Origin of the sequence: Acinetobacter sp. Root1280 (genome assembly GCF_001425285.1) — a bacterium.
In the GTDB taxonomy this organism is placed as follows: Bacteria; Pseudomonadota; Gammaproteobacteria; order Pseudomonadales; family Moraxellaceae; genus Acinetobacter; species Acinetobacter guillouiae.
The window spans coordinates 57,672-519,044 of sequence record NZ_LMED01000012.1 but is presented as its reverse complement, the minus strand read 5'-3'; the positions used below and the strand labels follow the sequence as shown (position 1 = coordinate 519,044).

Below are 461,373 nucleotides of genomic sequence, written 5' to 3'. Positions count from 1 at the left end.
ACAAGTCGAAATAGATACACCTAAGCGCTTATATAAGCTATGAAATTTAAAAGATTTTAAATATAGGAGATAGGAAAGATGGATTTACACCTCAAAAATAAAGTCTTTATCGTTACGGGTGGTGGTGCAGGAATTGGTGGCGCAATTTCATTATTGCTCGCACAAGAAGGTGCAACGGTTGCTATTTTTGGTCGTTCAGACCTGAGTTCCGAATTTGAAATATCTTTACAGGGAACAGCAGCAAACTACTCCTTTCATCAACTGGACTTGACTGATGAAAAAGCCTGCCAAGAAAAAGTTCAGAATGTCATTGACCTATATGGACGTCTGGATGGTTTAGTCAACAATGCAGGAATAAATGACAATGTTGGACTTGAAGACAGTATTGATGCGTTTAGACAGTCTTTAGATAAAAACCTGATTCATTATTTTACAATGGCTCACTTTTGCATACCGCATCTCAAACAAAGCAAAGGCAGCATTGTCAATATTGGTTCTAAAGTCGCAGTCACAGGGCAGGGACATACCAGTGGATATGCTGCTGCAAATGGTGGCCGATTGGCTTTAACACGCGAGTGGGCAGCGCAATTTAAAGATGATGGTGTCAGAGTCAATGCGGTTTTACCTGCTGAAGTCATGACACCACTTTATCAACGCTGGGTAGATAGCTTTGATAACCCAACCCAAAAGTTAGCACAAATTACCCAAAATATTCCGTTTGGTCATCGTATGACGACGACCAATGAAATTGCAGATACCACGGTATTTTTACTGTCTGATCGTTCTTCGCATACCACTGGACAGCTTTTATATGTCGATGGTGGTTATACCCATTTAGATCGTGCCTTAGATCAAGACTAAGAGTGAAATGCCGCAAAGTGGAGCGAAAAATGAAACGCTATTGTTTGGCTTTAGACCTAGTGGATGATGCTGAAAAGATTCAACAATATCAACAGTATCATCAAAAAGTATGGCCCGAAATCATCACCAATATTCACAATCGTGGTGTGCTGGATATGCAGATTTGGCAAGTCGAAAATCGTCTTTTTATGATTATGGAAACCACTGACGATTATGACCCTGACCTAGCACAAAGTGTTGCAGTTTCAGAACCGAAAAATCTTGAGTGGGAAAGTTTGATGTCGCAGTACCAGCAAGTACTGCCTAGTGCAAAACGTGGTGAAAAATGGATCGAAATGGAAAAAATATTTGATCTAAAACAATAATCCGAATGATATAAGGAATTCAGCCATGAAGGCAAAAATTACAGAGCCCCAATTTAGGATGGGGTTGATATTGGTCACGACACTCTTCTTTATGTGGGGATTGTCGTATGGTTTGGTCGATGTTTTAAATAAACATTTTCAGGAAGCTTTGCACATTTCTAAAGCACAATCGGGGCTGATTCAGGCTGCGTATTTTGGTGCTTATTTTGTGATTGCATTACCTGCGGGTTTATTTATCGAAAAAAAAGGCTACAAAGCTGGGATTATTCTCGGTCTTTCCCTTTATGCAATCGGGGCACTGCTCTTTGTCCCTGCCGCAAATATGATGACATTTAGTTTTTTCTTATTTGCATTATTTGTACTTGCCTTGGGATTAGGTTGTTTAGAAACAGCTGCAAATCCTTACTCATCTGCATTGGGACATCCGTCAACTGCTGAACAGCGGCTCAATTTATCTCAGTCTTTTAATGGTCTAGGGCAATTCTTTGGTCCACTGATTGGCGGTTTGTTTTTCTTTAACTCGGTAGAGGGTGACAGTGCTGCAAGTTTTGATGCTGTGACCTATACCTATGTCGGTATTGCTGCAATTGTCATTGTTTTGATTGTATTTTTTGCTAAAGCAAAACTTCCTGATCTGCGTGAAAATGAGGCGAAACTGGATGCAGCCAATCTTCAAAATAACAATGCATCGATGTGGTCACACGCAGAATTTAAATTTGGCGTCATCACCCTGTTTTTCTATGTCGCCGCGCAGGTGGGGGTAGGTGCATTTTTCATTAACTTGGTGGTAGAAACTTGGCCACAGAGTTCCAGCCAACAAGGCGCATATTTCTTATCTATTGCCATGCTGGCTTTTCTGATTGGGCGGTTTGTCAGTACAGGCATCATGTCAAAAATATCTGCCAACCATTTGTTGCTGATTTATGCTGTGATTAACAGTGTGCTGTGTATCGTGATTTTATCTGGCGCTGAGTATATTTCAGTGATCGCAGCGATTGGTATTTTCTTCTTTATGTCGATTATGTTCCCAACCATTTTTGCGATGGGAGTAAAGAATCTAGGATCTAAAACAAAAATTGGTAGCTCATTTATGATCATGGCGATTGTAGGCGGTGCAATCATGCCTTTTTTCATGGGGAAATTGGCTGATCATTATGGAACTCATATTTCCTATCTATTGCCATTGATCTGCTTTGTGATCGTATTTTTCTATGCGAAGAGCTATCAAAAAATCGCATTGGCACAGATCAATTAATATCCCGATTTTATCGCAGTGAGTGCGATAAGCGTGATAACACCGCCATTTAATAATAAAAGGCGAAAATTATAGGATTAAGGACAATACAATGAAAATTCAAAATGGAAGCCGTAGAAAAGTACACTTCGCAATCCTTGCTTTATCAAGTGGTTTAACGATGAGCTCTGCCATGGCAGCAGATGCTTTTCGTGTAGATAGCCCATGGATGTTTGGAGATTGGAATGGTAAAAGAACTGAGTTAAAGGACCAAGGCTATGACTTTAATATCGGTTATACAGGTGAGTTTGCAGGTGTCATCAATGCAGATCGTGATGGTAAGGGCAATGCTTATGCTGATCAGTGGGCTTTTGGTGCAAACTTTGATTTAAATAAGATATTGGGTTGGCGTGATACAGAAGCAAAAATTGTCATTACCCATCGTGGTGGAAAAGCCCTGAATACTGAAGCGGATGTCATGGCACCTCAATTTAACCAAACGCAAGAAGTCTATGGTCGAGGACAAACTTGGCGTTTAACAGACTTATGGATTAAGAAGAAATTTGTAGATCAGCGATTGGATGCAAAACTAGGGCGTTTTGGTATTGGTGAAGACTTTGCAGGTTTTGATTGTGAATTTCAAAACCTTGCTTTATGTGGTGGACAGGTTGCCAATTGGGCTGGAGATCAATGGTATAACGGTCCTGTCAGCCAATGGGCAGGAAGAGTTAAATACAATATTCACCCAGAATTGGCCGTTCAAATGGGAATTTATGAACGTAATACGGTCAACGCCAATGCGACTACTGCCAGTGATGGTTTTAACTTAAGTACAGATGGCTCAGATGGTGCAGTGATTCCATTGGAAATTGTCTGGCAACCAAAAAAAACCAGTAACAATTTGAGTTTACCAGGAGAGTACCGACTTGGATATTTTGCAAGTACGGTGGATACGCAGAATGTTCAGGTGGATTATTCTGCTCCGGGAATCTCCCAAAAATTTGATGCTGATCATCATAAATGGGCTGCATGGCTTTCAGCAAAGCAACAATTGACTCGCCATCATGGTGATGAATCTCGTGGTTTGACCCTGATGGGACAAGCCACTTTTTATGATGACAAAACCAGTGCATATAGCGATGCGCAAAATATTGCAGTGGTCTATAAGGGATTATTTGATTCTCGCCCAAGCGATGAAATTGGAATCGGTTTAGCGCGGATTGGGGTAAATACCGATGCGATCAAATTTAATGGCAAAGTCGAGAATGAAAAGTTTGATGATGAATTGGATGCAGAAATTTATTATGGCTTAAAAGCGACTCGTTGGTTGACAGTACGTCCAAATATTCAATATGTAAAAAATATTGGTGCCAATAAAGCCTATGGTGATGCATGGGTCGGTGGGGTGAAATTTAATATGAATTTCTAAATATTGAATACGCTTAAATATTAAAACTGAGTTGATTTCTAGACTCAGTTTTAATTTGTCAATTATCTGACACAATAAAATCTGTCGCTATTAAAGGTGTGAATTTATAAATGATATAGTTTTTTATAGCAAGCAAGCCCATGGTTAGAGCATGGGCTTTTTATCTCTATTTACTGTTATTAATTTTTTGCATTGTTTCTGTATCCATGAGGACACAGATACTTTTAAATAATGGATGTTTATCTGTATATTTTTCACCATAGCTAAGATTAAACTCATAATCAAAATCATCAGGATTAATTCCTTGATTATGCTGTAAAATTGTTTCTAACTTATCTAAAGCCTTTACTGCAACAGCTTCTTGCGTTTGACCTGTCTCATATTCTTCCCATAATCCAAGTATGGTGTTTCTCAGGGGAGTATCTAAGGATTGAGTAAGTAATAATAGATCGTTACGTTCTTGAACGTCTTTATCTGGATGGCTTTTCTTTTCAGTCGCTGGAACATCACCATTGATTGTCTCGCCTAAATCATGAACAAGACACATCTTTAAAACCCTTGAAAAGTCTAGATATTTTAATTCATCTTCAAATACAAGAGCTAACAGGGCAAGCCTCCATGTATGCTCGGCTGTACTTTCAATTCTGCCTTTAGAGGTATGAGAGGAACGCATTATATTTTTCAGGTTTTCAGCCTCTTTCAAAAAGAGTAAACGACCTTTAATAATGTCAGTATTCATTTCAGTTTCTTATTCCTATCAAAATTATAGATTTTTACTTTTAATAAGCTTAATAAATGCTTTTTAAAGTAATCTGTTTTGATTCTGGTTACTACGAGAGCAGCTACAGGCTTATGTATTAAATAGAAGCAATCAATAACATAATGTCCAGATGACTTTTCGCTAACATCTTCAATTCAGGCATATGCGTTGATCGCTGCATTGCAAATTCATCATCCGAAGTCATTGTATATGGATCAGTAAGGGGCTCATCGTGACACAACCTTGGCTATTGGAGTGGTCTACAGCTTATGCTTCAAGATAAATTAAAAAAAGGACAGATGACCTTTTTTTATATTGATCGTAAAATACCTTATCTCAAGAAGATAACTTGGGTCTATGTCACTGTTTATTACCTATTATCTAGGCCTAGTATAGGTTTCAAATATTGATAAAGACTTTGTAAATATAGATAGTTTTGAATGAAGAGTCGTAAAAGATGAGGACTAGTAGTAATGATGAATTAATACAGAATTATATCGATAAGTTTTCTTTATCGCGTTATTTTTCTCCAATATTGTTAGAAAATTTCTTATTAAAACAAATAGAAGCAGGTGAGTTTCTGCTTGCACAAGGAAGCTCGCTAAGTAGCCTCTATTTACTTGTGAATGGAAAATTACAAGTAGAACATTACCAAAAAGATGGGAGTTGTGCCGTATTCTCTATTGAAAGGGCTTTTTCCGTGATTGGTGATTTAGAGCTTTTTTTAGATAGAGATATAGGTACAGTAAGTACAGTGACTGCGATTTCAAAAGCGGATATTCTCGAGATATCCTTAAGCAAAATTGAGCAATATGCGTTTAACGATCCAGCTTTTCTACGTTTTATCTGCTCTCATCTCAGTCAAAAATTATATGCTTCAACTCAACTGCTAACAAATGCAACGCTTCCAGCATTTATAAAAGTACGTAAATATTTAGCAATTAGGGCGGAAATGGAGGGGAGTATGATTCACTTGGAAAAACGTGATTCTATTGCTGCTATGTTAGGAATTTCGACCAGACAGCTAAATCGGATTTTAAAAGATTTATCAGACTTAAACATCATTCAGTTTAAAAATAAAACGTTAAAAGTTTTGGATAATGACTATCTCGCTGAAATAGAACCGATAGACTTTTTATAATTTGACAGCGGTGAAATAAAAATAGAATTATGTTCAAGATATTTGGTAAGGATTACAGTAGACAGTTTATGCTTTGAATTGATTATAGAGGGCGCTACAAACCTTCTTCTTTTATTGCAAGCAAGCCCATGGTTAACGCATGGGCTTTTTAATGTAAATGAACAACTCAGGACAGAAGTTCAGAGCTGCTTTCAGCATGTTTTGACAATGAGCGTAAATCTGAACCAGAAGGAGCCTGATAAATCTTTAGTCCAAATTCAGGAATAATTGCCATCAGATGGTCAAATATATCAGACTGGATTGCCTCATAATCATTCCATACCGTTGTATTGGCAAATGCATAGATTTCCAGCGGTAATCCCTCACTCGTTGGTTGTAACTGACGGATAATTAGGGATTGGTTTTTAGCAATACCAGCGTGTTGTTTTAAGTAGAACTCGACATAAGCCCGAAATGTTCCAATATTGGTTAGGCGGCGCTGGTTATAGACTGACTGATCTTCAAATTGTTGATTAAAGCTGTCCAATTCAGATTGTTTATTATCCAGATATTGATCCAGTAACAGGAAAGCTTTTAATTTCTGTTGTTCTTCATGGGTAATAAAATGAATGCTGGTTTGATCAATAAAGATTGAGCGCTTGATGCGTCTCGCCCCCAACAATTTCATCCCACGCCAGTTTTTAAAGGTGTCAGTGACCAACTTATTGGTGGGAATTGTGGTAAAGGTTTTATCAAAATTCTGTACGGTAATGGTATGTAAGGACATATCAATAACATCACCATCTGCATTTAATGTTGGCATTTCAATCCAGTCACCGATACGAACCATATCGTAGGAAGAGATTTGCACCGATGCCACCAAGGACAGAATCGTATTTTGAAAAACCAGTAACAATACTGCTGCCATCGCACCAAAACCAGCAAGCAGGGTAAAAACATCTTTCTTTAAGAAGGTACCCAAGATCAGCAGACCACAAACGATAAACAAAATCAGTTTGATCAGTTGAAGATAGCCTTTGATGGGCTTATTCAGTGATTTTGGATTACGTTGATAAAGCAGATTAAAGACATTTAAAAGTTCGCTGATGGCCAGTGCAATAGTCAGGAAGATAAACGCCTGTGCAGCCATTTGTATCAGGCCAACCGCTTTTAAGGACAAATGTGGAACTGTGGTAATACCATTTAAAATAACAATGGCAGGAACAATATTCGCCACTCTGCGGATAACACTATGCTGGGAAAAAATTTCACTGTGTGCAAACTTCATTTTTGAAATAAGTTTACGTATCCCACGAACAACGACTTGTTTTGCAATATAATTTGCGACAAAGGCGAAAAAAATTAGAATGGATAATGATGTTAGCATCTCTAGCCATGGATACTGATCAGACCATTCCTGAATATTCTTTAAGAAGGCAAATTTATCCAAAAGTACAACCTCAAAATAGCAGATACGCTATTGTATTGATTGTGAATGACAATAATTTATAAAAATACTTTTTAGCTACATTCGGGCATCAATTACTTACTCAACAAGATTGACAGACTCTCAGAAAGTCCAAGTGAGTATGTGAAGATAAGCATGCAACCGTCGGGGATAGATAAGCCCAGTTTCACGGATCACAATATGCCAATCAATAGTACTTTATTGAATACGATGGGATGCTAAGTTTTAATTTTTAAGACTCAATAGTGGCTGATTTTATCCGCAAGATTAGCAATACGGTTCAGACGGCAAGACTGTGCATCTAACATTTGTCCTTGCCCTTCGGTTTTCGGATCCCAATTACAATACTTGTCGGTGTTTTCCCACCATGCTGCGATCTCATCCATCTGCCGGTCTTTTTTCACACTGTCTGGACGACTGATGATTTTGGCAAAGGCCTGTTGAACGCGGTTCTTATGTTGAGCATATTCTTGGTCCATACAGCTTTGCATTTCAAATGTTACTGCACCGCTTTGCTTGATACATTGGTCATAACTGCTGCTTAATTTGGCATGAATATAAGAATCATCTGGAAGGGGACGAGACATTTCATCATCGGCAAAAGCTGCAAAAGGAAGAAGAGAGATGAACAACAATGTAGTGGTTTTAAATTTTTTCATATATTTGACCTTTAGTTTTATCTTGATCTCGGTATGTGTTCTTGAATATCTTTATGCTTTGATTCGCATTATTGAAGTAAATTCAGGTAGCGTTGCAATTGTGCAGTACGGCCTGCGATACGCTGTATATCATTAAGTTCAGTTTGCAAGTTGTCTGGCTGTGATTGACCATACAGCGTTGTTTCAAGTTCAGCATCACTTTGACGTGATTGTAGCCAAATGCGTTGTGATGCAACCAGTTTTGTTTTCTGGGTAGCATTCAAATGTGATTGTAATTTTTTATAGGTACTATTCAATCGTGCATCTTGACGTTCAGCCTCATCTTTTAGACAAGTTGCCTGTTCAATAATACCTTGGGCACTGTTGTCACAGTTTATAAAAGCTTGGCTTAATAAGTTTTCATTTCCTATTGGTGCAGCGAAGACCAAGCTTGAAAAACTACATAAAAAACTAATCGGTAAGCATGCTAATCGTATTTTTTTCATAAGGGATAAACTCTTGATTGATCTATCAGGATGAATGTTGGCTGTTGTGTGAGCTGAGTAAAACCTTGCTTGAGTATCGTCAATCACGCTTTAGCAAAGACAAACAGGGATATCATTTTGACCAAAGTGTATCAATTTTAAACTTGAATAATCATGGATATTTGAATGTTTTCCCCAAAAACATAGATTGTCCTGTACGAATTTCTTTAAAGCTCTGAGATTTATCTTCCGTATAATTACTGCTCCTCAACTGTTTATTCATATAGCTTTAAGATAGTAACCCGCATATTCATTTAAATTGAAATTGTGTACATTGCATTTTTTGGAATTTTATCGCAGACTATTGATGTGAATATATTATGACCAGTTTTTTCACACAATAGTTACAGTGAATATTATTCAAATAGAATGATTTGGGTATCCGTATTTTTATTAAAATAATCAGTCTCTTGAAAAATCAAAATCCCTCAAATTTTGAAGGATTTTGATTTTAGAATGCTTTAAATGGTCTGTGCTCTATTGAGATATAGACGATCTAGCAGAGAAAATAGTGCAGAACCCATAACCAAACATACACCGACAAGACAAGTCATGGTCCAACCTCCATGATGCCATGCATAAACCCCTAAAGCAGAACCACATGCACCACCTGTGAAATAGGCTGTCATATAGATAGAGTTAATCCGAGATTTCGCATCTGGGCGTAAACGGAAAATGATATTTTGATTGCTGGTATGAACCACAGCGAGTCCAAAGCTAATCAGGCCATACCCTAAAATATAACTGGTGAGGTACTTTCCACCGAAATAAAGCAGCGCCCAACTGACGATCATCAACGCTACCCCAATCCATGTCAGGATACTGGTATGTCCACGGTCTGCAATTTTACCAATTTTTGCAGTGGCTAAAGCACCAAATACCCCAATGATCGTTGCAACACCAACCAAAACATCAGGTAATTTAAACGGTTCAGAGGTCAGTAAAACAGCAATCGTTGAAAATAAAATACTCATGGCTGCAAATGCAAAGCCACCAATAATTGCACGATAGACTAAACGACGTTCTTCTTTTAACAACACACCCATCGAGTAGAAAATTTTGCCATAACTCATTTTAAACACAGGTACATGTGGCAGACGTTTTTTCAATAAATAGGCAAGAATCAACATTAATACCGCACTGACAAAGTAAATCAGTTTCCAGTTAAACAGGTTAGACAACAAACCTGCAAGGCTGGTGGAAAGCAATAATCCGACTAAAAGCCCACTCATTAAAAAGCCAACAACTTCACCTGTTTTTTCAGGTTTAACTGCCATCGTTGCAAGAGGGATTAAAACCTGAGCCGCAACTGAAAATAGACCTGTAATAATTGTGCCAACCCAAAGCATGGGTAAATTGACAGCAAAAGCACACATCAATAAACCAATCGCGGCACAAAACATTAACCAAGGAATAAATTTGATTTTATTGACAATATCACCCATGGGCACAATGAATAAAAGACCAAGCGCATAAGACACTTGTGCAAAAGTCACTGTAAGTGCCACTTGTGATTCTGGCATGTTGAAATAGAGTTGAATCGAGTGAATCAGCGGCTGACTATAATAGTTTGCTCCTGCGCATAAACCGCAGGCAATCGCCATCAGCCAAAGTAATGCTTTATTTTGGCTAATATCGAGTTGAGCATTCATAAAAATATCCTAGTTCTTGGAGTTACATACAATAGGCAGTTGCTTCAATTTCAATGAGCATTCCTTGTAAAGCAAGACACGGGACAGGAATCAGTGTACACGCAGGGAAAGGTTGATCTTTCCAAAGTTGTTGCATTTCCTGAATTAAAAACTGATGTTTTTTGGTACTGTGATCGACCACAAGCACTCTTAAAACAGCAATATCCAATAATGATGCATCAGCCGCTTGTAGGGCATGTTGCAGATTGACAAAAGCTTGATGAACTTGTTGTGCAAAATCTTGGGATAATTGTCCTTGTTGGTTTTCACCACCTTGTCCAGATATATGCAAAATACGCAAATAATGGCGTACTTCAGCCACATGACTATACGCAAATGCTGTTGGATTATAAAGTGTATTTGGGTTAATCATTTGGAACGATTTGATCTGAGCGGATTCTGATCTGGAATTCATGGATGACTCTTTTGATTGACTGGAAATTTCCGTCAGTATCAAAGCTCAAGTTAACTTAAGGTCAAGTGGAAATGCCAAGAAAAAACCGAAGCAACTGATCGTATTTATGAATGAACAATCAAGGGGCTGTTAAACAAGAAAACCGTCATATAGAAAAGTGATTAGAAGAAGCACGATGCAAGTGAAGTATGGCTCAGTATTAAAAGTATATAGTTTGTTTATCTTTGCTTTGATGCTCTTAGGAAATCCCAGTAAGCACTGACTAGGATTTCGTAGAGGCCTATCTTAAGCAAGGTATTGGCTATTTTTATATTCAATGAGCTGAAATAGCCCTGTACTAAAATAAGCCAGTCATTAAATAACCTAGCCGTTAAATAATCAGTTGTGAATCTACAATTTTGCCCGTTTTCCCTAACCAAAATGGACGGTTGACTTCACCATGACCAAACCAGTCACATTGGTAAAGTGGGATGTGCAGTGGATTGAGATGTTCTTTCACAATCTCAACAATACTTTGCGGGACATTTTTTTGTGGGCATTGATAAAAATCACCCAAAACCAAAGCCTTTAAGTTTGAGGTATCAATACTTTGTAGGAGCTGAGTCAATGAACGTTCAATTCGATAATAGGGTTCGCCTACATCTTCAATCAGTAAAACACTCGGCTGATTCAGTTTTAAGGCAGACGGTGTGCCTTGTAAAGTACACAGTACAGTAAGATTTCCGCCTAAGATTTTAACATCTTCAATGTGCTGATCTTGAGCAAAACCATTTGCACTGGATAAGGGATAATGACCGTGTTGGTTTATATCCGCGGATAACAGGCTGATGGTTTTTAAAGCATCATACGACAGAGGACTATTGTCTAAATTTTTAACGGCAATTTCCTGAAATACAGGCGCATGTAAAGATTGCCCATGATGCATCGCAATATAGTTTAATAACACGGTGGTATCTGAATAGCCAATAATGGGTTTATTCAAAATCCACTCATCTAAAAATGGCAATAACATTGCAGCGCCAGTACCACCACGACCACACCAAATTGCATCAATGTTTGGATCTAAGCATGCTTGTTTTAAATCTTGAATACGTTGTTCAACTGTACCTGCCAAATAGCGATGTTGTGAAAATACATGTTCACCCAAACAGACTGTATGACCTAACTGTTCCAAATGCGACTGTGCCAACTGGATATTTTCAACATCTACACAGGCACTCGGCGATACAATTTTAAAATGCATATTCCTTCCAAGCTTCCGCACAATTTAGTGTGCAAGTTTCTTTTTAGACAAAGTAATCATCATGACACCGATGATATTCAGTAAACAACCAAACCATTGTATCGCATTCATATGCTCACCGAGCAAAGCCACAGCCAAAATAATGGTTAGGATCGGGCCAATCGAACCAATCATAGCTGCTTGTGCAGCACCTAAACGAGAAATACTTTGCGCGACCAAAATCGTCGGCAAGACTGTCACCAATAAGCCTAAGGCGATACCATACCAAATGACTTGTATCGGAAGTTGAGTAAGCAGTTGAATCGGCTCGGGTGTTGCAATGATAAAATGGGTTAGCGTACCAAAACATGCAATGCTTAATGCCAAACCGGTGTAATTCCATGAACCAAATTTTTGAATTAAACGTGGGGTCATGAGTAAGTACGTCGCAAAACAGACCGCACTGGCAAAGACTAAACTCACGCCTAGCCAGAAACTTCCTTCATGCGGTACTGTGCTTTGCTCTTGTAGCATCACAATCACTGTACCACCATAGCTTAATGCAATCGCTAGTATGGTTCTAAAGTTGAGTTTTTGCTTATAAATAAAGCTTGTGGCAATCACTGTCAGTGTTGGATAGAGAAATAAAATAATACGTTCCAACGATGCACTGATATACATCAGACCAGCGAAGTCGAGCCAACTTGAAAGGTAATAGCCCATCAAACCTGCAGCAACCAATAAGGCCCAGTCTTTTCCTGTCATATTTTTATTATGATGGCGATTGAACCAACACAGTAAAAGGAAAAAAGGCAGGGCACTTGCCATTCGCAATGCCATAAGCACGGTGCTGTCAACCAATGGTGATAATGCGTAAGCCTGTTTAATAAAAATAGCTTTGGTACTAAATAAGAAAGCCGCACCAAGTGCGAAAATCGAACCGAGTTGGGTACTGGATAAAGAAAGTTTCATGAATTTGACTGCATTGACGATGTCGCTATACGACATGTAAATTTGAACAAGCAGTATAAATGTTGTTTTCAATCAGTGGAAATACAAAAAAAGAATGAATTGGCGCAATAAAAGGAATATAAAACACACTTGCTTACTTCTTTTTGTGTGGATTTAAGTAGCATTTAAATAGATTGAAATAAAAATTGTATAAAAATCAACCTTGAAATCCTTGTTTATAAACTGCTCAAATTCAATATGCTATTTTTTGCACAAAAAAGGTGCAACATCGTAATGGCTGGTTCAAGCTGTTCGAGTATTATTAACTGACAAAATGGCAAATAAAAAAAAACTAAAAATTTTTGTAATTGCTTTAGACTCAGTTCTAGGGTAATTCTAATGGCTATTCCAAGTACTTTTTTTTATTAATGAAATTAAAAAATGTAATAAAAACCGACTTACATTTTTGACGGAAAAAATGATAGAAAAGGCCAATATAAGCTGATAAAAAAACTATGTAATTTGTCAGAAAGGTCAATAGGGGTGTTAGTTTTTGTGCTAAATCTATTGTTTTATGGACTATTTAAACAGCAAGCTGGAATGCTTAAAAGTGAATCATACTGCTGTAAATGCCAATCAGTAGGGTAGGGTAAGCAGCTTAAAATATCCAAATAAGCTTAAAAAAACATCATTTTTAAAAATTGGAGACAGGATATGTCAAAAAAACTGAGCAGGATAATACGAGAAAAATACAATAAATTGAATATAGGGTATATCGCACAATTATATTTATGAATCATCAGTTCAAAATATGGGTATTTATTAAATAAATATTGGGTGGTATTTTAAAAAAGTTCAATTAGAATCCAAAAATTCATAACAACGCATCTGGGGGAAACATCGGGTTATTTACGATGTTTACTTGAAGAAAAATTAGCTTGAGGAACGCTCATGCAGATTGGAATCCCAAAAGAATCTGTCGTCGGTGAAAACCGCGTAGCCGCTACGCCAGAGACAGTAAAAAAGTTGATTAGTGCTGGTCATAGTATTGTCATTGAACGAGGCGCTGGTAAAAAAGCGGCTTATATTGACAGTGCTTATGAACAAGTAGGCGCTAAAATTACAGATGATGCCTATACAGGTAGTCAAATTATTTTGAAAGTCCGTGCACCACAAGGTGAGGAAATTCAAAAGCTTGCCGCAGGAACAGCTGTGGTAGCTATGTTTGACCCATACCGTAATACTGAACTTGACCAATTTGCGTCACAACAAGTGTCTGCATTTGCGTTAGAGCTTTTGCCACGAACACTGTCTCGTGCGCAAAATATGGATGTATTGTCTTCTCAAGCCAACCTAGCAGGTTATAAGTCGGTGTTATTGGCCGCTGCGGAATATCAACGTATGTTCCCAATGCTGATGACCGCTGCTGGTACTGTGAAACCCGCTCGTATCGTGATTATGGGTGTGGGTGTCGCAGGTCTTCAAGCCATTGCAACTGCAAAACGCTTAGGCGCAGTTGTTGAAGCAACAGATTTACGTCCAACTGCACGTGACCAAGTCGAATCGCTTGGTGGTAAGTGGTTAGATGTACCGATGTCTGATGAAGAAAAACAAAAAGCTGCCGATGCCGCTAAAAATGGTTATGGCTGGATGCCAGGCGAGCAATATATTCAAGACCAAGCCATCATCGTAGATAAAGCCGTGTCAAATGCAGACATCGTGATTACTACTGCGTTGTTGCCAGGTCGTGATGCGCCTCGCTTAATCAAAGCTGAAACTGTTGCCAAAATGAAACCAGGTTCAATCATCCTAGATATGGCAGTTGAATCAGGCGGCAACGTTGAAGGTTCTAAAAATGGTGAAAATGTTGTCACTGACAATGGCGTGACGATTTTAGGTATTCCAAATATTCCTTCTACAGTATCGACAGAAGCTTCGGCACTGTATGCACGTAATGTTTTCAATTTCGTAGAAACTTTGTTTGATCAAGAGAAAAACTTTGCCATCAATCAACAAGACGAAATTCAAAAAGCACTTCTAGTAACTCATGGCGGTCAAGTACTGCTGAAGCGTGGTTAAGGAGAGTCATCATGGTTGAAACTATTACTATTTTCGTCTTAGCCATCTTTGTTGGTTACTACGTGGTTTGGGGTGTCACACCTGCATTGCATACGCCGTTAATGGCAGTAACCAATGCATTGTCCTCAATTATCGTTGTGGGTGCGATGATACAAACTGTTGGAATTCCTGGTGTTGTAGACGCAAGTGTACAATTCCAGTCCGTGAATGTTGTTAGTGTACTTGGTGCAATTGCAGTGTTCTTGGCAAGTATTAACATTTTTGGTGGCTTCGCAGTGACTGCACGTATGCTTGAAATGTTTAAGCCAAAACAAAAGAAAAAAGAGGGCTAATCTATGGAAATCATTCGAGAATATGCGGATTGGTTCTACCTTGTAGGTGCTGTCCTTTTCATCTTAACGTTACGTGGTCTTTCAGGTCCTAAAACTGCGATTGCTGGTAACCGTTACGGCATGATTGCCATGGCGATTGCGGTAATTACCACATTCTTTGTTGCAGATCATCCTGTTGTATGGATGATTGGTGGTGCAATGGTGTTGGGTGCAATTGTGGGTATTGCGCGTGCACGTACAGTTCCAATGACACAAATGCCAGAAACAGTGGCATTGATGCACTCACTTGTTGGTTTGGCTGCGGTACTGATTGCGATTGCGGCAATTTTACATAATAACCAACTGACTGCTTTGTTTGCACAAAACGAATCTGCTTTAACTGCTGCTGGTGTACAGCATGCGCATATGAGTAAAGTTCATTTATTTGAATTATTCGTCGGTTGTTTCGTTGGTGCGATTACCTTTACTGCATCTGTATTTGCTTATGGTAAATTAGCTGCAAAGAAATGGGCAAAAACCATTTCAGGTGCTTGGGTTAAACCCGTTCAAGCGATCATTTTCCTGGCTATGCTGGCGTGTGGTGTGTACTTCTTTACCACAGGCAATATGCAAGCATTCTGGGCAATGACTGCATTGGCACTGGCATTTGGTTGGGTTTGGATTGCACCAGTCGGTGGCGGTGATATGCCAGTTGTGGTTTCACTACTGAACTCATTCTCTGGTTGGGCTGCAGCAGGTATTGGTTTCACACTTGAAAACAACATGCTGATTGTTGCGGGTTCACTGGTGGGTTCATCAGGTGCGATTCTATCTTACATCATGTGTAAAGCAATGAATCGTTCAATCATCAATGTATTGTTTGGTGGTGCGATGGGTGGTGCGGCTGTAGCATCGGTTGATAAAGGTGAGCAAGTTCAACGTAATTACCGTTCTGGTTCTGCGGATGATGCGGGCTTCTTGATGTCAAATGCAGACAGCGTTGTGATTGTACCGGGTTATGGTATGGCGCAAGGTCGTGCACAAAACGCAGTGAAAGAATTGTGTGAAATCTTGAAAGAGCAAGGTGTAACGGTTCGTTTTGCAATCCATCCAGTTGCGGGTCGTATGCCTGGTCATATGAATGTATTGTTAGCGGAAGCTGATGTTGCATATGAAGACATCTTGGAAATGGATGAGATCAACTCTGATTTCCCTGCGACTGATGTTGTACTGGTAATTGGTGCAAATGACGTTGTTAACCCTGCGGCTAAAGATGATCCAACTTCACCAATTTATGGTATGCCGATTCTTGAAGCACATAAAGCACGTACCATTATGGTGATCAAGCGCTCTATGGCAACAGGTTATGCAGGTTTAGACAATGACTTATTCTACAATGACAAAACCATGATGATCTTTGGTGATGCTAAGAAAGTTGTTGAAGAGATGACAAAAGCAATCAATGGTGGTGGGCACTAAGCCATTATCGGATTAAATCCACCCCAACCCTCCTTTGATAAAGGAGGGAGCCTAACCGCCTTCGGGCGGTTTTTTATTTAAGCAATTTTAATGCTATGATTTTGATAAAATTGACTGAATAAAAAAAAGATGAATCAACCATTTAAAATAATCTGTAAAAGCTTAGGAATTTATCTGGCATTTTCCTTGTCTATAACGCATGCACAAATTTTTCAAATTCAAGATGGCTCGAAACACTATGATGCCGTAATTGATATTGCATGTGAAAAAGATGAATGTGGAGCTAAGGCCGAAGTAAAGCTATTTAAAAAGGGCAGTAAAGCGGTATTTCAAGCATTTCACTCTGATGACCTGACTATGTATTTGGATGAAAAGTTTAAACCGAGTGTTAATGTTATACAGCTTTATGACGAACAAAGCCCTTTGATTTTTGATGATTTTAACTTCGATGGAACAGAAGACCTTGCGATTAGAAACGGCAATTATGGTTCTTATGGCGGTCCTGTGTATGACATTTACGTATTTAATCAAAGCAAGAATAAATTTGTTTTAAGTCAGGAACTGTCTGCACTCACTCAAGAAAATTTAGGCATGTTCGAGCTAGACAAAAAGCGCAAACGCATCATTACCTTTAATAAAAGTGGCTGTTGCTACCATATTCGCTCTGAGTATCAAGTTGTACCTAGAAAAGGTTTATTGCTGGTTCGAGAGTTTATTGAGGATGCAACTTCACCAAAAGGTGATCAAGTTGAAGTCACAGATCGCAATCTGGTCAATGGAAAATGGAAGGAAAAGACCAAGTGTTACCCAACTGCAAAATATTATGCTCAGTAGTCACAATTTACCTCGTATCGCTATTTTGTATTGACATCGCTATATGATGTAAATCAACAGATGCTGAATAGTGGGGCAGAGTGATATCTTATGAATAGAATGATTTCTTTACATTGTGATGTTAAATTTTAAACATAAAAAAGCCCATCCAAAGATGAGCTTTTTTAATTAAAACTGAAACTTAATGAGGAATATGCTCTTCATCTTCAAATTCAGGTTTAACTTGTACGATAAAGTCTTGACGATTAAGACCACGCCACAATGCAAATGCAGTACCGATATAGATTGAAGAATACGTACCTACAAATACACCAATAAACATAGCAACTGAGAACCAGTGTAAGCCATCACCACCCAAGAACATCATTGCAAGTACAACCAGCAATAATGTCATCGAGGTATGAATAGTACGTTTTAAGGTTTCAGTTAAGGCAATATTCACAATTTCTAACGGTGTCGCGCCACGAATCTTACGGAAGTTTTCACGGATACGATCCGATACAACAATGTTATCGTTTAACGAGAAGCCGATTAAGGCAAGAATAGCCGCTAAAACAGTAAGGTCAAATGGCCATTGCATCATTGCAAAAATACCAATCGTTACGATCACATCGTGCAGTAATGAAAGCACTGCACCAACTGCAAGTTTAAACTCAAAGCGAATGGTCACGTAGATCAGCATAAGTAGCATTGCAAGCGCTACAGCACCTGCAGAGCGTAAATATAGCTCATTACCGACTTGACCACCGACAGAGTCAACCTTATGAACAACGGCAGTGTTATTCGGCAGTTGAACCGCTTTGGTGATGGTATTACTTAAGTCTTCAACTTTAAGGTCTTGCGCTGGCATACGTACAATTAAGTCTTTGTTTGAACCTAATGTTTGTACAACTGCATCTTTAAAGCCAGCTTTATCCAAATTGGAAATCACGTCTGCTGGTTTTGCCGCATATTGATAGTTCAATTCTGCAGAAACACCACCAGTAAAATCTAAACCAAGATTTAAGCCTTTGGTTGCAATAAAGAAGATACTTGCAATGGTCAAAAGGATTGAGATGATTGCCGCTGGTTTGGCAATCTTCATGAAATTAATTACATGCTCATCATCTGGGCGACCATATTTCTTTTTCGGTTGAGTCACATCAGTCATCTTCGATCTCCTATATGCTCAACTTATTCAAGTTACGTTTTCTGCCATATACCAATTGGACAATTGCACGTGTTACTGTAATTGCAGTAAACATTGAGCAAATAATACCAATCATCAGCGTTACAGCGAAGCCTTTGATCGGACCTGTACCAATAGCAAACAGAATAAATGCAACCAAGAATGTGGTTAAGTTTGAGTCGAGAATAGTGTTATAGGCTCGATCATAACCGGCAATAATGGCCTGTTTGGGCGAGGCGCCCCAGCGCATTTCTTCTCGTATTCGCTCACAGATCAGTACGTTGGCATCGACCGCCATACCAATGGTGATTACGATACCGGCAATACCTGGCAAGGTCAGTGAAGCCCCGATCCAAGACATGATGGTGAGAAGCATTGCCAAGTTAATCACCAGTGCAACATCAGCAATTAAACCAAATAGACGGAAGAACACGATCATCCAGATTGCAACAAGCAGGAAACCAACTTGAGTTGATAATACGCCTTTGTCGATGTTCTCTTGACCCAAACTTGGACCAACAACACGTTCTTCTACAAAGTACATTGGTGCAGCTAAAGCACCAGCACGTAACATCAATGCAAGTTCAGCCGCTTCTTGAGGAGAATCTAAACCGGTAATACGGAAAGATGAACCTAAAACAGCTTGAATATTTGCAGCATTGATCACCACAGATTCAGTATATGGTGTGCGAACTTCTGTCATCGCACCTGTAACTGGATCAGCAACAGAGGTGATTTTTTGTTTATTTTCAATAAACAAAACCGCCATACGTTTGCCAACAGCAGTACGGGTTGCGTCTGACATCAACTTACCACCAGCAGTATCTAAAGTAATATTTACTTCAGCGCCACCACTATCTTGGCTAAAACCACTTGATGCATTTTGTACACGTTCACCCGTAAGGATACGGCTGCGATTTAATAATAGTTCACGACCACTGTCCAAAGATTCGTAAGCAAAAACTTCAGTACCTGGCGGTAAAGGTTGACCATTATATTTACCTGTGAAACGGTCAATATATTGATCATTTAAATCAGACACTAAACGGAATTCAAGGTTTGCAGTACGCCCCAAGACACGTTTAGCTTCGGCAGTATCTTGTACACCAGGCAGTTCAACCACAATACGGTTGCTACCTTGGCTTTGTACCAATGCTTCAGCCACACCTAACTCATTAATACGGTTACGTAAGGTGGTTAAGTTTTGGTTAAGTGCGTAAGATTGAATGTCTTGCTTGGTCGCATCGTTATAGGTCAACTTAAGCGTAGAACCTGTATCCGTTGCTAAAGCTTGTTGATTGAACTTATTCCCATCACGACGTAAAAAGTCCATTACCGCTGCACGGTCATCATTATTTGCAAACTGAATCGTAATGGTATTGTTGTTCAATGAAAGACTATTAAATTTAATCTTATTGTCACGGAACTCACGACGTAAGTCTGTTGCTGAGGTTTCCATACGTTGTGCAATAGCTTTGTCCATATCTACTTCAAGTAAGAAATGGACACCACCACGTAAGTCCAAACCAAGCTTCATTGGCTTAGCGCCAATTTTTTGCAACCACTCAGGTGTGGTTGGTGCAAGGTTTAATGCAACGGTATAGTTCTCACCCAAACCTTTGCTGAGGACATCTTTCGCTTTTAACTGTGCTTCAGACGTATTTAAACGCAGAAGGGCAGCATTGTTGGTGAAGGTATTATCATGACTGCTAATATTTTCACTTTTTAAAATTTGCTCTGCTTTTTGTATGACAGACTGATCAATTGTGGTGCCAGCCTTGGCACCAGAAATTTGAACAGCAGGTTCGTCAGGATACAAACTCGGCAGCGCATATAATGTACTGATCACTAGTACCACTAGAATCAATATATATTTCCATGCAGGGTAACGCATTCGCTTTCTTCTTAAAATGAAAAAGTCGTGCTAAGTGCACGACCGTTTTATGATTAAAGGTTATTTAATGTGCCTTCAGGGAGTACTGAAATAACACTTGCACGTTGAACTTTGACTTCATTTCCTTTGCTTAATTCAACCACTGCAAAGTCGCCATCAATTTTTAGGATACGACCCATTAAGCCGCCTGCAAATACAATTTCACTGCCAACACCTAAGCTTTCGATTAAAGTACGGTGTTCTTTTGCACGTTTTGCTTGAGGGCGCCAGATGAGAAAATAAAAGATTGCAACAAATACTACAATCATCAATATGTTTGCCATCATGCCTGGGCCTTGTGCAGGCGCTGCTGCAGCGTGAGCAGAAGAAATAAATAAGCTCATTCTAATTTCCTAATGTTAAAAATTATCTGCCATTTTCATGGCTTTTAAATTGACTTGTTCAGCAATTTACCTTGTCTTGGGTTTCAGCGCAAATACTGTTGAATTAATCTTCAATTCAACTTTATATTGGGGCATTAGTCAGCAGGACAAGGAGGAACTTCTAAACCGCGACGTTGATAGAAATCAGTCACGTATTCATCAAAAGTTCCCTGATCTAAAGCATCACGAATATCTTGGGTAAAACGTTGGTAATAACGTAAATTGTGGATCGTGCCCAACATTGAACCGAGCATTTCACCACATTTTTCTAAATGGAATAAATAAGCACGGGTGAAGTTGGTACAGGTATAACAGTCGCAATGTGGATCCAGTGGGCTTTGATCATGACGATATTGGCTGTTACGAATTCGAACTAGACCATCGGTAACAAAATAATGACCATTACGTGCATTTCGAGTTGGCATGACACAGTCGAACATATCGACACCGCGACGAATTGCTTCAACGATATCTTCTGGTTTACCCACACCCATCAAATAACGTGGTTTATCTTCTGGCATTTTTGCAGGCAGATAATCCAAAACTTTGATCATTTCTTCTTTTGGTTCACCTACAGATAAACCACCAATCGCAAAGCCATCAAAATCAATTTCTTTAAGACCGTTTAAAGACTCTTCACGAAGGTCTTCATACATTCCGCCTTGAATGATTCCAAACAATGCGTTTCTATTTTTTAAAACATCGTGATGTTGAGTTTTACAACGCTTTGCCCAACGTAATGACAGTTGAAGCGATTTCTGTGCTTCTTCATGGGTTGCTGGATATGGCGTACATTCATCAAAAATCATCACAATATCTGAGTTCAATGTATGTTGAATATCCATTGAAATTTCAGGAGATAAAAAAACTTTTGAACCATCGATAGGTGAGCGGAAAGTAACCCCTTCTTCTTTGATTTTACGCATAGCACCCAGACTGAAGACTTGGAAGCCGCCTGAATCAGTAAGAATCGGTTTGCCCCATTTCATAAACTCATGCAAACCGCCGTGTTCACGGATAACATCTAGTCCAGGACGTAAATAAAGATGGAAGGTATTGCCTAAAATAATTTGTGCTTTGATATCTTCGATATCGCGTGGCAACATGCCTTTAACTGTGCCATAAGTTCCCACAGGCATGAACACAGGTGTTTCAATCACACCATGTTCTAAAGTTAAACGACCACGACGAGCACGCCCCGACTGACCTAATTTTTCAAACTTCATAAATAACCTAAATCTGGCGAAAAAACAGTTCGCTGATTGATAATTGCAAAAGGGGGCTATTTTCCCTGATTTTATGGTCGAATACCAGTCATGTTGTTTTTCATAATGTTAAATTTAAAATTATTGATTTAGCGCCTTGAACATCAATAGATTGATACGAGAATCATTTTTTTATCGTTGAATAATTATTGTTTGAATATCAAGATATTATTTTTATACAGCTAAAAAGCGAACTGTAGTTCGCTTTTTAGCTTAGATTTGGACAAGATAGAAAATTAGTCTTTTGCCTTACGGCCGATAATGATCAAGGCGATAACTCCCAGAATCATGATGAATATTCCATAATGATTCCAAAAATTACGTTGCATTTTATTTTCTTGGTATTCAGGATTTTTACTTAAGGTTGAAATGACATCATCAGGTAATTCATAAAACGTATCTGGTTCTGCATCGGTCATGCCGACCAAGGTGCAGTCCCATGTTTTGACATCTGCCCATAAGATTCCAAAGTGACTACATTTATATCCTGCATTTAAACTTTTAAGATCTTCATATTGACTTAACACTTCTTGTGGAAATGGGCCAACTTTAAACATTTCATCGCCTGTATTAAAAACTAACAGGCCTTTCGCTTGAGCAGGGGCTTGCCAGAGAAAACACAGACATAACATCATGAATAATTTTTTTAACATTTAATTTACTCCAATCTTTAGATTGTCTTTTTATTAAGTTGATCATTTTTAGTTGATCGTTTTGTTCTAAAAATAGTCATTTTTTAGCGGTTTGAAAATATCAGAAAATGATCGAAATGTCATTTTTTATGTTGAAAATAAACAGGATTATGGCTGAATTTTTATTCAAATTTCCACAGGGTGATTTAGGCGATATGTTTCGAGTCAAATATACTCAATCGCCATAATCGATTCCTGATCATGGCTTTAAAGCTGATCCAAAAAAATTATTGAATTTATCAAACTGATTTAGCACTTGTTCAACCTTGGCAATCCGTTGTTCTAAACTTCCTGTTAAAGCGATGTATGGAATCCGACGTTGTTTGAGATCCGCAATAATTTGCTGATGAAAAATAGCTCTTTTTTGGGGGCCGCTACGATCCCAAGTGTCGTCATAAGCAATATCATCTTCACACAAGAAAAATAAGTCATAGCGCTGTGCATTTTCGAGAGCAAGTTGTTTGAGGTGCTCAGGTAATCGTCCATGATAATCCATACAAAACATCGCTGTGGTTATCGCGTTGGTATCTACAAATAAATAACGGTTTGCATCTAAAGTGACCTGATCTTCATAGACGATATGACGATCTGCAATAATATTGAAATCTTCAAAACCGATACGACGATCAACTTGGTGAGTTTCCCAATATTCACGCCCATATTCTGGGGCAAAAGTTGTTGCATACTTTTTCGCAAGCGCTTCAACCAGGGTCGACTTGCCTGTAGACATGGCACCGACAAAGGCGACTTTGCTAATCAAATCTGCATAGACACAGTTGGGGATAAATTTCCGATTTTGAAAGGTATTTGCTCGGATCATTGTAGCGGAGATCGGCACCTGTAGACGTGACTCATCCACTCTACGATCAATTGCATTGAGTGCAGTGCTGACATGCTCACCATAAAATTCACTACTATAAAAATGCGAAATTTTCACGCCATTGAGCTTTTGAATGATGTAATTTTCTTGTTCTATTTCAAAAGCCCGATCATTGGAATAACCCTCAGGCCCATCCCATGCTTCAATTACATGAATTTGAGGAAATAAATCTCGGATCCATTGGGCGCGAATGTTTAAGGGGATAGTTGTAATTGAACTTTGATAGATCAATACATACAGCTCATCTACCTCTTGTAATGCTGTTTCAAATACATGCACATGACCTGCATGTAAGGGTGCATATTTACCGAGTGTTAGTCCGATTTTTTTCATAGTTTTTAAATTCAATAGGATGAGTTTGAATAGTTTTGTGCAAGTTTGTTCCAGTTAGAGTAGCCATAGATGGCATTGATCAGAAAGGCCGACCACATCAATAACATCATTGCACCATCACCACTCCCATCAAGGGTTCGGATCGCCCACATTAAAATACTGAAGATATTTAAAGTAATATAGAACCACCATTGCTCTTTAAAACGCAGCAGCATCAAAATCGTTGCTGTGATTGCAAGGATATTGGTGGTTGCATCTATATAAGGCGTATTTTGAGTGGGAATTTGGGCAAGCAGATAACCGAGTATCGCAATACAACCTATATTGCTCAGGATGATCAAAATCAAATAAGCCTGCCGAAGGGTATAGGCCTGTTGTAATTGTTTTTCTTTGGTATGTTTCTGCCAAAGTAGCATGCCGATCAAAGCGGTTGGGACAAAGAACAAGAGATTCAGTCCCATTTCGCCATAAAGCCCGTTGTTATAGCAAATCCATGCATAAGCACAGCTATTAAACAAACCAAAACTATAATTAAGAATATTGCCTTTTGCTGCCAATACCACACAGAGAATTCCGCTGAGTAATACCACGAAATTAAACCATGTATCTTGTTGAACTAAGGTAATGATACAGCCGATGAAAATAAAACTAAAAAGCCAAATAATCTCAAATACATTCCAGTTTTTGAAAAGAAGGCGAAAGGGATGGGTGGAAAAGATTTTCAACATAGGGTTGGTAATTCTAAGTAATGCTGCTGGTGTTATTTTCTGGTAATTTATACCCGATTTAAATCCTACAGACGATTTGAAATTTTAGTTTAATCGCATGCAAGGACTGGATTGTTGACCATTGTTTTTTACCAAGCTTGTTGATAAATCCATTGTCATTATTTATTTTTTACGTATTTATTCAAGTGATGTTTGATTAAAGAACCTTCCCAATATTTCCTTGGGAAGGATGGGTTTTTCCAACAATATAGAGTAAAGCTTAGTTGAAATTAGGCTTGTAATCAAAATTCTGAGTGACCACATTGTCTGAAAATGGACGAATTGTTTTCTTTGCCAAAGTAATGGTATTGATCATATTGTTTGGAAAAATTTCGATGGTGTTATTAAATTCTTCAACATTACGGTTAAATATGGTGATTGCTGCACCGACATTTTCATTTTGTTCTTGAATATCATCCATCATTTTTGCATACAAAGTATCCGCTTTGAGTTCAGGATAATTTTCAACCACCACATTTAAACTTTTCATTAAATCTTGATTGAGTTTTTCAACATGTTGCAGTTGAGAAACATCGGTATTGTTTAGATTTAGATTCAAAATTTGCTGACGTAACTCGGTCACTTTTTCCAAAGTTGATTTTTCAAACTGTGTATATTGCGCCAAAGTTTGCTCTAAAGTTTCCAGTGTTTTTACTTTCTGGCGTTCAAAATTGGCAACCTCAGCCCATGCACGTTGTGTCGCATTGAAATAACGCACAATGTTATTCCTAACCAGAATACCCCAAACGATCAGAACAATAAAAATCCCAATAAATATGATTAAACCCATTTTGATTATTCCTTTTGATTTATGAAATCAAGTTTAGCATGCACTGTTTAAATTTTTCATATTCAGGCATGGTTAATGTTCTTAAATGTCCACGAAGTGCTGAAATATCCTGAAGCTTTTGTTTTTTACGACGAATGCGAAAGAGATCTTGATCTCCCATATAGCACAGCATATTTTCTTCAAAATGATAAACAATATCACCTGAATAGTGTTGAAAAAAATCACTTAATTTTAAGGTGATACTTGGACTAATGGTACGGGCAAGTTGATGTTGATCATAGCCAAAAATATATAAATTTTGATTGACCAGAATATCCGCAGTTTTCCATATTTGGGTATAGGGCGGAATAAATTCATGATGTTTATTACTGGCGGCAAAGCCGAGGGCAGGTAATTGAAAAATAAAAGCGCCCCATTGGTTTTTATGGGTTTCCTTAATTTTCTGTTTTTCACCCTGAGTATTGGGCAGTGAAAACTCATCGACATAATGATACTGAAATAACATCACATGATGTTCTTGTTCACCATCAAACCATTTGGTGGATGCAAATTGTTCAATCTCATTCAACACATTGCCTTGCGAAAACAACGGAAAACTTTGTTTTAACTTGCACATGATCAAAAAGGTATTGCTTGTTGTGGAGATATGACTTGGGGTTTTATTAAAATCTAATTCGTAGCGGAGAAACATCATGCGCTGTTCTAAAAAATTGATGACTTCATCAATTGGATCGCTTTGCTCATAAATTAAATAAGCAGCAAAACAGCATAACAATGCTGCTAATAGACTCAGTGGGTAGGGTATATAGTGATGAATCAGCCAACCAAAAATTGCAGTCAGTACCCCAATCATAAACAGCAGTCTGGGGATGAGGTTATGAAAAAATAACTCTCTACATTCTCCCCACGGATGTAAGCCATCTAAAATATCTTGTGCAGATTGAGCCTGTTGTCCAATTTCCCAAAGCCGAGCGATATTGCGCATCACATGTTTATTTTTTCTTGTGCGTAGGTGAAGTAATCGCTCAACGGTTTCTATAGGCATGGCAAATAATCATGATTGAAGTCTATTAAAGTTCGAATTCCAGATTGATCAGTATGCGATAAATTATTGTATCGACAAAGTAAATTGTTTATTTTTCAACTTTATTTGTCCCATAATGAGGCTGGACTTCTTGTAGAATGGTGATCAGCGAATCTTTAAGCTGTTCATAATCAGGCATGTTCATGCTTTCAAGTTGTGCAGCCAAATCATAGACAGTTTGAACTTTATCGACTTGCATTTGCGCTTTGGTAATATCTGTTTTAAATAGCCAGCACAAAGAAGGGCGCTGAGCTTGAACATAAAAATCACCTTTAAAATTAGCCATGGCTTGATCAAGCATTAATACATGATTTGGTGTAAAAAATTTGGCAAGTTGCATTTCATTTATGCCACTTAATTGGTACTGATTGTCGAAACGAATATCCCCACTCGACCATTTTACGCCAAGACGGCAGGCTCGATTTTGTTTAGATGAAATACTGATACCTTGAGCAGGGAAGTTTTCTAGGATGATCCCCCATAAATCATAATGACGATATTCAGTCTTTTTTTTGCCTTCTGAATCACGAGTTTCGACTTCATCAACATAATGATAATTAAACAGCATATATGGATAGTTGATACCGTTGACCTGCCAAGTGCCATAAATGCAATGAGCAATGGTATTTTCATGATCCCCTAAACCAAATAACGGGAAATTATAGGGAGACTCAATATTTTCATCGAAGGCATTGGGATAGAAGCGGATTTGATATTTTGCTTCGAGGTTCTTTTGATGAGCATCTTCAACCAATTGATTGAGGGCTTTTGTCGAAGTGCGTTTATAGAAAGCAAAAGCCACACTTGCACCCACAACCAGTAAGAGTATCGGGTGGGTAAAAATAGTCAGTACAAATAAGCCAATCGCAATCGCGATAAAAAGCCAAAAAGTATAATTTTGAATAGACAGACTCGGATCATCTTGCCAATTCTTTAAGCTTGCAATGATCTGTTCAAAATCTTGATTTGAAGAGAGTAACTGATTGATCGCATGGATATTGTGCTGAGTCTTGCTATTATTGGCATGTTGTTGGCTAAAAGCATTTTGAATTTTTGTCAGTAAATCATTCATCTTTATTCATTATTGTGGCAAGTGCTTAGATGCCTGATTGTAACGAAAAAATGATTTTGAATGCAAAGTGTCGTGTTTAAACCACACTTTGCATATTGGTGGTCTGACTAAGCAATAACTTTTAAATAGGTTGCGCTTCGTTAGACCTTAGCCATTTGCGTTTTCAATCAGCATTGCATCGCCATAACTAAAGAAACGATATTTGCTTGCAACAGCATGTTGATATGCGTTCATAATATTGTCACGGTTGGATAATGCAGATACCAACATTAACAAGGTAGATTCTGGTAAATGAAAGTTGGTGATCAAGCGATCAACCACACAGAATTGATACCCCGGATAAATAAAGATTTGTGTATCACCTGTCCACGCGGCAATTTTTCCCCCAGACGCTTGTGCTGCACTTTCTAAGGCGCGTGTTGCTGTCGTTCCAACGGCAATCACTTTGTTGCCACGTGCTTTGGTTTCCTGAATCAATTTTGCTGTTGCTTCAGGTACATCACACCATTCACTGTGCATGATGTGATTTTCGATCTGATCTGTGCGTACTGGTAAAAATGTTCCAGCACCCACATGCAAGGTTACAAACGCTTTATTTACGCCTTTTTGCTCTAATTTTTCTAATAGGGCTTGGTCAAAGTGCAAACTTGCTGTCGGTGCTGCTACGCTTGCTAATTTGGTTGGATCGTTAAACACGGTTTGATAGCGTTCTGTGTCAATGGCTTCTGCTTCACGGTTAAAGTAAGGCGGAATAGGCAATTGCCCATATAAATCTAAAACTTGCAAAATAGGCTGAGAAAACTCCACCACAAATAAGTTTTCATGACGCCCTGTTACCGTCACTTTGACTTCATCTTTGCCAATAAATAATTCTGCACCTGCTTTAGGCGAATTGCTGGCTTTGATATGACAATGTGCAATGGTCTGATCAAAAATACGTTCAACCAAAACTTCAATAGCACCACCAGAGGCGCGTTTACCTTTTAAACGTGCTTTCATCACTTTGGTATCATTGAGTACCAATAAATCACCTTCATTGAATAAATCAAAAACATCGGTGAAGTGAAGATCTTGGTATGAACCATCTGCATTGAGATGTAAAAGGCGAGAAGCGCTACGTGTTTCAAGTGGGTAGCGCGCAATGAGTTCGTCGGGAAGTTCGAAATTAAAATCGGAGAGTTGCATCATGAGGAAGAAAAACTGACATTTGGGATTTAAAAACTGCCGCTAGTATAGTCGTTTTTCAAATTAATGGCTGAAATTGATGTTTTATAATCCAAAAAAACCAGATCTGCCTTAAAATTAAACAAATGTGAAAACTTGTCGTTGACAAGAAAATGAAACGCGCTATTATACGCACACAACCTCTCCCGAGGTGGTGAAATTGGTAGACGCGGTGGACTCAAAATCCACTGTCAGCGATGACGTGTCGGTTCGAGTCCGACCCTCGGGACCATATATTATGGAAAGCCTTCAAGCATATTTAGACTTGAGGGCTTTTTTATTGCCTGAAATTAGTGCTATCAAAAACTAAGAAATGAAATAAGAACGCGAGTGCTTAAAAAGAAAAAACTGATTCTGATCACTATGGATCAATTAATAGATTGGTATTTAAATGATGGTTTCGATGTTTAATTAAAATTACGTAATTTCTAGTGTTCCTTCGATCCCTCTTTAATGACGCATTTTTATAACAAATATCAGTATGCGATAAATAGCGCCTGATCACTTAAGAATGATAGTTAAAATTTTTAATTTCAATCATTTAAAACTTAACCAAAGGTGTACATATTTCTTGCCTATAGGAAGATTAATTAGTTATAGTTAAAAGTATTTTAAATAATTTGAAAATATTTTATTTTTCCCGCTATTTTGAAAAATAACTAAATGATCTCAGTGCGGCTTATCCAGTAAAGAAGATTGGTTTTATTTAAGGAAAATCAAGGACACACCATGAGGATACAGAAATCATAATCGGAGTAAAATTATAATGAATCTAAGTATTATGATCATCATTGGTTTAATCGTGTATTCGATAGCAGCCATGACTTATGTATACCGTTGGCGAGGAAAAGCACGTTATGAGTCACTCTCACAATATTTAAGAAAAAGTTGGCCTATATTTGCACCATTTAATTGTGTTCTGTATATGACGACACGCAGCTTTGCAAAAAAGCCAATATTAGATGCTGACTTTTTAGAAAATATTGAAGTACTTAGAGCCAATTGGACAACTATTAGAGATGAGGCAATAGCATTAGAGTCATCGGGTGTGTTTGAAGTGATCAAGACACCTGGAGCAGACGGTTATTATGATGTTGGTTTTCGCACTTTTTACAAACGTGGTTGGAGTAAATTTTACTTAAAATGGTACGGAACAACGCATGTTTCTGCGCAAAGATTATGTCCCAAGACTTTGGCATTACTTAATCAAGTCCCTGCTATTCGAGGTGCCATGTTTTCACTGTTACCAGCAGGTTCTGAACTGAGCTTACACGCTGATCCTATTGGTAGTAGTTTTAGGTATCATCTCGGTTTGCTGACACCTAACTCTGAAAATTGCCAAATTAATATTGATGGGCAAACCAGTACTTGGTTTGATGGTAAAGATTTTGTCTTTGATGAAACATATCCGCATTTTGCATATAACACAGCTAATTCAGCGCGTTTAATTCTGATGTGTGATGTTGATCGTCCGATGAACATATTTGGACGAATTTTTAACAGTGCTTATCGTATTCTTGTCAAAGGTACCGTTGTTCCAAACACGCCTGAAGATAAAAGAGGGCTGTATAGTGCGATTTTTAAATTTTTTGCGCCATTTAGACAGTATTCAATACAATTTCGTGAAAAGCATTTCAAGACGTATAAAATACTCAAATTCATTTTAAATTTAACTCTGCTATCTCTGATTTTTATGATCTTGTATGGTGTGGTTTATTTATTTGAAATGCTCTTTTTAATGAATTAAAAATAACGTATTTTCTCACTCATTTAAGGTATATCCTTGCTCTGGTTGATGCCGAATTTTACTATTGTGTATTTTACAGCGGCTTCTACATCCTTAAGCTTGGCTATAGACGCCAATAGGTTGATATCTGATTTATTAATTTGATCACCATGTTTTAAACCATTGGCTTTTATAAAATGCTTCGTTTTTTCTATTCAAATCATAAAAATATATAAGGCTCTAACTGATTGCTCATATTCAAAAAAATGTGAAATTTATCGAAATTTTCACCCCATTGTTTTTATTTGATTGTATTGCTGTTATATTGTTTTATGTGAACATTTGTAAGTGCTCTTCCAAAGCTGTGTTTTGCAATCTGTCTTAAGTTTTGATGTGTTTGGAAGCAATTGATATTTAAAAGTGGGCGATTTAAATAGCTAACGTGTTAACTGAAAGTGCAAATGAGGTAAACATGAAATTAGAATTCTTAGAAGCTCATCAGACCGAACAGCTCAGTGCTTGTCGACTATCGCTGATTTTAGGGGTCTATACCTCAAATAATAAAATTGAACGCTATTTGCGTGTAGCGCGTGCCGTTCTCAATGTCGAAAATGCTTTTTTTACTTTTCATAATGAGCCTTATATTTGGGTTGCAAATGAAGACAGTGATTTCAAAGCCGCGTCAGTTCCGCATAAACTGAGTTTATCGCCGTATTTTGGCAATCAGCTCATCGTTTCAGAAACCCATAAAAATTATGAAAAATTCTCGCAATATATGGCTGAAATTGGAATAAAACACCAACGCTTATTATGCTATGACTTTAAGTTAGAAGATGATGACTCTATTGCACATGTTTATTTTTATGATGATAAAGATACAAGATTTACAAGCAAACAGCAGGCTTTATTAGAAGAACTTAGCTCAGGTTTGGTGACGATTTTAGCGCGTAAATCTGAATCTCAAGATTACTATGAGTTATATGAACAAGAACGCGCTTTAAATTTTAGTAAGACCAAGTTTTTCCAAGTCATTGCACATGATTTACGTGCGCCATTCCATGGGTTAATTGGCTTTTCGGATGTTTTAGCAAATGAACGAGAAACATTGAGTGATGACGGTATACAAGATATTGCAGACTATCTGCATGATACCTTGCAATCGACTTATTCCTTACTTGAAAATTTGCTCAATTGGGCGATGGCAGAAGGTGGGCGCTTTGTTTATCACCCGATTAATTTTAAATTAAAACAGACCACAAAGATCGTTTACGATGTGCTTAAGCCTTTGGCAGTAAATAAAAATATACAACTGATTGAAAATGTTGCTGAGGATTTAAGTGTTTTTGCTGATATGAATATGGTGACCTCGGTAATTCAAAATTTGGTTTCAAATGCTTTGAAGTTTACCCGTACTGATGGTTCTGGAAAAGTTTCCATTGTTGCGCACCCAGTAGGGAAAAATATAGAAATTATTATTCATGATACTGGTTTGGGAATGACACAGTCGCAAATTGAGCAACTGTTTGAACCACAGATCAAAGCCAGTATAAAAGGTACGATTGGGGAGCGAGGAACAGGTTTAGGGCTGGTTCTATGTAAACGATTTGTGGATCTCAATCATGGAAAAATCTCTGTAAGCTCTAAAACAGGTGAGGGAACGACTTTTATTGTTGCTTTACCCGCTGCAAAAAACACCCATCAAACTTTGGTCTGTCCTGAAATCAAGCAAGATAAAATAAAAATTTCATAATTTTATGTTTGAACAATTTATATTGATTGAAGGTGGTGGTTTTTTGAGCTTTGTTTTTTAAGAAAAGTACAAAAACCTCCCTAAATGTAAAGCAAACTGCTATAAATAAGCTGATAAAACATAAGTACAGGCTTTTCAATGAACATTGAGCAATTGCAAAAAACATTACATGCAAGTCAGTATGCAGAACAAGTATTAAGTCTACATCAAGCCACTTTAGAACATGATTATGCAATTGATCAATTTCAACAATCGCTCAGTACAGCACAAATTCAACAACTCGTTTACGATCATTTAGTCAATATTCAAGATGAAAATACATGGATGAAAGTCTTGCGTATTCTTCGTGCACGCTTAATGTTTCGCTGGATTTGGCAAGATGCCAACCAACTGACCAATGTGGTGAAGTTGACACGAGAGCTGTCTGATTTTGCAGATGCCTGTATCGTTGCAGCAAAAGATTTTGCCCGAATTCCTTTGCTGGCAAAACATGGCGAACCGATGGGTTATAACGGTAAGCTTCAAGATTTGATCGTCATTGGGATGGGCAAGCTTGGGGCACAAGAGCTGAACTTATCTAGTGATATTGACCTGATTTTTGCCTTTGATGAGCAAGGAGAAAGCAATGGGCGTAAGTGTATTGATGTACAGCAATTTTGCATCTTGTGGGGGCAAAAGCTGATCTATTTATTAGATCATATTACTGCAGATGGTTTTGTATTCCGTGTGGATATGCGTTTACGTCCTTGGGGAGATGGTTCGGCATTGGCAATAAGTCATGTGGCTTTAGAAAAATATTTAAGTCAGCATGGGCGTGAATGGGAACGTTATGCATGGATTAAGGCACGTATTATCACGGGTGGACAAGACGGTGAAAGTTTATTGGACATGACCCGCCCATTCGTTTTTCGTAAATATGTAGATTACACCGCTTTTGAAGCCATGCGTGAAATGAAAGCCATGATTGAACGAGAGGTGGCTCGGCGTAACATTGCAGACGATATTAAGCTGGGCGCTGGTGGTATTCGTGAAGTTGAATTTATTGTGCAGGTTTTTCAGCTGATTTATGGCGGAGCAAAGTTAGAATTACAAGACCGCCAATGCCTTGTTAGCCTAAAACATTTGGGTGAGGCAGGCTTACTCGATCATCAATCCGTTGTGGATCTTGAAGATGCTTATCTATTCTTACGACGTGTAGAGCATGCTATTCAAGCCTTGAATGACCAGCAAACACAATCTTTACCGACAGAACCTGAACTTCGTCAGCGAATAATTGATACCTTGGGTTTTGATGATTGGGACGCTTTTATTGATTTTCTCAACCAAAAGCGCAGCAAAGTAACTTTTCAATTTGAGCATTTGATTAAAGAAAAAGGGCTAGATTCTCCAATTGAAAGCTTTAGTCAGTTGGAAAGCCAGCTCAATGAAATCTTAGACAGTAATGCTCAAAATCTGATTCATGAGTTTTGGTATGGTCATGCAATCAAGAAACTGCCTGCTAAAGCTGTACAGCGTTTAAAAGAATTTTGGCCGCATTTGGTTGAAGCAGTTTTACAGTCGAATAGTCCGCAAGTGGCTTTAATGCGATTGATGCCGTTGGTCGAATCTGTAATGCGCCGTACTGTATATTTGGTGATGCTGATTGAAAGCAAAGGGGCGCTGCAACGTTTGGTCAAAATGGCCACAGTCAGTCCATGGATTTGTGAGGAATTGACACATTATCCAGTTCTGCTGGATGAGTTTTTATCCATGGATTTTGAACTGCCTCGACGAGATTATTTGGAAGATTCGCTCCGTCAGCAATTATTACGCATTGAAATCGATCAAGTTGAAGATCAAATGCGAGTATTGCGCTTATTTAAAAAATCCAATGTGCTTACTGTTGCCGCAAGCGATGTACTAGCAGAAAGCCCGTTGATGAAAGTTTCGGATGCTTTAACGGATATTGCAGAAGTTTCTGTGATTGCAACATTAAATTTGGCTTATCAGACGGTTGCCAAGCGTCATGGTTATCCTGTCGATGCAGAAGGTTTACGTTGTTCATTAGACCACATGGCCTATGCTGTGATTGGTTATGGCAAAGTAGGGGGCATTGAACTGGGCTATGGTTCAGACCTCGATCTGGTTTTTATTCATTATATGGATGAACAAGCAGATACTGATGGTCAAAGGGCCATTAGTGGCTTTGAATTTGCCATGCGTGTTGCGCAAAAATTTATGTCTCTTATGACCACACAAACTTTAGATGGTCGAGTCTATGAAATTGATACCCGTTTGCGCCCATCTGGTGAAGCAGGCTTATTGGTCACCAGTTTAAAAGCATTTGAACAGTACCAACTCAAAAGTGCCTGGTTGTGGGAACATCAAGCAATTGTTCGCGCACGCTCAATTGCTGGTGAGCAAAGCCTAAGAGCAAAATTTGAAGAATTGCGTTGCAGGGTTCTCACATTGCCAAGAGAAGAAGAAACGGTTCGCAAAGAAGTCTTGAACATGCGCCAGAAGATGAAAGATCATTTGGGTTCCTCAAAAGATCAGAAAAAAGATGGAATTTTTCATCTAAAACAGGATGCAGGTGGTATCGTTGACATCGAATTTATGGCACAGTATGTCGTATTAGCCTGGAGTGGGACGAATCCTGATCTCGCCCATTATTCCGACAACGTACGAATCCTTGAAGATGCCGCAAAGGCAGGTTGCTTATCCAGCGACGATGTATCCGCATTGATTCAAGCTTATCTCAGTGAACGCGCCGAGAGCCACCGTTTGGCACTTGCAAATCATAATATGCAAGTGAGTGCTGCGGATTGGCACGATACCCGAGAGGTCGTTTGCAAGTTATGGCAAAGATTAATTGATCCAACAGCGAGTTTCGCTTTGGAAAGTGAATAATTGTGTAAAAATTTGGAGTGTGCGCCATGAATTTGGCTGATCGTGATGGTTTTATTTGGCAAGATGGACAAATGGTTGATTGGCGTGAAGCTAAAATTCACGTCTTAACTCATACATTACATTATAGTATGGGTGTTTTTGAGGGTGTCCGTGCTTATGAAACACCTAACGGTACTGCGATTTTCCGTCTCCAAGACCATACAAAACGTTTGTTAAATTCTGCAAAAATTTATCAAATGAAAGTTCCATTTGATCAAGCAACTCTTGAACAAGCTCAAATTGATGTTGTCCGTGAAAATAAATTGGCGTCATGCTATTTACGCCCAATTATTTTCATTGGTTCGGAAAAATTAGGTATCGCTGCAACTGATAATACCATTCATGCGACAGTTGCTGCATGGAGCTGGGGTGCTTACCTTGGCGATGAAGCAATGGCGAAAGGTATTCGTGTTAAAACCTCATCATTTACCCATCATCACCCTAACGTGACCATGTGTAAAGCCAAGGCTTCAGGTAACTATACTTTGTCTATTCTTGCACACCAAGAAGTGGCACATTCTGGTTATGATGAAGCAATGCTTATGGACCCTCAAGGGTATGTATGCCAAGGTTCAGGTGAAAATGTATTCTTAGTCAAAGATGGTGTATTACATACACCAGATATTGCTGGCGGTGCATTGGATGGGATTACGCGTCAAACGATTATCACCATTGCGAAAGATATGGGTATTGAAGTTGTTGAACGTCGTATTACCCGTGATGAATTCTATATTGGTGATGAAGCATTCTTTACTGGGACTGCTGCTGAAGTGACGCCGATCCGTGAATATGATGATCGTGAAATTGGTTCAGGTGCTCGTGGTCCGATTACTGAGAAGATTCAGAAAGCATTCTTTGATGCTGTTCAAGGTAAAGATCCAAAATATGCACATTGGCTGACTTATGTAAAATAAGTGGCTGAATGCTAAAAAGGATTCCTAGTGGAATCCTTTTTTTGTGCTTAAATTTGAGTGTTGAAAGAATTGAAAGAAAAATTCAAATGCTAAAATTAAGCTTTAAACTGAACAATACTATTGATTAAACCTGATAAAAATCTCGATACCAATCTACGAATTGCTTAACACCATCGTCAACAGGTACCGATGGTTTGTATCCGACCATCTGTTCTAAAGCACTACTATCCGCAAAAGTATCTGGCACATCGCCCGGTTGTAATGGAAGTAATTCTAAAATTGCTTCTTTGCCTAAAGCTTTTTCAATAGCATGAATATATTCAATCAATTTTACTGGATTGTTATTGCCGATATTGAAAATACGGAAAGGCGCATAACTGGTCGATGGATCAGGATTTTTGCTGTCCCAGTTTGGATCAGGTTGCGCAATTTGATCACTTGAACGAATCACACCTTCCACAATATCTGAAATAAAAGTGAAGTCACGTGTATGGTTGCCGTGATTGAATACAGGAATAGGTTGGTCTTCAATAATGTTCTTGGTGAACTTAAACAAAGCCATGTCTGGACGGCCCCAAGGACCATAGACAGTAAAAAAGCGTAAGCCAGTTGTCGGTAAATTGAAGAGATGGCTATAACTGTGCGCCATGAGTTCATTGGCACGTTTGGTTGCCGCATAGAACTGCACAGGATGGTTAACACCATGTTTTTCACTAAATGGCATGGTGGTATTCGCGCCATAAACACTACTGGTACTGGCATAGGTTAAATGTGGCGTTTTGGCATAACGGCATGCTTCAATAATATTGGTAAAGCCAATTAAATTACTTTCGACATAACTCAATGGATTTTCTAATGAGTAACGGACACCAGCTTGTGCAGCCAAATGAATCACCCGATCAAATTGATGATCTTGAAAACATTGATCAACGATTGCTTTATCAGCAAGGTTGGCATGAATAAAAGTGAACGTTTGCTGGGTTTGTGCCGCTGTATCCCTAAGAACTGCTAATCGGGCTTGTTTTAATGCGGGGTCATAGTAATCATTCATATTGTCAAAGCCGACAACATCATCACCACGCTCTAAAAGTTTTTTTGCAACATTGAAGCCAATAAAACCTGCTGCACCTGTGACGAGGACTTTCATTCATCTGCTCCGAAAATATCTCGTGTATAGACTTTATCTAATACATCACTTAAGTCATTAGAAACCCGATTAGCAATAATCACATCACTTTGCTGTTTAAATTGTTCTAAATCATTGACGACTTTGGACTTAAAGAACTCATCTTCTTGTAAAGTCGGTTCATAGACAATCACTTCAATTCCTTTGGCTTTGATGCGTTTCATCACACCTTGGATTGCCGACGCTCTAAAATTATCTGAACCACTTTTCATCACTAGGCGATAAATACCAACTTTATTGGGATTACGTGCAATCACCGAGTCTGCGATAAAGTCTTTACGCGTACTGTTTGAGTCAACAATGGCTTGAATCAAATTACTTGGAACGTGATTATAGTTGGCTAAAAGTTGTTTGGTGTCTTTCGGTAGACAATAGCCGCCATAACCAAATGATGGATTGTTATAGTGATTACCAATACGTTGATCTAGACAAACACCATCAATAATTTGATGAGTATCTAAACCAAAAATTTGCGCATAGGTATCCAGTTCATTGAAATAGGCAACGCGCATAGCGAGATAGGTATTGGCAAATAACTTAATTGCTTCAGCTTCAGTTGCGTCGGTAAATAAAACAGGGCTGTCCTTTTTGATGGCCCCTTCGATCAATAAGTCAGCAAACAGTTTTGCCCGGTCAGATTTTTCTCCAACAATAATACGGGAAGGGTACAAATTGTCATGCAATGCTTTTCCTTCACGTAAAAATTCTGGAGAAAAGATAATATTTTCAGTGTGGAATTTTTCTTTTAAGCTCTTGGTGAAGCCGACAGGGACAGTAGATTTAATCACCATCACTGCATTGGGGTTGACCTCTAAGACTTGCTTAACCACGCTTTCGACACTTTGCGTATTAAAATAATTGGTTTTAGTGTCGTAATCCGTTGGTGTTGCAATAATCACAAAATCCGCATTGCGATAAGCTGCTTGGTAATTTGTCGTGGCTGTAAAATTTAATGATTTTTCTTTTAAAAATAATGAAATATCCGCATCTTGAATGGGCGATATTTTATTGTTGAGCAAGTTAACCTTAGATTCTAAAATATCTACTGCAACAACTTCATGATGTTGTGCAAATATCATTGAATTGGATAAGCCAACGTAACCTGTTCCAGCGACTGCTATTTTCATAAAAACCTAATATAGAAAATGTGCTTGCAAAAGTTGTATTCAATTTCACAGAGCGTTCATTCAAAAAAGATTGCTCAATAAAATATCGAACAATTAAAATGATCATGATCAATGTAAATTGTTAACGCATCATAGCATATTCTCATGAAACAAATTGTTCAGCATATGCAATCGAATACAGTAACTTGGCGATGGTAATGGTATGATATGGCGATTGCTCAGGTGGAAGATTGATGCATGCAGGTCAATGAATCAAATTTACAGTCGAATTTAGTTGAATCAGAACAGAATATCGTTTTGTGTATGAAGTGGGGCAGCAAATATGGTGCTGATTATGTCAATCGCCTATATAACATGGTCAAACGACATACCACGATTGATTTCCAAATGGTGTGTTTGACTGACCGTACAGAAGGTATTAATCCAGAGGTTCAATGCTTTCCAATTCCGCCGTTAGCATTGCCTGAAGGAAGTCCTGAACGTGGATGGAATAAGTTATCGACTTTTGAACCTGATTTATATGGTTTAAAAGGTAATTTATTATTTTTAGATCTTGATGTGGTCATTGTAGACAACATTGATGACTTCTTTAGTTATCCTGGTGAATTCCTCATTATTCACGACTGGAAACGTCCTTGGCGTGTGACTGGGAATAGTTCAGTTTATCGTTTTAAGTTGGGTACTTTTCCTGACATCTTGCCTTATTTTCGTGAAAACTTTAAAGAAATTAGTCATAAATTTCGAAATGAACAAGAATATTTGTCTTGGTATGTCGATCAGCAGCAGAAACTCAGCTACTGGCCAAAAGATTGGTGTAAGAGTTATAAATATCATTGCTTGCAAAAGCTACCATTGGCTTATTTTAAGCCACCAGTCAAGCCACAAGATGCCAAAATCATTATTTTCCATGGAGAAATTAATCCACCTGATGCCGTGACGGGTGGTGGGGGTAAATGGTATCGCTATGTGTTGCCTTCAGACTGGATTAAAGATGCTTGGCAATAATTTTATTTAGATGATTAGAACATTTGAGAACAATATAGATGCAAAACCTTGATATCGTGATTGCTTGGGTCGATGGCAATGATGTTGAGTTAAAACGTAAACGTCAGCAATATCTCACAGGTGGTGATGCCTCAGATGCTGTGAGCGATACACGTTTTGCCAGTAATGATGAGATCTATTACAACATTGCATCTATATTGAAGTATGTACCTTTTTGCCGTCATATTTTCATTGTTACAGATAATCAGCAGCCTGAATTTTTAAATCAATTTGTAGCCCAAGGTCTTTGTGATGCAAATAAAATTCGTGTCGTTGATCATCGTGAGATTTTTGCTGGTTATACGCAATTTTTACCCACATTTAATACCCGTTCAATTGAAAGCATGTTGTGGAATATCAACGGGCTTTCAGATTATTTTATCTACTTAAATGATGACTTCTTTTTTAATTCACCTGCTCAAATTGAAGATTTTCTTGAAAGCGATAAAATTGTCACCTATGGACACTGGAAAAGTTGTTTTAGTTACAAGACTAAGCTGAAATACCGTCAATTTTTAAATCGTAATTTTAATAAACCGATTCAACCTGGTCATGTAATTGCACAAATGCTGGGTGCTGATATTTTAGGATTTAAAGAATTTTTTGAAATCCATCATTATCCACACTGTGTCGATCGTAAAATTTTAAGTGAATATTTATTGTGTCATCCAGACCTATTAGAAACACAGATTAAGTATAAATTTAGAAGTGTCGAACAATTAAATCCGATTTCATTGATGAATCATTTAAAGATTCAAAAAAATGAAGCTGTTTTAAAGCCTGATTTAGCTTTGGCTTATTTGAAAAATGCTGAAAGCTTAGCTGCGTTTGTAGACGCATTGAATCAAGACAATATTAAATATGGTTGTATCCAAAGTTTAGATCAACTGAATTCTGAGAATGCTGAACAGGTACGTCGTAAAATGATCGATAAATTATATGATTATTTACCTAAATCAGTGATTTCAGCCAAAGTTTTATCGTAGGAAGCCAATCATGAAAGTTAAAACATATCTGATCAATTTAGATGGTAGTGATGAGCGGCTTGCTCGCGCAACAGAACAGTTACAAGCGGTAAACTGGGAGTTTGAGCGTTTTTCTGCTTATGATGGACGCGGCAAAGAATTGTCATCTTTTCAGGATTATGATGATGCGTTAACGCAGCAAACTTTAGGAAGACGTTTACTTAATTCAGAACTGGGTTGTTATCTCAGTCATTATGGCTGCGCTCAGAAATTTTTAGCAAGTGATGCGGATTATCTTGTTGTCTTAGAAGATGATATGAAAATTACAGCTGATTTCAAACAATCTATGGATCAAGTTTTAGCTTATTTAGATCGCCATCAAGCACTAGATTGGTATTTGGTGAATTTAGCGGCAAAGAAGAAAAAGTTAGCCAAAGATATTACTCCGCTGGGTGACTATTCATTGTGGCATGCTTATTATTTTCCTATTCGTGGTTTGGGTTTAATCTGGTCTCGTAAAGGTGCTGAAGCGTTTATTGCACAAGGTAAAACAATCGCCATGCCTGTTGATATCTTTTTCCAAACTTGGTTGAGTAAGAACGGAAAAGGATTAGGTGTTTGGCCTGCTTTTGTTCGTCCAGCAGGTTTAGATAGTGATATTTTAGGTACAGTTGCAACACAAGGAATATCTCGTAAAGAGAAAGAAAATCGTGATCACTCTTATGGTTTTAAGAAGCAAAAACGTATGTGGCGTGATCGGATGTATGCATTTAAACATCTTTATTTTTAATTGTATTAAGATGTAAGTGGATAATTGTTAGTTAAATATACTGTGTAAAATGTATTTTTATTGGGATTGCTTTAGGTAAACGTTGTGGATTTATTATATGAAAATTTTTAAAAAACTATTTTATTTAGCTAAATTTCATATGATGTACTATTACAAAATTAGACATACCAATAAAAAAATTGATAACTATGCAGGACAACTGGTTTTTAATCCTGTTGCTAGCTCTATCGAACTGCCAAAAAAAATATGGATATATTGGGAAGGTAATTTTCCTGAGTTTGTAGAGAAGTGTGTTCAAAATATTCGAGAAAAAAACCCGTCTTATCATGTATATGTACTTAATCCAGAAAATGTAAGTGAGTACAGCGATATTGATTTCTCCTTATTGAAGGATGCAACACCTCAACAAAAGGCTGATTTACTCAGATTTGATCTATTATACCAGCACGGTGGGATTTGGTTGGATGCCAGTATTATTGTTTATGATAATTTGGACTGGATTCCTGAACTGATGCAAAAAAATCAGACAGAATGTTTTTCTTATTATCGTAAAAAAAATACCACAAATATCGATTATCCTGTATTGGAAAATTGGTTATTGGCAAGTGTTAAAAATAATGTTTTCTTTAAACATTGGTATGATGAATTATATTTAGCAATTCAGCAAACACCTAAAAGCTATGTACAAAATATTCGAAATACAGAAAAAAATAGCAAAGATTTTTTTCAAAGAATTAGTAATTTGGAATATTTAGTCGCCTATGTTGCATGTCAAAAAGTACTAAGACGATCTTTTCCAAGTATTACTTTGATTGATTGCGATGAAAATGCATTTTACTACCAAGTGAAAAATCGCTGGGTAAAAGAAAAGATTTTGATTGATATGGCAATTAATTATCCAGCTGAAGAATATCCTAAGTTAATAAAACTTGCGGGAAAAGAGCGTAATTATTTATGTCAATATTATGATAAAGGAATGTATTTTAAAGGCTCATTTATTGATTTTTAACTTTAAAGTTTATTTAATCATGTTAAAAACTAAGCTTTGATCTCATCTAGGAAATCAAAGCTTAGTTAGACTAGAATTTTCCCAATATAAAAATTAACTATTCCGGCTTAGATAAAAACTGTTTAAGTACTTTATATTTAGCCTGTTGGGTAAAGTACTCTTCAGAAGACAATGAACCAAAAACAGATAAATGGCGACCATCCAAAGAATAGGGAATACTTTCTTTTGCCATATGATTCGGTTTAAACAAATCAGCTTGTGTGAGTAATAATGTATTTGGATAGCGTTGAGTCATGTCTGTAATGAGTCGCGATGCAGTTTTTTGCTGTTTAGCTTTAACATTATCGAAATAACTATTTAGATTGAAATTTCGATGTAACCACAATGATCGTTTGTATAAAATGCTAATGTTTGCATCAAAAGCATAAGGTTCAGACATCACAATAACTTTCTTATGAGATTGATTGGCGAGTTTTAGCAAATTCTCAAAGCTCTGTTCTTGATGCTGTTGTACAATATCGGACCAGCGACCTGCAAAAATTAATGCATTATATTGATTTATATTGTTTTTTAAATAGTCTCTGTTCAACATGCATTGCTGGTAGGCAGTAGAGTTTTTATCCCCGGTAAATTGTTTATCTGTACTTGGATAACACCAATTGGTAGTAATTGCGTGGATATTTAAGTTGAGTTCTTTCCCCAAGTAATGCCAGAAGGGAATATTATGGCCAGCAAAAGAATCCCCAAATAAAAGCACAGGTTGAGCATCAGCTTGCTTCGATCCGATATGACATTCAAGTCCTTGTTGGCCTACCTTAAGACTATGATCATCTTTAATGTTATAAAAACACCAGCCATTGGAAACTTTTGGCATTTCTAGCTTTTCATTGTGTCGTAAATACAGTGAATCCGCACGATTCTTTAAACCATCCTTATTGATATATGAATAGAGCATAGATGAAGAGATAAGAATGATAAAGAATAGTAAATAACAGTAATATACCTTTATATTGACTAAATATTTTCTTGAGCTTTCAATATATTTATAGCTTAACCAACCTAAAATAAAAGAAATTAGAATTGCTAAACTAATATTGACTAAATTTTTTTCAAAGAAAAAATATCCGAGTAAGAATGCAACAGGCCAATGCCATAAATAAATGGAGTACGAAGCACTGCCTATATTTTGAATAAATTTAAATTTGGTAAAGATTGAATTTTGTTGGTTGGCAATAAGAATAAGCATCGTTCCAATCACAGGAACTAAGGCATTATAACTTGGCCATATTGTATCTTGACCAAACAGAACTAAACTTAGTGCAATGCTTGCAAAACCAATAATTTCAAGACAATGCTTTATCGGTTGGGTTGGCGTATATGTTCGAAAATAATAGTAAGCCAAGCCACCAGCAAGCAACTCCCAAGCACGTGAGGTGAGCTTAAAAAAAGCATAGATGGAGTCTTTAGATGAGATATAAATCGAAAAGCTTAAAGATGAAATGCATAATAAGATTAAAAATATCCCTAAGAATTTTTTATTTTGAATAATTTTAAAATATAAATAAACAAGAATAGGAAATAATATATAAAATTGCCATTCTACGGATAAAGACCAAGTATGGAGTAAGGCTTTATCATGAGAACTTACAGCAAAATAATCACCTGCTTGACGATAATATAAGTCATTGGATAAAAAACTGAGACTATATTTTGCATCTTTAGCAAATAACTTAAAGTCTTCTGGGATGAAAAAAAACCATCCACAAATTGTCATGATCAAGACGACAAAGAAAAGTGCAGGAAAAATTCGTGTGATTCGTGCTAAATAAAAATTTATAAAAGAAAAGCTATTTTTTTCAAGATTCTCAATAATAATCTTTGTCATTAGATAACCAGAAATGACAAAGAAAACATCGACGCCTAAGAATCCAGCAGAAAATCCTGAAACGCCGAAATGGAACAGAACAACAAGTATTACAGCATAGGCGCGAAGCCCGTTGATATCATCACGAAAAGTTTTGGTTTGCATATTGAAGACAAATTAAGAGCTAAGGTGCATCCAAAGCGTTATAAAAGCTTTGGATCTAATTTCTCAAAAGACTCTATCGCACTTTTCAGTGAAAGATTGTAAACTTTAATATTCTGCTTGTTTAAAAAGTGAGAGGCGGCCTCAAATGCTGGAAATATTTCAGTTAAATATTGGTCGAGCATCGTCGGTTGCTTGTTGCTACTTTTTTCATAAAAACGTGGCTGATTAAAGTTATTCATATCTAAACCTGCTAAATAAATTTCTTCATAAGACAGAGAGTAAATAATTTGTAAAGCGACATAGGATACTGTGAAATAATCAAAAATGGAGTCGCGAATATGCAAGGAAAACCCTTTACCGCCCTCTAAATAAAAATAGTCTTGATGGGGATCAATGGCGATACGTGGTCCTAAAAATCGCTCAACGATTCCTTCAGTAATCGTTTCAATAATTTTGATCTGACATTTAATTTGGTCTGGACTGATTCTTCTTAGAATTATGTCAAGACAGCGATGGGTGGTGAAAAAAGTACATTGGCTTTGGAGTACTTTAAGCACTAAGTCAAAACGATTTTTAGTAAAATTGAAGTCAATAATGACATAATATTTAAAATGAACGTAGTCCAATGATATTGAACCATTAATTCCAATATAATCTATATCTTGTCTTTTAAAAACATCTTCTGGGCATTTCTGAACGGAAGGACCAGTTGCAACCAGCATGCTTTTTTTACAAGCGCGTGTTGGCATAACTGAATTGTCAGCAATGAGTTTCTTACGAAAATACACCTGGTCAATTCCACCAAGTTCATTTCTTTTGACAGAATAATAAGGCCAGTATTTGCGATTATGTCGATGTGTTTTAGGATGGCTATGTTTATAAATAAATTTATAGATATTTCTTAAAACAAAATTTGAAAAAAATAATTGAATCGATTTTGGTGTTTTATGGTTCATATAGGGTCGTAATGAGAAAATGAGTGAAGATGGATAAATTGTCTATCCGACAATTTATCCATCTAAAGTAAATGTAGGCTTTTTAAATTTAGCTTTAATTTTTCGGATTTGCTTGCTCAACCAATTGGTTTCTTGATCTGGGCGAGTCACTTTATTCCCTTGGTAGTTAATTTGAGTTGCTTTTGAAAAATTTCCAAAAGGTTCAATTAAATAATTTTCAGGTTTATAACCAAGCTCTAGTGCTTCTGCATAATATTGATCAAATAACTCAACCAAATCTTGGCGAGGATGCGGCATTATTTTGCCGTCAAACCAATGTTTTTGATTCATTTCGGCAAGACGTGGAATTGCATATTTATGACTAAATTGAGTTCCCATGTCTGAGTAGTGTAATACTTTGATTTGTTCGATCGCTAAGTCTTCACCATCAATATTATTATAAGAATCTTGATAAGGTTCAACCAATTGAGGCTTGTCTTTGATAAGGCGCATTAAATTTTTATGACTGTCTGGATTGGTACGAATTTCATCAAGTGGTGGGAGGTATTGTTTGGCTTTCTCACAATCCCATACACAAGTACATAAACGCGCTGTACTTTTTCCGCCTTTTGCGATAACGATTGCATCATTATTCATAGGGTGTGACCAAAGTTCTGCAATATCACAGAGCACCACCACGTCTGCATCCATATAAATTGCACGACCTGTGAAATCACATAACTCAGGTATTGCCCAACGGAAACCAGAAAAAGGTGTTGCCCATTTTTCTGTAGACCATCCCTTACCTACTTCTTGATCGCTATACCACGGACTATTTATGTCATGACTAAGTTGCATCCAAATAAATTCAACATTATGCTGTGTATGTTTACGAACACTATGTTCTAATACCATAAGTTGTTCAAGGTCACAGTTATTTGGGTCGCAACCTACAAAAATTTTAATGTTTTCACTAATCATTATTTATAGCCCCTAAAATCACATTTATTAGAGTGGTGCCATATAGTATATCGCTAAATGCGATTAATTTAAATGAACATTAATCTTTATCGTGGAGTCGATCTCAAAATTAAATTTATAAGTAATTGTTGTAAGAGTTTTTATGAAAAAATTTGTCATTAGTTTATCAACAGCCCAAGAGCGCCGTAAGCATATTGTTGCTGAATTTGCAAAACAAGAAGTAGATTTTGAATTTTTTGATGCGATTACGCCTGCGAATATAGATATTGCGATATCTAAACTTGGTTTAGTTGGCTATACAACTGATTTACATCAAAATGAGGTTGGTTGCTTGCTCAGTCACATGATACTTTGGAAAAAAGCAATAGATGAGCAACTCGATTATATTGCAATATTTGAAGATGATATTTATTTGGGCGAAAATGCAAAAAATTTTTTATTGGATGATGCGTGGATTCCAAAAGAATGTTTAGTGATCAAGTTAGAAGTCTTGTATAAAAAAATTGGTGTGGCGTTAAAACAACAGAACTTTGTGGCTCCTGATGCTCGTAAGCTATTGTTATTACGTGAAGCACATATGGGGTGTGGTGGTTATATCATATCGCAAGATGTGGCAAAAAAACTGCTGAATTTTATTGTTGAATCGAAAGTATTAATCCCTGTGGATCATTTTTTGTTTAGAGAGTGTCCAGAACTAGAAGTGTACCAACTTAGCCCTGCATTATGTATTCAAGATGTAACATTGACGAATGGTAATACACAGTTCCCAAGTGCCTTGGAAGAAGTTAGAAATATTAGAAAAGGAAAGTATTTGAAAAAGGAAAAATTGAAATTTAGTGCTAAATTGAAAAAAGAATGTTCACGAATTGTTAGACAAATTCAAAAAATAATGATTAAGCTGGCAAAATTTAGACAAGGTATTCGGACTGTGAAAATAAAATTTCGTTGAACATTAATGCCTTAGATATGCATTTTGAAGTATTGCTTGGTGGGTAGGAATTTGCTTATTTATACAAATTCCTACCACCTTCTAACTTCCTAAATCGTTTATAGCCCCATAAATACTGTTCAGGAGCGATATTAATCATTCGTTCCATTTCTTTATTCAAGGTATCGACAGAAAGCTGTAAATCTTTAGAATTAATATCTTGAGATAGTGCAGTAAAATGTAAATCAAAACCTGAGAAATCAGGGCGGCGAACACAGGTTAAACCTACAACTGAACATTGGGTTTTTGCAGCAAGCTTTGAAAGCAAAGTTGAAGAAAATGCTTTTTGCCCATAAAAGTCAGAATAAATACCGCCAGACTCTTTAGGAATATGGTCGGGAAGGATGGCTGTAAACCCACCTTGTTTTAAATGTTTAAATAACGCACGTACACCAGTATCATCAGTGGGTACCAATGTTGCATTTAAGCGTTGGCGAGACTCTAGCATAAACCGATCTAAGTCTTTATTTCTGCTTGGCTTGTACATGATAACGGGATGAGTATGTTGGTTGATCCATGCGTTCATGAGCTCCCATGCCCCAAAATGTGGTACCACACCAATACAACCATTAGGATTCTTCAAGGCATTGAGAAAAATCTCAGCATTATAGACCTGTTTAATTTGTGCTAAGGCGAACTCTGGGGACGATCCCCAAATTTTAATTGACTCTGCATAAGTCATACATTGACTTTTTAAACTGGCTTTAATCAGTTGATTACGTTGTTGTTCATCAAGCTCGGGATACGCTGCTGTTAAATTCAATTCAGTGGTGCGTTTTGCTGAAGAATTACTCATAAACAATAAATTCCCGACACCTCTAGCAATACTTTGTATCATGCCTAGAGGTAATCGAGAGAAAGTTTTAAGTAGCTTATACATTTAATTATTATTAGTCGCGATCAGCATTGCCTTTCAACACCAAGTAAATCAGTGCTGAAATAATAAAGAAACCAGCAATAAAACTGCTCATGCTGAAATATAGAATACGTTGATAAGTATCTAAATTAAACAACTGATGGCTTAGGATATAACGCATAAATCCCCATTGAACCACTGAAAATACAATGATAATAATTGTATGACGAAGTACATTAGGTCGCATAGCCATAGGTTTTCACCTCAAAAGTTAACAGCGATAGTATGCCATTTATGAGAACTTATCTCAATTAGAACCTATCGAAATAAAATGCATATGAAAAATAGAAAACCCTGCATTAAGCAGGGTTTTCGATGAAACAACTAAAAATTATTTAGCTTCTTCAGCTTTTGGTTTTTCGCGTAAACGAATACCCAAGTCACGCAATTGATTTGGTTCAACTGGTGCAGGTGCTTGAGTTAATGGACACTCAGCAGTTTTGGTTTTCGGGAAAGCAATCACGTCACGGATAGATGATGAACCAGTCATCAACATCACTAAACGGTCTAGACCGAATGCTAAACCACCATGAGGAGGTGCACCGAATTTTAAAGCATTTAATAAGAAACTGAATTTTTCTTCAGCTTCTTCTTCGCCAATACCTAAAGCTTCAAAAATGGCTTTTTGCATTTCTAAAGTGTAGATACGCAATGAACCACCACCGATTTCAGTACCATTCAATACCATATCGTAAGCAACAGAAAGTGCTGCACCAGGATTACTTTTCACTTCTTCAACGCTTGATTTTGGAAGTGTGAATGGGTGGTGAACAGATGTCCATTTACCATCATCAGTTTCTTCGAACATTGGGAAGTCAACCACCCAAAGTGGCGCCCACTCGGTTGTTGACATGTTCATGTCATGACCGATCTTGATACGTAAAGCACCCATAGCATCATTTACAACTTTGGCTTTATCAGCACCAAAGAATACGATGTCACCGTTTTCAGCACCAACACGCTTTAACAAGTCAAGCACGATTGGTTCGATGAATTTAACGATAGGTGATTGAAGACCTTCGATACCTTTTTCAAGTTCATTGACTTTAATATAAGCCAAGCCTTTCGCGCCATAAATTCCAACGAATTTAGTGTATTCATCGATTTGGCTACGTGGCAGTGAACCTGCACCAGGTACACGAAGTGCAACAATACGACCTTTAGGATCTTTTGCTGGACCTGCAAATACTTTGAACTCAACGTCTTGCATCATGTCGGCAACGTCTACAAGTTTCAAAGGAATACGTAAGTCTGGTTTGTCAGATGCATAATCACGCATAGCGTCTGCATAAGTCATGCGTTGGAATTTGTCGAATTTCACACCAAGAAGTTCATTGAACATCTTAACGGTCATACCTTCCATCAAATCCATAATATCGTCATCATTTAAGAATGATGTTTCGATGTCGATTTGAGTAAATTCAGGTTGACGATCTGCACGTAAATCTTCGTCACGGAAACATTTTGCGATTTGGTAATAACGGTCTACACCACCAACCATTAACAATTGTTTAAACAATTGTGGTGATTGCGGAAGTGCATAAAAGCTACCATTTGAAACACGGCTAGGTACTAAATAGTCACGCGCACCTTCAGGTGTTGCACGTGTCAAAATTGGTGTTTCAACATCCAAGAAGCCATTTTCATCTAAGTAGTTACGAATTAACGTGGTCACTTTAGAGCGGAAACGTAAACGATCAATCATTTCTGGACGACGAATATCGAGGAAACGATATTTCAGACGGATTTCTTCAGAAATATTGGCATTTTCATCATTCAATGGGAATGGTGGAGTTTCAGATGCAGCAAGAACTTCGATTTCTTTACCTAAAACTTCGATTTGACCACTTACCATATTGGCATTTTCGGTGCCTTCATAGCGACGGCGTACACGTCCTACAATTTTTAATACATATTCTGAACGTGCTTTATCTGCAGTTGCAAATGCTTCTGGGGTATCTGGATCGATGACGACTTGAACAAGACCATCACGATCACGCATATCAAGGAAAATCACCCCACCGTGGTCACGGCGACGATGTACCCAGCCGCAAAGCGTTACAGTCTGGTCAATTTGAGCTTCGGTTAAAGAACCGCAATAATGAGTTCGCATCATAGCGTTAAAAATCCAACTATATGGGTTAAGGAAGCGAGTACGTAAACAGCGCATCGCCTAAAAATGTAATGTGAGATTATGCCTCTTTGAGCGGTGAGTCACAAGGACTTGGGGCAAAAACTAGCTTGTTGCCGAATAAATTTAAGCTGATTTCAAGAAAGTTTCAGTGACTCAATCGGCAAATAGAGCATCATTCAAAATATTTTTTATAATTTAAATAATGAAACAATAGACAACCTAAAGTGAAACAAAGGGCGGAACCTTGGGTGAAAAATTTCATAAAGAAGCCAATCAATACATATAAATCAGTATCCTGTGGAACGAAGCCTGTACTTTTGGCAATATAAACATAATACAAACAGCCACTAAAAAACGCAGTTACAAATAAACTTATACAGAAAAAATTTACTTTAGGATTTCGTATTTGACTGACGCTATATTTAAAAAAGTAATGCAAACCCATCCACATTAAAAACGGTAAAGCCGCAGCAGAACAGCCGATTTGTAGGACTTTATGCATCGGATAAATACGATCAAACAAACTGACAGGTTGGGCTAAAAATTCTTTAAAAGCGAAAGTTCGAAAATCTAAATGGGTTAAACCATCCCAAATAATATGGGTTGCTGTACCTAAGATAATCGCCAGTATCATCCAAATTAGGAATTTAAAAAAAGTTGAAAACGAAGCGATGTTTAATGGTTTTTGAACGCCTAAAAACTTAAATAATAATGGGCGATATAAGCTATACCAAAGTAAGCAGAACAGTAATCCCACCAATAAATCTGGATAGATGATTCCTTTAAACTGATGATTTAAATAAATTTCAGTTTTAACCAACACTCTATACAAATCTGGTGTCATTGTGCCAATCGCGAGTGCTGCAATCGGCAAACGATTCCCTGAAAGTTTCGACAAAGGTGGTGCTAAAACAGCATGTGAAAGTGTAAAGGGCATTAGAATATTAAAAAGTTAAGCAATGGTTTTGATCTGATTCTATATAAAAAGCTAAAGGACGAATGTTTTTTATTGCAAAAATATTGAAATGTTATAATATAACATAATTCAAGAATATTGAGCTTTGAGAGCAATCGCATGTCCTTTACCAAAAGTGCCCTAACACTTTCCATTTCTGCAGTTATTTCAACTTCTATTTGGGCTGAAGATCAAACCAATACTGAAAAAAATCCACAACAATTAGAAACCATTACCGTTGTTGGACATCCCTTGGTCCGTTCAAGTCAAGATTTTGGCGTTGCAGATGAAACTGTTTCACGTGAAAAACTACAACAGGCGGGCACGACTTTAGGTGAAGCACTCAAAGATGAATTAGGGGTCTATTCCAATACCTTTGGGGCGGGTTCTAGTCGGCCTGTAATTCGTGGGCAAGAGGGTGCACGGGTTAAAGTGACTCAGAATGCAACAGAGACAATGGATGTTTCAAGTTTGTCACCAGATCATGCCGTCACTGTAGATCCGCAACTTGCGCAAAAAATTGAAGTCATTCGTGGACCATCAACATTATTATATGGGGCTGGGTCTGTGGGTGGTTTAGTCAATGTGGTTGACAGCAAGATTCCGACAGCAATGCCTGAAAATGGTTATGAAGGCAATGTTGGTCTGCGTTATAACACAGGCAACGACGAAAAAATGGCGCATGCTGGGGTGACTGTTGGATTAGGTTCAAATGTTGCATTACGTGTAGAAGGCTTAAAACGTGACGCCAATGATTACATTACCCCGAACTATATCGTAACAGAAGAGCATGGTGATCATGCTCATAGTACGAAAGAGCGTCGAGTTGGCAATACATTTTCAGAGTCTGAAAATGTAAATGTTGGCTTATCTTGGATCGGCGAGCGTGGTTTTGCTGGCGTGTCTTATAGCAATCGCCAAGATCAATACGGTTTACCTGGGCATAGCCATGAATATGAGTCATGCCATTTACATGGCTTATCACTTCATTGTGGTGGGCACGATGATGACGACCATGCGGGTCATGACCATGATCATGGTGAAGAAGACCATGATCACGCTAAAGCTGGGCCATGGATTGATATGAAAACAGAACGTTATGATTTCCGTTCTGAGCTCAATGAACCTTTTGCAGGCTTTAAAAAACTTCGTGCACAAGCAAGTTATACCGACTATCAACATGATGAAATTGAAGGAAGTACAGCAATGACAACCTTCAAGAGCAAAGGTTATGAAGGTCGTGTTGAGTTGTTACACAATCCGATTGCTGCTTGGGAAGGCGTGTGGGGTGTCCAAGCCAGCCAGCAAAAATTAGATATCACAGGTGAAGAAGCGGTTCTTGCACCAAATAAAACCCAAAAGTATAGTGTATTTGGCTTAGAGCATCGCCAATTTGGTGATTTTCATGTGGAATTAGGGACTCGTTTTGATCATCAAACAGTGGATGTCGACTCAGATCAAAAAGACTTTGATGGCAATGCATTCTCATATTCTGGTGCTGTGAATTGGGCATTTGCACCAAATTACACGCTCTCTTTAACGGGTTCTCATCAAGAACGATTGCCTTTAGCACAAGAACTTTATGCTGATGGAAAGCATTATGCGACCAACACTTATGAGTTGGGCAATCAAGATTTAAATAAAGAGAAGTCAAATAATGTGGAATTAGGCCTGCATTATGATAATGACAAGTTGAGCTATCATGTACATGTCTATCAAAATTGGTTTGATAACTACATTTATGCCAAAACTTTGGATCAATACGAAAACTTCCGTCTGATCAAATATAGTCAAGATAAAGCCAAGTTCTATGGGACAGAAGGTGAAGTCGCTTATCAGTGGAATGATGTGTATAAAACCAGTCTGTTTGGCGACTATGTACGCGGTAAAATTGAAGATGAAAATGCACCGCGTGTTCCTGCTGGTCGTTTAGGCGCTCGTGTAAATGCTGAGTTTGATGAGCGTTGGTCTGGTTCAGCAGAATATTCACATGTGTTTAATCAAGATAAATTTGCGTCTTATGAACAAGAAACCAAAGGTTATAACATGGTGAACCTAGGTGTTGCTTATCAATATCCTTTGGCCAACAAACAAGAAGCGAAAGTATTCTTTAAAGCTAACAACCTGTTGGACGAGAAGATTTATGAACACACTTCTTTCTTATCGAATATTCCACAAATTGGACGTAACTTTGTCATAGGTATGGACTATAAGTTCTAATTATTTGCAATCATTCACCAAATCGTTATTGAAAAATAAAGGAATTCGACCTAGGCTCTAAGGGTCTGCCAATACTTCATCTGTATTTGCGACAACGAGTGTTTTTTAGAAGGTACAAGGCATGAACTATGAAATTTAGTGATCTAAATGAGTAGGTCATAACGATGTAGCATCAAAAAATACTCTAGTCGTTTCTGCTGCGCCTTGCGCTGCAAACAAAGCAGCGCTTTGTTTTTTGCTCAGGGTTGTGGTTAAAATTATCTCAAACATCGTTATGAAACTTGAAAATAGTCTCGCTATTCTCTTCATTTCATGCCTCGTTTGCTCAATTTTAGCCGACAACGCAAGTTATATATGAAATGTTGACAGACCCTAAATTGGTCTAGGTCTTTTCTTATGCGTATCTTCAATAAAATTCAAAACAAACTGAATTGGTCAAAACGTCGCTATTTCGGCATTATTATCGGCATATTGGCCTTAGGATATTTCTCATCTGCGATTTATCATGTTTATAAACCGCTTCCTAAAGGGCTGAATTTTACCGGACCATTGCGTCACGCCAATGTAAAATTTATTGCCGATGAAACCTATATTGATGCGCAAGGGAAGCAGCAACTTGATCAACATATCTTTGATCAGGTGTTACAGCTGATTAAGCAAGCCAAGACCACCATTGTGATCGATATGTTTCTATTTAATAGTGAAGTCGGCGATTCTAAAGTTCAGCAACGAGAATTAACCAAGCAATTAACCCAAGCCTTGATTAATGAAAAAATTGTAAACCCAAGCTTAGAAATTAAGTTTATTACCGATCCAATCAATTCTGTTTATGGTGGAATTCAGCCTGAACAATATCGTCAATTACGTTTAGGTGGTATTGACGTGATTGAAACGAATTTAACACCACTCCGCGCATCTAATCCTATTTGGTCTGGGATATGGTATTTATGCTGTCAGGATATTGGCAATAACCCAAATAAAGGCTGGCTGAATAATCCATTTGGCGAAGAAAAAATTACAGTCCGCAGTTATTTAAATTTATTTAATTTTAAAGCCAATCATCGTAAAACCATCGTGGTTGATACCGCAGAAGGTTGGAAAACCATCGTCACATCTGCCAATCCTCATGATGGTAGCTCACGTCACTCCAATATTGCATTAATGGTTGATGGTGCAACTGCGACAGATATTTTAAATACTGAGCAAACCGTCGCACATATGTCGGGAGGTGATACGCCTTTTGTTGCATTTGGCAAACTACCTGAAAATCCAAATGATCCTCAGGTTCAAGTACTGACTGAAAAAGCAATTTATGATGCGGTCTTAAACATGTTGGCGTCAGCAAAAGCCAATGATCAAATTGATTTAGCTATGTTCTATTTGTCAGAGCGCCAAATTGTTAAAAGTTTAGTTGCTGCCAAGCAACGTGGAGTGAAATTACGTATTTTGCTTGACCCGAATAAAGATGCATTTGGTCGTCAAAAAAATGGTATCCCAAACCGTCAAGTGGCTTCAGAGTTAAATGAAGCAGGAATTGATGTGCGTTGGTGTAATACTCAAGGTGAGCAATGCCACAGTAAGATGATCGTAAAGCATAATGCGCAATCTGCGGAAATGATTTTAGGTTCAGCCAATTTTACCGCACGTAATTTAAAAAATTATAATTTGGAAACTGATTTACGGGTGGTTGGCAATCCGCAACAGCAAGTTTTTATCGATGCTGAACAGTATTTTAATACGGCTTGGTCAAACTTAAATGGTCGTCAAATGAGTGTGGATTACAGCAAATACGCTGATGAATCAAAACTTAAATACGGGGTTTACCGTTTTATGGAATGGAGTGGTTTGTCGACGTTTTGATTTATTCAAAAAAATATGTATCGAAATGAAGAGATTTCGGTACATAATTTAAAGCTTGGTAGATTTTTTAATAACAAAGCTGAGCTTTAAATGAAAACATTACAAACATCATTTTTAAAATCATTACTTACACTGAGTCTGTTTATTTCACCACTTAGTTTTGCAGAAAATGCTTTAGTAGTTCAAGCAAAAACATTGCAAACAGGTAGTCCCACTGTCTCAATCAATATTGACAAAGCCATTCAATTATTCAGACAAGCTGCAGAGCAAGGTGATGCAGAGGCTTATTTTCTACTTTCAAAATATTATTCTAATTCAGCAGATTATCGTTTTTTACCTGAAAATAGTCATTTATATAAACAGCTGCGTTTGGAAGCTGCTCAACGTGGTAATTTTGACGCATATTTATCATTAGATTTAGAAGCGGGTATAACTGAAGGTTTTGGTATTTCTAATGATATCAGGCAAAAACTAATAAAAATTCGTCCACAAATTTTAAAACTTGCTGAACAAGGTGATGTTGAAGCCATACGTACATTCGTGCTTGCATTAGACAATGGGAATGATGATTACAGTGATGAACAGTGTAAATGGTTATATAAAGCAGTACAGCAGGGGGATTTATTAAGGGCGGGGTATAGTATCCAAAATTGCTCAGAAAATATTCTAAAAAAAATAGGTGCCAAGACGAAAGCTGCGTATGAAAAGGACCATAAAGACAGTGATTTAGCTCATTTTCAAATGCTTCAGAAACTTTCTAATCAAGGTGATATTGGAGCAAAAATAAAATTACTTGAAAATTATGCTGCTGACTCATATTTATCAGAGAAGGATATTAAACTGCTTGAAAATGCAGTTTTAACACATTATCAAAAACAAGCGTCTCAAGGCGCGAGTGATGCTTACTTGATGCTTGCATTAAAAAAAGATGCTGATAAAGATAAGCAGAATTTGTATCTAAAAGCTGCGCAATTAAATAATCATGTCGCATTAACAGAACTTGGATCTGATTATTTATGGACAGATGATGAAAAACAAATAGATATTAACAAAGGTTTAATTTATTTAAAAAAAGCTGCGGCTCAAAACGATCCTGATGCAATAAATTATCTCGGTGTTTGGTACTATAACGAGGAAAATGAAGACTATGATGAAGCACTTGCGCAAAAATATTTTAAACAAGCTGCTCAACTAGGGTCTGTCAATGCAATGGATAATTTGGCACGCATCGAAAATGAACCAGAAGATTATCGTTGGGCTGTTTTGGCTTATGAAAATGGATCATCTGAAGAAGATACACAGAGTAAAGCCCTAGAAGCTTATCAAACAGGTAAGGGTACAACTAAAGATCCGATCAAAGCGAGAAACCTAAAAACATATCTTCAAATGCGAGCCCAGTTTAACAATAATCTAGGCGGCTTGATTGAAAGCATAAATAATGATGCTGAGCGTACTGAAACTGAATCTAAGAACCGAAAAAGATAAACTCAGTTCTTAACGTTAATGCTGATCAATTAAGCATTTTTAAAACCTCCTCCCTTCAAAGTAAGTTATGTTTGTAGTTGCGAAGGGGGGGAGGTTAACGAATTGAAATGAGTTCTTAGCCGGTGCTTTCTATTTATTTTTTTGGATTTGGTGGCACTAACTCATCCAAATCTTTATTTGAAATATGATCTAACTCATGTAAATCAGTTTTGATTTTCCATTTGCTTTCATCATCTACAGGTTTTGGTAAACGTGCCTCTAACCAGTCACACACCACATCGGGTGAAAAATCTGCATGGTTACATTGAATCACCCAAGCTAAAAATTGTTTCGCTTCACCATTCATATACGGAGGAGGAGAAACAGGTAAAAACTGAGTCGGAAGACGTTCATTTTTAGAAATATAATTTAGAACGTGACCCAGTTCTTGCACAGTTTGCCATGCTAACGGATGGTCAATATTGATTTGAAATTTAAACCACCATGCTTGTTTGCCATCTGAACCATAGCTATCAATAAATGCCTCTTGCACACTTGGGATTTTGCAAAAAAATTGATGTAAACGGTCAAAGCTCAGTTCAGCCACAATACAGCACTCATCAGATTAAAATTATATTTTATCAGATTGATGTCAGAATTTACCCAAGTTGATGTATAAACACTAAAGAAGATTAAATTTTGACTATAATTCATCCATTATTTATCTTGAATGATGGATTAAGCTGTTGTGTATACGTTCAAGTTTGGAGGTTGAAATGAAACAGATACACAGTTTAAGTGTCTTGATGTTGATGCTTTCAGTGACTTCAACAATGACATGGGCAGATGCTAAAGATTGGGCGAATTATCGCAGTGTTGAGAGGCCTCAAAAGAAATATCCGACAACGACCTATAAGTATACAGATCAATATGGCCGCCAAATGTCACAGGAGATTCCTGTTCGACCTCAATACCAGCATCCTTATCCGACATACCCAAGCTATCCAAGTCGCCCCTATCCGCATCCAAATGGCCCATACCCAAGTTACCCACCACAAAATGGTGTGACGATTATTTATAATCATCAGTTTCCAACACGGACGGAATATTCAGGTAGCAGTTATGGTTATGTAAATGGTGAGGGTGGTCATATAGAAAGCTCACAATATACCTTAATTAGTGATTGGCGACGTTATGGATTACCTGACCCAAAGGTTGGTATGCATTGGATTTTCCAGAATGGTCGTTATTTACAAGTGCCCAATGATCGCTGAACGTGATTTAAAAGCATCATCATGATCAATAGCAATGTATTAAATTTTCAACACAATAAAAAAGTCCCTTCTCCTCTATGTCTTGCGCTTGCATAAGGAATTTCTTTAATTTTGTTTAGAGAGAAGGGTAAGCGTATGAATAAAGACAAGAGACTAAGCCAGTTCATCATCTTCTGGTCGTGGTGTTTTGCCATGAGGTAATGATTTTTCAGTATGTTTATCACGAATGACAGAAGGATATGTCCAAGATGCATATCTCACGATCAAAATTGCAATGGCTAAAATTAAAACCGATCCCGTAATAATCACTAAATCCATATCTGCTTTATGGTCATGCTGAATATCTGAAATTAGTAATCGCGTGAGTGCGGTGATTGCGATATAAATTAAGAAACGTACAGGCATGTGGTTGGTCTTAAAATAAATCCCTACCATTGCACCTAATTCCAAATAGATGAATAACAATAAAATATCGTCAATGCTGGCGTATTGTTTCACGGTTAAAATTTCAATAATTGTATGTACCGCTGACCAAGCGATCATACAGCCAATGATAAACAGCGCAATATAATGAAATGCTTCTACTGCAATATTGCCCAATTTATCGAGGAGGTTTTCTATTTTTTCTATACGTGGATCTTTATTCATAACATCCTCCATTTGTGCGTACTATTTATGATTAAACACTATGCAAATTTCATGCACATGAAAAGCGAAGTGAAATGTTTATGGCGAATAAATAACAACTATTTCATTAAGAAATTGATCATTTCATCTGATTAGTCTATAGATAGATTATTTTCAATACAATTAAAGGAATAACAATGTATTTGTACCGACCAATTGGGCTTTTTGAATATCAATTGATTGCAAAGAGTGGCTTTAAAAATTTCCCACCAAGATTGTATTGGCAACCTATTTTCTATCCTGTTTTAAATCAGAAGTATGCTGAAAAAATTGCTTTAGATTGGAATACCAAAGATCAAGCAAGTGGTTATATTGGCTATGTCACACGGTTTGAACTGAATGATGAGTATCTGGCTCAGTTTGAAATACATACGGTTGGTGATGATTTTTGTCAGGAGTTATGGATTCCAGCTGAGCGACTAGACGAGTTTAATCAGCAAATTATAGGGAAAATTGAAGTGGTTAATATTTTTAAAGGTGAAGCTTTTACTGAAGATGCTGAATTACCTGAAATATTTAAAACTAGTCCAGATGGCTCGAAAGAGTATTAGGAAATAAAACATGTATCTTCCTACTCATTTTAAACAAGAGAATCTCCCTGAACTTTTCGATTTAATTGAAAAAAATCCATTGGGAAGTTTGATGGTTACTTATGACGGTGAAATTGAAGCGAACCATATTCCTTTTGAACTGGATCGGTCAGCTGGCAAGACTGGATTGTTACGTGGACATATCGCCAAAGCCAACCCTTTATTTACCTTGTTAGAACAGGTTCGATCGGCTTATGTGATTTTCCATGCTGAGCAAAGTTATATTTCACCGAATTGGTATCCAGGGAAATTTGAGCATCATCGGGAAGTACCAACATGGAACTATCGTGTTGTGCATGTGAAGGGAACAATTCGAAAAATAGATGATGAAAAATATTTGCGGGGTATTTTGGTGCGATTGACTCGTCAGCATGAAGCACCACAGGCGGTACCTTGGAAAATGGGGGATGCGCCCAATGATTATATCGTTGCTTTATTACAGGAAATTGTGGCTATCGAAATAGAGATCGAATCAGTGATGGCTAAGTTTAAAGTGAGTCAAAACCGTTCTCAGATCGATGCGGCAAGTGCGGCAAATGCTTTACAAAACCAATCTCCAGAGATGGCTGAATCGATTCGGAAGTTTTATCCAAAGTAAGATTATCTGATGTAACTTGATTTATGTTGCGATCAACTTTTATAGCCACACGATATAATTGCACCATCCTTGATTTTAAGATGCATAGAAAAGCAAACCTAACGGCTTTATGACATTCAAGAGATATAGATCAGTAGATGTTCTAAAAAAAAGCATCAGTTGTAAATAAAAAACGCCCGAATCATCGGGCGTTTTATGTCTTATTTTAATTGATGATGAAATTAAGCCTGATTAGTAAAATAATCTTCGCTGAAATTCATAATAACTTCTGCACCTGCTTTGATTTTAGCAACACGTGCATTTAAATCAGGCAAGAGGCGTTGGATGAAGTAATGAGTCAATGCAAGTTTGTCTTGATAGAATTGACCTTGCTTATTTTTTGCAGCATTGGCAATACGAGCAAACATATAAGAGAAGCTTAATAAGCCAACAACATGCAGATACTCTACTGCCGCAGCATTTGCGAAATCAGCATTTTCTTTTGCACGTTCTAAAATATGCTGCGTAATCATATCTACTTCAGTTGCAATATCTAAAGTCGCATCTTTAATGAAGTTTAAGTCGGTATCTAGACCATTGGCAAAATCACGGATCTCTTCAATATATTCAGCAATGAATTCACCATTACATTTAATTGTTTTACGACCAATTAAATCTTGTGACTGAACGCCGTTGGTGCCTTCATAGATTTGCGCGATACGTAAGTCACGCACACATTGTTCCATGCCCCATTCACGAATATAGCCATGACCACCAAACACCATTTGCGCATCGATTGCGGCATTAAACGCAGTGTCTGTTAAATAGGCTTTGGCAATTGGCGTTAATAATGCAACACGATTATTTGCCTTCGCTACAGCTTCAGGATCAGTTGAAAATTTAGTAATGTCGAGTTGTTGACCAACATAGACTGCAAATGCACGAGAAGCTTCATTGTTGGCACGTGCATTGAGTAACATACGACGTACATCACCATGTACAAGGATGCTGTCAGCAGGTTTGTTTGGAGATTTAACACCTGTCGCACTACGGCCTTGTACGCGATCAGTCGCATATTGTGCTGCATTTTGGTATGCATATTCAGAAGCGCCTAGGCCTTGAATACCCATTGACAAGCGTTCGTAATTCATCATCACGAACATTGCTGCAAGCCCTTCATTTTCTTTACCAACAAGGAAACCTTTGGCTGCATCAAAGTTCATGACACATGTTGCAGACGCTTTGATCCCCATTTTGTGTTCAATTGAACCAGGACCAGCTGTATTACGTTCGCCCAATGAACCATCAGCATTGACGAGGAATTTAGGCACGATAAAGAGTGAGATACCACGTGAACCCGCAGGTGCATCAGGTGTTTTTGCTAAAACAAGGTGAATGATGTTGTCAGCAAGATCGTGATCACCACCAGTAATAAAGATTTTAGTACCAGTAATGTTATACGTACCATCTTGATTAGGTTCAGCTTTAGTTTTGATAATCCCTAAATCTGTACCTGCATGAGGTTCAGTTAAACACATCGTACCAGACCATTCACCTGAATAGATTTTAGGTAAATAGGTTTCTTTTTGTTCTTGAGATGCATAGCTGTTTAACGCCATACCAGCACCAACAGAGAGAAGCGGGTAGAGCATGAATGATGGATTGGTAGCAAATAACATTTCATCTGCAAGTACAGTCAGCATTTTTGGCATTGCCTGACCGCCCCATTCCTCTTCAGCACCTAGGCCAATCCAACCGCCTTCAGCGTATTGCTGGAATGCTTCTTTAAAACCAGCAGGTGTCGTGACTTTGCCATTTTCATAATGAGCGCCTTCTTCATCACCTGTGCGGTTTAAAGGAAGCGTAACATTTTGTGCAAATTTAGCCATTTCTTCTAAAATTGCTTCAGCCGTTGCCGCATCAACATGTGCAAGCTTTTCATTGGCTTGCCAGAATTGCTCTGCATTGAAAACGTCATTCAGAATGAATTTCATATCTGCAAGTGGCGCATTATAAATTGGCATGTTCGTTCACCTGTTTATTGTTTGAATCTGTAGACTTAGATCAGTTTAACCAACAAGCATGTATGTTGTTAGATGGTCTAAGTAAATAACGCTCTATTTATAAAGAAAAAGGACTGCCAAAGCTATGACCGTCCTTTCTCAATTTCTGCACTCTTGAGTACAGTTTTCTAAATACCTAGCTCGGCATTCTACTTAGAATGCAAAGTCTTCAGCATCTAGTGACATCAATGGATCTAAGCCACCCGCGATCACGTCAACATGTGAACGAACGCGTGGTAAGATTTTCTTGAAGTAGAAACGAGCAGTCTTAATTTTTGCATTATAAAAGCCAGTTTCAGTAGAGCCTTCAGCAAGTTTTTGTTGAGCAACAAGCGCCATACGAGCCCATAAGAATGCAAGCGTTACATAACCAGAGAAGTATAGGTAGTCAACCGCAGCTGCGCCTACTTCATCTGGATTTTGCATAGCTTTCATACCGATTTGCATGGTTAAATCACCCCACTCTTTGTTAAGAGCAGCAAGTGGTTCAACAAATTCTTTCAGGTCAGCATTGTCTTTGTTTGCTTCCGCAAATTTATAGATGATCTTGGTGAAGTCTTTCAACATTGCACCTTGCGTACCCAATACTTTACGACCTAACAAATCAAGTGCTTGGATTTCAGTTGTACCTTCGTATAAGCAAGAGATACGCGTATCACGTACAATTTGCTCCATACCGTGTTCAGAAATAAAGCCGTGACCACCAAATACTTGTACACCATGCTTCGCTGATTCAGAACCTGTTTCAGTTAAGAATGCTTTCGCAATCGGTGTCAATAATGACAAGATATTGTCGGCAAATTTACGATCTTCTTCAGTAACACCTTGCTCTACGATATCTGCATATTGAGATAAGAAGTAAACCAATGCACGACCACCTTCAGCAAAGGCTTTTTGTGTCATTAACATGTTACGTACAGCTGGGTGAACAATGATTGGATCAGCTTCTTTCTCTGGTGCTTTAGGACCAGAAAGTGAACGCATTGCCAAACGATCTTTCGCATATGCAAGTGCACCTTGGAAAGAAGATTCAGATGCTGTTAAACCTTGAACAGCAGTACCAATACGTGCAGTGTTCATAAAGGTAAACATTGCATGTAAACCACGGTTTTCAGGTCCAATCAAGAAACCTTTTGCGTTATCAAAATTGATCACACAAGTTGCATTACCGTGGATACCCATTTTGTGTTCAATTGAACCACAACGTACTGCATTACGGTCTGCAATAGAGCCATCTGCATTTACATTGAACTTAGGTACGATGAATAACGAGATCCCTTTAGTGCCTTTAGGTGCGCCTGGTAGACGAGCCAAAACGATGTGAACGATGTTGTCCGCCATATCGTGTTCACCCGCAGAGATAAAGATTTTCTCGCCAGAAATTGCATAGCTACCATCTGCTTGTGGCTCAGCTTTAGAACGGATAATGCCTAAGTCAGAACCTGCATGAGATTCTGTTAAACACATGGTACCAGTCCATTCACCTGAAACAAGTTTAGGTAAATATGTTGCTTTTTGCTCAGCAGAACCATGATGCTCAATTGTACGAACCGCACCATGTGAAAGACCTGGGTACATACCCCACGCCCAGTTTGCAGAACCAACCATTTCAGAAATAGCCGTTGCTAAAGAACCTGGTAAACCTTGACCGCCATGTTCTTCTGGAACTGAAAGAGAAGGGAAGCCTAATTCTACATATTTGTCATACGCTGCTTTAAAGCCTGTAGGCGTAGTCACTACACCATCATTCCATTTACAGCCTTCACTGTCACCGATTTGGTTAAGTGGAGATAATTCATTTTCACAGAAATCCGCGCCAGCTTCTAAATATTGATCAATCAATTCACGGCTTACGGTTTCTTGGAATGCAGGGAGTTTCGCGTAATGTTCTTCAGCATTTAATAATTCATGCAAAACGAAGTGCATATCACGTAAGGGTGCTTTGTATTGTGGCATATCGGTTTCCTCAATACTGGTTAAACCAGATTTATAATCTTCATAAATACGATGTGTGTCTTCTATGACACATATTTGTTCCGCTACATCGTGCAACATCTTATAGTGACGTACAAGTATTTCATGGTTATTTCTCTGTGACTGTAAAGTCAAAGAAAAAAGGATTGAAAGCTGTAAGTGCATTGAGTGTAAACACTTTTCATTGAAAAATAAGGATACAAATAGTCAAAATCGTAAAAACTTGTGTCCAATAAAATGGCAGTCAAAATATGACGAAAATGCCATTTATATTTTTAAAATGTAGCGAAAAGATTGAAGTGCAGACTTGATCTTGAATGAGACGTGATTGAATGTGTGGTTAAAACTACAGTTATTTAGAATGTTTTTAGTATTTAAATGCAATATGACTCTAAATGATTTAAACCAATAAACGCACTGCATGTTTTGTTAATGGTGATATTTTTATGGCAATCACTCGCCCCAAAGCCGATCCACAATGTCTTCTACCGAATATTCAAAGTATCGTTCTGCTTGATCTTTATTGCGTTGAAACAATTGATGCTTAAATGCTTTAAAATTGAGTTTTAAAAAATTGTAGAAATAGCCCCCAGAGAAAATGGTGCGGAGGTAAAAAGCATTGATGAATTCATTTGCATGTTGAGTATTAAAATCTGAGCTTTTAATCCGCTGGACGATTTCAGTAAGTTCTTGATTTGAAATATTGTGGATGATTTTAGGCTCAGGTAGGCAAATATCAAAGCTTAAATTTTCGATGCCTTCGGCTTCCCACCACTCCCAAAGATCGTATTGAGAAATGTCTTTACTGGTAATTTCTGTGAGCTTTTCACTGAGTTTTTGATATTCAAGCGAATCTTCATCACCAAACTCATCGCAATAGTCGGTGTAATTGGCAATCAATTCGAGCACAGTTGGATAAAGTTGTTGTGCTGTTTTGAAATCGGGTTCTATTTCTGTACGAAGTTTATTCATCGTTTGCTATGTTTAAATGATCAAAAAGTTTTAATGGTGCTATCAATAAGCGACAAGAAAAGCATAATTTCTAAAATGAAGTCGAGAAATGAGAAATTAACCTTTTAAGCCCATTTTCACCCATTTACCGCTCTCTTTCACCAATTTATCTCACTCTTTCATCAATTTACCTTACTCGCCAGTATGACCTTCTAAATAAAAACAGTCATTTATTTTTACTGGGAAGAGGAAGGTAAATTGGATCATTCAAACAGGTAGACTAATTAAATTCACCCACTGAGCGCTCTTTTGCCCAGTCACGTAAGATAAATTTTTGTAATTTACCTGTCGATGTTTTTGGAATCTCACAAATCACTACACTTTTAGGGACTTTAAAGCGTGCCAAATGCTGTTTGCAGAATTCAATCACCTCTTCAGGTGTGGTTTCTGCACCTTGTTTAAGTTCTATAAAGGCACAAGGAACTTCTTGCCAACGTGGATCGGGTTGCGCAACCACTGCCGCAGTCATAATTGCAGGATGAGTATAAAGAACCTCTTCAACTTCTAAAGATGAGATATTTTCACCACCTGAAATAATGATGTCTTTTGAACGGTCCATAATTTTTGCATAACCATCGGGCTGGCAAACCGCTAAATCACCAGTATGAAACCAGCCACCTTTAAATGCTTCTTCTGTGGCTTTGGTATTTTTTAAATAACCTTTCATGACAATGTTGCCACGGAACATAATTTCTCCCATGGTCTTGCCATCATTAGGCACAGGTTGCATCGTTTCAGCATCCAACACACGCATACCATCTTGTAATGGATAAGGTACACCTTGGCGCGAGTGTAATTGTGCTTGCTCTTGAATAGACAGGTCACTCCAACCTGCTTGAGATGCACATAATGCAGAAGGGCCATAAGTTTCAGTGAGACCATAGACATGATTGACTTGAATACCAATATGATGCATTCCTTCAATAATTGCTGCAGGCGGTGCAGCACCAGCCACCATTACTTCTACATGATGTTCAAATTTAATTTGTTGTTCTTTCGGGGTGTTGATCAACATCGATAAGACAATCGGTGCACCACAGAAATAGTCAACTTTGTATTGATCAATAAGTTGATAAACCAACTCAGGATCAATTTTACGTAAGCAGATATTGGTACCGCCGTTGGCTGCAACAGTCCAAGCAAAACACCAACCATTGCAATGGAATAGTGGAAGTGTCCATAAATATTTACAACGTGGCGTCATACCACAGGCGATGATATTACTGGCCGCATTGATATAAGCACCACGATGGTGATAAACCACACCTTTCGGATTGCCTGTAGTGCCAGAGGTATAATTTAGACTAATCGCATCCCATTCATCCTGAGGTAAATGCCACTCAAAATTTGTATCGCCGCCTTTTAGCCATTCCTCATATTCAATTTGACCAATACGTGCTGTAGCATCATTGTTTTCGTATTCCTCATCTGCAACATCAATGATATAGATCTGTTGAGCAATAAGCGCTACCGCTTCTTTAGCCAAAGCCGCAAACTCAGGGTCAACTAAAAGAACTTTGGTTTCAGCATGCTCTAACATAAACGCAATGGTTTTGGCATCTAAACGAGTATTCAGCGTATTTAAAACAGCACCAGCCATAGGGACAGCAAAATGCGCTTCGACCATCGCAGGGATATTGGGTAAAAGAACAGAAACGGTATCGTTTTTTTGAATCCCAAGATTTTGTAATTGATGGGCAAATTGACGACAACGGGTATAGGTGTCACGCCAAGAGATATGACGAGCACCATGTACAATCGCATCTTGATTTGGATAAATGTAGGCTGCACGCTCTAGGTAACGTAAAGGTGATAATGCTACAAAGTTTGCAGGGGTTCGTGGTAATTGATCATAGGCACTGACCATGTTTAGCTCCATCTATATTTGTTCTAATTTCCGTGTTTAAAAGATATGCATAAGCCTGTCAGAATTCATTTAGGCTTTAGTCGAGTACTCCAGCTAAATATGCATCGTTAGACATCTTTACCCTTATTTAAATATTTTTTGGAATATTTAATTTATTGAATTAAATTAATATTTTGTAAGCTTAATATAAATATTAACCCTGATTTTATGCAGAATCTTATTTAAAACCACGTCATTCAAATACGAATAACTGAACCCAACAGTTTCGCTTTTTTGTATTCCGTTGGCGAAGATCCAGTCCATTTTTTAAACGCACGACGAAATTCTCTTAACTCACTAAAACCAAGATTGAAACTGATTTCACTCATCGATTGATTTTCTTCAATCCACTGTTTGGCTTTTTTTTCTAACACTTGTTGCTTTAATAACTGAAAATTTAGCCCTTCATTGAGTAGTAAACGCCGTAAATGGCGTTCGCTAAAATGAAAATATTGCGCTGCTTGTTGCATATCAAAGCGTTCAGGTAGATGGCTTTCAACCAAATGTGCTAACACTTTTGCCAAACTGTGTTGATTCATTTGATCAAATTGTTTTAAAGCTTGATCACAAATCAGAATTGCACTTTGATAATTGACAGGACTATAGTTTTTGAGGCTTCTCGACAAGAGTGTTTTGTTAAATCGGATGACATTTTTAGCCGTTTTAAAATAAATTGGACAATTGAAAATTCTTTGATAATCATTGATATATGCTGAATGATCATAGCTCAGTTCCAAGCTGATTAACTCATAGCTATGGTCTAGCATCATATTGACACAGGTAATAATACTGGCAAATACTTCATCACAGAAAAATGCTTTTAGCTCACCACAATCACTTCGTTCAGAAAGTTCAATTTCACAATAATCATCAACAAGATTGACGGTTAAATCTAAGACACTGCCTGAAATGGGATGATAATGCAGTGCCGTTTCTAGTGCTTCGGCCACTGTTTTACAGGCTTGCATGGCAAAGCCCAAAATACCAATTGAAATCTGACCTTCACTACTGCCCAGCAATAAGCCTAAATTTTGTTGCTGAGTATCTTTAACTGCGAGATGAATAACCTCACAGAGTTCTGAAAAAGCAACAAAACCATGCCCTTGGCGAATTTGTTCCAAGTCTAAATTTTGTGCTGCGAACCAATTGTCATATTGCCAGTGTTGTTGTTCTGCATAATGAACCAAACTCGTCAGTATCATTGGTGGAATATAAAATTGAGAATTGGCAATTTCCTTTTGCTGCAAGCTCATAAAGTCCGCTTAGCCCCCCATATTATTGTTGCTTTTACCCTAGTTGGTATCGCATATTTTTGATTAAGATTCAATCTACTTCTGGTATTCGCAGATATAAATTCGCTGACATAAAAAAGATAAAGGATGACCGCATATGTTTATGGTGGGTTGGGATAAACAAGAAATAGACATTCAGCCGCAAGGTTATGCCATGTTTGGTTATGGTATGTGGTCGCATCGTGCTTATCAAAAGCGTACAGCGTTGTTTGCTCGTACATTCACTATCCGTCGTTTAGCTTTAGAACAGCCCATTATTTTTTGTTGTCTGGATTTTGGTTGTATTACTTATGCGATCCGCAGTGGTGTTGTTGAGCGCTTAAAACAACAATTAGCTGAGCAATTTAATGAACAGTATTTGGTCTTGATGGCAACTCATACTCATTCTGGCCCTGGCGGTTGTGCTTATGAAGCTCTATACAATATGCCGACCCCAGGTTTTGTTCCAGAGCATGTCGAAGCTGTAGTAAATGCGGTCATGCTCAGTATTTCCAATGCCTTAGACACTGAAAAAGAAACTGAACTTCGTTATCAAAGTTGCCAATTCCCTGATGATATTCCAGTGGCATGGAATCGATCATTGCAGGCATATAATCGTAACCCCGATGTGATTCAAAGAACCGAAGCAGAAACCCATCTCGCCTTAAACCGTGAAATGCAATTAATCGGTTTTTATCGTGATGATCAATTATGTTCCTTTATTTCATTATTTGGAGTGCATGCAACCTGTTTGAGTAGTCAACTCAAAGCACATGATGGTGACAATAAAGGCTATGCTGCTGCGTTAAGTGAACATTATCTATTAACACAAGGTATTCCAAACCCTGTTGCCATTTTCGCACAAGCAACAGCAGGAGATGTCTCTCCACATTTTCATGGCCCCAAACAAGATGCGATTCGCAAGAAAATTAAGGGCGAAAAAGAATATCAATATGCTGAGCAAAATGGGCGTTATCAAAGTGAAATTGCGATTAAAGCACTGACTACACCGCTTGAAAAAAACACCAACAATGCGATGGAAGCATGTTTACTCCAAGGCAGTATCGATGCTGTTTTATCTTATGTAGATCTGAGTCAAGTCGATGTGCCAAGTGAATTTAGTCAAGAGATACAAGGCGCTAAAACCAGTGCAGCTTGCCATGGTGTCGGCTTCTTCGGGGGAACGCCTATAGATGGTAAGGGGACACCTACAGCGATTCTTAAAGTGATGTCTTTACTTGCTAAGCGAGTACGTAAGCAACGTTTAGCAAACTCGAATTCTCTGCAGTACAGCAAATATAAAGCACTCTATGACTCACAATTCCCGAAAGAGATTGTTTTAGAAAGTCCGGATAATCAGTTGCTGGGTAAAGGTTTAGATTTTTCACCAAGCATTTTTGATCCTTTAATTGCAGAAATGAATCGCCAAGTTAAAGCAGGTGCCATTCAAGACAGCCCACTGGTTCCAAGTGTTATTCCGCTACAGATTATCCAAATTGGTCAATTGGCTTTGATTTGTTGCCCTGGAGAAATTACCACAACAGCAGGGCAACGTGTAATTCAGACTGTGGCAAAACAGTTCTCAAAGCATCATGGTATCTCAAAGGTTGGCTTGGTGTCTTATTGCAATGATTATATGGGCTATATCACCACCAATGAAGAATATCAGCAACAAGCTTATGAGGGTGCACATACCTTATATGGACAATGGACACATGCGGCAATTCAGTACAAATTTCAGCAATTGGCAACGCAGTTGAGTCTAGATAAATCTCAACGCGAATATGACCAAATCACATGCCCCGCAGCGATTCCACCACACGAAATTGAAAAAAGAACAAATCACGGCAATTTAAAAACGGCTGTACGCTAAAGGATGGGCATTATGAATCAATTGATTAATCAAGCACCGAACAAGCAAAAATTAAATCAGCAAAAATGGAACAATTGGTCGGGCTATCAACAATCTCAACCCGAGCAGATTTTAAAGCCTGACAGTCTTGATGAGTTAAAACACATTGTCCAAACCCAAGCAAAGATTCGGGTGGTAGGAGCAGGGCATTCATTTACACCTTTGGTGGCTACTGATGCAACACTGCTGTCTTTGGATGGTCTTTCTGGTGTGGATCAAGTCAATACTGAATTTGCCCAAGCCAGTATTTGGGCAGGAACACGATTATTTAATTTAGGGCAATATTTAGAACCGATGCAGCAGTCTTTAATGCAACAGGGTGATATTGACCAGCAAAGTTTAGCTGGTGCTGTTTCAACGGGAACACATGGTACAGGTGTAGGCCTACATTGTATTTCAGGTTATGTGCAAGCATTTGAATTACTCACAGCATCAGGAGAAACTCTTCATTGTAATCGCCATGAAAATCCAGATATTTTTGCAGCAGGACGAGTGTCTTTAGGGAGCTTAGGGATTTTGACTAAAATCACCATGCAGAATAAACCACGCTATAAACTTAAAGAGCAAGTTAGACTGTGTGCGGTCAAAGACTTTATTCAAAATATTGACCAATGGAAAGCACAACATCGGCATATCGAGTGTTTTGCATTTTCTCATGCAGATAAATTGATTTTAAAAACCTTAGATATTACTGAAGATGAGATTCAACCACGCACTGAATCATGGCCATCTGAGGATACGTTATTAACCTTATGTTGCGAGTTAACCAAATCTTTTCCGGCATTGAATCCAAAACTACAAAAGCTCTTAGGCGTTTTTATTAAGCCAAGCACATTTGTTGATTGGTCAGGCAAGATTTTCCCGACACCACGTGAAACGAAATTTAATGAAATGGAATATCAGGTTCCAGTTGAATTGGGTGTGGAATGTTTGCAAGCTGTTCTAGCAGCACTAAAAAATTCAAAAGCACAAACCTTTTTCCCTGTGGAGTTTCGATTTGTCAAAGGTGATGATATTTGGTTGAGTCCGTTTTATCAGCGGGACTCTATTTCCATCTCAGTACACCAATATTATAAGCAAGCACCTAGACAATTATTTGATGAAGTTGAGTCGATTTTGCAACATTATCAGGGGCGACCACATTGGGGAAAAATGCATAGTATGACAGCAACACAACTTAAAACCCTATACCCTAAGTGGGATGCGTTTATGCAGTTGAGAGAGCGACTTGATCCAAGCAGAAAGTTTTTAAACCCTTATTTAGAAAAGTTATTCTTATCTGAGTAATGGGTAAAGTTGAGTGAATGGGTAAAATTAAAATAGAGCATAAAGGTAGACTATGAACAACTTTTTTGAGCAATTAAATCGTGATTTAAAACAGTCAAATGGTGCATTACCTCGATTAATTGTTGATGATCAGGCGCTTGAACAAAATCTACAGTACGTTGCCAAAAAGCTTAAATATGGAAGCCATTTGCAACCACGTATCGTGGTAAAGTCTTTGGCATGCTTAGCATTATTAAAAACCATTAGTCTAAAGCTTTCGACTCAACGGTTTATGGTGTTTCATATGCCACAGCTTTTACCAATCCTTGAGAACTTTTCGGATGTAGATGTGTTGTTTGGGAAACCGATGCCTGTGAGTATAGTTCAGCATTTTTATGCGATGAATCAAAATTGCAGACAAGTCGATATACAATGGTTAATTGATTCTAAAGCACGTTTATTACAGTACCTTGATGTCGCAAAACAGTTTAGTTTAAAGCTTAAAATCAATATTGAAATTGATGTGGGTTTGCATCGCGGTGGTGTTCGTTCCGATTTTGCACTCATCGAAATATTAAGATTGATTGAACAAAATCCTGAGCATTTAGTACTTGCCGGCTTGATGGGCTATGATGCCCATGTGACGAAGCTACCTTCAGTGATTAAAAAGATTGATGTCGCGTATCGAGAGTCACAAGACATTTATCAAAATTATAAAAATATTATTCAACAGCAATTTCCACATTTATGGCGAGCTGATCTTTGTTTTAATGGTGGTGGTAGCCCTACATTTTATCTCCACGTGGAGCAAAGTGTGTGTAATGATCTTTCTTTTGGTTCGATGTTGCTTAAACCAAGTGACTTTGACAGTGATGGTTTAAGTGTTTTACAAGCTGCGCTATGGATTTCAACCCCTGTTTTAAAAGTGCTGCCATTTACCCAGTTACCTGGATTAGAAGTTTTAGATAAATTACCACATAGCTCTAAAGCCTTATTTGTTTATGGTGGATATTGGATGGCGCATTATGTTTATCCGCGAGGGATTCATCCGCATGCACTTTATGGGCGGAGTACCAATCAGGAAATGGTTAATGTGCCTAAAAACACTGAAATAGCTGTTGATGATTTTGTATTTTTAAGACCCACACAAAGCGAAGCGATTATTCCTCAATTTCATAAATTATATTGTTATAAAAATCGAGATTTTGAAGCATGGGAAACCTTTAGAGAGTAATGCGCCAAAAAGAGGAAGTTGATGGATAATCAAAAGTACAATTTAAATCAGAATAAAGAATAATTTTAAGACAAAGGTTTATAAATATGCTGTAAAGGTGTAAAATTCGACACACTTTTATTTTGTTCCACCGATTTTATCTTGAGGATCTTCCTCGATCATAATCTCGCGGTGACATGCTCCATTGTACGGGGCATCACTCCTTAAGGATTTTTAAATATGCCTATTATCACATTGCCAAATGGCGATCAAAAAAGTTTTGATCAAGCTGTTTCCGTTATGGAAGTTGCTCAAAGTATTGGACCTGGACTGGCTAAAAATACAGTTGCTGGGAAAGTAAATGGTCGCTTAGTCGATGCAAGTGATTTAATTACCGAAGACTCAACCTTACAAATCATCACTCCAAAAGATCAAGACGGTGTAGAAATTATTCGTCACTCTTGTGCACACTTGGTGGGTCATGCGGTAAAACAACTCTTCCCTGAAGCAAAAATGGTGATTGGCCCTGTCATTGAAGAAGGTTTCTACTATGACATCTGGATGCCTCGTCCATTTACTTTAGATGATATGGCTGCAATCGAAGCGCGCATGAAAAAGCTTATCGATCAAGATTATGATGTCATTAAAAAAATGACACCTCGTGATGATGTGATTGCTGAGTTCACTGCACGTGGTGAAGATTATAAGTTACGTTTGATTGCTGACATGCCTGAAGAAACTCAAATGGGCTTGTACTATCATCAAGATTATTTAGATATGTGTCGTGGTCCACACGTACCAAATACTAAATTTTTAAAGTCATTCAAATTGACTAAAATCTCTGGCGCTTACTGGCGCGGTGATGCTAAGAATGAACAATTACAACGTATTTATGGTACTGCTTGGGCAGACAAAAAAGAATTAGCAGCATATATCAAGCGTATTGAAGAAGCTGAAAAGCGTGACCATCGTAAAATTGGTAAAGCTTTAGATTTGTTCCATATGCAAGAAGAAGCACCAGGTATGGTGTTTTGGCATGCCAATGGTTGGACGATCTACCAAGTGCTTGAACAATACATGCGTAAAGTTCAACAGGATAATGGCTACCAAGAGATTAAAACACCACAAATTGTAGACTTCACTTTGTGGGAAAAATCGGGTCATGCTGCCAACTATGCAGAAAATATGTTTACGACCCATTCAGAAAGTCGTAACTATGCGGTAAAACCAATGAACTGCCCATGTCACGTTCAAGTGTTTAACCAAGGTTTAAAATCTTACCGTGATCTTCCAATTCGTTTGGCAGAGTTTGGTTCATGCCATCGTAATGAGCCATCAGGTTCGTTACATGGGATTATGCGTGTACGTGGCTTTACTCAAGATGATGCACATATTTTCTGTACAACTGAACAAATTGGTAAAGAAGTTGCAGACTTTATTAAACTGACTTTAGATGTTTATAAAGATTTTGGCTTTGAAGAAGTTCAAATGAAATTGTCTACACGTCCTGAAAAGCGTGTGGGTGCTGATGAACTTTGGGATGTTGCAGAAAAATCTTTAGCGGATGCTTTAGATGCTGCAAATCTTAAATGGGAAGAACAACCTGGTGAAGGTGCTTTCTACGGTCCGAAGATTGAATTTTCATTAAAAGACTGTTTAGGACGTATCTGGCAGTGCGGTACAATTCAGTGTGATTTTAACTTACCGTTACGTTTAGACGCTTCATATGTAACAGAAGATAACGATCGTGACCATCCTGTGATGTTACATCGTGCAATTCTTGGCAGTTTTGAACGTTTTATTGGTATACTAATTGAACACTACGCAGGCTTTATGCCACCATGGTTGGCTCCAATCCAAACATGTGTCATGAATATTACGGATTCTCAAGCGGAAGCTTGTGAGCAAGTCGTCGCAAAACTCAAAGAAAATGGAATTCGAGCAATTTCAGACTTGAGAAATGAGAAAATCGGCTTTAAGATTCGTGAGCGTACACTAGAGCGTATTCCATACCTATTGGTACTTGGAGATCGAGAAGTAGAGGAAGGGACTGTGAATGTTCGTACTCGCTCTGGAAAAAATTTAGGTACTATGTCAATAGACGCATTTATTGACCTAGTGAAAGCAGCCGTAGCCGAACGCGGCCGGTATATTGTGGAGTAAGAAAGATTAAACAGCCTGACCGTAACCAACAACAAGGTGCTAAAAGTAATCGTCCTGCATTAAATGATGAGATCAAAGCGAAAGATGTGCGTCTCGTTGCTGCAGATGGAGAGCAAAAAGGCATCGTTTCACTTGCTGAAGCTTTGCGTGCTGCTGAAGAAGTTGATCTTGATCTTGTTGAGATCGTAGCGAATGCAGAGCCACCTGTTTGTAAAATCATGGATTTCAACAAACATTTATTTGACTTGAAGCAAAAGCAAAAAGATGCGAAAAAGAAACAGCATCAAGTTCAAGTGAAAGAAATTAAGTTGCGCCCTGGTACAGACGTTGGTGATTACAATGTTAAGTTGCGTGCTATTCTGAAGTTTCTTGAAGAAGGCAACAAAGTCAAAATTACTCTACGTTTCCGTGGTCGTGAAATGGCTCACCAACAGTTGGGTCTTGCACAATTGCAAAAAATTGAAGCAGACGTAGCAGAGTTTGGTATTGTTGAACAAGCACCAAAAATGGAAGGCCGTCAAATGGGTATGTTACTTGGACCTAAAAAGAAAAAGTAATTATTCATCTGTTAAAAAAGCACTGCATTAAGCAGTGCTTTTTTACGTTAAAATGCGGGTAAATTAATCTGAATCGAGTGGAGTTGATATGTCATCTATTCAAAATTCAAATGCGCTATCGAGTATTAACCAAAAAATTATTCAAGCAGGTGAGGTGTTGCCTGTGGTTAAATTAAAGGATGGCAGTGCTGTACAAACGGGTACAGTGGCAACCATGTTGCATAATATCAATCTGTATAACTCAGGTTTAAGAGGAGAGATTGAGCAAGAACTGATACTTGCTATCCCCACCTTAGTGAAAGTTGGTTTATTTGACTTATTTAATCCAGATGAATGGATATTGGGAAACAATGCTGGTCGTAAATTTGTGGGTGAGAAGGCCAAAGCATATATAGATGCAATTGCTGAAGTAGATATTTGAAATTAATATCATAATATGAGAACGTACTGTATTTAATAAAATGCAATAACATAATTTTAGAATAGATTATTAGAATAATCTCTTTTTATAGCATACTGAATCAAGCCAATTCATGTTATAAAAGTAAACGATTAACGCAATAAAATTCAGAAAATACGTGAAAACGAAGAAGGATGAAATATGATTGATCTCTATTATTGGGGTACTCCCAATGGTCATAAAATTACCATTGCACTTGAAGAAATGGGTTTGGATTATCAGATTTTTCCCATCAACATCTTAGAGAATGACCAGTTCCAGCCCGATTTTCTTCGTATCTCACCGAACAATAAAATCCCCGCGATTGTGGATCAAGATGGTCCGAATGGTGAGCCGATTTCAGTATTTGAATCAGGCGCAATCTTGCAATATCTTGGCCGTAAAACAGGACTGTATTATCCAAGCGATGAGCAAGATCGTGTTGAAGTCGAACAATGGTTAATGTGGCAAATGGGTGGGCTAGGGCCGATGTTAGGGCAAAACCATCATTTTGGTAAATTTGCTAAAGAAAAAATTCCTTATGCAATTGATCGTTATGTTACTGAAACTCAACGTTTGTATGGTGTTTTAAATAAGCAGCTCATTGGACAAAAATATGTGGCTGGTGAATATTCGATTGCAGATATGGCCATTTTACCGTGGGTATTACGCTATGAGTGGCAGCAAATAGAGCTAGATGATTATCCTTATGTTAAAGAATATATTGAGCGTTTAACTGCGCGCCCAGCGATACAAAGAGCGCTATCAATCAAAGTTTAAAATATATTTTATGTTAAGATGAGAAACCACGTTATGTGGTTTTTTATTTTTAAATAATCGATTTTTGGATGGTTGGTAGGCTTTAGTCATGAAAGATTTCTTTTTGAACTTTACGAAAATATTAGAAACGAATCCAAAAATCTACTGGAGTATTATTGTCGGTATTGCAGGTTGTTTAATGCTCTATATTGCGGAAATTGTGCATATCCAAAATATTTTAGAGCAATTAAATGGTCAAGCATCAGCACTGATTAGAAGTGTGATCGACCCGATTGCGCAACGTTATCAATGGTCTCGGATTATCTTTATGTTATTGGCGATCATTTGGGCGCATTTTCAGTATCGTAAAACCAAAAAAATGCTAAATTTAGGGTGATCGAACTGTTAGTAGTACATTCAACAGGGGGAGTATGAAGCAAAACTTTGTTTGGCACTTCCTTATCTCTTTTGCAGTGATACTAATCACAGCAATGCTTTGTAGCATCTTGCAGTATCACTCTGCATATGATTACTTCTGGTTTATTATTTTTAGCATCGTGAGTGTTTCAGGCTTGGTTTTTGCTATGGTCTTTGGCATTTTTCAAAGTAAATTACAGCAAAGTCTTTTGAATACCACGATCTTACTCGTTTTGCTTTCGCTTTATTTTATTGTTTTATTCTACGGCTTTATTCATATCAAAATTGATTGGCAAGCGATTTCAGAGGGTAAAGCTCAACTCACATTGTTGCAGAAATTTTTTAAATCAGATCTTTCATTTTGGTTGGCTTTTCTTGCTCCCTTTATACTGTCATTCTTGACTTATACTTTAAAACCTAAACCCAACTTTAGCTAACTTTATGGCTTATCTTCTCTTATTTCTTTCCGCATTTGGTGCTGCTACTTTACTCCCGTTGCAGTCAGAAGCTGTATTGCTTGGACTATTGGTACAAACACAATATTCTGCATATTTACTGCTTGCTGTTGCAACGATTGGCAATGTTTTAGGTTCATGCGTGAATTGGTATTTGGGACTCAAAATCGAGCAGTTTAAAGATAAGAAATGGTTTCCTGTCTCTGAAAAGAGTATGCTTAAAGCTGAGAAAATCTATCAAAAGTATGGCTTTTGGTCTTTGTTATTAAGCTGGACTCCAATTATTGGAGATCCAATCACACTTATTGCAGGGCTAATGAAAGAGAACTTTTGGCGTTTTCTTTTGATCGTGACTATTGCAAAAGGTGGTCGGTATGCTTTTATCTATTTGGTGTATATCGGATTATTTTAATAAAAAGGTTAGGGGCTGTTGACAAGCCATTTATGAAATATCAACGGGGACCCTAAAGACACAAAACTATCTTTAACCTTAAAAGACGCATCTTGATGAATTTATTTACATTCATTGATTTTAAATTGAATCTCATCATTGAAGTTGGATTGTTTATAGATCCATAAAGTACGATAAGAACGTTTTACATTGATTGATGCATGCTCAACGGCTGCAAGTACTTGTTGATCAAGTGCATTAATACCAGAACGTTGAGTTAGCTTAACTTGGGTAATTTCGCCTTGTTTATTGGCTTTAAATTTAAACTTTACTGTACGATCTTTATTCTTTAATAGTGATTGATCCAGTGCGAGTAGTGGTTGCTTTAAATAAACAAAGGCAACCGACTTATCGAGTTGTTGTTTGTTCCAATTCTTTGAATTAAAGCTATATGTACATTGCTTAGAACGCTGAACATGATCCGTTGCATTCTCTAGCGTTAAGGTAAATGTTTGATAACCGACTAAAGCAATGGCTTTTCCATTTTTTGAATAGGGTTTTACTTTTGCATTTTCCACAGCATCTACAAGTTTCTGATCCAATGCACGGATGCCTGTACTCTCTTGGATATCGGCCTCTGTGATTTCACCAGCGTTATTGGCTTTTACTCGAATGATTGCTGAACGATCTTGATCTTTTAATTCAGTGATTTGATAGTGAATTTGAGGAAATTTGACCCATTGTATACGTGTAGTCAAATGTTGAGGATCATTTTGTTCAGATTGCTCCCCTTTGACTTTTATTGTAGGAAGTTTATCCGCACTATAGCTATAGGTTGAAAGGCACAATAAACAAGTGGTAAAAAGAGCTTTATTCATAGGTTTGGCAATCCATGCAGTTTAATACGCATGAGAGTAGTTTAATTGCGCAAAGTATTTATCGAATTTTGTATTCTCGCAATAGAAAATGCACCTGAAGGTGCATTTTTTTACTGTTTTTTATTCAGCCAAACACATTATTCTTGGCCTTTGGTGATGTCTACTTTGAATAAATCAGAAGTTTTTACCCAACTTATTGCGACGACAGCCAAGGTCATACACCCACCAAATACAGTGGCTGTGATTGTTCCTAAATATTTTGCAGCCAGCCCAGATTCAAATGCGCCCAATTCATTACTCGATGAAACAAACATCCCATTCACCGCAGCGACACGGCCACGCATATTTTCAGGTGGGTAAACTTGCAAAATGGTTTGGCGTACAACCACTGAGATACTGTCACAAGCACCAGTCATAGCCAAAGCAAATAAAGAGAGCCAGACGTTGTTTGAGAATGCAAAAATAATGGTAAACACCCCAAAACCTGCAACTGCAATCAGCATATTTCGCCATGCATGATGTGTAGGTGGAAATTTGGTTAAAGCGATCATGGTGAGTAACGCGCCAATAGAGGGGGCCGCACGTAAATAACCTAAACCTTCAGGTCCAACTTTTAGAATATCTTCTGCAAAAATTGGCAGTAGGGCAATCACACCACCAAACAGCACTGAAACCAAATCTAAAGATATGGCCCACAGTACAATTTTGGTTTTCCAAATAAAGCGAAAGCCTTCACTTAAACTGTCCCAAAGATTGTCTTGTTCCATAGTAGGGAAAGTACGCTTCTTTAATAAGTTAATCAGACAGAAGCAAATAAATAAAAGTACCGCTACCGAGAGTAAGCTGTTTTCACGACCGATTCCTGCCAGCATAAAACCACCCAGCATTGGGCCAATAATGACACCACTTTGCCATCCAATCGTGGTCCATGTTGCACCATTGGCATACAGTTCACGAGGAATTAAAAATGGTTTTAATGAGGTTGCTGATGGATTGTAGAAACCTCGGATGGTACCCAAACCAAAAATAACCGCATAAATCCCCCAAGACAGTGTAGTCACACCAATTTGGCCATGATCATAACTGTGAAATAACCACCAAAGCACCAATGGCAAAGGGAAGGAGAAGAATAAGCAAACTTTCATTATGGTTTGTTTATTCAGCTTATCTGCAAAATAACCGCCCCAAAGCGACAGCGCAATAAACGGGATTGCTTCTGCTAGTCCAATCAGACCCAAGGTAAGCGGATCTTTGGTAATTTGATAGAGTGAATAGGCAACAATAATTTCTTGAATTAAAATTGCGAGTGTTAAACAAAATTGATTGATGGTAACAATTGAGAAATCTCGATAGCGAAGCGCAGCAAAAGCATCCTGTGCAGGGGGCATAACTGTCCAGTTTTATCATGATGTGATGATTATAAAGATTTAATCCTGATTTTTCTTATAAAACTAGGTGAAATTTACATCGAAAATTACATTGGAGAATTGTGAAATTGTTGGATGTTTTGCTTTTGTTTTGTACAGAGATGATTTAGAATATTGCCTCCCTTACCTGCAGGTCGTTGTCGCAATGGTGCGAACGTACCGAACAGGTGTTTAAAGAGGTTGTTATGGCTAAGTTAAAAACTCGCCGTGGTGCAGCTAAGCGTTTCAAAGCGACTGCTAACGGTTTCAAGCGTAAACAAGCGTTCAAACGCCACATTTTGACCAAAAAATCTGCTAAACGTATTCGTCAATTGCGCGGTTGTGTCATGGTTCACGTAAGTGACATGAATTCAGTTCGTCGTATGTGCCCATACATCTAAGGAGATTATAAATGGCTCGTGTAAAACGTGGTGTACAGGCTCATCGCCGTCATAAAAAAATTCTTGCTCGTGCTAAAGGTTACTATGGCGCGCGTTCACGTGTTTATCGTGTAGCGTTCCAAGCAGTAATTAAAGCAGGTCAATACGCTTACCGTGACCGTCGTCAAAAGAAACGTCAATTCCGTGCTTTATGGATTGCGCGTATCAATGCTGGTGCTCGTCAAAATGGTTTGTCGTACAGCCGTATGATCGATGGCTTGAAAAAAGCTCAAGTGATCATCGACCGTCGCGTACTTGCTGACATCGCTATGCATGACTCAGTTGCATTTGCTGCTTTAGCTGAAAAAGCTAAAGGCGGATTAGCTGCTTAATCATCTTCGATGATTAAAAAAGACCGCTTTTATAGCGGTCTTTTTTATGCCTAAAAATTTATTTTCAAACTATTGCGGGAACTTTTCGAGATGAGTTTCTATTGAGTTTGATTGTTCGAATACAGCACTAATCAGTAAAATTTGTGTTGAAGTAAAATCTGTCATTATGGTTGCTCTAACTATTTTGTTATAGCATTGAATTGACCAAATTATAGAATCTAGTCTTATGCGTAAACAATATCACTTTCGCCAAGTTGGTGAAGACACTTATATTTGGGATGTGCATCATCTGGTTGAACTGAGCCAAGACTTCCCAATCCATGAAGTTCCATTATCTGATATACAAGAACTCAATGAAGCGTATTGGTTTCCAGATACACATCCAACAACACAGCAAATGATTGAACATTTTCAACTGATGCAACAGGCAGATCTAAGTTATCCAATTATTCTATCTGCTGATGGCAGGGTGATGGATGGTATGCATCGTGTGGCAAAAGCAAAATTACTCGATCATCTTACGATTAAAGCCGTCAGGTTTAAAATTACACCACCAGCAAATTTTATCAATATTGACGAGGATGATTTGGATTATGATGATTGAGTAGGCCATCCGAATGATTTAAACATTCAAATAACTTTGCATACACATTACACAATATCAACGTGAAAACATTATTGTTTTAGAAATAGCTCGCATAGAGTAGAACAACGAATAATAGAAAATGATGGAGTGGGTATGCGTGTTGAGATTGAAGGTTTACAACAAGGTGCAATTGAAGTTGAGTTGCAACTACTACCCAGAGTTGGGGAAGTTTTAAAAGTGATGTATGGTGCAGATGCGGAAGTTAAAGGTGAAGTAACAGCAGTTGAGCACTATATCAATCAACATGCAAATGAACATAAAGTGATACTCAGCATACGGCCCGTATTTTGATATAGATCAGCTAAAATGATTGAATGATGATTGGGTTGTTACGTGATTTAAAGTAGCTTATTTGGCTACTTTTTATTTTTAGAGAGTTCTTAAATCTATGAAACGCATCAATGTCGTGGGGACTTCTGCGTCAGGAAAAACAACATTTTCAATAAGATTGGCTCAAAAATTAAAACTCACCTACATTGAATTGGATGATTTATTTTGGCTAGATGATTGGCAAGAGTCTACCGATACTGCATTTTTTCAGAAAATTCAGGCCAAATTAGATCAAGCTAAATCTGGTTTCGTCATAGATGGTAATTATACGCGAACCATGCAGATCAAATGGCGAGATATTGATACTGTAATTTGGTTGGATATTCCTTTTTATATCAATCTTTACCAATCCATACAGAGAGCTGTTCGTCGTGCTATTTTTAGACACAGACTTTGGGAGAGTTCAAATAATCGTGAAAGTTTTAGTAAAATGTTTAGTCGTGACTCGATTATTTGGTGGATGATTAAAACGCATCAAAAAAATCGACAGCAATATATAACGATGATGAATGATCCTCAATATTCACATATTCGATTTATCCATTTAAAATCGCGAAAAGCTGCTGATCAATTTTTGAGTTTAATTTAAGTCCTTTATAAGTTAGGATAAATTTTGAAAAAATATAACAATACGTGTCGAATATTTTTATGAAAAATTAAGTAGAATCGTGATTGAATAAGAGGTTCATGCTAATGATGGTGATGGCATAACAGAAGTATTGTATCAGTGGGATATTAATCATAGGACAATAAAATGAGTGATTCTCAATTTTTAACAACTTTACAAGAACAGGTAAAGAACGGGCAAAAGTATAGTTATTTGTGTTTTTGGGGGCATAGTCAAAAGACTTCTGGAAAAATAGACAAGAGCTGTTTAAGTCAATGGTTTCCTGCAAAATTTGAAATTGATGGTGTCAATTATCAAAGTACAGAACAGTATATGATGGCGCAGAAAGCCAAACTATTTAATGACGAGGATATTTTTCAGAAAATTTTACAAACAGACGATCCTAAGAAAATAAAAGCATTAGGTCGTTTGGTCAAAAATTATCAAGATGAGATTTGGATTGCTCATCGTTATGAAATTGTGGTTCAAGGTAATTTGGCTAAGTTTTCTCAAGACAATGATCTTAAAGCGTTTCTACTGAGTACCTCAGATCAGATCATCGTTGAAGCCTCGCCTGTAGATCAAATTTGGGGGATTGGACTTGCAGCAGATCATGTTAATGCGACAAATCCAAACGCATGGCAAGGTTTAAATCTTTTGGGTTTTGCCTTAATGGAAGTAAGAAAGCAACTTTAATGTTGCTTTCTTTTTAAGATTCATTTTATCAAATAGATAAGACATTATAGTCCAAAATAATAAGCCGCAAGGCAGATTAAAATGGTCACAATAATTAATGCAAAAACACCTGTTTTACCTGGCTTATGCTCAGGATTTACTTTGCTGTTGAAAGCTTGACGCTGCTCGGTTTTGATATTGTCATGCGTTTCAAAGGGCGAGGCAATTTGTTTTGGCGTTAAGCGTGCAGATTTATAATGATTTGCAACTTTAACGATAAATTTTGATTTTAAATCTTCAACTTTTTGGAGGAAATGGCGCAAATTCATTTGTTCTTCAGGGCTCATGATTTGCTCATTTTCATCATAGGGATGCTTTAATTTTGTAGAAATAAAGCTTTCTAATGCATCGATACGACAGAAGGTTTCATGTGCGTAATCAGCTTGATAGTCAGTGGGTAACAGCGCAAGTTTAAGGCTTGAATCCTCGGCCGTATATAGCGTTTCATCTAATCCATAATAAGGTAAATCTTTATTTACAGGTTCTGAAAAACCTTTGGCATATTGAGTATCGAACAATTCATTGTCTGTATAAACTTGAATATCATCCCAATTCGGTTGAACTAAATCTTGTTCAATCCGTTTAATCAATTTTGCATTGAGATCATAGCGCCAAAAAATCTCGGTACGCAAATCGGGACGTTGCTGCTCAGGCGCTTCATAATCATTTTCTGCGCTATACCATTCTGCCAATTCTTTACCAAAAATCCATGCAGTTTTCTTTTGTTGATCATGGCTAACAATAAAGTGTGGGATGGCTAACAGTTCAACATTGGCATTTGGATTTTGTTCATCGTTTAAAATGCTCGCGCTATGTAAGCTGAGTCGATACACGCCTTGTTTTTTTAGCCCTTCAAGCCAAATCTGAAAATGCTGTGCCAATAGGTGTTGGTTGGTTAAATCACGGAAGCCAAAAGCATGCTGATTAAAAATGGCATGATTGACCCAACGAGAAAAACTGATCCCTTGAGTGAGATACTCATTGCCATAAGTGACGAGTGTAAGTTGACGTTTCCAGATTTGATCGAGTGCCATTTTTTATAGATCTCAGCGACATTAAATCCATTTTATACTTTTTATAAATCAAAGTTCTAGCATTTCAACAGGAATCAAACAGGGAAATATACAAATTATTTAGAATAAGTTGTGACTAATCGTATTTTTTGTAAAGCGGAAACTTCATTCAACTGCATAAAAACTGTTAGAATATAGAGTTATATTATTTTTCTAAAATATTGCTTTGAGAGTTACTATGTCACTGGAAGCCCTGACCACTGAAGCGCTCGCTGCGATTGCAGCAGCTCAAGACCTGACTACACTCGACCAAGTACGAGTGCAATTTACAGGGAAAAAAAGCCAGCTTGCGGAACAATCTAAGGCACTTGGCAAAATGGACCCTGAAGAGCGTAAAGTTCAGGGTGCTGCAATTCATGCAGTACGTGAAGCGATCAGTGCAGCGTTGACTGAACGCCAAACTGAATTACAGAAAGCTGAATTAGAATTAAAGCTAGCAAGTGAAACAATCGATATTACTTTGCCTGGACGTGGGCAAGCTGTAGGAAGTATTCATCCCGTTACTCAGGTTCAAGAACGTATTTGTCAATTCTTTACCAAAGCGGGTTTTACTGTTGCGACAGGGCCAGAAGTTGAAGATGATTATCACAACTTTGAAGCATTGAATATTCCAGGACATCATCCTGCACGTGCGATGCATGATACTTTTTACTTTGATGCAAATCACTTGCTACGTACCCATACCTCAGGTGTACAAGTACGCACAATGGAAAACTCGCAACCACCGATTCGTATCGTTTGTCCGGGGCGTGTCTATCGTTGTGACTCAGATCAGACCCATTCTCCTATGTTTCATCAAATCGAAGGTTTATACGTTGCTGAAAATACCAGCTTCGCAGAATTAAAAGGTTTGTTGATTAATTTGCTAAATGAATTTTTTGAGAAAGATTTAAAAGTACGCTTCCGTCCGTCTTATTTCCCATTCACAGAGCCAAGTGCTGAGGTGGATATTATGGATGAGCGTGGTCGTTGGTTAGAAGTTTTGGGTTGCGGTATGGTGCATCCAAATGTTCTACAAGCTGCGGGTATTGATCCTGAAAAATATAAAGGCTTTGCATTTGGTCTCGGTGTAGAGCGTTTCGCAATGTTGCGTTATGGCATCAATGATTTACGTATGTTCTACCAAAACGATGTGCGTTTTTTACGCCAATTTGCTTAACAAATTTATACCTCTCCCTGACCTCTCCTAAAAGGAGAGGGGATGTCCAAGATAATGAGACGAAGGGTTCTGCCTCTTTTTAAAGGGGAGTCAGAGAGGAATTCATTGATATTGAATATAGGTTTTAGAAATGAAAATTAGCGAAAATTGGCTTCGCACATGGGTCAACCCTGCAATTGATAGCGATACATTGTCTGATCAACTGACCATGTTGGGACTTGAGGTTGATGAACTGGTTCCTGCAGCTAAACCATTTACAGGTGTGGTGATTGGTGAAGTTTTAACTGTTGTACAGCATCCTGATGCAGATCGTTTACGTGTCACCACAGTGAATATTGGTTCGGGTGAACCTTTGCAAATCGTATGTGGTGCGCCAAATGTACGTGTTGGGATGAAAGCACCAGTTGCAACCATTGGTGCAGTGCTCCCGGGTGATTTTAAAATTAAAAAAGGCAAACTTCGTGGTGTTGAATCACAAGGAATGCTGTGTGGTGCTTCAGAAATTGACCTTGAAGATAAAATTGATGGTCTGTTAGAACTTCCTGCAGATGCTCCTGTAGGCACAAATATTCGAGAATATTTAAATCTTGATGATCATGTGATTGATATCAGCATCACGCCAAACCGCGGTGACTGTTTCAGTATTCGTGGGGTGGCACGTGAAATTGGGGTAATTAACCAATTGCCTGTAACAGCACCTGCAATTCAAGAGGTTGCGGCTACGATTGTTGATCAGAAGCAAGTCGTTGTGACAACGGATGGTTGCCCTCGTTACTTAGGCCGTGTGATTAAAAATGTAAATACCAAAGCACCTACGCCAGCGTGGATGGAGCAAGCTCTAGCACGTTCAGGTATTCGTCAACACAGTATTCTTGTTGATATTACCAACTATGTGCTTATGGAGATTGGTCAACCGTTGCATGCGTTTGATGGTGGTCAGGTTCAAGGTTCAGTGCATGTGCGTCAGGCAAGTGCAAATGAAAAGCTTGTTTTGTTAAATGAACAAGAAATTGAATTGACCGAAGATGTTATGGTGATTGCAGATGATGTAAAAGCATTGGCGATCGCAGGTATCATGGGGGGGTTATCCTCATCTGTAACAGATGAGACCACTGAAATTTTCCTTGAATCTGCATTCTTTGCACCATTACATATCGCAGGCCGCGCACGCCGTTATGGTTTGCATACAGATGCGTCACAACGCTATGAACGTGGTGTGGACTTTGAATTGCCTATGATCGCAATGCAACGCGCTTCACAATTGATTCAAACCCTTGCAGGTGGTGATTTCGGTCCAATTACCGTATCTGAAAAAACTGAATTATTGCCTAAGCGTGAAGCAATTGAATTGAATCAAGCGCAAGTGGATCAATTGCTGGGTTATCAAGTTCCTACTGCATTTATTACAGATGCACTGCAACGTTTAGGTTGTGATGTGACTGTAAAAGCTGAAGGTGAATGGACTGTTGTACCACCATCACATCGTTACGATATGGCAATTTATCAAGATTTGATTGAAGAAGTTGCGCGTATACATGGTTATGACAATATTCAAATTAGTCTGCCAGTGATTGATGTAAAACTTGCTAAACATCAGGATCAATTTGAACTGACTCAGTTACGTCAAACTTTAGTAACACTGGGGTATCAAGAGGCGATTAGTTTTAGTTTTGCAGATTTAAAACTTGAAAAACAATTGAATTCACAAGTAAACCCATTGGCGCTTGCTAATCCGATTTCAAGTGATTTGGCAGTCATGCGTTCAACCCTGCTTTCAAGCTTAATTCCGTGTGTTCAGTACAATATCAATCGTCAACAAAGTCGTGTGCGTTTCTTTGAGCTAGGGTTACGTTTTGATTATCAAAACGCGAAAAGTATAGAAGATTTGAAACAGATTCCAACTTTGGCTATGATTGCTGTAGGATCAAAACAAATTGAATCTTGGCATGGAAAAGCTCAAGTTATGGATTTCTTTGATCTCAAGGGTGAGGTCGAAGAGATTTTAGCAGCTGGACGTGTTCACGTTGAATATGTTCGTTCTGATCGTGAATGGTTACATCCAGGTCAGTCTGCGGAAATTCTCGTGGATGGGAAATCAGTAGGTTATTTAGGTCGTCTACATCCATCTTTGGAAAATGCACTGGATTTGAGCACAACTTGGATCGCAGAGCTCGACCAATCGGCTGTTTTGCAAACTTATGTATCTAATTTTACAGAATTATCACGATTTCCATCGGTTAGACGTGATATTGCGCTTGTAATTAGTGATAAGATTAATGTTAGTGAAATTCAGCAACTTATCGAAAAAACGGGTGGAGAGCTTTTAGACTCTACTTGGTTATTTGATGTGTATACAGGGCAAGGTGTTGAACAAGGTAAGCGCTCTTTGGCATTTGCATTGTTATGGCAACATCCATCACGTACACTCGAAGATGCTGAGATTAAATCCGGTATGGATCATATTATTCAAGTGTTAGAAGACACTTATCAAGCGACATTGAGGGCCTCATGACAGCATTAACAAAAGCAGAAATGGCTGATCATTTAAGTGAGCTTACGAGTTTAAACCGTCGTGAAGCAAAACAAATGGTCGAGTTGTTCTTTGACGAGATTAGCCAAGCATTAATTGCTGGCGAGCAAGTCAAACTTTCAGGTTTCGGAAATTTTGAACTACGTGACAAGCGTCAACGTCCAGGTCGAAATCCTAAAACTGGAGAAGAGATTCCAATCTCAGCACGTCGAGTTGTAACATTCCGTGCAGGTCAAAAATTTAGACAACGTGTGGGTACAGAACAAGAAGATTAATCGGCAATTTGTGTGTCGTAAGATGAAAGCTCTGTAATCTAAAAGTTTTGTAAGATAAAAACCCTGAGTAATGTGCTTGGGGTTTTTTTATTGCAAAAAATAAATACCATTCCACTTATGTGGGATAAATTTATTTTGAGAAAATTCTAAGTATCTTTATAAAAATGCAAATAAGTAAAATATTCTAGTGTTGCTTAAGATGATCTGAATACGCTTGCAATTTTAAAGGGCAATAACCAAAGTAGAATAGAGTGGTGTGGTTTTGTGCTTATTAGATCTAAAGGGCTGTAGTGAAGGGTAATGCGGCTTGTTTATGATGATTTAAACTTTAAAGTAAAAAACAAAGCAAAAAAAAGAGAACCTAAAAGGCTCTCTTTTCTTGATAATAATCTAAGCGATTATTAGTGAGCAGCTGAAGCAGCAGCTGAAGCATCAGCAGCAGCAACAGTAGCTTCAGAAGCAGCAGCAGTCGCAGCAGAAGCGTCAGCAGCAGCAGCGTCAACAGCAGCAGTAGCTTCAGAAGCAGCAGCTACAGCTTGAGAAGCAGCAGCATTTGAATCAGCAGCAGCTTCTTCAGTTTTTTTAGCACAACCAACGAAAGCTAAAGTGGTAGCAACTGCAGCAGCAATAGCGATTTTTTTGAATAACATGGCATCACTCTCATAAATTTAATTGAGACAAAAAACCCAAGTTAGCCTGTTTTTTGCTTTTTGCATGAGCAGTCTAACTGGTATGCGAATATGCTATCACTGCGCATTTTGAATTGCTACTGTTTATCTTAAAAAAACTGACCAAATTGATGAAAAAATGATGTTTTTTTAACAGTATTTTACAATCAAGTTGCGTTTTTAGATTGGTTTATTGATAAATAAGTTATTAATAAATATAAAAAATCTTGATTAATAATTTTTATATTCAAATATTTGCAATATCGTGTAACGTTGAAACTCGATGATTGTATATTTATGTAAGTAATGTCAACCAAATAAAAAGGCCACTCTTTAGAGTAGCCTTTTTAAATATTTATTGAATTAGTTGGCAGCTTTGCGCTTCATTTGATCAAAGAAATCATCATTTGTTTTGGTTTCTTTCATGCGATCCAACAAGAATTCCATTGCTACTAATTCATCCATTGGATGAAGAAGCTTACGAAGAATCCATACCTTACGTAGGTTTTCTTCGCTCATGAGACGCTCTTCACGACGCGTACCCGATTTTTTGATATTCATTGCAGGGAAGACACGTTTTTCAGCGATACGGCGGTCAAGGATGATTTCTTGGTTACCTGTACCTTTGAATTCTTCGTAGATTACTTCATCCATTTTACTGCCTGTTTCAATCAAGGCAGTCGAAATAATGGTGAGAGAACCGCCTTCTTCGATATTACGTGCGGCACCAAAGAAACGTTTTGGACGTTCTAAGGCATGGGCATCAACACCACCCGTAAGTACCTTGCCTGATGAAGGAACAACAGTGTTATAAGCACGTGCTAAACGCGTGATTGAGTCAAGCAAGATTACAACATCTTTTTTGTGCTCTACCAGACGTTTGGCTTTTTCAATCACCATTTCAGCAACTTGTACATGGCGAGCTGGAGATTCATCAAATGTTGATGCAACAACTTCACCACGCACAGTACGTTCCATTTCGGTCACTTCTTCTGGACGTTCGTCGATCAGAAGGACAATCAGGAAACATTCAGGATTGTTACGCACAATAGATTGGGCAATGTTCTGTAATAACATCGTTTTACCCGCTTTTGGTGGTGCTACGATAATTGAACGTTGACCTTTACCGATGGGTGCAACTAAGTCCACGACACGCGCTGTCAAATCTTCAGAAGAACCATTACCCAGTTCCATAACCAATTGCTCAGTTGGGAAAAGTGGTGTGAGGTTTTCAAATAAAATTTTATTGCGTGAGTTTTCAGGGGTGTCGTAGTTAATTTGATTAACTTTTAATAATGCAAAGTAACGTTCACCTTCTTTAGGTGGGCGAATCGTACCTGTAATCGTATCACCAGTTCGTAGATTAAAACGACGAATTTGTGAAGGACTAACATAGATATCATCCGGACCTGCAAGATAAGAACCTGCAGCGGAACGTAAAAAGCCGAAACCATCAGACAAAATTTCAAGAACACCATCACCAAAAATTTCTTCGCCATTCATTGCATGGCGTTTGAGGATGGCAAAAATGATGTCTTGCTTACGGTTACGAGCCATTCCTTCAAGGCCCATAAACTCAGCAATTTTAATGAGTTCGCCGATCGGTTTTTTCTTGAGTTCAGTTAAATTCATAAATGGTCAGATTGAATAAGGATGTGTGGAACACAGATAAAGAGAAAAGAAGCAAAAGTCGCCAGCAGTGTAATAGGTGAGTTGAAATTGTATAGACACAAAAACAAACTCAGAATCTATGTAGTTCTTTCGAGGAGAAATATGTAAAACAATTTCTGTTGCCGAACGGCGATCTTATGTGTTGTCCTTTAAGAAACAGGAAGAGAATCCTAATGTTCCTTGAGCATGGAATATAAGTTAGATCAACAAGTTTGTCAAATTATAGTCGAAAAAAAATACGCTAGAAAATCAAGCGTATTTCTCATTTTCCTAGATTTATACAAATAATGTATAAATTCAGCAAATTAAATATTTTCTTCAATGAATGCAGTTAATTTAGATTTTGGCACTGCACCAATTTGTTGAGCAACAACTTCACCATTTTTAAACATCAATAATGCTGGAATGTTACGAATGTTGTAGTTGACCGCAGTTGCTTCACACGCAGTTACATCAACTTTAACGATTTTAACTTTACCTTCAAATTCAGTTGAAAGTACTTCAAGGACTGGTGCAATCGCTTTACACGGTGCACACCAGCCTGCCCAGAAATCTACGATTACAGGGATATCAGATTGAAGTACATCTGCATCAAAGTTGTCATCAGTGGTATTTACGATATTGCCAGACATGGATTTTGCTCCAAAATATTTTAAAGATGAATCTATCTATGGATATAAGTATTACATAGTCATCTTTAACAATGTAGGGGGATACTTAAATTTTCATTCTAATTTGTGAGTTTGTCCAATTGATGCTCACGATATTTACAATCGGATCTTTAGAAAAACCAGTGAAACTGTCACATAATTGTCATATATGCTGAAAAAATAATGACTCATCAAATTGTCTAAATAAATGGCTTTTAAAAAGCGTGTATGTGAATTAATCTAAGCAGCAATTCAGTATGAGTTTGTATAAATAATGTCTGATTTTTTGATTGATGAAGAATTACTTGCTGCGATTGATATGGGGTCAAATAGTTTCCATTTGGCAATTGCTCGTGTGGATCATGGTGAAGTTAAGAAAGTTGCTTCTATGTCAGAAAAGGTTCAGCTTGCAGCTGGATTAGATGAAAATAAAAACTTAACTGAAGCTGCACAGCAACGAGGCTTGGCTTGCTTAGCGCGTTTTGTTGGGCGTTTAAGTTCAGTACAGCCGACTCGACTCAGAATTGTTGCGACAAATGCGCTGCGTCAAGCGAAAAATGGGCATGAATTTATTCAAAAAGCAGCGGAGATCTTGCCAAAACCCATTGAAATTATTGCGGGACGTGAAGAAGCCCGACTCATTTACTTGGGTGTTTCACATACCATGGCCAATAGTGGTCGACGTCTGGTGATCGATATTGGTGGTGGATCTACTGAACTGATCATTGGTGAAGAGTTCGAGCCGATTCATACCGAATCTTTACAAATGGGCTGTGTTGCCTTTACTAAAGCCTATTTTGCTGATGGTGATATTAACAACAAAGCTTTTGATAAAGCTGTGGTTGCTGCACGAAAAGAATTATCTTCGATTGCAAATACCTATAAAGCTGCTGGCTGGGATACTGTGGTCGGTTCTAGTGGAACCATCAAAGCATGTCGCCAAATTGCAGTCAATATGGGCTGGAGTGATGAGCAAGAGAATCTGACTCGTGAAGGTTTAGAAAAATTAAAAGACAAATTGCTGAAATTTAAAAATATTTCAGATATGGAATTTGATGGTTTAAAAGAAGATCGCCGAGCAGTATTACCTGCGGGTCTAGCGATCCTTTATGCTGTGTTTGAAGTCTTGAATATTGATAAATTGGTATATTCAGATGGGGCATTACGTGAAGGTGTAATGTATGACTTACTCGGCCGTTTCCAACACGAAGATATTCGCGATCGTAGTGTACAGGCGATGATGGGACGCTATGGTGCAGATGCAAAACAAGCTGAGCGTGTGGTTGAAACAGCACAACATTTGTTTAATGCTGTGGCCAGCACACTTAACTTAAACAGTGATGATAGTGATCTGTTGCGTCGAGCTGCTTATTTGCATGAGATGGGTTTAGCCATTAGTCATAGTGGTTATCAAAAGCACAGTGCTTACTTATTACAACATTCAGACATCCCCGGTTTTTCACAAATTGATCAAAACCATTTGTCACATTTGGTCGCTCATCACCGTCGTAAATTACGAGTAGATGCCAAATTAGACGTGTTAAAAGTGGGCGGTAACAAGCTTGTGTACTTGTGCTTGTTGCTTCGTCTTGCAGTTTTACTAAATCATAGTCGTAGCGATGAGATGCTTCCTGCCATTGAATTGACAGTGGAGAATGAGCAACAATGGCAACTCAGCGTTTCTGGTGATGCCAAACAATGGCCATTGCTGGTTGCAGATTTGCATGATGAGCAAGTGCAATTTAAGCATTGGGACATTGAATTGAATATTCAGTCGGAACAGTTTATCGATTAACTTAAAGGTTTGGTGATGATGGAATGATCAATCATTTCATATCACTTAAACCTAAACTTCCGATGCGTAATCCATCGGTGAATTAGGGATAATACTCGACTTATGAAAAATAAAGCTGCTCAATCTCAAGCTTGGAAAACGGTTCAAATTGCACGTCACCCTGAGCGTCCGCAATTTTTGGATTACGTAGGCGAAATCTTTACTGAATTTGATACCTTGCATGGTGATCGTCTATACGGTGATGATGGTGCGATGGTGGGTGGATTGGCCCGTTTTAACGGTCAGCCAGTAATGGTTGTGGGCCAACACCGTGGTCGTAGTACGCGTGAAAAATTACAGCATAACTTTGGGATGTGTAATCCTGAAGGATACAGAAAGTCTCAACGCTTACTGGATATGGCGGAACGCTTTAATCTTCCAGTGTTTACTTTTGTTGACACCATGGGAGCATACCCGGGTATTGGTGCTGAAGAGCGTGGTCAAGCAGAAGCAATTGCAACCAGCTTAGCGCAACTTTCAAGCCTTAAAGTGCCAGTCATTGCAACTGTTTTAGGTGAAGGTGGTTCTGGTGGTGCGTTGGGCATCGGTGTTGCAGATCGCGTTATTATGCTGTCACACAGTATTTACTCTGTGATTTCACCTGAAGGTTGTGCTTCTATTCTATGGAAAACTGCAGATAAAGCAGAACAAGCCAGTGAAGCACTTGCATTAACTGCTGACAAGCTCAAAGAAATTGGTATTGTTGAATATGTGGTTGATGAAGGTGAGGGTGCTCATTTACATCCTTTTGAGGTTATGGAAAAACTCAAGGATGTGTTAAAACAAGCGCTTGATGAATTACAGCCAATGACTGCGGAAGAACGATGCGAAGCACGTTATCAACGTTTAATGAAGTTTGGCAGCGACAATTTAGGTCTTGCTTCTTAAAACAGTATTCTCAATTTCCTGAAAATACCCGTTTCTTAATCGGATGTAGTGGTGGTATGGATTCCATGCTGTTGCTACATTTGATGGCACAACTTTTCCCCAAGCAAATTCGTGCAATTTATGTCAATCATCAACTGCAAAAAGTCAGTGATGCGTGGGCTGATTTTGTTGCTCAACAATGCACAGCGCTGAATATTTCTTATATTCTTCAGCCGGTTCAAGTCGCTCAAGGCAATCTTGAGAATCAAGCACGTCAAGCGCGTTATCAAGCCTATTTACAGCATATCGATGAAAATGAGGTATTGGTTCTTGCACATCATCAGCAAGATCAGGCTGAAACGTTAATGCTGCGTTTGCTATCAGGTGCGGGGGTTACAGGTCTATCTGCAATGCAATCCATCGATCAGCGCGATCAATTGCTGATTTGGCGGCCTTTACTTGATACTTCCCGTGAGCAGATTTGCCAATGGGTTGAGCAACTGAAAATCGATTATGTGGATGACCCTTCCAATTTAGATATACATTATGACCGTGCGTGGTGTAGACATGAACTTTGGCATATTTTGCAAAGCCGTTATCCTAAAATGCAGCAAGCATTGGCACGTACCAGCTATTTAATGCAAGATGCTGATGAAATTCTCAATGAGGTGGTACAACAGGATTTAAAGTTCTGTGGTCATCCTACACAATTGGATTTAGCCAAATTGGCATCACTTTCCCCTGCTAGACAGCGGCAACTTCTCTCTATGTGGATGAAAGGTGAGGGGGCATATCGCCCAGCCTTGGACATGGTGCAAAGGCTACAAGATGAAGTAATTGAGTCTAAGACAGATGCGCAAGCCGCTTTACATTGGAATCATTTCTATTATTTACGTTATCAAAATCAGCTTTATCGAATTGAACAAAACCAATATTTAGCATCAAAATCTAAACAATTGCCTCAAGAACAGGAAGTTCAATTTCAGCTTCATCAACAACTACAATTCACATCTGGTGTGTTTCAGATCGAAAGCTCTAAAATGGGCCTGGCTTTTGCATTATTCAATCATAAGCTAACATTAAAGCCGCGTTTGGGTGGTGAAAAAATTCATCTTTATGGCAGAGTAGGTGCTTGGCCCTTAAAAAAAGCTATTCAAGAAGCACATATTTTTCCGTGGATGCGTCATACAATTCAAATATTAAGTGTAGATAATGTTATGCTTGGGGTGTTTACACCAAATGGTTTTTGGTTGGCACAATCTGAATATTGTGAAGTGGGTGGATGGCAACCAAATTTAATCTCTGAGTTAAAAACTAAGGTCGAGCGTGATTCATGAGTGCAGCGTTAAATTGTAATATTACTTTCATTGGTGGTGGGAATATGGCACAAGCCCTAATCGGTGGCTTGTTGAGTCGTGGATTACCTGCAACACGTATTACAGTTTCTGACCCCTTTGAAAACATTCGACAATTGCTACAAGAAAAAGATGTTCATGTGACTGATGATAATATCGCAGCAATTAAAAATGCCGATATTGTTGTTTTTGCTGTAAAACCTCAAGTTTTGGGTGGGGTGCTTAAACCTTTAAAAGGTTTACTCGAAGATAAATTATTGATCTCAATCGTTGCTGGTGCTGAAATTAAAACGATTTCAGACTTAACCGGCAGTGAGCGTGTTGTTCGTGTTATGCCGAATACCCCTGCTTTGGTTCAAACTGGTGCACATGGTATGTTTGCGAAACCAGAGGTCAGTGCTAAAGACCGTGAATTGGCAACACAAGTACTTGCTGCGACAGGTTTAACGCTTTGGGTGAGTTCTGAAGCACAGATTGATGCTGTAACTGCTGTTTCTGGTTCTGGTCCTGCATATTTCTTCTATATGATGGAAAGCATGATTCGTGCTGGAAAAAATATGGGTTTAGATGAAAAGGTTGCGACTGCTTTAACTTTACAAACAGCACTTGGTGCAGCACAAATGGCAATTACCAGCTCAAATGCACCTTCAGAATTGCGTAAAAATGTGACTTCTCCAAACGGCACTACACAAGCTGCTTTAGAAGTATTTGATCGTGCTCAAATTTCTCAAAATATTCAGACAGCTTTAGCTGCTGCGCAGAAGCGTAGTCAGGAACTGGCTCAAGAATTAAGTGACAGCATTAAATAATTATTGATTTTTAGGAACGTTCCAGTATGGGTGCAAATTCTGCGCAAATTTTTGGCATTATTATTAACGTAGCGATTTTGCTCGTATTCTTTCGTTTTTTAATGCAATTGGCCATGGTGAGTCCATACAATCCAGTGGTGATGTCGACAGTTAAAGCGACAAAAATTGTGGATATGTTTGGGCGAATTTTTCCGCCTTTGGCCAAAGGGCGAGTAAATACAGCTGCATTAGTTTTGCTAGTGGTGTTATATCTGCTTAAAATTTTTGGAATGATGTACTTGCAAGGTGCAATACCCAATAGTCCTGTACATTTGATCATTCTAACTTTTGTTACCATGATCCAAGACCTGATTCGTTTTTGTCGCTATTTAATTTTTGCGACCATTATCCTCAGTTGGGTGGTGATGTTTACTCAGTCGAGATCACCTTATATTGAAGTGATTCAAGAGCTTGCTGAACCGTTGTTGGCACCGTTCCGCCGTATCATGCCAAATATGGGAATGATTGATCTTTCTCCAATTTTAGCGATTTTGGCATTGATCATTGCTGAAAAAGTTATGGATTATGCTGCGATTGCATTGTTAACAGGTCTTTAATTTACCAGTTTAAATAGCAAAAGGACTCAATCGAGTCCTTTTTTTGTGAGATAAAGCAAATGGTGATCTAAGTGGGTTATTAGTAAACTTTAAATGGTAAAAAATAGAATCATATGAAAATTAAAACCAATAATTTAAATGCAGAGTTTTATTTGGCTTCGCTCGCTTTGGGTGTTTTAGAGGCAATGAAACTGGGGGCTGTTCAGCCAGAAGTCGGGATATGGTCATTAGGAAGATTACAAGGTTTACATCAGTTTGAGCATTCATTAGTTCTCTCTGAAGATTTGAAGTATGTGATTGGTTGTTTTGATGAAATTGATGTGTGGTCGAGTTTAGATCCTAAAAATGGTTTAGAAAAACAACAAACCATGATTGAAGAGTTAAAGGTGCTATGTCTGAATATTTTAAGAAATTTAAGCTACAAAGAAATGAGTTTAACAATCACATTATCAATGGAAGAGCATGATTTAGATTAGAGTTTTTGATAATTTAGCTATATTTATGGCAAATATGTTGGATATTTAAATATAGTGATTTGAAAAATATTAGTATTTAGTTGGGATGACAGATATTTAAAAAATATCTGTCATCCCAATTTTCTTCCTAGACGGACTGGGAATGTTGTAAAGGCTTAATGTGCTTCACCCCAATTCTTGCCTTGACCGACTTCAACAACTAAAGGTACCGATAAGGTAACGACTTTTTGCATTACATCTTTAATCTGTGCAGCCAATTGATCTGCAATAGCCTCATCAACTTCAAACACCAATTCATCGTGTACTTGAAGTAAAAGTTTGGCCTGGTCTTGAGGTAAGATTTTATTGACTTCAATCATCGCCATTTTAATGATTTCAGCCGCAGAGCCTTGAAGTGGTGCATTAATCGCAGCACGTTCCGCACCTTTACGCACCATCATATTTCGAGCATCAATATCTGGTGTATATAAGCGACGACCTGTAATGGTTTCTACAAAACCTTGTTCCAATGCGACTTGGCGGGTACGTTGCATATACTCATAAATACCCGGATAACGGTGGAAGTATTGCTTAATATAGTTTTGCGATTCTTCACGAGTAAAGCCCAGTTGACGAATCAAACCAAACTCAGACATACCGTACAATAAACCAAAGTTAACGGCTTTGGCTTGGCGGCGTTGATCAGAGGTTACATTTTCCAGCGCGACACCCAAGACCTCAGATGCTGTACGACGGTGTACATCTTGCCCATTTTGAAAGGCATCAACCAACGCATCATCTTGTGAGAAATGCGCCATTAAACGTAATTCAATTTGTGAATAATCGGCTGCCAAAAGTACACGCCCTTGAGGTGCAATAAAGGCTTTACGAATCTGACGACCAATTTCTTCACGTATCGGAATGTTCTGTAGGTTTGGATCGGTTGAAGACAAACGACCTGTTGCTGTTAAGGCTTGATGGTAACTGGTATGTACGCGGTGGGTATCGGGATTGGCTTGTTTGACTAAGGCTTCAGTATAAGTACTTCTAAGCTTGGTTAAACCACGATACTCAATGATCAGTTCAGTAATTGGATGATCGATTTTTTCTAAAACTGCTTCAGAGGTACTGTATTGTCCCGTTGCAGTTTTTTTGCCACCTTTTAAACCTAATTTTTCAAATAAAACTTCACCGACTTGTTTGGGTGAACCGACATTAAAAGATTCGCCAGCGATTTCGATAATTTGATTTTCAAGATTTTGAATGGTATTGGCAAAGTCCACACTGAGCTGATCCAAGAAGCTTAGATCAAGTTCAATCCCATTTTCTTCCATGGTCGCCAAAACACTGGCTACTGGCATTTCAATGTGATGTAAGATATTGATCAGTTCAGGAATTTCTTTTAGCTTACGTTCCAAAACTTCATAAAGGCGGTAGGTGACATGCGCATCTTCTGCTGCATAATGTCCAGCGGTTTCAATCTCGATTTGATTAAAGGTCTTTTGTTTTGCACCTTTACCAGCAACCTGTTCAAAAGTCGTGGTCAAATGGCTCAGATAAACACGTGCAACATCATCCATACCATGGCGTGTTGTCACTGCATTCAAGACATAAGAGGCCAGCATGGTATCAAAATACCAGCCTTGTAAATGGATACCGTGATTTTCAAAAATATGTGCATCATATTTTAAATGATGTCCAATTTTTTCAACACTTGGATCTTCAAGAATCGGTTTGATTTGCTGAATAATCGCATCACGATTGAGTTGCTCAGGTGCACCTTCATAATCATGTGCCAAAGGGATGTAATAAGCATCGTTGGCATCAAAAGCCACTGAAAAACCAACCATTTCAGCGATACGGTAATCTAAGCTTGTGGTTTCAGTGTCAATTGCAAAACGTTTTTCTGTGCTTAAGCGCTGGAAGAGCTTATCCCATGCTTCTTGACTTAAAACAGTATGATAAGTGGCTTCACCAAGGCGGTCATCAACACTCGAACTTGTTGCTTGATCTGTAATTTCATTTTCAACAGGCTGCTCAGTTTTGCTAATACTTTGTGTTGTTTGTTTATAGGCTGAGCTATTTGGATTATTGGGATGATCTAGCGATTGTAATTGATTACGGAATTCAAGTTCAGTATACAAGTTGCGTAATGCTTCAACATCAGGTTCACAGAGCTTTAAATCATCATAGGTCAAGCTTAAATCGAGATCGATAACAATACTTGCCAATTGATGATCAAGTGCAATCCCTTCAACATTGTCTTTTAAACTTTGTCCAACTTTACCTTTGATATTGTCAACATTTTCTAAAATGCCAGCAATCGTACCATATTCATTTAACAGCTTCGCTGCCGTTTTTGCACCAACACCAGGTACACCACGAATACCATCAGAGGCATCACCCATCAAGGTTAAATAATCAATAATTTGATCTGGACGGACGCCAAATTTTTCGATTACACCGTCGACATCCATCGGTTTGTCTTTAAAACTGTCTTCGAGGGTCACTTTATCCGTGACCAACTGAGCCATGTCTTTATCACCAGTAGAAATTAAGACTTGATGACCGGCTTTTTCAGCGCGTTTTGCCAAGGTTCCAATGATGTCATCCGCTTCAGCACCTGGAAGCGTATGTAATGGAATACCTAAAGCACGAATCAAGGAATGCAAATAAGGGATTTGTTGTGACAATTCTTCTGGCATGCTTGGGCGGTCACCTTTATATATTGGTGACAGTACATGGCGAAAAGTCGGTTCAGGCGTATCAAAAATAACCGCCATATGTGTTGGTTGCACACGACGCATCAGTTTTTGAATTGCAGAAATTGCCCCACGAATCGCATTGGTCTGTAATCCAGTTGATGTGGTTAAAGGTGGGAGTGCATGAAAAGCACGAAATAAAAAGTATGACCCATCGACCAATACAAATGGTGGCATTGATATTTTCCTAATTCAAATAACCGCTTTATTGTACGTGATTTTTTGCGCTTGCGAAGATGCAACAGTCATCCTTGTGTTACTGAATATCTGATGAATTCACATAATCATCAGGTAAGGCTGTTGTATCATCGAGTTACTCAGGATCGAGAAAGATGAAATATGCTCAAAGGGCAGAGTGAAATTCGCATCATTTGGTTAATGATGCTGATCATTATCGCAGTCAGTGCATGGTTTTTAGATGCACGGATATTGACCTATATCTGTGGTTTGGCATTTGTCATGAGTGTGATGCAGTATGTGGATGCGATTCAAGATCCATTGCAACAGATCGCGCAACAGACACGGGTTCCACTGCAAAGCACATCAAAAGTGCCATTATATATCTCCTCGATTATCGCCGTTGTGGGTTTAACACTGCATTTGAGCTGGATGGTGGGTTTAGGGTTAACTGCTTGGATTTTCTTTTTTTTACGCTGGTTACGCCGTTTAGAGCGCTATTTGAGCCAAGTTCAATTGCAAATTCAACACTTGAATTTGTCAGAACAGCGATCTCCAGATTTGAACCATCCATCAGCTATACAACAAAGCATCGGCACGCCACAAGATTCGTCGCTAAACTTAATGGGGCAAATTCGCCAATGGATTTTTCAAGGCAACCCTGTTTTGAAAGTTGCGATCTTGGTTTTGGTGATTGGTATTGTGTTGCTGTTGCGTTTTGCGACAGAGCATTGGCAATTAAGTTTAGCAGTCAAACTTTCAATTGTTGCTTTGTCCAGTGGTGCAATCACTGCGTTGGGTGTAGTACTACAAAATAAAAATCGTAGTTTTGCTTTAGCAATAGAGGGCTTGGGGCTTGCTGGATTATTTTTAACCTTATTCTTTGCCTATTACAATCAGGTGATTCCGAGTCTTTATCTGGCAAGTTTGTGTTTTGCTGTAATTATGGCGCTGACATTGAGTTTAAGCTTAAAGCAGCAAAGCGTGGAATTGGCATTGATGGCAGTGCTTATCGCTTATATTGCACCATTTACGTTGCCTGTGCGAAATGCAACAGTAGCAGAACTGATGGCTTATTATTTAGTGATTAACATTGCGATTGCTGTACTGAGTACATTAAGACCTTGGAAATATTTAAATCAGATCGGTTTTTTAGTGACTGTAATCATTGGTGGTGGTTATGCGTTCTATCATGGCTATAGTCAAGAAAAACAATCACTCACGATACTTATTCTTGCACATCTTGCAGTATTCATTTGGCTTGGTTTTCGATTTAGTCAATTGATCGCCAAACAGGATCTTGAGCAATTTAAACTGAAACCCAGTTTAGATGTTGCGTTGATTTTTGGTGCACCGATAATTGGCTATTTATTTTTATATTTAATGTATTTTCACCAAGAACTGATTCTTGCTGGTTTTAGCCTTGGTTTTGCTGTGGTGTTTGCTGGGATTTATCAGCTTTCAAAACGTAATCAATCTATTCAACTGATTTCTCAAAGTTATTTTAGTTTGGCATTGATCTTTCTTGCTTTAATTCCACCGATTCTTCTGCATGGTCAGTGGAGTGTGGTGGGTTGGGCTGTTGAAGGCCTCTGTATTTTTGGCTTTGCTTTATATCGACAATCGGTGATCAGTCGTTATATGGCGATTGCCTTGTTGATTGTTGCAGGCTGTTCAAGCCTTTATTACTTGTTTGAATTGCCTGATTTTCCAACCACGATGTATTGGTACTTATGTTTAAGCTATATCGCCGTGGTGTTATTGGCAAATAGGCGTGATGATTTTCGCAAACAGATCAGTTCAGTAACGACGTTGTTTTTAAGCCTACTGATGATTTCTGCAACCACGATGATTCTTGCATTATTGCTTGATCTCTTAGAGGGAGAGAATCGATATATATACAGTGTATTGATTGTGGTTATTGCTTATCTGTTGATGAATGAATTGATGTTATGGCTAAAGGCCAGATCAACATGGTTGATTCCAAAATGGATTGGGGTAATTCCCGTCTATGTATTTACACTCATTTTATTGCTGGATATTAGTAAAAATGGCATGTTGCTATGGACCAGTGATATTGAACGATGGGGTATCGCAGTTTCAGGTTTAGTGCTAGCGACAGTCTGGTTAAGACCTGCAAAAGGGCTACAGTTTGAAAGTGAATGGCTCAGTTTAGGTGTTTTAATCAGTTTAAGTCTAAGCAGTCTTAGCTTAATTGCAACGATGCCTTATATCAGCATGGTCATTTTACCTTTAGTGTTTTGTGGATGGTGCTTCTTTCAGAAAAACTCAGAATGGACAATGTTTTGGCAAACGCGCAGCAGTTTGTTACTGATGTTGATTTGGATGATTTGTTCTCAGCTATTTTCACAGCAAGCATTTCAAGGATATTTATTACCAATCTTAAATCCCTTTGATTTGGTTAGTATCGCCATGTTAATTGGTTTTTTCTGGATGCTGAACCTTCAATTTAAACAAGCTTTGAAGCCGGGAATCGACCATGGAATACTTGCAGTACTATGTGTTTTAAGTTTGTTATGGCTGAGTAGCTATATCGTTCTAAGAGCCTTACATGTGTATTTTGCTACACCTTATAACCAACTGAGTCTTTGGCAAGATGCCACTGCTCAACTGAGTCTAACCTTGCTTTGGGTAAGCTTAGCCTTTATTGCGATGAGCTTTGCTAGCCGTAAATTATTACGTCCTTTATGGATTTTAGGGGGGAGCATTTTGGTGATTGTCACCTTAAAATTGGTACTGTTTGATTTATCTCATATTGGAACGTTAACGCGCGTGATTTCTTTCTTGGGTGCGGGTTTTGTGATGCTGATTATTGCCTATATTGCCCCGATTCCAGAGCAGAACAATTTAAATCCTTAATTATGAATTGAGCGATATTTAAGTTGTTCAGGTGAAAGCAAAATAAAAGAGGCGTCTACCATGTAATAGACGCCTCTTTTTAATTCAAGGATTGAGGTGCTTAAAGAATTTCAATCGCTACAGCAGTCGCCTCACCACCACCAATACAAAGGGCAGCAATACCTTTTTTACCACCAGTACGTTTTAACGCATGAATCAAGGTCAGGATGATGCGTGAACCTGTAGAACCAACAGGATGGCCGAGGGCACATGCACCACCATGAATATTGACTTTTTCAGCGTCCAATTTAAATTCATCGATAGGGCACATGGTAACCATAGCAAATGCTTCATTGATTTCCCATAAGTCAACATCTTGAACATCCCAACCGGTTTTATTCAGTACTTTTTGGATTGCACCTACTGGGGCAATGGTAAATTCAGAGGGATGTTGTGAGTTTGAAGCATAGGCAACAATTTTTGCTAAAGGTTGAAGCCCTTTTGCTGCAGCATGATCCGCAGAGGTTAAAACCAGCGCAGATGCACCATCTGAAATTGAACTGGCATTGGCTGCCGTGATTGTTCCATCTTTGGCAAACGCAGGGCGCAAGCTAGGAATTTTGTCGATATTGGCATTAAATGGTTGTTCATCTTGATCTATAACAACATCGCCTTTACGGCTTGAAACTGTGACAGAAACGATTTCATCTTTAAACCAACCTTCAGTAATAGCTTTTTGTGCACGTTGTAAAGAACGAATCGCAAAATCATCCATCTGTTGACGTGTATAGCCTTTGCTATTTGCCATATCTTGGGCAAAAGAACCCATTAAACGACCCGTTTCAGCATCTTCTAAGCCATCAAAGAACATATGGTCTTTTACTTCACCATGGCCCATGCGATATCCACTACGTGCTTTTGGCAAAAGATAAGGTGCGTTGGTCATCGATTCCATACCGCCAGCAACAATCACTTCCGCCGAACCTGCTTTGATTGCATCCGCAGCCTGCATAACTGCTTTCATGCCTGAACCACATAATTTGTTAATGGTTACAGCACCGGTTGAATCAGGTAAGCCGGCTTTGCGCATCGCTTGGCGTGCCGGGCCTTGTTTTAAACCCGCAGGTAAAACACATCCCATAATGACTTCTTGTACATCATTTGGTTGTAAGCCAGCACGGGCAATGGCTTCTTTAATCGTCGCAGCACCTAGTTCTGGCGCAGTCAAACTGGTCAGGCTTCCTTGAAAACCACCCATAGCTGTACGCGCACCATTCACAATTACGATGTCAGTCATTGTTTTAATCTCCAAATGATTATTCTGTGAATATATCCAAAACCTAAGCAGTATATAAAAAATAGTATAAGAATAAAGTCTAGCGATTGAATATATGCTGACCGTAGAGAACAGTTTTTAACATTCAGGTGGTGGCCCTAAATTTATTGCTCCCATTCGTCCGATTTTGTAGCGCTTATTATTTACCTCATCATATTGGCTACAATAATAGAAGCTTCCAGGTGAACCTCTGGGTAAACCTGTATCACCTTGTAAAGTCAATACATCTCTACTGCTGGCACTTCCGACCCAAGTCAGTTTGCCATATTTAATTTTATTTTCAGTTTTGAGGAGTATGTGATCTTCAGAATCGACTTGTTTGTTTTTATTTTTATCTGTAAAAATAAGTAATCCTTTGTTCCATTTGTCTTTTTCACATCGAATTAAATCTTCAGATGAACAAATGACCACAGTAGTATGTCGAACTAAAGCTTGACTTCTTGCATAAGAAACATGCTGTTGAATATGTGCGGAAATGATTCTAATCTCTTGTTTTTGCATCCAATTATGATAATGGGGCAAACAGATTAGGCTGATAATTGTAAGGATACAAATAGTGGTAATAAGCTCGAACAAGGTAAGTCCTCGTTCTTTACAATAAAAATACATCTTTGAGGCTTCTGTTAAGTCTTGTTTTTTATTTGAAAAATAATGATTTTTCTATTAAATTTAATTGAAATGTTAACGTAGTAAAATATTTATTACTATCAGTTTCTTTTACTGCTAAAATGCACGTAGCAAAAAGATAAGCGATCCACGCAAAAAAATTGAGTAAAAAGTTACCGAATTACAACGGAAATTGTAAGTAATTTTGTCAATAATTTACTTGATTAAAGTTATCAAGCACTTGGAAAAAGCCTCAAGTGTTTGTATGATTCAACGTGAGTAGCTTAAAAATAATACTGGGGTATTAAAATTTATCTCAGGATAGCCAATAAATTTTAGGCTAAGCTTGAACAACAATTGTTATCTCTGGAGGATATCCATGAAATTGAGTCGTATCGCACTTGCTATGCTTGTTGCCGCTCCATTCGCTGCTGCTAATGCTGGTGTAACTGTTACACCTTTACTACTTGGTTACACTTTCCAAGACTCTCAACACAACAATGGTGGTGATAAAGGCGAGTTAACTAACGGTCCTGAATTACAAGACGATTTATTCGTTGGTGCTGCACTTGGTGTAGAACTTACTCCATGGTTAGGTTTTGAAGCTGAATATAACCAAGTTAAAGGTGATCTTGACGGTACTGGCGTAGCTGGTTCTGAATACAAGCAAACTCAAATCAACGGTAACTTTTATGCTACTTCTGATTTGATCACTAAAAACTATGACAGCAAAATCAAACCGTATGTATTGTTAGGTGCTGGTCATTACAAGTACAAACTTGATGACATGTCTTACCATAACAACGAAGAAGGTACTTTAGGTAATGCTGGTGTTGGTGCTTTCTGGCGCTTAAACGATGCTTTATCTCTTCGTACTGAAGCTCGTGGTACTTATAACTTTGACGAAAAATTCTGGAACTATACTGCTCTTGCAGGTCTTAACGTAGTTCTTGGTGGTCACTTGAAGCCTGCTGCTCCTGTAGTAGAAGTTGCTCCAGTGGTTCCAGTTGCTCCAACTCCAGTTGAACCAGCTCCACAAGTTCTTACTGAAGATTTGAACATGGAACTTCGTGTGTTCTTTGATACAAACAAATCAAATATCAAAGATCAATACAAGCCAGAAGTTGCTAAAGTTGCTGATGCGTTAACTACATTCCCGAATGCGACTGCTCGTATTGAAGGTCATACAGATAACACTGGTCCACGTAAGTTAAACGAACGTTTATCTTTAGCTCGTGCTAACTCTGTTAAATCAGCGCTTGTAAGCGAGTACAACATTGATGCATCTCGTTTGTCTACTCAAGGTTTCGCTTGGGATCAACCGATTGCTGACAACAAAACTAAAGAAGGTCGTGCTATGAACCGTCGTGTATTCGCGACAATCACTGGTAGCCGTACTGTAACTAAATAATCCTTTATTTAGTGAATAAAAAAGCGACTCAATTGAGTCGCTTTTTTATTTAAAGTCCTTATAATTCTAGAATATCTAAATAAAATTGAATCAGAAATTAATAATTACAGGTTAACGATGAAATATATTATTTTAGGACTGGTACTCATGGCATTAAATGCCTGTACGTCGACACCAATAAATTCAAATCGTGTTTCAATCCAAAAACAGTATCCAAATGAAGTGAAGTCATTGAAAAATGGGCTGTCCATATATTTTCAACCGAAATCAACAGACATTGAAGCTGAGTATAAACCTGCTTTATCTGTTGCTTCACAATTATTGAAAGACAATAAAAATTTTGTTCTCTACATTGAAGGCCATACAGACAGTACTGGCTCTTTGGCTGCAAATAATAAAGTATCGTTAACGCGAGCAAATATTGTCAAAGATTTTCTCTTAAATGAATATCAGGTCAATCCAGAGCAATTGATTACGCTCGGTTTAGGACCAACCAAGCCAATTGCTGATAATAAAACAGCTGAAGGTAGAGTGAAAAATAGACGAGTAACGGTGACTTTAAAAATTAAGTAATTTCGATAAAGCCTCTCAATTTGATCTTACAGCGTTATAATTGTTGATTGTGATTTCTACAAGTTTGAAAATTGAATGAGTGTGCATCTGCCTAAAGCCTTATTAGACCTAGAATCAAATTGCGGTATTTTTGCTGTTTGGATGTTATTGCAAAATTACTCAATTCAGTTAGATATTCAACAACTGGTTAAACTTTGTCATCACGATGCAGAGGATGGTACTTTTACGATTGGCCTAGCCGTTGGATTAAAAAAATTAGGTTTTGATCTGTCTTTTTATACAGATGAAGACTCAAATATTCATGAAAAAGAAATCGTTCGTTATCAAGACGCGAAGAAGTTAGGGTTGCAGATTAGTCCAGCGCTGAGCTATCAAGAAATTCAAGCCTATATTGAACAAGGGTGCAATATCATTGTTTTTTATGACACTTTAGAAGGTGTTGGAAATCATTCGTTGGTTTATTCGATAAATGATCAGGAGATTTGTTTCTATGATAATTTTGAAGCTATGCCGAAAGCTGTCTTTGAACAACAACGTTTAGCTGAAGGAATTTGTCAGCAAATGATTGTGATTCGTGAATATTGTCCTGCGATTCGATATTGTTAATTCAATTGCAAATGTGAATCTCAGTAAATCGAAATTTACTGAGATTCATGATAAAAATTAAGGGCTATTTCGGCTTTAGCCTTTAATACACAATACTTGTTTCAGTGTATGGACCACATCAATCAAATCATTTTGATTGGCCATAACTTGATGAATATCCTTGTAGGCACTTGGAATCTCATCAACCACACCTTTATCTTTGCGGCACTCAATGCCTACTGTTTGTGCAATCAAATCTTGCTGATTAAACAAATGCTTGGCTTTAGAACGACTCATTTTACGTCCTGCACCATGTGAGCATGAACAAAAAGAATCTGGATTACCTTTACCTTTAACGATAAAAGATTGCGCGCCCATTGAACCGGGGATAATCCCATATTCATCGAGCCCTGCACGAATTGCACCTTTACGTGTAACAAATACGTCTTCATCAAAGTGAAATTCTTTCTGTACATAATTATGATGACAATTAATCGCTTCTTTGGTCATTTGAAAACTTGGTAATAATGGGCGAATTGCTTCTAAAATTAAACGCATCATTTCTCGTCGGTTTTCAAAAGCATATTCTTGTGCCCATTCTACAGCTTCAACATAATCATCGAAATTCGTCGATCCTTCTGCAAAGTAGCTCAAGTCTTTATCAGGCACGTGACCAAAACGATGTTGTGCTTCTTTCTTGGCACGTTCAATAAAGTAAGTGCCAATCACATTACCTAAGCCACGGCTACCTGAATGCAGCATGACCCAGATATCATCATTTTCATCAATACACAGTTCAATAAAGTGATTACCACCACCTAAAGTCCCGAGTTGCTTTTGCCATGTAACATCAAAACTACGTAACATGCGTTTTAAAGCAGGGTGTTTGTCTGTAATACGCTGGAGTTTTTTATCTAAGGGCGAAAGGGTTGAAGCCTTTGCTTTGATTTGTTTGTGCATTTCAAAGCCGACAGGTACTTTTCTTTCAATGGCATTGCGTAAAGTGCTTAAGTTATCGGGCAGTTGAGATGCTTTTAGACTAAGTCTTAATGCATTCATACCACAACCGATATCCACGCCAACCGCAGCAGGAATGATGGCATTTTTGGTGGGAATAACACTTCCCACGGTTGCGCCTTTACCCAAATGTACATCTGGCATGACTGCGATATGTGAATGAATAAATTGCAATTGTGCCATTTTTCGCAGTTGCGTTAGGCTTTCCTCATCCACATCTTTTGTATAAATTTTTACGGGAACGCCATATTCTGCTTTGGCGTTTAAAATCATTTGTATGCTCATTTTTTTCTCGAAGCAAATTTTTTTATTGTCCGAAGGTGGTTACAACACTATTGTCAAAGCAATGATCGATTCAAATTTTAAAGACAATAAAAAACCTAGCGAATGCTAGGTTTGACTGACATTCGGACACTTTGATTAATTCAGTGCCCGTGGGTAGACGACTGCTTAATCTTAATTTAAAGTTTTCTCAAGTTGATGCATGTCGTACTCCTATACTTTTTGATTTAAAATCAAAGGTGAAAATTCTGATTGGAAATAATCCAATGGGCGTTATTCTATAAAGAAAAAAAACTTTGTCAATGAAACATAGCAAATTAATTTTTAATTCACGTTGAATTGCTGTTATAAAAAACAATAAAGCAGCTAAAAAGCTGCTTTATTTACATCAAGTGATTTACTCTTTTTCGACTTGAATGGGTTGTACATCCATCTGATCATAAGCAATCAATTTAGATTTGTGTTTCCACTTATAGCCAAGCCAGATAACAAGGAACAGCGGAATACTGATATAAGTAGACAACACACTCATCCATTTTCCATCAAGCACAGCTTCTGCATTTTGGCCAAGAATAATGATGGCACAAAGAATAAAGGCAAACCACGGACCAAAAGGGAAGAATTTTGCACGATAAGCGAGATCTTCAAGTTTATAGCCTTGAGCCAAATAACCTTTACGGAAGCGATAATGTGAGATTGCGATACCTAACCAGACAATAAAACCGCACATACCTGACATGTTTAACAGCCAAGTAAACACGACACTTTCACCAATAAAGGTGGTTAAGAAACACAGTGCCGCAATTGCCGTTGTTGCATACAGTGCATTCATGGGTACACCGCGAAGATCGAGTTTAGAGAAAACTCGTGGCGCTTTACCTTCACGTGCCATATCAAACAACATACGTGTTGATGAATACATACCTGAGTTACCTGCAGACATAATTGCAGTCAAAATCACGGCATTCATTAAGCCTGCTGCAAATGCTAAACCTGCTTTTTCATATAACAGAGTAAATGGTGACAGGGTAATGTTTCCATCACCTTCCGCAGCAAGTGCAAGGTTTGGATCTGTATACGCAACCAATGTACCAATGATAAAGATACACAATATATAAAATAAAAGAATACGCCAAAAGATTTGTTTAATGGCGATTGGAATGGTTTTTTTCGGATCCTTAGATTCACCTGCAGCGACACCGACCATCTCCGTCCCTTGGAACGAGAATCCAGCGATCATGGCCACACCGACTAAGGCTTGAAAGCCACCTACAAATGGCGCTTCACCAACGGTCCAATTCTTGGTAATTGAATCTGTTGGATCTAACATGATTTTACCAATCATGAATAAGCCAATGACAATAAAGAAGATGATGGCAATGACTTTAACCAGTGAAAATAAAAATTCACTTTCACCAAAGCCTTTTACAGTTAAGGCATTGATACAAAAGATAATCGCAAGGAATAGCGCACTCCACCAAAAGCCGGGGATGTCTGGAAACCAAAACTTCATGATGAATTGAACAGCAACCAATTCAAATGCAACGGTAATGGCCCAGTTATACCAATAGTTCCAACCGAGTGCGAAACCAAAACCTTCTTCTACATACTTATTACCATAGGTAAAAAATGCACCTGATGTTGGATTGTGGGTTGCAAGTTCACCTAAACTGGTCATCAAGAAATAAATCATGATACCAATCAGAACATAAGCAAGTAATGCACCACCAGGTCCAGCAGTGGCAATCGTTTGACCAGAAGCAAGGAATAACCCTGTACCAATAGAACCGCCAATGGCGATCATGTTTAAATGTCGTGCTCCAAGCTTACGCTGGAGTTGAGGATGATCTGTTTCGCTCATCGTTATTCCTTACTACTTTTTTGAGTGTTGGCGAACAGCACTTTAAAGCCTTGTTGATCTGCTTTAGTCGTACATTGACTAAAACTCTGCTCAATGAGTAATGGGTAATTTAGGAAGCGGTTTGCCACAATCCATAATTCACCACCTGATTTTAAATGTCGTCTCGCAGTTTTACATAACGTTTCACTGGCATTGTAATCTGTTTGAATACCTTGGTGAAATGGAGGGTTACTCACAATGGCGTGTAAGAACAATGGCGCATCTTCAATCCCTGTGACTGCTTTTATTTCAAGTTGTTCTAAAGGTAAATTATTTTTTTCAAAAGTCATTTGCGTTGATGCTAAAGCAAAAGCATCGATATCTAAAGCAAAAATACGATTTTTCGGATTAAGTTTACTGAGATAAGCACTGATGACACCTGCACCACAACCAAAGTCCGCAATCTTACCAGACGTCACTTGTTTGAGATAAGGTAAAAGCACTGCAGTTCCAATATCTAGACGATTTTGGCTAAATACACCAGGGAGTGCACAAATGCTAAGTTCTCCGGCAGGTGTTGGAACATTATAGACTTGCGCCCATTCTGCTAATGGCTTTGCTGTCACGGTTTTATCTGTGGTGAGTTGCCACATTTGACAATGACGTGCGCTATCAAGCTTGATGGCTTGACCATAAGGCTGGAGTTGTTTTGCAGCACGTTCTACACCACCTTTTTTCTCTCCAACCAAGAAAATCGAAGCGCCAACAGCTAAACGACTGACTAAATTGTGCAAGATATAGTTGAGTAGCTCTTTTGATTTTGGAACAAAAACAACAGCTTGATCAAATTCAGCTTCTGGCAGGTCAGTACCAAAATGTACCTTTGCCTGCTGATTCTGAAAATATTGAAACTCATTGTAATTCCAAGTCCAAATGCTTGCTTCGATGTTATGAGCTAAATTTGAAAGTAGATCATCCGTTGCTGCATTTACAAATAGCACGCGTCCAGAAAGGTAGTCATGCTGTCGAATGACAACTTCGCTTTTTGGCTCCATATTCACCATCCATCAATAAAAATTAGAGCAATGCCCAGTCTAAGCTGGGCATTATAAAGAATAGATTTATTATTTTTTAGTTTCGGGTAAAACTAAATTCAAAATTAATGCAGCTAGCCCGCCAGTTGCGACACCAGAACTAAAAATATTACGCGGTAATTCTGGCAAATGTTCCAAAATTTGAGGAACTTGTGCAACCCCTAGGCCGAGACCTAAAGAGATAGCAATAATCAGTAACGCACGACGGTCTAGTTGAATTCCCGATAAAATGTTAATGCCTGAAGCAGCAACTGCACCAAACATTACCATAACCGCACCACCCAGTACCGCTTGCGGTACCGCCTGAATGATACCAGCAACAGCAGGGAATAACCCCAGAATGATGAGTAGGATTGCAATCCAAATCCCAACAAAACGACTTGCAACACCCGTCAACTGAATTACACCGTTATTTTGTGCAAAGACAGAACTTGGGAATGTATTAAAAATCCCTGCAAGAAATGAGTTGGCACCATTGACCAGTACACCACCTTTAATTCGTTCCATCCACACTGGGCCATCTACAGGCTGATTTGAAATTTTAGAGGTTGCGGTGACATCGCCAATTGCTTCTAAAGACGTGACAAGATAAATAAACGCCATAGGAATAAATAAGCTCCATGAGAAGCTAATTCCAAAATGCATTGGTGTCGGAATTTGAATCAATGGGGCATCTTTTAAACCAGAAAAATCTAAATAGCCCATAAAGCCCGCAAGAATATAGCCAATGACTAAAGCAATAAGAATTGCAGAACTTTTCACCCAAACCACTTTGAAGCGATTGAGAAGGACGATAATTGCCAACACTGTACATGACATGATGAGATTGTCGGCGCTGGCAAACGTATGGCTTTCCATGGCTTGGTAGCCACCACCCATGCTGATTAAACCTTCTTTAATTAAGGTTAAACCAATCAACAGTACCACAATCCCTGTAACCAAGGGCGTGATCAACTTTTTTACCCAAGGTAAAATACGTGAAACACCCATTTCAATAAATGAGCCTGCAATGACCACACCAAAAATAGATGCCATAACCGCTTCTACTGGTGTGCCCGCAGCAACCATGGCTGAACCAATCCCAATCATTGGACCAATAAAGTTAAAGCTTGTACCTTGAACAATCAGTAGCCCTGCACCAAATGGTCCAATTTTTTTACATTGTAAGAATGTTGCTACCCCAGAAATCACCAATGACATGGAAAGAATCATGTTGGTATCTTGAGGAGAAACACCTAAAGCTAAACAAATCAGTAAACCGGGTGTTACAATTGGAACAATAATCGCAAGTAAATGTTGCAAAGCCGCAAAAAAAGCGATGAGTGGTTTTGGGCGATCATCTAGACCATAAACAAGATCAATTTGAGCCTGTTTCTGATTGGGAGAGGGGGTAGAATTGGACATGGCACAGCAATTGGAAGTGGCAAGATGGCGCTATTCTAATCGCTTTACACACTATTACAAAATAAAAAGCCCGCTGTTGTGAAAAAAACTTGTAACTGTCAATAAACTGTCACTACTAAAAGTTAAGATTTTTCTGTATAATTTGCCCTCAAATTTAAAGCGTATCGAATTTACATGTCTGATATTAAAACTCTCCGTAATATTGCCATCATCGCGCACGTCGACCATGGTAAAACGACTCTTGTCGACAAACTTTTACAACAATCAGGTGCACTCGGTGACCGCGCGGGTGAGATTGAGCGTGTTATGGATTCGAATGCGCTTGAGTCTGAACGCGGTATTACCATTCTTGCAAAAAACACTGCAATCAAATGGTTAGACAAGCGTACAAATACTGAATACCGCATCAACATCGTCGACACCCCAGGACATGCTGACTTTGGTGGTGAAGTTGAACGTGTAATGTCTATGGTTGACTGCGTACTTCTTCTTGTCGATTCACAAGAAGGCCCAATGCCACAAACTCGCTTTGTAACACAAAAAGCGTTTGCTCGTGGTTTGAAGCCAATTGTTATCATCAACAAAGTAGATAAGCCAAGTGCTCGTCCAGACTGGGTAATCGATCAAGTATTTGATTTGTTCGATAACTTAGGCGGTAGTGATGAACAGTTAGACTTCCCAATCGTATATGCTTCTGGCTTACGTGGTGTTGCTGGTCCTTCTCCTGAAGAATTAGCAGAAGATATGACACCGTTGTTCGAAACAATCGTAGATATCGTTGAACCACCAGCAGTTGATATTGATGGTCCATTCCAAATGCAAATTTCATCACTTGACTATAATAGTTTCGTGGGTGTAATTGGTGTTGGTCGTATTCAACGTGGTTCAGTAAAAACCAATACACCAGTGACTGTTATCGATAAAGATGGCAAAACACGTAACGGCCGTATCTTAAAAATTATGGGTTACCATGGTTTAGAGCGTGTAGATGTAGATTCTGCTCAAGCGGGTGATATCGTATGTATCACTGGTTTAGATGCTTTGAACATTTCTGACACAATCTGTGATCCTAAAAATGTTGAAGCATTACCTGCATTGTCTGTAGATGAACCTACAGTTTCGATGACTTTCCAAGTAAACAACTCACCGTTTGCTGGTAAAGAAGGTAAATTTGTAACTTCACGTAATATCCGTGAGCGTTTAGATCGCGAATTGATCCATAACGTTGCTTTACGTGTTGAAGATACTGACAGTCCAGACCGTTTCAAAGTTTCTGGTCGTGGTGAACTTCACCTTTCAGTATTGATTGAAACCATGCGTCGTGAAGGCTTCGAGATGGGTGTTTCTCGTCCGCAAGTGATCATGAAAGAAGTTGATGGCGAAACTCAAGAACCATATGAAAACGTTACTTTTGATGTTGAAGAGCAACATCAAGGTTCTGTTATGGAACAAATGGGTAACCGTAAAGGTGAGTTGACCAATATGGAAGTTGACGGTAAAGGCCGTATCCGTATTGAAGCAACTGTTCCATCACGTGGTTTGATTGGTTTCCGTTCTGAATTCTTAACCATTACCTCTGGTACTGGTATCATGACTTCAAGCTTCTCGCATTACGGTACAGCTAAACAAGGTGCAGTTGCGAAACGTCAAAACGGTGTGTTGATCTCTATGGTTAACGGTACTTGCTTAGCATTTGCATTGTTCACTTTACAAGACCGTGGTCGTCTATTTGCTGAACCACAGTTAGAAGTTTATGAAGGTATGATCGTGGGTATGAACTCTCGTTCAGACGACATGACTGTGAACCCAACCAAAGCGAAACAGTTAACTAACATGCGTGCATCTGGTACAGATGAAGCGTTAACGTTAACACCTGCAATTAAATTCACGCTTGAACAAGCATTAGAATTTATTGAAGATGACGAATTAGTTGAAGTAACACCTAAATCAGTTCGTATTCGTAAAAAATTCTTAACTGAAAATGAACGTAAACGTGCTTCACGTGGCTAAGCGTTCAAACTGGAAATAATTCAATTTCTAGAAAAAAACCGCAATTTTTTAATAAATTGCGGTTTTTTTATATAAATGTAAAAGGATATTGGTTTTTAATAAAAAGCGAGTAAATTAGGTGGAAATATATGTTGAAACATAATGTATACTTCGTCACATAAAAAATACGCAAAATCGGCGTGGAGTTAAAATATGAGTATTCTTTCAGAATTCAGAGAATTTGCTGTTAAAGGCAATATGATGGATTTGGCAATTGGTGTCATCATTGGTGGTGCTTTCAATAAAATTATCGACTCATTAGTGAAAGACGTGATTATGCCTTTAATCACAGTGATTACGGGTGGTGGTGTTGATTTTACCCAAAAATTTGTCGTACTTGGCGATAACCCAAATAACCTTTCATCATTGGATGAATTAACCAAAGCCGGAATTAACGTATTAACCTATGGTAATTTCATCACAATTGTATTGAACTTCCTGATCTTAATGTGGGTGGTTTTCTTGTTGGTTAAATTCCTAAATAAAATCCGTAAACCTGCTGAAGAAGCTCCAGCTGCTACACCAGAAGATATTGCATTACTGCGTGAAATTCGTGATGAATTAAAGAAACGCCCTGAAGCTTAATCTTCATTAAATTGATTCAAATTACAGTATTTTAATATATCTAAACCCTGATAAAGCTATTAAATCATTGTAAAAGAGTTGAATGAAACGGTACGATCAAGTACCGTTTTTTATGCAAGCAAGAAAATAGGGATGGGGCTGATGAAAAAAAACATAGGGATTATGGCAATACTTATCAGTTTGTATGCATGTTCAGAGCATCCAAAAGAGCAGCAATCTGCTGATACTCTAACATCTACACAAGCGGACCAAAGCCGACCTGCCAGTGGTTTAACCTTTAATGAGATGCCAAATGAAGATACCCGCTATGCCACTATAGAAACCGACTCGGTAGATGAAAATGAAACATTACTTTTGGCATTACAAACACGTTTATTAAAAGCCAATTTTGAGTTTATAGAAAAAGACAGTGGCAGCTCTTGGTCTGAAAATGATTGCTCTCTGAATAAAGTGATTCAAGTAAAAGGTGAGGGCATTCGCTCTTATAAGGCAATCAGTAAAGTTAAGTTAGGTGATGAAAAACAATATCGTCCAGATTTTGTTTTGCTGGTTTTTGCGTTTAAGGATGAACAGGTTGCTGAGCAAAGTTTTCAAATGCTTAAGTCTGCTGTCTATTCAGCTGGGGGGTACTGTAATGGTAAATCTCCTGAAACCATTGTCAGGAATGGCAATGAAATATTTTACTTTACCACTCGCGAAGAAGCATTTAGATCATATATTGATGATTATGCGAAGTTTATCCATGAATTTAAACCTGAGCAAATTGATTCAAAAATATAGGAGGGTTTAAATTAACGAGAACAGCTCAGATTTTTATTGTTTTGTTGTCTTAATAAACAATAAGGTTTAAAGCAAATATTAACATCCTTGTCATTGCGCTACGTGATAGACACACTTTGAAAGCCTGAATGATCGAAAAGCAAAAGTATTTTAATTTAGCTTCAGTGATGGTTGTTGTTGTGACTCTAATTTGAACATTGCTGATAAATAGTGGAACATTCTCTCAATGTCTCCAAAAGAATGTAAATCTTTAAACTAAAAATCCATGCGAAATTTAATCTCAACCAAGTGAAAGCCGAATTGGCTTTTTACTGGACCATGAAGTACACGTTCAGCAGCGGTAAATACCAGTTTATCAATCACAGGAACAAGTTGTCCTTTTTTTACTTCACCCAGTTCACCACCACGTTTTGCTGAATTACATGTGGAATGCTGTTTGGCCACTTTGGCAAAATCAGCGCCATCATGGATCTTCTTCTTAAGTTGTTCGGCCAAGTCCTTATCTTTGACGAGAATATGTCGAACGATTGCAGTTTTCATTTACTTTTTCCTCGTGGTTTTTGTGGGATGCTCTTCGTGATCTTTAATGGTTGGCATTGTGGGCAAAACACACTGGCTCTTTGTCCTAACTTTAAATTTTCTAAAGTGGTTTCACAGTTAATACACATCTCACCCGCACGACCATAAGCCAATAAGGTCTGCTGAAAGTAGCCATTCTCACCCATGGCGTTGCTATAGTCTCTTAAAGTTGAACCACCCAAATCAATCGCTTGCTTTAAAATTCGTTTAATTTCGATAACCAATTTTTGAATTTGCGCTTTCGTCAAACTCGAAGCAGGCTGTGCAGGGTGAATCCCTAAATTAAATAAGCTTTCGGTTGCATAAATATTGCCTACACCCACAACAATATGATTATCCATGATTGCAACTTTTGTGCCGACATTTTTATTTTTAAACTTTTCTGCTAAATATTCGGCATGAAATTCATCACTCAATGGTTCAGGCCCTAAAGTATCAATCAATTTTGTTTGGCTTTCTTCATTCAGCCAAATGATACAACCAAAACGTCGAGGGTCATGATAGCGCAGCTGTGTGTCTTCAAACTGAATGATCAGATGGTCATGCTTTCTAAGTGCTTCATGTTCATCACAGATTCTAAAACTACCCGACATACCCAAATGCCATAACATGCTATGGGTTTCAAACTCTGCCAAAATGTATTTTGAGCGACGTGTTAAGCGAACGAGTTTTTGACCTTGAAGTTGTTGAATATCTTCGGGTATAGGCCAGCGTAGCCGTGACTCACGCACTTGAACATGAAGAACTTTCTGGTCAATCAGGGGGAGTAAACTGGTTTTTGTTGTTTCAACTTCTGGTAATTCAGGCATGCACTTGTCACATTGGTGTGAGGACTGAATATTGTATGCAAGAATTGGATTGCGTTAAAGGGTGGTTGTGCTGAGCCTAAGACTTTAGGTTAAAATTATAGATATGATCGTAGAATAAGATTGCACTTCTGTTATTAAGTGATTGTTATCTAAAATAAAGTTTATTGATAAAATAAAGTTTTCCAATTGATAAAAAATATATGATAGTTATATGTAAAAAAATGTGTAAATTTCTAGTGAATTGTTTACTGAAATAATTCTTTTTATCTCGATATTTCAGGAAAAATAGTCATTTTAAAGCTGGAACTTTCTATTAAATTTAGACGGTTAAAGTGATTGAGAGTTGACTAGTTTATCTTTATTCGTTTTGTTCCTGATTAGGCTTTCCCATGAAAAAAATTGCTTATCCGTTATTGGCAATCTCTGCATGTAGCATGATGTCTTTTGCATCAGCTGAAGATGCGTTTAATTTACACGGCTCAACCATGACGGGTGATTGGAATGGGAGTCGGACTGAACTTGCAGAAAAGGGAATCAAATTTGATGGCACCATTGCCATGGACAGTTCATATCTCGCTGATGGTGGTTATGATGCGCACCAAGCGCCAACATTTGCGACACAATTCGGACTGGGTACAACCTTAGATATGGGGAAACTGGCGGGTTGGAATGATGTGACTATTCGTGCTTTAGTTACAGCACGTCAAGGTGAAAGTACTTCACTCAGAGGTATTCAAGCACCAGATGCACCACAATGGGCAAACTCGCAAGCCAATTGGGGACGTGGTAATTCGGGGAGCCGTCTCAGCGAATTATATATAGAAAAGAATTTTAAGGATCAAGGACTAAGCTTGCGTTTAGGTCGTATGGGTTTAGGTACTGAATTCAATACCATGGCTTGTGATTTCCAAGGCAATGCATTTTGTGCAGCACAGATGGGGAAATGGCAAGGCAAGCTTTGGTATAACACACCAGTCTCACAATGGGGCGCACGCTTAAAATATCACATCAATCCTGAACTATTTGCACAAGTGGGGGTGTTTGAATACAACCCTGATAATGCTTTAGAGCGACAAGGCTGGAATTTGGATACAAAGCATGCCGATGGTGTAAATATTCTTTCTGAAGTGGTGTGGTCACCTAAGCAGGGTGTGAATGATTTACCAGGTAGTTATCGTATTGGTACGCTTTACAATACTGCTGATGAGGCTAAAAATCAGTACGATGTTGCTTATAAAGCAGGAACTAAGGCTGAAGATCGAACATATGGCGGTTGGATTGCGTTTGAACAGCAATTGACTTCAACTGGAGAGGGGAAACGTGGTTTACATAGTTTTGGTAATTTCACCATTCATGATCGTACTACGACAGCCGTAAATGATTCACAGCAACTCGGTCTAAAATACTATGGTCTGTTTGATGGTCAACCAAACGATATTCTTGGTTTGGCGGTAAATCGGGTACATTTGAACGATCGGTATACTAATTATGTGAATGGTGCTCGTTTAGGAACAAATTTAAGACAGTTGAATGAAGATGCAGAGTATAATGTTGAGTTGAATTACTCATATTACCCTGCCAAATGGTTCATGCTTCGTCCTTTAGTGCAGTATGTGGTACATCCTGGTGCAACCAATCAGGTGGACAATGCATTTGTCGTTGGCTTGGGGTCTAAAATTATTTTTTAATACCACCCGAGGACACCTTTATGCAAAGAGTGAAACATCTAAAAATTAATACAACACTACTTTGCTTATCGGTATGTATCACACAGAGCTTATATGCTGAAGTGGAATCTCAAGATTCCATTCAGCAACATTCTGCGCAGCAACTTCCAACCATCAAAATTGAAGCAACACGTTCTGATACCAGCATATTAAACACCCCAGCATCGGTATATAGAGTTGATCAACAACAAAGTCAAAATAATATTGGGGTAAACCTCACTGAAACACTCAAAGGAATTCCGGGTTTACAGCTCAATAATCGTGAAAATTATGCCCAAGACTTACAACTGTCTATGCGCGGATTTGGCGCACGTTCAACTTTTGGGGTACGTGGAATTCGTCTTTATGTCGATGGGATTCCTGCGACGATGCCAGACGGACAAGGCCAAACTTCAAATATTGATTTAACGAGCTTAGATCATATTGAAGTACTTGGTGGGCCCTTTTCATCACTGTATGGAAACTCCTCTGGGGGGACTATTCTCACCACGACCAAAGAAGGAACAGGGCGTGATTCGGTCGAGTTAGGATATTCAGGTGGCAGTAATAATAAAGGCCGTGCTGACATCACCTTACAAGGTGGTGCAGATAAAGCCAATGAACCGAGCTATGTGATCAGTTCTTCTTATTTTGATACCGATGGTTATCGTGACCACAGTGCCGCAAGAAAAGTGTTGAGCAATGCCAAACTCACGTGGGACTTAGATGATGGTTCTAAGATCAATTGGCTGATCAATCATGTGGATATTTCCGCTGATGATCCACAAGGTTTGACTCGTGAGCAATGGAAGCAAAATCCTAAACAGGTCAATGACAGTAAAAATATCTATGATGTTCGTAAAGATATTAACCAAACACAGACAGGTATCAATTGGACTAAGCCCCTGAATGATCAACAAGAGCTTTATAGTATGGCCTATATTGGTCATCGTGAAGTGACTCAATACCAGTCTATTCCAAGTTCTGCTCAAAAGAATCCACGCCATGCAGGTGGGGTGATTGATTTCGAACGAGATTTTTATGGTACTGATTTACGTTGGACTGGCAAAGACTTATTACCGAATACACGGATCAGTGCAGGCTTGGCTTATGATGCGATGAATGAAGATCGTCAAGGATATGAGAATTTTAATGCCAAGGGCGAATATGGGGTAAAAGGCAACTTACGCCGTGATGAACGAAATACTTTATGGAATTTAGATCCATATTTACAGGCAGCTTGGCAATTTTTGCCGACTGTACGTCTAGATACAGGATTGCGTTATAGCAATGTTCATTATGAGTCGAAAGATCACTACATCATTGGTTTGAATGGCGATGACAGTGGTCAAACCGATTATCAAAAACTGCTCCCATCAGCTGCTTTGACATGGGAAATTACTCCTGAGATCAGCAGTTATCTCAGTTATGCCAAAGGTTTTGAAACACCAACCTTTACCGAAATGGCCTATCCAACAGAAGGAACGGCAGGGATTAACTTTGCGCTTAAACCTTCAACCAGTGATAACTATGAGCTTGGTTTAAAAGCACAAAATCGTCTAGGTAATTTTACTGCCGCAGTTTTCCAAAGTAATACCCAAGATGACATCGTTTCTGCGGGAACACTCAATGGACGTGCAACCTATCAAAATGCAGATAAAACACTGCGCCAAGGGGTAGAGCTGTCTTGGAATAAAAAGCTGTGGAAAAATTTAACGGCTCAAGCCAGTTATAGTTTCCTTGATGCAACATTTGATGCAGACATTCCCAACACAGATCCTAAAAAAGTCATCCAAAGTGGCAATTACATTCCGGGAATTGCAAAAAACCAAGCCTTTGTATCTTTCGGCTGGTTGCCTGAGCAGGGCTTTAATGCAGGTGTAGATGTTCGATATATGGATAAAATCTATGTGGACGATCTCAATACAGATACTGCACCAAGTTATACAGTAACCAGTATGAATGTCGGTTATATCTGGAAAAACAACGATTGGAAAGTACGTAGTTTTGCTCGAGTCGATAATTTATTCGATAAAAATTATGTCGGTTCAGTCATTGTAAATGATGGTAATAGTCGATTCTTTGAACCTGCTGATGGTATTAACTGGAGTGCAGGACTCAGTGTCACCAAACAGTTCTAATTCATTGGGAAAATAATTTATGTCTGCTCAACCAAAGTTATTTGAATCTATTCAATTTGGTTCACTCTCCCTCAGCAATAAAATTATTATTGCGCCAATGTGTCAATACTCTGCAACAGATCAAGGTGAAGTGACTTATTGGCATGAACAGCAATGGGCAAGTTACGCTTTGTCAGGGGCGAGCTTATGTATTATTGAAGCAACAGCGGTTCAAGCCGAAGGGCGGATCAGTTATGCCGATGTGGGACTTTGGAATGATACACAACGGGATCAAATCAAAGCTTTACTCAATAAGGTAAAAAGCATTGCTCCAACACCTTTTGCTATTCAGCTTGCGCATGCAGGTCGTAAAGCTTCGACTGAAAAGCCTTGGTTGGTGAAGCAGGGGAAAGGTCAGATTGCGCCCGATCATGCACACGGATGGCAAACTGTATCAGCCAGTGATATTGCTTTTAGCCCGAATGATATTGCCCCGCATGAATTAACCATTGATGAAATTAAAACAATTATTCAAGACTTTGCGCAAGCGGCGATTCGTGCAGTAGATGCTGGTTTTTCTCTGATTGAAATTCATGCAGCGCATGGGTATTTACTGCATCAATTTATGTCTCCATTGTCTAACCACCGAACTGATGAATATGGTGGAAGCTTTGAAAATCGTATTCGTTTTACATTAGAAGTTTTTCAAGCCATTCGAGCAGTTGTACCAACTGACTATCCTGTAGGTGTACGTATTTCTGCAACCGACTGGATGGATGCAGAAAATAGCTGGAATATTGAATCAAGCATTGGCTTATCAAAAGCTTTAGCGCAACTTGGTGCTGCTTATATTCATGTATCTTCTGCGGGATTACACATTCAACAAGATATTAAAGTGGGTGCAAATTACCAAGTCCCTTTTGCAAATGCGATTAAAAAACAGGTGAATATTCCTGTAATTACAGTGGGCTTAATTACCGAAGCTGAACAAGCTGAACAGATCCTTCAGCAAGGTGAGGCAGATGCAATTGCATTGGCAAGAGCGATCTTATATAACCCCCGCTGGCCTTGGCATGCTGCAGCAAAATTGGGTGCAAAAATCTCGATTGCACCACAATATTTACGTTGTCAGCCGCATGGAATCAAAGATTTGTTCTCAGCATATTGATGGCATAACAGTTTTGATTCACTCATTAGTCTTTAAACGTATTTAAACTGAATAAAGATAGATTCTAGGATATATCTTTATTTGTATGATCTGGAAAAGGAACGGCTTGAATGGTTTTTTCGGTAATTTTTCCAGTATTTTTCCTGTTATTTTTAGGTTTTATATCTGTCAAAATCCAATTGATCTCTAAAGAGCAAATTACTGCAATTGGTGCTTTTGTAATCAAAATTGCATTACCTGCTTTATTACTTCATGCACTGGCTGCAAAAGATTTACATGAGATTTGGTATCCTGCTTATTTCTTTGTTTATGCAGGGGTCACTTTTACTCTATTTATTTTGGCCTTTATTTTAGGGCAAAAGCTTTTTAACAACCATTTTACCCATGCTTCTGTGTTTTCACTTGGCGCATCAATGTCCAATACCGGGTTACTGGGCGCAGCAATTTTGACTTTGCTGATGGGTAGTGAAGCCATGATTTATATTTCACTGATTGTGATCATTGAAAGCGTATTTCTTGTACCGCTGATGTTAACCTTGGCCGAAATAGGGCGACAAAGACAAGCCAATTTAGCCGCTATTTTAAAAACAACATTTCTGACTTTATTAAAAAACCCATTGTTCTTGTCAGTGATGATTGGCATGAGCTGTGCGATCTTCGAAATTCAAATTCCACATGTATTAGACCAAGTATTTGCCTTGTTAGGTCAGACTGCCTCACCTTTAGCGTTATTTATTATTGGTGGTGGGATGGTTGGGATTACGATTCAATCACTTAATCTGCAAACTATTTATTTGGTGGTTTCTAAAAATATCTGTATGCCGATATTGGTCTATTTAGGCTTGACTCATTTAACTGATTTGGATCAAAAGATGATTTATGCAGGTACCTTGATTGCCGCTTTGCCTATGCCTTCTATATTTGGAATTTTTGGGCAAGTCTATGGTTTAAATGAAAAAGCACTGACACCATTGATGATTAGTACTTTACTGAGTTTTATTGTGGTGAGTGTTTTGATTGGTGTTTGGTGGTAAAAAAATACTCTCTTGCGAGAGTATTTTTTTAAGAGCTGCTTATTTTTTTGCTGGTGCTTTGGGAGCAGGTGTTTTGCCTTTTTCAGCAATCAGTTTGTTTACAACATCCAAAGACTCTTTTGCCTTAGGCACATTATTTTTAGCAAGTTCTGAGAAAATCTTTTGTGCTTCTGGCAGATTTTGATCAATGATATTGCCATTGGTCAGCATATTTCCGACAGCCATCAATGCTGGAATATATCCTTTTTTAGCTAAATCTTGGATTGATTTTAAACCTTGATTGACTGCGGCTGCATTTTTCTTCTTTAAACCATCGGTGATGTCATATAGCGCTTTCGCATGAATCGCGGGTGCAAAATCTTTTTTCACTAAAGGATCAAGTTTTTGTAAGCCAAGCTTGTCAGATGCGGGTGTGCCTTCAGCAAATAATAAAACCGCAAGTTCCACTGTAGCATCATCAAATCCTTGAGCAGAGGACTTTTCTAAGTATTCACGAACTTTCTTTTCGTCTTTGGCTAAGCCCAATTGACCTACCGCATAGCTTTGTGCCAAGACATAACTTGCAACAGGATAGCCTTTTGCAGAAGCATCTTGATAATATTTCAAAGCTTTCTTATCGTCTTTGGTTGTGCCTTGTCCCGTTTGGGTTAAATAGCCTAAGTTATATAAGGCTTGCGCATTGCCAGCTTTTGCAAGACGTTCAAGTTCTTGATACGCCGCAGGATAGTTTTTTGCTTGAATCAGCTCTTGTGCTTTGACAAATGCAGGGTCAACGTTACTTTTAGCTGTATCTGCTGCAAATGCAGAAATACATGAAAAGCTGAGTAGTGTAGCGAATAGAATTTTTTTCATTTTGACGATATACCTTGTTTTAATTTCAACATAATTCCATTTATGGTGTGAGAACATTGTTGAGGACGTTTTTATCATAATTTGAAAATTATAAATGTAAACATGCCTATTGTATAAGTTAGTGTATTTAAATTTTAATTTATTTATAAATAAGAAAGAATTAAGGATATTTTAACAACATTAAAGCCTAGAGAAATTTTTTATTCTCTAGGCTGTGGGCTGTTATTTTACTGCTTTGAGGAGTAATTCAATTTCGCCTGCCTCACGTGCGCCTGAAATACGGGTGCCATCTTGTAAGAAGAATGTCGGTGTACCATCGACTTCGAGTGATTTTGCTAAAGCAATGTTTTTCTCAATTGGGGTCGTACATGACTTGTTTGAAGTCGGTTGTTTCTTGTCAATTAAATAGTCTTCCCACGCTTGGTACTGGTTTTTAGAGCACCAGATTTGCTGTGAAATACTTTCAGCATTTGGATGTAAACGGGTAATTGGGTATAAAAATAAGTAAACGGTTAAGTTGTCGATATTTTTTAATTCTTTTTCAAGATGTTGGCAATATGGACAGTCAGGATCACTAAATACGTAGATTACACGTTCACCTTTACCTTTGACATGCTTAATGGCTTGTTTCAACGGTAATGATTTTACATCAATACTTTTTAGGGCTTGCATACGTTCTTCGGTCAGGTTTTTTTGTTCTTTAAGATCAATTAAATTGCCGACAAAGAAATATTTTGCTTCTTCATTGGTATAAACAATACGTCCACCCATATAGACTTCATAAACATCTTTAATTGGTGAGTTTTGTACCGATTTCACCTGAATCTCAGGATATTTGGTTTTTAAGTTTTGCTGCAAAGTTTGAATATCTGCATGTGCAGAAGAAAAGGTAAAAAGACCCAAAGTCAGAAGAGATAACCAGATTTTCATGTTAAAGCTCAAAATAATAATGTGGATATTGTGCACTCAATAATGATCAAAAATATATTGAGATCATGTAATTGCCAATGCGATATTCAGTTGATACCACGTTTAATTTCGTATTGTATTCTGGATACCATGGCGTGTTAACTCATTTCTGAGTTGTTGGATATATTGATTTAATTCTACTTGTGAGTCACTCCGTAAACGTAATTGCGTACTAAAATTAAAGATTCTGCTGCGTTTTCCATTGCGCTGTAAAATTTGAAAGTGCCCAAGATAACCACCATTCGCTGTTGTCCTATGGGCACTAAATTCAACGCATGTGACCTGATCTAAAGGGTAAGAGGTCATCATCAAATTACTGACGATCAGTTTATGGTTACGTATATAAAATGGGGCAAAATTTAAATTAAACCGTTTAAAGATCCACATCAGCATACTCAAAAATGCTACAAACATGATTGGAATAAACAAGCCCCAATATTTGTCTGAGCGGTTAGTTGTCTCTACTTCGAGTAATTCTACATGTTTGGCTTCAACCATTTTTTGCTCATCAATCCATTGTCGAATAGCGTCAGTGCGTGGTTGAGTTCTCAGTAAATTCTGAATCGTTTGTGGGTCACGAATATGATAAATCGTGGCCTTAACCAGTTGGCTATTTCCCAACTGATCAAAATAGTAAAATGCATTGCCATTTTTCCATACAGTGCCATAGTTGTAATTTACATCTCCAAGTTTTTGCCATGTGGAATGAAGTGGTTCAGCTAATTTTAGAATATGGGTGGATTTGGAAGAGGCTGATCCTTTATTGCTGCGATATTCACTGGCTTGTAGATAGAGTATTTGTGTGCCATCAGAAAAAATCAGCGGTGCGATTTCTTTAAACGCGTTGCCTAAAAACGGATTATCACCTGCGCGATGCATTTTTTTCTTATTCAGATCAAAATAGTAAATCCCCGTGTCGTTATAAAACAAAGCATGGTTAATGTGATCGCCATGTTCGCTTAAGAGATGATAGGGGGCGTATTTGGGATCAAAGGCAAATTCGTTGACATAGACCATACCATCGACAGGATTGAGTAAATAATATTGGTTATTTAAACCATCTATTTCAATACTATAAAGTTTTCCATTGTCTTTTAAATCGAGCAAAGTGTTGTTGTAATAGACGTTTTTACCATCCGCTCGATAGGCATAGTTACGTTCGCCTAAGACAAGTTTGAGTTGGTCTGGATTGGCTCCAGAAAGCAATTTCCCTTGAAAATAGGTGAATGTCCCATTACTTGCCGTATCATTTTCGGAATTAACACGATAAGGCCAGTTGCCTCGTTCAAGTTTAAAATAGGGGTAGAGATAGCTTTGTGGTTTTGAGCCTAGGGCAAAATTTTGTTGCATGATTTGCCAAATTTCTCGAAGCGCAGCTAAATCCTTATTTCGTTCGGTGGAGGGGGAGCAATACCAAGTGTCTTTTCCAGCAGTAAAATAACCATCGCCAATGGTCTTCACCTGTTGAGGTTGCACACCTTTTAGGATGATATTGCCACAATAGACATGTAGTTTATCTGCACCTAGTTGTCGGTATTGGTAATTATCATTGGGTAAATAAAAACTTTGAATATCTGCTTCTGGGATCAAATAATCACCATTGCTGGGTACAGCGGCATAGATTTGGTTGTTATATTTTTCAAATATCCCAAGTTTTTCTGTAGTCGCAGTAAAAGGAATCTCATCTGAATTTGAGTCAGAAAATCTAAATATAAAACTAAAGCTGAACAGAAGCGCGCATATCACTAAGATAAGCATGAAGGTTTTAAGGATAGAAAATACTTTCAGTGGATTCTGCATCATTTATTTTATTGTTAAATATTGATCGGGTTGAGTTATGGCAATTTAAGGTTGTTTTGTCATCACTTTAATGATGAATTGGTCATGCTGATTGATGGCAAGGTCTTTATCATTTAAGGCAAATAGGGTTGCATAGCCTCTGTTAAAATTTCAATTAACTCTTCATCCATATAGTGATAATCGTCTGGAATATCCAATACCATGACTTTTTTATGTTGTAACTGGTTGGGGAATTTCTCTTTGATATTTTGTTTATGTTTTTGCTCCATGACAAAAATCATATCTGCCCACGTAATATCTTTGGCAGAAATACGATGTTTGGCATGTTTACTTGTTCCAGCGGAACGTGTGGAAATGCCATAGCCCACTGCAAAGACACGCTCGGCAGTGGGGCTACGCCATTGGTTACGACTACAAATAAAAAGGGTGTTCAATCAGCAGTCTTCCAAAAATCATATTGTGCTTGTTTTCGTCTTTTGGCAGAAGAAATACGTGGATATTCAATTCTTAATTGTTTCGAGCGAGATCTTTTTAACGATCTGTTCCAAAGTAATTTCCAGTCTTTTTCTGGTTTCCAAAGGCTTGAAGTATGTCTGCAATCTCGACCGCGGTGTAAATAATTTACCTTACGTCTCCAAGCGCGATTGCGGTTTATTTCATTTTCAAAATATTGTTGTGTAATGTCCATAGATAAAAACTCATGAGTTGATCGGGTTCAGCAGCCGCGATAACACATGATTGGGCTATTTTATAAGTATTTATCTGGGTAAACAAGCTGAATGATTTTGATAATGTTTATTTAGAGCCATTTTAAAGGCAATGAAAAGGGTATAATTCTGGCTAAATAGAACGTGTGAGTAGATGATGTTTATTAAAGGCATTAGACGTAATTATGACAAAGTCAGCCAAGATGACAGTATTGCTGATGAAGATAAGATAGATGCTTTGTTGATCAAACTGGGTGGTGAGTTTCTTGTCAGTAAGGATGACCGTGTTTATATTTTTGAAAAGGATGGTCAGACGGCCAAGTTTGATGCAAAACATGCACGGGCATTTCACTTTAAAGATTATTTGTGTAAAGACATGAATAAATTATTTCATGGGTTTTAATCAACAGCTAAATCTATTGGGCTTTTGGTGTTTACCATGAGCCTGATGTGCTACTACCATTTGAGCTGTCGCTTAAATCTCTACTGCTACTTGATGAGCTTGAAGTCGAAATTGAATAGGATGATCGTGCTAAAGTTGATGGTCTTTCTTTAAACCATTCTTGATATTCTAATGGATAATTATGTTAATAAGGTTTGGCAATTGAATCTAACAACGCCTAGAACAAAAAATAGTATAAAGGCACAGAAAAGAATAAATATCTAAAAAGATCGCAGCGAAATTACATATAGTGATCACATGAAAAATAACCTAAGTATAGACAAAATAAGGATTTTTTCGTAGTCTGTATTACGATTTTTAACAAATATTAAAAAAACATGTCGAATAATATTTATTTTACCTTAGAAAAATGTGGGCTGGCTGCTCAAAAGCGTGTTTTGCATATCCAATTTAGCAATCCTGATTTGACTGCTCAAGTGTTCCTACAACGTATTGATGGGATGCATGAATTAAACAAAGGCATTCATTTACAATTGATTTGCTTGTCTACGTCAATGAATATTCCATTAAAGCAATTTATCGGTAGCCAAGTGGCTGTCGATATTGTGAATGATAAATCAGAACTTAATCGAATTTCAGGGGTTGTGACCCAAGCAGATGTGGGCGCGAGCGATGGTGCGCTGACGATTTACCGCCTGACAGTTGAAGACGCAACAGCACTTTGGAAGCATCGTAGAAATTCCAGAGTATTTATGAATATGTCTGCGCTTCAAGCAGTTGAAGTTATATTTCAGGAATGGCGCGAGCGAAGCCCATTATTGAGATAAAAACTTTGCCCCAAGTACCAACAGGTCATAGCTTAAAGTTTAAATATGTATCTAACCTACCTGATCAAATTAATAGTCAAAATAAAAACCTTACATTAGGAAAGGAATTGTTTATTGTTTCCAGAAAAAATAATAAATTGATTCAAAAATATTTATTAAATGGGAATGCAGGAGATAATAAATATTCTTTTTCTGGACGTTTTTATACACCTCTTAATGAAGATGTAGATGCTATTTTGTTTATGAGTAATGCCCCATACTTATTCTTTAATCAGAATGATGACTTAGAAGAAATAGATTTTGATACTTTTGAGGGAAATGATTTAATTATTACAGAAGCGGATAATAATAAGGTTTAAAAATGTCTAAATTATTAAGAATCAAACTTTTGATTTCGGATTCTAAAGGGGTTCCTATAAAAAATATTAATGTCCGAACTAAGTATGTTAATGGGGCATCTTTTCTCGATGAAAAAACTAATAATTTTGGATATCGAATAGTTGTTGTTTCAGATAATAGGGAATTTGAAGTTTATGTTGAAAAACCAAATGGCGAAATGGAATTTATCAAAAAATTAAACTCGCATTCATCAAGCAGGAATGTTCAGAAAATTTTTATAAAAAGGCCTATTAGTGCTTATCAAACAAAAGGTGGTGGTGGCCTAAATAATTTAAAAATAAAATTGATAGACGTAGATGGGCTTATACTTAAAAATTTCCCTATACAAACGGGTTATAATAAATCTACTAAATTTTCTAATAGAACAACTAATGAAAATGGTATAGTTGAATTTCAAGCCTCCCCTAACAGAATAATAGAAATTAAATCTATAGATTTGGCTGATAATTTTATTGCTATCGGTTATTTTAATTCAAATGAAACGTCTACTGTTAATGTTAGGCATAAGTATAAGTTGAAAAATTTTATTTCTAAAACTACAGCTACAATAGTGGATATTGATGGTACTCATATCTACCCTGATGTAAAAGTAAAAATTACATATAATAACAGCTCGGGTGTAAAAACTATTAAAAGTGGCCTGTTAAATATAACGACTCTTATAGGTTATCCAATTGAATTGACTTTTTATAAGCCGGATAATACACCATTAGAAACAAAAACTTATGTTGCTTCGAGAGTAAAACCTATTCATGGGTTTGAAATTCGTATGCCTGTTAATTTAACTAGTGGAACAACAAATCCTAATAGGCCAAATAGCACTCAAACCTCTCCAACAGGGCTAAATGAATTTTTGACCTCTTGTATTCCATTATATACAGGAGATATGATTACTGAAGATGATTATGTAACTGCGGCTACTCAGTTAGGCTGTGAAGTGGCAGCAATAAAAGCAGTTGCAAAAACTGAAAGTCCTAGGGGAGCTTTTAGTACATTATTAGGAAAAAAAGCGCCTACTATTTTATATGAACGTCACTATTTCCAAAGATTTACAGCATATAGGTATGATGCCAGTCATCCTATCTTATCAGGGCCTCAAGGGAATTATGGACTGTACTCTGCACAATATAAAAAACTAATAGAAGCAATGGCAATTAATGAAGATGCTGCGTTAAAAAGTTGTTCTTGGGGGAAATTTCAAATCATGGGAGCAAATTTTAAGAATTGTGGGTATTCAAATATAGCAGAAATGGTTAAAGATGCCTTTAAAAATGAAAAAGTGCAGTTAAATCAATTTGTGAATTTCATAAGATACGATCCAAATCTAGTAGCTGCAATTCAAGCAAAACAATGGACAAGATTTGCAAAGGGATATAATGGTGCCAAGTATTATAAAAATGCTTATGATAATAAAATGAAAACTGCTTATGAGATATTTAAGAGCAATCCAAGTCAATTACCATAGGATATTTACTGAATGAATAAAAAAATTATTTTTTCTCTCTTTATGATAGGCTCTGTTTCCACACAAGTGAGTTTAGCTAATAAAAAGTATGTTCATGATGAAAAGGATCGCCAATGTTTATATATAAATAATAATCAAAAAGTTTTGTTAGCTGGTATGAATGAAAAAACCTATTTCTTCTTTCCTTGTAATAAAATTATATCAACATACGATGTTAAGTTTTCAAAAGGGACTTACTTAATATCAGAACTTTTATTAGCTACTTCCCCTCAGGTTGATCAAAAATATATTAGAGCTATTAAGAGTACTGATAATAAACTCTACGATGATACAAATTTTTCATATTTGCTTTCTACTTGCATACCATTAACTAAAACTAGAAATCATAAATTAGTAAAATATCTCATTGATAAGAAAGAAAATTTAGAAAAAACATGTGACATTGATAATAGTCTTTTGTTAATCAATCAAAAAGTATTTTTATATGACAAGGTGGGAAATGATTTTAAAATAGGAAAGGCTTATCTAGTTAAAAATGACAAAGTCCAAGTTAAGGATTATTTTTTTAAAAAGAATGAGTTATGGCTGTATGTTGATTACAATAATTCTGTAAAAAAATGGATTCCAAGTAAGTCAGTGAATTTATAAAGGATCCTATACCTATTACTTAAAAGATTATGGCTGTAAAGACATGAATAAATTATTCCATGGGTTTTGATACTCCTTGAAAATTAGTGAACTGTTCAATTGGGTTGTAAAAATGCTTTAAGCACTTGGATTAGCCCTCTATCGATGTATTAATGGTGGTTAGGGCTTTCTAAAGTAATAACTTTTGAGTTGTCATTGTTTATTTTCTTAGTTCTGTTTTTTGATGCACTGTGTGCCGTAGAATGAGAGTGAATGCATTAATCCACTACAACAATACTTTCGGCGCTTGGCTAAAAACAATATAAAATAATGGTTTGTATTTGGATGGTCTTTGTATTTTTCTAGCAAAATTATTTGACTATATACTCGTGCTTCAAGTTATATAATATAAAAAAGAAGGCTGTTTTTCCTAAGATTAATCGAGACGTATCTATGATGAAAGTACTGTCAATCTTATTCATAAGTTTAGTTTGTTCAATGGGGATTTTAGCTCAACAGCCAAATCTTGTGCCTCAGCAGGTTAAGTTAAAAAATGGGAAGCGCTTTTCTTTAAATCTTCCAGAAAATTACGAAATTATTCCAGCGGCTGAGGGCTTAAAGCGAGTTCGTTTTTTTAGCAAAGCTCCTGATGGCAGAATGTTTGTAACAGATATGCACGATTTGACTGATAATAAAAAAGGCATCGTTTATATTTTGGATGAATGGAACCCTGAAACGGGAAAATTCGGCAAAATTATTCCTTATATGACGGGGCTGAAGAACCCTAATTCAGTTCAATTTTATACAGATTCTTCCGGACAAGATTGGTTGTATTTAGCGGAAACTAATCAACTGACCCGACGAAAATTTACCAAAGGTGAAATTAAACCAACCGATAAAGCCGAAGTTTTAGTGACTTTTCCTGACTATGGTTTAAGTTATAAATATGGTGGTTGGCATCTAACGCGATCAATTGCTGTGGGTGGGAACGGGAAAATTTATGTTTCAGTCGGTTCAAGTTGCAATGCTTGTACTGAGAAAGAAAAAGTTCGGGCAACAGTATTAGAAATGAATCCCGATGGTTCGCAACAAAAGATTTTTGCTACAGGTTTACGCAATGCAGTCGGTTTAAAATGGGTTGGTAATTTTTTATTTGCCACCAATCAAGGTGTGGACCATTTGGGTAAAAATAAGCCTGATGAAACTTTTTATGCACTCAAACGTGATGCAGATTATGGCTGGGCATCATGTTATTCGTCGAATGGAAAAATTTTGGCAGATCCAAAATTTAAACGTCCGTCAGGTTGCAAAAATGTATTGCCTCCTTATGCCTATTTCCCTGCGCATTCATCTGCACTTGGTTTTGACTATTTTGATCATCCCAATACAGATGACACCATCAAAAATTCTTTTTTAGTTGCTTTACATGGTTCTACCGATGCCACGATTGGTCATGGCTATAAAATTGTGATTATGCGTAAAGGGCAAAAATTACAGACATTTATGGATGGTTTTTTAGTGGGCAAAAATGTCTATGGTCGCCCTTGTGATATTTATCGGGTAGATGAAAATTCATTCTATTTTTCTGATGATAAGAGTGGTGTGATTTATTATGTTCGGCAGAAAGAATCTTCCTAAATTTTGAACTTTTCTAAAATTTTAGGAGTTAGTAAAAAGAGCATGGCTGAGAATAAAAAATTCAGGTGGAAGTAAAAATATAAATTGTCGATAAATCTTTGGAAGCAGTACTAGATCAGAAAGTATTTATCTATGAAAATAAAGCTAACCAATTGCTATTGTTAAAGTTGTTGTGATTGACTCAATCATTTTATTCTCTAAATAAACCTACAAGGTTGTAGGTTTATTATTGTAGACAATTTTGAGAAATTACTGCGGTCTAGCCACATCACCACTTAAGCTTTCAGGTAATGCTAAAACAGTCACGTCTAACTCTTCTAAAGCCTCAGGGCGGGCAACCACAAGCGCAATATAACCATTTTCAAATGCTGCACTGTTTACCACTTGAACACCTTTATTTAACTGTTCAGCTTGAGCAGGGGCAGGGCCTGTACCTTGAATGACATGTAACCATGCTTTTGGTTTTGCCTTAAACCAGAGGCGTGCAATCACTTCCTGACCAAGATAACAGCCTTTGTCATAATTGATTCCTTCACGTTGGTGTAAGCGTAATTCTTGTGGTTGAAATACATGTTCAATTGCTTGATTTATATAAGCCTGACCAGTTTGAATTGCAGCAATTTCCCATACTGAAATATCGGTTTCTGTAGCAGAAAAATCAGTCGTTGAACCATTCAATGTTGGAAAAACTTGTCCAGTTTCTTCAATCTTCATTTTAGAAAAAGCGCCATATTTTTTAATATGTTTGGCAAATTCTTCGGCTTGATCTTGAGTCGTAACAATCTCTAAATGTTCAGGATTAATTTTTTTAAGCCATAAGCCAAAATGGATACGGCCTTTAAGATCACAAATCGCAGTATATTGGGTGATATTTTCAGCCAAAGCTTCAACGTTTACAGTCACTTGACCTTGTAGAAATTTGATTGCATCAACACCAATCAAGGTAAATGAGGAGAAAGCTAGATCGCTCATGAATTGCTCGCTTATCTTAAATCTAATACTAAAGAATTAATCTTATTTTCCGCTATTTTTCAAAAAAAAGCAGATTTAGTGCAAATATTTTAATGAAGTTGTTACTAAATATTTCCAAAACCCCTGTTTTTATATCTAAGTTTATGAAATATAAACGATTTGGGAAATGGGTTTTCGACAGTGTACTATGCCAATCATTAGACACGCAGTACAAAATGATGCAAGAGGCACAAAACTAATGAATAACAACTATCGTAAACCACTGCAAGGTACCCAGCTCGAATACTTCGATGTGCGTCAAGCCGTAGAAGACATCCAGCAAGGCGCATATGCAAAACTTCCATACACATCAAAAGTATTGGCTGAACAGCTGGTACGCCGTTGTGATCCAGCCATTCTCGAACAGTCTTTAAAAGAACTGATTAATCGTAAACAAGACCATGATTTCCCTTGGTATCCAGCACGTGTGGTATGTCACGACATCCTCGGACAAACAGCATTAGTCGACCTTGCAGGTTTACGTGATGCGATTGCAGACCAAGGCGGTGACCCTGCTAAAGTTAATCCTGTTGTACCAACGCAGTTGATCGTTGACCACTCTCTAGCAGTGGAATACGGTGGCTTTGATCCAGATGCATTTGAAAAAAACCGTGCTGTAGAAGACCGTCGTAATGAAGATCGTTTTCACTTTATTGAATGGACTAAAACAGCATTTGAAAATGTCGATGTGATCCCAGCAGGCAACGGCATCATGCACCAAATTAACTTGGAGAAAATGTCTCCAGTGATTCAAAACCGTGAAGGTATCGCATTTCCAGATACTTGTGTCGGTACAGATTCACATACACCACATACAGATGCGCTAGGTGTAATTTCTATTGGTGTTGGTGGTTTGGAAGCTGAAAATGTCATGCTTGGTCGTGCATCTTGGATGCGCCTTCCAGACATTATCGGTGTGGAATTGGTGGGACAGCGCAAAGCTGGCATCACTGCCACAGATATCGTTTTAGCGCTGACAGAATTCTTGCGTAAAGAACGTGTAGTGGGTGCATATTTAGAATTCTTTGGTGAAGGCGCGGACAGTATGTCTGTAGGAGATCGTGCAACGATTTCCAATATGACTCCAGAATATGGCGCAACTGCGGCAATGTTCTATATCGACCAGAACACCATTGATTATTTAACCTTGACTGGTCGTGAATCAGACCAAATCAAATTGGTAGAAAGTTATGCCAAAGAAATTGGTCTTTGGGCATCAGATATGCAACAAGCAGAATACCCTCGGGTACTTCGTTTCGATCTTTCAACCGTAACACGTAATATTGCAGGTCCATCAAACCCACATGCACGTGTATCAACAGCAGATTTAAAAGAGAAAGGCATTGCAGGCGTAGTTGAAAACCGTACTGATGGTTTAATGCCTGATGGTGCAATCATTATCGCCGCGATTACCTCTTGTACCAATACCTCTAACCCTCGTAATACAGTTGCCGCGGGTTTGTTGGCACGTAAAGCAAATGAATTGGGCTTAGTACGTAAACCTTGGGTGAAATCATCATTTGCACCAGGCTCTAAAGCTGCTGCACTTTATCTTGAAGAAGCTGGCGTACTTGAGGATTTAGAAAAGCTTGGTTTTGGTATCGTGGCCTATGCATGTACGACCTGTAACGGTATGTCTGGTGCTTTAGACCCAAAGATTCAGCAAGAAATTATTGACCGTGATTTGTATGCCACTGCGGTACTTTCAGGTAACCGTAACTTTGATGGTCGTATCCATCCTTATGCAAAACAAGCATTCTTGGCTTCACCACCATTGGTGGTGGCTTATGCAATTGCAGGCACAATTCGTTTTGATATTGAAACGGATTCATTGGGCAATGACAAAGACGGTAATCCAATTTACCTAAAAGATGTTTGGCCATCGGATGCTGAAATTGACGCGCTGGTTAAAGAATCTGTAAAACCTGAACAGTTCCGTAAAGTGTATATCCCGATGTTTGATTTGGGTGTGACAGAAAAATCAGAAAGCCCGTTATATGATTGGCGCCCGCAAAGTACTTATATTCGCCGTCCACCGTATTGGGAAGGGGCTTTGGCTGCACCACGTACATTGTCAAATATGCGTCCACTTGCGATCTTACCTGACAACATTACCACGGATCATTTGTCACCATCGAATGCAATTATGATGGATTCGGCAGCGGGTGAATATCTGCATAAAATGGGTGTTCCTGAAGAAGACTTTAACTCGTATGCAACGCATCGTGGTGACCATTTGACCGCGCAACGTGCAACTTTTGCCAACCCAAAACTGTTTAATGAAATGGTAGTTCGTTCAGACGGCACCATCAAACAAGGTTCTAAAGCGCGTGTTGAGCCAGAAGGCGAAGTGATGCGTATGTGGGAAGCGATTGAGATTTATATGAATCGTAAGCAACCACTGATTATCATTGCTGGTAAGGATTATGGTCAAGGCTCTAGCCGTGACTGGGCTGCGAAAGGTGTTCGTCTTGCAGGGGTTGAAGCGATTGTGGCTGAAGGCTTTGAACGTATCCATCGTACTAACCTTGTTGGTATGGGCGTTTTACCACTTGAGTTTAAAGCGGGTACTGACCGTAAAACCTTAAAGCTTGATGGTACTGAGCTGTATAGCGTGATTGGTAATATTGCACCACGTACAGACTTAACTTTGGTGATTGAGCGTGCCACGGTTGATGGTAAGAATGAAGTGATTGAAGTTCCTGTAACTTGTCGTTTGGATACTGAAGAAGAAGTGCATGTGTATGAAGCGGGTGGGGTATTACAACGCTTTGCACAGGATTTCTTGGAAGGGCAAGTGGCTTAATTGAATTCTATTCTTTAAATCCTCCCCAACCCTCCTTTGAAAAAGGAGGGAGTTTTTCTCTTTTAAAAGAGGGGATAATGGAGATTAAAGTTATTGATATTTTTGTAAAAATGCCCTACTTTTTAGTGGGGTTTTATAGGTTGAATTTTCAAAGTGTCTGAGATTAAAAAATTAAATTTACCAAGTAATGGTAGTCAATTAAGAGAAGTTGAAGCGACTCAAAGTATTTTATTTATTGGAGCTAATGGAGCCGGCAAAACTAGGCTTGGCACATGGATTGAAATTAACTCTCCTCAGAAAGAAAGGGTTCATCGTATTTCTGCTCAGAAATCGTTGCAATTTCCTGATTCTACTACACCACAGTCTATTGATTTAGCTGAAAAAGATTTGCTTTTTGGACATTCTAGCTATACTAATGCTGCTTATAAAATGAATAAGTGGCAGCAGAAACCAGCCACTACTATGCAAAACGATTTTAATAAACTCATGGTTTATTTATTTTCAGATGAAACAGAAGAGAATGCTAAATTTAAAAGAGCATGTAAGGAATCTCAAGAAAGACTTATTCCACCATTGACCAAAATTGATCAAGTGAAAATATTATGGGAGCAAATTTTACCTCATAGAGAACTAATTATAGGTGGTTTAAGGATACAAACTTGTCCCAAAGGAAAAAATGAGAAAGTATATAGTTCTTCAGAAATGAGTGATGGTGAGAGGATTATTTTTTATTTAATTGGACAATGTTTAGCGGCTCCACCAAATGGCATTATTGTGATTGATGAGCCTGAATTACATCTACATAAATCTGTGCAAATTCCATTATGGAATGAGATAGAAAAATTACGAAGTGATTGTTTGTTTGTTTATTTGACTCATGATGTAGATTTTGCTTCAGCAAAAGAAAACTCAAAAAAAATATGGTTAAAATCTTTTGATGGTCAAAATTGGCAATTAGAAGAGATTTTTGAGGACATGAATCTACCTAATGAGTTGATTATTGAAATTTTAGGTAGTAGAAAACCAATTGTTTTTGTTGAAGGCGAGAATGGCAGTTTTGATGTTAGTTTGTATAGAGAGATTCTCTCAGACTTTTTAGTAATCCCACGTGGAAGTTGTACACAAGTAATACAGTCTGTAAAAGCATTAAAAGTAAATAATCAACTTCATCATTTGCAAGTTTATGGGATTATAGATAGAGATAGGCGTCCTCAGCATGAAATTAATAAGTTGGAGCAAGATTCTATTTATGTATTGAATGTTGCTGAAGTAGAAAATCTATTTTGCACACAAGAAGTATTGGAAATAGTGAGTAACCGTCTAGGTCGAGAGGCTCATCAGGATTTCCAAAATATATCTAATACCATTTTTTCTAGATTGAGTGGAGAAATTGAAACTCAAGTTGCTTTACGAGTGAATGATGAAATCAAATTTTTACTTCAAATGTTTGATACAAGCAAAAGAACAGAATCTGAAATTCAGAATAGCTTAAATGATGTTGTAAGTAAAATTGATGTTAATAAGCTTTATTCAGAAAACAAACAGCTATTGCAATGTATCCTTCAACAAAGGAATTATTCTGAGTTATTAGCAGTTTATAATCGTAAATCTTTAGCTTCTCAAATTAGTACTTCTTTAGGGTTAAGTAATGGTAGTTTGCCGGAAACAGTGGTGAGATTTTCAAAAGGTGAATGTAAGGATGTTATAAAAAATGCATTGAAACCATATTTTGGAAATTTCCAGCAGTTTATTCGTTAGTTTTAACTCCATAATTTTAAGCTCTATCATTTGATAGAGCTTCTTTATTTGATTAATATTTTTTGATTGAAAAAAAACCAATAAATATCTACCATAAGATATATACCAAAAACTATGGAGTAGAAGTATGTCTACAGCAAAAGTTTTTATGACAGGACGTAGCCAAGCGATTCGTTTACCTAAAGAATTTCGCTTTGAAGGTAAAGAAGTTGAAATTTTTCGTCGTGGCGATGAAGTGATACTGCGTGAAAAACCAATCACAGTAGATCGGTTATTTAAAGTATTGGCACAAATGCCTGATGACTTTTATGCAGAAGAAAGAGTGGATGAACCACCTCAAGAACGAGAAGAGTTTTAATGCAGACACAATATTTACTGGATACAAATATTTGTATCTATATCACAAAACATCAACCTGTAATTGTTCGTCAACATTTTGAAAAGCATTTACCTAACCGTAATATTTTAATTTCCGTGGTTACTTTAGGAGAATTACGTTTTGGGGCTGAAAAAAGTCAAAATAAAGAAAAAGCATTACAAGTGATTGATGAGCTTACATCAATGATTCAAGTTGTTGAGCTAGATGAAAAAGTTGCTGATCATTATGCACATATTCGTAAAGATCTATCTTCTAAAGGTCAAATCATTGGTAATAATGATTTATGGCTTGCAGCACATGCTAGAGTAAATAATTGGGTTATGGTTACCAATAACGAAAAAGAATTCTTACGAGTTGCTGGACTTAAAGTTGAAAATTGGGTCACAAAAACTATATAAAGTTTATAAAACTCTCTCTTGAAATCATTTCTTGCAAAAATGACACCATCATTTTTGGAAATAGACAGTAGACATACATCAAAATATGGTTATACTTTATTCACCATTTCTAAAACCTATGGAGAACAAAAATGGTTACTGCTGGCGAAAAACCCGGAACAGGCTTCTATTTTTGTGTCCAATGCGGACATCGCACTTACTTAGAAATTGGTACAGATCGTTTACCCCAGTGTACCAAATGCCTTGGCAATCAATTTAAAAAATAAGATTGCTAAGCCGCACAGATAAAACAGATATTCCCTGTTTTAAGCAAAAGCCCTATCCAGTGATAGGGCTTTTTGTTAATTTAATAATAGTTGAAAAGATAACGAGAAAAAGGCAGATAAATCATTATGGAAACAATCCTGAGTTTATGTATTGGCATTGGTTTAAGTGCCGCCTGCGGTTTTCGTGTATTTGTACCGTTATTGGTGATGAGTGTTGCATCACTGATGGGCTGGTTTGAGCCAATGAAAGGTTTTGAGTGGTTAGCGATACCATCGGTATGTATTGGCTTAGCTGTCGCAACCATTTGTGAAATTGGTGCGTACTATATTCCTTGGGTCGACAATGCTTTAGATACTATTGCCACGCCAGCAGCGATGGTGGCTGGAACATTGACCACCATGGCGGTCAGTACAGGTGAAATGTCACAGTTTGCAAGCTGGGCGGCTGCGATTATCGTTGGTGGTGGTACAGCAACAGCTGTACAAATGGGAACGGTTGCGGTTCGTGGTGTATCTACTGCAACGACAGGCGGAATAGCCAATCCTTTGGTGTCTACAGGTGAGTGGATTGGGGCAATCGTGGTATCGGTATTATCGCTTATCGTTCCTGTATTGGTGGTGGTTGTTGGTATTATCTTGATGGTGGTAGCGGTTCGCTGGTTAAGAAAGAAAAAGCAAGAAAGCGTTGTTCATCCATTGTAGTTAGTGTGTTAAAGCACTTTTGAAGCAACTGTTTATCAAGATCCAAAGAGGATGATGACTCAATTCAATTGGGTTGAGTTATTAAATTGGATTAAGTGTTCGCTGTTTTTTGACATAAAATTTGATTCACTTTAAATCGAATACAAAGACAAATTTCCCCAACAATAAATCAATAAAAGAGAGATTGATTTTTGTATCATAAAGGCATACTTTTATTATGGGATTAATGAAAACATCATCTTTATGGATTTAATCTCAAAGTCTTTTTAAGAGTACTGGGGGAAACTTTTATGATGGACAAGTTTATTATCAATATAAATGCGCAAGCCAATGGTGTATATGAGGTACACAATGCAAGTAAAGCTTGTGAGCATTTACCTAAGGCGGAAAATCAAAATTTACTGGGTTTTTTTGCGACAAGTGAGTTGGCAATTAAACGAGCAAAGATGAATTGGCCTCGTGAAAAAATTAAGGGATGTGTTTGCTGTTGTTAAGCAGCTAATCATCACCGATTTTACCTGCTGTTCCATCTTTATATGGTGGAACAACATAATATTAAAAGGGATAGAACGTATATTTATTCAATTGAAATGTATATTTTAAACGTCAATTGTTTGAAGTCACGACGAAAGCTTATGCTGACTCTTTTTTTAAATAATTTGAGAATTGAAAAGATACTGATACTTTTTACTGTTTGATATAAAAATAGAAAAATTAATAAAAACTTCATCAATAAATAATCTGATTTTTGTGATGTGTATTTGATAAAAAGTAATAAATTTTAATGATTTAACATAAATATTTGTTTTAAAAAAAAGATATAAATGCTATTAATAGCTCATAATATAAACATCACATGGATAGGTGAGAACAATGAGAAAGTTCGAGGTCGAGATCAATTTGCCTGCGCAAGATATCGTGTCATTTGAGGCAGAGGACATTGAGCAAATTCGTGCAAAATTTTATGCGATCAATTGGCGTCGTTTATTCCTGATACAGGGACAAGTTGAAAATTCTGATATTTCCTTTGCTGTACAGGACACGGAGACAGAACTTTATTTACATATCCAGTTAAATACACACTCGAGTAAAGCAGACCCTGTTTTTCAGATCGATAGCAATATCCAACTGGTTGTTGAAAGTAAAGAATTTCTGGGGCTTTTAACGCGTAAAAAGAAATATGATGTGGTGTATAAAAACTTAAACCAATCGCAAGTTTCAGAACAGCTCAGCTTATTCCTAAATGGTCAAATCGAAGAGATGACAGAACAATATCGACAATTAATGCATAAAAAAATGCTGCAAGAGCATCGTTTGGCATAACGACTAGAGGTCGCATCTTCTATAAAAAAAATAAGGAAGCGTGAGCTTCCTTATTGATCTGTAAAAAAAGTAATAAACGGGCTTGATTATTTGACCAATGGATAAAATACACTTAGTACATATAAAAGTTAAATATAGTGAGCGATTATACAATTTAAACTTTAAAATCAATGACTAATTTATAAAAATTTGGTTTAAATTGCTATTAATTTCAATGAGTATTGTTACACTACAAATAGATTTTAAAGGTATGCGTTATAAAATAATGAACAATTTTGAAATTCAAATTCAGTATCCTAATCACACAGATGAGCGTGAGATGGAGCATGAGAGCGATTTAGATATTGCTGAGATATTGGCGAAATTTGAAAGTATCAGTTGGCGCCGTCAACGTGTTTTACAATTACAACTGGATGGTCGAAATACTATTTTTACAGTGTTCAGCTCAGCATCAGAAGCATTTTTAAAAATTACATTAAATGCTTATGCGAAAAGTGAAGATTTTGAATTTAAGATAGAAAGCAATATAAAATTGATTTTCCCACAACGCGAATTATTTGGCTTGATGACGCGGAAAAATAAAGAAGTATTTGCAATCAAACACAGTACGCTTGAACAGGTAAAAGCGAGTTTAACCGCATTTTTAAATCAGGATACCAAAAGCTTAGAAGATATCTTGCGTGACAGTAAAGCAACTTCACTAAAAGATGCGTCTTAACTCAGCAGATTAAAGCGTGTGCCAATTGAAATAGAGTGACTAAAATGCAAATTTATAAATTAAATTTGCATTTTTTTTTGAATTTATGCAATAAAAAATCATTAAATATACTTTCTTGGAAAATTTTCTTTATTAAGTGACTTTTGAAGGAAAATTTTCCTAAAAAATAAAAAAATTAATCTATCTTAGGAAAATAATCCCGAGCCGATTTCGTTAATATTTATCTCAAGGATGTAAGGGATCGAAAAGAGTAGATTGCTACCAGTTACGTACAACGTGAGTGTAGTACTTACCCACAAGGTCTCGATTCGGCTTAGGACGCTATAAATCAAAAGTTTATAGGCAATAGGATTAAAACTTACAAAGTTTTAATAGTTGAAGTAAACCAGAGTTGTTTTCCCGCTCATCCTGAAAAATTTGATAAAAATTATACTGTACAATTCCATTTATTTGATCTAATTAACCTAGCTACAAAGTAATTAAGAAATTATCTATAAGAAGCTAAAAATCATCATACTCAAAACTTTACTTTATTGAATATTTTAACTATAAGTGACTAATGAAGTCTGAATTTTATTATTAAAATTAATTAAAACATAGCTTTAGTTCGGTTTCGTGGTGTTGTTGTTTTTGGTTTTTTATATTCAAGCTGTTTCAAAAACTTACTGCTATTGGTCAAGGAATGATGTCTAAATGATTAAACAATTGGAGACCTATCTGTTGATGAGTTCGATGGTTGTACGTCGTATTAGTTTGCTTTTTATCATCATCATTTTAGGTGCAATTGATCTGGCGACTGGCTATGAATACTCATTTGCAGTGTTTTATCTGATTCCTGTTTCTATCGCTGCATGGTATGACAACAAGCATATCGCGATGATTGCGGTTATTTTATCGGGGATTACTTGGTTATATGCTGACTATAGTGCAGGGCACCAGTATACAAATTCGATTATCCCTTTCTGGAATGCTTGTGTAAGGCTTGGCTTCTTTAGTGTTGTGGCTTTTTTATTGTTGAGAATAAAAAATAATTTAAATGAAATGACCTTAATGGCAATGAAAGATTCTCTGACATCGCTGAATAATACTCGTGCCTTTAATTTAGAGTATCAGGCTCTAAAAAAGCGATATTGCAAAAAAGAACATACCTTAGCTGTCGCTATTATAGATTTAGATGGCTTTAAAGCGGTAAATGATACCTATGGACATAGCAAAGGTGATGATGTCTTGGTTGAGTTCGCCCATGTATTGCAAGCTGCGACACGCCATTCTGATGTGGTTGCTCGTATGGGTGGTGATGAATTTGTAGTAATCTTACAAGATACTGATTTAAAAGGAATCGAGGACTACGCAAAACGACTTAGAAATAGTTTCTTATTTAGTGGCTTAAAGCAAAAATTCGGTATTGATTTTAGTATGGGGATTCGTATTTATAATGAATTACCTGACGATGTCGATGATGCCACGCATCAGGCAGATCTATTGATGTATCAGTCTAAAGCACAAGGTAAGTCACAAACAACAATTCAGGCAATCTTATAAACAGTAGCCTTACAATCAGTAATAAGGCTAAAGATTTTATTCGTTTATGCTATCAAGTGGATTCGGTTTTATATTCTCATTACTTAAATAACGGCTTTAAATATAGTTAACCTGTTAAAAAACGCATACACAAGAATATAATTTTTATTAATTAATATTTATAATTAAACAATTATACGAAAAATCAATTGTTTAATTATAAAAAAGCTTGCATTGCCACACCTTACATTCAACGTTTAAATCCCTTTGCGTAGGCGATGCCTCACTTTTCAGAGATGAAAAGTGACAAAAATCTTTAGTTGGGCGAGGGGTACGTCCTGTACCCCCGCCCAACGGCGACATCCATGTCGCCCTGTGGTAGGATAACCATCTAGGATTCAAAAGTACAAAAAATCAATTGATAACCAAAATTTCCTAAAAGTTCATACAAAACATGAGCTTATTTTCTAATCAATGACTTGATAGATATCACTTATATGAATAATTAACTGGTTTAAATATAGTAACTTTTCAGTATCCGAATACGTTTACAGTAAGCGGATACATATCAATAGTCTATAAATATTTTACTTCTAATGTGGTGATCAAGGTTTCTAAGAGCAATAACACATCGGCTTTCTTGCGTGCATCAATAAAAAACACAGGTAAATTTAAATTACGTTCCATCAACCATTGACGGTATTGGTGCGTTGGCTTATTCATATCATCATCGATATGGGTGACTCCAATCACAATGTTTTCACCATACTGCTTAAAAATATTGAGGTAATATTCAAGTTCATCTAAGGGTGTTGCTAAGCTATGATCAATCAACAAAATCGTACCAATCGCGCCTTTGCATATCACACCCCACATAAAGTCAAAGCGACCTTGTCCTGGTGTGCCATACAGCCCAACTTTACTGCCATCATCAAGGGTTACTTCGCCATAATCGATTCCCACGGTTGTGTTTAGTTTTTTATGGCTACGATCATCGGTGTTAAATGCTTCAGTTGCTAATACAGGTACTTCTGATAATGATTTAATCGCTTCAGTTTTACCTGCCCCCATTGAACCTGCAAAAACAATTTTATACTTCTGAATAATCATCGTGTATTTATCCCTTAAAATTTAAATCGACTTTTTAATTTGTTAAAAAAGCTTTTTAAAATTCCTTTTTCTTCCGTTTGCTCAGTATCACTTGATGTTTTATCAAATAGGCTTTCTTTTGCTGAAATCAGTTCAGCGTTATGGATGGCTAAATTCGCAGCAACAAAGTGCTGCACGGTTGTGACTGGAATGTTGAGTTTGTCTGAGACGTGTTGAATCTCAGCCCCAGAAATAAAACATGCACTTAGTTGTAACAGTAATTTCTTATCCAGCTCATTGGGTTGAACCCAAAATTTGAGGCGATAATATTTATCAGCTGCAGGTACGGTAATTAAATTGGGATTTTTCCAAATCAGGTTAAATAACCAATTTTCTAAATTGAATTGTCGTTTACGAGAGACTTTTATAAAGTCCGCAGTGACTGCCGCGGTGTAGTGTATCGAGCGATCTGTTTGGTATTCTTCACGGGTGGCTTCTAGCCATGCCAGATGCGCATGATGGTCGATAATCGCAATCGTGCCGAGATGATCATTTAAAATAACTTTGCGGCTGTCGTGATGGAAAAGCGCTGCAAAAAAATCAATTTCTTTGATTTCAAGTTGATCATCAGCTTCATCATCTGGAGTTTGGCTAAGTTCAGATTGTTCTGTTTCAGTCTTATGCAGTAATTTGATATTGACCCAGTTTTTCAGTGTAAATTCGTCATAAATCGGGATGCAGAGTAAATTATCTTCAGCACTTTCTTTATGTTCACTATGTTTTGAAATTTTTAAATAAGGAATATTTTTATTTTGGATAATATTCTGGATATTATTATTTTCAAAAAACTGCTCATTGATCAAAATACAATTTATATTTTGATCTGAAACACTTGTCCAATTTATACCAATGTTGGTTGGTAAAATTTTTCTAAGTCTTATTTTAAGATCGTCAGAGGTGGTTAAACCTAAGCCTGAAATTGCGATATTGATACATTGATTGTTCATAATATCACTTATCTAATATTAAAAAATTAAAGTGTAAACTGTTTTTTAACGGTCGTAGTTAGTTTAAGTTAACGTTAGATTTGTTCTTTTTCCAGTAAAATCATTTTTTTAATGTTTAATTGCTTGGCATTTAATCAGTATATTTCTTGCATTATTATCCTCCTGTGTAAACTGTTAATTTTTCTTAACGTTTAGAGAGTTTCATGTCTTTAAATTAACATTAGTTATTATAAAAAATCTATCTTAAAGTTAAATAAATTGCTTAGTTATTTTTATCAATAAAAGCTTAACTTAATAGTAATTTGAATGTTTATTATTATTGTGCATATTTTATCATTTATAATATTATTACTGTGATTTTAATCACGTGAAATGATTAAAATTACTTAAGTATTTTTTACATGAAAAAAAGCGATCATTTCGATCGCTTTTTATAATTTTTGATTATCAGACTAAATTAAGCAAAAAGCTTCGTCGCTGCTTCAAAAAGAATATACAAAACCACAAGTGCCACCACCGGTTCTGCAATTTTAGCCCAAGTAGGATTTGCCGTTTCGGTTACTACAACTTCTTGGTGATCTGTATGAAGATCTGCTTTTTGAACATTGACCATTTGATTAAACTCCTTCATCGTTTCATCTAATGATATCTCTTCTTCAGGCACAGGTTGAGAGCCAATCAGTTCGGTTAGTTCGTTTGTTGACCAAACCCAATCTTTCGCCTGACCTGAGAGGTGCTCAATTTGCCCAATCACCAATTCTCGAAGACCTCGCTTACCTAAACTTCCTGCTGTTTCAAGCTGCTTTAATTCAGCAAGCTGTAGTTCAAGAATTTCAGTTGTTGCTGGTTCAAGTATAGATTTATCTAAACTGGATTTATTCTGAGTAGAGGTGGTGAGGTGTCGAGAAATTTCTTGGCTGTATAACTGATCTTGCGAAAGAATTTCTTGATACAACGCATCATCATCTTTACGCCATAGCGTAATGAGTTTACCCAACGTTAAAGCATTGAGTTCTTCAATATGTGCTATACGTTGAGCAGGCTCTAATTGAGATAATAGCTGAGGCTTTTGAATCTTTATCTGCTCAGCAAAGTATTGTACGAGATCAAAAGCCATTCAGTTCTCCTTGTTCTATTCTAAAATTCTTAAACTTGGTTTTTTCTTTGGTGCCTCAGTTTTAGTTTCTACTTCTTCACTAGTATTTGATTCTAAAACATCTTCATCTATTTGCACATTGGCATATTCATCAGGATCAAAGAATAATCCTTGTCCATTTTCGCGTGCATACAAGCCTAATACTGCATTTATAGGCACATAGATATCTTTAGATGCACCACTAAATCGAGCAGAGAAGGTAATTGCTTCATTGGTCATATTTAACATATGCACAGAATGTGGTGCGATGTTCAATACAATTTGCCCATCTTGTACAAATTGTTGTGGTACATCGGTATAGGGTTTGGTTGCGTCAACAAGTAAGTATGGCGTTAAATTGTTGTCGCAAATCCATTCATATATTGCGCGTGCAAGGTATGGTCGAGTTGGGGTTAAGTTCAATTCTTGTTCAGACATTAAAAAATACTCTATTGATTTGCGATCTAGAATTTTGCCAAAAATTCACTATATCTGTTTTTCTCTTTAAAAGTCATCGACTTTAAAAAAGCAGGGCGGCTAAAAATCCGTTGGCAATATAATAAAATTGGACGAGATTGCTGTTTCGGTAATTCAATTCCCATATGTTTTAACCGTATGAAAATTGGCGCTAACATGCAATCTAAAATTGTAAAGTTTTCAGACATAAAATAAGGATAATGTTGAAAAAGTGGAGTAAGGGATACCAAAGTATCTTTTAATTGTTTTTGTGCATTCTTTTTTGCAGCTTCATTAAGTGTGTCTGGGTGGCGTAGCATAATGTCTGCAAGTTTAAGCCAATCTTGTTCAAAGCGCCAAATATACTGTCTTTGCTCTGCGCGTGGTGCTGGGGCATCCGCATAGAGTTTATTTTGTCGATAACGGTCATCTAAGTATTCAGAAATAATACTGGTATTAAACAGCTTTAAATCATTTTCAATCAGCATAGGTAGTTGATTATATGGATTTAAACTGGCTAAATCTTCATCATCTTCTTCGACAATGATTAAGGTGTGTTTAATTTGTTTTTCTGCAAGAAGAAATCTAATCCAATGTGAACGAAAGTCATCCTCGTGGCTATACAACGTAATCCCTTGTTGAGGTGCATTTTCGACAGGCATATTCCAAAAACTAAGTGAAGTGAATAGAGTAGAATACTAAAAATAGACAATAAAATCATCTTAACTTTAATAAGCTTATGGTGGGTATTGCTATCAAGTAGATAGAAAACAAGGATAAGCCTATGAATTTAATAAATAAGCACAGTAAATTAGCTTTGGCATTGCTGTTGATGATGAGTATTTCAAATACATATGCAAAGAAGCAATCTGTAGATGCTCAAGTACAAGAGGCTGCTGCTGAAGCAATCGAAGCCGCTGGAGCGGAAGTGGCTGGAGCAGGGGCCTTATGTAGTGCAGATGAGGCCTGTGATGTTGCGTCTGCTGCTTCTGAAGATGAAATGTATGGTGGGATCAAACAAGAATATGTCGTAAAAGGTTGTAAGGTGACGATCTATAATGATGGACCTGTCAAAATGGTCAATGTAAAGACCGATAAGCCATGTAATGCACCGATTCCGAAAGATCATAAGTTCTCTAAGGAAACTCGAACTTATCAGGAAAATGGTTGTACGATTACAGAATCAAAAGCTGCCGATGGGATTTCTGACGCTGTCATGGACTGTTCTAAACGAGATAAAACAAAGTAACTTCGAATAGTTACCCCATAAAAAAACCTCGGCAAATGCCGAGGTTTTTTTGTCCGATTCGGTAAACGAATTAACGTTTAGAGAATTGAGGACGTTTACGAGCTTTACGTAAACCAAGTTTCTTACGTTCAACTTCACGAGCATCACGAGTAACGAAACCAGCTTGACGAAGAGCAGGTTTTAAAGTCTCGTCAGAAGCGATCAATGCACGAGTAATACCGTGACGGATAGCGCCTGCTTGACCACCGATACCACCACCAGCAACAGTGATGTAAAGGTCAAATTTTTCAGTAACTTCTAAAAGCTCAAGTGGTTGACGAACAACCATACGAGCAGTTTCACGACCGAAATACTGTTCAAGAGTGCGGTTGTTGATTACGAGTTTACCAGTACCAGCTGATAGGAAAACACGTGCAGTTGCGGTCTTACGGCGACCTGTACCATAGTTAGTAGCCATGTGCTGTATCCCTTAGATGTCCAAAACTTGTGGCTGTTGAGCAGTATGAGGATGCTCAGTACCAGCGTACACTTTCATTTTCTTGATCATCGCGTAACCAAGAGGACCTTTTGGCAACATGCCTTTTACAGCACGTTCGAAGATTTCTTCTGGTTTGTGAGCAACTAATTTTTCGAAATTAGTTTCACGAATACCACCAGGGAAACCAGTGTGGCGATAGTATTTCTTATCAAGTGATTTTTTACCAGTCACTTGTACTTGTTCAGCATTGATCACAACGATGTAGTCACCAGTGTCAACGTGAGGCGTATAAGAAGTTTTGTGTTTACCGCGTAAACGACGAGCGATTTCAGTCGCAAGGCGACCTAAAGTTTTGCCAGAAGCATCAACAACATACCAGTCGTGTTGAACTTCAGCTGGCTTAGCGCTGAGAGTTTTCATTAAACCACTACCTATTATAGTTGGTTTGGACTATGGAATCTGTCCAAACAAAAAGGAGTGCGAATTCTATCTGAAAAGAGTTAGAGTCGCAATTGAAATATTGAATTTCAAGCGCATCATTATATGGACAAACGTACCCAAAAGCAAAGCTTAGTTTGGATAAAATGTTGTAAGGTTTTCTGATTTATATTGGAATTGTGATGGGATTCATGAATAATTAAGGTGATATACAGAAAATAAGTCAGGCAAAAATGAAAATAATAAATTCAATAAAATTCGTTCTACTGCTATTGGGTATAGGTAACTTAAACCTGAGTTTTGCTCAAGCGGATTTGCAGGATCAGGCATTATCTTTACCGAAACTTTATCCCAGTGTTCCAGTACATTATCAAAGTAAAGCTGATCTCGGAGATCGGCTTATCGCAGTTCAATGGATGACGGAAGATTTTTCAAAAGAATTAAAAGGCGGTGTGGCTATCAATTGCCAGCCTTTCGGTATTCAAGCGACCACAAAAGATATCGTTGCAGGCTCAACGATTCCACTTACGCTATATGATCCAGAAAATGACAATGGAGACGAATATAAATTAAGGGGGACAGTAGGTGCAGATGGTATCGCAAGAGTTGTTTTTGATTTGTGTGAGCCAGAAGCATTTCATGATTTTATTACAGTATCAAATGAGAAGGCGATGCCGTCTAAAACCGTTGAAAGCAAAATTGTTCAAAAAAATCAAACTCAAAAAAATCAAATACAGATACCGTTTTCTTTAAAGCCAAACCAGTTAAAGCCAAGCCAATTAAAGAAAGCCCAGTTCAATCAAATGAATTCAAAGAACATATTAGAAAATGAAAAAACATGGGAAAATGAAAAAATAAAACAAGTAGGAAAAACCGAAGAAGAAAAAGCAGCAAGAAAACAACAGCGAGGTGAATTAGATACGATCTTGGATGCGAAATGGATGACTGTCGATTTTAGTGAAGAAATTCAATCCGCATATCCTTGCCAAGCGATTGGATTACTCATTCAAACGCAACACATCCCTATCGGTGAAGAAGTCGATGCTGTCGTGCAATGGGAGGATGATGACGATAAAAGCCGAAGTGGCGAATATACAGTCTATGGAAAAGTTGAACCTGACCAACGGGTTAGAATAATCTTTGATCAACATATTGATCCAGCCAAGTGTGGGAAAGACGTTGAATCGATGTTTGATTTCACTAAAGTTGATCAAGAGCAAGCTCAACCAGAAACTCGGCCAGCGTCTAAAAGTCAGCTCTAAGCATTCTGTTTACGATGTGATATTCAATCCGTTAATTTTTATAGAATGAATTGCTAAAAGAATAGTCGTCGAATAGATAACTTTTGACTTAGATTACAATGATGGAAATATGTAGGGCGGTATAGTTTTGCAAAGGATATTTCTTTTAGACTTTAAGCTTAAGCTGTAATCGACCTAACTTTATTGCTGATTTACAGCATAAGTGATGTATTTTTATATATATTTTTCATTATAAATTTCAGCTATCTAAAACTGAAATAGAAAAAATGTTTACAATTGAGTCGCATAGTTCTCTCGAGAAATTGTTTTTGGTTAATTTTTTACATGTTTCCGTTATATTCGATATAAAAATGAACTTGAATTGGAAATGATAATTTAGAACCGATGTATACTGTCTCTGCAAGGTCTGTTAAAAGAGTTCTAGATGCTTCCTTTATATATAACCAGTGGTGAGCCTGCTGGCATTGGCCCAGATATTTGTTTAGATTTGGCAGATCGTATCGATGATCGTCCAGTTGTTGTATTGGCTGATATCAATATGTTGAGGGATCGTGCCAAAATTTTAAACAAAAGCATTCAGCTTATTGAGTATCAAGGGCAGAAGGAGTGTTTGGCTCAAGGTCAGCTCTATGTGGAACATGTTCCTTTAGCTGTAGATGTTGTCTTAGGTGAGTTAAACCCACAAAACTCTGCATATGTGATCGAACAATTACGCCGAACTGCATACTATGCCATGCAAGGACTGAGTGTTGGAGTGGCAACTGGACCTGTACAAAAGTCAATCATCAATGATGCAGGGATCCACTTCAGCGGCCATACAGAGTATTACCAAGAGTTTGCAGGCGTGGAACGTGTGGTCATGATGCTTGCAACAAAAACCTTAAGAGTCGCTTTAGTGACCACGCATTTACCATTGCGGGATGTTGCAGATGCCATTACCAAACAGCGTCTCCATCAGGTAATTGATATTCTTATTCATGATTTAAAAACAAAATTTAAAATTAATCATCCGCGTATTTTAGTGTGTGGTTTAAACCCGCATGCTGGAGAGGGTGGCTACTTAGGTCATGAAGAAATTGATACGATCAATCCAGTGCTTGAAAGTTATCGAGTCCAAGGCATAGACATGAGTTTAAGTATGCCTGCTGATACCTTATTTACTGTGGATCATTTAAAAGATACTGATGCTGTTTTGGCGATGTATCACGATCAAGGTTTACCTGTGTTAAAATCGCAGGGATTTGGTGAAGCCATCAATATTACTTTAGGTTTGCCTTTTATTCGTACCTCAGTTGATCATGGTACTGCGCTCTCCCTTGCAGGTACAGGCCTTGCAAAAAGTTCAAGTTTGCATGTCGCTGTCGATTTAGCGCTTGATCTCGCTCGCTCGAATTAACTTTATTGAATAATAATTTTTAAATTTTACATCGATGGAAAGTTAGTAATGTCAATCATTAAGCATAAGAACAACCATATAAAACCACAATCCATGAAGCGTTGCATAAAAAATAGCATAGCGGCTGTATTGATCGCCGCTATGCTATCTGCTTGCTCGAACCTTGCAATGGATCACAGTGTTTGTGATTTAAGGGTTTTATCACTGCAAATTCCAAGACAGTCACAAGATGTTGTGCAATATGCTGGTTCACTCACTGTAGATAATTTAAAGAACAGCCAAGAAAAATTTAATCAAGCATTGGCAATGGTGCATAAAAAATATGCGAATCATAGTGGCATGGATAAAATGCTTAAAGACGGAGAAGCAATCAATGCTAATATTGATCTTCTGGTAAAGCATCGAGATAAACTAATGGCTTTACAAGACTTCAGTATTTTTGTTCAAGAGATTATACCTGGTATTCAAGCTGAATATAATTTAGTGATAGATCGAATGGTCCGCTTAAATTATCCTTCAACTCAAGCTATCATTGCAAAAAATCAAGTTTTTTTGGGTGAGCGTGTATTACGTTCAATGCAAAAAATATCCAGAGGTGATGAAGATTCAGCAATCAATATGGAAGATTTTCTGGCTGATCTTGAGGTATTGAATATCTACCTTGAAGCACAACTTAAAGGAAATACTGAACTGGGTATAGATCGTGTTAAAGATGCAGAGATGCGTGAGGGCTTAGAGTCAATTCAAGAAGATGTTAAGAAAATCTCAGAGTCTGAGGTTATGAATCTTCTTAGAAAACCAGAGAATCTCGCTTTAGCATATAAAGCAGCGAGTGAAAATGTGACTAAATCTGATGAAATCTTTAATAGCCTAAGCAAGTTAGAGTCGAATACGCAATAGTGGTCATCAATCAATGTGGAGAATTTTATGTATCAAATTAATGCCCTAAACCCTAAAGATGAAGGGCATCATACGCGTAAGCGTTTTGGACAAAACTTCTTACATGACCAACGTGTGATTGCCAAAATTGTTCGTTCTGTTGCCCCACGATCAGGGGAAAATATTGTTGAAATTGGACCGGGTTTAGCCGCTTTAACTTCACCTTTAAATGGTGAATGTGACGCTTTGACTGTGCTAGAACTGGATCGTGACTTGGCAGCAGGCTTGCCGGGTCGAGTACCACATCCTGAACGCCTCACCATCATTGAAACTGATGCGTTAAAATATGATTTTACTGAATTATTTCAGGAAGGTCGTCCTTTACGTGTGGTCGGAAACCTACCTTATAATATTTCAACGCCTTTGCTTTTCCATCTCTTGGAATTTGGTGACAAAGTCAAAGACATGCATTTTATGTTGCAAAAAGAAGTGGTTGATCGTATTACCGCATCTCCAAACACCAAAGAATACGGGCGTTTGTCGGTGATGATTCAATACTTTTGTAAACCTACGTTCTTGTTTGAAGTACCACCGGGATCATTCAATCCACCACCAAAAGTAACATCTGCGGTATTTCGTTTAGAGCCTTATGCGACTAAACCAATTGTTGCTAAAAGTGAAAAAGCCTTGGCTCGTTTGGTATCGCATGTGTTTACCCAACGCCGAAAAACATTACGTAATAGCTTAAAAGGTATGTTGGTTGAAGATGGTTTTGAAAATGCTGGTGTAGATCCAATGGCACGCCCAGAAACCTTAACATTGGCTCAGTTTGTTGCATTATCTGACCAAATGGTGACTTAAATGGCGCTGGAAAAAGTCAGATATAATTATGTGATTGGTGATGTACAAGGGTGTTTTGAAGCACTGAAAGCACTACTCAAAGAAATCCAGTTCGATGCGGATCAAGATTTTATTTGGTTTGCGGGCGATTTAATCGCACGTGGTGAAAATTCAGTGGGTGCATTACGCTTTATCAAAAAATTATGCGAACAAGGCAATGCTGCGACAGTCCTTGGCAATCATGATTTAAATCTGCTGGCGGTTGCACGTGGGATCAAAAAGCTCAAAGAAAAAGACCATATTGATGATGTCATTCATGCTTTAGAAAGTGATGAATTGGTTGATTGGTTGCGTAAACAGCCTTTGTGTTTATTTCCCAATGAAAAGACGATTTTGACCCATGCGGGTATCCCGAATATTTGGGATGCGGAAAAGACTGCCGCGTTGGCCAAAGAAGTGCAAGCAGTCTTAGCGCATGATGACTTTGCTGTACTGGATTCATTTCTGAAAGAGATGTATGGCACTGAACCAGATTTATGGGGTGATGATTTACAAGGTCATGCTCGCTTACGCTGTATTACCAATTATCTAACCCGTATGCGGCTGACAGATGCACAAGGTCGTTTAGAGTTTAGCTTTAAAGATGCTTTAGATGAGCCGATGCCAGTCGGTTTTCAGCCATGGTTTAAATTTGAATCACAGACAGCAAAAACTCATCAAATCGTTTTTGGACATTGGGCAGCGTTGCAAGGTGAGCGTATCAATGCGCAAATCCAAAATGTAGATGGTGGCTGTGTCTGGGGGCATCAACTGCTGGCTTATCGACTAGAAGATCAAAAACTTTTTAGTGTCGATAATCCTGTTTTTTGAGATGAATAAAAGCCACAACATGTGGCTTTTATTTTGGATAATGTCACGAGATTCAAGCACAGTGTTAATGTGCCATTTTCAATGATTTTAATCTTTTAAATGGCGGGTTTGTCTATCAATTAAAAAGCAAATTATTCTTGTCGAATCCATGTCTGACTTCGACCAATCAGAGAAATACCAAGATAGCCACGTAAGGTTAGGCGGTTTCCACTCGCATTTAAGCGGGCTTTACCGTGATAAATTTTTCCTCCACGAGGATCCAGAACTTCACCACCAATATAGTTGTTTGGGTTATTTGGATCAGCTTTTAACTTTTGTAAAATGGTTAAGCCAATAATTGGTTTATTGGTAAAGGGTGCGGGGCAATTGCGACATTGTGTTAAAGCGGTTTCACCGGGTGCAGGAAAATCTTTAATGATTTTCCCGACATAAGTATCATCTTTTAGTTTCTCGATTTGAATATGTGCACGAACATAACCTGTTTTATCATCAACAGTGCGCCATGTGCCAGTGATGTCAGCTGCATGTGTCCAGCTGATCATTCCCAGTAGCATACAACTGAAAATTCCTTTTTTCATAAGCATACCTATTTTCTTTTAAGTTTAAATGTTGTGATTAGTGAATAAAACCTTATTCACGAATCCAAGTTTGACTACGACCAAGTGCAGACACCCCCACATAACCTCTTAACATCAAGCGATTACCGTTTGAGTTGAGTTTGGCTTTCATGGAGTAAATTTTACCTGTAAGTGGGTCAATAATCTTTCCACCGACATAATCTTCTTCACTGGTTTGTTTGAGATTTTTAAGAACATCCATACCTAAAATGGGTTTATTGGTATAAGGCGCTGGACAGTCTATACAGGTTTCTTTTGGGGTATAACCAGGACGTGGGGTAATTTTGATGATTTTACCGGTATATGTGCCATTGGCTTCTTTGCGTATTTCAAGCACAGCTTTAGATGAGCCAGTTTTATCATCGATATTTTTCCAAGTACCAGTGATATCTTTTGCCATACTGCTACAGCTTAAAACAGAAAATAATGTCCCTAAGATGAACTTATTAAACCTCATTTATTGATTCCTTATCAAAATGGGGGAAAGAATAGTTCATCTTAAGCTGAATAATTACTCTAGGCAATCATGTGAAAAGTAAAATAAATCACATTTATTTTATAAAAAGTATGAAGGTTGGCAACCAGATGGCTGTGAACACCGCATTTACTGCCATTCCAAAGGCTGCATAACGACCTGCAACCGCGCCACGTTGCCAAGCTTGGGCCGTTCCGATGGCATGTGCAGCCAGTCCTAAAGCCAAGCCAGACGCGCGTTCATCATTAATATTGCGTAAAATAATCGATGAAAATGCGGCCCCAATCACGCCCGATAAAATGACGATCAAAATCACCAATGTGACTGGTGAGTGCAATAAAGTTGCAATATTGATTGCAATTGGCGTAGTCACGGCACGTGTAGCAAAGGCCATAATGGTCGGTTCCGACATATGCAGTAAATAAGCCAAGCTCATGGGTAATGCGACAGCACTGATACTGGCAAACACCAAGATCCCCACAACAGATTTCAGGGGTAAATCATCATAACGCATTGCCGCTAATGGAATAGCCAAGGCCACAGTGACATAACCGAGTAGGTGGCTAAATAGACCATTCATATCAGTATTGTATTTTTCATAAGGAATTTTAAAGATCATTAAAATTCCAATCACAAAAAACATGCCAATGACCAGCAGCGGAATTTGAGGAAAGCGTTTATTAATTGGTTTCGCTGCCAAATAGGCAATTAGCGTGATTAAAAACCCAGTGAGTACACTTAACATATCAGCCTCCTATAGCCACTTCTTCGCCATTTTTGCATAAATCCAGAGTGGAATTAGTGTGCTGACAAACATCACAACCAGAAATAAGGGGATCTCTTTTCCCATACTGACCAGCATGATTAATGAACCCGCACATATCGGTAGGAAGGCAAAGCCACTTTCTCTCATTAATTTATTATTGGTATCGACCAGACGGGCAGGGATTTTTTTGAATCTACGCCATAAAACCAACACAAACAGTAGGCTGAGTAGACCTGTTAAATTGCCCAATTCAGGATGATTAAATTGTGACATCACCAACACAGAAGCTTCACGAAAGAAGATGATAAGTCCTATTGTGAAGATCCATGCTTGCCAATCGATACCTTTTAACTGATCCATGTGTGTTTATTTATAAAAATTGATCTTTCACGTTTTAACCGATTTAGCGCTTTATTTCAAACTCTTCTAACGGCCTTTTAAATTGTTCTGCCTTATTTCCAAGGATTTCAACGAGGGGTAAATGTGCCTGATTGATGAGCTGTTCCAGTTTTTGTGGTGCCATGGCAACCACCAATTGTAAGTTGCCTTCATCATCATAATGCTCAGATTCGATGACGTTAAGATCGTAAAGTTGATTTTTTAACTTGCCATAAGCGGGTTTTAATTGCAGTTCAAAACGTTGAATTTGGCCCATCAAACATTCATGGACCGCTTTACGTAACAAGTCTAAACCTTGTTGTGTATGGGCTGAAACATAAACACGTTCAGGTTGGTGCGGTTTGGCATAAATGATTTTGGCTTCTTCGCCGCTTTGATCGATCTTGTTATAAACTCTTAATATCGGAACATCTGCGCCAATTTCATTTAACACCGTTTCTACAGCATCAATCTGTTCCATGACATCTGGACTACTCGAATCGATGATATGTAACAGTAAAGAGGCTTCTAAAGTTTCTTCCAAAGTTGCCTTAAAGGATTCGACTAAAGAATGAGCGAGATTGCGCACAAAACCAACAGTGTCTGCAAGAACAAGCGTGCCAATACCATCCCAATCTAAACGGCGTAAGGTTGGATCGAGTGTGGCAAATAATTGATCCGCTGCATAAACATCACTATTTGCCAAAATATTAAAAAGTGTTGATTTGCCTGCATTGGTATAACCGACCAAAGACACGGTTGGGATATTGGCTTTTTGGCGAGCAGCACGACCTTGAATACGGGTTTTTCTGACTTTTTCCAGACGATCTTTGAGCTGTTCCATACGGATGCGTAATAGACGTCGATCTGTTTCAAGTAAGGTTTCACCAGGTCCACGTAGACCAATACCGCCTTTCTGACTGTCTAGATTGCTACGACTGCGGACTAAACGTGATGAAAGATGATCCAACTGAGCCAATTCAACTTGCAGCTTACCTTCATGGGTACGGGCACGCTGCGCAAAAATATCAAGAATCAAACCCGTACGGTCAATCACACGACATTTTAAAATACGTTCTAAATTACGTTCCTGAGCGGGTGAAAGCGCTTGGTCGAAAATAACCAACTCCACTTCATCTGCCTCAACTTGTTCAGCAATTTCTTCTGCTTTACCTGAACCAATAAAGAACTTAGGATCGGGTTTAATCCGTTGTACGCTTAAATGCTCTAATATATCCGCGCCCGCAGATTTAGCCAGTAATCGAAATTCTTCTGCATCAAGATCTTCTAAGATTTGAACATTCACACTGACTAAAATGGTTTTTTCACCACCTTGATTTTGATCAAAGTATTCCACAGATTGTAAAACTCAGACATTAGATTAGAAAAATCATTCTAAAGGATATTCCGTGTGAAATCCTAAGCCGTATGCAAAGTATTGCAATAAAATTATAAATATATGAATTTATGGTGAAATCTTAATTTGGGTTTTCCTGTTGTTTTAACGGGGGAGTTAAAATTTAGTAAAAATGTATAGCTGCTTGATGGAGCGCAAATTTTGCTACAATTTAGCGTTGAGCTGATTTGGCTATTCATTTCGCACAGTAAATCAATGTTGTTGTCTTTATGATGAATGCAAGTTGATTTAGATATGTATACAATAGTGTCAGTTTAATATGACATACATTTTGTTTAGTGAATATCTATGACTCAACAACAAGCAATCAAAAAGTCAAAATCATCGAAATTAAGTGCTTTATCTAAAGTCTTTTTGTACAGTAAAAAACTGGTATCAGGAACATCTGCTGTTGCAGAAGGCTTTTATCTGGTTTACCGCCATCAACTCTATAAAGATCCGAATAATCCTAAAAATACCCGTTATGTTCAGTATTTTTGTCGCCGTTTAAGTGAAGTATTTAATGTCGACGTGCGTGTACATGGCGATATTCCGCGTGAACCAGCATTGTGGGTGAGTAATCATATTTCATGGTTGGATATTGCTGTTTTAGGTTCAGGGGCACGGGTATTCTTTTTAGCGAAAGCTGAAATTGAAAAATGGCCAGTTTTTGGCAATTTGGCTAAAGGTGGTGGAACCTTATTTATTAAACGTGGTTCAGGGGATTCGGTGCGTATTCGAGAGCAAATCGCTGAGTTCTTAAGTAAAGATATTCCAGTGTTGTTTTTCCCTGAAGCAACGACCACTGATGGTTCAAAAGTTAAAAAAGTACATGGTCGGATCTTAGGTGCGGCAATCGAAGCCAAGAAACCCGTACAAGTATGTGTGATTTGCTATGTAAATCAACATGGGCAATTAGATACCGTAGTGCCTTTTATTGGCGAAACCACATTTGTCGAACATGTCCAAGCTGTGCTAGAAATGCCAAAGGTTGTAGCGCATCTCAAAACCTTTCCGGCGATTGCAACAGAAGGGCATACGGTTGAAAGTCTGACGCAACAAGTGCAAGTGATGATGCAAAAAGGTTTGGAAGATCTACAGAAAGAAGTCCTAACAGATTAACGATCTATTCAAAATGATGTCTCTGACTGTTTTGAATAGGCCAAGGGAAGCTGTCTGCGAGAGTGTGTAGGTTTATAAAACGTCTTTACTCAGCAGGCAGAATATTTGTCACTGGAGCATAGTCATAACGAGGATTGTTCGAAAAAGAAAAAGTTAGGACGCCTGATTCCAGATTCAAAAATACAGTGAAGGCATTATTTTTTCTCAACGATATTGCCTCACTCATGCTCAACGTTTTTTAGATATTATACCGATCAATATTATTAACTTGACATAAATAAAATGGTTTTTGCTTTTTCCATCAGCCGATTTTACCTGACATCGCTATCGCGTTTGGCGGCATGGATGCCGCCGTTGGTCAAGGGCGATAAGGATATCCCCTTTGACCAACAAAGGGCTTTTGCTACTTTTCGCCCGAGAAAAGTAGAGCATCGCCTACGCAAATCGATCTAAACTTTTCTCAAAATATAAGGCAGTGAAAACACCATGTATTATGCAAATTTTCATGAATGGTCTTACTTTGCTTATTCAGTGCTTATACCATATATGTGAAACTATTCAGGATTACATAAAGCCCTCAATCGGCAACCAAGAAATCACCTTAATTCCTGCTTTTTGCCACCACTTCATTTTTGGCTCTTTTCTTAAAGTGACAATGCCTTGAGGCGTTTCTTTGAGCCAGTTGATTTTATTCTGTGAATCTAAAACCAGCTTATAAGCATATTTTTTTAAATTATCGTCCATAGTTTTATGTACAGCAATCGCCAACGGTGGACTATTGATAATGACCCCAATCTCAGTATTTAAGTTGGCTGAACGTGGGTCGAAATTAAATGAGCCAATAAACACTTGTTTATTATCTACAGCCATCAGTTTGGCATGCAAGCTAGAACGGCTTAAGCCTTTTAAGCTAACTTTGGCTTTCTTTGAGATTTCTTCTGAATTGGCATAGAGATTCTCTTCAGAAACGGCAGGCAGAAACTCATAAAGCTCGACACCATTTTTTAATAAATTATCTCGATATTTTGCATAAAATGCATGCACCAACGCGACATCATTGGCTTTAAATGAGTTGGTCAGGACACGTACTTTAACGCCCTCATCTGCCAACTCAACCAGTTTCTTTGCCCCTTTTTTTTGCGGAACAAAATAAGCAGAAATCAGATCGACATTTTGAGTCGGGATATCTAAGCGCTTCACCATTTGGAAGTTAAGATGCTGTTCTTTTTTGGCCTTGGCCTGAATTTTATCAGGAGCATCTTTGACCACCTCTGCTTTGACCCAATCTAGTTGAATATTCTGATTGAGCCACTGATCAAAAGCATGGGTGCGATTACTTAAATTCAAATAATTTTGAACCGTAATTTCTTGGTAATGATGGGTTAATTGTTCTTTTAGGCTGTCATAACGTAAGGTGTAGGTACTGTGATTGACAATATTTCTCACCGGATAAGCGTAGCTATGATTCCAGTATTCGTCAAAGGAGTGGGTAATATCATCTACCGCTTGACCCACCAGCATGACATCTACATCTGAAAATTGGTAATTATCACTGACGTTATAATATTGATTACTCATATTACGCCCGCCAATTAATGAAATTTGATTGTCAGCAGTAAAGGTCTTGTTATGCATGCGACGATTGATACGTTTTAAATCCAGCACCATGTCTATGGGGCGAATACTTCTAAAACGGTAAGGGTTAAATAGTTTTACTTCAATGTTTGGGTGTTGATCTAAGGCGAGATAAACCCCTTCCATTTGTTTAGCATTATTATCATCAATCAGTAAACGAACTTTAACACCGCGATCTGCGGCTTCAATAATTTTGTATAAAGCCAATGAGCCAATTTTGTCATTGTCCCAAATGTAATATTGCAAATCTAAAGTTTTTTGTGCTTTTTCAATTAAATTGATGCGTGCTGCGATTGCTTCCAGCGGATCATAAAGAACGTGATAACCGGTTAACTCAGGGTTTTGCGCTTTTAATGGAGAAATAATTTGCGCCAAAGGGGTGTCTTTGGTGTCTATATCGTAGGCATATTCGGGTTTAATATTTTCTTGTCGAGGTAGGGTTGAGCAGGCAGAAAGGCTGAGTAATAGGCAAGAACCGATCATCACCCAATATTTTGAAGCATGGTGATTGTGAGCTTTTTGCTGTAATTGGGTATTACGATTGATCGTTCTTTGCATAATATTTTCTAAGATTTCTCAGAGCTAGAGTATAATTGCCTGAGGATATATTGACAATTCGTCGATGTTTGCCGAAATGCAATCCATTTATGAAATGCCAATGTAGCCTTTTCAAAAGATAAATAAAGAGATGACAAGTACACGCGACTTGCGAGATTGAATATGTTTCCAACCCTAACTGTTACATCAATTTTTTATCTCTGCTTCATTGTGCTTGCGATATGGGGAATAAGCCAAGCCTGGTTAAGTCAATCTAGAACTGAAACGATCCATCCTTTTAAGTCTTTCGTCCATTTACTGGCATTCTACCTGTCTTATTTATTAATTCCGTTGTTATTTTTTAGCATTTATGCAGGTTATATCGGAAAATTCTCACTACACGAAAGTATTTTTATTTTCTTGCTTAGTGCATTGCTGATTTATGCACGCTTTATTGAACCACATCGGGTTCATGTTCAGCATATACAATATTCGTTGGGGCAGGAGAAAGCCTTTACTCAACCGATTAAAGTTGCGTTGCTTGCAGATTTACACATTGGTCTGTTTTCTGGACATGAGCGTCAGCTTAAAACAATTGTCAAAAAAATTAATTTGGCTCAACCCGATTTTGTCGTGGTTGCAGGGGATTGGACCTATGAACCTGAAAATAAATTGGTTGAAGAATTGGCGATTTTAAAAGAGATCGAAGCTCCGGTTTATTCAGTAAATGGTAATCATGATGAGCAGTATCCAGGACCACCGATTCAAGCCTTATTGGCCAGTGCCTTAGAGGCCAATAACGTGATGGATATTGAAGGTAAAATTGTTGAATTTGATGATTTTCGCTTAATTGGTGTTGGGGACTTATGGGCAGGCAAGGCGGATATGCGTTATATGCCCGATTTACCTCAAGACAAGCCGTGGTTAATTTTGTCACATAACCCCGATACGGTAGATATGGTGCCACAGTTGCCTACACGTCCGTTGATGCTGTCAGGGCATACACATGGCGGGCAAGTTGAATTGCCGTGGTTGACCAGTTATGTGATGAAAAAAGTTTCTATCCTTGGTCATAAACGAGGCTTGTATCAGCATGAAAATGCCGATGTATTTGTCAGTGTCGGTACCGGTATGGTGGGTGTACCTTTTCGGTTTAGAGTACCACCAACCATTGATATTATTGAGCTGAGTTAAATTTCATACTGATCAATCATGTTTTAAAATAGTAAAAGGCTGCAATCCCAATCAAAACAAGAAACCCAATCAATAACAGCATGCTGCTGGACTTATTCTGATGACTCAAGTCTTCCACCCCTGAGGTTTGAACCGAAGCGTGAGTAGGGCTTGTTGAATCATAAGATGAAGACTTTGCTTGTGATGAGGTATTTTGCGTCTGTCCTTGCATAAAGTTTTCGGCAAATTTGGATAAAGCATCTGGTTGAGTCAAATCGATTTGGAATTGTTTTTTGATCTCTTGCCAGTCGGGATGTTGATCATTGATTTCAATGGTCTTACCATCCTGATTGGTCATTTTCACCGTACTAGATGAAAAGTTGAATTCAAAAGATTTGCTTTCATTTTTTATATTCGGCATTTCTCCCGATAAAATTTGAGGGTTTGCTTTAAAAGCCTGAAGCGCATCTGGTGATTCATGCAGGATGCGGACTAAATTTTTTGCTGCGGTTGGATCTAGCTGAAGGTGTGCAATAAGGAATTGTTCAGCCTGTTCTGTTTGATGGTGTTCAAGCAGATCAAGCAATGTTTGTAATTGTGTTTGATTCAATTGGTACATACGCATCTCGAATAATTTAAATGATGAGAACAATAGCGTTTAGTTGAATGGCTTTCTTTTGACTGTTTTAAACTTTATTAATCATCCTGCATTGCATATTCAATTTTATTGCCGTGTTAAATTTTATCGCGGTGTTGCATCTTATTGCTTGATAAAAAATTGATAGGCAATCACAGCAACAATCACAATCACAACAAGCATAAAAATAGGTAAGCCTTTTTTCTTGGTTTGATCTTCAATACCGACAGGTTGGGTTGTTGCGCTGGATGGGCGGGGAATTGGTTGAACATTATGTGTCGAATTGACAGCACTATCACGTGCTTTGGCTTTCATCGCAGCAATATAGGCAGCAGCCGAATCATATGTTTCACCTTGTGTAAAATGACGCATAATTTCATCCCAGTCAGGATGATGTTCATCAATCAACACTTTTTGATGATCTTGATATAACACATAGATTTCACCAGTTTCAAAATTTGACTGAATTGTCTTATAGCGAGGATGCTGACTGTCATAAAAATCATCATCGAACTGAAACTGATTGATTGCTAAATTGGGATTTTCAGTGAGCTGTTCTACAAAGTCTTTGGCATCTTTTAGCCCAAGGTTTGAATTTTCCATGACCAGTTTAATCGCTTCAATTTTACGATTTTGTTGGATTAGGGAAAGGATGTCTTGTTGAGGAATTTGCAAGTGTATATCACGGGAACTATCACTTTGAGCTGTATCTGCAAATGCGAAGTTGTATGCGTTTTCTGTCAGATTTTCTACATAATCCTTGGCTTCTTTTAAGCCTAAATCTGAATGGTCTTTGACCCATTTAACTGCTTCAACTTTACGACCTTGTTGAATCAGTAACAGAATTTCTTGTCGTTGTTGTGGGTTAAAGTTTGGCATCATGCACCTTTCATTATTGGTTTAATCATCAATGAATATTGATCAACAACAGACCCTAATCATAGAATTAATTCAATTTTTATTACAAATTGATGCCAAATAAAAGTAGTAATTTGTGTGCGAATAGGCAATATTTTAAAACTGTCATAAAACTTTGCTATTGTAAAAGTCATAATATTTATAACCTTAAAAGAGGGCTTGGCCATGACTCGTGATTTTGAAAAATTCCCAGAAGATGATAACGGTAATCTACTTTGGCAAATGCACGAAGATGGTGATGATTTAGAAGAGGTACATGAAATCGAGTTTTCTGTGTATTTTAAAACACAAGAACTTGCTGAAAAATGTGCAATCTATCTTTTACACGAAGAGCAAAAAATTTCGCTGTATTTGGATGAAGAAGTGCAGCCTAATGAATGGGTGATTACGGTTTATGTTCATCTGATTCCAGACTACGAAGATGTTGTTGATTTAGAGCAATGGTTTAGTAAAATTGCTGAGCAGTTTGAAGGTGAATATGATGGTTGGGGATGTACAACCTATATATTTGATGATGAAGACGATGAAGAATAATGGTCTTTAGACGACGCATATTGTTTTAAAAGCATATCCTTGTTGATATGCTTTTTTTTAAGTTTCAGACTACTCAAACCATACAAATGAAAGCTTTGTACAGCGCTAAACTTGATTTTCAACAACAATAATAGTCAAGGATATGAGTATGAGTAATACGGTAAAGTTGCATCGCGTTTTTAGTGCACCACCAGAGCGAGTCTATAAAGCTTTCTTAGACCCAGATGCAATTGTAAAGTGGATGCCTCCACATGGTTTTACAGCAAAACTTCATCAAATGGATGCAACGGTTGGTGGTTCTTATCGAATGTCATTTACCAATTTCTCTACAGGTACAATCCATTCATTTGGTGGAACTTATGCAGAGCTGATTCCCAACCAACGCATACGATATTTTGATCGATTTGATAATCCTGAACTCGCTGGCGAAATTGAAGTAATCATTGAAATAAAAGGTGTGCTTGTCGGAACGGAAGTCAATATTACCCAGTCAGGTATTCCTAAAGTGATTCCTGTTGAGGCTTGTTATTTGGGATGGCAAGAGTCTTTGCAATTACTTGGTCTCTTGGTCAATCCAACAATTCCAGATCAATAAACTCGAGTGAGTGACCTATAAACTATCGCTATAGATCTGCTTTGGTATTTATATCATTCATCTATCATCCATTAAACGGGCAATACAATTCAATCATTGCTTGCCTGAGTAAGCACCAAGCCTCGCCTATGTTTGCAGGCTAAGCTGTGATGGGGGACAATGTGTTTTTATTCCCACATTGTCACTTTACACAACCATATTTCTCATCATTTGGAATAATTTTAGAATAACTTCGGTTCGGAATAACAATGACGATTTATAGCAAACGAATTTATGATGCGGTTTCAGAAACAGATGGTCAACGAATTTTGGTTGATCGTTTGTGGCCACGTGGTATTAAAAAAGATGATGCTAAGATTGACTTATGGCCGAAAGAAATTACCCCGTCCAATGAACTCAGAAAATGGTATCACGAGGATAGCGAAAACCGTTGGGATGAGTTTCAACAACGTTATCGCGTTGAATTATCACAGGTTACAGTACAATTAGAAGAGCTGCGGAAACTTATAGCACAAGGTCCTATAACCTTATTAACGGCGGCCAAAAATCAAGGGCGAAATCATGTCAGTGTTTTGTTGGATGTTCTAAATCATAAAGCCTAGTTTTATTGATCGCGGTTGATTTTAAATTATTCCTTATATTTATTATGGTTTTTAAGTTGATGAAAAATCTTAAAATGCTATGATTGTGATTTGAACCGAAGTTGAGCTTATTATGTCTTTGCCACATTGTCCAAAATGTAATTCAGAATATACCTATCAAGATAGCGATTTATTGATTTGCCCAGAATGTAGTTATGAATGGAAAGATGGCGAGCAAGTAACAGCAGATGACAGCGTGACGATTAAAGATGCTGTTGGCAATATCTTGGCAGATGGCGATTCAGTGACAGTGATTAAAGACTTAAAAATTAAAGGTTCTTCTGCAGTGGTTAAAGTAGGAACCAAAGTCAAAAGTATTCGTTTACTGGTAGACAGTAATGATGGGCATGATATTGATTGTAAAATTGATGGTATTGGTCCCATGAAGTTAAAGTCAGAATTTGTGAAAAAAGCTTAATTTTTTTGAGGTTCATCAATGATCACAGCAATTCAACTGTGATCATTTTTTTGTCTATATCATTTTTCTCGAATGATAATTTTTGAGGTTAGTTCTGCTTTGGAGCGAACGCCCAACTTTTTCATTAAATTTGCTTTATGTACTTCTATGGTCCGATGCGACAGCTCTAATTTTCGTGCAATTTCTTTACAGGTAAATCCATTGACAATCAATTGGGTAATTTCTGATTCACGTTTAGTCAATTTTTGCTTAGAAGACAGCACCTGATCTTTACGTTCAAAATGCCAGACCATTAATTTAAAGGGATCTTCAGGTGTTAAGGTTTGCCCATGGGTATGTGTCCAAAAGATTTCGCCATTTTTGTGCTGCATAAAGCGCTGATCAGAATAATAATGGCTTTTTTTTAACAATAAGCTTTGCAATGCATCATTCCCGACCTTTTCATAATCTTCAAGGCTAGGAAAAATTTTGACTATGGATTGCTCAATTAATTCACCACGCTCATAGCCAAATAGATTGGCAAATGCAGCATTCATTTCCATCATGTGTCGATAACTTAATACAACAATCGGTGCAGGGCTAAAATCAAATGCGATTTTATTATAGTTCATAATAAGCATCCTTACTTAGTATAATAATGAATATAACGTGATAGCGAGAAATAACAAGTATTCGATCGTTGATTTTTTATAATATGATGAAAACTAAATAGATTATTTTTGTGTTGTTATACATATAAACTTAGCATTTTGAATAGTTTGTAATGGATCACATTTTTTATATTTAACTTTAGTCTATATTGGTATGTTTTTATATAAGTAATTGTATTTAAATTATTTATTAAATTTTAAAAACTACTTAAGTAATTAAGGGTGTTGACTGAAAAAAGCAATTGATTCACATTGATGATGAGAGGCACTCAGGTTATTTAGAATTTTTTATTAGGATAAATCAATATTAATCTTGGCTTCTTATTTTAAGTTATTTGTGTAAAAAGAATTAGATCACCTTAATGAATATAATCAGGATGGATTATCTCTAAGGTGGTGAATGGATGACAATACTAAGAATTGGGCGAGGTAGCGATGGAGCATATACAAGGATCAAGTCCTCAACAACCGAAAAAGTCTTCACACCGTCTGGCGGGTATCTCCAGCATGGTCGGAACGACAATCGAGTGGTACGACTTTTTTATTTACGGTGCAGCCGCAGCATTAATTTTCAATAAACTGTTTTTCCCCAATCTTGATCCATTAACAGGTGTATTGGCCGCGTTTGCCACATACGCTGTTGGCTTTATTGGACGTCCGTTGGGAGGCATTATCTTTGGTCATTTTGGAGACAAAATTGGTCGGAAAACCATGCTGCTAACCACGCTGATTATGATGGGGATTCCTACCGTTTTAATTGGCCTATTGCCAACCTACGAAAGTATTGGATATTGGGCGACATTTTTTCTGGTGATTTTGCGTTTTGTTCAAGGTATGGCAATGGGCGGCGAGTGGGGCGGTGCCGTGTTGATGGCTGTGGAGCATGCTCCTGAAGGCGGTAAAGGCTTTTGGGGCAGTCTACCTCAAGCAAGTGCTGGTGGTGGTTTAATGTTGGCCTCTATCGCATTGGGTTTGGTTTCACTTTTACCCGAAGCAAGTCTATTTAGTTGGGGCTGGCGTCTGCCTTTCCTTGCCAGCATTTTATTGTTAGGTGTGGGTTGGTATATCCGTGTCAAAGTGCCTGAGTCACCCGATTTTGAAAAAGTAAAACAACAAGCACAAGAAGTTAAAGTTCCAGCAATGCAGGTCTTTAAAAATCATCCACGCGAATTACTCACGATTATCTTTGCCCGTGCTGCTGAAAATGCATGGTTTTATATTGCCTCTACTTTTGCCTTAGCCTACACCACAACCAAGTTGGGTATTCCTCGCCAAGACATTTTGTTTGCAACGATTTGTGGTGCAGGCTTAATCATGGTGATGACGCCATTGTGTGGACATCTATCCGACAAAGTTGGGCAGCGTAATATGTTTATGTTTGGTCTAGTGGTCCTTGCATTGTATTGCTATCCGTTCTTTAGCATGTTGGATACCAAGGACCCAGTCTTGGTATGGACCGCAATTGTTTTAGCAATCGGCGTGGTGTTTCCGATCATGTATGCGCCACAGTCTCAGTTATTTGCTCGACAGTTTCCTGCCGAAATTCGCTACAGTGGTATCTCGATTTCAGTTCAATTCGCAGGTGTATTAGGCGGTGGACTCGCACCATTGATCGCCACCAAACTACTAAGTATTGGTAATGGTAGCCCGCATTTGATTATTACCTACATCATGAGCATGGCGATTTTCGCAATCTTCTGTAGCTTCTTTATGAAGCGTGATGATCTTAGCCCCGCGAGACAACGTAAATCAGTGAAAAGCAAATTGTCTGTTTAATGCAAAGCAGTGATTTAAAGCACAGCATTGCAATCAATCATTCAATTTACCACGCTTAATTTTCAGGAATGAATATGAATATTTCCTTTATCAGTCTTGGGAATATGGGGCTTTCTCGCCAAAACGGTCATGGAAAGACCGACTTCAGTAGCATTTTAAATTTAGTTTCAGTATCAGCGTGAAGGAAAAATCAGGATGAATACTTTGATCGGACATTATATTTCAGGCCGTCATATCACAGAAACTCAACATTCAGGCCCAGTATTTAATCCCTCTACGGGTGAAGAAATTGCGCGTTGTGCTTATGGTGATGCAACAGTGATTGATACTGCGGTGAAAGCCGCCACATCAGCAAATGCAAAAAAATGGGCAAAAGCTTCACATGCTACACGCTTGCAAGTTCTATTTAAATTACGTGAATTAATGATTGCCAAAACGGCTGAATTGGCAGAAATCATTGGTCGTGAACATGGCAAAACCATTGCCGATGCAATCGGTGAAATTGGCCGTGCGATTGAAGGAATTGAATTTGCTTGTAATGCCCCACAGATTACTAAGGGTGAATATGCACGTAATGTTGCTGGCGACATCGATGTGTTTTCTGTACGGGTTCCTGTGGGTGTGGTGGGATGTATTACCCCGTTTAATTTTCCCATCATGATTCCTGCTGTCATGATGGCAATGGCTGTTTCTGTGGGGAATTCAGTAGTTTGGAAACCGTCTGAAAAAGTGCCCTCGGCTGCATTATTTTTTGCAGAGTTATGGAAAGAAGCGGGTCTTCCAGACGATGTATTTAATGTTGTACAAGGGGATAAAACAGCAGTCGATGCATTACTTGAACATCCTGAAATCGCGGCTGTGAGCTTTGTGGGCTCTACACAGATTGGTGAATATGTTTACCAAAAAGGCACCTCACATAACAAACGTGTTGCAGCATTTACTGGCGGGAAAAATCACATGGTGGTGATGCCTGATGCCGATCTTGAAGCGGCTGCAAATGCCTTTGTTTCAGCAGGGTTTGGTTCAGCCAGTCAGCGTTGTATGGCGGTATCACTGCTGATTCCCGTAGGTGCTGAAACGGCAGATCACTTACGCCAACGTATCGTAGAAAAAATCAAAGCATTGAAAGTTGGCGCATACAATGATCCGACTGCAGATTTTGGTGCGGTGATTAGTGCGCAATCGCAACAATCTGTTTTAAAGGCAATTGATCAATGTATTGCAGATGGTGCTGAGTTGGTGGTGGATGGTCGTGATTTTAAACATCCAGAGTATGCCAATGGCTATTATATCGGACCAACTTTATTTGATTATTTATCTATGGATATGGATTTTTATCAACAAGAGGTTTTTGGCCCAGCGCGAGGAATTTTACGCGTCAATAGTTTAGATGAGGCAATTGCTGTGACCAATAGCCATGAATATGGCAATGGTTCGGTGATTTTTACCCGTGATGGAAAGTCAGCACATCGCTTCTTTATGGAAGTTGAGTCGGGCATGATTGGTGTTAATGTGCCTGTACCACTCCCAGTGAGTTATTTTAACTTTGGTGGTTTGCGACGTTCAAAATTTGGTGAGTCGCATTTATATGGTCCAGATGCCGCTCGTTTCTATACCAAGTTAAAATCTGTTTCACAAAAATGGCCTGATCCTGAACAACAAGATCAAGCCATTTCTTTGGCATTTAAAATCACTTAATTGATTCCATGTCGATGATCAGCCAGCAGATGCTGGCTTTTTTAGGTGTGAGTGAAAGTGAGATAATCACTTTATCTATAGAGTCAGTCATTTTATCAAAAGAATTTTGACCCGAAATTCATTTGTATTCAGGGTATGGTAGCTTTCCAAAACTATACCGAATCAGCCATCAAAGCGTAAATATTTAAATCTCGGTTTATATTTTTAGACATCCTTTTCTACTTCGTAATATTGTTACATTGTTTTTAGCAATTTAAGTATGCCAACTATCTCATTATATGTTTTAACAATATACAAAAAAATGCTCAAGATTTACGTTACTTATGTTAAATGTATTGATTGGTTTATGACTAAATACGAGTAAGTTAAGTTTGGGAGATAATTTCATTTATGGACGCTAAATATAAATTTTTAATTATAAAAAAATTAAAGTTATTTGATTTTTCTGCCTATTTTTATGGCGAAGAATGGATTTGAGTACATTAAGTAAACGTAATTTTATTACGGTAAAAATAAACAAAATTTAGAAGGGGTAAGTGTAGTGGCATGATATTCGCTTTGTATTTAATACTGTTATATCGTTCAATTTTTCACTATTGTTAATTTAACGTTCTGGTTCGGCACCAAAGCAGCAATCGACAGGATGATGGTGCTGCCAGTATTCTGTTTAAATAATTTGATGAATAAAAATACATAGGTGTGAATTTGGAATCCAAGCTTTTACAATTTGCGTTGTTGGTCGGTGCAATGGGTTGTGGGGAAATGGCGATTGCGAAAACGCCTGCACAACCGAATAAAATCCTGAATTTGGCTTTTGAAGCACCAGATGATGGTTTTGATATGGTGAAAACCTATAATTTCTACAGTGGAAATATAGCAGAGGCGATATTTGAACCCTTACTCAAATATGATTATCTGGCTCGTCCCGTGGTATTGGTGCCCAATACGGCACAAGCATTGCCAAAAATAGAACAAGAGGGCAAGGTCTATACTTTTAAAATACAACCCGGCATTTATTTTACCGATGATCCTGCGTTCAAAGGCAAACGACGTGAATTGACTGCCCAAGATTATATTTATTCGATTCAACGTGTGAGTGATCCGAAAAACCATTCGCCTACCTATTCTTTTATTGATGGCAAAATCCAAGGTTTAGAGCAAGTGGTTGCCAATGCGAAAAAGACAGGCAAGTTTAATTATGATGCGCCCATTGCAGGGCTTAAAGCTTTAGACAAATACACCCTGCAATTTACCTTAACCCGTGCAGATTATAATTTCCCTTATATTTTGGCCTATGTCACTTTTAGCGGAACAGCGCGTGAAGTTGTTGAGTTTTATGGTGATCGTATCGGGCAGCATCCTGTAGGTACAGGCGCTTATCAACTGAGTAAATACGTACCACGCAGTAAAATTGAGCTGGTGGCAAATCCTGACTATCGTGGCTTTATTTGGAATTATAAATCGACAGGAACGGCATGGGATAACCAACTTGTCAAAGAGATGTCGGGTAAAAAAATGCCTCAAGTCGGTAAGGTTGTCGTGAGTATTATTGAGGAAGAACAGTCAAGGTGGTTGGCGTTTAAGTCAGGCCAATTGGATTTTGACAAATTAACCTCAAATGCGGTTCCACAGGCTTTAAACGGCACACAATTAAAACCAGAACTTAAACAACAGGGCATTCAACATTTTCCCAATAAAGACCCTGAAATCACCTATACCATGTTCAATATGAAAGATCCGATTGTGGGGGGGTATAGTCTAGACAAAATAGCACTACGCCGTGCCATTACATTGGCATATAACCAACAGGAAGCGATTAAGCAACTTTATAAAGGTCAAGCGGTTAGAGCTGAAATGTTGGTACCAGATGGGGTGCAAGGGCACAATGCTCAATATAGAAGTAGTATTGCCTATAATCCGTTATTGGCCAATAAATTACTGGATCGATTTGGTTATAAGAAAGGCAAAGATGGTTATCGAACTTTACCCAACGGGCAGTCGTTTACGCTGAAATATAATACTGAAAATAGCTCAAGCTCAGTCATTCATTCTGAGTTATGGAAGAAAAACTTAGATGCTATTGGGGTGCGAGTTGAGTTTAAGGTCAGTAATTTTGCCGATAATTTAAAAGAGGCCATGCAATGTAAACATATGATTTGGGGTGGGGCATGGATTGCTGATTTTCCTGAAGGAGAAAATTTTGCCCAATTGCTTTATGGTCCGAACTCAGGCAAAGGAAATTTAAGTTGCTATCAATCTAAAGCTTATGATGCACTGTATCAGCAAGCGTTAACTTTACCGCCACAACAACGAACGCCATTTTATGAAAAAATCAGTCGGCAGATAGAGGCAGATAACCCTTGGATTATTCATAGTACCCGTATTCGCAATTGGCTGTTGCAACCACAAGTTCAAGGCTATAAAGCACATCCAATGATCAATACCGTTTGGCAATACCTTGATGTTCAGCCAGTTAAAAAATAACCAGATGAAGTTGAATAAAATGATGAAGGATGATTTAAATCAAAAGTTAAAGCAGATTGGGGTCAGTGCATTCTTGGGCGGTATGCTCCTGACAGGCACGATGAATGTATTTGCCAAAAGCCCAGCGGATCCAAATAAAGTTTTACGTTATGTTTTCCCCGTTGCAGAAACGGGTTTTGATCCAGCAGGCACACAAGATCTTTATTCTGCGCATGTGCATAATTCAATATTTGAAGGCTTATATACCTACGATTATTTAGCAACACCCGCCAAATTAGTACCCCGTACCGCGGTAAGCCTGCCTGAAGTCAGTGCTGATGGTTTAACCTATACTTTTAAAATTCAAAAAGGAATTTATTTTGCCAAAGATCCTGTATTTAAAGGCAAAGCACGTGAATTAACCGCGCAAGACTATGTTTATTCTTATAAACGGTTGTTAGACCCAAGTTTGCATTCGCCCAATAGTTGGTTGTTTGATGACAAAATTCTAGGCATGGACAAAGTGCTTGAGCAAGCTAAAAAAACAGGCAAGTTTAATTATGATTTACCTGTTGCAGGGCTTCAGGCCACAGATCGTTATACCTTGGTGATTAAACTAAAACAAGTGGATCAAAACTTCCCAATGCTGTTGGCACATCAACCAGCTGGCGCAGTTGCACGAGAAGTGATTGAACACTATCGAGATCGGTCTGGTTTTGCCATGGCCCATCCTGTCGGAACGGGTCCCTATGTCTTGGCAAAATGGACACCTGGCTCACGGATTATCCTGAAAGCCAATCCAGATTATCGTGGTTATGTTTGGGATTTCAAAGCATCCACGCCAGAAGATCAAAAAATTGTAGATGCGATGAAAGGCAAAAAAATGCCGCAAATCGGTGTGGTCGATATTCAAGTGATGGAAGAATCACAATCACGCTGGTTATCATTTAGTAAAGATGAAACTGATTTATTTGTGCTGGATGGTGATCTCAGTGTTCAAGCCATCCAAGACGGTCAGCTTAAACCCGAACTTGCCAAAAAAGGTATTCAACTTTCCCGTATTGCTGATCCTTCAATTGATTATTATTACTGGAATATGCAAAACCCTGTTGTTGGTGGTTTGAGTAAAGAAAAAATTGCTTTACGCCGTGCCATGGCAATGGCCTTTTCACCTGATAATCAAATTAAGATTTTGATGAAGGGTGATGCACAGCGCTTACAATTCCCTATCCCTTATGGGGTGATTGGGCATGATCCAAATTATAAAACCAGTATTCCTTATTCCGTCAAAGCGGCCAATTTACTGTTAGATCGTTATCACTATAAGGTTGCTGCCGATGGCTGGCGTACCTTGCCGAATGGCAAACCCTTGCTGATCGAATTAACTGTTTATGGAAATAGTACACGTAGTCAGCAAAGTGCTGAATTTTGGAAAAAGACCTTAGACAATATCAAGGTCAAAATGACCACCAAATCCTTGCCTTTTGCGGAAGGTTTAAAAGCTGAAAAACAATGCAAAACCATGTTTAAGGGATCAGCTTGGATTGCTGACTATCCCGATGCCGATAACTTTATGCAGCTGTTTTATGGAAAGAATATCCATGCAACCAATAGTGCATGCATGAAAATTCCTGAATATGATCGCTTATATGAACAAACCCAAAAATTGAAACCGGGTCCTGAGCGTGATGCTTTATATCATAAGATGGCGCGGATATTAGAAGTGTATATGCCGGTACAAATGGCATCGACGCGTTATCGCAATGCTTTGGCGCAACCGCGTGTCATCGGCTTTAAAAAGCATCCGATTATTCCATCGGAATGGATGTATTTTGATATGAAAAAATAACCTCTATCAAAAGCTTAAAAATAAACAGATTGAAATTTGAAAATGAATAAATGAAAGATTGGAGAAAATGAAAATGAAGCGATTTAAATTAACCACACTTTGTATGTTGTCAATGGGTATGGGGCAATGGGCCTTTGCAGAAACCGAACGCAGTACTTTACCCAAGTTTCAGGCCAAAGATATCCCTGCCCAATGTGATGCAAAAATTGCAGATGTTAAAACCAAGTTGGCTGAATTTGCCAAAGTTAAACTCAAAAATAATGCGCCTGCTGGAGCAGTATTGGCAAAGTGGGATCAAATTTTTGCAGAGTTTGAAGATTTTTATGGGCCAATTAATTTAGCCAGTAATGTTGACCCAAGCGCAGATTTACGTAAAGCCGCAGAAGATTGCGAAGTTAAAATCAGTCAGTTCCAAACTGAAGTGTACCAAGACGGGAAACTTTATCAGCAAATTAAAAAAACCAAAGCCAGTGATGAGATTGACCGAAAATATCGCCAAGATATTTTAGATGGTTTTGAAGATACAGGGGTACAACTTCCCGCAGAAAAACAAGCACGTTTAAAAGTGATTTTAGATGAATTGACCAAGATTCAACAAGAATATGCCCGCAACATTCGAGATAATCCTGTAAAATTAGAATTTACCCCAGCCGAGCTAAAAGGCTTACCAGAAAGTTATATTGCCAATCTAAAGAAAAATGAAAAAGGCAATTATCTATTGGGCTTTGACTACCCAGAATACCGTCCTTTTATGGAATTGGCAGACAGTGATGATGCACGTAAACGTTATCAAATTGCTTATACCCGCCGTGGTACTGAAAAGAATTTAGTGTTGCTTAAACAGGCGATTGATCTACGGCATGAACTTGCACAATTATTTGGTAAAGCCAGTTATGCCGATTGGGCATTGAAAAACCGTATGGCCAAGAATCCTGAAACGGTCAATAAATTCCTCAATGAGGTACATAGTACGGTTGCGCCATTAGAGAAAAAAGAAGTGCAAACACTGCGTGAATTTAAAACCAAGACCTTAAATATCCCAGTGGAAAAAGCGGAAATTAACCGTTGGAGTGAGGGCTATTGGAGCGAAAAATTGCGTCAAGAAAAGTACAAAATTGACCAAGAAAAAATGCGCGAATATTTTCCGACCCAAGCATCACAAGATTGGTTATTTGCAATTTCATCAAATCTATATGGGATTGAATTTAAGCCTGCCAAAGTTGATGTCTGGCAAGATGAAGTTGAATATTACGATGTCACAGATCAGAAAACAGGTCAGCTTTTAGGTGGTTTATATATCGATAAATTTCCACGTGAAGGAAAGTATGGTCATGCAGCGGTGTGGGGCGTTAAGGGTGGCAGTACCCTGACCCAGCGTAAACCGATTTCAGCCTTAGTCACCAACTTTAACCGCAAAGGTTTAAACAGTGATGAACTGGAAACTTTTGTGCATGAGTTTGGACATGCTTTACATGGAATTTTGTCAAACACCCGTTATGCCTCGCAATCTGGTACCTCAGTCGAGCGAGATTTTGTTGAAGCACCGTCACAGATGTATGAAGAATGGGCACGCCGTAAAGAAACGCTGTCGACCTTAGCCGATTATTGCAAACCAGCCTGTCCACGTGTCGATGATGAATTGATTGGTAAATTAAAAGCCGTTAAAAATTATGGTCGTGGTTTGTTCTATTCTCGTCAAACCTTATATGCACAATATGATATGGCACTGCATACCGCAGATGCTTTAAAAACCCAGCCTTTAGATGTATGGAAAAAACTCGAAAACCAAACCGCCTTAGGGTATGTGCCGACCACAGAATTCCCAGGACAATTTGGTCATATTATGGGCGGATACCAAGTCGGCTATTATGGCTATATGTGGTCTGAAGTGATGGCCTTAGACATGCTTTCTGCTTTTGGCGATAACTTAAATAATCCAGAGGTTGGAGCACGTTATCGTAAAGCGATTTTGTCACAAGGTGGGCAAAAGAAAGCAGAGCAGCTGGTGGTTGATTTCTTGGGCAGAGAACCGGATAACAAGGCATTCTTTCAAGAAATTACCGGTCAACGTGATTAAAAGGAATTAGAACTATGCTGGCATATATCACGCGCCGTATATGGCAAATGATTCCGACCATGTTGGGAGTCGTGTTGCTGATTTTCTTTCTATTTAACTGGGTGGGCGGAGATCCTGCTTATATCCTTGCTGGAAAAATGGCAAACCCTGAACAGATTGAAAATATTCGTCAGCAACTTGGGGTAGATCAACCTTATTATGTCCAATTGTGGATTTTTATTAAGCAAATCCTGACTTTTGATTATGGCAATAGCTGGAGTACGGGGGAATCAGTTTCAAACATTATCCTGACCCGCTTAGGTCCATCGCTGACCATCATTATTCCACTGACAATTTTACAAACCGTGATTTCAATCATTCTGGCTTTGGCTGTTGCTTCAGTACGTGGTTCATTGACGGATCGTATGGTGATGTTGTTATGTACCATTGGGATGTCGATCAGTATTTTGGTGTATATCATCGTATTTCAATACGGCCTTGCCTATAAGCTGGGATGGTTTCCTGTACAAGGTTGGAGCGATAGTCTCAGTGAAAATCTATTGCAATACGCACTATTGCCAATCTTAATCATGTTGGTGGTGAGTATTGCACCGACTTTACGTCTATACCGTAGCTTTGTCTTGGATGAAGTCAATCAGGACTATGTCCGTACTGCACGGGCAAAAGGAGTGGGTGAGGGGCGTATCTTAGGTGTACATGTACTGCGTAATGCATCTATTCCGATTATTACCGATGTGATGTCGAGCCTGCCAGCGTTATTGATTGGGGCATTTTTAATTGAGCGATTTTTTGGTATTCCGGGGATTGGGCGAGAAGTCATTATTGCAGTAGAACGAAGCGACTTTCCAGTGATTAAAGCAATCACGGTCTATGTTGCCGCTGCGACCATGATTTTTAACCTGATCGCTGATTTGATTTATAAAGTGGTTGATCCACGCGTACAGTTGAAGTAGGTGGGATGATGCTCGGAATTTTATCGAAAAAAGTAGACGCCCAAGAACAACAGACTTCTCCCGGTTTATGGCGATTGGCGATGCGACGTTTAAAAGCAGATCGTATTGCTATGCTATCGTTATTGGTGTTGCTGTGTTATTTCATCATATTGGTACTCTCCATGACGGGTGTGATTGCATCAAATTGGAATAAAGAAGTAGCCGTGAGTTATGCACCACCTACATTTATCGGGGCAGATCAAAATACACAAGATTCTGCAAAGAAAGCCGCAACTGTAGAGGCCTTACCTGAAAATCCTGTTGATCCTTTAAAAGATGTGATCAAAGAGTTAAATACTGAAATTGCAACAGAACAAGCTTCAGGTGGCGCGATTGACTACTACGGTATTCAAGATCCGCTTGCAGAAGATATGAAAGCCATTGATCAGCAATTGGGTGGGCATTTACTTGATCAGCAAAGTGAACTTAAACAAACCTTGCCTTTCGGTGCAGATAAATGGGGACAGGATGTTGTACTAAAAACCATTAAAGGCGCAGAAACGTCAATTATTGTGGGCTTGATCTCGGCATTATTGGCCGTGGTAATCGGTACATTCTTAGGGGCAATCGCTGGTTATTTTGGTGGTTGGGTCGACGATGTTCTAAACTGGTTTTATAACATTTTCACCTCGATACCTTATCTATTGTTGGTGTTGGCGATTGCCGCTGTACTGCAACAAAAGGGCATTCTTTCCATTGTTTTAATTCTTGGATTAACAGGTTGGACTGGGGTATTTCGTTTAATTCGTGCCGAATATATGAAACATAATTCACGCGAGTATGTGCTGGCAGCCAAAGCGATTGGTGTCAGTAATACCCGACGGATGTTTGTGCATATTTTTCCTAATGTAAGTCATATTGCTTTGGTTCAGATGTCTATTTTGGTAGTTGCATTTATTAAGTCTGAAGTGATTTTAAGCTTCTTGGGCTTTGGTGTACCTGTGGGTGTGGTGTCATGGGGCAGTATGTTGAATGAAGCGCAAAGTGAGCTGATTTTAGGCAAATGGTGGCAATTGGTGGCAGCCTCTGTGGCGATGGCCGTGCTTGTGACCGCATTTTCAATGTTTACAGATGCATTGCGTGATGCATTAGACCCTAAACTAAAATAAGGAGCCTAAAGATGTCAGAACAACAAGCGACACCTCCTGTGCTACTCAGTGTTGAAAATCTGAGTGTGAGTTTTAAGGGTGAAAATAAGCAATTTATTGAAACCGTAAAAGGCATTTCATTTCAGATTCCTGCCAATACCACCGTGGCTTTGGTTGGCGAATCTGGCAGTGGTAAGTCTGTGACTTCATTGGCAACCATGGGTTTATTACCCAAAGGCCAATCTCGTATTGCTGAAAACAGTAAAATTATTTTTGAAGGTAAAGACTTACTCAGTTTAAGCAGCAAACAAATGCGTGCAATGTGTGGTAAAGACATTGCTATGATTTTTCAGGAGCCGATGTCTTCACTTAATCCTGTGTTTACAGTGGGTGATCAAATCGCTGAAATTATGCGTATTCATTTAAATATGGGGCGTAAACAAGCACGACAACGAACTTTAGAATTACTCACTGAAGTTGGGATTCCATCCCCTGAAAGCAAGATTGATGCTTACCCCAGTCAACTGTCTGGTGGTCAACAGCAACGGGTCATGATTGCCATGGCAATTGCCTGTGAACCCAAATTACTGATTGCTGATGAACCGACCACCGCATTAGATGTCACCATCCAAAAACAAATATTGGATTTGTTGGAGGCTTTACGTAAGCGCCGTCAAATGTCGATGTTGTTTATTACCCATGACTTGGCATTGGTGAGTGAAATTGCTGATGAAGTGATTGTGATGCGTCATGGTGAAATTCGTGAACAAGGTTTAGCAAAGGCTGTTTTAGAACAGCCACAAGATGCCTATACCAAAGCATTATTATTATGCCGTCCACAACTTTCTCATCGTCCATATCGCTTACCCGTCATTAGTGATTTTATGCAAGCCCAAGATGCGCCTGTTACTGAGGTGGTGAGTTTGCCTGAGGTGGATTTTGCGGAGCGTAAGCGAGGCCTTGTTGGTGGTGAAGAAATTATTTTAGATGTGCGTGATTTAAAAAAATCATTTTTTAGCCGTAAAGGGCTATTTGGCAAAGATGAATTTCAGGCAGTCAAAGGGGCATCTTTCCAACTGGCGAAAGGTAAAACTTTAGGACTAGTCGGGGAATCTGGTTCAGGTAAAACCACCATTGGTTTATTGTTGATGCGTTTGCAACAAGCTTCTGGCGGCCAAGCTTTATTTCAAGGTAAAGATATTTTGGCAATGTCTGAAAAAGAGTTTGCTCAGTATCAACGTAAGATTCAGATTATCTTTCAGAATCCCTATGCCTCACTTAATCCGCGTTTTACCGTGGGGCAAATTTTGATGGAGCCGATGCAAGTTCATAAAATTGGCGCAAATGATACTGAACGTAAAAAGATGGCTTTAGAATTACTGGAAAGAGTAAGCTTACCTGCGCAAGCCTTTGATCGTTATCCGCATGAGTTTTCTGGGGGACAACGTCAACGTATTGCAATAGCACGCTGTTTAACCTTAAAACCTGAAATTTTAATCTGTGATGAATCAGTCTCGGCACTTGATGTATCGGTTCAAGCACAAGTTCTAAACTTGCTTCAAGATCTGCAAGATGAATTTGGCTTAAGTTATATTTTTATCTCACATGATTTGTCTGTGGTGAAATATATTTCGGATCAAATTATGGTGATGAACCACGGTGATATTGTTGAAATCGCCAATTCGGATGAGTTATATCAATCACCACAACATGACTATACCAAACGATTGCTGAGTTCAATTCCACAAGGAACCAGACAGGTGATTTAGATTTTTGCTATGTGAGAGCTGCTGGATTCAGTTGCTGTCAGTCCGTTAAGAATTTTAAATCTTCCTCCTTGCGAAGTTGATACTTCTCATCTTTGAAAAAGGAGGGGTGTATTACTAAAGTTAATTAATTTAGTCTCAGGTTGCTCTCCCTCTTTTTCTAAGTGGGAGAGCTACAGTTGTAGTAGCGCAAGGAGTATTTTATTGATATATAACACGATTAAACTGATGCGTTTTGTTTAGGATAAATATACTTGCGATAGATAGGCATAAGAATAGGCAGTAATAAAAAATGAAATAGGCCGGTTGCACAACTGATTAGAATAAAAGTGATTATATCAGGTGGTGAGTAAATCAGTATTATTACGCCATAGACTGGAATAACAATCGGTAAGATTGAACAGACTGTATAGCTAAGAAATGGTCTGCGAATGGCTGTTTCTGAGCAAAGTAAATAGGCATAGCTCCACATCCATAGGCCATAAATTGAGCATAAAATGACAACCTGAAAAAGTGGGTAACCATAATCCTGTGGTTTCTTTCTAAGAAAATTGATCAGATACTCTGAATAAAACAGCCCTTGATATGCTATCGATATAGACGCAATAAACCAGATAAGAAATAAGGGAATGAGGATCAGGTATTTTTTATTCATATTGTTATTACCATATTAAGATCATATTGCTTAAAGGGTTTTGCACTGTTTTGTTTACAGCACAAGCTGAGGCATAGCCTACAGTAATATATTTAAACCTTAATGCATGATGTAGCGCATAGTTTAAACGAAAAAAAGCCACTATTTAAAAATAGTGGCTTTTGCTCTTTAAGTCTATTCAGAACTTAGAACTTTTTAAAACCTTTTGTCACAACAAACGGTTTTTTCTTTTCAGGTTGTTCACTACGCTCTTGGCGATCTGAACGATCTAGACGCTCGTTTGGATTATAACGGCCTTCTGAACGGTTACGGTTTTGTTGATTGCCATAACGGTTTTCAGAACGGTTGCTATTAAAACTATTACCACGGTTGTCAGCACGGTCATTGTTGTAGCTGTTGCCACCTGAACGTGCTTTATTAAAGCGGTTTTCTGAGCGTTCATTGCGATTGTCAGTACGGTTTTCAGTGCGATTTTGACCATATTGGTTTGCACTTGGCTGAGCATCACGACGATCATTTTGATGGTTGTGAGATTCTTCACCTTCGCTATCACGACGTTGTTGACGCAGGAATCCACCGCGACGCGCAGCCATAGGTTTGTCTTGCATACGTTCGGTACGACGTTTTGCCATACCAAATAAACCTGTACCTTGACGTGGTTTAAGTTCAACAGCTTTGGTTAAATTATCGATATCAGTTTTATCAAGTTCCATCCAACGACCTGTACGAAGTTCACGAGGCAAAATCACAGTACCGTAACGAGTACGGAGCAAGCGACTTACTTTTAGACCTTGTGATTCAAAAATACGGCGAACCTCACGGTTACGACCTTCTTTTACAACGACTTGGTACCAGCGATTGATCCCTTCACCACCAATTTCAGAGAAAGATTCAAATTTTGCTGGACCATCATCTAAAACAACGCCATTTGTCATGTTGTTTTTGAGTTGAGGCGTTACTTCACCCATGACTCGAACTGCATATTCACGTTCGATTTCATTTGAGGGATGCATTAAACGATTGGCAAGTTCACCATCATTTGTAAAAAGTAATAAACCTGTTGAGTTGATATCTAGACGACCCACCATCACCCAACGGTCATTGGAAATCGGGGGTAAGTGATCAAACACAGTCGGGCGAGATTCTGGATCATTACGAGAACAGATTTCACCTTCAGGTTTGTAGTAAATCAATACACGACGACGAATTTCGTCTTCAATTTGGAACTGAACTTTACGACCATCGATGCGAAGCTCATCACCTGGTTCAATACGTTCGCCCACTTGAGCAACCTGCCCATTGACACTTACACGACCAGCGGCAATGACCTCTTCCATATAACGGCGAGAGCCCAAACCCACTCGTGCGAGTACCTTTTGCAATTTTTCACTCATGACAGCATAACCTTAGAAATAATCATCAACAGTGCACCTATTTAAGACTTGGCAGCTTGCGCATCCAAAATCATAAAAGCTTCCTTGGCATCCTGTAGGGGAGGCAATTGATCTAAAGACACTAGACCAAAAGCATTTAAAAATTGTGGCGTTGTCACTAACAACGCGGGTCTACCTGGGAGTTCTCGGTAACCAGATTCTTTAATCCAGTTCCAATCAAACAAAGTCCTGAGTATTTGACTATTATTTGTAACCCCTCGTATTTGCTCAATATCAGCACGGGTTACTGGCTGATGATAAGCGATCACTGCAACTGTTTCTAACAGTGACGGCGATAATCGAGTTGGTCGATCTGGCCAAACTTGCGCAATCACGTTGCGGTATTTTGCCCGTACTTGAAAACGATAACCTTGAGCTGTTTCGACAAGTTCGATTGAACGACCATGTTGTAACACAGACAATTGCTGTAAATATTGTTGCAACTGTTGTTTAGAATACTGATTTTGAAATGCTTCTTTTAAGCGAGCAAGCGATACAGGGGCATCACTTGCAAAGATAATCGCTTCAAGTTGCATCAGAACTTCGTGATGTAATTCATCAACATTAAAGGCATTATTTTGATCAATGGTCATGCCGTTGCTCCTTGAATTGCAAGCGGGGCCTCAACACCAGAAGAAATAATTTGGACTTTTTGCTGACGGGTCAGCTCCAAGATTGCCATAAATGTAACCACCATGCCCATTCGACCTTGGTTTGGCTTGAGTAATTCTTGGAAACTGAGAACTTCTCCAGATTCAATCATATATTCGATATAAGCAATGCGTTCTTCAAGTAATACAGGTTCTTGTTCAATCTTATGGGTTACGGGTTCAGGACGGTTAAAAATGCAATACAATGCATCTTTTAACATCTCAACGTCATAACCTTCATACACTTTTGGAATATGACCAATCGCAACATGTGTCGCAAAAGTATCTCGGTCTAAAACAGGCATCTGGCCTAAACGTTCAGCTGCTTTTTTAATCCGTAAATAGGTTTCTAAGCGATCGATTAATTCCTGTTTTGGATCTTTTTCAATATGAATGGTTTTTGGTTTTGGCAATAACAAGCGAGATTTTAAATCTGCCAATAATGCTGCCATCACCATATAGTCAGCGGTTAACTCGATATTTAACGATTTCATACCGTCCATATAAGACAAGTATTGTGTTGCAATCGGGGCAATATCTAACTGTAAAAGATCGAAACCATTTTTTTGAATCAGATAAATTAAAAAGTCGAGTGGTCCTTCGAAATGTTCAAGCAGAATTTCGAATGCAGCAGGAGGAATATATAAATCCTCTGGAATTTCTTCTTGCCATTCATCCAATACACGGATGTTGGAAATGGATTCCATAGGATGCTGAGTTGCTTGAGTCATTACAGTTTATTAGCCACGCGAATTTTCAAAGGCATGTTTTATTCGTGTTACCACTCAATAGGTACAATAGGAGAGGGTGGTGACGAATTACAAAAAGATATTTGGCTTATTTTAATGGAAAAGTTAAGAGGAATACATTGTTTAATTATAAAAACCATAAAAAAACCTGAAAATAAATAGGGAATATTTCGTTTTATGATGATTAAACTCGACTAAGCTACTAATTTTTATTGTAAATTTTTATATATTTTTAAGGAAAAATTTATCCATATTTTAATCGCATAATGTGAAGTGGATCAACTTTATATGCTGGGTGGGTTTGAATTGTTAGATTTTTTTACCCTCAATCTATTCTTTGCAAAATGATACTGACTCTATTATTGCATGCTTAAAATTATAATTTTACCCAAAATATTACAATGTTATTTAGTTGATTTTGGATATAACTGGATGGTGTATAAACATCTCAGCGAAATCGTTTAAGACTATAAATATGAAAAAAATTAGTGATGAATGAGTAAATAATTTTGTTTTCAAATATATACGGATTTTAAGTTATTAAAATCTTTGAATAGGTGACTTTTACCCAACAGCCCCACAATAGAAAAGTTAAATGATCAATCAAAATAATACTTTCGATCTTCATTTCTTCTTAATTCACTAAGCCAAGAAAAAAGCCAAATAGCAACTAACACAATACGACGCAACTCATTGGGCAATCACATCAATTTGTTTATATACACTTTTAACAGCATTTTTGGTCACTTATCTATTGAGTTTTGATCAAACATCCCAGCCTCACAATCCATTTATTCATGTTGCTCATCTCTAAACATGAATTTGGTTCACTTTTTTGTGAAATTATATCATTTTTATTCATGTACGGATTGCGGTATAAATTACACCAAGCGCTTCACGATAGACAAGATTATCGTTGATTCTGAATTGAGCAACCAAGTACAAGTCAGAAAATACGGGAAATACTATTGGCTGGATAGATCCAAAGAGAAATTGGATGGTTCAGAAAGAGCATGAAAAAAATTCAGGTTTATTTCAGAAATTAGGGTATCAGATCATCATGAGTAAAGATTTTACATTTACGATTAAGAGCATTAGTTTCGACGAAAACTATCATCCCTCTAATAATACGCGTATCACAACCAACTTTGCCAATTTAGCAAGAGGTGAGAGTCGCCATGACAATTTGCGCAATACCCTAACGATGATTGACAATCGTTTTAATGCTTTAGCGCATTGGGATAATCCTGAAGCAGATCGTTATTCTGTCGAGCTCGAAATCATTTCAGTTGATATTGATATCGAAGGCAACGGTGAGACGTTTCCTACGATTGAAATATTGAAAACCAATATTGTTGATCACAAAAATAATCAACGTATCGAAGGTATTGTGGGCAACAATTTTTCTTCTTATGTGCGTGATTATGATTTTAGTGTATTGCTGTTAGAACATAATAAAAATAAAGATCAATTTAGCCTGCCAGAAAACTATGGTGAACTTCATGGGAAAATTTTCAATGCATTTGTAAATTCAAATGCGTATAAAGAAAACTTTAAAAAATCACCTGTGATTTGTCTTAGTGTTTCAAGTAGCAAGGTGTATCACCGTACTGCAAATGTGCATCCAGTATTGGGTGTTGAATACCTGCAAGATGAATATTCATTAACAGATGAATATTTCGGAAAAATGGGTTTGCAGGTTCGCTATTTTATGCCGCCAAATAGTGTTGCACCTTTGGCATTTTACTTCCGTGGTGATTTGTTGAGTGATTACACTAACCTTGAGTTGATCGGGACTATCAGTACCATGGAAACTTTCCAAAAGATTTACCGCCCTGAGATTTACAACGCGAATTCTGTGGCAGGTAAATCTTACCAACCAAGTTTAAAGCATCAGGATTATTCACTTACTCGTATTGTGTATGACCGAGAAGAGCGTGGTCAGTTGGCGATTAAGCAAGGGAAATTTACTGAAGAGCAGTTCATCAAGCCATACAAACATATCCTTGAGCAGTGGTCTGCAAATTACGTTGCTTAATTTACCTAGATAGACAAGATTATTGATTATGAAAATATTATTACCGACTTCAACTGCTGGCAGCCTACCAAAACCTTCTTGGCTTGCCGAGCCTGAAAAACTTTGGTCACCTTGGAAATTACAAGATGAGCAATTAATTGAAGGCAAACAAGATGCTTTACGCTTGTCATTGCAAGAGCAACAACATGCAGGGATCGATATTGTTAGTGATGGCGAACAAACCCGCCAACACTTTGTCACCACGTTTATTGAACATCTGAACGGTGTTGATTTTGAGAAACGTGAGACTGTACGCATTCGTAATCGCTATGATGCAAGCGTACCAACTGTTGTCGGTGCGGTGTCTCGTCAAAAGCCTGTTTTTGTTGATGATGCCAAGTTTTTACGTCAACAAACCAATCAGCCAATTAAATGGGCGTTGCCTGGTCCAATGACCATGATTGATACGCTGTATGATGCGCATTATAAAAGCCGTGAAAAACTTGCTTGGGAATTTGCCAAAATCCTCAATGAAGAAGCCAAAGAGTTAGAAGCTGCGGGTGTGGATATTATCCAATTTGATGAACCTGCATTTAATGTGTTTTTTGATGAAGTCAACGACTGGGGTGTTGCGACTTTAGAAAGAGCGCTTGAAGGGCTTAAATGTGAAACTGCTGTGCATATTTGCTATGGTTATGGCATCAAAGCCAATACAGATTGGAAAAAGACCTTAGGTTCAGAATGGCGTCAATATGAAGAAGCATTCCCTAAACTTCAACAATCTAAAATTGATATCGTGTCTTTAGAATGCCAAAACTCTCGCGTGCCAATGGATCTGATCGAATTGATCCGTGGTAAGAAAGTAATGGTTGGTGCTATTGATGTGGCAACCAATACCATTGAGACAGCAGAAGAAGTTGCCAACACATTACGAAAAGCACTTCAGTTTGTAGATGCGGATAAGCTTTATCCATCGACTAACTGTGGTATGGCTCCTTTATCTCGTGAAGTTGCAAGAGGCAAACTTAATGCTTTAAGTGCTGGCGCAGAAATCGTTCGTAAAGAACTTAGCCGCTAGTATTCAACGATATTGTGGTGTAAAAAGAGTGACCTGTTTGGGTGAATGGATATCCAAGACCCAACGGGAAACCCTGATCACAATTTAGAGAACCCCAGTTCTACTGAGAAACTCATCCAGATGCAGTGCCTACATGACGGAATAGCAGGGTAATGCTAAATCTAAAAAAGTACGGTTCAATTTAGGAACAATGAAATGATTGAAGCAACAGACTTTAGAAATGCAATGTCTTTGTTGACCAGTGCAGTCAGTGTCATTACCACGACAGGTTTGTCTGGTCGTTACGGATTTACTGCGTCTGCCGTATGTAGTGTGACGGATTCACCTCCGACTTTATTGGTTTGTATGAATAAAGCGGCAAGTTCTCATGTGCATTTTGTTGAAAATAAAATTTTAACTGTAAATGTTTTAAGTGCACATCATCAGCATATTTCTAAAGCGTTTTCGTCTAAATTAAGCCCAGAAGAACGATTTAAACATGGTGTTTGGACAGAATTAGAAACAGGTGCGCCTGTTTTAGATGATGCTTTGGTAAATTTTGATTGTGAGATTGAGCAAATTCAAGAAGTTGGAACACATACGATTTTTATTTGTCGTATTGTGGCAATTCAACAAAGTGAACATGATCAAAGCTTGGTTTATTTTAATCGTTCTTATCATCATGTTGGGCAGACTGAAGTTGCTTAAAGCCAGTTTGCTTTTTGGTTTACGCCTTATGCCAGAGCTAAAAATAATATGGCGTGTTGATCGGTTAAATTGATCAAATACGCTTGGTTAATATAATCATAATCAATCATTTAATTGATTGAAAAATAATAATAATTTTAATATTTTACACAAAATCCGACATTGACACCCGAAAAATCTCCGATTATTCTTTGCTGGCTGGCCTACATTGCCAGTCGGTTTTGACAGACCGTTTTTCGACTGCATCAGAATTATTCCATCTGAGGGATAGTTTTGCATGTAAACTTCTCGTCCCCTCTCGTTGCGGTAGGGCGGGAGAGGGACACCTTCGGGTGTGCTGGGGTCGAACCAGTCTGTCAACCTTCTTTCGTTCTGCCACCATAATTTTTATACATTGGCAGAATTTTGAATTGTTTAGGAGTTGGCCATGTATTTTATTCGTACACCTTCAGATTAGTGTTTAGCACGGTTTAACAGCTTTTGGGCTTTTAGGCATTGGTTGGTTATACCTCAAAAAATATCAACAATAAAACTTGAGATACACTCTGCTTACCTTTTGAAGCCTTTGATGCTTCTTTGCTTATAACAAGATCGAGAGTGGTTTTATCTCATTAAAACAAAAAAATATTTATAGGGAAGATATATGTCAAATTTAGATATTTCATTTCGAGCTTTAAGGGTACTCGATACCTCTCGAAGACTCTTTAACCTATACGGATTTCATCATGTTGGGGTAAACCGTATTATTGAGTCTGCCAAAATTCCCAAAGCCTCGTTTTATAAATACTTCTATTCTAAAGAGCGTTTGATTGAAATGAGTTTAACCTTTCAAAAAGATGCGCTGAAAGAAGAAGTATTTGCGCTGATTTATAAAAAGAAAGACTTTACTGTTTATGAAAGGCTTAAGCATATTTTCTTTTTACATGCCAATCTGGAAGGTTTTTATCATCTACCGTTTAAGGCTATTTTTGAAATTGAAAAGCGCTATCCCAATGCTTATCAAATCGTAGTTGAGTATCGACACTGGCTGATTGATGAAATTTATAAACTGCTTTTAACCAGCAATGTGAATGCCTCAAAACAAGATGCACATATGTTTTTGTTTGTGATTGATGGGGCAATGGTTCAGCTTCAAGGTGAAAACAGTGTGGATGATCGAGAAAGGTTAGTGGGGTGTTTTTTGGATGGGTTGGGGTAAGGTTGTTTGGGGCTTATGGATATATTTTTCAATAGAAAGGCTGATATGGAAAAGTAATATCTGTTATTTCTAATAAAACAATTTGTAATGCTCTTTCTACTTATTAACCTTTAGTACTGATAATTACATAAGTTTTAATTACCATTTAACTCTATTTTTAATTATTATAACACTCTATCATTTGATTTAATTTTATGATCTTTCATATATAGTCTAATGAAAGTTTTATCTGCTCATGAATGAGTATCATAAGCAGATAATTGAATAAATTAGTTCTGAGCGAAAATATGTAGTTGCCATTTAGGAGAGCTACATGTGTCGTTTGGGTAGTGAGGGGGTAGCGTATTTTCATGCTTATTCATAGCAATTTCACGTCCACATATATTACATCTGTATATGCCTGAATGAGGAATCCCTGCACCAGCATTATAAACAGTGTTAAAAGCATCAGAGGTTGTTGATACCCCTATTGAATTTTTAATAGTAAGAGTGGTTATAGCCATTACTTATACCTATTTTTAGTTAAAATGATTTTTGTGCAACACCTAAAATAATAGGGGATAATTTATTATTTTCAATGGATATTCGAAAATATTTTTCCGATTATATTATTTTTATAGTAATTATAAGATATAAAAGCAAAATATGCATCATGAAATGATGTGTATTAAGTATTTTAAAGTGTTTAATTATCATTTAGATAATATAATAAATAATATTTATGATTTGTAAGGGAGTTGATTGATCTTTATATTTTAATGAATTACTTTTAATTTATCATTATTTTTAATCTATATTGGTTTCTTCAATGACTTTAATTTTAGAAAATTTTCCTTCTATTCTGTGAGTATTTCAGAAGATTTGGCGATCGAAAGAGTGACACAAACTATGTCATTATGAAAAGCTTAAAGATGATGACAGATACACAGGATTCAAGCCAACGCACCAAATACGTAAAAATCCCGACAGGATTGAACTGAACCCTATAATTTCTGAATCAAATCTAAGAGAAATATACCTATTTTCAGGTATTTTAATAATTAGAATCCTAACTATAATCTGATTTACATAATTTTTTAAGGAAATGAAATGAATATTGAACTTAATAATACTGTATTGGCAGGGGAAAGTGATTTTGAGGAATATATAAAAAATTCCGAACATTTACTAGATAATTCTAATATTACAATGCTAAAAAATGAAGAGGAAGATGATAAAGAGAAAAAAATTCAATATCGTTTAAATTCTGATGGAACCATATATTATGTTATAGGGACGGATAAACTTTCTGAAAAAGCCTCAAAATTATTTGAAAGTGTTGACGTTTTATTTGCTGCAATGTCAACGGCAATTGGTCAGGAAGGAAAAAGCCTCATGGATTATGAGATATGGGGGAGAATGATTCGTGCCTCAGGTTACTTTGTTGAAACCCAAAAGATGTATCGTAATCTTCAAATTAAGTCTAGCTCTGTAAGTATTGATACTCAACTCATTCAACAACTAATACCTGGGCTTAAAACAGGAGCTTCTCTTGATATAGCAAAAGGCGTATTAAGTGCATTTTCTGGGGAGTTTAGTACTAAAGATGAGAAAGATGAAACAAAATTAGCACATTTATTATTTATATGTGAGGATATTGTTGATTCTCCTAAAGTTTTAGTGCGTTTATTTTTTGCAAGTAAAAAATCACATGAAATTATTACTGCATCACCTTGTCATAAGTCTACTTCAGTAGAAATTAATATGATTCAAGAAGCTAATAGTTTTAGATTTGTTGATCCTGATTCTATAGCAGAATTTGCTAAAAAATTTAAAGAACGTCCTCAAGAATATAAAAATTTAATTGAAAATTTAAAAAAAAATATTCAATAAAAAATGGTTCTGTCTCATTAATGATGGCAAAACCAATAGATTTAAAATGGCTCAGGGCTTTATTAATACTAACACTTTATACACTCTCGACTCGCAGTGAAAAGCACTTGGGCCTATTATTATTCAAATACAAATATCAGAGGAATAAGAATGTTGTTCACTCATATTGAAGATAATTTTGATATCGCAAGCAACTTGTTCATAAGTACTCCATCAGACCAGATAACATTAGAGATAGTTGAAATGGTGAAATCACTTCGATCTGGAAATCTAACTTCCACAGATGCAATACTACATAAAAATTTTATAGGAACACTCCGCAACCTAAAAGGGAGTACATCTGACGGTAGAGATGTTGATGGTCATCAAAATAAATCTTGGAAAAAATTGCTAATCGATAAAAGTAAGGAAAATGGTGGAAGTATAACTGACAATTCTAAATGTTATGGAACCACTTCTCCAGACCCAGGAGTTGTATGTTCACATGATGACTTTAGAGTAGGTGGGCATATGACAACTAAAAATGATGGAACGGCAATAGTCGTTAATGGAGATAAGAGATGTTATCTTATTCCATGGTGCTTTTGGCATAATAGTACAAGTAGAGACAATGTAGAACATAAGGTTAATGGAAAAGAGGTGTTAGAACTCACAGGATACAGTGGTAGAGATATGGGCTCAGCTATCACATTCCAAGCTCGACTTGCAGTGAAAAAGAAAACCATCGTTTTTTTATATAAATTAGGAGATGAATGGCGACTCTCTGAGTTAGAAAATGAAATTCAGATTGATAGCATTAAGTCTGAATTAACTTCCAAAGCTTTACCTTTTTTAATATTTAAAAAAGAACCAATTTTATAAGGTTCTAGATCATATATTTTCAAAACTAACCAACATCGACATAAACAAGTTTATATTTGGAAGGATGGTAAAGTTGTTAAATTAGATTAAATCATAAGATTAAAATTCAATTAAAGGAAAACCGCCTAAAATGGCGGTTTTCATATCAATCATAACTTAAGTGGTGTGGCAGTTGGACACCTTACCAGCTCAACGCACCGCCAGTTTGATAATCAGTTACACGCGTTTCAAAGAAGTTCTTCTCTTTACGCAAGTCCATCATTTCAGACATCCACTGGAATGGGTTATTTACACCAGCAAACTGTTCAGGTAAACCTAGCTGTGCCAAACGACGGTTACAGATGAATTTCAAATATTCTTCCATCATCGCTGCGTTCATACCCAATACACCACGTGGCATTGTGTCACGCGCATATTCGATTTCAAGCATAGTACCTTCAAGAATCATTTGAATGATTTCTTCTTGGAATTCAGCAGTCCACAAGTTTGGATTTTCGATCTTGATTTGGTTAATCATGTCGATACCAAAGTTCAAGTGCATAGACTCATCACGTAAGATGTATTGGAATTGCTCAGCAACACCATTCATCTTGTTACGACGACCCATAGACAAGATCTGGCTGAAACCACAGTAGAAGAAGATCCCTTCAAGTACGCAATAGAATGCGATCAAGTTACGCAATAAGATTTGATCGTTTTCAGGTGTACCTGTTTGGAACGTTGGATCACATAAAGACTGAGTATATTTCAAGCCCCACGCTGCTTTACGAGCAACTGACGGAACTTCACGGTACATATTGAAGACTTCGCCTTCATCCATACCTAAAGATTCGATACAGTATTGGTAAGCATGGGTGTGAATCGCTTCTTCAAATGCTTGACGCAAGATGTATTGACGGCATTCAGGGTTGGTGATGTGACGGTAAATCGCCAACACCAAGTTGTTTGCAACCAAAGAATCCGCAGTAGAGAAGAAACCTAATGAACGCATCACGATGGTACGCTCATCTTCGGTTAAGCCATTTTCAGACTTCCAAAGTGCGATATCGTGGTTCATGTTGACTTCTTGTGGCATCCAGTGGTTTGCACACCCGTCTAGATACTTTTGCCAAGCCCACTCGTATTTGAACGGTACAAGTTGGTTTAAGTCAGCGCGACAGTTGATCATGGCTTTATCATCAACTTGTACACGTTGCGCACCCATTTCAAGCTCTTCTAAGCCAGGTGCAACATCTAACTTTTCTAAGGCGTGAGATGCTCTTGCCAACGAATCGGTTGGATTTGTTGATCTTGCTGTATAGGTTCCAGCGGATTGTGTAGTTGCCACATTCTGCGATGACTGCTTTGTATCAGATACCACTTGCGAATCAGTCGTTTTTTTCTGTTCGACGGGCGCAGGCTGGTGAGCTTGTGCAGCTTGTTTCTGTTCATCATCTTCAAAATCGTCCCAACTTAGGATAGACATCGTTGTTCTCTCTTCGTTGTTAATATCTATGTTCGACATCTCACAATGGAAGATGTCACTACTATACGCTTATTCTGTGCAAGCAAAATTAAGTTTTGCCGATAGTTGTTTTGTTCTTGTTCGAAAGAACAGATATCCACACTACTTATTTTGCTTACGCTTTTGCTGCTTACGGATCGCAAAGAATGCATAGACCGCAGGCACGTAAAAAACTAAAAAGGCTAAGATCAGCACGATTACGCCTAACTCATAGTTATGACTTAAATGGAACATTTCTTCGCCTTTTATAATTTCAGATTTTTTGAATCCCCCTAAAGCCCTCTTTAAAAAGAGGGTCGGGGAGGATTACTTACTGACAAGCTTCACAATCTGGATTGTCGATTGAACATGCTTGTGGTACTGGTGCTGCCTGAGCGAAACCATCTTCTTCAGCAGGCGCTTCAGGTTTAGTTTCTTGAGCAACCGCAGCCACTGGTGCAGCAACAGTTGTTGCTTTTACTGCGTTTAAAGCACCCGTGTTAATGGTTGATTTTTCCGCAGAGGTTGCACCTAATGCACGGAGGTAATAAGTGGTTTTAAGACCACGTAACCAAGCCATCTTATAAGTGATGTCTAGTTTCTTACCATTTGCACCAGCGATATAAAGGTTCAATGACTGTGCTTGGTCGATCCATTTTTGACGACGTGATGCAGCATCTACGATCCAACGTGTATCGACTTCAAATGCTGTCGCAAAAATTGCTTTTAACTCTTCAGGGATACGTGCAATTTTTTGTACTGAACCCTCGAAGTGTTTCAAGTCGTTAACCATCACAGAGTCCCAAAGACCACGATCTTTTAACGCACGTACCAAGTACGGGTTGATCACTGTAAATTCACCAGAAAGGTTAGATTTTACATAAAGGTTTTGGAACGTCGGTTCGATAGACTGTGAAACGCCACAAATGTTTGAAATGGTTGCTGTAGGTGCAATCGCCATCACATTTGAGTTACGCATACCGTCTTTTTGAACTTTAGTACGTAATGTATCCCAGTCCAAACGTTGAGTACGGTCAACTTCAAACATACGCTCTGGACGTGATTTTGCAACGATATCTAAAGAGTCGATTGGCAAGATACCTTGATCCCACAATGAACCTTTAAATGTTGAATACACACCACGTTCAACAGCAAGGTCGCTTGATGTTTGAATCGCGTAGTAGCTGATCACTTCCATTGATTCATCAGCAAAATCTACTGCTGCATCAGAACCATAACCCATACCCAATTCATATAAAGCATCTTGGAAGCCCATGATACCCATACCGACAGGGCGGTGTTTCATATTTGAATTACGTGCTTGTTCAACTGCGTAGTAGTTGATGTCAATCACGTTGTCGAGCATACGAACAGCAGTTTTAACTGTACGCGCTAATTTTTCACGGTCTAATGCACCACCTTGAACATGTTGTACAAGGTTGATTGAACCTAAGTTACATACTGCGATTTCATCTTTATTGGTATTTAAAGTGATTTCAGTACATAAGTTAGATGAATGCACTACACCTACGTGTTGTTGTGGTGAACGTAAGTTACATACGTCTTTGAATGTGATCCAAGGATGACCTGTTTCAAACAACATCGATAACATTTTGCGCCATAAGTCTTTCGCACGGATTTTCTTATGTAGCATGTTGTTTTCTTTTGCAATGCCTTCGTAGTAAGCATAGCGTTCAGCAAATTCACCGCCAGTTAAATCATGCAGATCAGGTGTTTCAGATGGTGTGAATAGTGTCCATTCAGCATCTTCAATCACACGTTGCATAAACAAATCTGGAACCCAGTTAGCCGTGTTCATGTCATGGGTACGACGACGGTCATCACCAGTGTTTTTACGAAGCTCTAGGAATTCTTCAATGTCCAAGTGCCAAGTTTCAAGGTATGCACATACAGCACCTTTACGTTTACCACCTTGGTTTACTGCAACCGCAGTATCGTTGGCAACTTTAAGGAAAGGTACAACACCTTGTGATTTACCGTTGGTACCTTTGATATATGAGTTCAAGGCACGTACTGGTGTCCAGTCATTGCCTAAACCACCTGCCCATTTAGAAAGAAGGGCATTGTCACGCATCGCACCATAGATGTCATAAAGATCATCTTGAATGGTAGTTAAGTAACAGCTCGACAATTGTGGACGTAAAGTACCTGAGTTAAACAGTGTTGGTGTAGACGCCATATAATCGAAGCTAGACAATAAGTCATAGAATTCGATTGCACGGTCTTCACGCTGTTCTTCGTTTAATGCAAGTCCCATTGAAACACGCATAAAGAACAATTGCGGAAGTTCGAAACGTACATCATTTGAATGAATGAAGTAACGGTCAAATAAAGTCTGTAAACCTAAATAGGTAAATTGGTTTGAGCGTTCTGGTTTGATCGCTGCTGCCAATTTCGCAAGGTCAAAGTTTAAAAGCTCAGGAGATAGAAGCTCAAGCTCGATACCTTTGTTTAAATAAGTTTCGAGTGCATCGCCTTCGATGGTATCTGTGGCTAAACCTAAGAATTTTAAACCGGTCGCAACCAAGTCATCACGTAATAAACGTGCAGTTACATATGTATAGTTTGGTTCTTGTTCGATACGGGTACGTGTCGCCATCATCATCGTGGTTGAGATGTCTGACTGTTTTACACCGTTATATAAGTTTTTAACTGTTTCATCGACAATGGCTTGAACATTGATGCCTTCTAAGCCTTCACTTGCTTTTTCAATCGTGGCTTGAAGTTTGCCCAAATCTAGAGGCTGAAGCTGACCGTTCGCATCTGTGATTTGTAAGGTTGGGTGATGATGAGCACCGGTTTGTTTACGTGCATCAGAACGTTGTTCACGATAGATCACATATGCACGTGCAACTTTTTGTTCGCCTGTACGCATAAGCGCCAATTCAACTTGGTCTTGAATTTCTTCAATGTGAATTGTTCCGCCAGAAGGTAAACGACGATTAAAAGTATTCATCACCATCTCTGTGAGCTGAGTGATGCGATCATGAATACGGCTTGAATCTGCACTTTGTTGACCTTCTACAGCCAAAAAAGCTTTACCAATTGCTACAGAGATTTTATCTGCATCAAAAGCGGCAACATCACCAGTGCGTTTAATCACTTGTAGTTGACCAGGGGTTGTAATGGCGTTCATTGTCAGCGTAGCTCCATTGTCATCATTGTTATGTTTATGGACCATTTGAATCGGACAAACTGCAAAATTTGTTGTCACGATGTTTGAGGACTAAACACAATACTTAGTGGTTTAATTTAATTTAGAACACAAGATACGGTAATTTTAAGGGTAGATCAATATTGACATTTCAAGAATATTTTATCCCTGAAAAGTAAATTTTTATTTGCATCTTTTTACCTCAAAGCGTCATTTTTGTTATATGCCTTATGAGACAAGCACATAGCATAGCAAAGACTCCGCAGAGTGCTTATAGATAAGTGTGTGGATAACTCAAAAAACGATAAACTGATGAGACAGAATATGAACAATGAAATATTTTGTATAAAAATTAGTCCAGCTATTGATTGTCTTGAAGAAATTTAAAAATGATGTGTATTGATTTTATAAAACTGCCTACAATTCAATAGTTAATAAAAATATAACAAATTGATACGCTCATGTATCAGTTTGGTGAATGAGGTCTTGTTTACATTGTAAACGTGTGTATATTGCAAAACATAGTGTGTTGAATCTGCGAGATTTGTAGCAGACTCCAAAATCAAATATAGGGGCAAATAGATGAGCCAAGAAGAAAAGTTACCAAAGATTCTGATTGTTGAAGATGACGAGCGCCTAGCTCGCTTAACTCAGGAATACTTAATTCGCAATGGATTGGAAGTTGGGGTGGAGCCAGATGGTAACCGTGCGATTCGCCGCATCATTGCTGAACAACCAGACTTGGTTGTGTTGGATGTGATGTTGCCGGGTGCAGATGGTTTAACCGTTTGTCGTGAAGTTCGTCCACATTATCATCAACCGATTTTGATGTTGACTGCACGTACTGAAGATATGGACCAAGTTCTTGGTTTAGAAATGGGTGCAGACGACTACGTTGCTAAGCCTGTTCAACCGCGTGTCTTGCTTGCACGTATTCGTGCATTATTACGTCGTACAGACAAAGCGCCTGAAGATGAAGTTGCACAACGTATTGAATTTGACGATCTTGTGATCGACAATGGCGGTCGTTCAGTGACACTTAATGGTGAGTTGGTTGACTTCACTAGCGCTGAATATGATCTACTCTGGTTATTGGCATCGAATGCAGGCCGTATCTTATCGCGTGAAGACATCTTTGAACGTCTCCGTGGTATTGAATATGACGGTCAAGACCGTTCGATTGATGTACGTATTTCACGTATTCGTCCAAAAATTGGTGATGATCCTGAAAATCCGAAACGTATTAAAACTGTACGTAGTAAAGGTTATTTGTTTGTTAAAGAGACTGGTCTATAAACGATGGGTCAGTCATCTAAGATGCTTGTCCATCACAGGACAGGCATAAAGAAGGTTAGTTTGCGTGTCTAAACACAGTATATTTTTGCGCATCTATGCAGGATTAGTCATTCTTGTTGTGTTGGTTGCCTTGTTTGGATATTTACTTGTCCAAATAATTAATTATCAACGTGCGCAGGAATATCGTGAGTCTCTCACAGATGGAATTTCATTTGTGATCAGTGAAGGTGTGGCACGTCAGCAAACTGAACAGCAGCGCCTAGATTGGATTTCAGATGCATCTGATCTATTAGAACTTCCCATTTATTATCTCGAAGCACGCAAAGTTGACTTATCTCGTACTGAAGAAAAACGTATAGAAAGTCAAAAAGCGGTGGTGCGTTATGATGCGGAACAAGGGATAGCCTATCTGGTTATAGGGATCAGAAATGACCCTAAACACTATTTATATATCAAAGTCGATCAAATTGGCGAACGCCAAATGAAGGCGCTTCCAGTATTTATTCTGGATTACTTGGTCTATTATCCCGGTCAAGAACAAGAATATCTTAAGAAAATTCAACAACATTTCTCTTATCATGTTGGTGTGGAAAAGATTTCTCAGCTCAATCTCGATTCCGAGCAAATTGGTCGTTTAAGGTCAGATCAAAGTGTGATTTTATGGCGTGACAGTGCAACTGTACGCGGTACCACCATTTCGATTGTTTCACCCTTACCAAACTCACCTACAGATGTGTTGGTGCTTGGCCCCGTTCCAATGTTTAACTGGATGCCCGTCAAATTGGCAGCAGGAATTACATTGCTGAGTATGTTCTTACTCTGTTTGGGGGTGTATGGCTTGATTGTGCCAATGCAACGCAAGTTGAAACAGGTGAATGAAGCCTTGGATGTGATGAGAACAGGGGATATGTCGCAACGTGTACCTGTTGAGGGTTATGACGAAATGGCCAGTCTGGCAACCAGTTATAACAGCATGTCTGATCATATACAGCGTTTGATTGAAGCACAGCGTGAGTTAATGCGTGCGGTATCACATGAGTTACGTACACCTGTGGCGCGAATCCGTTTTGGTATGGAAATGCTGGCAGATGAAGATGACCATGAATATCGTTTGCAACAGGTCGAGATGATTGATAAAGACATCGAAGCGTTAAATACGCTGATTGATGAAATCATGACCTATGCAAAATTAGAGCAAGGTACACCTTCATTAGATTTTGAAAAAATTGTATTGATTGATGTATTAAAGCAAGTTGCAGTAGAAACCGAAGCTTTAAAAACCCAAAAGATTATCCACCTCAATCCACTTTCATCTGATGTGATTGTGGATGCAGAACGTCGTTATTTACATCGTGTTGTACAAAACTTAGTAGGGAATGCGATACGTTACTGTGATCATCAGGTCAATATCAGTGGCGGTGTCAATCACCAGACCAACATGGCCTATGTCTGTGTAGAAGATGATGGCCCGGGGATTCCAGAGGAAGACCGTAAACGTGTATTTGAGGCATTTGCACGTTTAGATGATAGCCGTACCCGTGCTTCGGGTGGTTATGGTTTAGGGCTTTCAATTGTTAGTCGTATTGCGTATTGGTTTGGTGGGACGATTGAAGTCGATCAAAGCTCAGATTTGGGTGGTGCAAGATTTACTATGTCTTGGCCTGTAGAGCGTTTTAAAAAGAAAAAAGCTTAACTGTTAAATCATGCTGTTAAATATTATCAATTAAGCGCTATTTGACTTGGTTTATCAGTCATCTTTAAAGTCATTATTTAAGATAAAACAACCCTCATCCTAACCTTCTCCCAACGGGAGAAGGGACTTTCAATACAAAAATTCACTCAAAAATGTTGGATGCCTTTTGATCTATATTTTTAGAAGATTGGAATTACTCCATCCACTGCAATGCGAGAAGTTGGGATCAGAAAATGACAAATGAAAATATTTTTCTAAGAGAATTTCCAATATATAAAGAATCAATGATAAAAATATTGAATCTTATGATTTCTGATGACTATGAGGAATTGGTGAAAAATAAACTGGCCTATCCATCAACGGCAAATGAATATAGAGTTGCTGTAAATGAATTTGCGCATTTAAGTGGATTTGTGAAAATGACACAAATCCCTGACGATGTACTGGGGGATACAGAGGTTTTTTCTCTCAAAGGAGATCGTGTTAATAAACATATAATCGATGTCCAATTATGGTTTGATGATTCTAAATCAGATTTATATGCTGTTTTTTGTGCACCAATAAATGCAGATAAACTATTACATTTGTATGATATTCGCGTTATGTAAAAATAACGATATCTATCGGAACATCAAAACGTACTCTTTGTCAGACCTTTCTAAGCATAATTACGCAGACCAAACTGAATAGTTTGAGCATTGATATTGATAATATTTATTAAGGGAATTTGAATGGTGAACGCTAATTTTGATATTACTATTGATCATGCATTTAATGGGAATGGGCATCCTGCATTTATAATAAAAATTGCCAACCAATTTATTGAAATTAATATTTATATTTCAATTGACCAAGTGGAAGAATTGCAAAAAATAACAACTGATTCTGTTGCTTATATACAGGCAGGAGAATCTGCCAATAGCCCAGTTCATTGGAAAAAAGGTGATGATGGCGAGATTTATATTTTGATCGGCGAGGATTGTGAATCTTGGGATATCGTATTAACCATCAGTATTGATTTAATTGCAGACATTATCACAGGTATTAATGATCTTGTATAAAATTGAGTTTTTCAGAAGATTTTGAAGTTACTACGAATGATCAAGGTTTATTTTTGCGTCTTCGTTTTCAACGGTCATTGGCAGTGTTGGTCTATACTGCCGCCAGTGAACTGATCCATGCCATCAACCTAGCATGCGATACTGGGTTCAAGTCATCAGCTTCGAGCACGACACCATGGGGCAGCGATCCTGTTGGGCTTCGTGTAGTGTGGAATACTGGATGAATAAGAAGAATGCTATTGTGGACTGAAGGCTTGGTTCAAATAAAAAAACCACCGAAAATTTCGGTGGTTTTTTATGTCTGGATGTTGCTTAGTCTAGATCTTATTGTTGAAGCGTTGCATCAGGCGCAATGATTGGCTTGCTGTCTCGCAATGCTTGTAATGCATCATGATTAAAGTCAATCAATAAGCTATTTTGTTCAGCGTCAATTTTATAACTGCTAATGATTTTTTGGTCACCTTGAATGGTATCAATACGATATTCATCCGCGATATTTAAAATCCCTTCTAGATTTGTCGTGGTTGCGGCAAGATCTTGGCGGAAAAGCTCATAAACATCTCTTAGATCAAAAATTGCATTTTGTGCATCAGCGTGTTTTTTGACGTAATTTTCAATATGACGAATCAGTAATTGTGCAAATAAAAAATAGTTTGGCTTGCTGCTGAATTCCATCTTGTTTTACCCCTAAATTATTGATTTAAAGTTGTTCATATTGAATAGCATATACATAAAAGTCGTTCAATGTGTATAGGCTCTGTAGACAATTCGTCTAAGTTTGCGACAACGAACACCTTTTACTGCAATTGGGTGTTAAATATACAATTTGCTGATTTAAGTGGCGATAAGTTACTCATCTTTCAAACGGCTTTAGTTTGGGCCAGTTTAGATGAGCTTGGTTGTGGGATGTGCGAAAAATGACATGATTGACAGTGCTGACTATTTTGAAAATTCAAATCAGAAAATCATAAGAGGGCACAAGGTAGGTCAAAAGTAGGCATTGAGCATTTGGCGCTGGATGGTTTAAAGCGGGTTATTTCATTGAAATAAGTTGGTTTTGATAATAGTAAAGTATAAAAAATTATAAATAACTTTGTAATATTTAAAAATTATCACAATAAGATAATTTTTATCACTTGATTGATCTAATGTGACTATTTTACCACATAGAATGTAACAAAATATTTTAGATGGTAAATCCTTATATTTGTAGAAATTAGCCAATTAAATCGCAGAAAAGCATGGATAAATCGAAGCTTTTACTTGGACTGAATCGGATTAAGCTACTGATTTGTCATTTTTAATTCATGATTAAAAAATAAACTTCGGAAAAACTAATAAGAATAGGGATGGAAATTTGATAAAACGATAAGTCAGCGCTGTATCGCTGTGAATCAGGAAAAATTATGGCTTTTGTCTAAAAAATCATCCGAAAGACTTAGAGCTATTAACTAGCAACAGATGACATCAATCGGGTACAATTGACCAGATTTATTTTGTGTTTGGTGTATTTGCAAGGCCAATACATACATTCTTTGTTAAATAATAGGCCTGCCAGGAGTTATCCCCGCATGAGTGCCATTACTCCATACGATTGGGCAATCATTGCCTTCGTGATCGGCGTGACATTTTTATGTGTCTTTATGCTCACCGTTCCTTTGCTCCTTGGGGGTAAATCATGGGGACGTGCGAAGCAAGAGCAATTTGAATCAGGTGTGGTTAGTGCTGGTGGTGCACGTATCCGCTTGTCTGCGAAGTTCTACCTTGTTGCAATCTTCTTTGTTGTATTCGATTTGGAAGCCCTCTATTTATATGCATGGGCGACATCTGTACGTGAAGTAGGTTGGGTTGGGTTTTCAGCTGCAGCTGTATTTATTTTAGTTTTACTCGTTGGTTTGATTTATGAATTATCTACAGGTGCATTGAACTGGTCACCTTCAGATAAACGTAAAATCGCAGGGATTAAACCTAAAATTGGTTCACCAAATATGGACCTTGCAGAAATTACTCGCTTCAATTCAATTGAAGAGTTGGTGATGGATCCTACTGGAACTATTCCAGCTCAATCTTCTGGTCGTGTGAAAGATAAAACACCGACCATGTCTCTGAACAAGGAGTAACTCGGGAATGAAATATACTTTAACCCGTGCGAATCCAGAAGCTGAACAATATCCGCTTCAAGATCGTCAAATTGTGACAGATCCACTTGAAGAAGAAGTGAATAAAAATGTGTTCATGACTCGCTTAGAGGATGTGGTACACACAGCTGTAAACTGGGGCCGTAAAAACTCAATATGGCCTTTTAACTTTGGTACATCTTGCTGCTACGTTGAATATGCAACCACGTTAACGGGTGTGCATGACTTGTCGCGCTTTGGTGCCGAGGTTATTCGTGCTTCGCCACGTCAGGCAGATTTGATGATCGTTGCAGGGACTTGCTTTGTTAAAATGGCACCTGTAATTCAACGTTTGTATGAACAAATGCTTGAGCCTAAATGGGTGATTTCAATGGGTGCTTGTGCAAACTCTGGTGGTATGTACGACATCTATTCTGTTGTACAAGGTGTGGATAAAATCATTCCTGTTGACGTGTACGTTCCAGGTTGCCCACCACGTCCAGAAGCATTGATTCAAGCCTTGATGTTATTGCAAGACCAAATTCAATTAGAACGTCGTCCGCTCTCTGCGGTAATCGGTGATGATCTTCAGCCAGTGTATAAGCCAAAGATGATGCCAGAACGCGACCGTAAGAACGCTGAACGTATTGCAGTGAAAAACTTACGCTCTATGGATGAAATTGAGTAATTTTTTCTGATGAGTATTTGACATATCTGATGGATATGGTCATCAGGGAATTTGACAGAATTTGTATTAAATAGGAAGCCAAGCCAATGGCTGAAACTGAAATTGCTATGCCAGAATCGACTCCAGTTGATTCCCGCCCAGCATTTGCAATTGTAGAAGATCTCAAAGCCAAATTTGGCGAGAACTTTTACGTGCAACCGACGTTTGAAGATTTTCCGACGGTCTGGGTTGAGCGCGCACGTGTACAAGAAGTTCTAATGTACTTGCGTACAGTACCACGTCCTTATGTGATGCTGTTTGACTTATCTGCGGTCGATGAACGTTTGCGTAACAACCGTGATGGTTTACCTGCATCTGATTTCACAGTGTTCTATCACTTACTTTCATTAGAACGTAATAGTGATATTCGTATCAAAGTGGCGTTGAGTGAGAACGATATTAACGTTCCAACAGCGACCAATATTTGGCCAAATGCCAATTGGTACGAGCGTGAAGCTTACGATATGTTTGGGATCAATTTCGAAGGGCATCCAATGCTTCGTCGTATCTTGTTGCCAACTTATTGGGAAGGTCATCCACTACGTAAAGAATATTCTGCACGTGCGACTGAATATACACCGTACATGCAAGACAAGGCTAAACAAGATTTCGAACAAGAACATCTTCGTTTTGTTCCAGAAGATTGGGGTCTAACACGCGGTAACGCCGATGAAGACTTTATGTTCTTGAACTTAGGACCTAACCATCCATCTGCGCATGGTGCATTCCGTGTGATTTTGCAGCTTGATGGCGAAGAAGTGAAAGATTGTGTGCCTGATATTGGCTATCACCACCGTGGTGTGGAAAAGATGGCTGAACGTCAAACTTGGCATTCATTTATTCCATATACAGACCGTGTTGACTACTTAGGTGGTTGTGCGCAAAACATGCCTTATGTCATGGGTGTGGAGCAACTTGCAGGGATTACCGTTCCTGATCGTGCACAATGTATCCGTGTCATGATGTCTGAATTATTCCGTATCAATAACCACTTGTTGTATATCGGTACTGCGATTCAGGATGCCGGTGGTATGACACCAGTATTCTATATGTTTGCGGATCGTCAAAAAATCTATGACGCAATTGAAGCGATCACAGGTTTCCGTATGCACCCAGCATGGTTCCGTATCGGCGGGACAGCACATGACCTTCCAAACAACTGGCAAAAACTGATTCGTGAAATTCTCGAATGGATGCCAAAACGTTTGAAGGAATATCATACTGCTGCATTGAAAAACTCAGTATTTGTGGGTCGTACCCGTAATGTTGCGCAATACGATGCTAAATCGGCATTGGCTTGGGGTGTAACAGGTACAGGTTTACGCGCGACAGGTATTGATTTTGATGTTCGTAAATATCGTCCATACAGTGGTTATGAAAATTACGACTTTGAAGTGCCGTTAGAGTATGAAGGCGATGCTTACGCGCGTGTGATGGTTCACTATCGCGAAATCGAAGAGTCGTTAAAAATCGTCAAACAGTGTTTGGATAATATGCCTTCTGGTCCTTATAAAGCGGATCATCCATTGGCAGTTCCACCACCAAAAGATAAGACTTTACAAGATATTGAAACTTTGATTACGCACTTCTTGAGCGTGTCATGGGGTCCTGTAATGCCAGCTGGTGAAGCCTCTGTAATGGCAGAAGTGGTGAAAGGTGCGTCTAACTATTACTTGACTTCAGATAAGTCAACCATGAGTTACCGTACCCGTATTCGTACGCCTACTTTCACCCACTTGCAGCAAATTCCTTCCGTGATTAACGGCAGTCTTGTATCTGACTTGATCATTTATTTAGCGACAATTGACGTCGTTATGGCTGACGTGGATCGCTAAGGGGTAAACGCATTATGATGATTTTGACTGATAAAAAGCCACGTGTGAATGTTGAAGGGATTCTGACCAGCGAAGAAATCCATGAAATTGAACATCACATGGGTCACTACCCATACCCACGCGCAGCGTCTTTGGATGCTTTAAAGTGTGTACAACGCCGTAATGGTTGGGTGGATGACGCGCAGTTACATGCAATTGCTCAATTATTGACAATTACAACTGCGGATTTAGAAGGTGTTGCAACATTCTATAACCGTATATACCGTCAGCCTGTAGGTCGTCACGTAATTTTATTATGTGATTCGATTGCATGTTTCTTGATGGGTGCGGAAACTTTAGCAGAAGCTTTCCAACGTGAACTGGGTATCCAATTTGGTCAAACGACAGCTGATGGTCGTTTTACTTTATTGCCGATCTGCTGTTTAGGGAACTGTGACAAAGGTCCAACCCTAATGATTGATGAAGATACACACGGTTTGGTTGAAGTGACTTCTGTGAAACAGTTATTGGAGAAGTATGTATGAATACCGAACCAAGACCAATTTATGGCGAAGGAAACCCTGAAACTCACCCATTAACATGGCGTTTGAGTAAGCAGGAATTTGTTCGTAGTGCTGATGACTATGAAGCTTTAGAAGGCTATGCAGGCTTTAAAAAAGCGCTTTCAATGCCACCTAAAGATGTTCTTGAAGTCATCAAAGCAGCGACTGTAAAAGGTCGTGGTGGTGCAGGTTTCCCAGCAGGGATTAAATGGTCATTGATGGCACCCAATGATGGTGGTCCTCGTTACCTAATCTGTAATGCCGATGAAATGGAACCGGGAACATTCAAAGACCGTTTGTTGATGGAAAAACTTCCACATCAATTGATCGAAGGGATGTTGATTGCAGGTTATACCCTCGAAGCAACTCAGGGTTATATCTTCATTCGCGGTGAGTACATCGAAGCTGCACAATACTTAAATGAAGCTTTAGAACAAGTGCGTGCTAAAGGTTATTTGGGTGACAACATCTTAGATACAGGTTGGAACTTTGACCTGCATGTGCATACTGGTGCGGGGCGTTATATCTGTGGTGAAGAAACTGCATTGATTAACTCACTCGAAGGCCGTCGTGCAAATCCACGGACTAAGCCGCCATTCCCGCAAGTTGCAGGTGCATGGGGCCGTCCGACCATCGTAAACAACGTAGAAACCTATAACAACTTGCCAGCAATTATGTTGCGTGGGCCGGAGTGGTATATCGGTTTGTCTGCGGGTAAATCTAAAGATCCAGGCACTAAAATTTATGGTGCATCAGGTAAAGTGACTTTCCCTGGTCTTTGGGAATTACCGTTTGGTACGACTGCACGTGAAGTGATTGAAGACTATGCTGGCGGTATGCGCGATGGTCTTAAACTGAAAGCATGGTTACCGGGTGGGGCATCGACTGACTTCTTGGCTGCTGAACACATTGATCTTCCAATGGATTCAGAAAGCATTATGAAAGCAGGTTCTCGTCTAGGTACATGTTTGTTAATGGTCGTTGATGAAACCCAGTGTATGGTTTCTGCAACGCGTAACTTAGAAGAATTCTTTGCACGTGAATCATGTGGATTCTGTACGCCATGCCGTGATGGTTTACCTTGGGCGGTCAAAGCACTTGTCGCAATTGAGAAAGGTGAAGGGAAGATGGAAGACATTCAACATCTTCAAGAACTGACTCGCAAATTGTGGATTGGTAAAACATTCTGTGCTCACGCACCAGGTGCGATGGAACCATTGATGGGTGCACTCAAATATTTCCGTAGCGAGTTTGAAGCTAAAGTGACAGATCGTCCTGTAGCCCAAGCCAGCCACGTAGAACAAGTTTAAGGAATTCGACTATGGCTACAATTCATGTCGATGGAAAATCGTATGAAGTCAATGGCTCGGAAAACTTGCTACAAGCATGTTTGAGTCTTGGCATCGACATCCCATATTTTTGTTGGCATCCAGCTTTAGGTTCTGTCGGTTCTTGCCGTCAATGTGCTGTTACTCAATATGCGAATCCAGAAGATACTCGTGGTCGCTTAGTAATGTCATGTATGACTCCTGCATCTGACAATACCTTTATTTCGATTGAAGACAAAGAAGCAAAAGATTTCCGTGAATCGATTGTGGAATTCTTAATGACCAACCACCCACACGACTGTCCAGTCTGTGAAGAGGGTGGTCACTGTCATTTACAAGATATGACAGTAATGACGCAACATGATCGTCGTCGTTATCGTTTTACCAAACGTACGCATCATAACCAAGAGTTGGGTTCTTTCATTGCACATGAGATGAACCGTTGTATCGCATGTTACCGTTGTGTTCGTTACTACAACGATTATGCAGGTGGTACAGACTTTGGTGTTTATGCCAATGCATCACGTGTCTACTTCGGTCGTCCAGAATCAGGCACTTTAGAGTCAGAATTCTCTGGTAACTTGACTGAAGTGTGCCCAACAGGTGTATTTACCGATAAAACCCATTCGGCACGTTATAACCGTAAGTGGGACATGCAGTATGCGCCTAGCGTATGCCAAGGCTGTTCTTCAGGGTGTAACATCTCTCCGGGTGAGCGTTATGGCGAATTACGTCGTGTAGAAAACCGTTTCAATGGTGACGTTAACCAATATTTCCTTTGCGATAAAGGTCGTTTTGGTACGGGTTATGTGAACCGTGAAGATCGTCCACGTCAGCCGCAATTCCGTGCTGCAACAGAAGTTAAAACTGTTTCTGTTGATGTGGCACTGGATTCAGTGATTGAAAATGTTCAAGGCAAAAAAGTCTTGGGTATTGGTTCTCCACGTGCATCATTAGAATCAAACTATGCGTTGCGTGAGTTGGTTGGCCAAGAAAATTATTCAACTGGTCTTTCTCAAAAAGAACAGAACTTGGTTGAACTTGCTGCATCGATTATGCAAGCTGAGGGTGTTTATAACCCAAGTATGCGCGAAATCGAAAGCTATGATGCAGTCTTGATCTTGGGTGAAGACTTAACACAAACTGCACCACGTATGGCATTGTCTGTTCGCCAAGCTGCGAAAAACAAAGCCAAACAAATGGCTGCAGACCGTCGTACCCAAGATTGGTTAGCTGAACCTGTAAAACGTATTGGTCAGGATGCAAATTCTCCAATTTACATCTTGGCTGCAACACAAACACGTTTAGCTGATATTGCTGAGGGTGAAGTTGTTGCTTCTCCAAACGATATTGCACGTTTAGGTTTTGCGATTGCTGCGGGTGTAAACGGTGATGCGATTCTTGGTTTAGATGATGATGCTAAAGCATTTGCACAAACCATTGCGGATACGTTAAAAGCTGCGAAAAAACCATTAATCATCTCGGGTACTAGCTTACAAGATGCTGCCATCATGGAAGCTGCTGCACAAGTTGCACAAAACCTAGGTGGAAATGCAGGCTTAACATTGACAGTTCCAGAAGTGAACTCAATGGGTATGGCTTTGTTTGGTGGTTTAAGCTTAGAACAAGCATTTGCTCAAGATTATGAGTCAATCATTATTGTTGAAAATGATTTGTTCCGCCGTTTACCTGCTGTACAAGTTCAGGCTGCTCTAGACAAAGCGCAAAGCGTGATTGTGCTTGATCATTCTGAAACTGAAACCGTAAAAGCGGCGGATGTTGTCTTGTCTGCTGCAAGCTTTGCAGAAGGCGATGGGACAGTGGTCAGCCAAGAAGGTCGTGCACAGCGCTTCTATCAAGTTTATGATCCAAGCTATTACAAACCAGAATATGCCATCAAAGAATCTTGGCGCTGGTTACATGCCATTGAAACGGGTGTGAAAGGTAAAGCGATCTCGTGGACATTGTTGGATGACGTAATTGAGTCTGTGGTCAAAAATGTTCCAGTTCTTGAAGCGATTCAAGATGTTGCACCTGATGCGGGCTACCGTGTTCATGGCTTGAAAATTGCCCGTGAACCGCGTCGTTACTCAGGTCGTACTGCAATGCGTGCACCATTAAACGTACATGAGCCAAAACAACCTGTCGATGTCGATTCCGCATTAACATTCTCTATGGAAGGTTATGTTGGACCGCAAAATGCATCGTCATTGGTTCCATTTGCATGGGCACCGGGTTGGAACTCACCACAAGCTTGGAACAAATACCAAGATGAAGTGGGTGGTCACCTTAAAGGTGGTGATTCAGGCGTTCGTTTGTTTGATCGCTTAGTAAAACGTCCTGCACGTAGCTATGTGGCGCCAACTGCGGTTGTGGCAAATCCAGAGAGTTTCCGTCTGGTTCCAATGCATCATATTTTCGCTTCAGGTGAATTTACGATTAAAACACCGGTGATGGAATCGCGTATTCCAGAAGCGACTTTTGCCGTGGGCGAGCAAGATGCAGCACGTTTAAATGTTCAAGATGGTCAACAACTGACAGTGAAAGCAGGCGAAACGACGATTAGTCTTCCTGTGCATGTGATTGAATATTTACCAACAGGTTATATCGGTTATCCAGTCGGCCAAGCACCAACAGTTTCACTTGCTGAACCTGTATCTGTAACGGTAGGAGTGTAATCATGAATGAATCTTTACGCGCACTACCGACATGGGCACAAGACTGGCCAATCGCTTATTCAGTGATTCAAGCCATCGTAATTTTGTTGGTTGTGGTTTTACTGGCCGCTTTGATGTCATTTATTGAACGTCGTTTGCTGGGCTTATGGCAAGACCGTTATGGACCAAACCGTGTTGGTCCTGGCGGGATGTTCCAGATCGTTGCCGACATGTTGAAAATCATGTTCAAAGAAGACTGGACACCAAAGTTTGTAGATAAGTTAACCTTCCGTTTAGCACCAGCAGTGGCAATGGCGACTGCAGTACTGTCATTCATGGTTATTCCTGTTTCACCTTACTTAGGTGTTTCAGACATGAGTATCGGTCTATTGTTCTTTATGGCAATGGCAGGTATTGCAGTATATGCGGTGTTATTTGGTGGTTGGGCATCTAACAACAAATATGCGTTATTGGGTGGTCTACGTTCAGCAGCACAAACCATTTCTTATGAAGTCTTTTTAGGGATTTCATTGATGGGTGTGGTGGCAATTGCAGGTTCATTTAACTTGCGTGACATCGTAGAAGCACAACGTGATGTATGGTTTGTGATTCCGCAATTCATTGGTTTCATGATCTTCGTGGTTGCGGGTGTTGCGGTAACGCATCGTCATCCATTTGACCAACCAGAAGCTGAACAAGAATTGGCAGAAGGTTACCATGTCGAATATGGTGGTATGAAATGGGGGATGTTCTTCGTTGCTGAATACGTCAACATCATTTTAATTTCAGCACTGATCGTGACTTTATTCTTTGGCGGTTGGTTAGCACCATTTAATTTAAATATTCCATTCATTCCAGATGCATTCTGGTTCATTGCGAAAACAGCATTCTTTGTAATGATGTTTGTCTTGGCACGTGGTTCTTTAATGCGTCCACGTTATGACCAAGTTATGAATTTTGGTTGGAAAGTGTGTTTACCACTTGCATTGGTCAACCTTTTGGTGACTGGTGCTGTGATTCTGATGAATCAGGCCTAGGACAGCAGGGAGTACAAAATGTATAAAATTCTAGCTGGCGTAGGATCAATTGTTCGTTCGTTGTGGATGGTGTTTAGCCATGTCACACGCAAACGCGATACGATTTTATATCCAGAAGTGCCAGCCGAACAAATCGTACCTCCACGCTACCGTGGTCGTATCGTATTAACACGTGACCCAGACGGTGAAGAGCGTTGTGTTGCGTGTAACTTATGTGCGGTTGCATGTCCTGTTGGTTGTATTTCATTGCAGAAAGCTGAAAAAGATGATGGACGTTGGTATCCAGAATTTTTCCGCATTAACTTCTCACGCTGCATTTTCTGCGGTATGTGTGAAGAAGCATGTCCAACAACTGCCATTCAGTTAACACCAGATTTTGAGTTAGGCGAATATGTCCGTCAGGATCTTGTTTATGAGAAAGAAAACTTACTCATTTCAGGACCAGGTAAATACCCAGACTACAATTTCTACCGTGTAAGTGGTATGGCAATTGATGGTAAAGAAAAAGGTCAAGCGCAACGTGAAAGTGCGCCTGTAGATGTACGGAGCTTATTACCATGATGTGGCCATTTTATTTAATGGCTCTCGTGGCCATTGTTTCTACGATTCGTGTTGTGACCAACACCAATCCAGTACATGCTTTATTAAGTTTGATCGTTTCTCTACTTGCTGTTGCAGGGATCTTCTTGATCATTGGTGCACCATTTGCAGCTGCGCTTGAAGTGATTGTTTATGCGGGTGCGATCATGGTGTTGTTCGTATTCGTGGTCATGATGCTCAACCTTGGTCAACATACAGTTGATCAAGAACGTAAATGGTTGACTTCAGATGCTTGGGCTTATCCAGCACTCATGAGCTTCTTAGTTGGCTTATGTTTGGTTTGGGTATTAGGTTCAGACTATACCCAACATGGTGCAGTACTTGGAACTCAAGTGATTGGACCTAAAGCAATTGGTCAAGCACTCTTTACCCACTATTTATTATTGGTTGAAGTTGCCGCAATGTTATTGCTTGCAGCATTGGTTGCAGCATTCCACTTAGGCAAACGTGAACCGAGTGCAGCAGAGGATAAACAGTAATGGGCAACATTCCTTTAGAACATGGTTTGATCGTCGCAACTATCCTTTTTGCACTGGGTTTTTACGGTGTAATGGTGCGACGCAACCTATTATTTATGTTAATGAGCCTTGAGATCATGATGAATGCAGCAGCATTGGCATTCGTTGTGGCAGGAAGTGCATGGGCACAACCTGATGGTCAAATTATGTTTATTTTGATCCTCACACTTGCTGCGGCAGAGGCTTGTATCGGTCTAGCGATCGTCCTCCAGTTCTATCATCGCTTCCATCATCTGGATGTAGATGCTGCTAGTGAGATGCGCGGATGAGTTATTTATATTTAACGATTTTATTTCCGCTGATTGGCTTTGTGCTTTTAGCGGCAGGACGTAATAAACTTCCTGAAAATGTAGCAGCAATTATTGGTGCGGGTTCTGTTGGCCTTTCTGCTTTATTTGCATTGATTGCAGGCATGGACTTTGTTAAGCAGGGTTCAGTTGCGCAAGCACAGCATTTATGGACTTGGTTCAATGTAGGCGGTTTTGCACCGGGTGTAAGTTTGCATCTTGACGGCTTGTCATTGTTAATGATGGGCATGGTGACAGGTGTAGGTTTCCTGATTCACATCTTTGCAACTTGGTACATGCGTGGTGAAGAAGACTTCGCACGTTTCTTCTCATACTTCAACTTATTCGTTGCAAGCATGTTGGTGCTTGTATTGGGTGACAACTTAGCATTGTTATTCTTAGGTTGGGAAGGCGTAGGTCTGTGTTCTTACCTGTTGATTGGTTATTACTACCAAAACCCTGCAAATGGTTTTGCGGCAATTAAAGCATTTACAGTAACGCGTGTTGGTGATGTATTCTTACTGATCGCATTGTTCTTGCTTTACCAACAATTTGGTACCTTACACATCGGCACGATTGTTGCCAATGCTTCACAAGTTCTCGCACTTGATCATAACTTGGCATTGATCACGTCATTGATGTTGTTCTTGGGTGCAGCAGGTAAATCTGCGCAAATCCCATTACAAACATGGTTGGCAGATGCAATGGCTGGTCCGACACCAGTATCTGCATTGATCCATGCTGCAACAATGGTTACCGCTGGTATCTACTTATGTTGCCGTATGTTCTCTGTGTTTGAAATGACACCAGAAGTGATGCAGTTCATTTCGATTACGGGTGCTGTAACATTGTTGGTTGCTGGCTTTGCGGCTTTGGTTCAAACAGATATCAAACGTATCCTTGCTTACTCTACTATGAGTCAGCTCGGTTATATGTTTATGGCTGTGGGTGCAGAAGCGTATCAAGCAGGTCTGTTCCATATGCTTGCACATGCATTCTTTAAGGCATTATTGTTCTTGTCTTCTGGTGCGGTGATCTTGGCTTACCATCATGAACAAAACATCTTTAAAATGGGTGGTTTGTTCTACAAAAACAAATTCTTATTTGCTTGCTTCGCGATTGGTGGTGGTGCACTTGCTGCAATCCCATTTATTACGATCGGCTTCTTCTCAAAAGATGCAATCTTGGGTGCTGTTTGGGCGCAAGGTCAATCTGTCGCATTGTATAACTCATTGTATTGGGTTGGTGTTGCGGGTGCATTCTTAACTTCGATTTATACATTCCGTTTAATTTGGGTTGTATTCTTCGGTGAAGAAAAAACACATTATCACGAAATCAAAGGTGCAACGTATTGGGCGCCTTTAGGTATCTTGGCTGTTCTTTCAACAGGTTTGGCTTACTTCTTAAAAGCGCCAGTGATGAACATTTTAAATGCAGCACATATCCCTGCAATTGAAGTTTCTCAAGCGATTGAAGAAGGGATGCATGGTGCAGAACACCTTGCAGTCGGTATCGCATTGGTCGGTTTAGCTGTAGGCGTGGTGTTATTTGCTTTCGCTTATAAAGCGGTGCAAGGTTTTGCAGCCACTTCATTTGGTGCTGGACTTGCAAATATCTGCCGTAATGCATTTGGTTTCGATTCTTTATACAACCTTGTATTTGTTCAACCTTATTTACTCATTGCGAAAATTTTAGGTCGTGACCCAATTGATGGTTTATGGCTGGTATTACCTGCAATCGTGAATAGTGGGAATAAATTTACAAGTACCCGTCAAACAGGTTCATTACGTGAATATGCATCAAGTATGTCACTCGGTGTAGTGGTATTGCTGATGATCTTGATCGTGATTCAGGTAGTGGGGAAATAAGATGGAAATCACAAACAATTGGATTTTACCCGCACTGATTCTTGTACCTTTTATTGCAGGTTTCGCGTGTTGGTTGGTCGATAAACTTGATAAACATTTGCCACGTTATATCGCATTAGTCGGTATGCTCGTTACATTGGGCTTAACACTGATTTTGTGGAAACAAGGTGGCTTTAGCTATGAGTTGGGGGCGAAGACTCCAACTTGGGCAGCAGAATTTTATTTACCTTGGATTAAATCACTTGGTATTAACATTCATTTGGCTGTAGATGGTCTTTCATTGCTGATGGTGGGATTGACTGCATTACTGGGTGTACTTGCAGTTGGTTGTTCATGGGGTGAAATTCAAAAGAATGTCGGCTTCTTCCACTTAAACCTGTTATGGTCTTTGGGTGGGGTAATCGGGGTTTTCCTTGCAATTGATATGTTCTTGTTCTTCTTCTTCTGGGAGATGATGTTAGTACCTATCTACTTCTTGATCGCACTTTGGGGTCATAAAGGCGCAGACGGTAAATCACGTGTTTATGCTGCAACCAAGTTCTTTATCTATACCCAAGTCGCAGGCTTGATCATGCTCATCGGGATCTTAGGCTTAGTGGTCTACGGTTCTCAGATGTCAGGTACGATTAGCTTCGACTATAACTACTTACTTGCTGTTGCAAACACTTTAGATGCTCAGGCACCACATATTGCCTATGCATTGATGATCTGTTTCTTTATTGGTTTTGCGGTCAAGCTTCCAGTATTTCCATTACACGGTTGGTTACCAGATGCCCATGCACAAGCACCTACAGCAGGTTCTGTAGACTTAGCGGGTATCTTGATTAAAACTGCTGCGTACGGTTTACTGCGCTTTGTATTGCCATTCTTCCCAGCAGCATCTGCACAATTTGCTGATATTGCGATTATTTTAGGTTTGATTGGTATTTTCTACGGCGCTTGGTGTGCTTTCCAGCAAACAGATATGAAACGCCTGCTTGCTTATACTTCTATTTCGCATATGGGTTTCGTATTACTTGCACTTTATGCCGGTAATATTCTGACGTTCCAAGGCTTAATGATCATGATGTTGGCACATGGCTTATCATCTGCTGCATTGTTCATTATGTGTGGTCAAGTGTATGAACGCTTACATACCCGTGACTTACGTTTGATGGGTGGTATTCGTGGTCAATTTCAGTATTTACCATTCTTCTTGATGTTCTTTGTCTCTGCGCTTGTGGGTATTCCAGGTCTAGGTAACTTTATTGGTGAATTCCTGATCTTGATGGGTTCATTTGCTAAGTTCCCAACATTTACCATCATTGCGGCGATTAGTTTGGTCTTTGCTGGCCTTTATGGTCTGATCCTGATCCACAAAGCTTTATTTGGTACGCCAAATGAAGAACAGAAAAAGCATTATGAAAGTCCATTAAAAGACTTGAATGTACGTGAAACAGTAATTCTATTGATCTGTGCATTTGGCTTATTATGGTTAGGTGTGTATCCACAAAGCTTCCTTGATATTTCTCACTCAAGTATGGCGTGGTTATCAAATAGCTATATTCCAGTTCAAGAAGTTGTTGATGCGGCACAACAAGTCGTATCTCAACAAAATGTGGAGATCCAATAGTCATGAACTTCACTATGTCATTTTCGGGTCTCATGCCTTTAGCACCAGTTTTTATTGTTGCTTTAACCGCTGTTGTGGTGATGATCCTAACCTCGATCAAGCGTAATCATAATTTGATTGCGACTGCATCGGTGGTGGGTCTAAACCTTGCTGCAATTGATATTTTATTCATGATGTTTGGTGGTTCATTTGCACCATCAAATGTGATGAACATGTTTGTGGTTGATCCATTTACATTGTTTTATCAATTTATTGCAGTAGTTGCTGCACTCGCATGCTGTACGTTATCCCACGCTTATATTGAAACGTATAAAGATAATCGTGAAGAGCTTTATATCTTGATGTTGATCTCTGTAACAGGGGCAATGTTAATGGTGGCAAGTTCTCATTATGCATCGTTCTTTATTAGCTTAGAGCTTTTGTCAATTCCTGTGTATGGCTTATTGGCATATACGCATCAGCGTGGAAAATCGCTAGAAGCAGGCGTAAAGTATTTGGTACTTTCTGCAACAGCTTCAGCAATCTTGTTGATGGGTATGGCATACGTCTATGCTTATACAGGGACATTGTCATTTACTGACTTCCCAGGTTTGTATGGAAATCAGTTAGCACAAGCGCAACAAATTGCGTCTTTGGCTGACTTTATTGAACAGTTAAAAGGTTTCCTTGCTCAACCAATGATTTTGTTGGGTTCAGGATTAATCGTGATTGCGATTGCGTTTAAATTATCGTTGGCGCCATTTCATAAATGGACACCAGATGTTTATCAAGGTGCACCTGCGCCAATCGCGACCTATCTTGCAACTGTTGCTAAAGTTGCAACCATTGGTTTATTAGTACGCTTTATTTTAAGTTCAGGTTTCATTCTTGTACCGTCTATCGTGACTGTATTAACTGTGATCGCTGTTCTTTCGATTTTAGTCGGGAACTTCCTTGCATTACGTCAAGTCAACTTAAAACGAATTTTGGGTTATTCATCGATCGCCCATTTCGGTTATTTATTGATTGCTTTGATTAGTTTAGGTTATGCAAGTTTAGGCAGTGTAAGTGTATATGTGGTGACTTATACCTTAACTACGATTGGTGCTTTTGGTGCTGTCGCGTTAATGTCGAGCCCATATAACAATGTTGATGAAGCCGAGTCGCTTGCGGATTACCGTGGTTTATTCTGGCGTCGTCCAGTATTGACTGCGACATTAACAGTGATGATGCTTTCTCTTGCAGGCATTCCATTAACCGCTGGTTTCATCGGTAAGTTTATGGTGGTGATTGCTGCTGTAACCACAGAACATTGGTTCTTGGCTGCAATGGTTGTGGTGGGTAGTGGTATTGGTTTGTATTACTACTTACGTGTGATGATCGTGATGTATATGACTCCACCAGATAATCCTCGTATTGATGCGGTTGATCATTGGGGACAAAAAGTGGGGGGTCTTATGGTGCTCGGTGCTGCTGCTTTGGTATTGATCATTGGTGTTTATCCAGATCCAATCATCAGCTTGGCGTTGAAATCAGAAATTTTATCTCCTTTACATTTCTTGATGAGCCAGCAACACTAATCGCAATAAAATCCTGCTATTAACAAAAAAAGCCCTCATTCGTTGAGGGCTTTTCTTATCTCTGATATAAAAAACATTTATAATAATGGAAATTTACTTTTATCCTTTTAGGTGTCCTCCCGTGTCTATTCAAGAAATTCGTCATCCACTTATTCGTCATAAATTAGGTTTATTACGCCGTGCTGACATTAGTACTAAGAATTTCCGTGAACTCGCTCAAGAAGTAACCATGCTTTTAACTTATGAAGCAACCAAAGATTTACCTGTGTGTGATCATGAGATTGATGGCTGGAATGGTAAAGTCACAGTAGACAGAATTGCAGGTAAAAAAATCACTGTCGTGCCGATTTTACGTGCTGGTATTGGCATGTTAGAAGGTTTTTTAAATCTCATCCCAAGTGCTAAAGTTTCAGTTCTCGGTTTAGAACGTGATGAAGAAACCTTGGAAGCACGTACCTATTATAAAAAATTGGTTCCAGATGTACAAAATCGTTTAGCCATGATTATTGACCCGATGTTGGCGACAGGGTCTTCTTTAGTTGCTGCAATTGATGTATTGAAAGCAAGTGGATGTAAAGATATCCGTGTTATGGTTTTGGTTGCAGCACCTGAAGGGATTAAACGTGTTGAAGCCGCACATCCAGATGTGACGATTTTTACCGCTTCAATTGATCAAGGTTTAAATGAACAAGGTTATATCGTGCCAGGTTTAGGTGATGCTGGAGATAAAATTTTTGGTAGTGTGCAAAAAGATTAAAATTTAGTATGATCAAAGGAGGCTATAGGGGGCCTCCTTTTTAATGATAAGAGAATAAAAAATGTTTAGGAAAGGGACTGTTACCTTTTTCGATAATGATTTAGGGCAAGGTCTAATTGAATTAAGTGATCATCATCAACAAGTTGTTTTTAAATTAGAAGATTTCTCAAATCAATTGCTTCTTCCTCAAATTGGTGAGCGGATTAAATGTGTCGTTTTAGAGCAGAGTGATGGTTTATTTGCTAAATTTATCGTGCGTTTAGATCATAAAAATTATGTGAATGATAAAAATAAGTCCTCTATTCCATATCTTTATTCAGAAAATGCCTATGAACATATTAGAAATGTTCGCAAAGCGCTGAAAAAGAGAAGGGGATTGGCTGATGAAAGCTTATTGAACCCCCAAACGAAAACTCAGGCTGAGCAAGCCGTTTTACCTGACACTATTCTAGATATTAACTTAGTTGTAGCAGATCAAAAAGTAACAGTTATTGAACCCATTCAAACAATAATCAATGATCCTGCAATCGAAGAATGGAGCGGAAACTTAAATCAAGCCAAAGAGATTGAACCTGTAACGCAAACACAAGTTGACCTTTCTGTTAAAGTTATCCAGAATACTGAATTGAAAGACGAAACTCATACATTTGATAACATTAAACCCGTTGAAGAAATTCATGCTATTACTGTTGTTGATGTGGGTGAGGCGAATCAAAACATTGAAATCACTGAGGGTAATCAGAGCGCAGTGTTGCTTAGCCCCTTAAAGGTGATAGAAGATGGTCAAAATTTTAAAGGGGATGATTTATATTTTAACAGCCAAATTGATCGGCAGTTGCTTGAAAAGCATATGGATTTAACGGCATTTCAAAGTTTGATTCAAAAGTTGAAAGTTAAATTTTTATATTCCAAACGTAAACAAGCTGTAAAGAAAATTCGATCTGAAAAACGCAAGACTTTGAATCCTTGGGTGGCGATCGTCGCTGTGGTGATATTCATTGCGGTAAGTTCTGTGATGTATGCAATGGATCGTTATAAGCAGTACAAAGTTGAGGCTGAAATGAGACTTCAACAATATCAACAAGAACAAAAGGACAAGATTAAACAGCAGAAACGAAAGGCATATTCACACTAAACATCTGAAACGAGTTGAATATATTTTACGATTCATACTTATTTTAAAAGAGAAGTTATATGTTTTATTTGGGGCAAATCATTGAATATCATCATGATAAAGGTTACGGACTTTTATTGGATCATAATTCAGCGCAATCTGTAATATTTTACATCGCTGATTTTCCAAAAGAAGGTGGTCAACCGAAAAAAGGCGAAACCATAAAATATGTAATCATCAATGCACATGGAACATTGAAAGCGCATCAAATGATTCGTTTAGATGTTGCGATGAGTAATGACTTAAAAAATAAAAAGATCAATATTGATAAGCAAAAAAATATTTTAAGACGAAGTAAAAATGAAGGGCAGAAATTCGGTTTTATGTCTGTGGTGATTTTGGTGATTGTTTTTGGTTTCGTTTATTTTAGCTTTGCCACATGGAATCAATACCAAACCTATCAGGAAGAACAACATGCTAAATTTGCCCTGTTAGAACAACAACAGAAGCAAATCGTTGAGCAACAGCGTAAAGACATTGGTTATGTCAAACCTGTAAAGTTTAGTGAAAAATCTCAAAATGCGTTAAATAGCCATCATCACTCAGCGCAAAAAGAGGATGAAGCAGTATCGGTACAAAGCAACACAACTGTATCGACAACAGCATCAACGGAAAAATCACCTTATCAATGCGATGGTCGTACCCATTGTAGCCAAATGACATCTTATGATGAGGCGGTATTTTTTATTAAAAATTGCCCCAATACGCAAATGGATGGTAACCATGATGGTCGACCATGTGAACGGCAATTTGGTAAATAGCTTTTAAGTTAAGAATGAGGGGCTGATGATAATTCGTATACGTTTGCGACTGGGTGTGTTTTTTAGGCGATACTAGGCGCGAAGTATGAAATTTAGTCATTCTAAATGAATAGTTCGCAACAACGTAGCGGCAAAAAATACGCTAGTCCCCCGCTGCGCCTTGCGCTGCAAACAAAGCAGTGCTTTGTTCTTGCTCAGGGTTGTGGCTAAAATTATCTCAGCCTAAATTGAAACTCGAGAATAGCCTCACTATTTTCATTCAAGCATTACGACGTATACATCTCCTACTTAATTTTAATCTACAACGTAAACGATTTATGAAATGTCAGCAGACCCTATAAAAGCTCCAAGAGGAGCTTTGGTTTTAACCATTTTCACAAAATTTTAGGAAGGCTCTTAAGCCCGGTCCTTGGTACTTTTGACGATGTACCAGCATATATAGTGGGCGAGCAAGTTGCCAGAATGGTGTATTTAAAATCACCAATTGTCCTTTGTCGAGCAAAGGCTGAATCGCCAATTTAGAAATACATGACATTCCTAGACCACCAGCAACGATTTTTAAAATCGCTTCATTATGACCTAGGGTTAAACGGATATTGGCATCTTCTAGATCTTTTAGAATGGCATTGTCAAAGACTTCACGTGTTCCAGAACCTTCTTCACGTAAAATCCATTCAACATGCTGGAAATCAGACTGTTTTAATTCACGATGTAAATTTGCCAGTGGATGATTAGGCGAACAACATACCGCGAGTTCGTCATCGCGCCAGTGAATACATTGAAGTTGTGGTAGGAAGCATGAACCTTCAATCAATGCCAAATCGAGTTGGAATTGGTTGACCGCTTCAATCATTTGGCGGGTATTGCCGACTTGGAGCTGTAAATGCGCTTGAGGTTGAACTTGTAAAAAGTTTGCCATTAAGTCGGGCATTAAATAATCACTGATGGTCAGTGTTGCACCGATCCGTAAATCAATACTTTGTAGTTCACCTTTGGCTGCTTGTTCAAAAGCCTCACAGCGACCTAAAATTTCTAAAGCTTGAGGAAGTAAGAAGCGACCAAGATCATTAAGCTGTAAGCGCTTACCAAGACGATCGAAAAGCGGAGCACCCAGTCCATCTTCTAAATCTGCCAAAGCCATACTTGCCGCACTTTGAGTCAACCGAACCGCATCACTTGCTTTGGTCACGGTACCTTCTTGAGCGACAGCAACAAAAACCGCCAACTGGCGTAAAGTCATTCGCATAAGTAGAGCCTTAACATTTTAATATTCATAGATTATATAGTCATGCTACCATGAGGACTATGTTTCATGCCACGAAGAAATCATGTCAATTGAAAAATTTAGCATAGAAAAGGTTTTGTCTGTTCAGCGTTGGACCAATACACTTTTCAGTTTCACCATGACTCGACCTGCCCATTTTAAGTTTACCGCAGGGCAATTTGCTCGCATTGGTTTAAAAGTGGGTGATGATTTGGTGGTAAGGGCATATTCCGTGGTTTCATCCCCATTTGATGAAACACTCGAATTTTTTTCAATCGTTGTTCCTGATGGTGCATTTACCTCCAATTTACAGCATTTACAAGTTGGTGATGAGCTTTATTTGGAAAAAATCCCCTATGGATTCTTAACCTTAGCACGTTATCAATTGCCATTGCCTAAAGATTTGTGGTTATTGGCAACTGGCACAGGCCTAGCACCTTTTATTTCGATGCTACAAGATTTTGAAACTTGGTCAAAGTACGAAAAAATCAACTTGGTGTATAGCGTAAGAACTGAATCTGAATTGGCTTACGTCGATCGGATCCAAGAGATAGCCCAGCTTTTTGGTGAGGGGCATACAGGTTTTAAATTTATCCCGATTGTTACGCGTGATCCCAATGCAGCCTTGCATGATCGCTTACCAATTTTGATTGAAAATGGTGAATTGGAAAAAGCCGCTGATTTAAAATTCAATGCAGATACCACTCATGTCATGCTATGTGGAAATCCACAAATGGTAGATGACACCAAAGCCGCATTAAAAGCCCGTGGTTTGACGATGAATCGTCGCGGTGAAGGCAATATTGCTGTAGAGAATTATTGGTAAATCACTGGATCGGCATCAGTAATTGTATCAATCATTTTAGATGAGAGAAGCGGCTAAGCATCTTCTCTTTAATTCTTTCATGTCAGAACCTAACACTTTTTAGCTAAATGAGGATTGCTGAGTGAGTGGTGCGTATGCTGTTAATCGCTCGGTTGAATAAGCTTTTGCATCAACACGTGTATCTTGATTGAGCATCAATTGTCTTAATAACTGTGCTGAAGCAGGTCCCATACATAAGCCATTACGGTAATGTCCAAAATTTGCCCATAAATTATTCAGTTCAGGCATTTTTCCAATATATGGAATGCCTGTTGGTGAACTTGGACGTAATCCTGCCCATTGCTTGACGATGGGGAAGTTTGCCAATTCAGGGACCATTTCGATACAGGCTTTATAAATATTTTGTTGTGTTTGTACATTTGGACGCTTATCAAATCCGATATGGTCCATGCTTGAACCGCATACGATATGACCATCTAGGCGTGGGATCAAATACATGACATTGTTCATACACATGGTGGGTAACCAGTTTTCAGGGGTTTTAAATAACATCATTTGTCCCTGAACAGGCTCTACTGGGATCGAAAGCTGTAATTGATCTGCCCAGCAATTTGACCATGCACCCGTTGCAATCACAAATTGGTCTGCGACAAAATGTTGTCCATTGGCACTTTCAACAGACTGAATTTTTTGATTTTGAATATTAAATTTTTCGATCCATGTATTTTCATACACTTCAACTTGAGGGTGTTGTTTGAGGTAGCTAATCAGTGATTTAAGAAGTCGCGGATTTCTAACATTGGCTAGATGTGGAAAATAAATTGCATGTTGAAACTGTGCTGAAATATGAGGGTTGACGGTTTCAAGCTGCTCTCTTTGCAGGTATTCACAATGCTGCATAGGGTCTTGATACTGGTCTTTATAATTCAGTCCAAGCTCAAAATCTGCTTCGTCAAAAATTAACATTCCCGTGTCATGGATTTGAAAGTCTATCCCTGTTTTAGGTTGTAGTTTCTCATTCCATTGTTGGTAAAGTTGTTTGCCGTGTTGTGCCAGATGATTGACTTCATTGGGATATCTCCACGGATACATGGGTGACAGAATACCGCCACCCGCCCATGAAGCAGCATGTCCAGCATGTTGTTGATCGAACAGGGTGATGGTGCAGCCTTGTTCAACAAGCTCAAGCGCGCTGAGTAAGCCACTTACTCCAGCACCAATAATGGCGATATGCATTGTGTATTCTGTACCAATTTAGATTTTTAATCCCCACCTGCAAAAGCAATACTGCTTATCTTTTGAAAGAGGGGACTTTCCATTCACGACTGAATCAGTAATGGACGCTTCCCTTTTTAAAAGGTGAGGAACCATGAATTCAATAAGGGAGGGATGATTTACTTCATCTCTTTTAATTGACGTGCTGCATCTTCCGCATAATAGGTCCAAATACCATCTGCCCCTGCACGACGGAAGCACATCAATGATTCCATAATCACGCTTTCAGATAACCAACCATTTTGGATAGCTGCTGCAAGCATGGCATATTCACCACTGACTTGATAAACAAAGGTCGGGACACCAAAAGTATCTTTAACTTCACGTACTACATCCAAATATGGCATACCCGGTTTAACAATCACCATGTCCGCGCCTTCTTGAATATCGAGGGCGATTTCATGCAGTGCTTCAGCACGATTACCGACATCCATTTGGTAGTTATACTTATTACCACCTTTTAGGTTGGATGATGAGCCAACTGCATCGCGGAAAGGGCCGTAGAAACTAGACGCGTATTTTGCAGAGTACGCCATGATGCTGGTATAAATAAAATCGTTACTTTCTAAAGCTTGGCGGATTGCACCAATACGGCCGTCCATCATGTCACTTGGCGCGATCACATCTGCACCTGCTTCAGCATGGCTTAAGGCTTGTTTGATCAGGCATTGAACTGTTTCATCATTTAATACATAGCCTGTATCATCAATAATGCCGTCCTGACCATGTGTGGTATAAGGATCTAATGCACCATCCGTGATGAGTACCATCTCAGGTAGTTCTTTTTTTAACAAACGTAAAGTATTTTGAACTAAACCGTCTTCATGCCACGCAGCTTCAGCTGTTAAACTTTTGTCTTGTTGTGGTGTAACGGGGAATAAGGCAAGTTTTGATACACCAAGTTCTAATAGTGTTTCTGCTTTTTTCAACAATAAGTCTGCTGACAATCGTTGAACATTTGGCATACTTGGTACATCTTGGCTTTGGTTTTGTCCCGGAAGTACAAATACTGGATAAATGAGATGATCTGCTGTGAGTTGAGTCTCTCTTACCATTGCTCGAAGCTTATCGTTTTTACGGATACGGCGCATACGAGTAGCTGGAAAAGCAGGACGATTGAACGTATAAGTCATAACAATCTCGATGTTCAGTATTAAACTAGGCATATATTGTAGCCCTTTCATATATTTTTTGGGAAAAAGCTGAAAATTTTTCTCAATATTGGTTTCGAAATGATGATGAGTGATTCTTCTAAAACTGATTCTGCGCCTAGCGAATCGCAAAAAAAGTGGACTGGTAATTTACATTTAGGTGCGAAAGCAGATTTAAATGTGGTGCTTAACCAACTCACTAAAGCGTTTAATGGTTCGCCTTATTTTTCACATAACAATATGCAAATGCGTGTTGTTAATGATGAGATTGAAGGCTATATCGAAATGAAACCGTATTTGATTGGCAATGTCGCATTTCAAATTTTACATGGTGGTGTGGCCGCGACATTGCTGGATAGTATTGGTGGAATTGTGGCAATGGGGGAGCTGTATAAACGTGCAGAGCCAGACCAGTTGCCAGACACATTAAAGAAAGTATCTCGTTTAGCAACAGTTGATATGCGTGTGGATTATCTTGCACCTGGGCGCGGTGAATACTTTATTGCCAAAGCTGAAACCTTGAGAATGGGGCGTAAAGGTTGCACCATGCGTATGACCATGTTCAACAATGAAGGTAAGGCGATTGCAACAGCCATTGCTTCTTATGCCTATTGATCAAGCTGACTAAGTGTACTAATCAGTACACTTTTGTATTCATTGTGTCAATATAAGCCAGTAAAATACATATTTTGCTGGCTTATTTTTTTTCAAAAAAATATGAATATCAATAAGATTGACCTCTTTTATAAAGATAAACTATAGAGTAATATTTTTATTCTCATAATATGATTTTTACCTGTAAAATTGGGCACCACAATTTTAAGAAGTTGACTTATTCAACCATCAAGCAACGTCATATAGATATGATTAAGCAGTTTTTCAGTTTATATCTCCAAAATGCAAAGATGTTTTGACAAGTCCAAGTAAGCTAGGAACATGCGATGACTGACGCGCAAACGACGAATGCCTCTCCAAATGATGAAAATCAAGCGCAAGCGGATTTGGAAGCCAAACAAAAACGTAAAAAAATGCTGAAGATTTTTGCCATTATTGTTGTTGTAGCTGCAATTCTATATGCAATTTGGGCTTTTATTTTTGGCAATATTGTTGAAACGGACAATGCCTATGTCGGTGCTGAAACTGCTGAAATCACTTCGATGGTCAGCGGACAAGTTGCTAAGGTTTTGGTCAGTGATACTCAACAAGTGAAAAAAGGCGATGTACTTGCGATTATTGATAATCGTGATGCAAAAATCGCTGTTGCAGAAGCTGAAGCGGCGTTGACCAAAGCCAAGCGTCAATATACACAAAGCTCGGCAAATAGCAGTTCATTGTCCTCACAGATTTTAGTCAGTGCAGATGATATTAACAGTGCCAAAGCACAAGTGGCGCAGGCCGATGTGGCATATCAACAAGCACAGCAAGAATTTGCCCGCCGTCAGCAGTTAAGTGCGACAGGTGCAATCTCTAAAGAAGAATTTAGCAAAGCACAAAGTGCTTTAAACAATGCCAAAGCAAATGTTGATGTGGCAAAAGCAGCATTGGCGCAAACAGAATCTAAGCGTAAAGCTGCACAAAGTAATTTAGATGCCAATGAAGCTTTAATTCGGGGGACCTCACAAAGTTCAACCCCTGATGTATTGGTGGCTCAAGCTAAACTTGATCAAGCACTTTTAGATTTACAACGTACAGAAATTAAAGCGCCGTTAGATGGTGTGATTGCTCGTCGTAGTATTCAAGTGGGGCAGCGTATTGCACCTGGGACAAGTTTGATGAAAGTGGTGCCTTTGGCTGAACTTTATGTGGATGCAAACTTTAAAGAAAGTCAGTTGCAAAATGTGAAAGTTGGTCAGAAGGCAACCCTCACTTCAGACCTCTATGGTAAGAAAGTAGAGTATCACGGTACGGTGATCGGCTTTTCTGGTGGTACAGGTTCAGCATTTGCGTTGATTCCTGCACAAAATGCGACAGGTAACTGGATTAAAGTGGTTCAACGTCTACCTGTACGTATCAAACTTGATCCTAAAGAGTTGGCTGAGCATCCATTACGTGTGGGTTTATCCATGAATGCTGAGGTTGATACCTCTTCAGCGAAGTAATCACTTATGAATACAGCAACGTTTCAAAGTGAGCTTAAAGGTGGGCGCTTACTTCTTGCCGCCTTCTTTTTAGCACTTGCCAATTTTATGGTCGTATTGGATATGACCATTGCCAATGTTTCGGTGCCCCATATTACCGGAAGTTTAGCAGTATCAAGTTCTCAAGGGACTTGGGTGATCACCTCCTATGCCGTTGCTGAAGCCATCTGTGTACCTTTAACCGGTTGGCTTGCAGGACGTTTTGGCGCTGTTCGGGTATTTACCATCAGTCTGATTGGCTTTACCACATTTTCAATTCTTTGTGGCTTATCCAATAGCTTAGCGATGTTAGTGATCTGTCGTATCGGACAAGGTTTATTTGGTGGTCCAATCATGCCACTCAGTCAAACTTTGTTGATGCGTATTTTCCCACCCGAAAAGCATTCCCAAGCAATGGGGATGTGGGCAATGACGACGGTTGTTGGACCTATTCTAGGCCCTATTTTAGGCGGTACGATCAGTGATAACTGGTCATGGCATTGGATTTTCTTTATCAATATTCCAGTGGGTGTGATTTGTGCTGTTGGGGTGATGCGTCTATTAAAAGTTGCTGAAACACCAATTGCTAAACTCCCGATTGATACCATTGGCCTAACGCTGCTGATTGTTTGGATTGGCGCATTACAGTTAATGCTCGATTTGGGGCATGAGCGAGATTGGTTTAACAACAGCTTTATTTGTATTTTGGCTGTGATTTTGGTGGTTGGATTTATTGCCTTTTTCATCTGGGAATATTATGAAAAACATCCCATCGTCAATATACAAATTTTCCGATACCGTGGTTTTACCATCGCAACAATCTCATTGGCTTTTGCCTTTGCGGCATTCTTTGGCAGTATTGTACTTATTCCACAATGGTTACAGATTAACTTGGGCTATACCGCATCTTGGGCAGGTTATCTGACTGCGACAATGGGCTTTGGTAGCTTGATGATGTCGCCTGTGGTTGCCAAACTTGCGACTAAATATGACCCTAGAGCCTTGTCGAGTTTTGGGCTGATGATTTTGGGTGGCGTCACATTAATGCGTTCATTTTGGACCAGTGATGCTGACTTTATGGCGCTGGCATTACCACAGATTATTCAAGGTTTTGCGGTACCGTTCTTCTTTATCCCACTGTCTAATATTGCTTTAGGTGTGGTTCGTCCAGATGAGGTGGCTTCTGCTGCGGGTTTGATGAACTTTATGCGAACCATGGCAGGGGCAATTGGCGCATCTATTGCGGTGACCATTTGGGATGATCATACTAAGCTGGCACGCAGTGAAATCGTGTCGACCATGCATATTGAGGAAACTCAGCGTAACTTGGTCAACAGTGGCTTTAGTCCTGAAATGGCGTTGGGTACCATTTCCAACTTGGTGGATAAAGAGGCTTTAACGCTTTCGGTTAATCATGTGTTTTTGATTTTTGCGATGATCTTTATTTTCGCAGGATTGATTATTTGGTTATGTCCAAAACCGAAAGGGAATGTCGGCGCAGGGCATGCACATTAGAATTTAAGTTGTATAGAAGCCTACTGAAAAGTGGGCTTTTTAATCGCTGCAATGACAACAGATCAAGACAAATTTTTGCTATTTTATCTATTGATCAAGATCAGGGTATAATACAGCGATTGTGTACCGCGATGAGTAATATGTATGAAGCCTGAATTCCAGCAAGGAAAAATTAAACAATACGATGCCGATAGAGGCTTTGGCTTTATTGGTGGACTTGAGCAAGATATTTTCTTTCATATTTCGGATTTTCCGCTTGCAGAGGGTGAGCCAAAGCGAAATGAAAGAGTTAAATTTATCGTTGTTGAAAATAACGGAAAGTTAAAAGCAACCAGAATTGAGCGTGTTGAAGATCAATCAGCAAAGGCTAAAAAGACCAGAATTGTTGAAAACAATAAGTCGATTACCAATAATTTGTTGTCTAATTTTAGAAAGTAATAGGCGTATAGATTTAGGCCATTTTATTTTTGGATTATTGGATCGTAGTTTTTAGATAAATCCCTTTAATTGAAGGGATTTTTTAACTAAAATTTTACAAAAACTCTCGCAATTTCTTATGGATAATAAATTTTAATTTAACTGACATCTTCATAATAACCATTATTAATTTTTTCTTCTATAGCATGATAAAGCTCATTGAGATTAGGATGTTTAGTATAGCTTGCCAGCTTAACCTTTAGACTTGAGGAGTTGATTTGCATTATATGTGTACATTCCTTATCGAGAATTTTAGCAATATATTGAGCATAACCTTTTAATAATATTAAAAGTTCATTTTTCCCTGAGATAATTTTTTTATAATCCTTAATATTTAGAGTGTTAATATAATGATTAACTTTATTGAAATCACTATAAAATTGCTGATCGCCAATCTGGCTTATAATTAGGTTTTTTATTTCAGTAAAGTTTTTTGAAATGGTATCTGAATTAATTGTTGTGTAATAATTCTTTTTGAATGTGTATATTGAGTTATCGAATCTCGTGATAGTAGTTATATTTAATTGGTGTTTATAAATGATTGCAAAAAGCTTATATATCTCAATAAAATGTAAGGAGTTAGTGTTTAAAAATAAATCTAGCTCTAATGTTTTTTTAATGAGCTCTATATCATCAATTTTGCCTGATTCATTTGAAATAAAATGTGAAACTGCATCCTCATCAAACAAATAATTTTCGATACAATATACATTATGTTGAAAAAGTGATTTAAATTTAACTTTTTGACAAAGGACAATATCTAAATCACCATCTATTATATATATTTCTTTTGATTTTTTAAATTTTTTTTCTTGACATGCTTTAATAACTTCAGTTTTTTTCCCTAAAGGTACAATATTGTCAATATTTATTGTTGGGAATTTTCTCTCCAATAGTTTTTTATAAAAATTTCGCATACCACTTGCTGTATCTTCTATATAAATAGTAACATCGCTTACTTCAAAAAATAAAGCACCCATGAGTTTTTTTTCATCATAATTATACAGATAGTCATTTATGTTAAAGTTTTTCATTTTATTCACCTGTAATATCTTGACTATCATTTGTAAGTGGAATTAAATTTTTATTTAAAAACATAATCTTATTTGTATATGATGAAATGATAGAAGGTGAGTGAGTTGCAACAATTAGCTGTATATTATTACCTGAATCAATGATGGATTCGATTAATAGTCTTTGCCATGAAATATGTAGAGAAAGCTCAGGTTCATCAATTATAAAGACCTTTCTACTAGTGATATTTTCATTAAATATTAGATTACCAATAATAATAATTAATTGTTTTTCTCCAGAAGAAAGAGCATTCGTTTCAAATTTTTTATTACTATCTTTTATATTTATTGATATTTTACCATTGAAGGCTATTTTTAATGTTTTCCCTGTTGGTTCAAAAAATTTATTTATTGTAGTATTGAAGTTTAATATTTTTTCAAAACTTTCACTTTGTTTTTTCTCATATTCAGATAGCGCATTTACAATTTTTTCTAATCTTATTAATTCATTTTTATTTTCATATATTTCTGAGGCAAATTGATCTTTTATTTCGTTGAATTTCTTGCTATTTAATAAGTCAATAGTTTTTTTGCTATAACCTGAATAAAAATCTAGTTTTTTTTCAATTAAATTAATAATTTCTTCATTAAATTCTAGCAGTTTAAGAGAGTATTTGATTTTTTCAATTTTTTCAAAAGCTGAATATAAATCATGCATACTAAAATCTGAGTCAGAAGTATTGCTATCAAGAAGAATATGTAAAAGTTTATTTCTTAATTTCCTGTTGGCACCTGTCATTCTTAAGCGATGAGTACTTTGAGCATGATAAATTAAGCTTTCGACATTTTGTAAGGGATCTTCTTTATCTAAATTACCCGAAGGTTTATTTGCTAAAAATTTTTCCAATATACTATCGTATTCTTTTTGAGGTTGGTTAAATGTAAATCTTCTGTCTAAAGATAAAAATATTGGTAATTTAATAAAAGACATTTTTTCTTCACCAAATTTATTTTTCTCTATATCGAAGTCAAATAAATCAGAATTTCTGAAGAATATTTTGTAGTTAACGTTTTGTGCTTCACAAATTAATCTAAAAGATATTAGGTTATCTTTTTTATCATTTTTAATATTACTATACTCAGTAAGTATTATTTTAATTTGCTCATTTTCGTTTAGATGTGTAAATGATAGCTCAAGATAATCAAAATTTAAATCTTTAAGATAATTATAATTACAAGATAATATTGCTAAGATACTTTTAAGAGCAGTAGTTTTGCCTTTTCCGTTTGGAGCTAATATGATATTTAAGTCATCGTTAAAATCTATATCAAAGTTTAAATAACCATACATATTTTTTGCTAAGAAGTGTTTTAAACGCATAGTTTTTCTACTTAATTTAATCGGTATATTTTTACAAATTTCTTCTTTTAATTCAATAAAAAATCCCATCTGTTGAAGGAATTTTTATCCCCTCCTTTGAAAAAGGAGGGGAGGATTTCTAACCTAAGAAACCGAATCATCCAAATTTGGTGCTAACCAACGTTTGGCTTCATCCAAAGTCCAATTCTTCCGCTTTGCATAATCTTCTAGCTGATCTAACGCAATTTTACCCACGTTAAAGTATTCAGACTGTGGGTTGGCATAGTAGAAACCACTGACACTTGATGGTGGCCACATTGCAAAACTGCTGGTCAATTGTGTACCAATCTTATCTGTGGTGCCTAACCAATCAAACAAAGACGCCTTTTCAGAATGCTCAGGGCAAGCAGGGTAGCCCGGCGCAGGGCGAATACCGACATACTTCTCTTTGATTAATTCTTCATTAGAGAGTTGTTCATCTGCCTGATACCCCCAGAACTCTTTACGAATACGTTCATGCAAGTGTTCTGCAAACGCTTCAGCAAAACGATCACCCAATGACTGAGCAAGAATGGCCGAGTAATCATCCCCTTTGGCTTTATACTCATGCGCCATTTCTTCCGCACCAAAAATTGAAACGGTAAAACCACCCAAGTAGTCTTCGGCTTGTGCTTTGGTTGCAACAAAATCAGCCAAAGACAAATTCGGTTTACCTGTGACTTTATCCGATTGCTGACGAATATGATGGAAGGTATGGGTTACAGATTGACCATCTTCATTAAAGACCTCAACAGAGTCTGCGGCTGAACGGTTTGCAGGATAAATCCCAAAAACGGCACGCGCATCGAAACGTTTATTGTCAATAATGTCTTTTAACATTGCCTGAGCCTGATTATATAAATCAGTTGCAGCTTCACCGACAATCTCATCTTGTAAAATTTTCGGGAATTTACCTGCCAAACTCCAAGAAATAAAGAATGGCGTCCAGTCAAAATATTCCACCAACCTATCAAGTGGATAATGGGTTAAGGTTTGCAAACCAATAAAGTTGGGTTTTACTGGTGGATTGGCAGCAAAGTCAATTTTTAGACCATTTTCAATGGATTCTGCATACGACAATTTAGCTGCTTTTGGTTGCTTATTGGCAATACGTTCACGTACTTTTTCATATTCAGCACGATGCTCATCGACAAATTTAGGCTTCATTTCAGGAGACAGCAGGGTGGTTGCAACACCCACCGCACGAGAAGCATCTGCAACATAGATCACCGCATCATTTGAGTATTGCGGATCAATTTTTACTGCCGTATGTGCTTTCGATGTGGTTGCACCACCAATCAACAGTGGGATTTTAAAACCCTTGCGTTGCATTTCTTTTGCAACAAATACCATTTCATCAAGCGATGGGGTAATCAAACCTGATAAGCCGATAATATCGACTTTCTCATCAATCGCAGTCTGTAAAATTTTCTCGCAAGACACCATGACACCAAGGTCAACAATGTCATAACCATTACACCCAAGCACAACACCAACAATGTTTTTACCAATATCGTGTACATCGCCTTTTACAGTCGCCATCAATACTTTACCTTTGGATTGGCTTCCTGTTTTTTCAGCTTCAATGTACGGGTTTAACCATGCTACGGCTTGTTTCATCACGCGTGCAGATTTGACCACTTGAGGTAAGAACATTTTACCTGAGCCGAATAAGTCACCGACCACATTCATACCGTCCATCAATGGACCTTCAATCACATCAAGTGGGCGCTTAGACTTTAAGCGGGCTTCTTCAGTATCTTCATCGATAAAGCTAGTAATCCCTTTGACTAGCGCATATTCAAGACGCTTTTCAACAGGTTCATTACGCCATTCAAGGTTTTCAACCTGTTTTTGGGCAGCACTTTGACCACGGTACTGTTCAGCAACTTCAAGCAATTTTTCTGTTGCATCTTGACCGCTGTCACCTTGATTCTGGTTGAGAATGACATCTTCAACAGCGGCTTTCAGCTCTTTAGGAATATCATCATAGATGGCCATCTGACCCGCATTGACAATCCCCATGGTCATGCCTTGTTTGATGGCATAGTAAAGGAATACAGAGTGAATAGCTTCACGGACAGGTTCATTGCCACGGAAAGAGAACGATACGTTCGACACACCACCAGAAATCATGGCATGTGGTAAGTTTTGTTTAATCCAGCCTGTTGCTTCAATAAAGTCCACAGCATAGTTATTGTGTTCTTCAATCCCCGTTGCAACAGCAAAAACGTTCGGGTCAAAAATAATGTCTTCCGCAGGAAAACCGATTTCATTCACGAGCACATCATAAGAGCGCTTACAGATTTCACGTTTACGTGCAGCAGTATCTGCCTGACCGGTTTCATCAAATGCCATCACAATGACAGCTGCACCATATTGACGGCATAAACGTGCTTTATGGACAAACTCGTCATAACCTTCTTTTAAGGAAATTGAGTTAACAACAGGTTTACCTTGTACACATTTTAAACCTGCTTCAATGATTTCCCATTTAGAGGAGTCAATCATGATTGGCACTTTAGAAATTTCAGGCTCAGATGCAACCAGATTTAAGAAATGTACCATCGCATTTTGCGAATCGAGCATTCCTTCATCCATATTGATGTCGATGATTTGCGCGCCTGAAACCACTTGTTGTAATGCAACATCAAGTGCTTCGGCAAAGTTTTCTTCACGGATTAAACGGAGGAATTTTTTAGAACCCGTGACATTGGTACGTTCACCGACATTGACGAACAGTGAGTCGTCATAAATATTAAATGGCTCTAAACCACTGAGGCGACATGCAGGCTTGATGTCAGGAATTTTACGCGGTGGTATGTCTTTGACCGCATTATAAATGGCACGAATATGGTCAGGTGTTGTACCACAACATCCACCAGTGATATTGATCAAACCACTTTCAGCAAATTCTTTTAAGAAGGCTGCTGTTTCTTCTGGTGTTTCATCATAGCCACCAAATGCGTTCGGTAAGCCAGCGTTTGGATGCGCTGAAACAAAAACATCGGCAACATCTGATACAGTTTTGACATGTGGACGCATGGCATCTGCACCCAAGGCGCAGTTAAATCCAATCGACAATAAATCGCCGTGACGCACAGAGTTCCAGAATGCTTCTGCAGTTTGTCCTGTTAATGTACGACCAGAAGCATCAGTAATTGTGCCGGAAATCATCAGTGGTAATTCACGACCAAGCTGTTTAAAGACTTCTTTTACCGCAAAAATTGCTGCTTTACAGTTTAAGGTGTCAAACACCGTTTCAATGAGAAGGATGTCTGCGCCACCTTCAATTAAAGCATGCGTGGCTTCAATATAATTTTCTTTGAGTTCATCAAAGGTAATGTTACGAAATGCTGGATCATTCACATTTGGTGAGATAGAACAGGTACGTGATGTTGGCCCCAATACTCCAGCAACAAAACGTGGTTTGTCAGGGGTTGAGTATTTTTCACAAGCAGCTTTGGCAAGACGGGCTGCTTCAAAGTTAATCTCATGGACTAAATCTTCCATGTGATAGTCAGACATTGAAACCCGTGTGCCGTTAAAGCTATTGGTTTCAATAATGTCAGCACCAGCATCTAGGTAAGCTTCATGGATGCCTTGAATAATTTGTGGCTGAGTTAACACCAAAAGGTCATTGTTGCCTTTTAAATCAGATGCCCAGTCAGCAAAACGCTCACCACGGTAATCAGCTTCTTCCAGTTTATGGCGTTGGATCATAGTTCCCATTGCACCATCAATAATTAGGATGCGTTTGGCAAGAAGCTCTTTTAACGTGGTAAGCGTGGACATTAAAACTCTCAATAAAATCGGATTTTAAAAATAGCCGATATGTTATCAGAATGTAGACTTTCAAGGTACCAATCTTGACACACTTCCTGATGACAGATTTTTGATCTAGACAATTTAAAAAAATTCAAATAATTCATTCTAAAAAATCATGCATTTAGGGGAATACATGATTTTTTTGCGCAAGCGTAAAAAAATGTTGAAACTCCAGGCTTAAGTGTTAACTTAATCACATAATTTATTATAAGTGTGAGATAAAACTATGAATAAGGTCTGTCTATGGGCTATCAGTGGAAATAGTTTTAATTAAACATAAGTATTAACTTTATATTCAAGATCGACTTTCAGGATGATCTTCAACAAAAAACTCAGTGTTTGCAGAATGCTGAGTTTTTTATGCACATTAGAAATTGAAAAGTAAACGATTGCTTGATCTGTTAGAGCAAGCTGTTAAAAAGTGTGTAAAACATTGCTTGGATGATCTCTTTATTTTTTGCACATTATTTGTCTAACATATGCAATTCAAAATGATTTGTTGATGAGGCAGAGTAGTTTAGTGAAAGGAAAATTGTTGGCCTTAAACTTGCATAGATTCGGTAAACGGAATTTATTGGAACATATATAAAAATAAACTTAAAAGCATGTTTGTTTTTTCATCAATTTGTCATAAATTTCATGAAAAATAGGCATACCAAATGATAAATAGTTCAAATTGGTCTGAAATATTACAAATATTATTTCAGCCTGAAATATAATATTTTGCTCAAGTTGTATTGATTTTATTGGTGTAAGATACTAATTATAAATAATAAAAATATTAATTTTGTCGCTTGTGTAGCGAAACACTGAGGTGAAATAATTATAAATTTCACTTCATATGACCTCTATTTGTCATATAATTGTCACAATTTAATTGAACAATAAGCGCATTCTAATATTCGCTAACTTTCTGCATGAATTCGAATTTACCTCCCGTCTCAGATTCTGCACAATCGTCTCAAGCTGCTAAATCGACGAATGTCCATGTACCTACACCGAAATTTTTTATGCCGGTGTTTCTGACGATCATTATTGCTACCTTGATTTATATTGGGGTGCAAGTTAGTGCAGATTTAGCACATGTTCCACCGTTAAGTCTTTATTCAGTGATCCTTTTAGCGACAGCGTTATTTATCGCTTTGGGTTTTGAGTTTGTAAATGGTTTTCATGATACAGCCAATGCTGTAGCAACCGTGATCTATACCAATGCATTGCCTGCACCTGTAGCTGTCATGTGGGCAGGCTTTTGTAACTTCCTTGGGGTAATGGTTGCCAGTGGTGCAGTTGCGTATGGAATTATTGCATTACTTCCTGTTGAACTGATCATGAATGTAGGCAGTGGCGCTGGTTTTGCTATGGTTTTTGCCATGCTGATTGCGGCGATTCTGTGGAATTTAGGCACGTGGTTCTTAGGGATTCCAGCATCGAGCTCTCACACCTTGATTGGCTCAATTTTGGGTGTAGGCATCATGAACTACATTTTGCACGCTTCAACGGGTGCAAGTGGTGTAGACATGGATCAAGTGCTTAAAGTGGGTAAAGCATTACTGTTTTCTCCTTTGATTGGTTTTGCATTTGCAGCAATTGTATTTTTGATTGTTAAAAAAATATTTAAAAAACAACTTGAGTTGTTCCAACCCCCTGAAGGCAATAAACCACCACCACCTTTGATTCGTGCGATTCTGATTTTCACCTGTACAGGTGTAAGCTTTGCGCATGGTTCAAATGACGGTCAAAAAGGTATGGGCTTAATCATGCTGATTTTGATTGGTATTGTGCCTCTGGCTTATTCGTTGAATAGAGGATTAGACCAACAGCATTTACAGTCATTCTCACAATTGTCTGGTCAAACTGCGACGGCAATTTATGCACAGCATGCCGATATTCCAGATGAACAAGCGCGTGTAACCATTACTAAATTTATCCAAACCAAAGAAATGAATCCAGAAGTTGTTCCTGCATTGGCCAGTTTGACTGATCATTTGGGCGAGCGTGTTGGAAAATTTGGTGATCTAAAAGATATTCCAGAAGCAGAAGTATCGTCATTGCGTAATGATATGTACTTAAGCACCACCGCTTTTAAACGCTTGGATAAAGCTGATCAACTTCCAAAAATGGATGAAGCTCAAGGCAAAGTGGTAAAAGAGTATCGCAAAAACTTAGATTCTTTCCTCCAATATATTCCAAACTGGGTAAAAGTTGCTGTGGCATTGGCACTGGGTTTAGGAACAATGGTGGGATGGAAACGTATTGTGGTTACTGTGGGCGAGCGCATTGGTAAACATCATATGACCTATGGTCAAGGGATGTCTGCTGAACTTGTGGCGATGACTACAATTGCAGCGGCAGATGGCTTTGGTTTACCTGTTTCAACCACACATGTACTCAACAGTGCGGTTGCGGGAACCATGGTTGCCAATAAAACTGGATTGAATTTTGCAACAGTCAAAACGATTCTTTCAGCATGGATTTTTACCTTACCTGCAACGATTTGTTTATCAGGCGGTTTATTCTGGTTATTTTTAAAAGTATTTTAATTTAAAAGCTAGAGATGGCGATTGTTTTAAAAGTTGAATGATCGCTGTTGCTTGAATTAAAAAGAAAATGAGTGCACTCCGGTGCACTTTTTTTCATTTGGATAATGAAATTTTAAATTATGAATAACACAATTTCACCATTGAAAAAAACTTATAAAAAAATTAAGGTGTGGTTGTAAATCAAACTTGAGAAAAATGAGCATGTATTTAAGAAAATCACTTTGTGCTGCTGTATTACTTGGAATGTCTTTACCTGTATTTGCACAGGGAATTGTATTAAATAATGAAGATCTTCGGACAGATTTGAACTGGTTAAATCAGCAAGGTGTGATTCAAATCAGTACATCGACTTGGCCAATGAGTGGGGATGAAATTCAACGTGCCTTATCTCAAGCAAAAGTTTTAAACAATACTCAACAAAAAGTTATTGATTCAATTCAAAATGTACTAAAAGCAGATAATCAAACCGCAAAATTAGGTTTATTTGCCGAAACTGATCAAAAAAATATTCCTCAAGCTTTTGGGGATAGTGCAAAAGCACAATATGTGGGTTCATTAGAATTTAATGCAGGCGGTGAAAACTGGGATGCAAAGCTTCGTGTGAATGGTGAAAAAGATCCGCAAATTGATAACGGCCAAGATGTCAATGTGGAAGGTTCATACATTGCAGGAAAACTATGGAATCAGTGGGTTATTGCGGGTCAAATCCCAACATATTGGGGGCCAGGACATGATGGTAGTTTGATTCGTGGTGATGCCAGCCGTCCAGTTTATGGTTTTACTGTACAACGTGCTGAACAAAAAGCTTTTGAATCTAAATGGTTGTCTTGGATTGGCCCTTGGCAATATCAAGCATTTGCTGGGCAGTTAAATGATTATACGGCTGTGCCTGATACACGTTTAATGGGATTGCGCTTAACTGCACAACCATTGCCATATTTAGAAATCGGGGCATCACGGGCTTTCCAAATTGATGGAGAAGGTCAATCAGGAAGTGCAAAAGCTTACTGGAATGCTTTTATTGGAAAAGACAATGAGTGTGCGGATAGCACTTGTACGGGGGTGGGCAATCCATCCAACCAGCTTGCTGGATTTGATGCGCGTTTAAATCTTCAATCTTTGTTGAATGTTCCTATGAGTTTCTATGGGCAATATATTGGGGAAGATGAAGCGGGTTTACTACCCTCTAAAAAAATGTATTTAGCTGGTGCTGACTATTCCTCAAGTTTTAAAAATTTGCCGTACCAGCTTTATGTTGAATGGGCGAATACAGAAACAAATGGTGATCCATTAGGTGTTTCTTATAGTCATCATGTTTATAAAGATGGTTATTACCAACAAGGTTTCCCATTGGGGCATGCAATGGGTGGTGATGGTGAAATGATTTCTGTGGGTGGTGATATTCGTTTTGATGTGATGAATCGTTTATCTGGTCGTGCACTGTATGCCAAAGTCAACCAATCTGCTGCTCTCTTTGGTGATAAGCAAATCAACTTAGCCTTCCCAGAAAAAGACAAAATTAAAGCATTAGATTTAACTTGGACACATTATATTAAACCGACCATACCATTAAAAATTAATGGTTGGGTCAGTGATTCTGATCTACATGGCAATGATGCAGGTGCTTCTGTAGGGATTGAAATTCCTTTAGATAAAGCATTGTTCGGTCATTAAGTCCATAGTTTTCGGCTGTATATATTCAAGTTTCGGCATATACAGTTTGATAAGCTGGGACTAAGCTAAAATCGCTTTTTTAAATTTTAGAAGCGATTTTTAGTTTTAAGTTGTTGATTGAATTATTTGATATGCAGATCTTCAGTTTTTTTAAAGGCTGACTTGAAAAATGGGTGAGCTTTTTTATGTTTAGACTTGAATTTTCTCAAGTGTAAGCGTTTAACGGTCATTATTAAATGAATTACATCTATAGGTTATGCTAATGCTTTTTTATATTGGATAAATCCTGTTTTACTCGCAATACGATCATATAGATGTTGGGCAGTAATATTGGATTCTTGAGTGAGCCAATAAACACGGTTAAACTTTGTTGCGCAGACCTGATAACAATGCTCAATTAATTGTCGTGCTAAACCTTGATTCCTAAAAGCTTCATCCACAAATAAATCTTGTAGATAACAATAGGGTAAATCTGTCCACATGCTCATATGTGCAATCAAATGTACAAAGCCAACCACTTGACCATTTACTTTGATGGTAAAACCAAACATATCAGCTTGTTCAGGATTTGTGATTCGCTTCCAAGATAATCTTATTTGTTCATCACTGAGTTGTGATTTATAAAATGTTAAATAGCCGCGCCAAAGTGGAAGCCATTGCTCAAAATCAATCTGTTCTAGTGCAATAATTTGTGTGGTCATGCCGATCTCTTGTTGTTGCTTATGATGTTTTTATATATGAATATAAAAAAACAAGCAAAAGGGTTGAGGTGTAAATCACTATAATGAATATAAATTTTAATATGTGTAATAAGTACACGTTTTTGTGAGCTGGTGCTGTCAATGCCTATATCTGAGGAAAGACTTACTCATCTAAAACAGCTTGAAGCTGAGAGTATTCATATCATCCGTGAAGTTGCTGCTGAGTTTGAAAATCCAGTGATGCTTTACTCAATCGGGAAAGACTCAGCTGTCATGCTGCATCTTGCTTTAAAAGCATTTTATCCTGCTAAACTTCCTTTCCCACTGTTGCATGTCGACACAGGCTGGAAGTTTAAGGACATGATTAAATTCCGTGACAACATGGCAAAAGAACACGGTTTTGATCTGATCGTGCATCAAAACAAAGAAGGTAAAGATGCTGGTGTAAACCCATTTGATTATGGTAGCTCAAAATATACCGATATTATGAAAACCCAAGGCTTAAAACAGGCATTGGATAAATATCAGTTTGATGCTGCATTTGGTGGTGCACGCCGTGATGAAGAAAAGTCACGCGCAAAAGAACGTGTTTATTCTTTCCGTGATGCTAAACATCGTTGGGATCCTAAAAACCAACGTCCAGAGCTTTGGAATCTTTATAACGGTAAAGTCAATAAAGGCGAGAGTATCCGTGTATTCCCATTGTCAAACTGGACTGAGTTAGACATTTGGCAATATATCTACCAAGAAAGTATTCCTTTGGTACCTTTGTATTTAGCAGCTGAACGTCCAGTTGTTGAGCGTAGTGGTACGTTGATCATGGTGGATGATGAACGTATGCGTTTAAAAGAAGGTGAAGTTCCACAAATGAAATCGGTACGTTTCCGTACTTTGGGCTGTTACCCGTTGACAGGTGCGGTTGAATCAACGGCAACAACACTGCCTGAAATTATCCAAGAAATGCTTTTAGCCACCAGCTCTGAACGTCAAGGTCGTATGATTGACCACGATGAAGCAGGTTCGATGGAAAAGAAAAAGCAAGAAGGCTATTTCTAAGTATTTTTTATATGAATCTTCCCCTAACCCCTCTTTATAAAAGAGGGGGGAACTCCAGCAAGAAAACGGAGGACTTAGGAGGATTTAAAGATATAGCAACCGATTTCAAAATATTGTGGAGCTTTGAGCAATGTCTCATCAATCAGAATTAATTAGCCAAGATATCTTGGCATATTTAAAACAGCACGAAAATAAAGACCTGTTAAGATTTTTGACTTGCGGTAATGTGGATGATGGTAAATCAACATTAATTGGTCGTTTACTTTATGATTCAAAATTGATTTATGAAGATCAATTACAAGCAGTAACCCGTGATTCTAAAAAAGTGGGCACCACAGGCGATGCACCTGACTTGGCCTTGCTTGTCGACGGTTTACAAGCTGAACGTGAGCAAGGTATTACCATTGATGTGGCTTATCGTTATTTTTCTACTGAAAAACGTAAGTTTATCATTGCTGATACACCAGGGCATGAGCAATATACTCGTAACATGGCCACAGGTGCATCTACCGCAGATCTTGCAATCATCTTGATTGATGCTCGTTATGGCGTACAAACACAAACTCGTCGTCATACCTTTATTGCGAGTCTATTGGGTATTCGTAATATCGTAGTTGCGATTAACAAAATGGACTTGGTTGAATTCTCTGAAGCGCGTTTCAATGAAATTCAAGTTGAGTACAATAATTTTGTCAATCAATTGGGTGAGCGTAAACCTGCCAATATCATCTTCTCGCCAATTTCTGCATTGAATGGCGATAACGTTGTAAATAAATCCGAAAATACGCCGTGGTATCAAGGTAAAACCTTGATGGAAACATTGGAAACTGTTGAAATTACACATGATGTAAGCAAGCATGAATTCCGTTTTCCTGTGCAATATGTGAACCGTCCTAACCTCGATTTCCGTGGTTTCTGCGGTACGATTGCTTTAGGTGAAGTGAAAGTTGGCGATGAAATTGTGGCTTTACCTTCAGGCAAGAAATCAACTGTGAAAGAAATAGTCACTTTTGATGGCAATTTAGCACATGCAATTGCTGGTCAAGCAGTGACTTTGACCTTGAATGATGAAATTGATATTTCGCGTGGTAATGTCTTGGTCAAAGCAGGTGAGCAACCACTGATTTCCCGTTCTGCCCGTGCGACAGTCGTATGGATGACTGATCAGCCTTTAGTGTTGGGCAAACTTTATAATGTGAAGTTTGGTACACAAACCATTCCGGCTAAGGTTGCGAAGATTAACTATCGTACCAATGTCAACACATTGGAAAAAATGCAAGTTGAACAGCTTGATTTAAATGCAATTGCAGATGTAACGATTGAGTTTGATGCACCAGTGGTATTTGACCGTTATCATGATAGTCGTTATACGGGTTCTTTTATCTTTATTGACCGTTTAAGTAATGTGACTGTTGGTGCGGGTATGGTTGAAGCTGCGGTTGAATGGACTGCACACAATGAACCTGTCACTGCTGAAGCTCGTGCTGCACGTTTAGGTCAAAAACCTGCTGTGGTTGCTGTATCTGTTCAAGCACTTAAACATGCACAATCTCTTGAAAGCTTGCTGATTCAACAAGGTGTTGTTGCGATTGCAAAAGCAGGTTTATCAAGCGATCAAGTTGCATTGCTTCGTCAAACTGGTGTTGTGGTGGTGACGGATGTTGAACAGGGTGCTGATGTAGCATTTGCTCAAGAAGCGGTTGAAGAATTGGCTGAAAAAATTGTGGAATTGGTTCGTCTTTAACAGATTGGATTAATTGAGAGAAGCCCACCATAAGGTGGGTTTTTTATGCAAAAAATTTAATATATACAAGATAATACCAATCAACATCATATAGATTAAAGCATTTTAATTTTGCATTGTTTAATACTTTGAGTATATATCTTATTATAAATAAAGGGATTTTTAAATTTCTATTCTAAGTAAAAGTCCAGTAGTACTTTTTGTAGTGCTCAGCTAAATCTATTTAGAACTTCAATGAACTGTACGACTGTGCAAGCTTTAAAATAAGAAGAATTAACATTTATGGAATGCGATCAAAACAAACTTGCAACAGCACAAGCAATAAAATTTAGTTTTAATTCAAGTTAAAATTTAGTTTTAATTCAAGTTAAGATTTAATTGTAGGTTATGTAATGAAAACATTTTTCCTGATTGGTATTGCAAGTATATTGACAGCCTGTGCCTCAAACCAATCGAAGAAAATACATGAGCCGACCAAAGAATGCCGAAACTATCATGCAATGATGACGGCACCTATGGAGCCGATGGCAATACAACGTTTAAAACAAGCTTGTGATGAGTCCGAACAACAAAAATAATTAATGATAAATCGTGTGTCGAAGATTATAAAAAAATGCGCTAATCCCAAAGGCTTGGCGCATTTAATTTTTATATTGTTGCGAATATTGTAGTTAAAAAGCATGTTGCGTTTTTAAAGTCAAATACGCTCGTAAATCTTTTGGATAGTCTTGAATCAATTCTAAAAACAGCGCTTGATTACCTTGATATAAAGCACGCGTGGCTTCCTCATAATTTGGCATATTGCCTGACATTGCTGACATAAAACGATCAGTTGCCTGTTTTGCCAACATTTTATTGCTTGCTGAATCGGGGTTCTTTAACTCTTGGTCAATCAATTTTCGAATCACAGCAGATGCACTAGAACTTTGTTGATCTAACCAATCCCAATGCTTTTGCTGCAAAGTGATTTCACGAGAAATCACCCCCAATTTAGGACGTCCAACTTTTTTAACCGCTTCAGGTTCAGCATAACGTTGTTGAATATCGGTGGCAGAGTCCATGATATTGACATCAATAGCTTGACCCGTTTGATCATTAAAAATCAACACAGGTGTGGAGGTGTTTTGTTGAGTCTTGATGGTTAATGCTACGTTTAACAGAGAATCAGTGATTAAACGCTCATTGCCAATAAAAGCAGTGTAGGTGTTTTCAGTATTCATTTTAAAACCTTTGGATATTTTTATCTGGGTAAAACTAATTTGTGTTTGAATATTATCAGGGTAAAATTAAATTAGCAAACAAAAAATGATCAATATGGTCTTTGATGCTTAAAAAAAGCAATAAAAAAGCATGTAAATCTTTAAAAATTAAATGCTTACTTGCAAAAAATATAATGAGTTAAAGGCGATGACCTATTTTTAAACCATAAGTGAGCGCATGGTTATGTGTAATTAACAAATAGTTGGTTTTTTGATATTTGTTCTTACGTCTTTATCCGTTTGGTGCAATTTGTATAAACAATTGAAAACTATATTTTTGTAAGGATACTCACTCTATTTTGTAGACATTGGTGGCGAAATATTTGCACATGCACTGGTTTATGTTCAAATACAGAAAACATGAAAAGTAATGAATGGAATAGGAAAGAAAGTATGTCTACAAATAACATGCAACAGGTCATTATTACAGAACCTGGTGGTATAGAAAAACTGGCTTATGAAACGGTAGAAATTCCTCAACCCAAAGCAGATGAAGTTTTGGTTAAAGTCCATGCATTTGGGATTAATCGGCCCGATATTTTACAGCGTCAAGGCTTATATCCTATGCCAAAAGGGGTGACACCTGTTCCTGGTTTGGAAGTTGCTGGAGAAGTCATTGCCGTGGGGGGGAATGTCACTTTATTCGCTGTCGGGGATAAGGTTTGTGGACTGACCAATGGTGGCGGTTATGCAGAATATTGTGTCGTGCCAGAATCTCAAACTATTAATATTCCAGAAGCGGTAAGTTTTGTTCAAGCTGCAGCAATACCTGAAACCTTCTTTACCGTATGGGCCAATGTTTTCCAAATGGCGCATGCCAAAGCAGGTGAAACACTATTGGTACATGGGGGTACAAGTGGTATTGGTACAACCGCGTTGATGTTAGCGCAATCACTTGGTTTGAAAAGCTTTGCAACTGTAGGTTCTGATGAGAAGATTCAAGCCATTCGTCATTTGACTGATGCGATTAATTATAAAACTCAAGACTTTGAACAGGTCATTTTTGAAAAGACCCAAAATGAGGGTGTCGATATTATTCTTGACATGGTTGGGGCGCCTTATCTAGATCAAAATCTAAACCTACTCCGTAGAGATGGGCGTTTGGTCTATATCGCATTTTTGGGTGGTGCAAAGGCCAAAGAAGTAAAATTAGGTCAGATTATGATGAAACGCCTCACTATTACTGGTTCAACTATGCGTGCGCGTACAACTGCTGAAAAAGCTGAAATTGCCAAAGGTTTGATGGAACATGTCGTTCCATTGTGGGCAAAAGGTGAATGTTTACCCATGATTTATAAAACATTTAAGTTTGATCAGATCCAAGCTGCACATGCATGTATGGACACAGGTGAGCATATTGGTAAAGTTGTGGTGGAAGTGATTTAAGCTCACGTTGTTATACAAAGTTTTAAACTTTTGCCATTGTTTATGAATGTGTAGGGCGACTTCAATCTAACTCATATAGGTGAAGTCGCCATTAAAAACAACTGGTTAAAAGCCTGCTAATACGATCTTACCAATGCTTTTACCTGACTCAATCAGTGTATGAGCTTGGGTTATATGTTCAACATTGATTTGACCGAGGTTTTGTCCCAAAGTGGTTTTGATTCTTTGGTCATCAACTAATTTTGAAACTTTATTTAAAATATCACCTTGTCGGCTGAGATCTTTGGTTTGGAATGTAGAGCGGGTAAACATCGATTCCCAATGAACAGAAACAGACTTAACTTTAAACGGGTTGATGATAAAGTTTTCAGGATCATCAATTAAACCAAAATGACCTTGAGGCGCAATCAAATTGGCAATGGCTTGTGTATATCGCCCTGTACCATTAATTGAAAAAATATAGTTGGGCAGCCCAATATTTAAGTCTAGGACTTGCTGTTCTAAAGGTTGGCTATGATCCACAATATAATCTGCGCCAATTTCAGCGAGCCATGCTTTAGATTCTGGGCGAGAAGCTGTGGCAATAACAGTAAATCCAGTCAATACTTTTAACAATTGAACTGTAATAGAACCTACACCACCTGCAGCGCCGATGACTAAAATCACAGGCTTTTCAACTTTGGTGTCTTGAATTTTTAAACGGTCAAATAACATTTCATAAGCGGTGAGTGACGTTAAAGGCAAGGCTGCGGCTTCAGCATCACTCAATGATTTAGGTTTTAGCCCAACAATACGTTCATCGACCAATTGGAATTCAGCATAAGAGCCTTGTCTTTGGTTTGAACCCGCATAAAAAACTTCATCACCCACTTTAAAATTTTGAACTTTTTCTCCGACTGCTTTCACGGTCCCAACCGCATCATGACCCAAAATTTTCCAAGTATCATTGTCTGGCGAAGTACGCTGTCGCATTTTGATATCGACTGGATTGATTGAAATGGCTTTGACCTCAATCAGTAAGTCATGACCTGTTGCAACTGGCTGTTCGATTTCGATTTCGGAAAAAACATTGGCTTCTGAAATTGCGAATGGTTTTTTATAAGCAACAGCTTTCATACGGTTTCACTTTTTATTGGCATATCAAATCAATAGCAAAAAAATCTCAATTAAGAAAGCAAAAAATTGTCAGTCTATACTTATTGATAACATTTTATCGAATGGTCTTAATCAAAAAATTTAGACAGCAACAAGCGTATAGGTAAGATAAACAATTGCCAGCATGTGTAAAGCGGCAAAATCAGCCAATTTTCATGATTCAAAGTGCGGTTAAATGGTTGTCGTCCCTTTTGATAAGACGCTGGAGTAATTAGGTAAGCAAATATGAGTAAACTCACTGCCAATATAAGGAAAAGAGGTCGTGGTTGTTGAGCAAAATAAAAATAGATAAGATACAAGGCAGAATAAAAACTGGTACAGGCGAGTAGGGCTAAAACAGACATTAAAATATCATCCTTTATTGTTATTTGATCAGGTCGAGATACATCGCAGCAGATTAACATTATCTCTGACTTAATTTTAAAATTGTGCGAAAATAGAGTTTCTATTTATTTTTGTTTTAGGACTCCCATGACAGATTCTTCTGCTTCATTAAGTGATATTGAAATTTTAGACATTCTTCAATCGATGAAATCGGATGAACTGGATGTTGAAGCACAAAAAATCATTCGTGATGGCGGAAAAGCAGGGCGTCAAGAAGCACATAAACAGGCACTGGTTGCTTTACATCAAAGCTTTGAAGACAAACTTGTTGAAGCAGTGACTTTGGCTTTAAATTTAAATGAAGCACAAGCTAAAAAAATTCGTTATAAGAAAGATCGTGTCCGTATTTTAAAAGCAAAAGGTATCGATTATTTAGCCATTGATGGTGCAGAAACCGCTCAAGTGCTATCGCAAGTTGCTCAAGCGATTATTCGTGAAGATGCCACCGTGACGCGTGACCTGCATAATATTTTCCCTTTCTGGAAAGAAGGCTGGCCAATGGTGCAGTTCGATAGTGCCTATAAAATTTTAGAAGATGACATTTCAATTCATTATCAAGCATTGCTCGATGTCTTGATTCATCCTTAATTGGATTTGATTCTAAATAAATCATTGTTTTAAATAGATGATGAAAATAAACTATTTAAGATGAAAAAAAAGCCGATATAAATATCGGCTTTTGTCTATTAGTGTAGTGTTGAATAGAGTGGGAATACACCGAGCAGCATGGCTGCAACCAGCATTACCAAACAGGTCAGAATCGCCCATTTAATGGTGAACTTTTGATGCTGTCCAAATTCGATACCAGCCAATCCACATAATAAATAGGTAGAAGGAACCAATGGTGAGAGTAAGTGTACAGGTTGGCCGACAATTGAAGCACGCGCCATTTCTACAGGTGTAATACCATAATGACTCGCCGCTTCTGAAAGAATCGGTAACACCCCGTAGTAGAAAGCATCATTCGACATAAAGAAGGTCAAAGGCATACTAATCACAGCAGTAATTGGCGCTAAGAAAGGCCCCATACTTTGTGGAATAATCGCCACCAATTCTTTCGACATCGCATCAACCATGCCTGTCCCTGAAAGAATCCCAGTAAAAATCCCTGCAGCAAAAATAATACCCACAACGTTTAAGGCACTACCTGCATGATGAGCAACCAAAGATTTTTGCATATCGACGTCTTTATAGTTCACCACCAATGCTATACAAAGTGCGATCATAAATAAGATCGGTAAAGGCAAGACACCTTTCACCAAACAGATCATCAGTACAACGGTTAATAAACCATTGAACCATCTTAAATGTGCACGATTCGCTTCTGGGTTACTTGAAATTTGAATGTCATCACCATGACTAACATCAAGTTCAATAATACCTAAGCGTTTACGTTCCATACGGCCATACATAAAACCGACAAAGTAGAGCCAAAGAATAGCAGCCAGCATTGGTAAAACCATAGGCACAAAGATTTCACTTGCCTCTACATGCAGCGCACTTGCAGCACGTGCCGTTGGTCCACCCCACGGGGTAAGGTTCATGATTCCGCTTGCCAGCATCATTAAACATGCCATGATCAACGGGCTCATACCTAATTTTTTATAGAGTGGGAGCATCGCTGCCACACAAATCATGTAGGTGGTTGAACCATCACCATCAAGAGAGACGATGAGTGTCAGAGTAATGGTACCAATAACGACTTTAAGTGGATCACCTTTGACCAGCTTTAAGATAAATTTTACAGAAGGATCAAACAATCCCGTGTCAATCATGATGGCAAAATAGAGAATTGCAAAAAGTAGCATTACGCCTGTTGGTGCAAGTTTTTTCACACCGTCAAGCATCATTTCACCGAGCTGTTTGATTTCTAAATGCCCAAGGCTGTCGAAATAGAAGCTAAGACCGTAAGCGATTAATGCAAATAAAATTGGAATAAGTGTGAGTGCTGCAAGTGCAGTCATTCGTCTAGACATGATTAAGTACATAAAGCACAAAATCATGCCCAAACCTAATACGGTTAGCATAGTTCGATCCTTGAATGAGACTTTTTTAACAGAAGTCTTTTAGTTTTTTAAGCAGAAGCATGCTAATAGTTCTTTGATTAAATTAAAATATCCTTGTAGAAATACTGAATTCAGTACTATTTTTTAAATAAATAGAGTATTCAAAACAGATATTTAAAAATGAATATTATTTTTGCACCAAAATGGTTATAAAATATAAATCATTGATTTTTAAATTTATTATTTTTTTTGATTTTATAAATTGTGTTCATGTTAATTTTCATATTTTTAAAATTTATAAATCAAATGCCCATAATCTAATCAATGACCTTGAAAATCTCTCGATATTGAAGCACCACTTTTCATAAAAAAAGCTTAGCAAGGTAATTGCTAAGCTTTAAATACGCTAAAGAAACTTATTGTGAAGAATCTTCTGATGTTGATGGTTCTGCTTTTTCAAGTAATCGTGTGACAAGTAGCTGGTCAATTTTAAAATGATCAACATCGACCACTTCAAATTTATAACCACCAAAAATCACTGTGTCAGCTGGTTTAGGAATTTTTCTTAACTGATACATCATAAAGCCTGCCAGTGTCTCGTAGTTCTCTTCATCTGGCATCTCATCAATGGCTAAAGCATGCTTCATGTCTTCAATTGGGGTACTCCCATCAATCAACCATGAGTTGTTATCTCGTTTAATGATTTGTAGCTCTTCATCCATTGGTGTAACCCAGTCGCCCATCACTGTGATCATGATATCTGACAGGGTAATAACACCAACCACAAGTGCATATTCATTAAATACCACCGCAAATTTTTCTTTGCTTGAGCGGAAGCGGTCAAGAAGTTCAGAAAGGGTCAATGAGTCAGGAATGGTTAATACTGTACGAATAGTTGATTCATGTAATTGATTAATTTTCTGGTTATTCAGAATACGCACCAAAATATCTTTGGCATCTACATAGCCAATCACTTGATCAATGGTTTCGTTACAAACCAAGAACTTAGAATAAGGGTATTCAGCTAGCTTTTGGCGGATACTTTCTTCAGGCTCTTTTAAAGTGAAAAACACCACATTTTCACGTGGGGTCATACTGGATGGAACATTACGTTCTTCAAGCTCAAATACATTTTCAATAAAGTGATGTTCTTGCTTTTGTAAAACACCTGCCTGAGCACCAGCATCCATTACCGCTGAAATATCATCAAAGGTAATGTTGTCTTCACGTGTTGTATTGACTTTAAACAAACGGAACAACAAATTAGCCACCGCATTGATAAACCATGCTAAGGGTTTACAGACCACGATAAAGATCTGGATGGGATTAATGACTGAAACCGCAATTTTTTCTGGTGCAATCATTGCCATACGTTTTGGCATTAAATCGGCAAAAAGAATAAACAGTGAAGTGACTAAAGTAAATGAGAGGACAAAGCTAATGGTTTCTGTCCAATTTCCAACATAGAAACGCGAGACAAATTCAAGAAAATAAGGGCGAAAGGCACCTTCACCTAAAATACCGCCAAGAATAGCAACAGCATTTAAACCGATTTGGGATGCGGCAAAGAAATCGGCAGAGTTTTGCTGTAAGTCTAGGACTTTTTGTGCTCGCTCATCGCCAGATTCGGCAAGAATTTTGAGTTTAACTTTACGCGCACCTGCAAGGGCGATTTCAGTTAAAGATAAAAAACCAGCTCCTGCGATGAGGACAGCGATGATTAGGATATTCTGGAACAGGCTCACGAATCCACCTATGGATCATCATTATTATGAGATATTTTTAACACATAAAAGGGGGTGGTAGTGAGTAACACACTACCGATCTGGAATTAGTATAAGCTTGAAATGATAAGAATTTAAGAAAATTCCTATTAATATTGAGAAAAATGCGAATTATTTTGCATAAATTCACGATTTTCTTCTTCAATCATTTGACGTGCAACATAAAGAATCAATTGGCGTAACCAACGATGTGCAGGATGATGATGAAGTAACGGGCACCATGCCATTTTTAATTCAAATTCTGGAATATAAAAAGGCGGATCTTTAATGAGTAAATTTTGGCTTTTGGCTTGTAAACGGGCGATACGGGTTGGTAATGTTGCAATCAAATCGACATTTGAAGCCAACAATGCTGGCATTTGATAATGACGAGTAAAGACTGAAATTTTACGCTTTTGACCAATTCGCTCTAAAGCTTGATCAATCCAACCCAATCCTGCTTGTTTCTCAGGATTCACACCAAAACCGACCCCCATACCTGTTTTTGATACCCAGATATGTTGCGCATCTAAATAACTTTTAAGATTTAAATTACTCGAAGCGGGATGTTTGTTATTGAGTAGACAAGAGAAACTGTCACGCCACACTAAAACTTGGTGAAAACTTTGTGGGATTTCATTAAAACGGTTGATGGCTAAATCAACTTTACCTTGTTCCATGTCACGATATGACACGTCACTTGGTGTTAAAAAGTCGAGTACAACATTCGGTGCTTCTGAGCGCAACGCTTTGACTAGGCGAGGAACAAGTGTCGCTTCGGCATAATCAGAGGTCATAATACGGAATACACGGTTTGAAGTATAAGGTCGGAACTCAGTACGAGGTTCCAAAATCATTGATAAATCAGACAGTGCGTCACGGATGCGAGGTTGTAATTCTAAAGCACGTTCTGTTGGTGTCATACCTTCAGAAGAACGAATTAAAAGAGGGTCATTAAATAAATTACGAAGACGACGTAAAATATTACTCATTGCGGGTTGGGTAACACCAAGCTGTTCAGCAGCACGAGTCACATTTTTTTCACGTAAAAGAACGTCAAGGTAAATTAAGAGGTTGAGATCGACCCGCTCCAGATTCATAAAAAAAATACCGAAAATAAAATTTAGAAATCACAGGGGATTATGCCATAAGGAAATGCTTTTGTGTAAAAACTAGATAAAAAAACAGCAGGCGATTTATTGTTGTAGAAGGATCAAGATTTATTGTCTTGGTTTTGAATAGAGATGCATGCTTGAATAAATCTTAATCTCCTCATTATACCTCAAGACCAGCAGATTTTTGAGCAGTAACAGCATTTATCGATGAATGAATTAGATTATTATGCTTTGTATAATTATTGATCATTCAGGGTATTTTTATATCAAAAAAACCCAGTTCTGGTTTTTTTGTTACAAGCTCAGACTTAAGTCTAATAGTGATAAAATGAATAAATTGCCTTATATTTAAGCAAAACATGGGCGGTCGCTATTTAAATAAAACTATATAAATTAAAGGTTTATTGGTTTTTAATATAATTATAATACGACTTTGATCTACATATTTTTTAAATAAATACTGAAAATTAACTCAGAATATTGGATTAATTTGAGGAGTCAATCTAAGCTAAGACCATAACAACGAAGTGTTCTAAATCTGAACAAACAAATACCGAGTGGATTTAGCTCTTCGATTGATGAAATCCTAATATTATTACAGGAACATATCATGACTACATACCAAACAGCGATTGATGCAATCCGTGAATTAAAAGCAAAATTCGGAAGCACATGGCGCGATATTAGCCCAGAAGATGCTGCGCGTATGCAACTGCAAAACCAATTCAAAACTGGTTTAGATATCGCTAAATATACAGCTGCGATCATGCGTCGTGATATGGCTGAATATGATGCTGATTCTAGCAAATACACTCAATCTTTAGGTTGCTGGCATGGTTTTATTGCGCAACAAAAAATGATTGCGAACAAAAAATATTTCGGTACTACAAGCAAACGTTATATCTACCTTTCTGGTTGGATGGTTGCTGCACTTCGTTCAGAATTCGGTCCACTTCCTGACCAATCTATGCACGAAAAAACTTCTGTACCTGCTTTAATCGCTGAAATCTATACATTCTTACGTCAAGCTGATGCGAAAGAACTTAACGATTTATTCCGTGCGCTTAAAAAAGCAAACGAAGCTGGTGATACTGCTAAAGCTGCTGAAATCACTGCTCAAATCGACGGTTTCCAAACTCACGTTGTGCCAATTATTGCGGACATCGATGCTGGTTTCGGTAACGAAGAAGCGACTTATTTACTTGCACGTAAGATGATTGAAGCTGGTGCTTGTGCACTACAAATCGAAAACCAAGTATCTGATGCTAAACAATGTGGTCACCAAGCTGGTAAAGTAACAGTTCCACATGAAGACTTTATCTCTAAAATCCATGCATTACGTTATGCATTCTTAGAAATGGGTCTTGATGACGGTATCATCGTTGCGCGTACTGACTCTGAAGGCGCTGACTTGACTCAAAAAATCCCAGTGGTTAAAGAGCCAGGTGATATTGCTTCTCAATATATCAGCTACTTAGACACAACTGAAATTGATATTGCTGATGCTCAAGAAGATGAAATCTTGATTAAACGTGATGGTAAATTACATCGTCCTAAGCGTTTAGCTTCTGGCTTATATCAGTTCCGTGAAGGTACTCAAATTGACCGTGTTGTACTTGACTGTGTGTCTAGCTTACAAAACGGTGCAGATCTTCTTTGGATCGAAACTGCGACTCCAAACGTTGAAGAAATTGCACACATGGTTAACCGTGTACGTGAAACAGTTCCAAATGCGAAGCTTGTTTATAACAACAGCCCATCATTCAACTGGACTTTAAACTTCCGTCAACAAGCTTACGATCGTTGGGTTGCAGAAGGTAAAGACGTTTCTGCTTATGACCGTGCTAAATTAATGAGCGCTGAGTACGATGCTTCTGAATTGGCTGCTGATGCTGACTCGAAAATCCGTACATTCCAAGCAGATGCTTCTCGTGAAGCTGGTGTATTCCATCACTTGATTACACTTCCGACTTACCATACTGCTGCGCTTTCTACTCATGAGCTTGCACAAGGTTACTTCGGTACTGAAGGTATGTTGGCTTATGTTGCTGGCGTACAACGTAAAGAAATCCGTGGTGGTATTGCTTGTGTTAAACACCAAGCAATGGCGGGTTCTGACATCGGTGATGATCACAAAGAAATCTTCTCTGGTGACAATGCACTTAAAGCGCATGACGATGCTAAAAACACAATGAACCAATTCGCTGCTCACTAAGCACTGATTTGATTCGAAGAACCCAGCGTAAGCTGGGTTTTTTTATGGCAGAAGATAAGCAATTGTAGGGTTTGAGATTGCTAGCTTTAAATGATATCAACCAACAAGATGTACACTTGAGCTGGTAAATAGGGGGATATTGAATAATAATTATAAAAGTAAGCATACTGCTATTTGAAGTAAATCAAGATTGGGTGAAATTAAAATATGGTTAAAGACTGAATGGAATAGTGTGGCTCTATAAAAGTTTATTTATTCATGTTGATTTGTATAAGTATTTAAATCATTGTATTCAATAGTGATGAGGATACGTTTGAGAATTTTGAGATATACATTGAGAAAAAGAGGGCTATATAAAATAAAAATGCCCAATGAAATTCATCAGGCATTTATTGATTAACAATATTGAGTTGTATCGTGTTATTCGCGTATTTAGTTGTTAAGCAAACTTTGCCAATACGTCTAAGAAACCTTCTTTTTGACGCGGATATTCTGCGATCACATCATGAATACGTTGACCTTCAGGATTAGTTGCATTGATGTCTCGACCATCAGCAACAAATTTGGTCAACAAACGTTCATAGTCAAACGGGCGCATATGTTTAAATGCGTGATAAAGTACATGAAAATCTGTATTAGTACCTTCAGGAGGAAGTTGATCTAAATAGGCAAATACACGCTCGTCTGACCATTCTTCATTGAACGTTGCTGGCTGTGAAAGTGCCATAACAGCATCTCCTCAAAATAAAATAATTCTAAATCAAATGATTGATTTGCAGCATTATATAAACCTTATTGAGCTTTTGTTTAATAAGGATAAATACAATATTTAGCTGAAAAAAATCTAAAATAAAAAGGGCAAAATATATTGCATGAGTAAAAGCAATGCTTTTTGACTCTGCCTTATATTTTGCCCTGAATCAATTCACTTGACTAATCAATAATGAAATTATCGTTCTTCAGGTAAATTGATATTCATTTCCAACATTTCAATGTTGGCTTCAGAACGAACTTGCATTTGAATATGCTGTTCATCCACACCACGGACATAACGATTAACCACTTGCATGATTTCTTTCTTCATTTGGTCAATCTTGTCTTGGCTTAAACGTTTGCCCAAACCGTTTTCAGAAGCAACAATAACTTTTAAGCGGTCTTTAGCAGTTTGGGCGCTAGATGGTTTGTCATCATTGCTAAAAAGTTTACTCCAAAATCCTGCCATTTCTACGCTCCAAATAACCGTGCTAACCAACCCTTAGGTTTCACTGTAATATGTCGATAAGGACGTTCCTCACCCAAGAAACGCGCAACTAAATCATCATATGCTTGCCCAGCAGATGCTTCTTGGTAAAGAATGACAGGTTTACCTTCATTCGATGCCTGAAGCACGCTAGGGCACTCTGGAATGACGCCTAAAGTTGGTACACGTAAGATATCTTTTGAGATATCATCAATGGTCAACATTTCTTGTTTATCGGCACGTTCAGGGTTAAAACGCGTAATACATAAATGTTTACGAACACGCCCTTCGTTGTTTTCTACTTTTTTCGTCTTACTGTCGAGCATACCGATAATACGGTCTGAATCTCGAACAGAAGAGATTTCTGGGTTTGTTACAATAATTGCTTCATCTGCATGATACATGGCTAAAATCGCGCCACGCTCAATCCCCGCAGGTGAGTCACAAATAATATAATCGAACTCTTGCGAAAGCTCATCGATTACACGAGCAACACCATCATCGCTCAACGCATCTTTATCACGGGTTTGTGATGCAGGTAAAATATATAGATTTTCAATATCTTTATCACGAATCAATGCTTGTTGTAAGCGTGCTTCGTTATTGATGACATTAACAAAATCATACACCACGCGGCGTTCACAGCCCATGATCAAATCTAAATTACGCAAACCCACATCGAAATCAATCACAACAGTTTTATGACCACGTAGGGCTAATCCTGTTGCAAAAGATGCACTCGTCGTAGTTTTACCTACGCCACCTTTGCCTGATGTAACGACAACAATTTTGGCCACCGAATCCACTCCTGTTATGGTCATTTTACCCGATTAAACGAGTTTTATATGGTGTTAATTTATACCTTAAAATTGCAAAGCTTCAAACACTAGCTCTTGCTGGTCATTCAAGTAAATATGTACAGCCTTTTTAATGACATCTTGAGGAATGTCATCTGCCACACAATATGTTCCTGCAATAGAAACCAATTCGGCTTCTAGTGAATGACAAAAAATTCTTGCAATGGTGTTACCACCTGCGCCTGCAATGACTCTACCACGAACACTGCCATAGATATGTATATTTCCTGAAGCAATCACTTCCGAACCACTGTTAATACCAGCATTCAGTATGATGTCCCCATGATCTTGAACTAAGCATTGACCAGTTCTTAAAATTTCATCATGGTATGAGGTTATATGACTCAATGTTTTAGGTGTATCAACGCTTGCATTTGGGGTCGCCACAGTTGGAGCTTTTACTGGTGTTTCAACCACTTGCTCTTTCGTCGGTTTAATCCGTTGCAATGGACGATCGGCAGGCAAGACTGGAAATTGAATTGCACGTGCTTGATCACCCAATAAACCATCAATCACAGCCATAGGCTGTAAATCTAGACTGATAATGAGTTGAATCAGGGCAATAAGCTCTTGTTCAACTGTGCTATCAATAATGACTAAAGCCCCTTGATAAGAGGTTTCACTCATCATTGAAGTTAATTGCTGGCGGATGGCATCATGATCATTAGTATCGAAGGTTAATCGGGTAAAATTAACCATTCTGCCTGTAATCCGTATATCAGCCATAATTATTCCTTAAAAGGCGTGTGACCTAAATTTTCTATCTAAGCGTCAAAAATTGTGAAATAGGGCAAATGCTAGAACATATTGAATGATTTCTCTAGCAAAGATACAAATATTTTCAATGAATTGCTTATTCTTTGAATCACTTAATCTTTTACTTGATCATTTTTTTCTAATTCAAGCTGCCATTGTTTTACTTTCACTTGTTTCCTTAACGATTCTAAACTTTCATAGACCACAGATTCAACCAGTTCTTCAAGCTTCTGATTTTCAATATTTAACTGGCTTAATTTGGTTGAGATCAGTTGATAGGTCGCGTTTGGATTGTGTAGATTGCCTTCTGTAAAAGGTTCAACCAATCCTTGGGTAATGTTCTCACCTAACTGTTGCCCAATATTTTGAATCTGATTTTCAATCATACTGCCTGCAATTGGGATCATGCGCAATAACTGGGTCAATTGCGGGGTGTCCTCAATCGCTTGACGTACAATCTGTCCGACATTATGGGTAATCACATGACTTTGTGCTTTTAGTTCAGTGGCCAAAGACTCTTGTAAGACTTCAGCTAAAGTTTGTGCAAAACGATCTCTATGATGATCAATTAAATCATGAATGATTTTTTTATGACTTGAGCTGGTGTCTAATTCTTGTTTAATTCCATCAATGACTGTAATCACAACACGATCAGATAATTCTTCCATCAGCACTCGATAATAAAACAGCACACGTTTTAGAATGTTATCGGGAATAACCTTATAACCTAACTCATGAAAATGATAAGCAATAATACCGACGCGAATTAAACGTAAAAAACGTAAATAAGGAATAATCGCTAAAATTTCGTACCAATGAATAAATGGAAAGAAAAACCAACGCGCATGGTGTTTGTTGATAATTGCGATGAGCCAGCGAATGCCTAATTCAACAATCAAAAAGGTGATAAACCAGCTTTCCGTTTTAATCACCCATGGATGCAGATCTGTTTTGTAATACTGTAAAACTTGTGGTAAATGAATTTCATTGAAAAGCCAGTCACCAAAATTACTCATTAAAAAAGCGTTGGCACATAAACAGAATAGATTGAAGACGATGATAAACATCATAAAGATGTCATAACCAAAAGCGATCCACCATCCTCGTGACATATCGTTTTTCGTTTCTGTACTGTTTTCGAGTGGTGGAACTTGCTCTGTCATATCCATCCTATTCTGTGGTTTTTTCTTCAATTGAACGTTAGTGGTTATATTTTTGTTTTATGGTGCTAATCAGTTGATCTTTTTCAGTCCATAAATCATCAACCCAGTTTTGAAAGCGTTCGCGATATTCTGCATCATCTTCATAATTACCACCCAATACCCATTCAGGAATCTCAATTTTACGCATATTGACCACAATTCGTGGTACTTCACCTAACCAAAATTCTCCATAACCGGGTGCACCATCTGGATAAACAATGGTCATGTCCACCAGTGCGTCAATCTTATCACCTAAGATATTTAAAGCGAGTGCGAGTCCACCTGCCTTAGCTTTAAGTAAATTGGTAAAAGGGGATTGTTGTTGAGCATGTTTTTCTGGGGTAAAGCGTGTTCCTTCAAGATAATTGAGCAATGTGAAAGGCTGGCTTAATAACTGTTCACAGGCTTTACGTGCTTCTTCCATATCACGTGTTTTCAGTTCAGGATTCTTTGCAATCTGCTCTTTGGTATGGCGTTTCATCATTGGAAAGCCAAGAATTTTAAATGCTTGCCCGACAAACGGTATAAAAATAAGTTCCCATTTGGTGAAAAAACGGGTGAGTGGCATACGGGTTAGACCAAAATACTGGTTTACTGTGGTATCGACCCAACTTTGGTGGTTACAGGTCATTAAATAACGACCTTGCATATTTAAATCCAAGTTTTCATCAACGGTAATGTCCCATTGTGTTTCGGGAAGAACATGATCAATCAACCAATTATTGACACTTAACCAACTATTGGTGATATTGATATTGGTTTCATCCACCTTTTTTGACTTTTTAAATAATTTGGTCAAGCCTAAAGCTAAAACAGGTGGGCCGTGAAAAAAAGTACTGCCAGTAATCACTGAGCCAACGGTTAAACCTTTCGTAATTTTTTTTAAAATAGGTTGCTTCTGCTGTTGAGATGACATAGAACAGTCCTAATGATTTATTGTGAGTGCCAGTTCAAGCGACTAGATATTTTTTACTGCTACGTTGCGACATTGGAAACCATGTTTATCATTATTTAGAATGAATAAATTTCGTATTTGTTGCCTCGTATCACCAGAAATATACATAATCGCAAACATAGACGAATTGTCCACAGCCCTTAAATATAATCGTTACAATGCAATTTAAAAAGACACATTTAATGACTATGTATAAATTATGATGATCACTTTTGTAAATTTCATTGTAAATATTACAAAATGTAAAAAAATACGTGATTGTTAACAAAATGCCTATAGTGGCACTTTGTTTTTTATACCAAAATTAAGTTAACAAAAAACACAACTTGGAGGCATGCAATGCGTGCACTATTAATTACAACACTTACAGCAGGGGCTTTAGTACTTTCTGGCTGTCAATCAACTGGTAATAACATCGGTGGTATGGAGTACGACAAATCTGCTATTGGTGGTTTGATCGGTGCAGCAGCGGGCTATGGTTTGTCTCGTGGTAATGCAAACTCATCTGCACAAAACAATCGTGCAGCAGCAATTGGTGCGCTTTTAGGTGCGGGTACTGGTCTTTATTTAGACAATAAAGAAAAGAAATTACGCCAACAAATGCAGGGTACTGGTGTAGAAGTTAACCGTAATCCAGATGGTTCTGTAGCTTTAGTTATGCCAGGTAGCATTACATTTGATACCAACAAGTCATCAATTAAGCCGAACTTCTACGGTACTTTAAATAAAGTTGCTCAAACTTTAATGGAAGACAACAAGAGTGTAATTCTTGTTACGGGTTATACAGATAATACAGGTAATGATTCAATCAATATTCCATTGTCTCAAAACCGTGCATACTCAGTTGCAAACTACCTTAAAGGTAAAGGCGTGCAAAGCCGTATTGATACTCAAGGTTATGGTTCACAAAACCCAATCGCAGATAACTCAACTGCAGCGGGTCGTGAACAGAACCGTCGTGTAGAAATCAGCATTTATGCGGCAAACTAATATGCAACAAACCAAGAAATCGCAATAAAAGTAACGTATTTTTTGGTTGAAGGCATTGAGTTGAAAGCATTGAAAAGGAGTCATGGTTCGCTATGATTCCTTTTTTTATTTTCCAAATTTTTGCTTAAATCTCATCAATCTGTTTAAGGTTGCGATTCAGATTTTTTATTATTAAAACCAGCGTTGATGCTATAAAGGTCTTTCTTCTTGCTGCTATTTGCTAGCCGTTATGATGGTTTTTGGTTATGCTTTCGCCACTTGATCACCAGTCAACTGAATAACAACAACTCATAATAAAATAGAGTATTGAAATAAGAAGGTTTGAAACTAAAGCAGAATTTAACTGAAATGATTTTTATCTGGTTTTTATATTGGAAAAATTCAAATTAAGCATTTTGCAACTCTACTTTAGATGACTATAATCGAGCTCGAAGTTTTTAGAGGATGAACAATGTCGAAAGCAAGTCAACTGAATGACAAGCAACTTGAAGCCATGAAATATACTCAAGGACCCTTGTTAGTACTTGCAGGGGCGGGTTCAGGTAAAACCTCAGTAATTACAAGAAAAATTGCGTATTTGGTCCAGCAGTGTGGGATTCCTGCGCATCGAATTACCGCAATGACCTTTACCAATAAAGCTGCACGTGAAATGAAAGAACGTGTGGGTAAGTTGTTGGGTAAAGAAGAAGGGAAAGGGCTTTCAGTTTCGACCTTCCACACCTTTGGTTTAAATTTATTACGAATTGAGCTGAAAAATACCCCACTTAAAAATAATTTCTCAATCCTTGATGCAGATGACTGTAAGCGTATTCTTATGGACTTGATGCATCGTGATAATTTATCGGGTGCTGAAAGCAAAGAATTGATTGCTAAAGCCATGAAAAAAATTTCTGATTGGAAAAATGATTTGATTGTGCCTGAGCAAGCACATACGACTTGTGAAACACCAGAAGATGTGCAGTTTGCCCACTTGTATCAATTATATGAGCGAAATTTACGGGCTTATAATGCTGTAGATTTTGATGATCTGATCGTAATGCCAACACGTCTCTTACAAGACAATGCTGAAGTTCGTGATCGCTGGCAAAACCGGGTTCGCTATCTACTTGTGGATGAGTATCAAGACACCAATACCGCGCAATATATTTTGGTAAAATTATTGGTCGGTGTGATGGGGCAGTTCACCGCTGTAGGCGATGATGACCAATCCATTTATGCATGGCGTGGTGCAAAGCCTGAAAATATGGCATTGCTAAAAGAAGATTTCCGCAATTTAAAAGTGATTAAGCTGGAGCAAAACTACCGCTCTACCAGTCGTATTTTAAAAGCCGCGAACCATGTCATTGAAAATAACCCACATATCTTCGATAAAAAGTTGTGGAGTGATAAAGGTCATGGTGAGGTCATTCGAATCATCACCTGTCGTAATGATGATGATGAATCTGAACGTGTAGTAAAAGATCTACTTACGCATAAATTGATGAATGGCAAAAACTGGAAAGATTATGCGGTGTTGTATCGCGGAAATTTCCAAGCACGTGTATTGGAAACTCAGCTACGTCAAATGCAGATTCCATACAAGCTCTCTGGTGGGCAATCTTTCTTTGGTCGTGCAGAAATTAAAGATGTGATGAGCTACTTACGCATCATCATTAACCCTGAAGATGACAGTGCTTTCCTTCGTATTATCAATACGCCTAAACGCGCAATTGGCCCAGTAACACTTGAGAAGTTAGGTCTTTTTGCCCAAGAAAATCATTTATCACTTTTGGCTGCGGCAAGTGATCAACGCTTAACTATGGTGATGCCGAAAAAGGCCACCACACAATTGGCTGAGTTTGCTGGCTTTATCAATGATTTCACTCGTGAATTGTTAGATGACGATGAACCTGTTCCTAAAATTCGTCAAATGATGAATGATGCAGGCTATATCGATTATTTACGTGAAACTGCGGCAACGCCTGCACAAGAAAAAACCAAGATTGATAATGTGGAGATGCTCTATACCAGTATTCAAAGCTTAATCAACCGTGCTGAAGATGTAGATGAAAAGAACATTGAAAGTGTGATTCGTAAAATGGTGTTGCTGGATATGCTTGAGCAGCAGCAGGAAGATGAAGACACCGATAAAGTTAACCTGCTGACACTACATGCATCTAAAGGTCTGGAATTTCCATTTGTTTATATTATGGGCTTAGAAGAAGAGCTTCTGCCACATAAGAACTCCATTGCCGCTGAAACGATCGAAGAAGAACGCCGTTTAATGTATGTGGGTATTACCCGCGCACAACAAGGCTTAACCTTAACTTTGGCTGAGCAACGTAAAAATGGTGGGCAAATGAAACAAATGACCCCAAGCCGCTTCTTAGATGAATTACCACAAGATGAGTTGGATTGGTTAGGGCGTAAGAAAAAATTAGCTGAAAATGTTGATCCTAAGCAACAGGCACAGCAATATTTACAAAACTTAAAAGCGTTATTAAAACGTTAATTTTTTAAATCAGTTCTTTTATTTTTCTTTCGATTTGATTTTGAATAGATCGAAAGAAATAAAAGCACCTTTAATAGCTTTATTTAACCAAGGATTTCAATATGAAAGTTCAAGTAAAAGTACTTGATCAACGTTTAGGTCAAGAATGGCCAATGCCAACATATGCAACAACAGGTTCAGCAGGTTTGGACTTACGTGCATGTGTAGAAGAAGCGATTCAAATTGAACCTGGTCAAACTGTGTTGGTTAAAACAGGTATGGCCATTTATATTGAAGACACTAATTTTGCTGGTCTGGTTTTACCACGTTCAGGTTTGGGTCATAAGCATGGGATTGTATTGGGCAACTTGGTTGGCTTAATTGATTCAGATTATCAAGGCGAATTGATGGTTTCGGTCTGGAATCGTGGTCAAACCACCTTTACTTTAGAACCAGGTGAGCGTTTAGCTCAGTATGTATTGGTGCCTGTAGTTCAAGCGCAATTTGATATTGTAAATGAATTTGAAGCGACTGAACGTGGTGCTGGTGGTTTTGGTCACACTGGGAAGAACTAGATTTTTCTCATTATTTTAAAGCCTGATTTATCAGGCTTTTTTAGTATTATGTTTATTTGTAACAAAAAGTATGTATAACGCTGTATATAAAATTGAATATATTATCAAGAGTTTTTTAGTATATTGCATTTGACCCGATATAAATATTCTCATATAAATGAATTGCTTGCTTATCATTAGAGAGATTAAGCTGACGAAATAAAGGGTTAAGCAAATAGAAGTTTTGCTTATGAAAAAGATGAATGATTTTCCTTTTCAGATTTTCCGCGCCTATGATATTCGTGGAAAAGTTGAAATGATGCCACCTGAATTGATTCAGGCAATTGCATATGCTTTAGTTGATCAACTGATTGAAAAGGGTCAATCAAAAATCACCTTAGGATACGATGCACGATTAAGTAGTCCTGCGTATGCTCAAATTATCAAACAGGTATTTCAAAATAAAGACATTGAAGTCACTGAAATAGGTTGTTGTGCTACGCCACAACTGTACTTTGCTGCAAGAAATACGCAGGGCAATGGCATTATGGTGACAGCGAGTCATAATCCAAAAACCGACAATGGTATTAAATGGATTATGCAGTTTGAGCCACCGTCACCTGAAATGATTCAAAACATAGGCACTCAAGCAAAAAGTTATCTACAAAGTGAGCAGTTTCCATTGCTAGATACAGAATCGTTTGTTCAAACAGCGGCTCATCAAATTAAATCTGAATTTTGTTTATCCTATAAATCTGCATTATTAAAAGATATTCACTTAACCCGACCGCTCAAAGTCGTGATTGATGGCTTAAATGGTTCAGCAGGCTTTTGTGCCAATCTTGTTTTAAAAAAATTGGGCTGTGAGGTGATTGCATTACGCTGTAATGCTAATGGAAACTTCCCTGACCATGCACCAGATCCTTCACAAGCTACACATTTAGAATTATTACGACAAAATGTACTCAATCATCAGGCAGACATTGGTATCGCTTTAGATGGTGATGGCGATCGCGTGGTTTTATTGGATGAAAATGCCCATATTATTTCAGCTGATCGGCTCTTAGCATTGTTTGCCCAAATGTGTTTAAAAGATCATCCACAGCATGAAATTGTGTTTGATGTGAAGTGTTCATCTATGGTACGTCAAGTGGTTGAACGTTTGGGCGGTCAAGCCAAGATGATCCGGACTGGCAGCAGTTTTTTACGCAAATACATGTCGCAATCAAAAGGCCAGGCTGTCTTTGGTGGTGAGTACGCAGGTCATTATGTATTTAATGATGGGCGTGGACTTGGTTATGACGATGGTCTATATGCTGCCTTACGTGTGATGGAATACTTATGTGGTTTCCCTCAAGCAACATTGTCTGAAATCTTAGCTTGTTATCCAGATCGTTTTTATACTGAAGATACTTATATTAGTACCCACCGTACTGATCCGAAAATTGTTTTGAATGAGATTGAACAGCTCAGTCAACAATTTGGTGCTGAACTGAGCAAAATTGATGGTGTTCGCCTTGATTTTGAACATGGTTTTGGCATTATTCGGGCGTCAAATACAGGTGAATATTTTACCGTACGTTTTGATGCAGATTGCCCAAATTGTTTAAATGAAATTCGTCAGACATTTGCGTCTATGCTCAGTGATCGTTATCCTATGATCGCCCAAGATATTCTACAGGCACACTGATTTCTTGCATCATTCATATTCATCAGTCTAATTCCTACAGCTCACTAAGGAGAGGCGAATGCCACATCAGCATACTGGCATCGACAAAGCGCAAATATTGACAGAGGCTTTGCCATATATTCAACGATTTTCAGGTAAAACACTCGTTGTAAAATATGGTGGCAATGCAATGACTGATCCAGATTTGGAAAGCTCATTTGCTCGCGATATCGTTTTACTCAAAACTGTAGGTTTAAATCCGATTGTCGTACATGGTGGTGGTCCACAAGTAGATTCATTGCTTAAACAGTTAGGGCGTGAGTCTGATCGTATTGATGGAATGCGGGTAACGGATCCTGCAACCATGGAAGTGGTCGAGATGGTTTTAGGTGGCAGTGTTAATAAATCTATCGTTAACCTAATCAATCAACATGGTGGACGTGCCATTGGTTTAACGGGTAAAGACGGTAATTTATTGCGTGCTCAAAAGCTCTTGATGGAAAAGACACTTGCAGATGGTACAGTCACGCAAATTGACTTAGGTCTAGTTGGGGAAGTGACTGGGGTTAAAACTGACGTTTTAGAAATGTTTACCCAAAGTGATTTTATTCCAGTGATTGCGCCTTTAGGTGTAGATGAAGACGGTCAAACTTATAATATCAATGCAGACTTGGTCGCAGGTAAAGTGGCAGAAGCTTTAGGTGCGGAAAAATTGATTCTATTGACCAATATATCAGGTGTTTTAGATGAAAATAAAAACCTCCTGACTGGTCTTACTACTCAGGAAGTCGATCGTCTCATTGAAACTGGGGTGATTTACGGGGGGATGATTCCTAAAGTGGGTTGTGCCTTAGACGCGGTTAAAGGTGGGGTTGTGAGTGCGCACATTGTAGATGGGCGGGTACCTCATGCAACACTCTTAGAAATCTTTACCGATCATGGTGTAGGAACCTTAATTACCAATCGTGCTAAGCCTCAGAAATAATTTTTAATCTATAGATTATTTTTTTTAAAATGCCAGTGTGAAAACATTGGCTTTTTTTTATTTTTGCCGATTTTATTTCAAATTAACCATTCATAGCGTGTTTTTAAACGGTCATTTTTTCGTCATATAAGTGTCATCAGGATTGCCTAGTGTAAGTAAAAGCTCAAGGAGTCGAAAATATGTTCGCAAAATTAAATCAGTATCGTCAGAACTTCCAGAACTTAAATTTACCGTTACCAAAACCTAAAAAAGCACAATCACAATATAAATTTGAATGGGTTGAAGACCTGAAACAACTCAAAGAAGTACAAAAATTTCGTGCAGTACAATTCGCAGATCAGTTTGGCATTACATTTGAAAATGGATTAGATCAAGATTTATATGACCTTGATTGTGAGCATGCGGTATTACGTGATAAATGGAGCAATGAGATTGTTGCCTATACACGTCTGAAGTTGATTCAGGGGCATGAACTTGCACGTAGTTATAGCGCACAAGAATTTGATGTTTCTCATCTTTCACATCTATCCAATATTGTGGAAATAGGCCGTACGTGTGTACATCCGCGTTATCGTAATGGGCGTGCATTGTCGATGTTGTGGTTAAATTTAGTTCCGACAGTGCTATGGAAAATGAAAGCAAAACACTTAATGGGATGTGTCAGCATTCGTTTGGAAGACAATAAGGCACGTGCTTACTATACGCATCAGCATTTGAAGAAAATGACTGCTAAACAGTCGATTGATATAAACGCAAATCCCGCTTTTGAACCGAGCCATCCAGAGTATAGCTTTCCACAAGATGAACGAATTCCAAAGTTGTTTGATGTCTATTTGAAAATGAATGCGCGTTTATCGAAACAGGCATATCACGATGAAGCATTCAATTGTTTAGATTATTTTGTCTTTTTAGATGTCAATGAAATTGCCAAAAACTTTGTTTTAAACAAAATGGTTAATCGCTGAGTGTCCGAAAAATAAGGGTACTTAGAGTTTGATATCCTAAAAGTACCCAAATCATTTTGCTGATCTGGGTTAGGTCATGGGTATAATATGCATCTGTTTGCAGTTATTTTCAGTTATTGAGATTTGCAAGCAGCTGCGTAGTCATGCACAATATTCTTATAAATAAAATGTTGTATGAATACACTATGTGCCAATTGCTTGGAATGAACTGCGCTGCTCCCACTGATATTACTTTTTCGTTTCGTGGGTTTTCTCAACGTGCAGGAATAACCTCTGATCATTCTGATGGGTTTGGCATTGCCTTTTTTGAAGATAAAGCATGTCGTTTATTTGTCGACAATCAATCTGCAGTCTTGTCACCGATTGCTGAACTGGTACGTAACTATCCAATCAAATCACGGAATGTGATTGCGCATATTCGCAAAGCAACTCAAGGTAAAATCACCTTAGAAAACTCCCACCCCTTTATTCGTGAGTTATGGGGTAGACAGTGGATTTTCGCACATAATGGGGATTTACATAACTTTCATCCACATTTATCGGGGCGTTTTACCCCTGTAGGTAGTACCGACAGTGAGCTGGCATTTTGTTATTTACTTGAACAACTGGTTTTAAGATTTGGTTATTTTGAACCGAGTTTAAATGATGTATTTGCTTTGCTTGAAGAAATTTCACCTAAAATTGCAGAATATGGCACTTTTAATTTTTGCCTCTCCAATGGACAAGCATTGTTTAGTTATGCGACAACGAAGCTGCATTGGATTGTACGCGAGTATCCATTTACATATGCACGCTTGGTCGATATTGATGTCGATATTGATTTTAGTCAATTTACGACAAAAGAAGATCGTGTTGCCGTGATTACCACAGAGCCATTAACTCAAAATGAAGTTTGGACCGCATACCAACCTGGTGAGATGATTTTATTTAAAGATGGTCAAGTGATAAAAACAGCAACAACACATGTTGAAAGACTTGCTCGTGAGGCTGCTGATCCAAGTTTGGTTAGAGTCACCAAGGCAGATCAATATTAGTTTGATCTGAATGAATTCATATGATGATTGGGGGGAGGCGTTATTCGCTAACTCCATGTTTTTTTAAGTATAAATCATTGTAAAAATAAAAAAAATTCAATTTAACTAGCCCATTCAGGTTTTTATAGGTGCTTTTGTACTAGCTATAGATGCAAGAATTATCTTAGATCGATAGCAATTTCCTTATCATTCGGTTACAGGGTTTTTTTCACTAAATCCTGTAAAAATTACTTCGAATTATTTATTGTAAATCGCATTATTTTGAATGATCAAAGTCTCATATTAAATTGTATAGGATGGTCATCTTTGATACTTAACGGAGTATTTTGATGCTACTACAACAAACAGAAGACGATCAAAATAATAATGTTTAATCATATTCTCTTGAAAAAAATGAGTAATAATATCGTTATAATTGTTTAAATATTATATAAAATTTATATTTTAACTCTTTTAAGAGTAAATCTTGAAATAAGCGGAATAAAAATAGAAAATAAATTTCACTTGAATGAAGAAAGTATTTAAAAATATAACAAAATGATAAAAGAATATTTTTTCTGATTTTGCAAAAATGATATTAGTGCGCTTTTATCACGAGAAATTGTGTTGAAAATAGTAAGTGAAATATTATTTGATGTGGTTGTTTTAAATTTTTCGATTACACATTAATAATCATTTATTTATGCTAAATAATAAATATAGACAATCAATAAAATTATTTAAACTTAATAATTGGTTAAAAAATATCTTACTCTTTTAGTGCGGATTAAAATATTATCCAAGTATAAACAATAACTTAATTTATTTCATAGTTTTTTTAATGAATCCCGACTAATACAGTTCATTTTTATTTAGAGAGATAGCCGTTAATATGGTTGCTGAAGGTCAAGACATTATTTTAAGGTGATCGTATGAAGATGAGATGGATTCCAGAATATAATACGGGTATCGATGTGATCGACGATCAACATAAACGGATTTTGGATTACATCAATGAAATTGATGAAATCGGTATGGCAACGGATCGTACTCGTATTAAGCAAATTCTTGATAATATTATTGACTATACACAATCCCATTTTACCTTTGAAGAAAGCTTACAAGAAGAAGCGGGTTATAAATACCGTGTTCCTCATAAACGTGTACATGACTTATTTATTAAACGTATTGAAAGTTATCGTACCAGTTTTGAAGAAGGGCATTCTATAGAAAAAGAATTGCATGAAGTGTTGTCTAAATGGTTAATTAATCATATTCAACATGATGATGCGGATTATGTGGGTGCTGTAAAATTAAATATGATGGGAATTATTAAAGAAAACGAAAAGAAAAAAGGCAAAAATTGGTTTGCAAGATTTTTTTCATAATTTACAGGCATTTTATGATTGTGAAATTATGGGAATCACCAGCTCTCTAACTAAAAAAATTCAGAGGGGATAAAAAGAAATAACAAAGATTATAACAATATCTAGCGCAGCAAATCATCGAGGGGTGATTTGCTTTTTTCTTTTAAGCTTTGATTTTCAGCATCGACAAAGGCAAAATAGCAGAACTTTTTACGAAACACCTCATGCAGGATTATTCTATGTCACGATGGTTATCGCCGCTCATGGCATTTTGTTTATCATTTATGATTATCGCAGGTTTAGCTCCAAGTCTGGATATTCAAACTGATCGACAAATTGATTTTTGGATATTGTGGTTAGTGTCAATGCTAGTGTTGGCATTGCCGATTACTTATTTAGAAGTTGCTTTAGCAAAGCGTTCTAAAACAACTGCACTCAATGCCTTGTCTAGCTTAACTCGTGATGCTGACGCATCTCAATCATGGCGCATTGTGGGTTGGTTGGCTGTTATCTTTATTCCATTCTTAGCGGGTGGAATTTTATCGAATATCAGTCAAAGTACTGTGCAGATTGCGAATTTACAGATAGAAGGTCATTTGTTATTTGCAGGTGCCGCTGTAGTGGCTTTTGCTTTGTCTTTTGCGCCTCGTCAAATTTTAGTGGGTTTGATCACGATAGGCGTGCTGCTTTCTTTAATCCTTGCACAGGTTTTCGGTACACACTTACAAGCTTGGCATGTTACTCCTGTAGAGTTTAAAGAGTGGGGCAATGCAACGATTTTAGCCCTTGTGGCCACAGGTCTCGGTTTAGGCTTGTATTGGCAAACCAGCTTGTTGAATGTTCAACAGAATAATGAGGCATCTAAAACAGCTTTACCGATTTGGATTGCGCAACTGGTTGCTGTGATTGCCTTTGGTTTTTTTGCGGCTTCAGCACAAATCCCTGCCTATACTTTATTATTTAATGCAGTCATTTCAGCCGCGTTATTATTACAACTAGGCAAAGAACAGTTAGCTCAACGCCAAGTCGCAATACTTATTCAATTTGTAGTGTTGTTGGTGGCATTATTCATTTGGGCAATTCCAAACATTGCAGTGCTGTTTAATCCATTGCTGATGATTTGGGGCTTGGTCATTTGCTTGATTTATTCGATCTTTGTGGGTTGGATCATGAAAATCAGCCATCTACGTAAAGCAATCAATTTTAGTTCAGAAGCGTTTTATAATATTTGGCGTATTGCGGTACGAATTGTTTTACCTTTGAGTATTGTGTTGGCATTGGTATCCTATATTGGACAGTTAATTTAAGGGTCAAGGTGAATCTCGTGGCAAAGATTTGGGTGGCATATGCTGCCGAAAAGCAACAATTTCACATTGAGTTACAATTTTCTCAAGGCATGACGATTGCCGATGCAATTGCGCAAAGTGGATTGGCGCAACAAGTAGAATTGCCTGAAAATTTTAGTTTCGGTATTTTCGGAGTGAAAATAAAAGCGCAATCGCATTTGCTACAAGCAGGTGATCGTGTTGAAATTTATAGAGCTTTAACGATTAATCCAAAAGATATTCGTCGCAATCGCGCAAAAGCAAATCCTGTCGGACGTTACTGTCGTGGTAATCGCTATCAACAATTGTTATTTAAATAAGGCGTTATTTACAATAATCGCTTTAAACAATTGAATGCATATGAAAAACCCCTCATTGAGGGGTTTCTTTTTATCGCAAAGTGTCTATAGTGGGGGCGCATTCAATATTGCTTCTTTAGAAGCAGGTAAACCAGGTTGAGACTCAGGAATGGTTTCTAAACCTTCAATTTTGTTTACGACACCTGATTGATCAAAATAAACCTTTAAATGTTGGCCATGTGCTGCGGGAATCTTCGCTTTTTTCGCGTAAGTTCCTGGGATATAGTTGTAAATGTAATCCCATCGTCCTGGATTCAATGGATCTGAGACTGTTGGGCTACCCAACAAGAACTGTACTTGTTGGTAGGTCATACCGACTTGAATTTTTGAAGCTTGAGCTTGGGTTAACGGTGTTCCCTGAGGAATATCGACTTTGTATACTCCAAATACAGAACAACCACCAAGTAAAGAAGCGACGAATAACGTCAGCATGATTTTTTGCATTTTGCTACACTATCCCAAATTAATTATGATGCAATTGATCCAAGGATAGATCATACTGCATCTCAACTCTGTTGCATATTCCAACTTAAAATTTGTTGAGAGACCTTTTTATATGCCTATTTCAAATCAAGATTTACGCAAAGCTGGACTTAAAGTTACCCTACCACGAATCAAGATTTTGGAATTATTAGAAAATTCAAGACAACACCACTTGAGCGCGGAAGACATTTATAAAACATTACTCGAACAAGGTGAAGATGTCGGTCTAGCGACCGTATATCGTGTGTTAACACAATTTGAAGCTGCTGGAATTATCCAGCGCCATCATTTCGAAAACAATCATTCTGTTTTTGAAATTATGCAAGAAGATCATCATGATCATTTGGTTTGTCAAAATTGTAATAAAGTCGTTGAATTTACTAATGAAACCATCGAGCATGAGCAACATTCGGTAGCTGAGAAACATGGCTTTCAATTGACTGGACATTCTTTGAATCTGTACGGTTATTGTGATGAACCTGCATGTCAGGAAGCTTATCGTAAGCGCTAGAATCACATAAATACAACAAATGAAGAGGGGGCTTAACTAAGCCCCCTCTTTTTATATCAGCTTATTTTTTGCTTTTGAACTATTGTCCATCAAAGGTGAGTTTGCTATTTGAATTGAGTAGCTGTGCACCACCTTCTTCATCCAATTTGATTTGTAGACGTAAATCATTTGGAGAATCAGCATGTTTAAGTGCGTCTTTATAGGTAATTTGTCCCGCTTTATAGAGGTCAAATAAAGCTTGGTCAAATGTCTGCATACCTAATTCACGAGAGCGCTTCATCAAATCCTTAATTTCATGTACATCACCTTTACGGATTAAGTCTGAAACTAACGGTGAGTTGATGAGAATTTCAATTGCAGCACGACGAGAATTACCGTCTGGTGTTGGAATCAATTGTTGCGCAACCATGGCTTTGAGGTTAAGTGATAGATCCATAAACAACTGGCTATGACGGTCAGACTCAAAGAAGTGAATAATCCGGTCAATTGCTTGGTTGGCGTTGTTGGCATGCAGTGTGGCAAAGACTAAGTGACCTGTTTCAGCAAAAGCGATGGCATAGTCCATGGTTTCACGAGAGCGGATCTCACCAATTAAGATCACATCTGGTGCTTGACGCAAAGTATTCTTAAGTGCAATTTCAAAAGAATCTGTATCAATTCCCACTTCACGTTGGGTAATAATACATCCTGCATGTTCGTGTACAAATTCAATTGGGTCTTCAATGGTGATGATATGACCTTTAGAATTTTGATTGCGATAACCAATGATAGACGCAAGCGAAGTGGATTTACCTGTCCCTGTTGCACCAACAAAGATAATGATCCCACGTTTGGTCATTGCGAGATCTTTAAGGATAGGCGGTAATTTAAGCTCATCCATGGTCGGAATTTGAGTTTCAATACGACGCAAAACCATTCCAGGCATATCACGTTGTTGAAAAGCGCTGACACGGAAACGCGCAGTTTTATCGCGATTGGTAATGGCAAAGTTACATTCACGGGTCTCAGCAAATTCTTTACGCTGCTTTTCACTCATAATAGAGTTAAGCAATTGCATAATAATTTCGCCGTTTAACTTGGTTTTTACCACAGGAACAATTTGACCATTAATTTTCATTGATGGTTCAACATCGGCGGTAATAAATAAGTCTGATGCTTTTTGCTCAATCATCATGTTGAGCAAGTCATTAAAGTCCATCTTTTTTAAACCTCAATAATCCATTTTATAAGAATGATTCTGGTTGTTTTGCTACATTTCTTGCAACTTGAGGACTAATAACACCTTTGGCGACCAGCGTTTTTAAACTCTGATCCAATGTGGTCATACCATAGTTTGCACCGGTTTGAATTGCTGAATACATCTGTGCAACTTTGTTTTCACGAATCAAGTTACGAATTGCAGGAATACCAATCATGATTTCATGTGCTGCAACTCGTCCGCCACCATTCTTTTTCAGCAGAGTTTGTGAAATAACCGCTTGTAATGATTCTGATAACATGGCACGGACCATGTCTTTTTCTTCAGCAGGGAATACGTCAATCACACGGTCAATGGTTTTTGCCGCTGATGTGGTGTGTAGTGTACCGAAAACCAAGTGACCTGTTTCTGCTGCTGTTAAAGCCAGGCGAATGGTTTCAAGGTCACGCATCTCACCAACCAAGATAATGTCAGGGTCTTCACGTAATGCAGAACGCAGTGCTTCATTAAAGCCATGTGTATCTCGATGCACTTCACGCTGGTTGATAAGGCACTTTTTAGATTGGTGAACAAATTCGATTGGATCTTCGACCGTTAAAATATGGTCATAGCGACTGTCATTAATAAAGTCAATCATAGAGGCCAATGTGGTTGATTTACCGGAACCTGTTGGACCTGTTACAAGGATCAAACCACGTGGTAACTCACAAAGATCCTTAAAGATTTGTCCTAAACCTAAATCTTCCATGGTCAATACTTTGGAAGGAATGGTACGAAATACAGCACCCGCACCACGGTTTTGGTTAAATGCGTTGACACGGAAACGGGCAATACCTGGAACTTCAAATGAGAAGTCAGTTTCTAATTGTTCTTCAAAATCACGACGTTGTTTATCATTCATGATGTCATAAACCAGTCTGTGAACTTCTTTATGTTCCAGTGCTGGTAAATTGATACGACGGACCTCACCATCGACACGAATCATCGGTGGCATACCTGCTGAAAGGTGTAAGTCAGATGCACCGTTTTTGACGGAAAACGCCAATAATTCTGTAATATCCATAATGTCCCCGAATAAAAACCTATTTGCTTAATTATTTTGTAGAATAATAAGGCCTTTCACTCAGCATAACCAACAATTTCATTGCTTGGAAGCTGAAATTTTTATGAAATGAGAACCTTGTCAATGAATGATCTAAATCAAGCTCGAAATCATGTACTCGCGCAAATTCAGCAGGCCTGTTTGGCTGCAAATCGAGATGTGAGTCAGGTACAGTTGTTGGCAGTTTCCAAGACACATCCAAGTACACTATTAAAAGAAATGTATGCTACGGGTCAGCGTGCTTTTGGCGAGAATTATTTACAAGAAGCACTCGAAAAAATTGAAGATTTAAAAGATTTAGAGATCGAATGGCACTTTATTGGTCATGTGCAGCGCAATAAAACCAAGCATCTTGCTGAAAAGTTTGCGTGGGTGCATGGAGTTGATCGTTTTATCATTGCAGAGCGTCTCTCAAATCAACGTGAAGCTACTCAAACGCCATTAAATATTTGCTTGCAAGTCAATATTGATGCACAAGACAGTAAAGATGGTTGTCAGCCTGATGATGTGGCAGATCTGGTGAAACAAATCAGTCAATTAAAGAATTTAAAGTTACGTGGTTTAATGGTGATTCCTGCACCTGATCATCCGCAAGCATTTAGTGATGCAAAGCAATTATTTGATCAGGTTAAAGTTCATCATGCGCATGCTGAAGATTGGGATACGTTGAGCATGGGGATGTCTGGAGATATGGTGGAAGCCATTGCCGCAGGGTCAACCATGGTACGTATCGGGACGGCTTTGTTTGGTGCACGAGATTATTCAAATCAGCGTTAAAGGTCAGACTAAAACTGGCTTGGAGGCTGACTTAATTTTCGCTGGGTTTAAGTTTATTTTAATTTAGATTTAATGCTGTAAACGTATAAGGCATCAATAATTCTAATCCGTTGAGATTGTTGATGACTATTTTTCATGTACTTATGCTTGCCATCATACAAGGGTTTGCAGAACTGCTGCCTGTATCCAGTTCAGCACATGTGATTGTGGCTGAAAAATTGATGGGTTTTGACCCATCAGCGCCTGATATGACGTTTTTATTGGTGATGCTACATACAGGAACCATGTTTGCAGTCATTGTGTATTTTTGGAAGTCTTGGCGCACAACCTATTTTTCGTCATGGGATCGTTTTAAAAAACAAGCATGGTTTGTGATTGTTGCAACAGGCATCACTGGTGTACTTGGATTAGCGTTGCAATCGATGATCAAACATGTTTTTTTTGCTGGGGCAAACCACTTTGAAATTGAGCAATTGTTTAGCAATTCAAAATTAATGGCTGCTGCTTTAGCTTCTGCTGGTGTATTGATTATTTTATCCTCTCGATTAGATCGTGGACAGGTTGGTGATGTGACGATGAAAAGTGCGGCATGGATTGGCGCTGTTCAAGCTTTATGCTTGCCGTTCCGTGGTTTTTCACGTTCAGGTGCAACAATTTCAACAGGATTATTTTTAGGTGTCGCTCGCCAAAAAGCGGAAGAGTTTAGTTTTGCCTTGGCAGTGGTATTAACCCCAGCGGTGATTGTAAAAGAGCTTTATCGATTGCTACATGCCGAGAATTTTCAAAGTATTCATTTAGCTCAACTGCTTTTACCCAGCATGTTTGGGATGCTGTTTAGCTTTATTGCAGGTCTTGTTGCTTTAAAATGGCTATCGAGTTGGCTTGAACATGGCCGCTGGCATTTCTTTGGTATTTATTGTCTGATTTTTTCAGCTGTCGTTTTACTCATCGGTTAAATATAGGTTTTCAAATACTGACTTTTCAATATGTCACACTTTTTAATATCTCACTTTAAATTTAAGCGTTCAATCCAGTGTGAAAATATTGAACGCTATGGGTCATTTTTCCTATTAGTATTAGACTTCTTTGCTTAAGTCGAGTACAAAAATAATGCGGAATTATATGTATAGCGAATGATTTTTAAGAGTGATAGGGAAGTTTATGTCTGCATATTATCAATTGATTCAGCGTCATATCGATGAGCAGGGTGTAGTGACTGCACATTATCAATCGACACATCATGCTCAAGGGGCTTGGAATGCGCATGAGCAACATATGGCACCAGCGACAGGGGTTATTTGTGCTGAATTAGAGCAGTTTTCACCTCGAAATGATGTTCGAATTGGTCGTATAAGTTTAGATATTCTTGGATTAATCGCGGGTGGCGAATTTTATATTCGGACAAAAGTAATTCGAGCTGGCAAGACCATTGAACTGATTGAATCCGAAATGGTCACACAAGGTAAAATAAGTATTGTGGCGAGAACTTGGCGCATGATGACCAGCAATAGTCAAAGTGTTGCAGGTTTAGAGGATCAATCTATTGGTACGCCTGAACAGTTACCGATTTGGCATGAAATACGTCAATGGCCTGGTGGCTATATTCATTCGATTGAAGCAAGGACTGAGCAACATCGACAAGGAGCAGGTATTGTATGGCTTAGCAATACTTTGGATATGGTTGAAGGTCGACCGACATCGTCATTTGTGAAGTTAATGGGAATGGTCGATACTGCAAATGGTGTCGTGGCGAGACAAACACCCCCTTTTAATTGGGGCTTTCCAAACTTAGATTTACAAATTCATTTATATCGTTTGCCTCAAGGTCAATGGTTAGGTTTAGAAACCGTACAACAATATGGTGAAGATGGTATTGGTTTAACCAGTTCCGTCTTACATGATATTTATGGGCCATTTGGACGTAGTGAACAGATTCGAACTCTAAGACCTATACAAGCTGAGTAGTTGCATGAATGAAATCAAAAACTGTATTTCTACATACAGTTTTTTGATTTGTGTTGGTATTTATTCTTTTGAATAGTAATTAGATTTTTCATATTGGCTAAGATAATCACTATAAAAAACAATTCTATGTATAGGTGAAATGAAGCTGATGAGTATCCGTTTAAGCATTTGGAATTTACTTTAAGGCAAACTATTCAGTTAACTTTTTTAAAATATACTCAACAATTCTAGATGTAATATGATCCTCAATTTGACTATACTGATTTGAATAAAATTTAAAAACTGGAAATAGAATATGTATAAATCCAAACTATTATTATGGTTGTGTCTTTGTGCTTTAATCAGTGCTTGTAGTACTGCAAAATATTCTTCAACTCAGGATGCTACTTCGCAAGAAATCGAATCTGCACCATCACCTACCTCAGCAACAGCTAAGGCTGCACCAGCGCCTATTTCCAATCAAAATCGAGTAAAGTCGGAAGAGCGTTTGGGAACGAAATGGGGAGATGACGTGAGTTCGTATGTGACTCAAGTTGATTTAAAACGTTTAAGTAGTCATCCTATTGATGAAACTCAAATTCGTTATGCCAGTAAGCAATTTTCAGGACGCAGTATTAACAGCATTTCTTTAGCCGCTGGAAAAATTAGCTTTTCTGTTGTAGATGATCGTGGGCGAATTTTACCACTGTATCGCGATGGCGAGCGTTATTATCTCTCAGCCCGTGATGGACAAAGCTATCAATTGCGTTATGCCAATACCAGTAGCCAAACCTTTGAAGTTGTTGCAAGTGTCGATGGCCTAGATGTTCTTAATGGAAGTAAAGCTTCACGTTCAAATAGTGGTTATGTGTTAAGACCTTATAGCTCATTTGCGATTGAAGGTTTTAGAAAAAGTAACTCATCTGTAGCTTCATTTATTTTTAGTAAGCCAAATGATGCTTATGCTGCCAACTCTGCCAGTGGTTCTATTCAAAATACTGGTGTGATTGGTACAGTGGTGTATGAGTTAAAAGCACCTAAATACGATCTACCCAAAAAAACTAAGGATACTTATGCGCCTGCACCAAATGCCTTTCCTGCGGATTAATTAAAAATATCAAGAAGTGAGAGGGATAGCATTATCCCTCTTTTTTGAGATGTTATAATGTTACACAATTGCAATAATTTAAAAATAGCGCAGTCAAAACAGCTACGATATTATGACTTTGATAATAATCTACGTAACTTATAAACTTTAAAATAGGTTTTATAATGAAAAATATAAATATATTTCTCTGCCTTTTGTTGTGTATTTTTCTAGCTGCATGTTCGAAAAAATCAGATGAAAGCGCATCACAATCTCAAACTGAAGCGACCAGTGCAGAGGCAGCCGCTGAAGCAGCCAACAATCAAGTTGCAGCTGATGAAAAGTTAGGCACAAAGTGGGGTGATGAAATTGATTCCCATGTGACTGAAGTGCAGTTAAAGCGTAAATCTGATTCACCTCTTGCTGAAACTATCGTGCAATATGCAGATAAGAACTACAAAGGTAAAACGGTCAATTCAATTTCTATTGCCGCAGGAAAAGTGAGTTTTTCTGTTGTAGATGATCGTGGAAACCGAATTCCAATATATCGTGTTGGACAAAGCTACTATTTGTCAGGGCGTGAAGGGCAAAGCTATCAACTTCAGTATGAAAATAACACAGCGAAAACCTTTGAAGTGGTTGCCAGTGTTGATGGTGTAGATGTCATAGATGGCAGTGAGGCATCCCGAAGTAATTCTGGTTATGTATTACATGCACATGATTCTTTGAAAATTGAAGGTTTCCGTAAGAGTGAATCTGCTGTTGCTTCTTTCACTTTTAGTAAGCCTAAAGATGCGTATGCTGCGAATTCAGAGAATGGTTCAATTCAGAATGCTGGTGTAATTGGTACGGTTTTATATGAGTTGGAAGCACCAGAAGATGAGGCTAAACCCGTGAGTAAATATGCACCTCCACCAAATGCATTTCCAGCAGATCGTTAATTTATTCATTTATAATGAGAATAGGCATTCTTAAAATAAAGAATGCCTATTATTTTTAAACTTAATGAAATTAAATGAAAACTATAAAGAGTTTTAATACAATGAAATTACTAAAAATATGCACTGTAATCTTAATGGGCATGGTATCTATGCAAGTATTTGCAAATCCTATTGAAGATCAATATAAAACCCTTATTACGCCTCAGCCCAGTTATGCCAAATTTCAAGAAAACTTTGATACGATCCTTGGTAAAATTGAAGAAATAACTGAACGCGTAACTCAAATACAGGACAAATCTGAGCTTTATCCTATGTGTGTCGCAATACAAAGCTCGATCACTGCTATGAAAAATAATCAAAAATATAAGGCTCAATATGATCGTGACTATAAGCAGTTTGATACGACATTTGATGAAACTTTAGCAGAAGCTACACAAGGCTTAAGTGATAAAAAAGAAATTTGTGATCAAGCTAAGCAAGCGTATTTAGAACATAAATAAATGCGTTGAATTTAGGTTTTAGAGGAGGAGGTCCTCCTCATTTATTTTAACTCACCACTTCAATCGTACTTGCACCCGCCCCTAAAGGACGCACCTGAATTTGCACAGGAATACGTTCATGCATTTCCTGTATATGTGAAATCAATACAACTTTACGCCCTTGATTCTGCAATTGATCTAAAGCATTCATGACCATATGTAAGGAAGATGCATCCAATGTTCCAAAACCTTCATCGATAAAGAGAGATTCAATTTTCATTGAACCCGATGCCATATTGGCAATTGCCAAAGATAATGCAAGGGCAGTCAAGAACGACTCCCCCCCTGAAAGTGAGGCAACAGATCGGGTTTCACCATCCATATCATGGTCAATGATGGCAAGGCTGAGCGAATTATCTAATCGTTTTAAGGTATAACGTTGAGACAACATCGCCAATTGTTGGTTGGCATGTTCGAGTAAAATATCCAGATTATACTGTTGTGCATAATCACGGAATTTCTTACCGGTCGCATCTCCCATTAAGCCTGAAATCTTGCCCCAGCGATGTTCTTCCTGTTGCACTTGTTGAATCTGATCAGCAAATTGCTTTTGCTTAGCAACATTTTGCTGATGCAATTCAAGTTTGAGTTTTAACTGATCACGGATTTCAAATTGGGTCTTTAGCGTATTCGCATTATCCAAAATCAATTGTTGTAGCTGTTCAAAATCAATTTCAGGTTGATGAAGCTTATGTTCGGTTAATTGCTCTTGTATGGTATTAAGTGCTGAGTTGGCTTCATTTAACATTCGTTCAGCGTGTTGCAGTTGTTGGCGAATCTGTTGTTCTTGTACCGCAGTAATTTGAGCCAAATACTCTAAATCATTAGCCTGAAAAGCTGGATGCTGAGTGAGCCATTGCTGAATATCCTGATTCACTTGATTGAGGTTATTCTGATTGTGTTGTTGCTGGGCTTTGAGTTGTTCGAGCTGACTTTTTTCTTGCTCAAATTGATTGCGTAATTGATTAAAACTTTGCTTTTGTTGTTGGTAAAGCATCTGAATTTTCTGGTATTCATGCTCATACTGAGTTAACCATTCATTCGGCTTAATCTCTGTTAATCCTGTCATGCTTTGAATGAGTCGATTCGCCAATTCTGTATTTTGTTGCCCTTTCAGTTTTATCTCGTTCAAGCTGTGAGCAGTTTCAGAAATTTGTTTGGTTGCATTCTCTATATTGAGTTGAGCTGTATTGAGTTGCTTTAGATATTGATCATGCTGTTTCGACAATAACTCAAGCTGTTCAAGCTGTTGTGTACGCGTATTTAATTGGCTCAAGATATGTTGTGCAGTCTGTACGCTGTGCTGTTGCCAGGTATCTTTTTCACGGTCAGCTAAGCAATTGACAATATGCTGAACCTGATTGTGTAGGTTATTGGCATTTTGCAATAAATGTTCAGCGTGTTGAATGCTTTGAGTTAATTGTTGCTGAATTTTGATGCTTTGAATCCATTGCTTAGATTGTGCTTCCAATTGTTGAATATCAAACTGATATTGCTGGGTAAGTTGCTCCAATTGCTGCTTGATTTTAGATTGTGTCTGAGTTAAGTCCAGTGGGATTTGGGCAGATTGACCTTGTTCAATACATTGGTGTTGTGTGATCGTGATTTTTTCAGACACTTTTCGGATAGATGACTTGAACTGTTCCTGTTCGACACTTAATTTGGTCAAGTTTTGTTGAGCCGCTTGCCACATGTTAAATGTTTGTTGTTCTTTGAGCGTGGCTTGTTGTTCCTGTTGCTGTTGTAGCTCAAACAGTACTTTAGATACAGCAGAATCATCAAGACGATAGGGATGAGAAATGCTTCCACAGACAACACAAGCTTGACCATCTACTAATTCAGCTCTTAAATGTTCTACATTTTCAGTATGTAATAAGCGTTGTTGTTGTAGAACCTCTTGCAGTTTTAAGCGAGCTTGTTTCGCCGTTTGGAAATCTTGTTCAGCCTGTATTGTGGTTTTTTCAAGTTGTTGAAATTGCGCTGAGCAACGATTCAATTGGTCATTGAGTTGCTGGGATTCAATCTTTAATTCAAAAAACTGGGCTAATTTTTGTTGTAACGTAGCCAATTGGTTGAGTTGGCTCAGTTTCGATTCACGTTGTTGGCGTGTTTGTTCAAGCTGAGTTTCAAGTTGCTCCGCAGTTCCAAATTGATGAATTGAATCTTGTAATTGTGTTTTTTGCTCAATTAATCTCGTTTCAGCTTGAGACAGATTCCCTAATTGATTTTCAATAGATTGATAGTGCTGAATAAATTGAGTTAACTGTTGCACATGTGCAGTTAAACCTTTATCCAAACTTGAGAACTGTTGAGTGTCTGCAAGTTGCTGATTTAAAAGATTTCGTTTTTCTGTAATCTGCTGAATATGATGTTCTAGTTGTTGTTGTTGATTGAGTAAAGGGGTTTTAGACGATTCTAAATCATTTAATCTGGTCTGAATTTTCTTAAATTCGACCCCAATAAAATCCCGCTCCTGAATACATTTCCGTACTTCACTCAAAGACTCACGATGGGTATTTTCGAAATTTTGTTGTTCAGTTAAAGTACTTTCAGTTTGGAGAAAACGGGTCTTTTCAGTGTCAAATTGAACTTGTAATGCATCAAAAAGCTGTTGTTGTTTTTGAATTTGTGGTGCGAGTTGCTGTTCGGTTTTTATCAGTTGTTGCTTTTGAAAAATGCCAGAGCGAATCTCTGAGAATATTTCTAAACGATTTAAACGTTCACGCTCAGGGATTAAGCCTTGTTGGGTTTGTAATTGTGTATCAAGCAACTGTTGCTTAACGACAATTTCATCATTCAGTTTTTGTTTACGCTCAAACCATTGCTGTTGTTTTTCAAGTTGCGATTTTTCATCTTCAAGTTTTTTATAGTCTTGATTGATGTGTTGGAATTGTATGTCTAATTCAGCGGCATCTTCCTCAGAGAGGAGTTCAATATGGCCGAGAAGATTTTCCAATTCCTTACGTTTTGATGCCACCAATTTGGTTTTTTCGTAGGCCAATTGACCGACTTTTCCAAAAATGGATGAATTGGTTAAATACTCAAGTAATTCACCACGTTCATTGTCACGTGCTTTTAAGAAGGCTGTTACTTCGGACTGTGCCAAAAGAACTGCACGGGTAAATTGCTCAAAACTCAGTTGGGTAATTTTATAGATCGCTGATTCAACAGCTTTGGCTTTATCTGCTACTACTGTTCCATCAGTTAAGCATTTTAAATAGCGTTGGACACTTTGTAGTTTTCCATCTGCTTTTTCACGGGAACGTTTAAGTTCCCAACGTGCCAAATAATGCTTTTGGTCTTGTGCCACAAAACATAATTCAGCAAAGCCGTGTGCGGTACCACGGCGTAGTACAGTCAGTGGTGAGTTGGTTAAAAGATCAGAGCCATCAACATCTTGTAATTTACCATCACTGTCTTTTAAACGTGGGATTTTATTAAACAGAGCAAGGCACATGGCATCCAAAATGGTTGATTTTCCTGCTCCTGTTTTTCCAACAATCGCCACTAAACCTGCTGAAGCTAAAGGTTCAGATTCAAAATCTATAAAATGTTCACCCGAAAGAGACGCGAGATTTTTGAGTCGTATAGATAAAATTTTCACGGCAAACTCCTATGCGTCATGTTGATTTTCAAGCGTTTTTTCGGCTTCTTGTAATAAGCTTAAAAAGTCTTTCAAGACCGCATCATCATTGGTATAACCATTTTTTTCCCAAAGTTGTTGAAAGAGTTTTTCTGGTGTCGGTGGTTCTAAATTGATTGAAGTAATTTCATCGCTATTTTTTTCTGATGCGAAGTATTGTCTTGAGATGCGTACTAAGCGGTAACGGCTTTTAGGTAAGGCATCTTCAAATTGTTGGCGCAAATTGGGCGGAGGTGGAACATCGGTATGGTATTCAATATCGACATATTCACGCTGATCAATATTTTCAATTTCACCACTTGCTAAGGCCTTTAATTTGGCTAAAACTTCGTTCAATTCCCCTTTAATTTTATGTAGTTGTACACTACGGGGAATAAATACACTTTCAAATGAAACCCGTGACTCATCTGTTTTAAGCGGGTCAATATTAACGTCGACAATTTGGTGATTATAGTTGATTTCACTAAAGGATAAGGGAATAGGTGAACCACTATAACGGATATGTTCCTGACCAACTTTTTGCGGTTTATGTAAATGCCCGAGTGCAACATAATCAATGCTATCTTCAAACAATGTGGTAGAAAGTGCTTCCTCATTGCCAATGATAATAGGCCGTTCAGAATCAGAGGTTTCTCCACCTTGCATATGGGCATGTGACATTAGAATAAGGGCTTGATTATCCGTCTTTCTTTTTCGTGCTTCAGAAATCACCTGTTGATGTAAATAGGCAATGGCATTTTGACTGTTATTGGTTTGTTCATTAAAGCCTGTAATTTCGGCTGGGCGCAGAAATGGTAAACTTAGGCACCAAGCAATAATATTTTTTTGTTCATCATAAATTGGAATCAGTAAACGATCTAAATCAATTTGACCAAGCTTGTTTTTATGAATCACACCGACGGTTTTGGCGTGATATTTTTCAAGCAGGGGCTCAACCTGTTCAATGCGATAACCTGAATCATGATTACCTGCAATCATTAAGGTTTGCATATGTGGGGCAAGCTTATGTGCATTGGCTAGGAATTGATAGAGCTGTTTCTGCGCAGCAGATGCAGGATTGATGACATCGAATATATCGCCTGCAATCAATAGGGCATGGGGCTGTTTTTCTTTGATTTGAGCTAATAACCACGCTAAAAATTGCTCATGTTCATACTGGCGAGAATGGTTATAGAAGAATTGTCCCAGATGCCAGTCTGAAGTATGAAGAAAGCGTACAGTCATTAGTTAGATAAGCCTTAAAGAATTTAAAATTAAGGTAGCACAAATTGAATGCTTAAATCAGCTGTAAGGCCTTAATCACTTAATATGATCTGTATTTTTTATAAAAATTCTTAAAAATTTTTCACTATCTTTTAATTTCAACTGTTTCATGCAGCCGAATATAGACAGTTTTTTTTCGAACATGTATTTAGATTTTCAATCAATCAAGCTTATTTTGCATTGGGATCAACTTGGACGAGTCCAAAGGTATTATGATCTGCATCTAAAAAATAACCTTGCCAACATTTATTGGGAATAGCAAATTTCTCCATTGCTACTTGCCCACCCAAAGCTAAAATTTTTTCAGCAGTCGTATCAAAATCTTCAACTTCAAAGGAACAGGTAAAGGCATTGGTTCCACAATGGGTGGGTGGTGTTTGAGCTGGACGCTCCAATAAGCCACCATGTATGTTGGCTGTTTCAATTTGAAAATATTGAATGGGTAGACCGTCAACTTTGCTAAATTTCCAACCGAAAACTTCATGATAAAATTTAACTTCACGCTCAGGATTTGAAGACTGAATTTCAAAGTAGCTTAGTGCGTTCATTGTTATTGTCCAATTTTAAATGTTTTGATTAAGATAATAGAATTTGCAAAGTTGTGATGTATAAATATTGAAAATGAAAGAATGAGGCAATTAAAAGTGATGTGTTATGGATAAAGAAAAATTACATGAATTACGCGCAAAAATTACCATTTCAATCGCAGATGCTTGCGCTTTATTAAAACAATATGATGAGATAGAACATTGCATACAAGCTTATCATCAGCAGAATATTGAAAAAATTTGTGCAGCAACAGATTGTAAAGCGGAGCTTGCACGAAAATATTATGATGACCCTAGATATCATCACAATCTTGAAAAAATCATTCAAAAAATTAATGAATTTAATCAACGCACAATCAAATTGAGCATAGATGAAAATCTAAAATATGTTGATAAAGTGGGTTTCTTTATTTGGGCTGAAGATGAAAACTTAGAGAGGATACAAGATAAAAACAATAGAACTTATTTTATTCCGCAAGATGATTTTGCTTATGTCGTTAAACTATTTAGATCTTTATTTCCGTTGTTTAGCCCACTGAGAAATGAATTTGAGTGTAGTTTTGATCCTTGTTCAGATAATTATTTTGATCAAAATACCATACAAGGCATTATCTTAAAAATTAGAGATCTGCATTTTAACGATAGCAAAGTGATGAATTTTTTAGAAAAACTGGTCTGTTGTTTAGAGGAAAAAATGCAAATAGGGACTTATGTCGTTATTTTTGGAAACCAATAAATGAAATTGAAGCGGAAGTTAGAAATTGATTTAAAAGATTTTATTTTAAATGGAAAGTTTGATTTTGTAGAATTAGGGCAAACCATAGAATGCTTGAAGAATGAACTCTCCAAACCGGATGATCACTTAACGATAGATTGTTATACCGAACTTTGGCGTTTAGGTACGATAGAACTCCATTTTTTTGAAAAGCAACTTTGCGCTATTTTTTGTGATGAGTTTCGTCAATTAAAAAAGAGTAAAACTTTGAAAGTTGAGCCTTGGGTGATTCAAAATTTTAAAAAATTGAGTTTGGACAAATTTCTAAAAATTCTAAATAAGCAGAGAGCTGATTATTCCATTAAATTTAATCAACAACTGAATAATGTAATTGTGAAAATCAATAAAAGTCAGGTGGTTTTATATTTTGAACCAGAGCTTGGTTCAAAAAATCCCGAAAAACAAAATCCAAATCATTTTTTAATCAAAGCTTTTGGTTTATCTAATATGTATTAGCCTAAATCTGATTTGTCATTTTTAAGCTCATCAGGCTAAGGGGGAGTAACTCTACTGATGATTATTTTGAACAAAATTCTTAAGCTTATTTAAAATTTTATAACCAATAAAATCGTTAAAATTTGGATATTTAATCCGATAATACTCATTCCAATAGCTGACAATTCTACTTTGAGTCGTTTGGTCATATTTTGGATTTTGCAGCATAAATGCTGCAAAAAGCCCTTGATTATTTGCATCTAGAATCGGTTCAATGGCCTCTAAAATTTCTTGAACATATTCACCCAATAACTGAAAAATGAAAGGGATCATAAAACTTGTAAGGTCAGTTTTAATGAGTCTTTCGAGCGCTCTTTGCCGAACAAAACCATTGTGATGGCGAGTAAGAATACACCATAGAATTTGACGTTGTGTTAAAGAAAAATTATGAAACTCAATACATTGTAACTGAGTTATATAGATCCTTGATGGTACAACGATATGTTCGTGATGAATCAACACTTCGCATTGAGAGCTTTCATGAATTTTTATTTTTTTACTTTCTAAGTATTTTGATATTACTAAAACATCATCTAATAGAGCTTTAGGAAAAGCTCGGATTAACTTTAGATGATTGCTCACGGATTTGCTGCTCTCAGTTATTTTAAAGTCGGTGCAAAATGAAAATCATAACTCTCAGAAATAGGAATAATTTTTTTATCCACTTGTTCGATATCCTTACCTTCTTTGGTAAATAACATGGGCATAAAACTAAAGACTTGGTTGCCATTGAGACTTTGAAGATCTGTCTGCCAGTTTTGCCAACGGAATACTTGATAAAACTGAGCAATATCTCCATTGAATGCCCAAGTCAAAAATTCTGAATAGCTCACATCAAGATTTTCCCATACCAATGTATCTGGGGCAAAATAGTAAATCTTTCCAATTGCTTCACCTAATTTTCCATTATTGATAGCAAAGTAACCCCCTAAAACATCATCAGCAATCAGTAGATAGGTTAGCTCCAGATCAGATTGATGAAACGTTTTATGATGATTCCATTCAGTAATACCACGATCTAATTTTGGATGTCCTGAAGCTAAAATTCTCAACCATCCATGATCAATCAGTATTCCACCTGTTTCATAAATAATTGAACCCATAGGTGAACGTGTTGTGACTTGAATGCTCAGTAACTCTTGTTCAGCTCTTAATTTGTTCTTGGGTAAAACTTCAATATGGTTGGTGGCTTGAGTCATCCATTCTTGTACCAATATCCAGCCTGAATCTTCAATATTGATTAATTGTTCTAAAGTTTTCATTGTTCGCTGTTATCCAAATAATACAACGCGCTTAAGTGGTTTCCCTCGGATACTCCAAAATTCGAGGAAAATGGAAATCATAACTTTCTAGCGCAAACTTATACAATTGAGCAGGACGTTTGCCCGCAATTTTAGTTTGGTCTGTTTCCTCAACTGCGCCAGCTTCAATCATACGCCGTCTAAATGATTTCTTTTCTAGGCTTTGCCCTAAAATAATTTCATAAATCTGCTGTAGCTCAGTCAAAGTAAACAGTTGAGGCATCAAACTGACGGGTAAGGCAGTATAACGTGCCTTACTGCTTAAACGGTCAACAGCCATATCTAAAAGCTGTAAATGATCAAAAGCCAAGTCTAATTTTTTTGCCTCAGCAATTGAAACCCACTCGCTATATTCATTTTGTTCAGTGGCAATCTGTTGGAATGCTTTGAAATCAATCAGGGCAAAATATAAAGCTGTTACAGCCCACCCACGAGGATCACGTGTTGCATTGCCAACCGTCGCAACTTGTTCCAAATGCGGTGATTGAAGTCCAGTTTTTTCAACCAATTTACGATGTGCTGTTGCCATCAAATCTTGATCTTTAGACAAATCGACAAAACCACCTGGGAGTGCCCATTTATCTTTCTGTGGGAAATTAGAACGTTTAATCAATAAAACCTGTAGTTGACTCGCATCAACAGAAAAAATCGCCATATCAACTGTAAGTAAAGGGGATTCATAATCCTTTTTATTATAGTTTGATAGAAATTCCTGTTCAGAGTTAAAGGTCACTATAAGGCTCGCTTGATTTTATTAAAGTAACGGATTGTCTTGGATTATTACAGGGTAGGAGAGATTCGCCAAGTAGAAAATAAGTTTAGTAAAAATGAGATGGATAATGGCGTACTCTAAGCGCAGAAACCTTGCGATAAAAGCAAGGTTTCTGCAAATAGCTGTTATAACTGATTTGCCAAGCGTTCCCGAATTTCATTCAAACGACATGCTCGAATCAATTGCCCATCTTCAAACACCGTTTTTAACTCACCTTGTTGTTCTTGTTCCATGGTTTGTTGATCAAATAATACAAAGCCATCCTCAGTTTTTTCTACACGAAGTAAACCTTTGGCAGATTTCTTTATACCAGAATCAGTGATTGGATCTTTAAACAATTCACGTGGAACACCGTTGACTTGTCCCCAAGTCGCTTTAACTGCAAAGCCAAATGTGTCACGTGTTAAATAATTATAAGTATAACTACCGATGCCAAAGACCAGATTATTTGAAGCAAAGCCCTTAGCTTCCAGCCCTTGAATAATATTTAAAGCACGTTCCAAAGTAATCGAGTCACCATAAATCAAACCAACGCGCTCATTTAAAACTTTATAGCCTTGATCTGTTTCGGTTCCGCTAAAGATTTCCCATAAACATTGCACAGCGCCTTTATAAGCTGGACTGCCCATTTCAGCTTCTGGGTCACCGCAAATGATTTTTACAGGATCACCAGAGTCAGGACGGAAAACCAATTTAGCCAAACCTAAAGCATTTGGCTGGCGAGCTAGAATTTCGTCTTTTAACTCCACAGAAAATTCTGTAATCACTCGCCAAAAATCCCAAGTATCTGATACGATACTGACCACACCTGATGGATAAAGCTCTGTGATTAAACGTCTAAAAGTTTCAATTTCATTGTCTTCACTGCCCATACACATCACACTATGTTCGGTTGCTGGAACCGAAACGCCAACAATGTCTTCCGCATCGTAATATTCTTCTGCATAATCAATCGCTGAAACCGCATCTGTACCGATAAAGCTGGTTAAATGCCCTACACCATTTTGTGTGGCATCATAAATCCCACTCATGCCGCGACTACTAAAATCATGGCCTTGTACAGCAACGAAGTCTAAAGGTGCACCTGTTTTAATCGCATATGCTGTCAGTAAGCGTTTGTATTCAAATGCAATCGTTGCTGTCGTACAGCTTTTCCATAATTCAGCGCTGAGTACTGTTTCTAAGTAGTTGGTTAACCAAAAGAACTCAGGCAGGGTATTTACAATAGTGAGTACAGGTACTTTTATATTGACACGACTGCCTTCTTCTAGCGCCTTGATTCGGATTGGTAAATAGCCTAAGTCATATAAAGCTTCGATATGATCGACTGGTACTGCGCCGTCACCCAATGCGTTATCCATTCTACGTTTATATCTAGCAATGACTTTTGCCTTATCTTGTTGGAAAAAACCTTCATTCCACGTCTCGATCAAAAAGTGTTTGATAAAGCCTTGTAAGCCAAAGAACACGATTTTATCGTCGAAATCAGGCAACATTTTTGCTAAACGAGAAGAGCGTGGCGTGAAATTGGCATAAACATATTCTGTGCCAGCAGGGTACTGACGTCTGTGATCTGCTTTATAAAAGTCGATTGCATTCAGTGGATTGATTTTTAAGCTCATTCTTATTCTCCAAAATAATTAAAATGAATTGAAACGACTAAATGAAATGACGTTTAGATTTGGGTGTTCAGTTTGTGGAAAGCTCGTCGTGGTAAAAATTTGGTCAACCAAGCCTTCAAATACGTGCATACCTTTACTAAAGATCCCGTGAGTCACATACAAAATCACATGTTGGCAATTTATTTTTTTTAACTCTTGTGCAATACCAATAAAAGTTGCACCACCATCACAAATATCGTCCGTGATCACAGCTGTTTTGCCAGTTAAATCAGTTGCATTGACTTGAGCATTCTGAATTTTTCCTGTGACGGCATCACGTTTTTTTTCACAGTAGACCATTTCGATTTCGTGATCTCTTAAGCTATTGATGACTTTGGCAATCATTTTGGTCCGTTGTTTTGCACCTGCATCTGGACAGATTAAAACGGTGTCTTGAGCAATTAAAATGTCTTGTAACTTTGAATTTTGCAGAATGATTTCACTTGGTTGAACATTCTCAATCTCAAAGAAATGGGTGTTTTCATTTAAAAGTTTTTCAGTAACACAACTATGTGCATCCCAAACTTTGATTGATTTACGCTGTTGTGGAAATTGCTCAGTATTGATATTTAATAATTTTGTCATCAGTTCTAATGAGAATGCCTGTCCCATCGCACAGATTCGATCTTGGCGTGCGTATGGGAAATAGGGGATTTCCAAATCAATTTCTAAACCTTGATTGAGTAATACATTTTCAATTAACAAGTAATCCATCAAATCTTGCGTGTTACTGATTTTGGCTTGAATCTGAATTTGCCCTTTCAATGTTTTTAATATATCTGCTGAAATTTGAACATGTCGTTCACCACCCGCAAACTGGATATTTTGAATAGGGATAATATTGTTATTTGAATCTTTGACTTGGATAGACATGTTGCTTATACCTATAAGGTGGCTTATTGCCAATACATATATAGTGTCATAAAGCCTATTTAATTATCAATATTACTTTACAAAAGATTACAAACTGCGGTTTTAGAGACCATTAAAATGAATTTATTTTATTAAGTATTTGTTTTTATTGTGTAATTTTAAATGAGTGGGAACATGCTGATTTTTAATGCTGTCTATTATTCGAGATTTAACAGGTTTTAATCCCTAGACATTTATTATGTAAGAAACAGCAGGGGATCGCTAAAAGACGATAGCTATATAAAGACAGCTACGATAAAAAGCCCTTAGTATAAGAAAACATGTACTTTAACAAGCCAGGTGGGATGATTCATTCGTTGAAATATGCTTGTATCAACTGATACAGAAGAATAGATTTTTTAAAAATTAAAAAAATGCTCATGTGGAGTAAATCATATTGGTATTGAAAGTTCCTTCTCCACCTTTGGAGAAGGTTAGGATGAGGAACTTTTATGTTGAACTCAGTTTTAAAAAGGGCTTTTGAAAGAAGCCGAATAAAAATATTTTAAAATGACTTAAATTATTGAAGGCAGTTAAATAAAGCTGCTCTAATCCAAGAACACGGTAAAGTTTTCAACAGGTTCACGCGGGGTAATAAATGTATTTACCATATGATCTGGATCGGCATAACCCAACACAACAGCACAGACTAACTCTTCATCGTCAGGCGCATTGAGTACCTCTAAGACGATACGATGAAAATGATTCCATGCAGCTTGAGGACAACTGTCTATACCGCGAGCTTTGGCTGCAATCATGACATTTTGCACCATCATGGAAATGTCCATTTTAGCGCCAATTCCCATAATTTTATTTACAGTAAAATACAGCACAATAGGTGCATCAAAAAGCTGATAATTCCTTAAATGTTGTGCAGCCATTTTTCTTTTTCACTTTTTTGAATCGCTAAAAGTCCATATAGCCCCCAACCATTTTCACGACGACGATCGATAAATGGTGAAATCCAAGTGGTCGGGTAGTATGAAAAACTCGCTGTATGCTGATCAGCAAGTTCTGGTCGAGTAAATAATTCGATTTGAGCAGCACAAACTCGGTCAATCATTTCTTGGCGTTTATTGCCTGTGACTACATATACTTTCCACGGTTGGGTATTTGCTCCAGATGGTGCACGACATGCAACATTTAAAATATCTTTAATAATGGCTAAATCGATAGGTTTATCCAAAAAAGCACGTACTGAATGACGGCTTGTAATTACTTGATCTATCACTTGAACCTGTTCGAAAAACATAAAAATCCTTTAATGGTCTAGTTTTCCATCAAATAAACTATATACGATAGTCGTAGAAGCGTTATATTCATTTTTTGAAATTTTAGCTAAGCCTTAGATTATATAATGATTATAGAAATACTAATCTGAAAAAAGAATTGAAATTAAAGTCTTATTCGATAAAACTGATTTAATAAAGGGGTTGAGTTACGCTAGATTACAAAGGTGTAAGAATTATACACAAATTGTTACTTTTGGGTTTTAACTTAGTTTCAACGCTTTCATAATTTAATAGCAAGCATATATGTGCAAAGTTTTTTTTATGTGGTGTCTGAGAAACTACTGAAGAAAACAAGAAAAATTGATTTTTTAGCAAAGTATTGGGGTTAAAAGATCAAATTGTACGGATGCACATCATAAATAAGGCTAGGAGTATTTCATGAGTCTATTCACAAATCGCAAGTCATTGATCGTCAAAAGTTTAGCATTAACAGTAACAGCTTTGATGGTAAATACAGCTCAAGCTGCTACTGACAGTCAAGAGATTCAACAATTACGCAATGAAGTTCAAGAATTAAAAGCACTTCTTCAACAGCAACAGCAGCAAGTAAGGTTAGTTGAATCTAAAGTTCAAGCAGCGCCATCTTCTTCTTCAGTTGGCTTAAAGTCTAAGTCTGGTGCAGATATCAACATTTATGGTTTTGTCCGTGGTGATGCGAACTATATCATTGAAGGCGGTGATGACGACTTCAACAAAATCAGTTCAACCACTGGCGAAGCGAAAGATAAACTCCGTGCTACAGCAAAAACAACACGTATCGGTTTAGATTTTAATACGCCAGTAGGTGATGCTAAAGTTGGTGGTAAAGTTGAAGTTGACTTTGCAGGTAATGGTGTAAATGAAAACCTTCGTATTCGTCATGCTTATTTAACCTATAACAACTGGTTGTTCGGTCAAACAACATCTAACTTCTTGTCTAGTCATGCACCAGAAATGATTGACTTTGCAACTAACGCTGGTGGTGGTACTACACGTATTCCACAAGTACGTTATGCATACAATTTGGCACCAACTACAAAATTATTGGTTGCTGCTGAAGAAGGTAATAGTGCTGGGGCTACAGGTACAGCAGTTAAATATAGTCTTCCTGTGTTAACAGGTAAAATTACACAATCATATGCTGATGGCAACGGTAATGCATCTGCACGTGTATTAGTAGAAAACTATAAAGATAACAATGCTGGCAAAGACAAGACTGGTTGGGGTGTTGCACTTGGTACAGACTTTAAAGTAATTGAACCTTTAAAACTTTTTGCTGATGCATCTTATGTGGTTGGTAATAGCAATTACCTATACGGTAGTAACAATGCGTATGCTGTTGTAAATGGTGATATTGAACAGAATGAATTCACTGCACTTCAAGTGGGTGGAACCTATAAAATCTTACCTAACTTGCGTTCAACTTTAGCGTATGGTGCATTGTTTGCTGACAACGGTACAGATTTTGCCAAAGCAAACCAAACTGCAAATGAAAAAATTCAACAAGCTTGGTTAAATGTGATTTATTCACCAGCTAAACCGATTGATTTAGGTATCGAGTATATCAACGGTAAGCGTGAAACTTTTGCGGGTCAATCTTATAAAGATAACCGTGTAGGTTTAATGGCGAAATACAATTTCTAATTTTAACTTAGAAATTTATTGATCCAAAAAGCCGAGGAATGATCCTCGGTTTTTTAATACCTGAGTATTCATATTAAAAATAATCATCAAATCAATATCATTTCAAATAATGAATAATATTGTAAAAACATAAGACATTTGCTTAAAAAAATGCATAATTAACCCACTTTTTTTCTATGTTCATATTATCGTATAGATAAATGACCTGTTTTGGCCTGTTCTTGTAAAGCGAATGACTTATGAGGACTGTATTTCTCATTGTTTGATGAAATGATCTTTTATCAATAATAGGAGTAACATCATGACCATTTTCTTTTCTAAATTTTTGCAGCATTGCAATTCTGTTTATATCTAATCGCTAATGTATTTATCGCGATGAGCCTATTTGATTTTCAATGTTGAAAATCTGCATTTTATTTTAATTTTTTGTTGTATATATCAGGCAATTAGGTAATCACTAAATCTGAGTGATTTTAAGTCTGCTACTATGGAATAGCATTTCTATATCTATACAACAAAAAATCTAGCCAAAGAATGGACAATTACTTATGGAATTTTCTTTTAATGCCTTCTATACGTTGATTGCAGCGGTCATCGTATTGTTATTGGGTCGTTTCCTGGTCAATAAGATTGATTTTCTCCGTAAATATAATATTCCAGAACCTGTTGCTGGGGGACTTGTTGCCGCAATTTTGTCTTTACTCATCCATAATTTCTGGGGCTATAGCATTACCACGAGTAGTGAATTGCAAACCAGTTTCATGTTGGTATTTTTCGCTTCGATTGGTTTAAGTGCAAATTTTGCAAAATTAAAAGAAGGCGGTTTTGGTTTAGTCGTTTTTTTAATCTGTGTTGCCTCATTTATTGTCGTACAAGACTTTGTTGGGATTGGGTTGGCAACGGCCATGGGTCTAGATCCGCTGATTGGTTTGATTGCGGGTTCAATTACCCTTACAGGTGGACATGGTACAGCAGGTGCTTGGGGTGAGATTTTAGAAACCCAGCATGGTATCCAAGGTGCATTGGCTTTGGGTATGGCAAGCGCAACCTTTGGTTTAATTATTGGTGGAATCATCGGTGGTCCATTAGCCAAGTTACTGATTAACCGTTATCAGTTATCTAATCCAAAAACACAAAAAGAAGTGGATGAGACCAATCAGCAAGCTGTTTCTGATCTTGGTGAATATGTTCCCTTTGAATATCCACATCAAGTCCGTTTGATTACTGCAGATAATGCGATTACAACATTGGGACTTTTTGCAGCATGTCTGGCTTTTGCTGAATTCATGACAGGTTACAGTAAAGGACAATGGTTTGAGCTGCCAACATTTGTTTGGGCACTCGCTGGCGGTGTTATTCTTCGAAATGTACTCGAAGGCATTTTAAGAGTTAAAATGTTCGATCGTGCGATCGATGTGTTTGGTAACGCAGCATTGTCACTTTATCTAGCGATGGCTTTACTTTCATTAAAACTTTGGCAATTAGCAGATTTAGCCGGGCCATTGGTGATTATTCTGAGTGCGCAAACATTAACGATGGCTTTATATGCTGCTTTCGTGACATTCCGTGTAATGGGGAAAAATTATGATGCAGCGGTATTGGCCGCAGGGCATTGTGGTTTTGGTATGGGTGCAACACCGACAGCTGTTGCAAATATGCAGGCCATTACCAATATGTACGGTCCTTCACATAAAGCATTTTTGATTGTTCCGCTTTGTGGTGCTTTTTTTGTCGACTTAATTAATGCCACAGTGATTCAGTTAATTCTAAAATTTATCGCTTAAATTTTAGATTTAAAAAGCCAGTGATATCACTGGCTTTTTAAATGAAATTCAGCAAGGCATAATGAATAAATAAAAGACTAGGAATACTGATAAAAATTGAAATTTTAAGTTTTAGACTTAACAGCATTAAACAGGCTGTGAGAATATCTAATGGATTGCCCATGGTTTTTTGTAGCATGGGGACAATCACAGACAGGATAAATCCAACAACTGCGGCATTGATGAGCATTACAGAATTTTCAATATAACGATTCTCAAGTTGTTTAGACCAGTAAGGCAAAGCTAAAAAAACAAAGAAAAAAGACGGTAGAAAGATCAACAGTGTTGTTATGGCAGCATTAACAATGGGAAAAGCTGTAAGGGGCAAATATGCACCAAGATAACTGGCAAAGCTAAACAGTGGCCCTGGCATAAATTGCGCAAGTGCGTAACCTAATTCAAAGTTTTGTTTGCTGATTAGACCTGTATCGACAAAATCTTGATGAAGCATGGGAAGAACTATATGGCCACCACCAAAGACCAGAGCGCCTGTTTTATAAAAACTAAAACTGGCTTGAAATAGTAGCTTGTTGGAAAAAAGCATGGCTAAGCACAAGGCTAAAAAAATTGAAATAAAGCCAATCAACCAGATTGAATGATGACGATGAGCGATTGGCAAGACCTTAAAATTTATATGCTGCTTTGCCATAGCAAGATTATTTGAATCATTTTGAATATATGCAAATCGCGTCATTAAAATGGCTAAACAACCAGTACCAAGGATAATTGTAAGTTGTATCCATGCATTGGAAAATAGGAGCAGTAGCACAGTACTGACAAGCATTAAGGCAACTTGTAATTTGGTTCTACAATAGCTTTTAAACATCTGAAAAAAAGCAAAGACGATAATTGCCAAGATGATCGAATGGATTGTTGAAAATAAGGTTACATTAAAAATTGGATGATGTTGAATGAATTGTGCTAAGCCAAACATTAGCAATGCTGAAGGGAGGGTAAACCCAATCCATGCAGCAACTGCGCCTAAATATCGATGTTGCAAATAGCCGATAGCCATACCCATTTGACTGCTACTTGGGCCTGGGAGTAGTTGGGTAAGTGCAAGCAGTTGAGCATATTGCTGCTCATTTAGCCAATGCTTTTTCTCTACAAAAGTCTGTTTAAAAAACACTAAATGTGCGGCTGGACCGCCAAAGCTACTACAGCCTAATTTTAAAAAAATCCAAAAAATTTCAAAAAGTGTGGGCATATTTTTAGGATTATTTTAGACATTGATTTTTATAATCTAATCGAAAATCATGACAGAATAAATAAATACAACAGCAAATCATTGCAAATTATGCTTAGATACATGCGAATTTAGATTGTGCCATGATCTGAGAGTATATGTCATTGTTAAAGAAAACCTTAGCTTCTTTGTTTTGTGGTTTGTTACTAACTGCATGTGCACACACACCCGAAAAAAAATCGCAAGCCAGTAGATTAGCACCACAGCAAGTTTTAGAAGCCTCTTCGCGATTGGACAATACTTTTTATCAGTACAAACAGTTATCAAAGAAAAAACCTGTGATTGCTTTGGTTTTAGGCAGTGGGGGCGCGCGTGGTTACGCCCACATTGGTGTAATCGAAGTGCTGGAACAACATGGTATTAAACCTGATTTTATTGTTGGAACAAGTGCGGGAAGTATTGTTGGTTCAATTTATGCCAGTGGAAAATCGCCTGAACAATTACGCCAAATTGCACTCAATATGAAAGTGGGCGATGTGCGCGATTTCAAAATTGGGATGAAAGGTTTTTTTGATGGGCAAAAAGTTGAAGATTATGTCAATAAGCAAATCGATCAAATGCCTTTGGAAAAAATGAAGATCCCGATGTATGTGGTTGCTACAGAATTACAAAATGGTGAAAAAACAATTTTTAATTATGGCAATACTGGGCAGGCTGTGAGAGCTTCTGTATCTATTCCAAGTATGTTTATTCCCACCAAAATTAAAGGTAAGGAATATGTCGATGGTGGTTTAGTTAGCCCAGTACCTGTGAATATCGCCAAAGAATTAGGTGCGGATATCGTGATTGCGGTGGATATATTGGCGCAACCAGTTAACACGGAAACCACGAATGTCTGGGGACTGTTTAATCAAAATATCAATATCATGCAAAATCGATTAGCAGCAGAAGAATTAAAAAATGCAGATATTGTGATTCAGCCAGATTTGCGCGAAAAAGCGCATATTTTTGATGTAAAAGGTCGTCAGGATACCATGCAAGCTGGAATCGATGCTGCCAATCAACGTATGCATGATCTAGATGTGGTTATTGCCAGTAAGAAAAGTCTTGAAACTGCTCAGCAGCAATATCAAGTTCAAAACTAAGATCAATCGTAATAGATCCATTTAAAAATATTATACTTTTATCACTGTATGATTATTTGAATAAGGATGATGTGCTATTTCAGTAATCACTTTATTGAAATCTATGATGATTAAATTTGTTAAGTCTAAAAAGTGAAAATTGTGATACAGCCTAATATAATTTTAGAAACCATTCCTGTAAACGCTGAACATTGTTATCAAATTTAATGCCAATTATCGGATCAACAGCGGCTTAAATATGGCAAGATTGCAGCGGAAATATTGTAAAAAATAGAAAATGTTTGATAAACCAATAAGATATACCTCAAATAAATGACTAGGTTTATAATCATAAATTGAGAGAATGGTCAATTGCCGAATTAAACATGTTTTTTAGCTGAAAAGATATATAATAATAGGCTTAAATCTCCTGCCAAAATAGAGTCTAGAATACGATGTCTCCATTAGATCAAATGATCCCAGCTACAGATGACCAGTCAGAATTAACCATGTCCGTTTTGATGACCCCAGATATGGCAAACTTTTCAGGTAATGTACACGGTGGAACCATCCTTAAGCTACTTGATCAAGTTGCTTATGCATGTGCAAGTCGTTATTCAGGAAGTTATGTTGTGACACTTTCAGTCGATAAAGTGAATTTCAAAGAGCCAATTCATGTGGGTGAAATGGTCAGCTTCCTTGCCAGTGTCAACCATGTTGGTCGTACCTCCATGGAAATCGGGATTCGTGTTGAAGCACAAAATATTCAAAAACGTACAGTACGTCATACCAACAGTTGCTATTTCACCATGGTGGCTGTAGATGAAAATGGTAAACCACAACAAATTCCAGCTTTAAATCTGGATAATGATTGGAAACGCTGTCGTTTTGAAGCGGCTGAACAACGTAAAGTGGCGCGTTTACAAGAAAATCATCATCCTTCTTGCAGTATCTATAAAAAAGCTTCAAATGGTTAATTGATTAAGTTTCCCCCTCATTGCCAATGAGGGGGGCTTTAGAGAGTCTCAAAATTTAAATGAAATGTGGTTAGCGTGATACGCTATATTTGCCAACACTAAGCTATTGACGCTTAAACATAGATTCAAAAGATAAAAATTTGATAAAGACAGAGCAGTACTTTTAATTGACTTTGTTAAGAACACGTCCATCTACAGTCATGCTCCATGTCCCATTGGCAGTTTGTTGCGGTGCTTGAGAAACTTTAAACTCAGTTGAAAGTGGTCCAATGCCAGCACTAAAGTTATTGCCTTCAAATTTAGAAATTGGGGCAGATACAGATGAACTTGAATTAGGTTGTTTATTGCTATATTCAACACGGCCTTCAGGTGTAATCATCAAATTTACACTGCCATCCTCACTTTGCCACGTGCCTGAGTAGTTTTGCTTATCTGTCGGTAACGGTTTGCTACATGCAACAAGTAGGGTGCTGATGACGCCTAAACCGATCAGTTTTTTTAACATTTTAGATTCCTCGTTAGTCTTGATATGTCAGGTTTTAGTTATAAATTTATCAATTTTACAAACTTATTTAAGTGCAAAATAGTATAGCTGAATTATTCAATAATTCGAATTAGAAAAGCACTCAGAGGGCCATAATTGGCGTATGTACGAGTTATCTTAAAGATTAAAGATCAGAAAAATGATGTTATTGGATGAATTTAATTTTTTTAAAAGTGCAATTTATATAAAAAATATTCTAAATTATTGGTTTGAATCAATCGCTATATTGAGAATAAATTGATTTTTTTTAAATAAATTGCAGTTAATTTTTCTGTAGCTTAGAGCCTTTATGAAAGGATGGAATTTTTTTTCATAAGATATTGATAATTATTTAATTTATTTTTTTAGAAAAGAAGCATCATTGCTTTTGCATATAAATTAATCATTCTTACCGATATTTTGATTATACTCAAAGCACGATAAAAATGGATTTAAAACAATGAAACTTTATACCAATGCACATTCTCGTGGAAATACCATTTTGCCTTTATTAAAAGAATTAGATATCGAAGATCAAGTCGAAATTATTCAAGTGGATTATAAAGACTTAAATCAGCCTGAATATTTGGCATTGAATCCGATGGCTAAGATTCCTTTTTTAGTGGATCAAGGTTCTGTCATTTCTGAGACGCCTGCAATCTTTGCGTATTTAGCAGACAAATATATTGAGAAAGGTTTAGCACCCGCATTGAGTGATCCCAAACGTGGAGAATATTTAAAGTGGTTATTCTTTTGCCACGGACCTTTGACTGAATTCATGGATATTAAAAGTTTAGGTATTTCAACAGAACAAATTCAGGAACGAAGAAGAAGTCTAGGCTTTGGTACAGAAGAAACAATTTATAACTTTATTAAAATTGGGCTGAAGCAAGCAAATCCTTATTTGCTGGGGCATCAAATCTCTGCGGCAGATTTGTTTTTAGCATACTGGCTGATCTTCGCCATCTCTTTTAAAATTGTGCCATATCTAGACGAATTTAAGCCGTTTATTCTGTTGATTCAACAGCGCGATGCCGTAAAAGATGTAGCTTGGATTCAGGCAGTTTAGCGGAGTTTGTTCAAGGATGAATATGGTTTAAAAAATGGATTTTAAATTTATCTGGATGATTCAGAATAGTGACAATTTAAATATTATCGGTTGTTTTACAGATAAAGTAGCTGCTGAAAAATATATTTTTGATCATCAGCTTAAGTGTATTTTGACGCAATATCCGCTTGATATTTCTGTGTATGATTGGGTTATTGAAAATGGTTTTTGGAAACCGAAAAGTGATCTACAAAAAACTGGTAAATTTATTGGTCGTTTTTCGAGCGCTTATTTAGAGCATGAACATTTTAATCAGTATGATGAATAAGCTAAAAATTGCTGAATATTTTTTATTGAGATATACAACTCACAAGCTATTTTAAAAAATTTTAATGGTTCTAGAAAAAATAAAAAGACTAAATCGCAGCATGATCTAGTCTTTTTATTCAGATCGTCTTTTCAGACAACCCAATTGCTAACTCGGGAGGAGTGTTAAATCTTATTGACCTGCTTGAGGAGCAGAAGTCGCTGGAGCTTCAGCAGCGCTTTCAGTCGCAGGTTGAGCTGTAGGTTGACCAGCAGCTTGAGTATCTTCAGCTGCAGCTGGTTGTTCTTGAGTTGATACAACAACTTGTTCAGCTTCAGTTGCAGCTGTATCAGTAGCAGCAAAAGTTGAGAAAGCAGTGAAAGCAAGTGTAGTAGCTAAAAGTGTTTTAACGAGTTTCATTTTGGCATCCTTAATTCATTGAATTGATCGTATAACGACCTGTGAGAGCGTCAGTTGTTAAATGCGTTGCTGATCACAGGGAGTAGTGTCATGCTAAGTGCAGATGAAAAAATGGGCAACCTAAGCAACAAAGCGTAACAGACAGGTTTACATGTTTAAAACAAATCATTGTATTATGTTGTTTTTTTGTGACTCATTGACTTTTACCAATAGGTAAAAATGTATGTAAATATGAAAAGTTGATTAAAAAATACACGATGCTGTTACTTACAATTAACATTCACGATGCAATCTTTATGAATGGTATATTGGAGTTTTGGATTATTTTTGTAATTTTAATTTAAAAAATAGATTTAAAACCTGAAATTAGTGGCACATTTTCAGTAATAATAAGAAGCGTCGCGATAACTATCAATTTCTTTTATTTAATATGCTGAGTCGATCCTTTGAAGATTTTAAGCCAAAAAACAGTTAAAACTCATATTATTTCTGGATTTTTAGGGGCTGGAAAGACCACCTTATTACAGCATTTGCTTCAACAGAAGCCAGAAAATGAAACTTGGGCGGTGCTGATGAATGAGTTTGGACAAATTGGTGTAGATCAACAATTATTACCACAAGACTCAGGCTATGAAGTAAAAGAGTTACTCGGTGGTTGTTTATGTTGTGCAGGACAATTGCCTATGCAAATTGCCTTGTCTCGATTGATTTATGATAAACAACCCGATCGACTATTTATAGAACCCACAGGCTTAGGTCATCCCGCTCAACTTTTGGCACAATTGACTGAACCGCAATGGCAAGCGCAAATTGATATGCGTGCATTGGTGACAGTAATCGATGGGAGTCGCTTACATGATTCTGAATGGGTGAATCAAGAGCTTTATCAAGATCAATTAAAAGCTGCACAAATTGTTGTGGTTTCACATGCAGATAGTATGTCTGCGTCTGATCATGAGGTATTAAACCAGTTTAAAAATGATTATTTTGCCTATATTCAAACTTGGGTATTGGCAGAGCAGGGCAATCTTGATATTCAACAGCTGGATGTAACACATCAAGGGATTGAGAGAAAAGTTGTACCGTTGATCCAAGTGCAAAAGCAATTTAACCCCGATGAAGTACTGCCTGTGGTTAAACAATTGCCTTATCACTATGTTGAAACGTCTAATGGATATACTGTTGCAGGTTGGAAGTTTTCAAAGCGTTGGCAATTCGATTTTTATGACTTGTTAGATGTCTTGTGTGAGCAAAAAGACTGGTTGCGGATCAAAGGGATATTCAATACCAATCAAGGTTGGATGACATTTAATTTTAATCCAGAAAATTTGAATTATAAATCGGGTGAAGAAAGCTTGGATAATCGGATTGAACTCATTAGCCAGCACAATCGTGATTGGGAAAGTTTAGAAACAGCTTTGTTGAATTGTCGAATTGATCAGGCGGAAAAAACGCAGTAATCCTTTTGAAAATCTTATAGACTGTGCGCCATATTTAAGAACTTTTTGGAACTTTCATGGCATTAAAAGCAACAATTTATAAGGCTGATCTCAATATTGCCAATATGGATGTGCATCAATATGGTGATTATCAATTCACGATGGCATTACATCCATCTGAAACGATTGAACGCTTAATGGTGCGTGTATTGGCATATGCTCGTTTTGCAGATGAACGTTTGGAATTTACCAAAGATTTATTTGAAACTGATGAACCTGCTTTATGGGAAAAGGATTTAACCGGACAGTTGATTAAATGGATTGAAGTTGGTTTGCCTGACGAAGACAAAGTTAAAAAAGCGGCAGCGCGTTGTAAAGAAGTGGCTGTCATCGCCTATGGTTCAGCCGTTGCAGAATGGTATAAAAGAAGTTCTAAACTCAAAACATTATCAAATGTTCAGGTATGGCAGTTGTCTGAGGCGACGACAACTGCAATTCAAGCTTTATGTCAACGCACAATGCAATTGCAATTAAATGTTATGGATGGTGAGTGGACTTTAATTGGTGATGATGCTCAAGCTGTGATTGAATGGACACAGTTACAATAAGCATTGTTGTCCAATAAAAATTGACAAGAAAAGCAAGCGAATCGCTTGCTTTTTTTTGCTCAAATTTCGTATACCTAGAGTGATAAAAATAGTTATGTAGCAAATCAATGAATAATGACATCTACCACTTACTGATGGCTTTGGCGATTGGTGCGATTATTGGTGCAGAACGTGAGTATCGCAGTAAGTCAGCAGGGTTACGCACCATGATTATGGTGAGTTTAGCATCCTGCTTATTCACCATACTTTCGATCAAAATTGGGGTACAAAATCCTGATCGTTTGGCAGCAAATATTCTGACGGGTTTGGGGTTTTTAGGTGCTGGGGTTATTTTTAAAGATGACAACCGAATTTCAGGGATTACCACTGCAACAACGATTTGGATGGTGGCTGCATTAGGTATGGCCGCTGGTGCTGGTTATGAATATTTAGCATTTGTTGGAACGATACTGGTACTGGTTGTATTAGTATTTCTCGTCTATTTTCAAGAAAAAATTGAAGCGATTCATCAAGCTCGTAATTACAGGATTTTATGTGATTATCAGCAAGAGACCTTAGATAAATACGAAGAATTGTTTAAGCAATACAATATGAAAATTTTACGTGGCGTACAAAATAAAACTGAAAAACAGATTGTTGGGCGCTGGGTTTTAATTGGGTCTGCACAAAATCATAAAAAACTCATCAATTATTTGCTTTTAGATCAAGAGATTAAAGAGTTAAGTTTTTAAAATAAAAAACGCTTTTTAAATGTAGATGAATTAATCAATTTTGTACAACAAGCGGAACTTTGGAAAACGCAATTGTTGAAATACACGTATAATTACGCCCAATAGGTTGAGCAAGATTATCAACGTTTTTGTAAAAGTTATGCTGAATATTGTACTGAACAAAAGACAGTGATGTGTAAAGCTTTGCACAAACCCGAATGATGAATAGGAATAATGTATGTCAAATGAATTAGAAATTATCGATTTAAAAGTTGGTGAGGGTAAAGAAGCGGTAAAAGGTGCTTTGATTACAACTCATTATACTGGCTGGCTGGAAGATGGAACTAAGTTTGATTCGTCAATTGATCGTGGCAATTACTTTGAAACAGTGATTGGAACAGGCCGTGTAATTAAAGGTTGGGATCAAGGCATTATGGGGATGAAAGTGGGGGGTAAACGTAAATTGATCGTTCCTGCACACTTGGCTTATGGTGAGCGTAAAATGGGCAAAATCATTCCAGCAAATTCTAATCTGATTTTTGAAATTGAACTTTTTGATGTCAAAACACGTGATTAAATTCACTAAATGTTTGGGCTAATTTAGCCATCAGCATTGAATGCAAAAATAGAGGTCAATTGATCTCTATTTTTTTATGCTTGATGAATCATCTATCGACTACACTATGTTGCGCTAAAAATGTTGAGTAAGTCTTCTTCATTTCTGCATATTTCAATGCGATAAAAATATAATCCAAATCTTAATTTAAATGGCTATTTTTGAGCTAATAGTGTGATTTTAAACACAATAGATTTAATTTTTTGTTTATTATTTGCTCGATACTTAACAATCATCTACAATACTTTTGTCTTAAAAGTGTTTAAATGTCACAAATAAATAATTCTGCTCAGAGTTATTTTTAAGGTTCGTTTCAGTTTTATTCTTTTAAATCATCGTTGTAAAACCTCTGGCTCAATTCGTCTTGAAAAAGGATTTTAGTATTTCAATATTGATGTACTACGGACGAATTCAGATTTAAAACAATGATGATCGAGTATTTAAATATATGCTAAGCCGTTACTTTTCTCCTTCAGCGATGATATGCGTAACACTATTGTTTTCTTCCTTTTATAATAGTGCAATGGCAGAAGTAGACCAAGTTGCTACTGAAACTCCAATAGAGCACGAATTACCTAAAATTGATTTAAATACGCTGACAATTATTGGTTATCATGAAATTACGCCTAATCATGATGCAGTGATTCCAGATTATGCCGTGACCACGAAACAGTTTGAGCTGCATTTAGATTGGCTACAAAAAAACGGCTATAATTTTGTCAATGTAGATCAAATTATTAAAGCCAATGAAGGCAAATATAAACTGCCTACTAAACCGGTATTGTTGACCGTTGATGACGGCTATCAATCTTTTTATCAATATGCATATCCGGTCATTAAACAACGTAAAATTCCTGTTGTACTCGCTGTCGTTGGCTCGTGGTTAGAACCTAAAGCCAATGAAATGGTTCAATTTGGGGATGAAAAATTAGCACGTAAAAAACTTTTGACTTGGGATGAACTTAAAACCATGCAAAAGAGTGGCTATGTTGAAATTGGTAGCCACAGTTATAATTTACATCGTGGTATTTTAGGCAATCCTCAGGGAAACTCTGAGCCAGCTGCTGTCACACGCCAATACGATCCAAAAAGTAAAACCTATGAATCTGACAAAGCCTATGCAGATCGTATTTTTAGTGATTTGAAAAAGAATAATAAAGTATTGCAATCACATGGTTTAAAAGCACCACGTGTGATGGTGTGGCCATATGGTCGTTATAATATGGAAGCGGTTGCTTTGGCTAAAAAAGTGGGTATGCCTATTACGATTAGCTTAGATGATGGTCCAGACCATATTGAAAAATCTTTAGGTCATTTGAACCGTATTCTTGTTGAAGGGAATATGACTACGGATTCTTTGGCACAAGAAATCCAAAGTCGTCAGATGAATTTTACTGACAATAACCGCCCACAAAAAGTTATGCATGTGGATTTAGATTATATTTATGATCCAGATGAAGCGCAGCAAGAGAAAAATTTAGGTCACCTATTAGACCGTATTCGTGAAATGAATGTAACCACGGTATTTCTACAGGCATTTGCTGATCCTGATGCCAATGGTTCTGCTGATATGGTGTATTTCCCAAATCGTACTCTTCCAATGCGTGCAGATTTATTCAATCGTGTTGCATGGCAGATTCAAACGCGTACTCAGGTCAGTCGTTTATATGCCTGGATGCCGTTATTGGCTTGGGACTTACCCGCTTCAAATCCTGCATCTAAAGATGTGGTGGTGACTCAGCAAGCCAAAGACAGTGATCATTTAAATATGGGATATCATCGTTTAAGCCCATATTCACCAGAAGCACGTAAAGTAATTGAAGGCTTATATCAAGATTTAGCGAAATCCACGACATTTGATGGCATCTTGTTCCATGATGATGCAACACTTTCAGATTATGAAGATGCCAGTCCAGAAGCCATCAACGCTTATCAAAAAATTGGTTTACCAGCCGATTTAGAAGAAATTCGTAATGATGATGCAAAATTGCAAAAATGGACAGATTTTAAAACCAAGACCATTGATAACTTTGCAATGGATTTGGCGCAAAAGGCACGTTATTACCAACCGTTCTTACTGACTGCACGTAACTTATATGCTCAAGTTGCACTTTCAGCATACTCGGAAAACTGGTATGCCCAGTCTTTAGAACAATCGATTAAAAATTATGACTTTACTGCAATTATGGCAATGCCTTATATGGAACAGGCGCCAGATGCAACTAAGTTTTATAAAGATTTAGTGCAAAACGTGAAGAAACAACCGAATGGGATTAAAAAGACCATTTTTGAATTACAAGCAGTGAACTGGCGTAATAATCAAAAGATTCCAACCTCGGAAATTGCTCAAACGATTCAGTCTTTGTATCAACAAGGTGTGATGCATGTGGGGTATTACCCAGATGATCCAATTGAAGATCATCCAAATACTGCAGAAATGCGTAAAGTATTTGATTCTAAACCACAACGATTGGTTCCTTAAGGTCTGATATGAGTGCATTTCAACACCTGTGGCAATCCGTATTAAACTTTATCTTCTATTATCCATTATTTATGTCGTATCTATGGATGATAGGCGCTTTAATTTTCTATTGGAAAGAACGTAAAGAGCCGCCATATACTCAACCCCCAACATTGGAAGAATATCCTTTAGTTGCTGTGCTTGTGCCATGTTTCAATGAGCAAGATAATGCGGATGAGACCATTAGTCATGCATTAAAGTTGAATTATCCAAACTTTGAAGTCATTGCAATTAATGATGGGAGTTCTGACAATACAGCAGAAATCTTAAATGCGTTGGCATTGAAGTATGACAAGCTTCGCGTCGTACATTTGGCTGAAAACCAAGGTAAAGCCATGGCATTACAAGCGGGTAGTTTGCTTACCGATGCTGAGTTTTTAATTGGTATTGACGGTGATGCGTTACTTGATCCATATGCTGCACAGTGGATGATTCGTCATTTTCTCAATAATCCTACAGTTGCGGCTGTGACAGGTAATCCACGTATTCGTACTCGTTCGACTTTACTGGGACGGATTCAAGTTGGTGAATTTTCTTCAATTGTCGGTATGATTAAACGTGCACAACGTACTTTTGGTCGTTTATTTACAGTTTCTGGTGTGATTACTGCTTTTCGTAAAAGTGCTGTACATGAGGTGGGCTATTGGTCACCAAACATGTTAACTGAAGATATTGATATTACTTGGAAATTGCATCGTGCGGGTTGGGATGTAAAGTTTGAACCGAATGCCTTGGTTTGGATTTTAATGCCAGAAACCTTTGATGGTCTATGGAAACAACGCTTACGTTGGGCCATGGGTGGCGCGCAAGTTTTAATTAAGAATTTTGATGTATTATTTAAACCGAAACTGAATTTTCTATGGCCCTTGATTATTGAGTTGATCCTCACCTTAGTCTGGTCATATTTAATGCTGATTATGGTGATTTTCTGGATCTTGCACTTGCTGCTACCGTATGCAGGCTTCCCAGCAATGAGCTCCCCATTATTACCGATGGGAACAGGTATTTTACTCGGTACAACTTGTTTACTGCAGTTCGCAATCAGTAAGTGGATGGATAGTCGTTACGAATCGAGTTTAGTGAAAAACTACTATTGGATGATTTGGTATCCCTTTGTATTTTGGTTGATTACAGTAACGGCAAGTATTGTTGCATTCCCAAAAGTTCTTTTACGTGGAGAAAGTAAAAGGGCACGGTGGGTCAGCCCCGATCGTGGTATGCGACATGATGACTAACATTTTAGTCAGAATAAGTTTTGAGATATGAATATGAAAACAAACTCTTTGATTATTGATGTACGTAAGCAGTTACCGTGGCATCGTCGTTATTTCTCCACGACAATGACGGCAATGCTGTGGGCATTTTGGTTGTTGCTTTGGAGACCTATTGTCATCTTGGTGGGATATCTTTCACTTGAGAAACCACAACTGGTACATTACTTCTTTAATGCTTTTGCAAAAGCCCTAGAAAGCGGGTTGTTTGCGTTGATTGCTTGTGCGATTTCTTTGTGGTTATGGAGTAACTTTGTTCCAGCGAAGACCAAAAAGGAAGCAGAAGCTAAATCTACACAAGAATATGCTGACCATTTCAATTTAAATGTAGATGATCTTCTACATTCTCGTCAGCAAAAAATCGCTACAGTTCATCATGATGCTGATGGTCGCATCACATATATTGACTAATGGCTTAGTCAGCAAAAGTCCCACAGGTTGGGGCTTTTGTTTTCACAGGGAAACATAGATGTCCGCAAAAATAAACTCGGCAGAAAGTATTCGAGGTTTAGCTTGTTTAGCTGTCGTATTTTCTCATCTTGCAATGAGTTTTTTTCCATTTTTACATCATTTTGATCCCCATGAGAAAACAGATTTGGCTTGGGTGTATGCTATACATCATTTGCCTTTTGGTTTTCTCTACTCAGGTGATGCTGCTGTTTTTGTATTTTTTGTTTTAAGTGGCTTTGTGCTCAGTTATGCGATCTTAAAAAGTCCTCAACAATTTCATGCAAAGATTAAAAATATGATGATTAAACGCTATCCGCGTTTAATGATTCCAGCACTGACTTCATGCATTATTATTTGGCTGGTCTTTAAAGTCATCCATATTGATAGTAGTCATGTTGGTGCTTGGTTACATGCATTTGCGATACAAGATTTTAGTTTTAAACATGCATTATATGAAGGAACTATTGGTGCATTTTTATTCTCAGAAAGTGATATAAACTGGGTGTTATGGACGATGACGATTGAGCTTATGGGTTCATTTGCATTATTTTTTCTACTCTATTTGTATCATTATAAACATATTGCTTTTTGGGTAGGCTCACTTTTAATTCCTTGTCTTGCATTTCTTTGGCGAGGGCAAGGCTTTAGCTTTGGGATTTCCAGTTTTATTATTGGTATCTATATTTATCTGTATGCCAAACCACTTTCAAATGCTTTAGCCATTCCTATGTTATTGATTGGCCTATATTTAGCGGGTGCACATAATACTAGTGCAGCCTATAGCTGGGTTCATCATATTTTAGGGGAGAATACTTATGATTATAGTAATTTCATCGCTGGGATTTTAATTGTTTATAGTGTTTTGATGAGCCCATTACTTTCTAAAGGCTTAGATCACCCCGTTTTAGTCTGGTTAGGAAAGTTATCTTTTTCCATTTATCTATTACATCTAATGATGCTGTATTTAATCTGTATTCCGTTGTTTAACTTATTTTTAAGTTGGCATTGGAGTTATTCTCTCGCGGTAATCTGCTCAGGGCTAACTGCGATTTTTGTCACCCTGATTGCTGCGAATTTTTATAGTGATTATGTTGATCAGTTGGCTATTAAGGTCAGTAATAAAATTGCCGACAAGGTTTTAAATTAGTCCTTCAAAACACACATACAATTTGCAAATATTGTTTACAATTTAAGATGTATTGAGTTGTTTTTTAGACATTAAAAAATTGATAAATATCCTGATTTAATCAAGTATGGGCGACTCATTTTTAGCATGGATCGCTTATATGCATCTGTTCAAATCGATTGCTATTTCATTGATCGCAATGAGCTTTCAATTTACTCAAGCAGCACCGTTAAATGCTCAGCAAGCATTGACCGATGCACCGCCGATGAGTTTGTTTGAATCGTGGAATACGCCCATCGAGCCCTTTAAAATTTTTAATCATGTTTATTATGTCGGTACTGAAAATTTATCTTCGGTACTGTTTGATACAGGTGATGGTTTGGTTTTAATTGATAGTGGGATTGATCAATCGGCAGCGCAGATTAAGGCCAATATTGAAAAATTGGGTTTTAAAATCACAGATGTAAAATATCTACTTAATAGTCATGCGCGTCTAGATCAAGCTGGTGGTTTTGCCAAATTAAAACAATGGAGTGGTGCTCAATTGGTCGCAAGTGCTGCCAATGCCGAAATGCTAGAAAATGGCGGCGTGACTGATTTTGCTTTAGGTAAGCAATTGCCTTTTCCATCTGTAGCTGTAGATATCATTATCAAAGATGGGCAACAATTAAAGCTCGGTCGTCAAATCTTTACAGCACATGCGACGCCAGGCCATTTGCCAGGTGCAACCTCTTGGACGACAGATATCCGTTATCACTTTAAAAACTATAAAGTCATCTATGCTGACAGTTTATTTACGGGCGGTTATTATTTGTTAAACAATAACAATTATCCAAATCTAGTTTCAGACATACGACACACATTTAAAACTTTGGATGCAATCCATGCAGATATTTTCCTTGCCAATAAAGCGGATCGCTTCCATATGAAGCAGAAATTAGCTAAATTGAATGCGGGGGATAAAAAAGCATTTATTGATCAGACGGGTTTACAAAATTATGTAGCGAAGGGGAGAGTTGAATTTGAACAACAATTACAGCAGCAACAACGTTTAGCGCAGTTTAAAACATTACAATAATTAATTTAAAATAAAACATGCTATATGTGTTATATAGCATGTTTTATTTTAAATATTGCTATAATTCAGATAAAACTGATCATTTGTTTTTAAATGATATACAACAGATAACGGCTTATCCTAAAATTTAGAAAATTGAAATGAAAATACAATATATCAAACAGTTATTATTCATTTGTAGTGTCGTGATCACGTCATCTATATATGCACAAGAATTTCAACAATTGAACATTCAAATGCAGCTTTCAAAACAATGTTATCAAGATGATGAAGACATATTTTTACCTCAAACTTATCAATTACGCTCAACAAAAGTCGTATTAAAAACCTATTCCTGTATCCGTAAAAAGCAAGATCGAGAGCAATATTTTTCAGCGTATGGGATACAGTTGGGTGCTAAAAAATCATTATATTTAGTCGATCAACTGGCGGATGCAAGTGGTTATGTTGGTGTTAAATCTGAGCAAGTGGATGCAGATACGATTGTGTTTGACAATATGTATGAACGTGGCGGTGATTTAGTGATTGTGTGGATGCCAGATCTACAAAATATCTATCATGTGAAAGTTCATTATATGGCCTCAGATGAAGGTGGGGTAAAGCTGTATAGTAAAAATGATCAGATTTTTATTCAAAAAATTGCTTTAAAAGTGCTTAAAGATGATCAACCGATATATAAAAATATAGGAAAACCCGTAATACTCAAAAAGGTGCCAGACAAAGGGATCGTATTTGCTTCAGGTGATCTAAAAGCATTACAAAATTAAAATAAGAGATCTGGTTTATCTGTATAAAGAAAACAATTGTTACGTTTAAGCTGGGTATCTCTAGTGAGATAGTTATACAATTTACTGGGTAAACTATTAAAAAAACAATCAAAATACTCAGCTTTAAACTTAGCTCATGAGTCTGAACTGGGGCGTATTATATGCTTGAGATTACGCTATGTTGAAATTTATCATTGTCCTATTATTTTTGATCACGCTATATGTGTTATGGCGGTGGGTTGCTAAACAAAAAATTAATGCAGCTTTTGAAGAACAACGACAAGCGTTATCTCAATTGGTTCAAAATCCTCAAGAAGAGCATGAACTGCCCGAAAAAACCAAGCTGATTAAACAGATGATTGCAGAAGAGCGACAAAAGGCGAGTTCAACAGTAGCAACAGCACCATTAAATTCTACAGTTCAAGTAGAGCAGCCGACCGTACTTGAGGAGCAACATCCCCCCGCCAAGCCGATCACTGATGAAGACCAACGGTTATTTGATGCAGCGGCGCAACTGTTTTTTGAACAAGCTTTACAGACCAAAGATTTTTCTCAAGCAGGGCATATTCAGCATGAAGTACTCAGTAAAATGCCGATGAATACACAAAGTCAGATCGGGTCTTTTGATTTTGGCGAATGGTCTATTTTTTGGAGCTATCATGAACAATCACTTGAATACTATGTCGGACGTTATGGGGTGTTCTATGCGCATGTTGATCATCAAGGCATAGAACATAAAGCCGAATTTAAAGATCGTTATTGATTTTCTATTAGACTGCTTAATTCTTTTAGTCGAAATGTTGTGGAATTGATTTCACAATCTAAATGTGCAAATCCTGATGCCAATCCCAAAGCACCATAAGTAAGACTTCCCATGAGTTCATTACATTGAGCATCACGATAATTGAGCCATGCTTTTTGTGATTTTTCTAGTAATAACTTGTTGTTATCATCGTATTGCAGATAAATGCGTTGATATAACTCAGGGTCTGTTGGCATTTCATAAACGGCTTGCGTTGTAGGTTAAAATTGAGCATGAGACGTATACGTCGTAAAGCATGAATGATAATAGCGAAACTATTTTCAAGTTTCATAACGTAGGCTGAGATAATTTTAGCCACAACCCTTCGGGACTAGCGTGTTTTTTGCCGCTACGTCGTTACGAACTATTCATTTAGAATGACTAAATTTCATATTTCGTGCCTAGTATCGCCTAAAAAACACACGTAGTCGCAAACGTAGACGAATTGTCAACAGACCCTATTATTTTGGCTTTATCTGTTTTTAATTGCTGCTGCATACATTGATAAGCTTGTCGTTGATCTTGCTGATTACATTGTGCATAAGCTGTATTGAATAGGCTCATAAAAAGCAAAGCTAAAAAACTATATTTGATCTTTTTTATCATTTAATTTTCACCAAGAAGTTGCAAATCAGTCGAGTATTATAAGGAGAGTTGTTGAGAAATTCGCGCTTTGACTTGATTTAAATAGAACAGATCGTTATTTAGTCGATACATTAAAATCGCACCCTCATAATCGGCCACACTTATTTTTGCCAAAATTTGTGCATCGGCTTGATCCATTTTTTGTTGAAATAATTGATACAAGGCATTTTGCCAATCTTGGAAAATTTCACGGATTTTTTCCAAGACTTCTAAAGAAATATGGCTTGCCTCTAAGGACAATATCCCAACTAAACAGCCTTTTATTTCATAACTAAAAAAATGAACAGCTTTATCATGGATGATTTGAAATTGTTGATTTGCATCCACTACAGCAAAATCTTCGAGTTTAAACAGCGATTGATTTAAATAAAGATGAGTGTGCGCTAAGATCTGCATCAATAAGGCTTGTTTGTTGGGATAATAATAATAAAACGATGCTTTACTGAGTCCACATGCTTTTGCCAACATCTCCATACTTGTCCCTGCATAACCATGTGCTTTAAATTGCAAAGCACAGGTATTTAACATGTGTTCAGGCCTAAGTTTTTGTGGGCGCATAGATGACCTTGCTGCTTATGGGCTTAAAATTAATTGTGGATGAATGTCTCGAAAGTATTAAACATTTTATCCCAAATTGGCTCCGAACCTTGACGAAAATAGCCCATATGTCCAATCTGTTTTAAACCAAATTCGTCGGCTGATATGTTGATAAAGTGCATGGGCGCATTTTTATAATGTTGCATAAAAGCATAACGAGAATTTGGCAATGCCCAATCATCATCTAAAGCAGCCACTGCATAAATTGGCGTTTTAATCTGAGCATATTGTTCATGCAAATTTTGTTGCTCAGGATCTGCAAAAAAGTAAGTGGGATTTTTACACCATCTACGCCATTGCTGGTAGACCCCTTTAGGTAAATCTGCACCCATATTGAGTTTACTCCAAGGTAAGTAACCTGTAATCGCCACCATAGGTGGAAAGATAATGTTCCAAATTACCTGAACTTTAATTTTTTCTTTCAATGGCATATAGCCATGCCAGCCAGCACCTGTGCCAAAACAATACATTGCACTTACCTTGTCGTGATTCGGTGTCAACCCTAAAGCTTGTCCGCCGTAAGAATGTCCAACTAAAAATAGGGGCATATCTTGTTTAAAACTGTAGTCAATTGCACCTGCTAAATCTAATTTTCCCCAATCCAGATATGACATTTTAAAACCTTTTAATTGCTGTGGCGCAGATTTGGCCACGCCACGATAATCAAAAGTGAGTACCTGATAACCCAATTGTGCTGCATATTCAGAGAAGCGGCGATAAAATGCTTGTGGGACACCTGTTGCACTGGAAACAACAAGATTTGCTTTGATTGTATTGACTGGGGTGTAAAGTACGCCAGCCAGTACATAACCATCCAATGCCTTAAAGCTGATGGCTTGGCTGGTAAAACTATTGCCATTCAAGTGTTTGATTTCAGTTGAATACTTTAAATTTTGCATGATTGTTCCCACAGTTATTAGGTTATCTCCGTATATCGCTATGATTGGTTTACTTGCCTTTAAACTGTGGTGCTCGACGTTCGATCATTGCTCTCACACCTTCTTGCGCATCTTCAGAGGCGAGTAAAGGGCTAAGTAGATTTTGTAGGTTTGCAAATGCGACTTCAGGACTTTGTAAAAAGGCTTGATGTGCCGAATGCAGTGCCGCTTGGACAGCAAGTGGTGCAGCATTGGCAATACGTTCAGCCAGCTCTATGGCACGCGTTAACTGTTGGTTATCCTCAACAACCTCAGTGACTAAGTTCATTTCATAGGCTGTTTGTGCATAAAATAAATCTCCAGTTAACACATATTTCATAGCTTTTGCCCAGCCAGCGGCTTGGACGAAACGTACTGTTGCACCACCAAACGGTAAGATACCGCGCTGTACTTCAATTTGGGTAAATTGAGTATTTTCATTGGCAATAACAATGTCAGAATTCAACATCAATTCAATACCAGCGGTATAACAATAGCCTTGTACGGCGGTTACCAACGGTTTTGTTCTTTGACGCCCAACAGTTCCCCAAGGATTCACAATATCATCGCTAAAATTAAAAACACCATCGGCTAATTTTGGTTGTAACTCAACCAAGTCCAATCCTGCGGTAAAATGCTCGCCATGGGCAAAGACCACCGCACAGCGTAGTTGTGGATTATTTTCATATTCAGTTAAAGCCAGTGATAGGTCGTGAATCATATGACTATCAAAAGCATTGCGTTTATCTGCACGATCTAAGCCAATTAAAAAAATATGACCACGAATTTCACGACTGACTTTTCCTTGTAGATTTGACATTTGTTGTTCTCTCATTGGTTGTTTTATAAGTTTTTAAACGATCGTTAGAAAACTGTCAATCATTTTAGAATGACTGAACTGTTTACATTGGTATAGCATATTTAAGGCGTTAAAGGATTGCTGCATTGTGTATGTTATTTGACGCTATGGGGGAATGCCTATGCCTTTTATTATGAATTTAATAAGATTTAAAATTGTGTTCATATACTTAAATGCCCAGCTAAATTTATCACTGGGCATTTAATTTAAAGAGATTTAAACCTGAAGGATTACTTTTTAAACTTGGTTAAAAGCTTTTGCATCGGCAATTTATCACTCGCATATCCATAAATTGCAGCAAAAGGTAAGGCTGTGCGAGCAAGATAGGCGACACGCCATAAACCACCATGATTTGCGCCTTCCATCATCAATTCTAATGGATGACCCATCTCAGTTTCTGGATTTGCAACAGACTTCGGATTTCTTAAGTCATGGATCCAAAGCGCTGCCATAATTGAATTGGTTGTCTCAGGACGGAACGCTTCTACATCAAACAAACTTGCACCGTTAAACGCAGCTTTAAGCAAAGGATTCTTGGTGACCGAATGTGTTGTCGTAGATGGCGCAATATTGATACTGACATGTTGCCCCTGATGCCGTGCTAAAGTTGCGCGCCACTGTTGAATACGTTTTGCCAAGGCATAATTAGGGCCTTGCTCAACCACCAGACAATCAGCAATCCCATAGAATTTACCATTGTCAGAGCTAATCAATTGTTGATCATGGTGCTTAAAGAATTGCTTTAAGGAAAGTGCTGCAATCCCTTTGCTGAATACGGTTTCAAATTTTGATCTATGTTTGAACTTTTTGTTTGAACCTTCAATCACTTCTTCTGGTACAGCATAGACATCTGTAGGCGTACACATATACATCAGAGACGAATCATTTTTGTGTTCACTGACATGGCTCATAATTGTGTCCATTGCCATCGACACACGTACATGTTTCTCACCATCCAAATAAGCAATAGAGGCCAAATCTAACTTGTGTGGATTATCACAAAGCCATTGTGTAATTTCTGGAATTTGGGTCAGTAAATTTGCCCCAAGTTTACTTTTTAATTCGTCAATATCATGGTTATTGACGATTTTTTGAAAACTAGGTGCGTACAGTGTAGCATTGCCATTTTCAATGGTTTTAAGAATTCTCTCCCAAACGCGTTCATTGGGTAGATCAACGGCAACAATATTGGCTTTCCATTTTGATAACCATGTTAATGGGCCTGCCTCTGAAGCTGCGCCAAATAAAACTAAGGTACGATCCGATAAATCAAACCATTCAGGATGTGCAATCACTTCTCTGAGGGCGTCTGCATGGCTGGCTTCAATAATGCCAGTGTCTTGCCACTTTTGAATTTGCTGATATAGCGCTTCGCCTTGTAGCTTTTGCCCGTGATAGGGTACAAACCACTCCACCTCCGCATCTGAATGACCTTTAAAACTAACGCTTTGAATCTTGTCTAGTACTGGAACTGTACCAATATCTTTTAAAGAATAGCGTTGTCCATCTCTAAAGAAATCAAAGCTATGTTGGGCTTTGTGTAAGCCTTGTTTGGCAATAGTGATGGCGTTATGACTTGAACGAATGCCATGTTCAACCAATGCCTTAAAATAAACTGGATAATTTTTACGCCAGTTTTTTTCATCTAAAGCTTGCTGTGCGCTGAGATGATCAACCAAGGAAAGTGCTTCCGCAATGATTTCTTTACCGACTTGCGAGCTGCTACTTTTTTGAGTCTTTGGATGAACTGGAAACTGTAAACCGTCAATTGAACTGGACATGCAAAATATCTCGTTTTATTTCATCATTAATATACAGATGTATACATTATCCATGCCATATTCAATATTTGGGTGGCATTTTCTGACAAAATTTAGATAAATTGGTCGTACAAATTGAATAAATCAGTGCTAAAAATGTCTAAAATTAAGCTTAGTATTTCATTTATAAAAGTTTCATTGGTGTCATTTTGTGCGTTTTAAAGCGCGATTTGTTGATAAGCTAAAATGCAGTAAATATCAATTTGTGTATGATTTATATTCATTTATTATGCGAATATTTTATGTTGAAATTTGCGTAGGTTATATTTTTTACATCTTTTTAAGTTAATTCCGACAATTTTAGTTGATTTTCACTCATTCAGCCTCATCTTCAGTTAAAATACCGACTTCAGCTTGAGGATAGAGTTATGTCGACTGAGAACACCAATACTGCGGTTGCAGAAGAAATTCCAAATTTATTGATTACTCCCAATGCGCAAGAGTATTTAAAAGATCTTTTGGAGAAGCAAAATACTCCAGGAATTGGCGTTCGTGTATTTGTTGAAAATCCAGGTACTCCACGTGCTGAATGTTGTATGGCATATAGTGCACCTGATGAAATTGCTCCAACAGATTACAAACAAGATTATCCTGATTTCCCTGCATTTATTGATACACCGTCGATTCCATATCTGAAAGATGCTGTAATTGATTACAACAAAGACCGTTTTGGTGGGCAGCTTACTTTCCGTGCACCTAACTCGAAAGTACCACGTGTTGGTCCAGATGCGTCTATGGAAGAACGAATTACTTATATTCTTCAGGCAGAGATCAATCCTGGATTGGCAGGGCATGGCGGAAACTGCGCACTGGTAGAAGTGGTTGAAGATGAAGAACATGGTTTAACTGCGGTATTAAAATTCGGTGGTGGCTGTCAAGGCTGTTCTGCGATTGATGTGACGTTAAAACAAGGCGTAGAAACCACACTTAAAGAGCATATTCCTGAACTCGGGCGTGTGGTCGATCAGACTGACCATAGTCAAGCAGAAGGCGCTTATTTCAAATAATCTGTATATCAATGTAGATATTTGACTGTTCTTTAAAACCTCCAAATTTCGGAGGTTTTTTTATGGATGTCACATAGCTAAATTTAACTTTTGTATTTTTTTAAATATTAATAAGCTTAAGTGAATCTTAAAAAACAGAATAAAAACTTAAAGATATACCTAGAAATGCCCAAATATTAACCGAATGATTAATAAAAATGAGAATAGTTATTAATATTGTTTATAATGCTGTGGTGTTTTTATTACACATTGTATCTAAACCTTCATTGTCTATTCATTCTTAGCCTCTTTGGAATACCTTATGTCAACTAACCGTATCATCCAATCTGCGTTATCTCTCTCCATTATCACCGTTATGATGGGAACTGCCTATGCCGCAGAATCACAAGAACCTTCTAATAAAACTAATCCTCAGTCTACAGAGTCAACCAAACTAGAAACGATTGTTGTGACAGCAAGTGGCTTTGAGCAAGAGGTGAAACAAGCTGCAGCATCTATTTCAGTTTTAACGCAAGAAGACATTAATAAAAAAGCGTATAGAGATATAACCGATGCACTTAAAGATGTTCCTGGTGTAGTCGTAACAGGTGGTGGAAGTTCAAGTGATATTAGTATCCGTGGTATGGGAAGTGCCTATACGGTTTTTTTGATTGATGGTAAAAAGGTTAATACACGTTCGGTTCGACCAAATAGTGATAACTCGGGTATCGAGCAAGGTTGGATGCCAAGTATTGAAAGTATTGAACGTATAGAAGTGATTCGTGGCCCGATGTCTGGTTTATATGGTTCAGATGCCATGGGCGGTGTGATTAATATTATTACCAAAAAAGTCGCGGATACTTGGACAAGTTCGGTTAAGTTGGATACGACACTACAAGAAAATAGAGATTCTGGGGATATCCATCAAGCAAACCTGTATGTTTCTGGCCCTTTAATCCGTAATTTACTTGGCTTAAAGGCGAATGGAACATTCTCACAACGCAATGAAGATGACATCATTGGTGGCTATAATAAGCAACGTATACGTGCAGGTGGCGCAACACTGAGCTTGACGCCAAGTTCTGAACATACTATTGATTTAGAATATCAGCGATCAATTCAAAACCGTGATCAAACGGTAGGTAAAACAATCGCGAATGTACCAGGGCGAAATGGTAAGCTCCCAACAGACTCATATACAGATTATTATCGTACCGAATATAGTTTGACTCATCGTGGTGAAATTGGCGATTTAAAGACACATTCTTATATTCAACGTGAGGAAAATGAAAATCCATCCCGTAGTATGGAAGCAATCAATACAACGTTTAATACTTTGAACCAAATCAATTTAGGTTCTCATGCTTTGAGCTTCGGGGGAAGTTATTTAAAAGAAGAGCTTGAGGACTTTGGCAATCAGTTAGTTATTGGTGGATCAAAATTAACCAACTTAGATCGCTATAGTTGGGCATTATTTGCTGAGGATGCGTGGAATATTGTAGAGCCATTTACGGTAACTGCTTCATTACGCTATGATAAAGATGAAAAATTTGGTGATCATTTTAGCCCGAAAGTCTATGGTGTTTGGACCTTGAATGATAACTGGATTGTTAAAGGTGGGGTATCAACAGGTTATAAAACTCCGGCATTACGTGCCACTGTTGCAGGATGGGGACAAGCAACAGGTGGTGGTCAGTCGAGTGGTATGATTGTGGGGAATCCAGATTTAAAACCAGAAACAAGTATCAATTATGAAGCATCGATTAACTGGGATAATAATGACAATTTAGATGCAGGTTTTACCGTATTTAATAGTGAATTTAAAGATAAAATTACTGAAATTCGTACCTGTCAAGGAGACTCTGGAACTATGGGGTGTTCTTGGTTAGGACAACAATTCGACTTTGTCAGTCAACGTATTAATGTCGATAAAGCAAATATGCGTGGTATAGAGGCAACTCTAGGTTGGGCAATCACTCCAGATGTTCGTTGGGCAACAAATTATACATTTACGGATACTGAACAAAAGAGTGGAGCATTTAAAGGCCAACCTTTAAATGAAATGCCGAAACATATGTTTAATACAACATTCGATTGGCAAACAAATGATCAAGTCGGGATGTGGAGCCGTTTAAATGTAAGAAGTAAAACTTCTGACTATTTAAGTCGTACATCTATGGGGAAAGGTAGACCAGCGTATGCAATGATTGATGTCGGTCTAAACTATAAACCTTCCAATGTCTTACAGTTTAATGCCGGTATTTATAACTTATTTGATAAAAGCATAGATACTGCGACTTATAATTATGTATTGGATGGTCGCCGTTACAATTTGGGTTTAATTTATAAGTTCTAAAGCTCAATTAAATTGTATTAAATCTGTTTAGTCATGAAAAAGGCGCTTTATGCGCCTTTTTCAATATTTAGAATCTTTAAAGTTTCATCTGAATAATAAAATTTTTCCAGATAGATCCGTGCACGACTCTTTAAGTGTTGAGAAGCAACCATTTGTTGAATAACAGGATCAAGTAACTGTTGTAATTGATTTTGAATCAACGCTTCATCAATATTGATATCACTTAAAATTAAATCAAAAGGGCGTTCTTCATTACGTACATACCAAGTCAGTACGCCATCATGTACTTGTTTCTTTAAATAATCTGTTTGGCGAATATGTTCCCATATTTCATGCCCCATACCTACAGTTTTAGGTAAGTCGTTAATTTCAACATAATTACGCAATACAGCAATCGGTACTTTTTTAATTTTATGCCACAAATTGGCTTGAAAATGATAAAGCTTATTGTCATCAAACTGTTGGTTAATGACTTGTTCACTCAATTGACTAATTTTAATAATATTTTTTTGCAGATAATGCTTAACTGTATCATCTAAATTAGTGTCGGTAACCGATTCTAAAACTGATTTCCCCATCTTCATAAAACGTCCCACACCTGGGACCTTTTTATTCATGACCGAATTATCAATATAGTCTTGAATAGAATGATGGATCAATTGGGTTAACATGCTTGAAAAGGCAGGATTATTGACAACACGTTTGATCAAAGCTTGGCGATGACCTGATTTGCTTGCGACATATTGTGCGATTTTATCAATCGTGCTGACTGGAATAATATCTTCAATTAACGCTTCATCATTACTTGGATGAATCAATGCAAAACGAATATGCTCAGCGATTTGCTCAATGAGAAAGTTGTTTGCAGGTGTCGCTAAAATTTGCTTTGACAATAAATCATGAATTTGTGCAAAAGACCAAATTTGTTTTAAAGGCTGTTTTCTAAACCAATGATAAAATTCAGTAAACTCAATTTTAATCGTATCAGCCTGTGAAAATTCTTGATCTAAAAAGCCAAGTTGGGCTTCGATCAATTGTTCAATGAGTTGATTTTTCATTTTTTGAACTCAATTTGTCCATGTGTTTGATCTGACAATGGGTTTTGCAAAGGCTGTACTTTATTTAAAAAGCTTAAATAGTGGTCTGCAACACGTTCAGGGGCTTCAAGTAATGGCATGTGCCCAACACGTTGTAGAATAATCGGTGTTTCAGGGCGTTTTAATACCGATTTTAATTCATTTGCAACATCGGCATTTACAATTTGATCTTGTTCACCCCATAGGATCATGGTGGGCGCTTCAATGTTTTTTAACATCGTGGTAAAGGTTGAAGGGGTGTAGAGTCGATTGAGTGCGTCAATTTGATTGATGATTTTGGCTGTGTCTTGAGATTTAGCAATGAACAATTTTTCTTGTTCATCTTTAATCACACGTGCAGTAAAAGGTGGATTAAACATCACCTTTTTCATGACAAAATCCAAATCACCTTTTTGTGTGATTAATAATTGTTTGAGATAGATCGGATTTCTTAAATAATTGGTATTTGTTGATTTAAAAATACCCCCTGTACTCATTAAGAATAAGCTTTTCGTATCAAATGGATATTGTGATGCATAAAACATTGCAATGGTTCCCCCCAATGAATGTCCTGCAATATTTAAATTATCCTGGATATGTGCAGCTTCAATAAAGCGTCTAAGTTGCTCAGTTACATTCGGTACAGATAAATCAAAATTGGCTGGAACTTGGGTACTTCCTGCTGAAGGCAAGTCTGGAATAATCACATGGTAATATGGGGTCAATGACTGCGCAATATCATTCCATGTATCACGGCTGCTGGCTAAACCATGAATCAGTAAAACTGTTGGCTTATCTTTAGAACCACCTTCACTATAAGACCAAATAACATCACCCACACGCAATGTTTTAGACGTTAATCCTGCCCAAGCACGTTCTTCTTGTACAATTTTTAAATAATCCACATATTCTGGTGTGCCAGCAGCTGCATTGTTGTGACTACCTAAAAACAATACACCGATCGCAGTCAAACTTAACAATATGCTGTTTAAAAAATGAAGAATTTTTTTATGGGCCAGTTCAGACATGCAGAGGGTTCCGAGTAAAAGACTAGGCATTATATAAAGTAAAAATATTATTCATGATCATAATTTTTTCAACATTTGCCGAGAAAGTCTTATTTGTAAGTTTTTTGCCATAGTTTCAGTGTCCAACTCAACTAATATAGAGATTATTTTGTATTTTAGTTAAATAATTTTAATTAAACTGTGAATTATGTCTATGTATTTTTGAAATTCAGCCCCATATCCCTACATAACAAAAATTGTAACAGAGTTTATTTTTAGTCAGTGACTTTCACATTTTGCGGCATTAAAATAATCACACTCTCCACACAATGGAACAAAGGACATGCTAACTGCTCAAGAAGCTTTAGAACGATTAAAACAGGGTAATGAACGTTTTGCACATGGTGAAACCAATCTGACTAAATTTTTGACGCATCAGCAACGATCTGAAATGATGGACAGCCAAGAACCATTTGCAATTATTTTAGGTTGTTCAGACTCTCGTGTTCCAGCAGAAATGGTTTTTGACCAAGGTTTCGGTGATTTATTTGTGATTCGTGTTGCAGGTAATATTGTCGCACCATCGCAGGTGGGTAGTGTGGAATTTGCCGCAGATAGTTTTGGCTGTCCATTGGTTGTTGTTTTAGGGCATAGCCATTGTGGTGCGATTCATTCAACAATTGAAGCGCTGAAGAATCCAAATACACCACCTTCTGCAAATCTTATGTCAATTGTAAATCGTGTTCGTCCCTCAGTTGAAATTCTAATGCAAACTGAATTGAAAGATGACTTAGAAAAACTATCAATGCATGCCGTGAAATCAAATGTTTTTGCTTCAGTCAATCAATTACGCCATGGTTCAGCCGTATTAGAAAACTTAATTGCCAAAGGTAAATTAAAAGTCGTTGGTGCTGAATATTCATTGGAAACGGGTGAAGTTTCCTTCTACGATTTTTAATGCTTTAAATTTCCATCATAAAAAAATCCCACTTTGATGTGGGATTTTTTTATCGGTATAGACTCTTAGAATCTATAACCAATTTTTAAACCATAAGCGATTGCAGTATTGTCTTTAAACTCTGCAACATAACTATCGCCACCTGCTTGAGCACCAGTTTGAGCTTTAGCATCACCTAACCAGAAGTATTTAACACCACCAGCGATGAACGTTGCAGGGGTAGGGCTATATTGAACACCTAAGCCTACATTCCAATAACCTTCAGTTGGACCTAAAGTTGAAACAGGGTTGCCCGCACCAGAGTCCCAGCCTACTGAAACGTTACCTGCCCATAGGTCATTAATTTTACGCCCAACACCTGCAGTTACACTATATTGATCATCAGAATATTCAACAAGGTTAAATCCATTTGGACGGTTAACTAAACCACCAATAGTTTGAGAAACTTTACCAAATTTTAACGGTTGGATTGAAAAGTCTTTCCAATTTACCCAACGAAGGTTTGCAAAAGCAACCGTATTTGCCATGATTCCAGTTTGTAAATCGATGTTAACAGACTGTGGCGTTGTAATTGTCGTTTTACCATTGGCGGCAGCAATTGCTTTTGCTGCAGCTGCGCCAGGCTCACCAAGTAACGTTAATGCACCAAGTGTAGGAATCGATTCATTGATATTCACATCATGATCGATTTCAGAGCGATAAGTTATTGATGCTTTTAATGCGATATCTGGAATCTGATATGCAGCACCTGCTAACCAACCCACACCGCCAGTTTCTTTAATGCTTGCATCATAGCCGTTATATAAACTATATGCTTGACCACGCAGGCTAACATTTCCTTTAATGGTTTGGTAAACACCACCACCGTAGAAGTTTAAGTTTGCAATGGGTTGAAAACCAAAAATCATTGAAATATTTTGGGTGTCTACTTCAACTTTGGTGTTACCTTTACCCAGTGTGTCGTTAGCGGCTTTAATGCCTTGATCAACTCTACCTGTAACAACATTTTTTACTGCAGCATCAACACCCGCTTTATATGTAGCGTCACTACCATATCTAGCTAATGATTTTCCAAATTGTTCTTGACCCGCTGGCGTGGTTAAGTCAACACCTTGACCTTGTAGGAATCCACCAACACGTTGTTGTGCAGTCAGTGCATTAAATGTGGAGTCGATTGTACTGTTACGAAGAGCAGTTAATCTTTCTGGAGGTAATACCGTATCGTGATCAGTTGAAACAAAAGCATTTTGACCTGAATATGCTGCATCTGCGCCAAATGGTTGGTCATATAAAAGACCAAATGAAACTTGATCTGTTAATTGTAATTTAATCGCAGCAGATGGAAAATAATAATCATCTCCCATATCATTGATTTCACGATATGGTTTAGGCGTATCTCCGGCTTCCCGACCTTCAACAGTTGGGTCTAAAACTGAAATACCCGCTTCAAAATAATTATTAGGTTGAAGGAATGCCGAAATAGATTGGCCTGAGCGATCCATTGCTGCGGCAAAAACACCAGTCATTGGTAAACTTGCAGCAATTATCGCGATTGATAAATGTTTTAATTTCATTTTAATTTTTCCCTAATATAATAAAATGAATACTTTGAAGTACTTAAGTTTTGAATGAGAAATAATTTTGATACTTAAATATACAACTCAAAGTTACTTCTATTTACAAAATAACATATAAAAAATAAGAGTAAATACTCTAGAGGGTGAATTAGTGAAAAAAAAATGAACTATGTAGTTTAGTTTGCAGAGAGAGAATTTAGAAAAAAATATAAAGATGAGATTATTTATAGAGATATTGAAAAAAATCAAACTGAAGATAATAAAATATAGATATTTTAGTGATTGATGGCTTGCATAAAATATAACCAGTTGGTTAAAACAAAGCTGAGTTTATTTGGCCATATAAGTGGTTCAATATTACATCTTTGTAAAGACAGAAAGTCACTTTTTATTCTTCTTCAATTGTGCGTCCTTATAGGATTCAAGTTTTTGATTTATCTATTCAAAAACGATAAAAATATTTTAAGTAAATTGGCTTTATCACAAAAAACACCTTTAAAAAGGGTATTATTTTTATAATAGGGAATTGATTTGATAGCGAGTATTGCGTCCACCACCTTCCAATTTGATTATACATCCTTTTTCTAACAGGTCGGATAAATGCCGAGTAGCTGTTGCTTTACTGACTTTAGCAACCTTTTGATATTGAGAGGCACTAATACCATGTTCAAAGCCATTTTCTCCACCATCTAATAAGCGATTCAATACCCTGCGTTGTCCTTCATGGAGATCTAAATTTGAATATTTATACCAAAACTGACTTTTAAATACAGTTCGATTAATTTGTTTTAACGTCGTTTCGAGGCTGTCATTTAAGGTGTCTAAAAACCAGACAAGCCAATTAGTGATATTGGAATCATTTTTTTGGCTTTGCTCTAAGATTTCATAGTAACTTTTACGTTTGTTTAATATAACAGGGGACATCGCATACAAGCGAATACTCTGCTGATCCATTTGTGCTAAGGCCAGGTCTGTCAGTGTACGGGTGATACGCCCGTTACCATCATCAAAAGGATGCAGTGTGATAAACCATAAGTGAGTAATACCCGCACGAAGTAGGGGATCAAGCAACGCATCGGTTAGACTAAGATTAAACCAATTTATAAAGGCTTCTAAACGTTCTTCAAGTCCTTCTCTAGGAGGTGCTTCAAAGTGAACTGTCGGATAATCCAATCGACCAGAAACAACCTGCATCGGTTCTGGACCTCTGAGTTGACCAATGCGTAAGCGCTGCATTGTCCAATCGGGATCACTAAAAAGCCATTGATGCCATTGCATCAGACGTTCAACAGTAAGTGGTTGTTTCACATTGTTCAGCGCATCAAGCATGATATTGGCCAAACCTTCAGATCTGTCCGAACTCGGATAAGGTTGGTCAAGCGTAACGCCCAGACGACGTGCAAGTGAGGAATGTAATGAATACACATTTAAGGTTTCATTTTCAATCGCGGATGATGCAACAAGATTGGCAAGTAGAGTATTTAAGGTGAATTGCTCTTTGGCTAAATCATGTTGACTTTGCCCAAGTAGAATTCCAATTTTTTGATGAATCTGTCTGGTTTTGGGTAAGATGATTTCATCTTCCCATCTAAAGTTTGTCCAGTTGTTGGTTTGCCAAATCCACTCTTGCATCTTAAATCTCCACTTAGAGCTTTTCCAAGATGAGCTAAATATAGCATATATTCGGCTCACTATATGAGTTGAATAAGATGCTTAATTAGCTCGCTTATATCGATTTAGATCCATAACTATAATTTTGTATATTTAGGTTTTTTAATATTTGGGCGCAAGTAATCTAATCTTTAGCTTTTATCATCAGCCTTAAACATGATTAAAATTACCGTTCGAAAACTTTTAAACTTTTGTAAGGCTTAATTTTATTGTCTTAATTTTGGTAAAGAGAATTTTTTTTTATTCTTCTTTAATTGTGCGCCCTGCGAGCCTAGAATCTATAATATAAGATTATGATATTAATATGTTTTATTGATTTTGTATTTCTACAAGGTACTCATACAGGTACTCATTCCTGAAAATGCCTACTTCAATCATAATTTGGATGTTTGTGTAATTTGCTATTTGGAATTCAAATTCTTTCTATATTTACAAGATATTTTCATTTTTCTAGGGGGAGAGAGTTTTGAGTACGCTATTATGCGATTTCTCTTTCAGAAAATTAAAGATCATTTACAGGTAGTAAATTTAAAGGTAATCAAAATGAATAATCTTATAAAAATGTTGTCATCCATCAAAGCAGAAAAGAACCACTTTATTGAGCATTTAGATCGTATTGAAGGCTACACAGAAGATGAGATTTATCAAATTGAGCTAAGTCACAATATTTCAATTCACGGGCAATTTAAAGAGTTACTTATGACCATGGGTAAATGTTCTGGTGGTCTTCTTTTTGGTGATAATTTTTATATATATAACAGTTTTCGCGGTTTAGGATTTGGTAAAGAAAGACAAAATGATTTAATGCAGGAGGATGATCCTACAGTCAAATTTTTAGAGAATTGTGGAGTAGATGATTTAGTTGAAAAACAATATTTTGAAATCTGCGGTGAGAATGAACATTTGAATGTTTTTTTTATGTACACCAAAGATGAAAATGATTTTATTTATGAAATCGATAAAAATACTTATACGGTAACAAAGTATGGAACATTATTTGATTATCTTGTGCGTTATAGAAAATCTATAGGTTCTTACTCTACTGGTGGAACAGTTAGAGGAGATGAATATGCTAACTTTTTTGAATCTTTAACCACTGGAAGATTATTAAAAAAAAGCTCAACTCTATACTGAGTTGTCCTATAAAAGTCTTTTAAAATCAAATAAAAATACTAAATTGAAGAATGTCTAAATTCATAATTCTACAAAGGTTTAGCTTTCTTCACTTCCTTTATACATATCTACAAAAACAGGAGAAATAGAGTGGAAAATCCAAGATTAGTTTTCGAAGAGGCTTGTATTTATTTACTTACATATATTGCTTATGTTGCTGCATTTTTAATTTTCACATATTATTGTGGAGCAAGTATAACTTTGTTTTATAATAATTTTTTAAAGAAAAATCAAACAATTTCTGACTCTGATGTAAGTTATTTAAATCAGACTCATGGTACTGATACTAGCTTGATTGAAGGGTTAGGAAGTGTTCTAGATTTCTTTAATGCCTTCATACCAAGCAATATTTTGATTTTAATATTTTTGGCTGTTCCATATTTACTTCAATTTTTCTTAATATATTTGATGAAACGCAAAAAAACTAATAGAAATGACCTTAAAGTATATATATCAAAGGCTGTGACATCTATCACGTCTTCGATAAGTTCGTTAATGTTTTTTATCACGGCGATATTAATAATTGGTTTTTTTTACATTGGCTTTGTTTTGAAGATGTGGGCTAGTGGTTTAATTGGGTTCTTTTTCTTTATGGGGCTTGGCTATATAGTTATAACTTTTGTGATTTTCTTCATGGATAAGAGTATTGCAAGTATTGTAAAGAAAACAATATATTAAAGCCTATTTTCGTAATCTATTATAACTAAAAAAAATATAGCCCTGTTTTCGGGGCTATTCTTCAAAAACTACAAACACTCTCAAATTTTTTAAAAAATTTAGTGGATATATCTAATACTAAAAAATACATTATTTTTATAATTGTTTATGCACTTATATGAATTATATAGATATTTTAGGTGATTTGATTTTTTATTCAGTTAAAATTTAATCAATAAGTATTTATTGAGAATCATAATAAATGAGTAGTACTGTAATTAGAGATTTCTTAGTTGCCCTGACATTCAAAACAGATGATACAGGCGCTAAAAAATCCAAAGATGCTTTAGACAGTAATGAGAAGTCAGCAAAAATATTAAGTCAGACTTTAGTTTCTCTAGCAAGTATCGCCGTTATCGCCGTAGCTGAAGTAAGTTTTTATCGTTTTCGCTGAAGCTCTACAGCGTATTCTTTGTTGTTCTATAGTTAGACTAAGTAGTCCGTCATAAGCATTCATGACCTTTTCATCTGTTGGATCAATCTGCTCACGAGAGAGTTTACATTTCTTTTGGTTTTTTAAAAAAAGTGTATTTAAGCTTTTATCATAAATAGAGTTTTCATCTTTAGAGCAAAGACTGCCAAGAACAACTAAGTAAGCAAATTTATATTTCTGATCTACAATCTTGCATGATGAATTCTGTTTAGGCAATTCAGCCCAAGCACATGTATTAACGGCGCAAAATATACACAAAAGTATCTTTTTCATTTTTAGACCTCTTTCTGATTGAGTGATTGATAGGCTTATTTTCGGAAAAAAACTAGTTATAATTCCAACTTAACGTGTGAAAATCTAAGTCTATTGCAGTTATTAAAATCTTAATTTTAAGTATGTTATTTTTACTGTTTAATCTATTTTAAATTAACAATCATAGTAGGAAATTATTTTCAAGTTTTTATATAATAAACAGTATGTTATAAGAAGTAATCTTACTTATAACTGCACAATTTGACCAAACGTTATCCTTTGATATTCATTGAAATCATACACATACAAAAGAAAGGCTTCCATGGAAATGTTATTAAATCCTGAAAGATTGAAAAAAGATGTTCAAGTTACTGCTTATAAGCGACCAATAAAAATAGCTTTTTTAATATCTGAGGAAGAGTCTGAAAATAACCATTTAATTTTAGATGAAATTTTTAAATACTCTTATACTTGCTGGGCTGGAACACGTTTTTTAATTATTCCTTTTGGAACAAATAATGATAAAAACTATCTAGAATGGTTAAGCTTTTATGATGCGGATATAGTTTATAGTTACTTAAAGCTAGAAAAAGAAAAAATAGAAGAAATTGAAAAATTAAATTCTCCTGGTTCTTTACTTGAACACAAATACGGAAATGAACGGAAATTTTTCTCTGTAAATATTCCCTTTTACTCTCCAATTGGATCTATATCAACAATCCATAGTCCTGAAATATATGCTTTTAAAAGATCTAATAGCACAAATAAAATTATAAACTTAATAACTCAATTTTCGCCTAAATCTGGTGATCGTTTCGTAACTGATAATTTTGGAAATCGAATTAATGTTAATAATTATCTACATGAAGTTAGTGGTTTTTTTGAAGTATTCTGTCTTTCTAAAGAGAGAGCTCCTGATAATAACAATGCAGATGCAAAATTAATTGAATCTGAAGCAAGAATTTTAGACTTATTAGCAGATCAAGAGGCTACTACAGTTGCTCGTTTAGCAAATATTCATTCTGAAGCATTTAACCCGATATATCATGATTTCTTTAGCAAATCTTTTGCTATAGTCATAGGCTCTAGTGTTCAGGATCGTATATCCTTTTGGAATTATAGGCATTTCCATAATAGTACATATTCCTCCTTAGGCTCATTAATCCTTACAGAAGAACATTTTAATAATGATGATTTCTTGAAATATCTCGGGAAATATTTAAATAATTTAAATTTTATTGGAGAACATGGGCATAACTATGTTTCATTATATTCTAGCACCATATCAAAAACAAAATTAAAACATATAAAAGAAAAATTGCAAGATTTCACATATAATAATATTAATATAAACTCATATTTTTCTGAAAAAATTTATCCAAATTCATTTTTTAAATTAAACACTTCCTTAAGACCTCAAGATATTTCAAAATTATCTATCTCTGAAAATCCAGCCAATTTATTTACAAGTGGTCCACGTCATTTAAAATATCTTCCAACAAATTTTCAAAGTTTTGGTTCAGGACATTTTGCGATAGAATGTGATATAGACCGTCATAACAATTTATCTAAATATTCAAATGTAATTGATACATGGATAATCCCCCAAAGGGCATATATATCAAAAAATTTTGGAAAAGATTTTTTTCGTATTAGTAGAAACAAAATACCTACATGTATTATCGGAAATATTTTTAACCCATTTAATAGAAATAGTAACAATAATGAAATTTTGATTAATATTAATTTACCTGATGACTTAATGGTATTGAATACTTTATTAAGCCAAAGAAACTTATACAATAAAGATGATAGCAGATATAAACTGGATAAACCTAGAATTTCCCATATAAGTATTTCAGATAAAGGTAAAAATTTTAATGGTGTAATTTCTTTATTTAATCACTTAAATATTGCTTCAAATTTCCTAACAAACAATTTATGGAAAAAAGTATTTCAAGATGCTTCACAAAGAAACGGAAAAGAAGATTATATATACACTCTATTTATGTTTGAAAAATTTCAACAAAAGAATAAGGAGCTTTACATCAGTATTAAAAATAAAATGAATTTTAAGAATATTGATGAGTCACGAAAATATTTGGCTGCTTGTTTCAAAGATGCACTTAATATACTAGTAGAATATAAAATTTTCTGCCCAATTCATACATGGAGTTGTGAATATTGTGGTTATAAAAACATAAGAACAGTAGATTCTATTAAATTAAAAAATAATTGTGACATTTGTGAAAAAACACACATAATTCCTGTTGGTAATGAATTTTCTTGGGACTATCTGCTTAATAAGTTTGTACACAAAACCATGGTTGAGCATTGTGGGCTTCCTGTTCTTTGGGCTTTAGATTATATTCAAAATAGTAATACCATAAATTCTTTTATGTACTTACCTGAAGTAAATATTTTTTACGATTACAAAGATTTGAGTCAATTAAACGAAATAGATTTATTAGGAGTATATGGCGGAGTTCTTTTTGCTGGAGAAGCAAAACGTAGTGCTGACTATTTTTTTGAAAATGACCGTGAGAAGAGTAAGTTTTTAGATGTTATTCAACAAATTAATCCTGATGAAGCTTTTTTAATTTTTGAACAATATTCGGAAGATCCACTTAATGTAGAGCCAACAAAAAAAAATATGGTGAGGTTTAAAGATGAGTTTAATTCTAAATTTAATAACATCATTCTAAAAATTATTACTTTTGAAGATTTTTTAAATAGGAATCATTCAGTTGTAGACTATGGTGCACAATCTAGGTATGTATGTGCATTTCTAGACACATTAGAGTAATGATTTTATATTTAATTAAATGAGGTATTTTAAAAAATTTTGCCTTTTATGTTACTTATATTCATAGATTTTAATGAAACTTTATAAAATACTTGATCTTGGACCTTGCTTAAGAGAGGGATTATCTTGAATCTGCTTCACATATAAACTAAAGTCTCCTGTTTTTGAAAAAATATACCTTTCTGAAAAACAAGTTTGTAAACCATTAAGAAAGGTTATCACTTCTTCAGGAGCATCCCAATAGCTAGATTTCTCAATTGCTCCTAATAATGTTTTTCCAACTAGGTTGTAATTAGGTATTTTTTTAAAATAGCTAATTTTTTCTTTTAAACTCTCACAATAAATTGCAACTGTAACTTTAGGAGAAATAGGGAGGTAAATCTGTATTCCCTCAATTTCTATTCCAATATTCCCAATTAGAGGATTATAATTTTCATTGTACATAGTTATAGGATTGTCAGAAATAGAGAATGATTGATTTGATTTATTTGTTATCAAAAACCAGTTTTTTTTATAAATAATTTGTGAAAATTCTTCTAAGTTTTTATTTATTAAATTACTTATTACAAGCTTTAGCTCATTTTCATAGTTTTGATCTTTAGGAGAAGTAAAACCTAATTTTTCAAAGTTGTCGAAACAATAATTTGAAATAGCTTTTAACTGTTCTCTCTGTGTTTTAGTTCGGAGAAGTTGTAAAGCTATAAATTGGCTAAGTAGTTGATGTTCAATTTTATTAATACTCAAGAAAGATTGAGTCTCTAGAAGTTTATCGATGATAGGTTTTACCTTAGACTCATACTCACTAAGCATAAACTCTAAAGTTTTTGTCTCACCCTTATCAATATAATTGTAAAAATTTCTCTCACTAGCAATATTTTTGGTATTACTAACAAAGCTTTTACCACTTGCTTTCTCAAAAACATTTATTTGTTTCTTTTTTCCAAAACAAAAATTACGTATTAGAAATTGAGGAACATAGTGTTGAATAATTGGTGCATTTTTCATAATTATTGAACTCTTAGCTGTACTCGATCAATGAGGTTTTTTTGAATAATCCTTTATAACTTTCACTTTATTTATAGTAAAGCCCCAATTAAGGGGCTACTCTCAACAAAACACAAACTCTCTCGGAGTATTCAGCCAGTTATTAAACGCCGTACCTGTACGATCATCGAGTAAGTATTCTTGCTGTTCTTGTTCAGGCGTAGTGAATATAGATCTAGACTCATCTGTGTAGATAAGATGATTGTCCTGAATCAATAAGTTTTCAATGATGTCTAATTCAGCGTCATTAACCTTAAGAACTTGCATTACAGTAGATCGCCACTCTGTAACGCTTATCCGAGCATTTAACATCGGAATACCGTTATAGCGATAATGTAGTTTCTTACGGTCTAACAGCCATCTGTAGCCATCAAATGCACGTTTCACCAATGTACTTAAATCTCGATCTGTCTGTTTGAAATATTCAAGCAAGACACGCTTATTTGCTTTCAGTTCCTCAATAAAGTCTTGTGGTGGCATTACAGGACTAGACCAGCGTAATTGATCAGGTGGAACGATGAATAATTTACATTGATATGACTTTGCTAACTGGATTAAATCAAGTGCTTTTTGCATATTCATACCCCACCCTCAAACATATCTATCGTTTGCGTATCTACAACTTTTTCAGGTGATGATTGCTTAACCTTTACCTGTTTTTTTAACGGCGTTTCTTCCTCCTCTTGTGTGTTGCGCTCTACTAATGGGTTTTGACTCGCTACAACGCTACAAGTATTGCTGTGTATAGGTTTTAGCGGTTTTTTACTCGCTACACTCTCATGCTGTGTTGCGTTTTGATTTGGGCTGTAATCCTTGCTACATATAGGTTGTAGCGTTGTAGCGTTTTGAATAGGGGGTAACGGCAGATAGCGCTTAAAAGCGTCTTTAAATTGGTTAAGATCAAAGCCTTTTTTTACTTCTGTTCCTATGCGTACATCTTTGGATTTAACGCCAAATTGTTTTAAACGTGTAGTCAGTTGAATCTTAGTTATTGGCTGTCCACGATTCCATGTTGCCCATACATTTTCATCATCTTCAATTAAGGCATTCACTAAGCCATTACTAAAGATTTTTTCTCCGCCTGTTTTATCAAAGATCGCTTTAATGTCGACAAGCAATTGCTCATTAATACTCAATGTATCCACTTCAACACCATTAATGGTCAATGCTGAATGAATCGCTTTATCTAACCATTCCTTACTGGCGATCTGTGCAATCACAAATAGGCTTTCCCAATTGTCTTGGGCTCGGTCATTTAATTGTTCAGGTAGGTCTGGGCGTGTATTTTGAATTTCATCAAAATGATCATTTACCCACCTTAAGCATTTACGTTTGATATTGTGCCAATGGTGATGGTCCGCATGTCTTAGGCGTTGTTTATGTTCACTTGGCAATTTACGGCGCAATTCTAAAATAATTGATCGGTCTTTAATGGTTTCAGGTAAATGACCTATTCCGCTAATTGCTTTTGCACACCAAACATTAAATCGAGTGGGCTTGTTATCATCCCCATCACAACGAATCACATAGGCATTCTTACGGCTGTGACCTGCATTAATTACGCCTCTAAGGTCCTCATTATCTTTTAAAAAGGTATCAGCTTCATCTATCAGTAATGTTGGCTTCCATTCCTCAATTGCTCTATATAACGCTGCTGCAGTAATGTTTGATGTAGGCAATGGTTTATAACAAAGCTCACTAATTAAGGTTAAAAGTTGAGTTTTACCACATCGTTTTTCAGGTGCGGTAATACAGGCAATAGGGGCAATCTGCATTGCATCAATCGCCCATGTATAAACAATCCATAGCGCCGTTGCTGTACGTGTATGAGTTTCACACGCAATATGAGCATCAATAACTTGTTCAATGCTGTTCAGTAATTCATGACCATTAACAGGATGATTCCATGCTTCTACATTTTCAAAAAAGCTTTCTTTGCTTTTCTCATCTGCTAATTCTTTACGTTTTGCTTTTACAAGCTTATCGAGAATACTGGCACGAATACTTAATAGCTCTGCCTCAGATGCTCGAATCTGTTCATATTGCAATTCAGTGAGATTTGCTAACCGCAATACTTCGGACTCCATTCGATCTGTTTCATCACATTCAATCGTTGACAACAAAGCAATCGATTCAGCGATAAATGCCTGAACATCTTCTATATCATCATCTTTAACAAGATCAATAAAATGTTCGTTGTTCTCAAATTTGACGAGTTGATTAAGTAGCTTTACTGGTGTGTTTTTCTCAAGCTTTTGGAATGCCTCAAGTTGAATATGTTCAGGTCTAACCGGTATATAAAGCTGTGTATATCCAGCCTTAGACAATTGATGAATTACAAACTGAATTTGCTCGAAATCAAATGCCTTGAGTTCTGATTTATTCACATAGCAAAGATGAGGCAATATCACTAAAACAACAGCACAACCTGTTTGAGCAATTTTAAAATATGCATCTAAGCTATATGTGATAAGAACAGGCTTATCCTGATGCAACGCTCCATAGTAGCTAAAACCCTGAGCTAGTCCATCAGCAATGACAGCAATTGATTGTTTATCTTGCAATACGGCGCATTGAATTAGCTCTAACTGACCATTGTAGATAGGCAAAATCATCGGGCTTTCATATATAACGCCGTTTATATCAACTTTGCTTTGATCAACATAAATAGGCTGTTGAGGATTACCAAAGCGCTCGAGGACTGGATGAGTTAAATAGCTTTCATCCTGTGGCATGAGTCGCTGTGCTTGTTGGATGATTTCAATTGGAGTTGGGTCTAAAAATAAGGGATTATGATTAGTCATGATTACTCCCCTTGATTTTCAAATGCTAAGGGTAAGATTTTTTCAATCATTTCTAATTTTGTTTGAAGCTCAAACAGTAGATCCGCTACTAAATCGCCATTTGTATAAAGAACCATCGTTCCTTGCTTATCTTCAAAACAATTGTATGCGGCTGTGCTTATACTTTTTGAACTTCTTAGCATGCTGAATACAACATCTTGAGCATTCAAATGATTTGAATCTTTATGAGGGATAAAAAATGCCTCAGCACAAGATAAGGTCGGATTATAAAGTTTTTTATTCGAGTTATGAGTAGGCATGATTAATGCGCTCCGTTTATTAAGTATGGAGCTTCACAAACCACTGTCAAATGATTGGTGTGAAGCTTGAAAGGGTTGACAGACTGGCATAAACGGTAACCAGCACATCCGAAGATGTCCCTCCCAAGCTCCACATAAAGATGCAGACGCATAGAGATATTACGCATAAAAAAAGTCCTAAGCGGACTGTATGCGCCGTTTATATTGTAGCCTGTCAAAGCTAATTCAGTGATTTTGCACTGAACGTATTTAGGATAACTACGCAATACATTACTTGCAAGGGGAATTGCTAATAAATATGACTTTGTATGTTTAGATATGGGTTTAATCTGTTTTGGATGACAACTAAAGACAACTTTTTGAATTGATTTAGTGAGGTTTTTCATTATTTACCCTCCATCACATCATGAAGCTTTTGAATTGTGCCTAAATGCAACACTAAAACATCTGTGATTTCTTCTGCGTCTAACATCATTTGATCTATAGAGCCATTCATTCCAATTAATTGAATAAACTTCATTGGGCGATCTTCTATGATTAGATCGGCTTCTTGATCTTGTTTTGTCAGTGGTGCAAGTGATGCTAAAACGAAACTGTTTATCATGATCTGTACTCACTGGACACGGTTAACGGCGGTTTTGGGGTCTAGTAAAAGCCCATCATTATTAAGTCCTAGCTCTTTTCTTTGTTTAAGGATTTTGGCTAGTTGCTTCTCGGCTTGGTCTACTGATATTCCAAACTTTTGTGCTATTTCTTCTATGTTGTAGACAGGTGAGCCATCGTCTAAATATCCACTAGGTTGAGGTAAAACCTGTTTAGCTTGTTGACTCGCTTCGTCTTTTAGCCACTGTGGTGCATATTCCAAAGTCAATAAAATTGCTTTTTCAGCCAGTGGATGATCTTGGCCATGTTGTTGGACCATCTTTTTATAATGATCAAACGCCGTTAAGAATCGTTGTGATAGCTGTTCTTTCATGCTTGGCTTACTCCTGTTAATTCATTTAACAAAGTGACCAAGTGATGAATGGCTTGTTGCTCTTTATTGATCATCGTGACCACTGTTGATGGGCTGACATGTTCATTTTTAAGTCTGTAGGGGCGAATGTATTCAGCAAGTGCAGCTATGCGCTTTCTCACTAATTCGGTGTATTCCATGACTTCATCAAAGTTCGTATTTTTATAACCATCCTCTTGAAATGCCACATCCAAAAGGTCATATGATTTAGTTAAAGCATTATTGATTTCGCCAAGCTTTTGATGGTCTGAAGTAGTAACAAGATCACGGCGATACATAGCCTTAGAGGTTTGTTCTAACTTTAGTGATACATCATGTATGAGTGCTTTTACTTGGACTAATAGCATGATTCAACCTCCAAACTTAAAGCAGGGTTTGAAGTTGGTAAGACACAATGTTTCTCACGGAAATTGTCAGCAATAACGCCTAAAGCTGTTTTACGTTGCTTATAGGTGAACCCAACACCAATCAATACGAGGTCTTGTATTTCAAGTTCAGCGAGTAGGTCCAAGTCATCATCAGACAAACTATCCCTATCTAAGCCTGTAAAATCGCCTGTAATCGCCCAATTAATTAAACGAGCTTCATTCATGTAGTGATGAGTCTTGGTGTCTTTTCCTTGTTGTTCACGGGTCATTTTTAAAGCTGTAGATAAAGCTTTATAGGAAGCTACAGTTTGATGGCGTAAACGGCGACGATTAATAGTTGGATGAGTTTTTCTTAATAGCAAATCAATCTGCTCATCACACCAAAGCGCAAAATCTATATCTAGCCATTGTGCAAATCGAACAGCTAGTTTTGGGTGTAACCATGTTCCACCATGATTTCCACGTTTGGTTTTCAAATAAGGGATTTTCCCGTATTTGCGACTAAGAGCATCTAAATATCTTTGGGTGTCAGGTAGTCGAACCCATTCATGAACAGTCTTATTAAATCTATTCGCAGCTTGAGTCGCATTAAACCAACCTTGCTCATTAAAACTAAGTTCATGACCATCATATTGAGAAGTAATAATTTCACTCATGATCAAGCCTCCATTTTTGAATGGGTAAGGCTTTGCATTTGGTTTTTGTGCCATTCTATGAGTTGAGCATAGTCAAAATAGACAGGGGATTGACGCGTAGTACCAGCTTTGTAGGCTTTGGGGAATGATGGGTCGTTTATGGTCAATTCACGTAATGTATTGCGCTTGATGCTCAATAATTCACATGCTTGATTGTAGGTAATTCGGATAGGTTGCATGTTTTTAACTCCACAAGGTTGTATATCGTGGAGTAATAAAATCAAATTAAATTATAGGTAGCCTAGCTACCTAAATAGAAATAGTAGCTAACCTAATCATAGCTACCTTTTTAAATATCAATTACTTATTGAATTTATTCTTTCTATCAATATGCCATCCATTCAATGGAGAGGTAATTTCTTTTAATCGTTTTACCTCCACACTACTTTCATTCTGATAAGGAGTATTTGCTTTTATCCAATATTTGGAGCGATTTCCATGACTATCCTCACTTTGATGATTACTTCCATAAAGCGCATTCCATAATTGGATAGCTAAAACAAGATCAGGTGCATATTTATCAGTTTGAGATTTATCAAAAATTAAATCTAAAAGGCTTTCGGCTTCTGATTTATCAATTATTTGCTCAGATTCTAGTAATCTTAGTTTGTCTTTTAATTGCTCAATTTCAGTAGTTGTCTTATTGAAATCTATTGTTAACAAAGAAATACCACCATCTTTTCTTTGTATTTCTTTTTCTAGTTGGTCAATTCTTTCTAATAATTTTTGATTTTTTTGCTGATAATGTTCAAGTGAGGCATGTTCTATTGTTGGATTTCCAAAACTATTATTTTGTTTAGGTAAAATATCATTAAAACCCTCAATAATAATTCCTTTTTCAACTAAGTAATGTTTTAGTTTTTCAGCTTTAACTAAGCAATCGTCTTCCTCATTGTCATCGAATAGTTGGTTTCTTACGGCTGAATTAATAAACCTTTCTGCTTGTACAAACTCAGGGTTAGCCTTGCGCCAAGGAATGTAATTTTTTTCAAATTGAGCAACTTCTGGATCACTGCCTGATATTACACATGCTGCTTCAATTGGTGTAAAAACATCACTTTTGTAATACATGGGGTACGAATTTTCAGTCCCATATTTTACTTCTATATCTAGATCGATTACAGGTTCTAAGTCAATTTCATTATTTGGGATTTCTAATGCATATATATAGCTTTCATCCCATATATTTTTAGGTAAAAATTTATTCTCCTCTAATAGAGTGTCATTAAAGCTTTGAATAATAATATTGTTTTTTAAAAGAAAATCTTTGAGGTCTAAATGGTGGATTTTGTAGTCTAAATTTAAAGTTTCTCTAAAATATGAAAAAATAGATTCAACAAATTTTTCTATTAGAATTTTATTTTTAATTTCAGTAACAAGGTAACTATGATTTATATGACTTGTAAGTAAATTTCTAACAGTAAAATCTTCATACCATTCTATATCCTGGTAATCCTGTAAAGGATATTCACCATTTTTAACAATCCTTTGTATATCTTTTATATAAAAGTACCAGTCAATATTTAGTGACTTGATCACCTCATTGTTATATAGATTAGATCTTTTCCAAAACAATGTACTTAATTCTGTATAGTTTAAAACTGAAATTTCACTAGTGATTTCTTCAATCAAATTAAGAGGATCTTGTAGATTAGCAATACTAACTAAGGTGTTATTAGTTTCAATAAATTCTCCCCAATCATAATTATCAGTTGATTCAACAATAAAATAATTATTAGCTTTATAAGTTTCTATATCAGATTGAAATTTCTGACTGAGTAAAAAAAGGGCGACATGCTTGATGGGTGTTTTTTGTGAAAAAGCGAAGAAATTTAAAGTATCAATTATAGATATATAGTCTTCTAAGTTTTTTTTAGCTAATTCTAATAATTTCATTTTGCCTCCCACAGCATCCCAATAAATAGCTAAGTCAATTGAATTGGGTATTCAACTTTCGGGAGCAAACCTAGACTTAGCAATTTGAATATAAACGATATAAGTTGAAATAAAAATATATAAAGTTACTACTTTATGCTTTTTTAAAATGGATAAGATTATTTAGCTCTAATTCCTTATATTCTTGTCCATAGTCATAAGCGCTGATGTAGTTTTGTTGATTCTTCTCAATATAGTTACTCCACCAGTTCATCATCTTTTTACGTTCATCTAAATATTCCACATGATGCGTATAAGCTAAACGTACTTGATCACGCTCTTGATGGCTCATTTGCTTCTCTACAGCTTCCTCAGTGAACAACATACTTTCTACCAATGCACCACAAGCCATCCCCCTAAAACCATGTAAACAAACGTCTTCATGGGTGTCATAGCCCATACGTCTTAATGAGTTGTTTATAGTGGATTCACTGATAAATCCGTGTGGATCGCCGTGTTTAGGGAATACATTTTCATATATGCCACTAAATGCTTGGATTGCTTTAATGATTCTTAATGCTTGGGGAGAAAGGATGATTAAATGTTCTGTTTTCATCTTCGCCCCACGATGTGAATGTTTATTTTCTTTGCTCGCTTTGCGTTCTGCAGGTATCAACCAATGTCCTTTTTCTAAGTCAAATTCTTTCCAGCGTGCAAAACGTATTTCACTTGATCTCGCAAATGTATGTAATGCAAACTCTAAACATAATTTAGTTATTGGATAGCCTTTATCAGCTTCTAGCTTTTGTAGAAACTCAGGTAGCTTGCTTAGGTGTAACTTTGGGTGATGCTTGGTTTTACGTGTGACTGTTATTGCATCCTTTAAGCTTGAAGCTGGGTTTAATTCTATTAGTCCTTTAGATATAGCGTAAGCAAAAATACTTACAAAGCGCTGTCTTGTTTTTTTTACAACCTCTAAAAATCCAGTTTCCTCAATTTTACTTAGAACAAGATTTAAGTCTTTTGGTTTGATGCTATCTATTGGTCTTGTGCCAATAAGAGGGAATACATACTTTTCAAAATTCTTTAATGCTCGTTCGGCTGTTTCATCTGTCCATTTACCACTCGCCTTGTAGGCAATATGCCAAGCTCTTGCAATGGGTTCAAAATGATACTGATTATCTTGTTTAGACTGTTCAATAGATAATTGTTCTTTTGGATCTAAACCATTAGCTAACATAGTTTGATATTTTGCTCGAAACTCTCGTGCTTTTGCGAGCTTTATAGATGGATAAGTACCTAGTGTGATGATTTGAGTACCTAATGGATTTTTATATCTATATCGCCATGTTTTTGTACCAGTTGAGCGTACAAGCAACATTAAGCCATCCCCATCAAATAAAGAGTATTCCTTGCTTTGAGCTTTTGCAGATGCACACTGAGGGTCAGTGAGTGGTTTGACTAATTTAGCCATAATGAGTACCTGATGCAGATAGAATCGGTCTAGGTACTCATTAAGGTACTCATTATTTTAGATTATAGCAAGTTATATAAGGTTGTATGGATTTGAGATTTTGGTGTAAGTATTTAATTTTTATATTATATTGGTGTGTATGTGTGTATGTGGGTTTAATGATTTGGTGCGCCCTGCGGGACTTGAACCCACGTCTGTCGCTTAGGAGGCAACTGCTCTATCCAGTTAAGCTAAGGGCACAATAAGTAAATAATTTACCGTATATGCATATGAAAAAAAAGCTATTATCGAAATAATAGCTTTGCGTTAGATTTATTTTTCTTCAGTCTTTATTTCATTTGGATTTAAAATATCAAACAGGACTAACATCAGGGTAATCCATACAGGAATCATCAACACGGACTCTTTAAACCCTTGATCCCACATGATATATAAAACGATACCAATAAAAATAATCACTACAAAATTACTAACAGGCGCCCAAAGAGCAGGGTACTTACTGGTTTGATTGGTCAAACGTAGAGCACGCTTAAACTTTAAATGGGTGAGTGTAATCATTAACCAGTTTAAAACTAAAGCGCCAACCACCACATACATCAAATGACTTAAAGCATCTTCTGGTAAATAATAATTTAAAGGTACACAACCCAAAATTAAAAATGCAGAAAGCAACACAGATGGAATTGGTACACCATGTTTATTGGTTTTGGTAAAAATTTTAGGTGCATTGCCTTGTTTTGCTAAACCATAAAGCATACGGCTATTGGCATACATCCCACTGTTATAAACAGATAATGCTGCAGTTAAGATAATAAAGTTAACCAGATGAGCTGCCCATGCAATCCCAATCATACTAAAGACCATCACGAATGGACTTTTATCTAAACCACCAAAATTCAACTGGTTCCAAGGCACCAAAGACAACAGAATGATCATCGAACCTACGTAAAAAATAAGGATACGTGGCACAACTTGATTAATCGCTTTAGGAATGGTTTTTTCTGGGTCTTTGGCTTCAGCCGCAGCCATACCAACTAATTCAATACCGCCAAAACCAAACATAAGGAAAGCCAGCATATAAAATAAGCCGTCAAATCCATTTGGGAAAAAGCCACCATGAGACCATAAGTTTGAAAAAGCAATCCCTGAACTTACATCTGCGGTCAGAACCAAATAAATACCAAATACAATCATTGCAACAATAGCAGTGACTTTAATGATGGATAACCAAAATTCGGATTCACCGTAAAATTTCACATTTCCTAAGTTGACCAGTGTAATCACAACGAAGAAAAACAGTACAGACACCCAGTTTGGAATTTCAGGCCACCAATAATTGATGTATTTGCCGACCGCAGTTAATTCTGTCATTGCAACTAGGATGTACAACATCCAATAGTTCCAACCAGTTAAAAAACCAGGAAATTTACCCCAATATTTATTGGCAAAATGGCTAAAAGAACCAGCTACGGGTTCATGTACTATCATTTCCCCAAGCTGACGCATAATTAAAAAAACGATCAAACCACCAATGGCATAACCCAAAATAATGGATGGCCCAGCTTTTTCGATCACATGTGCTGAACCTAAGAATAATCCTGTACCAATTGCACCGCCCATGGCAATCAATTGGATATGACGATTCTTAAGCCCACGCTGTAATTGTGTAGACTCGTTGCTCAATGTGTACAACTCTATTTATGCGAATTTAATTATTGTAATAGATTGGTTACTTTTAGCCTAGTATGCGATAGATGTATGGAAAGGAACTGTGAAGTCAAAAAATAATATATTTAATTTTTTTATTCATTTTCAATGAAATAAGATTAATTTTAAATTTTCAAAGCAAACTGAATCTGTTTAATATTTAAGCTTTATGACAAGATTTATTTAATACTTAAGTCAATCCGTCAGTATTTTACTCAAAAAAAGGGTAGTATAAAACTGAATGAAGATTCATTATTTTAGACAACAAAGAGAATTGAAAGGAATACGATAAAATGAGCGCTGCACCACAAATCAAAATCCCAGCAACCTATATGCGTGGTGGTACCAGTAAAGGTGTCTTCTTTAAACTCGATGATTTGCCTGAACGTGCACAAATAGCGGGGCAAGCCCGTGATCAGTTATTACTCCGTGTGATTGGTAGTCCAGATCCGTATGGAAAACAGATTGATGGGATGGGCGGGGCGACTTCAAGTACCAGTAAAACAGTTATTTTAGCCAAGAGTTCACAACCAAATCATGATGTTGACTATCTGTTTGGGCAAGTGTCTATCGATAAAGCATTTGTAGATTGGAGCGGCAACTGCGGTAATTTAACAGCTGCTGTCGGTTCATTTGCAATCAGTAATGGTTTGGTTGCAGCTGATCGGATTCCAGAAAATGGTATTTGTACAGTTCGTATTTGGCAAGCCAATATTCATAAAACAATTATTGCCCATGTGCCTATTACTCAGGGACAAGTTCAAGAAACTGGTGATTTTGAATTGGATGGTGTCACTTTTCCAGCAGCAGAAGTTCAAATTGAATTTTTAGATCCTGCCGATGACGGGGAAGATGGTGGAGCAATGTTCCCAACAGGAAATGTTGTAGACAGCTTAGAGGTTCCTGAAATTGGTACATTTCAAGCAACTTTGATCAATGCTGGTATTCCTACAATTTTCTTAAATGCCGAAGAGATTGGATACAACGGAACTGAATTACAAGACGATATCAACAGTGATATAGCTGCATTAGCGCGTTTTGAAAAAATCCGTGCTTATGGTGCGGTAAAAATGGGTTTAATCCAAGACATTAGTGAAGCGGTTAATCGTCAACATACTCCGAAAGTGGCATTTGTATCTCAACCTAAAAGCTATACCGCGTCTAGTGGTAAACAGGTGGGTGAAGTCGATACAGATTTATTGGTGCGCGCGTTATCGATGGGTAAATTACATCATGCCATGATGGGAACAGCTGCTGTCGCGATTGGTACAGCGGCAGCAATTCCAAATACCTTGGTGAATTTGGCTGCTGGAGGTGGTGAACGTGAGGCGGTACGCTTTGGTCATCCATCTGGAACACTTCGCGTGGGTGCACGAGCTTTAAATGAAAAAGGACAATGGGTTGTTAAGAAAGCCATCATGAGTCGTAGTGCGCGTGTTTTGATGGAGGGCTGGGTTCGAGTGCCAGCAGATAGTTTTTAATCTTTTTGATGTGCTTTCAAATAGCATTTGAGAGATTTGATCGTTGAAATTTTAATAGCCTTGCATTCGCAAGGTTCATTTTTTTGTGATTTATATCAATAAAAGTACTAATTTTGTATTGTGTATGGCAAAATAGTTACAGTATTTTATCATACTTACTTTAGGTGATAGCAATTCTGATGATTTGCTGTTGTAAAAAATTAATACATTAAATGCTGATTTCAATAGATTAAAAATTTATTGGCTTCGAGGTGGCGTATGGAACAAGAGTCTAAAAAACTACGAGATAGCCTTGAAGACATCAAAGTTTTTGAATATTTAAAAGATATTGACAAATTGCATCTGGTTTCTTTTATTTCACAAATTCCTTTACCCATCGCTTTATTTGATCAGGAAGCGCGGTTTTTAGGGGTAAATCAAAAATTTGCTGATATTTATGAAAGTGACGCGCTTTACTTGTTTGATAAGTTACTCAATACATTTTCGACCGTTGTTTATGCTCATTTCACTGAAGCAATGCGTTATTTCTCAAAAAATAAAAATTATTTTGAGCAAGAATTTTATGTCAAAGGAAAATTTTATCTTTCATATTTTAAAGCAATACGTAATCAATATGATGAGATTGAAACAGTTGTAGTTGTTTGCTCAGATATAACGCGTTTGAAGCGCCGTGAAAATGTACTTTTGCAAAATAATAAAAAATTGCACGACCATCTCTATTTAGATTTTGTCACAGGTTTACAGAATGCTTTTGCTTTTGAGTATTATTTAAACAAAATCTGGCAAAACAGTTGTGACTCGCATTTGTCATTTCTTAAAATTGATTTAGATAACTTTAAGCGATTTAATCAACTCAATAGCTATACTGCAGGTGATGAGGTCTTAATACAACTCGGTTCTGTATTAAATGAAGCGATTTCTCAAACTGAAGAATCTGAAATTTTTCGTTTAAATTCAGCAAGTTTTGTTATTGTGATTGAACATCTTACTGAGTGGGCAGTGGTAACACTTGCAGAACGACTTAAATTTGCAGTCACCAATGAAAAGATATTGTTTGGTAGTAATAATGAATATCTTACTGCATCTATAGGAATCTATCATTTAGATCCACACAATAAGCCGACTGAGGTGGATGTCTTACAAAAATTAGAGTTTGCAGTACGTTCTGCCAAAGAAAAGGGCCGAAACTCACTGTTTCTATTAAAAAACGAATTATAAATGCTTTGCACTTATTCAAATGATTGCATTGGAATTAAAGGATGAGAATTATAGTGACTCATAGTAGAATGTTCTGACTCACCAAATTTACCAATTTATCTAAAACTGCTGATTTTAGTTTTAGCGATTCGTACAAACCGAGGCAGATGTGACTTCTATTCCCAATGTAAATGCAGAAATTTTAAAACGAGCGCAAGTGCAAATTCAGCAAGATTTACAAGCTGCTTTAGATGCTTTTTCATTGCCAGAACCATTAAAATCTGCAGTGCATCATACGGTGATGTTAGGTGGAAAACGAGTTAGACCGGCTTTAAGTTATGCAACTGCACATTTAAAACAAAATAATCCGAATTTTGCAGCCGTGCGTAGAGCTGCGGTTGCGATTGAGTTTATTCATTGCTATTCATTGGCACATGATGACTTGCCATGTATGGACAATGACTTGTTACGTCGCGGACAGCCAACTTGTCATGTGGCTTTTGGTGAAGATACAGCGCTATTGGCAGGGGACATTTTGCAATCGATGGCATTTGAGGTATTAGGAAGCCGTCTATTTGATCAAGGTCAAGCTGTTGAACAGGGCATTATTCTTAAACAAATGCAAATCTTAGCCACAGCAAGTTCAAAAATGGTATGTGGTCAGGTTTTGGATTTACAGGCTGAAGGCAAACATGTTGATCAAGCACAGTTAGAAAATATCCATCGCAATAAAACAGGGGCTTTAATCCAAGCTGCAATTATGCTGTCTGCTGTGACAATTTTTTCTGGTACAGATCAAGCCATTCCACAATTGCGTCAATATGGTCAAGCGATTGGTTTAGCATTTCAAGTGCAAGATGATATTTTAGATGTGGTGTCTGACACTGAATCTTTGGGCAAAACTGCAGGCAAAGATCAACAAGTAGATAAGTCGACCTATCCTGCCTTAATGGGCTTAGAAAATGCCAAAATTTATGCGCAACAATTACATGACCAAGCATTTAAAGCTTTAGCGTATTTTGGCGAGGATGCACAGGAATTGAATCAAATTTCGCAATTTTTGTTGGCAAGAAAAAGCTAATTTAATTGAGATCAAATATTTTTTCCATGATGGATGCCACTGAGTCAATTTCTGCCTCAGGGATATAAATTTCAACATCACTGGAATTATTCCATCTGAACGAATTAACCAACAGCTTTAGGGTTAATCGTCCGTTCTCAAATGAATATTCGATGCCTCTGGTTTCAAATCCATATATTTGATCAGTATACTCAATGTAAATACTGCTTGGACACTCTAGTTCATCCCGACATAGGGTTATATATCTCGGGGCATCCTCGAACCAAAACGTAATAGAGCAAAGCCCATCATCTTCAAAGTCTTCATCTATCTGTATTTTATGTAATTTCATTTTAATATCGATCTTTAAATCTCGAATGCAGATGCAAAGAGAGGATTTTAAGTAACGCGAAATTTAACTATAGATAACGAAAAAATATGGATCAATTGTTCAACCTTAAAACTTAAGCGACATTTTTCACGATAAAAAATAGGCAACCGATGGGTTGCCTATTTTTTGAATGAATTTTAAGTTGCTAAATTAATTTCTACCCATCACACCACGGATGGTGTTCATAATATCTGCTGGGAGTACAACAGTTTTGGCATTATTCGATTTGGCCATGTCTTGCATTGCTTTGACATATTGCTCACCGAGTAAGTAAGCAACAGGAATTTCTTTATCACCTACAGCAGAAGTCACCATTTCAATAGCACGCTGTGAAGATTCAGCCAATACAACCTGAGCTTCAGCATCACGACGAGAGGCCTCTAAACGTCCATCTGCTTCTAAAATCGCCGCTTGTTTTTCACCATCTGCCTTGGTCACTGTTGCACGACGTTGACGTTCTGCAGCAGCTTGGGCTTCCATCGCTGATTGCATCGTGTGCGATGGTTGAATATCTTGAATTTCCACAGTTTTTAGTGTGATACCCCAGTCTGAGATATCATCAGAGATCGCTGCTTTTAATTTTGCTTTGATATGATCACGTGATGACAATGCATCATCTAGATCCATTTCACCAACGATTGAACGGAGTGAAGTTTGCACCAAGTTTTGAATTGCCCAAGTGTAGTTTTCAATACCATACACGGCTTTTTCTGGTGTGGTTAAATTGATATAAGCCACAGCATTCATTACTAATACCGCGTTATCACGGGTGATGACTTCTTGTGATGGGATATCTAGAACAATATCTTTGGTGGTGACTTTGTAAGCCACTTCATCCACATACGGAATGACGAAGTTTAAACCCGGACTAAGTGTGGTGTGATATTTACCTAAGCGTTGTACGATCCATTTATAACCCTGAGGAACAATACGCACGCCTTTGAAAATGGTCACAGCGACAAATAGAAATAAGACTAAAACAACAATAGAACCAAAACCCATTTAATTTTCCTCTTTATTCTTCATTATTAAGATGATGAATGTAGTTTTACCACTAAATCATTACCTAAAATATCAGTTACTCGTACACGGTCACCTACTTGTACAGGCGATAAAGTACGGCAATTCCATTCATCAGAACCCAAAACAGGCATTGGAAAACGAACACGAATTTGATCATGGCTAAGCCCAGTTTGAATGACCATACCCGTTTGACCAATGGTTGCTTCACGAGAAAGCCCAGCTTTGGTTTTATCTACAGATAGAGGTTTAATGAATTTAAACCAAGCCACAGTGCAAATGATGGATAAGATAATCCAGCATACGACTTGCAGGGTGAAACTCATACTTGGGAATAACCACAACAAAATACTGACCACAACTGCAGCAATACCAAACCATAAAGCAGCAAACGCTGGTAATACAAGTTCGGATAGGATCAGCAATATGCCAAGTACAAACCAATGCCACGGTTCAAAAATAAAGTTCATACATCTACTCTAGTGATTATCATTGATATAGACGACGGATCATCTATATCAATGTAGCAGATCATTTTAGTGCTGCATATAAAAACGTGATTATTCTTGTTTTTAATGATGATTGATTATCTGAACGCTATTGCGATATTAGAATTTTGCCCGAGGCGCAGGTTTTAAAGCAGCAGGTGATTTTTTAAAGTTAGTGATTGCAGTTTGAATGGCGATGATTTTGCCTTGAGCTGCTTTTTCACCTTCTAAAATTGCTTGGTTACTGGACTTAAGATCAAGGGTACCTAAGTGTCCAACTTTAGGTTGAATCACGATATTAGCCTGAGCTAACTCATTGTTAATACTTTGTTGCCCCATGATGTTAATGGTTTGGTCCAATAAGCCCCACATATTCATAGGTTGGCTACCACTTGGACGTGCAGAAATATCGACCGCAATCACGATATCTGCACCCATATCACGTGCAGTCTGAACCGGAATTGGGCTAACTAAACCGCCATCAACATATTTTGTATTACCAATGGTTGCCGGCACAAAAACATTGGGGATACTACAAGAAGCGCGAACTGCTTGCCCTGCATTACCTTTAATAAATTCTGCTTTTTTACCATTGTCTAAACGTGTGGCAACTGCTGCAAAACGGATTGGAAATTGCTCAATCGGTTTATTCGCAACATTGCGATTGACATAATCTTGTAGTTTTTGACCAAGAACAATACCTTGGCTATTTAAAGTCAAATCACGCAAATCAGATTCTTTCAATTGCTGTGCAATTTGCTGCATTTGATAAGGTGTTTTACCACTGGCATAGATACTGCCGACAAAACTTCCTGCACTGGTTCCAGTCACAATTTTAGGTTTGATCCCATGAGACTCTAAAACTTTGAGCACGCCAATATGAGCGAAACCTTTTGCACCACCGCCACCTAAAGCAATGGCAATAACAGGCTCACGTGCTTTAATCGCAGTGGTCTGAGTTGGGGTTTTGGTTGTTTTGTCACAGCCAACAAGGGCTAGACCCAATAAGCCTATAAAACCAAGTTGTTTAAAACGCATGGGGTATTACTTTTGATCAAAATATATGTTGCACATCTGAACAGATTGTCTCTATTTTTTCTAGCCATTTTTCAATAGTTTTTGTAAAGGAATCGATAATAATTTAGGACGTTTAGGTGAAAAGTTACCTTTAAAACGCGATAAAATTTCTGCTAAATCTTGCTCATAATCTCCTGTGGGTTGTAATGTACCTAAACAGTGAATTCGCTTTTTCTCGTAATCGAGTGAAAAAATTGCAATCGGGATATTGGCACCCATTGCAATGTGATAAAAACCACTTTTAATTTTTTCAGCTTTTTTTCGTGTACCTTCAGGTGCAATGGCAATCCAAATTTTATCTTGTTGTTGTATAACTTTAACAATCTGTTGGGTGAGTCCATGCGGTGAATCACGCTGTACGGGAATGACACCAATCCACTCAAAAAGTGCTTTGAGTGGTGGCTTAAACAGGCTATCTTTTCCAAAAATTGTAACTTTAATACCAATACCTAACATGGCGAGGAAAGCATAAAAACCATCATAATTCGAGGTGTGCGGTGCAATAAATACCACTGCTTTGGGTAAGTTGGGAAATACACCATCAAATCCCCAGCCTTGAACTAAGTAAAGGTTTTTAAAGATATTACGGCTGGTGCTGGTACCACGTTGGGGTACTTGATCTGGTATGATCGGAAAGTTTTGTGACATTGTATTTTTATATGACTGCTCTTGTAATGATTTTAGTTTTTTGCTTAATAGTAACTATCTGCAAAATGTAAATATTACAAAATTCGTAGATTAAAGCAATACACACAAGATCAAGTTACGCTCACTTATATTGACATCGTTCGAGTTTAGATTGCATGCGATACACTTATTTGTTGTTATTTTCACTGTATTGGGCGCAAGGTTTACCTGTAGGTTTTATGACCCATGCCTTACCAGTGATTTTACGCTCACAAGGCGTGTCTTTGGCACATATCGGCGGCTTTGGATTACTCATGGCACCTTGGGCAATTAAAATTTTGTGGGCGCCTTTTGTTGACAGCTTTGGACACGGTTCCAAAGGGCATTATCGAAGTTGGATTATTCCAACCCAATTTTTAACCATTGCTATCCTGATCATTTTATCTTTTTTACCAATTCAATCCCTGAATGAACCGATCTATTTATTATTGTTTTTTATGGCTTTGCTCTGTATGAACAGTATTGGTGCAACCCAAGATATCGCAACGGATGGCTTAGCCGTCAGTATTTTAAAAGGGGATCAGCAACATATCGGGAATATGTTTCAAGTCATTGGCTCTCGTTTAGGATTTATTATTGGGGGCGGGGCAATCTTATGGGCAATGGACTGGTTAAGCTGGCAAAGTACGTTTTTGATTTTGGCAGGAATTGTGGCTTTAAATACAATCCCTATTTGGTTTTATCAAGAACCCAAGCACTTGAAAAAGACTGCTTCACCACATTTACAGGATGAAGTTGCACAGCACTTTATTGAAAAATTTAAAACCTATTTAACTTATTTCTTTGTCAATAAAAAACTAAGAGCATGGTTCTTTGTGCTTTGTACCATCAAAATAACGGATGGCTTTACAGGTCCAATTACCAAACCTTTGTTGGTTGATCTACAGTTGAGTCTTTCTCAAATCGGCATTTATATCACTATGTTGGGGGCATTTTCTGCACTATTGGGTGCAGGCCTAGCCAGTTTAATACTAAAAAAATTAAAGCGTCACCAAGCTTTAATCCTGTTTTCTATTTTGAAATTGATCAGTTTAGCTGGGTTCGTGTGGTTAGCAGCTCAATATGAACAATCACACTTTGTGGCGCCGTGGTTAATTTATTTGATTAATGCTTTAGAGGATCTGTTTGCTGCAATGCTTTTAGTCATAATCTTAACTTTAGTGATGCAATATAGTCGTCATGAACATGCAGGTACAGATTTCACTTTTCAGGTCTCTATTATGGCAACAGTCAGTGGGTTGTTATATACATTAAGCGGCATGATTGGTGATCAATTGGGATATTTAAATTACTTAAGTTTGATTTTGGTGATTGGTGTTTTTTGCCTAATCCCGATTATATATTGGGTTAAAAATATACGTTATTCATAATATCAGGAACTTTAATCTTGATAATGAGTATAGTTACTATTTAGTATACAGCGTTATGATTAGTCGTTTTTTGATTGAATTAAATAGATTAAATAATTTTTTTTAGGCATCATTAAGCCAATAATATATTATAAAAACGTAAAATAAATTGTGTGGTTGATGGAATTTAATTTATATATAAAAATCTTTGATTTAATGTGATTTTACCTTTATTTTTTAATTAAATATTGATGTGTTTTGCATTGAATGGAAAATAAAAAATTACTTTTTCGTCATTTTTAAATGTGTAGAAATCAATTCGTGTATTATCCCATTTATTGGATTTAAAGTAATTTCAGCTCCCAATAATTAACTCGAAAAATTGCTGTGGATCGATTAAGCAGGATTAAAATCTACAAGCTATAAAATAATACTAAATTTTTTATAGTTTTTTTATTTGATTTTAAATTTCTCAGATTATGAGAAATATTAAGGTAATTACAAATAGGATCAGTGGCGCAATATGCTTGGGAAAGTGCTTTTTAAGTTCAGTTTAAGCTTCATTTTTTAACTTAACACTATTGAAAAGAGTATTGCCAAAGTAATGTCTAACTTAATACAGCGTATAAAACGACGTGAAGTCTCAATTTCCCTGACTGCTTTTAATTTTATTGTCGCAGTGTGGTTAGGCTTGTGCTTGAATTTTAGTTTTTTAAATAAGGTTCAGTCATTAACACCTTATCAGGGGATTAAAGCACAGCTGTTTCTGATCGCGACAGGTTTTGTGCTGGTTGCTTTATATAATCTGTTATTACAAATTTTAGACTGGAAATGGACAGCAAAATTTTTTGCAATTGTCTTGGTCTTCATTGGTGGATTTAGTGCTTATTTTGTCAATTCATTGGGCGTGGTGATTTCGCCTGATCAAATTCAAAATATGGTACAAACAGATCCTAGTGAAGTGTCAGACTTACTTTCTTTGCAATTTTTTATTTGGACACTGGGATTTGTTGTTTTACCCATCATCATTATTCTTTGGGTAAGAATTAAACCAGAAAAAATTGGCAAAATACTGTTATTTAAAAGCCTAAATATTGCAGGCTCTTTCGCTGTAATTGCTGCATTATTATTTGTTTTCTATGTGGATTATGCCGCTATATTTCGTGAGCATCGTGATTTAAAAGGCATGATTTCTCCGCAAAATGCAGTGGCTTCAACACTTTCTTATTTTCATAAAAAAGCACCGAAAAAAAATCTACCTTTGATTCGTTATGGTGAAGATGCACATTTAGTCGAGGATGTTGCTTTACAGCATAAACCTAAATTGATGGTTTTGGTGGTCGGTGAAACCGCACGTGCGGAAAGTTTTTCTTTAAATGGTTATGCAAAGAATACCAATCCTGAATTGTCTAAGCAGGCGGGCTTAATTAATTTTTCTCAAGTCAGTTCTTGCGGTACAGCAACCGCAGTTTCAGTGCCTTGTATGTTCTCAGGTATGCCGCGTAAAGATTATGATGAGCAACTTGCCAGTCATCGAGAAGGTTTACTGGATATTGCACAACGTGCAGGTTATAAGGTAACGTGGATTGATAATAATTCAGGATGTAAGGGCACTTGTGATCGTGTTGAGAAATTTGTTATCCCTCAAGATTTAGAGAAAAAATGGTGCCAAGGTGGCGAATGTCAAGATGGTATTTTGGTAGACAGCTTAAACCTGTATTTAAGCCAATTGCCAAAAGATGACAAGCAAGCACATTTGATTGTATTACATCAAATGGGAAGTCATGGACCTGCTTATTATAAACGTGCACCAAATGAATTTAAAAATTTCAAACCGACTTGTGAAACCAATGCGATACAAGGTTGTTCATCGACTGAATTGATTAATACTTATGATAACTCGATTGTCTATACAGATCATATTCTAAATCAATTGATTGAAACTTTAAAACAGCAAGAAAATTATCGCACAGGTTTTTGGTATTTATCTGACCATGGCGAGTCTACAGGTGAACGTGGTATGTATTTACATGGCGCACCTTATGCGATTGCACCTACTCAACAAACCCATGTACCTATGGTGATGTGGTTTTCAGATGCATGGAAATCTGTAGCAGCAAAACAAATCAATTGTTTAAATCAACAAAAACAGGCAACATTGAGTCAAGATAATTTATTTCCAAGTCTTTTGAGTTTGTTAAATGTCCAAACTCAAGTCATAGATCAAAAAAATAATATGTTGCACCAGTGTGCTGTACAAAGCTGATTGAAAGGATATAAACCATGACCAAAATTTTGATGATAGAAGATGATTTTATGATTGCAGAATCATCTAAAACATTATTGAAATATCAAGGCTTTGATGTGGAATGGGTGAATAATGGTTTAGATGGCCTCAAGCTTATTTCTGAGAAACAATTTGATTTGGTCTTACTTGATTTAGGCTTGCCCATGATGGATGGGATGCAGGTCTTAAAGCAAATCCGTCAACGTTCTAGTTTACCTGTACTGATTATTTCAGCACGTGATCAATTACAGAATCGTGTTGAAGGCTTAAATCAAGGTGCAGATGATTATTTGATTAAGCCTTATGAGTTCGATGAATTGGTGGCTCGTATCCATGCGTTATTACGTCGTACAGGTGATACAGCGAAAGAAGTAACTGGAAGTGCTTCAAATCTGCTAAAAAATGGTGAAATTGTTTTAGATGTTGAACAGCATATTGCAACACTAAAAGGTGAAACGGTGGAGCTTTCAAATCGTGAATGGGCGATTCTTATTCCGTTAATGACCCATCCCAATAAAATATTTTCTAAATCTAATTTAGAAGATAAATTGTATGCTTTTGATAGTGAAATCAACAGTAATACAATTGAAGTCTATGTGCATCATATCCGATCGAAATTGGGTAAAGATATTATTCGTACAATTCGTGGGTTAGGTTATCGTTTGGGGCAACCACAAAAAGCGGAATGATATGGAAACAGCATTTTCCTTAAGAAAGCGTTTAATTCGTTATACCTCTATTTTTAGTATTTTACTTGGTTGCGTGTTGGTTTTTTCCGCTTATAAAATTTCTTTAGAAGAGATCAACGAAATTTTAGATGCTCAGATGGTCTATCTTGCAGAGCGTGTGGAGTTAAATCCAAGGCCCATTCAAAGTCATTTTGATATACACAAACGCTATCATGAAGAAGATTTATTTATAGATGTTTGGGCATATGCTGATCCTAGTCAAACGCAAAATACGCCACATCATGTCATTGTTGAACCTAAACAAAAGGCTGGTTTTTATAGCCAAGATACAACGCATGGCACTTGGATTACTTATATCTTACCCACAGCTAATTATCAGATCCAAATCAGCCAGCAAGAAAAAGTCAGAGAGCATTTGGCTTTAGAGCTTGCAGGCAGTATGTTTCTTCCATATTTACTGATCATTCCATTTGCTTTGTTGGGCTTGGTTTATATTATTCGTCGCAGTTTGAAACCGCTTGAAGACTTTAAATCCGAACTGGCAAAACGTGATTCAAATTCATTGGTGGCAATTCAAAATGCTCACTATCCAGAAGAATTACTGCCGACGATCCATGAAATGAATCATTTGTTTGAGCGAATTTCTGTTGCTCAACAAGAACAGCGCCAATTTGTGGCAGACGCTGCACATGAGTTACGTACACCCATCACCGCATTGAATCTACAAACGAAAATTTTGATGAGCCAGTTTCCTGAAGAGGAAAATCTAAAAAATTTAAGCAAAGGTTTGGCTCGGATGCAGCATTTGGTCACGCAACTGCTTGCTTTGGCAAAGCAAGATTCCTCATTGAGTCATGAAGTTCAAGTGACTCAATTTAAGCTAAATGATGTGGCACTCAATTGTGTAGAACAGTTGATGAATCTCGCAATGGAAAAAGATATCGATCTTGGCTTTGTTCGTAATGAAACAGTGATTTTAAAAAGTGTAGAACATAGTCTTCATTCAATCATTTTTAATTTAATTGATAACGCAATAAAATATACACCTGTTTCAGGCATGATTAATATCTCGGTATTTGAAGATATTCATGATTCTGCGTATGTTTTGATTGAGGACAGTGGTTTAGGAATTGAACCAGAGATGTACGATAAAGTATTAAAACGTTTTTATCGCGTACATCATCACTTGGAAGTGGGCAGTGGTTTGGGATTGTCAATCGTGGATAAAGCCATTCAACATTTAGGTGGTGAACTGTCTTTATCCCGTAGTGAGGAATTGGGTGGACTCAGTGTCTTGGTCAAAATCCCGATTCTGTGTGATATCAAAACTGAGAAGTAAAATGATTGGAAAATAAATGATCCCATTGCTACATTAATGGAAGTGGTTCATTTTTCTTCATATATTGGAAAAATTCTAAACATTTTTGCATTCTACGACCATCACTGCCAAGTTTACCCAAATTAAAGTTTGCGACCCAGTTGAGTTTATTGCCTATACGGCAAATTTCGTTGTATTTTGATTTACTTGGATAAATTTCTCCGATAAAAATATCGCAAGCTTGGGCAAGCTCATCATCATTAAAACGGAATGACGTTGAGAAAATAAAACATAACCAATCTCTAATTTGACAGGTTTCTAAGTCCAGTACTTCCCCTGGATCAGTTTCAAAGTCAATAAAAGTAAATGCTTTGTCCTTATTGACTAAAATATTCCGTGCAAAGGCTTCACTCAAATAACTATCTTTGTGGTGGACAGCTTGAATGGCAAAGATTGCTTCACGATAAAACTCTAGTTTTTTAGCAGTATTTCCTTCCATTTGTGCCAATGCTTGATCGAGTTGCATGACATCTTCACCATGATCAGCAGCATCTTCAATCAATAGACCTTGTGAACAATTGGCTAAAATTTGTGGCGTTGGAATACCTAATGAGTTTAATTCTGTCAGACGATGAACTTCACAATAAATCGATTTGCTTCCACCATAATTTGGAATAGGCGTTAGTGCTTCAATATTCAGTATACGTGCAACCCATTTTAATGGGACATAAATCCAAGCCGAGTGGCGTTCAGAGGCTTTTTTAAGCCACACTTTGCCATCATCCAATTGATAAGACTGAATATTTTGGTCTTGAATTTTAAGTGAGTTGCGGAGAAATTTAGAAAAATTACTCATATTTTGCACGTATAAGATTACTAAATTGGCTCAAGTATAAACAAAATATAATAACTTGTAAAAATTAAGATTGATTTAATAATTTAATATTTAAATTATGACAAAAATGTAATTCTTTGAGTGATAAATATAGCTTCGCCTCACTTCATTTAGCATTTTAGATTAGAATGAAAAGAGATGAATTGTTAAATAAACGAGAGTGATGACTAATGAGCTTTTAAATATATGATGTATTTTTAGAGTCGCATTTATAATAAAATAATGTTGTGCGATATATCGTTTAGCAATTTAGGATCGTTATCTGCTAAATTTTTTATAAAAGATACGATACATAATTAAATTAAAAGTAAAAATAATCCAGCCTGTCCAAAGGTTATGGCTAAGGAAATGTGCACCACGCATCATTTGCCCCCAACCTGTAATCAAACCAAGTGCTAGACCTAAGACTAAGAAAAGATAAGCAACTTTAGAATTTGATCGTCTAAATACAAAAAAACCTGTAAGCAGTGAAAAACCTGTACTGGCGTGGCCACCAGGAAAGCAACGTCCGTTGCTTGCTGAAAAATCCCAAACATAGCCTAAAGCAGTTTGCTCAGTCATAGACCAAGGGCAGGCATGGGCTGAGTGAGATTTTAAAATGCCAATCACTGCGGTGGATAAAACACTGACAATAAATAAATAGCCCAATTGCCATTGATACGCTTTTAATTTCGCAACTTTAAAAGATGCAATCCATGAAATGAATACCACAATATAAAAGGCAATGACAATATGTTTAAGCAGTTTGTGATTAATTTCAATGAGAAACCAATTGTTTTTGAGTGGGAAATGACCAGTACTATCTATCCAAGGTTGGATAAAATACATATCGATTGCACCACCAACAGGAAATACAAAGAACAGTATTAAAAATAGTATTCCAAGCAATAAACTATTTTTTAGGAAAAATTTATTTGAGTCGGAATACGGCATGAGATGAGTCACTCAATTTAATCATTTTAATCTGCGCTTATTAGAAAAAAATAACCTTAAATTAGACTTAATTATTAAATAATGAGTAGTATTATGATTAAGTGGCAATATAAAAATTAAAATATCTATGATTATTTCAAGATCAATGTTTTGAATATTTATTTTAAGGACTAACTATTATATTTTAAAATTGTATTGCGAAAATTATTTTATTGTCATTTCGATACAATAAAAAAGCGGCTGAAAAGCCGCTTTTTTATAGCGTAAAAATGTATAAAATTAAAACATGGTATTAGAAATGATTAAAACATTGCATCTTCAGAATTTGCAGAAATTTTATGAATGGATAAATCCGCACCACGAAACTCTTCTTCTTGTGTTAAACGAATACCCATAGTGGCTTTAAGTATGCCGTATACGGCAAACCCACCTGCTAAGGCCAGTAAAATGGCAAGTGAGGTACCAATAAGCTGAGACATCAAGGATACTCCGCCGATTCCCCCCAACCACTGCTGACCAAATATGCCCACAGCAATACCACCAAATGCACCACAAACACCATGTAATGGCCAAACCCCAAGTACATCATCAATCTTGAGTTTATTTTGTGTGTATGTGAACAGTTTAACAAACAGAAAACCTGCACAGATACCAATAAATAAAGCGCCAATTGGGTGAACAACATCAGAACCTGCACAGATTGCCACTAAGCCTGCTAAGGGGCCATTATGTAAAAAGCCAGGATCTTCTTTTCCAAAGAAATTTGCAGAAAGCGTGCCGCCTACCATTGCCATGAGTGAGTTCATTGCAACTAAACCTGAGATTGCATCTAAGCGTTGAGCACTCATGACATTAAAGCCAAACCAGCCAACAATTAAGATCCAAGAACCGAGCGCTAAGAAAGGAATAGAAGAGGGTGGATGCGCACTAACGCGACCATCTTTTTTATAGCGCCCATGACGTGCACCGAGTAGTAAAACTGCTGCAAGCGCAATCCAGCCACCCATCGCATGGACAACAACAGAGCCAGCAAAATCATGGAAGCTTGCACCAAATGTATCCGCTAACCACTTTTGCAGGCCGAGATTACCATTCCACGCGATCCCTTCAAAAAAAGGATAAACCAGTGCCACTATAAATAAAGTTGCAATAGCTTGAGAACGCATTTTGGCACGTTCTGCAATGCCGCCAGAAACAATGGCGGGAATTGCTGCAGCAAAGGTCAAAAGGAAAAAACAACGCATCAAATTGTAGCCATGCTCAGTTGAAAGCGTAGCGCCTGTATGGAAAAAGTGTTGTCCATAGGCAATATAATAACCAACAAAGAAGTAGGCGATTGCTGAGATTGAAAAATCAGTAATGATTTTACTGAGTGCATTGACTTGATTTTTATGGCGAACTGTTCCCAGCTCTAAAAAAGCAAAGCCAGCATGCATAGCGAGTACAAGCACTGCGCCAAGCAAGAGAAAGAGTAGATCAACGTTTTGCATATACGATTCTTTTTGGTGCTATTTGTCACAAATTGGTTCAAGTATAACCAACGATTTGAATCCGTGAAGCGTTTGGCTGTATGAAAAAATAGATCAACAATTTCAAAATATTATTAAGACTCGATATAAAGCAAAAGTATGCACTATATTGGAATTTATGCACTAACTTGATGCAATAAGATATTCTGGTTTATTTTTAAGGTACTGATAATTATTGATTTTTATTTGTTGTGTTTCACCTTAAACCCAGGCAGTCAAATTTTAATCTAAAAATAAACCGATAAAATGTTTTAACTAAAATTAAAAAATAACTTAATGATCAATTTTTGGAAACACCCAGATTGCAAACTTGATTTTTGTATTCGAAACGGTTTCTTTGAAATTTTTGACCGTTCCATCTATACACAGCAAAGCATTTAGTTGAGTCATTGATGGCAATATCTGGCCAACCATGTTTTCCTAAAGTAGATAGAAATTCAGGCGTCCCATGACTGTTAAATATTCTCACCCATTGTTTATTGGTCTGTTGGGTAACAATATAAAATCCAATTCCTGTGTTTGCGTAGCAACCGACACCACCATCGACTATAACGGCATCAGGACGACCATCTTTATTGAGGTCACCATAATAGGAGATATTGCCAAGGCTACAGCGGCTTTCCCAGCCAAGATTGGTTTTTTGAAACTTTGCGCTTTTAAAAATTTGTATTGCCGTTTCCTCAGGCACTTGCGGAGCCGCAGCATAATTAAGCGAGGCCAAAAATAGTAATAGAACACCACTGCTGAATATTATTATATTTTTCATCATCATATCGATTATTTTGTGATTGAATTAACATTATTTTAAAAATATGTATTTTTATCAAGCTTTTGTTGTCATGCTATTGTATTCATCTTCTGGTTTAAGCCGTATCTTAGGGCTATTTCACTTATATCATTATAAATTTCAAATGGTTGGTGTATTATTGTGTGATTTAATGAGTTGTAAATAAATGTTTAATATAAAATCAATTTGCGATTAAACGATCAATGAAGTGTATAAAAATGATGATGTCTAAAACATATTCCAATTTTTTAGTGTATTTAATAGTGCTCTTTGGTTTCTGTCTATTTGCTGAATCAGTGAGTGCGCAATCCAACCAATATAAAATCTATAAATCTAAACTGTTACAGTGTGGAGAAGCAACTTTTCAAGTTATTTCACAATGTTATAATTCTAACGAAGGTGCAGAGTCAGGTAGTGCGGGTCCTTTTCGAGCATTATGTTTATCCAGTCAATTAGCGGTAAACTGGAAAGGTCAGCAAAAGATACTGAATTTTCCAATGGCAACAGCACAGCAGAAGAAAATATTAGCAAGTAAAGGTTATGCTTTAAAACCTCAGATCAAAGTAGGGGATTGGTCACCACAAAGTTTAGCTTGTGGTCAAGCGGCTGGTATTGCGGGGCATTTTGTGGTGGTCAATCAGGCAACCACCAACGATATTAATCAAGAATATCACGGCAAAGGTTCATTGAGTGATGAACCCATTTTGCTGAATTTAAATGGGACTTTTACCAGTGAAACACTTAAAGCAAAAATCTATGCTTTATTAAAGCAAGACCAAGTGAAGATTTCTAAAGTCATTGGTGCAAATGCAATTTTTGCGGATGAAAAATAGATTTAACAAAGATAAATCCGTTTAATTTTGTCATCTGTTAAGAAAAAGGCAGATGCAGCACAGGTTTCTTCGAGGACATTGACTGAAACACCATCACCTTTAAACTTTAAATAATATTTAGGGTCAATCTGTTCGTTAGCAATAATATCGCCATTTTCTCCAAAGCGATATTCTTCATCGACATAGATATTTGTTTTAGGTGCGACTTCGAACTTAGCAAAAATATTTAAATCATCATCTTCTTCATTATTTTGATAATAATAAACTTTATCACTGTCCGAAATACGGAATTCAAATAGATATTTCATGCCTTTTTTATTGGGATTCTTTAAGACTTGGAACGCATCTAGTTTTCCATCTCCATCAAAATCGATGAGTAATGGCTTTTTGAGATATGTCGTATCGACTAAATAACCTTGAGGGAGCTGTGTTGGATTATTGACGAGGTGGTCTGGCTCTGGCTGAGCAGGAATCACAATAGGTTCTGCTTTGGTTTGAACATGTTGTGGCGTTTCTTGTTTGGTTGGCTTGCTTTCTGATGAGGTGCTGGGTTTCTCATGACATCCCACGAGAAAAATAAGGGTGATGCATAATAAAATTTTGTTTTTCATAGAATATGAATCATTCAATAATTTTGAATGTTGAAGATTCTATCTTAAAAATTGATTTTTTGATGCTCAATGTCCTAAATTGGATATATAGTCATGTGTTTTATCACGTGCCAGTTTGCTGTCCATACTAATTCATCACCACAATGGGGAATATTTTGAACACATCAAATTCTGATCAAGCTTTATCTGTCGTGATTACAGGAGGTACACGTGGAATTGGTTTTGCTTTGGCAGAAGCTTTTTTAAAGTTAGGTTGGTCTGTGATGATTTCGGCACGAAATGCAGCGCAGTTAAATCAAGTTGTTGCAGACTTTACGCAACGCTACGCACCAAATCGAATTTATGGGGTGGCTTGTGATGTGGCTCAATATGAAGATTTACACAATTTATGGGAAGAAACAGTTTTAAAGTTTGGTCAGGTCAATGTTTGGATTAACAATGCTGGTACCTGTAATGCAGCAAGGGCATTTACCGAGATTGCTAGCTCAGACTTAGAAAGTGTAATCAAAACCAATGTGCTTGGAACAATGTTGGGTTCGCAAGTGGCTTTAAAAGGAATGATGCAGCAAGGTTTTGGGCAAATTTTTAATATGGAAGGTTGGGGCAGTCGTGGCGAGTGGAGTGCGGGGATGACTCCTTATGCAACCAGTAAACGAGCAGTTGCTTATCTGAATCATGCTTTAAATAAAGAAACCAAGAATAGTGATATTTTGATTGGAACGCTCAGCCCCGGAATGGTGGCAACAGATTTATTGATTTCTTCTTGGCAACAAGGTGAAGTTAAAAACTGGCATAAAATGAAATGGTTATTTATGTTTGTGATTGACCCACCTGAGCAAGTGTGTGGTTATTTGGCGCAACGAATCAGCAAGAATAAGAAGAGCAATGCGCGTATTGTCTGGATGACACCATGGCGTTTGTTACTTCGATTTTTCCAACCTTATTATTGGAAAAGAAATCCTGTACAGGGGACAGCTTTGGATCAGCTTAAGGAATAGTGATTCTACTGTTATGCATTATTGCAATGATATTTAAAGAGCAGACCTCTCGCTAACCCTCTCCTGAAAGGAGAGGTAACTTCATTGTGTATCAAATAACTATTAAATTCTCAAAGAGTGTTTCTTCCACATTTTGGGAAAGATTGAGGTGGTGGAGTTTATGCAAATATTTTAGTTGCCTCTCTATTTAATCCTATGTTGAAAGGAGAGAGAAACCTATTGTGTATCAAATAACGATAAAATTAGTAATGGAAGTCCCCTCTCCCCGTGGGAGAGGGTTAGGGAGAGGGAGAATAAAATGAAGCTAAACCCCAAATTATTAGAATACGCTAAATCTATGCGACACGATGCCACAGATGCCGAACATCTTATGTGGCAATTTTTACGAGCTCAACGGTTTATGAGTTTAAAGTTCCGTCGTCAACATGTGATTGAGCCTTATATTGTTGATTTTTACTGTCATGAATTGGACTTAGTGGTTGAGTTGGATGGTGGTCAACATAATACAGATGTGGGCGTAGCTTATGATAATGGAAGAACTCAGTTTTTAGAGGTTTTGGGGCTTAAAGTTATTCGTTATTGGAATGATGATGTGTTGAATCGGAGTGAGGTAGTATTGGAAGATTTGTGGAATATCTGTATTGAATTGAAAGACACCTCTCCCTAACCCTCTCCTGGAAGGAGAGGAAACTCCATTGCGTATCAAATAACTATTAAATTCTCAAAGAGTGTTCTTTTCACATTTTGGGGAAGATTGAGGTTGTGGAATGTTAGGCACACATTTTTAGTTGCCTCTCCCTAACCCTCTCCTGAAAGGAGAGGGAGCTTCATTGTGTATCAAATAATTATTAAACTCTCAAAGAGTGTCTCTGCCACATTTTTGGGAAGATTGAGGTTGTGGAATTTATGCACACATTTTTAGTTACTTCTCTTTAACCCTCTGCTGAAAGGAGAGAAACCTATTGTGTATCAAATAACTATTCAATTAGTAATGGAAGTCCCCTCTCCCCGTGGGAGAGGGCTAGGGTGAGGGTAATTCTTGAAAAATTAGAGTGTATCAATTCGCTTTATTTTGCTAACTGGTCTTTAAGTTAAATGGATATGAAATTGTTGAATGCTGTACGGAAAAACATCATCAATCGAATATTTCTAAATCACCTTTCATTATGAGCAAAATAAACTCTTCAAAACTATTACAAACTTTATTATGCGTATTACAGATTTCATAAATGCCGAATTCATTGCCATATTCATCTAGTTTTACTGCATATGCAGTCATCCAGAGTAAGAATTCAGAGAATACAAAACAATTTGCATGAGGAAAGTTTTCAATCCCTTTTAAATCTTTTACAGGTCTAAATTCAGCTAAAGAAAAGAAAGAATAGCCCTCATCACCAAAATTGGCTTCACCTGTACCATTGAAAAAAATAAAATATTCTTTAAAAATTTGTGGAAGTCTAACTCCGTATTTTTGTTCAAATTTTAACGTTTCTAACAATGTAGTCGGTTGATTGATACGTATATTTTGATTGATGAAATGTTGTTTTAATTTTTGAATAACCATAATTATTTTACTCAAAAAAAGAAGGAAGCTTAATTAAGCTTCCTTCTTTAGAGGCAAAATTGCAAGCTTAGCTTAAAGCGCTGCAATCTGTTCCATATTGGCTTTAATCTTGGCTAACTGATCTACAAATTCAGCAAGTTTAACTTTTTCACCTTCAACAACAGCAGCAGGTGCTTTAGCCACAAAGCCCTCATTTGCAAGTTTAGAAGCAATTTGGTCATGCTGTTTTTGAACTTTGTCTAAGTCTTTTTGCAAACGAGCAAGTTCTGCTTTCGGATCAATCAAACCTTTCATTGGAACAAATACAGACACATGACCAACGACAGAAGATGAAGACAACGGCGGTTGCTCAGCATCTGCTAAGAAGGTAATGCTTTCAACTTTAGCCAAAGCCTTAAAAAGTGGTTCAATACGTGCAATTTGTGCTTTTTCAGCATCAGTGGCGTTTTGAAGCAATACAGGTAATAAACGTGCATTACCTAAGCCCATTTCGCCACGAATATTACGTACAGCGCCAATCAAGCCTTGTAGCCCAAGCATATCTGCTTCAGCCTGATCATTGATACGTTCAGGATTTGGAACAGGGTATGGCGCAAGCATGATGGTTTCACCACCAATACCAATCATTGGTGCAAGGGTCTGCCAAATTTCTTCAGTTAAGAATGGCATGATTGGATGCGCAAGACGTAAAGATGCTTCCATTACAGAAAGAAGGACACGACGAACTTCTGCTTTACGCTCAGCCGATACGTTTTCATCATTCAGTACTGGTTTGGTCAGTTCTACATACCAGTCACAGTATTCATTCCAGATGAACTCATAAATCGCTTGAGCAGCCAAATCTAAACGGTAGGTTGCAAACGCTTGTTGAACGGCAGCTTCCGCTTTTTGTAAACGGCTGACAATCCACTGTTCAGGAAGTTCCCAAAGATCTTGACGGATTTCTTGACCAATTGGCTGTTGTTCACAGTTCATCATCACGAAACGGGTTGCGTTCCAGATTTTGTTGGCAAAGTTACGGTAGCCTTCAACACGTTTCATATCGAACTTAATGTCACGACCTGTATTGGCAAGTGCACAGAAAGTAAAACGAACCGCATCTGTACCGTAAGCTTGAATACCTTCAGGGAATTCTTTACGCGTAGATTTCTCAATCTTTGGTGCATCTTTAGGGTTCATTAAACCAGTAGTACGTTTTTGTACTAAGGTTTCAAGATCTACACCATCAATTAAATCTAATGGGTCAAGTACGTTACCTTTAGATTTAGACATTTTTTGACCTTCACCGTCACGAACCAAACCATGTACATACACAGTTTTAAATGGAACTTGCGGTGTGCCATCTTCATTTTTCATGAAGTGCATGGTCATCATGATCATTCGGGCAACCCAGAAGAAAATGATGTCAAAACCAGTAACCAATACATCCGTTGGGTGGAATGTATTTAAGAAATAGTTTTCTTTATCTTTTGCTTCATCACCGGTCCAACCCAGTGTAGAGAAGGTCCAAAGACCTGAAGAGAACCATGTATCCAGTACATCTTCATCTTGGTTTAATTCAATATCAGCGGCGATATTGTTTTTTTCACGAACTTCTTCTTCAGAACGACCAACATAAATGTTGCCTTCTGCATCGTACCAAGCTGGGATACGGTGACCCCACCACAATTGACGAGAAATACACCAATCTTGAATGTTGTTCATCCAAGCCATATACATATTGCTGTATTGTTCAGGCACAAACTTAATATCGCCGTCTTTTACTGCTTTGATTGCAGGCTCTGCAAGAGGCGCAATCTTGACATACCATTGGTCGGTCAATAAGGGTTCAATGATCACACCTGAACGGTCACCACGTGGTGGTTTCAGCGTATAGGGTTGAATTTGGTCTAACCAACCTTCAGCTTCAGCTTGTGCAACCAATTTTTTACGTGCAGCAAAGCGCTCTAAACCAATATAATCAGCTGGTGCTGGGATGGTTTTAGAAATCGCTTCACCAGCTTTTGCGATAAACTCAAAATCAGCTAAAACTTCGGCATTTTTGTTGAAAATGTTGATGATTGCGAGTTCACAACGTTTGCCCACTTCATAGTCATTGAAGTCATGTGCAGGGGTGATTTTTACACAACCTGTACCGAATTCTTTATCGACATATTCATCTTTAACAATCGCAACCGCACGACCTGTAATCGGCAGGATAATATTTTTACCAACAAGGTGTGCATAACGTTCGTCATCTGGAGCAACTGCAACAGCAGTATCACCCAGTAATGTTTCTGGACGGGTTGTTGCAACCACTAAATAATCGTGACCGTCTTGAGTACGTAGAGACTTATCTTCAAAGAAGTATTTGAAGTGCCACAATGAACCTTGTTCTTCTTTATCTGATTCAACTTCTAGGTCTGAAAGTGCAGTTTGTAGTTTAGGGTCCCAGTTTACCAAGCGTTTGCCACGGTAAATCAAACCTTGTTCATGCAGTTTTACAAATACTTCTTTAACAGCATTTGAAAGGCCATCATCCATGGTGAAACGTTCACGTGACCAATCTACAGATGAGCCAAGGCGACGAATTTGACGGGTAATTGTACCGCCAGATTGTTCTTTCCATTCCCAAATTTTGTCGATGAACTTTTCACGTCCTAAGTCATGACGACTAATGTCTTGAGCTGCCAATTGACGCTCAACCACCATTTGCGTTGCAATACCCGCATGGTCAGTACCTGGTTGCCATAAAGTATTTTTACCAGACATACGATTGTAACGTGTCAAGGCATCCATGATGGCATTGTTAAAACCATGACCCATGTGCAAGCTACCCGTGACGTTCGGTGGCGGAATCATGATACAGAATGAATCGCCTTTACGAGACGGTTGGAAATAACCTTTCTCTTCCCAAGTCTTGTACCATTTTTTCTCGATCTCGGTAGGATCGTAGGTTGTAGCAATATTTTGCGCTGAATCAGTCATAGTAAAAACAGATCAAAAGTAAGTAAAAAATTGCATTCATTGTAGCAAATATTCATTAGGAATGTTGATTCCTGTTATGGCATATTTATCTTGAATTAAATGCAGCAATCAAAACATGAGAATACAAGATGCATTTGTTGTTTTTATCGATCTTAAATATGACAAATGTTGGATATTGTGGGGTTTTAACTGGGTCATATTTACAAATACGTGTTTTAGGTATTTGATTTATTGAAAGTATTTGTGATTGATATTCAACAAATAGCAGTAGTTAAAGACAATGCAAGATATTTCAAGTTTTGCTAAGATCAAAATTGAATAGGACAAAACAACAAAAGGACACATAACAATGCAGTATAAAATCGATTTATTGATTAAACAGCAGACGTACCAAGAGTTAAAAAGCATTACCCAAAGTTTGAATCATGGCGAAAAAAGAGATCTGGCAAAACAATTAGGTAATGTCTTTACGGAAATGTCATGCCAAGTGCTGGATCAGGTTTTTGGAACCTTACTTGATGAACAACGTAAAAATGATGCACTAGATGCGACAGGGAAGAAAAAGCTCAAAGAAGCTGAACAGATTTTTGATCAGATTGAAGGGGCATTAAAAAAATATATGCCGTGGTCAATTTCCTTTTTTAGTAATGATCGTCTAAAGCCTGTGGCAAACCATATTCTTAAAAAGTTTGAAGATTCAGATGCAACTGAAGTGGTGATGTATTACCAATTAGACCGTAGCTTAGGGCAAGAAGCGACTAGCAATATTCAAAAGGTCATTCAAGGGGATACCAGTGCTTTGCCTGTGACACTAAAAAATTTGGTTAAAATTATTGACCTCGGTGTATCAGAATTTATCCGTGACCCTAAGACTTTGTTAAAATTTAACTTTGTGGTCGATAAAACCTTAAATGGTGTGATTAATATGATCACCAGTACTGGCTATAAACGCTTAGAAAAAGTTGGCGATGAATACAATCCTCGCAATGTAGAAAAGGCGCAACATTATGCAGAACATTTTAAAAAGTTTTTAGTTGAAGGTTAGTTTTTAAAAGCAAATCACTTGATTGATTTGGTGGGTCACGTGGTCTAATATTTATTCACCATATTCAAGAGCATAATAAAATGGAAAGCTTAGAAGGAAAGGTGGTTTGGATTACAGGCGCATCTTCAGGGATTGGTAAAGCCTTGGCTGCTGAATGTGCTTTACAAGGTGCACAAGTGGTTTTAAGTGCAAGACGTTTAGAAGAACTTGAAAAAGTTCGTATAAGTCTTCTTAACCCAGATCATCATATTTCTGTGGCAATGGATATTACCGATGAAGCACAAGTACGCCATGCATATGAACAAGTCTTAGATGAGAAAGGGCGTATTGATTGGTTGATCAACAATGCGGGTTTAAGCCAAAGGGCACTGATTGCTGATACCACAATGCAAACTGAACGTGCGATTATGGAAATTGATTACTTCTCTCAAGTGTTTTTGACCAAATTGGTTTTACCAACCTTTTTAGCTCAAAAATCTGGGCGAATTGCGTATATTTCTAGCGTTGCGGGCTTATTGGGGACGCAATATCGGGCATCTTACTCTGCAGCAAAAGCAGCGATTCATATGTGGGCAAACAGTTTACGCGCAGAAGTGGCACAAGATGGTGTTAATGTTTCTGTTATTTTCCCTGGTTTTGTAAAAACCAATGTATCTTTCAATGCCTTAAATGGTGCAGGAAAAGCACAGGCACATCAGGATGAAGCCATTGAAAATGGATTAGAAGCTGATGATTTTGCGAAGAAAACAGTTTCCGCTTTATTAAAGGGTCAAGAATATATTGTCGTGGGTGGGCGTAAAGAAAAATTGGGTGTGTTGGTTTCTCGTCTATCACCATCGACACTTTATAAAATGATTCGCAAGATGAAAGTAAAGTGATTGAAAATTCATAAATTTTGCCTGTATTGATAAGGCGTTTATACATTGTCTAAGCGCTTTTTCTTAATATGTTCCGTCTTTATAAGCACAAAAAAAGATGTTAAATCTAATGAAAATAATTTTTAAAGCCATCAGTCTACAATTCATATTGATCAGTGCCGTTTATGCAAATATTTGTGATGATACTCAAGTTGTTGCGCAAATATTGAAGCAGGCTAAAATTGTAAAGCTTGAACAGTCTTTAATCGACTGTAAACTCGATCCTGTTGATAATTCAAATATGATCATGGCCTATGCCCAATGGATTCCTGTAAAAGGACACCCAGAAGAAGGGAATTATGCTTTAGACTTATTTAAGTTTAATCCAAAAAATTTAAAGGTGATTTATCACTATGCTGTTGCAGAACGCATGGTTTCGGATGCAATTAGCTTAAATTCAATTGAGCTGGATACAGCAAATTATAAAGTCACTGATTCAAATCGAGCTTTGGGTCTAAGATTAAATTACTCAGGTCACTCACAGCCCTTTCCTTTTTCTATGCAACTTTTAAATTTATATGACCTTAAAAATAAACAACAAATTCTGGACAGCTTGATTGTGACACGTAATCGGGCAGAAATAGATATGAATTGTAATGCAGATATTGAAGAACGCGCTTCTACCTTAGTCATGCAGTCAACCCAAACCAAGAAATATACGGATATTTTGGTCAATAGCAAAATTAAACGCTACCAGACGCAAGTGATAAACGAGGATTGTCAAGAAGTTAATCATCACTCGTCGCAACAACGGTTTGTTTTAAAATTTGATGGGAAAAAATATCAATTTCCTAAAAGTTTTAAAGATGAATATCAGTACAGATAGGCAATATAAGCAGTTGGATAGTAATGCTGATTATTAAACATTCATCTTCTCGTTCGCGAGTAAAAATAGCAGTGAGCTAAAAGATGAATGTTTTTAAAATAACAGGATATTTGAAAGGGTAAAAATCGAATGCTTAATGTATTTTATTGAAGTCGTTTAATAACAATTCAGCATTTTTGCCTCTTAATTGCCATGACATACAGCGTACTCCACCGCCCATATGGCACACTTGTGCAGAGTGAATTGGAATGACTGTTCGTTTGGTTAGACGACGAATTTGCTGTAATGCCAGTGCATCTTGTTTAATACCAAATTGCGGAAAATAAATATGCTTAGGCGTGACCAGCATATTGGTATATAAACCACAAGCTGAACCAAATTTCTCATCATAAATTTCACTACCATCATAAGGTGTGGTGATTTCATGAATTTTGATATCTGGAATACCGCGTTTTAAATCAATTTTTAACTGTTTGGCGTAGTCGGGGTCTTCAGGATAGGTGTTAATCACTAAAGTATTCTGATCTATAAAGCTTACGACACCATCCGCATGTTCTAAACCACCTTGTTCATCCGCTTCAATAAATGCAATATGTTTAGCGCCCGTTAAACGGATCAGCTGTGCTCTAGCTTGGTTTTCGGTTAAATGATTGTCAGCTAAGAACTTGGTGCTTAACACAACATTGCCATAACCATCTTCAACCCAATTACCGCCATCATTGAGCAGTTGAGTCTGGGTAAATTTTAAACCAGCTTTTTGACTATAGGCTTTAAAGTCTGCTTGAACATCATCAGAAATGGCTTGAGCTTTTTTGGTTCCACCTTGTCCTGCTGCGGTATAACGAAAAAGAACAGGTTGATTGGGATTGGCACTGCTAAAATCACGCATCCAAATATCTTGCATAGGCGCGATGGTGACATGCTGTTTACCCAATGCTTTGACATAATCAGGGTAAAGTTGTTGATCGGTTAAGATCATCACATTGTCACCATTTTGAATAATTTTCTTTGCATAATCGACGTGGAAATCAAAGATATCATCGATTTTTTCTGCATAGTACTTATCCTGACTTTGTGGCGAAGCCAATACAATCAATTCTGCATTTATTGTGAATGGAAGCATAGACAGTAATCCGATACTTATTTTAAGTGCTAAAGCTTTCATGATGTCTAACCTGTTCATGAAGTTAAGATTCTTTCATTTTTGTTATGGTCACGGTATTCCCAGATCTTTACATCACCAGAATACAAAACCAGAAAGTCCAACAGCGATTATGTATTCTGATGAAAAAATCATGATGATTATTTAAAAAAGTGGAGTGAGATTAAGTTGCTGTTCCGTAGGCAAACACTTCAACCATCCCACCTTGCATACCGAGTTCTGTAGTACTTAAACGTAAGCCCATGATATGCGTTGCTCCAATATTTTCAGCTTCCTGTTTTAATCTGACAATCGCTTCTCGACGTGCGCGATCGACGACACTCTCATAGGTGGTTAAACGACCACCAAAGAAGTTCTGAATTTGCGCGATAATATATTTAAAATAATCATGTGAAATCACCACATTACTACTGATGAGTTGTCCATGCTTTTCAGAGACTTGGAACTTATTGGTATCAATCCGAATATGAGCAAGTCGTTGTTCATTGTCTGCCAATTCTTTTAAATGCTTTTGTTCGATAAAACGTCCAAACCCCCAGCCAATAAAAAACAGAACCAGTGTGAGCCCAATTTTAAAAATTAAACCATCCATCTGTTTCGCCTATTTTGAAAATGGGTCAGGAAGTTGTGTTGTGGTCGGTTCAACAATGACCGCAGTACCATAGACAAAAAGTTCTGAAGCACCTTGCGCAATATTAGACGTAGAAAAACGGATACCGACAATTGCATTGGCACCTAAAACACGTGCTTTTTCAATCATACGATTCATGGCTTCTTGACGTGATTCTTCTAATAATTCGGTATAGCCTTTGAGTTCACCACCGACAATATTTTTTAGACCAGCCATAAAGTCACGTCCGACATGTTTACTGCGGACCGTGCTTCCATAAACGACATCAAGCTGTTGCTTTATGACATGTGCTGGAACAGTTTCTAAATTACTGAGTTTCATTTTAAATATTCATTGATGATGTCTTGCTTTAAACATAGGAAATTATCCATCAAAAAGCAATAAAAAAAGCCCACCGAAGTGAGCTTTGATCATCAAACTGAGATTAACTGACTTTTTTATCTTTTGAATGATATTTCAATTCAGATGAAGAGGCTGGTTGTGCAATTTGATCCGCAGTGTTGGCTTTTAGACCACCACCAAGGGTTTTATAAACTTCTACCTGATTGTTTAAGTTTGCTTGCTCTAATAGCAATAAACCTTGTTCAGCAGAGTAAGAAGTACGTTGAGCATCTAAAACAGTTAAGTAACTATCAATACCTGCACGGAAGCGGGCATTTGAAAGTTTATACGTAGTATTGGTTGCATCAACTAAACGTTTTTGAGCAGAAAGACGATCACCAATATTTTGGCGAGTCGCTAATGCATCATTGACTTCACGGAAAGCAGATTGAATTGATTTTTCATAGTCAGATAACGCAATTTGTTGATCTGTTTCTGAAATCTTAATGTTCGCTTTACGTGTGCCCCAATCCCATAACGGAATATCAAGACTAGGACCTAAAGACCAAACGAAAGCACCTGATTTAAATAAATCACTTAAATCAGTAGATGCATAACCTGCAGTACCCGTCAAACTGATGGTTGGGAATAAGCGTGCTTTCGCAGCACCGATATTCGCACCAGCAGCAGAAAGTTGGTATTCAGCCGCTTTGACGTCTGGACGGTTGTTCAGCAAGTCACTTGGTAAACCAGAAGCGAACGCAGCATTTGAGGTAATACGCGTTACACGTTGTGTTGGCAATAAGTTGTCTGGAACTGATTGTCCAACAAGCAGATTTAGCAAGTTCTGAGCTTGTGCAATTTGAGTCTTATAATTGGCAACATCATTACGTGCGGTTTCAACAGAAATCTGAGCCTGACGAACAGGCACTTCACTGTCGATACCGACATCAAAACGTTTTTTGTTGAGGTTATAAGAGTCAAGCTGCGCTTTTAATGTTTGGTCAGCGAGCTTAAGTTGTGCGCTGGCAAAAGAGTAATTTAACCAAGCTTGTGCAACTTGACTAATTAAGCTGATTTGCGTTGCATCACGCGCACTTGCAGTCGATAAATAAGTATCAAGCGCATTGTCTTTTAAACTTTTTACCCGACCCCAGAAGTCTAACTCATAAGCAGTTACACCAAGACCCACATTATAACGTGTTTGAGCACCTACACCTTGATCCTGACGTAACAGACCACCACTTGCACCAATCGTTGGTAACTGATTGTTTTCAGTGATTTGATAGGCTTGTTGAGCACGTTGAATGTTCAATGTTGCTGTACGTAAATCACGGTTATTGGCTAAAGCAAGATCAAGCACTTGAAGTAAGCGTTGATCTGCAAAAAACTCTTTATAACCTTGTTCAGCAATAGATGTACCACCGTTATTTTGAATATAACCTGTTGGTATGTTCGCTTGAGCTACGGGTTCTGGGCCACGCATGCTTTGACAAGCTGTCAAAGCAAGCGCAAGTGCAGATACCGCAATGCTACGACCTGAAATAGACCATACTTTTTGCATCACGATTTATGCTCCTGAATATTTTGATTTTTAGGTTTGTACTTAAAGATACTACGAATCCATACGAAGAACACAGGAATAAAGAAGATACCTAAAAGTGTTGAGCTAATTACACCACCTAATACACCATAACCGACTGAGTGTTGGCTACCGGCACCAGCACCGCTTGATAAAGCAAGTGGTAATACACCGAAACCGAACGCTAAGGTTGTCATGATAATTGGACGTAAACGCATTTTTGCAGCATGCAATGTCGCTTCAAACAATTCTTCACCTTGTTCTTGCAACTCTTTTGCAAACTCTACAATCAAAATCGCATTTTTTGCAGACAAACCGATGACTGCAACGATCGCGACTTGGAAGTAGATGTTAAATGATAAGTTAGGATCACCTTTGATGACCATGCCCAACCAGGTTAAAGTAAATGCACCAATAACACCTAAAGGTACGACTAGCAATACTGAAACAGGGATAGACCAACTTTCATATAAAGCTGAAAGGCAAAGGAATACAATAAGCAAAGAAAGAATCAAAAGCGGAACAGTTTGACTACCAGATTCACGTTCTTCTAAAGACAGACCCGTCCATTCATAGTCGAAACCTGTTAAGCCCATAGACGGTAACTTACCAATAATTTCTTCCATGGCAAGCATCGCATCTCCCGAACTTACGCCCGGCGCTGGTGTACCTTGAATGTTCGCAGAAGCTACACCGTTATAACGTTCGAGACGAGGTGAACCATAGGTCCATTGACCTGTTGCAAACGCAGAGAATGGAACCATGGTGCCGCTATTGTTACGTACATACCATTTGTTTAAGTCTTCAGGCATCATACGAGCGTTTGATTCGCCTTGAACATAAACTTTTTTCACACGACCACGATCAACGAAGTCATTGATATAAGAACCACCCCACGCCATGCTCATGGTCGAATTAATATCCGCAATACTGACTCCCATTGCACCAGCTTGCGCTTGATCAATGTTGATTTGATATTGAGGGGTATCTTCTTGACCATTTGGACGAACACCTGCAAGACGTTTGTCTTGAGAAGCCATACCTAAAATAGCATTACGTGCAGCAATGAGTTTATCGTGACCTTGACCACTGGCATCTTTCAATTGGATGTCAAAACCTGATGAAACACCTAATTCAGGCATTGCAGGTAATTGCAATGGCATGATGTATGATGCATCTTTTACAATCATATTCAGTGCCATACCGCGTTGAATAATGGCGCCAATTTGTGATTCAGGTGTGGTACGTTCACTCCAGTCTTTCAATTTAATAAAAGCTAAACCAGCATTTTGCCCGACACCTGTAAATGAGAAACCAGAAACTGTAAAAATAGTATCTACATGTGCTTTTTCCTTATTTAAGAAGTAATCGGTCATGGTTGTGATGACTTTATCTGTTCGTTCAAGGCTGGCACTTGGTGGTAGCTGAACCAACGTCATAACTACGCCTTGGTCTTCTTCTGGTAAGAAAGAAGAGGGGAGCATTTTGTACAGTCCAACTAAGGCAACAATCACAGCAATATAGATCGCACCAGAGAATATCTTATGATGGGTCATACGATTGACACCACCTTGGTATTTCTCTGCTACTTTTTCAAAACTGCGGTTAAACCAACGGAAGAAACGCGCAAAAATGTTATTGCTTGGTTCTTGATTTGGATCATGCTGTTTTAACAATGTTGCACAAAGAGCTGGGGTAAAAGTTAAAGCAACGATTAAAGACAAAACCATTGCTGTAACGAGCGTGATCGAGAACTGACGGTAAATTACCCCCGTAGTACCACCAAAGAACGCCATTGGTACAAATACAGCAGTCAATACGCTGGTAATACCGACCAAAGCACCTGAAATTTGCTTCATCGATTTTTCAGTGGCTTCAACTGGACCAGCATGTTCTTCTTGCATTACCCGTTCGACGTTCTCAACCACAACGATGGCATCATCGACCAATAGACCAATCGCCAGTACCATGGCGAACATGGTTAAGGTGTTGATTGAGAAGCCAAAAATATTAATAACTGCAAATGTCCCAAGTACAACCACAGGAACTGCCATTGTTGGGATAATCGTTGCACGCCAGTTCTGTAAGAACAAGAACATCACGAAGAATACAAGAACGATTGCTTCAATTAACGTATGTACCACACTTTCAATTGAAAGCTTAATAAACGGTGTGGTGTCATAAGCAATTTTATCTTTTAAGCCTTCAGGGTAGTTTTTACGTAATTCAGTGAGGCGTTTTTCTACAGCAGCGGCTGTATCAAGTGCATTTGCACCTGTTGCCAATTTAATTGCTACACCGCCCGCAGGGTTACCATTAAATTTAGAATCGAATTGATAACTGTCTGAACCTAATTCTACGCGTGCAACATCACCCAAACGAACTTGAGCACCAGAAGACGTGTTTTTTAGGAAGATGTTTTTAAATTGTTCAGGTGTTTGCAACATGCTTTGCGCATTGACAGTCGCATTCAGGATTTGACCTTGTACAGCAGGAGCACCACCCAATTGACCTACAGCCACTTGTGAGTTTTGTGCACGAATGGCAGCAGCAATATCACTTGGTGTAACTTGCAAACTGGTCATTTTAGCTGGGTCTAGCCAGATACGCATTGCATATTGACCACCAAAGACTTGAATTTCACCTACGCCTGCAACACGACTCAGTGGTTCAGAAATATTTGAATTTACATAGTCTTTAATGTCAGCGCCAGAAAGGCTGCCATCTGGCGAATAAAATGCAAGTACTTGCATAAAGCTCGCGCCTGATTTGGTCACTTTTACGCCTTGACGTTGTACATCTTCAGGTAAAAGTGCTGTCGCTGACTGTAATTTGTTCTGTACTTGAACCTGTGCAATGTCTGGATCAATACCTTGTTCAAAATTCAGGTTAATTGATGCCTGACCATTACCCGCACTGTTTGATGAGATATAACGTAAACCATCTAGACCATTCATTTGTTGTTCAATGATCTGAGTTACGGTGTTCTCAACAGTTTGTGCAGAAGCACCAGGATAAGTTGCAGCAATTGTCACTACAGGAGGAGCAATTGTTGGATACTGAGCAACAGGCATTTTTGTTAGCGTCAGAATACCCGCCAACATAATTACCAGTGCAATCACCCACGCAAAAATGGGGCGATGAATAAAAAATTGAGCCATATTCGTCTACCCCTTATGCATTTGAAGTAGCTTTTTGTTCACTGGATTTATTTTGTTGAACAGGTTGTGCTGCTGTACCTGGTTTAGCACCTGCTTGTGGTGCAGCCGCTTGAGGCTGATAAGGTTTAGCAACCACAGCTTGTTCTGGTTTTACTTTGGCAATACCATCAACAATCACTTTATCGCCAGTATTTAGGCCTTGAGTGACGATCCAATCTTTACCTTGAACACCTACAGTTGTTACAGGACGGCTTTCAACTACACCTTTTGCATTTACAAGCATCGCGATTGCTTGGCCAGTTGGTGTGCGTGTAATTGCTGCTTGTGGAACTAAGTAAGCATTTGGAATTACGCCTTGTACGATCTGCGCATTGGCAAACATACCCGGCAATAATAAATGATTAGGATTTGAGAAGACTGCACGTAAAGTCACAGAACCTGTGCTTGGATCTACACTAGCATCAGAAAATGCAAGGTTTCCTTCCACACCGTAGTAGCTACCATCTTCAAGTTTTAAACGAACTTTGGTGTTGTTGCTACGATCAATACTACCTTGGCTTAACTGTTGACGTAGACGTAATAACTCAGCACTTGATTGGCTGATGTCTACATAAATTGGGTCAAGTTGCTGAATCGTAACCAAAGCATTGGCTTGGTTTGCAGTCACCAAAGCACCAGCAGTGACTGAAGAACGACCAGATTGACCTGAAATAGGTGAACGAACAGTTGAATAACCTAGGTCAATTTGCGCATTTTTAACAGCAGCATTTGACGCTGCAATATCTGCTTCAGCAAGTTTGATTTGTGCAAGCAAATCATCAAACTCTTGCTTAGAAACAGCATTGATGCCGACAAGTTGACGATAACGATTTGCTTTAACCTGCAAGGCATTTAAGTTTGCTTGCTGACGTACTAAAGCTGCTTTTGCACTGTCTAAGTTTGCACGATTGATACTCGAGTCAATCTCATAAAGAGGTTGACCTTCACGAACAAAACTACCTTCAGTAAACAAACGTTTTAAAATCACGCCATTTGTTTGTGGGCGAACATCAGAGATTTGATACGCTGAAGTACGACCAGAAAGTTCAACACTTTGTTCTACGCTTTGTGGCTGAGCAACAATGACACCAACTTCAGTCGGCGGCATTTTTTGGGCAGCACCACCAGCTTGTTGTGCTGATTTAGGATCTTTGCTGCAGCCTACAAGTGCAATACTTGTTGCGAGAGCACAAGCAGTAAGGGCAGGAGCCCAAAGCTTTGCCGACATCATTATTCCACCTCGTTTAGATTCTTATCTAAAAATAATTTGTTCTGTCTTAACGTTTCTCGTGACAGTATGAGCCATAAAATTGCAGCCCATATGACACCTATACCCCATCCAGTGAGTACATCAGTTGGGAAATGTGCCCCTAGATAAATTCTAGAGCCCCCCATGCTTAGAAACCATAAAAAGCCCCCCAAGCTAATCCATTTAACTTGGCGATGCTTTTGAAATATAAACATAATCGAACAGCATACAATCGCTGCATAAATACTGTGAGCACTAGGAAATGAAGCACCATAGGTTTGCACCATTTGGTAAATTTCATCGGGTCTAGGACGATTGACCAGATATTTGAGTATCCAACCAATTGCCGCAGCACCGAGCAGTCCAATACTAATCATCAGCACATTTGCATATTGTTTTAGACGTATGAAATATAAATTACATAGCCCTGCAATCACGATCATTGACGGTAAGCCGCCCAGATAGGATAGGGTGAGTGCTAGACCATTTAAGACCTCTAAACGGTGTGAACTCATCCATACAACGCTTGAAAAATCAAACTGTTGTATCTGGTTAATGTTTAAACCAACACTCCCAATAAGTAAACCTATACAGCCAATAAGGAGCAATACGTAAGGCATAAGTTAACCTAGAGTATATAAATTGCGTACGTTAAGTTTATTTAATCAACCGAAGTGTACTAGCCAGTACACTTTTTTTCAAGTGAGTAAATTTAGGTAATTTATACTAATTTCTTTTTGTGAAATATTTAACAATTTGCACAAAAAATAACAAAAATCCTAGTGATTTAGTTTGCTTTGTGAGTTTGCCTCATCTTCAAGTTGTAAGGGTTGTTTTGGCGGCCAGAAGAAATCTAGCGGACGGGTAGAAAAATGGGTAAATATAAGTTTTGCCAATGGTTTCCATTGTGAAAAACGAACTTGTCTTGCTCTGAGTGCCACAATAATGGTGAGCGTGAAGCTGACAAATAAGTTGGTCAAACCAATACACAACACCCCAAGGAAAGACACAATGATGAGGCCAATATCAGGTGAACCATTGATGGTCATTAAGCCTTGAATAAAGTTGGCAGCAGCAAACGCAATATGGCGGATATCTAAAGGTAAACCTAAGATAAAACCAATGGTTCCCATACTTCCAAGCATGATCCCAAAGATAAAATTACCCGCTAAAGCGCCTAAGTTTCGCTCTATATAGTCTGCAAACTTGTCCAGTCTGGCTTGTCCCATCATTTTTTTCAATTTTATGTGGGCTTTTAAGCGGGGACCGACTTTTCGATAGACTGACATATTGTCAAAATATCCAGCGATTAATCCTGATAAAAATAAACAAACACCGGCAATTGCTGCATGAGGAACTGCCAATGAAGTAAATGGATTTAGACTGGCGAGTAAGGTTGTGGCTTTAGCATGCGTCAAAAGTGGTTCATGCATTGACAGCTGCCATAGATAGGTAATTAATGCGGCAGTAGGAATCGCAATCGAAATATTTCCCAGAATTGCAATAAACTGGGTCCGAATAATATTAATAATCAGTCCGGCAAGTTCAGCAATTTGCGCTGTTTTTGAACCTTTTTGGTGCTGAACTGTTGATGCAAGTGCGGCCGCTGTCATCGCAGGTTGTTTGGTTGCTACAGTAAAGTGCAAAACATGGATCAGGATAAAACCCAATGAATAATTCATACTGTAGAGAAAAGCATGCAAAAATGGTGCAAGGACTAAACGTGCAGTCAGTATTTTCAGGGTTGCCATGGTTGCAATAATCGCACCTGCACCTGCAGCTGCTTTATACATGCCAAAGAAACCTTTCTTATCGGTACTTACATAATGTTCGCCTGTCTTACTGGCATTTTCAGTGACTTGTAGTGCGATTAACTCACTGTTGGTTTTAAGTAAATCACGCACACTGGTTTCACTATAGTGTGCATTGACTAAGTCCGTGAGCAATTCACCGCAGAGCTGATAACGAATCTGATCATCTTCGACCAGAAGATTGAGTAAGAGTTCAATTCGATCAATACATTGTTCTAGTAGCGAGAGTAAATAAGTCAGGCTTAAGCTCACCCCAATCCGTTTAATTGCTCGACGGATTTTCTGTACCACATCACGACATTGTTCAATCATGACCAATGCTTGGTCTGCATCGGGAGGAATGCCCACAGCAAACTCATCTTCATCGCGATGTTGCTTTTTATATGCTTCTATAAACTCAACAATTTCACGGTTTTGAACTAAAAATGGCGATTCATATTCTTGAAGCTCAGGGTAGGCATTGATAAATTCAGGATATAAGCCAATACCACTGATTCGATAGGAAAGCACCGTAATGGCTTTGACAATATCGCGTTTAATTCCCAATTTATCGTTTTTATAACGATGACCTTGATTGAGTAATCGGAACAATTGTTCCCATTTCTTTTCACTGATATTTTCCAGCCAATATTTATCACTACGCTGGTGAAACACTTTGCCAACCAAATCTTTGAGATCTGATTCGTCTGTTAATAAAGGTAGAAAATGTGCACCAATCCGTTGCCCAAGCTGATTCCAAAAGCCGTCTAAAGATAAAATCCCACTATCTGCATACAATCCTGCTTGTTTATAGTGATTGACCAGCTTGAGTAAATAACCTTGAAATGCAGAAGATGCATTGGGCGTAGTGAGCAGTGCTTGAATTAAAGCATCAAATTTATTTTGACTTTCTTCTAAATTGTGGCTGTCACTGGGTCTGATACGATTGATTAACTCAATTAATATATCAGGATTGGGAACAACTTTTATGCCATCGAGTTGTTCCTGCATAAGGAGGAAAAGATCATTAAATTGTATATGCATAAGCCTTGTTAAATTTTATTGAATTCGATGTAAGGCAAGTTGCGCTAAATTATACAATGCCTGGCGATACTCAGATTCAGGTAAATGATTCAAAGCTTGAATCGCAGCTTGAGTTTCTTCTGTGGCACGGCGACTACAATAATCTAAAGCACCTGAGCTCTGAACAATTTCAATCACACGATCTAAATCGCTTGTTCCACCAGTTGCGATACTTTTACGGATAATTTCGTGCTCTTCACCCTGAGTATTTGCTAAGGCAGAGATTAAAGGTAAAGTGGGTTTACCTTCCATTAAATCATCACCAATATTTTTACCTAATGTTTCAGCATCAGAGGTATAGTCTAAAATATCATCAATGATTTGAAAGGCATTGCCAAAATGACCTGCAAATAAACGTAATGGTTCACGATACTCAGGTTTCCCTGCAATGATGGCAGCACCTTCAGTTGCAAGTTCAAATAAACGAGAAGTTTTACCGTGAATAATATCTAAATAAGTTTGTTCAGTCGTTTCGGGTTGATGCTGTGCTTGAAGCTGTAACACTTCACCTTCGGCAATTTCACAAGTGCCAGTCGAAAAGTCTTTGAGCAAGATCATATTGTCGAGATCAACCAGAAGATCAAAAGCTCGAGAAATCAGAAAATCACCCACCAACACAGCAGTTTGGTTGTTCCAAGTTGCGTTTGCAGTTGGACGGCCACGACGTAAACCAGATTCATCTACAACATCATCATGTACCAATGTTGCGGTATGCAGCATTTCAATGATTGCTGCCAGTTTACGATAAGGGTCCATCTGTAGATCTGTTGCACCACATGCTTTCGCTGCAAGTAGGCACATGATTGGACGCATGCGTTTACCGCCAGCTTCAACAACATGTTTACTGACGGCCATCACTAAAGCAACTTTTGAGGTAATCCCTTCATTAATAAACTTGTCCATTGCAGCAAAGTCGGTTGCAACTGGAGCGAGAATATCTTGCTTAAAGTCGATGGTCATCGGGTGGGAGCCTCATGCAAATGCGTTATAAGTTGCTAGTGTAACAATTAACATGTCTGAATGTTGCTTTTGCAAGCAGACATCGTGCCTGAATCTTAATGATTTGTTCTTTCTTTGTCCAAAGATGAATAAAGCATTGAACATTCAATCGATCATTCTTTTGAGCTACATAGTAGCGGATTTGTTTTAAAAATCTATTTCAATTTTAGCTGTATCTTAAAAAAAAATTCATATTATCAAAGGGGAAATCTTAAAAAAACCGTTTTATGTAGATTATTTTCTATACAATGATAATATTTGCTGGAAATGACTTGTTGTTTAATTCATTATCACTTAAAATCTTTGCCTTTGAATAACCCCCAGTGGCGTTCGTCTTAAGATCGATATATTCCTTTATCGGCACGACGACACGGGTAAGTTGGAGTACATTATGTACGCAGTAATCCAAAGCGGTGGTAAACAGCACCGTGTTGTTGAGGGTGAAACCCTTAAAGTAGAATTGTTGAAAGCTGAAACTGGCGCGACTATTACATTTGATGATGTATTAATGGTTGTGAATGGCGAAAGCATTCAAATCGGTGCTCCAGTTGTAGCTGGCGCAAAAGTAACTGCAGAAGTGGTTGGTCACGGTCGTCATGACAAAATTCGTATTGTTAAAATGCGTCGTCGTAAGCACTACCGTAAACAACAAGGTCACCGTCAATGGTTTACCGAGTTGAAAATTACTACGATCGCAGGTTAATCACTAGGAGTATATAGACATGGCAACTAAAAAAGCCGGTGGTTCGACCAAAAACGGTCGTGATTCGAATCCTAAAATGTTAGGTGTTAAAATGTACGGTGGTCAAGCTGTGACTGCTGGTAACATTATCGTTCGTCAACGTGGTACAGAATTCCACGCTGGTACAAATGTTGGTATGGGTCGTGACCATACTTTATTTGCTACTGCTGACGGCGTAATCAAATTTGAAGTGAAAGGTCAATTTGGCCGTCGCTATGTATCTGTTGAAGCGTAAGCTTTAATAGTGCAAAAAAGCCCGCTTTATTGCGGGTTTTTTTATCAGTTTTTTTAGCATTAAACAAAAAATCATCTTCATCATGATGAATAATTTTCAACATATTGCACCAATAACAATACAAAACTTCTTATTTTCTCAATTATTACTGACTCAATTTGGTTTAAGATAAGCAATCTAATAAATTACATTCTGTGCCAAATATTATTTGAATATTTTAATTGAAGTGCAGACATAGAAAAGGTGAACATATGAATATGCTTCGTAAAACGATGGGTGCAGTGGCTATAAGTGCAGCGCTGTTTGCACCTGTAATGAGCACAACAGTTTTTGCAGCAACTGCTGCTTCGGAGCAACAAGCAACTGCCAATCTGGTTAAACAACTCAGTGGTGTAAAAAGCTTTACTGCAAATTTTGAGCAAACCACAAAAGCGACTCAAACAGGTAAAGTTGCACAGAAAAAGGGTTTAACCGCTCAGCATATGAATCAAACCTTTAAAGGTACAATGAAGGTTGAACGTCCTGGTAAATTCTATTGGGAAACCACCACGCCCGCAAAACAGACTATTGTGACCGCAGGTCGTACAGTGTGGATTTATGATCCTGACTTACAGCAGGCTGTACGCCAAAGTTTAGATGAGCAGGTTGCCAATACACCAGCATTACTCCTCAGTGGTAATACAGAACAAATTCAAAAGGCTTATCGTATTACTCAGCCTAATGCAGGTAAAACTTACTATACCTTGTATCCAAAACAAAAAGATGGTGCTTTCCAAAGTTTGACGATCAGTTTTGGGGCGAAAAATGCACCGACTTTAATGATCTTGCAAGATTCTTTAGGTCAAACAACCACTGTGCGTTTTAACAATGTACAGGTCAATGCCGCTATCCCTGCGTCTACCTTTAATTTTGTGCCGCCTAAAGGCACAGACATTATTGATCAATAAATGACTTTGATTGAATAGAAGAGCAACCGTAAGGTTGCTTTTTTATGCCGATTAAACAGAACACAGCAATAGACTCAGTCATGTTGATCAGGCGAAGGATGGATGTCTTTCAAGGAATACGGTAGCTTTCAATACAAGAGTATTCTATGCTCAAACAAGGGTTTGAATATAAAAACTGAGATGCTGTATGTATCGCAAAACACAATTGAAACTCAAACATTACCCAAAGATGACTGCGCAAAAGTCATTTTTGAATGTTTTGAGACAAAAGTTAATCTGCATGATTGGGCGATTTTTAAGACGGCATCGTCGTGATAAAGAAGTCAATCTTTATCACAAAAAGCTTTACCAGCCAGTTGAAGAAATTATCACAACCACCTTAAAAATATCAGGAATTATCCCACCACATTTAAATGGTTTATTGCTAAGAATTGGCTCAAATCCGATTAAGGCAGAAAAGCCTACATTATTTGAGTGGTATCTTGGTCATGGAATGATTCATGCGCTTAAATTACAAGCGGGTAAAGCAATCTGCTTTAAAAGCAGTATGCTGGCCACAGATACGGTGCAGCAATATAAACAACAACCAGCAATAGGCGGCTTTCGCCGTGGTGCACATGATGTTGTAAATACCAATATTTTTAAGCATGCGGGAAAGCTTTGGGCGGTGATTGAAGCTGGCGCGTTTCCGATCAGCCTAGATGATGAGTTAAATGCAGAACGTTATCAGTTGTTTAATAGTGATGCTGATTTACCGTTTACCGCACATCCTCGTAAAGATATTAAAACAGGGCATTTACATGCGATTAGTTATGATGCCTTAGATCGTAAAAATGCCTATTACCAAGTGATTGATCAACATGGCGATTTAATTCATGTAACGCAAATTTTATTACAACATGGTCCCATGATTCATGATTGTCTCATTACACAACAAGAAGTTTTGGTTTTTGATTTTCCACTGACTTTTTCAATGACTCGATTATTGCGTGGCGCAAGTGTTCCCTATCAATGGAATAAACAACATCCAGCACGCATTGGGATATTGCCTAAATATGCAAATGCTGAACAGATTCAGTGGATTGAGCTTGAACCATGTTTTGTTTTTCATGCAGCAAATGCTTTTCGTGATCATGAAAATAGAATTATTTTAGATGTTTTGGTACATCAGGACGATTTTGAACATTCCCAACACGCAGCTTATGAATTGCAACATGCTCAGTTAGAACGTTGGCGCATTGATTTAAGCTTACAAACGTTACATAGAACTGTACTCGACTCTCGGATTCAAGAATTTCCGAAAATTGATGCGCGTTTTACTGGGGTCCCATATCGCTATTTATATACTTTGGGTTTTGCTGAAACTACATTGTTCAATTGTTTATATATTCATGATTTAGAAATGCAAACATCTGTGAGTTATGATTTTGGTATACAGTGGGCAATTGGTGAGGTCACTTTTGTGGCTGAGCATGAACACAGTGCAGAAGGGCATGGTTATTTGATGGCCTATTTGCATCATGTAGAGGGAGAAGCAGCCAAAGCTGTTATTTTAAAAGTAAATGGATTGGAAATTCAGCCTCAATCTGAAATTGATTTAGGGGTACATATACCACTGGGTTTTCATTGTAATTGGGTAGATTTAGCTTAAGGTTTGAATTATGACTTTAGATTTTAGACATCCCTTATATCATCATGAGACTGCCTCTAATTTTTTTATCACTGCGGATCTTTTTTTGTGTTTAATCAAGCTCTATGAGGATTTCTCTAAACGAGAACCCCGTTTTGAGCTTAGTCGTTACTACGATGTATATTTAGAAGTCACCCCAAATAAAAAAATATTAAAAGCTTTATTTTCAGTTCACAATAATTATGAAAAGTATCTTTTAAATACAATTTCTTATTGTTATGACATAGAGAAGAAAGTGTTAATTTATGGTGGAACTAGTGATTTATTTGAAGGACAAATTGATGAAGTAAGATGTGATTTTGAAGATAATTTGGATGGAATTGTGAGTCCTGCAATGATATTGAAAATGATCAAACAAGCTTGGAAGTATTTTGTCCAACATAATGAACGTGGTGCTTCACTACAGTTTCATGTTTTTGGGCTGACATTTTTTAGTGATAATGATTTATTTGTGGTTTTGGCTCAACCCAGTGTTGGTCCTGGCCCAGATGATTGGATGTATGGTGTCGTTAGTGGTATTCAAAGTTATTTAGTTTTTGATCTAATGACTTTAAAAATTATAAAAAAGTATCATTTACACACAAGAAATGATTATTTAAAACATAATTATCAAAAAAAAAGACGGGTAAATGCGCGTATCAACAGGAAGAAGACGTTAGCAGAAAGCAAATCTTTGAAATAATAACGCGCTTATTTACAGTGTAAATAAGGGATAATTACAATAATGAATATTAATTTAAAGGTTCTGGTTTTATGATAGGGCTATTACTAAATATGCTTTAAAGATATAGAAATGAAAGTAAATTTTAAAAGTGGTCTGATTTTTTTATCTCTTTTATCCAGTATGCTCATGGTTAGCGCATGCCAAGAAAAGCCAGCACCTCAAGCCGAACAAGCTGCAACCACAACTCAACACGCAGAAATACCGCTGATTCAAGCCAAAGTTGAACGCGTCAATGTGGTAAAAAAACAGTTTTGTGATGAAGATGGTTGTACGCAATATGATTTGCAAACTGTTAAAAGTAATGTGCCTTGGCTAGATGAGTATTTTCTAAATCGTATTAAAAAAGATGTCCCTGGGGCATTTGAGAAAGATCAAAATCATATCCAAGCTGAAAGTGAAGTACAATCTTCACCTAAAGGTTTAAATCAAAATTCAATTTATGTTCGTTTTATTTCACAACAAAATAATTTAGCCACTTTTGTGATCCAGACTTATACCTATGCAGCAGGTGCTGCTCATGGGATGTATCACAATGAATATGTGACATTCGATCTAAGCACGCAAAAGCGCCTCGCCCTAACTGATATTCTTAAACCAAACGTCGAAGCAAAAGTTGCTGAACAGCTTTATGATGCTAATGCGAATTGGTTGATTCAAAAAGATATTACGCGTGATAAATTGCAGTTAAGTGATAATTATTATTATGGTGTAAATGGTCTGGTTTTTGTTTATCCATTGTATGAACTTACCTCTTATGCAGAAGGTATGCCTGAGTTAAAACTGCCGTATCAAGTGGCAAAAGATTTGATTAAAGCTGAGTATTTACCAAGTCTACCTCAAGTCGAAGCGACTGTAGAAAAACCTGTTACACCTTAATTGTCTTCAAATCATACAATTCATGTATGTCTAATGCTCTGTCACTGTATTTTTTACAGTGAAGAGCTTACACTATAGTCAGTTTTTTTCTTACCCTTTAGATTGACTATGATCGACCCGAAATTAATCAGAAATAATATCGAGGCTGTAAACTTAGCCTTAGCCAAACGTGGTGTACAACTCAACGTTGAAGAATGGGCATCACTAGAAGCTCGCCGTAAAGAAATTCAGTCGAGAACTGAAAACTTACAGGCAGAGCGTAATTCGGGTGCGAAACAAGTTGGTCAAATCAAAAAATCTGGTGGCGATGCTTCAGAAATCATGGCACGTATGGGTGCGATTGGTGATGAAATTAAAGCTGCTGAAGTTGAATTGAATGAACTTCAAGCTGAATTAGAAGCAAAACTACTCTCGATCCCAAACATGCCACATGAGTCTGTGCCAGAAGGGAAAGATGAAAGTGATAATGTTGAAGTATTAAAATGGGGCACACCGCGCCAATTTGATTTCGAAATCAAAGACCATACTGACCTTGGCGAAATGATGGGTGGGTTGGAGTTTGAAACGGCAACCAAGTTAACGGGGACACGTTTCAGTGTATTGAAAGGTCCATTGGCGCGTTTACAACGTGCATTGACCCAATTTATGCTGGATACCCATACCTTGAAAAATGGTTATACCGAAGCTTATGTACCTTATCTTGTCAATGCAGACTCATTGCGTGGTACAGGTCAACTGCCTAAATTTGAAGAAGATTTGTTTAAATTACAAGGCGAAAAAGAATACTATTTGATTCCAACTGCAGAAGTTCCAGTGACGAACTTTGTCCGTAATGAAATCATCGATGCTGACCGTTTACCGTTGAAATATGCTGCGCATACGCCATGTTTCCGTAGTGAGGCAGGTTCTTATGGTCGTGATACGCGTGGTTTAATCCGTCAACACCAATTCGACAAAGTTGAAATGGTTCAAATCGTAAAGCCTGAAGATTCAATGGACGCTTTGGAAGCATTGACAGGTCATGCAGAAGGGATCTTACAAGCTTTGGGTTTACCATATCGTAAAATCGTTTTATGTGGTGGCGATATGGGCTTTGGTGCGTGTAAAACTTATGATTTAGAAGTTTGGGTACCAAGCCAAGATTCATATCGTGAGATTTCTTCTTGTTCAAATATGGGCGATTTCCAAGCACGCCGTATGATGGCGCGTTATCGTGCAGACCAAAAGAAAACTGAGCTGGTACATACCTTGAATGGTTCTGGTTTGGCTGTAGGTCGTACTTTATTGGCTGTGATGGAAAACTACCAACGTGCCGATGGCTCTATTGAAGTGCCAGAAGTGTTACGCCCGTACATGGCTGGTGCAACATTTATCGACTAAATGTCGAAAACTCGATATTTGGTTCAGTTTTGTGCATAAATATTGCTTAGTACAATCAGATTTGAACTTTTGAGGAACACTGTGGAAATTTTCCCAATTTCATTAAAACTACAAGGGCAACCTTGTCTGATTGTGGGTGGTGGGCATATTGCTTATCGCAAAGCAGTATTACTTGCAAAAGCAGGTGCAGTGATTCATGTGGTTGCACCTGATATAGAGCAAAACCTCTTAGATATTGTCCATTCAACTCATGGGCAATATCATGCAGATAAATTTGATCCTCAAATTAGCCTAAGTAGCTATCGTTTGGTGATTGCTGCAACCAATGATAAAGCGGTCAATCAAGCTGTTTTTGAAGCTTGTGAAGATTTAAATGTGTTGGTCAACAGTGTTGATGATCCTCCACATTGTCGCTTTATGGTGCCTGCGATCATTGATCGTTCACCACTGGTGGTTTCAATTGCCACCAATGGTGCTTCTCCTGTTTTATCTCGCCAGATTCGTACTCAGCTTGAAGCGTCTATTCCACATGGAATGGGTAAACTTGCTGATTTTTCTGGGAAATGGCGTAAAGCAGTTAAAGAACAGATTACTAATCCTGATGAACGTCGAATCTTTTGGGAAGATTTATATGCCAGCCCTTTAAAAGAGCAGGTGTTTAATGACAATCTCATAGAGGCAGATCGTCTAATTGAACAAGCTTTAACAAAATGGCAAAAACCAAAAGGTGAAGTTTATTTGGTTGGTGCAGGGCCCGGTGATCCAGAGCTATTAACCTTAAAAGCACTTAGACTGATGCAGCAAGCGGATGTGGTGATTTATGATCGCTTAGTTTCCCCTGCGATTTTAGAATTGTGTCGCCGTGATGCTGAAAAAATCTATGTGGGTAAAGCACGTTCAAATCATTCTGTGCCACAAGATGGGATTAATGCATTACTGGTCAAATATGCCACTGAAGGCAAACGTGTCTGCCGTCTAAAAGGTGGTGATCCATTTATTTTTGGTCGCGGTGGTGAAGAAATTCAAGAGCTTTTTGCAGCCAATGTTACATTTCAAGTCGTTCCAGGTATTACCGCTGCATCAGGGTGCTCAGCTTATGCGGGGATTCCGCTAACACATCGTGATTATGCACAAAGCGTTCGTTTTTTGACGGGACATTTAAAAGAAGGTTCACCTGAGTTACCTTGGAATGAGCTGGTTTATGAAAATCAGACATTGGTTTTATATATGGGCTTGGTGGGACTAGAAAAAATTTGTGAAAATCTAATATCACATGGTCAACGTCCAAATATGCCAGTGGCTCTGATTTCCAAAGGGACAACCCGGGATCAAAAGGTGGTGGTTGGAACTTTGGCAGATATTGCATCAAAAGTTGAAGAAAACCATATTCAAGCACCTACTTTGACCATTATTGGTGAAGTGGTGAGTTTACGCGAACAGTTACAGTGGCAATAATATCTGCCTAAATTTTTCTTTAAAAACAGACATGGTCTTTTTTAAAGTACTTAGGTTGTATTCTGATAAGTAGAGATCTCCCGTGATTCATGTTGTTTTATACGAGCCTGAAATTCCTGCAAATACAGGGAATATCATTCGTTTATGTGCCAATACAGGTGCACAATTACATTTAGTCAAACCTTTAGGTTTTGAACTGGATGATAAGAAGTTGCGCCGTGCAGGATTGGATTATCATGAATGGGCACATATGAAAGTTTGGGAAAACTTTTCTGAGTGTTTGGCTCATTTAAAAGGTCAGGGAATTGATCTTGATGCGATTTATCCTTTAACCACCAAAGGTACTGAAACACCACATACCTCAGATTTAAACCGACCTGTGGCTTTATTGATGGGGCCAGAAACACGTGGTTTACCAGAAGATGTTCGTATGATGTTCCCTCAGGCGCATTGGATTCGTTTACCTATGGCACCGAATTCACGTAGTCTGAATTTATCGAATGCCACCGCAGTAATTCTATATGAAGCATGGCGTCAGCAAGGGTTTAAAGAATTAAAATAAAAATCACAACCCATCGTATAGATGGGTTTTTATTCATATTCATTTATGATTGCCTTTTTGGGCGGATCAATGAAATTTGACTTGAATAAACGATTTCATCCGATTGGGATTTGCCTTTGAAATCCCTAATCCGAATATTTATTTTAATTTTTTGTCCTTTCTTCGCTGTGTAGTGAATGTCTGAGATGATCTTATCTTCTAACACCGTTCCTAAATAGTGTTGACAGCCTGTATCAGCTCGATGAGAAACCTGTGCTTTTTTTACAAGGCCTTTAAAAGAGATAAGATGGATATGCCCCCTGTGTGAGAGTCCATCACTTCTAGCAACAGCTAAGGTCTCTATAGTCGTATTCTCTAAAAGCTTCACCACCAAATCACAAGAGTTTTCATAAGAAGCAAACGCACGATGGCTGTATAGGGTTAGGATAAAGAGGAATAGTATTTTCATTATTTTTTCCATTTAACATGTTTTATTTATAAGATGTTAAGTGTATTGCACTAGGTAAAATTTTTAGTTGAGTGCACATTGTACTTATAGCATTGGAATTGATGATTCATGCAAAAGTAATGACTCTTTGCTGCTTAAATTGTATCAAAGTGTCTTTGTGCAAAGGATCACAGCATGTATTGGATTGATTTCATAGCAGAGCTGACTAATTATTTATCTGGTCCTAAATAGGTCGCCGTTTCAGATTTCGGTATACCTTTATAATCTGTGATTAAGATATTCAGTTTAATTTTTTGTCCTTTTTTAAATTCAGAGCGATTCGGGAAATCTCTTAAATTTTCTTCTAAGACTTTGCCGATATAGTGTTGACAACCACTATCTGCTCGGCCAGCGGCTTGCGCTTTTTTTACAACACCTTTTATGTTGAGTGTTGTTTTCTCAATTTCACCTAAGCCATCTTTATTGATATATAGCGTACGTGTAGAGGTGTTTTCTAAAAGTTTAACCTCTAAATCACAAGAGTTTTCATAGGACGCAAACGCACTATGGCTGGATATTGTCAGCAGAAAGAGCAGTGTAATTTTCATTATTTTTTTCCCTTTGCTATGTTTTATTCAAATGATGCTGAGTTTATATCATGCTACAACATCGCAAGCTGAGTATAAGTCATATTTAGAGTGTTGAGGTTTAGGCTTCCTGCAACAGTGCTGGCTCATTTTTTGCTTGAATTGCATCAAATTGTTTTTGAGCACGAATGATATGTTGCACATTGCCTTCAGCCCAGAGCTTAAATGATAAAGCGGTTTGTGCAAACTCAAAGCCTAGAGAGGTTAATGCATATTCAACACGAATCACATTGTTTTCATGAATTGTACGGGTGATAAATCCATCTCTTTCCAGAATTTTTAATTTCTGAGAAAGCACTTTAGGTGAGATCCCTGTTAAGTTTTTTTTCAGTTCATTGAAGTGTTGAGAGTGCTGATGAAGTTGATAAATAATCATCAAAACCCACTTATCTGCAAATTTTTCAAAAAAAGATCGTGCCGGGCAATTTGGATGAAAAATATTAAAATTGAATGTATTAGTCATCAATCTTTACCTCAATTTGGAAAGTTATAACCAAGAAATGACCAGTTACCATGTAGTAACTAATTGATACTAGATTTCAAAAGTATATCATAAATTAATCAGGTCAATACAACTTCTGCTGATTGATAGCGTTGATCGACCGTTTTATATTTATGAGCGTGGTTTTAATGAAAATAACAGATGCGGTCGTTTTTATTACGGGTGCAAATCGTGGTCTAGGTTTAGCGCTTGCCCAGCAAGCGATACAACGTGGCGCCAAGAAAGTTTATGCAGGAATGCGTAATCTTCAAGATTTTAATCAACAGGGTATTATTCCGATTGTTGTAGATGTTACAGATCCCGTATCTATTCAAAAAGCTGTTGCAGAATGTTGTGATGTCAATCTATTAATCAACAATGCAGGTATTGCACGCTTAAATGCAAGTCCTGTAGACGCAAATATTGCAGCAGTGACACGGACGGTTTTAGACACCAATCTTTATGGTGTGATCAATACGACTCAGCAATTCTCTCCAATTTTAGCAAGCCATGCTGAAAGTTATATCGTCAATATTTTATCGGATGTGTCTTGGGAACCCAGTACGATGCTAGCCAGTTATGCAATTTCTAAAGCGGCAGCATGGTCATTTACCAATTCAACTCGGCAATGGTTAGCTAAAGCCAATGTTCATGTGATGGGGGTACATGTCGGTTTTATCGACACAGATTTAACCCAGTCACTCGATATTGCCAAAATTTCACCACATACAGTGGCGCAACACGTATTTGATGGAATTCAACAAGATGCCTTTGAAGTGTTGGTTGGGGAATCTACCCAACAACTCAAACAAGGTCTAACTGCAACCCCTCCAAGTTATATCAAACATTAATATACCTATCATCTAGATCAGAGGACTTATCATGTCAAAAATCGCTGTTGTTTATCATTCAGGTTATGGCCATACCAAAGTCATTGCAGAAACTTTTGCCAATGAAATTCAGGCAACGCTCATCGAAGTGGATCAAGAGGGCAATATTCAAGATCAGGATTGGGACACTTTAGATGCCGCAGATGCAATCGTATTTGGTGCGCCAACTTATATGGGCGGTGTACCTTGGCAATTTAAAAAATTTGCAGATGCATCTTCTAAGCGTTGGTTTACTCGTGCATGGGCAGACAAGGTTTTCGGTGGTTTTACCAACAGTGCAAGTTTAAATGGTGATAAGCAAGTCACATTAATTTCTTTACATACCTTGGCTTCACAACATGGTGGTATTTGGGTCAGTCTTGGTTTGGCACCATCAAACACCAAAAGTGCCACACGTCAGGATGTGAACAGCTTAGGTGGTTCTGTCGGCTTATTGGTTCAATCACCTGCTGATGCCAGTACAGATGAGATTCCAAGCGGTGATTTAGAGACTGCAAAACAATATGCAAAACGAATCAAAGCGATTACGGAAAAATTTATTGCAGCATAATTACACTTGATATGACTAAAATAAGAAAGGCGCATAAAGCGCCTTTCTTATTTGATTACATATGCAATAATCAATTATTCATGTTCATTATGTTGTGGCGCAGGGTAGCGGAAACCACGAGTTTTATAGGCTAAATAGGCAACACCTAATACAGCCCATGCAAGCCCGAGTTTTAATGCCATTTCATCAATTTCTAACCACATCAAGAATACACTGGCAAAACCAAGAGATGGAATCACCACATAATTGATGATTTCTTTCAGTGATTTTGTTCTGCCATCGCGTAAGGCGTAACGTGAAATCACGGAGAAATTCACAAAACTAAATGCAGTTAAAGCACCAAAGCTAATTAAGTTGACAATATGTTCAAGGTCAAGAAAACCCGCTGATAACGCAACAACACCGACAATCAAAATATTATAAGTCGGGGTATGTAATTTTGGACTAATATGACCAAAAATCTTTTTGTTAATGACGCCATCACGACCCATTACATACATCAAACGGGATACCCCAGCGTGTGCAGAAATACCAGAAGCCAGTACAGCAATGACCGCAAAATACAACACTAACTTTTTAAATGCGATGCCTGTAATTGCCGTTAGAATGGTTGCATTGCCAAGTGCTTCAAGCATCACAGGTTGAGATTCATCCAGCGGATTAAAGTAAAGATTGGCATTACTTGGGAAAAATAGCTGAATAAAATAGGTACTAAAAATAAAGATAATACCCGCGATCAACGCTGTAGAGAAAATTGCTTTTGGTAAGGTTTTTTCAGCATCTTTGGTTTCTTCTGCAAGGGATGATAACGCATCAAACCCTGTGAAAGAGAAACAAAGAATCGTTGCACCACCGATTAACGCACCAATTGCAGTCATTTCACTCCAGAATGGAGCAAGTGACCATAATTCAGCTTTATCTGGGTTTAAGGTGCCATCTGCGTAAATACCCTGAGTTAACAGTAAGTAAACTTCATAAACAAAGTAGAAGATGATCGCAAGTTGCACCACTACAATGGTACTGTTAAATCGAGCAACAAAACGTGAACCAAACAAGTTGATCACAGTCATAATTGCCGTCAGTGCAATGACCCAGATCCAGTTATTCACATCTGGGAATAAGGCTCTTAAGTAAATATCAGCCAAAATGATGTTGACGAGTGGAGATAATAAATAATCTAACCAAGAAGACCAGCCAACCATAAAGCCGACATTCGGGTGAATCGATTTTTGCGCATAGGTATAAGCAGACCCTGACGAAGGGTAGCGCTTGATCATATGACCATAACTGATAGAGGTCAGGAGAATGGCAACAAGCGCAAAAATATAAGAAGTTGGAACATGTCCATGGCTTCCGTCGGACACTAAACCAAAGGTATCAAATAAGGTAAGTGGCTGAATATACGCTAGACCAATAATGATAATATGCCACAGCACAAGATTTTTTTTCAGTTTTGCTGTGGATTGAGTCCCAGAGATATCTGTCAACGGCGTTATCCTCTTAATCGTTGATCAAGGATCAGTCATATTTATAAGGATCGTTTGAGACGAACGATCCCCCCTAAGAATAAAACAAAAGTGCGCCAATCTACTCTAAAAGGTCACATTTGTCAGTAACTTTGTTGGCTTTTTTAGCAGAAAACGTGCCATCTTGATCAAAAAATAAGTGACTGCCCATTCTGCAAGATAAAAGCCCGATGTTTAGATAAACATCAGGCTATTTACTATCGGGGGCTGTCAACATTTCATCTGTAGACTACATCACTGCAAACATAGACTTAGTGCCAATAGCTCCCTCTATATTGTCGCAATTTTAGACAATTACCAAGCTTTTTCTAAGATTGACTTTAAATCTTTAAAGGTTGCTTCTTTCGGATTGAAAATAATTGAGCCGTCATTAAGTGCTTTTTCGGCAACTTCATCCAGCTGTGCTTGAGTAACTTTACCTGTTTCACTCAAGGTACGTGGAAGCTTAGTCAAATGATAGACACGATCACGCATGGTATTTAACGTCTCTATGGCCTTATCTGCACGCTGGTTTGCAGGGGTCTGTGCGTAAATATCAGCACCAGCAAGTGGCAATAATAGATCGGCAATCTTGTCACCATTCACTTCCTTGTTGTATTCCAAAACATAAGGAAGAAAGAGATTCATACATAAGCCATGAGGCAAATGCGCTACTGCACCTAAAGCATGACCAAGAGAATGTACAATACCAACCATCGAGTTAGAAAATGCAATACCAGCCATTGTTGAGGCTTGAGCAAGTTCTAAGCGACCTGTTGCATTACTAGGATGGTCCAGTACATCAAATAAACTTGTACTGATCTTTTTGATGGCAGCAGTTGCATACGCATCGGAAATTGGATTTGCTGCGATACAGGTATAGGCTTCTACAGCATGTGTCATGGCATCCATCGCTGTCATTGCTGTCAGATGTGGTGGCAATGTTTGGGTCATACGCGGATCGAGAATCGCCGCATGTGGCATTAGGTAATTTGAGGCAAATGCCATTTTCACATTTTTTTGATTGTCTGATACGACCGCAGCCAAGGTCACTTCTGAGCCTGTACCAGACGTGGTAGGAATCACAAAAAATGGTTTAAGTGGGCGAGGGAGGTTGTGTGCACCTGAATACTTAAGTAAATCATCGCCACCCTCAGAGACTAAAATATTGGCTGTTTTAGAGGTATCAATAACTGAGCCACCACCCACAGCAATAATCGCATCACAGTTATTTTCACGATACGCTTGTGCTGCAGCACGAACTGTTTCAAGGCTTGAATCAGGTGGAACATCATCGAAAATAATGCCAATTTCAATATCAGTAGATTCAAATGCAGCTTCAATAGGTGCTAAAAGGTGATTGGCACGCACACCTTTATCGGTGATGATCATTGGGCGTTTAGCGCCTAATGATGCAAGTTCGAAAGGAATATGTTCGAGTGCAGCATGACCAGCGATCACTTTTACAGGACAGAAAAATTCGTAATATGGTTTAGCCATGTGTTAAGCACTCCCTTTTAAATATGATTGGGCAACTTTAAGGTAGATATTTGCAGCGCCCGCTAATTTTTCTTTTAAGCTTAATTCTGATGGATATTCTTTTACCGCGAGTTCAGCAACCAGTTTAGGTAAAATTAATGCTTCCATTTTATTCAGACAACGCACTAAACGAATGGCGTGTGCCACATCTCCATCTGCGATCATACGGTCATTTGCAAAAGCTTGAGCTGTACTTTCCTGAAATGAAAAGACTAAAAAAGCATGATGAACATGTTTGAAAATAATCGATAGATCAGGCTTAGCGTCTAAAGATTTAACCAGTTCAAGCTGCTTGTTTTGATTGACTCTGGCAATAAATGAAGCGCCGTTTGGAAAAACTTTCATCGATAATGTAAAACCAACAGGGAGTACAGATACTTCATGTTTAATTTCATCATCAACTTGACTCGCCATGACCAAACCTCTGCCAATCACATCCATCATGAGTTTGACATAGGCTTGTTCTAAAGCGGGTTTGATAGATTTACTTGAAATCACTCGTTAGTCCCTTATATAAAATTGTACTTTTGTTTTAGAGTAATTACTCTAATTTGTTTTCAGATAAAAATAAAGCGATTTATTTGTGAATGACTTCATGGTCATTTGATTTTTTGTCGATGACTTCAATATCACTAAAGTAACCACTCTGTTGAAAATACTCAATCACATCTTTTGATAGTTGCTTGTAATCAGGATAATTTTTAATCAAATCGCTGACACGGACCATTTCTAAACCTGCATAACCACATGGGTTAATGGTATGGAAGCCATCTAAGTTACAATCAATATTTAATGCTAACCCGTGATAACTACGTCCTCTGCGAATTTTAAACCCCAGTGAACCAATTTTACGTTCGTTGACATAAACACCTGGTGCATCAGCTTTGGCATAGGCATCGACATCATATTTCTTGAGCAAATTGATCATTAAGTTCTCTGCATAAGTGACCAATGTACGCACATTCCATTTCAAGCGATTTAAATCAAACATGAAATAAATCACCATTTGACCTGGACCATGCCAGGTAACTTGTCCACCACGATCTGATTGAACAACAGGGATATCACTGTGCATTAAAATATGTTCAGGTTTGCCGGCTTGCCCCTGAGTCAGTACCTCAGGATGTTGCAAGATCCAAAGTTGATCTGGAGAATTTTCATCACGTTGTTCAGTAAAAGATTTCATTTCCTGAAAACGCTCGGCATAAGGCGTTAAGTCTTGATATTGACGAATAATCAGATGTGGTTTTAGAACAGCATCGTTCACAGACAAATGCCCTTAAAATATAGAAATCGCTTTAATTATAAAGAAATTTAGTTTGGAAAAGTGAAAGCAATTGCTGATCATTTGCAAATAAGCCAGCAGGGCATATTCCCCGATAAAATCAGGGTGCAAAAAAACACGCCATTGTGGCGTGTTTTTAATTCATTTCAGCATTACAAGGCAGTACGAATATGTTCGCAAGCAGCAAGGTCAGCATACAAGGCATGCACTTGCTCAAGCTCTTCAAAACGTAATTGAGCCGTAATCGAATGATATTTACCAGTACGTGATGGTTGTACAACAAGTGTCGCTTCATTAAATTCAGGGAAATGTTTTACCAAAATTTCAACTACAGCACCACGTAATTCTTCACCCGCATTACCAATCAATTTAATTGGGTAATCCATTGGAAAAACCCAAAGATCTTCTTGTAATTCGCGAGATGGAGTGCGGTCTAACATTTTTTCACCTCTAATTTATCAACAATGCCTGCATAAGTGCAGGCATTGTGTTTCTCTTAAATACTTAATGGGGTTACTCGATTGATTTTCAAGTCCCGAAAGTATTCACAGATTGAACAAACTCAATTTAGTCATTTTCAAGGAACGAACGTAAGTGTTCTGAACGAGAAGGATGACGAAGTTTACGCAAAGCTTTGGCTTCAATCTGACGAATACGTTCACGGGTTACATCAAACTGTTTACCTACTTCTTCCAAAGTGTGGTCAGTCGGCATGTCGATACCAAAACGCATTTTTAAGACTTTCGCTTCACGTTCAGTTAAGTTTTCAAGTACTTCACGTGTTGCTTCTTTTAAGCCTTCTGAAGTCGCAGCATCTACTGGTGAAGTGATGTTGCTATCTTCAATGAAATCACCAAGATGAGAATCTTCATCATCACCAATTGGCGTTTCCATAGAAATTGGCTCTTTAGCAATCTTAAGCACCTTACGAACTTTAACTTCGTCCATTTCTAGACGTTCACCTAATTCTTCAGGAGTCGGTTCACGACCCATTTCTTGAAGTAATTGGCGAGATACACGGTTGATCTTGTTAATCGTTTCGATCATATGTACAGGGATACGAATCGTACGTGCTTGGTCCGCAATTGAACGCGTAATCGCCTGACGAATCCACCATGTTGCATAGGTCGAGAACTTATAACCACGACGGTATTCAAACTTGTCTACCGCTTTCATCAAACCAATGTTACCTTCTTGAATTAAATCCAAGAATTGTAAACCACGGTTTGTGTATTTTTTCGCAATTGAAATTACCAAACGTAAGTTGGCTTCAACCATTTCTTTCTTGGCACGGCGAGCTTTGGCTTCACCAATCGCCATACGTTTAGAAATGTCTTTAATTTCTTTTACGTTTAGATCAAGGTCTTTTTCAATATCAGCAATCTTTTGTTGGAATGCCAATACATCTGGACGAACTTTTTCTAAATAGCCTTTTAATTCAGCAGGTGCTTTTGCAATTTGTTCATCTAACCAAGCAGGATTTGATTCCTGACCTGGGAACGATGTACGGAACTGTGTACGATCCATACGACCACGACGAACTGCATAACGCATCACTTCACGTTCAGAGGTACGAATTTGTTCGTGCGTGCCACGAATCATTTCTGAAATGATGTCAAATAAACGCGGTGTAAATTTAAACATCATAAACACAGTAGCCAGTGCTTCCATTGCCTCAGTACCTTGAGTACTGTTACGGCCATGTTGCGCAATTGCGACTTTTGCACTGTTCCAAACTGCTTCTAGCTCTTCAAAACGCGCTTTCGCAATTTCAGGATCTGGACCAGATTCACCTTCAGAATCGTCATCACTTTCAGACTCTTCTTCTTCGTCTTCATCATCCAACTTCACTTCTTTAGTCGGTTTTGCAGAAGTATCTTCTTCTTCAACGATAACTTCAGCTTCGTCTTCTAAAACTTCTGGAATCACTTCGTCAGATTCAGGATCTAAATAGCCTGATAAAATATCGGCAAGGCGACGTTCGCCAGTTTCATAATCTTTATATTCTTGTAAAACAACTTCTACAGCATTTGGCCAGTAAGCAATTGAATGTAAAACGTCACGAATACCTTCTTCAATACGTTTGGCAATACTAATTTCGCCTTCACGTGTTAAAAGTTCAACGGTACCCATTTCACGCATATACATACGTACTGGGTCAGTGGTACGACCTGGCTCATTTTCTACAGAGGCAAGTACTGCTGCAGCTTCTTCTTCTGCAACTTCATCGCCAGCTTCGCTATTCCCTTCGAACATTGCATCGTCAGTTTCAGGTGCACGTTCATGAACTGGAATACCAACGTCTTGAAGCATTTGGATAATGTCTTCAATCTGTTCGCTTTCGGTGATCGAGTCTGGGAGATGATCGTTAACCTCAGCGTAGGTTAAGTAACCTTGTTCTTTGCCTCGGCTAATAAGAGCCGCTACTTGGGAAGTAGGGGAATGCATTTCGCTCATCTTTACTCTCTTCTCGTTGAATCTGTGGCAATGAAAAACCGTGCGTAATCGCACAATCTGTTAAAATATATCTTTGAATAGCTCGCATATTCCATCGGAAGAAATCAGCATAAAACTGTCCGATAAAATATTCAGAATTTAAATTCAATCAAATAGGTGGGGGTGAAATTGTTATTTTCAAGATCATCCCGTGCGATTTCTATTCAGAAAATGTCATAAAATAGTAAGACGCAGGGTGGATTATATCATTACATAAAATAGGGCTCGAAAAAAGCCCAAATTCGCATTTAAATGTAAAAAAAACGGAAAAAACTTGACAAGTTTTCTGAAGACAGATAAATAGCGCCTAGACCCATTCACTTTTTTTCATTATGAGGTAGTTTTAGTGTCTTCTACAGATTTTGAACTAGATGATAACTACGGTGATGATGATGTTAGTTTCGATGAGTCATCAAGCAAAATTAGCGCCAAAGAATCTTTAGAAAAGCGACGTTTGATCGATGATTTACTTGCTCAACGTCGTTTAGAAAAAGATTTAAAAGATTTTGATTATGACATTGATGATGACGATGATTTTGATGATGAAGATTAAAAATTCATTGGGCATGGCGTGGGAAAATGCTATGCTTAAATCTGATACAAATTTACTGGAAACAAAATGAGTGCTTTAGATTTAGACCTACTGAGTGATTATCTAGATGGTGACCAAAATGAATTTGGTCTAGATTTCGCAGCGACTCATGGTTTCTTATGCGCAATTGCGGTTGGTCCTACTTTTGATAAATGGCTTGATGAGCTATTTGATAATAATCAAAAGAAAGTTCCAGCAGAAATCATTGTACAAATCAAAGCATGGCTTGAAGCGATTCGTCAAAACTTAGCCAATGAAGAAGGAATTACATTTCCTTTTGAAATTGAAGAAGCTGATGTTGAATCAAGCTTAGGCGACTGGAGTGTTGGCTTTGTCGATGCAATGTTCCTGAATGAAGAAGCTTGGTTTGCACCAGAATATGAAGATCAAGTTGTTGATCTCACACTACCAATGATGGTGTTCAGTGGTATTGATGATGAAGATCCTCAAATGGAATCTTTCCGCCGCAACGGCCAGTTAATGGACGAGATTGCTGAAGAAATTCCTGAAAATCTAAATGAAATTTATTTGATGTACCACACACCAAATTAATTTGCGCGTATAAAAAAAGCATGCTCACTGAAAAGTGGCATGCTTTTTTTTGTTGGTGATTTACGCCAATAGTTAAAACCGTGCAAATAATAGGCTACAACCTAAAATAAACAGTAAAAGGCCAATCACACGATTGATCACCACTTGGCGATCTAAAATTTTATTTCGTATGCGGGGATGTGCACAAAATAAGGCAATCAAGCCAAACCAAACAAAATGACTCAACGAAATAAACGCACCATAAGCAAAAAGCTGAATGGTCGAATTTCCTGTAGAAGTCATCAGCTGAGCAAATAAACTGATTACAAATAAAGTTGTTTTGGGATTTAGGCTATTGGTTAAAAAACCATGTTTAAACGCTTGCCAGCTACTGATACCAACACCAATTTCATCCAGTTTTATTTTTGCCTGCGTGAATGTTTTATAGCCAAGATAAATTAAATAAGCAGCGCCAATATATTGAATTGTTTGTAAAAGATAGGGCATATGATTTTTTAAAAAACCCAGGCCAAGTAGGCTATAACCCACATGTATCCAAACACCGCAAGCAATACCTAAAGCAGTGCTTAATCCAATATTTCGACCATATAAATAACTGTTCCGTGTCACGATAGCAAAATCAGCGCCAGGACTTATTACTGCCAAGCAGGTGATTAAGATCACAGCAATCATTTCATTCACTCATGTATCCTTTTTTACACAGTTTTAATTATTTTTATATTTTTCATATATTTGTATTGGGTTAAAGCGATAATATTTTGATGAAATGCATGATTTTTTGGAATGTATAGTGCTTGCCGTTGAATTCACTCAAATTTCTCAATCGCTCGGAAGTTTTGCTCACATCGAATGTGTGGTGATTTTTTACGATCGCTGTGGTGTATTGATTACGATAGACTGTTTTTTATACAGTGATGCTATTTATATATGGTGATCGTGTTTCAATTGGTCGGCATTGGTGAAACGGGGAGTATAAGAAAATATAAACAATAGGTTTCTTTTATAAAGCCTGTTAAAACTCATAAATCAACATATAGTCCCTTTCACCCTATTTTTTTCAAAAGGGAGAGGGAGCGTTCAATAGCAATACAATTTATTCCAGATGATCATTTTGATTTATGAAAGCTCTAATGTCTTTGTGGTTATTCTTGGAATTCGTTGATTATTTTTCAGACAGCTAATCTTAAGAGCTAATGTTAAGAACACAGAGCTCGGCCAAGCAAACACAAATTTGTCTGCTCGACTCAATGCACACAAATAGTGTGTTTTAACTGAATACTGGGTGCACAATAATTTTTAGCGTGCTTTTGATTTTTTATAGAAAAAATAAGCAACTAAAATTAATACAATGACAATGATCACATAGCCCACACGACTAAAAATTTGTTGCATGAGTTCTATATTGTTTCCAAAATAATAACCGACACATGCAAGAAAAGTGGTCCAGATGATTGTCCCTACGCTGCTATAGAGCATAAATTTCCAAAAGGGCATATGACTCATGCCTGCAGGGATACTAATCAAAGAACGAACTGCGGGAACCATTCGCCCAAAGAAAACCACGCGATGTCCATATTTTTCAAACCAATCTAAAGCTTTTTTGACATCTTCAGATTTGATAAAAAGGTATTTACCGTAGCGGTCAACCCAATTAAAAATGCTTTGATTTGGGATTTTTCGACCCACCCAATACAACAACGCGGCAGCAAGCAGTGAACCGAAGCTTCCTGCGATAATTACACCCGATAATAATAATTGACCTTTAGATGCAGCAAACCCAGCTGATGGGATAATCACTTCTGAGGGAATCGGCGGGAAAACATTGTCTAAAAACATCAAAAGAGCAATACCGAAGTAACCAAGTTGCTCCATGATCGAAATAATCCAATCAGTCATTTTATATATAAAAATAGGGCGTTATAAACATGGTATGGTTTTCATTTATCAAAATATAGTGAGAATTTGTTGTGTTGTTAAAATATCTAAATAAAAACCGCAGCCAATAAGCTGCGGTTGAGTGAAGCATTTTAAAATTGATAAAGATTAAAGACGTTTGCGTTTTGCAGCAGTAATTTGTGATTGACGCATACGGAAACCTTCTTTTTGTTTCTCAGATGTTTTATCAATACAATATTTGCAAGAAACACCATGTTCATAACTTGGTAAATCAGCTTCTTCAGGAACAAGTGGCCAACCACATGCATGACATTTAATATTTTCGCCTTCTTCCATACCATGCGTCACCGCAGTACGACCATCAAATACGAAACATTCACCTTCCCACATACTTTCATCAGCAGGGGTTTCTTCAAGGTATTTTAAAATACCGCCTTTAAGGTGATACACCTCGTTAAAACCTTCTTGAAGCAGTAGCGATGTTGATTTTTCACAACGAATACCGCCTGTACAGAACATCGCAATTTTCTTATCTTTATGCTGTTCAAGTTCTTTTTTTACGTATTCTGGAAATTCACGAAAGGTCTCTGTTTTAGGATCAATCGCGCCTTTAAAAGTACCCGCTTTATATTCATAATCATTACGTGTATCAATCAAAATCACGTCATCACGCGCAATCAGTTCATTCCATTGTTTTGGATCAAGATAATGTCCAACAAGATCACGAGGTTTCACCTCTACACCTAAAGTTACGATTTCGTTCTTTAGCTTAATCTTCATTTTACGGAATGGCTTTTCATCACTATGTGATTCTTTATATTCCATGCTATTAAAGCCTTCATTCAATAAGAATTGATGAATGACATCAATCGCTTGACGATCGCCAGCAACAGTTCCGTTAATTCCTTCACCTGCAATAATAAGAGTACCGCAAAGGTTGATGGTTTTTACCAAGTCTAAAAGACGTTGTTGAAGATCAGCAGGATCTTGAACTTCTTTGAATTGATAAAGTGCTGCAACAACCCAACCAGAGGTCGCTTGCTGTTCTACAGGTGCAAGCTGTTCTACAGTAGCGTTCATGGAGTACTCCAAATATTTAAGATAGAATAAAATTTAAGGCGCATATTTTAGCGTGATTTACATGAATATGCGAGAAAACCCTAGTCTTTGTAGTGTTTTTTTATTCCCTGAAAAAAATATGGGTTTTTATACTAAATATAGTGCTTTAAAATATTTTATATACCATATATAGTATTGCGAAATGATTATTTCGTGCCGAAAAAGTGTGTCACATCGTTGATGTAAGGAGTAAATTTTGAGTAACGAACGTCGGATACCCACCTTAACGCCATGCGCTGGTCGTTGTTCAACGGTATTTGGTGATTCTGTTTGTCGTGGTTGCCGTCGTTTTAATCATGAAGTGATCCAATGGAATACATATGATTCAGCGCAACGTTTAGCCGTTTGGAAGAGGCTGGATGCACAGCTCGATCAAATTTTAATTCCGATGCTACCTTTTGCCGATTTAAGACATATTGAAGGTTTTATTTTGGGTAAACGTATACGAGTGATGGATTCTGCTTCTAAAGGGCGCAAGTTGTATCATGCATTAAAAATTTGTGAAAAAAATAAACATCTCGCAGAAGAGAGTGGTTTGGGAATTCAAGCGAAACAGGTAAAACCGCTTTGGGATGAGTTTGAACGTCGTGTATTGGCATTGGCCAATGCAAGTTATGATTTCGCATGGTTACGCGCAGATGGTATTCGTCAAAGTATTTTACATTTGGAAGATGTTTAAACTCAGTTTTTCAATGATTTATTATTCATCAACTTGATATTTTGGCTATTTAATTTTAATCAGTGCCACTTATAAGAATTAAAACAAAAACTGGCGCTGTCATTTCATCGCACTTTAACCAAGAATACCTAGTCAATATTAAAAAGCCAGTCCAAAGATTTGAACTGGCTTTTTTACTCTGTCTAAATGTGATGACTTAAAATATTTTCTTAGACATTGTGTTTTAAACGATACTGAACCAATTCTTCAATAGTAATAAGCGTTAAATGATGCGTTTGTGCATATGCTAAAACTTGAATGCCTGAAGCCATTGTTCCATCAGGATTGGTCACTTCACATAATACACCAGCGGGTTTTAAACCAGCTAAACGTGCCAAATCAATAGAACCTTCTGTATGTCCACGACGGGTTAATACACCACCATTACGACCACGCAATGGAAAGACATGACCAGGGCGATTCAGATCGCTTGCGACAGCACCTGTTTTAATTGCAGCATGAATAGTGGTGGTACGGTCTTTTGCAGAAACGCCTGTTGTTACACCTTGTGCTGCTTCAATGGTGATGGTAAAAGCCGTTTTAAATTGACTTGAATTGTCCTGAACCATCGGTGGGAGTTCAAGGTGATCTGCTAAATCATCGGTAATGGTTAAGCAGACTATACCAGAACCATCACGAATCATACGTGCCATGGTTTCAATATTGAGGGTTTCTGCTGCAACAATTAAATCTGCTTCATTTTCACGATCAAAATCGTCCATGACCAAAACAGGTTTGCCTTGGCGCATATCTTCGATTGCTTGTTCGATACGTTGGTCTGCAGGGGATAGTGCAGAAAAGAAAATTTCGGGTTGAATTAAACTAGACATTGAAACGCTCTCGTAAAGTTAAAATACGGTTGAACATTTCAGGACATTTGAAATAGTGGCGTTACAAAACCTTTTCCAATAGCGAATATTGAAATTTTTAAGCTGTGACGTCGTCTTCTTTCATCCGGACTATACCGTCGGCTTTGGCATTTCACCAAATCTGCGAATCACGATTAAGTGTGATAAGCTCGTGGGCTGTTGGCTCAGGATTGAAAATCCGTCCAATTTACCACCGGTGGGGAATTACACCCCGCCCTGAAGCGATGTGCATTTATTATAGACACTTTTTTACTAAATGGATGCTTTTTTTTAGAATGATCAGTACTATAGATAGAACAATAGTTGCTGTAGAAAATAATTAAACTTATACATTTAAAAGAATATTTGTGGTCATAGTGATCAACAAATAGCAAAGCATAAAATAAGGAGACTCAGCTTGATCACGATTCAGCAAGATGTCTATTCATGGCGTAATGATGACTTTGTTAAACACTTACATGTTTTGGGATTTGCTCTAATTGCAGTCAGTATTTTATATCTGACCGCTGCAAATTGGTTTATGTTGCCTCAGTTTTTTCAATTAGCAATTCCACAACTCTTCTTGTTACTCAGTGCTGTAGCCAGTATTTTTTTAGTTCAGCATGATTATTTAGTTCAGTGTTTGCATACAATAAGTGGCTTGATGATTGGTTTAAGTTTAGCTGTCATTGGTCAAATTTATCAAACAGGGGCAGATAGTTATTTACTATTTTTAATATGGTCTATTTTATTACTGCCGTGGTTGTATCGTCCAAATATTGGTGTTTTTACATTGCTCTGTATTGTCAGCCAACTCACCTTATTTTTGTTTTTTAAACAAACATTTTGGGCTGATGAATATCCTGTCACATTTTTATTTAGCTTAAATCTCCTTTCACTATTTCAGTTTTATTTTTGTCTTCGTTGTTATCAAAAGCTGCGTTATCTCTTTGTCTTATGGTTTGGCATTCTTTCAATTTGGCATATGGGGCTATTTTTATATGGTGATAGTAATTTAGCATTCGCCACAGCCATGGTTTTTACATGGATAGACCTTAAGATCGCTTATTTAATATCATCATTTTTTCTACTTTCTGTCGCATTAATTTATTTTTATCGAAAAAGAGATCAGTTATGTAGTGTGCTTTCAGCAGTAGGTTTAGGGATTACGTTTACGCTGGTGATTTTCAAATGGATGAATAGTCTGTTTCGTGAATCCGAAGTGCTCGAATTATTTTCAATTGCACTGGTGGTTTTTGCTTGGTTTGCGCTGATTACTTTTTTATTGATTAAGTTTATCCCTCAAAACAAATTTAACAATATTCCTATCGCAGTGGGCGCATGGATTGCAGGTGTTTTATTGGCATCATTAATGCTGACATTTTGGGGCAATTTTTCCTTGATCATGGGGGCAGTTTTTGTGGTATTAGCTGCCTTTATTTTAAGAAGCAAACAAGCTTTATTTTTAAGGCAGTTTGCTTATTGTATATGGGTCGCAGGGCAAAATGCTGTGATTTTCCACACGTTTGAATTAACTGACCAATTCTTTCCAATTTTCTTTATTCAATTTGCCATGCTGTGTCTCAGTTATTTTATTCGCAGCCATTGGTTCTTTATTTTAATTCAACTATTTGCCTTGTATTTATCAGGTATTGCGTTGATTTGGGATTTAAGCGTTCTGCTTGGATTACATCGTTTTGTTGAAAATTTTTCATTTCTGCTCTTGTTGAGTTATGGATTTTATCTGGTACTGATTTGGGTACATCGTATTCAACCCAGTCAATATCAACGCAGTTTAGCATTGGCGAATTTATTGATTATTCTTTCATCCTTGGGTTTCTATACACTATTTGGACAATATGAATTAGAGAAAATTAGATACCTTCCTATTCTCAGCTTGGGGCTACCTATTTTGTGGTTGGCTTTGTTTATGGTGTTGAGGATTCGCAATCAATTTAGCTTGATTGCTCAATTGATTTTATTGGCTTTTGCTGCAGTACTGATATTTTATGGTTATTTTGAAATTTTTATTTGTATCGCCATACTTTCATGGGCATTGTCACAGCACGATAAGATTGTCTATGGTTTCGCTTTAGTGACTTTGGCGTTAACCCTATGGTTTATTTACTACGCGTTGAATGTCAGCTTCCTTGTTAAAAGTCTAAGTATTTTTAGCTCAGGATTAATTTTGTTGATACTGACTTGGGTGCTGCATAAATTCCAATCAAAAGAGGGAGTAAATACATGAAAAAATTCATTCCTCTTTGTCTTGCTTTAATCTGTATTGTTCTTTTTCTAGGCATCATTTTTAAGAATGAACAGCATCTGAAGAATAGTCAGAGTATATATGTCCACTTACAACCTATTGATCCACGTTCGTTAATACAAGGTGATTATATGGTGCTGAGTTATCAACTTTACTTTGCACCGCAAAAGCTTAATCAGGGCGATCAGAACAATGTAGATCCAAGTGATAGTGATGAAAATCATATCTTTTCAGGGCATTATTTTGATCAAGTGATTGAAAATAAGCCTTCGGTTACGGCTTATGTTGAATTGGATCAACAGAAAAAGGTGGCACATACTTATTTTGAAAAACCTAAAGATGCGCAAACTGTAAAATTGATTTTGAAAAACCCGGATAATCGACATAGATCACTTTATCCTGCATCTAATAGCTTTTTATTTGCAGAAGGTTTAGCTGAATGTTATCAGCAAGCAAAGTATGCTGAGTTTAAGGTGGATCAGCAGGGCAATGCGATTCTTGCATCTTTACGAGGAGAGCATTTACAAGATTTAGAGTGTGAGAATAAACAACGCTGGCGTGATGGATTTCGTTCTGAAAGAACTGAATAATTGAAGTCCAAATTATTCACTATAACGGATACTTGCTAAGGCAACATTGAATAATATGCATGAAATAAGTGCTTCGAATAAATGGTGGATTAAGTCAGTTTGAATTTAGTCTTATTGGTTTTCATAGCCATAATATGTATGGATAGTCGTTGTGAAAAATAACCAGATCAAATTTTCCCATATGATTATTTTTCTAATACTATTTATTTTTGTTTTGTCTACATTTTATTCAGGTCGCTTGAATAAGTCATATTCAAATAGTCCAGAAATAATCAATTTTAGAGAAATTAAAAATAAGTATTTTATCCAATATTCTCCAGAATTTACTCCATCATTGATTAGGCCTGGCAACGCATCTGCTTCAATACGGATACATCGAGATAATTTGTCTAGTGAAGAAATGACACGGATACAACAACAACTTGTCTCTGATGGCTGGAGAAGAATAAAGGATGAAGGTAGATATTTTCAATATTGTTTAAATAAAACACAAATATTAAATATTGGATCTCCTGTCACTTTGAAAAAGAGAAGTGGTGAAATTATTGAGAATGATAAGGTTAACTCATGGATTATTAGTCTGTATTATAATGATAATGGTGTAAATAGCTGTTATTGAAAATAATTAAGTGAAATAATAGACATAAAAAACCCGCAACATTGCGGGTCTTGAATCATCTGTGTGCAATTATGCAACTTGAACAGGGATACAGTTTGCTGTGTGATTTACTGTATTGTCTGGATTTGCATATACAAGACGTGGTTTATGCGCATCAGCTTCTGCATTGGTAAAATCACCAAATGTGGCAATAATCATTAAATCACCAACATCAGCTTGAAGTGCAGCGCCACCATTGACTGAAATGATGCCTGAACCTTCTTCGCCACGAATCGCATAGGTTGTAAAGCGCTTACCATTAGTCACGTTCCACATATGAATTTCTTCATATTCACGGATACCAGCTAAATCCAAAAGAATACCGTCGATTGCACAAGAACCTTCATAATGTAATTCTGCTTGTGTAACAACACAACGATGGATTTTTGCTTTTAATAAACGAGATAGCATGATTTGCGTCTCCAGAGTAGCCCTTACAATTGTTATCTTGTGTTGAATCAACAATTTTCAATGGGGGGATGCATTTGAAAGCGCATTTTGCTCTTAAAAATGAATCATGGCAAGAAAAATTGTTGAACAAAGAACATAAAATTTAGGTTTAAATTATGCTTTATAAGCATTGATTTGATTCATTGCTTGCTGAATCTCACCATTAACCAATAATTTTGTTTTGCCTAAAGCATGGTGTATTGCATCATCCATTAAAGTCTGTTCACTGCTTGGTGCTTTACCAAGTACATGTCCTGAAACTTTTTCTTTAGCGCCGGGATGACCAATGCCAATACGTAAGCGATGAAAATTAGAACCAATATGAGGAACAATGTCACGTAGACCATTGTGACCACCATGTCCACCGCCAGTTTTTAAACGAATGACGCCCGGATTCATATCCAGTTCATCATGAGCGATGAGAATTTCTTCTGGTTTAATTTGGTAGAATTTTGCAAAGGGAACAACACTTTGACCAGAAAGGTTCATAAATGTTGTGGGCAATAGTAGACGAACATCTTGTCCTTCAATATTACCACGACCACTGATTCCTTTATATTTTGAATCAGTTTTTAATGTAATACCATATTGTTCTGCAAGGCGTTCGACGAACCAAAAGCCTGCATTATGGCGGGTTTGGGCATATTCAGAACCTGGATTACCCAAACCAATAATCAGTGAAAGTTTACTCACTCATTTACACCATTTAACACTTATGCGCGTTTAAAGTCAGCGTGCATTGGTGTGTTTTTAGCTGGGTGACGTTGTAAAGCTTGGATTTTAACGCTTTCAACTTTACCTTCGATGTTAAGATCAATAACTTCTTCAAAGAAAGAGTTATTTTCTAAAGCTTTAACAAGCTCGCGAAGTTCTAAAGTAACCGCTACAGGTTCAGCAGAACCACCATAGATGATTGCTGGAACTTTATTTTGAAGACGAAGGCGGCGGCTCGAACCTTTCCCTTGAACTGCTTCTTCACGTGCTACTGCATTTAATACGAAGTTTGCCATGATGACATTTCCTCATTGAGTGTAATTGACTGAACTTTCGACCAGCCCAGTGATATAAAGCCCTACCAAAGAGTAGGGCTTTGAAAATTTGGCGCTATTATAGATAAGAATCGAACATTGCGCTAATAGATTCTTCGTTGTTAATACGACGAATTGTTTCAGCAACCATACTTGCTACTGAAACTTGGCGAATCTTACCAAGTTTTAATGCTTCATCTGAAAGTGGAATTGTGTCAGTAACAACCAATTCATCAATTACAGATTTGCTTAAATTTTCGAGTGCTTTACCTGAAAGTACAGGGTGCGTTGCATAAGCAACCACTTTACGAGCACCAAAAGTTTTTAGTGCATCGGCAGCTTTACACAAAGTACCAGCTGTATCAACCATGTCATCAACAATCACACAGTCACGATCACGTACATCACCAATCAAATGCATCACTTGTGATTCATTGGCTTTTTGACGACGTTTATCAATGATTGCAAGGTCGATATCACCCATTTGTTTTGCAACAGCACGTGCACGAACTACACCACCAACGTCAGGTGAGACCACCATCAAGTTATGATGTTGTTGTTGACGTAAGTCAGCAAGCAAAGCAGGCGTACCATAGATGTTATCTACAGGAATATCAAAGAAACCTTGGATTTGGTCAGCATGCAAGTCGATCATTACAACACGGTCAATACCCACAGTGGTGAGCATGTCTGCTACAACTTTTGCAGTAATTGGAACACGAGTTGAACGAGGACGACGGTCTTGGCGTGCATAACCGAAGTATGGAATTACAGCAGTAATACGACCAGCACTTGCACGACGCAAAGCATCTGCCATTACTAAGATTTCCATAAGGTTATCATTCGTAGGGGCACAAGTGGGCTGTACGATAAACACGTCTTTACCACGCACATTTTCAGTAATTTCGACAGTGATTTCACCATCAGAAAATTTACCTACAGCAGCAGCTCCCAGAGGGATGTGCAAATGGCTAACGACTTTTTGGGCGAATTGTGGATGCGCAGTTCCACTAAAAACGACAAGATTGGGCATGAAGCACCCTTGGCGGTTGGCAGATTTGAATTAGATGGCAGGGGCGGCTGGATTCGAACCAACGGATGCCGAGATCAAAACCCGGTGCCTTACCACTTGGCGACGCCCCTAATGCGGCAGAATTTTAGTGTTTTTGCATGTCTCTGTCAAGGTAAATCAACATTAAATACAAATTACTATGTTCTGTCTTTTTTGAGAAAATGGCAGGGGCGGCTGGATTCGAACCAACGGATGCCGAGATCAAAACCCGGTGCCTTACCACTTGGCGACGCCCCTAATTTGATGTTGTATTTAATGGCAGGGGCGGCTGGATTCGAACCAACGGATGCCGAGATCAAAACCCGGTGCCTTACCACTTGGCGACGCCCCTAAAATACAACGATCTACAGATGAAAAATGATGGCAGGGGCGGCTGGATTCGAACCAACGGATGCCGAGATCAAAACCCGGTGCCTTACCACTTGGCGACGCCCCTATCATTACACTGTAAAATGAGTGAGTGGTGATTCATTCAAACTGTTGACCAAATAGGCTTTGCAGGGTGAATGATTTAAAACATCATCAATCTTCATTTGTTCAGTGACTTCAACAAAAACACAAGCACCTGTACCTGTAAGCTTTGCTGTACCGAACTGATCTAAATACTGCATTGCTTCATCAACTTCAGGATATAAATTTCTTGCCAGTGGCTCAAAATCATTTCTAAAATTGGATGGCTTTAGCTGATAGGCGCAAAATTTAGTAGGCTTCGTATCTCTTGTCAATGTTTTTTGCGAAAAAAGTCGTTGAGTGCTGATAAAACAGTCAGGTTTTAACACAATGTATTGTTTTTGATCTAAGTCTATGAATGTTAAGTGTTCACCTATACCTTCTGCCCAAGCATTACGACCATGAACAAAGATTGGAACATCTGCACCCAATTTAACCCCAAGCTCAGCCAGTTGTTCAGTATTTAAACCGCACTGCCAAAGTTGATTGACCACAATCAATGTGGTGGCAGCATTGGAAGAACCACCACCTAGACCTGCACCCATTGGAATATTCTTTTCGATACGAATTTTTAAACCAGTCGGCTGTGTAGCATAAGGTTTTAAAATTTGAATCGCTTTATAGATCAGATTATGTTCCAAATCGACGTTACTCAAACCTTCAAGACTGATTTCTGCTTGAGAATGTTCTGTTTGGATGAATTCTAACCAGTCATACAAATCAATCAGCTGAAAAATACTTTGCAACTCGTGATAGCCATTTTCACGACGACCTGTGATATGCAAAAACAAATTTAATTTTGCTGGAGAGGGAACACGAATCATGGATTTCATTGTCTAAGGTATAGATTTAGCGGTTTTGAATCACCATTGTAATACGATTTTCCTGACCAGATTCAAGTTGTTGTTTTAAAATCAGCTTATTGGGCAAGCTCGCTTGATTGTTATAACTAAAATCTACAGTCCAGCCATCTTCAATGATTTGAGCAATACGTTGAGTATTATCTCGGGTGATTTGTGCATTTTCAGTGGCAGGGTAAGCTTGAACCCAATCGACAATATGCGTAATAGGTGCAGTCCAGCCTGTGGCTTTTTCAAGCAGCTCTTCTGGTGTTTCAGCCGAAATCGAACCTGTTTTAGCGCTGTTTAGGGTAACTTCTCCAGATTTTCCTTCAATAATAGTTTTGCCAATACCTAAGATCCCATTCAACTGGATGTTAAAATCTTGTTGGTCTTGTGTCCATGTGTAGAACGCACTGCCAGACTGTTTCGGTGTTTTTACCCCAATTTTCCCTTCAAGATTAAATTGATTTGACGGTTTTTGCAGGGACGTTGTGGCATCAGTGGGTGCTGTAAGCGTTGGTGTGGTTTGTGCTGGCTTTACGACTTGTTGACAACCTGTGAGTGTAAAAGCGGTTACAGCAGTTAGGGTGCAAAAGATCTGTGGAATGTGACGCATACAAGTCATTAACTCTTTTTAATATGTTGCGGTAATATTAATGAATCTAATTGATTTAATTGAGGATCATTTGGATGATTTTGTTTGAGTTGTTGTAACACTTCATTAAATTGAGCTAAGGCACCTTGCATATACAAAGATTTTGCATACCGAATACCAATGTTTACACTATGACTCAAATTATAAGCTTTCGATAAAATGTTTGAGGCGGCATCAAAATCATTTTGCAAGAATGTGATATATCCCAGCGTATCTAAAATCGAGGCCTGATCTGGTGCAGAATCTAAGGCATGTTCAGCATACTTTCGCGCTTCATCTAAACGTCTATTTTGTAGTGCAAGCGTATAGGCATAAGCATTTAAATAAGCAGGATTATTTGGCTCTAAAGTTAAGAGTTGTTTCAATGCTTTATCAAGTAAATCACGATCTTCAAATGGATCAAGAAGCAGTATTTCTGAATAGAGAATTTCAGGATCATCAGGCAAGTTCTTCACTGCTTCAGTGAGTAATCTCAGCGCTGCTTTTTTATTGCCCATGCGTTTTAAAATTTCGGCTTGAGCCTGATATAAGAAACTTGCATGTTGTGGATAATTGACACGTTCTTGGGTTAAAAACCGCAAAGCATCATTCATCTTGTCTTGTCTTTCAAAAATCGAGACCAGATTACGTCGTGAAACCGTATATAAGTTCCCATCAACCAAACGATAATAGGCTTTTGCTGTTTCATCATTTTGCTTTCGTTCAGCATTTACTGCCAAATAAAAATATGCTTCGTTTTGATAACGTGACGAGTAGCGTAACTCCACTAAATACTGTTCAGCTTGATCAAGCTTTTTTAAATCAATCGCAGTTAACCCTGCAATAAATAGAGCCTCTTCAGCATCTGGCCAGGCTTGGATAATCGATTCTAATTTACTTAAGGCCAATTCAGATTGATGAATCTTGATCAGATATTTGACTTCTGCCAGACGGATATCATAGTTGTACTTGTTTTTACGACTGCTTCGATCATACCAATTTAAAGTCGCTTCTTGGTCACCCAAAGCCTCTAATAAGTTGGCTTTCATCAGAATAAAGCCAGTCACTTTTGAACGTTTTTTTAACGCTTTATTGACGGTTTTTAAGGCTTGTTCGATCTCATCGTTTTGTGCTTCCAAACCCGCAATTAGAATTAAAACAGAAGGATTATTTTTTTCTTTACTTGCTCTCAGCGTACTGAGTAGATTTTGACGATCTACTTCTGATTCTGGTGCAATTCCTTCTAAAATCTTTTCTAAATCAGCGTTGGGGTCAATATTGAGAATACTGTCCAGAGTCTCTGCTGCAAGCTCATATTCATGTGATTTGAGCGCGATATGCGCCAAATAAAATTTTGCAGGAACGTCCTCAGGTTCTTGTACAACCCAATGGGTGGCAATGTCTAAAGCTGCTTTTAAATCGTTTTGTTCAATTGCAACATTCAAGGCACGTTGCTTAATGGTGGTTGAATTACTACGAATTGCGAGCACAGTATAATTGTGTAAAGCAGTTGCAGTATCATTATAAGCCAATGAAAATTCAGCAATAATACTTTGTTTTAATGCATTAGTATTATATTTAGCATGATAAAATTCTCCAGATGCTCTAATATGAGCACTAGAAGCCATGCTACCAACCAGTAAGAATGTGGTAGAATATTGCTTAATTGTCATGCCGCTTAAGCGGTTGTTTATTTGACGCAATTTTTCCGAATCCAAGTATGCTTTTTATGACACCGTTATTGCACAATAGCACAAATTTAGCGAAATGATGATCTGATATGTCTTTCTTTGCATTGGGTGTCAACCATCAAACTGCTTCTGTTGAGCTACGTGAGCAAATCGCTTTTAATCCAGAACGATTAAAAGATTTATTTGCCGTAGAAAGCCTTCGCCAAAATTTGAATGATATGGTGGTGGTGTCAACATGTAACCGCACTGAAGTCTATGCCATGGCTGAAAATGCCGATATGGTATTAAATTGGCTCGCCCAAACCAATGGTATTGATGTAAAGCAATTGTCAAATCATGTATATCGTTATGAAAATACTGATGCAGTTTCGCACTTAATGCGGGTTGCGAGTGGTTTAGATTCGTTGATGCTGGGTGAACCGCAAATTCTTGGGCAGGTTAAAACAGCACTATCAATCGCAAAAGATGCTGAAATCGTTTCGCAAAATCTGAATCAAATATTTGAATATGCTTTTTATGCAGCCAAACGTGTACGTTCTGAAACTGCAGTCGGCAGTCATGCTGTCTCAATGGGATATGCTGTTGCTCAACTCGCATTGCAAGTGTTTAGTAAGCCTGAACAGCTTACAGTCATGGTGGTTGCCGCAGGTGAAATGAACAGCTTGGTTGCAAAACACTTGGCTGAAATGGGCGTTGCAAAAATCCTGATTTGTAATCGAAGCCGTGAACGGGCAGAGAAATTAGCACAAGAAATAGCGCATCGTGTTGAAGTGGAGATTATTCCATTTGATGAACTCACTACTCAGCTTTATCGTGCGGATGTAATTTCCAGTTGTACAGGCAGTTTGCATCAAGTCATTGCTTATGCAGATGTGAAATTCGCTTTAAAAAAACGTCGTTATCAACAAATGCTTATGGTCGATTTAGCTGTACCTCGTGATATAGATCCAAAAGTTGAAAGTTTGGATGGTGTGTATTTATACGGTGTGGATGATCTACAAAGTGTAATTGATGAAAATTTAGCACAACGACGTCAAGCTGCGGTCGAAGCAGAGGTTATGGTCAATCAACTGGTGACTCAGTTGGTGACACAGCAAAAAGTAAAAGAAGCAGGTGGGACGATTCAACAGTTTCGTGAGCACGGTGAAGAACAACGCCAGATGGAGTTGTCGCATGCCTTAGAGCGTATTCAGGCAGGTGAGGATACGCAACATGTACTTGAGGATTTTGCACATCGTTTGACGCAAAAGTTATTGCACCCATCTTCAATTTTGTTACGTCAAGCAGCGCAGGATGAGGATCCTTCACATTTTGAATGGATGAAAGAAAATATTCAGGATATTTTTGAACAAGAAAGAAAACCAAAAGCGAAGTGATTATTTTTTAAAACGAATGTGATTTAATATTTTTGCTTCACCAGCTATTATTGATGTATATACTAGTGCGATCAAATTAGAATAATGAAATTAAGGCAATTAAAATGCTTAAAACTTTATATATATTCATATTATTGTGTTTGTCAGTAGAATGCTTTGCAAAGCCTGTAAAAGACAGTGATGTATTATTGAACCAAGCAATCAAGGACCTACATAGCCTCTCTACTCAGGGTGGAATTATGGGGGTAATTGATTCAGTTGATCGATGCTATAAGAATCCCAAAAAACCTAAACTATATTGCTTTTATCTAGATTACTCAGGGCGGATATTTGATGCACTTATGGTCGAGAGTATAAATGCACACTCAGATTCTAATTACCCCACCAACGCGTTTTTTAGTGATGAAAACTTTCAAAAACGTATATTTATAAACCTATATAAGCCTTATGACTCCTCAATGGAAGAGGCCAATAGCCATATGAATTTTTTGTATTATAAAATACTTGATAAGCTCAATGAAGCGCTTATAGAAAATTAATGATGTACCAACTTTAAACTAATTTGTTTAGTCAGTTCATTGAGTTGTTTACGTAAATTACGTGATTCACTCAATGAGGTTGGTGCTTTAAGCTTTAATTTTAAATATTTCTCTTGCAAGGCTAAAGAGTAATCTGAAGCCAATTTATCTGCCATTTCAGGTGCTTCAGCCAAAGCCTGAATATTGGTACGTTGTATGATTTCAGAGAGTTCCAAATGATAAGCACCACATGCACCTAAAATATAATAGGTTGCAAGTTCCTGATCATCTGGTAGATCGTCAAAGACACGGTCAAATACCGCTAAGATTTGCGCCAATAACTCATCTGGTTGAATCAATGCACGTAATACTTCAAAGTGAATATATAAAAATGGATGTTGCATCAAAATCGCAACAGCAAAGTCTTCATCTTTGGTGCGAATATTAAATGACAACGAGGCATCTAAGCTGACTTGAGGTTGCCATTTTCGATTAAAACCTAACTTTTCTTTAAAAAACTGTCTTAATAAATAGCGGTAAGAACCTTGTTTAGGTAATAATTCAGTCAGTTGATTGAGTTCAGCCATCACCTGACTTTTACCTTCAGGTGTAGCAACATCATAGTTTTGACTCAATAAAGCAAAGACAAAATCCGATAATAAAGGGGATTGTTGCCATATCCGTTGAAACGTTTCAAAACCTTCCTTGCGAATCAACGAATCTGGGTCATGTTCTTTGGGTAGAACAAAGAATTTAAGTTCACGACCATCATTCAATAAAGGTAGGGCAATTTCTAAGGTTCGACGTGCTGCTTTTTGTCCAGCGGCATCACCATCAAACGCAATTGTGATTTGATTGTTCTGCTTAAATAAAATATTTAAATGATCTGCATTACTGGCCGTACCTAATGTTGCTGTCGCACCAGAAATCCCGTTTTGTTGTAAGGCGATCACATCCATATAACCTTCAACCATGAGCCAATTTTGCGCTCGGTCTTTCCGACCTTCATACAAGCCGTAAAGCAACTGGTTTTTATGAAAGACTTCAGAATCAGGTGAGTTAATATATTTCGGTTTGATTTCGTCATTCAATGCGCGACCACCGAAACCTACAACACGACCTTTGTTGTCTCGAATCGGGAAAATCACCCGATCACGCAACAAATCGAAGTCACGTCCACTATCACTGGTACGAATCAGACCTAGCAGTTTTAAGCCTTCAATATCTTGGGGGAAGGCTTTTTCTAAATGTTGCCAATCTTCTGGTGCATAGCCTAAACGCCAATATTGGATTGTTTCGGCGCTTAAACCACGATGTTTAAAATAATTTTGCGCCACTTTACTGTTGGGTAATTGCCGTTCATAAAATTGTGCAATATTTTCTAACAGATCATAAAGGTTGCCATCTTGAGGGATCTGATCAAAACCCACTGAGTCAAACTGGGTTGGATCGAAATGCTCAGGATCTGGATATTGGCTAAAGGCTTCAAAAGGGTCAATTTCTAGTGGCTGAACAGAATCTGTTTTTTGCTCAGTGGGTTTAGAATCGACTACTTTATTTTCTACAGCCTTCACTGCTGGCTTAGGTTTGGATACTTCACGCTTATACGACAGTTTTTTATTGTCATGATTGTCTTTGGGAAGTTCGACACCTGCATGGCTGGAGAGCTCTTTCATGACATCGACAAAGTTTCGATTATCAATATCCATTAAGAAGCGAATGGCATTGCCATTTGCCTGACAGCCAAAGCAGTGATAATACTGTTTATCACGGTAAACATGAAAAGAGGGTGACTTTTCCTGATGAAAAGGGCAACAGCCTGAATAGGTGCGACCAGTTTTTTTCAATTTCACACGTTGACCAATCAGATCGACAATATCTGTGCGATCCAAAATTTGATCTATCGTGTGCTGAGGAATAGCCATAAATTTAATGTCATATATCGTTTAAACCAATTTAAAGTTTAACGTAGTTTTGAGTCTAAAAATATCTATGAATAAAAAAGACGGGTAAAAACCCGTCTTGATTTGTCGCAATCAATATTTATTTACGTTGTCCATCATACAAACTTTCATCTGCACGTGCTGGCTCTTTAGACACTTCACGATTTGGACGATCAAGTAAGCCAAAACTCACTTTATTTAACAAGCTTGATTTTTGTTCTGCTTGATCAGACGTTTCAGAACTCGCTTCTTGTGATACTTCTGCTTTATCACCACGACCTAAAATACCTAATGTTGCACGGTTCCACCAACTTGCTTCTTTACGTGCTGCGCGTATATTCACTTCACCATTAGATTTAACAAGGTTCGGGTAGTTTTGCTTAAGCACGCCAATGTACTGTTGTGAAGTTTCTTTATCGCCCAACTTGTCATAACCATATGCCATTGTTGCTAAGGCTTCAGGAACTTGAGGCGTTTGAGGATAGTGTTCAATCACCCATTGTGAACGTTCAATCGCAGCCAAATATGCTTTACGTTTAATATTGAAACGTGCAGTATTCATTTCACTTTCAGCCAGTTCTTGGCCGATGTATTTCATTCGTTGTGCAGCATCAACTGAATATTGACTTGAAGGATAGCGACGAATTAAGTCGACAAAATTTTGATAGGCAATTTTTAAATAACCTACATCACGATGTGCTTGTTTTAGTGAGGTATAGCGAAGCAAGCTGTCATAATTTTGCTCCATATTGGCTACACCACGGACATAGTAAGCATAATCTAAATTCGGATGTTGAGGATTTAAACGAATAAAACGATCTGCCAGTGCAATTGTGCCTTCATAATCTTTTTGCTTAAATTTTGTGTAAAGCAATTCAAGCTGAGCTTGTTGTGCGTATTGCCCAGTCGGGAAATAAGTATCCATTGCTTCTAACGCTTTTGCAGCATCGCCATATTGCCCACGGTCTAATGATTTTATCGCATTATTGTAATAAGTCTGCTCATTTGATTTCGGGCCTGTATCAACAACATCCTTCTTCGGATTGCTGCTACAGCCGACAAATGCAGTTGCTAAGCCTACAGTTAAAGCAAGCATTGTGACTTTATAACGTGGTAGCGACATAAAAATTCCTCTGTTTATACGGGCAATAGGCTACAATTGCGCTATTAAACCACTTTTGTCCGAATGAGCAAATGACTTCAGCACACTCTTCTAATTCTAATTTCCCAGAAAATGATTTCAATTTACTTGAAGATTCTGAGGATGCAGATAATCATAATTCTGCGCCGACTGCAACACGTTTATCGTTGCAATTTCAACTGGATGAAAGCTATTTAGGGCAACGTATTGACCAAGTCGCAGCACTGGTTTGGAACGAGTTTTCTCGTGAAAAACTCAAGCAGTGGATGAAAGAAGGTCATTTGTTGGTAAATGGTAACATTGTCAAGCCTAAGTATAAATGCGAAGGCAATGAACTTCTATGTTTAGATGTTGAATTGGAAGCACAAACGTCGGCACAACCTGAAAATATCCCTTTAAACATTGTTTATGAAGATGACGATATCATGGTCATCAATAAACCTGTTGGTATGGTTGTTCATCCTGGTGCGGGTAATCCAAATGGTACTTTGGTGAACGCCTTGCTTTATCATTACCCAAAATCTGCCGAATTAACTCGTGCAGGTTTAGTGCATCGTATTGATAAAGACACCAGCGGTTTATTGGTTGTTGCTAAAAATTTGGAAGCGCAATTTTCTTTAAGTAAACAATTGGCTAAAAAAACAGTTTACCGTGTATATGACTTGATTTGTTATGGTCATATTATTGCGGGTGGAACGATTGATGAACCGATTAAGCGCCATCCTGTAGATCGTGTAAAAATGGCTATTTTACCGGGTGGTCGTGATGCGGTGACGCATTATAATGTTAAAGAACGTTTTCAACATTTCACCCGAGTACAGGCACAACTTGAAACAGGGCGTACTCATCAAATTCGGATTCATTTCACCTATATTGGTTATCCATTGGTGGGTGATCCAGTCTATGTTAGCCGTGTTAAAGTTCCAGCAGGTGCTTCTGAAAAACTGAGTAGTGCATTGCGTAACTTTAAACGCCAAGCTTTACATGCCTCTAAATTGGGCCTAGTTCACCCGCGTACACAAGAAGAAATGATGTTTGAAGCACCATGGTCAGACGACTTCGTTGAGTTGGTTGAAGTTTTACGCTCTGAAAATAAAGCATATTGATTGATTTGCATGATAAAACTGCTCAATGCGAGCAGTTTTATAAAATGATTTAGTTACCACAAACATCTTTTGTACCTGTAGGAAATGTATTGGTAAATTTTGATTTATCCGTGACCAATTCTAATGACATGGTTTTATTTAGGTATGGAGAGTCCGCTTCAAAACCACTGAATAGTGCTTGAGGTTGAAAAGTGAGTGACTTAATTTTTGAATTAATCGTAGCTACATAACCTAAATTTTGTTTATTTAAAATAAATCCAATTTGATTAGCGTTTTGATTGATATACACCCCTACATTTTGGTTAGCTGATGCGTCGTAAGGTTGTAGATAGGCATAGGTAATATCATTTTGATTTGAGATGGGATTCTTTTGCATCACCCAAATCAATAAAGGTTTTTTATAGTTCTGTATTGCTGAATTATTTCCATACATAATGGCTATAACACCTATGGTTTGATTATTTTGATCAAACATTAATAAATTCATACCTTTGCCGATATTATTGGTCCCTGTTAATTCATTTGAAATCGTAGCAATATTAAATTCAAATCCAAAAATACCCGTATTTGCGATCGGGAGTGTTCCTGTCGCAATATTATTGCTGGAGCTGAAATTGCTATGGGTTGCTGAATATGTGATTTGATTGGGTGCATTCAGTATCTTATAAGAAACTTTTTGACCAGATGCTGTAGGAAATTTTTGTGCTGCTGGATTGGCTGGCTCAGGCAAAAAACCTTCTAAATCATAACGACAGAGTGCAAATCCTTGCGTGCTGATAACACTCAGACTCAATAAAACAGCAAGCTTTAATTTTTTCATGGTTTATCCTTATTTTTAAGTTTTAATTAATATTATTGGATTTGATTAAAAAAACAACACTATATTAAGTTGAAATGTTTAGTTTTGTTAATCAACAAAATGGACAAGAAGATTGGTTTTGGATTGAGTAAATTTGTTATAGTTATTGAGTCGTGAAAATGATTTGAAGAGGAAATGAGTCACATGCAATTTGTTCAAGGATTACCTCAAGGTGTATATGCAGGCCAGACACATATACATCATGTAAAGGCTTTGCCATCTGTACAGCCTGAGCTTGATGGTTTTAATTTGGCATTGCATGTAAATGACGATCCTCAACGGATACAACAGCACCGTATGATTTTATTGAATGAATTTGCAGAATTGGGTGTTAGTAAAATCACATGGATGACGCAAACCCACAGCACAATATGTCATACCATTAATGAAGAAATGACTTTTAGCGCATTGGAGGGGGATGGTTTGGTCACACAGACTCAGGGGCATGCCTTGATGATGATGACCGCTGATTGTTTACCCGTTGTTTTAGGTAATGCTGCAGGTACTGAGGTTGCAAACTTACATGCAGGTTGGCGTGGTTTAGCAGGGGGAATTATTGAAAATACCATTGCCAATATGAAATCCCCACCTACTTGGGCTTGGTTGGGTGCTGCAATCAGCCAACCTTGTTTTGAAATTGGCGCAGAGGTGAAAGCTGCTTTCTGTTCTAAATATGCTGAACTAGACACTGCATTTATAGAGAGTGAGCAAGCGGGTAAGCACTATGCGGATTTGTATGCGATTGCGCGTTATATTCTTAAACAGCATGGGGTGAATGTGATTACTGGGGGAGATCAGTGTTCTTATCGTCAAGATCAGGATTTCTACTCTTATCGCCGCCATGCAAAAACAGGGCGTATGGCTACTTTTGTATTTATTCGAAATTAAATCTTTATTTTTAAATAGATTTATCGTTGCTTTAAGCGCTATGTCATAGGTTTTCTGAACATTACAAGAATTGTTTAAAAATGAATTGATGTTAAACTTGACCAAATTTGTTTGTTTTCAATTGATATGTCTTTATCTGCTAAATCTATCGCGATCGTTTACCATAGCCCATTTGGTCATACTGCAAAAGTTGCGAATTATATTGCACAAGGTGCAGAGAAGATCGGTGTCACTGTTCATCAAATGGATATTGAACATATTGATTGGGATATTTTAGATCAAGCGAATGCCATTATTTTTGGTTCACCGACCTATATGGGAAGTGTTACAGGTCCATTTAAAATGTTTATGGACTCTACCTCTAAACGTTGGAAAAATCGTGATTGGCAGGGCAAACTAGCTGCCGCATTTACCAATTCTGGTGGTTTAAGTGGCGATAAGTTATCTGTACTGCAACAGATTAATATCTTTGCAATGCAGCATGGCATGTTATGGTCTGGGCTCCCTTTAATGCCTACAGGTATTAAACCAACAGACTTAAACCGTATGGCGGGTTATTTGGGGTTAATGACACAATCAGATAATGCACCTGTTGAAATTACACCGCCCTCTGGTGACTTGCAAACCGCAACATGGTTTGGAGAGTATATTGCGTTGCTAGTAAATAAAATTACGCCGTAGTTGTTCATTGGTATTCGATAAAAGAATGGAAAATAGAATAAATAAAAACTTTTATAATAGGCTTCTTTGATAAGCCATTTTTAAACTATAGATCAATATACAAGCCCCTTCTCCCAACGGGAGAAGCAATTTTAAATACCAATATGATTCAATCAATATGATCATTTTTTGCATTTATGAAAACGTATTATGCACTGGTGACTTATGATCTGCTTTGGACGGATTATTGTGGAATTGTTAAGTATAAATATACAATTGTTAAAATTAGTTACATAAAGTAATATAAGCAAAAAATCCTTTAGAATCATTGTAAGAACGATGTGAATTTTATAAAAATTATAAAATATAAATATTTACGACGAAGTGTTATTTTCTTTATTTAACACTTAGTATATTTTTTATCCATAATAAGATCTGAGAAGATGGTATGGATATCAAAAAAAACCGAGCAATTGATAAGAAAATTATTAAAATTGCAAAACTAGCTTTCATTTGTACTGGATTGTTTTCTTCAATCAATGGTTTTGCAAGCATTCTACATTCTGAGAGTTTAATTCAATTAAATGATTCTGAACTTTCGGATGTGAGTGGTCAGGCATTGATGAGCTTGAGTTATATTGCGCCTAATGACTCAGTCAATAACATGCAAGGGCAAGGTGTCGGTTTTTATAAACTTGGACTTGAGGCTGAGCTTGACCTAAATGCCAATATTAAAAAATTACAACTGGGTTGTGGTGGGGTAAATGGGGTAGGCGGCTGCGATATTGATATTGATAATTTAAGTCTTTCGGGGATAGCCGATACGCGTGAAGGGCGTGTAGGTTCAAGTGCAAAATTAACCAATCCATTTATAGAGTTTGCGATAAAAAATCCTAACTCTGCCTCAACACGAGAAGTGGTTGGTCTACGTTTAAGTGCTGAAAAAGTCTTAGGTTTGTTAACCACAGGAATAGAGAACTCTGATTTACCTAATGGAATAAATAGTTTAAGTGGGGCGCTAAAAATTAAGGCGACTACAGGAACGGGATTTACAGCTCCAAGAGCGATGAGATTTAATGATACAGGAATGGTTATGAGTGGCAGAATTAGAATAGCTATTTTTGAACCAAGTTTTAATACAAATGACTATAATTTACAGTTGCAATCAACCAAAGCGAATTTATTGATTAATAGCACAACGTTAACAGGTACGCGTTTAACTTCTGCAAAACTAACAGGAACAGCATTGATTGATGATTTAAATTTTGGCGGAAATATTAATGCAAGGGTAAACCTACCATTAGTTTCATTGTTTACATTGCCTATCAGGGCAACTGGGTTTATATCAGGTTTACAGGCTGATTTGGATATCGATGAAAATTTGGGTTATATTCATAAACTCCCTTTAAATAATCCTTTCTCTTTATCACTACAGTCTGCTCAAGTTCACTGGCCTGGCGCTGAATATGCTGCGAATCGCGGATGGTGGTTAGCGATTGAAGATGAAATTGATATTGGGAAAGTTATACCTAAAAATCAGATTGATGTAACCAATGATATTCTTAAACAAGTTGTACCAAGTATTAATATCGCTTTGGATAGGACGCCACCAACCTGTCAGCGCGTTATCGGATGTTTGTTTGCTGGTTTGAATATTGGTCAAGTAGATTTATCATCGGCAAAACCATTATATTTCCCAATTAAAGATTTACCATTAGCAACTCAAGGTTTTGCGCCTAACTGTTATGGCAATCTAAAATTCTGTTAGACCTTTTAAGACTAAAGGAAGCCTCCAGATGGAGGTTTTTTATTGCTTATATAGGATTGGGCTTTATCACTGCGCCAATCATGATCACTGACAATAGCCTCTTAAGTGACTTGCAAACCAAACTATGCACTGGAAAGTAGATTGTATGACTATTAAGTATAAATATACAATAATTAAAATTGGTTACATAAACAAATATAAATAAAAAGTCTTTAGAATCATTGAGAAAGTAATCTTGGTTTGCATAATTGTTATAGTATTGAGATATTTAATTCATTTCTCTATTTGCTTTATTTGTATTTTAGTATATTTTTTATTCATAATAAAATGAGATAAGCTGATATGGATATCAACTACAATAGGATGATTGATAAGAAAATAATTAAAGTCGTAAAGAATGTCATAATTTATGCTGGATTGTTTTCTTCAATGCATTGTTTTGCAAATTCTCTATACTTGGAGAGTTTAACTCAATTAAATGACTCCGAGCTTTCCGATGTTCATGGTCAGGCACTGATGAGCTTGGGTTATATTGCCCCAAATGACTCAGTTAATAAGATGCAGGGGCAAGGCGTTGGTTTTTATAAACTTGGATTAGAGGCCGAGCTTGAATTGAATGCCAACATTAAAAAGTTACAGCTCGGTTGTGGTGGGGTAAATGGGGCTGGCGGTTGCGACATTGATATTGATAATCTGAGTCTTTCAGGTTTGGCTGATACGCGTGAAGGGCGTGTGGGTTCAAGTGCAAAATTAACCAATCCATTTGTAGAATTTGCGATAAAAAACCCCAATTCTGCTTCAACAAGAGAGGTGGTTGGCCTACGTTTAAGTGCTGAAAAAGTTTTGGGTTTGTTAACAACAGGGATAGAGAATTCTGATACACCCAATGGAATAAATAGTTTAAGTGGTGCAATAAAAATTAAGTCAACAACTGGAACTGGTGTTACAGCAGCAAGATCAATGACTTCTAATGATACTGGAATGGGAATTAATGGTCGAATTCAGCTTTTAGGTGCACTTATCCAACCAAGTTTTAATACAAATGACTATAATCTTCAGTTGCAATCAACCAAAGCAAATTTATTGATCAATGGCACAACTTTAACTGGAACGCGTTTGACTTCTGCAAAACTAACAGGAACCGCACTTATCGATAATTTAAACTTTGGTGGAAATATTAATGCGAGAGTGAATCTGCCAATAATTTCGTGGATTCCTTTAAGTATCAATGCTAATGGGTACATATCAGGCTTAAGGGCTAATTTGGATATTGAAGAAGATCTTGGATATATTCATAAACTCCCTTTAAATAATCCATTTTCTTTGTCCCTTCAGTCAACGCAGGTTCACTGGCCTGGAGCTGAATATGCTGCGAATCGTGGATGGTGGTTAGCCATAGAAGATGAAATTGATATTGGGAAAATTACACCTAAAAATCAGATTGATATAACGAATGATATTCTTAAACAAGTTGTACCAAATATTAGTAATTATTTGACAAACAACCCACCGAATTGCCCATTAGCATCTTGTTTAATTGCTGGGCTGAATATTGGTGAAGTAAATTTATCGTCGGCAAACCCCCTGTATTTCCCAATTAAGGATCTACCATTAGCAACCCAAGGTTTTGCTCCAAACTGCTATGGCTCGTTAAAATTCTGTTAAAGGTTTGCTAAAAGAAAAAAACCTCCATTTCGGAGGTTTTTCGCATATTAAACAGATTATTTATGCATGATTCGTGACTTATCACGTTGCCAATCGCGATCTTTTTCAGTGGCACGTTTGTCATGTAACTGCTTACCTTTTACCAAAGCAATCTCAAGTTTAGCCAAATGACCTTTCCAGTAACACGCCAAAGGTACGCAGGTATAACCTTTTTGATTGACAGCACCCAGTAGTTTTTCAAGCTCACGGCGTGAGAGCAACAGTTTACGAGTACGTGTCGCTTCAGGGACTACGTGAGTAGATGCTGAAAGTAAAGGTTGAATTTGAGCACCGAAGAGAAATGCTTCATTATTTTTAAAGGTGATATAGCTTTCAGTAATGGTCATTCGCCCAGCACGTAATGACTTGACTTCCCAACCTTGTAAAGAAAGCCCAGCTTCAAATTTTTCTTCAATAAAATAATCGTGGCGTGCACGTTTATTTTGTGCAATCGTCCCACTATTATTTTTTTTAACGACAATGTTTTTCGACATAATACAAATATTCCAAGAATAGCCTTATTTTGCCTCAAACTTGGCTTCAGGTGAAGTCATTTCACAATTAAAGCCAAAGCTAAATCAAAAGAGGTTATTCGCTAATATTTAAGTTTTTGTTAAACTATAGCCCTACATAACAAACTAGAGTACAAATGGATGTCTAAAACTCGTGTCATCTATCCAGGAACTTTTGATCCAATTACCAATGGCCATGTTGATTTAGTCGCACGTGCTTCACGAATGTTTGATGAAGTTGTGGTCGCAATTGCTATTGGGCATCATAAAAATCCAGTCTTTAGTTTGGAAGAACGTGTAGAGTTAGCAAAGATATCACTCAAACATTTACCCAATGTTGAGTTTGTCGGTTTTGATGGGTTATTGGTAAATTTTGCACGTGAACAACATGCTACAGCAGTGTTACGTGGCTTAAGAGCTGTTTCAGATTTTGAATATGAATTTCAGCTTGCGAATATGAATCGTCAGCTTGATCATGATTTTGAAACAGTATTTTTAACACCATCAGAGCAATTTTCTTTTATTTCTTCGACGATGGTTCGAGAAATAGCACGATTGAAAGGCGATGTAGCAAAGTTTGTTCCTCAATGCGTTGTCGAAGCCTTCCATCGTAAACATCAACAAGGTTGGTAGCGTGTCTTTAATTATCACTGATGAATGTATCAATTGTGATGTATGCGAGCCTGTATGTCCAAATGATGCCATTTTTATGGGGGAGGAGATTTATGAAATCCATCCTAACCTATGTACAGAATGCGTCGGGCATTTTGATCAGCCACAGTGTGCACTTTTTTGTCCAGTTGACTGTATTCCGCTCGATCCGAACCATGTAGAGAGCCAAGACGACTTGATGGAAAAGTATAAAAAACTAATTGCTCAAAAAAGCGCAAGCAATTAGCCGAGAAATTTGTTAGGATACGCCCCGAAGTGAGCCAGACGATCGCTGCTGTGGAGATCTCCGTGATTGAAGCAGGGGAGGAAAGTCCGGGCTTCATAGGGCAAGGTGCCAGGTAACGCCTGGGCGGTGTGAACCGACGGAAAGTGCAGCAGAGAGTAGACCGCCTTCAATATCGTTTCTTTTCGGAGAAATGGAAGGTAAGGGTGAAAGGGTGCGGTAAGAGCGCACCGCATGGCTGGTAACAGTTCATGGCATGGTAAACCCCACCGGAAGCAAGACCAAATAGGGATCCTATAGGCATGGCCCATGCTGGATCCGGGTAGGTCGCTTGAGCGTATGAGTGATCATGCGCCTAGAGGAATGATCGTTCTAGACAGAACCCGGCTTATCGGCTCACTTCGATGAATTTTATTTTAATTAGTGCTTGACGTAACATTGTTTACAGCAGATAATGCGCGCACAGTTTTAGGCTATGTAGCTCAGTTGGTTAGAGCACCGCACTCATAATGCGGGGGTCACAGGTTCAAGTCCCGTCATAGCCACCATTTTTATAGACCACGTTTCCAAAAACGTGGTCTTTTTTTATCTACAAGATTTAAACTTTAACAGCGAGACCTGGTCTTGTTTAAAAACCAAGGTTCATCCCTGTACTATCCCCAATATAACTTAAACTACTTTTAGGCGTCTTTTTATAATCATAAAGCGTTGTTTTTGATAATTTAGCCAAGCCAAATTGATAAGAAAAGTTAAATTGCACCTGATTGATGTTGTATTGCGTTAACACCTCAGCGTGTTGGTGATTAATCTTTTCTAGCAATGTTTCAGCACGATCAAGGTCATCGAGATAATCTGGCTGATTCACATTTAAAATTAAAACCTGATTTGTGGATTCAGCCTCTCCAATGAAGGTATGGCGACTTTCAACTTGAGCATTTTTAATGTCATCAGAGATCATACTAAAATTATTGGCTGACATTGTTTTGCTTTGGGAATAACTCCATAAATTGACAGAAAAAATCACAATGGTTAACAGCGCAATGATGTAGTAATGAATGTTCCATACAGATTGGCGTGGAATATTGGATTGAGCGTTTCTAAGGATTTGAGTTTCACTGATTAGATCGTGCAGAGATTGTTGGGTATTTCCATTAAAAATAGCCAAGTAGAAACAGGCAAAGACGATACTTTGAAAAAATGCCACAAGTAGGCTGAGTGAAAGATGCTGAGTTGAATATGTTTGTAAATAACCAGCAAAGCAAAATGGAATGATAAAGATACTTGATCTAACCAAAGAACGCATAAATGGAATTGAAGCACCATTTAAATCTTTTACCCTAATTTTACCCAGGATTTTCCCAATGGTTTTACCATTACCTATCTGGCTGTTAAAAGCAGCAAAATAAAATAGACAGAGGAGCGTACCTATACATTGGAAAATAAAAGGAGAATTTTCAAAATATGGGTAGAGTATTTTGCCCGTCACTAAACAGGCTACGCCGACGGTAATACAGTCGATGATAAATGCGAATATTCGAGGAAATATAGGGGCGGCTTTTTGAGTTTCAGTAGTAATTTCAGACATGGTGTTGGTTTAATTAAGCTTATGAAAATATTAATAATTAATGTAAATTTAACATATTATAGGTTTTTTAATGAAAAATAACCAGAAAAATATAGTTGAGCTATCAAGCTTTTTAGCAAGATGTATTGAACTTTGAGTTATTTGTAAATGGGCGATTTATAGATGATTTATAAATTTTAGGCATAATAAGACTTAAAATGGTGCCCGAGGCCAGACTCGAACTGGCACGCTTTGTGGGCGGGGGATTTTAAATCCCCTGTGTCTACCGATTTCACCACTCGGGCATGTGCGCAATAATAAAGGACAGTTTTTCTCTTGGCAAGCGTATTTATGTCGATTTGCTTTCTTTTCAATCAATTCATGTGCTTATGTTTGAAAATAAAGCATTTTAAGCAGTTGAATGGGTATTTTGTCATGATTTTTTCATCAATTTGAGATTAAAGCGAAATATTAAGCCTTTAAATTGATTGGATAAAAAAACTTAGAGGAAACCAACTTCAATGCCAAACTCAATTTCACGCCGTGAACTTATTCAAAAGTCATTAGCCAGTTTTGGGGCATTATCTATACCAGTGTCGTTGACTGCTTGTGGGAGTGATAACAACGACTCAACATCTCCTACTACAAAAGTTGAATTTTTGCATGGTGTTGCCAGTGGCGACCCATTAAAAGATCGTGTGATTTTGTGGACACGTATTACGCCGCAGGATACGTCTTTGCGTTTAGAAGTGGTTTGGGAAATTGCCACAGATGATAAATTTACTCAAGTGATCAATACTGGAAAAGTACAAACAGCATCAGCTCAGGATTTTACCGTTAAAGTCGATGCAGACAAGCTTAAGTCTGGGCAAACTTATTATTATCGTTTTAAATTCGGCTCGGTAATTTCGCCAGCAGGGCGTACCAAAACATTACCTGAAACCACCAGTTCGGTGCAGTTTGCGGTGTGTTCATGTTCAAACTATCCTGCTGGCTATTTCTATGTGTATAAGGAAATGGCAAAACAAGAGGTCGATGCGATCATCCATTTGGGGGATTACATCTATGAATATGGTAAAGATGGATATGCCACAGAAGAGGCGGTAAAGCTGGGTCGTACACTCGCTGCTGACAATGATAAAGAAATTATCAAGTTGGATGATTACCGTAAGCGTTATGCACTTTACCATACTGACAGTGATTTACAGGCTGCACATGCGCGTCATCCTTTTATCGTGATTTGGGACGACCATGAACTGGCAAATGATGCATGGAAAGACGGTGCAGAAAACCATCAAGCCAATGAAGGAAATTTCTTAGACCGTAAATTGGCAGCTTTACAGGCCTATTTTGAATGGATGCCGATTCGTCCTGTATCTGCAACAGATCATTTGAATATTTATCGCCAATTTGACTTTGGTTCATTGGTACAATTGACCATGTTAGATACGCGTATTTTGGCTCGTGACAAGCAACTTGATTATGCCAATTATATGACGGCTTCTGGTTTAGATATCGCTAAGTTCCAGACAGATTTAACCAGTACTACGCGCACACTGATGGGTTATACCCAGCGTGAGTGGTTACAAAAGAAGCTGGCACAATCTACAGCGACTTGGAATGTGTTGGGACAGCAAGTTTTGATGGCAAAAATGTTAATCCCTGCTGAATTGCTATTGTCTTTATCTGCAATTACCAGTGGAAATGTTACCGCCGAAACTTTGGCAAAAATGAATCAGCAGATCATTGAGTTAGTTACTTTAAAAGTTCGCTTGAAAAGTGGTGATCCAACATTAACCGCCACAGAAAAAGCCCGTGTAACCACAGTTGCACCCTATAATTTGGATGCTTGGGATGGCTACTATGCAGAACGTGAAATTTTATATGGCACATTCAAAGCATTAAATAAGAAAGTTGTGGTGTTGGCGGGGGATACCCATAATGCATGGTCTGCTGACTTGCATACTCAAGCGGGTGATTTTGTTGGGGTTGAATTGGCAACCAGTTCGGTCTCTTCACCAGGGATGGAAAAGTATTTAAGTATTCCTTTGGCACAGTTACAACAGTTTGAAATGGCCTTCACCACGCTCATTGATGAATTGAATTACACCAATTTAAATCAACGAGGCTACTTAAAAGTCAGCTTTACAGCACAACAGGTACAAGCGGATTGGATTTTCTTAAATAGCATTAAGGAAAAAACCTATATGGTGGATACGGCTCGTGCTCATCAAGTGGTTTTAAATAACAATTTGGTTGATGTGAAGACTGTTCAGAAAAGTGCATAAATTTTCAAGCCTAACAAGCCGAGTTTAGATCATTCGGCTTTTTAAGGTGATAGATGGATTACATCATACTGTCCATATAGGCATCTAAATCTTCATATTTATAGGTTTTACACATTTCATTTTCATATTTTAATAGTTCTAAATGTAATTCTAAAAAGGTGACTAAACGCTTTTGATAAAATTGATATTTCTCAGAATCTTTGCCTAAAAATCGCATTTTGAATTTGGCTTTCTTGGCTTGTTTATAAGCCCATAAACAGCTTTTTCGAATTTGTTGTAATTGGTAATATTCAGTGTCTTTGGTGCTATCTCTAAATAAATTTTCTTTATAAAATTTGACAAAACCAAAGCTCATTGCAAAGAAAAATAACAAGCCTTGCAGTAGGGTGCTTTCTATAAAATAAAGATTGAGTGCTTGCAGAACGATCAGTACCGCAAGCTTAAGCGGAATATTATTGAGCTGTTGGTATAAATGCGTTGAACTGTGTTTTATTTGTTTGATAATGATCGGAACAATAATCATAAAAAATAACATAATCGCTAAAGCGGCAATGCCATTGGCTTGAAAGCTATCGAATTGAGGAAAATGATTTGCAATATATTGACCTAAACTAAAATAGATGCTGCAAAAAATCATAATCGACAAAATCCAAGGAATAAACTCCTTTGCTTCATCTAGAAGCCCTTTGGTTTTAATTTGACTATAAAATAGAAAGTTGCGCTTAAATGCTTGTGGGTATTGTTGTTGTAATTGATTTAAATAGAGGGAAACTTGCTTGTTTTGAATCATATAGGCTTCGCTTATCTAAATTTCACTTTGGATATTAACATAAAAAACAATATAAGACTTAAAATGGTGCCCGAGGCCAGACTCGAACTGGCACGCTTTGTGGGCGGGGGATTTTAAATCCCCTGTGTCTACCGATTTCACCACTCGGGCTTTACAAGATTGGAGGCGGAGGTCGGAATCGAACCGGCGTACACGGAGTTGCAGTCCGCTGCATGACCACTCTGCCACCCCGCCATGTCTTGGTGATGCACATATTAGCAATCTTTGAAAAAAAAACAATACTATAATTCATGCATATGCACATAAATTCAGCATATGAAAGAAAATTGTCTAAATAATCATGTATTATTTGCAAAATTGATTCATATCTACTTTGGAGATGTGCCGTGGCATTGGTATTGGATGGTCGCGCATTAGCGAAACAAATTGAAGCAGACTTGTTGACTCGTGTTGAAGCTATAAAAGCAAAAACAGGTCGTACCCCAATTTTAGCGACTATTTTAGTGGGTGATGATGGTGCATCTGCGACGTATGTACGCATGAAAGGAAATGCTTGTCGTCGTGTTGGTATGGATTCTTTAAAAGTAGAGTTAGGTAAAGAAACCACAACTGAACAATTATTGGCTGAAATTGAAAAATTAAATGCCAATCCTGATGTTCACGGTATTTTGCTCCAACATCCTGTGCCTGAACAAATTGATGAACGTGCTTGCTTTGATGCCATTTCACTTGAAAAAGATGTAGATGGGGTAACTTGCTTAGGTTTTGGTCGTATGGCAATGGGTGAGGCTGCTTATGGTTCAGCAACACCTGCAGGTATCATGACCATTCTTCAAGAAAACAAGATTGAAATCGCTGGCAAGCATGCGGTTGTGGTAGGGCGTTCGGCTATTTTAGGTAAGCCGATGGCAATGATGCTACTTCAAGCCAATGCAACAGTGACAATCTGTCATTCTCGTACACAAAATCTTGCTGAATTGGTAAAACAGGCTGATATTGTTGTTGGTGCAGTCGGTAAAGCTGAATTAATCCAAAAAGACTGGATTAAGCAAGGTGCTGTTGTGGTTGATGCTGGATTCCATCCTCGTGACGGTGGTGGTGTGGGTGATATCCAATTGGTTGGTATTGAAGATGTCGCTTCAGCTTATACACCAGTTCCAGGTGGCGTAGGTCCGATGACGATCACAACGTTGATTCGTCAAACTGTGGAAGCTGCTGAAAAAGCCTTAGCTTAAGTCCTGTTTTATTCTGGGCACAGTGAAAGCCATGCATTCACTGTGCTTAAATTCAGCCTACATTTACACAGCAATGTTTATTTTTCAGTAAAAGTAGGCAATATTGTCATTAGTTTAATGGTCATTGGCTTAACGCGTTTAAGATCTACTTTTAAGTAGCAGTATCTGAGACTTAACAAGAAGTATCGTCTCGAACCTTAGCACATGATGTTGCTGTCTATCGAATATGAGGAAGAAGCTGTATTTCCTCAATATCAAAATAATAATTTTGGTCATATTTTGCATGAGTCGTACTTATCAATTTCCTAAAGCCCCACAACATTTACTTGATGCTTTGCATGAAGTGATTCCTCAATGTGAATTATTGGCACAGCAGTTGCCTGAAAGCCCAATTTCGTTATGGTTGATTCCACCTGTTTTTCCAACAGATCGTTTGGATGATGAGGTGATTCGCCGTATTTGGAATGATACACCGTATTGGATTTTTTGCTGGGCTTCAGGTTTAGCAATGGCACAATGGCTGATTGCAGAGCCACAGCATGTAAAAGATAAAGTGGTACTAGATTTTGGTGCGGGATCAGGTGTGGTTGCAATTGCAGCCAAAATGGCAGGTGCAAAACGTGTCATCTGTTGTGATATCGACCCAATAAGTTTGGATGCTTGTCGTGAAAATGCTTTGCTTAATGATGTAGAGCTTGAATATCTTGATGATTTATATAAAGCCGAACAGGTTGATGTCTTATTGGCTGCAGATGTTTTATATGATCAATCTAACAGGTTCTTCTTGGATGAATTTTTAAAATTTGCACCAGAAGTATGGGTGGCAGATAGCCGAGTGAAAAACTTTAGTCATCCGAATTACCAAAAATTGGATGAACGAAGTGCAACTACTTGGCCTGATTTAGATGAAGCCAAAGAATTTAGAAATGTGAGTTTTTATAAGACGCTATGACAGCGTCTTATTTTATTCTGTAATACAAATCTCTTAAATCAAGAACAGGTATAACGTACTACATGTAAGGTGCTTGGGCGGGTATCTAAGGCTTGGCGTGTTGCATAATCTTCACTGTTATTTAGACTTGGCGTGTTGGAAAGCCCAAAAGATGTACGGCTATGCCCAAGTTGAACGCCAGCCTGATCTTTTGCTGTTTGTGGATTGATAATTTCATTGGTACTTAATACAGAAATTTTATAGTTTTTGTTTGCACCCAACACTTTTTGACATGCGCGCTGTAATTTATCTGCATCCAAATCACGATCTGCACGACCTGAAAGGGTATACGCAAGGGTTGCACTATCTGCTGTTTGATTTTCAATTTGATAACCTGTTACGCCATTGTATTGACGAGGGGTTGTTTGACATGCAGATAAAGCTAAAACGATTAATCCTAAACCTGCATAAGTGATTTTTTTCATCTTTTAAAGTCCTAGCTTTTTGAATTATTTTTAGTATGCCATAGCTTTGCAATTTTCACGATAAGTGAATTGCTTAAATAAAACAGCTTTTTCATGTGAATAAAAAAGCTGTTTTAAATGAATTAGATTGCAAAGTTTATTGTGAATTAATCATCTGTAATCAGGCTATGTTTTTTCGTATCTTTCATAAATACATAGGTGATTAGAGATAAACCGATCATGAAGGTAATGTAATAGAAGAAATAGTTTTCATGCCCGGCATTTTTAAAGCTTAGTGCAACTAATTCAGCCGTACCGCCAAATACAGTGTTGGCAAGTGCATAAGGTAAGGCTACACCTAAAGCGCGAATATGCGGTGGAAATAATTCAGCTTTTACAACCGCATTAATGGCTGTATATCCAGTCACAATGACCATACCACTCATACATAAGAAGAAAGCCGTTTTAGGGTCCGTTGTCGAGCCTAAACCATTGAAAATAGGAATGGTAAATAGCACACCGAGTACACCAAAAGTGATCATAATCGGTTTACGACCAATTTTGTCTGAAAGTGCACCGACTGCAGGTTGAATCAACATAAAAATAAAGATTGCGGCTGTGGTAATTTCAGTTGCGGTGGTTTTTTCAAAACCCGAAGTGTTGACTAAGTATTTTTGTAAATAAGTCGTAAATGTATTGAAGGCTAAGGTACCGCCTGCTGTTAGCATAATGACTGTAAATGCTTGTTTAGGATACTTGGTGAATAAGGCCAAAGCACCAGATGTTTCACCACCATTTTTAGCTTGTTGTTGCGCTTGTTTAGATGATTCTGTTTCAACCAGACCACGACGAATCCAGAACACAACAATTGCAAGCAATGCACCGATAAAGAAAGGAACACGCCATCCCCATGCATGTAAGGCTTCTTCAGAAAGATTATGTTGCAGGATAATCAGTACACAGAGTGCAAGTAATTGACCTGAAATCAGGGTGACATATTGGAAACTTGAGAAAAATCCGCGGTGATTTTTACCCGCCATTTCAGTTAAATAGGTGGCACTTGAGCCATACTCACCACCAACACTTAAACCTTGTAATAAGCGCGCAAATAAAAGTAGTGCAGGAGCAAACATTCCGACTGAATCATAAGATGGCGCACAAGCAATGATTAATGAGCCAATACACATCAATGAAACAGAAAGTGTTAAACCCGCTTTACGACCTTTACGGTCAGCATAAACGCCCATGATCCATGCGCCGATCGGACGCATTAAAAAGCCTAAAGCAAAAACTGCAGCAGCTTGGAGAAGTTTGACCGTTTCATTGCCTTCTGGAAAGAACACAGGGGCAAAATAGAGGGTAAATGCGGCATAGACATACCAATCATACCATTCGACTAAATTACCAGCTGAACCACCAAGTATAGATTTGAAACGAGTTTTTCTATCAAGTTGCGAAGTGGCAACTTGAGGAGATGAATTGGACAAGGCAATTCTCCAAAAGAATATGCAAAATACAGCCTGTTTAACTTTCATTTTGGATGAAAATCAAAGCAGAAAAATCAAACAGAGAGAATTTCAGTCAGTATGACGAGGGAGATACAAATAATTACAATGCTCGTTATACGCTTGAATGTAAGCAGACCTTATTAGACTTTGGTCTTAGCTGTGTTAATAGTTTATTGTTGATCTAGAATGAGAAATGCTAGAAATAAATGAATAATTTTTTTAAAACAGGCATTTAATTTGAAATATTTTATAAATTATAAGAATTTAGCTTAAAGTTAAAGCATGTTTGCTTGCATCTAAATGTATGAAATATACACAATTTAATAAGCTGAGTTGGGAGAATTTAAAAATTTAATCTAGTCGTACAGTAAGTAGTCATGCTATTTATAGCAGCTTAATGTTCATTTTTGAAAATAAAACAATAAGGTTTCACATCTATGGACTTGATGATTCGACAACAGCAAACATTAGCATTGGTTAAGGCTCGGGGCTACGTCAGTATTGATGAGATAGCACAGCATTTTGCAGTTACTCCACAAACTGTACGGCGGGATATCAATCAATTGGCCGATGCCGGACTATTACGTCGTTATCATGGTGGCGCTGCGGTAGACTCAAGCGTCACCAATACCGCGTATAGCCAACGGATCAGCCATAATTTAGCGGCAAAACAGCGCATTGCAACAGCTGTTGCAAACGCAGTTCCAGACCATGCATCGTTATTTATCAATATTGGTACAACAACCGAAGCCATTGCCCATGCTTTATTGCAACATCGCGGTTTAAAAGTGATTACCAATAATTTAAATGTGGCGAAAATTTTAAGTATGAATGATGATTTTGAAGTGCTGATCGCCAGTGGGAAAGTGCGCCCTGATGGTGGCGTGATTGGGCAAGCCACCTCCGAATTTTTTAAGCAGTTTAAAGTTGATTATGCCTTGATTGGTATCAGTGGGATTGATGAAGATGGAACGATGCTCGATTTCGATTTTCAAGAAGTGTCTGTCTCGCAAGAAATTATTTTAGGTGCTCGGCAGGTATTTTTAGCAGCAGATGAGAGCAAGTTTGGTCGTCATGCAATGATGCGCTTAGGCCATCTTTCTGAAATAGATCGGCTTTTTACCAATAAAGTGCCCACTGAAAATTATTTAAAACAAATTCATGCAGCAGAAGTGGCTTTAACTGTGGTGTAGGCTAAGTTTTAAACCCATAGTGAAAACATGATAAACGTGAAATTGATCATTTTTTGATAGACATCGATTAAAAAACTATCTATTATTTTCTTAAATGAAAACAAACGAAAATATATTTTCAAAAATGATTGTGAATATATGCAAATGATCAAAGGTGGTGGCGTTTATGACACAAATCAATGAGCAACAAACTTATTATGATATTGCTGTAATTGGTGGTGGAATAAATGGTGTCGGTATTGCCAATGATGCTGCTGGGCGTGGTTTATCTGTATTTTTGTGTGAAAAAGATGATTTAGCCAGCCATACCTCATCTGCAAGCAGTAAGTTGATCCATGGTGGTCTGCGTTATTTAGAACATAAAGAATTTCGTTTAGTGCGAGAAGCCTTAGCTGAGCGAGAAGTCTTACTTGCAAAAGCACCACATATCATTCGTCCTATGCGTTTTATCATGCCACATCAACCTCATTTGCGTCCTGCTTGGCTGATTCGTACGGGGCTGTTTTTATATGACCATTTGGGCAAAAGAGAGAAGCTTGCAGGTTCACATTTGGTTGAATTTGATCCTTATACTAGCCCACTAAAAACAGAGATCACACGCGGATTTGAATACTCAGATTGTGCTGTAGATGATTCACGCTTAGTGATTTTAAATGCGATGCAAGCACGAGAAAAAAATGCCACCGTGGTTACGCAAACACGCTGTATTTCAGCGCAGCGTGAAGATGGTTTATGGAATATCCAGTTTGAAAATGAGCAGGGTATTTATCAGATACAAGCGAAGGCTTTGGTCAATGCTGCGGGGCCTTGGGTTGCACAATTCATTAAACAAGAGCTTCAGTTAAAATCGCAATATGGGATTCGTCTAATTCAGGGCAGTCATATTATTGTGCCGAAAATATATGACGGTGATAAAGCCTTTATTATGCAAAATGATGATCAACGTATCGTGTTTGCAATTCCTTATCTCAATCAATACACCATGATTGGTACAACAGACCGTGAATATTTAGCAGATCCGAATAATGTTGAAATTAGTCAGCAAGAGATTGATTATCTGCTTGATGTATCCAATGATCATTTTAAAGTGCAACTGACTCAAGCTGATATTATTCAGACATTCTCAGGGGTGCGCCCATTGTGTGATGATGAGTCTGATAATCCAGCCGCAATCACCCGTGACTATACTTTGGCTTTATCACAAGACCATGAGAATGATGCGCCCTTACTTTCTGTGTTTGGTGGGAAGTTAACCACCTATCGACGCTTGGCTGAGTCTGCCATGGAGCATTTGCAGAAATTTTTCCCTAACGCTGGGAAAGCTTGGACTGAAAAATCCTTACTGCCGGGTGCTGAGAATTTAGTTTCTGTTGATGGATTGGTTTTAGAAATTCAAAATAAAATCAAAGGGCTTGATCATGAAACTTCAAGCCGTTGGGCACATGCCTATGGAACTTATACATGGAAATTTTTAAATCATTCGACATCTGTTCATGAACTTGGTCAAGACTTTGGTCATGGTCTATATGCCCAAGAGGTTGATTATTTGGTTGATCAAGAGTGGGCGATCATCAGTCAGGATATTTTAAAGCGCCGTAGCAAGTTATATTTAAAATTTAATGAAACTGAAATTCAAGCACTGGATGAATATTTGCTTGAATTGCATGAACGCCGCTTACAGAAAGATGTTGCCTAAGCAAAAGTGGAAATATAGCTTTGCTTAAGGTGTGTTATGACCAATCAAAGGTATATAAAACGCGTTGGGTTTCAGGTTGGTAATACATTAAAATCCAATCTGCACCATGTGAACAATATTCCCAGCCAGCAACAGCTGCAATAAAATAATAACGCCTGCCATCACGGTCATAAATATGAACTTTTTGATCATCACGGTCTGCATTGATGTAGCGTAAATCAAAATGTTCATCAATCGGATAAGTCCAGTTTCCACCGCCACATTCACCACCTAACTGCTCAAGCAGGGTTGTCACAGAATCATTTTGATATTCAATGCGTGATGTTGAAATGACTTTTCCAGTTTCAGCAAAGCGCTGTTTAAGCTGCACGTAATCTTCATGCATTTCTTTATGATGGTTTTTTAGATCGGCCTCGCAATCAGGATTCTCTAAAGCAAAATATCTTTTATTTGCTAACCATTCATATTGATTTTGTTGATTTAATTGCATAATAAACCAATTTTCATTGGCAAATGCATCAGAAAATTCTGTGGTATCACTTCCGATATAGCATTCATAAGGTTCAATCGGATTGAGCAAATGAATTTTTCCTTGCCATGCTGGATTGATTGCAGATAAATCAATTGAAATAAGTGGAAGTAAATGCTGAGCTAGAAATAGACTTGAAGGGGCGAAGACGACTTCGTGGTCAGGTAACAGGGTTAGATAAGGTTGAACTGTGGTAATGTTTTTAATTGCTGTCATTGCACTTATTTTTAGATATTGAATGGTTTGCATTAAATCACAAAAAAGACCGAACGCGTCGATCTTTTTGCTTGGCTTAGTTAGTCAGTCAGCCATAAAGCGCCTAACTTTTCATCCCACTCACTTGGGGTGATGACCATACGACCTGCATTGGGGGTTAAGGTAATCTCACTAAAGAAAACATCGTCTTGAGATAATAAGAAATCGATTCGGCTATAACCATATTTAAAACAAAGATCTTCTGACAGCTGAAGCATTTTATTTAATTTTTGTGGTCGTGCTAAACAGCTTGGTGTATTGCTTTTTAGATCAACGGTAAAGGGTTGCAGCACCCAAGATGTGTCATACATATTTGAATAATCCACGCCTTGGCTGTCTTGTACATCGACTTCAATATATCGAGGCTGACCTTCAAAACAATGAACACGGCATGTTGTAATGGTCAGCTTATTGTCTTGATCAACAAACAAATCAATATGTTGTTCGGCCAAAATTAGAGGAACAATATCTTTGTAATGCCATTCTCGTTTTCTAAAATACATATTTTGTTTAAGGTGGTGATTGAGTTTATGCTGCGCTTTTTTGATATCAAATTGCGCTTTATCATTACAGACAATCGCACTGCCGCTGTCATGATTGCATTTTAAAACAAACTTGTTAGGAAGTTGATTAAAGTCAATTTCCTCAAAGCACTTATATACACCAATTAATGGAACAAAATGGGAACAACAAATTTTCTCTGCAAGCATTTCGCGTACAGCAAATTTATCTGCTAATTTCGTATGTAAAGGTGCTCTTTCATAGATCATTCTGGCGGTGACTTTTTCATTGAAACTTTTAGGCTGATCAAAGTTCGGGGTATAACCCAATTTAGCAATAAATCTTTTGGTGAGATAACGTCTATCTGAGACAAATTTGGCTCTAATAACTTTTGCCGAATAAATAATATTTTCTAACATGATTAAAAAAATCAATAAAATAAAGTAATGTTTGAATTATAGAGAAAATATGAATTTTGTACATGGAAACAGTAATCATTTGTATTTTTATTACATAATTGTAATGAATACCAAAGCAATAAGGTGAACTGTATCACACTAAGCAAAAAAGACCGCTATGTAGCGGTCTTTTTGTATGACTTAATTTTTAGCGATTAAGCAGATTTTTTAACAGCCTCTAAAAGCTCATTTTGACGAGTTTTAAGTGCAGCTGGTAAGCGCTCACCAAGTTTATCAAATAACTCAGTGTGGCTCTCAATCTCTTTGATCCATTGATCTTTGTTTTGAGAAGTCACAAGATTAAATTGATCTTTAGTGAAGTCAGAACCTGTCCAGTTCAATTGCTCATAAGTTGGAACAAAACCAATCGGTGTTTCCACTGCTTCAGCACGACCTTCACAACGGTCAATGATCCACTCAAGCACACGCATGTTTTGACCAAAACCAGGCCATACAAAGTTGCCTTCAGCATCGCGACGGAACCAGTTTACGTTATAAATGCCAGGAAGTTTATTGCCTGCAGCTTTCGCTTTAGCACCAACTTCTTCACCCATTTCTAACCAATGAGAGAAATAGTCAGCCATGTTATAGCCAGCAAATGGAAGCATTGCAAATGGGTCACGGCGTACAACACCTTGTTGACCTACTGCAGCTGCAGTTGTTTCAGAACCCATTGTTGCTGCTTTATAAACACCATCAACCCAGTCAAAAGCTTCTGAGATTAAAGGTACTGTATCTGCACGACGACCACCGAAGATGAACGCAGAAATTGGTACGCCAGCTGGATTTTCCCAGTCAGCATCAATAGAAGGGCATTGACCCGCTGCAACGGTGAAACGCGCATTTGGATGTGCTGCTTTTTCACCAGCAACATGCGGTTGGCCTTTCCAGTTGGTCAAGTTAGCAGGCGCTTCTTTGGTTAAACCTTCCCACCATACGTCGCCATCTTCTGTTACAGCAACGTTTGTATAGATGACATCTTTGTGAAGTGTCGCCATACAGTTTGGATTTGTTTTGATGTTTGTACCAGGTGCGACACCAAAGAAACCAGCTTCAGGGTTGATTGCATATAAGCGACCATCTTCACCTGGTTTGATCCAAGCAATATCGTCACCTACAGTTTCAATTTTCCAACCTTCATAACCTGCAGGTGGAATCAACATCGCAAAGTTGGTTTTACCACATGCAGATGGGAATGCTGCTGCAATATAGTGTTTCTCACCTTGTGGATTAGTCACACCAAGGATCAACATGTGTTCAGCTAACCAGCCTTGTTGACGACCCATAGATGATGCAATACGTAAAGCAAGGCATTTTTTACCCAATAATGCGTTACCGCCGTATCCTGAACCGTAAGACCAGATCTCACGCGTTTCTGGATAATGCACGATATATTTTTCTGGGTTACAAGGCCATGCAACATCTTTTTGACCTTCAGCCAGCGGAGCGCCAACAGTATGTACGCAAGGAACATAGTCGCCATCAGTGCCTAATACGTCATAAACAGCTTTACCCATACGAGCCATTTTACGCATACTTACAGCAACATAAGGAGAATCTGTAATTTCGATACCGATGTGAGCAATGTGAGAACCTAATGGACCCATAGAGAATGGAACCACGTACATGGTACGTCCTTGCATTGCACCATCAAACAAACCGTTAAGGCGAGTACGCATCTCAGCAGGAGCTTCCCAGTTGTTTGTCGCACCAGCATCTTCTTGTTTTTCAGAGCAGATGTATGTACGACCTTCAACACGCGCTACGTCAGACGGATCAGAATTCGCTAAATAAGAACCAGGATGTTTTTCTTGGTTCAACGCTTGCATAGTGCCGTTAGCGATCATCAAGTCGATATAACGTTGATTCTCTTCTTCGCTTCCGTCACACCATTCAATTTTTGCAGGTTTAGTTAATTTAGCAATTTCTTCAACCCATGCAATGAGCTTGGGATGACGAACGAATTCTGGTGCGTTCACTTGGGTCATGGTGAGGCCTATCTAAAATATGTACAATTTTGTGTACAAATAATAATCTGAATGAAGGGATACTACATTCAAATTTAAGTATGAAAAAAAGTGGTGGTATTAAAACATATATTCATAAAAAAAATAAGACTAAAGGCTTAAAAGATACCAATGCTCGAATTTTCACTAAGTGTTTGATTTGTATTATCTAACATGGATTATTGTTTGATTTTTATTGGTATTTTTAAATAGAATGTAGAGTATTTTAATTGTAAATAATAATAGTTTACAATAAGTTGAAATTATAAGATTTACTAAATTAATTATTGATTTAATAAATGGGCATAATTCGAATTTTACATAAAGGTGCTTTTATTTGTTTAGAAAATCGACGAAATTAGTGCAAATACTTCAAAATAATCAAGCTTATGGACACAGAACTCAAGCCGCTTTCAATGATTTACAATGAAAAGTCAGGTTTTCATGCCAATCAGAAAGATGATATTTATGAAAAACTCATGACCATCTGGACCTCACATGGTTTTGAAATTCAAGTTTTTGATATTGGTTCAGAGCCTGATATAAAAACCCTCATGCAAAAAATCTTTCAACGTCATGCACAATACTTAGATTGTGGTGTCATTGTCGCTGCTGGTGGTGATGGTACGTTGAATGCAGTCGCCTCGCAAATGTTAAAGCAAAAAATTCCTATGGGAATACTACCTTTGGGTACTTTTAATTATGTGGCGCGTGTTCTACATATCCCCTTGAATATTTTAGAAGCAGCCAATGTGATTGCCACAGGGGAGCCGCGTGCATCACATGTGGCCTGTATCAACGATCAAATTTATTTAAATAATGCCAGTTTAGGTTTATATCCTTTGTTTATTAAAAAACGCGAAGAATATAATCGCAGGTTTGGTCGTTTTCCTTTAAATGCGTATACGTCTGGTTTGGATGTACTGATTCGTGATCGTAAAGAACTCAAATTAGAGATCGAAGTAGATGGGCAAAAGTATCCCGTAAAAACACCGCTGATTTTTTTTGGTAATAATCAACTGCAATTAAAAGAATTGAATTTAAAAATTTCGAAATGTGCAGAGGTGGGGGAAATTGCTGGTGTGGTGATCGCCAAAGGAGATAAAGCCACTTTATTTAAAACCTTGTTTCAAACCATTCGTGGAAAATTGGAAAACGCTTCCGATGTGTATAGTTTTGGTGCACAAAAAGTCATTGTCTATTCAAAAAAGCCTAAACTGACCGTTGCTGTCGATGGAGAAATTGTTTCAATGACGACCCCATTAACCTTACACGTAGAAAAAAATGCTTTAAAAATTATGGTGCCGCATGTTATTGCATCTGTCTGATCTACATTTTGGTACTGAGCGTCCAGAGTGTATACGGGCGATTCAAAAGTTTTGTGCTGTGCATAAACCAGAAGTGGTTGTGGTGAGCGGTGATTTAACTCAACGTGCTAAATTTAAAGAATTCTATGCATGTAAGCAGTTTTTAGAATCACTAAACATCCCTTATTTTGTGGTGCCTGGCAACCATGATATTCCTTTGTATCATGTTTGGAATCGTGCCTTTAGACCATTTGGCTTATATCAACTGTTCTTTGGCAGTTTAGAACATAGCTTATTTACAGAGCATTTTTATTTAATTGGCATGAACAGTATTCGTCGCCGTTATCATACACGCGGACATATTTCATTTGAGCAAATTCAAAATGTAAATCAGTTGTTGACCAATGCACCAAAAAATAAATTAAAAATAATCGTTAGTCATCAACCTTTTTATACATCAAATGAAGACCATCACTTAAAAGATTGTCCAGCTTTAGGGCAGTTTGCCATTAAAGAATGGGGACAACATCAACTGTATGCTTTATTGCACGGTCATTTGCATTTAGTTGCGGTCTATGACCTGAATCAAGCCTTTGCGCTAAATTTAAAACAATCAGTTTATGAGGTTCATGCGGGTACAGCAGTTTCTCGACGTTTGCATAAAAATATACCCAATAGCTTTAATGTGATTCATCAAGATGGTGGCTTTGAACATTATTTTTTTGATGAACAATTACAGGAATTTATTGCCAAAACTGCGATAAAAAATTCTGAATTAGACATGATTTGATACAAAAGAAGAAAAAACATACAAATTAAATAAATTTTTTTTCGTTTTCCCCTTGAAGCGTTTATTTCCATCCCCACAAATGTGACATACAAATATTTTGTCGATGACCTAGGAATAAGAAGTCATCTTCGCTGAGTAATCAATGACATTTTAAATGTCTATGGAGTTAGAAATGAGCAAGATTCGTCCTTTACATGACAACGTTGTGATCCGCCGTGTTGAAAAAGAAACTAAAACAGCAGGTGGTTTGATTTTAAGTACTTCTGCAGCTGAACAACCTGCTCAAGGTGAAATTCTTGCTGTAGGTAATGGCAAAATCACTGATAACGATGTACGCGCTTTAGACGTTAAAGTTGGCGATAACGTACTGTTTGGTGCTTATGCAGGTACTAAAGTTAAAGTTGATGGTGAAGAACTTCTTGTGATGAAAGAATCTGACATTTTAGCGGTATTGGAAGGTTAATCTTCTGCTGTTGAGATGTGTTTTCATCCAAACATATTGGTCAAAATTTAAAATTTATAAAGATATCTGGAGTTTAGTATGTCAGCTAAAGACGTAAAATTTGGTGATTCAGCGCGTTCAAAAATGATCGCGGGTGTAAACGTACTTGCAGATGCAGTAAAAGTAACTTTAGGTCCTAAAGGTCGTAACGTTGTTATTGATCGTTCTTTTGGTGCACCACACATCACTAAAGATGGTGTAACTGTTGCTAAAGAAATTTCTTTAAAAGACAAATTCGAAAACATGGGTGCACAATTGGTTCGTGAAGTTTCTTCAAAAACCAATGATATCGCAGGTGACGGTACAACAACTGCAACTGTACTTGCTCAAGCGATTTTAAATGAAGGGATCAAATCAGTCACTGCGGGTATGAACCCAATGGATTTGAAACGTGGTATCGACCTTGCGGTTAGAGCTGTTGTTGAAAATATCAAAGCAACTGCTAAACCAGCTTCTGATACCAAAGCAATTGAACAAGTCGGTTCGATTTCTGCAAACTCTGATGAAACTGTAGGTAAGTTGATTGCGCAAGCAATGGAACGCGTTGGTAAAGAAGGCGTGATTACCGTTGAAGAAGGTTCAGGCTTTGAAGATGCGCTGGATGTTGTAGAAGGTATGCAGTTTGATCGTGGTTATATCAGCCCGTACTTTGCAAACAAGCAAGATACTTTGACTGCTGAACTTGAAAATCCATTCATTCTTCTTGTTGATAAGAAAATTGGTAATATCCGTGAATTGATTACAGTTTTAGAAGCTGTTGCAAAAACAGGTAAACCATTACTCATCATCGCTGAAGATGTTGAAGGTGAAGCTCTTGCAACACTTGTTGTAAACAACATGCGCGGTATTATCAAAGTATGTGCGGTTAAAGCACCTGGTTTTGGTGATCGTCGTAAAGCAATGCTTCAAGATATCGCGATCTTGACAGGTGCTACAGTGATTTCTGAAGAAGTAGGCATGTCTTTAGAACAAGCAACACTTCAAGATTTAGGTACTGCACATAAAATCACGATTTCTAAAGAAAATACTGTGATTGTTGATGGTGCTGGTGATGCAAATCAAATTGCTGAACGTGTAACTCAAATTCGTGCTCAAATCGAAGAATCAACATCTGAATACGATAAAGAAAAACTTCAAGAGCGCGTAGCTAAACTCGCTGGCGGTGTTGCTGTAATCAAAATTGGTGCTGCAACTGAAGTTGAAATGAAAGAGAAGAAAGACCGCGTAGACGATGCGCTTCATGCAACGCGTGCTGCGGTTGAAGAAGGTGTTGTTGCAGGTGGTGGTGTTGCGTTGGTACGTGCAGCTAAAGTACTTGACGGTCTTGTTGGTGCAAATGATGACCAAACTGTAGGTGTGAACATCCTTCGTCGTGCGATTGAAGCGCCACTTCGTCAAATCGTATCTAACGCTGGCGATGAGCCATCAGTTGTGATCAATGCAGTGAAGAGCGGTGAAGGTAACTTTGGTTACAACGCTGCAACTTCACAATATGGCGATATGTTAGAAATGGGTATCCTTGACCCTGCTAAAGTAACGCGTTCTGCACTTGAGCACGCTGCATCTGTTGCTGGTTTGATGTTAACGACTGAATGTATGATTACTGATATCCCAGAAGATAAACCTGCTATGCCTGATATGGGCGGCATGGGTGGTATGGGCGGAATGATGTAATATCATTTCGATCTCAGATCATAAAAAAATCCTCGCTTTATGCGGGGATTTTTTATGCGAGTTGTTTCATTCTTGTCTTTTTGTATATTTTTTATTATGCTTTTGTACTGTTCGGTAAATATAAATACAACACGAAAACTGAGGAGAACTAAAATGAAAAGATTAATCTTCATTATTGCAATCAGCCAGATGCTAACGGGATGTTTAAGTATCATGGGGCAAAGACCCGAAACAAGAAATGATTTGATGCAGTCTTGGGTGGGGAGTACAGAGGAAAAACTGATCAGTAAATGGGGGCCACCGTATAGAAGCTATGCACTCCCAAATGGTGCAAAAATTATTTCATATAACGATGGCTGGAATGCTTGTACAAGGAAATTTATGCTTGAACAAGGTAAGGTCACCAAATGGGGATATAGTAATTGTTCTATGCATCTCAATCGACCTGACAAAATTGACAAGAATATCCCAATTCCACAACCATCACTTTAATCAATTATTTATAGAGATAACTTTAAACTGAAAGTCGCTGTTCGAGTTAAAATGTCGTGGTGCTTAGACTGGAGTAGCGCAGTAAAGCAAAATTAGGCTGTTATAAATTTTTATGGATTGACATTTTACCTGTGGTGGAATGTCACTATGCTCTCTAATTTTTTTAAAAGAATAACTTAGATAAAAAGGTTATTTGATCTAGAAAGAATACTTACCTAAAAAGAATAATGACCCAGGTAAAGAAAATAATCGCTTGAGCTACGAACTGTGCAGCACTTCCCATATCTTTGGCATTTTTTGACAGTGGATGGCGTTCTAAAGAAACACGATCAACCACAGCTTCTAATGCTGAATTAAACAATTCTACAATGATTGCCAATAAGCAGACACCTATCATCACTGCTTGTTCAACAGAAGAGACATCAACAAAGAATGTAATCGGAATTAAAACAATATTAATCCAAACAATCTGACGGAAAGCAGCTTCATTTTGGTATGCAGCTTTAAATCCTGCTAAAGAATAGCCTGTTGCATTGAGAATGCGTTTGAAACCCGTCGTACCCTTAAATGGAGAATAATCACTCATAAATCAAAGCAGCTAAAGTTTTTAAGAAGTGTATTATTCTAAACTTAAATTGGGATTAATTTTAAACAAAAAACACCAAGTTTAGAAAAAATTAAGCAAACAGTTGAATCGTTTGCTTAATTTTTTTGAATAAATCAGATGTTACTTGGTATTTGGATTGGCTTTTAAGTACGCATCTAAAGCTTTACGACCTAAACCAGGATCATCGGTAAATACACCATCCACACCAGCTTTAAAATACATCTCATATTCTTTGTTCGCTCCAGCTTCACAACGCTTGGCTGCATCTGCTTCAGCTGTACTACATTTTAAATTGTTGGCAAGGAAGTTATTTTCAGGACGGAAAGTATACGGATGGACTTTTAAGTTCACAGCATGTGCATCTGTAACGAAAGAAGAGGGTGCAGTATAGCTATCATTAAAAATATACGGTTTCCATGGACCTACACCATCAGCATATTTGGCGACGTCTTTTAAACCTTGTGCTGTTGCCATGTCGCCATAAGTGGTTTTAATCCCTTGTGCGGCATAATCTGCTGGACTGATTTTCTTATCATCATAAAGCTGAATAATTTTGGCATGCTTTAAGCTTTTATGTGCTGTCAATTGGTCTTTAAAGTACTTTAAATTATTGACTTCAAATGATTGTAGATAAATTGGCGCAATTTCACGGCTATATTGGTACTTTGCCAAAGTTCTAAGCAATGGATCTTCCATGGCTAAATTTAATTTTTGAAAATATGTTGGGTGTTTAGTTTCAATATAGAGCCCAACCACTTTACCGGTTTTTTTATAATTCTTTTCCGCCAGTTCAATAATCTGCTCAAGGGTAGGGATATTCAATTGATCATTGTATTGGGTATTGTTCGGGCGTAAAGCTGGAATACGCTCGCGTGCTTTAAGTTGATTTAATTCACTTAAAGTAAAGTCTTCTGTAAACCATCCTGTTAATGATGTCCCATCGATGATTTTTGTTTTCTTACGATCTGCAAATTGGCTGAATGTGCTGACATTGGTTGTACCACCAATTTCATTTTCATGGCGTGCAACCAATACGCCATCTTTGGTCGATACCAAATCTGGCTCAATAAAATCAGCACCATCATCAATGGCTTTTTGATAACTTTCAAGGGTATGTTCAGGGCGTAAAGCACTTGCCCCTCGGTGACCAACAATAATGATTTTAGGTTCTTTGTATTCTGGTGTGACGTTTTCTGATTTTTTATCGTCATCATTACAAGCAGTTAATAACGCCATAATACTGATCATTAACCCAGTATTTTTAATCATATTTTTCTCAAATTCTTATATGGAAACTGGCTATAGTCTAAGTGGTTAAATTGACACTGTGATGACATCAAGATGAAAAATTGATGAAATGCTTTTGGTTGATTTATGTCTAGAAGAAAAAAACTCTTCATAGTTTCTTCATATTTAAACTTATCATTCGCTTTTCTGTTATTTTTCCTTGAGTTTTTAGTTTAAGTCACAGAATATCCATATAAAGTCGATTTAATTGCTACAACAACTTTACCTCAATCCTTTGACGCAGAACCTACTCTGATGCTCTCAAAATTTTTTATTCAACGTCCTATTTTTGCCTGTGTACTTGCAATTATTGTCATGGCTTTAGGCGTATTTTCAGTCTTGAATTTACCGATAGAGCGATATCCAGATATTGCTCCGCCAAGGATAAGTGTTTCTACAACCTATACAGGTGCAGATGCTGAAACTGTTGAAGAGAGTGTTACTCAGGTTTTAGAGCAGCAAATTAAAGGGATCGACAATCTGCTGTATTTTAGTTCGAGTAGTGACTCATCGGGTCGTGCCAGAATTAGTATCAGCTTTGAAAATGGAACGGATCCAGATACCGCACAAGTCCAAGTACAAAATAGTATCAATGGTGTACTGAACCGCTTACCAGATGATGTACAGCGTCAAGGTGTAACGGTGAATAAATCACTTGGCGATACCTTTATGGTTGTGGGCTTGTATGATGAAACAGGTAAAAGTAACAATATCGAATTAGGTGATTACTTATCTGATCATATAGAACAAGAATTGTCACGGATTGAGGGGATTGGTGAAGTTGATGTTTTCGGCTCTCAATACGCCATGCGAATTTGGCTGAATCCGAATTTACTGCGTCAATATCAATTGATGCCGAGTGATATTCGGTCAGCAATAGAAGCACAGAATACACAGGTTGCAGCTGGTGGCGTCGGTGATTTACCAGTAACTGCTGACCAATATTTAAATGCAAAAGTCACCGCTGGTTCACGTTTAAGAACAGTCGATGAATTTAAAAATATTATTGTTAAATCCAATACAGATGGTAGCTATATCTATTTAAAAGATGTGGCGCGTATTGAGTTGGGTGCAGAAAATTATCAGTCTTTTAATACCATTAATGGTTACCCTTCATCGGGCATGGGGATTTCTTTATCCTCTGGTGCAAATGCTTTAGCAACATCTGCACTCATCAAAGCTGAATTGGCGAAGATTTCTGAAAAATTACCTCAAGGTTATAAGATTGTTTATCCACGTGATAACACGCCGTTTGTGCAAGAATCGATTAAAGAGGTGGTCAAAACCTTATTAGAAGCCATCGTATTGGTGGTTCTGGTCATGTTTATTTTCCTACAAAGTTGGCGTGCAACGCTGGTTCCAACCATTACTGTACCGATTGTGATTTTAGGTACTTTTGCGGTACTCAATGTGCTGGGCATGAGTATTAACACATTGACTTTATTTGCCTTAGTGTTGGCAATAGGTCTGTTGGTCGATGACGCCATTGTGGTGGTGGAAAATGTTGAACGTTTGATGCATGAGCAGGGCTTAACTGCAAAACAGGCATCTATCGAGTCTATGCAGGAAATGACAGGAGCTTTGATTGGGATTACCGTGGTCTTGACCGCAGTATTTATTCCGATGGCGTTCTTTACAGGTTCGACAGGTGTAATTTATCGTCAATTCTCCATCACCTTAGTGGCGGCAATGGCCTTGTCATTATTGGTTGCATTGATCCTAACTCCAGCACTCTGTGCCATTATTTTAAAACCCAATCCTAAACCCATGCGTTGGGCGACATGGTTTAATCGCAAACTTGAAAATCTAAGACAAGGTTATATTCGCCTGATTCAAAAGACCTTAAATTTGAAATGGGTGATTTTGACGATTTTTGTGGCTTTGATTGCTGTATTTTCACTGATCTATCGGGCTTTACCCACCAGTTTTATTCCAAGTGAAGATCAGGGCATGCTGAGTGTACAGTTCCGTTTAGCTGATGGTGCGCCGATGTCAAGTAGTCAGGTGGTTGGGGAAAATATTCGAAAATATTTCCTTGAGCATGAAAAACAAAATGTTGATATTGTGTTGATTCGTTATGGGCGTAATTTTTCGGGTACAGGACAAAATTTAGGAACAGGCTTTGTGGCTTTAAAGCATTGGGATGATCGCTCAGGTACACAAAATTCTGCGCAAGCAATTCGTGAACGTGCGACAAAGTATTTTAGTCAAGATCGCAATGCTCGGATTACAGTCAGTTTGCCTGCTTCTGTAAATGGCTTGGGGGATAGTGATAGTTTAGAATTTTGGATTCAGGATATTAACGGTCAAGGCAGGAAATATTTAGACCAACAATTCACTACATTGCAGACACAAGCCAAACAGTTCCAATCCTTTGAAAATCTGGATAAAAAATCCAATCCAGATAAATCTAAGTTAAAAGTTGATGTTAATCAAAAATTAGCATTGGCAAATGGGCTGAGTCAAACTGCGATTAACAATACTTTGTCAGCAGCATGGGGTGGCTCTTATGTAAATGACTTTATTGATCGTGGACGAATTAAACGAGTGATGATGCAGGGCGATGCAGAGTTTCGTTCAAAGCCTGAAGATCTACAGGTATGGACAGTGCGTAATGCACAGAACCAGATGGTGCCATTTAGCAATTTCGCAACGACGCGCTGGGAAGGTGGGCCAGATGTGGTCAATCGTTTCCAAGGTTATACCGCCTTGCAAATGGAAGCCAATGCAGCGGCGCATACCAGTTCAGGTCAAGCTATGAAAGATATTCAGACCTTGATTAGTCAACAAGATGGAATAGATGTTGCGTGGAGTGGCTTGTCATTTGAAGAACAAAAATCAAGTAGCCAAGCATGGTTACTCTATTTGATTTCGATCGGCTTTATTTTCCTTTGTCTCGCAGCCTTATATGAAAGTTGGTCGATTCCAACCGCTGTGATTGCGGCAATTCCTTTGGGGATTGGAGGCAATATTATTTTTAGTAAATTGGCAGGTTTTCCAAACGATATTTACTTCCAAATTGCATTGCTAACAACGATTGGTCTGTCGTGTAAAAATGCGATTTTGATTGTTGAGTTTGCTGCACTATCACAGGAAAAAGGTAAAACAGCGATTGCTGCTGCATTAGAAGGCGCAGGGTTGCGGTTACGTCCAATTCTGATGACATCCTTGGCCTTTGGTGCAGGTATTATCCCCTTGGTTGTTGCGTTTGGTGCAGGTGCTGCCAGTCGTCAAGAAATAGGGGTAAGCGTATTGGGTGGGGTGATCTTCGGAACAGTTTTAGTTTTGCTGTTTATCCCATTTATGTATGTGCTGGTTCGTTCAATTTTTAAATCAAAAGTACTCTCTGAGTAAGGGTGTTGATTGATGAGCTTCGCTTGCTCAATGGTCTTTGATGATCATTGATCAAGCTTAAAATCATACAGAACCTTTAAAATATGTTTCACAACAAAAAACATCTTTATTTTCGTGGGATTGCAGTCCAACATGTGGCAAAAGTTTGATGGAATTTGGATCATCCTATGCAATTTTCTTTGGCACTCGTTTCAGAAATAGAAAAAGCCATTCAAAACCATCAATTTGATCTCATTGAAAAACAATTTGAACAAATCAATGATGCCGATATCGCAAAAATTTTGGCAGACTTATCTTTAAATGAACAGCTGACATTGGTGGAGTATTTGCCCAATGCTGCCTATATTCTTGAGTTTTTATCACTCGAACAACAACTTAAAATTTCTGAACATTTACCAAAACAGATACTGGTCAATATCATTTCTGAGATGCACTCGGACGATCGTACTGATTTATTTAAGTACTTGCCTTATGCATTACAACAATCTGTTTATGCCGATTTAAGCCCTGAAATACAACAGCAGATCCAACATTTAGCCAGATATCCAGAAGAGTCTGCTGGTGCAATTATGAGTTCAGATTATGTGACATTGTCACCTGATTTGAACATGGCACAAGCCATCAAGCAGATCAGAGCAATTGCCACAGATCGTGAAACGGTCTATTTGATTTATGTGGTCAATGCACAAGGCAAGTTACTCGGGGTTGTGTCCTTACGTGAAATTATTCTTGCTGAGCCTGAGCAAACCATTGCTGAAGTTATGAGTACGGATTTGATTGTTGGGGACGTTAATGAAGACCAAGAGAGCATTGCAGAGAAGCTGCATTATTATGACTTTATTGCGCTGCCAATTGTTGATGAGCAACAACGTCTTTTAGGTATTGTTACTTATGATGATGCCATGGATGTCGTCACTGAAGAAGCCACAGAAGACTTTTTAAAATCCAGTGCAGTCTCATCGTCTCCTAAAATGAGTATTAAGACAGCACCGATTCATTACCTCTATAAAAAACGGGTATTTTGGTTGGTGATTTTGGTTTTTGGCAGCTTATTGTCTGGATTCGGGATTGCGCATTTTGAAGATATTATCGCAAAGAATATTGTGCTGGTATTCTTTTTGCCGCTTTTGGTCGGGAGTGGCGGGAATGCTGGCTCACAATCGGCCACGTTAATGGTACGGGCATTGGCAACGGGTGATGTACATTTAAAAGATTGGATGTATCTGATTGGGCGTGAAAGCTTGGTCGGTTTATGTTTGGGCGGAACAATGGCAATTGCTGTGTCCATTCTTGGCTACTTTAGAGGCGATGCAATGGTCGCTTTGGTTTTAGCTTTAAGTATGATGGGTATCGTATTGATGGGTTGCTTAATAGGAATGAGTCTGCCATTTATACTGAATCGTTTAAAACTGGATCCAGCAAGTGCTTCGGCACCCTTAGTAACTTCGATTTGCGATGCAACAGGCGTTATCGTTTACTTATGTATTGCATCGATTATTTTATAAGACATGGCTGAATGGTAAGCTTTAAAAATGCTTGGCTGATCATGTTTAATCAGCAATGTCTTTTCTTAAATCTCGACAACTGGGAATATCGGTATAGCGATATACCTGATAACCTGCTTGTTCTAACATCTCGTCACGTTGTGCATCGATATGTTCTTTGCCAAGGTGACTGGGATCATCGAGTTCAATAATAGCAATCACTTCAAGCTGTTTGTCGAGTAGCACAAAATCGGTCACTTTACGATTGAATTTGGAACGCAATTTAAATTGATTGCAATCAATTAATGCGCTAAACGCGACTTGTGCAAGTACATGATGTTGTGGAAAGGCTTCATTTAAACGGAAAAACATTTTCTGTTCAAAAGGGGTGATCACACGTTTTGCATAATAATGTTTATTTCGAAATAAATACTGACCAAAGCAGGCAAGCAATAAAGCAAAGGTTGCGATACTGCCAATCAATAAAAATAAAATTTGATGTAAATCGAGAGACATAAGGGATCGGTATCGTATAGACAAGAAAAAACCCACTCAATCATGAGTGGGTTTTTAAAATCTGGCTCTCCAACCTGGGCTCGAACCAGGGACCTGCGGATTAACAGTCCGTCGCTCTACCGACTGAGCTATTGGAGAATCTGGAACGCATTTTAGGGATGAAATGGGAATGGGTCAAGGAAAAATTGTTAAATTCATCATAAAAAAGCATTATTTGCTAAATATTTGATCATTCTGAATAAAAGTAAATCTGAATAAAAGCAAAGTTGTTTTAAACGTTCTAAAATTTAGGCGTAAGCCGAAAAACGTTTAAATCTTTTGTCTATAGAAAATAAAGATATAAAAAAGCCCACTTCATTATGAGTGGGCTTTTTAGAATCTGGCTCTTCCACCTGGGCTCGAACCAGGGACCTGCGGATTAACAGTCCGTCGCTCTACCGACTGAGCTATGGAAGAATAGATGGCTCTCCAACCTGGGCTCGAACCAGGGACCTGCGGATTAACAGTCCGTCGCTCTACCGACTGAGCTATTGGAGAATCTGATGCGCATTTTATGGATGAAAGCCAAAGTGGTCAAGTGAAATGATAAGAAAAAAGTCTTAAATGTTTTTTTATTGTCCGAATTTAAAGAGTTTGTATATATATTGATTATTTTTAAAGTTTTCCAGTTCTTTATTAGAGATTAAATGATCATAAGTGATTAAATTTTGTTGCAGCTGAAGAAGGGTTTGTATTCGTTGTGATGGTTTCATTCGGACTAAAGCACTAAAAATAATCGTGATTTCTAAGATTTGAATATTTTTAAAAAGCAAGTTTGATGAAATCACTATATTTTTAACCCTATAGGCTTTTTTCCACAAAAAATGTTGTTGCATAATTTGATCAATAAACATTAAGTCAAGTTCGTAACACATACCAAAAGAAAAGCCTCGATGTTCTTGCTGTATTTTACGCATACTGAAAGCAGAAATTTGTGCATAATTAATGGTGATTTTTATTGCATACATTTGAATTTGGCAAAACTCGGAATGAAAACATATCTGTGGTCGTCCATGTTTGATCAGCAAAGACAATGAAATAAGTTCAAACAACACAATAAACAGCCAAAATAGGACCACAAAAATAAAAGTGAAGCTGATATCGTCCGTGTCGGTAATATAGAGATAACAGGGGATCTGAATAGCGCTAAGCATTGCATAACTATAAAAGATTTTTATTGGATCTGCTTTTACCGTGTAATTAGGATTGATCATATTTGAATTGAAAAAATTGAATCGCATAAAAAGGCCATTCTAATCAGAATGGCCTTTTTACAAAAATAAAATGCTGAGATCTTATTTTTCAACACCAGCTTCTTGGCCCGCATATTTCGCGTTTGCATAGTCCCAGTTTACAAGGCTTTCTAAGAAAGTCGAAATGTATTTAGGACGAGCATTACGGAAGTCGATGTAATAAGCATGTTCCCAAACATCAATTGTAAGTACCGCTACTTTGCCATGTGCAAGTGGAGTATCTGCATTTGAAGTTTTAAGAATAGAAAGCTCGCCATTCACTTTATCAGCAACTAACCAAGCCCAACCTGAACCGAATTGAGTTGTTGCAGCAGCAGCGAATTCTTCAGCGAATTTTTCGTAAGAACCGAAAGCTTCATCAATTTTAGCAGCTAAAGCGCCAGTAGCTTTACCGCCACCATTTTTAGCCATACAGTTCCAGTAGAATGTGTGGTTCCAAACTTGTGCAGCATTGTTAAATACACCTGCTTTAGATGCATCGCCAGCAACAGCAACAATGATCTCTTCTAAAGTTTTACCTTCAAGATCAGTACCCTTGATTAAGTTGTTTAAGTTTACAACATAAGTATTGTGGTGCTTGTCATGATGGAATTCTAAAGTTTCTTTGCTGATGTGCGGCGCAAGATCTTCATAGCCGTATGGTAAAGCAGGTAAAGTAATGGTTGTCATGTTTTAAATTCCTTGCATTTAGCTGGGTTTTAACATTAAGTGGCTTTATTGTAATGGATTCTTTCAACAATTGTGCAAGATGTTAAATAACAATACACAATTTATTTCGATTTAATACGTATATAGAAAATCTAAAAAGTACATCGCATTTTTATGGAAAAGTGTCTAATCGGCAGAGCAATATTTGCCAAAAAATGCGTTACATTTTTTAGGATAGCGCTTAAATCGGGTTGTTGAGTTCGAAATAACTAGCGTCAATATTGAACTGTTCAGCGATCGCTTGAGCAAGTTGTTGAACACCATAGCGCTCTGTTGCATGGTGTCCACATGCATAGTAATGCACATCTAACTCTTTGGCTTCATAAAAAGTACGTTCGCTGACTTCACCTGAAATATAGGCATCACAATTCATCGCTGCCGCTTTGCCTATAAAATCCTGTGCTCCACCTGTACAAAATCCGACTTTTTGAATCAATGATTTTTCTGCATTGAGATGGATGGTATCAAAGCCTAATTTTTCAGTGAGAAGGTGTTTAAAATCTTCTGGTGAGATCGGATTTTTTAAATAACCAATATTACCAATCGGATTGCGTTCGCTTGGGTCTAAAGCTTCAATGTTTTCCAGCTCAAGGATTTTGGCAATCATTGCATTATTCCCCAATATTGGATGCGAATCTAAGGGGAGGTGGTATCCAACAAGTGAAATATCATTTTGGATTAATGCTTTGATTCGTTTGCCACGCATGCCAGTGATTGGATAGGGTTCGCCTTTCCAGAAATAGCCATGATGAACCAAGAGCAGGTCTGCTTGTTGTGCAATCGCTGCATCAATCGCATCCTGTGACGCCGTGACTGCACACAGGATTTTCTTTACTTCAGATCGTCCTTCGATTTGTAATCCATTGGGTGCGTAATCTTTAAATTCATGTGATTTTAAGGTTTGATCACACCACTGGATGATATCTTTGAGTAAAGCCATGAATAACCTTTATTTAAATGAAGTGTGTTAAGACCATCAAAACATATTTTAAATTGTAACTAAAGCTGAACAAAACTCTTTGTGTTTTTTATGTTTCTTGATTGAATTGCTTTACAATATACAAATTGCTTTTGCATCAACGAATTAAAAAATTCTTAGAGGAATAAAAACGTGCGGCGTTCATTTACTTGGCTCCCTTGGGTTTTACTGATACTGGTTATTATTTGTTTTGTGGTTTGGCAAAAACTTCAACAGCCCAAAGCACCGATTGCTGCTGATGGTGTGAAGATGCCTGCTGAGAAAGTTGAGCCTTTGGTCAATACATCTCGAACGGGTGGTGTGGTGTCCTATAGTGCTGCCGTTAAGGTTGCCGCACCA

At 37.7% G+C, this 461,373-nt stretch carries 416 protein-coding genes, 13 tRNA genes, 1 other RNA gene, 5 pseudogenes and 1 riboswitch (2 of these 436 running past the window's edge); of the genes and pseudogenes, 233 read left to right on the top strand and 202 right to left on the bottom strand.

The genetic code is table 11. The features are described from left to right. From ASC84_RS12270 to ASC84_RS12250, 5 genes are all read left to right on the top strand, one after another. Window positions 1-43: the end of an amidohydrolase gene (locus tag ASC84_RS12270; RefSeq protein WP_056515011.1), read on the top strand. Its footprint begins 782 nt before the window's first position; 43 of the gene's 825 nt are visible here — the last part of the coding sequence; its start codon lies off the left edge, out of view; it ends in the stop codon at window positions 41-43. 35 nt (window positions 44-78) lie between these two features. Next, window positions 79-861: an SDR family oxidoreductase gene (locus ASC84_RS12265; RefSeq protein WP_004818994.1), complete on the top strand. Its 783-nt coding sequence runs from the start codon at window positions 79-81 to the stop codon at window positions 859-861. A 29-nt stretch (window positions 862-890) separates the two neighbouring features. After that, a complete protein-coding gene (locus ASC84_RS12260; RefSeq protein WP_056515008.1) occupies window positions 891-1,226 on the top strand; it encodes an L-rhamnose mutarotase in 336 nt (111 codons plus the stop codon). Window positions 1,227-1,251: 25 nt separating this feature from the next. Further along, window positions 1,252-2,481 (top strand): L-fucose:H+ symporter permease, encoded by a 1,230-nt coding sequence (fucP, locus tag ASC84_RS12255; protein ID WP_004818999.1) that lies wholly within the window; start codon window positions 1,252-1,254, stop codon window positions 2,479-2,481. Between the two features lie 91 nt (window positions 2,482-2,572). Continuing rightward, window positions 2,573-3,889: a carbohydrate porin gene (locus ASC84_RS12250; protein ID WP_056515005.1), complete on the top strand. Its 1,317-nt coding sequence runs from the start codon at window positions 2,573-2,575 to the stop codon at window positions 3,887-3,889. A 166-nt stretch (window positions 3,890-4,055) separates the two neighbouring features. Here the strand turns inward: ASC84_RS12250 and ASC84_RS12245 are convergent, their stop codons facing one another. Then, window positions 4,056-4,628 carry an HD domain-containing protein gene (locus ASC84_RS12245; RefSeq protein ID WP_056515003.1) on the bottom strand — a complete coding sequence of 191 codons (573 nt, stop codon included), beginning with the start codon at window positions 4,626-4,628 and terminating at the stop codon, window positions 4,056-4,058. A gap of 478 nt (window positions 4,629-5,106) precedes the next feature. Between ASC84_RS12245 and ASC84_RS12240 the strand changes: the two genes are divergently transcribed. Next, window positions 5,107-5,790, top strand: coding sequence for a Crp/Fnr family transcriptional regulator (locus tag ASC84_RS12240; RefSeq protein WP_056515001.1), 684 nt, complete (start codon window positions 5,107-5,109; stop codon window positions 5,788-5,790). Window positions 5,791-5,956: 166 nt separating this feature from the next. On the opposite strand, the gene ASC84_RS12235 is transcribed toward ASC84_RS12240, so the two are convergent. The 7 genes from ASC84_RS12235 to ASC84_RS12205 form a co-directional block, all read right to left on the bottom strand. Continuing rightward, window positions 5,957-7,219 carry a mechanosensitive ion channel family protein gene (locus tag ASC84_RS12235; protein ID WP_004819007.1) on the bottom strand — a complete coding sequence of 421 codons (1,263 nt, stop codon included), beginning with the start codon at window positions 7,217-7,219 and terminating at the stop codon, window positions 5,957-5,959. Between the two features lie 257 nt (window positions 7,220-7,476). Then, window positions 7,477-7,824: a hypothetical protein gene (locus ASC84_RS12230; RefSeq protein ID WP_224964741.1), complete on the bottom strand. Its 348-nt coding sequence runs from the start codon at window positions 7,822-7,824 to the stop codon at window positions 7,477-7,479. Window positions 7,825-7,964: 140 nt separating this feature from the next. Continuing rightward, window positions 7,965-8,381 (bottom strand): lysozyme inhibitor LprI family protein, encoded by a 417-nt coding sequence (locus ASC84_RS12225; RefSeq protein ID WP_056514994.1) that lies wholly within the window; start codon window positions 8,379-8,381, stop codon window positions 7,965-7,967. Between the two features lie 500 nt (window positions 8,382-8,881). Beyond that, entirely contained in the window at window positions 8,882-10,072 is a 1,191-nt protein-coding gene (locus tag ASC84_RS12220; RefSeq protein WP_004723176.1) for an MFS transporter, read from the bottom strand. A gap of 22 nt (window positions 10,073-10,094) precedes the next feature. Continuing rightward, entirely contained in the window at window positions 10,095-10,526 is a 432-nt protein-coding gene (locus ASC84_RS12215; protein ID WP_004723174.1) for a RidA family protein, read from the bottom strand. Window positions 10,527-10,896: 370 nt separating this feature from the next. After that, window positions 10,897-11,769 carry an LD-carboxypeptidase gene (locus ASC84_RS12210; protein WP_056514991.1) on the bottom strand — a complete coding sequence of 291 codons (873 nt, stop codon included), beginning with the start codon at window positions 11,767-11,769 and terminating at the stop codon, window positions 10,897-10,899. 24 nt (window positions 11,770-11,793) lie between these two features. Next, on the bottom strand, window positions 11,794-12,720 hold the full coding sequence (locus ASC84_RS12205) for a DMT family transporter (RefSeq protein ID WP_056514989.1): 927 nt from the start codon (window positions 12,718-12,720) through the stop codon (window positions 11,794-11,796). A gap of 930 nt (window positions 12,721-13,650) precedes the next feature. Between ASC84_RS12205 and ASC84_RS12200 the strand changes: the two genes are divergently transcribed. The 4 genes from ASC84_RS12200 to ASC84_RS12185 all read left to right on the top strand — a co-directional run bounded on the left by ASC84_RS12200 (window position 13,651) and on the right by ASC84_RS12185 (window position 17,402). Next, window positions 13,651-14,778, top strand: a complete 1,128-nt coding sequence (locus ASC84_RS12200) for a Re/Si-specific NAD(P)(+) transhydrogenase subunit alpha (protein ID WP_004723168.1) — start codon at window positions 13,651-13,653, stop codon at window positions 14,776-14,778. Window positions 14,779-14,789: 11 nt separating this feature from the next. Next, window positions 14,790-15,110, top strand: a complete 321-nt coding sequence (locus ASC84_RS12195; RefSeq protein WP_004723166.1) for a proton-translocating transhydrogenase family protein — start codon at window positions 14,790-14,792, stop codon at window positions 15,108-15,110. Between the two features lie 3 nt (window positions 15,111-15,113). After that, a complete protein-coding gene (locus ASC84_RS12190; RefSeq protein ID WP_056514986.1) occupies window positions 15,114-16,568 on the top strand; it encodes an NAD(P)(+) transhydrogenase (Re/Si-specific) subunit beta in 1,455 nt (484 codons plus the stop codon). A 129-nt stretch (window positions 16,569-16,697) separates the two neighbouring features. Next, complete coding sequence (locus ASC84_RS12185) at window positions 16,698-17,402, top strand: FG-GAP repeat protein (RefSeq protein WP_056514985.1); 705 nt, start codon at window positions 16,698-16,700, stop codon at window positions 17,400-17,402. 181 nt (window positions 17,403-17,583) lie between these two features. Here the strand turns inward: ASC84_RS12185 and secF are convergent, their stop codons facing one another. From secF to queA, 11 genes are all read right to left on the bottom strand, one after another. Further along, window positions 17,584-18,552, bottom strand: coding sequence for a protein translocase subunit SecF (gene secF, locus ASC84_RS12180; protein ID WP_004723159.1), 969 nt, complete (start codon window positions 18,550-18,552; stop codon window positions 17,584-17,586). A gap of 10 nt (window positions 18,553-18,562) precedes the next feature. Next, window positions 18,563-20,464, bottom strand: coding sequence for a protein translocase subunit SecD (gene secD, locus ASC84_RS12175; protein WP_004723158.1), 1,902 nt, complete (start codon window positions 20,462-20,464; stop codon window positions 18,563-18,565). Between the two features lie 53 nt (window positions 20,465-20,517). Further along, window positions 20,518-20,847 carry a preprotein translocase subunit YajC gene (gene yajC / locus ASC84_RS12170; RefSeq protein ID WP_004723156.1) on the bottom strand — a complete coding sequence of 110 codons (330 nt, stop codon included), beginning with the start codon at window positions 20,845-20,847 and terminating at the stop codon, window positions 20,518-20,520. A gap of 134 nt (window positions 20,848-20,981) precedes the next feature. Beyond that, complete coding sequence (tgt, locus tag ASC84_RS12165; RefSeq protein ID WP_004723155.1) at window positions 20,982-22,112, bottom strand: tRNA guanosine(34) transglycosylase Tgt; 1,131 nt, start codon at window positions 22,110-22,112, stop codon at window positions 20,982-20,984. Between the two features lie 275 nt (window positions 22,113-22,387). Continuing rightward, the gene (locus tag ASC84_RS12160) at window positions 22,388-22,804 is read right to left on the bottom strand and encodes a hypothetical protein (protein WP_056514982.1); all 417 of its coding nucleotides are present in this window, start codon (window positions 22,802-22,804) and stop codon (window positions 22,388-22,390) included. Between the two features lie 238 nt (window positions 22,805-23,042). Beyond that, window positions 23,043-24,056 (bottom strand): AAA family ATPase, encoded by a 1,014-nt coding sequence (locus ASC84_RS12155; RefSeq protein ID WP_056514978.1) that lies wholly within the window; start codon window positions 24,054-24,056, stop codon window positions 23,043-23,045. 11 nt (window positions 24,057-24,067) lie between these two features. Next, entirely contained in the window at window positions 24,068-24,784 is a 717-nt protein-coding gene (gene pnuC / locus ASC84_RS12150) for a nicotinamide riboside transporter PnuC (RefSeq protein ID WP_056514976.1), read from the bottom strand. 259 nt (window positions 24,785-25,043) lie between these two features. Then, window positions 25,044-25,613, bottom strand: coding sequence for a LemA family protein (locus ASC84_RS12145; RefSeq protein WP_004723147.1), 570 nt, complete (start codon window positions 25,611-25,613; stop codon window positions 25,044-25,046). A gap of 19 nt (window positions 25,614-25,632) precedes the next feature. Then, entirely contained in the window at window positions 25,633-26,658 is a 1,026-nt protein-coding gene (locus tag ASC84_RS12140; RefSeq protein ID WP_056514973.1) for a hypothetical protein, read from the bottom strand. A gap of 88 nt (window positions 26,659-26,746) precedes the next feature. Then, the gene (locus ASC84_RS12135) at window positions 26,747-27,769 is read right to left on the bottom strand and encodes a hypothetical protein (RefSeq protein ID WP_056514971.1); all 1,023 of its coding nucleotides are present in this window, start codon (window positions 27,767-27,769) and stop codon (window positions 26,747-26,749) included. Between the two features lie 147 nt (window positions 27,770-27,916). Then, the gene (queA, locus tag ASC84_RS12130) at window positions 27,917-28,954 is read right to left on the bottom strand and encodes a tRNA preQ1(34) S-adenosylmethionine ribosyltransferase-isomerase QueA (protein WP_056514968.1); all 1,038 of its coding nucleotides are present in this window, start codon (window positions 28,952-28,954) and stop codon (window positions 27,917-27,919) included. Window positions 28,955-29,138: 184 nt separating this feature from the next. Here queA and ASC84_RS12125 point away from each other — a divergent pair. The 5 genes from ASC84_RS12125 to ASC84_RS12105 all read left to right on the top strand — a co-directional run bounded on the left by ASC84_RS12125 (window position 29,139) and on the right by ASC84_RS12105 (window position 36,311). After that, window positions 29,139-29,225 (top strand) — tRNA-Leu (locus tag ASC84_RS12125). Window positions 29,226-29,759: 534 nt separating this feature from the next. Further along, window positions 29,760-30,740 carry an aspartyl/asparaginyl beta-hydroxylase domain-containing protein gene (locus ASC84_RS12120; protein ID WP_056514965.1) on the top strand — a complete coding sequence of 327 codons (981 nt, stop codon included), beginning with the start codon at window positions 29,760-29,762 and terminating at the stop codon, window positions 30,738-30,740. A 451-nt stretch (window positions 30,741-31,191) separates the two neighbouring features. Further along, window positions 31,192-32,469, top strand: coding sequence for a sensor histidine kinase KdpD (locus ASC84_RS12115; RefSeq protein WP_056514963.1), 1,278 nt, complete (start codon window positions 31,192-31,194; stop codon window positions 32,467-32,469). A 138-nt stretch (window positions 32,470-32,607) separates the two neighbouring features. Next, window positions 32,608-35,358, top strand: a complete 2,751-nt coding sequence (glnE, locus tag ASC84_RS12110; protein WP_056514959.1) for a bifunctional [glutamate--ammonia ligase]-adenylyl-L-tyrosine phosphorylase/[glutamate--ammonia-ligase] adenylyltransferase — start codon at window positions 32,608-32,610, stop codon at window positions 35,356-35,358. A gap of 26 nt (window positions 35,359-35,384) precedes the next feature. Continuing rightward, window positions 35,385-36,311 carry a branched-chain amino acid transaminase gene (locus ASC84_RS12105; RefSeq protein WP_004723137.1) on the top strand — a complete coding sequence of 309 codons (927 nt, stop codon included), beginning with the start codon at window positions 35,385-35,387 and terminating at the stop codon, window positions 36,309-36,311. 124 nt (window positions 36,312-36,435) lie between these two features. Here the strand turns inward: ASC84_RS12105 and ASC84_RS12100 are convergent, their stop codons facing one another. Both ASC84_RS12100 and ASC84_RS12095 read right to left on the bottom strand, forming a co-directional pair. Continuing rightward, window positions 36,436-37,458 carry an NAD-dependent epimerase gene (locus ASC84_RS12100; RefSeq protein ID WP_056514956.1) on the bottom strand — a complete coding sequence of 341 codons (1,023 nt, stop codon included), beginning with the start codon at window positions 37,456-37,458 and terminating at the stop codon, window positions 36,436-36,438. After that, window positions 37,455-38,624 carry a nucleotide sugar dehydrogenase gene (locus ASC84_RS12095; RefSeq protein ID WP_056514951.1) on the bottom strand — a complete coding sequence of 390 codons (1,170 nt, stop codon included), beginning with the start codon at window positions 38,622-38,624 and terminating at the stop codon, window positions 37,455-37,457. The genes ASC84_RS12100 and ASC84_RS12095 overlap by 4 nt, the downstream gene beginning before the upstream one ends. 237 nt (window positions 38,625-38,861) lie before the next feature. On the opposite strand from ASC84_RS12095, the gene ASC84_RS12090 reads away from it, so the two are divergent. The 4 genes from ASC84_RS12090 to ASC84_RS12075 all read left to right on the top strand — a co-directional run bounded on the left by ASC84_RS12090 (window position 38,862) and on the right by ASC84_RS12075 (window position 42,432). Then, entirely contained in the window at window positions 38,862-39,629 is a 768-nt protein-coding gene (locus ASC84_RS12090; protein ID WP_004723130.1) for a hypothetical protein, read from the top strand. A gap of 38 nt (window positions 39,630-39,667) precedes the next feature. Then, entirely contained in the window at window positions 39,668-40,654 is a 987-nt protein-coding gene (locus tag ASC84_RS12085; protein WP_056514949.1) for a Stealth CR1 domain-containing protein, read from the top strand. A gap of 10 nt (window positions 40,655-40,664) precedes the next feature. After that, window positions 40,665-41,423 carry a glycosyltransferase family 25 protein gene (locus ASC84_RS12080; protein ID WP_056514946.1) on the top strand — a complete coding sequence of 253 codons (759 nt, stop codon included), beginning with the start codon at window positions 40,665-40,667 and terminating at the stop codon, window positions 41,421-41,423. Between the two features lie 97 nt (window positions 41,424-41,520). Next, complete coding sequence (locus ASC84_RS12075) at window positions 41,521-42,432, top strand: glycosyltransferase family 32 protein (RefSeq protein WP_056514943.1); 912 nt, start codon at window positions 41,521-41,523, stop codon at window positions 42,430-42,432. Between the two features lie 97 nt (window positions 42,433-42,529). Here the strand turns inward: ASC84_RS12075 and ASC84_RS12070 are convergent, their stop codons facing one another. From ASC84_RS12070 to ASC84_RS12060, 3 genes are all read right to left on the bottom strand, one after another. Next, window positions 42,530-44,461 (bottom strand): acyltransferase family protein, encoded by a 1,932-nt coding sequence (locus ASC84_RS12070; protein ID WP_056514939.1) that lies wholly within the window; start codon window positions 44,459-44,461, stop codon window positions 42,530-42,532. A gap of 38 nt (window positions 44,462-44,499) precedes the next feature. After that, on the bottom strand, window positions 44,500-45,393 hold the full coding sequence (locus tag ASC84_RS12065; protein ID WP_056515311.1) for a hypothetical protein: 894 nt from the start codon (window positions 45,391-45,393) through the stop codon (window positions 44,500-44,502). 78 nt (window positions 45,394-45,471) lie between these two features. Beyond that, complete coding sequence (locus tag ASC84_RS12060) at window positions 45,472-46,377, bottom strand: glycosyltransferase (RefSeq protein WP_056514937.1); 906 nt, start codon at window positions 46,375-46,377, stop codon at window positions 45,472-45,474. A 142-nt stretch (window positions 46,378-46,519) separates the two neighbouring features. On the opposite strand from ASC84_RS12060, the gene ASC84_RS12055 reads away from it, so the two are divergent. Next, window positions 46,520-47,326 (top strand): glycosyltransferase family 25 protein, encoded by an 807-nt coding sequence (locus tag ASC84_RS12055; protein WP_056514933.1) that lies wholly within the window; start codon window positions 46,520-46,522, stop codon window positions 47,324-47,326. 55 nt (window positions 47,327-47,381) lie between these two features. Here the strand turns inward: ASC84_RS12055 and ASC84_RS12050 are convergent, their stop codons facing one another. The 4 genes from ASC84_RS12050 to ASC84_RS12035 all read right to left on the bottom strand — a co-directional run bounded on the left by ASC84_RS12050 (window position 47,382) and on the right by ASC84_RS12035 (window position 51,352). Beyond that, window positions 47,382-48,245, bottom strand: a complete 864-nt coding sequence (locus tag ASC84_RS12050; RefSeq protein ID WP_056514932.1) for a lysophospholipid acyltransferase family protein — start codon at window positions 48,243-48,245, stop codon at window positions 47,382-47,384. A 10-nt stretch (window positions 48,246-48,255) separates the two neighbouring features. Beyond that, on the bottom strand, window positions 48,256-48,474 hold the full coding sequence (locus tag ASC84_RS12045; protein ID WP_004723114.1) for a hypothetical protein: 219 nt from the start codon (window positions 48,472-48,474) through the stop codon (window positions 48,256-48,258). A 138-nt stretch (window positions 48,475-48,612) separates the two neighbouring features. Beyond that, window positions 48,613-50,397, bottom strand: coding sequence for an aspartate--tRNA ligase (gene aspS / locus ASC84_RS12040; protein ID WP_004723113.1), 1,785 nt, complete (start codon window positions 50,395-50,397; stop codon window positions 48,613-48,615). A gap of 190 nt (window positions 50,398-50,587) precedes the next feature. Beyond that, window positions 50,588-51,352, bottom strand: coding sequence for a DUF4184 family protein (locus tag ASC84_RS12035; protein WP_056514931.1), 765 nt, complete (start codon window positions 51,350-51,352; stop codon window positions 50,588-50,590). A gap of 138 nt (window positions 51,353-51,490) precedes the next feature. On the opposite strand from ASC84_RS12035, the gene znuD reads away from it, so the two are divergent. The 3 genes from znuD to ASC84_RS12020 all read left to right on the top strand — a co-directional run bounded on the left by znuD (window position 51,491) and on the right by ASC84_RS12020 (window position 56,935). Then, window positions 51,491-53,590, top strand: a complete 2,100-nt coding sequence (gene znuD, locus ASC84_RS12030) for a zinc piracy TonB-dependent receptor ZnuD (RefSeq protein ID WP_056514927.1) — start codon at window positions 51,491-51,493, stop codon at window positions 53,588-53,590. A 396-nt stretch (window positions 53,591-53,986) separates the two neighbouring features. Next, window positions 53,987-55,450, top strand: a complete 1,464-nt coding sequence (locus ASC84_RS12025) for a phospholipase D family protein (protein ID WP_056514925.1) — start codon at window positions 53,987-53,989, stop codon at window positions 55,448-55,450. A gap of 90 nt (window positions 55,451-55,540) precedes the next feature. Further along, on the top strand, window positions 55,541-56,935 hold the full coding sequence (locus ASC84_RS12020; protein ID WP_056514920.1) for an SEL1-like repeat protein: 1,395 nt from the start codon (window positions 55,541-55,543) through the stop codon (window positions 56,933-56,935). 133 nt (window positions 56,936-57,068) lie between these two features. On the opposite strand, the gene ASC84_RS12015 is transcribed toward ASC84_RS12020, so the two are convergent. Then, window positions 57,069-57,521 carry a hypothetical protein gene (locus ASC84_RS12015; RefSeq protein ID WP_056514917.1) on the bottom strand — a complete coding sequence of 151 codons (453 nt, stop codon included), beginning with the start codon at window positions 57,519-57,521 and terminating at the stop codon, window positions 57,069-57,071. Between the two features lie 169 nt (window positions 57,522-57,690). Between ASC84_RS12015 and ASC84_RS12010 the strand changes: the two genes are divergently transcribed. Continuing rightward, a complete protein-coding gene (locus ASC84_RS12010; RefSeq protein ID WP_056514914.1) occupies window positions 57,691-58,188 on the top strand; it encodes an RcnB family protein in 498 nt (165 codons plus the stop codon). 153 nt (window positions 58,189-58,341) lie between these two features. Here ASC84_RS12010 and ASC84_RS12005 read toward each other — a convergent pair whose 3' ends face one another. Next, window positions 58,342-58,836, bottom strand: coding sequence for a phosphate-starvation-inducible protein PsiE (locus tag ASC84_RS12005; RefSeq protein ID WP_004723097.1), 495 nt, complete (start codon window positions 58,834-58,836; stop codon window positions 58,342-58,344). Window positions 58,837-59,012: 176 nt separating this feature from the next. Between ASC84_RS12005 and ASC84_RS12000 the strand changes: the two genes are divergently transcribed. Continuing rightward, window positions 59,013-59,426: a hypothetical protein gene (locus tag ASC84_RS12000; RefSeq protein ID WP_004723094.1), complete on the top strand. Its 414-nt coding sequence runs from the start codon at window positions 59,013-59,015 to the stop codon at window positions 59,424-59,426. A gap of 10 nt (window positions 59,427-59,436) precedes the next feature. Beyond that, window positions 59,437-60,063: an FMN-binding negative transcriptional regulator gene (locus tag ASC84_RS11995; RefSeq protein ID WP_056514911.1), complete on the top strand. Its 627-nt coding sequence runs from the start codon at window positions 59,437-59,439 to the stop codon at window positions 60,061-60,063. Window positions 60,064-60,284: 221 nt separating this feature from the next. Here ASC84_RS11995 and ASC84_RS11990 read toward each other — a convergent pair whose 3' ends face one another. The 5 genes from ASC84_RS11990 to ASC84_RS11970 form a co-directional block, all read right to left on the bottom strand. Next, on the bottom strand, window positions 60,285-62,066 hold the full coding sequence (locus ASC84_RS11990) for an acyl-CoA dehydrogenase C-terminal domain-containing protein (RefSeq protein ID WP_004723090.1): 1,782 nt from the start codon (window positions 62,064-62,066) through the stop codon (window positions 60,285-60,287). Window positions 62,067-62,258: 192 nt separating this feature from the next. Beyond that, window positions 62,259-64,061 carry an acyl-CoA dehydrogenase C-terminal domain-containing protein gene (locus ASC84_RS11985; protein ID WP_056515309.1) on the bottom strand — a complete coding sequence of 601 codons (1,803 nt, stop codon included), beginning with the start codon at window positions 64,059-64,061 and terminating at the stop codon, window positions 62,259-62,261. Window positions 64,062-64,532: 471 nt separating this feature from the next. Further along, on the bottom strand, window positions 64,533-65,051 hold the full coding sequence (locus ASC84_RS11980; protein ID WP_056514907.1) for a hypothetical protein: 519 nt from the start codon (window positions 65,049-65,051) through the stop codon (window positions 64,533-64,535). 259 nt (window positions 65,052-65,310) lie between these two features. After that, window positions 65,311-66,957, bottom strand: coding sequence for an acyl-CoA synthetase (locus ASC84_RS11975; RefSeq protein WP_056515306.1), 1,647 nt, complete (start codon window positions 66,955-66,957; stop codon window positions 65,311-65,313). Window positions 66,958-67,193: 236 nt separating this feature from the next. Then, window positions 67,194-68,249 carry an AraC family transcriptional regulator gene (locus ASC84_RS11970; protein ID WP_056514904.1) on the bottom strand — a complete coding sequence of 352 codons (1,056 nt, stop codon included), beginning with the start codon at window positions 68,247-68,249 and terminating at the stop codon, window positions 67,194-67,196. A 136-nt stretch (window positions 68,250-68,385) separates the two neighbouring features. Between ASC84_RS11970 and ASC84_RS11965 the strand changes: the two genes are divergently transcribed. The 10 genes from ASC84_RS11965 (at window position 68,386) to ASC84_RS11920 (ending at window position 77,860) form a co-directional block, all read left to right on the top strand. Continuing rightward, window positions 68,386-70,140: a neutral/alkaline non-lysosomal ceramidase N-terminal domain-containing protein gene (locus tag ASC84_RS11965; protein ID WP_056514901.1), complete on the top strand. Its 1,755-nt coding sequence runs from the start codon at window positions 68,386-68,388 to the stop codon at window positions 70,138-70,140. Window positions 70,141-70,152: 12 nt separating this feature from the next. Next, on the top strand, window positions 70,153-71,466 hold the full coding sequence (locus ASC84_RS11960; RefSeq protein WP_056514897.1) for a D-arabinono-1,4-lactone oxidase: 1,314 nt from the start codon (window positions 70,153-70,155) through the stop codon (window positions 71,464-71,466). Between the two features lie 52 nt (window positions 71,467-71,518). Next, window positions 71,519-72,679 carry an alanine racemase gene (locus ASC84_RS11955; protein WP_056514894.1) on the top strand — a complete coding sequence of 387 codons (1,161 nt, stop codon included), beginning with the start codon at window positions 71,519-71,521 and terminating at the stop codon, window positions 72,677-72,679. Between the two features lie 219 nt (window positions 72,680-72,898). Continuing rightward, on the top strand, window positions 72,899-74,821 hold the full coding sequence (gene thrS, locus ASC84_RS11950) for a threonine--tRNA ligase (RefSeq protein ID WP_004723075.1): 1,923 nt from the start codon (window positions 72,899-72,901) through the stop codon (window positions 74,819-74,821). A gap of 5 nt (window positions 74,822-74,826) precedes the next feature. Beyond that, the gene (gene infC / locus ASC84_RS11945) at window positions 74,827-75,378 is read left to right on the top strand and encodes a translation initiation factor IF-3 (protein ID WP_081401514.1); all 552 of its coding nucleotides are present in this window, start codon (window positions 74,827-74,829) and stop codon (window positions 75,376-75,378) included. 88 nt (window positions 75,379-75,466) lie between these two features. Next, window positions 75,467-75,799: a hypothetical protein gene (locus ASC84_RS11940; protein WP_056514891.1), complete on the top strand. Its 333-nt coding sequence runs from the start codon at window positions 75,467-75,469 to the stop codon at window positions 75,797-75,799. A 180-nt stretch (window positions 75,800-75,979) separates the two neighbouring features. Next, window positions 75,980-76,597 (top strand): glutathione S-transferase N-terminal domain-containing protein, encoded by a 618-nt coding sequence (locus tag ASC84_RS11935; protein WP_004723071.1) that lies wholly within the window; start codon window positions 75,980-75,982, stop codon window positions 76,595-76,597. A gap of 88 nt (window positions 76,598-76,685) precedes the next feature. After that, window positions 76,686-76,973, top strand: coding sequence for a hypothetical protein (locus ASC84_RS11930; protein WP_004723070.1), 288 nt, complete (start codon window positions 76,686-76,688; stop codon window positions 76,971-76,973). Window positions 76,974-77,007: 34 nt separating this feature from the next. Continuing rightward, window positions 77,008-77,430: a hypothetical protein gene (locus tag ASC84_RS11925; protein WP_056514888.1), complete on the top strand. Its 423-nt coding sequence runs from the start codon at window positions 77,008-77,010 to the stop codon at window positions 77,428-77,430. A gap of 4 nt (window positions 77,431-77,434) precedes the next feature. Beyond that, entirely contained in the window at window positions 77,435-77,860 is a 426-nt protein-coding gene (locus tag ASC84_RS11920; RefSeq protein ID WP_056514885.1) for a YqaA family protein, read from the top strand. Between the two features lie 101 nt (window positions 77,861-77,961). Here ASC84_RS11920 and ASC84_RS11915 read toward each other — a convergent pair whose 3' ends face one another. Beyond that, window positions 77,962-78,717: an energy transducer TonB gene (locus ASC84_RS11915; RefSeq protein ID WP_056514882.1), complete on the bottom strand. Its 756-nt coding sequence runs from the start codon at window positions 78,715-78,717 to the stop codon at window positions 77,962-77,964. 137 nt (window positions 78,718-78,854) lie between these two features. After that, window positions 78,855-80,105, bottom strand: a complete 1,251-nt coding sequence (locus ASC84_RS11910; RefSeq protein WP_056514879.1) for an MFS transporter — start codon at window positions 80,103-80,105, stop codon at window positions 78,855-78,857. Between the two features lie 224 nt (window positions 80,106-80,329). On the opposite strand from ASC84_RS11910, the gene rpmI reads away from it, so the two are divergent. The 6 genes from rpmI to ASC84_RS11880 all read left to right on the top strand — a co-directional run bounded on the left by rpmI (window position 80,330) and on the right by ASC84_RS11880 (window position 83,174). After that, window positions 80,330-80,524, top strand: coding sequence for a 50S ribosomal protein L35 (rpmI, locus tag ASC84_RS11905; protein WP_002054552.1), 195 nt, complete (start codon window positions 80,330-80,332; stop codon window positions 80,522-80,524). Between the two features lie 11 nt (window positions 80,525-80,535). Beyond that, entirely contained in the window at window positions 80,536-80,895 is a 360-nt protein-coding gene (gene rplT, locus ASC84_RS11900) for a 50S ribosomal protein L20 (RefSeq protein WP_056514876.1), read from the top strand. Between the two features lie 226 nt (window positions 80,896-81,121). Further along, window positions 81,122-81,499, top strand: a complete 378-nt coding sequence (locus ASC84_RS11895) for a hypothetical protein (RefSeq protein WP_056514873.1) — start codon at window positions 81,122-81,124, stop codon at window positions 81,497-81,499. 135 nt (window positions 81,500-81,634) lie between these two features. Continuing rightward, window positions 81,635-81,832 (top strand): hypothetical protein, encoded by a 198-nt coding sequence (locus tag ASC84_RS11890; RefSeq protein ID WP_004723056.1) that lies wholly within the window; start codon window positions 81,635-81,637, stop codon window positions 81,830-81,832. A 97-nt stretch (window positions 81,833-81,929) separates the two neighbouring features. Next, window positions 81,930-82,460 carry an adenylate kinase gene (locus ASC84_RS11885; RefSeq protein ID WP_056514871.1) on the top strand — a complete coding sequence of 177 codons (531 nt, stop codon included), beginning with the start codon at window positions 81,930-81,932 and terminating at the stop codon, window positions 82,458-82,460. 165 nt (window positions 82,461-82,625) lie between these two features. After that, window positions 82,626-83,174 (top strand): NADAR family protein, encoded by a 549-nt coding sequence (locus ASC84_RS11880; protein WP_056514870.1) that lies wholly within the window; start codon window positions 82,626-82,628, stop codon window positions 83,172-83,174. Window positions 83,175-83,218: 44 nt separating this feature from the next. On the opposite strand, the gene ASC84_RS11875 is transcribed toward ASC84_RS11880, so the two are convergent. Beyond that, a complete protein-coding gene (locus ASC84_RS11875; protein WP_056514867.1) occupies window positions 83,219-84,247 on the bottom strand; it encodes a hypothetical protein in 1,029 nt (342 codons plus the stop codon). 217 nt (window positions 84,248-84,464) lie between these two features. Between ASC84_RS11875 and pheS the strand changes: the two genes are divergently transcribed. The 3 genes from pheS (at window position 84,465) to ASC84_RS11860 (ending at window position 88,250) form a co-directional block, all read left to right on the top strand. Beyond that, window positions 84,465-85,445 carry a phenylalanine--tRNA ligase subunit alpha gene (pheS, locus tag ASC84_RS11870; RefSeq protein ID WP_004723046.1) on the top strand — a complete coding sequence of 327 codons (981 nt, stop codon included), beginning with the start codon at window positions 84,465-84,467 and terminating at the stop codon, window positions 85,443-85,445. Between the two features lie 130 nt (window positions 85,446-85,575). Then, on the top strand, window positions 85,576-87,957 hold the full coding sequence (gene pheT, locus ASC84_RS11865; RefSeq protein WP_056514863.1) for a phenylalanine--tRNA ligase subunit beta: 2,382 nt from the start codon (window positions 85,576-85,578) through the stop codon (window positions 87,955-87,957). Then, entirely contained in the window at window positions 87,954-88,250 is a 297-nt protein-coding gene (locus tag ASC84_RS11860; protein WP_004723042.1) for an integration host factor subunit alpha, read from the top strand. The genes pheT and ASC84_RS11860 overlap by 4 nt, the downstream gene beginning before the upstream one ends. Window positions 88,251-88,651: 401 nt before the next feature. Here ASC84_RS11860 and ASC84_RS11855 read toward each other — a convergent pair whose 3' ends face one another. The 3 genes from ASC84_RS11855 to trxA all read right to left on the bottom strand — a co-directional run bounded on the left by ASC84_RS11855 (window position 88,652) and on the right by trxA (window position 91,221). Then, the gene (locus ASC84_RS11855) at window positions 88,652-88,900 is read right to left on the bottom strand and encodes a hypothetical protein (protein ID WP_056514861.1); all 249 of its coding nucleotides are present in this window, start codon (window positions 88,898-88,900) and stop codon (window positions 88,652-88,654) included. Window positions 88,901-89,281: 381 nt separating this feature from the next. Continuing rightward, window positions 89,282-90,550 (bottom strand): transcription termination factor Rho, encoded by a 1,269-nt coding sequence (rho, locus tag ASC84_RS11850; RefSeq protein ID WP_004723038.1) that lies wholly within the window; start codon window positions 90,548-90,550, stop codon window positions 89,282-89,284. A gap of 344 nt (window positions 90,551-90,894) precedes the next feature. After that, window positions 90,895-91,221 carry a thioredoxin gene (gene trxA, locus ASC84_RS11845; protein ID WP_004723035.1) on the bottom strand — a complete coding sequence of 109 codons (327 nt, stop codon included), beginning with the start codon at window positions 91,219-91,221 and terminating at the stop codon, window positions 90,895-90,897. Window positions 91,222-91,513: 292 nt separating this feature from the next. Between trxA and ppx the strand changes: the two genes are divergently transcribed. The 6 genes from ppx (at window position 91,514) to ASC84_RS11815 (ending at window position 97,176) form a co-directional block, all read left to right on the top strand. After that, window positions 91,514-93,034 (top strand): exopolyphosphatase, encoded by a 1,521-nt coding sequence (gene ppx, locus ASC84_RS11840; protein WP_056514857.1) that lies wholly within the window; start codon window positions 91,514-91,516, stop codon window positions 93,032-93,034. Window positions 93,035-93,136: 102 nt separating this feature from the next. Then, on the top strand, window positions 93,137-93,961 hold the full coding sequence (locus ASC84_RS11835) for an acetyl-CoA carboxylase carboxyltransferase subunit alpha (RefSeq protein ID WP_004819131.1): 825 nt from the start codon (window positions 93,137-93,139) through the stop codon (window positions 93,959-93,961). Next, entirely contained in the window at window positions 93,898-95,277 is a 1,380-nt protein-coding gene (gene tilS / locus ASC84_RS11830; protein ID WP_081409357.1) for a tRNA lysidine(34) synthetase TilS, read from the top strand. The genes ASC84_RS11835 and tilS overlap by 64 nt, the downstream gene beginning before the upstream one ends. Further along, complete coding sequence (proC, locus tag ASC84_RS11825) at window positions 95,274-96,104, top strand: pyrroline-5-carboxylate reductase (protein ID WP_004819135.1); 831 nt, start codon at window positions 95,274-95,276, stop codon at window positions 96,102-96,104. Before tilS ends, proC begins: the two co-directional genes overlap by 4 nt. Window positions 96,105-96,130: 26 nt before the next feature. Continuing rightward, window positions 96,131-96,700 carry a YggT family protein gene (locus tag ASC84_RS11820; protein ID WP_004723028.1) on the top strand — a complete coding sequence of 190 codons (570 nt, stop codon included), beginning with the start codon at window positions 96,131-96,133 and terminating at the stop codon, window positions 96,698-96,700. 113 nt (window positions 96,701-96,813) lie between these two features. After that, complete coding sequence (locus ASC84_RS11815) at window positions 96,814-97,176, top strand: hypothetical protein (protein WP_056514851.1); 363 nt, start codon at window positions 96,814-96,816, stop codon at window positions 97,174-97,176. Between the two features lie 155 nt (window positions 97,177-97,331). On the opposite strand, the gene polA is transcribed toward ASC84_RS11815, so the two are convergent. Then, a complete protein-coding gene (gene polA, locus ASC84_RS11810) occupies window positions 97,332-100,094 on the bottom strand; it encodes a DNA polymerase I (RefSeq protein WP_056514848.1) in 2,763 nt (920 codons plus the stop codon). Between the two features lie 162 nt (window positions 100,095-100,256). On the opposite strand from polA, the gene ASC84_RS11805 reads away from it, so the two are divergent. Further along, the gene (locus ASC84_RS11805) at window positions 100,257-102,974 is read left to right on the top strand and encodes a DUF2339 domain-containing protein (protein ID WP_056514845.1); all 2,718 of its coding nucleotides are present in this window, start codon (window positions 100,257-100,259) and stop codon (window positions 102,972-102,974) included. Window positions 102,975-103,074: 100 nt separating this feature from the next. Here the strand turns inward: ASC84_RS11805 and ASC84_RS11800 are convergent, their stop codons facing one another. Together ASC84_RS11800 and ASC84_RS11795 are read right to left on the bottom strand one after the other, a co-directional pair. After that, window positions 103,075-104,250 (bottom strand): thiolase family protein, encoded by a 1,176-nt coding sequence (locus ASC84_RS11800; RefSeq protein ID WP_056514842.1) that lies wholly within the window; start codon window positions 104,248-104,250, stop codon window positions 103,075-103,077. 117 nt (window positions 104,251-104,367) lie between these two features. After that, window positions 104,368-104,790 (bottom strand): GspH/FimT family protein, encoded by a 423-nt coding sequence (locus tag ASC84_RS11795; protein ID WP_224964820.1) that lies wholly within the window; start codon window positions 104,788-104,790, stop codon window positions 104,368-104,370. A gap of 484 nt (window positions 104,791-105,274) precedes the next feature. Between ASC84_RS11795 and omp38 the strand changes: the two genes are divergently transcribed. The 3 genes from omp38 (at window position 105,275) to ASC84_RS11780 (ending at window position 107,485) form a co-directional block, all read left to right on the top strand. After that, complete coding sequence (omp38, locus tag ASC84_RS11790) at window positions 105,275-106,306, top strand: outer membrane protein Omp38 (protein ID WP_056514838.1); 1,032 nt, start codon at window positions 105,275-105,277, stop codon at window positions 106,304-106,306. 117 nt (window positions 106,307-106,423) lie between these two features. Beyond that, complete coding sequence (locus ASC84_RS11785; RefSeq protein ID WP_056514835.1) at window positions 106,424-106,879, top strand: OmpA family protein; 456 nt, start codon at window positions 106,424-106,426, stop codon at window positions 106,877-106,879. A gap of 75 nt (window positions 106,880-106,954) precedes the next feature. Continuing rightward, window positions 106,955-107,485: a cysteine peptidase family C39 domain-containing protein gene (locus ASC84_RS11780; RefSeq protein ID WP_056514832.1), complete on the top strand. Its 531-nt coding sequence runs from the start codon at window positions 106,955-106,957 to the stop codon at window positions 107,483-107,485. Window positions 107,486-107,560: 75 nt separating this feature from the next. On the opposite strand, the gene ASC84_RS11775 is transcribed toward ASC84_RS11780, so the two are convergent. The 4 genes from ASC84_RS11775 to ASC84_RS11760 all read right to left on the bottom strand — a co-directional run bounded on the left by ASC84_RS11775 (window position 107,561) and on the right by ASC84_RS11760 (window position 113,101). Further along, window positions 107,561-108,766 carry an RtcB family protein gene (locus ASC84_RS11775; protein ID WP_056514829.1) on the bottom strand — a complete coding sequence of 402 codons (1,206 nt, stop codon included), beginning with the start codon at window positions 108,764-108,766 and terminating at the stop codon, window positions 107,561-107,563. Window positions 108,767-109,160: 394 nt separating this feature from the next. Beyond that, window positions 109,161-110,624: an amino acid permease gene (locus ASC84_RS11770; protein ID WP_004723010.1), complete on the bottom strand. Its 1,464-nt coding sequence runs from the start codon at window positions 110,622-110,624 to the stop codon at window positions 109,161-109,163. 2 nt (window positions 110,625-110,626) lie between these two features. Further along, window positions 110,627-111,658 carry a class I SAM-dependent methyltransferase gene (locus ASC84_RS11765; RefSeq protein WP_056514826.1) on the bottom strand — a complete coding sequence of 344 codons (1,032 nt, stop codon included), beginning with the start codon at window positions 111,656-111,658 and terminating at the stop codon, window positions 110,627-110,629. A gap of 69 nt (window positions 111,659-111,727) precedes the next feature. Continuing rightward, entirely contained in the window at window positions 111,728-113,101 is a 1,374-nt protein-coding gene (locus ASC84_RS11760; protein WP_004723006.1) for a uracil-xanthine permease family protein, read from the bottom strand. Between the two features lie 174 nt (window positions 113,102-113,275). Here ASC84_RS11760 and typA point away from each other — a divergent pair, with 174 nt between their 5' ends. The 3 genes from typA to ASC84_RS11745 all read left to right on the top strand — a co-directional run bounded on the left by typA (window position 113,276) and on the right by ASC84_RS11745 (window position 116,515). Then, entirely contained in the window at window positions 113,276-115,111 is a 1,836-nt protein-coding gene (gene typA, locus ASC84_RS11755) for a translational GTPase TypA (RefSeq protein ID WP_004723004.1), read from the top strand. Window positions 115,112-115,303: 192 nt separating this feature from the next. Next, the gene (gene mscL / locus ASC84_RS11750) at window positions 115,304-115,735 is read left to right on the top strand and encodes a large conductance mechanosensitive channel protein MscL (protein ID WP_056514824.1); all 432 of its coding nucleotides are present in this window, start codon (window positions 115,304-115,306) and stop codon (window positions 115,733-115,735) included. Window positions 115,736-115,876: 141 nt separating this feature from the next. Beyond that, the gene (locus ASC84_RS11745; RefSeq protein ID WP_056514822.1) at window positions 115,877-116,515 is read left to right on the top strand and encodes a hypothetical protein; all 639 of its coding nucleotides are present in this window, start codon (window positions 115,877-115,879) and stop codon (window positions 116,513-116,515) included. Window positions 116,516-116,770: 255 nt separating this feature from the next. Here ASC84_RS11745 and ASC84_RS11740 read toward each other — a convergent pair whose 3' ends face one another. Continuing rightward, window positions 116,771-117,055: a peptidylprolyl isomerase gene (locus tag ASC84_RS11740; RefSeq protein ID WP_004819160.1), complete on the bottom strand. Its 285-nt coding sequence runs from the start codon at window positions 117,053-117,055 to the stop codon at window positions 116,771-116,773. Beyond that, complete coding sequence (gene mutM, locus ASC84_RS11735) at window positions 117,052-117,903, bottom strand: bifunctional DNA-formamidopyrimidine glycosylase/DNA-(apurinic or apyrimidinic site) lyase (protein WP_056514820.1); 852 nt, start codon at window positions 117,901-117,903, stop codon at window positions 117,052-117,054. The genes ASC84_RS11740 and mutM overlap by 4 nt, the downstream gene beginning before the upstream one ends. Before the next feature lie 389 nt (window positions 117,904-118,292). Between mutM and ASC84_RS11730 the strand changes: the two genes are divergently transcribed. The 4 genes from ASC84_RS11730 to ASC84_RS11715 all read left to right on the top strand — a co-directional run bounded on the left by ASC84_RS11730 (window position 118,293) and on the right by ASC84_RS11715 (window position 123,931). After that, a complete protein-coding gene (locus tag ASC84_RS11730; protein WP_056514817.1) occupies window positions 118,293-119,591 on the top strand; it encodes a carbohydrate porin in 1,299 nt (432 codons plus the stop codon). Between the two features lie 20 nt (window positions 119,592-119,611). After that, window positions 119,612-121,750, top strand: coding sequence for a TonB-dependent receptor (locus tag ASC84_RS11725; protein WP_056514814.1), 2,139 nt, complete (start codon window positions 119,612-119,614; stop codon window positions 121,748-121,750). A 19-nt stretch (window positions 121,751-121,769) separates the two neighbouring features. Beyond that, window positions 121,770-122,897, top strand: a complete 1,128-nt coding sequence (locus ASC84_RS11720) for an NADH:flavin oxidoreductase/NADH oxidase (RefSeq protein WP_056514812.1) — start codon at window positions 121,770-121,772, stop codon at window positions 122,895-122,897. A 110-nt stretch (window positions 122,898-123,007) separates the two neighbouring features. Next, complete coding sequence (locus ASC84_RS11715) at window positions 123,008-123,931, top strand: AEC family transporter (protein ID WP_056514809.1); 924 nt, start codon at window positions 123,008-123,010, stop codon at window positions 123,929-123,931. A 39-nt stretch (window positions 123,932-123,970) separates the two neighbouring features. Here ASC84_RS11715 and ASC84_RS11710 read toward each other — a convergent pair whose 3' ends face one another. From ASC84_RS11710 to ASC84_RS11690, 5 genes are all read right to left on the bottom strand, one after another. Continuing rightward, window positions 123,971-124,783 carry a tetratricopeptide repeat protein gene (locus ASC84_RS11710; protein WP_004722989.1) on the bottom strand — a complete coding sequence of 271 codons (813 nt, stop codon included), beginning with the start codon at window positions 124,781-124,783 and terminating at the stop codon, window positions 123,971-123,973. A gap of 222 nt (window positions 124,784-125,005) precedes the next feature. After that, window positions 125,006-125,713 (bottom strand): DsbC family protein, encoded by a 708-nt coding sequence (locus tag ASC84_RS11705; RefSeq protein ID WP_004722988.1) that lies wholly within the window; start codon window positions 125,711-125,713, stop codon window positions 125,006-125,008. Window positions 125,714-125,815: 102 nt separating this feature from the next. Then, window positions 125,816-127,555, bottom strand: a complete 1,740-nt coding sequence (locus ASC84_RS11700) for a DKNYY domain-containing protein (protein ID WP_056514805.1) — start codon at window positions 127,553-127,555, stop codon at window positions 125,816-125,818. 110 nt (window positions 127,556-127,665) lie between these two features. Beyond that, a complete protein-coding gene (locus ASC84_RS11695; RefSeq protein WP_056514801.1) occupies window positions 127,666-127,986 on the bottom strand; it encodes a low molecular weight protein tyrosine phosphatase family protein in 321 nt (106 codons plus the stop codon). Next, window positions 127,983-128,240 (bottom strand): hypothetical protein, encoded by a 258-nt coding sequence (locus ASC84_RS11690; RefSeq protein ID WP_004722985.1) that lies wholly within the window; start codon window positions 128,238-128,240, stop codon window positions 127,983-127,985. Before ASC84_RS11690 ends, ASC84_RS11695 begins: the two co-directional genes overlap by 4 nt. A 176-nt stretch (window positions 128,241-128,416) precedes the next feature. Here ASC84_RS11690 and ASC84_RS11685 point away from each other — a divergent pair, with 176 nt between their 5' ends. The 6 genes and pseudogenes from ASC84_RS11685 (at window position 128,417) to ASC84_RS11660 (ending at window position 133,618) form a co-directional block, all read left to right on the top strand. After that, a complete protein-coding gene (locus ASC84_RS11685) occupies window positions 128,417-128,662 on the top strand; it encodes a hypothetical protein (RefSeq protein ID WP_004722984.1) in 246 nt (81 codons plus the stop codon). A gap of 377 nt (window positions 128,663-129,039) precedes the next feature. Further along, a pseudogene (locus tag ASC84_RS11680) lies at window positions 129,040-129,480 on the top strand (contractile injection system protein, VgrG/Pvc8 family); the annotation flags it as partial. After that, window positions 129,459-129,848 (top strand): hypothetical protein, encoded by a 390-nt coding sequence (locus tag ASC84_RS11675; protein ID WP_056514794.1) that lies wholly within the window; start codon window positions 129,459-129,461, stop codon window positions 129,846-129,848. The pseudogene ASC84_RS11680 and the gene ASC84_RS11675, both read left to right, overlap by 22 nt. 2 nt (window positions 129,849-129,850) lie before the next feature. Further along, the gene (locus ASC84_RS11670) at window positions 129,851-131,353 is read left to right on the top strand and encodes an N-acetylmuramidase family protein (protein ID WP_056514791.1); all 1,503 of its coding nucleotides are present in this window, start codon (window positions 129,851-129,853) and stop codon (window positions 131,351-131,353) included. Between the two features lie 12 nt (window positions 131,354-131,365). Next, window positions 131,366-132,001 (top strand): hypothetical protein, encoded by a 636-nt coding sequence (locus tag ASC84_RS11665; RefSeq protein ID WP_227515136.1) that lies wholly within the window; start codon window positions 131,366-131,368, stop codon window positions 131,999-132,001. A 432-nt stretch (window positions 132,002-132,433) separates the two neighbouring features. Then, on the top strand, window positions 132,434-133,618 hold the full coding sequence (locus ASC84_RS11660; protein ID WP_056514789.1) for a sorbosone dehydrogenase family protein: 1,185 nt from the start codon (window positions 132,434-132,436) through the stop codon (window positions 133,616-133,618). A gap of 249 nt (window positions 133,619-133,867) precedes the next feature. Here ASC84_RS11660 and ASC84_RS11655 read toward each other — a convergent pair whose 3' ends face one another. Beyond that, on the bottom strand, window positions 133,868-134,590 hold the full coding sequence (locus ASC84_RS11655) for a folate-binding protein YgfZ (RefSeq protein ID WP_056514786.1): 723 nt from the start codon (window positions 134,588-134,590) through the stop codon (window positions 133,868-133,870). Window positions 134,591-134,828: 238 nt separating this feature from the next. On the opposite strand from ASC84_RS11655, the gene acnD reads away from it, so the two are divergent. From acnD to ASC84_RS11610, 10 genes are all read left to right on the top strand, one after another. Then, window positions 134,829-137,435: a Fe/S-dependent 2-methylisocitrate dehydratase AcnD gene (gene acnD / locus ASC84_RS11650; protein WP_056514785.1), complete on the top strand. Its 2,607-nt coding sequence runs from the start codon at window positions 134,829-134,831 to the stop codon at window positions 137,433-137,435. A 153-nt stretch (window positions 137,436-137,588) separates the two neighbouring features. Further along, window positions 137,589-139,193 (top strand): DUF4435 domain-containing protein, encoded by a 1,605-nt coding sequence (locus ASC84_RS11645; protein WP_056514784.1) that lies wholly within the window; start codon window positions 137,589-137,591, stop codon window positions 139,191-139,193. Between the two features lie 127 nt (window positions 139,194-139,320). Beyond that, on the top strand, window positions 139,321-139,551 hold the full coding sequence (locus tag ASC84_RS11640; protein ID WP_056514782.1) for an antitoxin: 231 nt from the start codon (window positions 139,321-139,323) through the stop codon (window positions 139,549-139,551). Continuing rightward, entirely contained in the window at window positions 139,551-139,970 is a 420-nt protein-coding gene (locus ASC84_RS11635; protein ID WP_056514780.1) for a type II toxin-antitoxin system VapC family toxin, read from the top strand. The genes ASC84_RS11640 and ASC84_RS11635 overlap by 1 nt, the downstream gene beginning before the upstream one ends. A 131-nt stretch (window positions 139,971-140,101) precedes the next feature. Next, window positions 140,102-140,236, top strand: coding sequence for a hypothetical protein (locus tag ASC84_RS22350; RefSeq protein WP_004722968.1), 135 nt, complete (start codon window positions 140,102-140,104; stop codon window positions 140,234-140,236). Window positions 140,237-140,362: 126 nt separating this feature from the next. Beyond that, complete coding sequence (locus ASC84_RS11630) at window positions 140,363-140,938, top strand: DUF4126 domain-containing protein (RefSeq protein ID WP_056514777.1); 576 nt, start codon at window positions 140,363-140,365, stop codon at window positions 140,936-140,938. Between the two features lie 290 nt (window positions 140,939-141,228). After that, window positions 141,229-141,432 carry a hypothetical protein gene (locus tag ASC84_RS11625; RefSeq protein WP_004722965.1) on the top strand — a complete coding sequence of 68 codons (204 nt, stop codon included), beginning with the start codon at window positions 141,229-141,231 and terminating at the stop codon, window positions 141,430-141,432. A 379-nt stretch (window positions 141,433-141,811) separates the two neighbouring features. Further along, entirely contained in the window at window positions 141,812-142,261 is a 450-nt protein-coding gene (locus ASC84_RS11620; RefSeq protein WP_004722963.1) for a hypothetical protein, read from the top strand. A 250-nt stretch (window positions 142,262-142,511) separates the two neighbouring features. Next, window positions 142,512-142,979 (top strand): hypothetical protein, encoded by a 468-nt coding sequence (locus tag ASC84_RS11615; RefSeq protein WP_056515302.1) that lies wholly within the window; start codon window positions 142,512-142,514, stop codon window positions 142,977-142,979. Window positions 142,980-143,672: 693 nt separating this feature from the next. Continuing rightward, window positions 143,673-144,521, top strand: coding sequence for a GGDEF domain-containing protein (locus tag ASC84_RS11610; RefSeq protein ID WP_056514774.1), 849 nt, complete (start codon window positions 143,673-143,675; stop codon window positions 144,519-144,521). A gap of 555 nt (window positions 144,522-145,076) precedes the next feature. Here the strand turns inward: ASC84_RS11610 and ASC84_RS11605 are convergent. From ASC84_RS11605 to ASC84_RS11585, 5 genes are all read right to left on the bottom strand, one after another. After that, complete coding sequence (locus tag ASC84_RS11605) at window positions 145,077-145,610, bottom strand: ATP/GTP-binding protein (protein WP_004722957.1); 534 nt, start codon at window positions 145,608-145,610, stop codon at window positions 145,077-145,079. 14 nt (window positions 145,611-145,624) lie between these two features. Continuing rightward, window positions 145,625-146,596 carry a hypothetical protein gene (locus ASC84_RS11600; RefSeq protein WP_056514772.1) on the bottom strand — a complete coding sequence of 324 codons (972 nt, stop codon included), beginning with the start codon at window positions 146,594-146,596 and terminating at the stop codon, window positions 145,625-145,627. 457 nt (window positions 146,597-147,053) lie between these two features. After that, window positions 147,054-147,713 (bottom strand): hypothetical protein, encoded by a 660-nt coding sequence (locus ASC84_RS11595; RefSeq protein ID WP_056514768.1) that lies wholly within the window; start codon window positions 147,711-147,713, stop codon window positions 147,054-147,056. Window positions 147,714-147,728: 15 nt separating this feature from the next. Further along, on the bottom strand, window positions 147,729-148,169 hold the full coding sequence (locus tag ASC84_RS11590; protein ID WP_004722950.1) for a ClpXP protease specificity-enhancing factor: 441 nt from the start codon (window positions 148,167-148,169) through the stop codon (window positions 147,729-147,731). 26 nt (window positions 148,170-148,195) lie between these two features. After that, complete coding sequence (locus ASC84_RS11585) at window positions 148,196-148,849, bottom strand: glutathione S-transferase N-terminal domain-containing protein (RefSeq protein WP_004722947.1); 654 nt, start codon at window positions 148,847-148,849, stop codon at window positions 148,196-148,198. A gap of 170 nt (window positions 148,850-149,019) precedes the next feature. Between ASC84_RS11585 and ASC84_RS11580 the strand changes: the two are divergent. Beyond that, window positions 149,020-149,328, top strand: a pseudogene (locus ASC84_RS11580) (hypothetical protein); the annotation flags it as partial. Between the two features lie 178 nt (window positions 149,329-149,506). Here the strand turns inward: ASC84_RS11580 and rpsI are convergent. Further along, window positions 149,507-149,893 (bottom strand): 30S ribosomal protein S9, encoded by a 387-nt coding sequence (gene rpsI / locus ASC84_RS11575; protein ID WP_004647927.1) that lies wholly within the window; start codon window positions 149,891-149,893, stop codon window positions 149,507-149,509. Window positions 149,894-149,905: 12 nt separating this feature from the next. Further along, window positions 149,906-150,334 (bottom strand): 50S ribosomal protein L13, encoded by a 429-nt coding sequence (gene rplM, locus ASC84_RS11570; RefSeq protein ID WP_004722943.1) that lies wholly within the window; start codon window positions 150,332-150,334, stop codon window positions 149,906-149,908. A 251-nt stretch (window positions 150,335-150,585) separates the two neighbouring features. Here rplM and ASC84_RS23270 point away from each other — a divergent pair, with 251 nt between their 5' ends. The 5 genes from ASC84_RS23270 to ASC84_RS11545 all read left to right on the top strand — a co-directional run bounded on the left by ASC84_RS23270 (window position 150,586) and on the right by ASC84_RS11545 (window position 155,599). Beyond that, window positions 150,586-151,614, top strand: a complete 1,029-nt coding sequence (locus ASC84_RS23270; protein ID WP_227515134.1) for a hypothetical protein — start codon at window positions 150,586-150,588, stop codon at window positions 151,612-151,614. Between the two features lie 424 nt (window positions 151,615-152,038). Beyond that, on the top strand, window positions 152,039-153,010 hold the full coding sequence (pdxA, locus tag ASC84_RS11560; protein WP_056514762.1) for a 4-hydroxythreonine-4-phosphate dehydrogenase PdxA: 972 nt from the start codon (window positions 152,039-152,041) through the stop codon (window positions 153,008-153,010). Window positions 153,011-153,058: 48 nt separating this feature from the next. Continuing rightward, window positions 153,059-153,910, top strand: a complete 852-nt coding sequence (locus ASC84_RS11555) for a hypothetical protein (RefSeq protein WP_056514759.1) — start codon at window positions 153,059-153,061, stop codon at window positions 153,908-153,910. Between the two features lie 27 nt (window positions 153,911-153,937). Continuing rightward, window positions 153,938-154,750, top strand: a complete 813-nt coding sequence (gene rsmA, locus ASC84_RS11550) for a 16S rRNA (adenine(1518)-N(6)/adenine(1519)-N(6))-dimethyltransferase RsmA (protein WP_056514756.1) — start codon at window positions 153,938-153,940, stop codon at window positions 154,748-154,750. After that, window positions 154,751-155,599 (top strand): symmetrical bis(5'-nucleosyl)-tetraphosphatase, encoded by an 849-nt coding sequence (locus tag ASC84_RS11545; RefSeq protein ID WP_056514753.1) that lies wholly within the window; start codon window positions 154,751-154,753, stop codon window positions 155,597-155,599. Window positions 155,600-155,730: 131 nt separating this feature from the next. Here the strand turns inward: ASC84_RS11545 and ASC84_RS11540 are convergent, their stop codons facing one another. The 5 genes from ASC84_RS11540 to hflX form a co-directional block, all read right to left on the bottom strand. Beyond that, complete coding sequence (locus ASC84_RS11540) at window positions 155,731-156,177, bottom strand: DUF2147 domain-containing protein (RefSeq protein ID WP_056514750.1); 447 nt, start codon at window positions 156,175-156,177, stop codon at window positions 155,731-155,733. A gap of 52 nt (window positions 156,178-156,229) precedes the next feature. Then, window positions 156,230-156,673, bottom strand: coding sequence for a DUF2147 domain-containing protein (locus tag ASC84_RS11535; protein WP_004819221.1), 444 nt, complete (start codon window positions 156,671-156,673; stop codon window positions 156,230-156,232). A gap of 94 nt (window positions 156,674-156,767) precedes the next feature. Next, entirely contained in the window at window positions 156,768-157,436 is a 669-nt protein-coding gene (locus ASC84_RS11530; RefSeq protein ID WP_004722933.1) for an LrgB family protein, read from the bottom strand. Window positions 157,437-157,445: 9 nt separating this feature from the next. Next, window positions 157,446-157,817, bottom strand: coding sequence for a hypothetical protein (locus ASC84_RS11525; RefSeq protein WP_034610058.1), 372 nt, complete (start codon window positions 157,815-157,817; stop codon window positions 157,446-157,448). 43 nt (window positions 157,818-157,860) lie between these two features. After that, window positions 157,861-159,192, bottom strand: a complete 1,332-nt coding sequence (gene hflX, locus ASC84_RS11520) for a ribosome rescue GTPase HflX (RefSeq protein WP_056514746.1) — start codon at window positions 159,190-159,192, stop codon at window positions 157,861-157,863. Between the two features lie 348 nt (window positions 159,193-159,540). On the opposite strand from hflX, the gene ASC84_RS11515 reads away from it, so the two are divergent. Continuing rightward, window positions 159,541-160,353 carry a 1-acyl-sn-glycerol-3-phosphate acyltransferase gene (locus tag ASC84_RS11515; RefSeq protein ID WP_056514743.1) on the top strand — a complete coding sequence of 271 codons (813 nt, stop codon included), beginning with the start codon at window positions 159,541-159,543 and terminating at the stop codon, window positions 160,351-160,353. Window positions 160,354-160,917: 564 nt separating this feature from the next. Here ASC84_RS11515 and ASC84_RS11510 read toward each other — a convergent pair. Beyond that, window positions 160,918-162,546 carry a phospholipase D family protein gene (locus ASC84_RS11510; RefSeq protein WP_004722927.1) on the bottom strand — a complete coding sequence of 543 codons (1,629 nt, stop codon included), beginning with the start codon at window positions 162,544-162,546 and terminating at the stop codon, window positions 160,918-160,920. Between the two features lie 162 nt (window positions 162,547-162,708). On the opposite strand from ASC84_RS11510, the gene ASC84_RS11505 reads away from it, so the two are divergent. Next, window positions 162,709-163,719 (top strand): metallophosphoesterase, encoded by a 1,011-nt coding sequence (locus ASC84_RS11505; protein WP_056514739.1) that lies wholly within the window; start codon window positions 162,709-162,711, stop codon window positions 163,717-163,719. A gap of 16 nt (window positions 163,720-163,735) precedes the next feature. Here ASC84_RS11505 and ASC84_RS11500 read toward each other — a convergent pair whose 3' ends face one another. Together ASC84_RS11500 and ASC84_RS11495 are read right to left on the bottom strand one after the other, a co-directional pair. Further along, complete coding sequence (locus ASC84_RS11500; RefSeq protein ID WP_056514736.1) at window positions 163,736-164,317, bottom strand: hypothetical protein; 582 nt, start codon at window positions 164,315-164,317, stop codon at window positions 163,736-163,738. A gap of 141 nt (window positions 164,318-164,458) precedes the next feature. Next, window positions 164,459-165,214, bottom strand: coding sequence for a ribosomal protein L7/L12 (locus tag ASC84_RS11495; RefSeq protein ID WP_056514733.1), 756 nt, complete (start codon window positions 165,212-165,214; stop codon window positions 164,459-164,461). A gap of 204 nt (window positions 165,215-165,418) precedes the next feature. Between ASC84_RS11495 and ASC84_RS11490 the strand changes: the two genes are divergently transcribed. The 4 genes from ASC84_RS11490 to ASC84_RS11475 all read left to right on the top strand — a co-directional run bounded on the left by ASC84_RS11490 (window position 165,419) and on the right by ASC84_RS11475 (window position 167,441). After that, entirely contained in the window at window positions 165,419-165,787 is a 369-nt protein-coding gene (locus tag ASC84_RS11490) for a ribonuclease E inhibitor RraB (RefSeq protein ID WP_004722917.1), read from the top strand. Window positions 165,788-165,935: 148 nt separating this feature from the next. After that, the gene (locus ASC84_RS11485) at window positions 165,936-166,382 is read left to right on the top strand and encodes an SRPBCC family protein (protein ID WP_004722915.1); all 447 of its coding nucleotides are present in this window, start codon (window positions 165,936-165,938) and stop codon (window positions 166,380-166,382) included. Window positions 166,383-166,630: 248 nt separating this feature from the next. Further along, window positions 166,631-166,984 carry a DUF488 domain-containing protein gene (locus ASC84_RS11480; RefSeq protein WP_004722913.1) on the top strand — a complete coding sequence of 118 codons (354 nt, stop codon included), beginning with the start codon at window positions 166,631-166,633 and terminating at the stop codon, window positions 166,982-166,984. Window positions 166,985-167,096: 112 nt separating this feature from the next. Next, window positions 167,097-167,441, top strand: a complete 345-nt coding sequence (locus ASC84_RS11475; protein WP_034610071.1) for a zinc ribbon domain-containing protein YjdM — start codon at window positions 167,097-167,099, stop codon at window positions 167,439-167,441. Window positions 167,442-167,500: 59 nt separating this feature from the next. Here the strand turns inward: ASC84_RS11475 and ASC84_RS11470 are convergent, their stop codons facing one another. Then, window positions 167,501-168,052 (bottom strand): LuxR C-terminal-related transcriptional regulator, encoded by a 552-nt coding sequence (locus ASC84_RS11470; RefSeq protein WP_004722910.1) that lies wholly within the window; start codon window positions 168,050-168,052, stop codon window positions 167,501-167,503. A 474-nt stretch (window positions 168,053-168,526) separates the two neighbouring features. Here ASC84_RS11470 and ASC84_RS11465 point away from each other — a divergent pair, with 474 nt between their 5' ends. The 8 genes from ASC84_RS11465 (at window position 168,527) to ASC84_RS11430 (ending at window position 181,803) form a co-directional block, all read left to right on the top strand. Then, window positions 168,527-169,867, top strand: a complete 1,341-nt coding sequence (locus tag ASC84_RS11465) for an MFS transporter (protein ID WP_056514730.1) — start codon at window positions 168,527-168,529, stop codon at window positions 169,865-169,867. 195 nt (window positions 169,868-170,062) lie between these two features. Further along, complete coding sequence (locus ASC84_RS11460) at window positions 170,063-171,565, top strand: CoA-acylating methylmalonate-semialdehyde dehydrogenase (RefSeq protein ID WP_056514726.1); 1,503 nt, start codon at window positions 170,063-170,065, stop codon at window positions 171,563-171,565. A 699-nt stretch (window positions 171,566-172,264) separates the two neighbouring features. Further along, a complete protein-coding gene (locus ASC84_RS11455) occupies window positions 172,265-174,049 on the top strand; it encodes an ABC transporter substrate-binding protein (RefSeq protein WP_056514721.1) in 1,785 nt (594 codons plus the stop codon). A gap of 82 nt (window positions 174,050-174,131) precedes the next feature. Further along, a complete protein-coding gene (locus ASC84_RS11450) occupies window positions 174,132-175,877 on the top strand; it encodes an ABC transporter substrate-binding protein (protein WP_227515144.1) in 1,746 nt (581 codons plus the stop codon). Between the two features lie 67 nt (window positions 175,878-175,944). Further along, the gene (locus tag ASC84_RS11445) at window positions 175,945-177,954 is read left to right on the top strand and encodes a M3 family metallopeptidase (protein WP_056514718.1); all 2,010 of its coding nucleotides are present in this window, start codon (window positions 175,945-175,947) and stop codon (window positions 177,952-177,954) included. 14 nt (window positions 177,955-177,968) lie between these two features. Continuing rightward, window positions 177,969-178,907: an ABC transporter permease gene (locus ASC84_RS11440; protein ID WP_004722891.1), complete on the top strand. Its 939-nt coding sequence runs from the start codon at window positions 177,969-177,971 to the stop codon at window positions 178,905-178,907. Window positions 178,908-178,915: 8 nt separating this feature from the next. After that, on the top strand, window positions 178,916-180,055 hold the full coding sequence (locus tag ASC84_RS11435) for an ABC transporter permease (RefSeq protein WP_056515294.1): 1,140 nt from the start codon (window positions 178,916-178,918) through the stop codon (window positions 180,053-180,055). Between the two features lie 11 nt (window positions 180,056-180,066). Then, a complete protein-coding gene (locus ASC84_RS11430; protein ID WP_056514714.1) occupies window positions 180,067-181,803 on the top strand; it encodes an ABC transporter ATP-binding protein in 1,737 nt (578 codons plus the stop codon). 1,200 nt (window positions 181,804-183,003) lie between these two features. Here the strand turns inward: ASC84_RS11430 and rluB are convergent. From rluB to ASC84_RS11415, 3 genes and pseudogenes are all read right to left on the bottom strand, one after another. Next, window positions 183,004-183,849 (bottom strand): annotated as a pseudogene (rluB, locus tag ASC84_RS11425) (23S rRNA pseudouridine(2605) synthase RluB); the annotation flags it as partial. Window positions 183,850-183,890: 41 nt separating this feature from the next. Next, a complete protein-coding gene (scpB, locus tag ASC84_RS11420) occupies window positions 183,891-184,481 on the bottom strand; it encodes an SMC-Scp complex subunit ScpB (protein WP_004722881.1) in 591 nt (196 codons plus the stop codon). After that, complete coding sequence (locus tag ASC84_RS11415) at window positions 184,478-185,269, bottom strand: ScpA family protein (protein WP_056514712.1); 792 nt, start codon at window positions 185,267-185,269, stop codon at window positions 184,478-184,480. Before ASC84_RS11415 ends, scpB begins: the two co-directional genes overlap by 4 nt. 1,078 nt (window positions 185,270-186,347) lie before the next feature. Between ASC84_RS11415 and ASC84_RS11405 the strand changes: the two genes are divergently transcribed. The 6 genes from ASC84_RS11405 to ASC84_RS11375 all read left to right on the top strand — a co-directional run bounded on the left by ASC84_RS11405 (window position 186,348) and on the right by ASC84_RS11375 (window position 193,000). Then, window positions 186,348-187,325, top strand: a complete 978-nt coding sequence (locus tag ASC84_RS11405) for a DUF1852 domain-containing protein (protein WP_034610135.1) — start codon at window positions 186,348-186,350, stop codon at window positions 187,323-187,325. A 28-nt stretch (window positions 187,326-187,353) separates the two neighbouring features. Then, on the top strand, window positions 187,354-188,382 hold the full coding sequence (locus tag ASC84_RS11400) for a methionine synthase (protein WP_004819267.1): 1,029 nt from the start codon (window positions 187,354-187,356) through the stop codon (window positions 188,380-188,382). Window positions 188,383-188,577: 195 nt separating this feature from the next. Further along, window positions 188,578-189,069, top strand: coding sequence for a flavin reductase (locus ASC84_RS11395; protein WP_004722874.1), 492 nt, complete (start codon window positions 188,578-188,580; stop codon window positions 189,067-189,069). Between the two features lie 643 nt (window positions 189,070-189,712). Beyond that, window positions 189,713-190,267, top strand: coding sequence for a TetR/AcrR family transcriptional regulator (locus tag ASC84_RS11390; RefSeq protein WP_056514709.1), 555 nt, complete (start codon window positions 189,713-189,715; stop codon window positions 190,265-190,267). 1,089 nt (window positions 190,268-191,356) lie between these two features. Continuing rightward, the gene (locus tag ASC84_RS11380; protein ID WP_056514703.1) at window positions 191,357-192,139 is read left to right on the top strand and encodes a hypothetical protein; all 783 of its coding nucleotides are present in this window, start codon (window positions 191,357-191,359) and stop codon (window positions 192,137-192,139) included. A gap of 150 nt (window positions 192,140-192,289) precedes the next feature. Then, on the top strand, window positions 192,290-193,000 hold the full coding sequence (locus ASC84_RS11375; protein WP_056514700.1) for a hypothetical protein: 711 nt from the start codon (window positions 192,290-192,292) through the stop codon (window positions 192,998-193,000). Window positions 193,001-193,181: 181 nt separating this feature from the next. On the opposite strand, the gene ASC84_RS11370 is transcribed toward ASC84_RS11375, so the two are convergent. The 3 genes from ASC84_RS11370 to ASC84_RS11365 all read right to left on the bottom strand — a co-directional run bounded on the left by ASC84_RS11370 (window position 193,182) and on the right by ASC84_RS11365 (window position 197,685). Continuing rightward, a complete protein-coding gene (locus tag ASC84_RS11370) occupies window positions 193,182-194,465 on the bottom strand; it encodes a ribonucleotide-diphosphate reductase subunit beta (RefSeq protein WP_004722861.1) in 1,284 nt (427 codons plus the stop codon). A 141-nt stretch (window positions 194,466-194,606) separates the two neighbouring features. Continuing rightward, on the bottom strand, window positions 194,607-194,738 hold the full coding sequence (locus tag ASC84_RS22330) for a preprotein translocase subunit YajC (protein ID WP_004722859.1): 132 nt from the start codon (window positions 194,736-194,738) through the stop codon (window positions 194,607-194,609). Window positions 194,739-194,814: 76 nt separating this feature from the next. Continuing rightward, window positions 194,815-197,685, bottom strand: a complete 2,871-nt coding sequence (locus ASC84_RS11365; RefSeq protein WP_081407422.1) for a ribonucleoside-diphosphate reductase subunit alpha — start codon at window positions 197,683-197,685, stop codon at window positions 194,815-194,817. 555 nt (window positions 197,686-198,240) lie between these two features. On the opposite strand from ASC84_RS11365, the gene bfmR reads away from it, so the two are divergent. From bfmR to ASC84_RS11345, 4 genes are all read left to right on the top strand, one after another. After that, complete coding sequence (bfmR, locus tag ASC84_RS11360) at window positions 198,241-198,954, top strand: response regulator transcription factor BfmR (protein ID WP_004722855.1); 714 nt, start codon at window positions 198,241-198,243, stop codon at window positions 198,952-198,954. Between the two features lie 64 nt (window positions 198,955-199,018). Then, window positions 199,019-200,647, top strand: coding sequence for a sensor histidine kinase BfmS (gene bfmS / locus ASC84_RS11355; RefSeq protein ID WP_004722852.1), 1,629 nt, complete (start codon window positions 199,019-199,021; stop codon window positions 200,645-200,647). Between the two features lie 233 nt (window positions 200,648-200,880). Continuing rightward, a complete protein-coding gene (locus ASC84_RS11350; protein WP_056514698.1) occupies window positions 200,881-201,255 on the top strand; it encodes a hypothetical protein in 375 nt (124 codons plus the stop codon). Window positions 201,256-201,378: 123 nt separating this feature from the next. Next, a complete protein-coding gene (locus ASC84_RS11345; RefSeq protein WP_056514693.1) occupies window positions 201,379-201,708 on the top strand; it encodes a hypothetical protein in 330 nt (109 codons plus the stop codon). 324 nt (window positions 201,709-202,032) lie between these two features. Here the strand turns inward: ASC84_RS11345 and ASC84_RS11335 are convergent, their stop codons facing one another. After that, entirely contained in the window at window positions 202,033-202,383 is a 351-nt protein-coding gene (locus tag ASC84_RS11335) for a hypothetical protein (RefSeq protein WP_004722847.1), read from the bottom strand. Between the two features lie 896 nt (window positions 202,384-203,279). Here ASC84_RS11335 and ASC84_RS11330 point away from each other — a divergent pair. The 16 genes from ASC84_RS11330 to ASC84_RS11255 all read left to right on the top strand — a co-directional run bounded on the left by ASC84_RS11330 (window position 203,280) and on the right by ASC84_RS11255 (window position 221,087). Continuing rightward, window positions 203,280-203,828 carry an NADH-quinone oxidoreductase subunit A gene (locus ASC84_RS11330; protein ID WP_004722844.1) on the top strand — a complete coding sequence of 183 codons (549 nt, stop codon included), beginning with the start codon at window positions 203,280-203,282 and terminating at the stop codon, window positions 203,826-203,828. A 7-nt stretch (window positions 203,829-203,835) separates the two neighbouring features. Next, the gene (locus ASC84_RS11325; protein WP_004722842.1) at window positions 203,836-204,513 is read left to right on the top strand and encodes an NADH-quinone oxidoreductase subunit B family protein; all 678 of its coding nucleotides are present in this window, start codon (window positions 203,836-203,838) and stop codon (window positions 204,511-204,513) included. A gap of 86 nt (window positions 204,514-204,599) precedes the next feature. Next, window positions 204,600-206,387 carry an NADH-quinone oxidoreductase subunit C/D gene (gene nuoC, locus ASC84_RS11320; RefSeq protein WP_004722840.1) on the top strand — a complete coding sequence of 596 codons (1,788 nt, stop codon included), beginning with the start codon at window positions 204,600-204,602 and terminating at the stop codon, window positions 206,385-206,387. Between the two features lie 14 nt (window positions 206,388-206,401). Continuing rightward, a complete protein-coding gene (gene nuoE, locus ASC84_RS11315) occupies window positions 206,402-206,911 on the top strand; it encodes an NADH-quinone oxidoreductase subunit NuoE (RefSeq protein ID WP_004722839.1) in 510 nt (169 codons plus the stop codon). Beyond that, window positions 206,908-208,239, top strand: a complete 1,332-nt coding sequence (nuoF, locus tag ASC84_RS11310) for an NADH-quinone oxidoreductase subunit NuoF (RefSeq protein ID WP_034611088.1) — start codon at window positions 206,908-206,910, stop codon at window positions 208,237-208,239. The genes nuoE and nuoF overlap by 4 nt, the downstream gene beginning before the upstream one ends. An 11-nt stretch (window positions 208,240-208,250) precedes the next feature. Then, entirely contained in the window at window positions 208,251-210,935 is a 2,685-nt protein-coding gene (gene nuoG / locus ASC84_RS11305) for an NADH-quinone oxidoreductase subunit NuoG (RefSeq protein ID WP_004819329.1), read from the top strand. A 2-nt stretch (window positions 210,936-210,937) separates the two neighbouring features. After that, entirely contained in the window at window positions 210,938-211,951 is a 1,014-nt protein-coding gene (nuoH, locus tag ASC84_RS11300) for an NADH-quinone oxidoreductase subunit NuoH (RefSeq protein WP_004819331.1), read from the top strand. 18 nt (window positions 211,952-211,969) lie between these two features. Further along, complete coding sequence (gene nuoI / locus ASC84_RS11295) at window positions 211,970-212,512, top strand: NADH-quinone oxidoreductase subunit NuoI (protein ID WP_004722835.1); 543 nt, start codon at window positions 211,970-211,972, stop codon at window positions 212,510-212,512. Further along, complete coding sequence (gene nuoJ, locus ASC84_RS11290; protein WP_171066894.1) at window positions 212,512-213,030, top strand: NADH-quinone oxidoreductase subunit J; 519 nt, start codon at window positions 212,512-212,514, stop codon at window positions 213,028-213,030. Before nuoI ends, nuoJ begins: the two co-directional genes overlap by 1 nt. Beyond that, window positions 213,030-213,338: an NADH-quinone oxidoreductase subunit NuoK gene (gene nuoK / locus ASC84_RS11285; RefSeq protein ID WP_004722831.1), complete on the top strand. Its 309-nt coding sequence runs from the start codon at window positions 213,030-213,032 to the stop codon at window positions 213,336-213,338. The genes nuoJ and nuoK overlap by 1 nt, the downstream gene beginning before the upstream one ends. Further along, entirely contained in the window at window positions 213,335-215,224 is a 1,890-nt protein-coding gene (nuoL, locus tag ASC84_RS11280; RefSeq protein ID WP_056514688.1) for an NADH-quinone oxidoreductase subunit L, read from the top strand. Before nuoK ends, nuoL begins: the two co-directional genes overlap by 4 nt. 7 nt (window positions 215,225-215,231) lie before the next feature. Further along, complete coding sequence (gene nuoM / locus ASC84_RS11275) at window positions 215,232-216,836, top strand: NADH-quinone oxidoreductase subunit M (RefSeq protein ID WP_171066950.1); 1,605 nt, start codon at window positions 215,232-215,234, stop codon at window positions 216,834-216,836. Window positions 216,837-216,838: 2 nt separating this feature from the next. Continuing rightward, on the top strand, window positions 216,839-218,395 hold the full coding sequence (nuoN, locus tag ASC84_RS11270) for an NADH-quinone oxidoreductase subunit NuoN (protein ID WP_004722824.1): 1,557 nt from the start codon (window positions 216,839-216,841) through the stop codon (window positions 218,393-218,395). A gap of 121 nt (window positions 218,396-218,516) precedes the next feature. After that, complete coding sequence (gene upp / locus ASC84_RS11265; RefSeq protein ID WP_004722821.1) at window positions 218,517-219,152, top strand: uracil phosphoribosyltransferase; 636 nt, start codon at window positions 218,517-218,519, stop codon at window positions 219,150-219,152. Between the two features lie 61 nt (window positions 219,153-219,213). Further along, entirely contained in the window at window positions 219,214-220,287 is a 1,074-nt protein-coding gene (locus ASC84_RS11260) for a hypothetical protein (RefSeq protein ID WP_056514684.1), read from the top strand. 59 nt (window positions 220,288-220,346) lie between these two features. Then, window positions 220,347-221,087, top strand: coding sequence for an excalibur calcium-binding domain-containing protein (locus tag ASC84_RS11255; protein WP_056514683.1), 741 nt, complete (start codon window positions 220,347-220,349; stop codon window positions 221,085-221,087). A 364-nt stretch (window positions 221,088-221,451) separates the two neighbouring features. Here ASC84_RS11255 and gigC read toward each other — a convergent pair whose 3' ends face one another. Further along, a complete protein-coding gene (gigC, locus tag ASC84_RS11250; RefSeq protein WP_004722815.1) occupies window positions 221,452-222,333 on the bottom strand; it encodes a LysR family transcriptional regulator GigC in 882 nt (293 codons plus the stop codon). Between the two features lie 82 nt (window positions 222,334-222,415). Between gigC and ASC84_RS11245 the strand changes: the two genes are divergently transcribed. After that, the gene (locus ASC84_RS11245; RefSeq protein ID WP_056514680.1) at window positions 222,416-223,177 is read left to right on the top strand and encodes a ferredoxin--NADP reductase; all 762 of its coding nucleotides are present in this window, start codon (window positions 222,416-222,418) and stop codon (window positions 223,175-223,177) included. A gap of 99 nt (window positions 223,178-223,276) precedes the next feature. Here ASC84_RS11245 and thiO read toward each other — a convergent pair whose 3' ends face one another. Further along, window positions 223,277-224,413, bottom strand: a complete 1,137-nt coding sequence (thiO, locus tag ASC84_RS11240; protein WP_056514678.1) for a glycine oxidase ThiO — start codon at window positions 224,411-224,413, stop codon at window positions 223,277-223,279. 158 nt (window positions 224,414-224,571) lie between these two features. Next, window positions 224,572-225,585 carry a porphobilinogen synthase gene (gene hemB / locus ASC84_RS11235; protein WP_016539219.1) on the bottom strand — a complete coding sequence of 338 codons (1,014 nt, stop codon included), beginning with the start codon at window positions 225,583-225,585 and terminating at the stop codon, window positions 224,572-224,574. Window positions 225,586-225,684: 99 nt separating this feature from the next. Here hemB and ASC84_RS11230 point away from each other — a divergent pair, with 99 nt between their 5' ends. From ASC84_RS11230 to ASC84_RS11215, 4 genes are all read left to right on the top strand, one after another. Continuing rightward, entirely contained in the window at window positions 225,685-226,218 is a 534-nt protein-coding gene (locus ASC84_RS11230; protein WP_004722808.1) for a thioesterase family protein, read from the top strand. Window positions 226,219-226,544: 326 nt separating this feature from the next. Next, window positions 226,545-227,702, top strand: coding sequence for an HlyD family efflux transporter periplasmic adaptor subunit (locus ASC84_RS11225; protein ID WP_056514676.1), 1,158 nt, complete (start codon window positions 226,545-226,547; stop codon window positions 227,700-227,702). A gap of 6 nt (window positions 227,703-227,708) precedes the next feature. Then, on the top strand, window positions 227,709-229,235 hold the full coding sequence (locus tag ASC84_RS11220) for a DHA2 family efflux MFS transporter permease subunit (protein WP_056514674.1): 1,527 nt from the start codon (window positions 227,709-227,711) through the stop codon (window positions 229,233-229,235). A 144-nt stretch (window positions 229,236-229,379) separates the two neighbouring features. Next, window positions 229,380-229,673: a cold-shock protein gene (locus ASC84_RS11215; RefSeq protein ID WP_034611059.1), complete on the top strand. Its 294-nt coding sequence runs from the start codon at window positions 229,380-229,382 to the stop codon at window positions 229,671-229,673. Between the two features lie 137 nt (window positions 229,674-229,810). Here ASC84_RS11215 and ASC84_RS11210 read toward each other — a convergent pair whose 3' ends face one another. The 3 genes from ASC84_RS11210 to metH are packed head-to-tail and all read right to left on the bottom strand — an operon-like array spanning window position 229,811 to window position 235,919. Beyond that, a complete protein-coding gene (locus ASC84_RS11210) occupies window positions 229,811-230,746 on the bottom strand; it encodes a DUF4435 domain-containing protein (protein WP_056514671.1) in 936 nt (311 codons plus the stop codon). Between the two features lies 1 nt (window position 230,747). Then, window positions 230,748-232,175, bottom strand: coding sequence for an AAA family ATPase (locus tag ASC84_RS11205; RefSeq protein ID WP_056514668.1), 1,428 nt, complete (start codon window positions 232,173-232,175; stop codon window positions 230,748-230,750). Between the two features lie 54 nt (window positions 232,176-232,229). Further along, window positions 232,230-235,919, bottom strand: a complete 3,690-nt coding sequence (metH, locus tag ASC84_RS11200) for a methionine synthase (protein ID WP_056514666.1) — start codon at window positions 235,917-235,919, stop codon at window positions 232,230-232,232. A 950-nt stretch (window positions 235,920-236,869) separates the two neighbouring features. Between metH and ASC84_RS11195 the strand changes: the two genes are divergently transcribed. Continuing rightward, window positions 236,870-238,492, top strand: a complete 1,623-nt coding sequence (locus ASC84_RS11195) for an inorganic phosphate transporter (protein WP_056514663.1) — start codon at window positions 236,870-236,872, stop codon at window positions 238,490-238,492. Window positions 238,493-238,693: 201 nt separating this feature from the next. Further along, window positions 238,694-240,166 (top strand): capsule assembly Wzi family protein, encoded by a 1,473-nt coding sequence (locus ASC84_RS11190; protein WP_056514660.1) that lies wholly within the window; start codon window positions 238,694-238,696, stop codon window positions 240,164-240,166. 254 nt (window positions 240,167-240,420) lie between these two features. On the opposite strand, the gene ASC84_RS11185 is transcribed toward ASC84_RS11190, so the two are convergent. Continuing rightward, entirely contained in the window at window positions 240,421-240,867 is a 447-nt protein-coding gene (locus ASC84_RS11185; protein ID WP_056514659.1) for a GNAT family N-acetyltransferase, read from the bottom strand. A 147-nt stretch (window positions 240,868-241,014) separates the two neighbouring features. Between ASC84_RS11185 and cysD the strand changes: the two genes are divergently transcribed. The 3 genes from cysD (at window position 241,015) to ASC84_RS11170 (ending at window position 244,245) form a co-directional block, all read left to right on the top strand. After that, window positions 241,015-241,923: a sulfate adenylyltransferase subunit CysD gene (cysD, locus tag ASC84_RS11180; RefSeq protein WP_171066897.1), complete on the top strand. Its 909-nt coding sequence runs from the start codon at window positions 241,015-241,017 to the stop codon at window positions 241,921-241,923. Between the two features lie 130 nt (window positions 241,924-242,053). Next, window positions 242,054-243,667 carry a sulfate adenylyltransferase subunit CysN gene (gene cysN / locus ASC84_RS11175; RefSeq protein ID WP_056514656.1) on the top strand — a complete coding sequence of 538 codons (1,614 nt, stop codon included), beginning with the start codon at window positions 242,054-242,056 and terminating at the stop codon, window positions 243,665-243,667. Between the two features lie 392 nt (window positions 243,668-244,059). Next, the gene (locus tag ASC84_RS11170) at window positions 244,060-244,245 is read left to right on the top strand and encodes a hypothetical protein (RefSeq protein ID WP_056514653.1); all 186 of its coding nucleotides are present in this window, start codon (window positions 244,060-244,062) and stop codon (window positions 244,243-244,245) included. Window positions 244,246-244,338: 93 nt separating this feature from the next. On the opposite strand, the gene ASC84_RS11165 is transcribed toward ASC84_RS11170, so the two are convergent. Continuing rightward, complete coding sequence (locus tag ASC84_RS11165; protein WP_056514650.1) at window positions 244,339-244,887, bottom strand: DUF2239 family protein; 549 nt, start codon at window positions 244,885-244,887, stop codon at window positions 244,339-244,341. 432 nt (window positions 244,888-245,319) lie between these two features. On the opposite strand from ASC84_RS11165, the gene ASC84_RS11160 reads away from it, so the two are divergent. Continuing rightward, window positions 245,320-246,312: an NAD(P)H-quinone oxidoreductase gene (locus tag ASC84_RS11160; RefSeq protein WP_056514647.1), complete on the top strand. Its 993-nt coding sequence runs from the start codon at window positions 245,320-245,322 to the stop codon at window positions 246,310-246,312. Window positions 246,313-246,417: 105 nt separating this feature from the next. Here the strand turns inward: ASC84_RS11160 and ASC84_RS11155 are convergent, their stop codons facing one another. Then, entirely contained in the window at window positions 246,418-247,428 is a 1,011-nt protein-coding gene (locus tag ASC84_RS11155; protein ID WP_056514643.1) for a zinc-binding alcohol dehydrogenase family protein, read from the bottom strand. Window positions 247,429-247,938: 510 nt separating this feature from the next. On the opposite strand from ASC84_RS11155, the gene ASC84_RS11150 reads away from it, so the two are divergent. Then, window positions 247,939-248,439, top strand: a complete 501-nt coding sequence (locus tag ASC84_RS11150) for a hypothetical protein (protein WP_004722775.1) — start codon at window positions 247,939-247,941, stop codon at window positions 248,437-248,439. Between the two features lie 98 nt (window positions 248,440-248,537). Here the strand turns inward: ASC84_RS11150 and ASC84_RS11145 are convergent, their stop codons facing one another. The 3 genes from ASC84_RS11145 to ASC84_RS11135 form a co-directional block, all read right to left on the bottom strand. Beyond that, window positions 248,538-249,878: a CitMHS family transporter gene (locus ASC84_RS11145; RefSeq protein ID WP_004722773.1), complete on the bottom strand. Its 1,341-nt coding sequence runs from the start codon at window positions 249,876-249,878 to the stop codon at window positions 248,538-248,540. Window positions 249,879-250,273: 395 nt separating this feature from the next. After that, complete coding sequence (locus ASC84_RS11140) at window positions 250,274-251,602, bottom strand: hemolysin family protein (protein WP_056514641.1); 1,329 nt, start codon at window positions 251,600-251,602, stop codon at window positions 250,274-250,276. Between the two features lie 128 nt (window positions 251,603-251,730). After that, window positions 251,731-252,720, bottom strand: a complete 990-nt coding sequence (locus tag ASC84_RS11135) for a LysR family transcriptional regulator (RefSeq protein WP_004722769.1) — start codon at window positions 252,718-252,720, stop codon at window positions 251,731-251,733. A 625-nt stretch (window positions 252,721-253,345) separates the two neighbouring features. On the opposite strand from ASC84_RS11135, the gene ASC84_RS11130 reads away from it, so the two are divergent. Continuing rightward, a complete protein-coding gene (locus ASC84_RS11130; RefSeq protein WP_056514634.1) occupies window positions 253,346-254,950 on the top strand; it encodes an isocitrate lyase in 1,605 nt (534 codons plus the stop codon). Window positions 254,951-255,389: 439 nt separating this feature from the next. Here ASC84_RS11130 and ASC84_RS11125 read toward each other — a convergent pair whose 3' ends face one another. From ASC84_RS11125 to ASC84_RS11100, 6 genes are all read right to left on the bottom strand, one after another. Beyond that, entirely contained in the window at window positions 255,390-255,677 is a 288-nt protein-coding gene (locus tag ASC84_RS11125; protein ID WP_004722766.1) for a PA4642 family protein, read from the bottom strand. 222 nt (window positions 255,678-255,899) lie between these two features. After that, entirely contained in the window at window positions 255,900-256,172 is a 273-nt protein-coding gene (gene minE, locus ASC84_RS11120) for a cell division topological specificity factor MinE (RefSeq protein ID WP_004722763.1), read from the bottom strand. A gap of 2 nt (window positions 256,173-256,174) precedes the next feature. Then, window positions 256,175-256,987, bottom strand: a complete 813-nt coding sequence (gene minD, locus ASC84_RS11115) for a septum site-determining protein MinD (RefSeq protein ID WP_004722761.1) — start codon at window positions 256,985-256,987, stop codon at window positions 256,175-256,177. A gap of 66 nt (window positions 256,988-257,053) precedes the next feature. Next, window positions 257,054-257,773 (bottom strand): septum site-determining protein MinC, encoded by a 720-nt coding sequence (minC, locus tag ASC84_RS11110; protein WP_004722759.1) that lies wholly within the window; start codon window positions 257,771-257,773, stop codon window positions 257,054-257,056. A 143-nt stretch (window positions 257,774-257,916) separates the two neighbouring features. Beyond that, entirely contained in the window at window positions 257,917-258,915 is a 999-nt protein-coding gene (locus ASC84_RS11105) for a hypothetical protein (RefSeq protein ID WP_085944131.1), read from the bottom strand. Window positions 258,916-259,003: 88 nt separating this feature from the next. Further along, window positions 259,004-259,921, bottom strand: coding sequence for an acyltransferase (locus ASC84_RS11100; RefSeq protein WP_056514633.1), 918 nt, complete (start codon window positions 259,919-259,921; stop codon window positions 259,004-259,006). Window positions 259,922-260,299: 378 nt separating this feature from the next. Here ASC84_RS11100 and ASC84_RS11095 point away from each other — a divergent pair, with 378 nt between their 5' ends. The 10 genes from ASC84_RS11095 (at window position 260,300) to ASC84_RS11050 (ending at window position 271,618) form a co-directional block, all read left to right on the top strand. Next, complete coding sequence (locus ASC84_RS11095) at window positions 260,300-260,950, top strand: OmpA family protein (RefSeq protein ID WP_056514630.1); 651 nt, start codon at window positions 260,300-260,302, stop codon at window positions 260,948-260,950. A gap of 451 nt (window positions 260,951-261,401) precedes the next feature. Continuing rightward, complete coding sequence (locus tag ASC84_RS11090; RefSeq protein WP_004722749.1) at window positions 261,402-263,441, top strand: UvrD-helicase domain-containing protein; 2,040 nt, start codon at window positions 261,402-261,404, stop codon at window positions 263,439-263,441. Window positions 263,442-263,542: 101 nt separating this feature from the next. Further along, complete coding sequence (gene dut / locus ASC84_RS11085) at window positions 263,543-263,995, top strand: dUTP diphosphatase (RefSeq protein WP_056514627.1); 453 nt, start codon at window positions 263,543-263,545, stop codon at window positions 263,993-263,995. 229 nt (window positions 263,996-264,224) lie between these two features. Continuing rightward, window positions 264,225-265,664 (top strand): phosphomannomutase/phosphoglucomutase, encoded by a 1,440-nt coding sequence (locus ASC84_RS11080; RefSeq protein ID WP_056514624.1) that lies wholly within the window; start codon window positions 264,225-264,227, stop codon window positions 265,662-265,664. Window positions 265,665-265,722: 58 nt separating this feature from the next. Then, complete coding sequence (gene argB / locus ASC84_RS11075) at window positions 265,723-266,628, top strand: acetylglutamate kinase (protein WP_056514621.1); 906 nt, start codon at window positions 265,723-265,725, stop codon at window positions 266,626-266,628. Between the two features lie 179 nt (window positions 266,629-266,807). Continuing rightward, window positions 266,808-267,593, top strand: coding sequence for a GNAT family N-acetyltransferase (locus tag ASC84_RS11070; RefSeq protein WP_056514619.1), 786 nt, complete (start codon window positions 266,808-266,810; stop codon window positions 267,591-267,593). Window positions 267,594-267,778: 185 nt separating this feature from the next. Beyond that, window positions 267,779-268,627, top strand: a complete 849-nt coding sequence (locus ASC84_RS11065) for a class II glutamine amidotransferase (RefSeq protein WP_016539214.1) — start codon at window positions 267,779-267,781, stop codon at window positions 268,625-268,627. Window positions 268,628-269,538: 911 nt separating this feature from the next. Next, on the top strand, window positions 269,539-269,994 hold the full coding sequence (locus tag ASC84_RS11060; RefSeq protein WP_056514616.1) for a bacteriohemerythrin: 456 nt from the start codon (window positions 269,539-269,541) through the stop codon (window positions 269,992-269,994). A 218-nt stretch (window positions 269,995-270,212) separates the two neighbouring features. Continuing rightward, window positions 270,213-271,280 carry a hypothetical protein gene (locus ASC84_RS11055; protein WP_081409351.1) on the top strand — a complete coding sequence of 356 codons (1,068 nt, stop codon included), beginning with the start codon at window positions 270,213-270,215 and terminating at the stop codon, window positions 271,278-271,280. An 8-nt stretch (window positions 271,281-271,288) separates the two neighbouring features. Further along, the gene (locus ASC84_RS11050) at window positions 271,289-271,618 is read left to right on the top strand and encodes an RnfH family protein (RefSeq protein ID WP_035371671.1); all 330 of its coding nucleotides are present in this window, start codon (window positions 271,289-271,291) and stop codon (window positions 271,616-271,618) included. Window positions 271,619-271,702: 84 nt separating this feature from the next. Here ASC84_RS11050 and ASC84_RS11045 read toward each other — a convergent pair whose 3' ends face one another. Beyond that, window positions 271,703-272,101 (bottom strand): outer membrane protein assembly factor BamE, encoded by a 399-nt coding sequence (locus ASC84_RS11045; RefSeq protein WP_004722739.1) that lies wholly within the window; start codon window positions 272,099-272,101, stop codon window positions 271,703-271,705. A gap of 112 nt (window positions 272,102-272,213) precedes the next feature. Between ASC84_RS11045 and fur the strand changes: the two genes are divergently transcribed. Then, entirely contained in the window at window positions 272,214-272,651 is a 438-nt protein-coding gene (gene fur, locus ASC84_RS11040) for a ferric iron uptake transcriptional regulator (RefSeq protein ID WP_004722737.1), read from the top strand. Window positions 272,652-272,730: 79 nt separating this feature from the next. Here the strand turns inward: fur and ASC84_RS11035 are convergent, their stop codons facing one another. Continuing rightward, entirely contained in the window at window positions 272,731-273,849 is a 1,119-nt protein-coding gene (locus ASC84_RS11035; RefSeq protein ID WP_004722736.1) for a PilT/PilU family type 4a pilus ATPase, read from the bottom strand. Window positions 273,850-273,874: 25 nt separating this feature from the next. Then, window positions 273,875-274,912 carry a type IV pilus twitching motility protein PilT gene (locus ASC84_RS11030; protein ID WP_004722735.1) on the bottom strand — a complete coding sequence of 346 codons (1,038 nt, stop codon included), beginning with the start codon at window positions 274,910-274,912 and terminating at the stop codon, window positions 273,875-273,877. Window positions 274,913-275,035: 123 nt separating this feature from the next. Between ASC84_RS11030 and ASC84_RS11025 the strand changes: the two genes are divergently transcribed. The 6 genes from ASC84_RS11025 (at window position 275,036) to ASC84_RS11000 (ending at window position 280,200) form a co-directional block, all read left to right on the top strand. After that, window positions 275,036-275,728, top strand: a complete 693-nt coding sequence (locus ASC84_RS11025) for a YggS family pyridoxal phosphate-dependent enzyme (RefSeq protein WP_056514611.1) — start codon at window positions 275,036-275,038, stop codon at window positions 275,726-275,728. Window positions 275,729-275,850: 122 nt separating this feature from the next. Next, entirely contained in the window at window positions 275,851-276,684 is an 834-nt protein-coding gene (locus ASC84_RS11020) for an undecaprenyl-diphosphate phosphatase (RefSeq protein WP_056514608.1), read from the top strand. A gap of 205 nt (window positions 276,685-276,889) precedes the next feature. Further along, a complete protein-coding gene (locus ASC84_RS11015) occupies window positions 276,890-277,693 on the top strand; it encodes a thioesterase family protein (protein WP_056514607.1) in 804 nt (267 codons plus the stop codon). 295 nt (window positions 277,694-277,988) lie between these two features. Beyond that, on the top strand, window positions 277,989-278,780 hold the full coding sequence (locus tag ASC84_RS11010; protein ID WP_056514605.1) for a hypothetical protein: 792 nt from the start codon (window positions 277,989-277,991) through the stop codon (window positions 278,778-278,780). A gap of 164 nt (window positions 278,781-278,944) precedes the next feature. Then, the gene (locus tag ASC84_RS11005) at window positions 278,945-279,700 is read left to right on the top strand and encodes a hypothetical protein (protein ID WP_056514602.1); all 756 of its coding nucleotides are present in this window, start codon (window positions 278,945-278,947) and stop codon (window positions 279,698-279,700) included. Between the two features lie 101 nt (window positions 279,701-279,801). Continuing rightward, window positions 279,802-280,200, top strand: a complete 399-nt coding sequence (locus tag ASC84_RS11000) for a hypothetical protein (protein WP_004819412.1) — start codon at window positions 279,802-279,804, stop codon at window positions 280,198-280,200. Between the two features lie 46 nt (window positions 280,201-280,246). Here the strand turns inward: ASC84_RS11000 and ASC84_RS10995 are convergent, their stop codons facing one another. The 3 genes from ASC84_RS10995 to ASC84_RS10985 all read right to left on the bottom strand — a co-directional run bounded on the left by ASC84_RS10995 (window position 280,247) and on the right by ASC84_RS10985 (window position 285,693). Then, window positions 280,247-283,843, bottom strand: a complete 3,597-nt coding sequence (locus ASC84_RS10995; protein ID WP_056514599.1) for an AAA family ATPase — start codon at window positions 283,841-283,843, stop codon at window positions 280,247-280,249. Window positions 283,844-283,852: 9 nt separating this feature from the next. Beyond that, the gene (locus ASC84_RS10990) at window positions 283,853-285,106 is read right to left on the bottom strand and encodes an exonuclease SbcCD subunit D (protein WP_056514596.1); all 1,254 of its coding nucleotides are present in this window, start codon (window positions 285,104-285,106) and stop codon (window positions 283,853-283,855) included. Window positions 285,107-285,315: 209 nt separating this feature from the next. Further along, entirely contained in the window at window positions 285,316-285,693 is a 378-nt protein-coding gene (locus ASC84_RS10985) for a VOC family protein (RefSeq protein WP_056514592.1), read from the bottom strand. Between the two features lie 106 nt (window positions 285,694-285,799). Between ASC84_RS10985 and ASC84_RS10980 the strand changes: the two genes are divergently transcribed. Both ASC84_RS10980 and ASC84_RS10975 read left to right on the top strand, forming a co-directional pair. Further along, a complete protein-coding gene (locus tag ASC84_RS10980) occupies window positions 285,800-286,429 on the top strand; it encodes a hypothetical protein (RefSeq protein WP_056514589.1) in 630 nt (209 codons plus the stop codon). Beyond that, entirely contained in the window at window positions 286,430-286,924 is a 495-nt protein-coding gene (locus ASC84_RS10975; RefSeq protein WP_004722712.1) for a hypothetical protein, read from the top strand. 51 nt (window positions 286,925-286,975) lie between these two features. On the opposite strand, the gene ASC84_RS10970 is transcribed toward ASC84_RS10975, so the two are convergent. The 6 genes and pseudogenes from ASC84_RS10970 to ASC84_RS10945 all read right to left on the bottom strand — a co-directional run bounded on the left by ASC84_RS10970 (window position 286,976) and on the right by ASC84_RS10945 (window position 292,861). Next, window positions 286,976-287,545 carry a hypothetical protein gene (locus ASC84_RS10970; protein ID WP_056514586.1) on the bottom strand — a complete coding sequence of 190 codons (570 nt, stop codon included), beginning with the start codon at window positions 287,543-287,545 and terminating at the stop codon, window positions 286,976-286,978. Window positions 287,546-287,562: 17 nt separating this feature from the next. After that, window positions 287,563-288,225 carry a DUF2625 domain-containing protein gene (locus tag ASC84_RS10965; RefSeq protein WP_004722708.1) on the bottom strand — a complete coding sequence of 221 codons (663 nt, stop codon included), beginning with the start codon at window positions 288,223-288,225 and terminating at the stop codon, window positions 287,563-287,565. 31 nt (window positions 288,226-288,256) lie between these two features. Beyond that, window positions 288,257-288,997, bottom strand: coding sequence for an NUDIX domain-containing protein (locus ASC84_RS10960; protein WP_056514584.1), 741 nt, complete (start codon window positions 288,995-288,997; stop codon window positions 288,257-288,259). Between the two features lie 164 nt (window positions 288,998-289,161). Beyond that, window positions 289,162-290,658 carry a nicotinate phosphoribosyltransferase gene (locus ASC84_RS10955; RefSeq protein WP_056514581.1) on the bottom strand — a complete coding sequence of 499 codons (1,497 nt, stop codon included), beginning with the start codon at window positions 290,656-290,658 and terminating at the stop codon, window positions 289,162-289,164. Between the two features lie 18 nt (window positions 290,659-290,676). After that, window positions 290,677-291,570 (bottom strand): phosphoribosyltransferase family protein, encoded by an 894-nt coding sequence (locus ASC84_RS10950; protein WP_056514577.1) that lies wholly within the window; start codon window positions 291,568-291,570, stop codon window positions 290,677-290,679. A gap of 587 nt (window positions 291,571-292,157) precedes the next feature. Continuing rightward, a pseudogene (locus ASC84_RS10945) lies at window positions 292,158-292,861 on the bottom strand (nitroreductase). Window positions 292,862-293,279: 418 nt separating this feature from the next. Between ASC84_RS10945 and ASC84_RS10940 the strand changes: the two are divergent. Together ASC84_RS10940 and gltS are read left to right on the top strand one after the other, a co-directional pair. After that, complete coding sequence (locus tag ASC84_RS10940; protein ID WP_056514574.1) at window positions 293,280-294,524, top strand: DcaP family trimeric outer membrane transporter; 1,245 nt, start codon at window positions 293,280-293,282, stop codon at window positions 294,522-294,524. Window positions 294,525-295,072: 548 nt separating this feature from the next. Continuing rightward, window positions 295,073-296,308, top strand: coding sequence for a sodium/glutamate symporter (gene gltS, locus ASC84_RS10930; protein WP_004819437.1), 1,236 nt, complete (start codon window positions 295,073-295,075; stop codon window positions 296,306-296,308). Between the two features lie 37 nt (window positions 296,309-296,345). Here the strand turns inward: gltS and chrA are convergent, their stop codons facing one another. Then, the gene (gene chrA, locus ASC84_RS10925) at window positions 296,346-297,554 is read right to left on the bottom strand and encodes a chromate efflux transporter (RefSeq protein WP_056514572.1); all 1,209 of its coding nucleotides are present in this window, start codon (window positions 297,552-297,554) and stop codon (window positions 296,346-296,348) included. Window positions 297,555-297,862: 308 nt separating this feature from the next. Here chrA and ASC84_RS10920 point away from each other — a divergent pair. Together ASC84_RS10920 and ASC84_RS10915 are read left to right on the top strand one after the other, a co-directional pair. Further along, window positions 297,863-298,678, top strand: a pseudogene (locus ASC84_RS10920) (patatin-like phospholipase family protein); the annotation flags it as partial. Window positions 298,679-299,112: 434 nt separating this feature from the next. Then, window positions 299,113-299,634, top strand: a complete 522-nt coding sequence (locus ASC84_RS10915) for an acyl-CoA thioesterase (protein ID WP_004722691.1) — start codon at window positions 299,113-299,115, stop codon at window positions 299,632-299,634. A 163-nt stretch (window positions 299,635-299,797) separates the two neighbouring features. On the opposite strand, the gene ASC84_RS10910 is transcribed toward ASC84_RS10915, so the two are convergent. Continuing rightward, window positions 299,798-300,139 (bottom strand): hypothetical protein, encoded by a 342-nt coding sequence (locus ASC84_RS10910; RefSeq protein WP_004819444.1) that lies wholly within the window; start codon window positions 300,137-300,139, stop codon window positions 299,798-299,800. Between the two features lie 478 nt (window positions 300,140-300,617). Here ASC84_RS10910 and ASC84_RS10905 point away from each other — a divergent pair, with 478 nt between their 5' ends. Both ASC84_RS10905 and ASC84_RS10900 read left to right on the top strand, forming a co-directional pair. Then, on the top strand, window positions 300,618-301,226 hold the full coding sequence (locus ASC84_RS10905; protein ID WP_056514564.1) for a glutathione S-transferase family protein: 609 nt from the start codon (window positions 300,618-300,620) through the stop codon (window positions 301,224-301,226). Window positions 301,227-301,260: 34 nt separating this feature from the next. Beyond that, window positions 301,261-301,533: a hypothetical protein gene (locus tag ASC84_RS10900; RefSeq protein WP_056514561.1), complete on the top strand. Its 273-nt coding sequence runs from the start codon at window positions 301,261-301,263 to the stop codon at window positions 301,531-301,533. 171 nt (window positions 301,534-301,704) lie between these two features. On the opposite strand, the gene ASC84_RS10895 is transcribed toward ASC84_RS10900, so the two are convergent. After that, window positions 301,705-301,932, bottom strand: coding sequence for a hypothetical protein (locus ASC84_RS10895; protein ID WP_004722685.1), 228 nt, complete (start codon window positions 301,930-301,932; stop codon window positions 301,705-301,707). A 446-nt stretch (window positions 301,933-302,378) separates the two neighbouring features. Between ASC84_RS10895 and ASC84_RS10890 the strand changes: the two genes are divergently transcribed. The 11 genes from ASC84_RS10890 to ASC84_RS10840 all read left to right on the top strand — a co-directional run bounded on the left by ASC84_RS10890 (window position 302,379) and on the right by ASC84_RS10840 (window position 313,281). Then, a complete protein-coding gene (locus ASC84_RS10890) occupies window positions 302,379-303,392 on the top strand; it encodes a GTP-binding protein (RefSeq protein WP_056514558.1) in 1,014 nt (337 codons plus the stop codon). Between the two features lie 56 nt (window positions 303,393-303,448). Further along, complete coding sequence (locus ASC84_RS10885) at window positions 303,449-303,979, top strand: YaeQ family protein (RefSeq protein WP_004722682.1); 531 nt, start codon at window positions 303,449-303,451, stop codon at window positions 303,977-303,979. 107 nt (window positions 303,980-304,086) lie between these two features. Further along, window positions 304,087-304,710, top strand: coding sequence for an MgtC/SapB family protein (locus ASC84_RS10880; RefSeq protein WP_004722679.1), 624 nt, complete (start codon window positions 304,087-304,089; stop codon window positions 304,708-304,710). Between the two features lie 217 nt (window positions 304,711-304,927). Continuing rightward, window positions 304,928-305,266: an FKBP-type peptidyl-prolyl cis-trans isomerase gene (locus ASC84_RS10875; protein ID WP_004722677.1), complete on the top strand. Its 339-nt coding sequence runs from the start codon at window positions 304,928-304,930 to the stop codon at window positions 305,264-305,266. A gap of 562 nt (window positions 305,267-305,828) precedes the next feature. Then, on the top strand, window positions 305,829-307,787 hold the full coding sequence (gene pgaB, locus ASC84_RS10870) for a poly-beta-1,6-N-acetyl-D-glucosamine N-deacetylase PgaB (RefSeq protein ID WP_227515133.1): 1,959 nt from the start codon (window positions 305,829-305,831) through the stop codon (window positions 307,785-307,787). A gap of 8 nt (window positions 307,788-307,795) precedes the next feature. Continuing rightward, window positions 307,796-309,061 (top strand): poly-beta-1,6-N-acetyl-D-glucosamine synthase, encoded by a 1,266-nt coding sequence (gene pgaC, locus ASC84_RS10865; RefSeq protein WP_004722670.1) that lies wholly within the window; start codon window positions 307,796-307,798, stop codon window positions 309,059-309,061. Between the two features lie 33 nt (window positions 309,062-309,094). After that, window positions 309,095-309,508 (top strand): poly-beta-1,6-N-acetyl-D-glucosamine biosynthesis protein PgaD, encoded by a 414-nt coding sequence (gene pgaD / locus ASC84_RS10860; RefSeq protein ID WP_056514552.1) that lies wholly within the window; start codon window positions 309,095-309,097, stop codon window positions 309,506-309,508. Window positions 309,509-309,566: 58 nt separating this feature from the next. Next, on the top strand, window positions 309,567-310,694 hold the full coding sequence (locus tag ASC84_RS10855; RefSeq protein ID WP_056514549.1) for an acyltransferase: 1,128 nt from the start codon (window positions 309,567-309,569) through the stop codon (window positions 310,692-310,694). 139 nt (window positions 310,695-310,833) lie between these two features. Next, the gene (locus ASC84_RS10850) at window positions 310,834-311,751 is read left to right on the top strand and encodes an HARLDQ motif MBL-fold protein (protein ID WP_056514546.1); all 918 of its coding nucleotides are present in this window, start codon (window positions 310,834-310,836) and stop codon (window positions 311,749-311,751) included. Window positions 311,752-311,891: 140 nt separating this feature from the next. Continuing rightward, window positions 311,892-312,518 carry a hypothetical protein gene (locus ASC84_RS10845; RefSeq protein WP_056514544.1) on the top strand — a complete coding sequence of 209 codons (627 nt, stop codon included), beginning with the start codon at window positions 311,892-311,894 and terminating at the stop codon, window positions 312,516-312,518. A gap of 178 nt (window positions 312,519-312,696) precedes the next feature. Continuing rightward, complete coding sequence (locus ASC84_RS10840) at window positions 312,697-313,281, top strand: hypothetical protein (protein ID WP_056514542.1); 585 nt, start codon at window positions 312,697-312,699, stop codon at window positions 313,279-313,281. Here ASC84_RS10840 and ASC84_RS10835 read toward each other — a convergent pair. From ASC84_RS10835 to ASC84_RS10810, 5 genes are all read right to left on the bottom strand, one after another. After that, complete coding sequence (locus ASC84_RS10835; protein WP_216076340.1) at window positions 313,275-313,517, bottom strand: lysozyme inhibitor LprI family protein; 243 nt, start codon at window positions 313,515-313,517, stop codon at window positions 313,275-313,277. The genes ASC84_RS10840 and ASC84_RS10835 overlap by 7 nt on opposite strands. A 445-nt stretch (window positions 313,518-313,962) precedes the next feature. Further along, a complete protein-coding gene (locus tag ASC84_RS10825) occupies window positions 313,963-314,523 on the bottom strand; it encodes a TetR/AcrR family transcriptional regulator (protein ID WP_004722653.1) in 561 nt (186 codons plus the stop codon). A 29-nt stretch (window positions 314,524-314,552) separates the two neighbouring features. Then, window positions 314,553-315,461, bottom strand: coding sequence for an alpha/beta fold hydrolase (locus ASC84_RS10820; protein ID WP_056514540.1), 909 nt, complete (start codon window positions 315,459-315,461; stop codon window positions 314,553-314,555). A 49-nt stretch (window positions 315,462-315,510) separates the two neighbouring features. Then, the gene (locus ASC84_RS10815; RefSeq protein WP_056514538.1) at window positions 315,511-316,299 is read right to left on the bottom strand and encodes a crotonase/enoyl-CoA hydratase family protein; all 789 of its coding nucleotides are present in this window, start codon (window positions 316,297-316,299) and stop codon (window positions 315,511-315,513) included. A 269-nt stretch (window positions 316,300-316,568) separates the two neighbouring features. Beyond that, window positions 316,569-318,119: a hypothetical protein gene (locus tag ASC84_RS10810; protein ID WP_056514535.1), complete on the bottom strand. Its 1,551-nt coding sequence runs from the start codon at window positions 318,117-318,119 to the stop codon at window positions 316,569-316,571. A gap of 407 nt (window positions 318,120-318,526) precedes the next feature. On the opposite strand from ASC84_RS10810, the gene nfuA reads away from it, so the two are divergent. Both nfuA and ASC84_RS10800 read left to right on the top strand, forming a co-directional pair. Continuing rightward, complete coding sequence (gene nfuA / locus ASC84_RS10805; RefSeq protein WP_004819478.1) at window positions 318,527-319,165, top strand: Fe-S biogenesis protein NfuA; 639 nt, start codon at window positions 318,527-318,529, stop codon at window positions 319,163-319,165. Window positions 319,166-319,466: 301 nt separating this feature from the next. Beyond that, window positions 319,467-321,500, top strand: coding sequence for a ligand-gated channel protein (locus ASC84_RS10800; RefSeq protein WP_056514532.1), 2,034 nt, complete (start codon window positions 319,467-319,469; stop codon window positions 321,498-321,500). Between the two features lie 47 nt (window positions 321,501-321,547). On the opposite strand, the gene ASC84_RS10795 is transcribed toward ASC84_RS10800, so the two are convergent. Both ASC84_RS10795 and ASC84_RS10790 read right to left on the bottom strand, forming a co-directional pair. Beyond that, window positions 321,548-322,558 (bottom strand): hypothetical protein, encoded by a 1,011-nt coding sequence (locus ASC84_RS10795; protein WP_056514529.1) that lies wholly within the window; start codon window positions 322,556-322,558, stop codon window positions 321,548-321,550. Then, window positions 322,555-323,604, bottom strand: a complete 1,050-nt coding sequence (locus ASC84_RS10790) for an alpha/beta fold hydrolase (RefSeq protein WP_056514526.1) — start codon at window positions 323,602-323,604, stop codon at window positions 322,555-322,557. The genes ASC84_RS10795 and ASC84_RS10790 overlap by 4 nt, the downstream gene beginning before the upstream one ends. A 322-nt stretch (window positions 323,605-323,926) precedes the next feature. Here ASC84_RS10790 and ASC84_RS10785 point away from each other — a divergent pair, with 322 nt between their 5' ends. Further along, a complete protein-coding gene (locus ASC84_RS10785) occupies window positions 323,927-324,541 on the top strand; it encodes a carbonic anhydrase (RefSeq protein WP_004722639.1) in 615 nt (204 codons plus the stop codon). A gap of 65 nt (window positions 324,542-324,606) precedes the next feature. Here ASC84_RS10785 and ASC84_RS10780 read toward each other — a convergent pair whose 3' ends face one another. Next, on the bottom strand, window positions 324,607-326,115 hold the full coding sequence (locus ASC84_RS10780; protein ID WP_056514523.1) for a long-chain fatty acid transporter: 1,509 nt from the start codon (window positions 326,113-326,115) through the stop codon (window positions 324,607-324,609). Between the two features lie 516 nt (window positions 326,116-326,631). Further along, window positions 326,632-327,750 (bottom strand): Fic family protein, encoded by a 1,119-nt coding sequence (locus ASC84_RS10775; protein WP_056514520.1) that lies wholly within the window; start codon window positions 327,748-327,750, stop codon window positions 326,632-326,634. 582 nt (window positions 327,751-328,332) lie between these two features. Between ASC84_RS10775 and ASC84_RS10770 the strand changes: the two genes are divergently transcribed. Beyond that, window positions 328,333-328,923, top strand: a complete 591-nt coding sequence (locus ASC84_RS10770; RefSeq protein ID WP_155860340.1) for a hypothetical protein — start codon at window positions 328,333-328,335, stop codon at window positions 328,921-328,923. A gap of 129 nt (window positions 328,924-329,052) precedes the next feature. Then, the gene (locus ASC84_RS10765) at window positions 329,053-329,640 is read left to right on the top strand and encodes a hypothetical protein (RefSeq protein ID WP_056514516.1); all 588 of its coding nucleotides are present in this window, start codon (window positions 329,053-329,055) and stop codon (window positions 329,638-329,640) included. 376 nt (window positions 329,641-330,016) lie between these two features. On the opposite strand, the gene ASC84_RS10760 is transcribed toward ASC84_RS10765, so the two are convergent. Beyond that, window positions 330,017-330,385 carry a hypothetical protein gene (locus ASC84_RS10760; protein ID WP_056514513.1) on the bottom strand — a complete coding sequence of 123 codons (369 nt, stop codon included), beginning with the start codon at window positions 330,383-330,385 and terminating at the stop codon, window positions 330,017-330,019. Between the two features lie 301 nt (window positions 330,386-330,686). Here ASC84_RS10760 and ASC84_RS10755 point away from each other — a divergent pair, with 301 nt between their 5' ends. Further along, entirely contained in the window at window positions 330,687-333,170 is a 2,484-nt protein-coding gene (locus ASC84_RS10755) for a hypothetical protein (protein ID WP_056514510.1), read from the top strand. Between the two features lie 81 nt (window positions 333,171-333,251). Here the strand turns inward: ASC84_RS10755 and ASC84_RS10750 are convergent, their stop codons facing one another. From ASC84_RS10750 to ASC84_RS10685, 13 genes are all read right to left on the bottom strand, one after another. Continuing rightward, window positions 333,252-334,175 carry a DUF4238 domain-containing protein gene (locus ASC84_RS10750; protein WP_056514507.1) on the bottom strand — a complete coding sequence of 308 codons (924 nt, stop codon included), beginning with the start codon at window positions 334,173-334,175 and terminating at the stop codon, window positions 333,252-333,254. Between the two features lie 102 nt (window positions 334,176-334,277). Next, the gene (locus ASC84_RS10745) at window positions 334,278-334,796 is read right to left on the bottom strand and encodes a hypothetical protein (RefSeq protein ID WP_056514505.1); all 519 of its coding nucleotides are present in this window, start codon (window positions 334,794-334,796) and stop codon (window positions 334,278-334,280) included. Then, the gene (locus ASC84_RS10740) at window positions 334,793-336,949 is read right to left on the bottom strand and encodes a DUF3631 domain-containing protein (RefSeq protein ID WP_227515143.1); all 2,157 of its coding nucleotides are present in this window, start codon (window positions 336,947-336,949) and stop codon (window positions 334,793-334,795) included. The genes ASC84_RS10745 and ASC84_RS10740 overlap by 4 nt, the downstream gene beginning before the upstream one ends. Before the next feature lie 71 nt (window positions 336,950-337,020). Beyond that, complete coding sequence (locus tag ASC84_RS10735) at window positions 337,021-337,317, bottom strand: hypothetical protein (RefSeq protein ID WP_056514500.1); 297 nt, start codon at window positions 337,315-337,317, stop codon at window positions 337,021-337,023. Between the two features lie 385 nt (window positions 337,318-337,702). Then, entirely contained in the window at window positions 337,703-337,921 is a 219-nt protein-coding gene (locus ASC84_RS10725; RefSeq protein ID WP_056514497.1) for a hypothetical protein, read from the bottom strand. Window positions 337,922-337,930: 9 nt separating this feature from the next. After that, entirely contained in the window at window positions 337,931-338,293 is a 363-nt protein-coding gene (locus ASC84_RS10720; RefSeq protein WP_056514495.1) for a hypothetical protein, read from the bottom strand. Continuing rightward, window positions 338,290-338,679 carry a hypothetical protein gene (locus tag ASC84_RS10715; protein WP_056514492.1) on the bottom strand — a complete coding sequence of 130 codons (390 nt, stop codon included), beginning with the start codon at window positions 338,677-338,679 and terminating at the stop codon, window positions 338,290-338,292. Before ASC84_RS10715 ends, ASC84_RS10720 begins: the two co-directional genes overlap by 4 nt. Then, window positions 338,670-339,356: a KilA-N domain-containing protein gene (locus ASC84_RS10710; protein ID WP_081409349.1), complete on the bottom strand. Its 687-nt coding sequence runs from the start codon at window positions 339,354-339,356 to the stop codon at window positions 338,670-338,672. Before ASC84_RS10710 ends, ASC84_RS10715 begins: the two co-directional genes overlap by 10 nt. Window positions 339,357-339,358: 2 nt before the next feature. After that, window positions 339,359-339,574 carry a hypothetical protein gene (locus ASC84_RS10705; protein ID WP_056514489.1) on the bottom strand — a complete coding sequence of 72 codons (216 nt, stop codon included), beginning with the start codon at window positions 339,572-339,574 and terminating at the stop codon, window positions 339,359-339,361. Between the two features lie 121 nt (window positions 339,575-339,695). Beyond that, complete coding sequence (locus ASC84_RS10700) at window positions 339,696-341,291, bottom strand: hypothetical protein (protein ID WP_056514487.1); 1,596 nt, start codon at window positions 341,289-341,291, stop codon at window positions 339,696-339,698. 133 nt (window positions 341,292-341,424) lie between these two features. Next, window positions 341,425-342,744 carry an integrase arm-type DNA-binding domain-containing protein gene (locus ASC84_RS10695; protein WP_056514484.1) on the bottom strand — a complete coding sequence of 440 codons (1,320 nt, stop codon included), beginning with the start codon at window positions 342,742-342,744 and terminating at the stop codon, window positions 341,425-341,427. Between the two features lie 164 nt (window positions 342,745-342,908). After that, window positions 342,909-342,984: transfer RNA gene (locus ASC84_RS10690), tRNA-Arg, on the bottom strand. 72 nt (window positions 342,985-343,056) lie between these two features. Next, window positions 343,057-344,427 (bottom strand): amino acid permease, encoded by a 1,371-nt coding sequence (locus ASC84_RS10685; protein ID WP_034616126.1) that lies wholly within the window; start codon window positions 344,425-344,427, stop codon window positions 343,057-343,059. A gap of 317 nt (window positions 344,428-344,744) precedes the next feature. On the opposite strand from ASC84_RS10685, the gene prpF reads away from it, so the two are divergent. The 3 genes from prpF to ASC84_RS10670 all read left to right on the top strand — a co-directional run bounded on the left by prpF (window position 344,745) and on the right by ASC84_RS10670 (window position 348,210). Then, the gene (gene prpF / locus ASC84_RS10680; RefSeq protein WP_056514481.1) at window positions 344,745-345,932 is read left to right on the top strand and encodes a 2-methylaconitate cis-trans isomerase PrpF; all 1,188 of its coding nucleotides are present in this window, start codon (window positions 344,745-344,747) and stop codon (window positions 345,930-345,932) included. A 258-nt stretch (window positions 345,933-346,190) separates the two neighbouring features. Further along, on the top strand, window positions 346,191-347,150 hold the full coding sequence (locus tag ASC84_RS10675) for a diguanylate cyclase (RefSeq protein ID WP_056514478.1): 960 nt from the start codon (window positions 346,191-346,193) through the stop codon (window positions 347,148-347,150). 148 nt (window positions 347,151-347,298) lie between these two features. Beyond that, on the top strand, window positions 347,299-348,210 hold the full coding sequence (locus ASC84_RS10670; protein ID WP_056514473.1) for a polyprenyl synthetase family protein: 912 nt from the start codon (window positions 347,299-347,301) through the stop codon (window positions 348,208-348,210). A gap of 520 nt (window positions 348,211-348,730) precedes the next feature. Here ASC84_RS10670 and ASC84_RS10660 read toward each other — a convergent pair. The 4 genes from ASC84_RS10660 to ASC84_RS10645 form a co-directional block, all read right to left on the bottom strand. Then, window positions 348,731-349,582, bottom strand: coding sequence for an SPFH domain-containing protein (locus ASC84_RS10660; protein WP_004722624.1), 852 nt, complete (start codon window positions 349,580-349,582; stop codon window positions 348,731-348,733). Between the two features lie 26 nt (window positions 349,583-349,608). Continuing rightward, window positions 349,609-350,070, bottom strand: coding sequence for an NfeD family protein (locus tag ASC84_RS10655; RefSeq protein ID WP_004722621.1), 462 nt, complete (start codon window positions 350,068-350,070; stop codon window positions 349,609-349,611). A gap of 138 nt (window positions 350,071-350,208) precedes the next feature. Then, the gene (locus tag ASC84_RS10650) at window positions 350,209-351,126 is read right to left on the bottom strand and encodes a patatin-like phospholipase family protein (protein WP_056514468.1); all 918 of its coding nucleotides are present in this window, start codon (window positions 351,124-351,126) and stop codon (window positions 350,209-350,211) included. 60 nt (window positions 351,127-351,186) lie between these two features. Continuing rightward, window positions 351,187-351,813, bottom strand: a complete 627-nt coding sequence (locus ASC84_RS10645) for a 1-acyl-sn-glycerol-3-phosphate acyltransferase (RefSeq protein WP_056514465.1) — start codon at window positions 351,811-351,813, stop codon at window positions 351,187-351,189. Window positions 351,814-351,968: 155 nt separating this feature from the next. Between ASC84_RS10645 and ASC84_RS10640 the strand changes: the two genes are divergently transcribed. From ASC84_RS10640 to ASC84_RS10625, 4 genes are all read left to right on the top strand, one after another. Continuing rightward, window positions 351,969-353,222, top strand: a complete 1,254-nt coding sequence (locus tag ASC84_RS10640) for an MFS transporter (protein WP_056514461.1) — start codon at window positions 351,969-351,971, stop codon at window positions 353,220-353,222. 583 nt (window positions 353,223-353,805) lie between these two features. Next, window positions 353,806-355,467 carry a phosphoethanolamine transferase gene (locus ASC84_RS10635; RefSeq protein ID WP_056514458.1) on the top strand — a complete coding sequence of 554 codons (1,662 nt, stop codon included), beginning with the start codon at window positions 353,806-353,808 and terminating at the stop codon, window positions 355,465-355,467. Window positions 355,468-355,484: 17 nt separating this feature from the next. After that, window positions 355,485-356,177 carry a DNA-binding response regulator PmrA gene (locus ASC84_RS10630; RefSeq protein ID WP_056514455.1) on the top strand — a complete coding sequence of 231 codons (693 nt, stop codon included), beginning with the start codon at window positions 355,485-355,487 and terminating at the stop codon, window positions 356,175-356,177. A 1-nt stretch (window position 356,178) separates the two neighbouring features. Continuing rightward, window positions 356,179-357,516 carry an ATP-binding protein gene (locus ASC84_RS10625; RefSeq protein WP_056514453.1) on the top strand — a complete coding sequence of 446 codons (1,338 nt, stop codon included), beginning with the start codon at window positions 356,179-356,181 and terminating at the stop codon, window positions 357,514-357,516. A 28-nt stretch (window positions 357,517-357,544) separates the two neighbouring features. Here the strand turns inward: ASC84_RS10625 and ASC84_RS10620 are convergent, their stop codons facing one another. From ASC84_RS10620 to ASC84_RS10605, 4 genes are all read right to left on the bottom strand, one after another. Further along, window positions 357,545-358,351: a hypothetical protein gene (locus tag ASC84_RS10620; protein WP_004722609.1), complete on the bottom strand. Its 807-nt coding sequence runs from the start codon at window positions 358,349-358,351 to the stop codon at window positions 357,545-357,547. Between the two features lie 297 nt (window positions 358,352-358,648). After that, the gene (locus ASC84_RS10615; protein WP_056514450.1) at window positions 358,649-359,323 is read right to left on the bottom strand and encodes a phosphatase PAP2 family protein; all 675 of its coding nucleotides are present in this window, start codon (window positions 359,321-359,323) and stop codon (window positions 358,649-358,651) included. Between the two features lie 302 nt (window positions 359,324-359,625). Further along, the gene (locus ASC84_RS10610) at window positions 359,626-360,813 is read right to left on the bottom strand and encodes an ammonium transporter (RefSeq protein ID WP_004722606.1); all 1,188 of its coding nucleotides are present in this window, start codon (window positions 360,811-360,813) and stop codon (window positions 359,626-359,628) included. A 319-nt stretch (window positions 360,814-361,132) separates the two neighbouring features. Continuing rightward, the gene (locus ASC84_RS10605; RefSeq protein WP_056515285.1) at window positions 361,133-361,618 is read right to left on the bottom strand and encodes a hypothetical protein; all 486 of its coding nucleotides are present in this window, start codon (window positions 361,616-361,618) and stop codon (window positions 361,133-361,135) included. A gap of 239 nt (window positions 361,619-361,857) precedes the next feature. Between ASC84_RS10605 and ASC84_RS10600 the strand changes: the two genes are divergently transcribed. Next, window positions 361,858-362,472: a hypothetical protein gene (locus ASC84_RS10600; protein ID WP_227515132.1), complete on the top strand. Its 615-nt coding sequence runs from the start codon at window positions 361,858-361,860 to the stop codon at window positions 362,470-362,472. 2 nt (window positions 362,473-362,474) lie between these two features. Here ASC84_RS10600 and ASC84_RS10595 read toward each other — a convergent pair whose 3' ends face one another. Next, a complete protein-coding gene (locus ASC84_RS10595; protein ID WP_056514447.1) occupies window positions 362,475-363,083 on the bottom strand; it encodes a hypothetical protein in 609 nt (202 codons plus the stop codon). Between the two features lie 143 nt (window positions 363,084-363,226). Between ASC84_RS10595 and ASC84_RS10590 the strand changes: the two genes are divergently transcribed. Further along, window positions 363,227-364,081 (top strand): SDR family oxidoreductase, encoded by an 855-nt coding sequence (locus tag ASC84_RS10590; protein ID WP_056514444.1) that lies wholly within the window; start codon window positions 363,227-363,229, stop codon window positions 364,079-364,081. A 298-nt stretch (window positions 364,082-364,379) separates the two neighbouring features. After that, window positions 364,380-364,748, top strand: a complete 369-nt coding sequence (locus ASC84_RS10585; protein WP_056514442.1) for an endonuclease domain-containing protein — start codon at window positions 364,380-364,382, stop codon at window positions 364,746-364,748. A 468-nt stretch (window positions 364,749-365,216) separates the two neighbouring features. Here the strand turns inward: ASC84_RS10585 and ASC84_RS10580 are convergent, their stop codons facing one another. Both ASC84_RS10580 and ASC84_RS10575 read right to left on the bottom strand, forming a co-directional pair. Then, window positions 365,217-365,645 (bottom strand): SMI1/KNR4 family protein, encoded by a 429-nt coding sequence (locus ASC84_RS10580; RefSeq protein ID WP_056514438.1) that lies wholly within the window; start codon window positions 365,643-365,645, stop codon window positions 365,217-365,219. A 72-nt stretch (window positions 365,646-365,717) separates the two neighbouring features. Beyond that, complete coding sequence (locus ASC84_RS10575) at window positions 365,718-368,612, bottom strand: valine--tRNA ligase (RefSeq protein WP_056514435.1); 2,895 nt, start codon at window positions 368,610-368,612, stop codon at window positions 365,718-365,720. A gap of 349 nt (window positions 368,613-368,961) precedes the next feature. Here ASC84_RS10575 and ASC84_RS10570 point away from each other — a divergent pair, with 349 nt between their 5' ends. From ASC84_RS10570 to ASC84_RS10560, 3 genes are all read left to right on the top strand, one after another. Then, complete coding sequence (locus ASC84_RS10570; protein WP_004722586.1) at window positions 368,962-369,657, top strand: hypothetical protein; 696 nt, start codon at window positions 368,962-368,964, stop codon at window positions 369,655-369,657. Between the two features lie 80 nt (window positions 369,658-369,737). Further along, the gene (locus ASC84_RS10565) at window positions 369,738-370,535 is read left to right on the top strand and encodes an SDR family NAD(P)-dependent oxidoreductase (RefSeq protein WP_056514431.1); all 798 of its coding nucleotides are present in this window, start codon (window positions 369,738-369,740) and stop codon (window positions 370,533-370,535) included. A 97-nt stretch (window positions 370,536-370,632) separates the two neighbouring features. Continuing rightward, window positions 370,633-371,400, top strand: a complete 768-nt coding sequence (locus ASC84_RS10560) for a hypothetical protein (protein ID WP_056514429.1) — start codon at window positions 370,633-370,635, stop codon at window positions 371,398-371,400. Window positions 371,401-371,533: 133 nt separating this feature from the next. Here the strand turns inward: ASC84_RS10560 and ASC84_RS10555 are convergent, their stop codons facing one another. The 9 genes from ASC84_RS10555 to sdsA all read right to left on the bottom strand — a co-directional run bounded on the left by ASC84_RS10555 (window position 371,534) and on the right by sdsA (window position 383,378). Continuing rightward, complete coding sequence (locus ASC84_RS10555; protein ID WP_056514425.1) at window positions 371,534-372,565, bottom strand: agmatine deiminase family protein; 1,032 nt, start codon at window positions 372,563-372,565, stop codon at window positions 371,534-371,536. Window positions 372,566-372,725: 160 nt separating this feature from the next. Next, a complete protein-coding gene (locus tag ASC84_RS10550) occupies window positions 372,726-373,154 on the bottom strand; it encodes a YbjQ family protein (RefSeq protein WP_056514420.1) in 429 nt (142 codons plus the stop codon). 9 nt (window positions 373,155-373,163) lie between these two features. After that, window positions 373,164-373,514, bottom strand: coding sequence for a YbjQ family protein (locus ASC84_RS10545; protein ID WP_004722575.1), 351 nt, complete (start codon window positions 373,512-373,514; stop codon window positions 373,164-373,166). 103 nt (window positions 373,515-373,617) lie between these two features. Next, on the bottom strand, window positions 373,618-375,078 hold the full coding sequence (adeK, locus tag ASC84_RS10540) for a multidrug efflux RND transporter AdeIJK outer membrane channel subunit AdeK (RefSeq protein ID WP_004722574.1): 1,461 nt from the start codon (window positions 375,076-375,078) through the stop codon (window positions 373,618-373,620). After that, complete coding sequence (locus tag ASC84_RS10535; protein ID WP_004722571.1) at window positions 375,078-378,257, bottom strand: efflux RND transporter permease subunit; 3,180 nt, start codon at window positions 378,255-378,257, stop codon at window positions 375,078-375,080. Before ASC84_RS10535 ends, adeK begins: the two co-directional genes overlap by 1 nt. 13 nt (window positions 378,258-378,270) lie before the next feature. Further along, window positions 378,271-379,527, bottom strand: a complete 1,257-nt coding sequence (locus ASC84_RS10530; protein WP_035371662.1) for an efflux RND transporter periplasmic adaptor subunit — start codon at window positions 379,525-379,527, stop codon at window positions 378,271-378,273. After that, window positions 379,527-380,165 (bottom strand): phosphatase PAP2 family protein, encoded by a 639-nt coding sequence (locus tag ASC84_RS10525; RefSeq protein WP_004722566.1) that lies wholly within the window; start codon window positions 380,163-380,165, stop codon window positions 379,527-379,529. The genes ASC84_RS10530 and ASC84_RS10525 overlap by 1 nt, the downstream gene beginning before the upstream one ends. A gap of 159 nt (window positions 380,166-380,324) precedes the next feature. Continuing rightward, entirely contained in the window at window positions 380,325-382,379 is a 2,055-nt protein-coding gene (locus ASC84_RS10520; protein WP_056514416.1) for a site-specific recombinase, read from the bottom strand. A 15-nt stretch (window positions 382,380-382,394) separates the two neighbouring features. After that, a complete protein-coding gene (sdsA, locus tag ASC84_RS10515; RefSeq protein WP_056514413.1) occupies window positions 382,395-383,378 on the bottom strand; it encodes an All-trans-nonaprenyl-diphosphate synthase in 984 nt (327 codons plus the stop codon). 430 nt (window positions 383,379-383,808) lie between these two features. Between sdsA and rplU the strand changes: the two genes are divergently transcribed. From rplU to ASC84_RS10470, 9 genes are all read left to right on the top strand, one after another. Beyond that, entirely contained in the window at window positions 383,809-384,120 is a 312-nt protein-coding gene (gene rplU, locus ASC84_RS10510; protein ID WP_004722561.1) for a 50S ribosomal protein L21, read from the top strand. Window positions 384,121-384,139: 19 nt separating this feature from the next. Next, window positions 384,140-384,394, top strand: coding sequence for a 50S ribosomal protein L27 (gene rpmA / locus ASC84_RS10505; RefSeq protein WP_004722560.1), 255 nt, complete (start codon window positions 384,140-384,142; stop codon window positions 384,392-384,394). Between the two features lie 251 nt (window positions 384,395-384,645). Further along, window positions 384,646-385,341, top strand: a complete 696-nt coding sequence (lolA, locus tag ASC84_RS10500) for an outer membrane lipoprotein chaperone LolA (RefSeq protein WP_004722558.1) — start codon at window positions 384,646-384,648, stop codon at window positions 385,339-385,341. Window positions 385,342-385,528: 187 nt separating this feature from the next. Beyond that, complete coding sequence (locus tag ASC84_RS10495) at window positions 385,529-386,992, top strand: carotenoid oxygenase family protein (RefSeq protein WP_056514411.1); 1,464 nt, start codon at window positions 385,529-385,531, stop codon at window positions 386,990-386,992. A 10-nt stretch (window positions 386,993-387,002) separates the two neighbouring features. Further along, a complete protein-coding gene (locus ASC84_RS10490; protein WP_056514407.1) occupies window positions 387,003-387,713 on the top strand; it encodes a hypothetical protein in 711 nt (236 codons plus the stop codon). Window positions 387,714-387,824: 111 nt separating this feature from the next. Then, window positions 387,825-388,631: an RsiV family protein gene (locus ASC84_RS10485; RefSeq protein WP_056514405.1), complete on the top strand. Its 807-nt coding sequence runs from the start codon at window positions 387,825-387,827 to the stop codon at window positions 388,629-388,631. A 108-nt stretch (window positions 388,632-388,739) separates the two neighbouring features. Further along, entirely contained in the window at window positions 388,740-390,011 is a 1,272-nt protein-coding gene (gene serS, locus ASC84_RS10480) for a serine--tRNA ligase (protein WP_056514402.1), read from the top strand. An 81-nt stretch (window positions 390,012-390,092) separates the two neighbouring features. Then, a complete protein-coding gene (gene cysG / locus ASC84_RS10475) occupies window positions 390,093-391,466 on the top strand; it encodes a siroheme synthase CysG (protein WP_056514399.1) in 1,374 nt (457 codons plus the stop codon). Window positions 391,467-391,548: 82 nt separating this feature from the next. After that, window positions 391,549-392,028 carry a tRNA (cytidine(34)-2'-O)-methyltransferase gene (locus ASC84_RS10470; protein WP_056514397.1) on the top strand — a complete coding sequence of 160 codons (480 nt, stop codon included), beginning with the start codon at window positions 391,549-391,551 and terminating at the stop codon, window positions 392,026-392,028. Between the two features lie 43 nt (window positions 392,029-392,071). On the opposite strand, the gene ASC84_RS10465 is transcribed toward ASC84_RS10470, so the two are convergent. The 3 genes from ASC84_RS10465 to ASC84_RS10455 all read right to left on the bottom strand — a co-directional run bounded on the left by ASC84_RS10465 (window position 392,072) and on the right by ASC84_RS10455 (window position 393,565). Continuing rightward, window positions 392,072-392,476, bottom strand: coding sequence for a hypothetical protein (locus tag ASC84_RS10465; protein ID WP_056514392.1), 405 nt, complete (start codon window positions 392,474-392,476; stop codon window positions 392,072-392,074). A 209-nt stretch (window positions 392,477-392,685) separates the two neighbouring features. Further along, window positions 392,686-393,063: a hypothetical protein gene (locus ASC84_RS10460; RefSeq protein WP_056514390.1), complete on the bottom strand. Its 378-nt coding sequence runs from the start codon at window positions 393,061-393,063 to the stop codon at window positions 392,686-392,688. Between the two features lie 100 nt (window positions 393,064-393,163). Then, window positions 393,164-393,565, bottom strand: a complete 402-nt coding sequence (locus tag ASC84_RS10455) for a helix-turn-helix domain-containing protein (RefSeq protein ID WP_056514388.1) — start codon at window positions 393,563-393,565, stop codon at window positions 393,164-393,166. A 167-nt stretch (window positions 393,566-393,732) separates the two neighbouring features. On the opposite strand from ASC84_RS10455, the gene ASC84_RS10450 reads away from it, so the two are divergent. Then, window positions 393,733-394,434 (top strand): SDR family NAD(P)-dependent oxidoreductase, encoded by a 702-nt coding sequence (locus tag ASC84_RS10450; protein WP_081409346.1) that lies wholly within the window; start codon window positions 393,733-393,735, stop codon window positions 394,432-394,434. A gap of 31 nt (window positions 394,435-394,465) precedes the next feature. Then, window positions 394,466-395,023: a flavodoxin family protein gene (locus tag ASC84_RS10445; protein ID WP_034615631.1), complete on the top strand. Its 558-nt coding sequence runs from the start codon at window positions 394,466-394,468 to the stop codon at window positions 395,021-395,023. Window positions 395,024-395,097: 74 nt separating this feature from the next. On the opposite strand, the gene ASC84_RS10440 is transcribed toward ASC84_RS10445, so the two are convergent. From ASC84_RS10440 to rpoD, 6 genes are all read right to left on the bottom strand, one after another. Then, window positions 395,098-396,510, bottom strand: a complete 1,413-nt coding sequence (locus tag ASC84_RS10440; protein WP_004722537.1) for an APC family permease — start codon at window positions 396,508-396,510, stop codon at window positions 395,098-395,100. Between the two features lie 333 nt (window positions 396,511-396,843). Then, window positions 396,844-398,028 carry an iron-containing alcohol dehydrogenase gene (locus ASC84_RS10435; protein ID WP_056514381.1) on the bottom strand — a complete coding sequence of 395 codons (1,185 nt, stop codon included), beginning with the start codon at window positions 398,026-398,028 and terminating at the stop codon, window positions 396,844-396,846. A gap of 3 nt (window positions 398,029-398,031) precedes the next feature. Then, window positions 398,032-398,565 (bottom strand): hypothetical protein, encoded by a 534-nt coding sequence (locus ASC84_RS10430; protein ID WP_004722534.1) that lies wholly within the window; start codon window positions 398,563-398,565, stop codon window positions 398,032-398,034. A gap of 79 nt (window positions 398,566-398,644) precedes the next feature. Beyond that, a complete protein-coding gene (gene lipB, locus ASC84_RS10425; protein ID WP_056514378.1) occupies window positions 398,645-399,334 on the bottom strand; it encodes a lipoyl(octanoyl) transferase LipB in 690 nt (229 codons plus the stop codon). 170 nt (window positions 399,335-399,504) lie between these two features. Continuing rightward, window positions 399,505-399,792 (bottom strand): YbeD family protein, encoded by a 288-nt coding sequence (locus ASC84_RS10420; RefSeq protein WP_004722529.1) that lies wholly within the window; start codon window positions 399,790-399,792, stop codon window positions 399,505-399,507. 127 nt (window positions 399,793-399,919) lie between these two features. Then, entirely contained in the window at window positions 399,920-401,863 is a 1,944-nt protein-coding gene (rpoD, locus tag ASC84_RS10415) for an RNA polymerase sigma factor RpoD (protein ID WP_259191535.1), read from the bottom strand. A 331-nt stretch (window positions 401,864-402,194) separates the two neighbouring features. Here rpoD and ASC84_RS10410 point away from each other — a divergent pair, with 331 nt between their 5' ends. Both ASC84_RS10410 and ASC84_RS10405 read left to right on the top strand, forming a co-directional pair. Further along, window positions 402,195-402,401 (top strand): PA3496 family putative envelope integrity protein, encoded by a 207-nt coding sequence (locus ASC84_RS10410; protein ID WP_004722524.1) that lies wholly within the window; start codon window positions 402,195-402,197, stop codon window positions 402,399-402,401. A gap of 66 nt (window positions 402,402-402,467) precedes the next feature. After that, complete coding sequence (locus ASC84_RS10405; RefSeq protein ID WP_004722523.1) at window positions 402,468-402,992, top strand: YecA family protein; 525 nt, start codon at window positions 402,468-402,470, stop codon at window positions 402,990-402,992. 72 nt (window positions 402,993-403,064) lie between these two features. On the opposite strand, the gene ASC84_RS10400 is transcribed toward ASC84_RS10405, so the two are convergent. The 3 genes from ASC84_RS10400 to ASC84_RS10390 all read right to left on the bottom strand — a co-directional run bounded on the left by ASC84_RS10400 (window position 403,065) and on the right by ASC84_RS10390 (window position 405,968). Next, window positions 403,065-403,673 carry a LysE family translocator gene (locus ASC84_RS10400; protein WP_056514375.1) on the bottom strand — a complete coding sequence of 203 codons (609 nt, stop codon included), beginning with the start codon at window positions 403,671-403,673 and terminating at the stop codon, window positions 403,065-403,067. Window positions 403,674-404,288: 615 nt separating this feature from the next. Beyond that, the gene (locus tag ASC84_RS10395) at window positions 404,289-404,864 is read right to left on the bottom strand and encodes a DedA family protein (protein ID WP_056514373.1); all 576 of its coding nucleotides are present in this window, start codon (window positions 404,862-404,864) and stop codon (window positions 404,289-404,291) included. A gap of 171 nt (window positions 404,865-405,035) precedes the next feature. Further along, window positions 405,036-405,968 (bottom strand): rhodanese-related sulfurtransferase, encoded by a 933-nt coding sequence (locus ASC84_RS10390; RefSeq protein ID WP_034618212.1) that lies wholly within the window; start codon window positions 405,966-405,968, stop codon window positions 405,036-405,038. 235 nt (window positions 405,969-406,203) lie between these two features. Between ASC84_RS10390 and ASC84_RS10385 the strand changes: the two genes are divergently transcribed. Beyond that, entirely contained in the window at window positions 406,204-406,686 is a 483-nt protein-coding gene (locus ASC84_RS10385) for a DUF1289 domain-containing protein (protein WP_004722515.1), read from the top strand. A gap of 209 nt (window positions 406,687-406,895) precedes the next feature. Here the strand turns inward: ASC84_RS10385 and ribB are convergent, their stop codons facing one another. Next, a complete protein-coding gene (gene ribB, locus ASC84_RS10380) occupies window positions 406,896-407,555 on the bottom strand; it encodes a 3,4-dihydroxy-2-butanone-4-phosphate synthase (RefSeq protein ID WP_056514369.1) in 660 nt (219 codons plus the stop codon). 108 nt (window positions 407,556-407,663) lie between these two features. Beyond that, window positions 407,664-407,821, bottom strand: a riboswitch (FMN riboswitch). 170 nt (window positions 407,822-407,991) lie between these two features. On the opposite strand from ribB, the gene ASC84_RS10375 reads away from it, so the two are divergent. From ASC84_RS10375 to ASC84_RS10365, 3 genes are all read left to right on the top strand, one after another. Next, a complete protein-coding gene (locus ASC84_RS10375; RefSeq protein WP_056514364.1) occupies window positions 407,992-409,821 on the top strand; it encodes a DUF2157 domain-containing protein in 1,830 nt (609 codons plus the stop codon). After that, a complete protein-coding gene (locus ASC84_RS10370) occupies window positions 409,818-410,429 on the top strand; it encodes a GDYXXLXY domain-containing protein (protein ID WP_056514363.1) in 612 nt (203 codons plus the stop codon). Before ASC84_RS10375 ends, ASC84_RS10370 begins: the two co-directional genes overlap by 4 nt. Window positions 410,430-410,580: 151 nt before the next feature. Then, on the top strand, window positions 410,581-411,048 hold the full coding sequence (locus tag ASC84_RS10365) for a hypothetical protein (protein WP_056514360.1): 468 nt from the start codon (window positions 410,581-410,583) through the stop codon (window positions 411,046-411,048). Between the two features lie 69 nt (window positions 411,049-411,117). Here ASC84_RS10365 and panD read toward each other — a convergent pair whose 3' ends face one another. The 11 genes from panD to ASC84_RS10310 form a co-directional block, all read right to left on the bottom strand. Beyond that, window positions 411,118-411,498 carry an aspartate 1-decarboxylase gene (panD, locus tag ASC84_RS10360; protein WP_004722504.1) on the bottom strand — a complete coding sequence of 127 codons (381 nt, stop codon included), beginning with the start codon at window positions 411,496-411,498 and terminating at the stop codon, window positions 411,118-411,120. Between the two features lie 153 nt (window positions 411,499-411,651). Next, window positions 411,652-412,230 (bottom strand): aminoacyl-tRNA hydrolase, encoded by a 579-nt coding sequence (pth, locus tag ASC84_RS10355; RefSeq protein ID WP_004722502.1) that lies wholly within the window; start codon window positions 412,228-412,230, stop codon window positions 411,652-411,654. A 20-nt stretch (window positions 412,231-412,250) separates the two neighbouring features. Next, window positions 412,251-412,547 carry a 50S ribosomal protein L25 gene (gene rplY / locus ASC84_RS10350; RefSeq protein ID WP_004722499.1) on the bottom strand — a complete coding sequence of 99 codons (297 nt, stop codon included), beginning with the start codon at window positions 412,545-412,547 and terminating at the stop codon, window positions 412,251-412,253. 97 nt (window positions 412,548-412,644) lie between these two features. Beyond that, window positions 412,645-413,598, bottom strand: a complete 954-nt coding sequence (locus ASC84_RS10345) for a ribose-phosphate pyrophosphokinase (RefSeq protein WP_004722497.1) — start codon at window positions 413,596-413,598, stop codon at window positions 412,645-412,647. A 35-nt stretch (window positions 413,599-413,633) separates the two neighbouring features. Then, window positions 413,634-413,708: transfer RNA gene (locus ASC84_RS10340), tRNA-Gln, on the bottom strand. Window positions 413,709-413,799: 91 nt separating this feature from the next. Then, a tRNA-Gln gene (locus tag ASC84_RS10335) sits at window positions 413,800-413,874 on the bottom strand. A gap of 19 nt (window positions 413,875-413,893) precedes the next feature. Next, window positions 413,894-413,968 (bottom strand) — tRNA-Gln (locus ASC84_RS10330). A 30-nt stretch (window positions 413,969-413,998) separates the two neighbouring features. Further along, a tRNA-Gln gene (locus ASC84_RS10325) sits at window positions 413,999-414,073 on the bottom strand. Window positions 414,074-414,077: 4 nt separating this feature from the next. After that, on the bottom strand, window positions 414,078-414,911 hold the full coding sequence (gene ispE, locus ASC84_RS10320) for a 4-(cytidine 5'-diphospho)-2-C-methyl-D-erythritol kinase (RefSeq protein WP_016539189.1): 834 nt from the start codon (window positions 414,909-414,911) through the stop codon (window positions 414,078-414,080). A 25-nt stretch (window positions 414,912-414,936) separates the two neighbouring features. Continuing rightward, entirely contained in the window at window positions 414,937-415,545 is a 609-nt protein-coding gene (lolB, locus tag ASC84_RS10315) for a lipoprotein insertase outer membrane protein LolB (protein ID WP_056514357.1), read from the bottom strand. Window positions 415,546-415,553: 8 nt separating this feature from the next. Continuing rightward, on the bottom strand, window positions 415,554-417,266 hold the full coding sequence (locus ASC84_RS10310) for a tetratricopeptide repeat protein (protein WP_016539188.1): 1,713 nt from the start codon (window positions 417,264-417,266) through the stop codon (window positions 415,554-415,556). A 77-nt stretch (window positions 417,267-417,343) separates the two neighbouring features. Here ASC84_RS10310 and hemA point away from each other — a divergent pair, with 77 nt between their 5' ends. Continuing rightward, a complete protein-coding gene (gene hemA, locus ASC84_RS10305; protein WP_056514355.1) occupies window positions 417,344-418,630 on the top strand; it encodes a glutamyl-tRNA reductase in 1,287 nt (428 codons plus the stop codon). A 104-nt stretch (window positions 418,631-418,734) separates the two neighbouring features. Then, the gene (locus ASC84_RS10300) at window positions 418,735-419,169 is read left to right on the top strand and encodes a hypothetical protein (RefSeq protein WP_056514352.1); all 435 of its coding nucleotides are present in this window, start codon (window positions 418,735-418,737) and stop codon (window positions 419,167-419,169) included. Here the strand turns inward: ASC84_RS10300 and ASC84_RS10295 are convergent. Beyond that, on the bottom strand, window positions 419,166-421,073 hold the full coding sequence (locus ASC84_RS10295) for a DNA primase (protein WP_056514348.1): 1,908 nt from the start codon (window positions 421,071-421,073) through the stop codon (window positions 419,166-419,168). The two genes, ASC84_RS10300 and ASC84_RS10295, sit on opposite strands and share 4 nt — an antisense overlap. 118 nt (window positions 421,074-421,191) lie before the next feature. Continuing rightward, on the bottom strand, window positions 421,192-422,214 hold the full coding sequence (locus ASC84_RS10290; protein ID WP_004819623.1) for an outer membrane protein assembly factor BamD: 1,023 nt from the start codon (window positions 422,212-422,214) through the stop codon (window positions 421,192-421,194). Between the two features lie 71 nt (window positions 422,215-422,285). On the opposite strand from ASC84_RS10290, the gene rluD reads away from it, so the two are divergent. Continuing rightward, the gene (gene rluD, locus ASC84_RS10285) at window positions 422,286-423,338 is read left to right on the top strand and encodes a 23S rRNA pseudouridine(1911/1915/1917) synthase RluD (RefSeq protein WP_004722483.1); all 1,053 of its coding nucleotides are present in this window, start codon (window positions 422,286-422,288) and stop codon (window positions 423,336-423,338) included. Window positions 423,339-423,387: 49 nt separating this feature from the next. Here rluD and ASC84_RS10280 read toward each other — a convergent pair whose 3' ends face one another. Beyond that, window positions 423,388-424,158 (bottom strand): DUF4882 family protein, encoded by a 771-nt coding sequence (locus tag ASC84_RS10280; protein WP_056514345.1) that lies wholly within the window; start codon window positions 424,156-424,158, stop codon window positions 423,388-423,390. 183 nt (window positions 424,159-424,341) lie between these two features. Between ASC84_RS10280 and pgeF the strand changes: the two genes are divergently transcribed. The 4 genes from pgeF to ASC84_RS10260 all read left to right on the top strand — a co-directional run bounded on the left by pgeF (window position 424,342) and on the right by ASC84_RS10260 (window position 429,178). Then, on the top strand, window positions 424,342-425,085 hold the full coding sequence (pgeF, locus tag ASC84_RS10275; RefSeq protein ID WP_056514342.1) for a peptidoglycan editing factor PgeF: 744 nt from the start codon (window positions 424,342-424,344) through the stop codon (window positions 425,083-425,085). 126 nt (window positions 425,086-425,211) lie between these two features. Then, complete coding sequence (locus ASC84_RS10270; RefSeq protein ID WP_056514339.1) at window positions 425,212-425,766, top strand: flavodoxin family protein; 555 nt, start codon at window positions 425,212-425,214, stop codon at window positions 425,764-425,766. 427 nt (window positions 425,767-426,193) lie between these two features. Further along, window positions 426,194-427,513, top strand: coding sequence for a hypothetical protein (locus ASC84_RS10265; protein WP_056514336.1), 1,320 nt, complete (start codon window positions 426,194-426,196; stop codon window positions 427,511-427,513). A gap of 342 nt (window positions 427,514-427,855) precedes the next feature. Next, window positions 427,856-429,178 carry a hypothetical protein gene (locus tag ASC84_RS10260; protein WP_056514332.1) on the top strand — a complete coding sequence of 441 codons (1,323 nt, stop codon included), beginning with the start codon at window positions 427,856-427,858 and terminating at the stop codon, window positions 429,176-429,178. A gap of 56 nt (window positions 429,179-429,234) precedes the next feature. On the opposite strand, the gene smpB is transcribed toward ASC84_RS10260, so the two are convergent. Then, window positions 429,235-429,711 carry an SsrA-binding protein SmpB gene (gene smpB, locus ASC84_RS10255; protein ID WP_004722477.1) on the bottom strand — a complete coding sequence of 159 codons (477 nt, stop codon included), beginning with the start codon at window positions 429,709-429,711 and terminating at the stop codon, window positions 429,235-429,237. Window positions 429,712-429,870: 159 nt separating this feature from the next. Here smpB and coaD point away from each other — a divergent pair, with 159 nt between their 5' ends. From coaD to ASC84_RS10240, 4 genes are all read left to right on the top strand, one after another. Further along, window positions 429,871-430,362 (top strand): pantetheine-phosphate adenylyltransferase, encoded by a 492-nt coding sequence (coaD, locus tag ASC84_RS10250; protein ID WP_004722475.1) that lies wholly within the window; start codon window positions 429,871-429,873, stop codon window positions 430,360-430,362. Between the two features lies 1 nt (window position 430,363). Beyond that, window positions 430,364-430,627, top strand: a complete 264-nt coding sequence (locus ASC84_RS10245) for a YfhL family 4Fe-4S dicluster ferredoxin (protein WP_004722473.1) — start codon at window positions 430,364-430,366, stop codon at window positions 430,625-430,627. 26 nt (window positions 430,628-430,653) lie between these two features. Then, window positions 430,654-431,031: RNase P RNA component class A (rnpB, locus tag ASC84_RS12885), an RNA gene on the top strand. A gap of 64 nt (window positions 431,032-431,095) precedes the next feature. Further along, window positions 431,096-431,172 (top strand) — tRNA-Met (locus ASC84_RS10240). Between the two features lie 80 nt (window positions 431,173-431,252). Here ASC84_RS10240 and ASC84_RS10235 read toward each other — a convergent pair. Continuing rightward, window positions 431,253-432,209 (bottom strand): RDD family protein, encoded by a 957-nt coding sequence (locus tag ASC84_RS10235; protein ID WP_056514329.1) that lies wholly within the window; start codon window positions 432,207-432,209, stop codon window positions 431,253-431,255. A 198-nt stretch (window positions 432,210-432,407) separates the two neighbouring features. Continuing rightward, window positions 432,408-432,493 (bottom strand) — tRNA-Leu (locus tag ASC84_RS10230). Between the two features lie 216 nt (window positions 432,494-432,709). On the opposite strand from ASC84_RS10230, the gene ASC84_RS10225 reads away from it, so the two are divergent. After that, window positions 432,710-434,476 (top strand): alkaline phosphatase, encoded by a 1,767-nt coding sequence (locus ASC84_RS10225; RefSeq protein ID WP_056514326.1) that lies wholly within the window; start codon window positions 432,710-432,712, stop codon window positions 434,474-434,476. 58 nt (window positions 434,477-434,534) lie between these two features. Here ASC84_RS10225 and ASC84_RS10220 read toward each other — a convergent pair whose 3' ends face one another. The 3 genes from ASC84_RS10220 to ASC84_RS10210 all read right to left on the bottom strand — a co-directional run bounded on the left by ASC84_RS10220 (window position 434,535) and on the right by ASC84_RS10210 (window position 435,500). Continuing rightward, the gene (locus tag ASC84_RS10220) at window positions 434,535-435,266 is read right to left on the bottom strand and encodes a hypothetical protein (RefSeq protein ID WP_056514323.1); all 732 of its coding nucleotides are present in this window, start codon (window positions 435,264-435,266) and stop codon (window positions 434,535-434,537) included. Window positions 435,267-435,330: 64 nt separating this feature from the next. After that, a tRNA-Leu gene (locus tag ASC84_RS10215) sits at window positions 435,331-435,416 on the bottom strand. A gap of 10 nt (window positions 435,417-435,426) precedes the next feature. Then, window positions 435,427-435,500: transfer RNA gene (locus ASC84_RS10210), tRNA-Cys, on the bottom strand. Window positions 435,501-435,652: 152 nt separating this feature from the next. Here ASC84_RS10210 and folD point away from each other — a divergent pair. Further along, a complete protein-coding gene (gene folD, locus ASC84_RS10205; RefSeq protein ID WP_004819653.1) occupies window positions 435,653-436,501 on the top strand; it encodes a bifunctional methylenetetrahydrofolate dehydrogenase/methenyltetrahydrofolate cyclohydrolase FolD in 849 nt (282 codons plus the stop codon). Between the two features lie 283 nt (window positions 436,502-436,784). Continuing rightward, window positions 436,785-437,453: a methyltransferase gene (locus tag ASC84_RS10200; protein WP_056514321.1), complete on the top strand. Its 669-nt coding sequence runs from the start codon at window positions 436,785-436,787 to the stop codon at window positions 437,451-437,453. A gap of 38 nt (window positions 437,454-437,491) precedes the next feature. Here ASC84_RS10200 and ASC84_RS10195 read toward each other — a convergent pair whose 3' ends face one another. Both ASC84_RS10195 and ASC84_RS10190 read right to left on the bottom strand, forming a co-directional pair. Next, window positions 437,492-437,917, bottom strand: coding sequence for a hypothetical protein (locus ASC84_RS10195; protein ID WP_004722461.1), 426 nt, complete (start codon window positions 437,915-437,917; stop codon window positions 437,492-437,494). A 146-nt stretch (window positions 437,918-438,063) separates the two neighbouring features. Further along, entirely contained in the window at window positions 438,064-439,383 is a 1,320-nt protein-coding gene (locus ASC84_RS10190) for an MFS transporter (protein WP_056514318.1), read from the bottom strand. A 458-nt stretch (window positions 439,384-439,841) separates the two neighbouring features. Between ASC84_RS10190 and ASC84_RS10185 the strand changes: the two genes are divergently transcribed. Together ASC84_RS10185 and glpD are read left to right on the top strand one after the other, a co-directional pair. After that, window positions 439,842-440,597, top strand: a complete 756-nt coding sequence (locus ASC84_RS10185) for a DeoR/GlpR family DNA-binding transcription regulator (RefSeq protein WP_056514315.1) — start codon at window positions 439,842-439,844, stop codon at window positions 440,595-440,597. A gap of 166 nt (window positions 440,598-440,763) precedes the next feature. Next, window positions 440,764-442,293, top strand: a complete 1,530-nt coding sequence (gene glpD / locus ASC84_RS10180) for a glycerol-3-phosphate dehydrogenase (RefSeq protein ID WP_056514312.1) — start codon at window positions 440,764-440,766, stop codon at window positions 442,291-442,293. Between the two features lie 34 nt (window positions 442,294-442,327). Here glpD and ASC84_RS10175 read toward each other — a convergent pair whose 3' ends face one another. The 3 genes from ASC84_RS10175 to ASC84_RS10165 all read right to left on the bottom strand — a co-directional run bounded on the left by ASC84_RS10175 (window position 442,328) and on the right by ASC84_RS10165 (window position 446,024). Continuing rightward, entirely contained in the window at window positions 442,328-443,071 is a 744-nt protein-coding gene (locus tag ASC84_RS10175) for a hypothetical protein (RefSeq protein ID WP_056514309.1), read from the bottom strand. Between the two features lie 47 nt (window positions 443,072-443,118). Beyond that, entirely contained in the window at window positions 443,119-443,997 is an 879-nt protein-coding gene (locus tag ASC84_RS10170; protein WP_004819661.1) for an ATP-grasp fold amidoligase family protein, read from the bottom strand. A 194-nt stretch (window positions 443,998-444,191) separates the two neighbouring features. Further along, a complete protein-coding gene (locus ASC84_RS10165) occupies window positions 444,192-446,024 on the bottom strand; it encodes a phosphoenolpyruvate carboxykinase (GTP) (RefSeq protein WP_004722449.1) in 1,833 nt (610 codons plus the stop codon). Window positions 446,025-446,431: 407 nt separating this feature from the next. On the opposite strand from ASC84_RS10165, the gene ASC84_RS10160 reads away from it, so the two are divergent. The 5 genes from ASC84_RS10160 (at window position 446,432) to ASC84_RS10140 (ending at window position 450,807) form a co-directional block, all read left to right on the top strand. After that, complete coding sequence (locus tag ASC84_RS10160; protein WP_004722448.1) at window positions 446,432-447,370, top strand: diacylglycerol kinase family protein; 939 nt, start codon at window positions 446,432-446,434, stop codon at window positions 447,368-447,370. Next, window positions 447,351-448,139, top strand: a complete 789-nt coding sequence (locus tag ASC84_RS10155) for a metallophosphoesterase (RefSeq protein ID WP_056514305.1) — start codon at window positions 447,351-447,353, stop codon at window positions 448,137-448,139. The genes ASC84_RS10160 and ASC84_RS10155 overlap by 20 nt, the downstream gene beginning before the upstream one ends. A 172-nt stretch (window positions 448,140-448,311) precedes the next feature. Further along, a complete protein-coding gene (groES, locus tag ASC84_RS10150; RefSeq protein WP_056514303.1) occupies window positions 448,312-448,602 on the top strand; it encodes a co-chaperone GroES in 291 nt (96 codons plus the stop codon). A 78-nt stretch (window positions 448,603-448,680) separates the two neighbouring features. After that, window positions 448,681-450,315 carry a chaperonin GroEL gene (gene groL, locus ASC84_RS10145; protein WP_004819670.1) on the top strand — a complete coding sequence of 545 codons (1,635 nt, stop codon included), beginning with the start codon at window positions 448,681-448,683 and terminating at the stop codon, window positions 450,313-450,315. A 153-nt stretch (window positions 450,316-450,468) separates the two neighbouring features. After that, entirely contained in the window at window positions 450,469-450,807 is a 339-nt protein-coding gene (locus tag ASC84_RS10140; protein ID WP_056514299.1) for a hypothetical protein, read from the top strand. A gap of 211 nt (window positions 450,808-451,018) precedes the next feature. Here ASC84_RS10140 and ASC84_RS10135 read toward each other — a convergent pair whose 3' ends face one another. Both ASC84_RS10135 and ASC84_RS10130 read right to left on the bottom strand, forming a co-directional pair. Further along, window positions 451,019-451,393, bottom strand: a complete 375-nt coding sequence (locus tag ASC84_RS10135; RefSeq protein WP_056514297.1) for a diacylglycerol kinase — start codon at window positions 451,391-451,393, stop codon at window positions 451,019-451,021. A gap of 141 nt (window positions 451,394-451,534) precedes the next feature. Continuing rightward, the gene (locus tag ASC84_RS10130; protein WP_056514294.1) at window positions 451,535-452,683 is read right to left on the bottom strand and encodes a glycerophosphodiester phosphodiesterase; all 1,149 of its coding nucleotides are present in this window, start codon (window positions 452,681-452,683) and stop codon (window positions 451,535-451,537) included. Between the two features lie 273 nt (window positions 452,684-452,956). On the opposite strand from ASC84_RS10130, the gene ASC84_RS10125 reads away from it, so the two are divergent. Beyond that, the gene (locus tag ASC84_RS10125; RefSeq protein WP_056514291.1) at window positions 452,957-456,055 is read left to right on the top strand and encodes a multidrug efflux RND transporter permease subunit; all 3,099 of its coding nucleotides are present in this window, start codon (window positions 452,957-452,959) and stop codon (window positions 456,053-456,055) included. Window positions 456,056-456,222: 167 nt separating this feature from the next. Beyond that, a complete protein-coding gene (gene mgtE / locus ASC84_RS10120) occupies window positions 456,223-457,560 on the top strand; it encodes a magnesium transporter (protein ID WP_056514288.1) in 1,338 nt (445 codons plus the stop codon). A gap of 45 nt (window positions 457,561-457,605) precedes the next feature. Here mgtE and ASC84_RS10115 read toward each other — a convergent pair whose 3' ends face one another. The 7 genes from ASC84_RS10115 to ASC84_RS10085 all read right to left on the bottom strand — a co-directional run bounded on the left by ASC84_RS10115 (window position 457,606) and on the right by ASC84_RS10085 (window position 460,995). Beyond that, entirely contained in the window at window positions 457,606-458,055 is a 450-nt protein-coding gene (locus ASC84_RS10115; RefSeq protein ID WP_056514285.1) for a DUF2726 domain-containing protein, read from the bottom strand. Between the two features lie 62 nt (window positions 458,056-458,117). Then, window positions 458,118-458,193 (bottom strand) — tRNA-Asn (locus ASC84_RS10110). Window positions 458,194-458,435: 242 nt separating this feature from the next. Beyond that, window positions 458,436-458,511, bottom strand: a tRNA-Asn gene (locus ASC84_RS10105). Window positions 458,512-458,516: 5 nt separating this feature from the next. Beyond that, window positions 458,517-458,592 (bottom strand) — tRNA-Asn (locus ASC84_RS10100). A gap of 74 nt (window positions 458,593-458,666) precedes the next feature. Next, window positions 458,667-459,062 carry a hypothetical protein gene (locus tag ASC84_RS23260; RefSeq protein ID WP_227515130.1) on the bottom strand — a complete coding sequence of 132 codons (396 nt, stop codon included), beginning with the start codon at window positions 459,060-459,062 and terminating at the stop codon, window positions 458,667-458,669. Between the two features lie 327 nt (window positions 459,063-459,389). Further along, window positions 459,390-460,016 carry a superoxide dismutase gene (locus tag ASC84_RS10090; protein WP_004722425.1) on the bottom strand — a complete coding sequence of 209 codons (627 nt, stop codon included), beginning with the start codon at window positions 460,014-460,016 and terminating at the stop codon, window positions 459,390-459,392. A gap of 220 nt (window positions 460,017-460,236) precedes the next feature. After that, a complete protein-coding gene (locus ASC84_RS10085; protein ID WP_056514277.1) occupies window positions 460,237-460,995 on the bottom strand; it encodes a Nif3-like dinuclear metal center hexameric protein in 759 nt (252 codons plus the stop codon). 171 nt (window positions 460,996-461,166) lie between these two features. On the opposite strand from ASC84_RS10085, the gene ASC84_RS10080 reads away from it, so the two are divergent. Next, window positions 461,167-461,373, top strand: partial view of a S1C family serine protease gene (locus ASC84_RS10080; RefSeq protein ID WP_004722420.1) — the start only. 969 nt of this gene lie beyond the right edge of the window; 207 of the gene's 1,176 nt are visible here — the first part of the coding sequence; its start codon is at window positions 461,167-461,169; its stop codon lies off the right edge, out of view.

Excerpts from the sequence above, each read along its gene's own strand:
- ASC84_RS12265 (WP_004818994.1), top strand. The coding sequence starts at position 79 with ATGGATTTACACCTCAAAAATAAAGTCTTTATCGTTACGGGTGGTGGT.
- ASC84_RS12260 (WP_056515008.1), top strand. The coding sequence starts at position 891 with ATGAAACGCTATTGTTTGGCTTTAGACCTAGTGGATGATGCTGAAAAG.
- fucP (WP_004818999.1), top strand. The coding sequence starts at position 1,252 with ATGAAGGCAAAAATTACAGAGCCCCAATTTAGGATGGGGTTGATATTG.
- ASC84_RS12250 (WP_056515005.1), top strand. The coding sequence starts at position 2,573 with ATGAAAATTCAAAATGGAAGCCGTAGAAAAGTACACTTCGCAATCCTT.
- ASC84_RS12245 (WP_056515003.1), bottom strand. The coding sequence starts at position 4,628 with ATGAATACTGACATTATTAAAGGTCGTTTACTCTTTTTGAAAGAGGCT.
- ASC84_RS12240 (WP_056515001.1), top strand. The coding sequence starts at position 5,107 with ATGAGGACTAGTAGTAATGATGAATTAATACAGAATTATATCGATAAG.
- ASC84_RS12230 (WP_224964741.1), bottom strand. The coding sequence starts at position 7,824 with ATGTCTCGTCCCCTTCCAGATGATTCTTATATTCATGCCAAATTAAGC.
- ASC84_RS12225 (WP_056514994.1), bottom strand. The coding sequence starts at position 8,381 with ATGAAAAAAATACGATTAGCATGCTTACCGATTAGTTTTTTATGTAGT.
- ASC84_RS12220 (WP_004723176.1), bottom strand. The coding sequence starts at position 10,072 with ATGAATGCTCAACTCGATATTAGCCAAAATAAAGCATTACTTTGGCTG.
- ASC84_RS12215 (WP_004723174.1), bottom strand. The coding sequence starts at position 10,526 with ATGAATTCCAGATCAGAATCCGCTCAGATCAAATCGTTCCAAATGATT.
- ASC84_RS12210 (WP_056514991.1), bottom strand. The coding sequence starts at position 11,769 with ATGCATTTTAAAATTGTATCGCCGAGTGCCTGTGTAGATGTTGAAAAT.
- ASC84_RS12205 (WP_056514989.1), bottom strand. The coding sequence starts at position 12,720 with ATGAAACTTTCTTTATCCAGTACCCAACTCGGTTCGATTTTCGCACTT.
- ASC84_RS12200 (WP_004723168.1), top strand. The coding sequence starts at position 13,651 with ATGCAGATTGGAATCCCAAAAGAATCTGTCGTCGGTGAAAACCGCGTA.
- ASC84_RS12195 (WP_004723166.1), top strand. The coding sequence starts at position 14,790 with ATGGTTGAAACTATTACTATTTTCGTCTTAGCCATCTTTGTTGGTTAC.
- ASC84_RS12190 (WP_056514986.1), top strand. The coding sequence starts at position 15,114 with ATGGAAATCATTCGAGAATATGCGGATTGGTTCTACCTTGTAGGTGCT.
- ASC84_RS12185 (WP_056514985.1), top strand. The coding sequence starts at position 16,698 with ATGAATCAACCATTTAAAATAATCTGTAAAAGCTTAGGAATTTATCTG.
- secF (WP_004723159.1), bottom strand. The coding sequence starts at position 18,552 with ATGACTGATGTGACTCAACCGAAAAAGAAATATGGTCGCCCAGATGAT.
- secD (WP_004723158.1), bottom strand. The coding sequence starts at position 20,464 with ATGCGTTACCCTGCATGGAAATATATATTGATTCTAGTGGTACTAGTG.
- yajC (WP_004723156.1), bottom strand. The coding sequence starts at position 20,847 with ATGAGCTTATTTATTTCTTCTGCTCACGCTGCAGCAGCGCCTGCACAA.
- tgt (WP_004723155.1), bottom strand. The coding sequence starts at position 22,112 with ATGAAGTTTGAAAAATTAGGTCAGTCGGGGCGTGCTCGTCGTGGTCGT.
- ASC84_RS12160 (WP_056514982.1), bottom strand. The coding sequence starts at position 22,804 with ATGTTAAAAAAATTATTCATGATGTTATGTCTGTGTTTTCTCTGGCAA.
- ASC84_RS12155 (WP_056514978.1), bottom strand. The coding sequence starts at position 24,056 with ATGAAAAAAATCGGACTAACACTCGGTAAATATGCACCCTTACATGCA.
- pnuC (WP_056514976.1), bottom strand. The coding sequence starts at position 24,784 with ATGTTGAAAATCTTTTCCACCCATCCCTTTCGCCTTCTTTTCAAAAAC.
- ASC84_RS12145 (WP_004723147.1), bottom strand. The coding sequence starts at position 25,613 with ATGGGTTTAATCATATTTATTGGGATTTTTATTGTTCTGATCGTTTGG.
- ASC84_RS12140 (WP_056514973.1), bottom strand. The coding sequence starts at position 26,658 with ATGCCTATAGAAACCGTTGAGCGATTACTTCACCTACGCACAAGAAAA.
- ASC84_RS12135 (WP_056514971.1), bottom strand. The coding sequence starts at position 27,769 with ATGAATGATTTACTGACAAAAATTCAAAATGCTTTTAGCCAACAACAT.
- queA (WP_056514968.1), bottom strand. The coding sequence starts at position 28,954 with ATGCAACTCTCCGATTTTAATTTCGAACTTCCCGACGAACTCATTGCG.
- ASC84_RS12120 (WP_056514965.1), top strand. The coding sequence starts at position 29,760 with ATGAATCTAAGTATTATGATCATCATTGGTTTAATCGTGTATTCGATA.
- ASC84_RS12115 (WP_056514963.1), top strand. The coding sequence starts at position 31,192 with ATGAAATTAGAATTCTTAGAAGCTCATCAGACCGAACAGCTCAGTGCT.
- glnE (WP_056514959.1), top strand. The coding sequence starts at position 32,608 with ATGAACATTGAGCAATTGCAAAAAACATTACATGCAAGTCAGTATGCA.
- ASC84_RS12105 (WP_004723137.1), top strand. The coding sequence starts at position 35,385 with ATGAATTTGGCTGATCGTGATGGTTTTATTTGGCAAGATGGACAAATG.
- ASC84_RS12100 (WP_056514956.1), bottom strand. The coding sequence starts at position 37,458 with ATGAAAGTCCTCGTCACAGGTGCAGCAGGTTTTATTGGCTTCAATGTT.
- ASC84_RS12095 (WP_056514951.1), bottom strand. The coding sequence starts at position 38,624 with ATGAAAATAGCAGTCGCTGGAACAGGTTACGTTGGCTTATCCAATTCA.
- ASC84_RS12090 (WP_004723130.1), top strand. The coding sequence starts at position 38,862 with ATGCAGGTCAATGAATCAAATTTACAGTCGAATTTAGTTGAATCAGAA.
- ASC84_RS12085 (WP_056514949.1), top strand. The coding sequence starts at position 39,668 with ATGCAAAACCTTGATATCGTGATTGCTTGGGTCGATGGCAATGATGTT.
- ASC84_RS12080 (WP_056514946.1), top strand. The coding sequence starts at position 40,665 with ATGAAAGTTAAAACATATCTGATCAATTTAGATGGTAGTGATGAGCGG.
- ASC84_RS12075 (WP_056514943.1), top strand. The coding sequence starts at position 41,521 with ATGAAAATTTTTAAAAAACTATTTTATTTAGCTAAATTTCATATGATG.
- ASC84_RS12070 (WP_056514939.1), bottom strand. The coding sequence starts at position 44,461 with ATGCAAACCAAAACTTTTCGTGATGATATCAACGGGCTTCGCGCCTAT.
- ASC84_RS12060 (WP_056514937.1), bottom strand. The coding sequence starts at position 46,377 with ATGATTAGTGAAAACATTAAAATTTTTGTAGGTTGCGACCCAAATAAC.
- ASC84_RS12055 (WP_056514933.1), top strand. The coding sequence starts at position 46,520 with ATGAAAAAATTTGTCATTAGTTTATCAACAGCCCAAGAGCGCCGTAAG.
- ASC84_RS12050 (WP_056514932.1), bottom strand. The coding sequence starts at position 48,245 with ATGTATAAGCTACTTAAAACTTTCTCTCGATTACCTCTAGGCATGATA.
- ASC84_RS12045 (WP_004723114.1), bottom strand. The coding sequence starts at position 48,474 with ATGGCTATGCGACCTAATGTACTTCGTCATACAATTATTATCATTGTA.
- aspS (WP_004723113.1), bottom strand. The coding sequence starts at position 50,397 with ATGATGCGAACTCATTATTGCGGTTCTTTAACCGAAGCTCAAATTGAC.
- ASC84_RS12035 (WP_056514931.1), bottom strand. The coding sequence starts at position 51,352 with ATGCCCTTTACACTTTCACATGCTGTTTTAGCACCACCTTTGTCGAAA.
- znuD (WP_056514927.1), top strand. The coding sequence starts at position 51,491 with ATGTCCTTTACCAAAAGTGCCCTAACACTTTCCATTTCTGCAGTTATT.
- ASC84_RS12025 (WP_056514925.1), top strand. The coding sequence starts at position 53,987 with ATGCGTATCTTCAATAAAATTCAAAACAAACTGAATTGGTCAAAACGT.
- ASC84_RS12020 (WP_056514920.1), top strand. The coding sequence starts at position 55,541 with ATGAAAACATTACAAACATCATTTTTAAAATCATTACTTACACTGAGT.
- ASC84_RS12010 (WP_056514914.1), top strand. The coding sequence starts at position 57,691 with ATGAAACAGATACACAGTTTAAGTGTCTTGATGTTGATGCTTTCAGTG.
- ASC84_RS12005 (WP_004723097.1), bottom strand. The coding sequence starts at position 58,836 with ATGAATAAAGATCCACGTATAGAAAAAATAGAAAACCTCCTCGATAAA.
- ASC84_RS12000 (WP_004723094.1), top strand. The coding sequence starts at position 59,013 with ATGTATTTGTACCGACCAATTGGGCTTTTTGAATATCAATTGATTGCA.
- ASC84_RS11995 (WP_056514911.1), top strand. The coding sequence starts at position 59,437 with ATGTATCTTCCTACTCATTTTAAACAAGAGAATCTCCCTGAACTTTTC.
- ASC84_RS11990 (WP_004723090.1), bottom strand. The coding sequence starts at position 62,066 with ATGCCAATTTATAATGCGCCACTTGCAGATATGAAATTCATTCTGAAT.
- ASC84_RS11985 (WP_056515309.1), bottom strand. The coding sequence starts at position 64,061 with ATGCCACAATACAAAGCACCCTTACGTGATATGCACTTCGTTTTGCAT.
- ASC84_RS11980 (WP_056514907.1), bottom strand. The coding sequence starts at position 65,051 with ATGAATAAACTTCGTACAGAAATAGAACCCGATTTCAAAACAGCACAA.
- ASC84_RS11975 (WP_056515306.1), bottom strand. The coding sequence starts at position 66,957 with ATGGTCAGTGCCTATGATCAATTACCACGAACCCCTGCAAACTTTGTA.
- ASC84_RS11970 (WP_056514904.1), bottom strand. The coding sequence starts at position 68,249 with ATGAGCTTGCAGCAAAAGGAAATTGCCAATTCTCAATTTTATATTCCA.
- ASC84_RS11965 (WP_056514901.1), top strand. The coding sequence starts at position 68,386 with ATGTTTATGGTGGGTTGGGATAAACAAGAAATAGACATTCAGCCGCAA.
- ASC84_RS11960 (WP_056514897.1), top strand. The coding sequence starts at position 70,153 with ATGAATCAATTGATTAATCAAGCACCGAACAAGCAAAAATTAAATCAG.
- ASC84_RS11955 (WP_056514894.1), top strand. The coding sequence starts at position 71,519 with ATGAACAACTTTTTTGAGCAATTAAATCGTGATTTAAAACAGTCAAAT.
- thrS (WP_004723075.1), top strand. The coding sequence starts at position 72,899 with ATGCCTATTATCACATTGCCAAATGGCGATCAAAAAAGTTTTGATCAA.
- ASC84_RS11940 (WP_056514891.1), top strand. The coding sequence starts at position 75,467 with ATGTCATCTATTCAAAATTCAAATGCGCTATCGAGTATTAACCAAAAA.
- ASC84_RS11935 (WP_004723071.1), top strand. The coding sequence starts at position 75,980 with ATGATTGATCTCTATTATTGGGGTACTCCCAATGGTCATAAAATTACC.
- ASC84_RS11930 (WP_004723070.1), top strand. The coding sequence starts at position 76,686 with ATGAAAGATTTCTTTTTGAACTTTACGAAAATATTAGAAACGAATCCA.
- ASC84_RS11925 (WP_056514888.1), top strand. The coding sequence starts at position 77,008 with ATGAAGCAAAACTTTGTTTGGCACTTCCTTATCTCTTTTGCAGTGATA.
- ASC84_RS11920 (WP_056514885.1), top strand. The coding sequence starts at position 77,435 with ATGGCTTATCTTCTCTTATTTCTTTCCGCATTTGGTGCTGCTACTTTA.
- ASC84_RS11915 (WP_056514882.1), bottom strand. The coding sequence starts at position 78,717 with ATGAATAAAGCTCTTTTTACCACTTGTTTATTGTGCCTTTCAACCTAT.
- ASC84_RS11910 (WP_056514879.1), bottom strand. The coding sequence starts at position 80,105 with ATGCCCCCTGCACAGGATGCTTTTGCTGCGCTTCGCTATCGAGATTTC.
- rpmI (WP_002054552.1), top strand. The coding sequence starts at position 80,330 with ATGGCTAAGTTAAAAACTCGCCGTGGTGCAGCTAAGCGTTTCAAAGCG.
- rplT (WP_056514876.1), top strand. The coding sequence starts at position 80,536 with ATGGCTCGTGTAAAACGTGGTGTACAGGCTCATCGCCGTCATAAAAAA.
- ASC84_RS11895 (WP_056514873.1), top strand. The coding sequence starts at position 81,122 with ATGCGTAAACAATATCACTTTCGCCAAGTTGGTGAAGACACTTATATT.
- ASC84_RS11890 (WP_004723056.1), top strand. The coding sequence starts at position 81,635 with ATGCGTGTTGAGATTGAAGGTTTACAACAAGGTGCAATTGAAGTTGAG.
- ASC84_RS11885 (WP_056514871.1), top strand. The coding sequence starts at position 81,930 with ATGAAACGCATCAATGTCGTGGGGACTTCTGCGTCAGGAAAAACAACA.
- ASC84_RS11880 (WP_056514870.1), top strand. The coding sequence starts at position 82,626 with ATGAGTGATTCTCAATTTTTAACAACTTTACAAGAACAGGTAAAGAAC.
- ASC84_RS11875 (WP_056514867.1), bottom strand. The coding sequence starts at position 84,247 with ATGGCACTCGATCAAATCTGGAAACGTCAACTTACACTCGTCACTTAT.
- pheS (WP_004723046.1), top strand. The coding sequence starts at position 84,465 with ATGTCACTGGAAGCCCTGACCACTGAAGCGCTCGCTGCGATTGCAGCA.
- pheT (WP_056514863.1), top strand. The coding sequence starts at position 85,576 with ATGAAAATTAGCGAAAATTGGCTTCGCACATGGGTCAACCCTGCAATT.
- ASC84_RS11860 (WP_004723042.1), top strand. The coding sequence starts at position 87,954 with ATGACAGCATTAACAAAAGCAGAAATGGCTGATCATTTAAGTGAGCTT.
- ASC84_RS11855 (WP_056514861.1), bottom strand. The coding sequence starts at position 88,900 with ATGTTATTCAAAAAAATCGCTATTGCTGCTGCAGTTGCTACCACTTTA.
- rho (WP_004723038.1), bottom strand. The coding sequence starts at position 90,550 with ATGAATTTAACTGAACTCAAGAAAAAACCGATCGGCGAACTCATTAAA.
- trxA (WP_004723035.1), bottom strand. The coding sequence starts at position 91,221 with ATGTCTGGCAATATCGTAAATACCACTGATGACAACTTTGATGCAGAT.
- ppx (WP_056514857.1), top strand. The coding sequence starts at position 91,514 with ATGTCTGATTTTTTGATTGATGAAGAATTACTTGCTGCGATTGATATG.
- ASC84_RS11835 (WP_004819131.1), top strand. The coding sequence starts at position 93,137 with ATGAAAAATAAAGCTGCTCAATCTCAAGCTTGGAAAACGGTTCAAATT.
- tilS (WP_081409357.1), top strand. The coding sequence starts at position 93,898 with ATGCGAAGCACGTTATCAACGTTTAATGAAGTTTGGCAGCGACAATTT.
- proC (WP_004819135.1), top strand. The coding sequence starts at position 95,274 with ATGAGTGCAGCGTTAAATTGTAATATTACTTTCATTGGTGGTGGGAAT.
- ASC84_RS11820 (WP_004723028.1), top strand. The coding sequence starts at position 96,131 with ATGGGTGCAAATTCTGCGCAAATTTTTGGCATTATTATTAACGTAGCG.
- ASC84_RS11815 (WP_056514851.1), top strand. The coding sequence starts at position 96,814 with ATGAAAATTAAAACCAATAATTTAAATGCAGAGTTTTATTTGGCTTCG.
- polA (WP_056514848.1), bottom strand. The coding sequence starts at position 100,094 with ATGCCACCATTTGTATTGGTCGATGGGTCATACTTTTTATTTCGTGCT.
- ASC84_RS11805 (WP_056514845.1), top strand. The coding sequence starts at position 100,257 with ATGCTCAAAGGGCAGAGTGAAATTCGCATCATTTGGTTAATGATGCTG.
- ASC84_RS11800 (WP_056514842.1), bottom strand. The coding sequence starts at position 104,250 with ATGACTGACATCGTAATTGTGAATGGTGCGCGTACAGCTATGGGTGGT.
- ASC84_RS11795 (WP_224964820.1), bottom strand. The coding sequence starts at position 104,790 with ATGCAAAAACAAGAGATTAGAATCATTTCCGCACATATTCAACAGCAT.
- omp38 (WP_056514838.1), top strand. The coding sequence starts at position 105,275 with ATGAAATTGAGTCGTATCGCACTTGCTATGCTTGTTGCCGCTCCATTC.
- ASC84_RS11785 (WP_056514835.1), top strand. The coding sequence starts at position 106,424 with ATGAAATATATTATTTTAGGACTGGTACTCATGGCATTAAATGCCTGT.
- ASC84_RS11780 (WP_056514832.1), top strand. The coding sequence starts at position 106,955 with ATGAGTGTGCATCTGCCTAAAGCCTTATTAGACCTAGAATCAAATTGC.
- ASC84_RS11775 (WP_056514829.1), bottom strand. The coding sequence starts at position 108,766 with ATGAGCATACAAATGATTTTAAACGCCAAAGCAGAATATGGCGTTCCC.
- ASC84_RS11770 (WP_004723010.1), bottom strand. The coding sequence starts at position 110,624 with ATGAGCGAAACAGATCATCCTCAACTCCAGCGTAAGCTTGGAGCACGA.
- ASC84_RS11765 (WP_056514826.1), bottom strand. The coding sequence starts at position 111,658 with ATGGAGCCAAAAAGCGAAGTTGTCATTCGACAGCATGACTACCTTTCT.
- ASC84_RS11760 (WP_004723006.1), bottom strand. The coding sequence starts at position 113,101 with ATGTCCAATTCTACCCCCTCTCCCAATCAGAAACAGGCTCAAATTGAT.
- typA (WP_004723004.1), top strand. The coding sequence starts at position 113,276 with ATGTCTGATATTAAAACTCTCCGTAATATTGCCATCATCGCGCACGTC.
- mscL (WP_056514824.1), top strand. The coding sequence starts at position 115,304 with ATGAGTATTCTTTCAGAATTCAGAGAATTTGCTGTTAAAGGCAATATG.
- ASC84_RS11745 (WP_056514822.1), top strand. The coding sequence starts at position 115,877 with ATGAAAAAAAACATAGGGATTATGGCAATACTTATCAGTTTGTATGCA.
- ASC84_RS11740 (WP_004819160.1), bottom strand. The coding sequence starts at position 117,055 with ATGAAAACTGCAATCGTTCGACATATTCTCGTCAAAGATAAGGACTTG.
- mutM (WP_056514820.1), bottom strand. The coding sequence starts at position 117,903 with ATGCCTGAATTACCAGAAGTTGAAACAACAAAAACCAGTTTACTCCCC.
- ASC84_RS11730 (WP_056514817.1), top strand. The coding sequence starts at position 118,293 with ATGAAAAAAATTGCTTATCCGTTATTGGCAATCTCTGCATGTAGCATG.
- ASC84_RS11725 (WP_056514814.1), top strand. The coding sequence starts at position 119,612 with ATGCAAAGAGTGAAACATCTAAAAATTAATACAACACTACTTTGCTTA.
- ASC84_RS11720 (WP_056514812.1), top strand. The coding sequence starts at position 121,770 with ATGTCTGCTCAACCAAAGTTATTTGAATCTATTCAATTTGGTTCACTC.
- ASC84_RS11715 (WP_056514809.1), top strand. The coding sequence starts at position 123,008 with ATGGTTTTTTCGGTAATTTTTCCAGTATTTTTCCTGTTATTTTTAGGT.
- ASC84_RS11710 (WP_004722989.1), bottom strand. The coding sequence starts at position 124,783 with ATGAAAAAAATTCTATTCGCTACACTACTCAGCTTTTCATGTATTTCT.
- ASC84_RS11705 (WP_004722988.1), bottom strand. The coding sequence starts at position 125,713 with ATGAAAATCTGGTTATCTCTTCTGACTTTGGGTCTTTTTACCTTTTCT.
- ASC84_RS11700 (WP_056514805.1), bottom strand. The coding sequence starts at position 127,555 with ATGATGCAGAATCCACTGAAAGTATTTTCTATCCTTAAAACCTTCATG.
- ASC84_RS11690 (WP_004722985.1), bottom strand. The coding sequence starts at position 128,240 with ATGGACATTACACAACAATATTTTGAAAATGAAATAAACCGCAATCGC.
- ASC84_RS11685 (WP_004722984.1), top strand. The coding sequence starts at position 128,417 with ATGTTTATTAAAGGCATTAGACGTAATTATGACAAAGTCAGCCAAGAT.
- ASC84_RS11675 (WP_056514794.1), top strand. The coding sequence starts at position 129,459 with ATGGCGCGAGCGAAGCCCATTATTGAGATAAAAACTTTGCCCCAAGTA.
- ASC84_RS11670 (WP_056514791.1), top strand. The coding sequence starts at position 129,851 with ATGTCTAAATTATTAAGAATCAAACTTTTGATTTCGGATTCTAAAGGG.
- ASC84_RS11665 (WP_227515136.1), top strand. The coding sequence starts at position 131,366 with ATGAATAAAAAAATTATTTTTTCTCTCTTTATGATAGGCTCTGTTTCC.
- ASC84_RS11660 (WP_056514789.1), top strand. The coding sequence starts at position 132,434 with ATGATGAAAGTACTGTCAATCTTATTCATAAGTTTAGTTTGTTCAATG.
- ASC84_RS11655 (WP_056514786.1), bottom strand. The coding sequence starts at position 134,590 with ATGAGCGATCTAGCTTTCTCCTCATTTACCTTGATTGGTGTTGATGCA.
- acnD (WP_056514785.1), top strand. The coding sequence starts at position 134,829 with ATGAATAACAACTATCGTAAACCACTGCAAGGTACCCAGCTCGAATAC.
- ASC84_RS11640 (WP_056514782.1), top strand. The coding sequence starts at position 139,321 with ATGTCTACAGCAAAAGTTTTTATGACAGGACGTAGCCAAGCGATTCGT.
- ASC84_RS11635 (WP_056514780.1), top strand. The coding sequence starts at position 139,551 with ATGCAGACACAATATTTACTGGATACAAATATTTGTATCTATATCACA.
- ASC84_RS22350 (WP_004722968.1), top strand. The coding sequence starts at position 140,102 with ATGGTTACTGCTGGCGAAAAACCCGGAACAGGCTTCTATTTTTGTGTC.
- ASC84_RS11630 (WP_056514777.1), top strand. The coding sequence starts at position 140,363 with ATGGAAACAATCCTGAGTTTATGTATTGGCATTGGTTTAAGTGCCGCC.
- ASC84_RS11625 (WP_004722965.1), top strand. The coding sequence starts at position 141,229 with ATGATGGACAAGTTTATTATCAATATAAATGCGCAAGCCAATGGTGTA.
- ASC84_RS11620 (WP_004722963.1), top strand. The coding sequence starts at position 141,812 with ATGAGAAAGTTCGAGGTCGAGATCAATTTGCCTGCGCAAGATATCGTG.
- ASC84_RS11615 (WP_056515302.1), top strand. The coding sequence starts at position 142,512 with ATGCGTTATAAAATAATGAACAATTTTGAAATTCAAATTCAGTATCCT.
- ASC84_RS11610 (WP_056514774.1), top strand. The coding sequence starts at position 143,673 with ATGATTAAACAATTGGAGACCTATCTGTTGATGAGTTCGATGGTTGTA.
- ASC84_RS11605 (WP_004722957.1), bottom strand. The coding sequence starts at position 145,610 with ATGATTATTCAGAAGTATAAAATTGTTTTTGCAGGTTCAATGGGGGCA.
- ASC84_RS11600 (WP_056514772.1), bottom strand. The coding sequence starts at position 146,596 with ATGAACAATCAATGTATCAATATCGCAATTTCAGGCTTAGGTTTAACC.
- ASC84_RS11595 (WP_056514768.1), bottom strand. The coding sequence starts at position 147,713 with ATGGCTTTTGATCTCGTACAATACTTTGCTGAGCAGATAAAGATTCAA.
- ASC84_RS11590 (WP_004722950.1), bottom strand. The coding sequence starts at position 148,169 with ATGTCTGAACAAGAATTGAACTTAACCCCAACTCGACCATACCTTGCA.
- ASC84_RS11585 (WP_004722947.1), bottom strand. The coding sequence starts at position 148,849 with ATGCCTGTCGAAAATGCACCTCAACAAGGGATTACGTTGTATAGCCAC.
- rpsI (WP_004647927.1), bottom strand. The coding sequence starts at position 149,893 with ATGGCTACTAACTATGGTACAGGTCGCCGTAAGACCGCAACTGCACGT.
- rplM (WP_004722943.1), bottom strand. The coding sequence starts at position 150,334 with ATGAAAACTCTCAGCGCTAAGCCAGCTGAAGTTCAACACGACTGGTAT.
- ASC84_RS23270 (WP_227515134.1), top strand. The coding sequence starts at position 150,586 with ATGAAAATAATAAATTCAATAAAATTCGTTCTACTGCTATTGGGTATA.
- pdxA (WP_056514762.1), top strand. The coding sequence starts at position 152,039 with ATGCTTCCTTTATATATAACCAGTGGTGAGCCTGCTGGCATTGGCCCA.
- ASC84_RS11555 (WP_056514759.1), top strand. The coding sequence starts at position 153,059 with ATGTCAATCATTAAGCATAAGAACAACCATATAAAACCACAATCCATG.
- rsmA (WP_056514756.1), top strand. The coding sequence starts at position 153,938 with ATGTATCAAATTAATGCCCTAAACCCTAAAGATGAAGGGCATCATACG.
- ASC84_RS11545 (WP_056514753.1), top strand. The coding sequence starts at position 154,751 with ATGGCGCTGGAAAAAGTCAGATATAATTATGTGATTGGTGATGTACAA.
- ASC84_RS11540 (WP_056514750.1), bottom strand. The coding sequence starts at position 156,177 with ATGAAAAAAGGAATTTTCAGTTGTATGCTACTGGGAATGATCAGCTGG.
- ASC84_RS11535 (WP_004819221.1), bottom strand. The coding sequence starts at position 156,673 with ATGAGGTTTAATAAGTTCATCTTAGGGACATTATTTTCTGTTTTAAGC.
- ASC84_RS11530 (WP_004722933.1), bottom strand. The coding sequence starts at position 157,436 with ATGTTAAGTGTACTCACTGGGTTTTTAATCACGCTAATTGCCTATTTG.
- ASC84_RS11525 (WP_034610058.1), bottom strand. The coding sequence starts at position 157,817 with ATGGATCAGTTAAAAGGTATCGATTGGCAAGCATGGATCTTCACAATA.
- ASC84_RS11515 (WP_056514743.1), top strand. The coding sequence starts at position 159,541 with ATGACTCAACAACAAGCAATCAAAAAGTCAAAATCATCGAAATTAAGT.
- ASC84_RS11510 (WP_004722927.1), bottom strand. The coding sequence starts at position 162,546 with ATGCAAAGAACGATCAATCGTAATACCCAATTACAGCAAAAAGCTCAC.
- ASC84_RS11505 (WP_056514739.1), top strand. The coding sequence starts at position 162,709 with ATGTTTCCAACCCTAACTGTTACATCAATTTTTTATCTCTGCTTCATT.
- ASC84_RS11500 (WP_056514736.1), bottom strand. The coding sequence starts at position 164,317 with ATGTACCAATTGAATCAAACACAATTACAAACATTGCTTGATCTGCTT.
- ASC84_RS11495 (WP_056514733.1), bottom strand. The coding sequence starts at position 165,214 with ATGCCAAACTTTAACCCACAACAACGACAAGAAATTCTGTTACTGATT.
- ASC84_RS11490 (WP_004722917.1), top strand. The coding sequence starts at position 165,419 with ATGACTCGTGATTTTGAAAAATTCCCAGAAGATGATAACGGTAATCTA.
- ASC84_RS11485 (WP_004722915.1), top strand. The coding sequence starts at position 165,936 with ATGAGTAATACGGTAAAGTTGCATCGCGTTTTTAGTGCACCACCAGAG.
- ASC84_RS11480 (WP_004722913.1), top strand. The coding sequence starts at position 166,631 with ATGACGATTTATAGCAAACGAATTTATGATGCGGTTTCAGAAACAGAT.
- ASC84_RS11475 (WP_034610071.1), top strand. The coding sequence starts at position 167,097 with ATGTCTTTGCCACATTGTCCAAAATGTAATTCAGAATATACCTATCAA.
- ASC84_RS11470 (WP_004722910.1), bottom strand. The coding sequence starts at position 168,052 with ATGAACTATAATAAAATCGCATTTGATTTTAGCCCTGCACCGATTGTT.
- ASC84_RS11465 (WP_056514730.1), top strand. The coding sequence starts at position 168,527 with ATGGAGCATATACAAGGATCAAGTCCTCAACAACCGAAAAAGTCTTCA.
- ASC84_RS11460 (WP_056514726.1), top strand. The coding sequence starts at position 170,063 with ATGAATACTTTGATCGGACATTATATTTCAGGCCGTCATATCACAGAA.
- ASC84_RS11450 (WP_227515144.1), top strand. The coding sequence starts at position 174,132 with ATGCTCCTGACAGGCACGATGAATGTATTTGCCAAAAGCCCAGCGGAT.
- ASC84_RS11445 (WP_056514718.1), top strand. The coding sequence starts at position 175,945 with ATGAAAATGAAGCGATTTAAATTAACCACACTTTGTATGTTGTCAATG.
- ASC84_RS11440 (WP_004722891.1), top strand. The coding sequence starts at position 177,969 with ATGCTGGCATATATCACGCGCCGTATATGGCAAATGATTCCGACCATG.
- ASC84_RS11435 (WP_056515294.1), top strand. The coding sequence starts at position 178,916 with ATGCTCGGAATTTTATCGAAAAAAGTAGACGCCCAAGAACAACAGACT.
- ASC84_RS11430 (WP_056514714.1), top strand. The coding sequence starts at position 180,067 with ATGTCAGAACAACAAGCGACACCTCCTGTGCTACTCAGTGTTGAAAAT.
- scpB (WP_004722881.1), bottom strand. The coding sequence starts at position 184,481 with ATGACCATTGATCAAAATAATGCCTTTAATGTTGATGAATTACATCAC.
- ASC84_RS11415 (WP_056514712.1), bottom strand. The coding sequence starts at position 185,269 with ATGACTCAAGCAACTCAGCATCCTATGGAATCCATTTCCAACATCCGT.
- ASC84_RS11405 (WP_034610135.1), top strand. The coding sequence starts at position 186,348 with ATGAGTAAAGATTTTACATTTACGATTAAGAGCATTAGTTTCGACGAA.
- ASC84_RS11400 (WP_004819267.1), top strand. The coding sequence starts at position 187,354 with ATGAAAATATTATTACCGACTTCAACTGCTGGCAGCCTACCAAAACCT.
- ASC84_RS11395 (WP_004722874.1), top strand. The coding sequence starts at position 188,578 with ATGATTGAAGCAACAGACTTTAGAAATGCAATGTCTTTGTTGACCAGT.
- ASC84_RS11390 (WP_056514709.1), top strand. The coding sequence starts at position 189,713 with ATGTCAAATTTAGATATTTCATTTCGAGCTTTAAGGGTACTCGATACC.
- ASC84_RS11380 (WP_056514703.1), top strand. The coding sequence starts at position 191,357 with ATGAATATTGAACTTAATAATACTGTATTGGCAGGGGAAAGTGATTTT.
- ASC84_RS11375 (WP_056514700.1), top strand. The coding sequence starts at position 192,290 with ATGTTGTTCACTCATATTGAAGATAATTTTGATATCGCAAGCAACTTG.
- ASC84_RS11370 (WP_004722861.1), bottom strand. The coding sequence starts at position 194,465 with ATGTCTATCCTAAGTTGGGACGATTTTGAAGATGATGAACAGAAACAA.
- ASC84_RS22330 (WP_004722859.1), bottom strand. The coding sequence starts at position 194,738 with ATGTTCCATTTAAGTCATAACTATGAGTTAGGCGTAATCGTGCTGATC.
- ASC84_RS11365 (WP_081407422.1), bottom strand. The coding sequence starts at position 197,685 with ATGGTCCATAAACATAACAATGATGACAATGGAGCTACGCTGACAATG.
- bfmR (WP_004722855.1), top strand. The coding sequence starts at position 198,241 with ATGAGCCAAGAAGAAAAGTTACCAAAGATTCTGATTGTTGAAGATGAC.
- ASC84_RS11350 (WP_056514698.1), top strand. The coding sequence starts at position 200,881 with ATGACAAATGAAAATATTTTTCTAAGAGAATTTCCAATATATAAAGAA.
- ASC84_RS11345 (WP_056514693.1), top strand. The coding sequence starts at position 201,379 with ATGGTGAACGCTAATTTTGATATTACTATTGATCATGCATTTAATGGG.
- ASC84_RS11335 (WP_004722847.1), bottom strand. The coding sequence starts at position 202,383 with ATGGAATTCAGCAGCAAGCCAAACTATTTTTTATTTGCACAATTACTG.
- ASC84_RS11330 (WP_004722844.1), top strand. The coding sequence starts at position 203,280 with ATGAGTGCCATTACTCCATACGATTGGGCAATCATTGCCTTCGTGATC.
- ASC84_RS11325 (WP_004722842.1), top strand. The coding sequence starts at position 203,836 with ATGAAATATACTTTAACCCGTGCGAATCCAGAAGCTGAACAATATCCG.
- nuoC (WP_004722840.1), top strand. The coding sequence starts at position 204,600 with ATGGCTGAAACTGAAATTGCTATGCCAGAATCGACTCCAGTTGATTCC.
- nuoE (WP_004722839.1), top strand. The coding sequence starts at position 206,402 with ATGATGATTTTGACTGATAAAAAGCCACGTGTGAATGTTGAAGGGATT.
- nuoF (WP_034611088.1), top strand. The coding sequence starts at position 206,908 with ATGAATACCGAACCAAGACCAATTTATGGCGAAGGAAACCCTGAAACT.
- nuoG (WP_004819329.1), top strand. The coding sequence starts at position 208,251 with ATGGCTACAATTCATGTCGATGGAAAATCGTATGAAGTCAATGGCTCG.
- nuoH (WP_004819331.1), top strand. The coding sequence starts at position 210,938 with ATGAATGAATCTTTACGCGCACTACCGACATGGGCACAAGACTGGCCA.
- nuoI (WP_004722835.1), top strand. The coding sequence starts at position 211,970 with ATGTATAAAATTCTAGCTGGCGTAGGATCAATTGTTCGTTCGTTGTGG.
- nuoJ (WP_171066894.1), top strand. The coding sequence starts at position 212,512 with ATGTGGCCATTTTATTTAATGGCTCTCGTGGCCATTGTTTCTACGATT.
- nuoK (WP_004722831.1), top strand. The coding sequence starts at position 213,030 with ATGGGCAACATTCCTTTAGAACATGGTTTGATCGTCGCAACTATCCTT.
- nuoL (WP_056514688.1), top strand. The coding sequence starts at position 213,335 with ATGAGTTATTTATATTTAACGATTTTATTTCCGCTGATTGGCTTTGTG.
- nuoN (WP_004722824.1), top strand. The coding sequence starts at position 216,839 with ATGAACTTCACTATGTCATTTTCGGGTCTCATGCCTTTAGCACCAGTT.
- ASC84_RS11260 (WP_056514684.1), top strand. The coding sequence starts at position 219,214 with ATGTTTAGGAAAGGGACTGTTACCTTTTTCGATAATGATTTAGGGCAA.
- ASC84_RS11255 (WP_056514683.1), top strand. The coding sequence starts at position 220,347 with ATGTTTTATTTGGGGCAAATCATTGAATATCATCATGATAAAGGTTAC.
- gigC (WP_004722815.1), bottom strand. The coding sequence starts at position 222,333 with ATGCGAATGACTTTACGCCAGTTGGCGGTTTTTGTTGCTGTCGCTCAA.
- ASC84_RS11245 (WP_056514680.1), top strand. The coding sequence starts at position 222,416 with ATGTCAATTGAAAAATTTAGCATAGAAAAGGTTTTGTCTGTTCAGCGT.
- thiO (WP_056514678.1), bottom strand. The coding sequence starts at position 224,413 with ATGCATATCGCCATTATTGGTGCTGGAGTAAGTGGCTTACTCAGCGCG.
- hemB (WP_016539219.1), bottom strand. The coding sequence starts at position 225,585 with ATGACTTATACGTTCAATCGTCCTGCTTTTCCAGCTACTCGTATGCGC.
- ASC84_RS11230 (WP_004722808.1), top strand. The coding sequence starts at position 225,685 with ATGATGATGAGTGATTCTTCTAAAACTGATTCTGCGCCTAGCGAATCG.
- ASC84_RS11225 (WP_056514676.1), top strand. The coding sequence starts at position 226,545 with ATGACTGACGCGCAAACGACGAATGCCTCTCCAAATGATGAAAATCAA.
- ASC84_RS11220 (WP_056514674.1), top strand. The coding sequence starts at position 227,709 with ATGAATACAGCAACGTTTCAAAGTGAGCTTAAAGGTGGGCGCTTACTT.
- ASC84_RS11215 (WP_034611059.1), top strand. The coding sequence starts at position 229,380 with ATGAAGCCTGAATTCCAGCAAGGAAAAATTAAACAATACGATGCCGAT.
- ASC84_RS11210 (WP_056514671.1), bottom strand. The coding sequence starts at position 230,746 with ATGAAAAACTTTAACATAAATGACTATCTGTATAATTATGATGAAAAA.
- ASC84_RS11205 (WP_056514668.1), bottom strand. The coding sequence starts at position 232,175 with ATGGGATTTTTTATTGAATTAAAAGAAGAAATTTGTAAAAATATACCG.
- metH (WP_056514666.1), bottom strand. The coding sequence starts at position 235,919 with ATGTCCACGCTTACCACGTTAAAAGAGCTTCTTGCCAAACGCATCCTA.
- ASC84_RS11195 (WP_056514663.1), top strand. The coding sequence starts at position 236,870 with ATGAATTCGAATTTACCTCCCGTCTCAGATTCTGCACAATCGTCTCAA.
- ASC84_RS11190 (WP_056514660.1), top strand. The coding sequence starts at position 238,694 with ATGTATTTAAGAAAATCACTTTGTGCTGCTGTATTACTTGGAATGTCT.
- ASC84_RS11185 (WP_056514659.1), bottom strand. The coding sequence starts at position 240,867 with ATGACCACACAAATTATTGCACTAGAACAGATTGATTTTGAGCAATGG.
- cysN (WP_056514656.1), top strand. The coding sequence starts at position 242,054 with ATGTCTCATCAATCAGAATTAATTAGCCAAGATATCTTGGCATATTTA.
- ASC84_RS11170 (WP_056514653.1), top strand. The coding sequence starts at position 244,060 with ATGAAAACATTTTTCCTGATTGGTATTGCAAGTATATTGACAGCCTGT.
- ASC84_RS11165 (WP_056514650.1), bottom strand. The coding sequence starts at position 244,887 with ATGAATACTGAAAACACCTACACTGCTTTTATTGGCAATGAGCGTTTA.
- ASC84_RS11160 (WP_056514647.1), top strand. The coding sequence starts at position 245,320 with ATGTCTACAAATAACATGCAACAGGTCATTATTACAGAACCTGGTGGT.
- ASC84_RS11155 (WP_056514643.1), bottom strand. The coding sequence starts at position 247,428 with ATGAAAGCTGTTGCTTATAAAAAACCATTCGCAATTTCAGAAGCCAAT.
- ASC84_RS11150 (WP_004722775.1), top strand. The coding sequence starts at position 247,939 with ATGACAGATTCTTCTGCTTCATTAAGTGATATTGAAATTTTAGACATT.
- ASC84_RS11145 (WP_004722773.1), bottom strand. The coding sequence starts at position 249,878 with ATGCTAACCGTATTAGGTTTGGGCATGATTTTGTGCTTTATGTACTTA.
- ASC84_RS11135 (WP_004722769.1), bottom strand. The coding sequence starts at position 252,720 with ATGAATCTGGAGCGGGTCGATCTCAACCTCTTAATTTACCTTGACGTT.
- ASC84_RS11130 (WP_056514634.1), top strand. The coding sequence starts at position 253,346 with ATGACTACATACCAAACAGCGATTGATGCAATCCGTGAATTAAAAGCA.
- ASC84_RS11125 (WP_004722766.1), bottom strand. The coding sequence starts at position 255,677 with ATGGCACTTTCACAGCCAGCAACGTTCAATGAAGAATGGTCAGACGAG.
- minE (WP_004722763.1), bottom strand. The coding sequence starts at position 256,172 with ATGGCAGGATTTTGGAGTAAACTTTTTAGCAATGATGACAAACCATCT.
- minC (WP_004722759.1), bottom strand. The coding sequence starts at position 257,773 with ATGGCTGATATACGGATTACAGGCAGAATGGTTAATTTTACCCGATTA.
- ASC84_RS11105 (WP_085944131.1), bottom strand. The coding sequence starts at position 258,915 with ATGTCACGAGGATGGTGGATCGCTTTTGGTTATGACATCTTTATGATG.
- ASC84_RS11100 (WP_056514633.1), bottom strand. The coding sequence starts at position 259,921 with ATGTCATCTCAACAGCAGAAGCAACCTATTTTAAAAAAAATTACGAAA.
- ASC84_RS11095 (WP_056514630.1), top strand. The coding sequence starts at position 260,300 with ATGCGTGCACTATTAATTACAACACTTACAGCAGGGGCTTTAGTACTT.
- ASC84_RS11090 (WP_004722749.1), top strand. The coding sequence starts at position 261,402 with ATGTCGAAAGCAAGTCAACTGAATGACAAGCAACTTGAAGCCATGAAA.
- dut (WP_056514627.1), top strand. The coding sequence starts at position 263,543 with ATGAAAGTTCAAGTAAAAGTACTTGATCAACGTTTAGGTCAAGAATGG.
- ASC84_RS11080 (WP_056514624.1), top strand. The coding sequence starts at position 264,225 with ATGAAAAAGATGAATGATTTTCCTTTTCAGATTTTCCGCGCCTATGAT.
- argB (WP_056514621.1), top strand. The coding sequence starts at position 265,723 with ATGCCACATCAGCATACTGGCATCGACAAAGCGCAAATATTGACAGAG.
- ASC84_RS11070 (WP_056514619.1), top strand. The coding sequence starts at position 266,808 with ATGTTCGCAAAATTAAATCAGTATCGTCAGAACTTCCAGAACTTAAAT.
- ASC84_RS11065 (WP_016539214.1), top strand. The coding sequence starts at position 267,779 with ATGTGCCAATTGCTTGGAATGAACTGCGCTGCTCCCACTGATATTACT.
- ASC84_RS11060 (WP_056514616.1), top strand. The coding sequence starts at position 269,539 with ATGAAGATGAGATGGATTCCAGAATATAATACGGGTATCGATGTGATC.
- ASC84_RS11055 (WP_081409351.1), top strand. The coding sequence starts at position 270,213 with ATGTCACGATGGTTATCGCCGCTCATGGCATTTTGTTTATCATTTATG.
- ASC84_RS11045 (WP_004722739.1), bottom strand. The coding sequence starts at position 272,101 with ATGCAAAAAATCATGCTGACGTTATTCGTCGCTTCTTTACTTGGTGGT.
- fur (WP_004722737.1), top strand. The coding sequence starts at position 272,214 with ATGCCTATTTCAAATCAAGATTTACGCAAAGCTGGACTTAAAGTTACC.
- ASC84_RS11035 (WP_004722736.1), bottom strand. The coding sequence starts at position 273,849 with ATGGACTTTAATGACTTGCTCAACATGATGATTGAGCAAAAAGCATCA.
- ASC84_RS11030 (WP_004722735.1), bottom strand. The coding sequence starts at position 274,912 with ATGGATATTACAGAATTATTGGCGTTTTCCGTCAAAAACGGTGCATCT.
- ASC84_RS11025 (WP_056514611.1), top strand. The coding sequence starts at position 275,036 with ATGAATGATCTAAATCAAGCTCGAAATCATGTACTCGCGCAAATTCAG.
- ASC84_RS11020 (WP_056514608.1), top strand. The coding sequence starts at position 275,851 with ATGACTATTTTTCATGTACTTATGCTTGCCATCATACAAGGGTTTGCA.
- ASC84_RS11015 (WP_056514607.1), top strand. The coding sequence starts at position 276,890 with ATGTCTGCATATTATCAATTGATTCAGCGTCATATCGATGAGCAGGGT.
- ASC84_RS11010 (WP_056514605.1), top strand. The coding sequence starts at position 277,989 with ATGTATAAATCCAAACTATTATTATGGTTGTGTCTTTGTGCTTTAATC.
- ASC84_RS11005 (WP_056514602.1), top strand. The coding sequence starts at position 278,945 with ATGAAAAATATAAATATATTTCTCTGCCTTTTGTTGTGTATTTTTCTA.
- ASC84_RS11000 (WP_004819412.1), top strand. The coding sequence starts at position 279,802 with ATGAAATTACTAAAAATATGCACTGTAATCTTAATGGGCATGGTATCT.
- ASC84_RS10990 (WP_056514596.1), bottom strand. The coding sequence starts at position 285,106 with ATGACTGTACGCTTTCTTCATACTTCAGACTGGCATCTGGGACAATTC.
- ASC84_RS10985 (WP_056514592.1), bottom strand. The coding sequence starts at position 285,693 with ATGAACGCACTAAGCTACTTTGAAATTCAGTCTTCAAATCCTGAGCGT.
- ASC84_RS10980 (WP_056514589.1), top strand. The coding sequence starts at position 285,800 with ATGGATAAAGAAAAATTACATGAATTACGCGCAAAAATTACCATTTCA.
- ASC84_RS10975 (WP_004722712.1), top strand. The coding sequence starts at position 286,430 with ATGAAATTGAAGCGGAAGTTAGAAATTGATTTAAAAGATTTTATTTTA.
- ASC84_RS10965 (WP_004722708.1), bottom strand. The coding sequence starts at position 288,225 with ATGAAAACTTTAGAACAATTAATCAATATTGAAGATTCAGGCTGGATA.
- ASC84_RS10955 (WP_056514581.1), bottom strand. The coding sequence starts at position 290,658 with ATGAGCTTAAAAATCAATCCACTGAATGCAATCGACTTTTATAAAGCA.
- ASC84_RS10950 (WP_056514577.1), bottom strand. The coding sequence starts at position 291,570 with ATGTCTATCCAAGTCAAAGATTCAAATAACAATATTATCCCTATTCAA.
- ASC84_RS10940 (WP_056514574.1), top strand. The coding sequence starts at position 293,280 with ATGAGTCTATTCACAAATCGCAAGTCATTGATCGTCAAAAGTTTAGCA.
- gltS (WP_004819437.1), top strand. The coding sequence starts at position 295,073 with ATGGAATTTTCTTTTAATGCCTTCTATACGTTGATTGCAGCGGTCATC.
- chrA (WP_056514572.1), bottom strand. The coding sequence starts at position 297,554 with ATGCCCACACTTTTTGAAATTTTTTGGATTTTTTTAAAATTAGGCTGT.
- ASC84_RS10915 (WP_004722691.1), top strand. The coding sequence starts at position 299,113 with ATGTCTCCATTAGATCAAATGATCCCAGCTACAGATGACCAGTCAGAA.
- ASC84_RS10910 (WP_004819444.1), bottom strand. The coding sequence starts at position 300,139 with ATGTTAAAAAAACTGATCGGTTTAGGCGTCATCAGCACCCTACTTGTT.
- ASC84_RS10905 (WP_056514564.1), top strand. The coding sequence starts at position 300,618 with ATGAAACTTTATACCAATGCACATTCTCGTGGAAATACCATTTTGCCT.
- ASC84_RS10900 (WP_056514561.1), top strand. The coding sequence starts at position 301,261 with ATGGATTTTAAATTTATCTGGATGATTCAGAATAGTGACAATTTAAAT.
- ASC84_RS10895 (WP_004722685.1), bottom strand. The coding sequence starts at position 301,932 with ATGAAACTCGTTAAAACACTTTTAGCTACTACACTTGCTTTCACTGCT.
- ASC84_RS10885 (WP_004722682.1), top strand. The coding sequence starts at position 303,449 with ATGGCATTAAAAGCAACAATTTATAAGGCTGATCTCAATATTGCCAAT.
- ASC84_RS10880 (WP_004722679.1), top strand. The coding sequence starts at position 304,087 with ATGAATAATGACATCTACCACTTACTGATGGCTTTGGCGATTGGTGCG.
- ASC84_RS10875 (WP_004722677.1), top strand. The coding sequence starts at position 304,928 with ATGTCAAATGAATTAGAAATTATCGATTTAAAAGTTGGTGAGGGTAAA.
- pgaB (WP_227515133.1), top strand. The coding sequence starts at position 305,829 with ATGGCAGAAGTAGACCAAGTTGCTACTGAAACTCCAATAGAGCACGAA.
- pgaC (WP_004722670.1), top strand. The coding sequence starts at position 307,796 with ATGAGTGCATTTCAACACCTGTGGCAATCCGTATTAAACTTTATCTTC.
- pgaD (WP_056514552.1), top strand. The coding sequence starts at position 309,095 with ATGAAAACAAACTCTTTGATTATTGATGTACGTAAGCAGTTACCGTGG.
- ASC84_RS10855 (WP_056514549.1), top strand. The coding sequence starts at position 309,567 with ATGTCCGCAAAAATAAACTCGGCAGAAAGTATTCGAGGTTTAGCTTGT.
- ASC84_RS10850 (WP_056514546.1), top strand. The coding sequence starts at position 310,834 with ATGCATCTGTTCAAATCGATTGCTATTTCATTGATCGCAATGAGCTTT.
- ASC84_RS10845 (WP_056514544.1), top strand. The coding sequence starts at position 311,892 with ATGAAAATACAATATATCAAACAGTTATTATTCATTTGTAGTGTCGTG.
- ASC84_RS10840 (WP_056514542.1), top strand. The coding sequence starts at position 312,697 with ATGTTGAAATTTATCATTGTCCTATTATTTTTGATCACGCTATATGTG.
- ASC84_RS10835 (WP_216076340.1), bottom strand. The coding sequence starts at position 313,517 with ATGCCAACAGACCCTGAGTTATATCAACGCATTTATCTGCAATACGAT.
- ASC84_RS10825 (WP_004722653.1), bottom strand. The coding sequence starts at position 314,523 with ATGCGCCCACAAAAACTTAGGCCTGAACACATGTTAAATACCTGTGCT.
- ASC84_RS10820 (WP_056514540.1), bottom strand. The coding sequence starts at position 315,461 with ATGCAAAATTTAAAGTATTCAACTGAAATCAAACACTTGAATGGCAAT.
- ASC84_RS10815 (WP_056514538.1), bottom strand. The coding sequence starts at position 316,299 with ATGTCAAATCTACAAGGAAAAGTCAGTCGTGAAATTCGTGGTCATATT.
- ASC84_RS10810 (WP_056514535.1), bottom strand. The coding sequence starts at position 318,119 with ATGTCCAGTTCAATTGACGGTTTACAGTTTCCAGTTCATCCAAAGACT.
- nfuA (WP_004819478.1), top strand. The coding sequence starts at position 318,527 with ATGTCGACTGAGAACACCAATACTGCGGTTGCAGAAGAAATTCCAAAT.
- ASC84_RS10800 (WP_056514532.1), top strand. The coding sequence starts at position 319,467 with ATGTCAACTAACCGTATCATCCAATCTGCGTTATCTCTCTCCATTATC.
- ASC84_RS10795 (WP_056514529.1), bottom strand. The coding sequence starts at position 322,558 with ATGAAAAATCAACTCATTGAACAATTGATCGAAGCCCAACTTGGCTTT.
- ASC84_RS10790 (WP_056514526.1), bottom strand. The coding sequence starts at position 323,604 with ATGTCTGAACTGGCCCATAAAAAAATTCTTCATTTTTTAAACAGCATA.
- ASC84_RS10785 (WP_004722639.1), top strand. The coding sequence starts at position 323,927 with ATGCTAACTGCTCAAGAAGCTTTAGAACGATTAAAACAGGGTAATGAA.
- ASC84_RS10780 (WP_056514523.1), bottom strand. The coding sequence starts at position 326,115 with ATGAAATTAAAACATTTATCAATCGCGATAATTGCTGCAAGTTTACCA.
- ASC84_RS10775 (WP_056514520.1), bottom strand. The coding sequence starts at position 327,750 with ATGCAAGAGTGGATTTGGCAAACCAACAACTGGACAAACTTTAGATGG.
- ASC84_RS10770 (WP_155860340.1), top strand. The coding sequence starts at position 328,333 with ATGAATAATCTTATAAAAATGTTGTCATCCATCAAAGCAGAAAAGAAC.
- ASC84_RS10760 (WP_056514513.1), bottom strand. The coding sequence starts at position 330,385 with ATGAAAAAGATACTTTTGTGTATATTTTGCGCCGTTAATACATGTGCT.
- ASC84_RS10755 (WP_056514510.1), top strand. The coding sequence starts at position 330,687 with ATGGAAATGTTATTAAATCCTGAAAGATTGAAAAAAGATGTTCAAGTT.
- ASC84_RS10750 (WP_056514507.1), bottom strand. The coding sequence starts at position 334,175 with ATGAAAAATGCACCAATTATTCAACACTATGTTCCTCAATTTCTAATA.
- ASC84_RS10745 (WP_056514505.1), bottom strand. The coding sequence starts at position 334,796 with ATGAATATGCAAAAAGCACTTGATTTAATCCAGTTAGCAAAGTCATAT.
- ASC84_RS10740 (WP_227515143.1), bottom strand. The coding sequence starts at position 336,949 with ATGCCACAGGATGAAAGCTATTTAACTCATCCAGTCCTCGAGCGCTTT.
- ASC84_RS10735 (WP_056514500.1), bottom strand. The coding sequence starts at position 337,317 with ATGCCTACTCATAACTCGAATAAAAAACTTTATAATCCGACCTTATCT.
- ASC84_RS10725 (WP_056514497.1), bottom strand. The coding sequence starts at position 337,921 with ATGATAAACAGTTTCGTTTTAGCATCACTTGCACCACTGACAAAACAA.
- ASC84_RS10720 (WP_056514495.1), bottom strand. The coding sequence starts at position 338,293 with ATGAAAGAACAGCTATCACAACGATTCTTAACGGCGTTTGATCATTAT.
- ASC84_RS10715 (WP_056514492.1), bottom strand. The coding sequence starts at position 338,679 with ATGCTATTAGTCCAAGTAAAAGCACTCATACATGATGTATCACTAAAG.
- ASC84_RS10710 (WP_081409349.1), bottom strand. The coding sequence starts at position 339,356 with ATGAGTGAAATTATTACTTCTCAATATGATGGTCATGAACTTAGTTTT.
- ASC84_RS10705 (WP_056514489.1), bottom strand. The coding sequence starts at position 339,574 with ATGCAACCTATCCGAATTACCTACAATCAAGCATGTGAATTATTGAGC.
- ASC84_RS10700 (WP_056514487.1), bottom strand. The coding sequence starts at position 341,291 with ATGAAATTATTAGAATTAGCTAAAAAAAACTTAGAAGACTATATATCT.
- ASC84_RS10695 (WP_056514484.1), bottom strand. The coding sequence starts at position 342,744 with ATGGCTAAATTAGTCAAACCACTCACTGACCCTCAGTGTGCATCTGCA.
- prpF (WP_056514481.1), top strand. The coding sequence starts at position 344,745 with ATGAGCGCTGCACCACAAATCAAAATCCCAGCAACCTATATGCGTGGT.
- ASC84_RS10675 (WP_056514478.1), top strand. The coding sequence starts at position 346,191 with ATGGAACAAGAGTCTAAAAAACTACGAGATAGCCTTGAAGACATCAAA.
- ASC84_RS10660 (WP_004722624.1), bottom strand. The coding sequence starts at position 349,582 with ATGGGTTTTGGTTCTATTGTTGTTTTAGTCTTATTTCTATTTGTCGCT.
- ASC84_RS10655 (WP_004722621.1), bottom strand. The coding sequence starts at position 350,070 with ATGAACTTTATTTTTGAACCGTGGCATTGGTTTGTACTTGGCATATTG.
- ASC84_RS10650 (WP_056514468.1), bottom strand. The coding sequence starts at position 351,126 with ATGCGTTTTAAACAACTTGGTTTTATAGGCTTATTGGGTCTAGCCCTT.
- ASC84_RS10645 (WP_056514465.1), bottom strand. The coding sequence starts at position 351,813 with ATGTCACAAAACTTTCCGATCATACCAGATCAAGTACCCCAACGTGGT.
- ASC84_RS10640 (WP_056514461.1), top strand. The coding sequence starts at position 351,969 with ATGCGATACACTTATTTGTTGTTATTTTCACTGTATTGGGCGCAAGGT.
- ASC84_RS10635 (WP_056514458.1), top strand. The coding sequence starts at position 353,806 with ATGTCTAACTTAATACAGCGTATAAAACGACGTGAAGTCTCAATTTCC.
- ASC84_RS10630 (WP_056514455.1), top strand. The coding sequence starts at position 355,485 with ATGACCAAAATTTTGATGATAGAAGATGATTTTATGATTGCAGAATCA.
- ASC84_RS10625 (WP_056514453.1), top strand. The coding sequence starts at position 356,179 with ATGGAAACAGCATTTTCCTTAAGAAAGCGTTTAATTCGTTATACCTCT.
- ASC84_RS10620 (WP_004722609.1), bottom strand. The coding sequence starts at position 358,351 with ATGAGTAATTTTTCTAAATTTCTCCGCAACTCACTTAAAATTCAAGAC.
- ASC84_RS10615 (WP_056514450.1), bottom strand. The coding sequence starts at position 359,323 with ATGCCGTATTCCGACTCAAATAAATTTTTCCTAAAAAATAGTTTATTG.
- ASC84_RS10610 (WP_004722606.1), bottom strand. The coding sequence starts at position 360,813 with ATGCAAAACGTTGATCTACTCTTTCTCTTGCTTGGCGCAGTGCTTGTA.
- ASC84_RS10605 (WP_056515285.1), bottom strand. The coding sequence starts at position 361,618 with ATGAAAAATATAATAATATTCAGCAGTGGTGTTCTATTACTATTTTTG.
- ASC84_RS10600 (WP_227515132.1), top strand. The coding sequence starts at position 361,858 with ATGATGATGTCTAAAACATATTCCAATTTTTTAGTGTATTTAATAGTG.
- ASC84_RS10595 (WP_056514447.1), bottom strand. The coding sequence starts at position 363,083 with ATGAAAAACAAAATTTTATTATGCATCACCCTTATTTTTCTCGTGGGA.
- ASC84_RS10590 (WP_056514444.1), top strand. The coding sequence starts at position 363,227 with ATGGGGAATATTTTGAACACATCAAATTCTGATCAAGCTTTATCTGTC.
- ASC84_RS10585 (WP_056514442.1), top strand. The coding sequence starts at position 364,380 with ATGAAGCTAAACCCCAAATTATTAGAATACGCTAAATCTATGCGACAC.
- ASC84_RS10580 (WP_056514438.1), bottom strand. The coding sequence starts at position 365,645 with ATGGTTATTCAAAAATTAAAACAACATTTCATCAATCAAAATATACGT.
- ASC84_RS10575 (WP_056514435.1), bottom strand. The coding sequence starts at position 368,612 with ATGACTGATTCAGCGCAAAATATTGCTACAACCTACGATCCTACCGAG.
- ASC84_RS10570 (WP_004722586.1), top strand. The coding sequence starts at position 368,962 with ATGCAGTATAAAATCGATTTATTGATTAAACAGCAGACGTACCAAGAG.
- ASC84_RS10565 (WP_056514431.1), top strand. The coding sequence starts at position 369,738 with ATGGAAAGCTTAGAAGGAAAGGTGGTTTGGATTACAGGCGCATCTTCA.
- ASC84_RS10560 (WP_056514429.1), top strand. The coding sequence starts at position 370,633 with ATGTTAAATCTAATGAAAATAATTTTTAAAGCCATCAGTCTACAATTC.
- ASC84_RS10555 (WP_056514425.1), bottom strand. The coding sequence starts at position 372,565 with ATGAAAGCTTTAGCACTTAAAATAAGTATCGGATTACTGTCTATGCTT.
- ASC84_RS10550 (WP_056514420.1), bottom strand. The coding sequence starts at position 373,154 with ATGGATGGTTTAATTTTTAAAATTGGGCTCACACTGGTTCTGTTTTTT.
- ASC84_RS10545 (WP_004722575.1), bottom strand. The coding sequence starts at position 373,514 with ATGAAACTCAGTAATTTAGAAACTGTTCCAGCACATGTCATAAAGCAA.
- adeK (WP_004722574.1), bottom strand. The coding sequence starts at position 375,078 with ATGCAAAAAGTATGGTCTATTTCAGGTCGTAGCATTGCGGTATCTGCA.
- ASC84_RS10535 (WP_004722571.1), bottom strand. The coding sequence starts at position 378,257 with ATGGCTCAATTTTTTATTCATCGCCCCATTTTTGCGTGGGTGATTGCA.
- ASC84_RS10530 (WP_035371662.1), bottom strand. The coding sequence starts at position 379,527 with ATGATGTCGGCAAAGCTTTGGGCTCCTGCCCTTACTGCTTGTGCTCTC.
- ASC84_RS10525 (WP_004722566.1), bottom strand. The coding sequence starts at position 380,165 with ATGCCTTACGTATTGCTCCTTATTGGCTGTATAGGTTTACTTATTGGG.
- ASC84_RS10520 (WP_056514416.1), bottom strand. The coding sequence starts at position 382,379 with ATGCATATACAATTTAATGATCTTTTCCTCCTTATGCAGGAACAACTC.
- sdsA (WP_056514413.1), bottom strand. The coding sequence starts at position 383,378 with ATGACCATCGACTTTAAGCAAGATATTCTCGCTCCAGTTGCAACCGAC.
- rplU (WP_004722561.1), top strand. The coding sequence starts at position 383,809 with ATGTACGCAGTAATCCAAAGCGGTGGTAAACAGCACCGTGTTGTTGAG.
- rpmA (WP_004722560.1), top strand. The coding sequence starts at position 384,140 with ATGGCAACTAAAAAAGCCGGTGGTTCGACCAAAAACGGTCGTGATTCG.
- lolA (WP_004722558.1), top strand. The coding sequence starts at position 384,646 with ATGAATATGCTTCGTAAAACGATGGGTGCAGTGGCTATAAGTGCAGCG.
- ASC84_RS10495 (WP_056514411.1), top strand. The coding sequence starts at position 385,529 with ATGTATCGCAAAACACAATTGAAACTCAAACATTACCCAAAGATGACT.
- ASC84_RS10490 (WP_056514407.1), top strand. The coding sequence starts at position 387,003 with ATGACTTTAGATTTTAGACATCCCTTATATCATCATGAGACTGCCTCT.
- ASC84_RS10485 (WP_056514405.1), top strand. The coding sequence starts at position 387,825 with ATGAAAGTAAATTTTAAAAGTGGTCTGATTTTTTTATCTCTTTTATCC.
- serS (WP_056514402.1), top strand. The coding sequence starts at position 388,740 with ATGATCGACCCGAAATTAATCAGAAATAATATCGAGGCTGTAAACTTA.
- ASC84_RS10465 (WP_056514392.1), bottom strand. The coding sequence starts at position 392,476 with ATGAAAATACTATTCCTCTTTATCCTAACCCTATACAGCCATCGTGCG.
- ASC84_RS10460 (WP_056514390.1), bottom strand. The coding sequence starts at position 393,063 with ATGAAAATTACACTGCTCTTTCTGCTGACAATATCCAGCCATAGTGCG.
- ASC84_RS10455 (WP_056514388.1), bottom strand. The coding sequence starts at position 393,565 with ATGACTAATACATTCAATTTTAATATTTTTCATCCAAATTGCCCGGCA.
- ASC84_RS10450 (WP_081409346.1), top strand. The coding sequence starts at position 393,733 with ATGAAAATAACAGATGCGGTCGTTTTTATTACGGGTGCAAATCGTGGT.
- ASC84_RS10445 (WP_034615631.1), top strand. The coding sequence starts at position 394,466 with ATGTCAAAAATCGCTGTTGTTTATCATTCAGGTTATGGCCATACCAAA.
- ASC84_RS10435 (WP_056514381.1), bottom strand. The coding sequence starts at position 398,028 with ATGGCTAAACCATATTACGAATTTTTCTGTCCTGTAAAAGTGATCGCT.
- ASC84_RS10420 (WP_004722529.1), bottom strand. The coding sequence starts at position 399,792 with ATGTTAGACCGCACTCCATCTCGCGAATTACAAGAAGATCTTTGGGTT.
- ASC84_RS10405 (WP_004722523.1), top strand. The coding sequence starts at position 402,468 with ATGAGTGCTTTAGATTTAGACCTACTGAGTGATTATCTAGATGGTGAC.
- ASC84_RS10395 (WP_056514373.1), bottom strand. The coding sequence starts at position 404,864 with ATGGAGCAACTTGGTTACTTCGGTATTGCTCTTTTGATGTTTTTAGAC.
- ASC84_RS10390 (WP_034618212.1), bottom strand. The coding sequence starts at position 405,968 with ATGAACGCTACTGTAGAACAGCTTGCACCTGTAGAACAGCAAGCGACC.
- ribB (WP_056514369.1), bottom strand. The coding sequence starts at position 407,555 with ATGTCTAGTTTAATTCAACCCGAAATTTTCTTTTCTGCACTATCCCCT.
- ASC84_RS10370 (WP_056514363.1), top strand. The coding sequence starts at position 409,818 with ATGAAAAAATTCATTCCTCTTTGTCTTGCTTTAATCTGTATTGTTCTT.
- panD (WP_004722504.1), bottom strand. The coding sequence starts at position 411,498 with ATGCTATCTCGTTTATTAAAAGCAAAAATCCATCGTTGTGTTGTTACA.
- rplY (WP_004722499.1), bottom strand. The coding sequence starts at position 412,547 with ATGGCAAACTTCGTATTAAATGCAGTAGCACGTGAAGAAGCAGTTCAA.
- ASC84_RS10345 (WP_004722497.1), bottom strand. The coding sequence starts at position 413,598 with ATGCCCAATCTTGTCGTTTTTAGTGGAACTGCGCATCCACAATTCGCC.
- ispE (WP_016539189.1), bottom strand. The coding sequence starts at position 414,911 with ATGATTCGTGTTCCCTCTCCAGCAAAATTAAATTTGTTTTTGCATATC.
- lolB (WP_056514357.1), bottom strand. The coding sequence starts at position 415,545 with ATGCGTCACATTCCACAGATCTTTTGCACCCTAACTGCTGTAACCGCT.
- hemA (WP_056514355.1), top strand. The coding sequence starts at position 417,344 with ATGTCTTTCTTTGCATTGGGTGTCAACCATCAAACTGCTTCTGTTGAG.
- ASC84_RS10300 (WP_056514352.1), top strand. The coding sequence starts at position 418,735 with ATGCTTAAAACTTTATATATATTCATATTATTGTGTTTGTCAGTAGAA.
- ASC84_RS10295 (WP_056514348.1), bottom strand. The coding sequence starts at position 421,073 with ATGGCTATTCCTCAGCACACGATAGATCAAATTTTGGATCGCACAGAT.
- ASC84_RS10290 (WP_004819623.1), bottom strand. The coding sequence starts at position 422,214 with ATGTCGCTACCACGTTATAAAGTCACAATGCTTGCTTTAACTGTAGGC.
- rluD (WP_004722483.1), top strand. The coding sequence starts at position 422,286 with ATGACTTCAGCACACTCTTCTAATTCTAATTTCCCAGAAAATGATTTC.
- ASC84_RS10280 (WP_056514345.1), bottom strand. The coding sequence starts at position 424,158 with ATGAAAAAATTAAAGCTTGCTGTTTTATTGAGTCTGAGTGTTATCAGC.
- pgeF (WP_056514342.1), top strand. The coding sequence starts at position 424,342 with ATGCAATTTGTTCAAGGATTACCTCAAGGTGTATATGCAGGCCAGACA.
- ASC84_RS10270 (WP_056514339.1), top strand. The coding sequence starts at position 425,212 with ATGTCTTTATCTGCTAAATCTATCGCGATCGTTTACCATAGCCCATTT.
- ASC84_RS10265 (WP_056514336.1), top strand. The coding sequence starts at position 426,194 with ATGGATATCAAAAAAAACCGAGCAATTGATAAGAAAATTATTAAAATT.
- ASC84_RS10260 (WP_056514332.1), top strand. The coding sequence starts at position 427,856 with ATGGATATCAACTACAATAGGATGATTGATAAGAAAATAATTAAAGTC.
- smpB (WP_004722477.1), bottom strand. The coding sequence starts at position 429,711 with ATGTCGAAAAACATTGTCGTTAAAAAAAATAATAGTGGGACGATTGCA.
- coaD (WP_004722475.1), top strand. The coding sequence starts at position 429,871 with ATGTCTAAAACTCGTGTCATCTATCCAGGAACTTTTGATCCAATTACC.
- ASC84_RS10235 (WP_056514329.1), bottom strand. The coding sequence starts at position 432,209 with ATGTCTGAAATTACTACTGAAACTCAAAAAGCCGCCCCTATATTTCCT.
- ASC84_RS10225 (WP_056514326.1), top strand. The coding sequence starts at position 432,710 with ATGCCAAACTCAATTTCACGCCGTGAACTTATTCAAAAGTCATTAGCC.
- ASC84_RS10220 (WP_056514323.1), bottom strand. The coding sequence starts at position 435,266 with ATGATTCAAAACAAGCAAGTTTCCCTCTATTTAAATCAATTACAACAA.
- ASC84_RS10200 (WP_056514321.1), top strand. The coding sequence starts at position 436,785 with ATGAGTCGTACTTATCAATTTCCTAAAGCCCCACAACATTTACTTGAT.
- ASC84_RS10195 (WP_004722461.1), bottom strand. The coding sequence starts at position 437,917 with ATGAAAAAAATCACTTATGCAGGTTTAGGATTAATCGTTTTAGCTTTA.
- ASC84_RS10185 (WP_056514315.1), top strand. The coding sequence starts at position 439,842 with ATGGACTTGATGATTCGACAACAGCAAACATTAGCATTGGTTAAGGCT.
- glpD (WP_056514312.1), top strand. The coding sequence starts at position 440,764 with ATGACACAAATCAATGAGCAACAAACTTATTATGATATTGCTGTAATT.
- ASC84_RS10175 (WP_056514309.1), bottom strand. The coding sequence starts at position 443,071 with ATGCAAACCATTCAATATCTAAAAATAAGTGCAATGACAGCAATTAAA.
- ASC84_RS10170 (WP_004819661.1), bottom strand. The coding sequence starts at position 443,997 with ATGTTAGAAAATATTATTTATTCGGCAAAAGTTATTAGAGCCAAATTT.
- ASC84_RS10165 (WP_004722449.1), bottom strand. The coding sequence starts at position 446,024 with ATGACCCAAGTGAACGCACCAGAATTCGTTCGTCATCCCAAGCTCATT.
- ASC84_RS10160 (WP_004722448.1), top strand. The coding sequence starts at position 446,432 with ATGGACACAGAACTCAAGCCGCTTTCAATGATTTACAATGAAAAGTCA.
- ASC84_RS10155 (WP_056514305.1), top strand. The coding sequence starts at position 447,351 with ATGTTATTGCATCTGTCTGATCTACATTTTGGTACTGAGCGTCCAGAG.
- groES (WP_056514303.1), top strand. The coding sequence starts at position 448,312 with ATGAGCAAGATTCGTCCTTTACATGACAACGTTGTGATCCGCCGTGTT.
- groL (WP_004819670.1), top strand. The coding sequence starts at position 448,681 with ATGTCAGCTAAAGACGTAAAATTTGGTGATTCAGCGCGTTCAAAAATG.
- ASC84_RS10140 (WP_056514299.1), top strand. The coding sequence starts at position 450,469 with ATGAAAAGATTAATCTTCATTATTGCAATCAGCCAGATGCTAACGGGA.
- ASC84_RS10135 (WP_056514297.1), bottom strand. The coding sequence starts at position 451,393 with ATGAGTGATTATTCTCCATTTAAGGGTACGACGGGTTTCAAACGCATT.
- ASC84_RS10130 (WP_056514294.1), bottom strand. The coding sequence starts at position 452,683 with ATGATTAAAAATACTGGGTTAATGATCAGTATTATGGCGTTATTAACT.
- ASC84_RS10125 (WP_056514291.1), top strand. The coding sequence starts at position 452,957 with ATGCTCTCAAAATTTTTTATTCAACGTCCTATTTTTGCCTGTGTACTT.
- mgtE (WP_056514288.1), top strand. The coding sequence starts at position 456,223 with ATGCAATTTTCTTTGGCACTCGTTTCAGAAATAGAAAAAGCCATTCAA.
- ASC84_RS10115 (WP_056514285.1), bottom strand. The coding sequence starts at position 458,055 with ATGTCTCTCGATTTACATCAAATTTTATTTTTATTGATTGGCAGTATC.
- ASC84_RS23260 (WP_227515130.1), bottom strand. The coding sequence starts at position 459,062 with ATGTATGCAATAAAAATCACCATTAATTATGCACAAATTTCTGCTTTC.
- ASC84_RS10090 (WP_004722425.1), bottom strand. The coding sequence starts at position 460,016 with ATGACAACCATTACTTTACCTGCTTTACCATACGGCTATGAAGATCTT.
- ASC84_RS10085 (WP_056514277.1), bottom strand. The coding sequence starts at position 460,995 with ATGGCTTTACTCAAAGATATCATCCAGTGGTGTGATCAAACCTTAAAA.